Origin of the sequence: Winogradskyella sp. (genome assembly GCF_965228925.1) — a bacterium.
GTDB lineage: Bacteria > Bacteroidota > Bacteroidia > Flavobacteriales > Flavobacteriaceae > Winogradskyella.
Genome location: NZ_OZ245845.1, coordinates 1,672,470 through 2,133,842 on the forward strand (window position 1 = coordinate 1,672,470; position 461,373 = coordinate 2,133,842).

Here is a 461,373-nt window from a genome sequence, read left to right on the forward strand (position 1 = left end):
AAACGGATTACGTCCTTCACGATACACGGTGACTAAAAGCGGAAATGTCATTATGTCTTCAGAGACGGGTGTTGTGGATATTAAGCCCGAAAACGTAGAGTATCACGGACGCCTAGAGCCTGGGAAGATGTTTTTGGTAGATATGAATGAAGGCCGAATCGTCAATGATGAAGAAATAAAGGAAAAGATTGCCTCCAAATATCCGTATCGACAATGGCTCGATGAAAATTTAATTCACCTTAAAGATATTTCAGCCAAAAAAGGGCCTATTTTATATGATGAGATCGCTCTGAAGAAGCGCGAAATTGTTTTTGGTTATACCCAAGAAGACTTAAATACCATTATAAGACCCATGGCACAATTGGGAAAAGAACCGATTGGATCTATGGGAAGCGATACGCCAATAGCGGTGTTATCGGAGCGACCACAATTGGTCTATAACTACTTTAAGCAGCTGTTTGCTCAGGTGACCAATCCGCCATTGGATGGAATTCGAGAAGAGTTGATTACGGACATCAGCTTAACATTGGGCAGTGATGTCAATCTATTCGCTATCAATGCTGAACATTGCAAGAAACTGAAAATCCAAAATCCAGTGATTTCAAAGCACGATTTGGATAAAATCAGAAATTACGATTCCAATCCGGATTTTAAGGTCACCTCGATTTCAATGTTGTATGAGGTCAATAGAGGTTTGAATGAATTGGAAGTCGCTCTTGATAACTTAGTGACTAAAGCTTCAAAAGCCGTGGATCAAGGTACTAATATTATTATCCTTTCCGATCGCTATGTGGACGAAAACCATGCGCCAATTCCGGCATTATTGGCATGTTCTTATGTGAATCATGCATTGCACAAACTAGGCAAGCGCTCTCGGGTTAGTTTAATTATCGAATCTGCCGAACCTCGTGAAGTCCATCATTTTGCCTTACTCTTTGGTTTTGGAGCCAGTGCCGTTAATCCGTATATCGTCAATGAGATTGTTCAAGAGCAGATTAATACCAATGATGTTACCGATTTAGAATATCTCACAGCCATTAAAAATTATAATAAGGCTATTGGTAAAGGGATTTTAAAGGTGATGAATAAGATTGGAATTTCAACCTTAAATTCTTACCGCGCATCACAATTATTTGAATGTATTGGTATCAATACCGCTACGGTCGACAAATACTTTCCCAATACACCAACGCGTATACAAGGTATTGGTTTACGGGAGATTGAGCAGGAAATTGTAAAACGCCATAGAAGGGCCTTTCAGGTAAACGATACCACTGTGGATATTGAAATTGGTGGTGATTATAGATGGCGACGTGGACAGGAAAAACACATGTTCAATCCGTTGACAGTGGCTAAATTACAAGAAGCGGTTAGAACCAATAAAGCCACGACTTATAAGGAATACTCTAAATTGGTGAACGACCAATCCAAGCATCTAATGACCATTAGAGGCTTATTTGAATTTGATCAGTTTGACCCCATTCCACTTGAAGAAGTCGAGTCTTGGACCGAAATCGTTAAACGTTTTAAAACAGGGGCCATGTCTTACGGTTCCATTAGTAAGGAAGCGCATGAAAATTTAGCTGTAGCCATGAATAGAATTGGTGGGAAATCCAATTCGGGTGAAGGAGGTGAAGATCAAGAACGTTTTTACAAAAGTTCGCAAGGGGATTGGCGAAACTCAGCCATTAAGCAAATCGCTTCTGGTCGATTTGGCGTCACATCCAACTATTTAACGAATGCCAATGAGATTCAGATCAAAATAGCACAAGGGGCGAAGCCAGGTGAAGGTGGGCAATTGCCAGGCCCTAAAGTTAATCGCGAAATTGCCAAAACACGAAATTCAACCCCTTATGTCGGTTTGATTTCACCACCACCACATCACGATATTTATTCCATTGAGGATTTATCCCAACTGATATACGATGCAAAATCTGCGAATAGAGAGGCGCGAATCAACGTAAAATTGGTCTCTGAAGTTGGCGTCGGAACTGTGGCCGCGGGTGTGGCCAAAGCCAAAGCCGATGTGATTCTGATTTCAGGTTTTGACGGCGGAACAGGAGCATCTCCATTAACTTCTCTGCGCCATGCAGGCTTACCTTGGGAACTAGGTATAGCAGAAGCTCAACAAACCTTGGTGATGAACGATTTACGTAATCGTGTGGTTTTAGAATGTGATGGCCAATTAAAAACTGGTCGCGATGTCGCCATTGCTTGTTTATTGGGCGCAGAGGAGTTTGGATTTGCCACAGCGCCTTTGGTCGCTTCAGGATGTATTATGATGCGCGTATGCCACTTAAATACCTGCCCTGTAGGTATCGCTACCCAAAATCCAGAACTGCGAAAGAAATTCAAAGGGAAACCAGAGCATGTCGTAAATTATATGTATTTCGTTGCTCAAGAATTACGCGAGATTATGGCCAAACTTGGCTTTAGAACGGTTAATGAAATGGTAGGTCAGGTACATAAACTCAATCGTAACAAAGCTATTGAACATTATAAAGCCTCTGGTATTGATTTAACACCTATTCTTCATAAAGTTGAGGTTGCAGAGGATGTTAAACTCTATAATACCGAAAACCAAGCCCACCATTTAGAAACTCATTTGGATTTTCAAATTATAAGTCAAGCGCACCAAGCACTCTTTAGAAGACAACGCACCCATTTAGATTTGCCCATTACCAATATGGATAGGGCAGTTGGAGCCATAGTGAGCAATGAAATTTCAAAAATTTATGGTGCCAAAGGTTTACCAGAAGATACCATTAACATCGATTTTAAGGGTTCGGCAGGCCAAAGCTTTGGAGCCTTTACCACTAAAGGAGTGCGTATGACCGTTCATGGCAATACCAACGATTATTTGGGGAAAGGCCTATCCGGTGGAAAGCTGATTATTAAAGTCCCTGTTGAGAGCACCATTGTACCCGAAAATAATATCATTACGGGTAATGTAACCCTTTATGGTGCCACAAGTGGTGAAGTTTATATTAACGGTAAAGCAGGGGAGCGTTTTTGCGTAAGAAACTCTGGGGCCAAAGCCGTTGTTGAAGGTATTGGGGACCATGGTTGTGAGTATATGACAGGTGGGGTAGCCGTGATTTTAGGATCCGTAGGTCGTAATTTTGGTGCAGGTATGAGTGGTGGTATTGCCTATGTGTTAGATGTAGATAACACCTTTGAATCCTTATGTAATTCGGCCGAACTAAATATTGATCCAGTAGACCATGTTGAAGATCAGGTGCAATTGGAACAGCTGGTTGAAAATCATTTTATCGCAACGAGAAGCCCATTAGCAAGACGACTTTTGGATGATTGGAAAAACTACCTTCCAAAGTTTAAAAAAGTACTGCCGGAAGAATACCGACAGGCCTTATTACGATTAGAACAAGAACAATTAGAAATAGCTTAAGTCATGGGAAAGATAACAGGATTTTTAGAATTTGAGCGACAGAACGAACAGTATATAGCGCCAAAAAAGCGCATTAAGAATTATAAAGAGTTTACCATTCCGCTAGAGGAAGACAAGCTTAAAGACCAAGGCGCACGCTGTATGGACTGTGGTATTCCGTTTTGCCATAGCGGTTGTCCGCTTGGGAATTTAATACCCGATTTTAACGATAAGGTCTATAAAGGCAAATGGAAGGAAGCCGCAGAGATTTTACATAAAACCAATAATTTTCCAGAGTTTACAGGACGTTTGTGTCCAGCACCTTGCGAGGAAGCTTGTGTGTTAGGTATTAATGAAGATCCTGTAACCATTGAGAACATTGAGAAGAATATTGTGGAGACCGCTTTTGAAGAGGGTTGGATTACAGCCCAACCTCCAAAGGTAAGAACAGGGAAATCTGTTGCGGTTGTAGGTTCAGGGCCAGCAGGATTAGCGGCAGCGCAACAACTCAATAGGGCAGGGCATAGTGTGACTGTGTTTGAGCGTGACGCCAAAGTCGGTGGCTTATTGCGCTATGGTATTCCGGATTTTAAAATGGAAAAGCATGTGATTGATAGACGACTTAAAGTATTGGAAGAAGAAGGCATCACCTTTAAAACCAATGCGCATGTCGGAGCTAATGTGGATGCCAATCAATTGAAAGCCGATTTTGATGCTGTTGTACTCTGTGGTGGTGCTACGGTAAGACGGAGTATCCCCATTCCCGGTTCGGACTTAAAAGGTGTGACCCAAGCCATGGATTTCTTAAAATTGAATAACCAATACGTCGATGGCCTGGTGGATTTTGAAGCCGTCATTTCAGCAGAAGATAAGCATGTTATTGTCATTGGTGGTGGTGATACCGGCAGTGATTGTATCGGGACTTCTAATCGTCATGGCGCTAAATCGGTGACCAATTTTGAAATTTTAGACCGACCTACTGAAGGCCGACCAGCACATCAACCTTGGCCCTATTGGCCGATGAAGTTACGAACGAGTTCGTCGCATAAGGAAGGTGTGGAGCGTTTCTTTAGTATTTCCACTAAGGAATTTTTAGGCGATGGCAAAGGGAACCTTAAAGGTTTAAAAACCGTTGAGGTCGAATGGTTATTTAAAGAAGGCGAGCGTCCACAATTGAAAGAGATTGCAGGTACTGAGAAAGAATGGGAATGTGATTTAGCCTTACTGGCCTTAGGTTTTACAGGCTCTGAAAAAACCTTAGCGGAGCAATTTGGATTGGAAATGGATTTTAGAACCAACATCCAAGCCACCACCAAAGACTATGCGACCAATGTACCGGGTGTTTTTGTGGCTGGTGATATGCGCCGCGGACAATCGTTGATTGTTTGGGCTATTTCCGAAGGGCGCCAGGCCGCACATCATGTGGATGCCTATTTAATGGGCGAATCACATTTACCATTAAAAGACGATAGTGATCTGCCACGTGTATAAAATAACCAACTCAACCACTACTAGTTTTTGTGATTAGGGTTAGGGCTATCAATTCTAGTAGATTTAAGAAGCACCTGAGAGGGTGCTTTTTTGTTAAAGCTATTTATGCCCAAAAAGAACCAAAAACGTGAGTCTTGCGTTATTTCTGATAGTCCTGCAAACACCCAAAACCTATTACCAAATATCCAATGCCTATCAATAAAAAGGACAGACGTTATGTCCATCCTTTTACAACTCAATTTGTATTTTAATCTTGCCCTGAGCTTGTCGAAGGGTTATTGTTTTACAATTGTTTAAGTTTAAAAAATAATCCATCAACTATTCTGTGCCATTACCGGTTTAATTTTTAAGCTACAATAGTGGAAAAATCTTCTTTCTTTTCCTTATTAATTCTTTAGGAAAAACTTCTTCTGTTTTATCAAAAACAAGACAAGATAAGTCTATTACTCTATCTTCATGTGTATATATTCTCGTAAAATGATACATTCCAAAATACAAAAAATCAATTCTCTTATCGTACTTAGGCGGGGATAAATTAAGTTCTATTTTTTCTATGTTATCATTATTAAACTTAATTAACTCTGACTTCGTCTTGTAGATATAACTTTTATCATTATTAACTTTAAAATTAACAGATTTGCTTTTTTGCCGATGGTTAAAATATAATATTATAAGAGGTGTTGCAAAGAATAAGATCCATGCTGATATAACGGCTATGAAAACTATTGATAATACCGAAGCACTCTCTGTTTTACTATTGTAAATCAAAATCAAAAAAGCTGTCAAAATATGCGCTAGAAAAGTAATCAAGAGACTTTTGTACAAGTACTTCCAGTTTGCTTTTTTATCAAATTTATACTTTTCTCCCATAAACTATAATTATTACCCCCTTGCTGGCGCTCGTTTGCAACGAGTGTGCAAATCGACTAAGCCATAAAACCGACATCATCAATTTCTAATATTGCATGGTCGTTTTGGAAGTTCCTAATGCTAGAGTATTTCCAATCTATTTCATTGGTGACAAATGTCTGCAATTAAGGCAATTTAATTTTTCTACTCATCGCTTAAAATTACAAAAGCTTCTACATTCTGTAAAAGCTTTTGTATCTTATTGTTACCGTCACTCGTCACAGACGAGCGCTAGCGGGGGGACTCAATCACTAATCGCCAAGTATGAACAACCATAAATCATAGACCTAAAATCCCAAGTTCTCCGAAATTATCAGGACTAAGTCTATATAATCTATTTACTCTTTGAAGAAAACTTTGCAAATCCAAAATACCGCTACTTATACTTATTGTGCTAATATTATCGTTATATTTGAATAATGGACGTTTGGACAGTCATAGGAATCATATCTTCACTTTTGGGAATTTTATCGTACTTAAAGAATAATACTTCTCTACTATCCCTTTTTAAAAAAAACTGATTGTAATGTGTTTTTTAATGTGTGTTTTAGTCTGATGTTCACATATTTAATTGTTAATAATTACATTACATCTATCTATTCAAAACAATCACCAACCTTTACACCAAAAAAAGGACAGACGTTATGTCTATCCTTTTGTGAGTATTTGAGTTTATGTAAGTGCGAATTGTAAATCCGCACTATCTGATCAGCTTATTAGCTATTCTTTACATAGTTTAGCTTCCATCACTTGTTCAATTTCTTCAAACTTCAAAGTAGATTTGTAATAGAAACATTTTTTTTAATCTTTATTAGCTCAACCAGAATTCCACCAAGTGAGTTTATCATTTTTTGTGTTTCGGATAATTCAGCTTTAGAGTCGTCATATTTGACCACGTAATTGCAATCGTCAATCCAGCTAATTATTGCGTATTGAGGTTCATTCGGATACCCAGCATTCTTAAGTTCTTCGGGCAGCTCTTAAATAGTTTCTATTTGTTTATTACCTTCACGCATAATTTTATAATTTAACTCTACTGGCTCAGAAATGGTGGCTGTAAAACTTCCTTCCTTAAAATCTTCGCAAGATAACTTTTGCCCGAAAGAACTTACGCAAAACATGCTCAGGAAAATGAATATTATATTTTTCATAGCGCTCTAAAAATTATTGTTATACCAGATACAATTAAAATGAATATCCCAAGAAAATATCTAGGTTGAGTGGCTAAAATAAACTTTTTATCCTCCCTCTTTAACCTTTTTCTTCTTTTTAGTTCATATTCTAGCCAAACCAAGCCAATAGAAATTAAACTAAAACCGAATATTATATTGAGCCAATCCATTTTATATTTATTTTAATCTTCGACAGTAGTTTCAGAACCTGTACTGCTATCATCACTTGAATACTTTTTTTGTATCTCTTTTATTAAATGATCTGTAATTTCAGAAAGTGATATTTCAACTCCTTTAATGACAGAATTGATGACATCACCCCCGCTACCGTCTTTTGTTAGTTGCTCCATTGCCTTATCAGACAATTTGCCAAATACCATTTGTGACCCATTTTCAATTACAATATTACCGAAACTTTTTCCTTCCGTAAGGTCAAGGGTTATATTTATACCTGTTCCAATCCCACTAATTAATTCTCCTGCTCCAATTATTTCTGGTTGGCCAGTGACTACACCAAAATATGTTATGTAATCACCTGTCGTTTCGAGATTTTCTGCAGCGTCCCTCGCTATTTCTTTTCCTGTATCAATTGTATTAGAACCTATTTCATTAATTGATTCTGACATTACATGTGCATCCTGAATTTTGTTAACATTAATATTTCCAACAGAAACATTACTCTTTTCTTGACCTGTTCTATGTGCTTCAATTCTATTTCCTATAGCTTTATGCAATTTGCTTTGGGAACCTGAATTTTTAGATTGCCAATCTTGATATTTTTGCATTAAATACAGCGGTACTCAATGCTCTATTAATTCTGCTCCTTCAAGTTCAGTACCCATTCCAAGTTTATTCTCTTGAAATGCATATGTTGAATTATAAGTAAAATCCTCAGCTAAAGGATCAATTGTCAAAAATCTACCAATTGCCGCATCGTAATTTCTATATCTAAATGATATCCAATTTAAGCCCAACTCGTCGTTTAATTCCTGTCCTTGATAAGTCTTTAACCTGCTCGCTACTGAGTTCACATTCGCACTCACCACGTCATTATATCCCTTATGCTTCAGGCCAAAAGGATAGTAGTTATTTTTCTCGATGATTTCTGAACTGGCATCTATGTCACCATTTTGGTCGGAGTCGGCATAGGTCAATCTTATATTTCCCAAATGGTCCTTATATTGATACACATATTTTTAAGGTGGATGTTTTTGTGCACTTGATGATGGCGGTTCCACCGAGCCCTCTGGATGCGAAAATAGCTTTAGTACGTTGTTCTCGTAGATAAAGTTGCCTGCATATTCTGTTGTCGTACCTGCCACTATCTTTTTCTGTTTAACACCTGTCGCATCGAAATGATAACCAAGCGCCAATTTGAAACATCATAAGTTAACCATGCCTTATTTTATAAGGTTTAACAGAAGTTTGTATATGTCAAAGAACAAGAACAGGTTCACAGATGCAAACCTGCTCTGTTTATAAAAATTTGATTTTCAATAACTAAAAACTGTCAATCCACAAAAGTGCCATTTTGAAACTCTACCCTACATTACCTAGCTTAGTTATAATTTATTTTCTGAACTTTCAATAATTTAATCTTTCCTTGATTATTTTTAAACATATACATATAACTGATACCGAAATGCGTTCTATTGTCATAATTTACATTCCGCTTTTTCTCTTTTATTAATTCAGCAAAAAATATTCCGCCCTGTTCTTCAGTAAAGTATATTTTAAGTTTGGCACACTTTTTTTTATTCAAATCCAGGAGCGTCTTATCTATTGTATTCTTCTTTTTATCATTATTGACAATATCATAGTCTGATAGCTCAATATCATTTTCTGAGAGTTGTTCCTTAAACATTTTACCCATTTTAGAAAAAACTATCAATTCATCAGAAACATGATATTTCCTAGGATTACTCGTATAAGAACTATACTCATTGGAATTGATGATTATTTCAAGGGCGTCTTTGTATTGTACCATTTGCTCCGATATCACAAACGGCAAAATCAAATAGCACAGTGTGATTACATTTTTCATATTTAAAATCTAATATTTGTTGATCTTCTAACTATTCTGCCACGCCTATTAGTGGTATGATATCTAAATCTAAGAGATGAATTACCTGGTACTGCACCTCGATTAACTCCTGGTGGGCCAAATGCTCTTGCTCTATTTGTAGCTTGATAACTTGTCCTTTGTCCATATGGTCTTGCACCTGCATTAGCTGGATTATTGTCAAGCTCTTGTCTATAAACATTAACTCTATCAACTACAGGTCCTGTATCTGTACTTCCAGGTCTAATTGGATCAATATGTGAACCACCAGCAGCTGTATGTCTAAACTCATGGAAAGCAGTCATTCCTACGCCTAAAGTCCTATCATTTAATTCAGCAGGTGTTCCATTAATAAAACTGGTTATTTGACTATCTCCCAACCATATTTCATTTCCGCCGTGAGGTGTCGCAGAATCATTAGGTGTTATACCAATATCGGTAACACCGTTTCCATCAATATAACTAATTAAATCTGCTCTTGCAGATGCACTACCATTTTCAATAGCATTACCGTTTGCATCAATAGTAGTTGATATAATAGGGTCACCATTAGCGTCTGTCGCATAGGTCATTACACCGGTATTGGCATCAACATTTAAGGTTAGTCCTGTTTGCTGTTGCCAATCGTTTACTAATTGTTGTTGGTAATTAGTGTTGTTGGCATTATCATAAATGGCAACTCGTGTTACACTTATACTATCACCAGCTATTTCTCTATATTTTATAGGATTGTTTATAGTAAACGCATAAGATGAATGACTTTCATATTTTTCTGCAAACCTATCTATCTTTCCAAATCTGCCCAAAGCAGGGTCGTAATCTCTCCATTGGTAAGCATAAGTATCTTTTCCAAGCTCATCTTCAAACTCTTGTCCCTGATACTTATATTTTGAAGCTTGCGAATTCACATTAGCAGAAACCACGTCATTATACCCTCTATGCTTCAAACCAAAGGGATAGTAGTTATGCTCCTCGATGATTTCTAAAGTCCCATCATTATCAAAATAATTCAATCTAATATTCCCCAGATGGTCCTTGTATTGATAGACATAAGTAGGGGCTCCCGTTTTGGAACTTGGGGCTGGCGGCTCCAGATAACCCTCGGGGTTAGACAACATCTTAAAGACATTATTCTCGTAGATAATCTTACCCGCATAGTCCGTTGTGGTTCCCGTACTCACGATCTTCTTTTGTTTTACACCTGTGGCATCGTAAATATACTCAATATTACCGCCTGTTGATTTCCATTAACTAGTTTACTAAATTATCCCTATTACCCAACACCTTAAAAGAAAAAAGGACAGACGTTATGTCCATCCTTTTGTTACTAAAATTATATTTTAATTTATTGTTTTACAATTATTTAAGTTTAAAGATTAATCCGTCAACTGTTCTGTGCCATTACCGCTTTTAGTCATATCAATAATAATGCTACCTTCCATATTAGTATAGATTTTGTTATCCGAAAATACTTTTATTTTATAACTATTAATTGAAGAATCCATAAGGATAGCTTTATATCTCCTATCACTTTTCAAACGCGCAGAAATTACTTCGCTGCGAGGGGTATGAATAATACTATTTTTAGAATCGAAAAAGTATGTTTTTACAGACGTACTATCATTGAAAAACAAAAACATATTTTCTGTCTTTTCGACATATACTTTTTTGTTTTCATTTACGGAGTCTAAAAAATTCGTTATATCATTTTGATTACCATCAAATGAACAAATATACTCACCATTAGAGTCAAAAGTCATATTGCTTTTACAATTAATAACAAAGATTGTAATCAACAATAAAAAAATCAGATTCTTTAATTTTCTCATAATTAGTTTTTTCTATTATAATATGGGTTTTTGGTTCCTTTAACCGGTGAAGGTTTATACGGAATTATTCCGCTTGTATCTTCCATTGTATCTACCTTGTCGAAATTAAAATGTTTAGTTCCTGATTTCTGGAGAATATTTTGAACACTTTTTCCATCTTTTGTTTTTAATATAACTACAGCAAAATGTCTTTCATTAGTGAGTATTGCTAAGGCATAATTTTCGATATCTGTTTGAACTTTAGGGTCCTTTAATGCACCGACAATTTGAGCATCCGAAAGGCCATTTTGTCTCATTTGTTGTATAAAAGTCTTCTTTGCCTCATTTCTCGCACTTGGCATAGCTCTACTGTCGGATTTGTCTATTCTAAAATGAATAATAGCCCCTATTTTAGTTTCACTTTCGGTAACAGAATCATAATCGGTTTTAAGGTCATCAGCTAAATCTTCAATATTATTATGGTTCTCACCTGTATTATATTGGTCTCTTGTATCTGAACAATTACTACCACCTGCAAAGTTAGCACAATTCCAATCATCTTGCTTCTGTGCAACGGTATTCATTGCAGTGTTTATAACTGATACTTCCTCCAATTGCCCCAAACCTAAAGATGTACCCTCACTTATAGCTAAATTTCTTAATTCAGGATGAGCATATAGAATATCCTTGACACTAATTCCTAGTTGAGTACTTAAAGAACTTAAGTCATCACCCCCCTCAGCTGTAAAATTTAATGAATAAATATAGTTTCCATTTGTATCATATCCACCTGTAATATTGACGACCCACATTCCATTGGGATCAATATACGAAAGAGGGTTATTAGCTGCATAAGTAAAAGTTGACGAATAATAATAAAACTCACTCATAGGATCCAAATTCATCCACCTACCTAAACTTGCATCATAGTTCCTAGCACCATAATCATGCCAATCTAAACTATTTCCGTTAACGTCATCATCTTGAAGTTCTTTCCCATTATATTTAAACTTCTGCGCCACACTATTCACATTCGCAGACACCACGTCATTATACCCCTTATGCTGTAACCCAAAAGGATAATAGTTGTTCTCCTCGATGATTTCGGTACTACTGTCAATACTACCGCTCTTATCGCTATCCGAGTATGTCAATCTTATATTTCCCAAATGATCCTTGTATTGATAGGCATACTTGTATTCCGAACCCCGTTTTGCGTTTCCGGCAGGCGGCTCCGCATAGCCGTCGGGATACGAGAACATTTTTAGCGTCCCGTTCTCATAGATAAAGTTCCCCGCATAGTCTGTTGTTGTTCCCGTACTCACGATCTTTTTTTGTTTTACCCCTGTGGCGTCGTAAATATACTGAATATTCCCCCCGGAAAGTGTCACTTGGGTCGGCAAATCGAGGTGGTTGTACAAAATATTCGACGAAATGCCCTTGTTGAGATCCGTCAGCATATTGCCGTTGGCATCATAGGTGTACTCCGTGGTTAGGTTAGCCCCATCTTTAAAGCCAAAGTTGTCCTCCCCGTTGTCCAAGACCTTCTTTAAGCGGTTGCTCTTGGTCTCGTAAGTGTAGACCAGATTGTCCATATCCCCAAAGGCCGTCGCTGCGGCGTTTTCGTGCCCGTTTCTCTGCAGAGCGGTAATGTTCCCGTTTTTATCATAGTCAATATTGGACACGGAATACCTGTTGGGCTGGTTACCGCTACCGGTGTTAAAGACCCCTGCGGTAAACCTGTTGAGCGCATCGTACTCGTAACGGTACCGTCTCAGTAGATTGTCGCTTGCGGTCTTCCATGCGGTCTCGGCAATGTTGCCGTTGTAGAGCAGGGTACCCCCGTGGTCCTGCGTATTGTAGTTGATCTTAAAGCCAAAGAGGTCGCTGCCAAGACTGGCCGGGTCGTTGATGGTCCTTAACCAGCCCCTCACGTTATAATCGTAGTCCACCTGTTGCAACCTAGTGGTATTCTGCTTGCCGCCCACGCCCTTACTAGTCAACTGCCCCAGATCGTCATAAGTATTGGCGGCAAGGACCTCATCCAGGGCAGCACTGTTGATCTTCTGTCTGTGGTCCAAAAGCCTATTGGTATGGTCATAAGTAAACCTATCCACGATCGTGATCGTATTATATCCAATTCTCGCATGGGTCGCCGTGGTTTCGGTGACCGTGCCATCAAAGCTAAGATCGCTCTTTACCTTGTCCGTGGTCTTTATGTAATCGTTATTTGAGTAGACGTAGATGGGCCTTGACTTATCGTCATAATAGGTCACCGTGGTGATCCAGTCGTCGGTACCCAACACCCTGACCTTACTGCCCGTGGCCAAGCCCTTTACATTGGTCTCGGGCGTTACCCCATAGGCCGTATCGGAGCTACCACCGGCCAAGTCAAAAGTATAGTTGTCGTAATAGTTGATGGTATAGATCTCCGAGATATTGGTGGTCGGGTAACCGTTGTTGCTGTAGTAAATGGTCGTCCCTGCCAATGTGGAGGCATTGCCCAGTTTGGTCACATGGGTAGTGGTCACAGCATTGGCGGCATTCTGTAATGCCGTTCTGGTGCTGCCGCTGGTGATATAGCCCGTGTAGGCCACCCGACCGAACACATCGTACTTGGTAAACAGCCACCTGGTCTGGGCCCCAAGGTTGGCATCCCGGGTCAATATCGGTTGGTCCAGTATGTTATAGACGATATACTCCCAGCCCTTGCCGGGGATCTTCTTTTCCACCAATCGGTTGTGCTCATCATATTTATACTGGTAGCACAGTTCGCTGAGTTCGGTGGCATCGGGCTTGTCCACATGGGCCTCCGCCTTGGGGGGCAGCACAAAGCTCAGGTTGCCAAAGTCGTCATAGGCATAATAGGTGTCATGCGCCACCCCGTTGTCGTAGGTACGCTTCAATACCACCCAGCCCTGCTTGTCCTTGAACTCCTCGGTGGTATGGTCCTTGGTAGCGGTCCCCGGATGGTTCTCGTCCCTGGTGACGGTCTTGATAAGCTCGTGCACCGCATAGTGGCCACCGGTGCTCAGTGTCGGTACATAGGTCACCACTCCATTGGTCGTGTTCTTTGACAGGGCAACGTCATAGCGCCGTACCTCGGTGGCTGAGGTATTGGTAAGATAGTCCATCTCGATCTCATGGCCATTGCCAAGTTTCCAGTCCTTGCCCGGTGCGGCCTGTTTCATTACCCTGTTCAAGGGGGAATTATCGAACTCCTTTTCCGAATAGGGGTTGATGTCCACCGTGGTCATCCCGGGGAAGTCATCGTCGTAGGCCGAGGCATCATAATGGTCCAGCACCTTGGTCAGGGCATCGGACCTGTAGCTACCGATGTTTGTCGTTGCACTGTAGGGCAGGTACTCCCTGACCATCCTACCGTACGGATCGTACTCTATCGGGGTAATGATGTCCTCGCTGTTGCCCCCGGCCCTGATGGCCACCGACTGCTTGGCCCGCCCCAGCCCGTCAAAGTAATTGATGGCCTCGATCTTCTCACCGTTGGTCAGTGTAGTGATGTCCGTGGTGGCCGTCCTCGGGGTGATGTTGTGCACGTAGTTAAGGGCCGTTACCACCACGGGCGTCGGTGGGTTTACCGTCACGGCCATATTGTCCAATACCACATCATTACGATCCTTAAAGGCCACATCGCCCAAACCCAGTACGTTCCACTGTACGATGGCAAAATAGTCCGTTCCAGAGCTGCTGGTACTCATGACGATGCCCCCGGTGACCTCCCAGACGCCCCCCGGCCTCGAGTTGCCGTCGTTAAAGGTATAGGTATAGTTAATACCCAGCTCCACCGGATCGGGACCCGAAAGGTGCTGTGCGTGGCCTATGGTACAAAAAACAAATAGTAACAATGTACCGAACGAGATTAAAACGTTTTGCTTCATGAGTTGATGGATTTAATATGTTGTGTGTTTTATAAGCCAATTGAATGTATGGGCAACCTTTGGTTAACCAAAACAACTCCATTAGGGCATAAAATTAGGTATCCCTTTTTTCAAAAAGCTATACGTTTTGAATAGAAATACTATGCAAAACGCCTAGTGCTAGGTCATAAAAAAAAGCTATAATACGCGCTTGTATTGTAGCTTTTATTTTTAAAAGTCTTTTGTAATAGACTATAGGATTTATTACATTTTCAAGGAAACTTAGCCCTTATTTCATCCAAACACAAATTACCAATACTTCCTATATGGGTATGCTGTTTTCCTAAGTCTGGTTGATAGGTGTTGTTTTGAACTTGATGACCAATGGTTTGGTAGGCTTCTCTAAACGATAGACCATCAACAACGAGATTATTGATACTGTCTACCGTAAAGAGATACTTGTATTTCTCATCATTGAGATCAATATCCTTAACGCTAATTTGTTGAATGGCATAATTAAAAATATCGAGAATGTCTTTCACATCTTCCAAGGCATTGATCATGTTTTCTTTTAACAACTGAAAATCACGGTGGTAACCACTTGGTAAATTATTGGTAATAAGCAGCATCTCCGTATGTAAGGCTTGAATCTGATTACACTTACCTCTAATCAATTCAAACACATCAGGATTCTTTTTGTGTGGCATTATGCTACTTCCTGTGGTGAGTTCGTCAGGGAAACCGATAAACCCAAAATTTTGGCTCATATATAAACAGATATCCATCGCAAAGCGGGCCATCGTATTGCACAAACCACCTAAGGCATTTGCTATAGAACGTTCACTTTTGCCTCGACTTAATTGTGCCGCAACAACATTGTATTTTAAAGTAGAGAAACCGAGTTCTTCAGTAGTGATATCGCGATCAATAGGAAATGAACTGCCATAACCGGCCGCAGATCCCAAAGGATTTTGATCTACAATTTTGAACACCGCATTAAGTAGAAAGACATCGTCAATCAATAACTCGGCATACGCCGAAAACCATAAACCAAAGGATGAGGGCATGGCTACTTGTAGATGCGTATAACCAGGTAATAATTGACCCTTATGGGTTTCGGCTAAGCTTAAAAGGGTTTCAAAAAACACTTTAACCTTATCGTTGATTTGCTTCAAATTATCTTTATAGTAAAGCTGTAGAGCCACTAAAACCTGGTCGTTTCGCGATCGTGCCGTGTGGATTTTTTTACCGACCTCGCCTAAGGTTTTGGTGAGTTCAAATTCAATTTTAGAATGCACATCTTCAAAAGTGTCTTCAATTACAAAATCTTCTTTGTCTACAGATGTTGAGATGGCCGTTAAGCCCGATTTAAGTTGTGCTAGTTCTTCAGAGGTTAAAATGCCTATGGATTCTAACATGACGGCATGTGCTAAGGATGCTTGTACGTCATATTTGGCGATGTGTAAATCAATTTCTCTGTCGTTACCAACAGTAAATTGTTCTATTTTTTTATCGATTGAATAGCCTTTGTCCCAGAGTTTCATAGTTTTATTTTTTTAAAGCAGGAAATCGAAGATTCAGCGTAGCTAATCTCTGCTTTCTTTTTTAGTTAGACTTTCTCTTTTTGTCATTCCTGCGACCGCGTGTCGCCTAAAGCTTTAGCGGTGGCGCAAGGCAGGAATCTAATTCTTATTTACTTATTTTTTTAATAATTTCATTCCTCTCTGCACTTCGACAAGCTCAGTGTGACAGCTTGTTTCTACAACACCTTCTCCAACAATTCAATATAAATTTTAATGCCTTCCTTAATTTCGGACAAATAAATAAATTCATCTGCCGTATGAGAACGCTTACTGTCACCAGGTCCTAGTTTTAACGACGGACAGCTCAAGGCCGCTTGATCGGATAAGGTCGGAGAACCATAAGTCTCTCTACCCAACGCGATACCTGCCTTTACCAAATCATGATGCACAGGTATCGATGAGGAGTTGAGCCTTAAACTTCGCGGTTCTATACTTGAACATGGTGATTTCTTTTTGAGTATGGCTGCAATCTCGGCATTGGTATATTTATCATTAACACGGACGTCAATCACTAAATCCACTTCAGAGGGTACTGCATTATGTTGTTTGCCTGCATTGATTTGGGTGACCGTCATTTTTACATCACCAAGTACGGGCGATTTTTTATCAAACTTAAATTCTTGAAACCATTTTAGCACATCAACGGTATTGTAAATCGCATTATCAGCATTGGGATGTGCCGCATGACTGGCTGTGCCCTTGACTTTAGCATCAAAGACCACCAAACCTTTTTCGGCGATAGCTAAATCCATCAAGGTAGGTTCACCCACGATGGCCACATCAATTTCTGGAATCACCGATAGCATACTATTTAGACCATCTGGCCCACTACTTTCTTCCTCAGCCGAAGCTACTATCACTAAGTTGTAGTCGAGATTTTTCTTTTTGTAAAAATAGGTAAATGTCACCAAGAGCGATACCAAACAACCGCCAGCATCATTACTGCCTAAACCGTATAGCTTACCATCCTCAACAATGGCCTTAAACGGGTCCTTAGTATAGCCATTATTGGGCTTTACCGTATCGTGATGCGAATTAAGAAGTAGCGTCTGTTTGTCTTTATTAAAGTACTTATTGGTCGCCCAAATATTATTTTTTTGTCGTTGGTAAGGGATATTATGCGTTGTAAACCATTGTTCGATAAGCAAAGCGGTTTGTGCTTCTTCCGAAGAGAAGGATGGTGTCTCTATGAGTTGCTTTAACAAAGCAATGGCTTCTGTAGTCAGTGTCTTTATCATTTTTGAATAGTTGTATAAATGGATTTTGAATCAAATAACATATCAGGTTTTCCGATACAAACTTTACTTACGTTGTGGTTAACGGCATTAAAACAGTTGGTCAATTTAGGTAACATTCCATCAGCAATAATATTTTGTTCAATGAGGGTTTGGTAAGTTTCCGTATTAATCCGTTCAATAACAGAATTGTCATCGGTGACATTTTCTAAAACCCCATTTTTTTCAAAACAATAATACAACTCCGTTTCGAATGTCTTTGCAAAACCAATGGCCAATTCTGAAGCGATGGTATCGGCATTGGTATTGAGTAATTGCCCATTTTCATCATGTGTGATGGCACAAAAAACAGGGGTTATACGGTTGACTAATAGCAGTTCTAAAGCACTGGTGTCAACGGTTTTGATATCACCAACAAAACCAAAATCAATAGGGATTGTTGGTCTTTTGTTAGAAACAATCGTATTGCCGTCTGCACCTGTAAACCCGATGGCATTGCAGTGATGTGCTTGTAACTGTGCAACAATGGACTTGTTGATTTTTCCAGCGTAAACCATAGTAATGATGTCTAAAGTGTCTGAATCTGTAATCCGTCTGCCCTCGTACATTCGTACTGGAACACGCATCTGATTGGCTAATTTTGAAGCCAATTTGCCTCCACCATGCACCAAAACTTTAGGGCCTTCTAATTGGGCGAATTGCTCCAAAAAGTTGGATAAGGCTTTTTGATCATCAATAATGTTTCCGCCGATTTTTATGATTTTTAGTGTTTTCATATTCCTCTTTCGTCAAGCTGAACTCGTTTCAGCTTCTCATTATTTTTATCATTATTATTTGATGCTGAAATAAATTCAGCATGACGTTCATCATAAATTTTCTAATATCCGTTTCAATACCACCTGTGCGGCAAACGTTCTATTATTAGCCTGCTCGATAACTACAGATTGCTCACTGTCCAAAACAGCATCTTCAACCACAACATTTCGTCTTACAGGCAGACAATGCATAAATTTAGCATTGCCCAACTTGGCTTTGGTCATCATCCATTTAGGGTTTTCAATCAAAACTTTTCCATAATCTTTATAACTGCTCCAATTTTTTACATAAACAAAATCAGCATCTTTTAATGCGGCTTCTTGATTGTAATTGATCCTAGTATTTTTAGTGATTTCAGGATTAAGTTCGTAACCTTCAGGATGCGTGATTTCAAAATTCACACCTAATTGTTGTATCATCGTTACAAAGGAATTGGCAACAGCATGTGGTAGAGCCTTTGGATGTGGCGCCCAAGACAACACCACTTTTTGTGTTTTCTTTTTTGATAATTCTGAAATGGTCATAGCATCCGCTAAAGCTTGCAAAGGATGTGCTGTTGAACTTTCCATATTGATTATGGGAACCGTTGCATAGCTTCTGAAGCTATTAAGTATGATTTCCAATTCATCTTTTGCTTTGTCAACCAGACTGGGAAAAGCCCTCACGGCAATAATGTCTGCATATTGCGAAATCACTTTAGCCGCTTCTTTGATATGCTCCGAAGTACTCATATTCATTATAGCTCCGTCTTCAAATTCTAAATTCCAGGCCTTATCAATATTTAAAATCATCACATTCATACCTAGGTTTTTTGCCGCTTTTTCGGTGCTTAATCGTGTTCTTAAGCTCGAATTGAAAAATAACATGACTAAGGTTTTATTCTTGCCTAATTCGGAATATTCAAAAGGATTCATTTTTATTAAAATGGCTTCTTTTATGATGTCTGAAAGACTAGATATGTCCTTTATGCTTGTGTAGTTTTTCATATTAATTTTCCACGCAAGTGGGAATTTTGTCAATTAAATCTTATTTTTTTAAGCGCAACACCCCTATGAGCTACGCTCGGCACCTTCAATTAAAGCTATCGCTTTAATTTCGATAATCCTCGCGGGGACAACTCACTGAGATACATTATACTATTGTCCCCTTGAGGGGACTTTAGGGGTGTCATATATATCTTTTAAACTAGTTTTTTCATGATTCAGCTCTTTTCGTAAGGCTTCAAAAAGCCTGTCGATATGTACTTCTTTTATCGTCAACGGCGGAAGAATTCGAATGAGATTCGGATGTTTTGCACTTCCCGTAAATATATGATGCTCAAAAATCAGTTGTTTTCGTAATTCTGAAATCGGAAAATCAAATTCCAAACCTAACATTAATCCTCTGCCTTTGATAGCTTTTAGCTTTGGAAGCTGTTTTGCCTTTTCAAGAAAATACTTAGAGATTTCTGTGGCATTTTGCATTAGATTCTCACTTTCAATGGTATTTAATACAGATAGGGTAGCGGCACAAGCTAAATGATTACCTCCAAATGTTGTCCCCAATAAGCCGAATGACGCTTTTATCGACGGATGAATTAAAATACCTCCCACAGGAAATCCATTGCCCATGCCTTTGGCCATTGAGATAATGTCTGGTGTGATACCGTGCTTCTGAAAAGCAAAAAAATCACCTGTTCTTCCAAAACCGGATTGTACTTCGTCAGCAATCAAAACCGTATTGTGTTGTTGGCAAAGGACTTCTAAGCCTTTGTAAAAATCGGTGGTGCTTTGGTCTAATCCACCAACCCCTTGTATGCATTCAATGATCACCGCACAGGTCTCGTTACGTTTTAAAATAGATGCTACGGTGTCCAAATCACCAAGCTCTACGAAGTCTACCTTTTGTTGTGCATTAAGTGGTGCTACGATTTTTGGATTATCAGTGGCGGCTACCGCAGCTGATGTTCTCCCGTGAAATGAATTTTTAAAGGCTAGTATTTTCGCCTTAGCATTATGAAAAGAAGCCAGTTTCAAGGCGTTTTCATTGGCTTCTGCACCAGAATTACACAAGAACAATTGATAGCCTTTACATCCCGATAGCGCTTCTAATTTTTCTGCTAATTCAAGCTGTAAAGGGTTTTTTATAGAGTTGCTATAAAACCCCATTTTTTCAACTTGATCAGAAATCGCAGATACGTATTTAGGGTGTGAGTGCCCTATGGATATCACGGCATGTCCTCCATAGAGATCGAGATATTCTGTACCCTCGCTATCATAGACAAAAACATCCTTAGCGCTGGTAGGCGTTACATCATACAAAGGATAAACATCAAACAAACTCATATCTGTTCTTCTTTAATATTGTTGATTTTCTTAAACGATGCGACCATTCCCTGAATTAAAGATGAACTCAAGCCTTTGTGTTCCATTTCGTTTAAACCTTCAATGGTACAACCCATGGGTGTCGTTACTTTATCGATTTCTTCTTCGGGATGGTTACCTGTTGTGATTAATAAATTGGCAGCGCCTTCACTGGTATACATGGCTAATTCTTGGGCTTCTTTGGCATCAAAACCTAATTGTATGGCTGCTTGTGTGGTCGCTCTCATCAAACGCATCCAAAAGGCAATCCCACTGGCGCAGACAACAGTTGCCGCTTGCATTTGTGATTCTGGAATAGCTAAGGTATGACCCAACCTATTGAAAATAGCTTGTGCTACTTTAATGCGTTTTTTACCCTTTTCGTTGCTACACAAGCAAGTCATGGATTTACCCACAGCAATGGCTGTGTTTGGCATGGCTCTAATAATAAAATTGTCAATACCCACCTGCGCTTCAATCTTTGGAATGGTAAAGCCAGTAATGGTCGAAATCAACACATGATTTTCGGTAAGGTAAGGTTTTACGGTGTCAAGAATAGCTTCGAAATGTGCGGGTTGTACCGCAAATATGAGTATATCGGATTGCTTCACGGCTTCAACATTGTCTGATGTTAAGATGACATTTTTATAACCTTCAAACTCCCTAATTTCGTTTAGGTTTCTTTTGGTAAGGTACAAGGTGGTTATGGCATCCGTCGTGATTAATCCTTTAGCAATGGATTTTCCTAAGTTTCCTGTTCCTATGATTGCGATTTTCATATGTTTTATTTTGTCATTCCTGTGTCCACGTTCGCTGAAGCTTTAGCAGAGGCGCAAGACAGGAATCTTTTTTATTTGTTTTTCATTTTTATGATGAGATTCCTGCCAGCACTTCGACAAGCTCAGTGTGACAGGCAGGAATGACAGTTCATTAAAAATAATTTGCTTTAAGATTCAATCCTTCGGTTTCATCAAAACCAAACATTAAGTTCATATTCTGGATGGCTTGCCCAGACGCCCCTTTAAGTAAATTATCTATAATACTTGTAATTAATAATTTGTTCTTATGCTTATGCAAATGGATGATACATTTATTGGTATTAACGACCTGCTTTAAATGGAGGTTATCATCTGAAATAAACGTAAATGCAGCATCTTTGTAATAAGTTTTATAAAGTGTCTCAACCGCTTCTAAACTTCCCTCATAGTTGGTGTAAACCGTTGCAAAAATACCTCTAGAAAAGTTCCCGCGATTGGGCATGAAATATATCTCCGATTCAAAGCTGTTTTGAAGTTGTTCAACGGTTTGCTCAATTTCCCCTAAATGTTGATGTGTAAAGGGCTTGTAATAGGAAAAATTATTATCACGCCAAGTAAAGTGTGTGGTTTTCGATAAGGAGGTTCCAGCTCCAGTGGCACCAGTCACGGCATTGATATGGATATCATCCGTTATGAGCTTAGCTTGGACCAATGGCAACAACGCCAACTGAATCGCTGTCGCAAAACATCCAGGATTTGCCACATAATTAGCGTTTTTAATTGTTTCTTTTTGTAATTCAGGTAAGCCATAAATAAATACTTTCTCTTCAAAAAGTTGATCAGCCTCCAACCTAAAATCGTTACTCAAATCAATAATTTTTGTGATCTCTGAAAAGCTATGTTGTTCCAGAAATGCTTTAGAATTTCCATGACCTAAGCATAAAAACGCGACATCGACATTCTGGTTAATTTGGTCTGTAAATTCCAGTTCGGTTGTACCCACCAAATCCTGATGTACCTTGTATACCTTGTTGCCTGCATTTGATGTGCTAAATACAAAATCTATAGACGCTTGCTTATGATTGAGCAACAATCTCACCAACTCACCAGCCGTATAACCAGCGCCTCCTATGATACCTACTTTAATCATGATTTTGAATTTACTTGTTGATAGATTCTATTTTGATTGCCATTAATCTTAATGAAGCCTTTAGCGTCTTCAGCCGTCCAACCTTTGTTCTCTTCGCCGTAACTTCCAAATTTTGCATTCATTAAATCGTTAGGCGAAGCGGCGCCATCAATCGTAAAATGATAAGGTTTTAAGGTTACAAACACGCTTCCAGTTACTTTAGATTGGCTATTCTGAAGGTAGGCTTCTATATCTCGCATGACAGGATCTAAATATTGGCCTTCATGTAAGTGCATACCGTAAAAACTAGACAAGTAGTCCTTATGCTGCAATTGCCATTTGGTTAAGGTGTGTTTCTCCAATAAGTGGTGGGCCTTTATCGTAATTAAGGCTGTGGCTGCTTCGAAACCCACACGACCTTTGATACCGATAATGGTATCGCCCACATGAATATCTCGACCTATCGCATATTTTGAAGCAATGTCATTTAAATACGCAATACAATGCTGAGGTTTATCAATTTTGCCATTAACGGCGATGAGCTCACCCTTATTGAAATTGAGCACTATTTTTTGTTCACCATCTTTCTTTAATTGGGATGGATAAGCCGAATCTGGTAATGGTTTTTCTGATGTCAACGTTTCATCCCCGCCAACACTTGTGCCCCAAAGCCCTTTGTTAACAGAATATTTGGCCTTTTCCCAAGACATGTCTATACCGTTTGCTTTGAGATAGTCGATTTCTTCTTGTCGGGTTAGTTGGCCATCTCTAATAGGTGTGATGATTTCAATTTCTGGTGCTAACGTTTGAAAAATCATGTCAAAACGGACCTGGTCATTTCCCGCTCCTGTACTGCCATGGGCTATATACTTAGCGTTAATACTTTTTGTGTATTGAATAATCTCAATGGCTTGAATAATTCGCTCAGCACTGACGGATAAAGGATAAGTGTTGTTCTTGAGTACGTTACCAAATATTAAATACTTAATTACCTTATCATAATAGTTGGTTATGGCATCAATATTTTTATAAGTCGAGACCCCCATTTTGTAAGCATTTGCTTCAATGGTTTTGACTTCCTTTTCGGTAAAGCCTCCGGTATTAACACTAACCGCATGTACATCATAACCAGCCTTGCTTAAACTGACCGCACAGTAAGACGTATCCAATCCTCCACTATAGGCAATAACTAATTTCTTCATTTTCTATCTTTTTTTAAGAACATGGATTGTTTTATGTTTTTCAATCTTGTCCATACTTTTTTATCGTAATTGTGCTTTGATGTTTTTTCATCGACCTGTTTAGTTGGATCATAAAGCATGCCTGTACACAAGCACATTTTTTGTTCGGTGCGTTGCAATACATCATAGTTTTTACAGGTTTGACAGCCCTTCCAAAACGATTGGTCATCCGTAAGCTCTGAGAAGGTCACAGGTTTGTAGCCCAATTCACTATTCATTTTCATAACGGCTAATCCTGTAGTAATACTAAAGACCTTTGAATCTGGGAATTTAGTTCTCGAGTGTTCAAAGATGACCTTCTTTATTTTTTTGGCTAATCCTTGTTTTCTAAAATCTGGATGGACGATTAGTCCAGAATTAGCCACAAATTTGCCGTGACTCCAAGCTTCGATATAGCAAAACCCCGCGAATCGATCCCCTTCCAAGGCGATAACAGCGTTACCATTCTCCATCTTACCGATAATGTAATCAGGTTGGCGTTTGGCAATACCTGTGCCTCTAACTTGAGCAGCTTCTTCAATGGTTTTGCAGATAACATCTGCATAAACAGAATGTGATTTATCAGCAATAACAATTTTCATTGCAATTGTGTTTTAAATTAAAAATATTGTTTGATTTTTTTGAGAGTAGAACCGGACACACCTAAGTTCCAAAAATAGAAGCGTACCCTTACGGGCGACGGAAAACAGGACGTAACCTTCTGCTGTTGTTAATAAGAACAACAGTACTGAACATTAATATGAAGGTTATCGCTAACAAAATGAATGTTTTGTGCTTTTAAACTTAGTATAAAAGTAGAAATATATTTTTAACCACCTACCTTTTAAGGTCTTAATTTCTAATAATTGTGATATTCATAAAATAACCGAAGCTATTTTATGAATATCTAAATGAATACCTATAAAATGTAATCCGTGCTTACAAAGTTCGACGCTTTAGAGTCGAGTAAATCCTTTAAAATGGCATTATTATAGTCATTATCCTTTGATGCCACAAAGGTTCTGATTGAAAACGAGCGAAGCGCATCATGGACACTCAAAGTGGCTACAGCTGAATCTTTACGTCCGGTAAACGGATACACATCGGGTCCTCTTTGACAAGAACTGTTGAGGTTAACACGACATACCAAATTGACAAGCGTGTCGATTAATGGCGCTAAAGTCTTCGTGTCTTTTCCAAACAGGCTGACTTGCTGCCCGTAATTTGAAGCTGCCATATCATCTAAGGGTTCTTCAATATCTGAAAAAGGGATGACAGGAATGACTGGTCCAAATTGTTCTTCTTCGTACACACGCATGGCCTTGGTCACAGGATATAATACGGCAGGGAAGATGTAGTTGTCTGTTGTTTCTCCACCTTTTGCATTAATGATTTTTGCACCTTTTGCTTTGGCGTCATCAATCAATTCTTGAATATAGGCTGGTTTATCTGGCTCAGGTAATGGGGTTAGTTTAGCACCATCATCCCAAGGGTTTCCGAACTTCAGGGCGTCAACAGCTTCAGAGAACCGTTTGTTGAATTCGTTCACAATGTCTTCGTGGACATATAATACTTTAAGGGCCGTACACCGTTGCCCATTGAATGATGTTGTTCCAGCTATACATTCACTAATCGCTAAATCTAAATCCGCATCTTTTAAAACAATAGCTGGATTTTTGGCTTCCAATCCTAAAACCATTCTTAAGCGATTACTTTTTGGATGATGATCTTGAAGTGCGTTCGCTGATTTACTATTACCTATTAAGGCTAATACATCAACGCGTCCATCTTGCATAATAGGAGTAGCGACCGTACGACCTCGTCCAAAAAGAATATTGACCACACCTTTTGGGAAGCTATTTTGAAAGGCCTCCAATAAGGGGGACAGCAATAACACCCCAAACTTGGCAGGTTTAAATATAGTAGTGTTTCCCATCATTAGTGCTGGAATCAACAAAGCAAAGGTTTCATTTAATGGATAATTATAAGGACCTAAGCACAGTACTACTCCAAGTGGTCCACGTCTAATATGGGCATGGACACCACTTTCTTTGTGAAACTTGGCACTATTGCGGTCGAGTTGTTTATAATCTTCAATGGTATCGTAAATGTAATCGACGGTTCTATCAAATTCTTTTTGGGAGTCGGGTAGGTTCTTACCGATTTCCCACATGAGCAGCTTAACCACTTCATCGCGTTTGGTTTTCATTTGTTCTACGAACTTTTCCATACAAGCCACACGGTCAGCGACCTTCATGGTTGGCCATAAGCCTTGTCCTTTGTCATAGGCTTTATATGCAGCATCTAAAGCGAGCAGGGCTTCTTTCTTTGTTAGCGTTGGAATGCTTCCCAATAGTGTAGGCTTGTAATCTTCGGTGGAAGAAATTGTAGAATACACGTCTGCTGTTGCACCGTTCCATGTGATCAATTCACCATTGAGTAAATAGGTAGGCTGATGTGTGAGTTCTTTAATTTGAAATTCTTGAGGGATCTCATTATGTTTCATAATAAGTTGTTTTTTATGAGAGCAAGTGTTGTTTTAATTGCTCATAATTTGAAATTAAAATACTTTGCTTTTCAAGAGGCAATATCGCTTCAATTTGAGACGGTATAGGCATTTTTTCTGCAATAGCTTTTGGCATTACAGGCAAAAACTTAATCGGGTGGGCGGTTTCTAAAAACACACCTTGTGCCTTATTGGTTTTTAAATAATCTCTTAATGCCAAATAACCTATAGCACCATGTGGGTCAGCTATATAGTTATGTTTATCATTTAAATAATTAATAGCATTTACAGTTTCTGAATCTGTATAGCTATAACCGGATAAATTATTCTTCAAAGCTTCGAAATCGTGATGGTGCAATGTTTCGATACGAATAAAATTACTGGGTGCGCCAACATCCATGGCATTAGAAATCGTTGCGACCGAAGACTTTGTTTTATAATCGCCTGTCTCCAAATATTCAGGGACAACATTATTAGCATTGGTACCTGTCACAAAGTGGTCTACAGGTAATCCTAATGATTGGGCCATCATTCCTGCACAAATATTTCCGTAGTTACCACTCGGTACTGAAAAAACCAGTTTTTCGGATTTATGTTTTAAAGCTTTGTAAGCAAAAAAGTAGTAGAACATTTGTGGTAACCATCTGGCTATATTGATGGAGTTGGCTGAAGTTAAGGTGCGTTTTCCTTTAAAATCTTCGTCTAAAAAGGCACGCTTTACCATATCTTGGCAATCGTCAAAAACACCATCGACTTCCAAAGCGGTAATATTTTGCCCCAATGTTGTTAATTGCTTTTCTTGTATCTCACTGACCTTTCCACTGGGATATAAAATCACGACGTCGACACCTTCGACACCCAAAAAGCCACTGGCTACTGCGCCTCCTGTGTCACCAGAGGTCGCTACCAAAACGGTAACATGTTCATGACTATCATTTTGCTTGTTAAAATACCCTAAGCACCTTGCCATAAAGCGTGCACCAACATCTTTAAAGGCCATAGTTGGCCCATGATATAACTCTAGGGAGGCAATAGCCTTATCCAATTCCACAACTGGAAACTCGAAACTCAATACATCCGCAAGGATGGCTTTTAAATCAGTTTCAGGGATTTCGCTACCTACAAACTGCTTGATAGCTTCGTAAGCAATCGTGACATGATCTAAGGTATCAATAGTCCCAAAAAATGAATCAGGAAGTTTGTTGATGTCCTTTGGGAAGTATAAGCCTTTATCGGGTGCCAAACCTCTTACGACCGCTTCTTGAAACGATACTTCTGGTGCCTTATGATTTAAACTAAAATAGATCATATGAGTCTTGCTCCTGTTTTACTAATGTTAGACACATAAATTATATAATCGATTCCTGATTTTTCATAAATAGTATTCATGGCTTCAGCAACCTGTTTAGCTGCAAACATACCTTTGCTCAAAGCAAATATGGAGGGCCCAGAACCAGAGATGCCAACACCTAAGGCACCAGCATTCATTGCCGCCTCTTTAACATTGGTAAAATGAGGGATGAGCAGCTTGCGTTCAGGTTCGGCAACGTAGTCGATAAGAGAACGGCCAATCAAATCAAAATCGCGAGCGTATAATCCGCTGATGAGGCCGCCAACGTTGGCCCATTGCGCTATTGCTGTTTTTACAGGAATAGATTTTGGCACGACTTTGCGAGCTTCTTCGGTTTTTATTTCAATTTGAGGATGAATAATAGTGGCCACCAATTCTGATGGGGTGGGGATGGACACAATATCCAATGGGTCATAACTTCTCACCAAAATAAAGCCTCCATAAATACAAGCGGCGACATTATCAGCGATAGCGGAACCACATGCTGTGACTTCGCCTTGCATGGCAAACTTGGTCAGTTGAAGATTGTCGTATTTTGATTCTAATAACTGGTTAACAGCGTAGGCAGTACCCGCTGCACTGGCGGCACTACTTCCCAATCCACTTCCTGGCTTAAAATTCTTATGGATTTTAATATCCAAGCCGAAATCAACTTGACTGTCTTCAAGCATTAGCCTGGCTACGACTCCAACCACATTTTTATCAGCTTCAAAAGGAAGATCTGCACCATGGATTTCAGTAATCCTAATAGCTTTGGTAGCGGTTTTAGTGAACACCATGTCATCGCCCAACTCACTTAGCGCAAAGCCCATGGCATCATAGCCACAAGATACATTGGCTACGGTTGCTGGTGCAAAGACTTTAATTTGGTTCATACGCTAGTTTTTTCCTAAGGTAATAATATCCGCAAACAAACCCGACGCCGTCACTTCTGCTCCAGCACCTGCCCCTTTAATGATCAGGGGCTGTTCGGGGTACCTATTGGTGAAGAATAGTACGATATTATCTTTGCCCTTTAAATTATAAAACGGATGGTCTTTATCCACCTCTTTTAGTCCTACTTTAGCTTTTCCATTATTAAATTCGGCCACGTATTTTAATTGGCAATTGTTTTTTTCGGCAGAAGCATATAATTCTTCAAAATGCGCAGACTTGGTCTTTAGGGTCTTATAGAAATCGGAAACGGAATCAGCTTTAAGGCTTTCTTCGGGTAAAAACGATGCATTTTCAATATCGTCTAAATCTATTTTAAATCCGGCTTCCCTGGCGAGAATCAAAATCTTTCGAGCGACATCGACGCCACTCAAGTCAATTCTTGGGTCAGGTTCGGTATAGCCTTCGTCTTGAGCTTGTTTTACAACATCATGGAAGCTCTTTTCTTCATTAAAATGATTGAAGATGAAGTTTAAACTACCCGATAGTACGGCTTGTATGGACACCACTTCATCACCTGAATTGATCAAATTATTTAGCGTGCTTATGACAGGTAAACCTGCACCCACATTCGTTTCAAACAGAAAAGCAGCACCATATTTTTTGGATAGCTCCTTTAGTCCTTTATACGAATTGTATGATGATGAACAGGCTATTTTATTGCAGGCAATCACTGAAATACTCTGTTCTAAATAATCTGAATAGGTATTTGCCACTTCCGAATTGGCTGTGATATCAATAAAAATACTATTGCTTAAATTGAGTGTTTTTACCGTTTCGAAAAATGTGTCATGAGTTCTATCGATGCCAGATGCGATTTGTGATTTCCAATCACTTAGATCAATACCGTTGGTATCGAAAACCATCTTTTTAGAATTACTAATACCAACCACTCTAATATTGAGTAAAAGATGATCTCTTAAATAGGCTTGCTGCTTCTTGATTTGTTCCAATAATATACCGCCAACATTACCCAATCCCACAATAAATAGGTTTAAGGTCTTTATTTGTTTTTCAAAAAATATGTTATGCAGTGAAACAAGCGCCTTTTTAATGTCTTTATGGGCAATAACCGCTGAGATGTTACGTTCTGAAGCGCCTTGTGCAATCGCTCTAACATTGACATTGTTTTGTCCTAATGCTCTAAACATTCGACCGCTAATGCCTTGGTGGTTTTTCATATTATCACCGACCACGGCTACAATGGCTAAATCTATTTCTACAAATAAAGGCTTGATTTTTTTTAATGAAATCTCGTAAGTAAACTCATCATCAACAACTTGTTTTGCCTTTTTGGCGTCATTACTAAAAACTCCCACACAAATAGAGTGTTCTGAGGACGCTTGGGTAATCAGAACCACGTTGATTTGGTTAATGGAAAGCACTGAGAACAATCGTTTTGAAAACCCTGGTACACCAACCATACCATTACCTTCTAAAGTGAGTAGGGCAATATTCTCTACATGGCTGATGCCTTTTACGGGACCATTTTTACTTTGAGGTATTTTAGAAATCAAGGTGCCTTCAGCTTCAGGATCAAATGTATTTTTGATGCATATAGGAGTACTTTTGTAAAGTGTGGGTTGTACCGTAGGGGGATACAACACTTTGGCTCCAAAATGGGAGAGTTCCATAGCTTCCTGATACGAAATCTCTTCGATTGGAAACGCTTGCTTTACCAATTTTGGATTCGCTGTAAACATACCACTAACATCTGTCCAAATTTCTAATACTGATGCATCGACAGCCGCGGCAATTAAGGCAGCCGTATAATCCGACCCTCCTCTTCCTAAAGTGGTTGTATCATTTGTATCGTCTCGCGATACAAAGCCTGGAAGCAGGGTGATGTTTTCTGTAGATGCACTAAAATAATCTTTAATATTCTTACGGGTTATGTCAACCTTAACATTGGCTTGTGTATGATTAGAATCGGTAATGATTAACTCCCGACTATCTTTTAAAGCCGATGCCTTTACATGTTCTTTTAAAGCTTCAGAAATAATATAAGAGGATAAGAGTTCGCCATAGCTTAAAATCTTATCTTTTGTTTTATCTGAAAACTCGTTAATTAAATAAATCCCTTGGAGTAGATCCTTCAGTGTTCTCAATTGGTCTTTGACCCTTAATATCACAAGCTCACTTTTCTTTTTAGGAAGTAAAAGCTTAATGGTTTTAATATGTCTTGCTTTTATAGCGTCAAAGCAATCTTCATAGCTGAGGTCTTTTCGCGTGGCTAACTCGCCGGCGTTTAATAAGGCATCGGTAATGCCTCCAAAGGCAGATACAACAACAGCAATGTTGTCTTTTTGCGCTTCGTTTTTAACGATATTGATAACCTTGGTTATATTTTCTGCATTGGCAACAGATGTGCCGCCAAACTTAAGTACTTTCACTTAATCTATTTTTTTAGCAATTATATTAAAAATTGAAATAAATCGGGCTTGTCATTGAGGTAATCTCCAAAAAAGTTATGAAGTTTCATTTTGGTGATAAGAGGTTGTAAATCATCAGGTGATTTTAGTTGTAATCCAACAACGGCAACATCATTTTCGCGATTTACCTTTTTGGTGTATTCAAAATGTGTTATATCATCTTCAGGGCCTAAAATAGTGGTTACAAATTCACGTAAGGCGCCTGCGCGCTGCGGGAACTTGATAATAAAATAATGCTTGAGTTTGGCATAGAGTAGAGCACGCTCTTTAATCTCAGCAGTACGAGTAATGTCGTTATTACTACCACTGACCACGCAAACCACATTTTTATCTTTTATGTCCTCACCGTATTGTTCCAAAGCAGAAAGACTTAAGGCCCCAGCGGGCTCAACGACAATAGCGTCTTTGTTATATAAGTCTAAAATAGTTTGGCATATTTTACCTTCGTCTACGACCGCAATAGCATCTAAGGTCTCTTTGCAAATTGCAAAATTTAAATCCCCAACACGTTTTACAGCAGCACCATCGACAAAGTTCTCGATAGATTTTAAAGTGGTATTTCTGCCATTCTGAATCGATGTTTGCATAGACGGAGCACCTTTAGGCTCTACACCAATAATCTTAGTTTCGGGTGAAAGCGCGCGGAACACACTTGATAGTCCTGCGGATAAGCCACCGCCACCAACCGGAACAAAAACATAATGGATGGGTTGTGCTTTAGCTTGATTTATAATTTCTAGCCCGACTGTTGCTTGGCCTTCAATCACCTTTTCATCATTAAAGGGATGGATAAAGGTTTTGCTAAGGCGCTCGCATTGTTCCATAGCGGCATGATAAGCATCATCAAAAGTGTCTCCTACCAGAACCACATCGATATAGTCTTCACCAAACATCTTTACCTGTTCTATTTTTTGGTTTGGAGTTGGTGACGGCATAAAAATCGTCCCCTTTATTTTCAGAAGCTTGCAAGAAATAGCTACGCCTTGTGCATGATTACCAGCACTGGCACAAACGATTTCATTTTCAATCTGAGATGGACTCAAGGAAGCTATTTTGTTATAGGCGCCTCTAATTTTATAGGATCGTACGACTTGTAAATCCTCTCTCTTGAAATAGATGTTAGCGCCAAAGTGTTTGGAATAGCGGTTGTTTTTAACCAAAGGCGTCACCGAGGCAATACCTTTTAGCTTTTCTGCTGCCATTTCAACAGCTTTCAGTGTTGGCTTATATGTAGCGGTTGTATGGTCCATAGAATTGAATTCGCCTCTGAATTCTAAAATGATATCATCTACTTACACTAATACAGAATCTTGGACTTCAGCTGTTTTAATGGTTTTCATGGCGGTCATAGCTGCACGTAAACGTTGACCAACCGCTTCAATAGGATGGTTTCGAATAGCATCGTTTACTGCTATAAGCTCTACATTATCAACCCCATTTGAGGTTGCATAGGGTTTACCAATGACCGATGTGTCTACAGAAGCCATAAAGTCTTTTAATAGTGGCTTACAAGCATGATCAAACAAATAACAACCATATTCTGCCGTATCAGAAATAACACGGTTCATTTCGAATAGTTTCTTTCTGGCAATGGTATTGGCAATTAATGGTAATTCGTGCAAGGATTCGTAATAAGCAGAATCTTCTATAATACCTGCGCTTACCATCGTTTCAAAGGCTAATTCAACTCCCGACTTTACGAAGGCGACCAGTAATAGGCCATTATCAAAGTATTCTTGCTCACTGATATGGTCTGTTGTTAATGCCGTTTTCTCAAAGGCCGTTTCCCCTGTAGCCGCTCTCCAGGTCAATAGATTAACATCGTCATTGGCCCAATCTTCCATCATGGTTTTAGAAAAATGACCAGAGATAATATCATCCATATGTTTTTCAAACAAAGGACGCATGATGCCTTTTAGTTCTTCTGATAATTCAAAGGCTTTGATTTTCGCAGGATTTGAAAGCCGATCCATCATATTGGTTATACCGCCGTGTTTTAAAGCTTCGGTAATGGTTTCCCAACCAAACTGAATGAGCTTCGCCGCGTAGCCAGGTTCAATGCCTTCTTCGACCATTTTATCAAAACTTAGAATCGCACCGGTTTGTAACAAGCCGCACAAAATAGTTTGCTCTCCCATAAGATCTGATTTTACCTCGGCAATAAATGAGGACTCTAAAACGCCAGCTCTATGGCCACCAGTAGCTACAGCATAGGCCTTAGCCTGTGCCCAACCTTTACCTTCAGGGTCATTTTCTGGATGTACGGCCGTTAGCGTAGGTACTCCAAAACCACGCTTGTATTCTTCACGAACTTCAGTTCCTGGACACTTTGGCGCGACCATAATCACAGTTAAGTCTTCGCGGATTTTAGTGCCTTCCTCCACAATGTTAAAACCATGAGAATAGCTCAACGTTGCACCTTTTTTCATTAGTGGCATTACCGCTTTAATTACGTTGGTATGCTGTTTATCCGGTGTTAAGTTTAACACCAAATCTGCATCCGGAATTAATTCGTCATAAGTACCTACTGTAAATCCATTGGAAGTTGCATTTTTATAAGAGGCGCGTTGTTCGTCAATAGCTTGCTGACGCAATGCATAGGAAATGTCCAATCCAGAATCTCTCATATTCAAACCTTGGTTAAGGCCTTGGGCCCCACAACCTACAATCACAATTTTTTTTCCTTTTAGGGCATTGACTCCATCTTCAAACTCTGAAGCGTCCATAAATCGACATTTTCCTAATTGCTCTAATTGTTCTCTTAATGATAATGTGTTAAAATAATTTGACATTGTCTTATGTTTTTAATGTTGAAATGCGGCTAGCATTTGTGATATTTTCATTTCGTTTTTAGTGACAGCAATGCGTCCAGAACGTACAAATTGCATGATGCCAAAGGCACTTAGTTCCCGATGCAAAAGATCAATTTCCTGTTTTCTTCCCGATTTTTCCAAAACAAAAAATTCCTTGTTTACCGTAACGATTCTGGCATTACTTTCCTTAATTATATTTTGAATCTGACGTTCTTCGAATAGTAAGTCCGACTTTATTTTAAACATGGCCGATATTTGATAGATGGTTTCTTCATCGGTATGATAATAGGCCTTTATGACTTCAACCTGACGTTCCAATTGCCCAATGATTTTTTTCATTTGATCTTCGGTAATATCCACAACCAAAGTAAATCGAGACACCCCTTCAATTTCCGATCTTGAGGTGTTTAGGCTCTCTATGTTGATATGTCTTCGTTGGAATATCGCAGAAATCCGGTTCAATAAACCAATGTTATTTTCAGTGTAAATGGATACTGTAAAATGTTTGATGTCTTTTTCCATAACTATTCTAATCTTATATCAGAAACCGAAGCCCCAGAGGGAATCATCGGAAATACATTATCTTCTTTTTCGACACATACTTCTAAGAAATATGGCTCCTTACTGGCTATCATTTCTTCAACGGCGCTAGCCAATTCTCCGCGTTTAGTGACACGCTTCGCATTTAAATAGTAACCTTTGGCAATCGCTACAAAATCTGGATTGACCATTTCGGTCGAGGCATAGCGCTTATCAAAGAATAGTTGCTGCCATTGTCTTACCATACCCAGAAAATCGTTGTTCAATACCACCACTTTTACAGCAGCTTTGGTCTGGAAAATAGTCCCAAGCTCTTGAATGGTCATTTGATAACCGCCATCACCACAAATGGAGATGACTTCGCGGTGTGGTGCGGCCATTTTTGCACCAATGGCTGCAGGTAAACCAAAGCCCATAGTCCCAAGTCCACCAGAGGTAATATTACTTTTGGTCGTGTTGAATTCTGCATAACGACAGGCAATCATTTGATGCTGCCCGACATCACTAACTATAGCGGCTTCGCCTTTGGTTTGTTTATTAATTTCTTTTAAGACTTCACCCATCGTCAAACCTTCTTTGGTGGGGTGTAAATCGTCTTTAATGACCTTTTCAAACTCAATTTTATAGAGATCTTTGAATCTTTGACGCCAGTCTTGGTGCGAATTTGCATTCAATAAAGGCAAAAGGTTCTTTAAACTCTGTTTGGCATCCCCTAAGACGGCCACATCCGTTTTTACATTTTTATCGACTTCCGCGGGATCAATTTCAAAGTGTATGATTTTGGCTTGCTTGGCATAGGTGGCTAGGTTGCCTGTTACACGATCATCGAATCGCATGCCGATGGCAATTAAAACATCACATTCGTTAGTGAGGACATTGGGCGCGTAATTGCCATGCATGCCTACCATACCCACATTTAAAGGATGAGATGTAGGAATAGCTGAAGCTCCCAGAATGGTCCATGCTGAAGGTAAACCAGCCTTTTCAATAACGGCTTTAAACTCTTCTTCTGCCTTACCGAGTATGACTCCTTGTCCCCAAACGACTAATGGTTTTTTAGCGTTGTTGATGAGTTCTGCTGCTTTTTTTAAGGATGCATCATCAGTTTCTGGAATGGGTTTATAGCTTCTGATACCTTGGCACTTTTCGTATTTAAAATCGAATTCTTCAAACTGGGCGTCTTTGGTAATATCAATAAGCACCGGTCCTGGTCTTCCGCTTTTGGCGATGTAAAAAGCCTTGGCTATCACTTCCGGTATTTCTGAAGCCTCGGTAATCTGATGGTTCCATTTAGTAATCGGTGTTGAAATACCGACAATATCGGTTTCCTGAAAAGCATCGCTTCCCAATAAATGTGAGGGCACTTGTCCCGTAATGCAAACCATAGGCGTAGAGTCTATCTGTGCATCGGCGATACCTGTAATTAAATTGGTAGCGCCTGGTCCAGAAGTCGCTATAGCCACGCCAACATCACCTGAAATCCTTGCATAGCCTTGAGCTGCATGCGTTGCGCCTTGTTCGTGTCTTGTCAACACATGATGGATTTTATCCTGATATTTATAAAGCTCATCATAGACCGGCATAATCGCCCCGCCAGGATAGCCATAAAGGACTTTAACACCCTCTTCGAGTAGGCATCTCACAATAGCTTCGCTTCCAGAGATGCGTTCAGTCGTTGCAGTATTTTGAATCGGATTTTGTATGGTTTGTGTTCCTTTCATTTCATTTGTATTTTGAAATCCTTCGATGCTTCGACTGCCTGCCCGCCGTACAATACTTTACTTTGGTAGGCGCGGCGCTCAGCACAAGCAAGCTCAGGATGACAATTTCTAGTAATCGTATGCCATCTAAAACTCATCCGTTACGCAACCTTTGGATGCGGAGGATACCGTTTTTGCATATTTATATAAAACACCGCGTTTAAACTTTAAATCTGGTGCCTGCCAATTCTGGCGTCTCTTTTGTAATTCTTCTTCAGAAACTTCAACAGATATGGTGTTGGTTTCTGCATCAATAGTGATGATATCTCCGTCTTCTACAAAGGCAATGGTACCGCCTTCTTGAGCCTCTGGGGTGATATGCCCCACGACAAATCCATGCGTTCCGCCCGAGAACCTTCCGTCCGTAATAAGTGCGACGTCTTTCCCAAGGCCAGCTCCCATGATGGCTGCTGTAGGTTTCAACATTTCGGGCATGCCAGGGCCTCCTTTAGGGCCTTCATAACGAATCACCACAACATCTCCTTTTTCTACTTTTCCATCCCTTATACCGTCATTAGCGGCGTACTCTCCTTCAAAGACTTTAGCCTTTCCCTTAAAACTCAAGCCTTCTTTTCCGGTAATTTTTGCGACACTGCCATCTACAGCTAAATTGCCATAGAGCATTCTTAAGTGTCCTGAGATTTTAATCGGTTGTTCAATAGGCTTAATCACGTCTTGACCTTCGGTTAAGTCCTCAACGTCCAGTAAATTTTCTGCTAAGGTTTTTCCTGTGACCGTCAAGCAATCCCCATGCAGTAATCCTTTTTTAAGTAGGTATTTTAAAACCGCAGGAATCCCTCCAATCGCATGAACATCTTCCATCAAGTATTTGCCGCTAGGCTTTAAATCTGCCAAAAAAGGCGTGTTATCACTAATCGCCTGAAAATCCTCAAGTGTAAAATCAATCTGGGCCGCTCTGGCAATGGCCAAAAAGTGTAGCACTGCATTGGTAGAACCTCCTAATATCGTTACCAACCGAATGGCATTTTCCAAGGATTTTCGTGTGATAATATCTGACGGCTTAATGTCTTTTTCCAATAAAACACGCATGGCTTCGCCTGCACGAATGGACTCTTGCTTCTTCTCAGTACTCAATGCGGGATTAGATGAGTTAAAAGGTAGTGCCATGCCCAAAGCCTCTATAGACGAGGCCATTGTATTGGCCGTATACATACCACCACAGGCCCCAGCCCCTGGACAGGCCTTTTCCACGATATTTTGATATTCATTTTCTGTCATGGTACCTGCGACCTTGCTTCCCCAAGCTTCGAATGCCGAAACTACATCTAGTTTCTTTCCATTATGGCAACCAGAGTCAATAGTTCCACCATAGACTAAAATGGATGGGCGATTCAAGCGAATCATGGCCAAGAGTGCGCCTGGCATATTTTTATCACAACCGACCACGGTAACGAGTCCATCATAACTCATGGCTTGTACGACGGTTTCCATGGAATCGGCTATAATATCTCGCGATGGCAAGGAATAACGCATTCCTGGCGTTCCCATGGAGATGCCATCACTGACGCCGATAGTATTGAAAATCAAGCCTACGACATCTTCATTCTGTGTTCCTTCTTTAACCAGTTTGGCCAGATCGTTCAAATGCATATTGCAAGGATTGCCTTCATACCCTGTACTGGCGATACCCACAATAGGTTTATTAAAATCCTCCTTGGTCAAGCCGATAGCATGCAACATGGCCTGTGCTGCTGGCTGCGTTGGGTCTTGAGTAACCGTTTTGCTGTATTTGTTTAGTGGATTCATACGGCTTTTGAAAGATTTGTGGTACGTTCTCCTAAAACTTCTTGTTTGTACAAATGCATTAACTTAAAACCTAAAGTGCTTTCCCATGGTTTTGGAAAGTTATAGTCATCTATCGATTTTAAGCCTACCACTTCTGCAGCGGTACCCGTAAAAAAGGCGTTGTCGGCTTGTTTCATCTCATCTAATGAAAAGTGTCGCTCTTCAACAGGAATACCAACTTCATTGCACAATTCTATAATTGTGGTACGCGTGATGCCGGGCATAATATGACCTTTAGGTGGTGTATATAGTTTGCCATCTTTTTCAATAAATACATTGGCTCCTGAACATTCGGCAACGTTGTTGTTCATATCCAATAATATGGCCTCGTCATGACCTGATGCACTGGCTTCATTTCTTGCTAAAATGGAGTTGATGTAATGCCCTGTGACCTTAGCATCTACAAAACAGGATTTAGGATTAGGTCTTTGAAAGGAAGAGGTTCTGACTTTTAAGAGTTGATCGCCCATTAATTTCCCCCATTCCCAGCATTGAATGATTAAGTTGGATTCTTGTGAAGATCCTAGCCCCATATTTGCTCCAGTTGTTATGATCGGCCTGATATAAGCATCCTCAAGACCATTAAGCTCTAATAATTTGTAAGTAATGTCAGTGAGTTCGTCAATGGTATACGGACATGGGATATGCATCACTTCAGTACCGTACTGTAGACGTTTATAATGCTCAGTGGCTTTAAAGATTCGAGTACCCGTTTTTGTTTTGTAGGCTCTAATGCCTTCAAATACCCCATTGCCATAGTGTAAGGTCTGACTATAGATATCGCCAGAAGCGGTTTTTGGATGTATATAATCTCCGTTGTAATATATGATGCTATTCGCGTTGTAATACATGTTATTTCCTTATATACTACCGAAATTAAAGGATTGCCATAGCTTAGTCACATCGACTTCGGCGTATAGCTTAAAATCAATAACTAATAAAATGAATTAAGTATTTGATAATCAGCATTATGGGTAATTGAAAATACAATACCCAAAGTGAATTATTAATGTGAATAGTGCTGATTTTGAGCTTAAAAAGGTTCAAATTGGGTCTTGGGAGCCAAAAAACAGTTTATTTGAATTGGGTCAATAGTGATAGTGCCTCCAGGATTCATACATAGGGTCTTCCTTTGGAAACCACTACTGCAAATGCAAAACCACGCTACTTGCGTAGCTCGTTCTTTTTGTTTTAACGGCTTTAAAGCCAGCTTTACGCCTTATAAACAAAAAAACCCACTTAAATTAAGTGGGTTTTGCGCTTGATGTGGTGCCTCCAGGAATCGAACCAGGGACACAAGGATTTTCAGTCCTTTGCTCTACCAACTGAGCTAAGGCACCAGTTACATTCTTAAGCGGAATTTTTCGGCCGAAGCAATACTATTGCGAAGGCGGATGCAAATATAAATTCATTTTTAGGATTACCAAAAAGAAATTTGTAAAATTTGATTTTATAAATTTGCGCTATAGACTGGCTTATGAACCTTATTATAGATGTTGGAAATACCTTTGTAAAGTTTGCTGTTTTTAAAAACAGCACCCTTATACACAAAGTCAGTTTTGAGCTTAAAGCGTTTAAAAAACACTATGCGGTATTGCGGCAGGAGTTTCCCGAATTAAAAGCCGCGATTATAGCTTCTGTAGGCCGTTTGTCTGAAAGGCAAATCGAAATGATTGCTAATGATCTAGATGTGTTAGAACTGGATTATAACACAAGGCTTCCTTTTAAAAACCATTATAAAACTCCAAAAACACTAGGCGTTGATCGTATAGCCCTTGCCAGTGCTTCGGTCCATCAATTCCCCGATAATAATGTATTGATTATTGATGCCGGGACCTGTATTACCTATGACTTCGTAACTTCTGAAAATGAGTACCTGGGCGGGGCGATTTCTCCAGGAATTCGATTGCGTTATGAAGCCCTTCATAATTTAACGGCCAACTTGCCGTTATTAGAAAAAGACCAACCAAAAGGCATTATTGGCGACACCACGGAAACCTCTATACACTCAGGTGTGGTGGTCGGGGCTGTTAAAGAAATTGATGGTGTTATCGCTCAATATAAAGCGGAACACCAAGATTTAACAGTTATTTTAACAGGTGGCGATGCCAATTTTTTGTCAAACCAATTAAAAAATAGCATATTTGCGAATTCAAATTTTCTATTAGAGGGTTTGAATTTTATTCTGGAATTTAATTCGAAGTAATGATAAGACAAATCATTGTAATTTGTATTGCAATATTTAGCCTTAGTGCGTTTTCTCAACAAGGAACTGCGTCCCCGTATTCTTTTTATGGTATTGGAAGCCTTAAATTTAAAGGCACTGTTGAAAACCGCTCTATGGGGGGTATTAGTGTGTATTTAGATAGTATCCATATTAATTTGAGGAATCCTGCCGCTTATGTTGGCAAAAATATTGAAGCGGTCCCGTTCGATAATGAGAGTAGGCCTGTAAAATTTGCGGTCGCTGGTACCGCATCCTCGTCCACCTTAAAAAGTAATTCTGGTGAAGCAGAAGCCAATAGTTCAATTTTTGACTATATTGCTATGTCTGTACCGGTTGGAAAGTTTGGCTTTGGCTTTGGCTTGTTGCCATTTACCTCTGTGGGCTATCAGCTAGACGATATTAATGATAACGACGAAATTAGTAATCGTTTTAGGGGAGAAGGAGGTGTTAATAGGGTGTTTGCCGGTTTTGGCTATCAGATTACCGATAAACTTAGTGCCGGTGTGGATATTAATTATAACTTTGGTAACATACAGAATTCTGCCATTGCATTTGCTTACACCCCAGAAGGTGAATTGGTTGAATTTCAAACGAGGGAAGATAATCGATCGGACTTAAGTGGTTTGAACTTAAATTTTGGTTTGGCCTATAAAACCATGATCTCCGACCGTTTAGAGCTTTCGGCAACAGCAACATACGCCCCAAAAAGTGAGCTATCATCAGAAAATGAGCGTTCATTTTCTACCATTATAGTGAATACCACTACCAATTTTGAGCTCCCTATCAATACATCGGAAGTTGATCTAGAGGCTCAGAATTTAAGAAATACGAAACTCACGTTGCCATCGCGATTTTCGATTGGTGCTGGCTTGGGAAAACCAAGGTCTTGGTTTGTAGGTGCGGAATATACTTTACAAACAACAAGTGATTTTTCTAATCCGGTGTTTACAAATACGGTGACACGCTATGAAAATTCGTCCCAAATTTCCTTGGGAGGCTTCTTTATTCCAAGATATGATGCCTTTTCTGGATATTTTAAGCGTGTGGTATATAGAGCTGGATTTAACTATTCTAATACAGGTTTGGTCATAAAAGATCAACCTATTAATGAGTTTGGCATATCTTTTGGTTTAGGATTACCAGTTGGGAACCGAGGTTTATTTTCAAACGCCAATATTGGTGTAGAATATGGCCAGCGCGGAACAACTAACGAAAACTTAATCAAAGAGAATTTTATAAACTTTAACTTAAGTTTATCTTTGAACTCTAGATGGTTTAGACAACAGAAGTACAACTAACAAAAATAATTAATAACATGAAGACGAAAATAACCATAGTATTAGCAGCTCTTTTTGTGGGTCTTAATATGAGTTATGCCCAGCAAGATGAAGAGTGTATGAATAATCTATCAATTTTTGATAGTTATGTTAAGAGCAAGAAATACGACGATGCATATGAACCATGGAAAATTGTGCGTAACAAATGTCCAAGATTCAATAGAGCGATTTATGCACATGGTGAAAAGATATTGATGCATAAGATTAAAAATTCTTCGGGAGCAGATCAAGTAGCACATATCAATGATTTAATGTTGCTTTATGATCAAAGTAGAGAAAACTTTAAGTCTAAATATGATCTTGGTGAAATCTTGGAGGATAAAGCGAACTTGGCTTACAAATACAAGAAAGAGTTAGGCAAGAGTAATCAAGAACTCTATGATAAGTTTAATGAGGCCTATACTAAAGATGCCAAAAACTTTACAAATCCCAAAGCTTTGTATACCTATTTCTCACTAGCGGTAGATTTGTTCGATGCCGGTAAAATGCCAGCTCAGGACATGTTTGATAAATACGATGATGTTAATGAAATCATTGAAGGTATCGTTGAAACCAATACGGTGAAACTTAACAAGTATGCAGCTAAGGAAGAGGCAGGAGAAACCTTAAGCAAAAAAGATGCTAAGCGCAAATCGAGTTATGAGTCATATATCGATGCCTTCGACACTAAGATTATACCAAGTATGGATAAAAAGTTAGGGGATAGAGCGACTTGTGACGTTTTAATACCCTTATACCAAAAGAGTTTTGAGGAAAAGAAAAATGATAAGGTTTGGTTGCAACGTGCTATGAATCGTATGTATGCTAAAGGATGTAAGGAAGACCCTTTGTTTTTAAAGTTAGTAGAGCAGAAAAATAGTATCCAGCCTACAGCAGATACGGCCTATTATTTATATCTGTTAACAGGTGAGCAAAAGTATTTTGACCAAACGTTAGAATTACAGCCAGACCCTCTAAAAAAGGCAAAGCTTTATAAAAAGTTGGCTAATGAATTAAAATCAAAAGGAAGTTATGGTAAGGCCAGACAGTATTATATGGAGTCCATGAAGTTGAATCCATCTGACGGGTCACCTTATATAGCCATTGCTGCCATGTATGCAAAGAGTGCCAATAATTGTGGGGATACCAATTTTAATAAGCGCGCTGTATTTTGGTTAGCAGCGAGTACAGCGGAAAAAGCTGGTAGGATTGATGGCCGTCTAAAATCTGCAGCCTCAAAATCTGCTGCCAGTTATAGAGCTAGTGCCCCTTCAAAATCGGATATTTTTACTGCAGGGAACTCAGGGCAAACCATTAAAATTGGTTGTTGGATAGGTCGCTCGGTAACCGTGCCAAGTATTTAATGACAATTAAACATTTATATATAGTAAGAAACACAGTCACAGCATTTGTTGTGACTTTGTTTTTTTCATGTGAAAATGACTTTGGCGATGTTCAAAAAATTGGAGTGCTCCAAAACCAACCTATTGGAGAAGCGAAGCAAATCGATTTAAAATATACTGAACTTATTGAGGATACTGTTCATCTGAAGGCCAACCTCATAAGCCCTAAAATGTTAGACTATTCTAACCGAGATTTTTCGTTTTCAGAATTTCCAGAAGGGATTTTATTAAAAGTTTATGATGACGATGGCAAAATAACGACCATTACATCCCGCTATGCTATTTTTTATTCAGATACGGATATTATAGATTTAAGAGATGATGTCACCATTACCACGCACAGTGGCGAGGTCTTGAAGACAAATCAGTTATATTATAACGAAAAGTTAGAATGGGTCTTCACGAATCAACCTTGGGTCTTTACACAAGCCTCAGGAACAAAGTACGGTGTTGGTTTTGATTCGGATAAAGACTTTAAGAACTTTGAGATGTTAGAAATGGGCGGAGACTTCGAACTTGATAATTAACTATCTTTGTAGCATTAATATAGTTATAACTAACGGATGAAAATCTTAAAAATCTTTCAATACGCCTACATTGTCTTTGCTATCTTATTTCTTTGGGATGCCATATCTAATTGGACAGTGGATAGAAATCGATCTTACATGTCCCTGTTCTTTGTCGCGCTTGCCTTATTTATGTTCTTTTTCAGAAAGCGATTCACTAAAAAGTTTCAGGACAGAAATAAAGAATAGCCCATGGCTGTTGACATAGTCATTATTATTATCACACTTATCCTGTCCGCTTTTTTTTCAGGGATGGAGATTGCTTACGTGTCTTCCAATAAAATCCATATAGAACTCGAAAAAAAGCAGGAGGGTTTTTTAGGGAAAATATTAACCAAGTTAACGGCTAAGCCATCAAAATATATTGCAACCATGCTTATAGGCAATAATATTGCCTTGGTTATTTATGGCCTTAAAATGGGTGATGTGTTGGTGACATGGTTTCAGTCGATGTTGCCTTTGGATAATACAACATTGACTTATTTGCTAACCGATTTTCAGTTACTGACTAAAACGGTTATTTCGACCTTAGTCATACTGATAACGGCCGAATTTTTACCTAAGGTGTTCTTTCAAATTTATGCCAATACCTTACTCAAAGTGCTAGCGCTTCCTACTTATATATTTTATGTAGTGTTTACTTGGATTTCGGATTTGGTGCTTTGGATTTCCGATGCCGTATTAAAATATGTGTTTAAAGCCAAAGGAGAAGATGTGGCTTTGGCCATGACCAAGGTAGAACTTGGTAATTATATCAGCGAACAGATGGAGTCGTTTGAAGATCATGAAGAGGTTGATAGTGAAATTCAAATATTTCAGAATGCCCTTGAATTTTCTGATGTAAAGGCCAGAGAGGTTATGGTACCCAGAACTGAAATTACCGCGGTAGACATCTCTGAGTCCATAGAAAACCTAAGACAATTGTTTATTGAGACGGGCCACACTAAGATTCTGGTATACAAAGACACTATTGATGATATACTTGGTTATGTGCATGCTTTTGAATTGTTTAAGAAGCCAGAGCATATTAAGTCTGTTATTATTCCAGTAAGTTTTGTGCCAGAAACGATTCTTATCAAAGATGTCCTTAATATTCTGACTAAAAAACGCCAAAGTATTGCTGTAGTCATTGATGAATACGGTGGTACTTCGGGAATTATGTCTGTTGAGGATATCATAGAAGAGCTGTTTGGCGAGATAGAGGACGAGCATGATACACTCGATATGACAGAAGAGCAAATCGACGAAAGTACCTATAGATTTTCTGCCCGATTGGAAGTCGATTATATCAACGAAGCTTATAAATTAAATCTTCCGGAAAGTGAAACTTATGAGACTTTGGGCGGATTGATTGTCAATAAAACTGAAGGCATTCCACAAGAAAACGAAGCGATTCAAATCGAGAATTTTAAGTTTACCATTGAAGAAGTATCCTCCACAAAAATAGATATCGTACAGCTTAAAATACTCGAAGCGGATTAACACTTAAATTGCTTACAAAAACTGGGCTTCCACTTTTATAATTTCGTAGAAAACACTATTTTCGCGAACTTATTTACATGAAATAATAGACTATGGCAATTTTAAATAAAATCAGACAGCGTTCACTTATCCTCATATTGGTAATTGCACTGGCCTTATTCGCTTTTGTGATTCAAGGAGTGATTGATAATCCCAACGCGTTTTCAGATACCCAAGGCGTCATCGCTACGGTCAATGGTAAGGACATTGAAAGAATTGATTTTCAACAAAAGGTAAAGAATTATCAAGACAGGGTTGGTGGAAGAATTTCATCGACGCAGGCCATGAATGCGATTTATAACCAAGAGCTTCGTAAGATTATTATGGAGAGCCAATATGAAACTTTAGGCCTATCCGTTGAGAAAGACGAAATGCGCGATTTGCTTAAGAATAGTGTGCAGTCATATCCTGAGTTTCAAGATGAGAACGGCAACTTCGACGTGAACCGTTTAAATGCGTTTATAGCGAATCTAAAAGACCTTAATGGTGAAGCTGCACCACTTGGAAACTCTTTGGTCAATTATGAAAGTTGGGCCATTTATGAAGATAATATTGCGTCTAATGCCATACAACAATCGTATTATAATTTAATTAAAGCAGGTGTAGGTACGACCATAGCAGAGGCCGAAGATGACTACTTAGCAGATGCTAAGAATGTAGATATTCGTTTTGTACAAATCCCTTACACGACCATAGCAGATAGTCTTGTAGAAGTGACAAGTGCTGATGTTAAGGCTTACATGAAAGATCATGAAGATCAATTTAAAGCGGATGCCAGCAGGGAAGTCGTTTATGTAGAGTTTAAAGAAGAAGCTTCGGTTGCAGATGAGGATGCTATAAAGGCAGAGCTGTTAAAGTTAAAAGGGGACACAGCAGAGTACAATGAGAGTAGTGGGAATACCGACACCATCCCTGGATTCGATACAGTTAAGGATGTGGAAGCCTTTATTAATTCGAATTCTGATGTTAAGTACGACGATTCCTTTTTGAGAGTAGCACAATTGCCTGCAGTTGCAAAGGATAGTTTGACGGCCTTAGAAGCAGGTCAGTACTATGGGCCGTATAAAGATGGTGAGTATTTTAAACTGTCTAAAATGATAGCTGTAGAGCAGATGCCAGATACTGTTAATGTCAGACATATTTTAGTGCCGTTTGTGGGTGGTCAAAGAGCAGATGCATCGGTTACCAAAACACCCGAAGAGGCTAAAAAGACGGCTGATAGTATTTTGGCTCAGATAAAAGCAGGGACTAAGTTTATGGACTTGTTAGAGCTATCTTCTGATAAGGTAAGTAACGAGAAGGATGGTGAAATTGAATTTGCATACAATGCGGGTATGGCACCAGAATTTAAAGCATTTTCCTTCGAAAATAAAGTAGGGGATATCGATGTAGTGGGCACCTCTTTTGGGTATCATATTATTGAGATTTTAGAGCAAAAGAGTATGAACTCTGCTTACAAAATAGGGACATTAGCAAGAAAGATAGAGCCATCTGACCAAACGCTACAAGATGTGTTTAATAAGATGTCCAAGTTCGAAATAGCCGCTAAAGATGGCGATTTCCAAGAATTGGCAAAAGAACGCGAACTCACGGTAAAACCAATTACCTTTAAGGAATTGGACGAAAATATTCCTGGATTAGGAGCTCAAAGACAAGTGGTACGTTGGGCATTTGAAGATGGAACTGATGTTGGAGACTACAAAAATTTCCCGATTTCAGGCTTCGGATTTATCGTTGCTAAACTGGTAGAAAAGAAGGAAGAAGGTCCAATGAGTGTAGAGGACGCCTCCATCACTGCTGCCCCAGAAATTAGAAAAGAAAAGAAAGCGAAAATGATTCGCGAAAAGATTACGGCAACTACCATTGATGACATTGCTAAGAACCAAGGGCAAAGTCCAAGAACGGCCGCTGCGTTGACCTTAAAGAATACGACACTTGCTGGTGCTGGTGCAGAACCAATGGTCATTGGTGCGGCATTTGGTTTAGAACAAGGGAAAATTTCAAAACCTATTGATGGTGAGAAAGGTGTTTATGTGATTGAAGTTACCAAAGTGACCGATGCTACAGCCTTAGATAACTACACGCCAATTATCAATAGATTGAATACTGCGCTTAGAAATTCTGTTCAGACTAAAGTATATCAAGCTTTAGAGGAAGCGGCAGACATTGAAGATAATAGAGCCAAAACAGTCTACTAAAGTAGTATAGATAGTATAGATGAAGGCTTTGCAGAAATGCAAGGCCTTTTTTAGTTGAGTACCATCTCTTGGTACGGAATGATGGTTGTAAACCCTTTGGATGTAAAATAATCTGTAGGATCAGTTGCTGAAGTCGCTAAAACAAAATCACCGCCCCAAGCTCCCAAACTTTTAATGGTTCCGTCAAAATCACTAAACCATCTCGATTGTATAGGGATTTGCTGAATTAAATGGGCAATTATAGCTTCGTGTTCAGTGACCAAATGTTCAAAGTCCGAAAGTGATGTTGAAGCTATGATGGATTCTGTGAGACGACTGATCGTATTTACCGTAGACGTATCGACGCTCCTAAGGGCTTTATAAGCTTTAATGCCATCTCTGCTATTTTGTTTTTGGTTGAGGTAAACAAAGTATAAGTGGTTTTTAAAAGAGGGATTAAAAACAACTGGTTCAACTAATCTTTGTTTTGGGTCGTTTAATTGATATGTAATGGGCGTACTGTTTTGAGCACAAGCAATATCGTAACCGCTTCCTCCAAAAGTTTTCTGTAATAAGCTATAGGCGTCGATTTCTAACCAATTGGCTAAATTATTAATTAAGGTCGATGAAGTACCTAGGCCCCATTTTCTATTAAAATCTTGGTGTGTGGTAATGTTATAGCCTTGGTTGTTCTTTAAAAACGTTGGATTTAGATCTTTTGCTACTTTAAGAATTTGGAGTAACCGATCGGCAGTCGCATAGTCAATTTGAATATTTGTATTGTGAGCCACGCCTTCCAAAGCCTTGTGCGGCGGACAGGTCGTCGAAGCAGATTTTAGGATCTCTCCATCATTTATGATGAAGGTGTCTTCAAACCAAATTTCACCCTTTTCGTTATGGCTTCTCCAAGTTATCGTATTAGAACTGTTTTCTTCAATACTTAAGCTTTGACCATATGTCGTTGGAAGGGCTAATGCTTTGGCACCATCAAGTACGACATACTCTCCAGATATGAGTAGTTTACCATTGCTTCTAAAAGTTTTTTTCAATGTGTTGTCTTCGAGAGTACTTCGAGTTCCCTCAGTCCCCACCTCGGGCAACGTCATATCTGTTGAAGTTTTGGATTTCCTGGTGGCTGAGGTTCTCGATTTATTGGTGGCTGAGGTTCTCGAAGCCACCTTGTCTCTGTAAGCCAATGATAATTCGGGCAACTTGTGTAAGTTATTATTTATCAAAGCCTCTTTTTTAGCTCTACTCCAACCTTGAATTTGTTTTTCTCTATTAAAGGCATCATCAATTCTTTGAAATTCTTCAAGATACATTAGGGTTACAGGGAGTCTCTTTTTAGTATGATTAGCACCTTTACCATCATGATGCTCATTTATTCGTTTTTCAATGTCGACTGTACTCCCAGTATAGTATGAACCATCATTGCATTCTAATATGTAAACGTATCCTTTGGGCATAATCATTAACAGTGGCGACTTCGAGAGTGCTTCGACAAGCTCAGCATGACACTTCGGCCGCCAGAATAAATTAGTCTTTTCTCAAATTTTCAATAGCTTCAACAACAGCACTGTGGGTAACCACGTTGGTTTTAAACTGCTCGATTAACCTATGTTTTTCTTGGGGTGTCGCCTCAAACTGATTGAGGATATTCATTAGGTGCATTTTCATGTGGCCTTCTTGAATACCTGTTGTGGTAAGCGATTTAACAGCTGCAAAGTTTTGGGCCAAGCCAGCAACCGCCGCAATTTGCATCAAATCCTTAGCCGAGGGTTTTTCGAGCATTTCAAGAGAAAACTTAACCAGTGGATGTAAACTGGTGAGACCGCCAACAGTACCTAGAGCCAATGGAATCTCAATCCAAAATTTAAAAAGGCCATCGTCAATAGAACAATGAGTTAAGCTCGTATAGGTGCCGTCTTTTGAGGCATAGGCATGTACTCCAGCTTCAACGGCCCTAAAATCATTGCCAGTTGCCAAAACAACAGCATCAATACCATTCATAATACCCTTGTTGTGTGTCACCGCTCTGTAAGGTTCAATTTCAGCGATATTGATGGCTTGTTTAAAATTTTTAGCAAAGCGTTCTGGATCAGAAATATCTTTACTCCTTAGTTCAGAGATTGGGCAAGAGACTTCAGCTTTTACTAAACAATTCGGGACGTAGTTAGATAAAATACTCATCACCATCTCTAAATCGCCAGGTAGTGATTGTTCAGCTTCGCTTTTGAAGGTTTTAGCAAATGCTTCAAGGCACGAATTAATGAAATTCGCTCCCATGGCGTCAAGGGTTTCAAACGTTGCGTGCAGTTGATAGTAATGCGCCAAGTCCTGTGACTTGTTTTTTAATTCAATATCTAAAATACCACCGCCTCTACGCTCCATACTTTTAGTAATATCAGAAGTAGCGGTGAATAGCTTAGGTTTAATGCGCTCAAAAAAACATTGAAGGTCTTTAAAATCGCCATTGTAGGTAAAATGAACCTGACCAATTTTTTCAGTTGAAAGAACTTCGGCTTTAAATCCACCACGATCTAACCAAAATTTAGCCGCTTTACTGGCAGCAGCCACTACAGAACTTTCTTCAATGGCCATCGGTATGGTGTAAAGCTTATCATTTATCAAAAAGTTAGGAGCTACACCTAAGGGTAAATAATAGTTGGTGATGGTGTTTTCTATAAACTCATCATGTAATTTTTGAAGTTTTTTATCCGTATTCCAGTACTGCTTTACAAGCGTCCTAGCCGCTTCTTTATCTGAAAAATAAGTGTCTAAAAGCCATTCAATCTTTTCGGATTTTGAAAGTTTGGAAAAGCCAGAAATAGCGTTTGGCATAAGGTCATCAGTTTAAAAAAGCAAAGATACTTAAGGAATGGCATAAAATAGGTGCACAAACCATTATTATTGCCGATTTACTGTTAATATTAGCTATTTTTTGCATAATTTTTAGTAAACTTGGCATTGCTTTATCAAACTATGAACGACGTAAAAATGAGATTCTTCATTGCAATTATTGGGTTTTTAACCACTTCTTTAATTTATTGTCAAAACCAACAGATAACACTCGAAGATATTTGGAGCGGTGCTTTTAGGACCGAAGGCATGCAGGCCTTACATTCCATGAAAAACGGAAAGCAGTATTCGGTACTAAATTTCGATAGGCAAAATAGAGCATCCACTATCGATATTTACGATTATAAAACTTTAGAAAAAGTAAAAACCTTGGTCTCTTCTGCGGATATCGCAGACATTCAAGGTTTTTTTGATTATACCTTTAGCGATGATGAATCCAAAGTGGTATTGACCACAAACGAAGAGCCCGTCTACAGACGTTCTCGATTGGGGGAATATTATGTGTACGATATTGCTACTAAAAAACTGACTAAAGTTTCAGACGATTTAGTTCAAGAGCCCACTTTATCTCCAGATGGGACCAAAATTGCCTATGGTTTTGAGAATAATCTCTATGTTAAGGATTTGAGCTTGGGTGATGTCAAGCAGATTACTTTTGATGGTGAAAAAAATAAAATCATCAACGGGATCACTGATTGGGTTTATGAAGAAGAGTTCAGTTTTGTTAGAGCCTTTGATTGGAACGCCGATAGTAATTTAATCGCTTTTATCCGATTTGATGAAACTGATGTTCCTGAATTTTCAATGGATGTATTTGGGTCGGGCTTATACCAAACACAACAGGTGTTTAAATATCCTAAAGCAGGGGAGGAGAATTCGAAAGTGTCATTGCATCTCTATGATCTAAATTCTGAAAAGCTTCAGGAAATCAAAGTGGACAAAGCGTATCAGGATTTTTATATTCCAAGATTACGATGGACCAAAGATGCTCAAGTACTCAGCGCTCAATATATGAATCGCCATCAGAATGAATTGGACCTTTGGATGATTAATACCCAAACCATGACTTCAGACTTGGTTTTGGCGGAAAAAGATAAGGCCTATATCGATGTGACATTCGATTTAACCTTTTTAAAAGATGATAGTTTTATCTGGACCAGTGAGAAAGATGGATTTAACCATATTTACCATTACTCAAAAGACGGTGAACTCATTAACCAAGTGACTCAAGGAGATTGGGAAGTCACGGATTATTATGGGTTTAATGAAAAAGAGAAGACCATTTATTACCAGTCTGTAGAGAACGGCTCCATCAATAGGGATGTGTATTCCATAAAACTAAATGGCAAGAATAAAAAGCGATTAACAAAAACAGAGGGCACTAACCGCGCTTCGTTTAGTGCCGATTTCACCTATTTTATCAACACGCATTCTAGTGCAACGACTCCACCAGAATATACTTTAAATAGTGCTAAATCAGGAAATCTCGTAACGAGTATTAAGGACAATGACCGACTGGCTCAGAAGGTAGGGAACTATATAACGTCCAAAAAAGAGTTTAGTACCATTTCTGTAAATGGTAATGATTTGAACATGTGGATGATTAAACCAGCAGATTTTGATGAGAACAAAGTCTATCCATTATTTATGTATCAGTATTCTGGTCCTGGTTCGCAATCTGTAGCCAATCGCTGGAATGGCGCCAATGACTATTGGTATCAAATGTTGGCGCAACAAGGTTATGTAGTGGTTTGTATTGATGGTAGAGGTACAGGTTATAAAGGAGCAGCATTTAAAAAAGTGACACAAAATGAATTGGGAAAATATGAGGTGGAGGATCAAATTACTGCTGCTAAAAAATTAGGAGCCTTGCCTTATATTGACGAATCGCGCATAGGCATCTGGGGGTGGAGTTATGGTGGTTTTATGAGTAGTAATGCCTTGTTTAAAGGTAATGATGTATTCAAAATGGCCATTGCAGTGGCACCAGTGACCAGTTGGAGGTTTTACGATACCATCTACACCGAGCGTTACATGACGACTCCTCAAGAAAATCCAAGTGGTTACGATGAGAATTCACCTATAAATCACGTCGATAAATTAAAAGGGGATTTCTTACTGATTCACGGTTCGGGTGACGATAATGTGCATTTGCAAAATACCATGCGCATGGTTGAAGCTTTAGTACAAGCCGACAAGCAGTTTGAATGGATGATTTATCCTGATAAAAACCATGGGATTTACGGAGGAAATACAAGATTGCATCTTTATAAAAAGATGACCAATTTTATCAACAGCACTTTAGGGGATAAGCGCAAAGAAGATGATAAGGAAGACAAGGAAACCGCTAAGATTAAAGGTTAATTAATAAAAATAACTAACTAAATTATATCATATGTCAGATTCAGTTTTAGCTAATCAGAAGAAACTATTTGGACATCCAGTAGGATTGTACATCTTATTTTTAACAGAAATGTGGGAACGCTTTTCCTACTATGGAATGCGTGCCATATTGGTATTATATCTTGTTGCCGAGACCGCATCGGATAATCCAGGTTTGGGCTGGGCTAATGATAGTGCTATTGCATTATATGGTTGGTACACGATGTTTGTATATGTTGCTTCAATCCCAGGTGGAATAATAGCTGATAAATTGCTAGGACAGCGAAAATCTGTTTATGTTGGAGGACTTCTGTTAGTTGCTGGACACAGTGTACTTGCCATAGAGCAGATGTGGGCATTCTATACCGGTCTTATTCTTATAGTCATGGGTGTTGGAATGTTAAAGCCTAATATTTCTACTATGGTAGGTGGACTCTATCCAAAAAACGAACAGAACAAACGCGATATGGGCTTCTATATTTTCTACATGGGAATCAATTTAGGTGCTGCTGCCGCTGCTATTGCAGTTGGCTATGTCGGGGAGAATATTGGCTGGCATTGGGGCTTTGGAATGGCTGGTGTAGGAATGTTAATCGGACAGTTAACTTATGCATTTGGGCAAAAGCATATTAAACATGTTGGTAATCTTGTTTTAGATGACAGAGATGATAGTGAGAAAAAAGGGAAAAACCTTTTAACAGCCATTTTTCAAAGTAAGAACTCCATAATTGGTTTTCTAATTACTGCACTATTAGGACTAGTTGTTTGGTTTGGATACGGATCTTGGGACTACGGGCTTTTGATTATCGGTTTAGCATTTGCCGTTGGTGTTGGTATTGTGGTCTACAATGACGGTAATAAAGTAGAGAAAGATCGAATCTTAGTTACATATTTATCTTTTTTAATAATAATTATTTTTTGGGGGGCATTTGAGCAAGCAGGTGGTCTAATGAATGTTTATGCTAAGCAAAAAACGAATTTGGCACTTACTAGTAACTTCAGCGTTCCAGCAAGTTGGTTTCAGTCCGTTAATGCCATTTTTATATTAATTTTTGCAACCATAGTAGGAAGTTTTTGGGTTTGGTGGAAGAATAGAAAAAAAGAATCATCATCATTATTTAAAATGGCTATCGGAGTAGTCATAATGGGATGGGGCTTCTTTTTTATGTCTGTTGCTAGTAAGGAAGTGGGCTATGATGCGGCAGGAGAAGTTATTGCCAAATCTGGTATGCAATGGCTTGTATTAGCCTATTTGTTCCATACCTTGGGCGAACTCTGTACTTCACCTGTAGCTTTATCGTTTATTACGAAACTCGCTCCTGAGCGATGGATGGCTTTTATGATGGGCGCTTATTTTGCTGCTACAGGATTGGGCAATAAGGTAGCTGGTTTACTTGGTGAATCGGCTTCAGAATTAGGAGAGTTTACCATCTTTACAGGTATTGCGGTATTTTGTACCATATTTGGCTTATTAGTGATTGCCATATTAAAACCATTAAAACGATTGACGCACGGTGCTGAAGATCTTGAAGGAAAAGATAATGACGAAACGGAAGGTTTTGAATTAGCAGATCCGGATATCAATAACTAACATCAATATAAGATACCCTTACAGATGACTATTTGTAAGGGTATTTCTTCACTAACTAAATACGATTAATATTTATGAATAAGTCATCAGAAGATTTTTTCGCAACCAAGGTTATGGGACATCCAGCGGGTCTGTTTGTCCTCTTTTTTACAGAAATGTGGGAACGTTTTTCTTACTATGGCATGCGTGCCATTCTAGTAATCTTTTTAACAGGGCTCTTAACAGGAGATAATCCAGGGTGGGGCTGGGATAAACCTGCAGCACTGTCCTTGTTAGGAACATATACAATGTTTGTGTATTTGACACCAATAGTTGGTGGATGGCTAGCGGACAATAAAATAGGCTATCGTATGGCTGTTGTCATTGGTGCCTTATTAATGACCTTGGGGCATGCATCAATGGCCATTGAGACTCCAACATTCCTGTACATTGGTATTACCCTATTAATTCTTGGAAATGGCTTCTTTAAACCCAATATGACCTCTATAATTTCCAAAATGTACGAAGGTCATGACGATAAGAAGGATGGGGCTTACAACATCTTTTACATGGGTGTAAATGCTGGGGCTTTTTTAGGAATTTTATTATGTGGATGGCTTGGTGAGAATGTAAGCTGGAGTTATGGCTTTGGATTGGCAGGAATATTCATGTTTTTAGGGATGGTACAATTTTACTATGCACAACCCTTATTTGGTAATGTTGGTGATAAACCGAAAAATGAAAAAGTAGATTTGATAGATAATCTTGTAGATAATGTTAACTCCACTAAAGAAAAAATTACAGGTAAATTGAATAAATTTCTGACTATTGACTATGTGTTAATAGGTGTATTTATTATTTCAGCATTAATTTTTATAATTAACGATCCACTTAGTAAGATTGGTAAAAATGATATATTGAATTTTACTATTGCTGGAATGACGGATTCTTTGTTTTTTGCTTTACTAGCTGCCCTAGTTTTTATCTTGATATTGGTAATAAGGATTCCACGATATGAAAGAATCGTAAGGGATCGAATGATTGCTTTTACTATTTTCTGTATTTTCACCATTTTCTTTTGGGCCGCTTTTGAACAGGCGGCAGGTTCAATGCCTTTATATACTAGAGATTATACTGATAGAGTGTTGGAGGGAAATGCAGCATTGACGTTTAAAATCATTGATTTGATTGTAACCGTAGTCCCTATTATAATTATAACCTATGTGTTAATAAGTTTATTTGGAAAGACTTTTAAAAGAATAAGTTTATCAAATATAGTATTGGCTCTTAGTTTTGTCATTATATGGGCACTGGTCATTTATAAGCTCTATATTAATTTTAGTACTGAGGCAAAAGAGGTAGAGATCACATGGTTTGCAATATTAAATTCTTTATATATAATCATTTTTGCACCGCTTTTCACTAAGTGGTGGGATAGTAAATACAACCCGCCTGCTTCCGTAAAGTATGCTTTAGGTTTAATCGTAATGGCCCTTGGTTTTGGTTTACTTGCTTTTGCTGCTAGAAATGTTCCACTTGGCGCAGAAAGTGCAAAATTAAGTATGGCTTGGTTGGTATTTGCCTATTTGTTGCATACTTTAGGTGAATTGTGTTTATCACCAATGGGACTGTCTTATTTGAGCAAGTTAGTGCCAGCAAGAATGGTGGCCTTTATGTTTGGTGTTTACTACTTAGCCATCGCTATCGGTAATAAAATGGCACATTATGTCGGAGGAGACATAGAAAAGATAACCAAAGAAGATGGCTTATCCTATTTCTTTTTGATTTTTACAATTGTACCTATAGGACTCGGGCTAGTGTCCCTAGCATTGCATCCTTTATTAAAGCGTTTAATGCATGGCGTCCGTTAACATATACCGTTAAAATAGCTTAAAAAGTCCCATATTTGGGGCTTTTTTTGTAAGTTCGACATCATATTTGCAACAAATCGGACATGAAATGAGGAATACACAGGGCAATTAAATGTACGGTAATACTTTAATAACGAATTACACTTGACCTTGTTGAAAAATAAAATCTACAAATGAAAAAGGTAAAACTAATTATCGCTTTGATGGCTTTTGGGACACTGATATCATTCCAAAACTCCAATGAAGCGTTCGAAAAAGAAATTAATTGGGTTACGATTGAAGAGGCTATTGAGCTACAGAAAAAAGCGCCCAAAAAGATTATCATGGATGTCTATACCAGTTGGTGTGGGCCGTGTAAATTACTCGATAAGAACACCTTTCATAATGAGGATGTGGTCGACTATATCAATGAACATTACTACGCCGTTAAATTCAATGCTGAAGGGAACGACTCCGTGACTTATAAGGACCAAACTTTTAGTAACCCAGGGTATGATCCGGCAAAGGCCAAACGACGTAATAGTCCACATGAGTTTACAAGATATTTAAGGGTGAGCGCTTATCCGACTATGGTATTTTTTGATGAAGAGGCCAACTACATCACTCCAATTAAAGGGTACTTAAAACCACAGCAAATTGAATTGTATTTAAAGCTGTTTAAGACCGATAAGTACAAGGAGATGGATACCCAAGAAAAGTTTAATGAGTACTATAAGTCCTTTAAGCCTACTTTTAAGGAATAACCGTATTAACGTAATATAAAAGCTCCCTTTTCATTGGTATAGTGGAAAGGGATTTTTTTATACCTACACGTGGTTTTCCAGCGTTCGACATAACTTTTAAAATTACTCGCATCTGCGATAATGCCCTTTGGGGACATACTGTCAATAAGACGATTGAGGTTGATTTTTGGGGAATCGCGGAGTAAAACAAAATCGGGTTTAAAACGCAAACCTTTGTAAGTCCCTAGACTATCAATAATCAAAATAGTCGTATTATTAAACTGATAGAAGTGCTCTAAACTATCGACGGTTACCGTATGAATCATTTCACCTACTTTATAGTTTCTTATAATATGGTCTGTAGCTTGTTTTGCCGAATCTAAATTGTGATATACCCTGAGCCTATCATGATGTTTTTGTCCTATAATGGTAAAACGACTTTTGTTGAAGATGATAAAAGCGTCATTTGGCCTTTTGAATTTGTTGTAAACAAAAGTACTCTGAAAACCAATAATACTGATGAGACTTATAGCGATCCACTTAAAGGCCTTTGTTTTATGAGCTCGAAGCATACAGAAAACTAGGATATAGGAACAAATAACCTGAGTTAAGGTAAAGGGAATGTCCCTCAATAAAAAAGATTCAAACTGAGCGACCCAAGCAATAAATTCATTTAAACTGGTAATGGTGAAACTGTAAGCACTCACAATGGTAGGATGGCATAGATTCATGAGGGCTAAGACGATGATCAACAATCCAAAGCCTAGGATAAGTCCCAAAAAAGGAATCACGACCAAATTGGAAATAAAAAACAGCCCTGGAAATTGGTGAAAGTAGAATAAGCTGATGGGCGCAACACCGATTTGGGCTGCTAAAGTCACCGTAAAGATTTGCCAGGGTTTATCCAAAATCCAGTATTTGGGCTTCCAGATGTTATATAGAATGGGCTGAAAACTAACAATACCCAATACCGCTAAATAGCTCATTTGAAAACCGACCTCGAATAAAAATCGAGGCTTAAAAAGGAGAATAAAGAATGCTGATATAGCTAAAGTGTTATAAATATTGGTCGGCCGTTTTAAATGCATAGCAATGCTGATGATACTAAACATGGTGACTGCTCTGGTCACTGATGGGGATAGACCAGCAATAACGGCAAATGCCCATAGCAGAATGACGATGATTAAAGGCCTTAGAATATAGCCATGCTTAAAATAGAGTAAAGGCTTAAAAATCACGTTGAGAATAAGCAGTAGAATGCCAACGTGTAAACCTGAAACCGCAAGAATATGAATGGTGCCAGAGTTCACATAGTTGTTGTAGGTACTTTTATCAATGCTTTGTCTTTGGCCTAATAGTAAAGCGTTAATGATACTTAAGATTTCATTTTTAAAACCAGCTCTAATCAGTTGATCATTAATAGTTGCTCTTAGCCGATCTGCAAACCCGTAAATGGATGTTGCGTGATCCGATATACTATGTAATTCACTTACTTTGAGATAGAGTTGATGATATACCTGCTTTAGTTCTAAATAGTTGCTGTAATCGAATTGATAGGGATTTAAGGGGTTTTGAATGCTTTGGAATTCGGCGGAGGTGAACAAGATGGCATCGACAGGCAGTGTCTGTACTGTAGAATCGCGCCTAATATTAATAAGAACTTGTCCAGACGCTGTTTTTTGATTTACCGATAGCAGAGAAGCCATGTATTTGTCATTATAAGTATCCGATTTTAGGCGCGTAGTTATTTTAAAGGTTATTGGATACGATGTTTTTTCAAGATTGATGTTGGTATAATGTTGGGGCCGTAACTTTTCATTATGAATTTGATAAGTATTCATACCGGCCGCCATCATAGCGGCATAAACGATTATGGAGAAGAACGGAGTTCGATTTATCTTTTTTCTAAGTACTAGCCAATAGAAAGTGGTTATGACTAGTAATCCAATACTAAGATAGTGTGTAACATCAAAATTTGGCTTGAAGTAATGCGCTGTAACAATGCCCATCACAAGGCATAATACGAATTTTATAAGCGGAAAGTTTAGTAGCATTATGGCATTGGGGCGGCTACTAAATATACTAAAAAGAAATTACTTTATAGGATAAAGATTACAAAACACGTCGTGCCTGTACATAGGCAAAATACCAGTACTTTTCGGCTAAAGACGAAATGATAACACCCTTGCTGGTGGAGGCATGGATAAATTCAACATGACCAGCACGTACATGGGTCACAATACCGACGTGGTTAACCTTTCGGCTGTTTTTTCTAGTGGCGAAAAAGACCAGATCACCAACAGTAATGTCCTTAAGGTCTACCCAGTTGCCATAGCTGGATAGATCTCTTGTGGTTCTAGGTATGGAAATGTCATTATCTGTAAAAGCGGTATATACCAAACCAGAGCAGTCCATACCGCGTTTGGTAGTGCCCCCATACTTATAACGCGTCCCATTGAATTGTTTTGCGGTTTTAACAATAGCCTCAGCTGCTTTAGAAGGCTTAGAGGTCGTATTGACTTCTATCGGAGGCGTTTCCTTTTTTTTAGAGCTGTAGTTTTTTTTGGATTTGCAACTGCAGATCAGTAAAATTAAAAGTAGATAGGGTAATAGGTGTTTCATTTAAATTTTTGGGCTTAGAAATTTAATTAGTTGAATTTTTCACTGTGTTATAAACTAATTTAGCGGCTTTTGCACTGGCGCCTTTACCTCCCAGTTTTTCTTCTAATTCATAGTAGTCCAAAAACAATTGTTCACGTTTTTTTTCGTCTAAAATTGCTGTAAGTTCCTTTTTTAACTGCGTTTTGTTGAGATCACTTTGTATAAGTTCGGTGACCACTTCGCGATCCATAATGAGATTGACTAAAGAAATAAACTTTAAGGTAATGATACGTTTGGCGATGTGATACGAAATAGCATTAGCTTTATAACACACGACTTGTGGAACCTTATACAGCGCAGTTTCTAAAGTGGCTGTGCCAGAGGTGACCAAAGCGGCATTAGAAATACTGAGTAAATCGTAGGTTTTATTAGAAATAAAGCTCACATTGTTTTGCTTTATAAAAGGCTCATAAAATTCGTAATCTTGGCTTGGCGCTCCAGCGATGACAAATTGATAATCTTCAAAGTCGTCGACTAGACTTAGCATTACGCCGAGCATCTTAGAGATTTCTTGCTTGCGACTACCGGGTAATAAAGCAATAATAGGTTTGGCACCGAGTTGATAGGTTTGTCTAAAAGCATTCTCGTCAATTAAGGGACGGTCTGCAATGGCATCGATTAAAGGATGGCCAACAAAATGCACGTCGTAATTGTATCTTTTGTAGAAGGCCTTTTCAAATGGAAGGATGCAGTACATGGCGTCGATATCACGCTTTATCTTTTCAACGCGGCTGGCCCTAGAAGCCCAGACTTGTGGTGAAATATAATAGTGCGTTTTAAAATGCTGTGCCTTTGCCCATTTTGCTATTCTTAAATTAAAACCGGAGTTGTCTATGAAAATAATAGCATCAGGTTGAAACGCTTCAATATCGTTCTTACATAACTTGATGTGGCCTGAAATTTTTCTAAGGTTAAATAGAACTTCAACAAACCCCATAAACTGGCGCTCTTTGTAGTGCATGACCAATTCTCCACCTACAGCCTGCATTAAGTCGCCTCCCCAGAACCTGATATTGGCCTTATCATCGCATTGAATTAAGGCCTTCATCAAATTTGAACCGTGCAAATCGCCCGAAGCTTCACCAGCAATGATATAATAGTTCATCTAGTTGAAAAATTTAATGACCATTGTCGCAATAAACACTAATAATGTCGCTATCAGAACCCCTCTTGCTCTGTGGTCTTGATTCTTTTTTAGAAATAGGAAAAATGCACCAAGGTTTAATAGGGCGCCAATACTCATCAATTTTGTAATAAAGCCCTCATTAATGGCTTGCCGTATCACTTCTCCCCAATCATCTGATTTGCCAAAAATCTGAATGGCAAAGACCAAGCCAAATCCTGTTGCAATTAGGCCAACAATAAAACCAATTAATATCTCTTTTTTCATATGTATGTTAGGTCTGCGTAGAAGTCGTTTTAATTTAATGTCCAGGTATTTAATTGTTGAATGGTATGATGCGCCGTTAAATCAAACTGAACAGGTACAATAGATACATAACCATTGGCCAGGGCCCATTCGTCAGTATCCTCACCGTTGTCCATATTCACAAATTTCCCCGCCAACCAATAATAATCACGCCCCATGGGATTGGTCCGCTTATCAAATTTTTCCACCCAAGTAGCACGGGCCTGTCGACATACTTTAATGCCTTTGATATCCTTTTTGTCTAGATTGGGTAAATTGACATTCAATACGACCCCATCAGGTAAGCCGTGTTCTAAAACTTGTCTGGTAATGGTTTCAACATAAGATTTGCAATGCTCAAAATTGGCATTCCAATTGTAATCCAATAGCGAAAACCCTATGGCCGGAATGCCTTCGATTCCAGCTTCTAAAGCCGCACTCATAGTACCTGAATAAATGACGTTAATTGACGAGTTGGAACCGTGATTAATTCCAGAAACGCAGATATCGGGTTTTTTGTTCAGGATTTCACGCACAGCGAGTTTTACACAGTCCGCAGGTGTACCAGAACAGCTGTATTCAGGTTGTTTGCCATCGATATTGACGTTCTCCAAATAAAGGGTAGCATTGACCGTAATAGCGTGTCCCATACCGCTTTGAGGACTATCTGGTGCTACAACCACAACGTCTCCAATGCTGTTCATAACGCTAATTAGGGTCCTTATGCCAGGTGCCGTTATCCCATCATCGTTCGTGACTAAAATTAAAGGGCGTTTGGCCATAGTACATTAGGTTTTGAATAGCGTAAAAATACTAAAAAGCGTAAGAATTATAAGTATTTGTACCTTTAACAAAAAATTAGTGCCTTGATTTTTTATGGCATGGTTTTTTCTTCTATTTTAGTAAATTATAGAAACCTACTTAGTTGAAATTCAAAAAAATTGAAAATGAAAGGGAATTATAAATTTTTACTTCTGGCATTGCTCATCGCATTTGCCTCATGTAGTTTTACGAGCAAAACATTCGACGACCCAGATAAAGATAAGTTGTTAATTCAATTAATTACTTATGTACTAGATAATGGGCATTTTGATCCGCAAGATCTTAACGATGATTTTTCTGCTCATGTTTTTGAGGATTATTTAAATCAATTGGATCCTTTTAAACGTTATTTCTACGCTTCGGACATTAAGGAATTTGAGGCTTATAAAAATGAGTTGGACGACCAAATAAAGGCTTATGATGTGTCGTTTTTTAACTTGACGCACGAGCGTTTATTACAGCGTATCGAAGAGTCAAAAAAGATTTATGCCGAAATTTTGGATAAACCTTTTGACTTTTCAAAACAGGAGAGTTATTCAGCAGATTATGAAAGTCTGACTTATGTTAAAAACAAACGCGAAATGAAAGAGCGCTGGAGACAACAGCTTAAGTTTTCGACGATTGCCAATTATGACGATGCTATCTCACAACGTGATTCTAATATAGAAAATGGGAGTCTTCCGGAAAGTGTATTGTCTGCTCAAAACGAAAAACCGAGTAGTAATGGTGACAAATCGCTTGCTGAATTAGAAAAAGAGGCAAGAGATGTGACCAAACGTTCATTGGATGAGCTCTACGATTTTATTGATGACAGGCAGCGTAAGGATTGGTTCTCTGTTTATGTAAATGCCATAGTAGAGGAATTCGATCCACACACCTTTTACTTTGCTCCAGAGGATAAAGATCGTTTTGATGTGGCCATGTCGGGCAATTTTGAGGGTATAGGTGCACGTTTACAAAAACGAATGGACGCTATCATGGTTAATGAAATTATCAGTGGCGGTCCAGCTTGGAGAGCCAATGAACTAGAGGTTGGAGATCAAATCCTAAAGGTAAGACAAGCACAAGAAGAAGAGTCCGTAAATATTGTTGGGATGCGACTCGATGACGCCATTAAACTGATTAAAGGGCCTAAAGGAACTACTGTAGTTTTAACTCTAAAGAAAGTCGATGGGACTATCGAGGATATTTCAATTACGAGAGATATCGTTGAACTCGAAGAAACCTATGCCAAATCCTCTACTGTTATAAAGGATGACAAAATATTTGGCGTGATCAATCTTCCAAAATTTTATGTGGACTTTGAAAATTACAACAAGCGTAATGCGGCTTCAGATATCAAGCAAGAAATCATCCGACTTAAGCAAGAAGGCATCGAAGGCTTAGTTTTAGACCTTAGAAATAATGGTGGTGGTTCTCTGCAGACTGTTGTGGATATTGCAGGATTATTCATTGAGGAAGGCCCCATCGTACAGGTAAGGGAAACGGGTCAGCCCAAAGAAGTATTAAAAGATAGGGACAAATCTATTATTTGGGACGGTCCACTGGTCATCATGGTGAACGAACTATCCGCTTCGGCTTCAGAGATTCTAGCGGCGGCGATGCAAGATTACAAACGTGCCATCGTTATTGGAAGTAAACAAACCTATGGTAAAGGAACCGTTCAAAATGTATTGGATTTAAACAGATTAGTCCGCAATAACTCCAATGGGGATTTGGGAGCACTTAAATTCACGACCCAAAAATTCTATAGAGTTAATGGTGGTTCAACACAATTAGAGGGCGTAAAAAGTGATGTGATAGTACCTGACCGCTATAGTTATATTGATATTGGTGAGAAGGATCAAGAAAACCCATTGCCTTGGGATAAAATCGATGCTGTAGATTATGAGCTATGGGGTAATTATTTTGATTACGATACCACTATTGAGCGAAGTAAAGCGCGCATGGCAGCTAATGAACAATTAAAACTAATAGATGCCAATGCCAAATGGGTAAAGAAAATCAGAGATCGCGAAATGTATTCTTTAAATTACGATGCGTATAAGAAGCAAATGGAACTTAATGAAGAAGAGGCCAAGCGCTTTGAAAAACTATCTGAATACCAAACGAACTTGACGTTTAACTCTTTGCCCTATGAAATTGAGCTCATGGAGCAGGACTCTGTCTTAAAAGAAAAACGCGATCGTTGGCACCAAAGTTTGGCTAAAGATGTCTACATAGAAGAGGCTTTAAATGTACTTAACGATCTTAAAATGACTTATGCCATTAAGAATAAAGTAGCAAATGTGAAGAATTGATTTGATGATTTGCATTGTCTCCTTGAGGGGACTTTAGGGGTGTTCATTATAGATTTTATGCATTAACAAATTGCTCTGACTCACAACTAAATGTCAAGAAATAACAACTCACTTACAAGCTTAGCGCTTCAAAAGTTTAAAAAAAACTTTTGGGGCGTTTTTAGTTTGGGGATTATTTGTTGTATTGGTCTAGTTTCGATTTTCGCTTATCTTTTTGCGCCAGATGCGTCAAAAAACGCCAATCAGATGCATTTGTCCATACATTCCAAATCCCCGGGATTTGAAGTGCAAATGCTTACCATTCCTTCAGGAATAGCATCCGATCAAAACGTTTTGTCCAAATTCTTTTTTGGAAAAGAAAGTACGGATACAGAAGTTCCCATCCAGTCCCACAAAGTCATTGACGGTAAACTTAGCTATGTAGAATATGCCGGTGATGGTTTAGAAGGTCTAGAGAAGCAAGTGGATTTAAATCGTTTTCCTAACGCTGATTATAAAAGCTATATAGCAAGCCGTAGCTTTCTTTTTGGTACAGATAAATACGGAAGAGATTATCTCAGCCGAATTTTAATCGGTTCGCGGATCTCGTTTTTTATTGGTTTTGTTGCGGTGTTTATTTCCTTAATCGTTGGTTTATTAATGGGAAGTATAGCCGGATATTATGGGGGTAAGATCGATGCCCTTATTATGTGGATTATCAATATTACATGGTCTATTCCTACGCTATTGCTTGTCATTGCTATTACCTTGGCTTTAGGAAAGGGGTTTTGGCAGGTCTTTATAGCGGTTGGCTTAACGATGTGGGTCGAGGTTGCCAGAGTGGTCAGAGGACAAATTATAAGTGCCAAGGAAATGCAATATGTAACGGCTGCTAGAGCTTTAGGTTATGGGGATTATAGAATTGTGACACGACATATTTTGCCTAATATTTTTGGGCCATTAATCGTTATTTCGGCGGCTAATTTTGCAGCAGCCATTTTGATAGAAAGTGGGTTGAGCTTTTTAGGGATAGGAGCACAACCACCTATGGCAAGTTGGGGTGCTATGATAAAAGATCATTATAACTATATTATTCTGGGTAAGCCTTACTTGGCACTAATTCCAGGAATTTGTATCATGCTTTTGGTCATGGCTTTTATGTTGGTGGGTAATGCCTTACGGGATGCTCTGGATGTAAAGGTTTAGTGGTGTTTATTGATTTCTCAAATGCGCAATCTCCTTATTTGTCGCTTCAATAAAATCCAAAACAGCATCTTGTCCCATTTTTTTAGTCGAAGAGGTAATAAAATAAGGAGGTAATTCTTCCCAGGTGTTTAGTAAGACTTTACAATAGTCATTGACATGTTTTTCAATAGCATTGGGTTTTAGTTTATCTGCTTTGGTAAAAATGATACCAAACGGAATCTCACTTTCACCCAAATATTGCATAAATTCTAAGTCGATATGCTGAGGGTCGTGCCTAATATCCACTAAAACAAAGGCGGAAACTAATTGTCTGCGCTGCTCAAAATAGTTGGTAATAAATTTCTGAAAGGTTTGCTTTGAAGATTTTGAAACTCTGGCGTAGCCATAACCAGGCAGGTCAACGAGATACCAATTATTATTGATTATGAAGTGATTGATAAGCTGTGTTTTGCCTGGGCGACCAGAAGTTTTTGCCAAACTCTTTCGATTGGTCAGCATATTGATCAATGAGGATTTTCCGACATTACTTCTACCGATAAAGGCGTATTCGGGGAAAGCGTGCTTAGGGCATTTTGCCACGTCAGAATTGCTCATTACAAATTCGGCGGATGTTATCTTCATCTTTAGTTACTGCTAATCCTGATAGGTGTCAGGAAGTAATCTTATTTGAGGTTGTAGTATAATTTTATTGAGTTAAAACTTCGATTTCGACTTCAGCTTCAATTTCAAAATCCTTTTTTTTCGAGCCAGGCACTCAGGATAATATTAAATTCATCAGGATGCTCCATCATAGCAGCATGGCCACATTTATCGATCCAAAACAAGTCGGAATTCGGTAAAAGCTCATGAAACTCCTCGGCCACCTCAGGAGGCGTCACAGTATCATTTTTTCCCCAAATAATACAGGTTGGGGTATGCATTTTCGGTAAGTCATTAGCCATATTATGTCTAATAGCACTTTTGGCAATGGCTAAGGTCTTAACCAGCTTATTTCTGTCATTGACGGTTTCGTAAACTTCATCCACTATTTCTTTTGTAGCTACGGCAGGGTCATAAAATACATCTTGAGCTTTCTTTTTAATCACCTCATAGTCACTGCGCTTAGTGTAACCACCTCCCATAGCACTTTCATAAAGCCCTGAGCTTCCAGTTATAATCAGTGCTTTTACTTTTTCCGGGTATAATTTTGTATGGTACAGGCCTATATGTCCGCCAAGGGAATTGCCTAAAAGAATAACATCATCAAAGCCTTTAAAATTAATAAAATCCTTGAGGTAGTTAGCAAAACTTTTAACATTGGTTTTGATAAGGGACATGGTGTAGATGGGTAATTCAGGAATAATAACTTTATAGCCATTATTGCCAAAATGATTGGTGACTGAATCAAAGTTACTCAGTCCGCCCATCAAACCATGGAGCACTATGATTGGTGTGCCTTCTCCTACTTCAATATATCTATAATCCTTTTCTTTTTTTAAAAGGTGTGCCATCTATAAAGTTAGTGCTTTGTGTTAAAACAAAAGTACATGATTTTTTTCATTTACAAATTCATGGAACAAAATGAAAAAAATACATGAACTAACGCAGTGCCTGTCTGCCGACAAAGGCAGGCTTACTGATGTAAAAATAGATTTTGTAGCGCTTAGAACCAAAATTTATTTTTTGCGGAAGACATATAATTAAATCCTTTTTAAAACAAACAGAATAATTGGCTTTCGATGTTTCTGATTTGCTATAAACAATCTGTGTTTAGTCCCGTTATAATACTTGTACTAGGGTCTTTTATGTAACCGTTTTAATGAATTCAAACGAGGTTACGGTATTAAAAACCAAAACTTATCAACAAAAGTGGGAAATGGTGGTAAAATGTGGTAAATTTTTCAATATATTTGAATCTCAATCGTTAAAGTGGGAAATCGGGGAATTTGAATTCTTTTATAGGAACATACGAGTGCAAGGCTGATGCCAAGGGTAGGTTGATGATTCCAGCTGTTTTAAAAAAGCAATTGTCTGCGGCTTTGCAAGATGGTTTTGTGCTAAAGCGGGCGGTTTTTCAACCTTGTTTAGAATTATATCCTATGTCCGAATGGAATGCATTGATGACTAAGGTGAATAAACTAAATCGGTTTAAGAAGAAGAACAATGATTTTATAAGACGTTTCACGGCAGGTGTAAAAGTGGTAGAGGTAGATAACGCAGGTCGATTATTAATTCCTAAGGATTTGATAGGTTTTTCAGGGATTACAAAAGATGTGGTTTTGGCTTCTGCGGTGAATATTATTGAAGTCTGGGATAAAGAGAAATACGAACAGGCCATTGATGATGCTGCTTCAGACTTTGCCGATTTGGCAGAAGAAGTCATGGGACAAGACGATGATGACCATGGAATATCATAATGCCGTTCTGCTCAAGGAAACAGTTGATGGTTTAAATATAAGGCCTGATGGAGTTTATGTAGATGTCACTTTTGGTGGAGGTGGTCATAGCAGAGCGATTTTATCGCGATTAGGACCAAACGGTAAACTATTTGCCTTTGACCAAGACAAGGATGCATTGGCCAATACCATTGAAGACGATCGGTTTGTTCTCATTAATGAGAATTTCAGATATATAAAAAGGTTCTTAAGATTTTATGGTGTAAAGGCGGTTGATGGTGTTTTGGCCGATTTTGGAGTCTCATCGCATCAGTTTGACATTGCCGAGCGCGGATTTTCAACACGCTTCGAAGCAAAATTAGATATGCGCATGAATCAGGACAGCAAGCTGTCCGCATTTGAGGTTATTAATGAATATGAAGAAGGACAGCTAAGAGCGGTTTTACTGCAATATGGGGAGTTAAGACAAGCTCCAGTCATGGCAAGGGTCATCGTGTCGGAGCGAAAAATAGCGCCCATTGAAACGACCCAGCAGTTAAAATTGGTTTTAAAACCATTTCTCAACCATAGAAAAGAAAATAAAGTGCTTGCGCAAATCTATCAGGCTATACGAATTGAAGTCAATCAAGAGATAGAAGTGTTAAAGGAGTTGCTATTGCAGATGCCAGAAGTACTGAAGGTGGGGGGCAGATTGAGTTTTATTTCCTATCACTCATTGGAGGATAGGCTGGTGAAACGCTTTATCAGAAATGGGATGTTTGAAGGTGAACCCGAACGCGATGTCTTCGGGAATTTTGAAGTGCCGTTAAAAAAAGTTGGTGGATTGGTGGTGCCATCGGAAACGGAAATAAAAATGAATAGTAGAGCACGAAGTGCAAAACTTCGGATAGCCGAGAGAATATAAAAAGCCCATCCTTAATCCTTCCCAGAGGGAAGGAAACCTTAATGGAATTGGGTTTTATGTAATAATTAAATAAAGATTCCCGAATTGGCGGGAACTAAAACTAACAATTTTAACCAATTCTTCCCTTTGGGAAGATGCCCGATAGGGCAGATGGGCCATATGAAGAAAAGTATCTACAGCATATTACGTGGAAAATTTTTGATCAGTGATGATTCGTTTAAAAATTGGCGCATCATCATTTTCATTTCATTTCTAGCGGTCATTATGATTGCGAGCTCTCATAGTGCAGATAAAAAAGTGCATGAGATTGCCAGATTGACGAATGAAGTAAAAGAGCTAAGATCGGCCTTTGTCGATGGACGTTCAAAACTGATGCGTTTAAAAATGGAGTCGTCCATCATCAATAAGGTAGCGGAAAAGAATATTCAAATATCCGAGATCCCACCTACCAAAATTAGAGTAGCATCACAACAACAATAAACTTTGGCAACAACAGAAACCAACATATTAAACAGATTGTACTTTGTCGCAGGCTGCATGTTTGTCTTTGCGCTTGCCGTGGTTTTTAAGTTGTGTACGATTCAGTTTGTTCAAGGAGATGAATATCGAGCACTAGCCCAAAAAAGGACGGTTAAGGATTTTGATATTGAACCTAATCGGGGTAATGTCTATTCCGCAGACGGCAGTCTTTTAGCGACATCCATTCCGAAATACGATATTAGAATTGACGCTATTCAAGCCAAAGATGCTGTGTTTGAGGAACACATTAGTGGTTTAGCGGATTCACTATCCATTTATAAAGGAAAATCAGCTTCCTATTACAAGGATATCATCAGAAAAGCTCGCAGAAACAAAAACAGATATTTCCTATTAGCAAGAAATATCAGTTATTCAGATTATATACGGATGCGCAACTTCCCCTTATTAAATCTTGGTGCTATAAAGGGAGGGCTGATCGTAGAGCAGACCACGAGACGCGAACATCCTATGGGTGAAATTGCCGCACGATCTATTGGTTATGAACGCATAGATGAAAACAATTATGCCACTAGAGTTGGTATTGATGGAGCCTTTGGCGAAAAGTACTTACGGGGTGTTAAAGGAAAGCGCTTAAAGCAAAAGATCGGTAACGGACAGTGGAAACCTATTGCGGATTTTGATCAAGTAGAACCGCAAGATGGTTATGATGTCTTCACGACCATTGATGTTAATATTCAAGATATAGCGCATCATTCACTCTTGGGTCAGCTCGAAAAATATGAAGCAGAGCATGGTTGTGTGGTCGTCATGGACGTTAAGACTGGTGAGATTAGAGCCATTTCAAATCTAGCCAAAACCTCAAAGGGTACTTACTATGAACGTCTTAATTATGCGGTAGGGGAGAGTCATGAACCGGGTTCGACGTTTAAGACTATGGCCTTGATGGCAGCTTTAGAGGATAAAGTTATTGATACGTCGACTGTCATTGATACAAAGAATGGTACTAAATATTTCTATGGCAGAACCATAAGTGATTCGCGTACGGGTGGTTTTGGTAAGATTTCTGCAGCTAAGGCACTGGAGCTCTCATCAAATATCGGTTTAGCCACAATCATTGATGAGCATTATTCAAAAAAACCGGAGAAGTTTTTAGACAGGCTTAGTGAGTGGAAGCTGGACCAAACACTTGGTGTTTCCATCATCGGTGAAGGAAAACCAGATATCCCTAGGCCAGGAGCGCCCAATTGGAGTAAGAATGCCTTACCATCCATAGCTTATGGATACAATTTAACCATGACTCCTTTGCAAACTTTGGCGTTTTACAATGCTATCGCAAATAATGGTGAGCTAATAAAACCGCGATTTATTAGGTCTGTTAAGGCTTTTGATAAAGACATTGAGGTTTTTGAAAAACAGGTCTTAGTGGATCAAATCTGTTCGGATAAGACATTAGCTCAAATTAAGGATATTCTTAAGAATGTGGTGATTAGAGGTACTGGAAAACGGATGTACTCTGAAACCTTTTCTATGGCAGGAAAAACAGGTACAGCTAGAACGGACTATGCCAATTACGAGGAATGGAAAAAGGATAAAAAATACATCTCCTCATTTGCGGGTTATTTTCCTGTAGACAACCCTAAATACTCATGTATCGTAGTGATTCATAAACCGAGTACTAAAGTAGGCTATTATGGTGCTGATGTTTCTGGACCCGTATTTAAGCGAATTGCACAAAAAATATATATCGATACGCCAATTATAGACCGGGTTGAGACGCTTGACTTCGATAATAATTTGGTGAATCAAGATTTTGAAAGCTATTACGAGAATGCCCAAAAATATAAACAGTTAATGCCTGGTGTAGTGGGTATGTCAGCAATGGATGCCATTGCATTACTCGAAAATCTTGAAGTCGATGTCAAAGTGAAGTTAAGAGGTACTGGCACCATAACATCGCAATCTGTTGAAAGGCATCAGAAGTTAAAACCCAATCAAACCATTGTCTTACTAGCCTCATGAAAATTTTAAAAGACATACTATATAAGGTGACTATCAATGCTGTGGTGGGGAGCACTGGTATTACGGTAAACAAAATTGAATTTGATTCTAGAGAAATAGAATCTAATGATGTGTTTGTCGCGATCTCAGGAACGCTTACTGATGGTCATAAATTTATTGACAAAGCTATTGAAGCGGGGGCAAATGCCATTATTTGTGAGACACTCCCAGAGGTTCTCGAAGATGGTATTACCTATGTAGAAGTTGCCAATTCTAATCAGGCCTTGGCCTATATGGCTGCCAATTATTATGAACATCCATCAGGAAATTTAAAATTAGTAGGGGTTACAGGAACTAATGGAAAAACCACGGTAACAAGCCTGTTGTATCAGCTTTTTAAGAAGGCTGGGTATAAAGTCGGATTGCTGTCTACCGTAAAGATAATGGTAGATAATACCATCTATAAGGCAACACATACCACACCTGATTCCTTAACGATTAACAAGTACCTCAAGCTTATGAATGATGAAGGTGTAGAGTTCTGTTTTATGGAAGCAAGTTCGCACGGTATTCATCAGAGTAGAACGGAGGGGCTTAAGTTTACAGGGGGGATCTTCACTAACCTCTCTCACGACCATTTAGACTATCATGAGACATTTGCGGAATATAGAAATGTAAAAAAATCGTTTTTCGATGATTTGCCTAAGGATGCATTTGCCCTGTCCAATATGGATGATAAGAATGGATTGGTGATGCTTCAAAATACACAAGCTAAAAAATTCACATATGCTTTAAAGAATTATGCGGATTATAGAGCACAAATCTTAGAAAACGAGTTTGGGGGTTTACTCCTGAAAGTCAATGATAATGAATTGTGGACCCGTTTAATAGGTAGTTTTAACGCCTATAACATCTTGGCCATTTATGGAGCGGCAGAATTATTAGGATTAGATAAAGATGAAATCCTAAGATTAATTAGTGAGCTCGATAATGTTTCAGGGCGCTTTCAATACTTCATATCAGACGATAAGATTACGGCTATCGTTGACTATGCCCACACTCCAGATGCTCTAAAAAATGTTTTGGAGACTATAAATAGTATTCGTACTAAAAACGAAGAGTTAATAACAGTTGTAGGCTGCGGTGGAGATCGCGATAAAACAAAACGTCCGAAGATGGCCCATATCGCATCGGCATTGAGCACAAAGGTCATTTTCACAAGTGATAATCCGCGAAGTGAGGAGCCTCAAGCCATAATAGAAGATATGGAAAAAGGGGTAGAACCTCAAAATTTCAAAAAGACCTTATCGATAACCGATAGAAGACAAGCGATTAAAACGGCTTGTCAGATGGCAGATTCAAAAGATATTATTCTCATCGCGGGAAAAGGGCATGAAACCTATCAGGAGATTAAGGGGGAACGCTTTGATTTTGACGATTATAAAACCGTACAAGAATTCTTAAAACAATTACAAAAGTAGATGCTGTATTACTTATTTGAATATCTCGAACAACAATTCCAGTTTCCTGGAGCATCACTATTTGGGTTCTTAACCTTTAGAGCTGCTATGGCCATTATTTTGTCGTTGTTGGTGTCAACCATTTACGGTAAGCGTATCATTAGCTTTTTACGCAAACAGCAAGTTGGTGAAACCATTAGAGATCTTGGTTTAGAAGGGCAGGTTGAGAAAGCGGGAACACCGACTATGGGTGGAATTATTATCATTTTAGCCACTCTACTGCCTGTACTGCTATTGGCAAAACTCGAAAACATTTACATCATACTATTGATCGTTACGACTTTGTGGATGGGAACAATCGGATTTATCGATGATTACATCAAAAAATTTAAAAACGATAAACAAGGTCTTAAAGGCAAATTTAAAGTGCTTGGCCAAGTAGGTTTAGGACTTATTGTGGGATTGACATTGTATTTCCATGATGATGTCACTATAAAGGAAGAATTACCCATTGAGCAGCAGCGTGTTTTATTAGCTGAAAACCCCAATTTACCTGAGGCTCAGCTTTTCGATGATGCTATAAAATCCACAAAAACAACCATTCCTTTTGTAAAGAATAACGAGTTCGATTATTCAGATATTATCACTTGGATAAGTCCAGATTTAGAAACCTATGCTTGGATCATTTTTGTCTTGGTGAGCATCATTATCGTTACTGCAGTTTCTAATGGGGCTAATCTCACCGATGGTATCGATGGTCTAGCTGCAGGAACATCTGCTATAGTTGTACTGACTTTGGGCATTTTTGCTTGGGTTTCTGGTAATATCATCTTCTCAAAGTATCTGGATATCATGTATATCCCTCAGGTAGAAGAAATCACGATATATATAGCAGCATTTGTAGGGGCACTTATAGGGTTTTTATGGTACAACGCCTATCCGGCACAGGTGTTTATGGGAGATACGGGAAGTTTAACCATTGGTGGAATCATTGCTGTAATTGCCATTGCCGTTAGAAAGGAATGGTTAATTCCTTTAATGTGCGGCATATTCCTAGCCGAAAACTTATCGGTGATGATGCAGGTGAGCTATTTCAAATATACGAGGAAGAAATATGGAGAAGGCAGGCGAATTTTTAAAATGTCACCGCTGCATCATCATTATCAAAAATTAGGGTATCACGAGAGTAAGATTGTAACACGATTTTGGATTGTTGGCATTTTGTTGGCCATCATATCAATTGTTACGCTGAAGATAAGATAAAATGGCTTTGTCATTCCTGCGAAAGCAGGAATCCATAGAGGACAAAATAGTAAATAGATTCCTGCCTTCGCAGGAATGACAGAGAAGACAGATGAAGGATAAAGGTATTAACGGGAAGAGTGAGAAGTCCTTCCCTTCTGGGGAAGGATTTAGGAAGGGGCTTTTAGTTTGTCTTGGAGGTGGAGAAAGTGGAGTTGGGACTGCACTCTTGGGAAAAGCAAAGGGGTTTGAAGTTTTTGTGTCCGACAACGGAAAAATTAAGAAACCCTATAAGGACGTTCTTTTAAATAATGAGATTGAATTTGAAGATGAGCAACATACGGAATCAAAGATTCTTAATGCTGATATCGTCATGAAAAGCCCTGGGATTCCAGATAAGGTGACTTTGGTTAAACAAATTCGAGAAGCTGGAATTAAAGTGGTTTCCGAAATTGAATTTGCTTCGCAATATACGAAAGCTACACTCGTGGCTATAACCGGTAGCAACGGTAAAACGACAACGGCAACCTTGACGCACCATTTGCTTAAGCAAGGATTAGATACAGGTTTAGCAGGCAATATTGGGGATAGTTTTGCCAAGCAGATTCTTGATGAAGATCATGAGAACTATGTGCTTGAAGTGAGCAGTTTTCAGCTTGATGATATTCACAGTTTTAAACCAAAGGTTGCGATTTTAACCAATATTACACCAGATCATTTAGACCGCTACGATTATAAGTTTGAAAACTATATCGCTTCCAAATTTAGAATTGTAGAAAACCAAACCGAGTCGGACTATTTCATTTACGATGCCGATGATGAGGTCATTTCCGAATGGTTGGAGCATCATCAAATTCAATCCAAAAAACTACCCTTTTCACTAACAAAGGTTATTGAAGAGGGCGCTTATTTAAACAATAAAGAAATAATAATAACAATAGATAACAACAAAATAATTATGCCTACAGAAAACATAACATTAGAAGGTAAGCACAACATTAAAAACGCAATGGCAGCTTCTACTGTGGCACACTTACTTAAAATTAGAAAACAAACCATACGAGAGAGTTTGGAAAATTTCCAAGGAGTAGAACACAGATTAGAGCATGTGCTTAAAATTAACAAGGTGCAATATATCAATGACTCAAAAGCAACAAATGTCAATGCCACATACTTTGCCTTAGAAAGTATGGACGCGCCTACCATTTGGATTGTTGGAGGCGTCGACAAAGGCAATGATTACAACGAACTATTTCCGTTTGTAAACGAAAAGGTAAAGGCTATTGTCTGCCTAGGAGTGGACAATAAGAAGCTGTTTGAAGCTTTTTCAAATATGGTCGATATTATTGTTGAAACACAATACATGAGTGAAGCTGTTAAAATAGCTTATAAGGTAGCAGATGCAGGGGATAACGTATTACTGTCTCCGGCGTGTGCAAGTTTCGATTTATTTGAAAATTATGAGGATCGCGGACGTCAATTTAAAGATGCCGTGCGTAATTTATAAATAGTAAACCATGGTGGCTGAGATTCTCGGAGTCACCATAATAGTTAAATGGCTTCGTGAGCCTCAGCTATCAATATAAAGGGGATGCAAAACATATTTTCACAGATAAAAGGAGATCGGGCTATTTGGGCAATAGCAACGCTATTGGCTATTTTTTCTTTTTTGCCTGTGTATAGTGCGGCCAGTAATCTGGCAGATTATGGAGAGAGCGGCAATACCTTTTCCTTTTTTGTAAAGCACTTTGTGCATTTATCACTAGGATTCGCTATCATGTTTGCGGTCCACAAAATTCCATACCGTTATTTTAAGGGGCTTTCCATGATATTGATTCCTGTGGTTTTGGTATTGTTATTAATCACGATCTTACAAGGCTCTACCAATGCTGAAGGGACCAATACTAGTCGATGGATTAATATACCTGTAGTCAATATGTCGTTCCAAACCTCAACATTGGCTGGAGTCGTATTAATGGTGTATGTGGCGAGATATCTATCCAAGATAAGAGATAAATCAATCGCATTCAATGAAACGATTTTACCACTATGGGTACCCGTATTTCTCGTTTTAATCTTGATTTTACCTGCCAATTTCTCAACGACAGCCATCATTTTTACAATGGTAATGATGTTGGCATTCATCGGTGGCTATCCCATTAAATACCTGATGATTATTATTGGAACCGGTATCATATCTCTAGTGGTGTTTGTTTTGGTGGCAAAGGCCTTTCCAGAGGCCATGCCCAACCGCGTTGATACCTGGATGAGTAGAATTGAAAATTTTGCAAATGCTGAAGATACAGAAGCAGATTACCAAATAGAACGCTCTAAAACTGCCATTGCATCAGGCGGCATCTTTGGTCTTGGTCCCGGAAAAAGCCCGACTAAATATTTGTTGCCGCAGTCGTCGTCAGACTTCATTTTTGCCATTATTATTGAGGAGTATGGATTGGTGGGAGGTTTATTCCTTTTGGTGCTATATTCTTGGTTGTTGTTTAGGATTGTCATAGTATCTCAAAAATCAGATACAATATTTGGGAGATTGTTGGTGCTCGGCGTTGGGCTGCCCATTGTTTTTCAAGCTTTAATTAATATGGCTGTGGCCGTAGAGTTATTTCCCGTAACAGGGCAAACATTGCCATTAATCAGTAGCGGGGGAACATCCATTTGGATGACCTGTTTGGCTATAGGAATCATATTAAGTGTAAGTGCAAAACGTCAAGAGATTAAAGAGAACGAGATTTTTGAAGGAGATAACCCATTGGATATACTGAGTGAAACCATTTAAGTTAAAAGTGTCTAAAGTGAAAAAATATTTAGAGTTGAATTAAAATCTAAAGAACTGCTCCCTTGAGGATTATCGAAATTAAAGCAATAGCTTTAATTGAAGATACCGAGCGTAGTTCATTAGGGGTGTTATAAGCGAAAATTTAAAATTGGAGACTAACAAAACATATCGATTTATTCTATCCGGTGGTGGAACGGGAGGTCATATTTATCCTGCTATTGCCATTGCCGATGAGCTAAAGTCGCGGTATCCTGATGCTGAGTTTCTATTTGTTGGTGCATCAGATCGGATGGAAATGGACAAAGTACCCCAAGCAGGCTACAAAATTGAAGGTTTATGGATTTCTGGAATTCAAAGAAAACTCACGTTACGGAATTTAATGTTTCCTATTAAGCTTTTAGCAAGTCTCTTAAGGTCTAGAAAAATAATTAAGGCCTTCAAACCAGATGTCGTTATAGGAACCGGTGGTTTTGCTAGTGGGCCTTTATTGCAAGTAGCGACATCAAAACAGATTCCGAGCCTTATACAAGAGCAAAACTCCTATCCGGGCATAACAAATAAATTACTTGGGAAACGGGTAGCTACCATTTGTGTGGCCTATGAAGGCTTGGAGGCGTTTTTTCCAAAAGAAAAAATAAGATTGACGGGCAATCCTATTAGAAAGGATTTGCTCGAGATAAAAGATAAGCACATCGAAGGAAAAGATGCGTTTGCATTGATTCATAGTAAGCATACTTTATTGGTGTTGGGAGGTAGTTTGGGGGCAAAGCGAATCAATGAACTCGTTGCATCTCAGCTCGAATTTTTTGAAGCGCAGAATGTACAGTTGATATGGCAATGTGGTAAACTGTATTACGATCAATACAAAGGCTTCAATGAACTAAAACATGTTCAGGTACATGCGTTTTTAAATCGTATGGATATGGCCTATGCCGCTGCAGATATGATTATATCTCGAGCGGGGGCTATTTCAGTATCGGAGCTATGTATAGTGGGGAAGCCTACCATTTTTATTCCGTCACCAAATGTGGCTGAAGATCACCAGACGAAAAATGCCATAGCAGTTGCTGACAAGAATGCCGCTATTTTAATACGAGAAAAGGATTTGGAATCTGAATTTCAAAATCAGTTTTCCGAATTGATAGCTAACGATGAAAAAAGAAAAACACTGAGTCATAATATTGAAGCCTTAGCCTTAGTAGATGCTACCAATGCCATCGTCAATGAAGTTGAAAAATTATTGAAAAATTAAGTGAATATTAAAGCTGTAAATAACGTTTATTTTATTGGTATCGGAGGTATCGGTATGAGTGCGCTCGCACGTTATTTTGTAGCAGAAGGAAAGGATGTGGCAGGCTATGATAAGACACCTTCGGATATTACAAAAGGTCTACAAGAATTAGGAATTTATATCCACTTCAACGATAACATTATTGAAATTGACCCAAAATATTTAGATAAGAACAACACCTTAGTAGTTTATACACCTGCCATCCCGAAGGCCCATTCCGAGCTCAACTATTTTAGAACTCATAATTTTGGGGTATATAAACGGTCTGAAGTTCTTGGAGAAATCACAAAACAAACGACCTGCCTAGCGGTTGCTGGAACTCATGGAAAGACGACCACTACTAGTATTTTGGGCCATTTACTCAATGAATGTGATGTGCCAGTTACAGCATTCTTAGGCGGTATTAGTGAGAATTACAACTCCAACTTAATAATAAACGGCACCGAAGTCACGGTTGTGGAAGCAGATGAGTTTGACCGTTCGTTTTTAACCTTATCACCAGACTTAGCCTGTGTCACCTCTATGGATGCCGATCATTTGGATATTTATGGGGATAGCTCGACCTTAATAAAAACCTTTACGGAGTTTTCGGAATGTATCAAACCCGATGGAAAACTTTTTGTAAAAAATGGATTGCCACTTAAGGGTGTAACCTATGGTCTAGAGGACGATTCGGATTATAGTGGAAAGCATATTAGAATAGAAAATGGGAATTATGTGTTTGACCTGCAAACACCTAACGCATTGTATAAAGATTTTCAATTTAACCTACCTGGTAGACATAATTTGTCGAATGCAATAATTGCCTTGGCGATGGCTGTTGACTATGGTTGCCCTTACAACCAGCTCGCCAAGGCCTTAGCATCCTATAAAGGAGTTAAGCGAAGATTTACATATCAGATTAAGACCAGTGATTTTGTCTTTGTAGATGACTATGCCCATCATCCGGAAGAAATAAACGCGGTGTATCAGGCCGTAAAGGAAATGTATCCTGAGAAAAGAGTTCTTGCCATTTTTCAACCACACTTATACAGTCGCACTAGGGATTTTATTGATGAATTTGCGGTAAGTCTTTCAAAATTTGATGAAGTATTGTTGCTCGATATTTATCCTGCGCGGGAATTACCTATTGAAGGAGTTACGTCCCAAAGATTGTTAGAAAAGATTGATAATTCAAATAAAAAATTGGTTTCAAAATCAGCCTTAATTGATGAAATCAAGCAATCCAATGCCCAAGTTGTATTGACCCTTGGTGCGGGCGATATAGGAGATGAAGTAAAATATATAAAAGAAGCGTTTAGCGTTGCGAATTAATTATAACTACATAAAAGTCATAGGTTTGCTGCTCCTAGTGGGTGTCTTATTCGCGTTTTCGAAATATAGGAATGACCATAGAAAAGTAGCAAAACCAAATATTGAATTCTTAGGCGAAAACAAATTGTTTATTACGGAAGTCACTGTTAGTAAATTGTTAATACAAAATCAACAGACTGTTACGGGACAATCCAAAGAAATTATAGATTTGAACGAGTTAGAAACCGCCCTAAATTCTAATCCGATGATAAAGAAAGCAGAAGTGTTTATGTCCATAAACGGTGAGCTTTCGGCAGAAATTGAACAAAAACGACCTATTGCTAGAGTTCATACAAATGCGTCATATTATATCGATGATGAGGGTTCATATATGCCTTTGTCATCTAATTATGCAGCGAGAGTACCATTAGTTACTGGTAATATTAAGAAGAATAATCTCGAAACGGTTTTTCAATTTGCTAAAGTCGTTGATGAGGATGACTTCTTAAAAAAGCATGTCATTGAAATTCGTCAGAATGACGATAAAACCATTGATTTTAAAATTCGGAAAAGTGATTTTACAGTTCATTTAGGAACTCTAGAAAAGCTAGAAAAGAAGATAAATAATTTTAAAGCTTTTTATCAAAAGGCTTTAAAGGATAATATTTTAAATAAATACAAGCTTGTAAATCTCAAGTTTGATAAACAAGTCATTTGCACCAAAACATAAACTATGGACAAACAGAACATTTCGGTGGGTTTAGATATAGGAACCACAAAAATTGTGGCCATGATTGGTCGCAAAAACGAGTATGGTAAATTAGAGATTTTAGGTGTTGGGAAGTCTAAGAGTCTTGGTGTACACCGTGGTGTAGTCAATAATATCACGCAGACCATTCAGTCTATTCAACAAGCTGTACAGGAAGCTGAAGCAGCGGCTTCCGAACAAATAGAGGATGTTACAGTGGGTATAGCAGGTCAGCATATCCGCAGTTTACAACATAGTGATTATATCACTAGGCCAAATTCAGAACTGGTTATTGATGAATCCGATATTGATCGCTTAATCAATCAAGTCCATAAATTGGTGATGTTGCCTGGTGAAGAAATTATCCATGTTTTGCCCCAAGAGTTTAAAGTGGATGGTCAGGCAGAAATTAAAGAACCTATAGGTATGTACGGTGGGCGATTAGAAGCTAATTTTCATGTCGTTGTGGGTCAAGTATCCTCTATCAGGAATATTGGAAGATGTGTAAAGAGTGCTGGCTTACAATTGGAAGGGATCACTTTAGAGCCTTTGGCATCTGCTAATGCGGTTTTAAGTCAAGAAGAAAAAGAAGCTGGAGTAGCATTAATTGATATAGGCGGTGGTACAACAGATTTAGCGGTCTTTAAAGATGGTATTATTCGCCATACCGCTGTTATTCCATTTGGAGGAAATGTTATAACAGAAGATATAAAAGAAGGTTGCTCTATTATAGAAAAACAAGCAGAACTGCTAAAAATAAAATTTGGTTCGGCATGGCCAGGTGAAAATAAGGATAATGAGATTGTTTCTATTCCTGGATTACGTGGAAGAGAGCCCAAAGAGATTACTCTAAAAAACTTGTCTAAAATAATCCATGCTAGAGTGGTAGAAATTATAGAGCAGGTTTATGTCGAAATAAAGAATTACGGACATGAAGAACAAAAGAAAAAACTAATTGCAGGTATTGTATTGACTGGAGGAGGAAGCCAATTGAAGCATTTAAAACAGTTGGTGGAATACATTACCGGAATGGATACTAGAATAGGGTATCCTAATGAGCATTTGGCAGGTGATAGTGATGACGATATTGCAAGTCCCTTATATGCTACAGCTGTTGGTTTGGTGATGGATGGCCTTAAGCGACAAGAACGTAAAAAAGCGGAAGAAGTAGAGGAAGATCAGAATACTGAAGTAGAGCAGACAAATGCATCTGCAGAAGATATTGTAACAGAAGCACCTAGGAAAGAACGCCGTTCGTTTTTAGATAAGCTGACAGAACGTGTCAAAGAATTTTTAGATAACGCAGAGTAGATAATTAATTAATCAAGAACTATATAAAATCCCATAATCTCAAAAAGTATGAGTAATAGCAACGAATTTGGAAACATCTCATTTGATTTGCCCAAGAATCAATCCAATGTTATTAAAGTTATTGGTGTTGGTGGAGGCGGAAGTAATGCCATCAATCACATGTTTCAACAAGGTATTAAAGGCGTTGATTTTGTGATTTGTAATACTGATGCTCAGGCACTTCAAAATAGTGGTGTCCCAAACAAAATTCAACTTGGAGTCAACTTAACCGAAGGTCTAGGGGCAGGGGCCAATCCAGATGTTGGAGAGCAAGCTGCGGTAGAGAGTTTAGAAGATATTAGAAGAATGTTGGATACCAATACAAAAATGGTATTTATTACAGCCGGAATGGGTGGAGGTACAGGTACTGGTGCAGCTCCTATAATCGCGAAGATGTCAAAAGAACTGGATATTCTTACTGTGGGTATCGTGACTATTCCGTTTCAGTTTGAGGGTAAAATGCGTAATGAGCAGGCACAGCGTGGTATAGAGAATTTGAGACAACACGTAGACTCCTTAATCGTCATCAATAATAATAAGCTTAGGGAAGTATATGGAAACCTTGGATTCAAGGCTGGTTTTTCAAAAGCAGATGAGGTGTTATCGACGGCATCTAGAGGTATTGCAGAAGTCATCACGCATCACTATACTCAAAACATTGACTTGCGAGATGCTAAAACTGTTTTGAGTAATAGTGGCACAGCCATAATGGGATCGGCTACAGCTTCAGGTCAAACCAGAGCGCAAGAAGCAATTATGAAGGCTTTAGATTCACCATTGTTAAATGACAACAAAATCACTGGAGCCAAAAACGTATTGTTGCTTATCGTTTCTGGCTCACAAGAGATTACTATTGATGAGATTGGAGAAATTAATGATCATATTCAGAATGAAGCGGGCCACGGGGCTAATATCATTATGGGTGTGGGTGAGGATGAGTCTTTACAAGAGGCCATAGCTGTAACTATTATAGCGACAGGCTTTAATATCGATCAGCAAAATGAAATATCTAATACAGAAACTAAGAAAGTAATTCACGCTTTGGAAGAGGATGTTGTCGAAGAGGTCAATACTCAAGAGAAGGAGCCTGCGATTATTACTCCAGATATTGTATTGGAAGAAAAAAAGGAGGATCCTATAGTACGCCATACATTGATTGATGAAGATGATATTGAGCCGGAGGCTACAACTGATATGGATTTGATACCGACTACGGAACTGCTCAGAAATATGACCGTGGTTTACGATGAGGTTTTGGATACAACATCGAACATGGAAGTTGATACGGACGAATTCGTTATTACACCGATTGAAAATAAGGCAGAGGCTCTAGACATAGAGCCCGAAGAGCAAATCACCTTAACCTTTGATTTACCATTGTCCAATAAAGAACCAGAAGCGATTGAAGAACCAGAATCTGGTGAAGAGCAAATGTTTTTTAGCCTAGATGAAGAGGTAAAAGACATGAAGGTAAATGAACCCGTTGAGATTATTTCAGTGACCGAAGTCAATGAAGAAGGTGAGAAGCGTTATGCTTTAGATGATTTTGAGACCTATGAATCATCTATAAATGCAGGTGGTAAAGAGGTAGAGGTTAAAGAGGAAATTGTTTTTGAAAAGAAAATCCTTCCTGCTGAAGAACCTGAAGAGGTGGTTGAAGACGAGATAGACCCTATGAATAGTCCTATTTCTGAACTTATAAAGGCACGTGCCAATGAACGTAGAAAGCATATGAAGGATTTTAATTATAAGTTTAATACGGCTAAGATCGATGAAATAGAAAAAGAACCTGCTTACAAGAGACAAGGTGTTAATTTAGAGGATGCGCAGCATTCATCAGAGACCAACGCTTCAAGACTATCCGTCGGAACAGATGATAATGACGACATTCAGTTGCGAAGTAACAATTCATTTTTACACGACAACGTAGATTAATAGCAAGTTTAAGTTAAGTGTTTACTCACTCTTGTCAAGCCCAAAAGGTCCCTCAAACATTTTGGGCTTTTTGTTTGCATGATATTGTATTTTGGGCTTAACTTTTTTAGTATCTTCGCAGTTCAATTCAATTAACACAAAGATGAGCTTACAAAAGGACATCATGGTAGCTATGAAAACAGCCATGAAAGAAAAGGATCAGGTGGCTTTAGAAGCTTTAAGAGCTATTAAATCAGCGATATTACTGGCAAAAACGGCTTCTGGCGGTAGTGAAGAGTTAACAGAAGAAGAAGAGCTAAAATTACTTCAGAAATTAGTAAAACAGCGTAAAGATAGCGCCGCTATTTATTTAGAACAAGATAGAAAAGATTTGGCCCTACCAGAAATTGACCAAGCAGAAGTGATTAGTCAGTTTTTACCGGAAGCTTTAAGTGAGGAAGAAATTGAAAAAGTGGTGGTGATGACCATTGACGAGATTGGTGCTGAGGGCATGAAAGATATGGGCAAGGTGATGGGCATTGTCAATAAAGAATTGGCTGGAAGAGCGGATGGAAAAACCATCTCTACTATTGTTAAAGCAAAATTAATGCAATAAGATACCAATAAAGGCTGCGTAGTTCAACTGGATAGAATATCAGATTTCGGCTCTGAGGGTTGGGGGTTCGAATCCCTCCGCGGTCACGAATAAATAGTTCAATAAGAAAAAACGCCAAGCTTGCTTGAGCGTTTTTTTGTTTGACCTATTTTGAAAGCGGAGCGTTTTTAGGGAATAATAAATCCCTCCGCGGTCACTAGTTATAAAAATCATACGGTCAACGTATGATTTTTTATTTTATACTATATTTGACCATGATCTACCTCCAGGAGACCCAATCATCCCCAATGAATCCTACTTTAAAGACCTTGCTCTTAGTTATCTTTTTTGTGGGTATGGCAATTGTAGTTCTCAGCAGGTTTTATGTTTTTTTCGAACAATTATATGCTTCTAAATATAAAAAGCCGTTTTTTCTTAATCTTTTGATTGTTAAAAAGGAATTATCCAAAAAGCAATTGAGAATTCTTGAGAAAGAGTTTAGCTTCTACAATAAGCTTAATGAAAAGGAAAGAGAAATATTTAGGCATCGACTAGCATCATTTATAAAAAGCAAACGTTTTATTGAAAGGGATGGACTTGCTATTAATGATGACATAAAAACTCTGGTTGGAGCTACAGCAGTAATGCTGACTTTCGGTTTTAGGAATTATAAGATTGATTTAATTGATAAAATTATTATTTATCCAAAAGTCTATTATTCAAATCTAAATGAAACCTATCACAAGGGGGAAACTAACCCTATGCTAAAAGCAGTCGTTTTCTCTTGGGAAGATTTTCATCACGGCTATCACATTGGGGATGACAACCTAAATCTCGGTATACATGAGTTTGGGCATGCGATACACTTAAACGCCTTTAGTAGTGACGATATAAGTAGTGTTATCTTTAAAGATGGCTTTGGTGAAATTATAGCGTACTTAGAAAATAACCCTATCGTTAGGCAAGATTTAATTTCGTCAAAGTATTTTAGAGCTTATGCTTATACCAATCACTATGAGTTTTTTGCTGTTATTTTAGAGAATTTTATAGAAACTCCTAGTGAATTCAAGCAGAGGTTTCCAGAGCTTTACAGGCATATGCGGCAAATGCTTAATTTTAGATTTGCAGGATACTGATGTATTAGAAATAAGCATTATTTTTGATCAATAAAACTAAATACCCCGATGAAAAAAATATTGGTAACCGGAGGCGCCGGATTTGTTGGATCTCATCTTTGCGAGCGATTGCTCAATGAGGGCAATGAGGTGATCTGCTTGGATAATTATTTTACGGGCTCTAAACGCAATATTGAGCATTTAATGGATCACCATTATTTTGAATTGGTACGCCATGATATTACCAATCCTTATATGGTAGAGGTAGACGAAATTTACAATTTAGCATGCCCAGCTTCACCCGTTCATTATCAATATAATCCAATAAAAACGGTCAAAACTTCGGTTATGGGAGCGATTAATATGTTAGGATTAGCCAAACGTGTTAAAGCTAAGATATTACAGGCCTCAACAAGCGAAGTTTATGGGGACCCTAACGTACACCCACAACCAGAAACGTATTGGGGAAATGTTAACCCTATTGGTCTTCGGTCTTGTTATGATGAAGGGAAGCGCTGTGCAGAGACCTTATTTATGGACTATCATAATCAGAATAAAGTCGACATAAAGATTATCCGAATTTTTAATACTTATGGTCCAAAAATGCATCCAAAAGATGGCCGGGTAGTATCTAATTTTATTGTTCAAGCCTTAAAAGGCGACGACATTACTATTTTTGGTGATGGTACCCAGACCAGAAGCTTTCAATATGTCGATGATTTAATTGAAGGTACTGTACGTATGATGAACTCTCGGGATGGCTTTATAGGGCCTGTGAATATTGGTAATCCAACCGAATTTACAATGTTGCAATTGGCTGATGAAGTTATTGAGTTAACGGGATCAAATTCTAAAATCACTTATTTGCCATTACCTAAGGATGACCCTATGCAACGCAAGCCAGATATTAGTTTGGCTAAGCAAGAACTAGATGGTTGGGAACCAAAAGTGAATCTGCGAGAGGGTTTAAACAGTACTATAGAATATTTTGATAAACTACTAAGTGAAGCTTAAATGTTAGTGCTTGTCACGCTTAATACAATATAAGTTATAAAAAAGGCTCTTCATTTGAAGAGCCTTTTCCTTATTATTTTTATAGTACTTTCTTTATAATGCAAATATAGCTTGTATATGTGTTTGGTAATGGTTATTATCAAATCCACTGTCTGCATGATCCAAGGCGAATTTTCCGATAACTTGTGCTCTGATACCAAAAGTTTGTCTTCTATTTAACCAAACTAGAACGCCTCCACCTAAGTTAAGCGATACATTAGTTTCATCGATATTAAAGAAGCCAACACCGGCATTACCGTAGAAGTCTATCCAATCTGTATTTGGGAAAATATGCTTGCCAAAATAATACTTAGCATGGGTATCAAACGAAAGATAAGTGAAATCTTCTTGTAAAACGGCCCCATCGATCTCATCTCCTTCGGCAAAAGAGTTAAGCGTAAAAGACTGCTCAATCGATAATCCAGATGTCCAAGCCACTTCAACAGCTAATGAAATAGGGATATTTATGGCCCAATCAGTAATACCTCCAACGGGAGATCGTGTACCTTGGCTGTTTATAGCGTTTAATCCAACACTGGCAAACCACTCTTTATCATTATTACTCGCTTGTCCAAAAGAACTAAGATAAAGGGCTAACAAAACGGTAAGTAAAAATAATTTTCTCATGAAAGTTGTTTATTTGAAATCAAAGTTAAACTTTATAGTTTATAAAACAAATAAAGAGGTAAGGTAATATATTGCAATATTAAAAAAAAATAATTAATTCTTAAAGATGGACCTAATTACCTCAGAAATACGGGTTCTGTCATTCAGCACTGCTTTCCTGTATGCTCTATTAGAAAGGAAAAAGAGCATACGTTTCGATAAAACACCTACCAAGTCAGTCAGCTTTAAGAGTTTATTCCAAAATTTATAAAATTTAAGGTGTTTTAGTTTAAACAGATAAAACTTGGTTAAGTGATTTATTTGTGGATGAAGTACCTCCAGATCTTTAAAAAAGAGCGCTGAAATATAGATATACTTATTTACTAGTCTATCAGAACTATCAATTATATAATTATGTCGCCGCAATAGAATTATGAAGTCGTATACTGATCTTATGTTTAAAGTATTGTATAAACTTCCTTGGTCAGCAATTTGATAATTTAATATGTTATGTCGTACCAAGTGATTCAGCGATGGTATGTTAATGCCGTTTAATTCTTGTTTTTTGAGCAGTATATGGGATGTTGTTAAAATCCTGTCTTTATAAGAAACAAATAATCTTCTATGTAACTCTACAGCACCGATATGTAATGAGGTTTTTAATCTTGGTAAATGTTTATGCTCAAAAAATTGACTGCCTAAAGTTTCAGTAATAGGTTCGTAACCATTATTTTTTAAAAGGTTAAAGGCCATTTCTATATGATTGTTATCAATAAGAATGTCAATGTCACCAACCATACGCTCTGCAATATCATGATAAAAATCACCTACTAATAAGGCGGTACCTTTTAAAAGAACATAGTCGATATTATGGGAGTTAAAGAGTTCAGTCAGTAGATGAACTTGTTCTATAATAGCAAGATTTCTGTTTCTATTAAGTGATGTGATTTCTTTCAGATAACTATTGAGTTCATCGGGTAAAAGATGCAGGATTTTTTTTGATTTAAGGCGACAGTAAATAGCAGGCAATACTAAATGTTTACTGCCTTCAACAACGATATTGTCCCAATCAAATTTAGGATCGGACAAGGTCATCTCCAGTTCTGTATTTGAAGATTCAAAACTAAGGATATCCGCAATATGCTGGTATGTGATAGCTAGATTAGCCATTGCCTATCAATTAATCACTTTAATTAAATTAATAACAGCGGTTATCAAAAACTTTTAAAAACGGTTGTTATTTTTTTAATGACACTTTCGGTGTCACTATAGGTTAGTTTGTAAAAATAGATACTTTTTAACCAATCTAAAAATTGCTTTGCATGGTGAGGTTCTGAGGATATCCAAGAATCTGGAATAAGTGTTTCTAGAAGCTCTTTTACAGAGAGATCTTCTAATGTTGTGTCGGCGTCTTTATCGTAATTAACCTTAATTATAGCTTTACAGGGATAGCTATATAAGGTCGGTATATCACGAGGAATGTATTTAAGTTGCCCTTTAGTTTTATTAAATAGTACGCTTGGGATAGTGTCAAAATGATCAACTATTGGCTTAAGGGTATTAAAAGCTCCTTCTTTTATCGATATGGCCGAAGGGTTATAGTAGATATGACCATTTTTTGACAATACTGGAGAAACGTCATCTGCAACTAATTCAAAACCATGAGAGGAGAGTATAGCACAAAGGGTGCTTTTCCCTTTACCCGATTGTCCGATGAATACTATCGAATTCTTGCCATCTGAAATGGTAGAACCATGAAAAGTACCTAACCAATCGGATTCTTGCTTGCCATGTACTATTGATAACAATTGCATTACAAATTTTCCTTGCAAAAGATGATAATCGCGTTTGGGTACAGCTGTAACTAATTCTTTATCCTTAAATAAGCATAGTAAGTCTTCATCCAGATAGATATCAAAAACCGTCTGGACTTTAGTTTTTTTCGAGACTTCAAGATAAGCTATGGCAGGATGAATTATTCTTTTAACTAAGTCCGAATCGTAATTAATTTCAATAGTTTTATCTCGAAAATGGTAGTGCGCTTGGATATGGCTTTTTGAGCTATCGAATTTTAGTTTTGGGGCAGTATATGCTTTATTTGCTGCATTACAATTTTCCAAATATAGCTCGAGACTTTTAACAATTTCAGCTGTATCGGAAACTATATCCTCTTCAGTTATAAGTGAATTGAAGGTGTCAATAGAACTTGCATTCAAATAGTGGTCTAAAAGTAATTTGAATTCATGTTCTACAATACTGTAGTTATTGGATTTGGAGTACCACAATAGCCAGAATTCACCAAACTGGCACTGATATGTTGGTGCTAAATCCTGATTCAAACTTTTCTAAAAATTAATCCAAAGGATTTCCTCCAGGATCTGGTGGTGAGCCTGCTTGTGCATTAAGAGGGTTTAAAATCACGAAAGTACCTACAGCAGTTAATGCAGCATACTTGCCCATTTTTTTTAGAGCGTCTTTACGTGTTAGTTTATCAGTAGAGTTGTCTTTTTTCATGGCCAAGCCTAGATTTGGTTCAAAAATAATAAAATAATTTATTTAACAATGTAAATATAATAAGGATTATTAAAAATATCTTGTTCATAAATTTTTGAGTGCGCTTTTCATCAATTGCATCAAAATTTGTAACTGTGAAAAACGCACTCAAAACTATGAATTAGTACAGGGTGTTAAGGTAAAATAACTTTCTCAACCCTGCTTTGGCCATCATCAGATAATTCTATTATGTAAATTCCAGTAGTAAAAGAAGACATATCGATACGTTGTAGGTTGGCATTCATATCTAAGGTTTTCGTTCTTACTAGACGTCCTTGCAAATCGTAAACATTTGCCTGAGTAGTATTAGCCAAATATCCAGAGATGTTTATAGTTTTAGAATTTTGGTCTGTATAAATATCTATAGCGTCAAAATTATGTTCTGCTGTTGACAGAGCACTATCTGTAAATCTAAGGAAGAAACGTCCAACACCCGTTAAGTTTGAAGCTGGAGTTAGTACATAGTTGCCAGAGTTTAAAAGTGTTGATATACCAGCATCATTATCATCAAGATAGACTTCTATATTTGGTGGTAACGAAAATAGGGTCATACTGAACGTTAGTTCTTCTCCTACATTTGCATTTACTCCAAGTGGAATCGTAACATCGGAAAGGTCTGTTAGGCCGACAGCTTGTAAAGCCATAGGAATACCTGTATTGTCTTGTACCAAATGAGAATATATGGCAAAACTTGGCGCTGAGCCACCAAAGATAGTGGCGTCATAACCAGGATCTAAACCTAAAGAGGCATTGGCGTCAAAATAGACTTCCGTATTGTAGGTGCTGTTGGCAGTGCTGATATGGATGTCGGCAAAGGTTAAAGTGTTATTAGTTCTTCCCACAATAAAGTCATCACTGGTTCCGGATGAACGCATGGCTGCCGTAAATTCAACATCGTGAGCAAGAACATCAGCTGCATCTGCTGCTACGAAGAAGCCTTGACCTGGCGCAAAGAGTTTGCCATCGTCATTGGCAAGGGTAATCACATTCCAGCCGTTTGAGGCATCCCCATCATAACCATAAATACCAGAAGCGCTCTCTAACAAGCTTATATTTGATACACCAGCAGCCACTTCATGTTCCAAAAAGGATTGCATATTGACATAAGAAGGATATGGGTTACCAATTAAATTCCAGTCCGCAAAACTAGCTCCTGTATCTTCTATATTAAAAGATACTGTTCCGCTGAGAGGAGATCCAGTAAAAGTAAGCGTTGTCCCTGCATTCGTAGCGACTCTGTAGCCTCGTCCCGCATCTAAGGTAGTCGAAGTAGCACTCGTGAAATTAACATAGTCGGATACGGATTTGTCAAAAGGTGCAAAAGCATAAGTCGTCGTCGCCATACCATCATTAAGGAGATCAGCAGCATTAGTGCTAGATAATAAAAAGTCCGCCCAAGATTCCCCAGGTAATGGCGAAGCTATTAAATCATTGCCATTAGTACTAGAATTTACAAACCTATTGTAAATAACGTTTCCACTGCCAGTATAGCTGTCCGGGATATAGCTCGAAAAGCTTGTTGATGCTGATTGTAAGGTTATATCACCACTATTATCCGTAACGCCATCAACAATTAAAGAGTTTCCAGGTGTTATGTTTACCGCACCACCGGATTCTACTAGCAAAGACTTAATAGTGACATTGCCCGCAATATCTAGGTTAGCGCCACTTTTTACGGTAACATCACTGCTTGCTAAATCATCTCTTAGCGTTAAAACACCTCCCTCAATAACTGTGGCTCCTGTATAAGTACAAGCACTCATATATTCTACTCTAGTGGTTGGCTGTGTGACGTTTAATTCGTCTTTCCCGATAACTACTGGCACACTGCCCGTAATATCACCATTAACAATAACTTCTCCTGAAGTATCTAAACTGGCTATTCTGAGGTCGGTGACTGTGCCCCCTATCCCAAGATTGCCCAATATAAATTTACCGGTACTTCTTGTTGTGATCCAGGCAGGGTTGGGGCCCATCACATCTGCAAATACAATATCGATTTCAAGCGTTTGATCTACAGTAGCATCCGATAATACCCAACTTGGTGCCCCACCAAAGTCAAATAGTTCTACTTCATTGCCAATAATTGTGTAAGCTGTACTACCACTAAAAAACAAGCGCCATTGATGCGCTGCACCTCCGGTAGCATCATTGTTACTTGTGGTGCTTCCTGCACCTTTCCACTCTAATTGCCCATAAAAATAACCACCAGACCAGTTTGCAGGATCGGTCCAATCACCAGACCCAGTCCATTCGGTAAACTGACCTTGAACGGTAGTTGAATATAGTAACAAACCTATTATAAATAATAAGGATTTTTTAAAAGCGTAAAAATGTTTCATATAGGTAGGTATTTGATTTATAAGATTAAATGTAACAACTTTTTAAACTAAATAACAGCGAAATCGTTTTCGTGTTAATAAATTGTTGACTCAAAGTTAATTAAAAATGATTTATTACTTAAAATTATAAAAAAAACGCATTCTGAGAAAGAATGCGTTTTTTGAATAGAATTAAATCTTCAATAACTATCTAATAATAAGCTTTTGCGATATGCTTTGAGCGTCATTTTGCAACTGTACTATGTAGACTCCAGAACTAAACTGATTAGCCTCAATATGTTGCTGTCTTTTAGAAGTATCTAGTACTTGGGTGCGCACCAATCGTCCTTGCAAATCGAAGACGCTCGCTGTAGTTGCTTGCTGCAAGACGCCAGAAATGACAATTGTCTTATTATTGGTATAAATACTTAAGTCATTAAGGCCGAGGTCGGAGGTAGATAAAGTGCTAACAGAAAAATTTAAGTAGAATCGGCCTGCACCATTTAAGTCTGTACTTGGTGTTAGTATATAATCGTTATTGTTTAATAGTGTTATGGTATTAGAGACGTTATCTTCTAAATACACATTGACATTGCTTGGTAAGGTGGTTTCGCTAATACTAAATGTTAACTGCTCACCTTGGTTAGCGTTCACGCCTAAAGGTATGGTAACGTTGTTGTAATCCATGTCACCCAAAGCTTGTAAGGCTATTGGTAAGCCTGTATGGTCTTGTACTAAATGAGAGTAAAGGGCGAAATCTGGAGCATCTCCTCCCCAAATTACAGCGTCATAACCTGAATCTAACCCTTGGCTGGCGTCAGCATCAAAATAAAATTCCGTACTGTAGTTGTTAGTTGTAGTAGATGCATTTAATTTAAGGAACGTTAACATGCTGCTATTTCTTCCGACAATAAAATCGTCGGATGTGCTTGCTGCTCTCATAGCTGGGGTAAATTCAATATCATGGGCACTTACCTGAGCGGCATCGGCTGCGACAAAGAAGCCCTGTCCTGGTGCCATAAACCGACCACTAGAATTAGCAAGCGTAATAACTTCCCATCCATTTGAGGCATCTCCATCATAACCATAAATCCCTGATAAGGCGTCTAACAAGTCAATATTTCTTTCACCTGAGGTCTGCGTACTCACCACATGCGTTAAAAATGTGTCGATATTAATAAACGAAGGATATGGATTGCCTAAAAGATTCCATGGTCCAAACGTCAGATCGGTTCCAATTGTAATATCTTTAAAAACGGTGCTCGTATTGACTGTTCCAGTAAAGGTTAGGGCCCCACCATCTGTGGTTGCTGCTCTATATGCATCGGCAGCATCTAAGGTCGTAGCGGCATTAGTTGTGGTATCGAAGTTTTCATAAGCACCGGTATTATTATTGAAGGGTGCAAAAGCTCTTGTAGAACCAGAAGCCAATAAATTAGCATTGGCACCATCAAAGGCTCCAAAGGTTTGGCCCGTAAGAGGAGCAGATATGAGATCATTATCATTATTGGTAGCGTCATTGGTAAATGAGTTTACCGCTCTGTTGTAACTAACTGTGCCAGAAATTGAACCATCTAAGATTAAGCTTGAGTATGATGAAGATGTGGAATTAAGTGTCATACCTTCGATATTATCAATAGTCAGTGTTGCTCCAGAATCAATAGTTAGACCTGATCCTGGTTTTAGGACAACAGTATTAACACTTGTGTCGACTGTTATGTTTGTGCTACCTGATACTATAACAATATCATCGGATATAGTTGAGACACCATTCGGGTTACTTGGCTTCCAATCTCCATCATATCTAAATTCGTTCTCGGAGGTGCTAGGGGTAGTATCTGCTACATTAGCAGAAGTAATTGTCCAACTCGACGCTTGCCATGTAGTAGAAGGTGAATCCATTATGTCATTGCGCACAGCTCTGCTATTTTCATATTCCCAAGTTTCACCAGTGCCATCGACGCCAATTTCTCCATATACATCAAACAAGGTTCCACTTGGATAAGTTCCTGAATACATACCAAATGGATCATCACCATTTACTGCAAATCCCCCATTTATTTCATCTGGACTAAAGCCGTAAGCAGAGGTAAAATTGGTTCCACTAGAAGCTATAACCAAATAACATCCTGCTGCCAATATACCTGAGTCCAGCTGTTCAGTATTACCGTTTGTAGCTGTCGCTGCGTCATTTACAAATCTAGATATATATACTGGAGTAATAGAAAAATCGATATCTGTAGTCCCATTATTATAAATTTCAACGAAACGTGCATTAGCATTGTCAGTTGGATCTGCAATTTCTGTGATAATTAAAGTAGGTAGAGCAAAAGGTGACTCAGATAAGTCAGTAGCTGTAGTCCAATTATCATCACTATCATCTTCAGAGTAGTATACAAATAATCTAAAGTGATAAGTCGTTCCGTTTGTCAATCCAGTAATTGTAGTAGAAGTTCCTGTTCCATTGTAAACCACATAATTCGTGTCGTCAGATCCTATTAAATTTGAGGATTGTTCGAATAAATCATTAGTATTGCTTCTAGCTGACCAATCGGTATTTGCAGATAAAGAAGAACCGTCAATTAGACCATCTAGATTAGCTTCAGACACGTTAGCTTCCACTGCAGAACCCTCGCGTGCTATAACTACAACTCTATCCCAGTAAGTGCCTTGAGTTGTTGTAGGATTTATCCAGTTCAAAGTTATCTCCGCATCACCTGAAGTAGATCCAGCTCCAGACAGGTTTTCTAAGTCTGCAGATTGGTTTCCACCATCTACCTCTGAAGAAAAATTATCATCATCGTTATTTCCTGAAACCTCCTCATAACTGTAAGCATAAACGTAATAAGTTGTTCCTTCGGTCAACCCTGTGACCACAATATCACCATCGGCATCTGTAATTTGATTGGCTACACAGTAGGCATTATCAGTTAAAGAAGTATCTGTAGCAAAAGTACCAGAACCATAGGTAAGGCTGGCCGTATAATCCTCTCCGTCTTGTCCGCTTAAGGAAAGATCTATACCGCTAGGACCTTCAGATAGGAAAATAAGTACTCCACTCCACTCCGTATTAAAAGTACCCGTAGGACGATTCCAAGTGATGTTCATTTTGTCGGAAGTAGCTTCTACGATTTGAAGGCTTGTTGGGGCTTGTGGGCCTGAAGCAACTGCACCATCAGCAGTAATGGAAAAATCATCAACCGCTAAACCATTATCTGCTCCACTATCATTTGTTGCAGTCCAACGTAAACCATAAGTGGCACCATTGGCGATACTTAGACCTGTCAAGTTTATAGTAACCGTTCTTGAGTTACTAATAGTCCCATTGGTACCACTAGCAATACCATCGAAATCTTCGGCATCGATAGTTGCGTTACCACTCAAAACACCAGTACCTTCTAAATTTAAGTCTGAGGTGTTTACATATCGATATTGCTCATAATTAAATGAAATATCTAAATCTGTAATAGTGTTTCCAGTATTATTAGTAAATGCAACTTCAAAAGAGAAAGTAGTAGAACTAGACCTAAGAACCCCAAAACTTTTTTCTGCAGGGCTTCCTGTTGGGTGGTATGCATAAAACCCTCCGCCAGTGCCTGTTCCAGTGCCTATGCCTTCATAGTCATTTGGCGAAACACTCCAGCCAGTGGGCGTTGACCCTAAGGTACCATCGTATGTGCTAAAGTCTTGATTATCAGTTTGTGGTAAGGACGTTACCGAAATCTGTCCGAAACTCAGACAACTAATTAAAATTGTAAACAAAAAGGGGTAAAAATGTTTCATATATAGTTAAAAAAAATTACAAATCAATAAAATCAAATACGCTTAAGGTTTTGATAATAAGGACAACAAATATAGCAAATCAATATGTGTTCTTTACATTTATATATTAACAAAGGGTTAATATTACAAGGAAAGTGTGTTTTTTAAACCCTTGTTGATTAGGTGATTAAAAGGATTTGACAAAAAAAGCACATCCTTAAGATGTACTTTTTTTAGCCTATTTTATTGATAATAACCTTACTTTAGTACGATTTTCTGTGTTTTATGGGCATTTTCGCTCGTTATATCAACTATAAAAACACCGGTTGGTAATTCTGAGAGGTCAATTCTTTGGCTAGAGGTATTTTCTTTTAAGACCATATTTTTAACAAGTCGACCTTGAAGGTCATATAATCGAAGCTGTGAGGCTTTGAAGAGTTGACCTTTTACGATAAGCGCTCTGTGCTCTTGATTTGTGAATATCCGTAATTGATCTAAAGCAGTATCGTTAAGGCTTAAGGCCTGATTGACAAAGTGCAAATAAAAACGACCTTTGTCAATAATGGCATTATCTAGCGTTACCTCATAGCTATCATTGTTCAATAAGGTCATCGTTTCTGTTAAATTATCCTCGAGATATATATTAATACCATTTGGCAATGTGGATTCTAGAATTGAAAATGTCACGGGTTCATTTGGGCTAGCATTTACCCCTAATGGAACGATAATGTCAGAAACTTCGTTACTCTGTAAGGCCTGTACAGCCATAGCTTTCCCTTGGTCATTTTCTACTAAATAAGAATGTACTGAAAATACGGCGGGAGTGCCGTTCCAAACGGAAGCATCATAACCTAAATCCAGACCTGTACTTGCATTATCATTAAAATACACGTCCGTATGGAAATGCGCTGTTGAATTACTCAATTTAAGTTTTAAATAGACTAAAGGACTGGAAGATCTACCTGCAATAAAATCATCTGATGTACCAGTCATTCTCATACTTGGTGTAAATCTAAAAACACCAGTGGTTTCCGCATTGATGAAGAAGCCTTGTCCGGGAGCCATAATGGTCGATCCGTCGGTGGTTGCCAAATTATAAATAGTCCAGCCGTCTGTAGCGGCACCATCATAACCGTAAATACCTACTGCATTTTCATCAAAGCGATTCCTATTTGTAGTTTCGTTTAAAATGGCTTGTACATTAATATAGCTGGGATAGGGGTTGCCAATTAAATTCCAGTTGGTTGCACCACCACTTGTAACATTGACTTCCACAACGCCCGTTTCGACATTGCCACTAAAAACATAATCTCCATTATCTGTAGACCCCGTGCGGTAACCAGTCCCTGCTACTAAAGGATCAGTATTATTAGCAGGAGTGTAATTGATATAGGTGTTAGTAGATGCGTCAAATGGACCAAATAAAAAGGCAGGGTTACCACCAATAGTTCCCGATAATATGTTGGTGTTGGCAGCACTTAAATCACCAAAGGTCTGTCCTTGCAAAGGAGTACTTATAAGATCATTATTTCCAGTTGCCGTACCACTGCCACTGGCTGAATTGACATGTCTATAGTAATTAACAGTACCATTTATGGTACCATCTAGGATAAGGCTGGAAAAGGCAATACTTGAGGATTCTAAATCTAAGCTATTAGCAATATCTAGGGTGACTCCACTATTAACGCTAATGCTAGCAGCAGGATTAACTGTAATACTTTCGCATTGTGTTGAACTAGAAAATACAGCGTTACCTCGTATAATTTCTATGGGGTTGGCCAAAGTAGCTATACCATTTGGATCGGATGGCGACCAGCCATCATCATAGACATAGGTTGTGTCTGGGAGCACCGTGACGGTATAATCCTCGATCTCCCCATCAGTGGAACCATCGCAAGGCCCATTTGTAGGAATAGTAGTAGGAAAGTATTGACACAATATACGCAATCTGGTATCCCCTAAAGCAGCATCAACAGGAACTGAAATGCTTAAAGGACTGTTAGAAGTTGGACCGTTTTCGGTATCTTCCGCTTCACCCAAATCATAGGTTTCACCCATATCATCAAAATCACCATCTCTGTTCCAATCAATCCAAGCATAACTATAAACTCTAAAGTTGCCAGCTGTATCAAGGTTTACAGTTAAATCTTCAGATTCCCCTCTGGTGACACTTGTGGATTGCGATGTAAAGTCATCATAGCCAGATCCCACTCCAGTGCTATTGTTGATATCTCCAAAGTCGACAAGTGTAATTGAAGTTCCGAAAAAAGTGTCACCGGTGACGGTACAATAATCAGCAGTAATACTTATGGGGACACCGGCACTCCAAGCCGTTCCTTTTCTCGTAAAAATTTCGAATTGATAGGTGTTGCCAATCGAAATGTTGGTGATATCGACACCACTGCCTATGCCATTAAAGACCACAAATTCGCCAGTGATGATTTCCGTACCATCTCCAAATACACTATTGGCAGTATAAGTGCTTCCGTCTCCTGTAGGTATTGCTGTAACGGCACTTCCCTCTTTAGCAACAACCAAAATATCATCATAACAAGTACTTAATGCCCAATTTAAATTAATAGTATTTCCATCATTATTGACCGACGCATTAGTGACGTCTTCGGGAATTGTACACGGTGGGATTTCAATAACGGAAACATCGTCCAAAAACCAGTTATCCCCATCGTTTTGTTCCATAACAAAAGCAATGTAAACAATGCCACTGTAGGCAGAAAGATCTACGGTTTTTTCATTAAATGTATTACCCAACTCGGGTTCGGTATAGGTTTGAACGGTTGTAAAACTAGAGATGTCCGTTGCAGACGTTTGAGAAACTCTTATACTATATTCGGTGTTAAAATCTATAGTAAACTGTTCTCTGGCAAAGAAACGCAACTGTGTTTGTGCTGTTCCTAAATCTATAGCTGGTGTTACCAACCAGTCTTGGGCATTTCCACCAGTGACCACTTCAAATTCTACGAAGGCTGAAGTAGTACCAGAGTTAGATATCAGTGTTGAGGTGGTCCAATCATTAGTAGTTCCTAAATTGTTTGTGCCTCTAAAAGTTGACCAACAATCGGGAGGAAAGGTGCCTTCAAATCCTTCATTAAAAGGTAGCGTAAAAGCAGTACTGCAATCTGGGGTTCCCGTGACTTCTATGTCGTCGATGCGTTGACGTTCACCACCGCCATTATTGGTCATAGTGACACGAAGTTCAATAGTTGCACCAGATAAACCAGATTCACTGCTGACAGTAAGGTCGTAATCGTTTGAGATACTTCCATTTGTTGAGGCTGTGGTCCATGTTCCTGAATCAATACGGTATTCTATTAACACCGTATCTGTGCCTTCTAGATTGTTTCCGCCGGTGCCATTAGATTCAGTAACGTTAATTGTAAAACCTACATTTGTAAAACCTGAAATAGGAATTACGGGCGAAAACCAAGTGGCCTGGGTATCTAAATCTCTTCCTTCAAACAATTCGTTTCCACCAACTGTAAGGACACCAAAATAATCATTAGTTTCGGTGAGGTTGACGTTGCTTACGTCGATGGTCCAATCAACACCAGATACATCGATCGTTGGGCTACTTCCACCAGGCCCAATAGCTCCTTTTCCGGCTTGTCCTGTAAAGTCTTCTAAATAAATGGAGGTTTGGCTAAATCCTGTAAAACATAAGAGGAATAATCCAAGGGGTAATAAAATCTTTTTCATTGGTCTTAATCTTTTTTTTGAATACTAATTCAATCACAAAATTATTTTCCGACTCAAGCAAGCCCCGATTTATTCGATGGAGTATAGCGTTTGGTTAGATGAATGCAACAAAAGACTAGACCAACAAAAAAATCAATTGCTTTGTCAGTTTATAACAATGAAAATGGATAATGAATACGAGGATTCTTCGTATGGCTATTAAGAAAGGACCATACAGAATTTAGGAATTTTCAATGTTATTATTTAAGGGTTAATCGTTGTATAGGACACATACATTAAGAAATAGTCACAAGAATTAATGAATGCCTTTGTCTTATTGTTCTATGTTTCTGGTTTCATAAGGGGTAATTTTAAGTATTTGTATAAGTATAGCAAGATTCCTTACATCTTTATATGCATTAGAAAAGATAAAAGGAAAAAGAAAATCAAAAATATTAGGGGTTAAAAGGGTGGCAATATGTTCTAAACTATTGCTGGAGAGTGTATTGTAATTTAGAGACTTTCGTCCTTTTTTCATAATCAGTAATTACAATAATTTACATTAGCTTTAATGTATGGCTGTGATTATAAAAAGATTAGGGACACACAAATATAATAAATTTAATAGTTAGTTTCCTACTGTTTTTTTACCTGTTAAAAAATAAGGTAGAATAAAAGGGGTATAATCTCTTCAGATGCGCTATTTATTTTAGATTTGTATAGTTTAAATACTACCATTTAGTTCAAATGTTTTCGCCAAAATATGAACTTATATAAGCGTAGGGAATAAAGATTATTGTTAATGCTTACACTTCTGAATAACTCAAAAAGTGTTACTAAAGGTTATGTCTTATTAAAAGTTTTTGCATGAGTAAAGTTGCATTTATAACAGGGGTTACCGGTCAAGATGGTGCCTATTTGAGTGAATTTTTATTAAAAAAAGGATATCAAGTGCATGGATTAAAGCGTCGATCTTCATTGTTTAATACCAATAGGGTTGATCATTTGTATCAAGATCCTCATGTAGATAATAGAAATTTCTTCCTGCATTATGGAGATATGACGGATAGTACAAATCTTATTAGGTTAATAAAGCAGATTCAACCTGATGAAATCTATAATTTGGCGGCTATGAGTCATGTGGCTGTGTCATTTGAAATACCTGAATATACAGGTGATACTGATGGACTTGGAGCCCTTCGGGTTTTGGATGCTGTTCGCCTATTGGGTTTAGAAAAGAAAACCCGCATTTATCAGGCTTCCACCTCTGAACTGTATGGTAAGGTACAGGAAGTACCGCAATCGGAAACGACACCATTTTATCCGAGATCGCCTTATGCTGTTGCTAAGATGTATGCTTACTGGATTACTGTAAATTATCGCGAAGCCTATAACATGTATGCCTGCAATGGTATTCTATTTAATCATGAATCACCTATACGAGGTGAAACATTCGTAACTAGAAAAATTACTAGAGCTGTGGCGCGTATTGCCTTGGGTCTTCAAGACAAATTTTATTTAGGGAATTTGGATGCGCAGAGGGATTGGGGTCATGCTAAGGACTATGTTCGTATGATGTGGATGATACTTCAGGCCGAAAAACCTGAAGATTGGGTTATTGCTACAGGTAAAACCACGAAAATCAGGGACTTTGTTAAAATGAGTTTTGCTGAAGTAGGCATAGAATTGGAATTTAAGGGTCAGGGTGAAAATGAAAAAGCCTACATTTTTGAGTGTAACCATCCGGATTATCAGTTAGATATAGGTAAAGAGGTCTTGGCTGTAGATTCGCGTTATTTTAGACCGACTGAAGTAGATGTATTAATTGGGGATGCGACAAAGGCCAAAGAAAAGTTAGGCTGGGAATGTAAGTATGACTTGGTTGACCTTGTTAAGGATATGATGCAAAGTGATCTCCAATTAATGAGAGCACAGCAATATCTTGAAGAAGGTGGCTTTAAAACCATGAATTATTTTGAGTAATATTTTACAGAAGTCGTCAAAAATATACGTTGCAGGACATCGCGGTATGGTAGGCTCTGCCGTATGTAGAGCGCTCAAAGCGAAGGGTTATACAAACATATTGGGTAAAACCAGTAAGGAATTGGACTTGAGAAATCAGCAAGGGGTTTATGATTTTGTCAATCAAGAACGACCAGATATTATTGTTGATGCTGCAGCTAGGGTAGGTGGAATATTGGCGAATAATGACAATCCGTATTCATTTTTAATGGAGAATTTGCAAATACAGAACAATCTTATTGATGCGGCACATAAATTTGAGGTTAAGAAATTTATTTTCTTAGGAAGTTCTTGCATTTACCCAAAATTTGCTCCTCAGCCTCTAAAGGAGGAGTATTTATTAACGGATAGTTTAGAGCCAACAAATGAGTGGTATGCTATTGCAAAAATAGCGGGAGTTAAAGCTTGCCAAGCCATTAGAAAACAATACGGGAAGGATTTTGTGAGTTTAATGCCAACGAATCTGTATGGGCCACATGATAATTTTGATTTAAAAAGTTCGCACGTGTTACCTGCAATGATCAGGAAGTTTCATGAAGCTAAAGAAAACAATAATGCTCCTGTAGAATTATGGGGCAGTGGAACTCCAATGCGCGAATTTTTACATGTTGATGATTTGGCGCAAGCCGTATTATTTACTGTGGAGAATGTGTTGCCAGAGTATTTGTACAATGTTGGTACAGGGACTGATGTCACCATAAAAGAACTTGCAGAAACCATTCAAAATATTGTTGGTCACAGAGGAGAAATTGTTTGGGATACCACTAAACCTGATGGAACACCTAGAAAATTAATGGATAGTTCTAAGATGCTCTCTTTGGGATGGAAACCAAATATATCTCTAAATGGAGGAATAGAAATGACTTATGATTGGTTTATTAATAATCAAAGGCTAATTTTTAGTTAGTTTCCTACTGTTTTTTATCTGTTAAAAAATAAGGTAGAATAAAAGTGATTTAGTCTTTTCAGATTAGCTAATTGTTTTAGATTTGCGAAATAACTTTTTTCCATTGAATACTATTAAGTCTAAAGTCCAAAAGGGAGTTTGTTGGAACTTATAAAAAAAGAAATTGTTCTGAAAGATGGAAAATAGGAAAGAAACTAAAAGGATTTAAGAAATTGTTTTTGGATTTTAAAGAGATTTAAGAAAAAGTTGAGATCATTGTCTTTTTTAGTGGCTCATGATGAATTTAAAAATTTAGATAAATTCTTCAACTTTTATGAAGGAAACAATATCAAACGGTTCTTAAACAATTTAAAATGTTGAGATTTTTTTGCTCTTGGATGATTTCTCAAATTACAATGTTTTTCCTTCAAAAAAACTGTAAGTATTTTTCATTTGATAAGCCTATTAAAGAAATCGTTTCCGAGAAATTGTTGTAATGAATGTATAAGAGGTTTTAATACATAAAATATTTCATACTCATAAAGAATATCAGCTTCAAAAATATTCAATATATGGCTTGAAAAATATCTGTTAAGTGATATGGCCCTACTAATAAACGTTTTTTATTAAAACAAACATTGCTAAAACATATAAAAAAATTATTAAGGATTAAAAATTAATCATGAAAATATTTAAGGACAAAGTGTTGTTAATAACAGGAGGAACAGGTTCTTTTGGGAACGCCGTTTTAAATAGATTTTTAAATACTGATATAAAAGAAATTCGCATTTTTTCAAGAGATGAAAAAAAACAACACGACATGAGGATGAGTCTTAACAACCCAAAAGTAAAGTTTTATATTGGAAATGTTAGGGATTACAAAAGCTTAGATAACGCTATGACTGGTGTAGACTTTGTTTTTCAAGCTGCAGCATTAAAACAAGTACCATCATGCGAATTTTTCCCCATTGAAGCGACCATGACTAATGTCATCGGCACAGAAAATGTTATAAAAGCAGCAGTTGCAAATAATGTCAAAAAGATTATATGCTTAAGTACAGACAAAGCCGCCTATCCAATAAATGCGATGGGTATGACAAAAGCACTAATGGAAAAAGTGGCCATAGCAGAATCTCGAAACTTAGACCCAAAAAAAACGACTATTTGTTTAACTAGATATGGAAATGTTATGGCCTCCAGAGGTTCTGTGATTCCTTTATTTATTGAACAAATAAAAGCGGGAAAGCCCCTTACAATTACCGACCCTAAAATGACTCGTTATTTAATGTCTTTAGACGATGCTGTAGATTTAGTTATTTATGCGTTTCAGCATGGTCAACAAGGGGATTTGTTTGTACAGAAATCACCTGCTTCTACCATTGAAACTTTAGCAAAAGCACTATTGCAATTGTTTGAAGCTAATAATGACATAAAAATTATTGGGACAAGACATGGTGAAAAACTCTATGAAACCCTTTGTACAAGAGAGGAAATGGCAAAGTCTATGAATATTCCTGGATTTTATAGAATCCCTTCAGACAACAGAGACTTAAATTATTCCATGTATTTTTCAGAAGGAGATGTAAAAACGTCTGAAATTACAGATTACAACTCTCATAATACACAAAGATTGGATATAGAAGGTACTAAAAAATTATTATTAACACTAAACTATATAAAAGAAGAAATTTCGTTATGGAAAAAAAGCTAAAAGTAATGACCATAGTAGGTACTAGACCAGAAATCATTAAGCTTAGCAGAGTGGTTCACGAATTGGATCTTTATACCAATCATATTTTAGTACATACTGGACAGAATTTTGATTATGAATTAAACGAAATTTTCTTTGAACAATTAGGGATAAGAAAACCTGATGTGTTTTTAAATGCTGCTGGTTCAAATGCAGCCGAAACTATTGGTAGAGTAATTATCAAATCTGATGAAGTTTTGGAAATACACAATCCTGATGCCATATTAATTTATGGAGACACCAATAGTTGCATGTCTGTTATATCTGCAAAACGAAAAAAAATACCTATTTTCCATATGGAAGCTGGAAACAGGTGTTTTGACCAAAGAGTACCAGAAGAGATTAATCGAAAGATTGTGGACCATCTAAGTGATATCAATATGCCATTGTCTGAGCATGCCAGAAAATATTTGGAACGAGAGGGTATAGCTCCCGAAACAATTATTAAAACAGGATCACCCATGAAAGAGGTACTGCAATATCATAAAGAAGCCATTGAAAATTCTAGAATTCTAGAACAGGAAGATTTAGAGAAAGGTAGTTATTTTATGGTGAGTATTCATAGAGAAGAAAATGTAGACTCTGAAGTGAATTTCAACAATCTTCTAACATCGCTCAATGAGATTTCGAAAAATTACCATAAAAAAGTAATCGTCTCCACTCATCCTAGAACAAGAATTAAATTAGAAAGCATTGGTTTTACGAATGAGAATCCATTAGTTGAATTTATGAAACCTTTTGGCTTTATCGATTATATAAAATTACAAATGAATGCATTTTGTGTGTTATCAGACAGTGGAACAATAACGGAAGAGTCTTCCATTCTTGGATTTCCTGCTATTACGATTCGCCAAGCTCATGAAAGACCAGAAGGAATGGATGAAGCTACTTTAATTATGAGCGGGTTAAAAACCGAAAGAATTATACAATCTATAGATATTGTTACAGGACATCATAAAACATTAGAAGCTATTAAAATTGTAGATGATTATGATGTAAAAAATGTATCTAAAAAAGTATTGAGAGTTATTTTATCTTATACAGATTATATTAACAGAACAGTATGGAAAAAGTAAATAAAAGCATTTTAATATTAGGTGCCACGGGTATGTTAGGACATGTCGTATATACGTATTTCCAAAAGCATACAAAGTATGAACTTTTTAATCTTGTTTATCGAAATAAATTAAATGAGAACTCAATTGTTTGTGACGTCACAAATAAATCTGAACTTGAAAAAAAAATATTAAAAATTAATCCGTCAATTATAATCAATTGTATTGGGGTGCTTATTAAGGGTTCTCAAAGCGATCCCTCGAATGCTATTTATTTAAATGCTTATTTACCACATAATCTTGTAAATATCTGTAATAGAATTAATGCCAAACTTATTCATGTGAGTACAGATTGTGTGTTTTCAGGAAAGAAAGGTAATTATTCTGAATATGACTTTAGAGACGCAGATGATATCTATGGCCGTAGTAAAAGCCTTGGGGAAGTTATTTCAGAACCACATCTAACATTAAGAACTTCAATAATTGGCCCTGAGATAAAAGCTAAAGGAGAGGGCTTGTTTCATTGGTTTATGAATCAAAAAAAAGAAATACATGGTTATGAAAAAGTTATGTGGGGCGGGGTGACAACTATAGAATTATCTAAAGCTATTGACTTCCATATTAAAAATGGAACCTATGGAATAATAAACATTACAAATAATCAAAAAATTTCAAAATTGGATTTGTTAAGATTATTGAATAAGTATTTCAATAAAAACCAAAAACTTAACATCATACCAAATGATTTAAAAGTGTCTGACAAATCATTAGTAACAATTCGTAAAAATATAAGATTTGAAGTCTCTTCTTACGAAAGTATGATTTCAGAATTGTATGAGTACTTCACAAGAAATCATAATCAATATAAAGATTATTATTTTGAATATTTTAATAGTATGCAATAGGCTAAGCTTTGATTTAAGAATTTCAAAAATCAAATAGTAATTTATAAAAGTTCTTTAATTGAGTAATAAATCACAAACTATAAATGGTATTTTTTGGAATTTAACTGAAAGGTTTGGTAACAAAATTATACGTTTTAGTTTAGGAATAGTTTTAGCAAGAATACTCTTGCCTGAAGACTATGGAATACTTGCTTTAACTTCAATTGTTATTTTATTTTCTGAGATTATTTCTGATGGGGGATATATGATGGTGTTAATCCAAAGAAAGGATAACACACAAATTGAATACTCAACGGTTTTTTGGTCAAAACTACTAGTAACCACAATTATCTTCTTTGTTATAATTATAGCATCACCATTTATAGCTGATTTTTATGAAACTCCAATTTTAAAAGATGTACTTAGAATAATATCTATCGCTTTAATTATTAATTGCTTATATAGTGTACACAAAACTATCTTAACTATTGCTCTTGATTTTAAAGGACAGGCAAAAATAATTTTAATTTCTACTATAATTGGTGGATTAACAGGAATTGTTTTTGCTTTATTAGGATATGGTGTTTGGTCATTAGTTTTTCAAACTCTTACTATAAGTGCTGTCCAGGCAGTCTTATTCTGGGTGTACTCTAAGTGGCAACCATCACTGAAGTATTCTTTCAATTTTATAAAAGAGATATATAACAATAGTTTTTATTTTTTATCATCAAATATTTTATTGCTTGTTTATAATAATATATATGTTGTATTAGTTGGTAAATTTTTTCCCAACTCTACTTTAGGATACTACACCAGATCTAAGCAGTTTGTCGAATTACCTCAACATACAACAAACTCAGTTATTGTAAAGGTATTGTTCCCCATATTTACGAGCAAAAAGAATGACAAAAAAGCATTACGTTCTAATACTATTGAGACTTTATCGTGGGTTACATATATTATGACACCAATTATGCTACTATTCATTATAAATTCTGATCAAATAATTATATTCTTTCTCACTAAAAAATGGATAGAAGCTTCAGATTTTTTAATTATCCTGTCAATCGCTGGTATTATAATGTCAATAAATGAAGTAATATTTAATGTATTTAATATTTTAGGTAAACCTTTAATAATTGCAAGAATGTCATTGTTTAAAATACTTTTTACAGGATTACTTATTTTATTAGTATGGGAATATGGTATTTTATTAACAACATCAATCATTATTATTGAGAACTTAATTGTTTTTATTATACTTTGTTTTATAATTAAGAAAGTCATAAACTTAAGTTTTTATGATATCGTAAAGTCTATTTATAAGGTTTTTGTGATAAATTTAGTTGCTTTTTTAGTAATATATTTTATAATCAACTATTTAGATATTATAGGCGTTAATTCACTTTTACATATAATAGTTACTTCTATAATTTATTTAACTTTAATATTTTTCTTATCAAAATTTTTTAAACTAAAACAATTATCATTCTTAAAAAGAATATCAAAATTTGGTTTATGAATTTATAATCATTAATTGTATTTTCTTTGAATGTTACGGATAACAAGTAACAAACGAATTCTGAAAAACAAGCTTAACGGAAACTTACTAGTAAACATGATATATCTCATTTTTGAATTAACTATATTCGCAGAAAATTAAGGATTAATGATAATTAATAAATTCTCAATCTTGTTTCTTAGTTAATTTATAATAATTTTCATTTAATATCTTTCATTCTAAAATTAAAAATTCGGTTAATATTGAAAATTTCAATTGATGGCATCTTTTAATCCTAAAGTTAGTATTATAATACCAGTCTATAACGGTTCCAACTTTTTGAGAGAGGCAATTGATAGTGCTTTAGCTCAGACTTATAGCAATATAGAAGTTATAGTTATAAATGATGGATCTAAGGATAATACGGAGGAAATTGCACTTTCTTATGGAAATAAAATAAGATATTTTACAAAGCCAAATGGTGGAGTTTCAACTGCATTAAACCTTGGCATATCTGAAATGAAAGGTGATTATTTCAGCTGGTTAAGTCATGATGATTTGTATTTGGAGAATAAAGTTAAGTCTCAAATACAGTTCATATCGAAATTGGAAAATAAAGAATGCTCAATCGTTTATGGAAACTGGCATTATATAGATCAAAATGGAAACAAATTAAAAGAGGTAAATCTTTCTGAAGATAAAAACAATCTCTTGTTAAGTCTGCTCATTTCTGCACCTCTTCATGGTTGTACTGTACTTATCCCAAAAAAATGTTTTGAAATTGAAGGTTTGTTTAAGACTAAACTAAAAAACACTCAGGATGTTGATCTTTTTTACAGATTTGCTCAAAAATTTGATTTCCATTTGTTACAAAATAACATGGTTGCTGGACGCATACATGGTAATCAAACTACCCATACTACTAACAAAAGACACATTCAAGAATCCAATCAATTCCTTATAAATTCTTTAAAAGAAGTAGGGATTGAAGATTTAAGTATTAATACAAATAAAGAACCTAAAGAAATAAAGAGTGTTTTATTAATGAACTGGAGTAATAGAGGATATAAAAGGGCATCACAATATTTGTTATCAACTTATGATTATAGCTCTAAAGAAATCCTTAAATCAAATTATAACTTAATTTATAAGTTATTTAAACGAAGAATTAACAACTTAAAAATAAAACTCACTTAGGTGCTTAATATTGTTTTAATTAAGTTTAGAAAGTTTACATGGCTTTTAAAAGGCATGTTACTTAGATTGTATTTGAATATTCTCGGATGTAAAGTCGGTAATAATCTTAAGTGCAAAAAGTGGCCCTTATTTAGGACAATACCTAAGAAAAATATTTTTATAGGGAATAATGTAAATATTGGCTATAGGATAACATTAGATATATCGCATTCAGGGAAATTGATTCTTGGAAATTCTGTTAACTTAACTCAAGATATAATTATAAGTTCTGCAGAAATGGTAACCATTGGTAATGACTGTTTAATTGCGGAGCATGTAAGTATTCGTGATGGAGATCATAAGTTTAGTAAAAATCTAAAAATTAACCAACAAGAGCTGTCAAAGAAAGCCATAAAAATAGGAACTGATGTGTGGATCGGTGCAGGTTCTAGAGTTTTGAAAGGAGCAATAATAGAAACAGGATGTATTATTGCTGCAAACAGTATTGTTTTAGAAAAAACAAAAACGGAAGAATTTAATATTTATGCAGGTTCGCCTATAAAACACATAGGTATAAGGCCTTAAAAACTATTTAAAGATTAGATAAAATTCATGAAGGTTTTGCATTGTATTAATAGACCCCAGATTGGCGGTATGGAGAGGCTTGTAATTGATCTAGCTTCGGAGCAAAAAAGCCTTGGTCTCGACGTTTTTATAATGCTAGATGTAATAGATGGCCATTATTTAGAAGATATTTTGAATCAAAACATACCCATATTAGAATCGGGTGTTAGAGGAGGGTTTGACGCAAATGCTAACACCTTTTACAAACTGAAAAAAGTATTCAATGGTTTTGAAATTATTCATCTTCATTCTTTTTCTCTACTCATAACTATTGCGGCCCTTAGTTCTTGGGCAAAAACTGTTTATACAATTCATGGATTGTCAAAAGGAGTAAGAAGGGAAAATTTGATAAAGTATTTTTTTAGAGAAAGTCTAAAAAAGATGTGCCTCAATAAGCTTAATTATTTTATTGCTAATTCCGAATCTACTCTATCAAAGGCAGAAATTCATTATGGTTTAAAAAATGTAAATAGAAAAGTAATATTAAATGGTGTTAAAATAGGACCGCTTTTGCCCTCAGCCGATTTTAAAATTCCTAAAGAAATATTTACTATAGGATTAGTTTCGAGATTTACACCAAGAAAGAGAATAGACAGATTGTTAAGTGCATTTGCAATTTTTAAAAAGAAAGGTTTTGAAGGACGTTTAATAATGGTTGGAGATGGTATTAATTTTAACAATATAAAACAACAAGTAGAGACAATGAAATTAGAGTCACACGTGGATATGGTTGGTTATAAAAGGAATGTTGATGACTATTACAAAAAATTTCATGTTTGTGTGCAGCCTTCAGACAATGAGGGTTTTGGTTTGGTAGCCGTCGAGGCCTATCTTCATGGTCTGCCGATGATAGCTTTTAAAGATTCTGGAGGTTTGGTGGAAGTAGTGAAACCTATAGAGCCAGATAATTTAGTGGAAGATGAAGAACATTTAGCAGAAAGGCTAGGTTTTTATTTTAGTAATCAGCACCTTATAGCAGATGCCGCAGATCAAAGAATGACTTATGCCAAAAATCACTTCAGTATTCATAGAATGGGAAAGGATTATTTAAAAGTATATAATGAACTAACTTAAGATGATGAAAGTACTTTGGCTTTCCCCAACTTTTAATCACTACAAAGCTAGATTTTTAAATCGTTTGGCGAATACAGATATAATCCTAACTGTTCTTACGGGAACAGGTAGATATGAGATGGGCGATAAGATTTTAGAGGCTAATTGGAACTTTGACGAAATTAAAGTTGATGTTCCGAAACAGTATTATGGAAGATCTAAGGTTGTAAGAGATAAATTAAATTCAATCTTTAAAGAATACGATTGGATAATGATTCCTGCTGAGAAAAAAAACATGCAACTGTTCTTATACGCCATAAGACTTAGGAAGTATAATAAAAACGTTAAACTATTCTCGTATAACCATCCTTTGCTAAAATCTGGAAATGGGAAGAGAGATTTATTGGATAGAATGGTAACTAAGTTTTTCTTTAAAGCCCTCGATCGCGTTATTTTTTATACTGAAAAAAGTTGTGAATGGGCAATTAAACAAAAACTAGTAGATGAAAAAAAAGCGTATTGGGCAAATAATACAATTGATTCAGCTGAGGTGGATATGTATTTAGAGCCTAGAATAGATGCACTTAATCCACCCAAAATGCTAATGATTGGTAGGTTGGTAAAATATAGGAGGCTAAATAAACTTTTTGAGTATTTCATAACTCTTAAAAAATATTATCCGTTTATAGAGCTTCATGTAATCGGCGATGGCCCTGAAAAAGATTCAATAATAAAGTTTCAAAAAGAAAATAAAGGTGTTTTCTATTATGGCGCATTAATAGCAGAAAAAGAAATTAGCTTAGTTATGAACAAAATAGATTACGTAATATCTGCTGGGCATACAGGTTTGTCTATTAATCATAGCTTCGCTTACAAAAAGCCTTACATTGCATTTAAAGACTATACAAATCATCCACCAGAATATGGCTATTTGGATAATCAGGTCAATAGTTTAATTTTAAGTGGTAATATTGATGCAGATTTAAAAATTTTGAGATTATATCTAACCAATAAAGAATTGTACTCTGAATTAGTTCAAGGAGTTATTGCTTCTAAATCACAATTAACAATTGATAATTGGGTAAATCAAATTCATAGAAGTTTACACTAATGAAAAGGATACTTTTTGTTGCGCCTTATCCACCACCTTTTTCGGGGCCAGAATCATCTGCTAAGCTTTTTTATGAGTCGAATATTCATGATTTTTTTAAAGTTGAATTGTTCGATACTAATTTTAGACACTCAAATTCAGATAAAGGTAAAATAGGGCTTAATGCTATAATCATTTTTTTTAAATTTATTTTTGGACTTACTAAGCGACTTTTTTTAAGAAAACCTCATGTTGTTTATTATTATGTTACAGCAACAAAGGTAGGTTGGCTGTTCAAGGATATATGGCTTATCCTAATTGCAAAATTGTTCCGAAAAAAAGTAGTGATTCACATGAGGGCAGGGCATTTTGATTATAATTTCTCAAGAATGAAAAGTTTTGAAAAATCTATAGTTATTAAAGTGTGTAAGCTTGTTGATTTAGGACTTGCACAATCTGAATCCTTAATGTATCAGTTCGATAAGATTTTAGATGCTAAGAAGGTCAAATATGTTTACAATATGATCGATACGGAAATATTTAAACCTTCTCTTAATCAAAAAAAACAACATGAAATTTTTTTTATGGGGCATTTATCTAAAGCTAAGGGTTATTATGATATAATTAAAGCTATGCCAGATATTATTGAGTCATTTCCTAATGTTGTTTTTACCTTTGCGGGAACCCGTTTGAATGAGGAAAGAAATGTTTTTAACGATTATACTAATAAAAGACCAATAGCAATAGAAAATAATCTAGAACAATCCGAAGCCGATGTAAAAGAAAAATTTGCAGATAATTACAATTATGTAGGCATAATTAATGAAGAGCAAAAAATTGAACAGTTTTCAAAGTCACAATTGTTCATTTTACCTTCATTTTCTGAAGGATTCTCTATGTCAGTGTTGGAAGCTATGGCAATGGGATTACCTGTTGTTACCACACCAGTGGGAGCCCTAGAGGATATAATAAAAGATAATTTTAATGGAGTTTTAGTGAAGCCTAACTCTCCAAATGATATTTCAAGAGCAGTGAAGAAAATATTAGGACATACACAGTTGATCGAGGAATATGGTAGAAACAATGTTCATCAAGTAAGTGAAAACTATTCTGTAAATGTTGTGGTTAAAGAATATGTCAAAATTTTTAATAACGTATTAAACCAGTTGTAGAGTGAAGGATTTAGTCGTTTTTTGTGACATTAAAGATTTCTTCGATAAAGTTGTTTCAGTGGAAACGCATACTGTTGGGCATACCAATTTACCAGAGTTTCAAAACAAATGGAGGAAGTCCTTATTTTTTGCCGCAAGAGAAGGTCTAAGAGAGACTTTTAAAAAATACCAATCTCTAAAATGGTACAATTCTCATATTGAGAAATATGCTACTTTCTTATTGGTGAAAAAGGATAATAAACTATATTTAAATTGTTCTATTCAATCACAGAAGAATAGTGATTTATTCATCGTTAATACAAATTTTTATGAAGTCGAAAGTGTAGATGCTTATAAAGGCATTACTGATGCTCCCAATCTTAAGGGTCCAAGCTTTTTAGACTACTTTAACCAATACTCGAGGCAGTTTGATTATCAATCGTTGGGCTTAAATAGACTTATAAAGGTGCCAAGTAGATATAGTTCTCCAAAAGATAAGGAATATGAAGAAGGACTGTTTATTTTTGGATTAGGAGGATATGCCTTTACTCACATTTTACCTGGCTTAAAAACGTTGCCTAGAATAGCCTGTGTTGATTATAAGGCAGAAAGATCAGCAATGTTCAAAGAAAGATTTAGTTTTAAGCATTCGCTGCTCCACCCATTTCAATCCAAGGATTTAATTGCTAGTGTAAAAAATCCTGTAGTTGTGATCGCAACATTTCACTCAGACCATGCGGCATTAGCCAAATGGATTTTTGACCTTAATCCAAATTCTAGAATATTTATAGAAAAACCTCCTACAGTGACTTACGAGGACTATTTATTGCTAAAAGAGGTTTTTGAGAAAAAAGGAAATGTAGAAATAGGATTCAATAGACGCCATATTCCTTTGAATAAAAAGATTAAATCAATTTTAAACAACAAGAAAGTATTCATTACATTTTCAATAAAAGAAGTCCTTATAAAAGATAATCATTGGTATAATTGGAACAATCAAGGGACAAGGCTTACAGGTAATGTGGTCCATTGGATAGATTTAGCAAATTATTGGATTAACAGTGAGCCAAAAACTATAGTTATGAATTTTTCTGACTCTAGCTTAGATGATTTTAATTTATCGATAAGTTATGAAAATGGCTCTCTTGCAAATATTACTTGCTCAGATAAGGGTAACTCCCTAAGAGGTGTTCAAGAACTAATAGAGTTAAGGTTTGGACAAGAAACGATATTAATAGAAGATGATTTAATATTCAAACATATAAGGAGTAATGGTAAGAAAACAGTAAAAAGGTTTTTAATTCGAAATAAAGGTCACAAGAATATGTATAAATCATTTCATGAGAACCTAAAAGATAATCTTTTTGAATATTCTTTAGATGATTTAAGAAGGACCTCTTTGGTAACCACCAAGTCTGCAGGAATGTTAATGGAAAAAAAGCACATATATAGGTTTGATTAATGAAGTTTTTAATTAGAAAGTTTATTCACCATTTGGGTAATTTATTGAGGTTTTTCCAAATCTCATTCTTAAGAGCATCAGGGGCTAAAATTGGTAAGAATACCATGATAAGTTTAGGTGCTAAGATCGACGTAAGACGAGGGCAAATTTCTATTGGGAGTAATTGCTTAATTACCCACGGTTGTTATATTTTATCCCATGATGGAGCGGCTCATGTCATTGACTCTGATGATGACGGAACAGGCTTTGTTACGATAGGGGATCATGTCTTTATTGGAGTGAATACTGTAGTAATGAGAAATGTTAGTATCGGTAATCATGCGATAATTGGTGCAGGTTCGGTGGTTAATAAAGATATACCAGAGGGCGCCATTGCTGCGGGTAATCCTGTTAGAATTTTAAAACAGTTGAAACCTCCATTTAAATCATTACCAAAGGTGCATAAGGATTTATCATGATTCTACTGCCAATTATTATATTATCTCTAATACTTTTTGTTAGAATACGAAAAGGGATGTTTGCGGCATTGTTACTAACCATATCTACAAAGTCCATAATGGATATTTTTTGGGATATCCAAGTAGGTCCTTTATCTATGTTGGCCATTCAGGGAGTATTATTGCCGATTGTTTTTTATGAATTATTTAGTAAGTTTCGATATTTGCCGCGTTATTGGAGGATGTCAGCTAAAATTTATATTGTTTCACTGTCTTTAGGGCTATTTTGGTCATTGGTGGTAGAACCTATAGGCGGACTTCAAACCCTTATTTTAAACGTCAATATTTTTTTAGCATTCTTAATTATACCTGTTTTGGTTAATTCTAAAAAGGAGCTCAACCAAGTTTTAATAGCAATTATGGTAGCAGGGATTTTTCCTATTTTGATTAGTTTATATCAATTTCAAACGGGTGTAGTTTTTCAAGAGCGTCAAACCGTTGGTCTGTCTAGATATGTAGGTTTTTATCATGATGCTTTTCCTGTAAGATTTTATGGTTTAATGACATTGATAGCTTTGTTGACTTACAACTATACCAATAAGTTGAGAAACATATTTTTAAAAGTAGCATTGGTTATGCTAACAATTGGGGCTTTGTTCTCTATATATTTAGTATTTAGTAAAGCGGGAGTTTTAATTTTAGGGTTATGGATTTTTTCACTTCTAGTTTTTTCAGATTCTAAGTTAAAACAGTTTTTTTCATTATTTTTTGCTTTAGCCGTCATTTTTTTCATAGTAGGTGATGCCTTTTCCGCTAACATTGAACAATTATTTAGTAAAGAGGTTGGTTACCAGTCTGGAGAAGTAAAAGATGCTAGATATACACTTGCAGGGAGAGGTTATATTTGGCAGGATTTTTGGCATTATTGGGCATCAGAACAAACTATATTCTTCCAATGGTTTGGTGATGGTATAAATCGCCCTACACATAATGAATATCTAAGAGTATTAATGGCAAATGGTATTATTGGAGTACTTTTTTTAGTGGTTTTTATTTTTAGGAAAATTAGAAAAACCTTTAAGATTCATAAGAACATCAGAGTTTTTGCAATAATGCTCATTGGTATGTACCTGATTGATAGTATTGGTTTGGTCCCTGGGGTGTATTATTATTATAATATATTAGTTTGGGGTATCTTTGGCATCTTATTAATGAAACCACAATTATTCTTAAAACAAAGTAAAATTTAAATGCAACAGCTTACACAAAAATTAGGTTCGGGAGATATGGTTATACAAGATGTACCCTATCCGCAACTTGGAAAAGGAATGGTCATTGTGAAAAATCATTATTCTATTATTAGCGCAGGGACTGAGGGATCAACAGTAGTTGCCGCAAGAAAAAGCCTAATTGGTAAAGCCAAAGAGCGTCCACAGCAGGTAAAACAAGTTGTCGATACCTTAAAAAAACAAGGGCCTGTACAAACTTACAGAGCCGTCATGAAAAAATTAGACGCTTATTCACCTTTGGGTTATAGTTGTGCAGGTGAAGTGATAGAAGTAGGCGAAGGCGTTACGGAATTTGAGGTTGGAGATAAAGTGGCTTGTGCTGGCGCAGGCTATGCCAATCATGCAGAGATTGTGTCAGTTCCTGTCAATTTATGCGTTAAATTAAAAAATGAAGCAGACCTCAAAGATGCAGCTTACAATACTGTAGGTGCGATCTCAATGCAAGGTGTACGACAAGCAGATCTCAGATTAGGAGAGTCTTGTGTAATAATTGGTCTTGGACTATTAGGTCAGTTGGCCGCTTTAATATTGAAAGCTTCTGGAGTAACTACAATAGGTGTAGATGTTTCTGAAGCTGCCGTAAAACAGGCTGTCGAAAATAAGGTGGTTGATCTGGGGCTAACCCGAAATGCTCCAGGCGCTGAAGCTCAAATCTTAGATGCCACTAATGGTCACGGTGCAGATGCTGTTATTATTGCCGCAGCAACCTCAAGTTTAGACCCTATAAATTTTGCCGGAGCAATAGCTCGAAAGAAAGGAAAAGTTGTTGTTTTGGGCGCCGTACCTACAGGTTTTGATCGCGACCCATATTGGTATAGAAAAGAACTAGAACTTAAAATGGCGTGTTCTTATGGCCCTGGGCGTTACGATCTTAATTATGAAGAAAAAGGCATCGATTATCCTTTGCCATATGTGCGTTGGACAGAAAAGAGAAACATGGAAGCTTTTCAAGATCTAATAGCTTCTAAACGCATTGATATCGGCTATCTTACCACACACGAATTTGAGTTCGATAATGCCAAAGCGGCTTTCGATCTAGTGGTCTCTAAATCTGAACCATTTACTGGGATTGCCTTAAAGTATGATACAGAAAGAAGTGTTTCAAAAGAAAAGATAGCAACATCAGAACATGAGAAATTAGGAAAGATAAATATTTCATTCATAGGCGCAGGAAGTTATGCTCAGGGTAATTTGTTGCCTAATATTCCTGAGTCTTCCGAAATTGGCCGTGTTGGGGTTTTAACCAATACAGGTACAACATCTAAACGCGTTGCAGAAAAATTCAAATTTCAATTTTGTGCAACTAAAGAAGAAGACGTTCTAGATGATAAGACCAACACCGTTTTTGTGGCAACACGTCATGATTCTCATGGCCCATTCGTTTTAAAAAGTCTGAAAGCCAACAAAAATGTATTTGTTGAAAAGCCACTTTGTTTATTAGAATCTGAATTAGATGGGATTATTGAGGCGCAGTCTGAAGCTAATAAAGCCGTTATGGTGGGATTTAACAGACGATTTTCACCATTGACTACTCAATTAAAGAAGGTGATTGGTGACAATCCTATGACAATGATATACAGAATTAATGCTGGTGCCATTCCGAAGGGTATCTGGATTCAAGATGCTGAAATTGGAGGCGGAAGAATCTTAGGTGAAGTCTGTCATTTCATTGACTATTTAACTTATCTCAGTGGTAGTTTGCCTATAAAGGTCTCAGCAGCAGCCCTTCTTGATGCCAATCAATTGAACGATACGCTGAATATTATGATTCAGTTTGAAAATGGTTCAAACGGTGTTATTGGTTATTACGCCAATGGGTCAAAATCTATGTCGAAAGAGTATGTTGAGGTGTTTTCAGCTGGAATGTCAGCAACTTTAAATGATTTTAAAGAACTTAAAATCTTCGGAAAAGGGAAACCAAAGAAAACCAAGATTCTCAACCAGAATAAAGGGCAAAAAGAAATGGTAACTGCCTTTATCGATGGTTTACTCAACAATGGACAAGCACCAATACCGTTTACCGAAATTGTGTCTGTAACAAAAGCATCTTTTAAAGTTTTAGAATCTATAAAACGTGGAGGAGAGCAAGTTGATATCTAAATTCAAAACGAGTTTTACACACTTAAAATCCTATTGCGAAGCCCAAGAGTTCAAAGGTTGGGATCCCTATGATGGTATGAATTCTAAAGTGTTTCAAGCCTTACCACTTAAGCATTGGGATTTAGCCAGATTGGCTTGGATCCAAGGTTTTAAAAGAAGTCCGATTAACTTCAGAAAATTGTTATTAGTACCTAAGGAGCACAATTCAAAAGGTGTTGCTTTACTACTTCTGGGCTATTGTAAACTTTATAATGCAGCGAAAGATGGGAATTCTGATTTTGGAACGGCCGAACAACTACTCAAGACCATTAATCACTTAACTGAGCTTTTGATCAACATGAAAGCTGAGGGCTACTCTGGGGCGTGCTGGGGCTATAATTTCGATTGGCAGGCGCGTCGTTTGTTTTTATTCAAGAAAAATACACCCACTGTCGTTGCCACGGCATTTTGTGTTGAAGCCTTAACTGAAAGCTATGAGATCACACAAGATCAAAAGGTTTTAGATATCGTTTTATCTGCTGCTAATTTCGTATTGAATGATTTGTCACGAACACCATATGAGAAGGGTTTTTTGTTTTCATATAGTGTTATTGATGGAAATAATACGGTAATTAACGCTTCGTTATTAGGTGCAAAAATCCTGAGTTTTGCGTATAAATATTCAAATAATGAAGTATATAAAACCCTTGCGTCACAGGCCATTGCAACAGGGTGTGCACTTCAGGAATCTGATGGCTCTTGGATATATGGATTATTGCCCGTTCAGTCTTGGAAGGACAGTTTTCATACCGGGTTCAATTTGGATGCTATCGAATCCTACCAACAAAATACTGGAGATCAGTCTTTTCAAAATTATATAGATAAAGGGTGGGCCTATTATACAGATAACTTTTTTGAGTCAGACGGGCAACCGAAATATTATCACAACAAGACTTATCCTATAGATATTCATTGTCCGGCGCAAATCATTGTTACCGCTTCAAAATTGAAGCAGTTTAAAAATCATCAACAACTATTGTCGAAAACTTTAGACTGGACCATTGATAACATGCAGGCTAAAAAAGGGTATTTTTACTACCAAATTAAGAAAGGAATGAGTTCGAAAATTTCTTATATGCGTTGGAGTAATGCATTTATGTTTAATGCTATGGCACATTATTACTTAGAATCTAATCAATAATTATGCAGTCTGAAGCCCTAAATAATGTCATAACCTACGCTCCAAATTCTAGAGATGAACTCATCGACTATGCCGTTGATAACAAGAAGATCTTGGTAGCAGTAAATGCAGAAAAAATATTACACGCTACAGATCAAAGCAGAGCAATTATTAACAGAAATCTCGGTTACCCTGATGGTATTGGTGCTGTTTGGGCACTTAGAAAAAAAGGGCATAAATCAACCGTGAAGATTCCTGGTTGCGAATTGTGGTTAGACCTGATTCAGAAACACCATAGAGACAAATCCTTTTATTTAGTTGGTGGAAAAGACGAGGTGATCAATGCTACTGTAGAGCAGTTAAAATCTGAGTTTGAAGGGATCAATATTTGTAACTTCAGGAATGGCTATCTCAAGACCGAGGAAGAGGAATACGCCTTAATAGAAGACGTTAAAAAGCATCGCCCGGATGTTGTTTTTGTTGCCATGGGATCGCCAAAGCAAGAATTGCTGATGGAGCGTATTCAAAAAGAACACAATGCCGTTTATCAGGGATTGGGCGGAAGCTTTGATGTCTATACAGGTAACGTCAAAAGGGCACCAAAATGGTGGGTCAAAAATAATTTAGAATGGACTTACCGACTGATTAATCAACCCTCTAGAATAAAAAGACAGATTCATTTATTGCGATTTTTTATTAATCTACATTTAAATAGATATTAAATAAATACCATGAGCTATAAAATAACCATTATTGCGGGTGCCAGACCAAATTTTATGAAAATTGCCCCAATTATTCACGCTATAGAAGACGCAAAACGTTTGGGTGAAGAACTGGACTACAGACTCGTACATACAGGTCAACATTACGATAAAAATATGTCAGGTAGTTTTTTTGAACAACTTCAGATTCCTGAACCTGATATTAATTTAGAATGCAGCGGTGGGACCCATGCAGAACAAACGGCGGCTATCTTAATTAGTTTTGAGAAGGAATTAGTGGCGCATCCAGCCGATTTAGTTTTGGTCGTAGGAGATGTTACCTCAACAATGGCATGTGCCTTAGTAGCCCAAAAATTGCATACTAAGGTCGCTCATGTTGAGGCGGGTATTAGATCGGGAGATTGGACCATGCCAGAGGAAATTAACCGGTTAGTTACCGATAGTATAACAAATTATTTCTTTACCACATCTGAATTGGCGAATTCAAATTTAAGAAATAGTGGTATTAATAAGGATCAGATATTCTATGTTGGCAATACAATGATTGATACCTTACTAAAACAAAGGCCAAACTTTAGGGCCCCTCAAATTTGGAATGAGCTAGGACTCCAGCCTAAGGCTTATATTGTTATGACCTTGCACCGCCCTGCTAATGTAGATGAAGAAGATCAGTTAAAGGCCATGATTGATGAGATCATTAATCATACCAGAGATTTACCTTTAGTTTTTCCCGTACATCCCAGAACAGCTAAAATACTAGAACGATTGGAAATCTCGCATCCCAGATTGTATACTGTAGAGCCCTTAAGCTATTTAGAGTTCAATTATTTGGTTGAGAATGCTAAAGCAGTAATTACAGACTCAGGTGGAATTACTGAAGAGACCTCCGTCATGAATGTGCCGTGTATGACTTTAAGAGACAATACAGAACGACCAGAAACAATGACTTTGGGCACTAACGAATTGGTGGGAACCAACCCAAAAGCTATGAGGCCCTATTTGGATCAACTTTTTGAGGGGCAATGGAAGACTTACAAACCCATACCGTTTTGGGATGGTAAAACGGCACAACGAATAGTATCACATATTGTGGATTTAACTGCGAATCAACACTAAAGTATTTACATTTCTACTAGGACATCTCGGACTTCAGTTAGAAATTTGTATATTGCCATCATTGCCTTCTAACCCCTAAGATGTTTTGAAAATCAAATCATATGATTGAAACATTACTTGAAGACTTTACCCCTGAAAACTACACTGCCGTATGGTTAATTTGTGCTGTTGCTCTAGCATTTATTATAGCCTATCGCACGTTTCCTACCATCCTTTATGTGGCTAAAACGAAGCAATTAATGGATGAACCCGATAGCCGAAGTATTCACTCTAATAAGACCCCTACGCTTGGTGGTATAGGTATATTTCTAAGCCTCATCGTTGTCATGACAATCGTTGGAGCCTTTTTAAATACGAAGGTTTTGTTATTGGTTATGGGTGGGTTAACCATTTTGTTTTTCCTCGGACTAAAGGATGACCTTACGGTACTCTCAGCAAGAAATAAGTTTATAGGGCAACTTTTTGCTGCCGCATTACTAATTATCTTTACGAATACCCGAATTATTAGTTTCTCAAAGATTCTAGATATCGATATACTTCCCTATTGGATATCTATTGGTTTTACTTTATTTGTATATATTCTTATTATTAATGCATATAATCTTATTGACGGTATTGATGGACTTGCTGGTACAATTGCCTTAAGTGTCAGCGGTATTTTTGTTTATCTATTTGTAAATGCTAATGATTTAAGTTTGGCTACCATTGCCATTGCGTTATGTGGTGCTTTGATAGCTTTTCTTCGGTTGAATTTCTCTAATAAAAACAAAATATTTATGGGGGACACAGGATCTATGATTGTAGGATTTCTGTTGGCTTTTTTCACTATTAGTTTTATTAACATGGCACAAGTTGATGAGACATCTGCCTATTATAGAGCGTCTCCCGCATTAGCATTCGCCTTGTTATTTTATCCATTGATAGATACGCTTAGAATATTCTTTATCAGAATCGTCATTCATAAGACAAGCCCATTTAAAGCAGACAAGAATCATATTCATCACCAATTTATTAGAATTGGTTATAACCATCTAATGACTACAATTTTAATTTCAGGGATTAATGTTATTATTATTTGTATCGCATTTAACCTTTTACACCTTACCTTGAATACACAAATATTATTATTACTGCTTTATGGGTCTGTATTATATTTATGTCCATTTTTATTTAAAAAGTACATGAGAGGGTAAAAATATTTTACATTCATTTGCTAAATAGAATCTTTACTTTTGCCAGTCCTTTAAATGCGGTTATATTTGCTTGACTTATAATTAATTTGAATGAAACTTAAATTTATTACTTTTTTTGTGTTGGTATTGTCAGTATCCTGTGCCTCTAAAAAAGAAGTGCTTTATATGCAAGATGCGTCAACTAATGGAACTGGAGCTATTAATTATGAGAGCTCTGCGATACAGCCTAATGATATTCTTAAAATAACGGTTGAAAGTCTTGTTCCAGAGGCTGCGTTGCCTTATAACAAAACTAGTACTCAAGGAATGCAGGTGCAAAATATTCAGGTTTTGCAATTAGATGGTTATTTGGTGTCTCTAAATAATACCATAGAGTTCCCAGTCTTAGGTGAAATATCGACTGCTGGCCTAACCACTGACCAACTGAACGATATTATCAAAGACAGATTAATTTCAGAGGGCCATTTGTCTAATCCAACAGTAAATGTAAGACTTATTAATGCCAAAGTGACTGTACTAGGAGAGGTTAATCGACCTGGTACTTATACATTTACAGAACAAAATATTACTATTCTTCAAGCCTTGGGTTACGCAGGGGATTTAACCATTAATGGAAAGCGCGAGGATATTCTCATTACACGCGAAGTCAATGGCATGCGGAAAGTTACGCATATTGATTTGACATCAACGGCTTTTATGAATGGGGAGTTTTATTTTATCAAACCGAACGATGTCATTATAGTCAATCCGAACGATCCAAGAGTTAAAAATGCAGGGTTTATCGGAGACGTTGGCACCATTTTAACCATTGCGTCTTTGGCGCTTAGTGTAACTATTTTACTGACAAGATAAGTACTTATGGAAAATCAGTTAAGCAATAATTTCGGGTTTAACGAGGAGGAAAACTTAGATTTGAAGCGAGAATTCCTGAGGTATTTTCGCTATTGGCCTTGGTTTGTTTTATCATTAGTTGTTACTCTTGTTAGTGCGTATGCGTATTCACGGTATTCTCCTCGTATTTATGAGACCTATTCAAAAATAAAAATTTTAGATGAATCCGAAGGCTTAGAGTTACCGACGTCTGCATTTATATTTAAGCGATCTAATATAAATTTAGAAAATGAGATAGAAATATTGACGTCTTACCTCATCATGAATCGTGTGGTTAGAACGTTAAATTTGAATACAAGTTTCTATGAAGAAGGTACGATTCAAACATCACAAGTTGATATACTCCCATTTGATTTTGAGCAGGTCATAATTCCGGATAGTATTAATAGGACGTTGTCTTATAAGATCGATATTTTGAATAATGGCGTTAGGATTACTAATTTAATAACGGAGAAGGAGTTTTCCTTTCCTACCTATTCTACCAAGGATAAAGCGCACCGTTTACCATTTAATGTTATAATTAACAGGGATCTTGAGCTATTGGTTAATAAGACTTATATTGTTTATTTTGAGCCTATTAAGAATGCGGCTTTAGGGCTTAAGTCTAGAATTCAAGTAGAAGCTATAGGTGAACAAAGCGATTTACTCAAATTGAGTATAAAGGGAGAAAGTCCCGAGCTTTCTGAACGCATTTTAACTTCTTTAATGGATGTGTTTAACAGAGATGGCATTAATGATAGGCAATTAGTCTCTAAGCGAACATTGAATTTTATTGATGAACGTTTTGTGTTTTTAGCTGAAGAGTTGGATTCTATAGAAATCGATCAAGAAGTATTTAAAGAGAAGAATAATATCATTGACATAGCTACTGACGCAGAATTAGGCTTACAACAAAGAGCCGAATCGGAAAACGAGTTTTTTAAGTTACAAAATCAGTTAGCGCTCTCTAAACTTTTAGAAAATTCTTTAAATGAGAATTCCGACTCGGATCTGCTACCTGCCAATATCGGAATAGATAATAATGGTATAAATGTGCTTATATCGGAATATAATCTTGCGGTCATTAACCGAGATAAGCTCAAGAATGGTGGTGGTAAGAATAATCCAGCAGTGGTACTTGCTAAAGAGCAAGTAATGGATTTAAAATCTAACATCAACAGGTCTTTAAGAAATTACACCAACCAATTGGAAGCATCTCTACAACAACTGAGGAGTAGAAACGAGAAATTTGCAGGAAGAGTATCCCAAATACCAGAACAAGAGCGTCTGTTCAAGTCTATTCAGAGACAACAGAAAATTAAGGAGAGTCTTTATTTGCTTTTGCTGCAGAAGCGAGAAGAAGCCGCGATCAATTTGGCTATCACCGAGCCATCCATTAAAGTGGTTGAACATGCCCTATCAGGCTCTGGACCTATTTCGCCTAAGCCTAATATCATTTATGCTGGGGCTTTACTTATGGGGCTGCTCATACCATTTGGAATTTTGTACCTCATGTTTATGTTAGATACCAAGTTGCATAGTAAAGAGGATATAACTAAAGTGTCTCCCGCTATTCCTGTAATAGGAGAAATTCCTAACCTAAAGAAAGCCAAAGATATCATTTTTAATGACCCAAATGACCGTTCCCCTCTTGCTGAGTCGTTTAGAATATTGAGCGCTAACGTAGACTATATTTTGCCGATTAGGGAAGGCGATAAAGGAAAGATAATTTATTGCACATCTACGATTAAAGGTGAAGGTAAAACTTATGTAAGTTTAAACTTGTCTCTAGCATTGTCAAGTATTAATAAGAAGGTACTGTTAATTGGAGCGGACTTAAGAAATCCGCAGATTCATACCCATATTTTGGAGGATAAACAAAAGCCAGGGCTTTCTAATTATTTGCACGATATTAATTATGATTGGAAAGACGCCTTAATTAGTGGTTTTGACAAGCATCCTAACCATCATATAATCCTATCTGGAAGTATACCACCTAATCCAGCCCATTTATTGACCAATGGACGGTTTAAAAAGCTTATTGAAGAAGCTAAAGAGGTTTACGACTATGTCGTGGTAGATACTGCGCCGACAATTTTAGTTACGGATACCATGTTAATTTCCCAATTGGCAGATGCAACTATATATTTGGCTAGAGCAAATTATACCGAAAAAAATCTATTGAAATTCTCTAAAGAACTCAATGAAACAGGCAAGCTTAAAAATATGGCTTATGTCATTAATAGTGTAGGAGCTAGTAAGTCATACGGCTACGGCTATAATTATGGCTATAATTATGGGTATGGAATGAAAAATAGCTAAGTAAGGCAAATATTAAAACCTCTTTTTCGCCTTTTTCACTTATGATATTTATCATAATTTCTGTCAGTTTTATGCACTAATTTTAAGAGTGAATTATAAAACTGATAGTCATGAGATATATTCCACCAATTTCCGAAATAATGACCCAAAACATCATTGCTCTTAATAGAGATGATGATTTAGAAACAGCAGAGGTACTTTTTAAACGTAATAAAATAAGACATATTCCAGTAGTTACTGGAGACGTTATCATTGGAATGCTCAGTTATTCCGATTTATTGCGAATTAGTTTTGCCGATGCTGTCTATGATACGGACGAAGATGTGGATACCTTAGTGTATAACATGTTCACAATTGATCAAGTGATGGTTAAAAATGTGGTTACAATACCCTCTACAGCAACTATTAAAGAGGTAGCCAAAATATTGTCTGAAAATGAATTTCATGCGCTACCAGTAGTGGATAATGGATGCCTAGTAGGCATAGTTACTACTACAGATTTAATAAATTATCTCTTGAAGCAATTATAAAAAAAAAAGCGCCGTGAGGTGCTTTTTTTTATGAGTTTGCTAAAGTTTTTAAATGTTCAATGGTTGAAGCGGGATGATCGCTTTTAAAAACATGACTGCCAGCTACAAAAGTATCGGCACCGGCTTCGACAAGTTTCTGAATATTCTTATCTGTGACCCCACCATCAATTTCTATTCTCGTTGCAAGACCCTGCTCGTTGATCATTTGACGTAGTTTTTTGATACGCTGATAAGTCACGGTTTCAAATTTTTGACCTCCAAATCCAGGATTGATCGACATTAATAAAACCATGTAGCACTCGGGAAGAATATCTTCTAAGACGTTGACAGGTGTGGTAATATTTAAAACAATACCAGCTTTACACCCTGCATCTTTGATTTGTCTTAAGGTTCTGTGCAAATGCACCGTAGATTCATAATGAACGGTGATAATATCTGCCCCAACTTTTGCAAATTCTTCAATATAACGTTCGGGCTTTTCGATCATTAAATGAACATCTAAAGGTTTTGTAGCATGTTTTTTGATAGCTGCAATTACTGGCATACCATAAGAAATATTAGGTACAAAATGGCCGTCCATAACGTCAATATGAAACCAGTCCGCTTCACTTTGGTTGACCATTTCGGTATCGCGTTGCAGATTCCCAAAATCTGCAGCTAACATCGAAGGTGCAATTAAGCATTTATTCATGAATTGTGTTTTAAAAAGTTGGTCGTTAAATGGATGAGTTTTTTGGCAGGTAAATAGTCCGCATTCTTAATCCAATTAAAGTACAAATATAACTTTTTCATGTCGGCATATTTCTGGAAAATCTCGAATTTTCCAGCATTATAATCGTTGAAGATTTTACCGTCAATCTCAGTGTCTAGTAGTTTAATGATGCCACTATGCCTTTTATCCTTCTGTATCTTCTCGAATAATACATCAACTTTTTGGGATTCGCCTTCTAAAATTTGAAAGAAGTGATTGTTTTTAAGAATTAATAAACCGGTAATATGCGCTTTTGTGTTATTGAGATTGACACTTTCAATTAATTCAGAAATCATATTTTGGTTTAACCCCTTAGCAAAGTTACTGATGTAACATATGGCTTTCATTGATGAAAAAAAGTGTTGGTTGATACTAATATAGAGTAAAAAAGTGAACCCACGGTAATCAGCCGTGGGTTCTTTCATCAATCAAAAAACGAACAGTTATGTTTTGTAACTGTTGTTACCTTTATTAGGTTGGTCGTTAAATATACAAAAAACTAACCTTATCCTAAATAGGTCTTTAATATTTTACTACGTGATGTATGCTTTAATCTACGAATTGCTTTTTCTTTTATCTGTCTTACACGCTCACGGGTTAAATCGAACGTCTCACCAATCTCCTCTAAAGTCATAGGATGTTGATTTCCCAATCCAAAATACAAACGAATGACATCTGCTTCACGAGGGGTTAATGTTTCTAAGGCACGCTCAATTTCTGTACGCAATGACTCATGTAATAAATCTTTATCTGGATTTGGCGATTCACCACTTCGTAATACATCGTACAAGTTAGAATCTTCACCTTCTACTAGAGGTGCGTCCATAGATACATGACGTCCAGAATTTTTCATAGACTCCTTAACATCGTTAATGGTCATGTCCAATTCTTTGGCAATCTCTTCGGCTGAAGGCGGACGCTCATGACTTTGCTCTAAAAAGGCAAAGGTTTTATTGATTTTGTTTATAGAACCAATTTTATTCAAAGGTAAGCGCACAATACGAGATTGTTCTGCCAATGCTTGTAAGATAGATTGACGAATCCACCATACCGCATAAGAGATAAATTTAAAACCACGAGTTTCATCAAAACGCTGCGCTGCCTTAATCAAGCCCAAATTCCCTTCATTGATTAAATCTGGTAAAGTTAAACCTTGATTTTGGTATTGCTTAGCAACAGAAACTACGAAACGTAAATTGGCTTTAGTAAGTTTTTCTAAAGCAACTTGATCACCAGCCTTTATGCGCTGTGCTAACTCAACTTCTTCATCCGCCGTAATTAAATCTACTTTTCCAATTTCTTGTAAATATTTGTCTAATGACGCGGTTTCACGGTTGGTTACCTGCTTTGTAATTTTAAGTTGTCTCATGTAATTTTAAGATTTGTGCAATTTTTGTAACAATAGGCTACTATTAGTATACGTACAAACACAAGAAAATGTTACAGAAAAAATAAAAAATAATTAAAGATCGCTTTTTTAAGCATAACAAAGCCTTGTCCAATTAAACAAGGCTTTGTTATATTTAGAGAACTATTTTTTATTGCTCCTCAAAAGTTTGAGCATCTCCAAAATAAGCTACTCTCGAATTGATTACTTGTGATGTACCAATGAAGTCATCCGAAGAAATAAAAGCAATAACGCTCATTTTAGAAGGATCTGCAACATTAGATGGTACACTTGTAGTAAATGTTCTGCTATAAATCATATCTGTAAGGTCGTTAGCAGAAATCGCGTCACCGGTAACGTTAGTTAAACTTTCTCTTAAAACATGATCATGCTCAAAGTTAACGATGGTACTTGCACCACCATAATAACTTGTATAGTTTTCTTGGTCGGCAAATAAATCATCTTCAAGGATAAACACAGTTAATTTAGTATTGTCAAAAGAAAACAATTCATTAAACTTCGCATCAACTTTGATAGTCATTGTATTACCGTCTAATTGAGGTGTTATAGCAAGACCTAGTTCTGCGTTAGAACATCTAGTAATACTTACGACTTGGTCTATATTATTAGGCTCTGGGAAAGTCCAGTCAGTACCTCTATTGATTTTAGAGGTAGGATAACCTCCAATATTGAAAGCGGCTTCAAGTTGACCGACTTCAGGACATCCGAAATCACTATCACTATGAATAGAAACCGTAAATGCTTGGTCAGTTTCAGCTTCAACAAGTTCTATGGCATACGATACTCTTGGACAGTAACCACACCAAGTACCTGTGAACTTTTCAATAAGAACATTTTTAGCAAAACGTGCCACATCTTCTGAAACATTTACGTCCAACATATTACTCATTATACTTTGATATGTTGCCGTAACTTCTAAGTCATCGCTATTTGTGGTGGTGTACGAATTTCCGCTTACACTATTTCCATTAACAGAAATAGAAGATTGACTCGTTAAGTCCATATTGTTATTTCCACGTACGATAAAGCTTACAGTATCCCCTGGGTAGATTCCACATTCGGTAGAACTAGAAATTTCAATCGTAATACTTGTGATGTCATTCCCATTTCCGTTGCCATTCCCGTTTCCATTGCCGTTTCCGTTTCCGTTTCCGTCACCATCACCCCCGTCGCTACTACAGGCGTTGAAAGACAAGGCCGCGGCCATAAATAAAAGGTTAAAAAAATGTCTCGTTTTCATGATTTTTTAGATAGTTTTTAAAGTTAATATGAAAAAAAATTAAAATAAGGGGTAATTTTTAATTTTCTGGTATTATTATTGCAATATATAAAAAAATGTTAAAATCTATGAAGCGCACAGTTTTTATTCTCCTTTTATTTCAATTATTCTTTCTAAATGCTCAAGAATTACCTGACATTTCCTTGAACAATACCGATGGGGAGTCCGTATCAATCAAAGAACTTACACAATCCGACAATATTAAAATATTGAGTTTTTGGGCAACTTGGTGTGTACCATGTATTAATGAATTGGATGCCATTAGCGATGTTTATGAAGAATGGCAAGAAGAAACCAACGTTGAGCTCATCGCAATTTCTACCGATGATGCAAGAACCAAAAAACGAGTGATTCCTATGATTAACGGAAAAGATTGGGAATATCAAATTTTAATAGATGATAATCAAGATCTTAAGCGTGCATTGAATATTAATGTCTTACCCTACGTCGTTGTTGTTAAGAATGGCGAAATTATTCATACACGAACTGGCTATACCCCTGGTAGTGAAGAAGAGCTCTACGAAGTTGTAAAAGCCCATAGTAAATAACCTCCCTTTAGTTTAAAGCTAACCATAAATCTAACTAACACAATCCGTAAATGAAAAGACTAGTACAAGTATTAGTTTTTTGTTTCGTTATTAACCAAGTTTCCGCTCAACTCATTGATAATTTAAGAGTTGGATTAGAGTCTAACATGGCTTGGTATAACGACGACAAAAGAACTGGACCATTTTTTGATACCGAAAATCGAGACGGTGATGAACACTTAAGGTTTAATACCTATTTGAAATTAGACTATAACTTTTTAGAGAATTTTACAGCCACAGTACAAGTAGAATCTTATGAACCTTTGGCATTGCTGAATTATTCGCCAAATTTTGATGGTACCAATTTAGGTATTTACTCTTTGAACTATCAAGATTCTAAATTAGAGGTCAATGCAGGCCATTATTACGAACAATTCGGTAGTGGCCTTATCCTAAGAAATTGGGAAGACCGACAATTGGGAATTAACAATGCACTTTTAGGAGGAAGGATAAAATATACACCCTTTGATTTTTTAGCCCTTACCGCACTCTATGGACAACAGCGTGTTGGATTTGAAACGGCAGACAGTGATATTTACGGTTTTAATACTGAGATTGACGTCTCGTCAATTTTAAACCTAGAGGAGTCATCGATAAATCTTGGGTTTAGTTATGTGGGAAGAAATCAGGAAACTGATATCGAAGACCCTAATTTTGACGAATTGACCAACGCGTTCTCAGGTCGTATCGATTTCTCCAAGGGCAGCTTCTATGCCAATGCAGAATATGTTACAAAATCTGATGATGTTTTTGTGTTTGAAGGACAATTGCTTAATACTTCCGTAAATCCAGGTAATGCCTTGTTATTTAATACAGGGTTTTCCAAAAAAGGTTTTGGACTTGACGCTACATTTAGACGATTGGAAAATATGGGATTCTATTCCGAGCGAGAGAAAACAGGAAATGTCTTTTTGGAAAATAATATCAACTTCAACCCAGGGTTAACAAAACAGCACGATTATCTCTTGACTAATATTTTTGTTTACCAAGCGCAAGCTGAAGTTCGCTTTGTAGATCCTCAGGCTACTGAAGCCGGTGAGATCGGAGGACAAGTCGATATATTTTATAACATTAAGAAAGGGACTGCATTGGGAGGTAAGTACGGTACAAAATTAGCTTTTAATGCGTCTTATTGGGCTGGTCTCAAAGGAGACTATAATTTTGCTGATTTGTCCTATGATGTTGATTTTATGGGGTTCGGGGATAAATATTTTTCAGATATCAGCTTAGAAATAAGAAAAAAGTGGAATAAAAAGTGGAACTCTATTTTTTATTATGTCAACCAATATTACAATCAAAGAACTATTGAGGATAGACCGACAGGGGAGATCATTAAAACCAATATTATAGTTGGGGAGACATTCTATAAATTCGGAAGAATAGGTCAATCTGTGCGTTTAGAATTACAAAGACTATGGTCTAATTCGGATAATCACAATTGGGTAGGAGGAACACTAGAGTATAACCTAAGTCCAAGATTGGCATTTTATGTCAATGACATCTATAACAGTGGGGATGACAGCAGCACGTCCGAAAATCATTATTATAACTTTGGCGGAAGCTTTACCAAAGGCTCGACACGGGTCTCCCTAAATTACGGAAGGCAAAGAGCCGGTCTGGTATGTGTTGGAGGTGTCTGTCGATTTGTACCTGAAGCAACAGGGCTTTCGGCGAGTGTACTTATGAATTTTTAATTGTTAAGGTGTTATTCAAAATCAAGGGTTTGAGTGGCTTCAATTAATTGGAACAAGGCCTCAATTTTTGAATAGATTTTATTAAAAAAGGTCAGTTTTTCTTTTTCACCGGCCGTATTTAAAAGTTTTGAGCTTTGCAGTTGCTTGTTTAAAAAGGCTTCTGCCTGTCGACATGTTGCTTTATCAGAGCTTTGGTAATACGATAATATGGTAAAAGGCACAAATAGAGATTGCCTATGCGGTGTACTGACTAGAACACTATTGTTCATCAATAATAACTCATTGTAGTAAAAATAATAACTGTCGCTATTGGGCTTTACCTGGTCTGCAATAGAAACTATCAATTGCTTTAAATCACGGCAGAGTTGCAATGCCGTTCCATTTGTGACATGCCCTGCCTGATTATAAAAATGAATTTGCTTTAAGGTACTGTTAATTGTGGTAACATCCCAAATTTCGGTGGTATTCAAGTCCTTATATATGCTCCCCAGAGCCTTAGCTGATTCTAATGTGTCAACCCTTAGAGAAAAGGATTCAAAATCTCTTAAATCCATCGAAGAATCCAAAAGTTTTAACCATACATACATTTTAAACCGGCTAAGGAGATCGTTTTCCAAGGTATAAAATAGCGGAATGTCTTTAGCTGAATATAAAATATGACAATTCTTTTGGTTTAGAAGTGGTTGAAGCGACGCGAAAGAATCGTCGAAATACCTCTTCAACTCTTTTTCGCTATGTATGGGCTTGGTCTTTTGAACTGCAATAATATGTTTCTCTGTGTTTTCAAAGAGTTGGTCTAATGATAGATCATAATATTTAGCTAAAAGCACACTTTCATCGAGTGAGAATTTACTTTTTAGAGCTGTACGTCGGTGCGCGGCATCATAACTGATGTCTAAGGCAGTCGCTATGGCTTCGTTCAAAGAGGTTCCGGTGGGTAATTCGGATTGTAAGGTCTCTAGAAGTTGTTTTTGAAACATGTTTAAAGGTATTACTTATTTGTGATTATCACAAAAAATATTTTGGATTTACGTGATTACAACGATTTAAAATGTGATTATAGCAATATGTTTGAGTAATAATCCTAAAATTGAATATTATGGAACTACCAATTATTCCCGGAAGAGGCCTCGTCACAAGAACATCGACCAATATGCGTTTGGATTTTCTTAAAGCTAACAATATTGAAGCAAAGACCATCTCCAATACAACATTAGAACTTCAGGATATTCGAAACAATATTGAATCCTATATAGGGTCCACCGAAATTCCGCTCGGTATTGTAGGACCACTGTTATTTAATGATCGTGGAAAAAAGGAATTGGTGTATTGCTCAGCGGGTACTTTAGAAGGTGCTTTAGTGGCAAGTATGAACAGGGGAGCACGAGTCATTAGCAAGAGCTATGGCTTTATGGCAGATGTTAAATGGCAGAGAATGGTAAGGTCTCCCATGTTCATGTTTGTCAATGAAATGGAAGCGCGCATGTTTGATGATGTGGTTAAGGACTGGTTCGATGATATAAAGCGAATTGCAGAAGCACAATCTAACCACGCTAGTCTAATGAAAATAGAAGCTTTTAGGATTGACAAAGTGGTGCATCTTAAGTTCATTTACCGCACTGGGGATGCATCAGGTCAAAACATGACCACAACTTGTACTTGGCATGCAGTGCTATACATCGTTAAAAAGCTCAAAGAAGAAAAGCGTCTGACACCCCAAGACTTTGTCATTGAGGGAAATGGCGCCTCAGATAAAAAAGTATCGCAGTACAACATTGACTCAGGAAGAGGGATATACGTTACAGCCAAATGTAGCATTCCTGAAAAGGTTTTAAATAAAGTTTTAAGAACCACTTCAGATAAAATGATAGCCTGTTATAACGCTTCGAAAAAGCTGGCCAAAAAAGATGGTATGGTGGGATACAACATCAATGTGGCTAACGCCATAGCAGCAATTTTTGTGGCAACAGGGCAAGATTTGGCGTCCATCCACGAATCTGGAGTTGGCCTATTAGGTCTTAAGCGCAACAATAGTGGTCTTGAGGTAGAGCTCACTTTACCTAATTTGGTGATTGGCACCATAGGTGGGGGCACAGCTTTACCAAGACAAAAGCAGGCTTTGGAAATAATGAACTGTTACGGAAAAGATAAAGTCAACAGATTTGCTAAACTCATTGCTGGTTTTGCCCTGGGTCTTGAGTTGTCAACATTTGCAGCCATTGTAAGTGGTGAATTTGCAAAAGCACACGAAAAATTGGGAAGAAATAAACCTAAAGATTGGTTGTTATCATCCGAAATTAATCCAGATTTTATAAAGTCGAGCTTAAATGGTTTTTTTAGAGATAAGGATATTGAAACCATTGAAATTGTTGACGAAGCCCATGTAGATACTGGAATTCTTACCAATATAGCTTCTAAAACGACCACTAAAGTCACAGGGTTTATTCCCTTTAGGGTGGCCTACAGGCATTTTGCAAATACAAAAGCGCAAAAGGATATTCTTATTAAGTCCAAACCCATGGATATGGATGTCATAAAGGGATTGCATACTGTTGCGGCTTCCATAAATCCAGAATTGTCAGATTTAATAAAGAATACCTCGCAACATTTAGAGTACCATCAATGCCATCTAAAAGAAGTAGAAATCTATGATTTTCTACAGAAATCAAACTTTGAACATTACCCTTTTTTATTCGGAAAGCACATTGATCCTAATCGGGAAATATATATGCTAATGATCAATTTTATCGATAAGAATGAGATGCAAATAATGAATTCCGAAAATAATCCAGACCTATGGAATTCATCTCAAATCATTTCTGTAATTGAGGCCATTACCAAGTTTCATAAAATCGCAAAAGCACATCAATTTAGACATGTTCAAGACTTTAAACCATGGAATTCCAAAGCCTTGTATAAAAAGTTAATGTCTATTTTGATTAATGAGTGTTCAAGCGAAGAGAACCAATCCATACTTAAACGCTTGTACAACCAAATTCATTATTTAGAAGAAGAGGCACTGTCTATAAACATAGAGAAGACCATAATCCATAATGATTTTAATCCAAGGAATATTGCAGTTAAAAAAAATGACCTCCCAGTAATATATGATTGGGAGTTGGCGGTTAGAGATTTTCCCCATAGAGACATCGTGGAGTTTTTGAGTTTTGTTTTGCCTTTAAACTTCAAGAAGGAGACCTTTTATTTTTATCTCCAAGAGCACTTTCGGTTATATGATTCACCACATCCTTGGGAAACATGGTTAAAGACCTATAAATACACGTTGAAAGTGTATATAATAACCAGACTTTCTCTTTACGAAGTATCAGGTCTATTAATACCGTATGATTTCTCAAACCGCGTCTTAAATACAGCACTTAGAATGCTAAAATACTTGAATCATAATGGATAGTTTATCACATCATTTAGTAGTTGTTTTGTTGCCATTAATCCTATCCAATGTTTTACATCTGTTGGTGATTAAGAGCAACAGTTTTTCTTATTTAAAACATCCTATTTCTGACCAAAATTTTGGGACTAATAAGACTTGGAGAGGCTTCATTTTTGTTCCGATGACCAATGCACTCATTCTAAATATTGTGGATTTAACATTTAATTTGGGGCTAACCAATTCTTATGGTTTAGGTGCATTACTCGGGTTGGCTTATATGCTGTTTGAGCTACCAAACTCTTTTATAAAAAGACAATTGGGAATTCGACCAGGAGGCCAATCTAATTCCAATCCCATTCTTTTCTCATTAATTGATAAAACAGATTCAGCATTTGGGGTAAGCCTTATCTATTATGTATTGGGTTATGCCGATTTTAAGAGTGTATTACTCTTATTTATATGTAGTAGCGTAACACACGTATTAATGAGTAAGCTTCTTGTACAATTAAAATTAAAAACATCATTTTAACTTATGAAAAAAGAAAATATATATAACGTACCGAATTTCTTGAGTATGTATAGGCTAGTTACATTTCCCTTAATTCTATGGTTTATATATGACAGTAAAGAAAGTTTATTTGCCATGTTTTTATGTATCAACTTGATAACGGACATTCTAGATGGTCTAATAGCTCGAGTGTTTAATTTGAAAACTGAGTTTGGCGCCAAGCTCGATTCGCTTGCTGATAATGGCACCTTCATAGCAGCCTTTATAGGCCTATTTGTATTTAAGATGGATGACTTATCCGCGTCCATTTGGATGCTTTGGGTATTTATGGCCTGTTTTGCTCTAGGTTTGATGGTGTCCTTTATCAAGTTTAAGCAATATCCTAGTTTGCATTTATACACCACTAAAGTTGGCGGATATGTCCAAGGTATATTCATATTTGTTTTGTTCGCTTGGGGTTATGAGCCATATCTATTTTACTTGGCGATGATTATAGGGTACATTTCGCACATCGAGGAAATCACTATTCTTTTAATTTTAAAGCGGATGAAAAGCGATGCAAGAGGATTGTATTGGGTTTTAAGGGATAAAAGTTTTGCTTAAGTGTCTATGCTCTACAGATTTTATAAAAGGTCCGAGATCTTTCGCATGCTTATCATAGCACTTTTAGGAGTCGTTTTGGGATTTATAACTTATGAGCTTATTTACTACTTAAATCCTTTGTCTCCAAGGGCTACTTTAAGCTGGACTCTTGCATTTCTAATTGGTATATGGCGTCAACATGCCCTTCATAGACGATTTACATTCTTAAATCAGTCACCTTATTTTGAAAGTTTAATTAAAGCATACATTGCAGATATAGGCGTTTTAGTCATGAGTACATTGCTCAATTGGTGGTTGTCCGAAATTTTGGGCTTGAGTCATAGGTTGGTATGGTTCATTTGTCTTATAGTAGCATCCATGGCAAGTTTTGTATGTCTTAAGGGTTATGTTTTTAAAGTAAAGAGAGATTGATTCGTACATTTTAATTCAAGCAATTTATAGTACTAATACTTATTCAAAATCAAAGACTTCATGGTCTATTTCTATTCGGGTTCTTAGCTTTTTTATTTTTTGGTGCATACGGTTAAAAAATAGCGTGCGGTCTTTTTCGCCAGCATTGACCAATAATTTTGAAATACTCATTTGCTTTTGAAAGAATTCAAACATCAATTCGCAAGTAGGCTGATGTTCTATTTTAAAATAGCTTATAACTGTAAATGGCGTAAAAAATACTTTTTGTGTTGGTGTTTTTACCATTATAGTATTACTCATAGTATGGATATCATTGATGTATAGTTGATAACTCGATTTATTTTTTGAGCCAATTAAGGATTGTTTGATCGCCTGTTCCTCAACGTGATTGATAACATCTTCAATGTCATTGCAAATAAGAAGTGCTAGTTCTTTAGATAGCATACCAGCTTCATAATAATAAAGAACTTGCTGAAGTGAACCATTAATTGTTGTATTATTCCATATTTCGGTAATATTAATATCCTTATATACTTCGCCAAGTTTAAAAGCACTTTCTAGTAATGATTTGGGTATAGATTTAGCAAAATCATCAAATGTTATTTTCTCTTTGGTCATATTGGTATCCACATCTTTAAGCCATACATAGATTTTATAGCGAGATAGCCAAGAGTCTTTTAAGGTGTGAAACAATGGAATATCTTTAGCAGAATATATAATGGAAGAGTTTTTAAGTTTAGTAAGTGGGAAAACACTTTCGAAAGATTGCTTTAACCATATTTCCAAACCTTCTTGATTATGGATCGGAGGGGATAAATCAGTTAAAATGGTAGTCTTACTTCCAACTTCAAAGAGTTTATTTAATGATATTTTATAATGTTTTGCTAGAATAACACCTTCTTCCAAAGAGATGTTCGTTTTTCCATTAATTCTTCTATAAGCAGCATCATAACCAATATCCAATACACTGGCAATCTCTTCAACAAAGGACGTCTTCTTATCACTTTTTTCTTTTAAATAGTCAATAAATTGATCTTGCATTATTTGTAAGTATTTGAGTTGCTAATTTATTAAATCTGCAATTATTGCAAAAAATACTATAAATAATCTGCATATAGAATAAATAATTTTCAAAAAATGCAAAATAGATTTGTCGCATGAACAAAGATGAAACGAAACATCAATTACTATTAATCATCATAATCTAACTTTTGAACAGAGATAAAGGCTAGTAATTGAGTGTTGAGAATATCTGTAGGGGACTTTATTTAAAATCAATTCAATATAAAAATCATGAAAACAATCTTTAACAACAATCAAAGCCCTCCAAACCTTTTTAAAACTCACAATAGCATTACAAGATTTACTTCCATCTGTTTGGTAATTGCAGTTTTAAATCTATCAGTATCGTGCTCTTACTTTACCGTTAGAGATGTGGAAACTAGCGAAGAGATGATTATGCAACAAGTCAATGATTTTAATAGTTCAAGAAAATATGTCATTATTCATTTTGATAATGACTCATGGCATTTAGAGAATATGGTGCTTAATGATGATGAGCAAATTATTACTGGCAGCATTCAACCATTGACAGAAGCGCACCTCTACAAAAAATCTAGATCAAGTAAGAGGGTACATCGTTATAGTCATAAGAAACAAGATCCTCTTGATGAGTTACATTTTTTCTTAAAGACAGACCCTAATTTTAAAACTGGTGATAGGGTTACCATTCCCTTAGATGATATCGAAAAGATCTCATATAATGATAAGAATACAGGTAGAACTGTAGTGAATATTTTGGCTGGTACATTGGGTGTCGTTTTTGTTGGGATATTATTGTACGTGGCGTTAAAAAGCTCGTGCCCTTTTGTTTACATCAAAAATGGTGAATCCTATGTGTTTGCAGGTGAATTATATCCAGGTATAATAACTCCAAATCTTCAAGAGAATGATTATTTAGAATTACAAAGTTTTGAGCCTAAAAATGGATATTATACGCTCAAAGTTTCAAACCAATTAAAGGAAATTCAATATACAGATCTATTAGAACTACTTACCATAAAACATCCTAAGCATGTGGAGGTGTTATTAGATAGCAAGGGGAACATTCAAACGTTCCAAAAAGTTGAATCGCCAATAAATATTAAGAGTGAAAATGTTACAGATGTATTGGATTTTGCCCTAGAAAAAGATTACAATTCTTATATGTTTAATGCCTCAAAGACGACTGAGGAATCTACGAGAAGTATTGTTTTTGAATTTACTAAACCCGAGGAGATCCAAAATGCTAAACTATATCTGACGGCGAAGAATTCCATGTGGTTAGATTATGTTTTCGGTAAGTTTAATCAACAATTTGGTGATAAATACAATGAATTTCAAAATCAGCAACAAAGCGTAAAGAAGGATCAACTTAAGAAGTGGACCAATGGCCAGCATATTCCCCTTTCAGTATTTGTAAAAACTGAAATAGGTTGGCAACTAGTCGATAGAATTTCGACAGTTGGCCCATTAGCGATGAGAGATATAGTTGTGCCTTTAGATCTAAGTATTATTGATCAAGAAATTTTAGAGGTAAAACTTGAAACTGGTTTTATGTTTTGGGAAGTGGACTACGTGGGAATTGACTTTTCAGAGAATATTGATGTCTCCGTTTCAGAGATAAAACCAGATTCAGCAATTGACAAAAATGGAAAAGATGTTACAGGCTTATTGTCTACTGCAGACGAAACATATTTTGTACAGCCAGAGATAGGAGATGAAATGACGGTAAAGTTTAAATCAGATGTGTCTATCGATACCCTTTCTAGCACCACGGTTTACTTGAAAAATAGAGGTTATTACAATTATATAAGAACCTATAGTGGCAGCCCAAATATTGAAAAACTTAAAACTTTTAGAGAAGATCACACCTTTACAAAGTTTTCAGAGGAATCTTACTTCAACTTTATTAATTACAGTCTAAAGAATCTAGCTCAAAATGAATAATTCAGGTACAATAAATAGAGCCCTAATTGAAGTTTCAAATAATAATGAGGAACACAAATCGCAATTTCATGCGTATGCCTCCAATAAATTGTTAACTGGCTATAGATTAAAATGGTCTCATTTTAATCTAAAGATAGGTCTTTTGAAAATAATCATAGGACTTTATAGAAATCCTAAACATTGGATCGGTGCCTTTAGATATTTGGTGCAATTACGAAAGCAATTTCTTGGTGATTTTGAACTCAAAAAAATGGTAACAATCGATGGCAAATACTATATGGGGCTATATACACCTGGTTTTAATAATGAGATTTACAAAAGATTCATTAGTTCAGAGTTGAACCTTTTTAAAAAAAATAGAGTCATTCCCTTGAGATTTAATCATGTTTATGTGGCCGTTACCAAAAAATGCCCGTTACAATGTGATCACTGTTATGCTTGGGAAATGTTAAACCAAAAAGAGCAATTATCACCTGAGGATTTAAAATCTATCATTAATAAACTACAACGACTAGGAACTGCTCAGATACATTTAACAGGTGGCGAGCCATTAATTAAACCAGATCTTTTGCTGTCTTTATTGCGGTCAGCAGAAAATACTACAAATTTTTGGATCAATACATCTGGTTATAAACTCTCGACCGATAGAGCCAGAGCATTAAAAGAAGCCGGATTAACAGGCTTATTTATAAGTTTAGATCATTTTGAGGCTGAAGCACATAATGTATTTAGAAAGTATAAGGATGCTTTCTACTGGGCGATTGAAGGGGCGAAAAATGCAATAAGAAATGGTCTCGTGGTGGCTTTTTCACTCTGTTTACGTAATGACTTTGTTACTGAAGAAAATTTAATGACTTATATGGAATTGGCTAAGGAGTTAAAAGTTCCATTTGTTCAGTTTTTAGAGCCAAGAGATGTGGGTCACTATAGTGGTAAGGATGTATCATTAAGTATTGAAAAAATAAAACTGTTAGAATCCTTTTATGAAAGGATGAATTTTTCTAATATGCATTTAGACTTTCCTATTATTAATTATCACGGCTATTATCAGAGACGGCATGGCTGTTATGCAGGAGGGAATAGAAGCATGTATATAGATACAGATGGTAATTTAAACGCATGTCCATTTTGTCATACCAACTCAGGTAACATTTTGGATGATAATTTTGAATTTCAATTAAATGCAATGACATCTAAAGGTTGTCCAACGTATTAAATTTTATGGAAACTGTATTAAGCATACCATCAATACTCCTTTGGTTATTATTGCTTGTGGTGCTAACCTTTCGATATATTATTGTGGCTGGCCTACCTTATTTGTGGTTATTTGTTATAGGCAAGAATAAATACAAAACCAGAAAGCTACAAAAGGAAATACCAAATAAGGGTCAGATTGTAGAAGAAGTGAAATTTTCGTTGTTAACGATTTGTATATATAGTTGTGGAATATGGTTGTTTTTGTATTGGTTAAAACATGATTATACAAGAAACTATACAGATATAAATGAATATGGATGGGCTTACTTTTTTTTAAGCATAGTTGTTATGATTATTATGCACGATGCCTATTCCTATTGGACGCATCGGTTAATACATCATAAAATACTGTTCAAATATGTACACGCTTTACATCATAAATTTAAAAATCCAACACCTTGGAGTGCTTTTGCATTTCATCCATTAGAATCATTATTAACACTAGGTATAATACCAATAGTGATGTTTATAATCCCGTGGCATCATACGGCCTTGACAATATTTATCACATTAATAATTGTCTATGATACTTTTATTCATTTAGGGTATAATTTTGAACAACTTAAAGTCTTCAAATGGCAAAATACGCCTAAGGATCATGATGTTCACCACCGAAATTCTAAGTATAATTTTGGATTGTATTTTACCTATTGGGATAGATTAATGGGAACCTATTTTAAAGATTAAGTTTAAAGTATTATGAAAACTACAAGAAGCACTAAACGGTTCTCTTCTGGTCTAATTCTAGTTATGCTAATTCAGTCACGCTCTGTATATAGACAAACAGATAAAACACTGAAGGAATTAACAGAAGTAGATCAAAAAGTAAAGCTTGTAAAGAAAAGAAAAGCCCATCAAATTTTGATGGGCTTTATTTATGGGTGAAAAAACATTAATCTTCTTTTTGATCCTCTCTCGGTTTTCTATCGTCTCGTCGATGATCCCTATTACGATTATCTCGACCGCGATTATCTCTACGGTTGTTGTTACCACCGCGATGATTATTATCGCGCTTTGGACGTGGTTGCCAACCTTCAGGCTTTGGTAAGATAGCCTTACGAGATACTTTTTCTTTTCGGGTTTTTGGATCAATACCAAAATACTTTACATCAAAAACATCTCCCATATTCACCACATCGGAGACATTTTCGGTACGTTCCCAAGCCAATTCACTCACATGTAATAAGACTTCGTTTCCAGGTGCTTCCGTATATTCTACAACCGCACCAAAATCCAGCATTTTTATGACTTTGACTTCGTAAACGCTACCCACTTCGGGCTTAAACATCACAGCTTCGATAGTGGCAATCACCTTGTCTATACCAGCTTGATCGGTACCTAAAATCTCAACAATACCTTCTTCGGTCACTGGATCTTCATTGATAACGATGGTCGTATTGGTTTCTTTTTGTAGTTCTTGAATGACTTTTCCGCCAGAACCAATGACTGCACCGATAAACTCACCAGGAATAATCTTAGTGACTATTTTTGGTGCATGGGCCTTCACTTCTGCATTAGGCTCAGTAATAGTATCGGTTAATTTTTCAAGAATATGTAAACGACCCTCTCTGGCTTGTATTAAGGCCTTTACCAAGATTTCATAAGAAAGCCCTTTGATCTTAATATCCATTTGAGTGGCTGTAATACCATCGGCTGTTCCAGTCACTTTAAAGTCCATATCACCTAAATGATCCTCGTCTCCCAAAATATCGGAAAGGACCGCATACTTATCACCGTCAGATATCAGGCCCATTGCGATACCAGAAACAGGCTTTTTTAATTGAACACCAGCATCCATCATAGCCATAGTTCCCGAACAAACAGTCGCCATAGAAGACGAACCGTTAGACTCTAATACCTCAGAAACAACACGAACTGTATAAGGACAATCTTCAGGGACCATACCTTTTAAGGCACGTTGAGCCAAGTTACCATGACCTACCTCACGACGCGAAGTACCACGGATTGGCCTAGCTTCACCTGTTGAAAACGGTGGAAAATTATAATGTAAATAGAAACGTTCTTCTCCTTCATACGAAGGCATATCTATAATATTGGCATCTCTACTAGTACCAAGCGTTACTGTAGCAAGTGCTTGGGTTTCACCTCTTGTGAAAATTGCAGAACCATGTGTAGAAGGTAAGTAATCCACTTCACACCAGATTGGTCTTATTTCATCAGTTTTACGGCCATCTAAACGTAGACCTTCATCTAAAGTTAAGTTTCTAATGGCTTCCTTTTGAGCTTTAGCCACATACTTATGAATCAACTTTCCTAATTCATCTTGCTCTTCTTCACTGAAAGATTCAAAGACTTCTTCTTTAATTTCGCTAAAGGCCGCGCCACGTTCATGTTTAGCTGAACCTGCTTTTGCAATAGCATAGGTCTTGTCGTAAACCATCTCATGGATTTTCTTGGCCAAGTCTTCATCTTCAACTTCAGGCTCATATTCACGAGTTTCTTTTTTACCGAATGCTTCAGCTAATTTTAATTGCGCATCAATTTGAACCTTAATGGCCTCATGAGCTGCTTTAATGGCTTCTACCATTTCTTCTTCAGAAATCTCATCCATCTCACCTTCAACCATCATCACTGAATCTGCCGATGCTCCGATCATCATATCGATATCGGATTCCTCTAATTGAGCGAAAGTAGGGTTAATGATAAACTCACCATTAACTCGTGCTACTCTAACTTCAGAAATTGCCGTTTCAAAAGGAATATCTGATAATTGAATGGCTGCAGAAGCGGCTAAACCTGCCATAGCATCTGGCATTACTTCAGGATCATGAGACATCAGTTGAATCATCACCTGTGTTTCGGCATGGTAATCTTTTGGAAACAATGGACGAAGACAACGATCTACTAAACGCATGGTTAATACCTCACCATCACTCGGTCTGGCTTCTCTTTTAAAAAATCCACCAGGATAGCGTCCCGCTGCTGCGAATTTTTCTCTGTAATCTACAGTTAGTGGTAAAAAGTCAACATCAGCCTGGTGGTAGTTAGATACTATTGTACATAATAACATACATTTTCCTGATTGTACCACAACGCTTCCATGCGCCTGTTTGGCTAATTTTCCGGTTTCGATAGAAATCTCTCTACCATCACCGAGGTCAATGACCTCTTTGTAAGTTTTTGGAATCATAAAATTTTTATTCTCACTTTGGCATATCCATACCAAAGCTATGTTAAACAATGGTCGTTGTGTTGTTGTGTGTAGTTGTTGTTGTGACCAATGAAAAACCGTAGTTCCAAATTTTAATTGGAATCTTATCTGCTATTTTCAGTTCGAATTTTAGACGCTTTCGATTGCGTTATAATTAAATAAAAACCACGCTATAAGCGTGGTTCTCTCTTTATTTTCTTAATCCTAATTCTTTAACGATAGCACGATATCTTAAGATATCTTTCTTAGTTAAATAGTCTAGTAAAGCACGACGTTTACCTACTAATTTCACTAAGGAGCGCTCAGTATTGTAATCCTTGCGATTGTTCTTTAAGTGCTCAGTTAAGTGGTTAATTCTGTACGTAAATAACGCGATTTGTCCTTCAGCAGAACCGGTATCATTTTTTCCTTTACCGTGTTTTGTGAAGATTTCTTCTTTTTTTTCTTTTGATAAATACATTCTAATATTATTGTAAATGATTGTTATGTACTTTGAAAGGTTTTCTTTCAAGCGGCAAATATAATACTTTTTTGCGATTTGTTGTTTTTTTCGTAACTTTTAATCTGTATTACAATGTTTTAGTAAGGTACCCCTTAACTTATTAAGAGCTTTCGCCAATTAATCCTACAAATCTAAATAGGATGGAAGCCATTGACCCTAGTCGTAATTTCTCTAACGCTTATGATGTATTAGATCGTGTTTTTAACAACACCTACAATGGTATTGCGGTTGTTAGTTTAGAAGGCAATTGGTTAAAAGTTAACGATAGCGTGTGCGATTTGCTTGGTTATACGAGATGGGAGCTTTTTAATATGGATATCAATAATATCGTATTTGTAGAAGATCTTGGAGCCCATGAAGAGAAATACGAAAAATTGATTCATGGAAAAATCGATAAATATCGCGTTAAACAACGCTACTTCCACAAGGATGGTTCTCTAATATGGGTCTTGGTTTATGTGTCTTTGGTATACTTTAAAGAAGGTAGACCCCATATGATTTGGCAGTTTAATGATATCACCAAGCAAGAAAAGAATAAAGCAAAATTAAAAGCCATGTTGGAAGTTGCTAAGGAGCAAAATGAAAGATTATCGTCATTTGCAAATATTGTGACACATAACTTGAGATCGCACTCTGGAAATCTAAGTACGATTACAGAATTTTTAGAAGAAGATTTTCCTGATAAGCATCATAGTGAAAACTTTACATTATTAAAAAAAGCCGTTGAAAATTTACAGGAAACAGTCTCACATCTTACAGAAATAGCAAAAATTAAGGAGATTGAATCCTCTAAATTAGAGTCCCTTAACTTATACGATTATGTCGAAAAAGCGATGTTTAATATTATTGCCATGGCCCAAAATGCCAATGCCATCATATATAATGAAATTAATGAGGCATATAAGGTTAGGGGTGTGCCCGCTTATTTAGATAGTATCATACTCAACTTTCTTTCCAATGCCATTAAATACAGGTCTAAAAAAAGGACACCTGTTATAGAATTATCATCTCACATTCAAGATGATTTCATAGTCTTTAAAATTAAAGACAATGGACTGGGAATTGATATGAAAAAATATGGCGACAAACTATTTCAGATGTACAAGACCTTTCATTATAATGATGATGCCATAGGGATAGGCCTTTTCATTACTAAAAATCATATTGAATCTTTAGGGGGAAAAGTAGAAGTCGTTAGCGAAGTGGATGTAGGCACAGAGTTTTCAATTTATTTTAAAAGCGCCTGAATTAGTTGTCGTGATTAAACCTTTTTTAGCTGTTGTAGTCTTAACACTATATTAACAATAAAAAAGTAATCATGAAGAATTTAAGTTTTTTAAAAGCAGGTGTGTTAAGTCTTTTGGTTTTGGGTTTGGTCTTTACATCTTGTAGCGACGATAATGAAACCTTTGAAACTGAAGCGCAGTTGGCAGAAGATACTTCTGAAGTGGAACGTTCTGCCGAGATTGACCAAGTCGATACTATTTTAGGAGACCTTGTAATTGACGCATATGAAGGTCAAGAATTGAGCGAATCAGGGAGAGGCACTTATACAAGTGGTATTCCAGAATGTGTTACCATTACCATAGTCGCCGAGCAAGGCTATAGGGAAGTCACGTTAGATTTTGGTACTGAAGGTTGCATCATCAATGGGCATCTTATCCAAGGGCAAATCGTTTTCGATTATACTAGGGATACCGAAGCGCAACAAATAATGATCAACTATAATCTGGTCGATTTTTATTTTGATGCAAAACATATCATTGCAAGTCGTTCTATTTTAAAAGAGCGCTCCAATGACAATGGAAACCCACAATTTACGCACGATTTAAGTATAACGGTGATTTGGCCAAATGGTGTACAAGCCTCTAGGGAAGGTACAAGAATTAGAGAATGGGTAGAAGGTTTTGGCAGTGGGGTATTTAGCGATAATGTTTTTGAAATTACGGGCAATTGGACAGCCACTTTTGTCAATGGTAATACCCATACCTATGAGGTCATGATGCCATTAAGAAGAGAAGTTATATGCACGTATTTTGTGAGTGGCACTTTTGATGTACAACGTACTAACTTTGGTGGTCTTTTTGATTATGGTGAGGGTGATTGCGATAATCAAGCAACCTTTACGTTTAATAATGGCACAGAAGTTCCTATAACTCTAAATTAAGATAGTTAGTTGGTTTTAGTTTATTGGTGAAAGCGAGTCTTAGTTTACTACGTGTAATCGAAATAGGCTCGCTTTTTTATACTCTTAAAGGTTGATTTTTTATTAAATCGATATAAAGATTAATCTTATTCTTTAAATCTCTTCTATGCGCTATAAAATCCAAAAACCCATGTTCTAATAAAAACTCCGAAGTCTGGAAACCTTCGGGGAGTTCCTGTCCTGTAGTATCCCTTACAACTCTTGGACCCGCAAATCCGATAAGTGCGCCTGGTTCGGCTATATTAATATCTCCTAGCATAGCAAAAGAAGCCGTTGTTCCGCCCGTGGTCGGATCGGTACATAACGAAATATATGGAATCTTTGCTTCGGCCAATTGGGCTAATTTTGCAGACGTTTTCGCCAATTGCATTAGTGATAATGCAGCTTCCATCATACGCGCTCCGCCAGATTTGCTAATAATCATAAAAGGCGTATTATGCTTTAAGGCATAATCGGCAGCACGTGCTATTTTTTCACCAACAACACTACCCATAGATCCGCCAATAAAGCTAAAATCCATACAGGCGATGACCAAATCTTGACCGTTAGATTTACCAACCGCCGTGCGAACGGCATCCTTAAGATTAGTTTTGGTCTGGGCCGCTTTTAAACGATCAGGATATTTTTTGGTATCTACAAATTTTAACGGGTCTTTAGATGTAAGATTGGCATCTAATTCTTTAAACTCATTGTCATCGAAAAGAATTTCAAAATACTCTTTGCTCCCTATTCTTACATGATAACCATCTTCAGGGCTTACGTAGAAATTTTGTTCTAGTTCCTTAGTATCAATTATTTTTCCGGTAGGCGATTTGTACCAAAGTCCTTTGGGTGTATCTTTTTTTTCTTCTGTTGAGGTTTGAATTCCTTTGTCTTTTCTTTTAAACCAAGCCATATTTTTATACGATTTTGATTTTGCAACTGCAGATAGGTCGTAGTTGCCTGCAATTGATGTTTTAGTCAGTTAGTTGGGACAAAATTACTACTATTTAATTAAACTCAAAAGTAGTAGAGGTATGTAATTAGTAAAACAACAAACCTATCAAAACTCAGTATGATAGGTTTGCTAGGTTTTCAGTAACACTTGGCGTACGCTATAAGGTGTCTACATTATTTAGGTCTTCAAAAGCTTTTTTAAGTCTCTCTACGAAAGCTTGTTCCCCTTTTCTAAGCCAAACCCTAGGATCATAATATTTTTTATTTGGAGCATCATCTCCTTCGGGATTACCAATTTGGGTCTGTAAATAAGCACTCTTATCTTCTACATAATCTCTTACGCCACTTAAAAACGCCCACTGCATATCGGTGTCGATATTCATTTTGATAACACCATATCCAATAGCTTCTCTTATTTCTTCGACGGTAGACCCAGAACCACCATGGAATACAAAATCAATATGGTTATGGCCAACGTTGTATTTTTCTGTGATATATTCTTGGGAATTCTTTAAAATCTTTGGCGTCAATTTTACATTACCTGGTCTATAAACACCATGAACATTCCCAAAGGCAGCAGCGATGGTAAACTGATCGCTCACTTTGCTCAATTCTTCATAAGCATAGGCTACTTCTTCTGGCTGTGTATATAATTTCGAAGCGTCCACATCAGAATTATCCACACCATCTTCTTCACCACCTGTAATTCCTAACTCGATCTCCAAGGTCATGCCCATCTTACTCATACGGGCTAGATAGTCTTTACAGATTTCAATATTCTCTTTAAGTGGCTCCTCGGATAAATCAATCATATGAGAGCTATAGAGCGGCTTGCCTGTTTCTTCAAAGTGCTTTTCGCTTGCATCCAATAGCCCATCAATCCAAGGTAACAATTTCTTTGCACAGTGGTCCGTATGCAAAATTACAGGGACGCCATAGGCTTCAGCCATATGATGTACGTGCCTTGCACCAGCAATGCCACCAGCAATGGCACCTTTTTGGTCTTCATTTCCCAATCCTTTGCCGGCATTAAATTGCGCACCTCCATTTGAAAACTGAATAATAACAGGTGCGTTCAAGGACTTAGCGGTCTCTAAGACACCATTTATGGTATTGGACCCAATAACATTTACGGCTGGTAAAGCAAAGCCTTTTTCTTTTGCTAATTTGAAAATTTCCTGAACTTCTCTACCTGTTGCAACGCCAGGTTTAATATTGTGACTCATAATTTTTATGATTGAAAATTAGACTTCAAAAATACATAATTTTGAATATCTATTTGCCAGTTTTAGTAGATTAATAGCATATAGAATTTGCGAAAACGATATCGCCTTTCTCCATAAGTAATTTTTAAAACGGATAGTTGATTCCTATGTTATAAACCGCATTTCTGAAGTTGTAATTTTTAAACCAACGGTTGCCTGGTGATAAAGAAGGTTCATAAGTCTTAAAACCGGTATCAAATCGAAGCACAAAAAAATCAAAGTCATATCGGAGTCCAAATCCAGAACCTATAGCAATATCTTGAAGAGAGTCAAAATTTGTGAATGTAGCACTGTCATCCTCTACGTTATCCAATACATTCCAGATATTACCAGCGTCAATAAAAAGCGCACCTCTTAAATCACCGAAAAGACCAAAGCGCTGCTCGGCACTTAAGTGAATTTTAAAGTTAGCTTCGTTAAACTCATTAGTAGTTGCTGAGCTTCCAGGACCAAGGTTATAGGCTGTCCAGGCCCTATTGTCGTTTGGTCCACCAGCAAAGAAACTCTCAGCAAAAGGAATACTGTTAGAATTGCCATAAGGAATGGCAATACCTGCATAACTTCTTAAGGCAAAAACATTTTTTTGTCCTAAATCAAAATACTTTATGTAATCAATTTCAGTTTTGAAGTATTGGGAAAAAGCAACACCAAAGACTTCGTAATTACCATCGTTGTTTCTTGAAGATCCAAATAATTCGGATAAGTTAGACAAAAGGTTCCCTGCAAGCTCAACACGCCACTTAAAAATTGAAAAACTGTTATCAAAAATATTAGCCCTTTTATCTTTTACATAATCAAAACTAGAAGAAAAGATGAGGTTGTTTTCCGTTAATCGTTGTTTGCGTTCTTCAATGTTGTTGACGGCGATAAAATCATCATCCCCAGGACTTAAACTTGTGTTTCCATCCAGAACATCGTCAATAAACTGATCAGCTTCATTAGGAATCGTTAAATCTTCATCCGATGGAATGTAACCAATATCTTGGGCGATATCATTCAGTCTGTCATAAGAGTTAGAATAGACACCAAAGTAGTTACTGGTGTTTAAATTTTTTACGAATTGTACATTAAATAACTCTAAGGCCTGTGTTACCGTTCTCGATGGTGACCAGTTATAGCTCAAAAGCCCAGACAGGGTTTGTTTATCTAAACCAATATTTTGCTGACTGGTAATGGAGAGGTTGATCGCTGTATTTGGCGACATATATTTTGGGATGATATTATCTGTATTAAAAGGTGTAAACAAACGCGGAATCGTCAATCTAATATTACCACCAAACTCATTGATGTCGAAAAAAGTTTCGTCATTGTCATTACCATCTTCAGAAGCTCCAATGGCAGCAATACCACTTAATTCTAAGGTTTCTGCACCTCTAAAAATGTTTCTGATTTTTAATCCAGGAGTAACCGAAAAACCGATGGTCTGAATATTACTCTGAGAGACATCCAAATCTAAGCTTAAAGCATATTTTTTCTTAGGTTCTAAATAAATATTTGCTGTTAACGTCGTATCATCAGCATTTTCTACATATTCAATACTTGGATATCTAAACATTTGTAAGTCATTGAGATATCGTGAGGTCCGACTGCGCGATATGTCGCTGTAAATATCTCCCTTATTGATAAATACAGCGTCGGTTAAGGCCTTTGGTCTAAACCTCAATTTGTTCTTACTGTATAAATTGTAGTCCTCGTAAGTCGTCGTGTCAGAAATAGTTTTAAAACGGTTCTCAAAGTTATCGTCCGTAAAGATATTGACCTCTTTAATTTTATAAACTTGAAATGGTTTTACCGACGTAGAGTCATCAGTTCTGATAACGCGATCAGCTATGATCAACTCGGTATTGACTTTTTGGGTGGTGCCAATTGTATCTGTTACAAATCTAATGTAATCTTGCCCAAAGTGATAAAAACCGTGATTGCGGAGATAGGTGTTAATCCGTTCGCGTTCGTTTTCAAAATTTTGTTCTTCGTATTGCTCTCCTTTCTTGATAAGCGATGCTTTACTAAAATCGCTGTATAAAGCATCTATCGCAGGACTGCTTATAATGGGTTTTAGAGAGTCTAATATGTAGGGTTTGTTTCTCGTCACTTTATATGTTACTTGTGCGCGCTTGTTGCTGTCCTTTTGTATGTCATAGCTCACTTCATTGTCAAACCAACCCTTGGTATAGTAATATTTTCTGAGCCTATTTACTGTTTTATTTGTTTTTTCTTCGTCGAGTATAGTGGGTGCTTCACCAGTTCGTTTTAACCAACTATTAAAGTTTTTTCGCGATTGTATTTCCCGATCAAATTGTTTTTTGGATAGTACTTTGGTTTTCCAGCGCACTTTAGAAGAATCGCTTAAGACTTTGGCTTGAAGAATAGAATCTATATTTGGTCTAGCCAGATTATAAACATGCAACCTCAAAGGAAAACCGAATAGGCCTTTCATCCCAAGATTGGTTTTTTGCACAATAAGATTATTGACGCGCTCTTCCTTGTTTACTTTATCATCTACGATAATGGTATTCTTTGTAATAAGGTGTTCGTTTGCTTTAACGCGTTTTACAACGTTGCAAGAGTTGAGAAGCACAACAAAAAACAATAACCCAAGCCTGTATATTATTTTGTGCTTTCTGAATAGTATTGTAAAGTGAACTTGCAAGCTTAAAAGATCTACGTTTTTTTGATATGGATTGCTTAAAACAAAAATTAGTCCAAAAAGGTTTACTTTGTAATAACGCTAACAAATGTAAAGACATTTTAATGTTATCAAAGAATCAAATAAAGTTAATTAAAAGTTTAGCCCAAAAAAAATACAGACAACAATTGGGCTTATTCATTGTTGAGGGAGTAAAAGGGATTCAGGAATTTTTAAGTTCGGATGTTGCACTTCATAGCTTGTATACCACCGAGTCCATTTTTGAGGTTCCCAAAGATGTGCTATTCGAAATCTCGGAAGCCGAGCTTAGAAAGATATCAGGGCTTAAGAATCCAAATAAGGCTTTGGCAATATTTTATGTACCAATGCCAAGAGCTATCGACAAGACTGCGTTAATTGTTGCATTAGATGCCATTAGAGATCCAGGAAATTTAGGGACGATTATAAGACTTTGCGATTGGTATGGCATCAAGGATTTGATATGTAGTAGCAACACGGTGGATTGTTTTAACCCTAAGGTGGTCCAGGCAACCATGGGCTCGCTCACTCGTGTCAATGTTGTTTATTTGAATTTAGATCATTTTATTTCAGATTATAAAGACATTGTATTTGGTACCTATATGCATGGGGATAATATCTACACTACGGCACTGCCAGATTCAGGGATTATCGTATTAGGAAATGAGGCCAATGGTATTTCTGAATCCATTAGTAAAACGGTGAGCAGGAGATTGACCATTCCACAATTTGGAACTCACAAAAAAACCGAAAGCCTTAATGTTGCTACTGCCACCGCAATTGTTTTAAGCGAATTTAGAAGGCAATCTATTGAAATGTAAAGTTGATAAAAATACCTCTAGTTTGCATTTTTGCGACATTACCAGTCCATGGACTGTTTGGGTCTGAATCTCTTACAATTTCATCATTAATGGCGAAAATGGCACGGATGGAAGGCGTAAATTTAAAATAGAGCAGATAGAGATCGATGCCGAAACCAATTTCGTAGAAATAGACATTTCTTTTCATTCTAAATTCACCGGCACTATTATCATCAGGATTTTCTTCATTACTGGATAGATTAATAGCTGTAGAAATTCCACCGATAATAAAGGGTTTAAAGTTATTGATACGCTTTGTAGACACCTTTAACAGTAAGGGAACATGGATGTATGTAGATTTCACTTCTCTCAATAAGTCAGAATCATTAAAATCCATACCCGCAAAATAACTCTCGTCATATCTTAGATTTCTCGTCGTGAAAAACACACCAGGTTCTAACCTTAGGTTCATATAATCATTAATACGCATATCACCAACAAGTCCTAAGTGAAACCCAAAAGTTTTATCTACTAAGATATCTTTTAAATCTTCGTTATAGTCAAACTTAAAATCGTATTGATTGAAGCCCAAGAAATAGCCCCATGACAAAAACTTCTGATCCAGATTGTCAATATTATTCGCCACTTTTTCTTTGGTAAACAGTTGAGCGGATACAGTTTGCAATGCCAATAAAAAGACTATAAAAACTATGATTTTCTTCATAATTAAGCTTTAGATGCTATATATATAGTGGCCACACCCATGGTTTGTGGCCTATCTTCGACTTTAATAAACCCAATTTTCCTTAAAATATTGTTCAGTGCTTCACCATAAGGAAATACGGAAGCAGATTCGCTGAGATAATTATAGGCAATCTTATCTTTAGAAAATAGTTTACCTATGGTAGGCAAAACAAATTTTGAATAGATATTATAACCGAATCTATAAATCGGATTGGTTGGGACCGAGGTTTCCAAAATCACAAAAGTACCGTCGGGTTTTAGAACTCTTAATATTTCTGCTAGGCCTTTTTCCAAGTTTTCGAAGTTTCTTACTCCAAAAGCTACAGTAATGGCATCAAAGGTGTCATTTTCAAATGGTAAATTTTCAGAATCGCCAACGACCATCGATATGGTATCCTCTAATTGTTTCGACGCTATTTTTTTTCTCCCTACCTCGAGCATACCTTGACTTATGTCTAAACCAATAATTTCCTTGGCCTTGGTAGCCTTAAGGTTGATTGCCAAATCACCTGTGCCTGTAGCAATGTCCAAGATGTTGTCGGGTTTCTTTTGAGAAACTATGTCGACGACCTTTTGTCTCCACTTGACATCAATACCGAAAGAAATAACACGATTAAGCCCGTCATATTCATTAGAAATGGTGTCGAACATTTCGGTCACTTGGGCTTTCTTGGAGGCATTACTATTCTTATAAGGTTTTATTTTTTCGGCCATTAAAAAAATTTTGGCAAATATAAGGATAACATATAAGTCCCTGAAGCTGTAATTGTTTAAAGTGTATTAAAGTTTTATTGAAAGGGATGAAGTGTGACCCTGAGGCTTTAAAACATATCTTTATTTTAAATGTGCTATGGGCTTCCCAACTTGGAAGTTCTTAGTATATTTGCATGTTTATTATGAACAATTCACGATGAAAATAATTATCGCAGGAGCAGGAGAGGTAGGATTTCATTTGGCAAAATTGTTATCCTACGAGTCGCAAGAAATTACCCTTATAGATACTAAAAAAGACAGTCTTTCTTACGCTGGGGAGCATTTGGATATTAAAACCATAAAAGGTGATGCGACATCTATCGCAATTCTTAGAGAAGCCCGCATAGAATCTGCAGCATTGTTCATCGCCGTCACATCATCCGAAACCACCAATATAACGGCTTCTGTACTTGCCAAGCAATTGGGCGCACAGCGAACCATTGCAAGAATTTCGAATACCGAATTTATTGAAGAAAAGGATACTATCGGGTTTTCGCAGTTTGGTATTGATGAACTTATTTCACCAGAGTCTTTGGCGGCTTCAGAAATAGAATTGTTACTCAACCAATATGGATTTAATGACACTTATGAGTTTGAAGACGGTGCGCTAACTATGTTGGGTTTGCGCTTGTCAAGGACGGCTACGTTTGTAGGCAAAACGGTGAGAGAGGCTGCCGAAATCTATTCGGAGTTGCATTTCATCCCCATAGCGATTCAGCGCTATGCCACGCAATACACCATAATTCCTAGAGGGGATACGCAGTTTAAAGAAGGCGATAAGGTGGTGTTTATGACCTCAAAAGGTGGCGATGCCGAATTGTTTGATTTATCGGGAAAAGTAAAAAGTCAGATTAAAAATGTAATGATTCTCGGTGGTAGTAAAATAGGATTTAAAACTGCGAGGGATTTGTGCAAGAGCAAGTTTAACGTCAAGTTGGTCGAAAGTAGAAAGACCATGGCTGAAGATCTTGCAGATCAACTTCCAAACGCTTTGGTCATCTGTGGTGATGGGAGAAATGTTGAAATTTTGGAGGAAGAAAATATTGCCGATATGGACGCCTTTATATCGGTTACAGGTAATTCCGAGACTAACATTATGTCCTGCTTATTAGCTAAATCTAAAGGTGTTAGGAAGACCATAGCTTTGGTTGAGAATATGGATTACTATCAGTTATCCCAATCCATTGGTGTAGATACACTGATTAATAAAAAGCTTTTGGCTGCTAATACGATATTTAGATATCTCAGAAAAGGTGAGGTAGTAGCCATGACCAAGCTCACCAATATGAATGCCGAACTTTTAGAGTTTGTCGTCAAACCCAATTCAAAAATTACGAATAAGATTATAAAGGATTTAGACTTTCCGAGGTCGGCAATTTTCGGTGGAGTGATACGTAATGGAACAGGTTTGATTCCCTTAGGGAGTTTTAAAATAGAAGCTGGTGACCGCGTAGTGGTCTGTTGTTTGCCGCGTTCGATTTCAGAAGTAGAAGCCTTTTTCGCCTAATCGCTATGAGGTCTCAAATACATCTCAATTACAAAATTATTTTCCATTTTTTTGGACTCTTACTCCTGTTTAATGGAGGCTTTATGCTATTGGCGACTTTAATAAGTCTAATTTATCGTGATGGGGTCACCTTTAATTTATTTTTAGCAAGCTTGGCGACCTTACTTATGGGTGCTGTTGCAATGTATGCGACTAAAAAGCACCGCAAGGAAATGAATAAGCGCGAAGGTTATATTGTGGTGGCCTTTGGTTGGATTGTCATGTCGCTGACAGGCACACTTCCCTATTTAGCAACAGAAGCTATACCGTCATTTACGGAGGCCTTCTTTGAGACCATGTCGGGCTATACCACTACAGGGGCAAGTATTCTTAATGATATAGAGGTTCTTCCTGAAGGGGTACTCTTTTGGAGGAGCATGACACACTGGATAGGCGGTATGGGAATCATTGTATTGGCCATAGCGATTCTTCCGTTGCTTGGTGTCGGGGGAATGCAGTTGTTTGCGGCAGAGGCACCAGGTCCTGGAGGTGATAAATTACATCCAAGAATCACCGATACCGCTAAGCGTTTATGGCTCATTTACTTTGGTTATACCATAGCAGAAACTATACTACTTCAGGTGGCGGGAATGTCCTTTTTTGATGCTATAAATCATGCCTTGAGTACCTTGTCAACTGGAGGATTTTCTACCAAGAATGCAAGTATAGCGCACTGGAATGACAATCCTGCTGTTCAGTATATTATCATGTTCTTTATGTTTTTGGCAGGAACCAATTTTGTCCTTAGTTATTACCTCTTTAAGGGCAATGTCACCAAAATTATAAAGGATGATGAATTTAAACTTTATTTTAAGTTTATAGTTGCATTTACCTGTGTAGCGGCATTTTTAATATACTTTAGAGCGGATGTGTCTCAGTCTTCGGTGGCGCACCCAATGGTTCTCGGTGAAGGGGAAAGTGCTATTAGACATGCGTTGTTTCAGGTTTTAGCCATTGTGACCACCACAGGTTTTGTTACCGCAGATTATACCATGTGGACCACCTTTTTAACGGTTTTCTTTTTTGGATTAATGTTTTTGGGAGGCTCTGCGGGTAGTACTTCTGGAGGTGTAAAAGTGGTGAGACACCTTATTCTAATCAAAAATGGCTTTCTAGAATTTAAGCGATCCTTGCATCCTAATGCCATTTTACCAGTTCGTTATAATACCAAGTCGGTGTCTAAAGACATTGTATTTAATGTCTTGGGCTTTTTTATATTGTATATGTTATCCTTTATTATTGGAGCCTTAGTATTTTCTATGTTTCAAATCGATTTTACCTCTGCCATCGGTCTTTCGGCTTCGAGTTTAGGGAATGTCGGACCGGCCCTTGGTGATTTTGGACCTGTCAATAACTACGCAGCATTACCGGCTTTAGGTAAGTGGTGGGCCTCGTTTATGATGTTACTCGGCAGGCTAGAGCTATTTACAGTATTGATCTTACTGACTCCTTTTTTCTGGAGAAATCGTTAGTCCGCAATATGTTTTTGATTTAAAGCGTTACTTTAGTATGTAGCAATACCCAAACGCATGTTAAAAGGTAAGCCAATATCCATTGTCTGTTTTTTCATTTCAATCTTAGCCATAACGTCTTGTGTTAAAGATGTAGATTTTGAACAGGCCGAAAATCTGACCCTGACTCCGGTAGTCGCCTCAAGTGTGGTTTATACCGATGTTGAGGCCTCTCGTTTTTCTGAAAATGGGATGGAATTAGAAGTCGTCAGAGACTCTATTACTAATATTGAGATATTTACGGAGCAATTTGTTATGGATAATTTGGTGCGGACAGAATTAATTCTTGAAACCACCAATACCATCAATCGTACTTTTGGTTTGCAGGTTGATTTTTTGGACGATTCAGAGACATTGCTAGATACCTTAACTTTTGAAGCTCAACCTTCGGCTGACGGTAATGAAGTCATTACTGAGACTACAGAGGTTTATGAAAATGAAAGGCTAGAAGCTCTTAAGCAAACCACAAAGATGGTTATCACCTTAATGCTTTTTCCCAGTACGGATGGTTCAACACTCAATGAAAATTCTACAGGTCGTATCATACTTAAGTCTAAAGGGCTATTTTATCTTAATGTAAGCCTGTAATGATGACGGGCAAAGGCTTGATTTTCATATTTATGATGCTCATAGGGTCGTATGTGTCATCCCAGAATAAACAACTATTGTTCGGCTTTAACGATATTCCACAATCGGTTTTAATCAATCCTAGTACCTCACTGGACAATGATTGGTTTGTTGGTATACCATTGCTTTCCCATGTCCATTTGGGTTTTGGGTCATCTGGGGTTAGTGCTTTCGATCTCTTTGCCGATGATGGCAGGGACTTTAACGATAAGCTCGGGAGTGTCATATTTCAATTAGAGCCTAATGACTTTTTTATGGCAACGCAACAGCTAGATGTTTTTTCTGGCGGGTTTGCCTTTGGCAGAGGCATCGAGAAGGATCGGTATTTATCTTTTGGAATGTACTTGGAAACAGATATTATTGCTTATCACCCAAAAGATTATGCCATTCTGGCTTACGAAGGTAATGCGTCTAATATCGGGAGACCTTTCGATATCAGTGACTTTAATGTGAGTGGTGAAATGATTTCGGTATGGCACATTGGAATTACCAAGAATGTCAATGAAAAGTTTACCCTTGGCGCAAGAGCTAAGATTTACTCTAGTATTTTTAATGTCAGCTCTACAAACAACAAAGGGACCTTTATCACACAAGAAGGGCAAAATAACTTACTGATCCACACTTTTGATATAGACTTTTCGTACTATTCGTCCGGTATAAAAAGTTTAGCAGATGATAACAATTCCGATTTATCCAATGATATTAAAACACTTCGAAGACGACTACTTTTTGGTGGGAATCTCGGCTTGGGTCTAGACTTTGGATTTACCTACCGCCCTTCTGAGCAATGGACCGTTGAGGCCAGCTTATTGGATTTGGGCTTTATAAGGCACTCAAAGGATTTGGACAACTATGTGGTTAACGGAAGCTATGTCTATGAAGGGATTAATCCACTGTTTCCCGAAGTACCTGACGGGCAAACGGCAGAGGACTATTGGAATGAAGTGGCCGATAATTTTGAAGAGTTGTTTGAAGTAGATAGCACGGCGACTAAATATACCACATGGCGCCCCACAAAATTAAATGCTGCCGTACGGTATAGTTTTGGTAAACATATATCTAAAGATTGTAATTGCCTTGCTGAGGATGGGGGCTATTTAAATGCTATTGGCGCACAATTATTTGCTATTAGAAGGCCTAAAGCACCGCAAATTGCTCTAACGGCCTATTACTATCGACGGATTTTTAATGGGCTACAACTTAAAGCGACCTATACGATGGATAGTTTTTCATTCACCAATGTAGGTCTGGGCATGTCTGCAGATTTAGGACCGCTAAATTTCTATCTTTTAGCCGATAATGTATTGGAGTATCAAAATTTGACCAAATCGCGAAGTGCTTCAGTACAATTTGGTCTTAATTTAGTGTTTGGAAGAAAATGAATACTATTTTAAGTTTTTAAAACTCAAAAAAAATCGATCATCTAAAATTCTTGAAGATAGTTTCTTAAATCTATACTCTCTTCTAAATTCATTTTCTTTTTAATTCTATAACGTGCAGCTTGTACGGATCTTGGATCAATATGCAATATTTTTGCAATTTCTTTAGTTTGCATGTACAGCTTTATAAATATACAATGTCTTAATTCTGTTTCAGATAAAACGGGATGTTTTTTAGTTAGCTTCTCTAAATAGCCTGTATGAATAGAGTTGAAATGGTTCAATAATTTTAACCAGTCATCGTCTTGCTCAATATTATAACCTATCTGGCGAATTAGATTTTTAATTTCTTTTTTCAAATTTGGAATATCTTCATTAATAGATTCCTCTAAGTTGTGTTTTGTTTCTTTTAAAAACTGTTGATTTTGAATAGAGTGTAAAGAATAACTCATTAACTCTTGGTTTTTATTAAAATTTATCTTTTTTAAATTTTTAACCTTTTTCTTTATGATATTATTATGCTTTCTAAGTCTGATCAGTATATAACTAAAAGTAAGAGTTAGGATAATTAATATGAATATGGCAGTTAAGAAGCCATATCTATAAGTCATTTTTTCTTTTTGAAGCAATTCAATTTTTAAATCTTTCTTTTCTAGGCTAAGTTTAGCTTCAAGTTCTTTAATTTTGATATCAAGGCCAATATTTTTTAGAGTTCTTTCCTTTAATAGACTAGGCAATATATTTGGGTCATTATTACCTATGAGTTCAAGATCAAAAATACAATCAACTGAAGTTTTTCGTCCCTGATGAACAGTCGCGGCTATAATGTTCAAACCTGGATTAAAATCTTCAGGATATAATAATATTTTGTGATATATAGCCTCAGTTTTGCCTTCTACTATAAGGCCAGATGCTTTAGTGGAATCTGTTACAATACCGTCGGGCATATTTTTTCTGGCAATTTCTTTTCCATTTAGGTAAACTACAGCACCGTCGTCCATTTTTAGATGTATCTCATATAAGAGAAATTCAAAAGGATTTTGAATACGAACTTCTTTCCTAAAATATTTTGTGATGTGTTTATTGCGTTCGTCTTCTCCATAATTAATAACAGTTCTAACAACAGAATCTCCATAACCTAGAGGAGACGGACCAATTTTCCATCCATCCATTAGACCTAGCTCCTTTTGCCAACCTTTTTTAGGTAGACTGTCTAAATCATAATACTTCCAATCATCTCCAGTACAAATAATCTTTGATTGAGCGTTAGAATTAGTATTCAGAAAAAAACCTAAGAGAATTAGAGTTAAGTATTTCAAAATAGAGTTGTGTTTATCAAATCCAATACAGAGTTGTATTTTTTTCGGAATTTTTTAATAGTTAATGTTAAAATATGAAAAATATACAATAATAGTACATTAATAGATGGTTTTTCGCATATAATAGTATCTATATAGTAGTTTAAGATTGACTTACACTTGGTTTAAGTAACTAATTTTATTAACAAAATTTTAACTAACCAATCAAATGTAAAACAAAGTGTATGGAAAATTTAAAAAACTACTTTTTATTCTTTCTTTTTCTTGTTTCAACCATGTCTTTTGCACAAAAGATAGTCGTAACTGGGAAAATTAGCACAAAAGAAGGTATCCCTTTACCTGGAGCAATAATTTTAGAGAAAGGAACAACCAATGGTGTACAGACAGACTTTAATGGTGAATTTTCTATAGATGTTTCTGAAGATGCCATCCTAGAAATTTCTTTTATTGGATTTAAATCACAAGAAATTAAGGCTTCAACTCAACCTATGGAAATAGTGCTAGAAGAAGATGTAAGTCGATTAGAAGAAGTTATCGTAACAGGATATAGTACACAAAAGAAGTCTCGGGTTACGGGTGCAGCTGAAAATTTAGAGGTTGATGCTGTTAAAACTGCTGCACGAGGTGCTTTACAAGAAAACCTTCAAGGGAATGTTTCAGGTGTTCAAGTCGTAGCAAGTTCTGGTCAACCTGGTGCAACGCCTAATGTTAGAATTAGAGGTGTAGGTTCTTTTGAAGGATCAGCACCCTTGTATGTTATTGATGGTTTGCAAACTAGGAGTGCAAGTACGATTGCATCCTTAAACCCTGATGATATTGAGTCTTTTACAGTCTTAAAAGATGCTGCTGCTACATCTATATATGGTGTTCGAGGTTCTAACGGTGTTATAGTGATCACAACTAAATCTGGGCTAAAAGGGGGTGTAAAAGTTTCTTATGGAGTGCAATCTGGCTTTTCATATGCAACTGCTGCACAGCGTTTTAAACCATTAAGTACTGAAGAATTTGGCGAGTTAATGACCGAAGGTGTTATAAATGCAGGCCTTGCTGATAACCAAACAGATGCTCTTACATATTTAACTGATAGAGGATTTAACCCAGATATTAGTACCGACTGGTATGATTTAAACACAAGAACAGCATTATATCAACAACATACGCTTTCTATTGGTGGCGGTGCAGAAAAAACGCAGTTTTTATTATCTGGTGGCTATTTTAATCAAGATGGTGTTATTCTTTCATCAGATTTTGAACGTATGAATGGACGTTTAAGAGTGGATCATCAATTTAATGACCGCATAGAAGCAACCGTATTTGTTACTTACAATAAAACAATTACAAATGATAGACCGAGTGGGGGGAGGTTTGCTAATCCTGTTCGTTCTATTTATAGGATACGGCCAGATATATCACCATTCAATGATGATGGTACTTATAATTTTACTTTTAATAGTACTCATAATCCATTGGCACAGGCCGAAGAAGTTATTCAAAGAGATATTAGACATACGGTGTTAGCATCAGCTAATGTGAGGTATAAAATAACTAATGATCTTACATTTGAATCTTTGATTAATATGAATCAAACATTTGAGGATGAATTTGAAAGACGTCCTGCTGGATTTGGTGATGCAAGACCTTTGGGGGAAGGATTTCAAGATTCCAACTTCTTGTTTAATTGGTTATTTAGAAATTTATTGAGATATAATAAAACCTGGGACGACCATAATTTGACCGCTTTTCTTGGTTATGAATTTCAAAAGACTAGAAATAAACTAACAGAACTTGAAACCCAAAATATACCGGATGGTTTTACGGATTTAGCTAATGGCACGGTTCCTACAGTGGCTTCGACAAGTAAGTTTATTAGTGGCTTAAATTCTGCATTTATTAATGCAGAATACGCTTACGGGAATAAATATTTACTTAGTGCATCGTTAAGGCGAGATGGTTCATCTGAATTTAGTGATGATAATAAGTATGGTGTTTTTTGGTCAGTAGGTATTGGTTGGAATATTGCTAAAGAAAAGTTTATGGATAATCAATCAGTATTTGATGATTTAAAGTTTAGAGCCAGCTACGGTGTTAATGGTAATGATGGTTTGGGAGGGGTTTTTAATTTATTTAGTGTTAATAACTATAATGAAGCTCCGGGAATTATATTTTCTAGTTTAGGTAACCCTGATTTAGTATGGGAGAAAAATAAACCTTTAAATATAGGTTTAGATTATGCTTTGTTTAACCGCAGAATTTCTGGTAGTATAGACTGGTATAATAGGGAGACCGTTGACTTGTTAAGGGGCCAGCCAGTATCTGCACTTAATGGTGATACAACATTGAGCGAAAATATTGGCTCAATGGAAAATACAGGTATAGAGCTAACCCTTACGACAAGAAATATAGTTTCTCCAGATGGTGAAGGTTTTAGCTGGACTACCAGTGCAAACTTTACAGCCAATAAGAATGAGGTTACAAAACTATCTCGGGATAATGAGCCTATAGAAGGAGCCACAAGTATAATAGCGGTAGGCGAAGATATTAATACGTTTTACCTGCCACTTTATGCTGGTGTAGACCCTGCAAATGGAAATGCTTTATGGTATACTGACGGAACACGAACAGAGGTGACCTCTAATTACAATAATGCAGAACAAGCTATTGTAGGTAAGGCTACACCAGACTTTTATGCAGGTTTTAGAAGTACTATGCAATATAAAAACTTCACATTAGATTTTCTGTTATATACGTCTTGGGGGGGATTACTTTATGATACTTGGGCAAGATTTACAAATTCAGACGGTTCAAGAAGGTTATCTACTACAGGTAATATAAATAGAGGGACTTATGAAAGACGTTGGCAGCAGCCAGGTGACGTTACTGATGTTCCTAGATTTGTGTACGGGAATACCCAATCTGGTTTATCCTCGCAATCATCATCGCGCTTTATTTATGATGGTTCGTATATAAGACTTAGAGATGTAACATTGTCTTATGATTTGGATAGTTCTTTACTAGACTACTTAAAATTAGATAGAGCACAGATTTTCCTAAAAGGCAATAACCTATGGACTTACATCAAAGATGATAGGTTAGAAAGGGATCCAGAGGCAGGTTTGGATGGTAGGCTTAATCAAGAAATCCCGATAGCCAAGACATTTTTTATAGGCTTAAACGTAACATTTTAATAATGAATACTATGAAAAGATTTACATATATAATAACAATTTTGGTTTTTGTAATTGCAACGAGTTGTGATGATACATTAGATCAAAGACTTTCTAGCTCTGTTGAAGTTGATGAAGCCATAGTAGATTTAAATTCTTTGAATTTAGCAACTAATGGTGCTTATAGTTTTTTAGCAAGTGCAAATAATTATGGTAGGACAGTACTTTTAGTGCCAGAAATTCTATCAGATAACGCTTTTATTAATGCATTTGATAATACTGGGAGATATTTAGATTACGATGCTTTTAATCTCAATGCCAATGATGGTAATGCTGATGGGACGTGGAATAACTTTTCAGACATCATAGCGACCACATCTATAGCTATTAGGGAAGCAAATGAATTAACATTTCCTGAGTCTGAGCAAGAAGATGCTAATCAGTATATTGGTGAGTTACATGCCTTAAGGGCATTAGCATTTCATAACTTTCAGTTATTTTTTGCTCAACCTTATAATTTTACTGCGGATGCATCTCATCTAGGGGTACCCATACCTGATTTTAGTTTGCTTGGTAATGGAGGTACAGTACAATCGCCAGCTAGAAATACAACAGCAGAAGTTTACAGCCAAATTATTAGTGATTTGCAAACAGCAATAGGACTAATGCGTGATAATGGACCAGAAGAACGTTTTGATGCCTATGCCGCAAGAGCTTTATTAGCAAGGGTGTATTTACATATGGAAGAATGGGAATTGGCGAGGGATCTAGCGACTGAGGTTATCAATGATAGTGGTACGGAATTACTTAATAATTCAGAATATGTGGCAAGCTGGGATGGTTTAGATGCAACAGATGAAACTTTAGCTACAATAGACTTTAATGCTACAGATAATTTGGGAAGTAACTCAATTACACATTTCTTTCTGGAGTATGAAGATGCATTTGCATCAGCTGATTTTGTAAGCCTATTTGAAGCTACCGACGTACGTTTAGAATTATATCCTGCGGATGGTAGTGTATTTTTGGTGCAGAAATATCCAAGCGCAGGCTTTAACGATGATAATATTCAGTATTTAAGGTTGTCAGAAACCTATCTGATTAAAGCAGAAGCTCACGCAAGATTAAATGAAAATACAGATGCACAGATGGCGTTAGACGCAATTAGACTACGTGCCGATCTTAATGCAGTCCCAAGCACTGAAATAGGTGGGGCATTAATAGACAAGATACTTGTTGAAAGAAGAAAAGAATTAGGTTTTGAAGGTTTTAGATTATTCGATCTAACACGTAACGGGCTAACGTATAATAAATTTAGACAAGATGCAGCTTCAGAATTGGTAAATGCCCCAGAAGATAGAACAATCCTTCCAATACCAATTGATGAAATGAATGTTAACCCAAATATGGTTCAAAATCCAGGATATTAAACGTATTAGTTATGAATAAATTAAAATATATAGCAGCATTATTTGTACTTACTTTGGCAATGGGCTGCGATACAAATGAACCAGATAGTATTTTACCATCTTCATTCGATTACATTGCGTTTGAAAATACTCAAATTACGACTAACGAAGCTAATGCAGAAACCGTTGTTACTAATTTGATTCTTTCTAGTTCAAATTTGAGTCAGGATAGAACCTTTCAATATACTTTAACCTTTCCTGAAGGGGAGCAACCAGCAGTTGAAGGCGTTGACTTTAGTTTACCATCCAATTTTGGAACTATAACTATGCCTGCAGGAGAGTCGCGCATTGAGGTAGCGCTATTACAGGTTATAAATAATGATGTGTCTTCAGGATCTAGATATGTGTCCTTTACACTTCAGGAAGTCGATGGCTTTCTTGGTGGCGAACCGGATGACAGGACCTATACTACTGTAGTAAGAATAGACGAAGACGATTTGTTTGAGTTTGGGTATACAAGTTTTGAGGAAGTTCCGACATTTGATGTATATGAAAGGTACCCAAAACCTTTTGAGGATACAGATCCATTACCAAATATACAAGATTCAGATCCTAATGCTATGAATCCTTATGTTACATGGACTAATACGACTAATGAACTTGGTTTTACAGCTGCTTACACCAATTCAGCAGATGACGATATTCAGAATGAAGAAATAGGAGTTTATAATAATACAGTTGCTAGCACTGAATTCCCAACAACATTTATAGACGGTAACCAAGCTTATGTAACTTCAGATTTAGATGGTTTATTAACATTAACTTTTGATGAAGTTGTAGGGCTTACACCTAATGTGCAAAATGCTATTATAGAAATTAAAGTATATTTTGAAGTTACAAGTTGGGAGTCTACTGATGGGATCGCAGTTTATTTTGAAACCGAAGATGGTTTAGGCGATCCTATTATTTCAATTTTTGATGATGATGTTGAAGATGCAGAAGGTGTTTGGCAAGAACTGCAAGTACCTATTCCTGAGGACAGATTGCAGACAGGTAGATTAATTGTTACCATGTTTAATGGAGCGAGTACGGAAGCTATTTTTTTAGATTACTTATCAATAAAAGGGATTTTATAATTTATTATTTGAGTTAGTTAGAAAATAGACTGATTTGTTCTAGTGAAAATCAGTCTATTTTATTACATGAGGATATCATTTTTTTGAGTTTATAGCTTCAATAACTTAGAATTTTCAAAAAAAATTTAAATTAGTCTAGCCTATATTTTTACTGGTGTTTTTTAAAGTTAAAGCCCTCAATTGTACGCTATAGTTGCAACACAGCGTGTAACATTTTTTGCTTGGTAGCGTCATATTGGTGTAACCAACAAAAAAATATATATCATGGAATTAGTATTATCTCAAGAATTAGAAACTTTACCAGAACCCCCTGCGGTATCTCGTAATACCACCAAAGGTCTGTTGAATTCTAATTACAAAACCATTGTGAAGGAAAATTATAGTAAGTCGAGCACGACATCTGTATTTGGAATAAGACAGCGTATCAAATCTTTTCAACTCAATAGAATTAACCATACAGCTGCGATCCTAAAACTGACTGTATTTGCTCTCGCCTTAATCGCCATATTCTAATCTAATAGGCCAACCTTTTTGAACCTTTAACTGCCACTTTGTAAGTGTCTTTTATGTGATTCGCAATATAAAATTTATGTTGCTTAGGATTTTATTTTCAATTTTCACTTAACACTTGAAGTTATGAGTGCGAGTTCAATGATGACCAGCATTAGAAATAATTTGAATTTATTATCTAATCGCAAAAAAGTAAAAAATAGACTGGGTCTAAAAAATAGGCTTGGGGGTTATGATTCTAATGCAAAAACGGAATATAATCTACCTAAGGCAACGACGAAAGAGCTTAATGCCATAGCGAAGCGTATAAGGGAAGAACATAAGATAAGAATGGCCAAAATAATAGTCGTCACGATACTCTTGTTTTTAGGTTTGGTAGTAGCTTTTGTTTACTCCACTAACGGTATTATAGAGCTCTTGACCTATTAGATTTATAAACAAAATTTGGTTTGGATGCTTTGGGCATCATAATAGAAAAAGCTATATCCTAAATTGAGGATATAGCTTTTCTTAATAGTCAGAGATTAGAATATTAACTCAATGCAACTTTAATGCGTCTAATCGCTTCCATAATCTGTTCTTGGGAAGCGGCGTAAGAGATTCTAATACAATTGGGGTTGCCAAAGGCTTCACCCGTAACAGTCGCTACGTTAGCTTCTTCCAATAAAAATAGTGCCATATCCGAAGCATTGTTGATCGTTTTTCCTTTAATGGTTTTTCCAAAATGCGCGGATACATTGGGGAAGACATAAAAAGCACCTTCAGGTTCATTAGTTTCAAATCCTTCCACCTCGTCGAGCAAACCTAAAATAAGCTGTCGTCGTTCTTTAAATTCATCTACCATATACTGTATCTGGGAAGGATCGGCTTCTAAAGCTGAAATCACAGCACGTTGTGCTATACAATTAGCGCCACTAGTGACTTGTCCCTGTATTTTGTTACAGGCTCGAGCAATCCAATCTGGTGCGCCGATATAGCCGATACGCCAACCGGTCATAGCAAAAGCTTTAGATACGCCATTTACGGTAATGGTTCTATGGTACATATCATCGAACTGCGCCATACTATAATGACCACCAATAAAATTGATGTGTTCGTAGATTTCATCAGAAACGACATAGATATTTGGATGCTCTTGTAGCACATCAGCGATGGCCCGTAATTCCTCTTTGCTATATACTGATCCGCTAGGATTGCAAGGCGAACTGTACCAAATCATTTTGGTTCTAGGTGTGATGGCGGCACTGAGTTGTTCGGCCGTCATTTTAAAGTCGTTTTTAATATCGGTCGTTACTTCAACCGGAACACCTTCATTGAGCTTTACAATATCACTATAACTCACCCAATATGGGCATGGTAATATCACTTCATCGCCCGCATTGAGCATTACCGAAGCAATATTAAACAAGGCTTGCTTAGCACCTGTGGAGACCACAATTTGAGCTCTAGAATAGGTTAACTTATTATCGCGCTTAAATTTGGTGATAATGGCATCCTTGAGTTCTACATAGCCGTCTACCGGTGTATAGCTATTGTAGTTGTCATTAACCGCTTTAATGGCGGCTTCTTTTACAAAGTCGGGCGTATTAAAATCGGGTTCACCCAAACTTAATCCAATAATATCTTTTCCTTCTGCTCTTAGTTCTCTGGCTTTTGCAGCCATAGCAAGGGTGGCTGATGTCGATAGACTATTAATTCTATCCGAAAGTTGGTTCATGAGTTAGTTATAATAGAATTATGCTTGCATTGCTGGCCGCATGCCCATTTCTTTTAAAAACCTGAAATGTGCAACGATAGCTTTTCTTGTAGTTTCGTATTCCTTGTATGGTAAATTAAACTCTTTAGCGGTTTGCTTTACGATTTTTGCAATTTTACCATAGTGAATATGGCTAATATGAGGAAATATATGATGCTCTACCTGATGATTTAAGCCTCCGGTATACCAGTTAACCAACCAGTTTTTAGCTCCAAAATTAACGGTGGTCTTTAATTGGTGGATAGCCCAAGTATTTTTCATGGTACCATCTTTTTCTGGTAAGTGCATTTCAGCTTCATCCATAACGTGTGCCAATTGAAATACAACGCTAAGAATCAAACCCGCTACATAATGCATAATAAAAAAGCCGATTAATACCTCATACCATGCGAGGTCTGTGAGCAATATGGGCAGAACAATCCACATAGAGAGATACACTAATTTGGATATGACAAGCTTACTCCAGTTAATAATCGGATTAGGCAATTTTCCATAGGATAATTTACGCTTCATATAGCGTTTCATTTGCTGAAAATCTGTGGTAATGGCCCAATTAATAGTCAGTAAACCGTAAAAAAAGATGGAGTAGTAATGTTGAAACCTATGGTGTTTATGCCATTTGGCATGCTTAGAGAAACGCAATATTCTTCCAGCTTCCAAATCTTCATCATGCCCGTGAATATTAGTATAGGTATGGTGTAACACATTATGCTGTACCTGCCAGTTGTAGACATTACCTGCCAGAATATATATGCTGCTGCCCATTAAACGATTTACCCATTCTTTATTTGAAAACGACCCATGGTTGCCATCATGCATCACATTCATGCCAACACCAGCCATACCAACCCCCATAACAAGAGTTAGGAGTATTTGCGCCCAAGTAGGGATATCTAATGTCAACAACAGAAAATAAGGCGTGAGGAACAAAGCAAACATCACCACGGTTTTTACCCAAAGTTGCCAATTGCCCGTACGTTTAATATTATTTTCTTTAAAATAGGTATTGACTCGTTTGTTCAACGTTCTAAAAAACTTTGCTGAATCGGCTCTTGAAAAGGATAGGGTCTGTTGTGCCATATATTCTTTATTTTAAGCTATGATATTAAGAGATTCCATTCTAAATAACGTGTCAAATATAGTAATAATTAAAATGACGCTTTAGGGATTAACATTAATTTATCGACATGAAAATAATGTACTTTTACAAAAAGAAAAAGGCATGGATATCATTCTAAAATATTTTCCAGATTTAAACGATACTCAGATTAATCAATTCGATGCACTTCAGGACTTATATAACGATTGGAATGCCAAAATTAATGTTGTATCCCGTAAGGATATCGATGAATTGTATTTAAGGCATGTTCTACATTCTTTAGGTATTGCTAAAGTGATTCAGTTCAGTGATAATTCCTCAATTTTAGATGTTGGAACGGGTGGCGGATTTCCTGGAATTCCCTTGGCCATTTTATTTCCAAATTGTCAGTTTCACCTAGTGGATAGTATTAATAAAAAGCTTAAGGTGATTAATGCCGTTTCGGAGGCTATTGGGTTGACGAATGTGAGAACTACCCATAGTCGGGTAGAAGCGATCGATGAAACCTACGATTTTATTGTTAGTAGAGCGGTAACAGCGATGCCAGAATTTACGAAATGGGTGAAAGGGAAAGTTGTCAAAAGACAAAGGAATGCGCTTAAAAATGGCATCCTCTATCTTAAAGGTGGGAACTTAACGGAAGAGCTAAGGTCTTATACTACGGTTAAAGCCTATCTGCTGTCGGATTATTTTGAAGAAGACTTCTTCGAAACTAAAAAAGTCATCTATTTACCCTTGAAGTATAAATAAAAAAGCACTTCGACTGAAGTGCTTTTTTATGGCATGCACTAAGCTGTGTTTAGTTGGCTAAAAACTTAGTGGTAAATGATGTGTTGTTATCTGTAGCAATATTCAAAATATAAAATCCTGAAGCCAAATCTACAGGAATGGATGTTCTATTACTAAGTGATACACTAGTATTAAATACGGTCTTGCCTGTAATGTCAATGACGCTTATGGTAGCTACTGTATTTATGTCTGAAAGCAATATGAGTTCATTGCGAACCGGATTTTCTTCAAGTTGAAAAACTACAGACGTATTGTCGGAAACTCCTAGAGGTGGGTTTAAAATTTCTGTCAGTGCAAAATTAACGTTAGCTTCGGTGAGTTCGACATGGCCTTCGTTATCGTCGGGTAGAAAGGTATTGTCGAATGGGGTATTGTTGGTGGTCGCCCGACCCGCTAAATCAATACTGTGAAACCAATTGATATCATCATCAGAGGTTTCTTCGGTTATTTCTAAGGCCAGTCCACTGACTGAAGGAATAAAATTAAACTTATCGATTTGAAGGGCATTTAAGAAATCATCTGCAGGTCCACCAGATCCGATATTGTCAGTTAATAAGGATAAGTCAAACAAACCACCAGGAGCCGCGTCAACACCATCAAAATTTGTGGTACCGGAGTTGGCTATAGATTCCACATTAGGAAATACGGGTGGGAATAGTGGTGCGAAAAAACGACTGACTTGCTGTGCCGTTCCCGCAGCAGGAGTCATATAGATCTCCACGTCCACATTAACAGTACCAATTACTCCAGTATCTACAGGAATGGTGGTGTCTACAATTGTAAATCCATTGGTAACAGGTGTCACACCATCCGCTGCAAAATAAGCACTGCCTATGCCGCTACCATTAATGATTGCGACATTCCTTGTATTTTGAGGAAATCCATTAGCTGTTAAAGCGTTTATGTCGTTTTCTAATATGGTTCTAAAGGGGTGTGGTATGGGTAAGGTGAGACTTGGATCAAATTCCACTGGGTCACCCATGAGTAGATGTGGCTCAAAATGATCGACTAAAAGCTGTCGTGCCGCCGGGGATTTTAAAAAGCTATCAATGAGTGGTTGCACTTCAGTAACTGGGCTTAGTGTATTATTGGCGAGATAATTTAGCTGATGCTGTAAACCAATAGGGACATTAGCTCCAAGATGCGGCGAATCAAAAGATATAAATAATCTCGTATCGGCATCAATAGTATTTGCTTCCATGTAGTTTAGTGCATATCTTGTAATAATTCCTCCCATACTCGGGCCGATAATCACATTTTGCTCAGGACTATTGGTCGCTTTGGCCGTATTGATGATATCTAAGAGTTCAACGAGTAGCATAGCATTGCGCTCTATAAAATCAGCACCGCCGTCGATGGTCGCACCATCAGCTCCACGCAAATAGACCGGGAAATTTAGAATAACCACATCAAAACCTTGTGCTCTTACTAGATCTGCTAGATTTTGAGCGCCTGAGCTTCCCGTAAAATCGAGTAAGCCATACAAGCCAGGAATATCTCTTGCGTCACCAGGATCAAAGCCATCCACAAAAATAATCGGCTTGTCTAAAATATTATCTGCGCTTAAAAATATCTGGTACTCACCCTCTCCGGGATAGTTCGTTGCTTCACCATAGGCCGATAAATCTGGCGTTATACCAGAAGTGAAGGCTGTTTGCCCTAGTATAAGGGCCGGTAAAAATAATAAGATAATAAAGTAATGTTTTTTCATATGACAAGATTTAAGTTTGTGAATTTAAAAATACAAAGTTTCCGAAGGCAAATACATTTTTTTAACGGTATTTCGTTGAAAAACAAAAAATCCTTAAAAGTTAGTAACTTCTAAGGATTTGTATTTCAGTTTATTATTGGGTTAACCCAAAAAAGGATATCTATAATCTGTTGGGGTCACAAAGGTTTCCTTAATCAATCTTGGGGATACCCAACGCAACAAGTTTTGGGCGCTTCCGGCTTTATCGTTTGTTCCGGATGCTCGTGCTCCACCAAAGGGTTGCTGACCTACAACGGCACCAGTAGGCTTGTCGTTAATGTAGAAGTTACCTGCCGAATTTTGTAAGGCTTTGGTCGCTTCATCAATGGCATAGCGATCCGTAGCCAAAACTGCACCAGTTAAGGCATATTCACTGGTCTCATCAACTAATTTTAAAGTGTCTGAATACGCATTATCTTCATATACGAATATAGTAATCACAGGGCCAAATAGCTCTGTACACATGGTCGTGTACTTTGGATTTGTGGTTACAATCACAGTGGGTTCTATAAAATACCCTTTAGTTTTATCGTATCCACCGCCAGCGATAATTTCTGCGTCTGCATCTGCCTTTGCAGCATCAATATAACTTGCTAATTTATCAAAAGAGCCTTCATGAATTACTGCGGTAATAAAATTCCCCATGTCTTCTGGCGAACCCATTTTGAACGATGCGATGTCCTCTAAGACATAGTTTTTTACATCAGACCAAATGCCTTTTGGAATATAGGCTCTGGATGCCGCACTACATTTTTGACCTTGAAATTCAAAAGCGCCTCGAGAGATGGCCGTAGCGACTTGTTTAGCATTGGCCGATTTATGCGCTATAATAAAATCTTTTCCGCCTGTTTCCCCTACAATTCTCGGATAGGTTTTATAGCTATGGATATTTTCGCCTATCTGTTTCCAAAGTTCCTTGAAAATAAAGGTAGAGCCCGTGAAATGTAAACCAGAAAAATCAGGACTAGCTAAAACCGTATTCGTTATCATTACAGGATCCCCAAAAACGACATTAATAACACCGTCTGGCACACCGGCCTCCTTAAACACATCCATAATCACTTTGGCAGAATAGATTTGACTGTCACTAGGTTTCCAAACCACAACATTACCCATTAAGGCCATACATGCTGGTAAATTTCCTGATATAGCCGTAAAATTAAAAGGGGTAACAGCATAGGTGAAACCTTCAAGTGGACGATACTCTACACGGTTCCAGGCATCGCTAGTGCTTTCAGGTTGTTCCATGTAAATATCCGTCATAAACTGCACGTTAAAACGCAAGAAATCTATAAACTCGCAGGCCGCATCAATTTCGGCTTGGTGAATAGTTTTGGATTGTGCAATCATTGTGGCCGCATTAATTTTAGCTCGGTACGGCCCAGCAATAAGTTCAGCTGCTTTAAGGAAAATAGCAGCACGTTGCTCCCAAGGCAATTGCGACCAATTTTTGCGTGCTTCCAAAGCGGTAGCAATAGCTTCTTCAACATGTTGTTGTTCTGCCAAATGATATTCGCCGACAATATGCTGATGATCGTGTGGTGGTGACATGGTTCTGGTAGTTCCAGTTTTTACATCTTTACCATTGATATATAAAGGCACTTCAACTTTACTGTTAAACATTGATTTGTACGTTTCTAATACGGCGCCACGTTCTGGAGAACCGGGTGCATAAGACTTTACAGGTTCGTTAACAGCGATTGGTACATTAAAGAATCCTTTTCCCATCTTTAAAAATTTTTAATGTTCCCGAGCTATCGGGAATCTGGTTGATATTTTAGAAATTATGAATAAGATTCCCAATTTTATGGGAATAAAATTTTGAAGTGCAAAGGTACAATAATTATGAGATATGGTTCATCTCAAACGTTATAGTTATGTGAAACTTGCCAGGCTTTTTTTTTGTAAGTTGCCACTTGAAATTTTTGAATATTACAATGCCAAATAATGATGCTTTTATTCTAACCCTTGCCTATCCTGAAACCATCGTATCACATGCTGAAGAGTGGTATTCCAAATTTTTGCGGTTTGCCTTTATTGGTAATAAGAAACATGTAAGAGCTGGTCATGCGGCATTGGTGTTAATTAATAAAAGTACAGGGGTATTAGAGTATCATGATTTTGGAAGGTATATCACCTCAGAACCTCATGGAAGAGTAAGAGGAAAAGAAACGGATTTTGAATTGGACTTTCCGTTGTTGGCAAAAATCGAAAATGACAGCATTCAAAATTTGGATGAGGTTTTAAAGTTTTTGGCAACACATCCAAAACTGACCCATGGTGATGGTCACTTGTACGCTTCAGTATGCAATGCGGTTAATTATGATTTGGCAAGAACTCATATTGATAGGATGCAAGCACAAGGTTTTATTAGATATGCCGCTTTTATAAAGGTTGCTTGTAATTGTGCACGCTTTGTAACCGATACCTTGATTGCATCGGTGACAGATTCTAAACTAAAAAAGGCATTGGAAAAGTCAAAGTGGTTCACGCCGAGTACCATTGGTAATGTGGTGATTGCCGATACAGAGGATTTTGTGCACTTAGTCTCTGAAGACGGTGAGATTAGCGAGTTTAATTCTACGGTAAGCAAAGAAAACAGACGTTTGTTTTTGGACACCTTAAAAGGCTATAGCCCGAGTTTGATAGGGACTTTAGAACCAAGACATAATGACGAGAAGGCCAACCATGCCCAATGGTTAAGTGGAATCGCAGCTGGTGCCTGGTTTGAGTTATATGATTTAGATCATAGATTTGAATACCGCTTCAGGCGCATTTCTCCTTATGGTCATATTGATTGTGACGCTGTTTTTAAAGTGAGTGATGAGAGCTTCGACATCGCTTTGGGTTATAGGTTTGTACATTATTCCAACTGTTTGTTCATCAATATAGAACAAGATACCAAGCTATACAGATTTGATTTTGTAAACAATTACACAGCAGATTGAGCGCCGTATCTTCTAAAGTCTTGTGTGCTGGATAGATAGTTGAAGTCTAATTAAGTGCAAATGGTGCACTTAGTTTAAATGAAGGAATATAGACTTTAAACTTACTAGCTTTGGTAAAATTAACCATGTTGTAGTGGCCTTGCATAGCGCCAAAAGGAGAGGTTAACAAACATCCCGAATTATAGGTGTGGGATTCACCAGGTTTTAAAACAGGTTTTTTCCCAATCACGCCTTCGCCTTCAATAACCTCTTCATTATTGAGTGCATCTAGGATTTTCCAATGGCGAGAGTTTAATTGAACGGAGTCTTTACTTTGGTTTTCGATAGTTACCTTATAACCAAAGGCAAAGTGCACTTTATAATTCTTATAAAATGTACCTTCGAAATTGGTCTCAACGGAAATTTTAATTCCGCTTGTAACTTGTTGTACCATAAGCTAAATGAGGATTGTATCTGCTAAAATAAAATAAATTTTCATTGAAGCCCTATTTTTTAGGTTAAGTCGTCGTTATTTTTAACATTTTTTCTTCAACAAAGGCTTCAAGCGTTTTAAAAAAGGCCAAAACATCTTCTTTTTCTAAGAGACTATTTATGGTTACCATCCTCACGAACTCCTGATTCTTAAAAGAACCGAACCCCACCATTAATTTAGAATTTTCGTATAGAGCTGTACATAAATCTTTAGCTGGGATGTCTTTGTAATTAAAGCATACAGAAATAGAATCCTCAAAACTATGTAAGCTATAATCATGATGGTTCTCAATATAGTCTCTAGCGATTTGTGCCATCTCAAACTGTTTATCCACAATTTTTTCCAGACCCAGTGTTCCAACAGATTTCCAAAGGGTCCAAACTTTTAAGGCATCATTACGCCGACCACACTGCATAGAGGTTTTACCCAGATTAAAATCATCGCTGTCGGTCTGGTATAGATAATCGGCTTCATTAGAGAAGGAGTGGTGCAATTGAGCCTTGTGTTGAGTCACTATAATAGAACAACTTAAAGGTGTGCCTAACATTTTATGCGCATTAATACTAAAGGAATCCGAAAGCTCTAGTTTATTGAGTAGATGGCTGTACTTTCTGCTAAAAATAACGCCTCCGCAATAGGCACCATCAACATGTAACCAAAGATGATGTTTTTTGCAAATCTTACTTATGGTTTCTACGTTATCGAATGCTCCAAGTACGGTAGTACCGGCTGTAGCATTAACAAAAAAAGGTGTATGACCTTTAGCGATATCGTCCTGAATGAGTTCCTCCAAATGTTCAATAAGCATTTCGCCTTTATCATTGGTATTGACTAACCGCACTTGATTTCTTCCCAATCCTGTTAAGGCCGCATTTTTTGATATGGAATAATGGGATGTTGCTGAGGTATAGAGTGTCATTTTAGACGAAAGACCTTCAGCTCTTATGGTTTCGTTCTTAGCATCTCTAGCCATAATCATGGCCATCATGTTACTCATGGACCCACCAGGGGCAAATGTGCCATCACTAGCATCGTGATAACCAGCTAAAGCACAAATATTTTTTAACACCTGTTTTTCGATGCCGACCTGAGGACCTGCAACCTTATAAGTGTACATACTGTTGTTGAACATAACAGCCAGCAAATCTCCCAAAGTCGCTTTACCAACTCTTCCTCCGAATAATTGATTAAAAAATGACTTGGATGCTGTTTTTGGAGTGCTTTTGATGATTTGTTTTAGTGTTGCTTTTAAATCGTCGTCAATTAAACCTTCAGCATTTAGGGATAAGTCCAATCTTTCATATAGCTCTGAAGTTGGAATGGGTTCTGCTACAGGCTGGTCAATTTCTGCCTTAAAAAGTGCATCGCATAGTTCTGAAAATATGGCAATATCGTTGTGCATCTAAAAAACTCAATTTGAAAGTGAAAGGTAAAAAGAAATTTAGTCTAATACTGAAAAAATCCTTACAGTATTAATTAGAAATATCCACCGAAGTCGTTTCACCGTAACCGATAAGTCTATCGAATCGCGCACCTAAATCCCTGTAATACACTAAGACCTTGTAATTGTTTTCGGTCTGCCAATAATCACCGCTAATGGCGCCTTCGTCCAATTCACCAGTGGCGCGATCGACAACGACATATTTATAATTGTAAAACCCTTGTTTAAGGCGAAAACTCACCTCGTATTTACCAGCTTCACGATTATAATTCATTTTCGTAAGAGGTTCTAAAGCAAAGGCATTGAAATTGCCATAGACATAAATATCTTTTCCTTCTAGTTCATTTTGTGCCAAGGAAAAATGGACCATAGTGTAATCGGCTTCTATATCCGTATTAAAGCGATCCGCTGCCGTGACTTGAAAGTTTCCATTGAGGTCCGGATTGTAGGTGTATGGTCGGCCACTTCTTGCTTCATTGGGATACAAGTAGCTTTGGTAGATATCTTTTAGGTCTATAAACTGTACGCCTACATTAGACGTACGAACGTCTTTGTTTTCAAACCAAAAGTATTCATTGCCACCCCAAAATGCAGACTCCGTGTCGTATCTATAAATAAGTTCGTTACCAAGCGTATACTGAGGTCTTAGATCTGAAATGGAGGTATTGAGATTATTATTCTGAATAATCAATGTCTTAATAGTTTCAAGGGGGTTATTAAAATTGATACTGCTAGTAGAAACTACTAAGTCGACGGACTGCACTTCATCAATTACTGTGACATCCCTTGAGCGTTTAACGCGCACCCCAACATTTACCAGATCTTCATAAATCATGAACTTTCTGCTAAACATAAGTTCATCGTATTCGTCATATATGGAAATCATATAATTACCGCTTTTTAACAAACCTCGCGTCTGTATATTCGGAATTTGTAGTTTGTAATGTGAGTAAACTTGATAAGTGTTAAAGGAGTTGTAATATTCTAATATACGCTGGTTATCTAAACCTCTTAGATATTCAGCTTTAACTAAAACAGAGGGCGTCCAGTCAAAATTGAAATGTTCAATGACATAATAGAAATCCTCTTCATTGGCGTTAAGGGCATCAAATTCCAAGATCAAAGGTTCACCGAGTCTTAGAATGGGCAATTGTCCCTGAGTTGTGTTACTTTTAAAGGTTATGGTTTTTATAAAATCTGGAGGGCTTACTTCAGTGACCTGAGCTATTAATAGCTCAGGTAGCATAAAAAGTAGAAGTATGCCAATAAATGTCTTTTTCATCTTGTGTTTATAAACATTGCTATAAATATAATCAAAATCCATGCCTTTGAATATTTAACTTGTTTATAATGACCATAAATAAAAAAGATGTATTAATAGGGATATATTACTTTTTTTTATCATAAGCATCACATTAATAAATGATTAAATCTTCATTTGTTTGAATTATTTTCTTAAATTTAGGCTATATTTATCCCAGACATTTCTTGTTGACTACATTTCATATCCTAAATCAAGAACCTACAAACTTCCCCTTAGAGTTGAGCTTCTAGTACTAGGTATTGTTTATTGTAAAAAATGTATTAATGAGAGGTAGCCTACTTTATGTTTTAAAATCTTTTCTGAAAGCATCCGATATTAAAATCGATAGTGACGAGTTAAAAATTCAACTGCTGTCACACCCGTCTTATCCGAGCCTGCATGCACTAACAGGTGTTCTAAATCATTTTGGTATTCCAAATGCCGCCGTTCGTCTACCAGTTGAACCTCAGATATTGAAGGAACTTACTCCGGTTTTTATTGCCCAGATACAATCGGAAAATTCCAAAGATCTGGTTATGGTTAGAAAACACGCTGAGGCCTACGAAATTACATATGAAGAAGGCCGTAAAGAAAACGTTTCAAAAGCGGAGTTTCTTCAAAAGTTTTTGGGTATTGTCGTTGTGGTGGAAAAAGAGAGCTCAGCTGTTGATACCGTCCCAAAGCAGAATTTTAAAGACTATATGCTTGTTTTTATTGTTCTTGCTTTGTTGTTCTTCCAATTTCTAGCACATCAACCAAGTTTTGGCTCCTCTGTATATCTGTTATTGTCTTTTTTTGGGGGTGTCATAAGTTTTGTAATATTTAAACAAGAGCAGGGGGAGGCCACTATTATCGGTGATGCATTCTGCAATTCATCTGATGAAAAAAAGGATTGTAATTCTGTATTAAATTCAAAAGGCGCCAATATTTTTAAGAATTTTAAGCTTAGTGATATTTGTATCATTTATTTCATTGGGTCTATGGTTTGTATTTATTTGTTTCAAATCCTTAATATATCCTATAGTTTACTGTATACCATAAGTTTCTTAGCACTTCCTGTAACGTTGTATTCTATTTACTATCAAAAGTTTATTGTTAAGAATTGGTGTGCCCTTTGTCTTGCTATTGTTGCGATATTATGGGCACAGGCAGGATCCGTTTTTTTAAATAGTGATTTCGAATTTTCAATTGGATTTAACGATGGGTTAATCGCACTGATAACATATTTATCAACTGTTTTTATATGGAATTACATCAGCAGGCTCATAAAATCCAGAAAGGAACTTTTTGATCTTAAAATCGAGAATTTAAGATTCAAGAAAAATTTCGATTTGTTTAAATCCGCTTTGTTAAGTTCTGATGCTGTTGATACTCATATTCCGATTAAAAATGAAATGAAGTTCGGTAATTCGGAATCCCAACTAAAAATAGTTGTAGTGACCAATCCCTTTTGCGGCCACTGTAAAGCAGTGCATACGCTGATAGAGGATATTCTTGAGAAGCACAATGAGGCAGTTGAGATTACGGTTAGATTTAATGTTAATATAGACCAAAAGGATAGTCAAGTGGTGGCCATTACCAGTCGTATTATAGAACTCTATGATGTTTCAGGTGATAAGACGTGCTTAAATGCGATGCACGATATCTATGGGGAATTGAAGGCAGAAGCATGGATTGAGAAGTGGGGAACATGCGAAAATCTTGATAAATCCCATGACATATTGCAAAAGAGTAGGGATTGGTGTAGCTCTAAGGCCTTAAATTTTACACCTGCGATCTTGATTAATGGTAGAGCTTACCCTAAGGCATACAATAGACCAGATTTAATTTATTTTATAGAAGAACTAGATGAAGACTTAGAAGAAGTTTTGGAATTACAAGATTCCATGGCATAATATATAATAAACAAAGCCCTCATAGAGGGCTTTGAGGTTTGAACAAAATTCTCTCGCAAAGAATAGACACACTGCTGTGAGTGTCTCTAAATGTTCACGGCTAAGATAAATTTAAAATTTTTAATTATGAAAAATTTGAAAAATTTAGGCCAAGCCCTAAGCAAAAATGAACAAAGACTGATTAATGGAGGAAGTGGAAAAGGATGTCTTAATCCTTACTTTAATAATGAGCCCACCTGTCTACCGGGTTATCATCCGCATCCTATCCACGGTATTTGTATTTGTTGTCAGGATCAATAATAAGTGAGAGGTAAGTTTTAGGTGTCTTAAAGCTTACCCTTTTTATTAAATAGATCGTTGGAAAGATTCCCTAAACATGTTCAAACTGAAGATCTAAGATTGATGAAACACGACTTTTATCAGTTAAAAAATGTGTTCAACAATTAAAATATGCTCTCGCGAGGAATAGACACAAACCTTGAGTGTCTCAAAATGATCGAGGCCTTAAATAATTCTTTAAAATTTTTGATTATGAAAAATGTATTGAAATTAGGAAAAGCTTTAAGTAAAGCCGAACAGAAAGAAATAGCTGGGGGCACAGGACGTCCGGGGCCTGGTTGGCTGTGTTGCGAATGGTGTCCAGATGGGTCCTGTTTAGATTGGGTACCTATCGGGGTGCAATGCCCCTTTGCTCCACCATGTAGCCCATAATAGTACTAACCTAGGCAGAGCATTTCTCTGCCTAGATTATTAGGTAAAACGTAGCATTACTTTAAACCACATAGTTACAAAATGAGCAATATTAAAAAATAGTCTAAAAATCTTTAAGTATGAAACATTTAAAAAAGCTAGGAAGAACTTTAAATATAAAAGAGCAACAACGTATTAATGGTGGTGGCAATCCACCAAATTGTTGTGCACGACATTTATGTTGGACCGTTGATTGTGCAGATGGAGATCCATGTATACTTGCGTGTGGAGCATTTATGAATCAGTCTGGAACCATGCTAAACGGTTATTGTTGTATTACTTAATGCTGTTTTATTAAAATAGGCCATAGAGCAGCTTTTGGCCTATTTTACTTTCAATTGATGTTAAAGAAGGCTAAAGAAAAAGACTCTTTAACAAGGCTTTTGTGAAATTTAATTCTATAGAAGCCATTTAATACATCAAAAAACGAAACAGCTCTCGCAAGATATAGACATAAACCTTGAGTGTCTTAAAATGATCAGGGCTTTTAATCATGTTTAAAAATTTAATTATGAAAAATTTAAAAAAAATAGGGAAGGCTTTAAGTAAAATAGAGCAAAAAGAGATTAATGGTGGATTCGGTGGGTGTGATATTGCGCCCCCTGGTTGCCCATGTATTGTACCCCCGAATCATCCTTGTTTAGGCGGAGGATCGTCTGGCGGAGGATCGACAGGTGTTTGTTTTGGTTTTCCTGGAACATTTCCTTGTGATTCAACTTGCCCAGATGGTTCAGCTCCTATTTGCGGATAATTTTTAAATCTTTAATTATGAATGTTGTTCTCTCGCAAGGCATAGACACAATCCCTGAGTGTCGTAAAACGATCAGGGCTTTTAAACAAATATTTTAAAACCTTTAATTATGAAGAATATATTGAAATTAGGAAAAGCTTTAAGTAAAATAGAGAAGAAAGAGATAAATGGTGGGGGTCCTCTTGAACCATTTTGTGGATGCAGCACAAATTATGCTGTTGTAACAGAAGATGGTCATTGTGTATTTCTCAGTTCGGCAGGTACTGATTGTTTTGGAACCGTTGTAAACGGTAGATGCTGTGCGTGATATATGATATCTTTTAGTAGTTGGCCTACATGGCGAACTACTTTTAATGAATTTGAAAAACTAAAAACTTTTCTCTCGCAGGATATAGACATAAACCTTGAGTGTCTTAAAATGATCAAGGCTTTTAATCATGTTTAAAACTTTTAGTTATGAAAAATTTAAAAAGAATAGGGAAGGCTTTAAGTAAAGCGGAACAAAAATTACTTCATGGAGGAAGCTCTAGCGGATGCTTTAGCGGACTATTTCTTACATCACAAAATGGTAATTGTTGTTCGTATAAATTAAATGGGGTTGTTATTAATGGTTATGTAGATGGCAATTCTTGTTGTGAAGGAACATGTTTTTAAACAGATTATACATTGATAATGAATTTTATTTAAACCAACAAGTTTAGGGTATCAAAGGTGATGTATCTCCTTAATACCCTTTGCTTTTTAATGACTAAAGTACGCTCTCGCAAGGCATAGACACAATCCTTGAGTGTCTCAAAATGATCAAGGCATTAATAATATTTAAATTTTTAATTATGAAAAATGTATTGAAATTAGGCAAAGCTTTAAATAAAGTAGAGCAAAAACAAATTGTAGGTGGTCTACTAAAAGGTCAGTGTAACACTGATAGTGATTGTTGTATTTATCCACATACTATTTCATATGGATATCTCTGTAATGGCGCAACTCCAAGCGGCCCTGGTATTTGTGTTCCAGGAATCTTTTTTGAAAATCCATGTGGATTATAAAGATTCAAAACTAAATAAGAATGATTTTGAATTAAAACATTCTCTCGCGGGGAATAGACGCGAACCCCGAGTGTCTTAAAACGATCGGGGCTTTTAATCATGTTTAAAATTTTTAATTATGAAAAATTTAAAAAAATTAGGGAAAGCTTTAAGCAAAGCAGAACAAAAGCATATTAATGGCGGGGATGGAAAACAGCCTTGTTCAGTTCCTACTATTTGTCAAGACAACTGTTTGCCAGGGGACTGTTGTTATGGTCTCAATAATGGTAATATCTTTTTTGGTGTTATTAAACCTAGTGGTTTATGTTGTTTGAGCTTCTGTGCACTTTAGAATAATTATAAAACAGGCCATCCAGAGGATGGCCTGTAATTCAACGATTGATAACGAAGAAAAAAGCAAAATAGAATTATCAGATAACCAAGTCAAGTCTAAAAACTAATCACAGCAGTGCAAATGGGATGATTGGTTACAGAAATGTTTTAACTCTCGTGATTGTATTCAATTTATTGGTAACGCCTTAATTTAAAAATATCGGAACGTTATAGCTTTAAATGTTATGATCTCGGCTGATTTATCACTACAAAAAGCACATGTAAGGGTGCTCTGATTTTTTATAAGTCAATTAGAACTATCTATTTGATATCCTCTCGCAAGGAATAGACACAATCCTCGAGTGTCTCAAAATGATCGAGGCTTTTAATCATGTTTAATTTTTTAACTATGAAAAATGCATTAAAATTAGGAAAAGCTTTAAGTAAAGTAGAGCTAAAAAGTATTAATGGTGGCGATAGCCCAGTATGTGGTTGTTGTACGTCGGATTATGTGCAAACAGGGCCCAGTGAGTGTCAGTGGACACCACGTGGTGGATTTGGAATATGTGCTGGAGTTATTGTTAATGGTGAATGCTGTCTTTCAAGCTTATAGTGCATAAGACGGCATGGATAGTTTCTTAAAATCAAAGACTATCCCTACCCATTTTATATTTCTATGACATTAAGAAAGAAAACAGGCTGCATTTTGCAGCCTGTTTTTGTCAAAATACACATTGAAGTTCCTCGATTTGATTTGATCGTTTTTTCTTCCACCCCACTTATTTAAAATGATTATAAATAAAAATGTTGCGTTAAATTGAAAATATATTTACGCTATAATTCGTAAATTTGCACGGATTTTTAAGATAACTAATCTTTAAGTATATGTCAAAAGACATCAGAATTAAAAAAGGTTTAGATATAAAGTTGGTTGGTGAAGCCGAAAAAAACACCGAAAATGCCATAATAAGCAACTTCTATGCTATCAGACCTGAAGATTTCCACAGTATTATCCCAAAACTTGTTGCAAAGGAAGGAACGCGCGTCAAAGCAGGTGAAACACTGTTTTACAATAAGGATAATGAGGCTATGAAGTTTGTATCTCCTGTATCTGGTGAAGTTACAGAGATTCAGCGTGGACCCAGACGTCGTATTGACGCTATAAAAATTACTGCAGATAAAGAACAATCTTATGCAGATCACGGTAAATTTGATTTATCAGCTGATGCGGATAAGATTAAGGCGCATTTATTAGCGTCAGGTTGTTGGTCTTTTATAAAGCAACGTCCTTACGATATAATAGCGAATGCTGACAGCGCACCTAAAGCTATTTTTATTTCCGGCTATGCCAGTGCACCTTTAGCTGCAGATTTAGATTTTACTTTAAAAGGAAAAGAGGCTGAACTGCAGGCTGCTGTAACGGCCTTATCAAAGTTGACTGAAGGTGGAATTCATATCTCAGTGGGGAGCACAAATTCTCCATTGGCTAATTTAGATCATGTAACTACTTACAAGGTCTCTGGCCCACACCCATCAGGTAATGTAGGGACTTTGATTAATAAGGTCAATCCAATCAATAAAGGAGAAGTCGTTTGGACCGTTAATGCACAAGACTTAGTCATTATCGGTGAGTTGTTATTAACGGGAAAATTCAATGCTGAGCGTATCGTAGCTTTAGCAGGATCTTCAGTGAAAAAACCTAGATATTTTAAAACGAAGATCGGGTCTGAGGTAGCAACGATGATCTATGATAATGGTGTTGAAAAAGATGGGAACGATCGCATTATTTCTGGTAATGTACTATCTGGAAAACAAATAGCACCAGATGGAAATTTAGATTATTATAGTAATGTTATTACTGTGATTCCTGAGGGTGACGATTATGAGTTTTTTGGTTGGAACAAGCCAATATTCAACAAGATTTCTACATCGAGAGCCTTAACTTTTTCTTGGCTAAACCCTAAGAAAAAATACGATTTAAATACTAACACTAATGGTGAGCATCGCGCGTTTGTAGTCACAGGAAACTATGAACAGGTATTTCCTTTAGACATCTATCCGATGCAGATTTTAAAAGCGTGTATGTATAAGGATTTAGATGAAATGGAAGCTTTAGGAATGTACGAAGTGGCACCTGAAGATTTCGCATTGACTGAATTTATTTGTGTGTCTAAACAACCACACCAGAAAATTATAAGAGAAGGCTTAGACTTAATGCTTAAAGAGATAGGATAATGGGTTTAAAACAGAATTTACACAATTTCAAGGAGAAGAATAAAGACAAAAAGTGGCTGCCTGGTTTTAATGCCCTTTTCACCTTCTTATATACGCCAAATGAGACCACACACGGTGGAACGCACATCAAAGCGGCGGATGATTTAAAGCGCACCATGAACACTGTAATCATGGCATTAGTGCCATGCTTAATATTCGGTATGTTTAACGCTGGTTATCAGCATTACCTAGCGCAAGGTTTAATCGAGTCGGCGGATGGTTTTTTAGGAGCATCGTTTTGGACTTGGGATAACTTTGTAATTGGACTTTGGAAAGTATTACCCTTAGTCATTGTATCTTATGGTGTCGGTTTAGCTGTTGAGTTTGTATTTGCCATCATTAAAGGACACGAGGTTGAAGAAGGCTACTTAGTTACAGGAATGTTAGTACCATTAATAGTGCCTGTCGATATTCCACTTTGGATGTTGTCTGTCGCCGTTATCTTTGGTGTTGTCATCGGAAAAGAAGTATTTGGCGGTACAGGAATGAATATCCTCAATCCAGCATTAACCATCCGTGCATTTTTATTCTTCGCCTATCCGACTTGGATGTCTGGTGATAAGGTTTGGGTGCATGGTGCAGTAGAACGTGATGCAGCGATAGCGGCAGGTGAAAATTTAGATGCTATCTCAGGCGAAACCCTTTTAGGTTATTATGCAAAGTCAGGACAAGAACTGACTATAGCAGGAACTGATACTGTAACCACTTATGGTGATCGTGCGGCAGAATTATACTCGTATTGGGATATGTTCTGGGGAATTATACCTGGATCCGTTGGCGAGACCTCAAAACTTCTAATTATACTAGGTGGTTTATTCTTAATATTCACCAAAATAGGAAGCTGGAGAATTATGTTGAGTACTGTAATTGGTGCATTGGTTATGGGCTTGATTTTTAATGGTGTTGTAGATGCGGGATGGATAGGTGAGACCAGCAAGTTTTACGGATTAATGAGTGTGCCGTTCTGGCAACATTTAATAATAGGTAGTATACTTTTTGGAGCAGTGTATATGGCGACCGATCCGGTGACCGCATCACAAACTAATAAGGGGAAATGGATTTATGGATTTTTAATTGGATTTATATCCATAATGATTCGCGTGTTTAACCCAGCATATCCAGAAGGTGTATTCTTAGCCATATTATTAATGAATGTGTTTGCACCAACCATAGACCATTATGTGGTTCAAGGTAATGTGAAGAAAAGAATGAAACGTTTAAAAGCTAAAGTGGCATAACGATGGAAAACAGAACAGATAAAAATTCATATACTGTAATTTTTGCCATAGGTATGGTGATAGTTGTAGGTGCTTTATTAGCTTATCTAGCATCATCATTAAAACCTAAAATCACGGAAAATCAACGTTTAGAGAAGCAACAGAATATTCTCTATGCTATGGGTATCAATGATAATGATGAAACCAGTGCGGTGTTTATTTCGACTGATAAAGCTCCTGAGGCCTTTGATAAAAATGTTGCCGATCAGATTGTGATTACGGTAGACGCTAACGGTAAAGTTATCAAAACACAAAGTCGTGATGAGTACTTCGAGGAGACCAAACAAGAACCTTATCTAATAGATGTAAAAAAGCAGCAGGCGAGTGCTAAAGATGGTGGAGAACGAAAGTTACCGCTCTTTGTTGGTGAGAATTCAGAAGGAAAGACCGTTTATGTTGCACCAATACGTGGAAAAGGGCTTTGGGATGCCATTTGGGGTTATGTAGCGATGGATGAGAATATGGTGGTGCAAGGGGCGTATTTTGATCATAAAGGGGAAACTCCAGGACTAGGAGCCAATATCAAGCAACGTTATTTTATGGATGATTTTATTGGCGAGCATTTATTGTCAAAATCTGGGGAATTTAAAGGAATTACAGTGGCTAAGGGTAATGCCGACCCAAAAAATAATGATAAAACGGATAATGAAGTAGATGCCATTGCAGGTGCTACCATTACAGGTGATGGTGTTACAGCCATGATCAAAAAAGATTTAAGATTGTATTTACCTTACTTTAATTCACTAAAAGGAAAATAAGCTATGGCAAAAGATAGTAGATTAATATTAGACCCGCTAACTGATAACAATCCAATTACCATTCAGGTATTGGGAATTTGTTCAGCTCTAGCAATTACGGCCGAACTTGAAGCATCGATCGTTATGTCCATATCCGTTTTATTCGTAATGGGTGTTGGTAACGTTGTGATTTCATTAATGCGAAATATCATTCCTTCAAAGATTAGAATTATTGCGCAACTCATTGTGGTAGCAACACTTGTAATCATTGTGGATTTGGTATTGAAAGCCTTTGCCTATGAACTAAGTAAAACGCTATCCGTATTCGTAGGTTTGATTATTACGAATTGTATTATTATGGGACGCTTTGAGGCTTTTGCCTTAGGAAATGGGCCATGGAGATCGTTTTTAGATGGTATCGGTAATGCCTTGGGCTATGGTATCATCCTCGTCATCGTCGGATTTTTCAGAGAATTATTAGGTTCTGGAACTTTATTAGGGATTCCAGTTTTAGGAGATCCTATAGAAAAAACAGGACTTTATTCCATTGGGTATGAAAACAACGGGTTTATGTTATTGTCACCGATGGCATTGATTGTTGTAGGCATCATTATTTGGGTACAAAGAACAAGAAATAAAGCATTAATCGAAGACTAAAATTAGTAAGCAGCTGGCGGTTGAAGTAAGCAGATACTGAAAAACTGACCACTAAATACTGAATACTGAAAACATATGGAACACGTAGAATTGTTTTTTAAATCGATATTCATAGATAACATGGTATTTGCGACATTCCTAGGAATGTGTTCTTACCTTGCGGTATCTAAAAAGGTGTCAACAGCAGTAGGTCTTGGTGCCGCTGTAATTTTTGTACTGGCAATTACAGTGCCATTGAACTGGTTATTGGATCAATATATATTACAACCGGGAGCATTGTCATGGCTAGGTGAGGAGTATGCGAGCTATGATTTGAGTTTCCTATCTTTTATAATGTTTATCGCAACTATAGCCACTATGGTACAATTGGTAGAAATAGTGGTTGAAAAATTCTCTCCTGCCCTATATAATTCATTAGGAATCTTTTTACCATTAATTGCTGTAAACTGTGCGATTTTGGGAGGCTCATTATTTATGCAGTCAAGAGAAATAGCGACCTTAGGATTAGCATTAAACTATGGTATTGGGTCTGGTATAGGTTGGTTCTTAGCGATTTTAGCTATTGCAGCCATAAGGGAAAAAATTAGATATAGTGCTGTACCTCCGGCTTTGAGAGGTCTCGGTATTACTTTTATTATAACAGGATTAATGGCTATCGGATTTATGAGTTTCGGCGGCATGTTAACCGGTGGTGATGACGGGGCAAAGCCAGAAGATAAGGCAGCTGCCATAGAAGTTATTGATGAAGACATTGAAAAAGAAGAAGCTACAACTAAGTCCGATTTAGAAATAGCACAAAATACAAACGAGTAATTGATGAGCATGATGATATTAGCCGCAAGTACAATTGGAACTATAATAGCAACTGTGGGCGCCTTTCTATTGGTAACCCTCTTGTTAGTCGCATTATTATTATTTGTAAAGCAAAAATTGTCACCATCTGGTCCGGTAAAGATTAAGATTAATGGTGAAAAAGAAATTGAAGTCGCTTCAGGTGGAACGTTATTATCAACACTGGGAAGCAATAAAGTGTTTTTACCATCAGCATGTGGTGGTGGTGGAACCTGTATTCAATGTGAGTGCCATGTACTTTCAGGTGGCGGTGAGGCCTTACCGACTGAGACTCCTCACTTTTCAAGAAAGGAACTACAACATGGTGCACGCTTGGCTTGTCAGGTAAAAGTGAAACAGGATATGGAAATTACCATTCCTGAAGAAGTCTTCGGTATTAAAAAATGGGAAGCAACAGTTGTACGTAATTATAATGTCGCTTCTTTCATCAAGGAATTTGTTGTTGAAATTCCTGAGGATATGAATTATAAAGCTGGTGGGTATATCCAGATTGAAATTCCACCATGTGAAATCAAATATTCAGATATTGATATTACGGCACACCCTGAAGAGCATGAAACTCCGGATAAGTTCCAAGCGGAATGGGACAAATTTGGTCTTTGGCCTTTGGTGATGAAAAATAATGAAACCGTTGAACGCGCATACTCTATGGCATCTTACCCAGCAGAAGGACGTGAAATTATGCTAAATGTTCGTATTGCCACGCCACCATGGGATCGCGCTAAGAATCAATGGATGAGTGTAAATCCAGGTGTAGCTTCATCTTATATTTTTGCTCAGAAACAAGGGGATAAAGTAACTATTTCTGGACCTTATGGTGAGTTCTTTATCAACGAATCTGAAAGTGAAATGCTTTATGTCGGTGGAGGTGCTGGGATGGCCCCAATGCGTTCGCACTTATACCACCTGTTTAAAACTTTAAAGACGGGTCGTAAAGTGACCTACTGGTATGGTGGACGTTCTAAAAGAGAGCTTTTTTATATCGAGCATTTTAGAGACTTAGAGAAAGACTTTCCTAACTTTAAGTTCTATATGGCCCTATCTGAGCCATTAGAAGAGGATAATTGGAAAGTGAAAAAAGATATTAATGATGAAGAGGGCGATGGATTTGTCGGTTTTATTCACAATTGTGTAATTGATAATTACTTAAACCATCATGAAGCACCTGAGGATATAGAATTATATTTCTGTGGACCACCATTGATGAACCAAGCTGTTCAGAAAATGGGTGAGGACTTTGGTATCCCGGATGAACATATTAGATTTGATGACTTTGGTGGATAAAACCAAAAATTTAAGAATAATAAAAGCCAACGTAGAAAACGTTGGCTTTTTTAGTATTAAGATCATATAATTGTTGATTGTTTAAGCCCTTAATTCATGGACCTACTTTAGAACTTTTTGAGATTGGCTATAATAAGAAAAACGATAGTCCCTAGTTGCTTTAACCGACTCAATTTTTAAGACTAAAATGTCCAACGGTTACACTACCATCAACAAACTCGACTCTAAACCAATAGTCGTTACTTGGCATTATAACATTATTAAATCTCCCATCCCATCTCAACCCGTTAGAAGGATTGAGCTCAGTAATGAGTTTACCATATCTGTCAAAAATTCGAATAGATTTATAAGAGTTTTCTACTAGGCCTTTAATTTGCCAATAATCGTTATCACCATCATCATTGGGTGTTAAAAACTTAGGATACCCTATAAGATATAATGTTTGCGAAATAGCAGGATGACATCGGTCAATATCTCTAGCATATACAGTTTGAATTCCGGATGCGACATTATAAAATGTGTATTGATTAGAGTTTCCAAAATAATCGATATCGTTTAGGGAAAATTCATAATTATCACTACCCTCCATTGTAATGACAATGGTATTGTTATTGTAGTCTAAGTCTGTATCGATGCTCAGAAATTCTGGTGCAGCAATTTCCGAAATAGTAAATGACTTAGAGATAGAACATTCAATGCCGTTTTGAGTGTTGTACACAATTAGCGAATAGCTACCTTCTGTATTGGTAGCGAATTCTTGAAGCGTAGAGATAATGTCCCCTTCACTGTTTAGCCATTCGAAGCGATCATTGCTGGGGTCGCCTAAGAGCGTAAATCCCTCTGAGCGACAAAATGTATAAGAGTCATCAATTTCAATGGTGAGGGCGTCATTTACAATAAGGTTTACAGGGCCAACACCAGAGCAGGCCACATCATCCGATTCTGCTCTGACCCAAAGCGTAGTTGAACTCGTTGTATAGTTTGGGTTAACGCTATTTTGAGAAGTTAAAGCATCTTCAAGATTAAGATAAAAGTCCAAAGTTGTAGAGCTGGGAAACCCTTGGGCAATGCTTATGGCGTTAGATATCTGATCTAAATCAAAGGTTCCATTGCCATCTCCGACGAGATTATCGGAGTTTTCGCAGGTGTAAAAATCGGGGATATCGGTAAGTTCTACAAAAACGGTATTGAGAAAAAATGAACTAATAGAATAGCATTCGTTATCATTAATGGCTCTAACAAAGATTTCTTGGTTTACGCTTGTATTTGTGTAATTGGTGGGATTATCAATCGGATTAGTATCTTCCTCGGCGTCATTAAGAGTTTCGTAGAAAATCAATTGTTCTGCTAGATCGGGGTCTGTAATACGTTCCCTAATATTAAACAAATTGAAGACAGAAATACCATCCGTGTCTGTATCACAGTTAATAAGTTCTTGGTCAGATAGTAAGTCCGGAAGCGCGTAAATCTGAATTTTTTTTGTCGTGGTTATCGGACGATTATTTACCGTTATGGTCACCGACACATCGTATACGCCACTATTGGCAAAGACATGGTTTGGAGTTATTTCATTTGAGGTGGTTCCGTCGCCAAAATCCCATTGGGCGGCAGTTATTGTTGCATAAGTATCTACTTCAAAAGGTAGTTCCTCGTTTAAGCACCTATTTTCGCTAAGAATTCTGGTTCTGAGATGAGATTGAATAAAGTTAGGAAGACCAAGTCTTACATTATCGGGGCTTAGATCGATGGAGTTATGGTCGTAAGTGGTAATAGCATTAGAAAATTGAGGATTAAATGCTGTGCCTAGAAAATTGGTGCCTTCTTCAGTGTTTTTTGGGAGTGCTCTATAGACCTTCCCGTTTTTGGCCAACTGAAGTGCGCCAGGAAAACCATCCCTAAATTGTTCGTAATGAACAGTGTAATACTCCTGGGGGCTTAGAATATTTAAATCGTATTCATAGATGAGATTGGAGTTATTATACCCTTCTGGAACAGCTACGGTTCCTTCTGCTACATTCAAGAACCCTTGCTTAACAACGGTGGCGAATAGGTATTCTGAGTCTCTTGAAAACGCCAAGCCATTGGCAGAAATGACCTCAAAGAATGTGAGTGATGTTAAAAGGTTTCTTCTATTACTTACAATCCCGGTTTCGTTATTAAAATCGAATATTAAGATATGATCCGTTAAGCTCGCTGGTAAGTAGTTGCTACAGGCTAGCCTCTGTCCATTAGGGGATAATACTAAAACACCTTCGGTAACTGCTCTAAAAGCGAGTCCATTAGATATAACTGTGTCTTCAATGGTTCCATCGGTGTTAACTTTAATGGCATTAAAAGATGTAAATTCGTTATCGACGTTTTTTCTTGTGGATATGACCCAAATAGATTGTCCATCCGCATGATGTACAGCGGATAGTTTACTCATGTTAGGTCTTGGAATAAGAGGGATGTTTTTCTGCGTGACGGCTCCTAAATTACCGTTAAGGTTCATGTCTACAATAGAGTAATGTAGGCCACCGAGACCCACTGTAAACACGTAGTACCGTCCCTGTATACCAGCAATTGGGATGATGATCGAGTTTTGCATGGCTTCTTCGTGTCCAAAAAGACCAGAGCCATTATCCATAATGACATGATTTTTATTCCAAATATCTATGCCATTGGTGTAAAACTGCAGGTCTCCACTAATGTCAGAAATGCTGGCGCATCCCGCTGTAGCAATCATGTCAGAATTTGAGAGAATATTAGGATCTTCGAGAGGAGCAAAGTTTAGACCGGCAAAGTCACCAAAATACCAATTTTCGGTTTCGGCATTTTGCGAATTAATACAATCCAGACCGAGCACTATAGTCAAAAGAGAAAATAACTTAGTGAATGACCAAATGTTTAAATGGATAAATTCTAGTTTCAAGATTAATTTGTCTTTCTTGAATTAAAGATTTGTAGAGTGGAAAACTCAGATAAGATCGCAATAAATTATGGTAATAAGGTAAGACCTTATAAGGTTTAACCAATCGTTTAAGTTATAGCTTTATGGATTGTTAATTTATAGAATAAGAACCCTCTAAATCTATAAGATTGTATTGCTGTAGTTTACGGTCCGCAATCAAAAATAGATACAAAAAAAGACCAGTTCATTGAACTGGTCTTTTAATTTTATTAAGTTAGATTTAATATTGTGTTTCGAGTGTCTGCTGTGATTGAAACCTAAATAAACTCGAGCAATCCATAATATCTTTTATGTGGTCTAATTCACATAAAGTAGAAACCACTTCGCTCAGTCCATTGAATAATATAGCTTTATCATTAAAATAGTCGGGTTTGTGACAAAAGTTTTTGCCCAAACGATAGCCACAACCCTTTAAAAAGGCAGCTTCAATTTGAAGAAGTTCTAAAGGCGAATAGCCATTGAATCGTCTACCTAAATTTTGATGTACCAGACCAACGTAATTCAATTTAACAGAACCATGCATGTCCGTCATGTGTTTCCAACTATCTTTATGGTCTAAGATATTGCCAACGGCACATTGGGAGCAATCCTCAGGGTTTAAAGTGTTATTATGAAATGCCGTATATAGTTTCTCTACGGCAGCATCAAATCGACTCGAAGTGTTCATTGGTCATTAATTTTCTTTTTCAATAATGAAGATAAGAAAAAATGATCACTTATACTCAATAATTAGAAATACAGCGGTCGTTTCACCAATATTTAACGCTTCGTGCCTAATAACGTCATCATTACTGAAACTGTAACCTGTTGGAATGTCTACCTCTCTCGAACCTGAATCATCTGTGATTCTAAATCTACCACCGCTAAGTGCATATCCAAAGTGAGGCTTATGATAATGCTTCTCATGGCCTGTATTAGGAGGAAACGTACATTTGAGCACACGCACGTCTTTATTGTCTTCAAGGAGTTCGCAAACAGTTTCTCCTTCCCAACCAGCTTCAAGTGGGTCAGGCAGTGTTTCAGCATTTTTACAACTAAGACCTAGACTAAGAAGTACAAAAATTGATGTTTTTATAAGTTGGGGATAAATGCTGTTTTTAAACATTTGTTCCGTATTTAAAAGATTAATGGTAAAACAAACTGAAACATTAAAATTAGTAATCCTACCGAAATAAGATTCAAAATAATGCCCACACGCGCCATTTGATGAACTTTTACAAATCCGCTGGCAAAAACTATAGCATTAGGAGGTGTGGCCATAGGCAACATAAAGGCACAACTACTGGCAATGGTTACAGGGATAAGCAAATACAAAATGGGGATATCTAACCCTATGGCGATACCAGCAACCACTGGGGCTAAAACTGCGGTTAAAGCAACATTGCTCATTAATTCGGTCATGAAGAGCATGAGTATAATCAATAACGAAGCTGTTAGAATAATACTAATGTTGCTATCAGAAATCGCTGTAGCAACCATATCCACGATACCCGTAGAGGACATGCCTTTTGCCAAAGCTAAGCCGCCACCAAATAGAATTAAAACCCCCCAAGCTAAATTTTTGGTGTCTTGCCATTGCAGTATAAAATCACCTTGTCTTAAACGATGTGGAACCGCAAATAAAGCAATGGCACCTAAAATACTGATTATCGTATCTGTAAGCCCAAGATTTGGAAATATATGGTTGATTAAGGTTCTAAAAATCCATAAAAACACAATGACAGCAAACGTGTAGAGCACTTGCTTTTCCTTGGGCGAAATTTTACCAAGTTGTCTTAATTCATCGTTTATTAAAGATTTTGAAGCCGCAAATACCAAGCCTTTATTAGGGAACATTTTAATTAATATAAAGTAAATAATAGCGACTAATATCGCTGAAAACGGCAAACCCATTACTAACCAATTCAGAAATGAGATTTCGATATGATATTCGTTTTCTAACAAACCAATGAGTACAGAATTTGGTGGAGTCCCTATAATGGTGGCAATACCACCAGCATTTGCTGAGAAGGCAATACCAAGCATAACGCTTAGTGCAAAATTTTTGTCTTGCTTAGTAAAACCATCTTTGTCGTTTATGAGTAGGTTAATGACAGATAAAGCAATCGGTAACATCACAACGGTACTTGCTGTATTGCTAATCCACATACTCATAAAGGCCGTAGCCAGCATAAAACCAAGAATAACTTTATTAGGCGTGGTACCGGTAAGCTTGATAATGGTAAGCGCTATACGTTTATGCAGATTTACTTTTTCCAAAGCTAGGGCTAACACAAAACCTCCAAAGAATAAAAAGATAATTGGACTTCCATAATTGGCGCCAACTTCAGCCATTGGCATTACTTTAAATAGCGGAAATAATAGTAATGGTAACAATGCGGTCACGGATATGGAAACTGCCTCTGTAATCCACCAAACAATCATCCAGATAGCTGTTGCTAGCACTGTATCTGCGTTTTTTGAAATAAGTTCAAATGAAAATACTTGAAGGCCTATAAATAATAAGGGACCTAGAAATAGACCGATACGTCTCGAAAATGGATAGTTTGTCACAGGTTTAAATTTCAGTAATTAATTAGATTTTTAGGGCAATTATAAAATTCGAAACGCCTGCAACTGCCATACTCTCGTATTAGAAGTTTTAAATACTGATTTTTGAGAAAAATGTATTTAAAATATATCAATGCTTGTTTCATATCGGGTAAAAATAATTATTTCATACGAAACCCAAAGTAAATAGCGTTTAGAGTCTATGAAGAAACTCTTACTCGTTTTAGTCATTATAGTGGTGCTTATATTGGCTTTTCAATTGCAACCTGTTGAAAAAGCTGTAGACAAGGTTGTTGCGATAGTGGAAACGCCAAGTCTAATCAATAAGGACAGTCTAACCATAAAATCTAGGGTCAATGTTCCAGAAGGATATAAGCGTGTATCTTATCAAAAAGGTAGTTTCGAGGATTACTTACGCAGCTATAAGCTCAAACCTTTTGGAAGCAAGATTATAAACTATGATGATACCCCTTATTTCTGGCAAGGAGGACATATTGGTATATTAGAAATTCCAGTACCAAAAAACGGTTTGCAGCAATGCGCAGATGCACTCATAAGAATACGAAGCGAATACCTTTGGGATAATGATAGAAAAGATGACATAGGGTTCAATTTTACTTCCGGTCACTACTGCTCATGGCAGTCCTATGCCGAAGGCTATCGTCCTAAAATAAAAGGGAACAAGGTCAGTTTTCATAAAACGGCTAGCGAAGATCACTCAAAATCTAACTTCTATAAGTTTTTGAATCTTATCTATATGTATTCGGGGACCTTATCGCTATTCAATGAATTAGAATCCGTTAAGGCCAAGGACCTAAAGATTGGAGATATGCTGATTAAAGGTGGATCACCCGGACATATCGTGATGCTCTGTGATGAGGTGGTAAATGCCAAAGGTGATAAGTTGTTTCTGTTGTTTCAAGGAAATACGCCAGCCCAAAGTGTTCATTTGGTAAAGAATTTAGAAGATAGCACAACTTCTCCATGGTATCATCTAGAAGATGATGCTACAATTCCTGTCTCGAATTACACATTTGGAAGTGCAAAATTTGTACGATTTAAATAAGCTTCTTCGTATCTTTGTGGCATGGGTCAGCCATTAACGCCACAAGAATTGCATAACCTAGCCATGAATCACGTCGGGAAGGATTTGGAAGCGCGTGGTTTTGAATTTGTAGCGATTAACAGTAAGTTAAAACGCCATCCACAATTTGTCTGTATCGATAAGAACAATCAATACTTTTTCGTCGTGGTGAGAGCTGTAATGCTTCCCGAAAATCCTAATAATTATGACGTCATCTGGATGGAAACTTTTAAGAAGCACGCCTACGACAAAGATGCCAAGGTCTTATATGCTGGTGTTGGTTTAGGAAATCCAAACGGGGAAGGCCTACCTATTTATCTCAATGAAGAATACCTTATTGAATACAATGGCATACAAGTCATAGAAATGAATCTCAACTAATCATGAAGAAATTACTTCTAGTCCTAATAGCTATAGCATGCTTAGCTTGTAAGGAAGAAAAAAAGCAAGCAGAATTGGTTAAACTTTCTGGACCTGTTTTTGGAACAAGCTTCAACATTCAATATGCGCATAACGATAATTCAAATTTTGTGAATCAAATAGATAGTCTATTTGTGCGGGTTAATCAATCCCTGTCTACCTATATTCCAGATTCGGATATTTCTAGGATAAATAAAAATGAAGATGTTGATGTAGATGTACATTTTAGACGTGTATTTAAGGCATCGAAAGAGGTGTATCGATTTACGGAAGGCGCATTCGATCCTACTATTGGTAATGTGGTAAATGCATGGGACTTTGGAGCCGAAACCAATAAATTCTTAACGGATAGTACAACTATCGATAGTTTAATGCAGTTTGTTGGTTTAAATCGTATTGGTTTAGTAGGTGCTAAGCTTAAAAAGCCTACAAGTAGTTACTTAGAATTTAATGCCATTGCTAAGGGTTATGGTGTCGATGTCATTGCTGAGTTTTTAGAGAGCAAGGACATAGAAAATTATTTGGTTGAGATTGGCGGTGAGATACGGGTAAAAGGCACTAACATTGAAAAAAAATCCCTTTGGAAGGTAGGGCTCGACGAACCTCGTTTTGATGGTCAGCAATCGGTTTTTAAGGCTTTAGCTTTGAAGGATGAAGCCATGGCCACTTCAGGTACCTATAGAAAGTTTAAAATAGATGAAAATGGGAATCGCTATGCGCATATTATCAATACCAAAACAGGATATCCTACAAAGACCAATGTGTTAAGTGTATCGGTAATTGCACCAGATTGTATGACAGCTGATGCTTATGCTACAGCTTTTCAGGCTATGGGAATCGAAAAAGTGACTGCGTTTTTGAGCACACGTCCCGAGTTAAAAGCCTATTTTATCTATGAAAATGAAAACAAGGAATTAAAAACTCTAAGCTTAAATAACTTTCCTGAATAAATAAATGTGACTTTATTAAAAGTGCTGTGTCTTATAAATGCTATTGACCACAATTTATATCCCTTGGGCCGCACTTTTATTCGTTTTTAGTGCGGCTTCTTATTTTTTAACTAATGGAATAATCTCACCTAGGGCCAAGCGATACCTGTCGATGTCGTCAGATGATAATTGTGAGGTATAGTTCACCTCTTCAACCTTAAAACCAATAGAACGTAGTTTATCAAAGTAATCTCGGCCATAGATTCTAACATGATCGTACTGTCCAAAAATTTTGGCCCGTTCCGCTTTATCGGTGATGGAGTCGTCTTCAAAAGTGATATCGCGATTTAGATCTTGTGGGACTTGAAAGATGCCCCAACCATTAGGTTTCATAACACGGTAGAGTTCCTGCATGGCCTTTGTATCATCAGGTATATGCTCCAACACATGATTGCAAAAGACAACGTCATAGCTATTGTCTTCGAAAGGTAGATTACAAATATCGGCCTTAACATCTGCTATAGGCGATAACAAATCAGTTGTGGTATAGTCTAAATTCTTAAGTTCTCTAAAGCGTTTTAAAAAACACTGTTCTGGTGCAAAATGCAAGACTTTTAAAGGCTCTGAAAAGAAACTAGTTTCCTTCGTAAGATATAACCAAAATAGGCGATGCCTTTCCAGCGACAAGGTAGATGGCGACAATACATTGGGACGCTGTTCACCATAGCCATAGGGCAAAAATGTTCTAAAGCTTTTTCCGTCAATAGGATCGGTGTAATTTTTCCCTCTTAAAAAAAGTTCCAATAACGGCCTTATAAGGTAACTAAGCCTTATCAAAAAGGGTCTCGGAAATAGATTCAGGAGAAATTTAAAAATTTTTGACATATATGTTTTGTTGACACGAATAACACGAATGAGTACTAATTATTATAGAACTACTCTTTTGTAATTAAGATGGTCTTCGCCAAAATTAACAACTATTCCTAATTTAAGTTTGCTTGCTGCTAAATAATTTAAAGTTTGTTTGATATGGCTTGAATGTATGCCCTCTATTGCCTTGAGTTCAAGAATGATCTTATCATCTATTACAAAATCGGCATAATATTTTTTGCGAAGAAGTTTGTCTTTATAGTAGACATCATATTTTACTTCTCGCGCAAATGGAACTCCATTTGACTCTAACTCAATTTCGAGCGCATCAGCATAAACGCCTTCGCTAAAGCCTTTTCCTAAGGTGTTATGTACTTCCATACATAATCCTATAATAAAGTAGGATTCATTTTTATGAATTATGTTTGACATAGATTTAAATTTGGGGAATTAGTGATATTCGTGTCAATATATGACTATATAGTTTTCAAATTCTCATAAAGGCAGAGTTCGTTGAAAAATTTGAAAACTGATTTCAAGAGTAATTATTTATAATCTTCTCTTACAGGGTTGAAGACGTCGAGAATTTTACAAGCCGTAATGGCTTTACCACTATGTGGTGCATTAGAGGGAATCACCAAAACAGAACCTGGCTTATGAACTTTAGTGATTCCATTAATAGTCATTTCAAATTCCCCTTCAAGGATTTGGGACACCTGTTCGTGTATATGATGGTGCATAGGCAACTCCGCATTTGGTTCAACTTCCCAAAAAGCAAGTGTCATGGTATCTGTATGTAAGAATCGCGCTTTGTAGCCTTTAACAATTTCTCTGGGTTCAATATCTAAAATGCGTTTATCTATCATAATACTAGTGCATTCTGTCTAAATTCGTTTTCTTCATCAGAAGTGATTCCTAAAGCTTCGTGTACATAGGCAAAGGTCGATAGGATTTCCGGCTGACCGTTTACAATAGCGACATCGTGCTCAAAATGTACACTTGGTTTTCCATCTTGAGTAACGATGGTCCAACCATCTTTTAATTGTTTTACCTTATGCGTACCCATATTGATCATAGGCTCAATGGCGACAACCATGCCTTCAACAAACTTTTTGCCTCGACCACGCTTTCCGTAATTGGGCATTTCGGGATCTTCATGCATTTTACGCCCTATACCATGACCGACCAATTCACGAACCACACCATAGCCTTCGGCCTCGCAATGCTGCTGTATAGCATAACCGACGTCACCGACGCGATTGCCAATTCTCAATTGACGAATACCAACGTAAAGCGATGCTTTTGTAACGCTAATGAGCTTCCGAGTGGCCTCATCCACATTGCCTATTTCGAAAGTGTAGGCATGATCTCCGTAGAATCCATTCATTAAAGCGCCACAGTCTATGGAGACAATATCCCCATCTTCTAATGGTTTATCGGTAGGCAATCCATGGACTACCGCTTCGTTAACACTACAAAGTAAGGTAGACGGGCAATCGTATAGCCCTTTAAAACCAGGTAAGGCTCCGTGATCCCTTATAAATTCTTCCGCAATCATATCTAAGTGATTGGTGGTAACACCCTCTTTAACCTCTTTGGCAAGCATACCTAAAGTCTTAGATACAACGAGTGCGCTTTGGCGCATTAATTCAATTTCCTCACTGGTTTTTACAATAATCATGGCTTTCCTAATTGAGCCACAAAGATAGATAATTATAACTATTAATTAATTTTAGAAAAACATGATAAAAGACAGTTTTTTTCTACCTTTCCAGCAGTAAGTTTGCGAAATAAAATTTATGAAAATGTTCAAACCTGTAAGTGCCGAAGACGCCGTAAAAATTATAAAGTCGAACGACCGTGTTTATATCCAAGCTGCTGCTGCAGCCCCTCAAAAGTTAATCAATGCTATGACAGCGCGACATGAGGAGTTGCGAAACGTAGAAGTATGCCATTTACATATAGAGGGCGATGCGCCCTATGCAAATCCTGACCTGAAGGAGAGTTTTCACGTTAACTCGTTTTTCATAGGTAAAAACGTAAGACATACGCTAAAAGCCGGAAACGGCTCATATACTCCCGTTTTTTTAAGCGAATTACCGACACTTTTCCACAAGAATATCATTGATTTAGATGTTGTTTTAATTCATGTTTCAGCTCCTGATAAACACGGATATCTGTCATTAGGGGTGTCTGTTGAAGCTACTTTGGCCGCTATAGATAATGCGACAACTGTTATAGCCCAAGTCAATAAAAATATGCCCCGAACGCATGGCGCGGGGATTATTCACTATACCGAAATAGATTACTTTGTAGAGTGCGATGACGAAATACCTATGATTGGTATGACGGAGCCTACAGAAGTTGAAAGCAAAATAGGGGATTACGTTGCTGGTTTAATAGAAGATAGAAGTACCTTACAAATGGGTATTGGTAATATTCCTAATGCGGTTTTGTCACGTCTACATAATCATAAGGATTTAGGTTTGCATACCGAAATGTTTTCCGATGGAGTCATCGATCTCATTTTAAAAGATGTAATTAACGGAAATTATAAGAAGATCAACAGAGGACGCGCATTAACGACATTTTTAATTGGTTCAAAACGTTTGTACGATTATGTGGATGACAATCCATTTGTTGAAATGCGTGCTTCAAATTACACGAATAATGCCGCCTATATTAAACAAAACCCAAGGATGGTTGCGATCAACTCCGCTATTGAAGTTGATGTTACAGGTCAGGTATGTGCAGACTCCATAGGTGCTAATATGTATTCGGGTGTAGGTGGTCAAATGGATTTTATCCGTGGTGCATCATTGAGTAAAAAAGGAAAAGCCATAATAGCCTTGCCTTCTGTGACGCGTAAGGGCATTAGCAGAATAGTTCCTATTTTAAAACATGGAGCAGGTGTGGTGACAACACGAGCACATGTCCATTACGTGGTTACTGAATACGGCATTGCTAATTTATTTGGTAAGACCATAAAACAACGCGTTAAAGCCTTAGTCGATATCGCCCATCCAGATCACAGGGAGTCTATTGATAAGGCTTATTTTGAGTTGCTAAGTTGAGTTATTTAAACCAACCAAAAAGGCCACCTTTTTTAGGCCGCTTCATATTGGGTTCTTCATTGGTGATCATCTGGTAGATTTCTCCCCAGCCTAGGATACCGCCAATATTTCGATCGTCAATGAATAAGTCGGCGTGAATTTTACGACTTCTGCTGTAATCAAATTTTTCTTCTGGAAAACTAGCGTTAACAGCATAGAAATCAATGCCATTGTCTTTACAGAAATTAACGGCTTCTTGCAATTTAGTGCCACTCCTGTAAGTCCAAAGTATGAGCCTGTGCCCATCCTGTTGTAAACGTTTTAAGGTCTCAAATGCAAAAATTCGCGTCTTTCCAATTTTTGGATAAGCATCCTCGACAATTGTGCCATCAAAATCTACGGCTATAATTAATCTATCCTGAAAGTTCATGCTATCAATTCAATTAAGAGGCAAAGGTACAACAATGTGCCATTTAAACAAGGCTGTTTTGCGTCATTGCTTCAGGTTGTTCGACACCCATAAGCTTTAAGATTGTCGGTGCAATATCACCTAATATACCGTCTTTAATTGCTTTTAATTCTTTATCAATTAGTATAATAGGTACAGGGTTAGTCGTATGAGCTGTATGAGGCGTACCATCTGGATTGATCATCGTTTCACAATTCCCATGATCTGCAATTAAAATCGTAGTGTAATTATACTCAAGAGCTGTATTGACTACATCTTTTACGCACTCGTCTACAGCCTCACAGGCTTTAATAGCAGCTTCCATAACACCAGTGTGCCCCACCATATCGCCATTTGCAAAATTTAAGCATACAAAATCGGCCTCTCCTTTTTGTAATTCAGGAATTAAAGCATCGCGTAATTCATAGGCACTCATTTCGGGTTTTAGATCGTATGTTGCTACCTTAGGGGAGTTCCTCAAGATTCTTTTTTCACCTTTAAAGGGTTCCTCTTGACCTCCTGAAAAGAAAAAGGTAACATGTGGATACTTTTCGGTTTCTGCAATTCTAATTTGTTGCTTATTGTGTTTTTCTAAGACTTCGCCTAGTGTTTCGGATAGATTATCTTTATTAAAGACCACATTAATACCCCTAAAGTTATCGTCATAGTTGGTCATTGTCACATAATGAAGATTTAATTTATGCATATTGTATTCGTGAAAATCTTCTTGAGATAAGGCCTGCGTTAACTGGCGACCGCGATCTGTTCTAAAATTGAAGAAAATGACGACATCATTCTCATCAATTGTTGCTACAGGTTTATCCTCATGATCAATGATGACCAAAGGCTTTATAAACTCGTCGGTAACGTCTTCTTCGTAACTTTGCTGTATGGCTTTTAATACGTTGTTGGTTGTGGTCCCCTTGCCTTCAACAATAGCATCATAGGCTAGTTTAACACGTTCCCAACGCTTGTCTCTATCCATAGCGTAATAACGTCCAGTGACCGTTGCCAGTTGACCCGTAGTTTTACTTAAGTGTTCTTCTAAGTCTGAAATAAAGCCATAACCAGATTTTGGGTCTACGTCTCTTCCATCTGTAAAGGCATGAACAAAAACATCCTTTAAACCAAATTCGTTGGCGGCATCCAACAGACCAAATAAATGGTCGATATGTGAGTGTACACCTCCGTCGCTCACCAAGCCCAACAAATGCACATTTTTGTTATTCTTTTTTGCATAGTCAAAGGCTTCTTTCAGTACGTGTTCTTGTTGAAGGGTTTTATTTTTTACGGCTAGATTAATCTTTACCAGATCTTGATAGACTATTCGTCCTGCTCCAAGGTTCATATGCCCCACTTCGCTATTTCCCATTTGCCCTTCAGGTAAGCCCACATGTAGCCCATCAGTCCTTAAACTAGCATTTGGGTAATCGGTATATAGTGCATCTATAAATGGCGTTTTAGCATTATCGATAGCAGAAACTTTCGGATCTGGAGATTTGCCCCATCCGTCTAAGATCATTAGTATAACTTTCTTATTCATTGTTTTGAATTTAATACGTTCAAATATAAGGCATAGTATACTACAACTAATTCCTAATGTGAAAATTTTGAGGGTTATTTATAGTTTAAAATTTATCATACTGATTGTTAAATAGATATAAGAATTTGTGAAAGCCTTAACAGATTTGTTTTGAAAACGTTAAATGTATGTTATTTCATTTTTTAAAGTGTAACAATTTAAAACGAATGTCGTCTCTTTGATATAATCAAAAAACAATCAATTAATTTAAAATCTTTCATCATGAAAAAAACAGCCTTAATTTTAGCCTTAGCATTGGGCTTTTCAATTAGTAATTTAAATGCAACAAATGACATTGTAACTTCTGAGGTAAACGACGTAACTGTTGAAATCGTCGAAGTAAGTCCACTGTGCAAAGCCGTAGCCACAGGTAATACCGAACTTGTAAAGACTCTAATAGAACAGGGTGCTGATGTTAATGCCAAATCTAATGGTATGGCTCCCATTCATTATGCTGCTAAGTATAACCGAGTCGAAATGATTAAAACATTAATTACTGCTGGAGCCGATGTTCACAAAGCTTGCGACTTAGGGTTCACAGCATTAAACCATGCAGAACGCTCAAAAGCTAATGATGCGGCACAGTTCTTGAAGCGCTTTAAAAGAAAAACTGTCTAATTAAAGACAATTATTTGAGTTAGTTAATTGGAAATGCGTCTTAATTTTTAAGACGCATTTTTATATACTCTAATGGCTTCCCTAATTTTTTCTATACGATTTTCTGGATCTGGATGTGTACTTTGAAATTCAGGAACTCTATTTGGTCCTGCTGCGGCTTTTAGAATCTTCATAACGCCTATCATCTCTTCAGGATTATAACCTGCATCGATCATAAACTTTACACCTAAGGCATCACTTTCCAATTCATCACCTCTACCATTTTTTAAAAGTTGTCCTTGACCATATTGTTGAGCGACACCGCCCATATCAATGGCCGAGCTTCCCATAGCGATCACCTTCCAGAAATTGGCATTGGTAATACGTTCGTTAGAGTGTTTACCAAGGACATGACCAATTTCATGACCCAAGACCCCTGCAAGTTGATCTGGGTTTTCGAGTTTAGAAAATAAGGCGAAAGTTATAAATATTTGGCCTCCCGGTAATGCAAAAGCATTGATGGTACGTTCGTCTGCCAACAAATGAAATTCATATTTATAAGGCGTCTCTCTTGCAATGCTGCTATTAACAAGTTTATTGCCCACCTCGTCCACTAAGGCTTGGTAACGATTATCTGGATGCAAACCTCCATGTTGTTGGGCCATAGCTGGTGCACTTTGCAGCCCAATAGCAATCTCTTGTTCTGGTGACAAAGAAATGGCTTGTTTTTTGCCCGTATAAGGGTTGATTTCTTCTTGACTGCATTTTCTTATAAAGGCAAAGGCGATTACGGCCAGCGCAATTAGAATTCTAGCTTTAAAATTACGGCTTCTCATAATGATAGTCTTAGTGAGTTAAATTTACAAAAGTTTGACACAAGATGTTTTAAAAAGTCATCAGTTTTGCAGTCAAAATTTTAATGTTCTATTTTTATAAAAAGAAATAATGCTCATGAGCTATCAATTCAAAATAATTCCAAACACCGACTTAGACGTTGTGATTCCGCTTGTCTATGAATTGAACGAAGGCAAAATAAGTAGAAGTGTTTTAGAGTTACGCTTTAATGAAATGAGCCGACAGAATTACGAATGTGCCGTCATTCTGGATGATGAAGATGTCGTTGGAGTTTCTGGACTCTGGTTTTGTACGAGACATTACATCGGAAAGTCCGTAGAATTAGACCATGTTTATATAAAACCAGCGTATAGAAAGAAGGGGTTGGGGAAACAGTTTATGCATTGGATTAACAATTATGCGAAAGAAAAAGGATACCAGTCTATGGAGCTCAACACTTATGTGCAGAATTACCCTTCACACAAGTTTTACTATAATGAAGGCTACGAGATTTTAGGCTATCATTTTTTAAAACGGCTCTAATTTAGGTTCGATAGATCAGCGTTTGGTTTGATTTCGTAAGGTGCTTTGCCATATTCAAATACTCTAGCCTCTAGGTGACCTTTCAGGGTTAGTTGGCGGTCCTTTACCTCAATCCAACTGCCTTCTCTAAGACCAACTACAGGTTGTGTATTAAAAGCATGGAATTCTTTAAGGCGTGTCTCTCGAGTTTCTCCCATATGCGTACTATCTGGATTAGGGTCCAAATAATGAGGATTAATATTAAAAGGAATCAAACCGAGTGTTTTAAAACTTGGGGGATACACAATAGGCATATCGTTGGTTGTATTCATGGTGAGTCCACAAATGTTACTTCCTGCGCTGGTCCCCAAATAAGGTGTTCCGCTAGAGACGGCATCCTTAATTGCTGTTAAAACATCCATTTTATATAGTTGATTCACTAAGACAAAAGTATTTCCACCACCAGTAAAAATACCTTCTGCATTTTTTATTGCTGTTTTTGGATGATCAAATTCGTGAAGTCCTCTTATCGATTTTCCAATCTTCTCAAAAGCTTTGGATACATGTTTTGTGTAATCATCGTGCGATATGCCTCCAGGTCTTGCGTACGGAACAAATAAAATTTCGCTGGCTGACTTAAAATGACCTGTAAGTTCATCCAAAAGATATTCTAAGGGGCCACTGCCATGAAGTGTTGAGGTACTAGCAATTAGAATCGATTTCATTGTTGAATTGAATTGTTTTTGTAAATGTAATGCTATCTTCCAGAATAAATCAACCTAAAACGATAACTATTTAACAAAGATTTATCAGCTATTTTTTATGAGAAATGCAGAATATCAACGAAATTTATAGTAAGAAAAAACCAACATGAAGAATTTAATAGTAGTAATTTGTTGCTTTTTGGGTACTTGTATTTATGGGCAAGAGGTAGAAAGGGTCGCTGTGAACGGGAGGATTGTGGTCTCGATTGACGATAAGGAGGGAGTGACGGTTTTTAATACCTCGTCTAATAAAGGTACCGTTACGGATAAAAATGGCGATTTTAAAATTGATGTAGCACTCAATGATATCGTTGAGTTTGGAGCGCTCCAATTTGAGGATTTCAAAATAACAATCACAGAAGATGTTTTAAAGTCTAAGAAGCTTACAGTTATTCTCGTTGAAGAGGTTAATAAATTAGATGAGGTTGTGTTATTGCCCTTTGGTTTAACTGGAAATATTAATGCCGATCTAGAAAATGTAAGAACCTATAACGTAAGCTTGGACTATGTTTATTTTGGGCTGGATCACATTGAAGATTTTGAATTTTCCGCTGACTTTAAATCGAAGGTCGAAAATTTAGCTTTTAATGAGAACAACCCACGCGTTGAAAACATGCTCAATGTTGTGAATTTAGCTGGATTCATAGTAGGTCAGGTTGTTGATATGGATAATGATGACACCATGACTAATGAAGAAAAAGCCATTAATAAAACACCTTTTAAGGAAGCTTTAGACAAGTACAGTGTTAATTACATTCACATCAACTTTGATATTCCTTTAGAACAGGTGGAGGCTTTTATAGATTATGTCGAAGAAGAGGGTATTGATACTGAATTATTAAATAAGGATAAGGAGCTGCAGTTTTTAGAGCGTATATCACAATTAAGTAAATCTTTTTTAAAAGCTAAGCGTGGAGACGACTAAACGTATTTGTGGTCTTGTTGCTCTGTTTTCCATATGTATTTTACAAGCCCAACGAAAAGACATTAAAGGTCAACTTACAGCGGATGATGATGTTGAGGGCATTCATATTTTAAATAAAACAGCATCTAAATTTGCTATTTCTAATGCTGATGGCAGCTTTATCATACTTGCCAAAGCACAAGATACGTTGGTTATCTCGAGCTTAAAATACGAGAACAAAGAAATCGTCATCACTCAATTCCATGAAGATAATGAAACGGTATCAATACAATTGGTAGAGAAGGTCAATGCGCTCGATAAAGTTATTGTCGGGAAATTGCTAACAGGAAGCTTACAATCAGATCTCGAAAATTCAGATGCTAAAACAGACCTTAATTTTTATGATTTGGGGATTCCGGGTAATGTAAAGTTACCTTTAACGCAAAACGAACGAAAATTGCATGATGCCGATGGTGGTTCTTGGGGTGCACTAATGGGAGGACCGTTTGGTGGTGGCCTTGGTGTTAATGTCCATAAATTATTGAATAGGATAAGCGGACGAACTAAAAAGTTAAGAGCTATCGTAGAATTAGATGACCGAGATAAGTGTATAAATAGATTGCGAACTAATTACGAATCCATAATTTTTGAGAAAGACAGTTTAGCAGAAAATCTGAAAAACGAATTTTTTTTATTTTCCCAAGAAGATGAAAACTTTTTGAAGCTGTGTGAGCAGAATAATGATATAGAACTCTTGGTTTTTCTCCAGCAAAAACTTAAAGCTTACAGAAAGAACAGAGAATCTGAGGATAATGATTAATTTTGGAATACTTTTTGGATGGTTATACAATATTGTACTGTAATATATGAAATCTATATACGTTATCTTCTTTTTTTTGGTGGGCGCACTGTTAATGTCTAGTAGCGAGAAACATGAATACTATGTGAGTGTAACAGAAATAGGGTATTCGGAAAAAAATAAATCCGTTCAGATTATTAGTCAAATCTTCATCGATGATTTAGAGGAATTGTTGCGTGAGCGCTATGATGAAACAATTACACTAGATCCTGATAGTGACTCCATGACCATAGACGGTTATTTGAGACGCTATTTATCCGATAAATTAAATATTAGTATTAATGGTAAAAAGGTACAGTTTAATTTCTTAGGAAAAGAGTATAAAGATGATATCACTTACTGCTATTTAGAGATAGATAGTATTCCCAGTGTGGAGTCCATAGAGTTGACTAATAGAATTTTATTCGATGTTTTCACACAACAGCAAAACATAGTGAGATTTAAGATGAAGAATAAAAACAAGAGTTTTCTTTTAATAAGGGGTAATGACGAATGCATGTTAAACTTTGATTAAAAAAAAGTTTTACCACGCGTAAATTCCCTATTTTCGACAACATTTTAATAAACTTATATAGCAATGAGGACTCTAAAGTATTTTCTTTACTCTTTTTTATTTATGTCGTCAGCTGTTTTTGCTCAGAATGAAATAAAACCTGAGCGTAAGCCTGGCCACACTAACCAAAACAAATTCAAACAGTTATACGACGAATTTGCCACCCCAAATATGTTTAGAACCGGTTCTGGTGCCCCCGGACCGGCATACTACCAACAACAAGCAGACTATAAAATGGACATCGAAATTGATGATGTTAATGCAAGGCTCTATGGTGATGAAACGATAACTTACACGAATAACTCACCAGATGTGCTTACCTATCTTTGGGTTCAGCTCGACCAAAACATGCGTGCAAAAGATTCAAAAAGTCCCTTGATTAATGGTTCTGGGATTGGTCCTGCAACATCAGCTTCAAGAGCAGCAAGAACCTACTTGAAAGACCGTTTCGATGGCGGCTTTAATATAGAGCATGTAAAGGATACCAACGGAAAAGATCTGCCACACATTATTAATCGTACAATGATGCGTATTGAGCTGCCAGAACCAATGAAAACAGGCGATAAGTTTTCTTTCAAGATAAAGTGGTGGTATAATATCAATGACCATGTAAAAGATGGAGGACGTTCTGGTTATGAGTATTTTGAAGAGAATGATAACAGAATTTACGTAATGGCGCAGTTCTACCCACGCATGGCCGTTTATAATGATGTTGAAGGATGGCAAAATTCTCAGTTTTGGGGACGTGATGAGTTTGCATTACCATTTGGGGATTTTGATGTTAATATTACGGTACCAGCTGATCATATTCTTGACGGTACAGGGTATTTAACTAATCGCGAAGATGTCTTTACAAAAGATATGATGAAGCGTTATAAGCAAGCCAAGAAGTCATACGATACACCTGTAATGATCGTTACGGAAGAGGAAGCGCGACAAACGGAAAAAGCCAAAAGTAAAAAGAAGAAGACTTGGAAGTTATCTGCACAGATGGTTCGTGACTTTGGATTTGCAACATCGCGTAAATTTATATGGGATATGATGGCTGTTAAAATTGGTGATAAAGACGTTATGGCGGTATCCATGTATTCAAAGGAAGGTAATCCCTTATGGGAACAGTGGTCTACAAAAGCTGTGGCAAGTACGCTTAAATCCTATTCTCGAATGACCTTCGATTATCCTTATCACAAAGCGATCTCCGTTCATGCACCAATGGGTATGGAATATCCGATGATTTGTTACAATTTTGGTCGTCCAGACGAAAATGGTAATTATTCAGACAGAACAAAATACGGAATGATAAGTGTTATTATTCACGAGGTAGGCCACAACTTTTTTCCAATGATTGTTAATAGTGATGAGCGTCAATGGACCTGGATGGATGAAGGATTAAATACCTTTGTTCAATATGTGGCAGAGCAAGATTTTGGGCAGTGGTATCCTAGTGCTTTATCCCCTGGACAAGATAAGTATCCTTCGCGAAGAGGACCAGCTAAGAATATCGTGAGATATATGGGTGGCGATCAAGATTATATAGCTCCAATTATGACTAAAGGCCTTAATACCTATCAGTTTGGTAGTAATGCTTACAGCAAGCCAGCTACAGGTCTTAATATTTTAAGAGAGACCATTATGGGGCGTGAGCTTTTTGACTATTCCTTTAGGGAATATGCGAATCGTTGGATGTTTAAGCATCCAACACCAGAAGATTTTTTCCGTACCATGGAAGATGCGTCCGCAGTAGATTTAGATTGGTTCTGGAGAGGCTGGTTTTATACAACGGATTATACAGATATAGGCATAAAAGAGGTAAAGAAGTATGCGGTTACCAATAATCCTAATGAGGAAGGTAAGCAATTGGCAGAACGCTATAATATAGATCCTAATGCTTTGGTTTACTTTGTTGGTGAGGGTGAAGATGGTTATGACGACGCTATAAATAATGGAGTTGCCATGGAAGATATGCCGACAGTTAAAGAGTATATTATGGATAATTTTACTCCAGAACAACAAAAGAGTATGAAAAAGTCTCCTAAATATTTTTATCAAGTCACTTTTGATAAGCCAGGAGGTTTGGTCATGCCTTTAATAGTGGAGTATGAGTATGATGACGGTTCTAAAGAAAAAATTACTTATCCTGCTCAGATATGGAGATTAAACGACAAAGAAGTCAGTAGAGCTATTGCAACCGATAAGGAAATCGTAGCTATTACCGTAGATCCAGATCTAGAAACGGCAGACATAGATACTTCTAATAATGCTTGGCCAATGGAAGTAGAGGAAAATGATTTCGATAAGTTTAAAAATAAAGTGAAGAACTAATAACGATGTATCGATAGGACAAAGCCGACTTTGAAGAGTCGGCTTTTTTAGTCTAACTAATTTTTGAATTTCAAAGTTTTAATTCAGATAATGTTGCTAACTATCAATCACAAACTGATTATATTTGCAAGGTAATGCAACCGATATTATTATTCATAGGAGGAACCGAAATTGTTTTTATACTATTTGTCGTAGTATTGGTATTCGGTGCAGATAAATTACCTGAAGTAGCCAGAGGCTTAGGTAAAGGGATGCGTACTTTGAAGGATGCCACTAACGATATTAAGCACGAGGTCACCAAAAGTGCAAAGGAAAGTGATCTTGTGGATACGGATGCTGCCAAAGAAATTCAAGAGGAAATCAATAAAGTTAAGGACGATCTAGAAGATTTTACAGGTTCTGTAAAACGCAAAATGTAATTTATTTTTTTCTGCTTATCGTCAATCCATCTCTAATTGGAAGTACAACAGTTTCGACTCTATTGTCAGTTTTCAGTAGAGTATTATATTCCAAAACCGCTTTAGTAGAAACATCTTTTTTGTCCAATGGTTCTATGACTTTACCATGCCATAAAACATTATCTGATAAGATGATACCTCCAGAATTTAATTGGTCTATGATAAGATGAAAGTAGCGGCTATAATTGGGTTTGTCGGCATCTATAAAAACCAAATCAAAGCGCTTATCTAGCGTAGGAATAATGTCCAGTGCATGTCCCACATGTTGAATAATTCGTGATCCGAAACCAGACTTGTCGAAGTATTTTCTTTGAAAATCAACAAGTTCTTCATTGATGTCAATGGTGTGTAATTCTCCATTATCGGCCAAACCTTCTGCTAAACACAGGGTAGAATAGCCCGTGAAAGTTCCTAATTCTAAAATGGATTTAGGACATATAAGTTTGGATATCATACTTAGTACTCTACCTTGATATGGTCCGCTAAGCATAATAGGCTGTAATACTTTCTGATAAGTTTCGCGAGTTAATTGCTGCAGTAAATCGGGTTCTTGCTCAGAATGTGCAACAACATAATTGTCTAAAGCCTCAGGCAAGAAATACATAATCTATATAAGGATTGTTGAGATTGTTATTCAGCAGAGTCTTCTTCGGTTACGGGTTGCTGATTAGAGGGTTTGCCAATAAAAAATAGAATGGCACCCAACACAACTAAACCTATTTTTATTGCCCATGCAGGAGTTTCTCCTAATTCGTCAATCATTCCAAATAATCTAAGTGTTAGACCGAAATAGGGTAGGATAATTAAAGCTAATCCTATAATTATTGCATAAATACCAATTTTTCTCATGTTATAAATAGTTGATGATTTCGATTTTAAATATAGACATAAAATTTTTAGGCCTTTTATGACGTGATTCGGGTAATTAGCTCCTGTTTTGCTTGCTGGTCCTCACCGCACAACCATTGAATGACATTATCTTCCCAAATAGCATCGCGCTCTTGCTCTGAGATGATGTTTCGGTCCATGGCTAAATCTAAAATCTTTCCTGGATAGGAGGATTGTCTTGCACTTTCCATTTCACCTAAAGGGTAAGGATCGTCTAGGCCCATCAAGACTTGTTTACAACCTTGATTTTTGATGAGTAATTCTAAGGAACCTGTATCGTGTACTAAGGTATCGAAGAAAATATTTTTATGACCTACCGCTTTTCTTGGATGTCTTTGGCCTTCAAAGAGGTCTGGTCGTCCATCAAATCCTTGGATACGCCGACCGAGGTTTATTTGCGCTAATTGTCCACCATGGGCAAAGCAAACGCGCATATTTTTATACTTTTCGTAGTAACCATTAAGCGTTAAAAAGTGATATGCATCGGCACATTGCGCTAACATCCAGATGAGGTGAAAACGCCAAGAGGTATTTTCTAATTTTATAAACTTCTCGCCATCATAGGGATGAATTTCAACGGCAAGATTGTACTTGTCTGCCAGTTCGAAAATGGGTTCATTTTCCTCATCAAAGATACATCGCCAGGTCCCAATAGTATCCATATAGTGCGTCGGCAGGCATAAGAGTTGAAGTCCTAATTCTTCGACACAGCGCTCTATTTCCCAGCAGGCGCCGCGAACAAAACCTGGATGTACAACAAAACCACAGGTAAACCTGCTTGGATGGTCGTGTTGGATACGTGCATTAAAATCGTTCTGAAATCTTAAGGCTTGCTTCATCTCTTCCAGCCGTAGACCATTACCATAAAGTTGAGAAAGGTTTAAAACAACGGCATGGTCTATTTTAAAATGATCCATCCATGCTAATTTTTCATTCAAGAAAAAACTCGAGTCCGTGATGGGCCGGTTCCAATCTTTTTGAAGCATAAATTTACGGTCCTTATCTACCCAGAAAATACCCTTATCTCTCATGAAATCTGGAATCTCTTCAGGGTAGGGAAGTAGATGTGAGTGGCCGTTTATTCTTAGTTTTCTTTTTGCCATATGGATTTGTCATTGCGTGGCTTTAGCCGTAGCAATCTTTTAAGTTATAGTTAGATTCTTAGCTTTCAACGTTACTAAAGATATGTTGAAAAAGCCACTCTGAATGACAATTTATCTTCAAATTGAATCTTTTTTGGTGTTGCAATGATGACCTATCACTCCTTAGAAGTTCGACCCTCTATTTTATTGTAATATCTATCAAAAATTGCAGGCATGTCAGTTTCAATATTGGCCAAGGTAAATTCTTCTTCATATAATAAATTTCCATTCTCCTCAGAATACCATTGTAATTTGTCTTTTACACCTTCAGGTCTTGGATATTCGATGACTAAACCTACGGTATTTGCACCTCTTTGAGGAGAGTGTGGTACTTTAGGTGGTAAAAGAAAAATTTCTCCTTCTCTAATATGGATGTCTTTTGGTATGCCGTCGTCTATGACTTTTAAGGTAATATCACCTTCAACTTGGTAGAAAAACTCGGGAGTTTCATTATAATGATAGTCTCCTCTATCGTTAGGTCCACCAACCACCATGACAATGAAATCTCCATCTTTCCAAACAACTTTATTACCTACAGGTGGTTTTAGTAAATGACGGTTTTCTTCAATCCAGGCTTTGAAATTAATAGGAGGATATATTTTACTCATAACTCTATGTCTTGCGTCATTGCGAGAATTTAGCCTCAGCAATCCAATAATTTGAGAGATTACCTGGTCATACTTTCTCGTAATGACAAATTAATTGTTAGCTATAAAGTTACAAACTTTTTGTACGTCCACCATCAACAGGAAGGTTAATTCCGTTAATATATGAGGCTCGCGCACTGGCTAAAAAGGTAATGGCATCTGCCGTTTCCTCAGGTTGTGCAAAACGCTTTGCAGGAACCGTATTTTTCATGGCATCAGAAGCCTCTTCTTCCGATGTTCCGGTCTTCACAGATTTGTTTTTTATGATTTGGGCGAGGCGTTCCGTAGCCGTTGCACCTGGTAGTACATTATTGACAGTGATTCCGAATTTACCTAATTCGTTGGCTAAAGTTTTACTCCAATTGGCCACGGCTCCTCTTATAGTATTACTCACACCCAAGCCGTCAAGGGGCTGTTTTACAGAGGTTGAAATGACATTTATTATTCTACCATAACCTTCTGCTTTCATATAGGGTACCAAGGTTTGCACTAAGACGTGATTACATTTTAAGTGCTGTGTAAACGCTGCTTCAAAGGCCTCAACTTTAGCAGAAAAAATAGGCCCGCCAGCGGGACCTCCCGTGTTATTCACTAAAATATGAAAACCGTGATGGGCTTTGGTATAAGTTTCGACCTTTTGCCGCAGTTGATCAGGATTTGAAAAATCGGCGACAATATAATCGTGTGGGCGATGTTGCGGAAGCTCGGCTAGGACAGATTTTAGTTTATCCTCGTTGCGGGCAATTAGGGTCACAATGGCACCTTCTTCTGCCAATGCCAATGCTGTGGCTTTACCGATACCAGCCGTACTTCCACAAACTAGTGCATATTTATTATTGAGTTCTAAGTTCATCTACTTGGCCAGTTTAAAGCTGTTGAGAATGCGACTTCCAATCTGTACATAAGAATCGTATTCTGCTTCCGAAGATGAGAATGTAAGGACATAACCTTTATCATTGTAAACCAGTATGATTTGTTTAAATTTTAAGATCATGTCATTGCCAAAATCTGCAGACCATACAATGGCAGCAGCTTCTCGTCCTTCAACTTTAGCGCTTTCATGAGATAGGATTCTTGCACTCGGAATTTGCGCAATAATTTGGTCTATTGACAGCTTGGTATATGCTTGTAAGGTTAAATCCCTACCCCCTAAGTTTTCGGTTATAAGGTTTATATTTTCCCTAAATAAGTCGTCTCTCTGTGACTTCTCCTCCGATAACAACAAAAACTGCATATTGGGCTGGGGTTTTTGATCACTAGACACCCAATCTTTAGGGTAACTTATGGCATAGTCATCTTTTTTTAAGGTTTTCCAGTCGTCTTGCGCAAAAAGCGTGACGCCTGCAAATAGTAATACTAAGGTTAAGATTTTAACTTTCATGATGTTTAGATTTGTGATTTTCAGTATTAAAATAGTAAAGTTTATCTAATTTAAAGTGATTTCCAACAATCTATTTTCAGAATCAAGAAAAATCCAATCGTTTTCAATATCAGGAATACAGTCTATTATTTCTTCTCCTATAATGATCTTATCCCTTGAGATTTTTCCAAACTTTAATATGAGTCTGTAAACTTCCTGACCTGTCTTACCAAACCACGATTTAAGTTCAATTTTTGAATATTTTTTTATATAATCGATGTTGAAATTAACTTCATTTTCAGGATTGGTAACACCGTCACACCAGAGGTGTCTTAGGCTTAAATCTTTTTCCTTAGCAAAGGCTTGAGAAATTTTAAATTCTAAATGTGCATAAAATGTTCTAGTGAGCATATCAATACTTGATACAAACATTTTTAGGTTCGGTAAAAAATCGAAGCGCTTCAAAACCTCCTTCACGGCCTACCCCTGAAGCTTTTACACCTCCAAAAGGTGTGCGTAAATCACGCATCATCCACGTGTTAACCCAAACGATTCCTGCTTGAAGTTGACTGCTCATTCGCATCGTACGTTTTAAGTCATTGGTCCAAAGCGTCGCCGATAAACCGTATTTTACTTTATTAGCCATTTGCAAAACCTCTTCTTCGGTATGAAAAGGCATTAGCGTTACCACAGGTCCGAAAATTTCCTCTTGGTTGACGCGACATTCATCCGTTGGAACTTCGATGACAGTCGGTTCTAGGTAATAGCCGTTTTCGAAGTTTTTTAGGTTAACCTCTTGGCCTCCACATAAAACTTTACCGTCTTCTTCCTGAGCAATTCTTATATAATCTTTTACTTTTTCTAAGTGTGGTTGAGAGACCAAAGCACCAATATCTGTATCTGAATCTGAAGGATGGCCTACTTTTAAGCGCTTTACCCGTTCAACAAAATCGATTTTAAACTTGTCATAAATCGTAGCTTCCACAAAGATACGACTACCGCAGAGGCAGATTTGGCCTTGATTGGCAAAAGATGACCGAACGGTTGTATTTAACATATCGTCATAGTCACAATCCGCAAATATGATATTCGGGTTTTTTCCACCGAGCTCAAGAGACAGTTTTTTAAACATTGGGGCCGCCACTCTAGCAATATGGGCACCGGTAGCGGTACCGCCTGTAAAACTAATGGCTTTAATATCAGGATGTTCTACAATAGCCTGTCCCGTGGTGGATCCCAAACCATGAACAATATTTAGGACACCTTTGGGTAAACCAGCCTCGTTACATATATCACCCAATAAGTAAGCCGTCATTGGTGTGATTTCGCTGGGTTTTGCAACGACGCAATTCCCTGCTGCCAGTGCTGGAGCAATTTTCCAAGTAAACAAATAGAGTGGCAAATTCCAAGGGCTAATGCAACCCACCACTCCAATAGGTTGACGCAAGGTATAATTCATAGCATTGTGTCCAACGCTCTCGTGGCTTTCACTTGCAAATTGGGTGATGGCATTACCAAAAAAACGAAAATTACTCGCTGCTCTTGGGATGTCTACCGTTTTCGCCAAAGCCACTGGTTTGCCGTTGTCTTTGCTCTCAGCCTTTGCAAAACGGTCCAGTTGGTCTTCCAATAACTCAGAAATTCTTATAAGGACACGGCTACGTTCCTCTAAAGAGGTTTGCGACCACGACTTAAAGGCTGATTTGGCACTTTGATAGGCTTGCTCTACATCCTTGGTCGATGAGTTGGGGATTTGCCCATAAATCTCACCGTTGGAAGGATTGTAATTGTCGATCCATGCATTGGATATAGGATTCTGGAAATTGCCGTTGATGTAGTTTTGAATGGTCATTTTGCTCTAAGAATAAACAATAAATTATTCTGTTTCAATTTCTAATTCGGTTTTATAATTAGATTCAGGATCACGTCTACTAAGTTCATTATCTATCACTTCTAAAGCCTGATCTAAAATACGTTGAGCTGTTTTGTACCAACGTATTTTATAACGGCGATAAGTGTATGCTTGACGCATTAATACTTTAAATTCGGAATCTTTTTTTAAAAAATCAAAATCTTTTGGTACAAATCCTACGGTGATACTATAAGATTTTCCATTTACTTTTTCAGGAAATGGATACGGATAATGAAGTGTAAAGTCTGGTGCTTCAACATCATTTTTTAAGTTCATATCGTTATTTGCTGTAAAATGCTTTTGATAATATGGACTAAAAAAAAATTCTAAATCTGGGTAAAAAGGATTTGCTCGACTTAGCCTTGGAAAAATACTTTCGTAACAAGACGTTAGCTTTGTGCGAATAGTATCGTTTTGAATAATGGATAATCCTTCTTCTTTTATTCTATTGAATGCAGTGTTTACAGGATAGATGTATTCGTCTTTAGCTAACCAATAAAAATGAAAGGTTAAGCTGTCGTTATAGGGTTTGTTGCTTAGTAAAGCTTCATGGATTCTAAAATGTGATTCCAGACCTTTTTCAAGAAAAAACAAATCATTTAGAATATCACCTTTCATGCGGTATAATTCTACTTCTGCATGCTTTATTAAATCAATTTCTAAATCGCGTTTTTGATTTTGAGCACTTTTATTATTGATGCCTAATGCAATTAAAATACCAAAAACGACAAGTATAATTTCACCAATTGCATATAATAAATAACTGGTTAACTTATTCTTGTTGAAAAGTGACTTTCGGATATGTTTTAGAAAATGCATCATTTTACAAACCCAAAATTAGGTGGTTCGTGGTTTATACGCCATAACTTTAATTTCCACCACCAAGTCTGGATGTGGTAACTGGTGAACAGCCACAGTCGTTCTGGCTGGTCCAGTTTCTTTGTCAAAGAATTCGGCATAAGCTCTATTGTAATCCGCAAAATCATTCATGTTTACCAAAAAAGAAGTAACATCAACCACATCCTTCAATGAAGCGCCTACTTTAGCTAAGTTTTTGTCTATATTTTTAAGCACTTCTTGGGTTTGTGTGTAAGCATTCAGTTTTTTAGTTCCCATTTCGTCAATAACATCTACTCCTGCAATCGTATTATCGGCTCGTCTAGAGCTGGTACCGGAAACGAATATAAAATCACCCACTTGTTTTACATGTGGATATGCTCCTCTTGGTGTTACGTCTTTCATACAAAATAAGCCCATCCTGACCTTCCCAGAGGGAAGGAACTCTTACTCGGGCGAAATAAGAGTTTTGTTAATATGTTAATTTTAATTTGCCTTTTGTTCCCTTCTTTTGGAAGGGTTAGGGTAGGCCTCTATTTTAGTCCAGCAATTCTATCATCTTCTAAAATTGCTTCAGTTTCAGTTTTTACTTTATCTAAAATATCATTGATATCATCTTCTGTTGAAATCACACCATCAGATAACATGTTCAAAATGGCTTTGTCTTGGGCTCTTCCTCTTAGCATGGCTTCTCTATAACCTATGTGCTCGTTAAAGGTCACTAAACTATATTTTGAAGAATAATCTTCTGGGAATTCCTTTTCTAGTGCCATTTCGATCTTCCGTTTTTCTTGAAAAATTGGATTGGCCACATGGTCTTTCATCTCGTGAAAATTATCAATAGCCAAATCAGCAATCGCATCCGTGTCTTTTTTTCTGACCTTGTTATATTCTGAAAAAACGGCTTCCCAATCCCCTTCATATTGGTCCAAAACGCCATCGAAGACCACAACATCTTCAAAAGAAGCATTCATGCCTTGCCCATAAAACGGGACAATAGCATGTGCAGAATCACCCATTAATAAGGTGTTGCCTTTGTAATGCCAAGGCGAACACTTTACGGTTCCTAAAGGAGCTGTTGGATTTTCGAAAAAATCTTCAGCAAGATTTGGCATTAAGGCTAGGGCATCCGGGAATTCCTTTTCGAAGAATTCGGTTACAATTTCTGGCGTGGTGAGATTATTGAAATTGTATTCGCCCTCGTCATAACTTAAAAATAAAGTCACTGTAAAGCTGCCATCTAAATTAGGCAAAGCAATGACCATAAAATCGCCTCTTGGCCAAATATGTAGCGCATTCTTGTAGGTTTTATAGCTGCCATCTTCGTTTGGAAGGATGCTCAACTCTTTATAACCATGTGTGAGCCAGTGCTGGGAGAAACTGAAAAGGAACTTTCTTTCTAAAAAGTAACTTTGTCGCAATGCAGAACCTGCACCATCGGTGGCAATAATACAGTCGGCATCTTCTATGAACTCATGTTTGGTATTGTAATCTTGGAATCGCGCGGTGGTCTTTTCAAAATCTACGGATTGGCATTTTTTATTGAAATGAATGGTGACATTTTCGTGCTTTTCCGCTTCGGTGAGTAACAAGCCGTTAAGTTCTCCTCTCGATATGGAATTGATGTATTCGTAGTCGCGACCACTATAGTTAGATAAAAAGGTTTGCCCTTCTTTATCGTGAAGCATACGTCCATTCATAGGAATGCACAATGCTTTGACCTTATCTTCGATACCCACTAATTTCATGGCTTTATTGCCACGATCCGAGAAGGCCAAATTGATGGATCGACCCGCTGAAATGTCAGTAGTACGTAAATCTGGACGCATCTCATAAACGGCAACATTGTAACCGCGTTGCCCCAATCGCAGTGCCAAAAGACTTCCGCAAAGTCCGGCTCCGATAATTAATATGTTTTGTTGTTTCATATGTTGTCATCCTGAACTTGTTTCAGGATCTCATTTTCCCTTGATGCAATACCTCTCGACTGCCTATCCGCCGTACAAGACTTTGGAAGGCGTGGCGCTCGAGGTGACATTTAGTTATTATTTAATATTTCTTTTAATTTTTCAACCATTCGATAAACATCTTCAAATGAATTATATAAAGGCACAGGTGCACATCGTATCACGTCGGGTTCGCGCCAATCACTAATAACTCCAGCCTCAGTCAACTTATGGTGTAATGCTCTATCAGCATTTAAAACCTGAATGGATAACTGACAACCGCGCTCCTCGGGGTTTGAAGGGGTGATAATTCTAATGACATTCTCACCAAGTTGCTTCAATAAGAATTCAAAATAACTTGTAAGCTGTCTTGATTTCGCTGTAAGTCTTTCCATACCTACTTCATTAAATAGATCTAACGACGCTTTTATAGCAGCCATGGATAGAATAGGGGGATTGCTCAGTTGCCAGCCTTCAGCTCCAGGCAATACATCAAATTCATGACGCATATTAAATCGGGTGTCTTTATTATGGCTCCACCATCCAGTCAATCGGTTCAGGTCTTTACTGTAAGCATGGCGCTCGTGTACAAAGCAACCCGATAAACTTCCTGGTCCAGAATTCAAATACTTATAAGTGCACCAAATGGCAAAATCAGCACCGGAATCGTGTAAATCTAACTGGACGTTTCCTGCGCCATGGGCACAATCAAAACCAACTTTACAACCATAATGATGACCTAATGCTGTGATGCGTTTTAAATCAAAAAACTGGCCTGTGTAATAATTGACACCCCCAATCATAATTAGAGCAATTTCATGGCCGTGTGTTTGGAGGATTTGTTCTAAATCTTCGTAATGTAGTAGCTCTTCATTTGCTCTGGGTTTCCAAAGAATTAAACCTTCCTTATCATCATAACCATGATGGCGCAACTGCGATTCCACAGCGTATTTGTCCGAGGGAAAAGCGTCGCTTTCTATAACAATTTTATAACGATCCTTAGTAGGTTGATAAAACGACGCCATCATAAAGTGAAGATTGGCAGTCAACGAATTCATGGTCACCACTTCAATAGGTTTGGCACCGACTAACTTTGCGGTCGCTTCTGTTAAAAATTCATGATAGGGTAGCCAAGGATTTTTAGCATGTGTATGACCTTCAACACCCAGATTCGCCCAATCTTCTAACTCCTGATTGATATAATCTTTTGTGGATTTTGGTTGTAGTCCTAGAGAATTGCCACAAAGGTAAATCAGTTCATTTCCGTCTTTGTCTTTTGGAATGTGAAATTGCTGTCTGTAGCTCGATAGTTCGTCTAGCGCATCTTGTTGCTGAGCGTAATCTAGACCAAGTTTATAGTCGGACAATGCGAGATTGATTTTATCGGTTTGTAACAAAAATAAGGATTTAATAGCTAGCAGTAAAGACGTTTTTAAAGCACGGTGATTTTAGTTATCTTTAAAGAAAAAGATAAATCATGGGGAAAATAAAAGAATACAGCAATGGTGAAGTCACAGTAGTTTGGGAAGCGGAAAAATGCATCCATTCAGCCATGTGCGTCAAAGGATTACCAAATGTGTTTCAGCCTAATGAACGACCTTGGATCAAGGTCGACGCTGCTTCAACTGATGAACTGATTAATACTATCAAAAAATGTCCGTCTGGTGCACTTAGCTATTATATGACGAATAGTGCGGATAAGACTGCCGAAATCTTGGAAACAAAAGTGGAGGTCTTGGAAAACGGCCCGTTATTGGTGTATGGTACATTAAAAGTAACTCATAAGGATGGCACTGAAGAAACCAAAAACAGAACCACTGCTTTTTGTCGTTGCGGAGCGTCGCAGAATAAACCGTATTGCGATGGGGCACATGTAAAGGAAGATTTTAGGGGCTAACCTATGGATTTCAGTATTCGAAAATGAAATTACCAGAGCCCGCTTGGAAACTATCGGAAAAAGAAGTACTTCATGAGTTTTCTTTTCTACAGGATGTTTTCTATTTTCCTAAGTTCTCTAAATCTAAAATAAAAGATGAGTATTCTATTTCAACCAGAAAAGGGCATATTGAGTTTAATTGCTTAATATTCATGTTTGATGATGGTATACCATTTATTTGGGTGATAAATCATAACGAAGAACCGGATTACTCCGATACTTGGCCATCAAATTTTTATTGGATTCACGATTTTGATCCTACCAATGCGCTAAAGGAACTTATGGATAAAGGGCGTGACTTTATAAAGCCTTATGTTTCTGGCTGTGCGGAAATTTTACGGAATCATCCAGACATTCTTGAAGGAAAGTTCAGTTAAGACTATTTGTGCAAGATACTGCTATGCAGTGGTATTAATTCGACTAGATATTTTATGCTTCACTTATCGTTTGCATAAAATGAGTTTCAGATGCCGCTATGCAGTGGCATTGGTTCAACTAGATATTTTACCTTCGACTGCGTCTTGGTAAAATAAGTTTCACTAAAAAAAAGCGCTTTGTAAACAAAGCGCAGGTGAAAATATATAGACGCGTAAAGCGGAAAAGTATCATTTATAAGTCCTAAGTCGATATTAAGACGATATTCTTACACGTTATGTTACAAAAGTAATGCCAAAAAATAACTAAAGTGTTATTCTAATGTTATGTTGACGTCGGCAAAGTTTAAATTCCAGTTACCACCTTCTTGCTTGTGATCTATAGCAATCTTAATACCATTAAAGTCCTTAAAGTTTTCAAAGGTCGTTGTTAATGAAGGTTTTTCAGAATTTCCTTGTCTAAATACCCACTCCCTAATCATATACTTGTCATCAAAAAAGATGTCGTAGGCATCACCAGGTGTGTAGCCACCACCGTCACTTGGATAGGTTAAGGTGATCATTTGTAGCGAGTCCTTTTTTATAGGGGATACCATTTCCTTTAGTTCTGAAATGGTGGCCGATGTGTCCCAAACTAATTGAAAAGGAACCAAGAGCCAAAATTTATCATTAATAAATCCTTGGTCAGCACCAATATGAGCACTATCCATTTGACGTCTCGAATAGGCTACTTCAGTTTCTCCAACGATCATTTTCACCTTATCGTCCTTAGGTCTCCAAACCCACGAACGCCCTTTTCCTTTTATGGTATCACGATCGACTTTAAAAGTAAATCGCACTTCAGCTACATTTTTCCAATTTTCAAAACCGTGGGCATTGGCTATTTTTTCGGCTATGGTCAATTCTTTAGGAGTAGTCTCCTTGACACCTGTTTCTTTTTTTTCAGACTTACAGGAGCTGAGTAGCATTAGGCAAATAATCAATCTTGGAATATATCTCATTGTAAAAGAAGTTTTAATTTAGATGCAAAATTAACCAACGATGGAAGACAACGCTAATTATTTTACAGTTAATAAGGAGACGTGGAATAAAAAGGTCATTGTACATGCACAGAGCGAGATGTATAAGATGACGGCCTTTAAAGCAGGAGAAAGCTCTTTAATGCCTTATGAACTAAAAGCTCTAGGGGATGTGTCTGGGAAGTCCTTATTGCATTTGCAGTGCCATTTTGGGCAGGATACCTTGAGTTGGAGTCGAATGGGAGCGCAATGCGTAGGCGTCGATTTGAGTGATGAGGGCATAAAGTTGGCTGAGCAATTAAATGATGAACTGAAATTAGATGCTAAGTTTGTTTGTTGTAATGTCCTGGATACCTCAAAGCATGTTTCAAAAACCTTTGATATAGTCTTTACAAGTTATGGTGTTATAGGTTGGTTACCAGATTTAAAACCTTGGGCTAAAATGATTGCTGAGCGCCTAAAAGTTGGCGGTACATTTTATATGGTTGAGTTTCATCCTATTCTTTGGATGTTCGATTATATTGATGACCAACCCAAAATGAGATATCATTACAATCAAGACGAGGTCATTTATGAAGAATATGAAGGAACTTATGCCAATAATTCGGCTAAGATGGTGAGTAAGGAATATGGCTGGAATCACGGTTTAAGCGAAGTGATCAATGCCCTCATCGAAGCAGGATTACAAATCGACTATCTAAATGAATATGACGAAAGTCCGTATAACGTCTTTCCTGATTTGATAAAACAAGAGAATGGTATGTATATCATGAAAGATCAGTTGTTTCCTATGATCTTTGAGATAAAGGCATCGAAAAAATAGTTCTCGATATAATTTAGGCATTCTAAAATGAATGCCTAAATCACTCGAACTGACATTTATATTAATGCTCTTCTCCTTCTTTTAAGAGCTCTGGAAATCTGGCTTTAAACCGATTTAATCTTGGAATGGAAACCGCTCTGATATAGCGCTGGGTAGGATTGCGCTTTTCAAAGTCTTGATGATACGCCTCGGCAATCCAAAACTTTTGGAAAGGGTAAACTTCTGCGGCAATTTTGGTATCTAATTTTTTAGAAAGTGCGTCTTTCTTTTCTTCTATAATGTTCTTTTGCTCATCGTTCTGATAAAAAATGATGGAACGATATTGAGACCCTTTGTCTGGTCCTTGTCCATTGACCTGCGTGGGGTCTTGCGAGCCGAAATATACATCTACTAAAGATGAAAAACTAACGACCTTGGGATCGTAAATGACTTCCACAGCTTCGGCATGACCTGTTCTACCAGTATTGCTTTTCTCATAAGTTGGATTTTCCGTAAATCCTCCAGAATAGCCACTTATAACCTCATCAACACCTTTTACACTTTCGTAAATCGCTTCGACACACCAAAAACAACCACTTGCAAAATAAGCCCTAGCTTTTCCATTTTCTAAGGGGACTTCAACGGGATCCGAGTCGATGACTTTTTGTTGTTCTGGGCTGACTTGTGCCTGATTGTGGCAGCTTAATAATAAGCTAATACTTAAAATATAAAGTAACTTTTTCATTTATCCTGAATTTATTTCAGGATCTCATTATAAGGTACCCTGAAGTTTATTTTTCTTTTTCAATAGACGTGTAAAATTACAATTCCTTAAAATGAATTTCTTTAAAGTTTTATTAAATAAAAAAGCCTCCACAATTTGTGAAGGCTTAAATGCTATTTATATGGAGTTCATTACTTGCTTAACTTAGCAAATAGCTTGTCCATTTTAGCTTTTTCTTCCTCTGCAAGTGCAGCATCCACTAAGATACGGCCACTGTGTTCATCAGTAATTACTTTTTTACGAGAAGCGATTTCTACTTGTACTTGTGGCGGAATGGTAAAGAAAGAACCACCTGATGCACCGCGCTCAATAGCTACGACGGCTAAGCCATTCTTTACATTGTTTCTTATTCTGAGATACGCTTTTACTAAGCGCTCATCAATTTTCTTTTGAAATTCGTCCGATTTTTCTAATAAGGCTTCCTCTTCTTTTTCAGTTTCTTTGAGGATTTCGTTCAGTTCTCCCTTTTTGTGTTTTAAATGGGACTGACGATCTTTTAAACGGTCTTTAGTTTCAGAAATAACTTCTTTCTTCTGCTCTATTTGAGCTTTAAATTCTTTGATGTGCTTTTCAGCTAACTGAATTTCAAGTTCTTGGAACTCAATCTCTTTCGTCAAAGAATTGTATTCTCTGTTATTTCTAACATTATTTTGTTGTTCGCTGTATTTTTTTATTAAAGCTTTAGCCTCTTCAATTAAGTTCTTTTTGCCTTTGATTTCTTCATCAATAACTGCCAGGCTATCATTTAATTTCTCTAATCGCTTATTAAGTCCTTCAACTTCATCCTCTAAATCTCTAACTTCTAAAGGAAGTTCTCCTCTAACATTTCTAATTTCATCTACTCTAGAGTCAATTAACTGTAAATCGTAAAGCGCTCTTAAACGTTCTTCTACAGTAGCTTCAGCTTTTTTGGCCATAATTATAAATACTTTACCGGATTTGTATTTGTCTTTGATAAAATGATTGCAAAATTAGTAATTTTTTTCGAGAGATAGTCCACTAAAAATGATTTTGTGAACTGTTCACTTTCATAGTGCCCAATATCTGCTAATACAATAGCACTTTCGGCACTAAAAAAGTCATGGTATTTAAGGTCCGCAGTCACTAAAAGATCTGCGCCTGAAGCCTTTGCTGCTCCAATGGCAAAACTCCCTGAACCACCGAGAACGGCTATTTTTTTTATAGGTCTTTCTAATAGTTTTGAATGTCTGATACAAGGTGTATTCATTTTTACCTTAATATATTCTAGACACTTTTGTGCCTCCATAGGTTGTGTAAGCTCACCAATCATCCCCATACCAATATAGGGATTGGTATTGTCTAAAGTACTTATTTCATAAGCAATTTCCTCATAGGGATGTGCTTTAAATAAAGCTTTTACAACTTGAGACTCTAGATGTTTATTAAAGACCACAGAAACCGAAGTCTCATTTTCGGTATGTAGTGTTCCTATTTTACCGATGGAAGGCTTAGCATCTTCATTCCCCCTATACGTACCTTCGCCATCCGTGTTAAAACTACAAGAATCATAATTGCCTATATGGCCTGCGCCAGCCTCAAATAAGGAGGCCCTTAACACTTCCGCATGGTTTTTGGGAATATAGGTTTGGAGCTTTTTTATGGTGCCGGGCTGTGGAATTAGAATTTTTTTGTTTTTCAATCCTAGTTGATCACAAATAATAGAATTCACCCCTTCTAAGGCATTATCAAGAGCCGTATGAATGGAGAAGATGGCAATATGATGCTGAATGGCTTTTATCACGACACGTTCTACATAGCTTTTTCCGGTGAGTTTTTTTAAGCCTTTAAAAATAATAGGGTGGAAGCTAACGATAAGATTGCAGTTATTTTCAATAGCTTCATCTACAACAGATTCCAAAGTATCTAGTGTTACCAATACTCCTGATACCTCTTGATTTTTATCCCCCACCAAAAGTCCAACATTATCAAAATCTTCAGCATATGCTAATGGTGCTAGGTCGTGTAGTTGATTAATTACATCTTGTACGGTCATATATAGATATTTGTTTTCAAAAATAATATATTTTAGTGCTCGTGAAGTTGATCCGCATCATATTGTTTCCCATAGTGCCTATTTACTTTCTAGTAACCTGGATACGCAATTGGCTATATGACAAAGGCATTATGTCTTCAAGGTCATATGAAATTCCCATCATTTGTGTTGGTAATCTTAGTACAGGTGGTACAGGAAAGACACCTATGATCGAGTATTTAATTCGGTTGTTGAAGAATGAAAAAGCGGTGGCAACCTTAAGCCGAGGTTATAAGCGCATTACTGAAGGTTTCATTTTGGCAGATGATGATGCAACTGCCGACACTATTGGTGATGAACCCTACCAGTTTTTTAGAAAGTTTAAAGACATAAAAGTTGCTGTTGACGGCAATAGGCAAGATGGTATAGAGGCACTGCTGTCTTTAGAGGATGCGCCCGAGGTCATTTTATTAGATGACGCCTACCAACACAGAAGGGTGAGGGCTGGATTAAATATTTTATTGACCGCTTACTACAACCTTTACACCAATGATATTGTTCTACCTACTGGGAATTTAAGAGAACCAAGATCTGGCGCTAAACGTTCTGATATTATTATTGTGACTAAATGCCCAACACATATGTCTAAGGCCGAAAAAGTGAAGATAGCTTCTAAGTTAAGAGTGAGGCCAGAGCAAAAGTTATTTTTTAGTCATATTGACTACGGTAGAACTATTGTATCTAAACAAGGGGAATTAGCTATAGACACTTTACCCAAGTTCACATTGGTCACAGGTATTGCTAATGCCGCACCGCTGGTTAAGTTTTTAGAAGAAAAACAATTAAAATTTGACCATATCGAGTATCCTGATCATTATAGTTTTAAGCCCGGTGACATAGAGCTACTGTCTGAAAAAGGATTGATAATTACAACCGAAAAGGATTATGTAAGGTTGTCCGTTAATGAAGTTTTAGAGCCTAATTTGTATTACCTTCCTATAGAGGTCGTTGTTGATAAGCCTAATGATTTTGAAGATGCAATAAATAGGTTTGTCAATTAAAAGAAACTTGAAACAACTTCCTTACCCGAAAGCACATCGTATAGCTTACCTTCAAAGTCTTCTTGTTTAAACGGTTTAGAGATAATGTCGTTAAACCCAGCTTCACCGAACTCGTGCATTTTATCTTCTAGAGTTACTGCCGTCAATGCAAAAATAACCAAGTCTTTATCAAAAGTTCTGATAATTTTAGTGGCTTCTAGGCCACTGATACCTGGCATGTGAATATCCATTAATACCACATTGTAGACGGTAGACTTTACCTGTTCTACTGCGGCTTCACCATTATCGACAACATCGCAATAAAGTCCCATTTTATTGAGGATTTTTTTGGTAATCATCTGATTGATCTTGTTGTCCTCTACGACTAGAATTTTAACCTTACTTAAATCCAAATCTTCCATTTTATGAGGGGTTTTAGGTTCTTCTACTTTTGGCTTTTCGACGACTTTTTCAACTTTTTCTAAAGGAATTTCAAAGAAGAAGGTTGTGCCTTTACCGAGCTCACTCTTCAAATAGATTTTTCCTTTTAAAATTTTGATAAGTCCTTTTACAATAGATAAACCAAGACCAGTACCACCATACTTACGATTAATTTGTACAGAGCCTTGAGAGAAACTCTCAAACATCTCATCTTGTTTTTCTTTTGTAATACCTATGCCATTGTCCTCAATTTCAAAGCGCAGTCTGTACTTATCATTCTTTTGGTTAATCTTGTGCACTCTCACCCAGATGTCACCATCTTTTGTGAACTTAATAGCATTTCCAAGTAGATTAATTAAGATTTGGGAAATCTTTAATTGGTCACCATTAAAAGTTTCTGGTAACCCGTCTTCATAGTCGAAATGTAAATCTGTACCGTTGTCCTTTGCAGAATTGGAAAGTGCAGACATTACATTCTCAATTTTGTTTTTGAGGTTGAATGTTTCTGGATCGAGTTCAACCTTATTAGCTTCGATCTTATTGATTTGGAGAATATCGTTAATAAAAGTCAACAAATAATCACCAGAGAACTTCAGGGATTTCAAATGGGGAATCTGATGTTCTTTGGGCTTTTCGTCTAATAGCATGTTTGTAAGCCCAGTGACCGCATATAATGGTGTGCGGAGCTCATGGGTTACAGTTGACAAGAAGTTGGCTTTGGTTTTAGAGGCTAACTCGGCCTTTTCTTTGGCAACAATAAGCTCGTCATTTTTCTTGTGGAGCATATTGTTGGTCTTTAACCTTATGTTATTGTTTTTATACAACGACAAGGTCAAAAGCGATAAGATAGTAATGAGGGCAATACTCAAAATGGTTGTAATTCTTGTAAAATTGCTTTCGGCACTTACTTCTTCTATCTGCTCCTTTAGCTGTGCATTTTGAGCATCTTTATATTTACTTATCGATTGACTCGTAATACCCGGAGCCAAATTCTCACGTTTAACATCTAGTATCGAGTCGGATAATTTTATATGTCGCTTTATATACTCGTAAGAATTCTTGTAGTCACCACGTGCTTTATGAATATCGCTTAATGTAAGGTAGGCCTCATTTATATTTTCTGAAATGTTGTAGGCTTTTGCAATAGAAAGGCCCTCTTCGACTTGTGATAAAGCCAAGTCATCACTATTAAGTGCACTCGATACTTTACCTGTCTGTATTAATGCGCTGCTTAGACGACGTCTTTGCTCATACTTTTTGGATATAATAATGGTCTTTTCTAATTGGGCTTTAGCTTCCTCATAGCGCTTTAAGGCGATATAGGCTTTTGCCTCATTCAGGGTCACTTCCGATATATATTCTTCTAAGTTCTCCTGTTCAAAGAGATTTTTCGCTGAATTATAATATTCTAAAGCATCTTCATATTGTGCTTTTGTACTGTAAATAACACCTTGAATATTATAACTAATTGCAAGATTGGCGTAATCATCATTTTCGCGCTGGAGTTGAATGGCAGTATTAAGCGATACATAAGCTTTGTCTGTTTCGCCAACCAAGTATCTCACTTTGGCAATCTTAGTATGAATGACACCTTGGTTCTTTTTATCGTCGATTTTTTCGGCGATATTCAGCGCCTTGTCTAGATTTCCTAATGCATTGTAATAATCTCCGCGGTCACTTTCTAATTTAGCCTGATTAATACGTTCTTGTAATCGCATGGTTAGCATGTCCGTATCTTCAATTCCATCTTGTTGGGAGAAAATAAGACCACAAAAACAGGCTAAAAAGACAAATATGTAATATTTGATTCGGGACATTTCAGCTCACTTTATAAAACAAATATAATTATTTATTCGACAAAAGTGCTTTTTTATCCGATAAATTGCAAATTAAATCTAGAATTCTTGAGCTATATCCTGTCTCATTATCGTACCAGCCTACTATTTTCAGCATGTTTCCTATAACAGAAGTCATTTGAGCATCGAAAATACAGGAATGTGAATTCCCGACGATATCAATAGAAACAATCGGCGCTTCGGTATATTCCAAAATCCCCTTTAAATAGGACTCTGCCGCAGTTTTAAAGACCTTATTGACTTCTTCAATCGTTGTGTTCCGCTTTACATTGATCGTTATATCTGTTAATGAACCATTAGCCACAGGAACTCTTATGCCGCAACCTCCAATGACTTCAGATAGATCCGGAAAAATCTTAGTTAATGCCTTTGCTGCACCAGTCGTAGTTGGCACTATAGACTGACCTGCCGCCCTGGCACGTCTTAAATCGCGATGGGGTTGGTCGTGCAAGCTTTGATCGGTAGTGTAAGAATGGACTGTAGTAATATAGGCCTGCTCAATACCAAAATGGGCTTTAATTAGAGCCATCATTGGAGCCGCATTATTGGTCGTACATGATGCATTGGATATGATATCTTCTGAACCTTCAATAATAGCTTCATTAACACCGAACACAATGGTTTTTATACTTTCTTCTATTGCTGGAACTGATAAAATAACCTGCTTGGCTCCGTTATCTATATGGTGCCGAAGTTCTTGTCTGGTTTTGAATTTACCAGTTGCCTCAACCACAAAATCGGGTGCCGCCACCTTCCAGTTAATAGCTTTGGGATGCTGTTGATTAAATAAGGGAATGGCCTCATTATTTACGATAATATGTTGTTCGTCAAAAGAGACACTATCATTAAGAACACCATGAATACTATCGTATTTTAATAAATGGCTTAGCGTTTTAGTGTCTGCTAAATCATTTATGGCGACTATCTTTATTTGAGGATGTTGAAGCGCTAATCTAAAAATACGGCGACCAATTCTACCAAATCCATTTATGGCAACCTTAATCATTAATCAATATGTTTTTGCGCTTTGTAGGACGATCTCACGAGAGCACTACTTTCCACATGTCTAAAACCAAGTTCTAAACCTATGGCTTTATATTCCTTGAACTCATCAGGGTTAATAAAGCGTTTTACAGGCAAGTGCTTCTTACTCGGCTGGAGGTATTGACCGATGGTTACTACATCTACATCATTGTCCCTAAGGTCATGAAGCGTAGCAATAACTTCTTCTCGCGCTTCACCCAACCCCAGCATAATTCCAGACTTTGTTCTTCGCTGTCCTTGTTGCTTAAGATATTTTAAAACGCCCATACTACGATCATATTTAGCTTGGATTCTAACTTCTCGCGTTAAGCGCCTAACCGTTTCAATATTGTGGGATACCACTTCTGGTGCTACGTCAATAATTCTATCGATATGCTTTTCCACACCTTGAAAATCGGGGATTAAAGTTTCGAGTGTTGTTTCAGGATTCATTCTGCGAACGGCTTTCACAGTTTCGGCCCACATAATACTTCCCATATCCTTAAGGTCGTCTCTATCTACACTAGTTAAAACGGCATGTTTTATTTGCATGAGCTTTATCGATCGCGCTACTTTTTCTGGCTCGTCCCAATCCACAGTTTCTGGTCGTCCTGTTTTAACGCCGCAAAACCCGCAGGAACGCGTGCAAATATTACCCAAAATCATAAATGTAGCAGTACCTTCTCCCCAGCATTCCCCCATATTAGGGCAACTTCCAGAGGTGCAAATGGTATTCAGCTTATATTTGTCAACAAGACTTCTGAGTTCTGTGTATTTTTTGCCTGTTGGTAACTTAACGCGTAACCATTTTGGTTTACGTTCCGGTAAAATATTTGAAGCAACTTTCGTTTCCATGCATTTTCAATTTCAGTAAGCAAAGATACGAAGTAATTAATTAAAAATTTTCAGAGAATGCTGAGATACCAAACACTAAAACCTATCAAGAAAAGTATACCAGCCCATGATAAAATATGTAGTATTAAATTCGGTCTCCATGCTTTAGGAGTGTGCTTGCTAGACATTAATCTGTAGTTGATAATTGCATAGAAAGGAGCCGTAACAAAAGATAGAATTGTAGCTATTTTTATCAATAAGCCCATTTTCGATACAAAAGCAAAAAAGATGAGAATGGTACCAAATGCCAAGATCAAGACCCATAACAGATACCCTTTTTTAAAGCTTTTATTTTGAAGTATTTCTAAGGTTCTAGACATGGCTCTGGGCGAGGCATCTAATGTAGTTATTGTAGTGCTAAACATGGTTGTGAAAGCGGCAATTCCTATAATAATATACGCCCATTGACCTAAACTCTTGGTATATAAGTCTATCAACTGATTCGAAAATTCAGAGGCTTTGTCACTAAATGATTCTCCTGTATTAAACATAACAAAATACCCAAGACAGACAAAAGCAATGCCCAAAACGATGGCTCCCAGATAGCCAATGTTAAAGTCGAGCAATGCACTTTTCGGGGAAAATGAAGCCTCATCTTTTTTCTTTTCTATAGCCCAAATAGAATGCCATACCGAAATGTCAAGAGGAGCGGGCATCCAACCCATAAAGGCAATTAGGAATATGATGGCTTCCTTATTCTCAGGCCATATTTGCGTAAATCCAATGGGAGTGTCAAATTCTGCAAACGCAAAAATTACGGCCATTAAAGTACTAATGGTCAATGTGATAATGATGACCTTTATCAACTTGTCCAAAGTGCTATATTTCCCAAGGAATAAGATAAACAAGCAAACACAAAGTATTAAAATGGTCCATATTTCAACACTGCTGATACTTTCGATACCAAAATTCAAAATACTAATGTCTCCAAAAAGCGAATTGGCCAAACCGGCAGTTACGATAGTTACTGCAGTTTGGATGGTAAACATAGTCGCAAAGGTCAAAATAAAGTAAGCGATTAAGATACCTTTGCCTAATTTGTGGTAACCCTCCAATAAACTCTCGCCTGTAGCTGATGCATACCTTGGTCCATATTGAAAAAAAGGATATTTAAATAAATTTACCAATAGTAGTGCCCATAGTAAGCCCAATCCAAAATCCGCTCCTGCTCTTGTAGACTGAACCAAATGCGATACTCCGATTGCTGCACCAGCGAATAATAAGCCTGGGCCTAATTTTTTTAGTTGAGAAAACATTATGCTTTTGTGATAATAGCGGCTAATAGTTTTTTGGCCCTTAATAATTTCACTTTGATATTATTAATGGGTTCTTTTAGCTCTTCGGATATTTCCTTATAACTTAGTTCTTGGAAATACCTTAGGTTAATGACTTCTTGGTAATGAGGCTTCAGTTTTTTTATATCTCTCAGTAGTTTGGCAAGATTCTGTTCTGTAATAATTTTGTCCTCTGGTGTAGGGGAGTCGTCAATAATCTCTAAATAATGCTCTTCATTGTCCTTTGAGGTATTTCGGATGGTCTTTTTTTGCTTTCTAACTAAATCGATATGAATATTCTTGGAAATAGCGATGAGCCAAGTTTTAAACTTAAAATCGTCGTTGTAGGTACTAATTTTGTCAAAAGCTTTAGAAAAGGTTTGAATCGTAATATCCTCGGCATCATTTTCATTTTGTGTGCGTTTTAATTGAAAGGTATACACATCATTCCAAAATGTATCTAAGAGAACATTGAACGCAAATTGATCATTTTGTTTGGCTTTGTTAATGACGTCTTTTATTTCCAATGCTTTGGTGTGGATATTAGATTAGCAATAAAGATACTTAATTGCGTACTAATTAAAAATAATTCTAGAAGAGGCGCCAAAAAGATAAGGTTAACGTCGTCGAGCTTTCTAGCCGTAAACCCAAAACTCAGTAATTGTACAACAAAACGCAACGCAAAAAGTAGTACAACCCATAACCAATCATAGCTTAGAGAAAGTAGTATAATACCTAAAACCCAAAATAACAATTGCGACAAATAAAACAAACCTAATACTAATTGATGCTTGGTCTTATAATATTTAGCCGTACTAATATGTCGGCGCTTTTGTAAAATCCAATCTTTAAATGAAGTTTTCGGTTCTGAAATGGTAAAACTCTCTTTAGAAACACAAATCTCTGTATTGGAATGGTTGGCGACTTCATTTATAAAGAGATCATCGTCTCCCGATTTTAGTGCCATATGTCCATTAAAACCGTTATTGTTGAAAAAGAGCTCTTTGCGATATGCCATATTTCGGCCTACCCCCATGTAAGGAAAGCCCAATTTGGCATATGAGAAGTATTGTAAAGCAGTGAGTACGGTTTCAAAACGTATCAATTGATTTAAAAAAGACAATCGTTTTTTAGCATGGGCACCATAGCCCAAAACAATGCTCTTTTTGCTGCTGAATTTACTGCTTAAATGCGCTAACCACTTTTTGGAGTTTGGTATGCAATCGGCATCTGTAAAGACTAAAAAATCGTTCTTAGATACCTTGATGCCTAGCGTTAGGGCATATTTTTTATTTCCCCAAAATGTTTCATTAGTTTTTACATCGACGATTTTAACGATGTCATTTTCAGCTTCAAACCGTTTCATGACTTCCAGCGTATGATCTGATGAGCCATCGTTGATCAATACGACTTCAAAGTTTGAATACTCTTGTTCTAAGATTGAAGGAAGGTTTTTTTCTAAATTTTTGGCCTCATTCTTAGCACATATAATAACGGATATAGGTGTATGCTTTTTTAGCCGTATATCTTCTGAGCTAATGGAAAACGAAAAAAAGAAAGTGAGATAATAAATGATCTGTATACCAACAATGACTGCAAAAAGAAAAAAGAGTATTGTTGTAAAGCTCATTAAAACCTATGAATGTTGAGGTTCTTTGCAGTCTTTAAATTGGTCCGGAGTTTTTCCACAAAAACCACAAGCTTCTCCCTCTCTATTGAGCATTGGATTTTGGCTAGCACAGGTGCCAGCAAATTCTCCATCTTTTTTTGCCCAAAGTTTTATGGCTATTCCTGCGATAGCTAGTGCTAACATACCAAGGGTAAGCAGTAGTAATTTCATATTTAATTATTAAATTTAATGCAAAGATAATGCTTTTACATTTATTTCTCCCCCTTATCGGCTTGTGACTTAATCCGTAATTCTTGTGTCACATGACTAATAAATATGTATTAACTAACTCATAAATTATTAATTATGAAAAAATTATTTGCTGAATTTTTCGGAACGTTTTGGCTTGTATTTGGGGGTTGTGGTAGCGCTATATTTGCTGCTGGAATTCCAGAATTAGGTATTGGTTTTGTAGGCGTATCATTGGCCTTTGGTTTAACTGTATTGACCATGGCTTATGCTGTTGGACATATTTCTGGTGCTCATTTTAATCCCGCGGTGTCCTTAGGCCTTTGGGCTGGTGGAAAATTTGAAGCTAAGGATTTAATTGGTTATATCTTGGTACAGGTTATTGGAGCTATTGCAGCTGCTGGAGTATTGTATCTCATTGTTTCGGGTAAACCTGAATTTGAAACTGTAGGAGGTTTTGCGGCCAATGGTTATGCTGAGCTTTCCCCTGAAGGCTATAGTATGATGTCAGCTCTTGTCGCCGAAATTGTATTAACAGCCTTTTTCTTATTGGTCATTTTGGGAAGCACTAATGCCAGAGCACCTAAAGGTTTTGCTCCTATTGCCATAGGTTTGGCATTGACTTTAATCCATCTTATCAGTATTCCGATTACGAATACGTCCGTTAACCCTGCGAGATCTTTGAGCCAAGCTATATTTGCTGATGGCAATTACATGTCACAAGTATGGTTATTTTGGGTGGCCCCAATTGCGGGCGCCATTTTAGGTGGGGTGATACACAAAGCCTTTTTTGAAAAAGAATAGCGTTAATTAAATTAGAGCAAAAAAATAGGCACTTCTAAGAGTGCCTATTTTGATTTATATCAAAGGTTCAATTATTCTTCTTTTAAAGAGATCTCAGCAACTTCAGTATTATTCTCATTAGGAGCGTCCCCATTTTTACCGATCTTAATACTCAAGGCCAGAGCATCTTCCATATATGGAATAGGCTTGAGCTTACGGTCGGATTTGTCAAGAATACCCAACTTAACCATTCTATCTTGTAATTCGGCCCAAATCTGATAGTGTTCATCTTCGGGTAATTGTGGTAATGTAACCACATCGATCATGGATGTTTTTTCAACAGGATTGATATAAGCGACGGTTTTTAAATCCTTAGCGCGTTCATTACCATTAATAATGTATTTTCTGGCATCGGGATTGTTCAATTTATTCAGTTCGATAGATAACTCCGTTAGCATTGTATTATTCTTTTCGATATCGCTTCTTAAGTCATAAATCTCTTCAACCACGACGTTGTTTTCATCGATCAAACCTTGATTTTTTTGATATAAGAAAAATGTCGTCGCCGCAAATAATACGGCAGCAGCAGTAGCCGCAATACTATACCAAGGCGTCTTTCTGTTTTGTACTAATTGAATAACCTTGGTGTCGTTAGTATCTTCTAAGGCATCTAAAATATTTCCTAATATATGATTAGGGACATCAACCGCGCCTGCCTTGGCAATCAATTCTAAATTACTCTGAAGTTTTTCATAAGCCTCTGCGGCCTCAGGATAATTATTGATAAAAAATTCTACTTCCTTAGTTTCTTCATAGGAAGTTTCACCTACTAGATATTTGTTAAGTAGGTTAGAATTTAAAAAGCTATGTAATTTTGTTTCCATATCAATGGCTTTATGGATTATAAACTTTTTTAAGTTCTCGTAATCCTATTTTTAATCTCGACTTTATAGTACCCAGAGGGATGTCTAACTCATCACTGGCCTCTTGTTGCGTCATACCCTGAAAAAACAAGGCATCGAGAACAATCTGGTACTTTTCTTCTAACCGCCCAACATGTTCTTTAATATCCAAAACATCTTGGTTTAAATTGCTCGACGGTAAGATATATACGTTAGAAGTGTCGATTTGGACTTCTTTCTGAAAACGATTATTAAAACTTCGTAATTTATCTATGGCTGTATTACGTGCTATTCTAAACAACCATGTAAATAATTTAGCCTTAGTAGAATCATATTTGTGCGCATTCTTCCATACCTTTATAAAGGTCTCCTGTAAGGCATCTTCGGCTATTTCTTCATTTATGGTAATTTTTAAAATCACACCATAAAGACTGCTCGAATAGTGTTCGTAAAGAAGATTTAAAGCGCGCTTATCACCTTTTTCAAGTAAATCGATTATTTTTTGTTCTGTTGAAGTAATGCTCAAAGTTTTAAAATCGTTTGGTTGATTGGTCTATGATTCGATTGCGGGTTTATAGATGTAAATATACTCAAATACAAGTTGCAGGCTTAATTTTATATGATATTCACTTCTGTTTCAATAGTAATATCAAAGATTCGTTTTATGGTTTTTTGGATTAACAGTGCCAATTCATGAATATCGCTTCCATTGGCGTCGCCATAATTAACCAAAACCAAGGCCTGTTTATTGTGTACCCCATAGTCATTAAAGCGTTTGCCTTTAAAACCAGCTTTTTCAATGAGCCAACCTGCCGGTACTTTTATCATCTCCTCAGAAACTTTATAAGATGGCACTTGAGGGAAACTGTTCTGTAATTTTTTGAATTGATCTATACTAATTACCGGATTTTTGAAAAAACTACCACTATTACCGATTTTTTTTGGATCTGGTAGTTTACTTTGTCTTATGGCAATAACGGCGTCTGATATGTCTTTAATAGTCGGTTTAACAATACCAGAATCGTTCAATTGCTGCTTTATAGCACCATAATCCATATGTAGTTTGTGATTCGTTTTTTCGAGCTCGAGGGTAACACTTGTAATGATATATTGTCCTTTTAATTCCTGTTTAAACACAGAATCTCTATACCCAAATTTACAGTCTGCCTTAGTAAATGTTCTTGTATCTTGGTTTTGGATATCGACAGCATCGCAACTCAAAAAAACGTCTTTAAGTTCTACACCATAGGCTCCAATGTTTTGAATAGGGGCAGTTCCGACATTGCCTGGAATCAATGAGAGGTTTTCAATACCGGCATAATTGTGCTTTAGGCACCAAAGTACAAATTCATGCCAATTCTCGCCGGCCATAGCTTTCACAATGACCTTATCGTCGGTTTCACTGATAATTTCAATGCCTTTAAGATTGATATGAAATACTAGGGCTTCAATATCTTTAGTAAGAAGCATATTGCTTCCACCACCAAGAATAAACAAAGGGTTACCGTGCTGTGCTGCCAAGTGATACTTCAGCGCTTCTATCGTAGAGATATCGCAAAACAAATGTGCTTTGACATCAATACCAAAGGTGTTGTACGATTTTAATGAAACATTTTTTCTCAGGGTCATTTAGTCCTTGTAAACTTTTAGAGCTTCTGTTAGTATTTTCACAGCGGTTTTTAAACGATCTTCGTTTAAAACATATGCAATTCTAATCTGGTTTAAACCAACACCTGGCGTGGAGTAGAAACCTGCAGCTGGAGCCACCATTACCGTACTATTTTCATAATCGAACGATTCTAATAGCCACTTAGCAAAATCATCTGAATTTTTTACTGGTAATTCGGCAATACAATAGAAAGCACCATTGGGTTTGGCTACTTTTACACCAGGGATACGCTCTAAGCCTTCAATAAGTGTATTTCTGCGTTTCACATATTCCTCCTTAACATCATCAAAATAACTCTGCGGCGTATCTAAAGCTGCCTCACTAGCAATTTGAGCTAATGTTGGTGGACTTAGCCGAGCTTGAGCAAATTTTAAGGCCGTACTTATAACATCTTTATTTTTTGAAACCAAATAGCCTATTCGCGCTCCACACATACTATAGCGTTTCGACACCGAATCGATAACAATAGCATGTTGCTCTAAGCCAGGTTCTTCGAGAATGGAGTAGTGCGAAATACCATCATAGACAAATTCTCTATAGACCTCGTCTGCAATCAAAAACAAATCGTGTTTTTTGACTATTGCCGCTAGTTTTTTGATTTCCTCTTTTGAATATAAATAGCCCGTTGGGTTTCCAGGATTACAAATGAGAATAGCTTTGGTTTTTGAGGTAATTAATTTTTCGAATTCCTCGATTGGCGGTAGTGCAAAATTGTTTTCAATCTTAGATATCACAGGAACAACATTGATGCCTGAGGCCGTTGAAAAGCCATTGTAATTGGCATAAAAAGGCTCTGGGATAATAATTTCATCATTTTGATCCATAATACTACCGAAGGCAAACAGTAAGGCTTCGCTACCTCCTGTAGTTACTATAATATCGTTATGCGAGACATCAATAGAATTGCGGTCGTAATATTTTGCAATTTTCTTTCTGTATGCTTCAGATCCTTCAGACCGTGAATAGGCCAAAACATCTAGGGTACTTGTTTTAATGGCCTCTAAGGCTAGAGGTGGGGTTTTTATATCCGGTTGACCTATGTTGAGATAATAAACGGTTTTTCCTTGTTTGTGAGCTTCTTCGGCAAAAGGTACCAATTTCCTTATAGGCGATTCAGGCATAGCAATACCCTTTTTTGAAATTTTTGGCATCGTTGTAATGTTTAGAATGCAAATTTCTGAAATTTCTTAAAGTTTATGTAAAAAATGATGTTTAAAATACCACATACCGCAAAGATTTGTAACTTGATTATTAAATCAATCAAATTTGAAACTACTTTTTAAGTACATACTCTTGCTTTTTTTGAGCTTAAACATTTGGCTATCAAATGCTCAGGGTAATTTCTTCCTTAAGAATGATGTCAGTAAAAAAATTAACTTTGAATTTGTCAGTAATCTCATTCTTATTCCTGTAGAGATCAATGGGGTTACCTTATCCTTCGTTTTAGATACTGGGGTTAGTAAGCCGATCCTGTTTAAGTTAACTGAAAATGATTCATTGAGCTTAAAAAATACGAAAACCTTTTATTTGCATGGCCTAGGTGGTGATGGCAAATTGGAAGCACTAAAGTCTAGTGGCAATAAATTTAGAATTGGTGATGTGACTGGGCAAAACATGGACCTTTATGTGGTTTTTGATAGCTCCATTGATTTTACACCAAGACTCGGTGTTTTGGTTCATGGCATTATTGGTTACGATGTTTTTAAGGATTTTATAGTAGAGATTAATTACAACTCTAAATATATAAGGCTTCATCACCCAAAAACGTTTAAACCCAAAACGTCGAAGAAATGGCGCAAGGTACCTATAGAGATTTATCGCAAAAAGCCTTACATAGATGCAGAGGTTATAATTAATGATGATGAGAAACCCGTTAAACTTCTTATAGATACGGGTAGTAGCGACGCCTTGTGGCTATTTGAAAATGAGGAGGGTCTTAAGCCCAATAAAGATATGTTCTTTATGGATTATTTAGGTAAGGGGCTTAGTGGGTCGGTTTATGGCAAAAGGTCTAAAGTTAAAACCTTTAAATTGAATGATTTTAATCTAGATCATGTTAATGTGGCCTATCCAGATACCCTCTCGATTGATTTGACAAGAGTCTACAAGGAAAGAAATGGGAGTTTAGGAGGTGATATATTAAAGCGATTTAATTTATTTTTTGACTATAGCAATCAGGAATTACACCTTAAAAAGAATAGTTTATTCAAGCATGCCTTTACCTATAACAATAGCGGTATCGTTTTGGAGTTCAATGGTACGCGGTTTGTAAGGGAGAAAATTAGATTACCTTCCTCGAGTAAGTATTCTAATTATAGCGGAACTAATAGTGCTGTACAAATAGATCTTTCCGTAGATTATAGGATTGCTTTAAAACCGATATACGAAATCGTTGAATTAAGGGAATCATCCAACGCTTTTGCTGCGGGGTTGAGGGTAGGTGATATTTTGATAAGTGTTAATGGAAAGGAGGTCTACGATTATAAGTTGCCCGAGGTCAACGCTGTTTTTCACGGTCGAACCGGGAAAAATATTAAACTAAAGGTGGAGCGTAATGGTGAAACAATGACATTTAAATTCAAACTAGATACGGCTTTTACAAAAAATGAGCCCTCAAATTGAGGGCTCATTAAAATACTTTAAAAGTACATGATATTTATTGCTCTATCATACTTTTTTCTTTCTTTTCTAAGACACTAGTTTTATTAGGGTCTACGACTAATCCTTTTATTTTAAGGGCTACTGTAGGCGTTTCAGCATTAGAAAAAACAGTGATTGTTTTTCTAATGGGGTTAACACGATTTGTATCGTATTTAACTTCGATTTCTCCAGTTTTACCAGGCATAATCGGTTTTTTAGGTTTTTTTGGTACTGTGCATCCACAAGTTGATTTTACATTAGATATGACCAAGGGAGCATTACCCGTATTTGTAAATTCGAACGTTCTTACTCCATCAGATCCTTTTTCTATGGTTCCGTAATCAATAACAGTGGTCTTGAACTCTATTTTGGCTACTTTCTTTTCTTGGGCAAAAGATCCTAAACTGACCAAACCTATAAATAAGATAGCTATTAAATTTTTCATCATTTTAGTTTTTTATTGATAGTCTCAAAACTACTTACTTTTTTATTCTCCTCAAAATTAATTAGATGTATTACATAGCATTTAACAGTATTTGGTGTTTTTAATCTATAATAACCACCTAATAATTTTTCAAAAAAAGAAATATAAGTACTTTTGTCAGTTACTTAGCAAAAACGATACCAAAATATGGAAATCCCGTCTAAATATAACGCCTTGTCAGTTGAGAAAAAGTGGTATGACTACTGGATGGAGCACAATTATTTTCACTCCACACCAGACGAAAGAGAAGCCTATACCATAGTCATTCCTCCTCCAAATGTAACGGGTGTACTTCACATGGGGCATATGCTAAATAATACCATTCAAGATGTGTTGATACGACGCGCGAGGCTATTAGGGAAAAATGCATGTTGGGTACCTGGAACGGATCATGCTTCTATCGCCACTGAGGCCAAAGTAGTCGCCAAATTAAAGGCGGAAGGCATCGATAAAAACGATCTAACTCGTGAGGAGTTTTTAGAGCATGCCTGGGAATGGAAAGAGGAATATGGCGGTGTTATTTTAGAGCAGCTTAAAAAGTTGGGCTGTTCTTGCGATTGGGAGCGTACAAAGTTTACTATGGATGACGACATGTCGGAGGCCGTTATTAAGGTCTTTGTCGATTTATATAACAAAGGCCTGATCTATCGCGGATACCGGATGGTAAACTGGGACCCTGAAGCTAAGACGACACTATCTGACGAAGAAGTAGAGTACATTGAAAAACAGGGTAAACTTTATTATGTCAATTACAAAATTGAAGGGTCTGATACTACCTTAACCATTGCGACAACACGTCCTGAGACGATTCTCGGAGATACAGCGATTTGTATCAATCCTGAGGATCCAAGACATCAAAGTTTAAAAGGTAAAAAAGCCATCGTCCCCATTTGTAATCGCGTCATTCCGATTATTGAAGACGACTATGTAGATGTGGAGTTTGGTACAGGTTGTTTAAAGGTAACACCGGCCCATGATGAAAATGATAAGGTTTTGGGGGATAAGCACGATCTTGAAGTTATTGATATTTTTAATGAAGATGCTACACTAAATAGTTACGGTTTACATTATGAAGGGCAGGATCGTTTTGTGGTGCGCAAGGCTATTGTAAAAGAGTTGGAGACCTTAGGACAAATAGATAAAATTGAAGATTATACCAATCGTGTCGGTATTTCTGAGCGTACAAAAGCCATTATTGAACCCAGGTTAAGTGACCAGTGGTTTTTGAAGATGGAAGATTTGGCTAAACCTGCAATAGATGCGGTTCTCAAGACGGATGAAGTAAAATTGTTTCCTAAGAAATTTGAAAATACCTATAGGCATTGGATGGAGAACATTCGCGATTGGAATATATCGCGCCAACTACTTTGGGGGCAGCAAATACCTGCTTATTACTACGGCGATGGGAAAGAAGATTTTGTGGTGGCAGAAACTTTGGAAGCAGCCCTTGAATTAGCTAAAGAGGAAACGGCAAATCCAGAACTTCAAACTTCAGATTTAAGACAAGATTCGGATGTCGTTGACACTTGGTTTAGTTCTTGGTTATGGCCCATGACTGTTTTTGATGGCATACGACACCCAGAAAATAAAGAAGTTGCCTATTACTACCCCACTAATGATTTGGTGACAGGTCCCGATATTCTCTTCTTTTGGGTAGCGCGTATGATTATTGCAGGCTATGAATATAGAGACGAGCGTCCTTTCGAAAATGTGTATTTAACGGGATTGGTAAGGGATAAGCAACGTCGCAAAATGAGTAAGCAGTTGGGGAACTCTCCAGATGCTCTTAAACTGATTGAAGAATATGGAGCGGACGGAGTTAGGGTTGGATTGCTTTTAAGTTCGGCAGCAGGGAACGATTTGATGTTTGATGAGGCGCTATGCCAACAAGGAAAGCAATTTGCCAATAAAATATGGAATGCCTTCAGATTGGTCAAAGGCTGGAATATAGATGATACGATACCGCAACCTAACTCTAGTAAAATAGCTATTGAATGGTTCGAATCTAAGTTTCAGAAAACCATGGCAGAGATAGAAGATCATTTTAGTAAGTATCGCCTAAGTGACGCACTTATGGCTACATATAAGCTGATTTGGGATGATTTTGCTTCATGGTTGTTAGAAATTGTAAAACCTGCCTATCAAAAGCCAATAGATAAAGTAACATACAATGAAGTGATAAGGCTATTTGAGAACAACTTAAGGATTCTTCATCCCTTTATGCCATTCTTAACTGAGGAGATTTGGCAATTTATTGAAGAGCGCTCATCAGAAGAGGCCTTAATTATATCAACTTGGCCAGAATATACCACAATTAATGAGGAGCTAATAGCTGAATTTGATTTTGCAGCTGAGGTGATTTCGGGTATTAGAAATATAAGAAAGCAAAAAAATATTGCCTTTAAAGAATCTATAGGTTTTTCAGTAGTAAACAATGAAAATATGAGCGGAACGTTTGACGAGGTTATTACCAAAATGGGTAATCTTGATAGTTTTGACTATGTTTCTGAAGCTGTTGAAGGGGCCTTGACGTATCGTGTTAAATCAAATGAATATTTTATTCCGATGGAGGGGAGTATCGATATTGAGGCTGAAATTAAAAAACTTACGGATGAGTTGAATTATACAGAAGGCTTTTTAAGATCTGTCCAGAAAAAGCTATCGAATGAACGTTTTGTCAACAATGCTCCAGAACAGGTAGTCGCTTCTGAAAAGAAAAAAGAAGCGGATGCCATAGCTAAAATTGAAACGATAAAAGCGAGCTTAGACAGTCTTAATTAGTTAAAATTTCCTAAAATTTTTGAGCCGACTTATGGCCATAAATCAATAAAACTTCAGATATTACCTACTACGAAAACGTTTTCTATAAATATTATTTATATATATCATAAAAAACATATATAAAAATATATGGGAAATGAGTATCATCTTTGCATAGCAAATCAATTAACATGCAATTATGATAAAAGTGTCTTTAGCAAAAGGCGATGGTATAGGTCCAGAAATCATGGACGCTACACTCAACATTCTTTCTGCAGCAGGAGCTGATATAACCTTCGAGGAAATCGAAGTTGGTGAAAAAGTATATTTGTCCGGCAATTCTACCGGCATATCCGATGAGGCCTGGGAAACCATTAGAAAAAACAAGGTCTTACTTAAAGCACCGATAACGACGCCTCAAGGTGGTGGTTATAAAAGTTTAAATGTAACTATGAGAAAAACCTTGGGTTTATACTCTAATGTAAGACCCTGCCGTAGTTTACATCCTTTTGTTACCACAAAGCATCCCGATATGGATGTGGTCATCATAAGAGAAAATGAAGAAGATTTATATGCTGGGATCGAGCATCAGCAAACCGACGAGGTGGTACAATGCTTAAAACTCATTAGTCGCCCTGGTTGCGAAAAAATTGTGACCTATGCTTTTGAGTACGCCAAAAAATACGGTAGAAAAAAGGTCACTTGCTTTACCAAAGACAACATAATGAAGCAAACCGATGGTCTTTTTCATCAAGTGTTTGATGAAGTGGCTTCGCGTTATCCAGAAATCATCAATGAACATTGGATCGTGGATATAGGAGCTGCACTACTAGCAGATTCTCCTGAAGATTTTGACGTTATTGTCATGCCTAACCTTTACGGTGATGTTATGTCAGATATTGCAGCACAAATTACAGGTTCAGTAGGTTTAGCAGGATCAGCTAATATAGGACAAGAATGTGCTATGTTTGAAGCTATTCACGGTTCTGCTCCGGACATTGCGGGTAAAAATATGGCTAACCCATCTGGTTTGATAAATGGTGCCGTAATGATGCTCAATCACATTGGTCAGAGTGATGTTGCCGAGAACATCCAGAATGCTTGGCTAAGAACTATTGAAGATGGAGTACATACCAATGATATTTACGACCCAGTCATGAGTACAAAGCGTGTGGGTACCAAGGAATTTGCGGAAGCTGTTATTGCAAACTTAGGTAAAAAGCCGAAGCAGCTACCAGAAGTAAGATTCGAAGATAGTACACCATTGATTTTACCTAAATATCAAAGAAAACCTTCAAAGAATAAAAAAGTTGTAGGAGTCGATTTATTCGTGGATTGGCATGGCTATGATGCCAATCTACTTGCGGAAAAATTGCAGCAACTCAATAACGATGAGCTGGAACTTTCAATGATTACCAACAGAGGTATTAAAGTTTGGCCAAATGGTTTTGAGGAAACCTTTTGTACAGATCATTGGAGATGCAGATATTCTGCAAAAGATGGGGAAGAATTGTCAAAAAGAAAAATTATAGAGGTATTACAAGCAGCTATGGATTATGGCATAGATGCGATTAAAACAGAAAACTTATACACGTTCGACGGAGTAAGGGGTTACTCTTTGGGGCAAGGACAGTAGGAAGTTTTCAAAACTTACATTCCAAGGAAAAAGATATTAATAGAGTTAGTTATGTAACCCTTGGAATGTAAGTTAAAAGTAAAAAGGCACCATGACATTGGTAGATTCAAGATTGGTAAATTTTTTCATAGGTTGTTACATACTAATTATTCTACTTCTGTGTATTGTTGTGCTTAGGTCACAGAGGAATCTTAAGAGTAAAATAGTCTGGTTAGTATTATTGTTGTTTTTACCTGTGCTTGGTGTCTTTTTTTATATCATGTCAATAACCTTTAAAACAAAGAACATATCCGAATTTTGATTAGTAGCTAAATTTCCGGAAAAAAGAGGCCGTCTAACTAAGGCGGTCTTTTTTATTACCACTCATTGATTTTGTTGCTATCTAACTTAACAAAAATAAAGAGTAAAATGGTGAAGCCCCAAAGTCCGGAACCACCGTAACTGAAAAATGGAAGTGGAATCCCGACTGTGGGTATTAACCCCATAACCATTCCGATATTAATGGTAAAATGCACAAAGAGGATAGAGGCGACCCCATAACCATATACACGACTGAATTGTGACTTCTGAGCCTCGGCCAGATATAAAATTCTTATGATGAGTAGCACAAATAAAATGACGACTGTACTACTGCCCAAAAATCCCCATTCTTCACCAACGGTACTAAAAATATAATCCGTTTCTTGTTCAGGAACAAACTTTCCAGTAGTTCGTGTACCTTGCATAAATCCCTTGCCTGTTAATCCGCCCGAGCTTATAGCTTGTTCAGATTGGATGAGGTTATAGGCCTCTCTTTTGCGCATTTGTTCTAATTTAACAGGATCTTTTTCTAATCTCAGAAAAATGGAAATCCTATTTTGTTGATGGACTTTTAAACCATGCTCATAGAACAATTTTACACCGTAAGAGAACCCAAGAGCTACTAATAAAACTACGACATATTGAAGTATTGAAGCGCGTTTCTTCTTTCTGAAAAAATAGCGTGAAACCAAAACTAGAGTCGTAGCTATTGCTGTAATCAAAATTCCATATTTTAAGGCGAGAACAGCCAAAGCAATGAATGACAAAGCAACAATAAGATAAACTTGTTGCAGCCCTTCTCTATAAAACACAAAGAAAAAGGCTAAATAAACTATAGTGCTACCGGCGTCATTTTGAAGTAAAATGAGCAAAGCGGGAACAAAAATGATTGCTGCAACACGTATTTGATCCTTCAAAGTTTGCATATTGGTTTGCAAATCACTTATATATTTGGCCACTGCCAACGCCGTGGCAAATTTGGCAAACTCACTGGGCTGAATGGTCATACTCCCAATACCGTACCAAGAGCGCGCACCATTAACATCCTTGCCAAAAACAAACAAACCGATTAACGATAAGATGGCTACCAAGTATATAATGCTGGCAAACCTTTCGTAAAATTTGGCTTCAAACGAAAGTATAAGAATAATTAATACAAAGGCCAGACCTATAAAAATAAGTTGCTTGCCATAAAGTTGTGAGGTGTCAAAATAGCTGGTGATATCTCCAATATGGGAGGCTGACAAGATATTAACATATCCAAAACCCACTAACAACAAAAACAAGATTATTGTAAGCCAGTCAAATTTAAACCGTCTTTGATTTTCTCTTAGCATTAATTTATGACTTCGGTATTTCGGCTTTCAGCTTTAAAAGATTTTGAAACGCTTTTTCATCAATAGCGTCGAGCGTTGTTTGCCGGTTGATGCCAAAAGGTTCGTTTGAGAAAGGCTTTTGGTACTCATGTTCTAGAGAGTAGCGTAATACAAAATTCTCCATATCCTTTCTCGTTATTTCACCTTTGATATAATACTCAATCATAAGGCTAGCCATTCTTCCTGCAAATCGACTCCCAAAATAGCCGTTCTCCACAAATACGGCTATAGCTATTTTAGGGTTATCCTTTGGAGCAAAGGCTACGAAGATCGAATGGTCTGTTAACTGGGTTTTTACACTGTCAATTATGGCAAAATTTTCGGCAGTACCTGTTTTACCACAAATGTCTATACCTTTTACACGAAGCATATCCGCAGTACCTTTGTTGTAAACATCAAACATACCTTGGATGACAGGTTCAAAATGTTGTTTGTCAATGGTTGTATATCTCGGGGTGGTAAATTGGTCAGGAATAGGTTCTCCTTCAATATTTTTGATAATATGCGGGGTGTAGAAGTAACCGCGATTGCCAATAGCAGCTGCCATATTAGCCAATTGGATAGGCGTGGCCAAAACTTCTCCTTGACCAATAGCATTAGATATGGTAAACGTGGTGTACCATCTATTTTTGCCATAGCCTCTATCATAAGTTCCTGCTGAAGGTACTTTTCCTGGTTGGCCTACAGAAAGATCATTGTTAAGGTAATTGCCCAAGCCAAAACTTTTTATGTGTTTGCTCCAATTGTCCATGCCCTCTGCTGGTGAATCGTATTTGTCAATAATTCGCCTGTAGACGTTTGCGAAATAGGCGTTACAAGATTCATAAATACCAATATTCATATTTGCGGGGCTTCTATGGACATGACAACCCATTTTTCTATTGCCATAACGATAACCCATCGCACAACTAAAACGTTCTTCGGTAGTCACTACACCTTCCTGAAGTGCTATAAGGGCATTCAGGGTTTTAAATGGTGATCCAGGTGGGTACATGGCTTGTAAACCTCTATCGAATAAAGGTTTTGCAATGCTGTCCTTAAAGAGCTTATTGAAGTTTTTCGAGCGGTCCCTTCCCACTAATAAATTGGGATTGTATGATGGTCCTGATACCATGGCTAAGATTTCGCCCGAACTAGGTTCAATGGCGACGATACCACCGCGCTTATTAGTCATTAGAAGTTCGCCATATGCTTGTAGTTTGGCATCTATGGTTATAGTGATATCTTTTCCAGGTACAGGTAGTGTGTCCCATTTCCCTTCTTTAAACGGGCCTATGTCTTTGTTAAATCTGTCCTTTTGGATGAATTTGATGCCTTTTACCCCTCGAAGTGTTTTTTCATAGGTTTTTTCAACACCTTGCTTACCAATAAGATCACCTAATCTGTAATAAGGCTGTTTTTTTATAATGGTGCGATTGACCTCTCCGATATCACCTAACACATTGGCCCCTATAGTCGTTTGATAAGACCTTAACGAACGTTTTTGAATGTAAAACCCAACATATTTCCACATTTTTTCCTGAAGTACAGCATAATCTGTTTTAGAAAGTTGTGGTACAAATGGGGAAGGCAATCTTGGAGAGTAATTATGAGCGCGCTCCAACTTTTTATCATAGTCTTCTCTAGATATTTTTAATAAGCTACAAAATTCATCTAACTCCTCATCTGATAAAGGTTCCACATCCCTAGGGATGACCATAACATCATACGACGGCTGATTAGCCACTAAAAGTTTGCCATTTCTATCATAAACATAGCCGCGCTTTGGATAGGTATATTCTTCTTTTATGGCGCTGTCTTCAAAAACGTCATACTCATAACCACCATATACCTGTAAATAGAATAAACGTGCTATAAAGATTAAACCGACAAGAGTAACGGTAGTTAAGAGTAAAAGTTTTCTCATTTCTTATTTCGACTAAACAAAATTACAATCAAGATACAAAGTATTATAGTGAAAATACTGGAGAATAACGTCTTTTTAAATATTAAAAGTATGTTGGAGATGTTAAAAACTTCTAGAGAAAAGAGGATAAGATGATGTATTAAAGTACCAAAGGTCACGTAGGTGAGAAGGCTCCCTAAATCTGTATTACTAAATTTAATGCTTTGGTGTTCATATAACATACCAAAAGATGTTTTTAAAAGTATCGGTCTGACATAAGCTAAGAAGACTGAAGCTGCTGCATGTACACCACCAGAATCTAGAAACATATCAATTGACATACCCAATAAAAAGCTCGATAGCAATAAAATCATTCTATCATCTCTTATGGGGAATAGAAAAATAAAAATGATATAGATATAAGGATTGACATATCCCAAAAAGTTAATATTACTGCAAATCACAACCTGTACCAAAAGCAAGGCGATAAATCGAACACTATTTATACCCAAAACACTATTCATTACTATCGTTTTCTAGGGATATGATTTCTGTTCTATCTAAATTTTCTAGGATGTAAATGGTACCGATATTTGTCATATCGTTGAACAACTTTACTTGTATCGTGTAGGTGTCACCACTCATATCTTTCTCAAAGCTCTCTACGACACCAATACCAATACCTTTGGGAAAAATTGAAGACTCCCCTCCAGTCTCTATGGTATCTCCAACTTTGACAGGAGCAAAAGTTGAAATATCTTCAAGTTGTGTATAATGCGGAGAACGGCCATCCCATTTTAAAGATCCTCTATGGTCAGTCAATTTTATCTTGGCATTAATTCTACTTTTTTTACTTAGAATAGAAAGTACTCTTGAATAATTTGCTGAGGTATTATCAATAATTCCAACAATACCTTTAGAAGTAATGACACCAAAATCTTCCTTAATACTGTCATTACGACCTTTGTTAATGGTAAGATAATTGTTGGTCATTGAATAGCTGTTTTTATAAACTTCTGCCGTTTTGACCCTATAAATTCTATCCGAATAAGTGGTGTCTATAGATGAATCACTAACCGAAACGTTTAAGTTGAGTAAAGCTTCTCGCAGTCGTTTATTTTCTTCGGCTAAGATCCTATTCTCTTTGTCTAGGCCAAAATAGCGGTCAATCGAATTTGAAAGACCATAGACACCTCCAGTAATGCTATTTGCAGAATTTATAAACTTACTTCTATGGTAAGAATGCGATTGGATGGTTAAAGCTAAAGCAACACTAAAAAGTAAAAAAAACAACAGAAAGGTTTTGTTTCGTATAACAAAATTGATGATTTGTTGCATTATTTACTTTTTATTTTATCAATACGCTTTTGTATTTTGATAAGTTTTTAAGAACAATTCCTGTGCCTCTCACTACAGCCCTTAAAGGGTCTTCGGCGATATAAACCGGTAAATCCGTCTTTTGTGATAAACGCTTATCCAAACCGCGAAGCATAGATCCACCACCAGCAAGATAAATACCTGTATTATAGATGTCCGCTGCTAACTCTGGGGGAGTTTGAGACAATGTTTCCATAACAGAATCTTCGATGCGAAGAATTGATTTGTCTAAAGCCTTAGCAATTTCTCTATAAGAAATCTGAACCTGTTTTGGTTTTCCGGTTAATAAATCCCTCCCTTGAACACTCATATCCTCAGGCGGTAATTCCAAATCCTCGGTTGCAGCCCCAATTTGAATCTTAATTTTTTCTGCTGTTCTGTCTCCAACATAAAGGTTGTGCTGCGTACGCATATAGTAGATGATATCGTTTGTAAAGACATCTCCAGCAACTTTTACGGACTTATCACAGACAATTCCGCCTAAAGCTATAACCGCAATTTCAGTAGTGCCACCACCAATATCTACAATCATATTTCCTTTAGGTTGCATGATGTCGACACCAATACCAATTGCTGCCGCCATAGGTTCATGGATTAAGTAGACTTCTTTACCATTAACCCGTTCACAAGATTCTTTTACGGCGCGCATTTCCACTTCTGTAATTCCTGAAGGAATACAGACAACCATACGTAATGCAGGATTAAAAAACTTCTTCTTTAACGCTGGGATATTTTTAATAAACAAACTAATCATTTGTTCTGAGGCGTCAAAATCGGCAATGACACCATCCTTTAAAGGTCTAATGGTTTTAATATTTTCGTGGGTTTTTCCTTGCATCATATTGGCTTCTTTACCAACTGCAATGATTTTTCCACTGATACGATCTCTTGCTACAATGGAGGGGTTATCCACCACAACCTTGTCGTTATGTATTATTAAGGTGTTTGCAGTTCCTAAATCTATCGCTATTTCTTCTGTCAGGAAATCAAAAAATCCCATGCGCTGTTCTGTAAATTAATTTGGGTTAAAAGTAATACGTAAAAGTAATAAATCCTGTAAAATAAACATCAGTTAAATTAATTATCTTCAATCCTACTTTTCTTAGGGTACGAATAGTAATTTCTACGTATGAGCAATCGCATTCAGGTGGTTGTTAATCAGTATATTAAAATAGTTTTTTTGTTTGTGTTAGCTGGCTAACATTTTTAGAAAATAGACGGCACTAATTTTAAGCAATCAAAAAAAGCATTTAAATAAAATGAAACAAAAATTACAATTTAAGACGATGGTAAGGGGAATTATGGCCTTATCATTATTGTTTGTAGGATGCCTAAGTGGTTTTGCGCAAGGTGCAACATTTACTAGTGTAGATCCTGCAACAGATGTATTAACGATTACCAATACGGGATCGTCAATGGTAAATGTCACTGATTACTGGTTATGTTTAGGGCCAGGGACCTATGTTAGAGTAGGTGCTGTAACTCCAATAAATGGTAATTACATGCTCATGGCAAATGAGTCGGTGACATTATCTTATGATGTTACAGAGTCTCAAGATGGTCTAAGTCTTTTTAGTACCAATAGTTTTGGTTCATCAGACCCTAATGTATTAGTGTCTTATGTACAATGGGGAGCCGCTAATCAGCCCAGAGTTGGGCAGGCAGTTACAGCAGGACGATGGGATGATGCCAATAACTTTGTAACCGGAAGTGGTCCTTATACCACTACTAATGGGGGTTCAGCTGCTGCTTGGGCCTCATGTGATGCAGAAGGTGGGGCCATTCAGATTGCGGGCACCACCGATACCTCAGCCACCATATGCGTTGGCGAAGGCATGGATGATCTCATCGCGGTAGAGTTTGTGGACATGAGCGTATTGTCTGGTGACAGTTCGACATGGGTCATTACAGATCAAGCAACAGGCGATATCTTGGGAACCCCAGCAGCAGGCCCTTTCAATTTAGAAGGCGCCCCAACGGGAATATGTGATATCTGGTACTTAAGATATACAGGAGATATAGGCTTGGGAAGCGCAACCAATGTGTCCGATTTATCGGGCTGTTTTGATTTGTCGAATCCGATTTCGGTATCGCGGAATGCGGTCAATGGTGGCGCTATTCAGATTGCAGGTACCACAGATACCTCAGCCACGATATGTGTTGGTGAAGGTGTAGATGATTTGATTGCTGTCGAATTTGTAGATATGGGCGTACTATCCGGTGACAGTTCGACTTGGGTGATTACGGACCAAGCGACAGGAAATATTTTAGGTGCTCCAGCAACGCAACCAGCAGGTGGCTTTAGTTTAGAAGGCGCACCAACAGGCATATGTGATATCTGGTACTTAAGATATACAGGAGATATAGGCTTGGGAAGCGCAACCAATGTGTCCGATTTATCGGGCTGTTTTGATTTGTCGAATCCGATTTCGGTATCACGGAATGCGGTCAATGGTGGCGCTATTCAGATTGCAGGTACCACAGATACCTCAGCCACGATATGTGTTGGTGAAGGCGTAGACGATTTGATTGCTGTCGAATTTGTAGATATGGGCGTACTATCCGGTGACAGTTCGACTTGGGTGATTACGGACCAAGCGACAGGAAATATTTTAGGTGCTCCAGCAACGCAACCAGTGGGTGGCTTTAGCTTAGAAGGCGCCCCAACGGGAATTTGTGATATTTGGTACTTAAGATATACAGGAGACATCGGTTTAGGTAGTGCAACTAACGTGGCCGATTTATCAGGTTGCTTTGATTTATCAAATCCGATTTCAGTATCGCGTAATGCGGTCAATGGAGGTGCTATTCAGATTGCGGGTACTACGGATACCACAGCCACGATATGTGTTGGTGAAGGCGTGGACGATTTGATCGCTGTCGAGTTTGTAGATATGGGTGTTTTATCCGGTGACAGCTCCACATGGGTGATTACGGATCAAGCTACAGGAAATATTTTAGGTGCTCCAGCAACGCAACCAGCAGGTGGCTTTAGTTTAGAAGGCGCCCCAACAGGCATCTGTGATATCTGGTACTTAAGATATACAGGAGATATCGGTTTAGGTAGTGCAACTAACGTGGCCGATTTATCAGGTTGCTTTGATTTATCAAATCCGATTTCTGTATCGCGTAATGCGGTCAATGGTGGAGCCATTCAGATTGCGGGCACTACGGATACCACAGCGACCATATGTGTTGGTGAAGGCGTGGACGATTTGATCGCGGTAGAATTTGTAGATATGGGTGTTTTATCCGGTGACAGTTCCACTTGGGTGATTACGGACCAAGCTACAGGAAATATTTTAGGCGCACCGGCAACGCAACCAGCAGGTGGCTTTAGTTTAGAAGGCGCCCCAACGGGCATCTGTGATATCTGGTACTTAAGATATACAGGAGATATAGGATTGGGAAGTGCAACCAATGTAGCGGATTTAAGTGGCTGTTTTGATTTATCAAATCCGATTTCTGTATCGCGTAATGCGGTCAATGGTGGAGCCATTCAGATTGCGGGCACTACGGATACCACAGCGACCATATGTGTTGGTGAAGGCGTGGACGATTTGATCGCGGTAGAATTTGTAGATATGGGTGTTTTATCCGGTGACAGTTCCACATGGGTGATTACGGACCAAGCGACAGGAAATATTTTAGGCGCACCAGCAACGCAACCTGTAGGTGGCTTTAGCTTAGAAGGCGCCCCAACGGGCATCTGTGATATCTGGTACTTAAGATATACCGGAGACATCGGTTTAGGTAGTGCAACTAACGTGGCCGATTTATCAGGTTGCTTTGATTTATCAAATCCGATTTCGGTATCGCGTAATGCGGTCAATGGTGGCGCTATTCAGATTGCAGGCACCATGGATACCTCAGCCACGATATGTGTTGGTGAAGGCGTGGACGATTTGATCGCGGTGGAGTTTGTAGATATGGGTGTACTATCAGGTGACAGTTCCACATGGGTGATTACAGACCAAGCGACAGGAAATATTTTAGGCGCCCCAGCAACGCAACCGGCAGGTGGCTTTAGTTTAGAAGGCGCACCAACGGGAATCTGTGATATCTGGTACTTAAGATATACAGGAGATATCGGTTTAGGTAGTGCAACTAACGTAGCGGATTTAAGTGGCTGCTTTGATCTATCGAACCCGATTTCGGTATCTCGGAATGCGGTTAATGGCGGCGAAATTCAGATCGCGGGAACCAACGATACAACAGCTTCGATTTGTGTGGGTGAAGGCGTGGATGATCTCATTGATGTAGAGTTTGTGGATATGAGCGTACTTTCTGGTGACAGCTCTACATGGGTCATTACAGATCAGGCTACGGGAGATATTTTGGGAACACCAGCAGCAGGACCATTCAACCTTGAAGGAGCACCAGCTGGGATATGTGATATTTGGTATTTAAGATACACAGGAGATATTGGCTTGGGTATGGCATCAAATGTGGCCGACCTATCAGGTTGCTTTGATTTATCGAATCCAATTTCAATAACACGTTTCACAGGTATGGATTGTATGACCTTATGTGATGCACAAGCTGGTGAAATCCAGATTGCAGGCACAACGGATACTTCAACCACGATATGCGTAGGTGAAGGTGTAGACGATTTAATCGCTGTAGAGTTTGTAGATATGAGTGTACTCTCAGGAGACAGCTCTACATGGGTCATCACGGACCAGGCGACAGGCGACATTTTAGGGACACCAGCAGCAGGACCGTTTAACTTAGAAGGTGCCCCGACAGGAGTGTGCGATATTTGGTATTTAAGATATACAGGTGACATTGGACTGGGAACAGCCACCAATGTAGCCGATTTATCAGGTTGCTTTGATCTGTCAAACCCAATTTCGGTATTGAGAAACGCAGTGAATGGAGGATCAATTCAGATTGCAGGAACCACAGATACATCAACAACAATTTGTGTGGGCGAAGGCGTGGATGATCTGATTGATGTAGAGTTTGTAGATATGAGCGTCTTATCCGGAGACAGTTCAACATGGGTCATTACAGATCAAGCAACTGGTAATATCTTAGGTACTCCAGCAGCAGGACCGTTTAACTTGGAAGGTGCTCCGACTGGGGTATGCGATATCTGGTACTTGAGATATACAGGAGATATTGGACTGGGAACAGCGACCAATGTAGCTGACTTATCTGGCTGTTTTGATTTGTCGAATCCGATTTCGGTATCGAGAAATGCAGTTAATGGAGGCGCTATTCAAATTGCGGGTACTACGGATACGACGGCTTCCATATGTGTCGGTGAAGGTGTTGATGATTTAATTGACGTTGAGTTTGTGGATGCTGGAGTTTTATCAGGTGATAGTTCTACTTGGGTCATCACTGACCAAGCCACAGGTGATATCTTGGGAGCACCAGCAACGGTACCACCAGGTGGATTTAGCTTAGAAGGCGCTCCAGCAGGTATTTGCGATATCTGGTACTTGAGATACACAGGCGATATTGGGTTGGGAACAGCTACCAATGTAGCCGATTTATCAGGCTGCTTCGATTTATCCAATCCAATTTCAGTTACGCGACTTACTGGAATGGACTGCGACGCTTTAAGCATTGATGATTTTGATACTGCATTCGATTTCAGCATATTTCCAAATCCTTCAAAAGATGTTGTGAACATCTCTTTCGGTGGGAATAGGATACTAGACTTAGAAATTCAAGTTATCGACATGCTCGGTAAGCAGGTTTATCGTGCTAATGCTACTAATGCAGATGATATGACGATTGATATCGGTAATCTGGAAAATGGTACTTACTTTATGAATATTACCGATGTAAGCTCAGGAAGTAGAATTGTTAAGCGGGTCATTAAAAACTAATTTTAGCTTTTATAAATGTTTGTTTAAATAAGAAAGAGCATCAGAATTCTGATGCTCTTTTTTTATTCATGGATTCTAAACTCTAATGTTTAAAATGACGTGTTCCTGTAAATACCATGGCAACATCATTTTCGTTGCAATACTTAATGCTTAATTCATCTTTGATGGAACCTCCAGGTTGAATAACAGCTTTAATACCAGCTTTATCGGCTATTTCCACACAGTCAGGAAACGGAAAAAAGGCATCACTGGCCATAACGGCTCCGTCTAAATCAAAATTAAATGACTTGGCTTTGTGTATAGCTTGATTAAGTGCATCTACACGACTTGTCTGTCCTGTGCCACTTGCGCATAATTGTTTGTTCTTAGCTAAAACAATAGTATTTGATTTGGTGTGTTTACACAATTTTGATGCGAAAATTAAATCCTCGAGCTCGTCTTGGGTAGGTGCTGAATTAGTAACGGTTTTTAAATCTTCAAGAGCATCCGTTTTAGCATCGCGTTCTTGTACCAAAGCACCGTTTAAACAAGTTCTTACCGTAGTTTTCGGAAGCTCTACATCATGAAGAACTAATAAGATTCTATTTTTCTTTCCCTTTAAAATCTCTAAAGCATCATCAGTAAATGAAGGGGCAATAACCACTTCACAGAATAATTTGTGAATTTCTTCAGCAGTATCCTTGTCAATTTCAGTATTACTAATTAAGATACCACCAAACGCCGAAACAGGATCACCCGCTAAGGCATCAATATAAGCTTGATGCACTGTTTTTCGCTGCGCAAATCCACATGCATTATTGTGTTTTAATATCGCGAAGGTTGGATCTTCATTTTTAAACTCTAGGATTAAATTAACAGCAGCATCAACGTCTAGTAAGTTGTTATAGCTTAATTCTTTACCGTGCAATTTGGTAAACATAGCATCAAAATCACCAAAGAAAAATCCTTTTTGATGTGGATTTTCTCCATAACGTAATACCTTGCCTTTAGTTTCGCTTATTTTAAGAGCAGCCTGCTCATGATTTTTATTAAAATAGTTAAAAATAGCGGTGTCGTAATGTGATGACACATTAAACGCTTTTGCTGCAAAGCGTTTTCTGTCATCTTCGGATGTTTCGCCATGTTTCGCCTCGAGTAACTCTAAAAATTCAGAATAATCTTCAACAGAAGATACACAAGTGACATCCGCGTAGTTTTTTGCTGCAGCTCTAATTAAAGAGATCCCTCCGATGTCAATCTTTTCAATGATATCTTGGTGACTTGCTCCCGAAGCCACTGTTTTTTCAAAAGGGTAGAGGTCAACAATGACCAAATCGATTTGAGGAATTTCAAACTCTGCCAATTCCGCAACATCACCATCGTTGCTCTGACGATTTAAAATACCGCCAAAAACTTTAGGGTGCAAGGTTTTTACGCGTCCCCCAAGAATTGAAGGATAGGAGGTAACGTCTTCAACAGGAGTGACGTCTATGCCCAAGTCTTTAATAAATTTTTCCGTTCCGCCAGTGGAATAAATAGTAACGTTGAGATCCTTGAGTTTTTTTACAATTGGTTCTAATCCATCCTTACTAAATACAGAAATTAGTGCCGAGGACATAGTTTTGGTGTTCATAATGTTGTGTTGTGATTTTGATGCTGCAAAAATAAAAGATTCAAGATGATAATCTTATCGGTCAACTCAGTTTCTTTAAGTTTTTTGTAACAATATATTGTTGAAAACGTCCTATGTTTAAATTGTTTTAAAACAACCTAGCCATGTTAGTCTATCTAAGAGTCTTTAAGGAAAGTTTTTCGTTTGCATTAAACGCCCTTAGAAACAATAAACTGCGTACGTTTCTATCACTTTTAGGGGTCACTGTTGGTATTTTTTCCATTATAGCGGTATTGGCAGCGGTCGACTCTTTAGACAGAGATATAAAAGAAAATCTTTCGGGTCTGGATAAGAATACCATGTATTTGACCAAGTACTCATTTGGCCCTACCGATGTTCCCCGATGGAAACGCGATAATTTTCCCCAAACGGAATACGATGACTATGAATTTGTGAGACGTAATATTCCTGACATAGAAGAGTCTGCCTATGTCATTTTTGGAGGCAATGAAACCATACGTTATCAAGCGGAGACCGTATCTAATGTGGAAGTAACTCCTATATCCCATGGCATTTACGTCATCGATGATTTAAAAGTGGAGCAGGGGAGGTTTTATTCAGAATTAGAATCAGATACAGGTGCGCCGGTTATAGTGATTGGTTCAGAACTCGCTGAAAACCTGTTTGATACATCGAATCCCATTGGCAAAGTCGTTCGGGTTTATGGCAGAAAATTAACCGTTATTGGAGTTCTTAAAAAGTATGGATCAACCTTAGGGGATTCGCCTGATGGGAAAGGATTTGTACCGGCAAATTTTGTCCGACGATTTAGAAATGGTGGTGTTGATGGTTTGCCAGGCGCTGTGGTTATAAAACCAAAAGCTGGGGTAGATATGGGCGCTTTTGAAAATGTATTGCGTCAAAAGTTTAGAGCCTACAGAGGACTTAAGGCAGATGAAGACGATGACTTCTTTATCAATAAACTTTCTGGATTGGTATCGTTTATAGATGCCATTATCGCTACCTTAAACCTTGTGGGTTGGGTGATTAGTGGTTTTTCGTTATTGGTTGGTGGTTTTGGTATTGCTAACATCATGTTTGTGAGTGTTAAGGAGCGTACCAATTTAATCGGCATCCAGAAATCCCTTGGTGCCAAAAATCGCTTTATTCTGTTTCAGTTTTTGTTTGAAGCTGTGATATTAGCGGTTGTCGGTGGTTTTATAGGTCTGTTTTTTGTTTGGATAACCTCATTAATCATGAACGGGATTGTTGGAGAAGATTTCAGATTTATACTGTCTTTCGGTAATATGTTCTTAGGTTTTATCTTATCAAGTTTTATCGGATTGATCTCGGGTGTGATACCTGCATTTTCCGCATCGCGATTAGACCCTGTTGAAGCGATTAGAACAGGGATGTAAATACCTTGGTATATTTTAAGCTTTTTATAACCTTTTTTGTAAACTAAAGCCATTATCTTTAGGCGTCTAATATATGCCTTATGCTATTATATGTACGCTTACTGAAAGAGAGCTTCACATTTGCATTTAATGCCTTAAGAAATAATAAGCTCCGTACTTTCTTATCTTTATTAGGAGTAACTATAGGTATTTTCTCTATTATAGCTGTACTTGCGGCAGTGGATTCATTGGACAAACAGATTAAATCTCAACTGAGTTCCTTAGATAGCAATACCATGTATGTGGCCAATATTTCTTTTGGGCCTACGGAAGTGCCAAGGTGGACCTACGAAACCTTTGACGAGATTTCTTATAATGAATACAAGTTTCTAAAATCGGGTTTAAAGGATGCCGAACATGTGGCTTTTCAATTGTTTGTAAGACGCGAAAATATTAGATACGAATCTGAATTGGTCAGTAGTGTGAATACTGTAGTGGTTTCCAACGAGTTTACCGATATCCAATATTTAGAGTTTGACAAAGGTCGTTTTTATAATGAATCCGAATCTAATGCCGGTAAAGCTGTTGTTGTGATTGGTTCTGAGATCGCAAAATCACTATTTGGAAATTTAGAACCCATCGGAAAGAAAGTACGGCTTTATGGGCAAAAATTTACGGTGATTGGTGTGGTAAAAAAAGAAGGCTCGGGCCTCTTTGGTGATAGTAATGACATTTCGATTTTCTTACCTGCCAATTATGTTAGAAATCGTTTTGGGGACAATAACCGCAATTTCAAGAATATTGTCATTATAAAACCCAAAAAGGGAGTCGATATAGCAGGTTTAAAGGCAGATGTCACTCAGATTTTACGTAATAGGAGAGGCCTAAAACCCGAAGAAATTGATTCGTTCTTCATCAACATTATTTCTGGCTTACAAGATGCTATAGATAATATCATTGGTACTATGAATGTCATTGGTTGGGTCATTAGTGGTTTTTCGTTATTGGTGGGCGGATTTGGTATTGCGAACATTATGTTTGTGAGCGTTAAAGAGCGCACCAACCTCATTGGGATTCAAAAATCATTGGGAGCTAAAAATAGATTTATTTTGTTTCAATTCTTATTCGAAGCGGTAATATTGGCTCTTATTGGTGGTTTAATTGGGCTTGTGATGGTTTGGTGTGGAACGCTTATAGCTAATAACCTCATTGAAGATTTTGAGTTTGTTTTATCACCGAAAAATATGCTCCTAGGGTTTTCAATTTCTTCTTTTATCGGTTTAATATCTGGAATGATTCCAGCAATATCAGCGTCGAGATTAGATCCGGTCGAGGCCATCAGAACAGGTATGTAGTGCTATGAAATTGAAGCGGTTCCTAAAGTATTTCATAAGTGTTTCAACGGTCTTGATATTAGGATCTTTGATTTATCTTAGGTCAAATAATATCTTGGGCATTAATAAAACCGTCGCTTGGGCTTGGGATATTAGCAATCTTAATTATTGGATAATAATTATAACTTATACCTTATTTCTACTACTTATGCTAAGTATCGTAGTATTTTTCATCATAAGGCTAAAAGACAATTTTAGAAATAGGTCTAAATAATTTTAGCAACCTCCTTACAAACAAACTCCAAAAAGCGTTCATCGGACTCGGTAAAAGGATCGGGCGTATTAGAATCGATATCGATTTGGCCAATATTTTCACCGTTGATAAAAATAGGTACTACGATTTCGGCCTTTACGGTAATGCTGCAAGCAATGTAGTTATCTTGTGCCGAGACATCAGGGACTACAAAGTTTTGGTTGCTTACGGCAACTTGACCACAAATTCCCTTGCCGAAAGGAATAATAGTATGATCGGTAGGTTCGCCCACATAGGGCCCTAACTTCAGTTCGAGCTTATCTCCGTTCTTAAAATAAAAGCCCACCCAATTATAATAATCGATATGGGTTTCGAGCAGTTCACAAATCTTAAGAAGGCGGTCGTCCACACTTAAGCTATGTTGTGCAACAATATGTTTTATCTCAGGTTTAAGGGCTTCAAAGGTCATCATTGTATAAACTTTTGGTAAAAGTATTTAAATCGTTCAATTTTAAAATAGGGTTTTCATAAATTTAACAGCAAACTAAGACCATCTTTTTTTCTTGAGAGAACTTTTAACGAAATATAAATTGGTTATTCGTTTCATAATCACATTTTTAGTGGTTTATGGCGTATTAACTATTGCTCATTATCTCTATTTGAGTTTCTCGGATGGATCCAAGTTTTATCCTGATTATATGACCAACTTAGTAGCAAGACAAACCAATACCTTACTAAATACTGTTGGATATGACGCGGATATTTTGCCACATCCCGATGAAGCTTCAATGAAAGTGATTATTAACGGCAAGTCTGTCGCCAGGGTTATTGAGGGTTGTAACGCTTTAAGCATTATTATTTTGTTTTTATCATTTATAGTGGCTTTTGCTGGTAAGCTCAAAACAACCATTTTATATTGTTTTGCTGGTAGCATCATTATCTATGCCTTTAACTTAATTAGGATAGTTATATTATCAGCAGGCTTGTACCATTATCCTTGGCGAAGAGAACTTTTGCACAATGTTATTTTTCCAATGCTGATTTATGGCACTGTATTTTTACTTTGGATGATTTGGGTGAATCGATTTTCAAAATCAGTAAAAACAAATGCCTAAACTGACACGCTACATATTGGTCTTTATATTAATTCTTGTTTTAGCGGCCATAAGAGGGTTTGAAAACCATTTATTCTATGATCCCTATTTGACATTTTTTGAAAACGACTATTTATATATGGACAACCCTAGAAGGGAAGTCGTCAAATTAGTCTTTTTTACTAGTCTTAGATATTTGCTCAATACTTTAGCCTCTTTAGGGGTTTTGTATCTCATATTTAGTGATAAAATAATGATAAAGTTCTCCGTTTTACTTTATGCCATTGCTTATGTCTTATTGCTTATTCCGTTTTTATATTTTGTCATTAACCCAAAGCAGGAAGACTATTATTTGTTCTTTAATGTGAGACGCTTTTTAATTCAACCAATAGGCTTGATTCTACTATTGCCAGCCTTTTATTACTATAAATTGAACAGTTAAGGATTTTATAATTTCTAGGGTACTATGGGGAATTTTGTAACTTTGCATTATGAATTTGTCGCTTTTGCATAAAGGATTCTCAATCTTATTGGCACTCTTAGTATTAGTGTCTACGTTATCATTGTCGATTGAAAAGCATTTCTGTGCAGGGGTTTTGGTTGATGTGGCTGTATTTACTGAGATTGACCATTGTTGTGGTGATGTCAAAAACGAAAGCCTAAACGTCACAAAGAAGTCCTGTTGTGAAAATGAAATCGACATTGTTGAAGGTCAAGATGATCTTTCGATAAAGGTATCCGAAGACTTAGACACAATTCAGAAACAGGTGCTATTGGCCTACCTGTACACTTATGGTCAGCTCTATGAAAGTCTACCAAAGCTGATTATACCTCATAAAGATTATTCACCCCCTTTACTCACTGAAGATATTCAGGTCTTAGACGAGACTTACCTCATTTGAATATAGTATAACTTTTTTAAAGAGAGCGCATGACCATGTGCTTAAAGTAGTATACCTATAATCAAAACAAATGAAGTATTATATAATTATAATTTTTATGTGCTTATCGCATAGCATGATAGCACAAGAACAATTAAAAGGCATAGTCTTAGAATCGCGTGATGCTCAAGAGCTGCCTTTATCAGGCGCCAATGTCTATTGGCTGGGCTCGTCTATTGGTGCCATTACCAACGATGATGGTACCTTTTCGTTGCCCTATAAATTTTCGTTCAACAAGTTAGTGATAAGTTATGTGGGTTTTAAGACGGATACACTAACCGTTAATGAAAATAAGTTCATCAGGCATGTATTACAGGCCTCAGATGAACTAGAATCGGTTGAAGTTACTTACAAAAAATCAGCGACGTCAAAATCCTACTTAAAAGCTACTAATACCTTTACGGTTAGCGCTGATGAACTGTTAAAAGCAGCTTGCTGCAATTTGTCCGAGAGTTTTGAAACCAATCCCTCAATAGATGTCAATTTTGCGGATGCGGTATCAGGAACCAAGCAGATTAAAATGTTAGGCTTAAACTCACCATATATCTTAATTGCTACCGAAAATATTCCAGCAATTCGTGGGGCATCACAGGCTTATGGCTTAAGTTTTATCCCAGGGACTTGGGTAGAAAGTATACAGATCACAAAAGGAGCGGGGAGTGTGGTTAACGGCTTTGAAAGTATAACGGGACAAATCAATACGGAATTGGTAAAGCCTACAACAGACGACAACTTTTATCTCAACCTTTATGGCGCTTCAAGCGAACGGCTAGAATTAAATACACATTTTAATACCAAAGTATCCGAAAAATGGAATACGGGCTTTTATGTTCATGCTAACACGCACCAACAAAAACATGATGTTAATGACGACGGATTTTTGGATATGCCGCTTTTTAATCAGATTAACGTGATGAACCGATGGCAGTATACCAATCCAGAAAAAGGCGTGGTAAGTTTTATAAATGTGAGATATTTATATGATGAAAAACAAGCCGGACAACTAAATTTTGATCCAGATAATTTTGATCCTAGAACTACTATGCTGAGCGAAGTCGAAGCATGGGGAAGCGAGATTAATACGGAGCGTTTTGAAATGATGACAAAATTAGGTTATGTCAACCCGGAGCTTCCTTATCAAAGTTTGGGCTTTCAAACGGCTTTTAGCCATCATAGGCAAGACTCTTATTTTGGACTGAATATCTATGATATACAGCACAATAGTTTTTATTCAAATTTAATCTACAATAGTATTATTTCAGATTCGCGCCATAAGGTAAAAACGGGATTGAGCTTTACTTACGACCATTATGATGAATTGGTGAATACGGAAACTTTTGAACGCACCGAAAATTCTGTGGGTGCCTTTTTCGAGTACGCTTACGACAATTTAGATAAACTGACCATGACGGCAGGTTTACGCGTCGATCAGCATAATCGTTTGGGATTTTTTGTAACTCCAAGATTGCATGTGCGCTATACGCCATGGGAAAAATCAGCTTTGAGAGCCTCTATTGGGCGTGGTAAACGCAGTGCCAATATTTTTGCTGAGAATCAAAATCTGTTTGCGAGCTCCAGACAAATTAATATTCAAAATGCCGGAGGGAAAATCTACGGTCTTGACCCAGAAATTGCCTGGAATTATGGCATAAGTTATCTACAAGGCTTTAACCTGTTTGACCGAAAAGCCGATATCACCTTCGATTTTTACAGAACCGATTTTCAAAATCAAGTGGTAGTGGATTGGGAGAATCCTTTTGAAATTGACTTTTATAATCTCGAAGGCGATAGTTATGCCAATAGTTTTCAGCTGGAATTTAATTATAATGCGTTTCAAGGATTCGATTTAAGAACAGCCTATAAGTATTACAATATTAAAACGGATTACAACTCTGGACGATTAGAAAAACCGTTAATCCCTCAGAACCGTTTGTTCGCTAATGCGGCTTATGAGACTCAAGCAAAGGATAACGGAAGTCAGTGGAAGTTTGATGCGACCTATAATTGGCTGGACGCTCAACGTTTCCCGGGTACTGAGCTAAGTACACCAGAATTTCAATTGGATGACTATTCGCCAACGGTTGGAACCCTGAACCTGCAAGTTACCAAAGTGTTTTCCCCAAAATTTGAAGTATATTTAGGTGGCGAAAATGTGACCAATGTAAGGCAATCAGATCCTATAATTAGTCCGGATGATCCTTTTGGAGCCAATTTTGATAGTAATTTTGTATATGGACCCATTTTTGGAAGTCTCTATTATGCAGGATTGCGCTTTAGAATACAATAAAAAACGTCATTGCGAGGAAGAATGACTAAGCAATCTTTTAAATTAAGAGATTGCCACAACTTTTTCAAAGTCTCGCAATGACAAAAACAAAACAAAATGAAACAAATAATTTTAATTATCACAGTAGTAATTACAACAGTAAGCTTTGCACAGAACAAAAACGCTAAAGCCACGATGGAAGTCGACGGTGTTTGTGGCGAATGCAAAGTACGTATCGAGAAGGCAGCCATTAGAACCAAAGGTGTAAAGTCCGCGGTTTGGAATGTTGATACCCATGAGCTAAAACTCATTTATGATGAGCGAAAAACCGATTTAAAAACCATAGCGCAGAAGATAGCCGATGTAGGTCATGACACTAAGTATATAAAAGCTAATGATGAAGCTTATGGAAAAGTAGATGCCTGTTGCAAATATCGCGATGAGGAAGTGGTAAAAGCACATGAGCCAAAAAAGAAGAATTAATTATTTTTCCAATAGGCTATTATTTTATTAGCCATTTCTTGTAATTGTTTTGCCCAAGTAACCGTTTCCAAATAGGGTTTAATAAAGTTAACGGCCTCTTTTGTGTGTTTTAAAGAGTTTGCTTTGTCTAGGAAGTCCTTTGAATAAAATATGGCGAAGTTTAATAAGGTATTTGCTAAGTCCAAATCATAACGCTTAGGATTCTGCTCCGCTAGTTTTTTTCTAATATCCAGAGCTTCGAGATAATTTTTTTCGGCACCTTCAAGCTCATTGTTGTTACTTTGCAGAATGGCGAGGTTGTTGAGCGTTATTGCCACATGGGGCAGATAGGCATTTGGATTCTGCTCCGCGAGCTTTCTTCTAATATCCAGGGCTTCGAGATAATTTTTTTCGGCACCTTCAAGCACGTTGTTGTTCTTTTGCAGAATTGCAAGGTTGTTCAGTATCATTGCCACATCCGCCAGATAGGCATTTGGATTCTGATCCGCTAGTTTTCTATATGCATCAAGAGCTTCGAGATAATTTTTTTCGGCTCTTTCAAGCTCGTCGTTGTTACTTTGCAGAATGGCGAGGTTGTTGAGGGTCATTGCCACATAGGGCAGATAGGCATTTGGATTCTGCTCCGCTAGTTTTCTTCTAATATCCAAGGCTTCGAGATAATTTTTTTCGGCACCTTCAAGCTCGTTGTTGTTCTTTTGCAGAATGGCGAGGTTGTTGAGCGTACTTGCCACATAGGGCTGATAGGCATTGGGATGCTGCTCCGAGAGTTTTCTTCTAATATCCAGGGCTTCGCGATAATTTTTTTCAGCGCCTTCGAGCTCGTTGTTGTCGTTTTGTAGAACCGCCAGGTTGTTCAGTGTCATTGCTACTTCGGCCAGATAGGCATTTGGATTCTGCTCCGCTAGTTTTCTTCTAATATCCAAGGCTTCGAGATAATTTTTTTCGGCACCTTCAAGCTCGTTATTATCGCTTTGTAGGTTGGCGAGGTTGTTCAGCGTATTTGCCACATCCGCCAGATAGGCATTTGGATTCTGCTCCGCGAGTTTTCTTCTAATATCCAGGGCTTCGAGATAATTTTCTTCGGCACCTTCAAGCTCGTTGTTGTTCTTTTGCAAAATGGCGAGGTTGTTCAGCGTCATTGCCACATCGGTCAGATAGGCCTTTGGGTTCTGCTCCGCAAGTTTCCTATATGCATCAAGAGCTTCGAGATAATTTTTTTCTGCGTCTTCAATCTCGTTGTTATCGCTTTGTAGGTTGGCGAGGTTGTTCAGCGTATTTGCCACATAGGGCAGATAGGCATTTGGATTCTGCTCCGCGAGTTTTCTTCTAATATCCAGGGCTTCGAGATAATTTTTTTCGGCACCTTCAAGTTCGTTGTTGTCGCTTTGTAGAACGGCGAGGTTGTTGAGCGTACTTGCCACATAGGACAGATAGGCATTTGGATTCTGCTCCGCTAGTTTTCTTCTAATATCCAGGGCTTCGAGATAATTTTTTTCGGCACCTTCAAGCTCGTTGTTGTTCTTTTGCAAAATGGCGAGATTGTTCAGCGTACTTGCCACATAGGGCAGATAGGCATTTGGATTCTGCTCCGAGAGTTTTCTTCTAATATCTAATACTTTAGAATAATTGAATATGGCTTTTTTAATCTTTTTATGCTCAGCAAGAAAGTAGGCAAATTCAAATAGTGTGTTATGAGATTCATAAATATCAATGGCTTCTTGATAGTACTTATTCGCTAATGAAAACCAGTTTTTATCCTTTTCGATGACAACAGTTTGTGCCTTAACTAAGAATTTTTGGGAGAGTTCCTGTCGTCTTAGATTAGATTTTTCTAATTCTTGATATAAGGATTCTTCGTTTAAGATGTCATTGACCTCTTGATATTTACCTTGGTTAAACAATTCCTTAATCCTTTTAAGTTCTGAGTCTTCTTTAAATTCTTTGTTTTCTAAGGTTTTAGCAAGTGTTAATACGTCATTTACGAAGACTTCTAATCCCTTTTCCACACCTAAACGCTCTTTATTGATGTCTAGTTGCTTTAATTCCGCATTTCTAAGTAAGCGTTGTTTCCGTTCTAGAGTATTACCAGTAGCTTCTTTAACCTCCACTAGGTAGTCTTCTATTTCTAATTTTATTTGTTGTTCTTTTTCGTATAGTGCTTTTAGTTCAGTCTTAATATCATTGTAGTTTTTACTTGCTTTTAAACCTTTAGTATTAAAAGAGAAATTACTATTAAGCTGTTTTTCACTTTTTATCGTCTCAACTAAAGATTCCATTCTTTCATCAATACTATTTACTTTGTCATAAACACTGCTCACTTTTTCTTCTGTTCTATTAGCAATGTCTAGTAAGTCTTCTAGCTTTTGAATTAAAGGTTTATAAGTGCTTTCAAATTCTTCTAATAGGTCAATAACATTGTCTATCTTGATATTAATATCACTACTAAGTGTTGTTAAGATAGAAAGATAGTCAGTCTGTATAATGGCACGTATTCTATCATTGGACTTAAATTCTTCAGAAGCAAAAGCGCATACTAATTCATACCAATCAAAATGTTTGTTGCTTTCTTCCCATCCGTTATAAATAATATTTCTAAACTCCTTTGGAGGTCTAAGTCTCATAAGTTTAAACTCGTAGAAAAGAGAATCTTTTAAGACCTTGATAATTTCTGGCAGACGCTCTGTGATACTAATATTTTTCGAGTTTAACAGCTGCTCAAAGTTTTCGTCTAATTCGCTTTTTGGAAATTTAATATATGGCTTATTAAGCATCGCTAATTCAGACTTAATGTAAGTTCTAATGTCATTGAGGTCTTTATCCTTTTTTACATTTTCAGAAGCAATTAATGTAGCATTCAAGTACGCTCTTCTTACAGCCTTTTGGATATCATGGTTAGCTGGTTCCTTTAGGTTACTTCTTATTTTATTGAATAAGTGCTTGGTACTATTACAAATAAGATCATCAGCTCTGCTTCCAATGAAACTAGATACGATTGTTCCTACAACCGTCGAGGTTTGAAGTTGACTTAAAACTGCTGAAGAAATTACTGTAATTGGTTCCATATGAGGCGCTTACATTATGAGTAACTAAAACTAAGTATTTGTTACAGAATAACCAAATTAAGCATAATGCAACAGTCAGACTTTTCAATGAGGATATCTAGCTATAAAAAGGGCTGAAAACTTGATAATAACATAATTTTCGTCGAACTTTAATACCGTAAATAAATAATGAGTTATGAAGAACATATTGACGATTACAGTCGCACTTTTAACGGTGTTGTCTTGCAAAAATGAAAGCAATACACCTCAAACACAGGCAGGTTATGTACTTAGTGGAACCTTAAAAAATATTCCTGATAGTTCTATAGTGTATATTTCTGCTAATGATAAGATTATTGATTCAACTATGGTCATAAATGAGAACTTTAAGCTTGAAGGTGAGGTTAAAAACCCTACAAATGTATACCTCATGGTAAAAGGTACGAGGGATTATAAGGCGTTTTGGTTAGAAAATGAAGTGATGACCTTTAATGCTGAAAAGGGCAAGTTTAGGCAAGCTGAAATCTCGGGTTCAAAGACTCAGGAAATTGATAATATTTTAGATCACCGCTTAGAAAACGTTGAAAAACAATTGGACAGTATTGATAACCTTTATGAAGAGGGGATGTCTAAAGAAGAGATTAAAGCTTTGTCAGACCAATATGCCACGGTTGAGAAAAAAGAAATTCAGATTTATCAAGATTTTATAAAGGAGCATTCCAATTCTATAGTTAGCGCCCATATCTTAAATATATACGCCACAACTTGGGGTAAAGAAAAAGTTCAGGAATTATATGACAATTTCTCTGACGATATCAAGAATACTGGCTATGCCAAGGATATTTCAGAGTACTTACAATTGAATAATGAACCCGAAATCGGCGATACTTTTGTTGATTTTGACATGCAAGACACTGATGGAAATACCGTTAAATTATCTGATTTAAAGGGGAAAGCTGTGTTGTTAGAATTTTGGGCTTCTTGGTGTGGGCCTTGTCGTGCAGAGAATCCAAATTTGGTTAAGACTTACGAAGTTTATAATCCAAAGGGGTTTGAGATTTTTGCCGTATCGTTAGATGCAGATAGAGCATCTTGGTTGGCCGCCATCGAACAAGACAATCTACCATGGACCCATGTCAGTGATTTAAAGGCACAGAAAAATAAAGCGAGTTTAATTTACGGCATTAACGGTATACCAGATAATTTCTTAATAGATGAAGAAGGTAAAGTTATTGCCCGGAACCTAAGGGGTGAAAGGCTAAATGAAAAATTAGCAGAGGTTTTGCCTTAAGACTATGAAATGATTTACCATTCTAAAAAAGCCTTTGATTTTAATTAAAGGCTTTTTTTATAGGACTAACGTTTATTGATAGTTCTCAGAGCTTTTTTAATAATATAAGCGGTCTCTTTAGTTCGTGATTCTTTTTCCCATTGTCTGCATATAGCACTCACCCATTCAGGTTGTGATTTACTAGCATCATTGAGCCAATTACCAACAGAATCCCTAACGTATTTTGAGGTATCAGACTTTAGAGGCTCAATAAGGGCTAAGCCCTTTTCAGGATTGGTTTGAAATACTGCGATCTTTTTTACCCAAACACCTACGGGCCGCAAGGCTTCAACCGCAAAACGACGTATGTTTTCATCCTTGTCCTCTGTCCATTTTGATAATAAAGCTACAGATAGGTCTAAATGTTCTGTCATACGTTCTTTACTAGCGAAAATGACGACTTCTCTAACACCAAAGTGTGAGTCAGCTGCATAGGGTTTGATACCATTAATAAGGGTGCTGATGTCATCGTATTGTAGACTCTCAGCCCAGCATGCCCAACACCGTACAATGTCACTATGGTGACTGCGCAGCGTTTTATAAAACTCCAAATTACTGGTCAATTGCCCAAAAGTTTCTCCTATAACTTTAGTATTGCTATTGGCCGTAGGTTTTTTTTGCGCATTTACGGCCATATCAAAAGAATCATACCAATCCGTTTTTTGGTGTTCTTCTAAAACCAATTTTAGGAGTTGTAATTGGTCGGTGGCCAACCATTCCATCAAGTTTTTGGTTTCGATAAGCCCTTTGTTGAGATAGTCGATGACTTCTGGGTCTAAATCTTTAAAACTTCGAGCTCCTTTTCGGTTTTGTATATGTTCTGGGATCATTCTCCTTGTCTTATTTTAGAGTTGCCTTGAGCATTACGGAAATACTACAATCTTCTTATACCAGTAATTAATTTTTATATGTTCTAAGTTATAAAAATAATCGCTGTAAAATAAAAGCCCTTGACTTTTGTCAAAGGCTTATAAATTTGTCATCGACCTAAGCCGGTGTTTATTTATGGTAATTCGCCATGGTAACTGAGGTTCTCAAAGTTACATCATACCTGGCATTCCGCCTCCACCCATTGGTGGCATAGCTGGAGCATCCTCTTTAATGTCCACTAAGGCACACTCAGTCGTTAAGATCATACCTGCCACTGATGCTGCATTTTCTAAAGCGATACGCGTTACTTTCTTAGGATCAATAATCCCTTCTTTTAGCATATCCACATAAGCTTCATTCTTTGCATCGTAACCGAAATCTTTCTTACCTTCTAAAACTTTATTGATGACTACTGATCCTTCGCCACCAGCATTTTCAACAATAGTTCTCAAAGGAGACTCAATGGCTTTATTTACGATTTGTACGCCCGTCGTTTCATCCAAGTTTTCAGTTTCTAATTTTTCAAGTGTTTTCTTAGCTCTTACCAAAGCAACTCCACCACCGGCAACAATACCTTCTTCAACAGCAGCTCTGGTTGCATGTAAGGCATCATCAACACGGTCTTTCTTTTCCTTCATCTCAACTTCAGAAGCTGCACCAACATACAATACAGCAACACCACCGGCTAATTTTGCTAAACGCTCTTGAAGTTTTTCCTTGTCATAATCAGAAGTAGTGGTTTCTATCTGAGCTTTGATTTGATTCACTCTGGCCTTAATATCAGAAGATTTTCCGTTACCATTAACAATGGTAGTGTTATCCTTATCAATCATTACAGATTCGGCTGTACCCAACATAGAAAGGTCTGCATTTTCAAGAGAGAAACCTCTTTCTTCTGAAATAACCGTTCCACCAGTTAAGATGGCGATATCCTCTAGCATGGCTTTGCGTCGGTCACCAAATCCTGGAGCTTTAACGGCTGCAATTTTTAATCCACCACGTAATTTATTCACAACTAAAGTCGCTAAAGCTTGGCCTTCTACATCTTCTGCGATGATTAATAAAGGACGACCAGATTGTGCTACCGGTTCTAAAATGGGTAGGATTTCCTGTAAGTTAGAAATCTTTTTATCGAATAATAAGATATATGGGTTTTCTAAATCCGCGATCATTTTATCGGCATCTGTTACGAAATAAGGTGATAAATAACCTCTGTCAAACTGCATACCTTCAACCACATCCACATAGGTATCGGTACCTTTGGCTTCCTCAACGGTAATCACACCTTCTTTACCTACCTTACCAAATGCTTCAGCGATTAATTCGCCAATAGTCGTATCATTATTAGCGGAAATAGAAGCCACTTGCTGAATCTTCTCAGAAGAGTTCCCTACTTTCTTGGCTTGTTTTTCTAAATCAGCGGTAATTGAGCCTACGGCTTTATCGATGCCTCGTTTTAAATCCATAGGGTTAGCGCCAGCAGCTACATTTTTTAAGCCTTCTTTGACGATAGCTTGTGCTAAAACAGTTGCTGTTGTTGTACCGTCACCAGCTAAGTCGTTCGTTTTGGAAGCCACTTCTTTTACCATTTGCGCCCCCATGTTTTCTAACTCGTCTTCGAGCTCAATTTCTTTTGCTACAGATACCCCATCTTTTGTGACTTGAGGCGCACCAAATGATTTGCCTACGATAACATTACGACCTTTAGGACCTAATGTTACTTTTACTGCGTTTGCCAAAGCATCAACACCGCGTTTTAATCCGTCGCGTGCTTCAATATCGAATTTTATATCTTTTGCCATAATGAAAAATTTTGTTTAAAATTTTTAAATTTCAAAAAACCAATTTGCCAAATTCCAATTACGGAGTATAGCATTTCAATTTCATGATTTTGGAATTTGTTTTTTATTTTTTGGAGTTTGCAATTAAACAATTGCCAGAATGTCGCTTTCGCGCATGATTAAATAGTCTTTACCTTCAAGTTTCAATTCAGTACCTCCGTACTTTCCATACAATACGGTATCGCCCACTTTAACAGTTAAAGGTTCGTCTTTTTTTCCGTTGCCAACAGCAACAACAGTTCCCTTTTGCGGTTTTTCTTTTGCATTATCTGGAATTATAATACCTGAAGCTGTGGTTGTTTCAGCTTCCATCGGCTCTACAAGAACACGATCTGCTAAAGGTGTAATGTTTAAACTCATTCTATTTTAATTTTTAATAATTGATTATTGTATTAACGCTTTAGCGTTATTCGAAAATTATGCCAAGACAAAATGACTGACAAACTTTCAGAAATTCGCTCTAGCTATGGCAAATAAAAAAGCCAGTTCAAAAAAACTGGCTTTAATAAAATATCTTAACATTCAATTACTGTCCTATAGAATCATTGACAGTCGTAGTGTCATCTGATGTTGCAGGTGTTGTTATTGGTGTTTCTGTAGTTTCATTTTCATCTAATGCCGTCGATCCAACACTATTACCTCCATCTAGAGTTAAGTTAGACGCCAGGATTAAAACGATAAGCGCTGTTGCCAAAAACCAAGTACTCTTATCTAAGAAATCTCCCGTTTTCTTTACACCGCCCAACTGTTGGGTACCTCCACCACCAAAAGACGACGATAGACCACCACCTTTAGGATTTTGTACCATAATCACCGCAACTAATAAAAAAGCCACAACGACGATTAATATTAAAAATATACTAAATGCACTCATTTTATTTTGTGTTATTGTCTTTTAATTCTTCTACCCATTTTATTTGGTCTGCAAAGAAACTACTTTTTTCTGGATATTTCAAACTTAAAATTTTATAGGATTGAATGGCCTTGTCATAGTTTTTTTGCTCTAGATAAATACGTGCCAAAGTTTCGGTCATTAAGCTTTCTGAAACCTCATCGTCGTTATTAACCAATTTAGGCTTTGGAGTATGACCGGTGACGGGTTTTATCTTAGGGTTTTCAATAATGAATTTATCTATTAAATCTAATTTACTTTGGAGAGGCTGGCTTACATTGTCCTTAGATTCCTCTTTAATTTCAGTAGGCTCCTCCCGCACAATGGGCTTAAAGTTGGTAATCTTCAGCCATTCTGTAAAGGAATGATTTTCGTTTTTATCAAATTCAAGAGGTTTTCCAATATTGAGCTTCTCTTCAGGAGTTATATTATCGACATCAACAGCAATAATGGAATCTTCGATTTTAGGGGCTTCAGCATGAAGTGGTGGCTCTATCTTAGCCTTAAATAAGTTGGGATCCAGAACACCTTCTGTAGCTTTAATATGTTCCTTTAGAGCATCGTCAATGGTGACACTTTTATTGACAGAAATGTCATCTACGTCATTAACCTCCAGGGATTTTATATATTCGGAATTTTGTTTGATATGATCCGAAATTTCATTTTGGTGAAAGACCTCTGAAGTAATATAATCGAATAATACGCTTCGATCCGCTGTATGGGCAGCGGTCATTTTTAGGGTGTTATTGTACTTGTAGCTTTCTTTTTGTTTTAACCCTTTGAGATATAAAGCGCGTAATGGTTGAAAGTAGGGGAACTCATTGATCTTTTCAGCTAGAAGTTCGGTTTGGGCACTTGTAATAGCTTCAGGATGTTGTAATAGATATGTGAGTTCTTGGACTTGCATGGATTACCAATCTGCTAAAGAGTCATTAATAATATCTTGGGTCAAACGTTCAAAGATGACTTCATGGGCTTCGTCCTTTATGGCGCCTACCAATTGATCGGCCGCATCAAAATCGAAAAAGAAAGAGAAACGTCGTTCAAAATCTTTTTCTTCGTCTTTTGTATTTATATATCTTACGTTAACACTAATAGTTAATCGGTTTTGTGCCGCTGTGTTTTCAGCTGTAGCGGTCATGGGAGCAATTCGGTATTCCGTAATCTCTCCTTCATAGATTACTTCACCACCAGAATTGACCAGTTGGGCACTTGTTTGGTTGAGGATGATGTCCTGAAGGGCATTGGTGAATTGTATATCTAATCCGGGTTCGACCAAATCTGCATTATTCTGAAAAAAATTGACTTGAAACGTTTCAGGAGTTTCAGTTAAGCCTGTAAAAGAGTAATTCACTTTACAACTCGTTAGCAAAACACCTAAGAACAGTAATATGGTACATGTTTTGGACTTCATTTAATACGTGTTTGGTCGTTTCATAGTAATAAAAGCATAAATATAACCCGCATTATCCGCCACATCAAAGTCTACATTGATGAGCCGATAGCCCTGATAATGTTTGTCATTAATTAAATCCTCTGCCTCCTTGCGTATGGCTTCCGAACTGTTCGGTCTAAAGGACTTCCTTATCATAAATATTTCTACTGCCTTCATGTAATATTTTTATATGTCCCTAAAGATTTTTGGGCATTAACTTTATGTAAAACCTTAAAAATTAAAATTTCTTTTAGCAGAGGTCATAAACTTTTCTTAAAGGTCGTATTGTTTAATTTTTCGGTATAAGGTGCGTTCGCTAATACCTAGCTCAGCAGCGGCAAGCTTACGTTTGCCATTATGGCGCTCCAAAGATTTTTTAATCAATTCTAATTCTTTGTCGTGTAGAGATAAGGTCTCTTCTTCTTCGATTTCTTCGGCAAAATGGTACTTGTCTTCTACATCAACGGTGGTAGGTTCACTCGTTTCGGTATGTTGTGGAATCGATAATACCTCTAAATCATCAACCGCTGGCGTCGTTTCGAAACCGCCATTATCTGAATCCCCGTATATTTTTTGTATGAGATGCTCATTTTCCTTTTGTACGTCAGAGACGCTACCTTTTTTCATCAATTCCATGGTGAGCTTTTTGAGGTCGTTGAGATCACTTTTCATATCAAATAATACCTTGTAAAGAATCTCTCGTTCGCTACTAAAATCGCCTTCGGATTTAGCGTTATTGACAACCGCAGGTAAATTGCTGCCCGTATGTGGTAAATAATGCTGAAGTGTTACCGCATTAATTGTGCGGTTATGTTCTAAAACAGACACTTGTTCCGCCACGTTTCGAAGCTGACGAATATTGCCGTTCCATCGGTATTTTAGAAGTAACGCAATGGCATCATCTGTTAATTTGATGGTTGGCATCTTATATTTTAAAGCAAAATCACTGGCGAATTTTCTAAACAGTAAATGGATATCCTCCTTACGTTCTCTTAGAGCCGGTAAATTAATTTCGATAGTGCTTAAACGATAGTAAAGATCCTCTCTAAACTTTTCACGCTTAATGGCTTCGAACATATTGACGTTTGTAGCCGCTACGATTCTTACATTGGTTTTTTGAACTTTACTGGAGCCTACTTTTATAAATTCACCATTTTCCAAAACACGTAACAACCTTACTTGGGTGGTCAACGGTAATTCACCAACTTCATCTAAAAAAATAGTACCTCCATCGGCGACCTCGAAATAACCAGATCGTGTTTGTGTCGCACCAGTAAAGGCTCCCTTTTCATGACCAAACAATTCACTGTCAATAGTACCTTCAGGAATGGCGCCACAGTTTACCGCGATATATTTACCGTGCTTTCTATGCGATAACTGGTGTATAATTTTGGGAACGCTCTCTTTGCCCACACCACTTTCACCCGTTACCAATACCGAAATATCGGTAGCAGCCACCTGAATTGCCTTTTCAATAGCGCGGTTGAGTTTAGGGTCGTTCCCTATAATACCAAAACGTTGTTTTATCGCTTGTATGGATTCCATTATCTAATTGACGTAACTAAATCGCTCATTAATTTCAAACATGAGGTCGGCACCAAAGTCATAGGCGATATCACGTCTTTGAATACGTCCAGCAGAATTGTATTGCAAATCGAATGTGAATGTCTCCCCATTAAACGTAGCACCATTCCAGTTATTTGTAGAGTGGAATTGAGCGATTATTGGCCCTATTTCGTCCGAATAGTCATCCGCAAGGAAGCTTAAAAGGTAATTATCATTGTAAACAGCCCGTAAAGGATTGCTATTGTCGTCAAAATCGTAGCTATAATCACTATCCAATTCCCCTGTGCCAAGACTGCTATTAATGTTTCCAACGCCATTATAGGTAATGGTTTCGGTTTGTATAGAAAAACCACCATCAAAAGACTCTTTTTTGATGATGCGATCAAAACCATCAATGGTAAACACAGTTGATATGTTTGAGCCTTCTTCGGTTCGTGTAATGGTATTGTCACTGTACGTAAAATTATAAACGTAATCATCGAAATCATCTTCGAAGTAATCGTAGGTGATTTGCGAAATGACACCATTTGTATAGGTGATGATATATTCATTGGTCGTTATACCACTACTAGCATTTACAGAAATATCACTGATGATCTGACCATCGTTATTACGGGTATACACCTGATTTTCCGTTTCTGAAGGTGCACCTTCGATTTCAAAGATAATCGTGCTCGAAACTATCTTGTCATCAGAAATGTTGATGTCCGAATTTGTAATTGTACGAATGGGAATGCCCAAAAAGTTGATAGAGGTATCCGTGTCTAATTCATAGAGTGAAAGGGTTAAATCGCCACTTTCGCTACCTCCATCATCTCCGCCGCCATTATCTCCACCGCCTTGTTCGGTCAGGCCAGCATCTAAGGGTTCGTCATCACAAGCGGTAATCAAGGTTAAGATCAGTAAGGTAAATAATAATTTTTTCATTGATAGATTAGTTTTATTCATTGTTTTTGGAGTAGCCTACAGCTTCGCCGAGAAGTGTAGCACTTGTACAATCTAATATTTTTACATTGACAAAGTCTCCTGGTTTATAATGTTCCTTTGGAAATACAGCGACCATATTCTGACTGTTTCGCCCTGCCCAATGGGCATCTGATTTTCTAGAGGTTTTTTCGATCAAAATCTCCTGTGTTTTTCCAATATGTTGTTGCGCTCTATATAAGCTGTGTCTTCTTTGGAGTTCTTGTATTTCGTTAAGTCGTCTTTTCTTAACGTCGGCCGGGATATCGTCTTCCATTTTTCTGCCCGCTAAGGTGCCGGGACGCTCAGAATAGGCAAACATAAAACCATAGTCGTACTTTACATAGTCCATTAGGCTCAACGTGTCTTCATGATCTTCTTCAGTTTCTGTCGGGAATCCGGCGATCATATCCTGACTTATACCGACATCAGGAATAATTCTACGGATATTGTCAATCAATTCAAAATACTCTGCTCGCGTATGCAGACGGTTCATGGCGTTCAGAATACGATCACTTCCGCTTTGTACAGGAAGATGGATATAATTACAGATATTTTCGTAAGCCGCCATAGTCTCTATAACATCAATCGTCATGTCTTGAGGATTCGATGTGGAAAAGCGAAAACGCATTTTTGGTTGTGCCTTGGCACAAAGTTCAAGAAGCTTAGCAAAATTGACGGCGGTTGCCTTTTGCAATTCAGAAGCTTTGTCGAAATCTTTTTTTAAGCCACCTCCATACCATAAATAACTATCTACATTTTGTCCTAAAAGTGTCACTTCCTTATACCCCTTGGCCCATAAGTCATTAACTTCTTCTATAACACTCTGTGGGTCTCTACTGCGTTCTCTACCTCTAGTAAAAGGAACCACACAAAAGGTACACATATTGTCACAGCCTCTAGTGATAGAAACAAAAGCACTGACACCATTACTATTGAGTCTTACGGGCGAAATATCGCCGTAGGTTTCTTCTTTGGACAAAATAACATTAATGGCTTCTCGGCCTTCTTCAACTTCCTCTAAAAGATTAGGCAGGTCTTTATAGGCGTCTGGTCCAACAACTAAGTCTACAATTTTTTCCTCTTCCAAGAACTTGGTCTTTAGGCGCTCTGCCATACAACCTAAAACTCCAACCTTCATGCTAGGGTTTTTGTCTTTAATCGTATCGTAGTATTTTAAACGCTTTCTGACGGTTTGTTCAGCTTTGTCTCTAATAGAACAGGTATTGACCAAGACCAAATCCGCTTCCTCCAAACGCCGAGTAGTATTGTACCCTTGATCGGATAATATGGAAGCCACAATTTCACTGTCACTAAAGTTCATTTGACAACCATAGCTTTCAATAAATAGCTTTTTTTGATTGCCTTCTTTCTGATTTAATATGAGGGCTTCCCCCTGTTTGTTTTCGTCGATAATTTTTTCCATCCTAAATTATGTCGCCATTGCGAAACACCATACGTTGTATATAAACTCAATAAACATGCAAAGATAATATTATTTTGGGGATTGTGACAAAGTGTCAGCTATATAATTAATAAGGCGAAGTCTCAAAAAAAGAATTACATTTGAATGACTAACCAATTCGATTAGAAATGCATATTTCAGAAATCCAAAACCGTATAGAACACGCCAAAAGTTTAGATTTTGGGACAATTTTTAATGACGCTTTAGAGTTGTTTAAAAAAGTATGGGTACAGGGATTAGTCATTATCCTTTTAAATATGGTAATGGCCATACCAGTAGTTATGATAGTCTACATACCATTATTTTTCTTAGGGTTCATGACTGGCTTTTCCGGGGCCTATGACGCTTATGATTCTTACGGTTATTACGATTCGTATAGCGGACCTAGTTTTGGTCCATTGTTTTTTTTGATAATGGTCCCGCTATATTTATTTGCTATGGCCGCTTTAAGCACCATTGCCTTTGGTCTTCAAGCCGGATTTTATAGGATATGTAAGTTAAAGGATCTAGGAGAAATAGGAAGGGAAGATTATTTTTATTTTTTTAAAAAGCCTTACTTAGGTAAAACCATAAAACTTGGTTTGGCATATATTGGAATTTCGCTTTTAGCCACAATGCTATGTGTCTTACCAATTATTTATGCCTTTGTACCCTTGTTCTATATGTATGTCGTTTATGCCTTTAATCCTGAAAAATCGGTAACGGAAATAATTAATTTGAGTTTTGCCATTGGCAATAAGAAATGGCTAATTTCTTTTGGGCTTATACTTGTGACTGCGTTTTTGGCGATAATAGTTGGATTTTTGATGTGTATTATTGGAACCTATGTCACCCGATCATTTCTTACCTTGCCCACATATCTTATTTATAAGGAAGTGGTTGGTTTTGACAGTAACGATGAAAGTTTACAAACCGTAAACGATGTGAATTTTTAACGCAACCTTTCTAAATTTTTACGTCTTATAAGAAAAGCATAAAACATGAATTTTAAAAAATTAAGTCATCTCGTATTATTTACACTGTTCTTTTTGAATTTTCAGTGTTTTGATGATGATGGAAATACCGTATTACCAACCAATTGTGCTGCCTTGGCTATAATAGACAGTACCACGTTTCAAACTGGGGCCACTAGTCCCTATACTATTAATAGTGTTAGTATTATTGGCGATTGCATGTCTATAAGTATTTCCGCTACGGGATGCGATGGCATGTCTTGGGTAATGCAATTAATAGATTCTGGCGATGTACAAGAATCTGACCCACCACAACGCTCTATTAAATTGTTTTTAGTTAACAATGAGGCTTGTCTTGCCCAAATTAGTAAGGCACAAACCTTTGATTTGTCTACACTAAGGGTTGATGGAGTCAATGAAATCATTCTTAACCTTGATGGCTATGATGATCCCATTACTTATTCATATTAAATTTACGAGCGCCGTATAACATAACGAAAGCCTTACAATTTGTAAGGCTTTTTTTATTTATGAATTCATCAAAAGGACGTTAAAAATATGTGGTATTTATAACCAAATTAGGATTGTAACTTAATTTTCATATACATTTGTAACCTCAAAAAAATAAAGAATGCCGAAGAATCTAGTCATAGTTGAGTCACCTGCAAAGGCAAAAACCATAGAAAAATTTTTAGGAAAAGATTATAAAGTAGCCTCGAGCTTTGGACATATTTCTGATTTGCCTTCAAAGGAATTGGGAGTTGACGTCGATGGGGATTTTGAACCTAAATATAGGGTTTCTAAAGATAAGCGCGATGTTGTAAAAAAACTCAAGGAACTAGCAAAAAAAGCAGAAATCGTATGGCTAGCGAGTGATGAAGATAGAGAAGGAGAGGCCATTGCGTGGCATTTAGCTGAAGCTTTGGGTTTGGACAAGGAAAAAACGAAGCGTATCGTTTTTCATGAAATTACCAAAACAGCTATAAAAAAGGCAATTGAGAACCCTAGAAGTATCGATTACAATCTTGTAGATGCACAGCAGGCCAGACGTGTTCTTGACCGTATTGTGGGTTATGAACTATCTCCGGTATTATGGCGAAAGGTAAAAGGTGGTCTGTCTGCGGGTAGAGTACAGTCGGTTTCTGTACGCTTGATCGTAGAGCGCGAACGCGATATTCAAGACTTTAATCCAGTGGCATCTTATAGAATTGATGCCGAGTTTGTATCTGCTGAAGGCACATCGTTTAGAGCAAAACTACCTAAGAATTTTAATTCTGAGCAAGAGGCGCAAGATTTTTTAAATGCCAATAAAGCAGCTTGGTACCAAGTTTCGGATTTGCAAAAAAAACCAGCTCGTAAGTCACCAGCAGCTCCATTTACAACCTCGACATTACAGCAAGAAGCTTCAAGAAAGTTAGGGTTTTCGGTAAGTAGAACTATGAGTAATGCGCAACGTTTGTACGAAGCAGGTTTGATTACTTATATGAGAACAGATAGTGTTAACCTATCGGAAGAAGCGAGAAAAGGAGCGGAAAGCGAAATCATAACGGCGTTTGGTGCTGAATATAGTAATCCAAGAAACTATAAAGGTAAGTCTAAAGGTGCTCAAGAAGCACACGAAGCCATTAGACCAACTAGTTTTTCCAACCACACTGTCAATGTTGAACGCGACCAAGCAAGATTGTATGATTTGATTTGGAAACGTGCCATTGCTTCACAAATGAGTGATGCTAAATTAGAGCGTACCAACTTGAAGATTAAAATTAACGGAACACATCAGGTGACTGAACAATTTGTCGCCAACGGTGAAATTATAACATTCGATGGCTTTCTTAAAGTGTATTTAGAGGGTACGGATGACGAGCACGCTGAGAAAGAAGGCATATTACCACCTTTAGAAGTAGGAGAAAAATTAGACAATAAATATATTACGGCCACCCAACGTTTCACAAGACCTCCTTCGAGATATACAGAAGCATCTTTGGTGAAACAATTAGAGGAACTCGGAATAGGCCGTCCATCCACTTATGCACCGACAATTTCTACCATTCAAAATAGAAACTATATAGAAAAAGGAGCTAATGAAGGTGAAGAACGAAAGTATCAACAATTAATGCTCCAAAATGGGATTATTAATACCAAAGTACTTTCTGAAAAAGTAGGATCTAATAAAGGTAAACTAGTACCTACGGATACAGGAATGATTGTTACCGATTTCTTGGTTAACCATTTTGAAAATATTCTCGATTATAACTTTACCGCGAGGGTTGAGGAAAACTTTGATGATATTGCTGAAGGTAAGGAAGATTGGAGAGCTATGATGAAAGACTTTTATAAAGGCTTTCATCCCCAGGTTGAGGATGTTCAGGAAAATGCAGAGCGCGAATCAGGTGAGCGTATTCTTGGTGTTGATCCCAATACAGGCCGCCAAGTGAGCGTACGTTTAGGAAAGTTTGGTCCCATGGTTCAAGTGGGAACCGTTGATGATGAGGAAAAACCAAAGTTTGCCAGTTTATCGCCAGATCAACAGTTGAGTTCTATCACCTTTGAAGAGGCGATGGATTTATTTAAGCTGCCTAAGTCTTTGGGCCATTATAAAGATGATGAAGTGGAAGTGAATAATGGTCGCTTTGGTCCTTATGTTCGCTTTGGTAAAAAGTTTGTGTCGTTACCAAAGGGTGTTGACCCACTTAGTGTAGATTTGGAGGAAGCTATAGATTACATAAAAGAAAAGGAAAAAGCAGATGCTCCTATATATATGTATCAAGGATTAGAAGTTACCAAAGGTAAAGGACGTTTTGGACCATTTATAAAATGGAATAACATGTTTATTAATGTCAATAAAAAGTACGATTGGGATAATCTATCTGAGGGAGACATCGTCACTTTAATTGAGGATAAAATTCAAAAGGAGAAGGATAAGCTTATTCATGTTTGGGAAGATGAAGGCATTAGGGTAGAAAAGGCGAGATGGGGAAGGCACAATGTTATTAAGGGTAAACAGAAAGTTGAACTGGCCAAAACTGTAGATGTTTCTGAGATGACCCTAGAAGAAGCCAAAGCGATTCTTGAGAAAAATGCTCCTAAAAAGAAAACCAGAAAAAAAGCGACGACTAAAAAGAAATAATACTTATGAATTTTAATTTTCTAACGCCTGTTTCAGATGCGGTTTTAGCTCATAACGAACTAATAGCGCAACAAGCGCTAGGAAAAAAAATCAAAGTACATTCGCGACAACATGGAATTCCCGATTTAGATGATGTTCGGTTAGCGATCATTGGAGTTCAAGAACATAGAAATGATGTCAATTACATGGGAGCTGACATCAATTTCGATTCGATCAGAAAAACACTTTATGCACTATTTCCAGGAAATTGGAATACCACCATTGCAGATTTAGGGGATATTGAACCAGGCGAATCCGTTGAAGACACTTATTTTGCTATTAGGACGGCCATTACGGTTTTGGTTGAAAAAGGTATTATTCCTATAATCTTGGGTGGGAGTCAGGATTTAACCTATGCCAATTATCGTGCTTACGATACGGTCATGCCCATGGTCAATATTGTTAATATCGATACAAATTTTGATTTAGGGGATGCCAATTTACCGATTAGGAATACAAGTTATGTCGGTAAGATCATCGTTGAGGAACCTTATAATCTGTTTAACTATTCTACCATAGGATACCAGACCTATTTTAACTCCCAAGAGGAAATAGATCTCATGGAAAAGTTATATTTCGAGGCTTATCGTTTAGGAGAGATTTCTGGTGAGATACATAAGGTAGAACCCCTTTTGCGAGATGCACATATTGTATCTGTAGATTTAAAATCTATAAGGGCCGCTGAAGTTAGCGACAACCAAAAATATTCTCCGAATGGATTTTCGGGTAAGGAGATTTGTGCCATAACGCGTTATGCCGGGATAAGTAATAAGGTCTCTTCTTTTGGTATTTATGAGTATAAAAATTCAAAAAACGACAATGCCACGTCAATGTTGTTGGCGCAAATGATTTGGTATTTTATAGAGGGCGTGAATTGTAGGGTTAAGGATGACGATTTTGCAAACGAAAGAGAGTTTCAGAAGTTCAATGTGTTGGTAGACCAAGACGAACTTATTTTCTACAAAAGCCTAAAAACTGGGCGTTGGTGGATTGAAATTCCATTTTTGCCAGATGTTAATAATAAATTAAAAAAGCACACGTTATTACCTTGCATGCACACTGATTATGTAAGTGCTACTCAGGGAGAGGTCCCTGAAAGATGGTACAAAGCCTACAGGAAGAATAGCTTTTAAAAGTGACACTTCATCGATAATTTAACATTAAAAATATCGATGAAATGCATTTTTCAAGGACGAAATGCAAAAAAAATTAGAAAAAAGTTGTTTTTTCGAAAATATATAAATATGTTTACGACCTTAAAATTAAGGACGACTAATTTAACCTCGAGTTACTATGAATATTAAGAAACTTATTTTACTAAGCGCCGTATTGGTTTTGGTATCCAGTTGTAATTCTGGAGACCGTGGACAATTAGTAGGTGTTCAAGGTAAAAAATGGCACCCAGAAAAACCTTATGGTATGACGTTAGTTCCTGGTGGAGCTTTTATTATGGGTAAATCAGATGATGATATCGCTGGTGTTAAAGACGCTCCAACTAAAACAGCTACTGTACGCGCGTTTTATATGGATGAAACCGAAATAACCAATAGCGAGTACCGACAATTTGTCTTTTGGGTAAGAGATTCTATACTCCGACTCAAGCTAGCTGAAATGGCGGATTTGGAAGGAAAAACTCCAGGTAATGGTGATATAGGTGAATTTGCATACTTAGACTCCAATCCAGAGGAATTGAATGCCTACGAAAGCTATATGCAAAATACTTATGGTAACGAACAACGCAAAATCAATCGCGATGCTGATTTGATTTTTGATACGGACGACTATCCAGATGAATTATATGCTGAAGTCATGGATGGGATGTATCTACCATTAGAAGAATCTTATAATGGTCAACGCACTTGGGATGTTAAGCAGTTTAAGTTTCAATATACATATATGGATATTGCCAAAGCTGCTAAAGACAGAAGCTTAAGACGTTCTGAAGTCGTTGAACAAGAGGAAGTTGAGGTATATCCAGATACCACGGCATGGATAAGGGATTTTGCTTATTCTTATAACGAACCAATGCATAATGATTATTTTTGGCATGATGCTTATGGCGACTATCCAGTTGTTGGTGTGTCTTGGAAACAAGCGCAAGCCTTTTGTCAGTGGAGAACCTTATACCACAATGGCTATCAAAAAAGCAAAGGAAGACAACCTGTCAATTCTTACAGACTACCTTCAGAGGCAGAATGGGAATATGCCGCTCGAGGCGGACTTCAAGGCGCCTCTTACCCTTGGGGAGGACCGTATGCCAAAAACGACAGAGGATGCTTTATGGCTAACTTTAAGCCTTTGCGTGGAGACTATGCCGCAGACCAAGCACTTTATACTGTAGAGGCTGATGCTTACGATCCAAATGATTTCAATTTGTATAATATGGCTGGTAATGTTTCAGAATGGGTAAATGGGTCTTACGATCCTGCCTCATATGAGTATTCTTCAACCATCAATCCTAATGTGAACGATCCAGATAACTCTCGTAAAGTTGTGAGAGGTGGCTCTTGGAAAGATGTTTCTTATTTCCTACAAGTAAGTTCAAGAGATTATGAATACGCTGATTCTGCAAGAAGTTATATCGGCTTTAGAACCGTTCAGGACTATATGGGAACTGAGGTGACTAAAAACGCAGCAACGAATTAACAACATCAAACACAAATAACCCAAATTAAATTATAACCTACTTAAGTTGCACATTAACTTAAACTAAAAAACTAAACAATTATGGCACAGAAAGGTAAAATGACATTAACAAACATGATCTACGGATTAGGAGCAGCAATCGTAATCGTTGGAGCCTTATTTAAAATTCAGCACTGGCCTTACGGTTCGGAGATCTTAACCATAGGTATGATTGTTGAGGCATTGGTATTTACGTACTCTGCTTTCGAAAAACAACAAGCAGATTTAGATTGGTCTTTAGTATATCCAGAATTAGCCGGTGGACAAGCTTTAGGCAAAAAGAAAAAAGAAGAGCCAAAAGATCCAGAAGGCATATTATCTAAAAAATTAGACAATTTATTAAAAGAAGCGAAGATCGATGGAGAGCTTATGGCGAGCCTCGGTAATAGCATCAAAAATTTTGAAGGTGCTGCGAAGAACTTAAACCCAACGGTAGATTCTATGTCTGCGCAAAAGAAATATAGTGAAGAATTATCATTAGCTGCGGCGCAAATGGAGTCTTTAAATAGCCTTTATAAAGTACAGATGGAAAGCGCTAATCGTCAAGCGGCGATCAACGAAGAAGCTGTAGAAAATGCGACAAAGTTAAAAGAGCAAATGCAATCTTTGGCATCTAACCTGTCATCATTAAATGGTGTATACGGTGGAATGTTGTCTGCTATGAATAAGAACTAATTAGTTTTTAGAATCAATTTAATTAATTAACAACATTTAAAAACTAATTACAATGGCAGGAGGAAAATTATCTGCAAGGCAGAAAATGATCAACTTAATGTACTTGGTATTTATTGCTATGATGGCAATGAATATGTCCAAGGAAGTACTTTCCGCTTTTGGTTTGATGGATGCTAAATTCGCAGAATCAAATGTAGTTGCTACGGAAAAAAATGGAGCTTTATTAGCGGACTTAGAAAGAAAAGCTGATGAAAAGAAAGAAGAATTTGCCGTTCCTTTCAATAAGGCAACACAAGTAAACGCAGTTTCAGATAAATTTTACAAGTATATTGGAACATTAAAGCAAGATTTACTTAGGGAAGGAAATTATAAGGCAGATGAAAACGGTAAATTAGATTTCGAAGCCATGGATAAGACAGATATCCTAGACGAAATGTGGTTTACAGGTGATAGAGAAACAAAAAAAGGCCAAGAAGTTATCGCTAAGATAGAGCAATATAAAGCTGATATCAAAGAAATTCTAGGAACCGATGTTAAATACAAAAAAGCCATAGAGCGTTTGGATAAGCGTTTCTCTACTCAACAGGTAACAACAAAAGAAGGCATCAAGAAAAGTTGGTTAAATTATCATTTCCAAGGTTTCCCAGCGATTGCATCTTATACCAAGTTAACTGCTATGCAGAATGACGTCAAAATGACTGAGGCGAATATGTTTAACCTATTTTTAGGTAACTCATTAGATGAGGCCGTATCGCTTAAGAAGTATCAAGCTATTGTATTAGCGGATAAGTCTGCGTTCTTTGCTGGTGAAAAGTTTCAAGGTAAAGTGGTTCTTGGTAAATATGCCAATGTTACACCTACCAAATTATCGGTTCAAGGACAAGAAATCAATATATCAGAAGCGGTAGACTCTACAGGAGCAGCCACTTTAGACTTTAATGTTGGTAATGTTGGTGAGCATGAAATTGATGGTAAGTTTACCTTTTTAGAAGACGGAAAGCCATTAGAAATAGACATAAAAGGAAACTATGTGGTAGTACCAAGACCAAATTCTGCAACGATTTCTGCGGATAAAATGAATGTGGTCTATCGTGGTGTGGATAACCCAATGACGATTTCTTTTGCTGGTGTCCCTGATAACAAAGTTCAAGCAACTGGTACAGGATTATCTAAGGCTTCTGGACAAGGTAAATATATTATGAAGGCTCCTACTGGTAGAGAAGTAACCATTAATGTAACAGCTACATTAGACGATGGTTCTAAGGCTACCGATAGTAAAACGTTTAGAATTAAAGATATCCCTGCACCAACAGGAATGATCTCAGGTCAGACAGGTGTAGTAAAATTACCGAAGCGTAATGTAGAAGTTGGTACAGTAGGTGCTAAATTAGATGATTTCGTATTCGATTTACCTATCGAAACCACATCATTTAAGATTAAAGTACCTGGTCAGCCTACAGTTAATGTAGCGGGTACTAAAATGAACTCTCAAGCTAAAGCGGCAATCAAGAGAGCGCGTCGTGGGGATAACATTACCATTTTTGATATTAAAGCAAGGATAACAGGTAATGCCTCATACCGACTTAAAAATGTATCACCAGTTGTTGTTGAAGTCACCAACTAGTAAATAGATTTAAAGAATAAAACCCAAATTATAAGTAAGATGAAAATGAAGCGTTTTATATATGTAGGATTGGCAATTTTCGCAACACATAGTATGTTTGCGCAAGCCAACATCCTTAATGCAAAAATACCTGAAGAAATAGGTATGAAAACCGAAGCCGAATTACTTTTAGATAATGACAAACCTCTAGAGTACGGTTATGTAGGTGACAGAGACATCTTATTTTCAAAAATGATTTGGGAAAAAGTAGTCCTAGATGAGCGTGTCAATTTCCCGTTGTATTTTCCTGTTGAAGATAACTTAGGGGATGATCGTAAATCATTGTACAAGGTCTTAAAAGAGAATATGGACACTGGTATGATTCCTAAAGTATATGCGGATTCTTATTTTACCGAAGAGCGTACCTTGGAAGATTTAGAAGCATCATTGACCATGACTAGAATTACCGATGCTGGTATTGACTACATGAACGAAAATGGTGTGAGCGAAGCTGAATTACCAGAAGAGTATGTGATTCGTAGAGATATTGGTCCTGCGGATATTAATTCTTATTTAATTAAAGGCCTATGGTATTTTGATAAGCGCCAAGGCGAATTAAAGTATAGAATCTTAGGTATTGCACCAGCGGCACCAGACGTTAACTTTATTGATGATGAAAATTCGGAAAATAGTGAACCAATTCCTATGTTTTGGGTCTTTTATCCTGAAGTAAGGGAGCTGTTGCATGAGGCAAAAGCCTTTAACAACATGAATAGTGCGTCACCAATTTCTTTTGATCACCTATTGAACAGCCGTCGTTTTCACGGTTTAATTTACAAGGAAGAGAACGTCTACGGCGATAGAGAAGTTAAAGAATACATCGCTGAAAACGCCTTGATGCAGCTTTTAGAATCTGAGCGTATCAAAAACAAAATCAGAGATTTTGAACAAGATATGTGGAGTTACTAAAAGACTGTATAAAGAAATACATAAACGCTCGCCAATTGGTGAGCGTTTTTTTTTGTTACTGTCATTCTCAGCGAAATACAATAAAGTGAAGAATCTCATAATATTTAGATTCTTCAATCGCTAAGGGCTTTCTGAATGACAAAACCTTATGGTTTAATTACGACACATTTTGTAATAGAATCCTATAATTAGTTATTATTTTCGCAATGTGAAAGAAGTGGATTATATTATTGTAGGTTGTGGCTTGGCCAGTATTGCCTTTTGTGAACAATTGCGAGCCCATCGCAAATCGTTTGTCGTGTTTGATGATAACTCACAGCAAGCTTCAGTTGTCGCTGCCGGGCTGTATAATCCCGTCATCCTAAAGCGCTTTTCGGAGGTTTGGAAAGCTAAAGAGCAATTAGAAATCGCTTTGCCTGTTTACGAAAAAATTGAAAGGAATTTAGATGTAGTTATAGATTACAAGCTTCAATTATTAAGGCGATTTGCATCTGTAGAAGAGCAAAATCTCTGGTTTAATGCTTCCGATAAACCGCGTTTAGAGCCCTTTCTTTCAACCACACTGATAAAAAATAGCAACAACGCCGTTGACGCTCCTTATGGTTTTGGGGAGGTCTTGCACGCTGGGCGCCTTGATACAAAAACCCTTATCCATAGATATAAAGACTTCTTAAATACAATTAAAGTGTTACGAGATACCAAATTTATCCACGAGGATCTCATCATTAAAGCAGAGGTGCTTGAGTATTTGGATATAAAAGCAAAATATATTGTTTTTGCCGAAGGCTTTGGTATGAAAAGGAATCCGTTTTTTAACTATTTGCCTTTAAACGGTACCAAAGGCGAAGTTATAACCATTAAAGCACCAGAATTAAAGCTACAGGCCGCCATAAAGTCTTCAGTATTTATTATTCCTATTGGCAATGACCTTTATACGGTTGGATCCACCTATAATTGGGACGATAAATCCAATCGGCCGACAGCTGAAGCTAAGGACGAACTACTTTCAAAATTAAGAACATTTATAACCTGCGATTTTGAAGTTGTAGCACATATTGCTGGTATTAGACCTACGGTAAAAGATCGTAGACCTTTAGTAGGTATACACCCAGAATATCCTAATTTATATGTTTTAAACGGTCTAGGTACAAGAGGGGTAATGATTGCTCCCTATGTGGCGGATGAGTTGTATCGTTTTATAGAACAGGCACATCTGTTGGATGCCGAAATTGATATCCGTCGTTTTACTTCTTAACCAACGACTTATCGTAACTCATAAAAAGATTGATCCAAATATTTCTGGATAAGCGCATAATGATGGGCAAAAAACAGAGAAGGGTGAGTACGATACTAATGAAGGCAACGATCATAGATGATTCAAAGAGTATATAACTAATCACAAAAGCCGCAAGGGCAAAGGCGATACCAACGCCATAACTCACATACATTGAGCCATAGAAGAACGAAGGTTCCATTCTGTATTTGGTGCCACAATGCGAGCAATGATCGTTAATTTTAAGGGTGTCCGAAAGGATATATGGGTTTTTTACGGTGTACATGGATTCTTGGTGACATTTAGGGCAGGCACCAAACAGAATACTGTATAACTTCATTCCTTTTCTAATCATAACTAAAACCTTTATTTTTGCGTTTTTGTAACCATACAAAGGTAAATTTTTATGGTACTTAATACGGTAACAATTGTAACTTTATAACAATTGTAGGATTCAAAAATACTATGCTAAATATTCACAACTTATCGATTTCGTTTCAGGGAGACTATCTCTTTGAGGATATCACCTTTAAACTTGGGCTTGGAGATAGAATTGGCCTCATAGGTAAGAATGGGGCGGGGAAGTCCACAATGCTCAGAATTTTAGCTAAGGAGCAAGAAGCGGATACCGGACAAATCGCAACAGATAAGAATTTAAAGATCGGGTTTTTAAAACAGGACATTGATTTTGACTTTGGAAAAACGGTTTTAGAAGAATCTTACGAGGCCTTTAAGACCATCAAGGCCTGTGAGTCTCAACTTGAGGATATCAATATACAACTGGCAGAACGAACAGATTATGAAAGTGAATCCTATCATCAATTGATGGTAGATTTAAACGACATTCAACACCAGTATGAAATTTTAGGGGGATATAACTATCAGGGAGAAACAGAAAAAGTTCTGCAAGGCTTAGGATTTAAGCGGGAAGATTTTAACAAACTGACGGATACCTTCTCTGGTGGTTGGCGTATGCGTATTGAGCTCGCAAAATTATTACTTCAGAACAATGATTTATTGCTTTTGGATGAGCCTACCAACCATTTAGATATCGAATCCATAATTTGGTTAGAAGGCTTTTTAAAGAACTATAGTGGCGCTGTCGTTATCGTATCGCACGATAAGATGTTTTTAGATAATGTCACTAATCGGACGATTGAAATTTCTTTGGGTCGTATCTATGACTATAATAAACCCTATACCAAATTTTTGGCATTGCGCCAAGAGATGAAGGTGCAGCAACTAGCGGCTCATAAAAACCAAGAGAAACAGATACAACAAACAGAAAAGCTCATAGAGAAATTTAGGGCAAAGGCGTCTAAGGCTACTATGGCGCAATCCCTTATCAAGAAACTCGACCGTATGGAACGGATAGAGGTCGATGAAGATGATCATAGTGTTATGAGCTTGAATTTTCCGGTGTCCATTACACCAGGAAAAGTGGTTGTAGAATTAGAAAATGTCTCCAAAAACTATGGCGATTTGCAGGTCTTGAGACATGTAGACTTAAGTATTGCAAGAGATACCAAGACGGCCTTTGTCGGTCAAAATGGGCAAGGCAAATCGACCCTAGCGAAAATTATAGTTGGGGAAATCTCCTATCAGGGTCAGTTAAAACTAGGGCACAATGTACAGATCGGCTATTTTGCTCAAAATCAAGCCGAATATTTAGATGGTAACAAAACGGTTTTAGATACCATGATCGATGCGGCTAATGAGAGCAATAGAAGTAAGGTACGCGATATTTTGGGCTCGTTTTTGTTCCGTGGTGATGAGGTGGAAAAGTATGTGAAAGTCTTATCCGGTGGAGAACGCAATCGACTGGCTTTAGCCAAATTATTGTTACAGCCTTTGAATGTTTTAATTATGGATGAGCCGACGAATCATCTCGATATTAAGTCTAAAAATGTACTTAAGGAAGCCCTAAAAAAGTTTGAAGGGACCTTAATTTTGGTATCGCACGACAGGGACTTTCTCCAAGGTTTGGCGAATACAGTTTATGAATTTAAAGACCAGAATATTAAAGAATATTTAGGTGACATTGATTATTATCTAGAACAACGTAACCTAGAGAATTTAAGGGAAGCTGAAAAGCGAACGGTGTTAGAAAGTGCGCCTAAAACCAATGATAATAAGAAGCGCTACGAGGATCAGAAGAAATTAAAATCCTTAAATAATAAGTTGAGTAATATAGAGTCTAAAATCAACCAACTCGAAAAAGCCATTAAAAATGATGATGTGGCTTTGGCTACAAATTACGATGAAACTGTTTCGGATCCTAAATTCTTTGATAGTTACCAATCCAAAAAGCGCGACTTAGAAAAGCTCATGGATGACTGGGAAACCCTACAAGAACAAATAGAATCAATGCACTGATGGAAGAATATTTTTTCCAGTGTCCCTATTGTTGGGAGCAGATTTCTATGTTAGTAGATACTTCCCAAAATCTTCAAAGTTATGTGGAGGATTGTGAGATTTGTTGCAATCCCATTCAGGTATCGGTAGTTGTTGAAAACCGAGAAATCGCCCATTTTCAAGCAGAAAATTTAGAACAGTAGCAAAAAACGCAAAACACTGATAATTAGGATTTTACATTTTTAGCATGTGCATTTCGTCGAAAAAATTTGCACTTTAAGCGATTTGCCTTTATATTTATCCTAATTATTTGTGCCCCTACACAAAATCTGCTACTATGAAAACTATAAAACTAACCTTATTATGTTGCTTGCTTTCTGCATTTACATTTGCCGACGTATCACAAAGCGAAAAGGACGCCCTATTGGCGCTTTACAATGCCACTAATGGGGAATCTTGGAAAACATCTTGGGATGTTAATCAACCCGTTTCGGATTGGTATGGAGTGACGATCGAAAATGATAAAGTGGTATCCATAAGCTTAAGCTTTAATAATCTTAACGGTCAACTACCGAGTGACATATCCAACTTAAAATCTTTAAAACATCTCAACCTATCCTTCAATAGATTGCAAGGGCAGTTGCCAAAGGAACTTACTGGCATGACTAATTTAGAAGAATTAAAATTATTCTCTAATTATTTTAGCGGTACTATCCCTTCGGATATAGGTAATTTGACAAATCTTAAGGTGCTTGAGTTATATAACAATGACTTTTCTGGAGAGATTCCATCTTCATTGGGGAGTTTACTAAAACTAGAAATCTTAATCTTAAGCAGCAATCAACTTATGGGAAAATTGCCTGCTAGTATTTCTAATCTTAGATCTTTAAAAGTATTGAGCCTTTTTGATAATAATCTTTTAGGCACGGTACCATCTTCAATCGGTCAGTTGGCCCAATTAGAAGAGTTGGTCTTATCCAACAATGCGTTTTATGGCAATTTGCCGGGAGAGTTAGCACAGTTGTCTAATCTTAAAACCCTACTGTTAAGCAATAACGGTTTTAAGGGTAACTATGCGAGTTTAAAGGATAAGTTACCAAATATTGTAGATTTTGATTTAGATGAAGTGAATTTAAAAGGTGCTTTGGCGACATTAGATGCTGAAGACGATGACGATTAAATATATAGAGTTTTATTATATTGGTTTAAATGACGCTCAACTTGTTTTGGGCGTTATTTTTTTGCTTTAATGCTTGCTAGAATTAAAAAGGATTGTATATTTGCTGTCCAATATCGCGGGACGCTTCGACAAGCTCAGCGCGAGATTTGAAAAAATGGAATTATGTTATGAGTGAGATATTCAAATTTTAGCTTACTCATTAAAAATATATATCGCGGGATAGAGCAGTAGGTAGCTCGTCGGGCTCATAACCCGAAGGTCACAGGTTCGAGTCCTGTTCCCGCTACGAAGGAGCTCCTTGAGAAATCAAGGAGCTTTTATTTTGGAGTAAATTTAATGTTCACATTAAGATTTATGGAAAAATAAAGCCGTGCTGCGAAGCAGGCTGAGCTTCTTCGTACAAGCTTCCATTTAAGGTCCAACGAACGAAGTGAGTTAATCCTGTTCCCCTGCTACAGAGAAGCTTTTTGAGAAATCAAAGAGCTTTTCTTTTGGAGTAGATTTAATGTTTGCCAACTCCCTCTTATAACCATCTGTTAAGAGATTATATCTGTTATTTTTTGGTCTAGAATAGACTCTGCAAATTCCTATATTATTGATTTGTAGATCATTTAATTTCTGCTAATAGTAACATTATAATCATAGTTTTGGTTGCCCTCGAAATGCTCTGGGACAGCTACCACATTTAAATAAACTTCAGTCTCATTATTTTGAACCGTAACGGAACTTGAGCCGCTAAGCGAATCGTTCATATCGACATCTATATACCTGATCTCAGAATTACTGTCCTTTACAATGATTCTCGCTTCAAAATGACTGTTACCGCCCTCAGACCCAGTAGAATTCCCCTGTAAGGAAAAGGTATAGGTCACATTTCCCGAATTATTGATTTTGATAACATTGTAACTCCAGCCTCGAGGTTTTAAGTTATCAGGAGGTCCAAAAGAGCCATTAGCTTCTTCATCTGTCAGTTCATGGATGTATGGGTTTCTTTGATTGGGATCGCCTGCTAATTCCGCCTCTACCAATGCTATTGCTACTTGTTCTGAAGACATATAATCAAATCCACCAGTATTACGAGCAGACCAATCCGCAAAGTAGGTTCTGAAATTATCGGCACCAATCATGGCATAGAGGTACTCTTGTGGACTGAGATTTGTGTTTGTATAAAAACCACCAGTAATGACGTCAGGATTTACAGAAGCAACTTCAGTCAAGTAATACAATAACGTATGCATTCCATATTGCCTGACCTGAAAATACCAATCTATAGGATCACCTGGAGCGCCATTTTCAAAGCCATGCCATAACGCTAAGTGTGGGTTGGCTATAATGGTGCCAGCTTCAATAAAAGTATAGGGCATATTGGGTATGTTTTGTGCCATATACCATTGTGCAGAAGCCTCGACGTACCATTCTGAATCTCCCACATATTCAAACCCTGGGGAATTGGCACTGTATTGAAATATGTGAAAACCTTCATGGGAGATATTGCCATAATCGGTGTGCACACCGTCTGGTAAAGTTAAAAAGGGCATACCATAAACATCGGTACCCTGACCATTGGCCCAATAGTCTGGTAATTGTGTCTCATCTTCACCATGATGGATGTACACGTTATAAAAGTATCCAGCAGCAGGATTAGGAGGATCTTGCATATTGTACTCTTCTAGACAATCCTGTCTTACTTGATTCAGATAATCGAACATTATAGGGGTGTCATCGGCATGGTCAAATTCTGGGCTCCACCAGATAGCAAAAATGCCATTTGTAGCCACATTCAGGGTTTCTACTGAACCAAATTCAGTTTGAAAATCAAAATCAAGTTGAGTATTATTAGGCGTACTAGACCTATCGTCGGATGAACAACTTATTACTATAATAATTAGCAAAGTTATAAGAAATGACTTGAAGACCTTGTTTCTATTAGTTTCCATAAAATCCGGTTTGTTTAATAGTTAAAAAAATGACTCTTGATAAGACAAGATTATCTTATTACAAAGTATCGTGTGCGTCTTAAAAGGAGGCGATTTCTATAAATCTAACGGTACCGTATATATTTATTGTTTAATAATTCATTTGTAACCCATTTGTAACCCCATAAAATTGGGTAACAACTCAATTTTATGCAAAATATGACTACTTTGTAACATCATTAAATATCCCTTTAAGAATGAAAAAGCTAATTGCTTGCGCCTTATTAATTTGCTTTCAACATTTTAGTACTTCCCAAGAAAAAGAGGGCAATTCACAGAAAATAGAAATAGATACAACACTGTTAAGTCTTGAACATCAATTAGATACGGCAGATAACGATTCTTTAAAAGCACAGGCTTTATTCGACCTTGGTGTACACCATTGGAGTACAGACGCAGTTAGGTCAGAGCAATATCTAAACGAATCGGCAGATCTTTTAACGTCTCAAAACTCTATAAATCATAGACTATTGGGAGATGTTTATAAGTACTTGGCCGCACTATTGACCGAGAAAGGACAATTCGTTAAAGCCATGAGGATCTATATTCAGGCAAGAGAACAGTTAGAAAAAGTTAACGACTCTCTAGGTATAGCCAATCTATATCATAATATGAGCTTATTGCATGGTTTTCAGAATGAATTAAAAGAAGAGAGAAAGTTCCTGAGAAAAGCAATAGCTATTAATAAGGCATATAATGCCGAGGTTGGATTGGCCCATGACTATAAGGCACTCGGAAATAGCTATGCACTCGGAAACACAAACAGCCAAGAAGAATCCGATTCAGCACTGGTATATTTCGAGAAATCCAGGGTCATTTTTGAAAGACTAAAAGACACACTTGGATTTATGCGCTTAGATGGAAATGTCGCAGATTTTTACTTACAGCAAGCCAAGTATGATGAAAGTATAGTATTGTTTAAGAAATGTTTGGCAATCGCCGAAAAAAATAATATTCCAGTTTTTCAAATTATTTATCAATCTAAACTGGCATCAGCCTATTTAGAATCCAAAGATTACCAGAATGCTCGCATAAGTTGCAAAAAGTCTTTGGACATGGCCATAGATAACGATATTAAACAATGGATATCCAAAGGCTATCAAAAACAAAGTGAAATTTATAAGGCCATAGGCAATTACAGGGCAGCCTATGAAAGCTCTAGGCTTTACAAAATATATTCCGATTCGCTCTATAATAAAGACAATATCAAAAAAATTCAAGAATTAGAGTTAACCTATAATTTTAAAAAGGAAAAGCTCAGAGACAGTTTATTACTGGTAAATGAAAGAGAGTTGGCGGAATCTCAAGTCGAAATTCTTCAATCCAGAAACAAGATTCAATTTCAATGGATGCTTCTTATAGCCATTTTGCTATTAGGCGCAGGGGCTTTTTATTATTTCAATAGCCGGAAAAATAAACACAAGGCCATTATAGAACAAAATAAAAGATCCATGGCCGAAATGGAGAATGATATTCTCAATAAAGAAATAGAATACAAAAGGAAAGACGTTAAGCATTTGGCTATTGATATTGCCCAAAATAAAGAATGGGCAATGGTTTTAGCAGAAAAGCTAGCCAAAGTACGATTGGCTACTGGAAAAAAACGAACCAATGAGCTCAAAAGCCTTGAGGATGAAATAAAAAAGAAGATATATGTTGATAAAAGCACAGATTTACTTCATGAGGAAATAGAGAAATTGGGGAGTTCTTTTTTTGAAAAACTAAAAGGAGAATACCCAGATTTGACCAAAACAGATGTAAGATTATGTGCTTTAATACGTATGAATATGGATACCAAACAGATTGCTATGCTCCAAAACATTAATCCTTCTTCAGTAAAAATGAGCCGCAATAGACTCAGAAAAAAGTTAAATCTTATTCCAGAAGACAACTTAAATGTATTCTTAGAAAGCTATTAAAAAAAATGCTTAACTTCTTTATTAATGAGGGTTTCAAAAGGCTTGATGCAGCTTTGTAACCCATTTGTAACCCTTGCAAATTCTTTTTTTTAATAACAGGCTAGATACATTAGCAGCGGATACTTAATAGTCACAAGTAATCTTTAGTAATCTTTTAAAAAATCCCCTGTTTATGAAAAAGAATATTATGTTCTTCAAGGGTGCTTTTATTGCACCCTTTTTTGCAAAATACTTTTTTTACAGTCTTATTTTAGTGTTGCCATTGTTATGGTCTGGTAACATTAATGCTCAATGTACTGTAAGTGACAACATCAACATTCAACCTCCATTTAGTGATGGTTACGGCTTAACTTCGGCCTTTGGGCAAACCTTTACACCAAGTTGTTCCGGGCCTTTAACAAAATTATCACTATTTATCGATGCCAATGATGCAAATAGGAATGATGTCGGTGTTGTGATTCTTAGAGGAACTCCTACAAATCATACTGTCTTGCAAACGCTCTATAACTTGAATCTCCCCGCGGTAGATGATGACACTGGGGTCTATGAAATGAATATTAACACTAATGTATCGTTAACAGCGAACGAAACCTATACCGTTTATCTTGCGGTTGGGGCAGGAACGGCACGCGTTAAGCCCTTTGTTAGAACCGGTAACCCTTATTCCGGAGGTAACTTTTGGTATATAGAAGATTTGGCCAGTCCGGATCCAGATACTTCTAGTTGGACGTCCGAATCGAGCAGAGATTTAGCAATGAGAGTGCATATGGGACCAGATAACCCGCCTCAGTTAACATGTAACAATATAACCGTAGATCTGGGTGCAGATAACGCAGAATTTTTAAACCCTGATTTAATCTATAGCGCAACGGACGATGATGGTATTTATGTAGTCAATATAGATGGTACTACTGCTTATGACTGTACTCATATAGGAGATCATATTTTAACTGTTACTGTTGAAGATACTGGAGGAAATACGGCTAGTTGTACGGCTACCGTGACCGTCATAGAAGAAGGCCAACCCAATTTAAGTTGTCAGTCTACTCCGGTAGATGCCGTATTGGGCGAGAATAATCAGGCAAATGTAAGCTTAAGTAGTTTAATAAGTAGTGCGTCAGATAACTGTCCTAGTTTAAATAGATATCTAGGTGTTAAAGATTTTAGTGGAACCATAACGACCGGTTCTCAAACGGATCAACTCATACCAGGACTTACTTTTTATGTTGATGAATACGAATTTGAGGCGCCAGCTGATGGAGAGTATAAGTTTGTGTTTACAGGAACAAGTTATGTCAGTAGCACAGCTATTGATGCGATCATGGTTATCCTCTGGGATGGTGACCCGCAAGCGAATACAGGTCATTACCAACAGAGAACTAATTATATGGGCTATACCTTTAGAAGAGATAATGGAACGTATTTCGATACTTATAATGACGCAACGAGGTACTATACACTTTCTGAAGGACAAACCTATAAATTCTATGTTTTAGGAGCCAATGAAGATGCAACTGCAACCTATAGCGGTAAAGTGCTCATGAGAGCCCCTGGAGGCTCAGAACTTACATTAGATTATACATGTAGTGATATAGGAACGCATACCATAGACGTCGTTGTTGATGATGCCTCAGAAAATTATACCAGTTGTACTGCCACAGTTAATGTTGTAGACAACACACCTCCTGGGATTACTTGCCCTAGTAACCCTACAGTGGGGACAGACCCAGCACAGTGTTTCGCCACTGGCGTATTTGCAAGCTTGCCTACGGTTTCAGATAATTGCACGGCAACTGCATCGATTCAACTCGTACTTAAGTTGGAATCGGGTGACACGGTAATTAATCCAGATACATACCAGTTTCCTACAGGCCAAACAAGTGTAAGATGGGAAGCCACTGATGCTTCTGGTAATATGACAAGCTGTACTTCTACCGTGACAGTTACAGAAAGCACACCCGAACCCCCAACATTTGTAAGTGGATGTCAAAATATTAATACGGCAGGATCAGATCCTGGGCAATGTTATGCAACCAATGTCTTTCCAGCCTTGCCTACAGTTACAGATAATTGTACGCCAGCAGAATCGATTCAACTCGTACTAAAGTTAGCATCGAATGACCAGGTTATTGATCCATTCACATACCAGTTTCCTGTTGACACAGTAACAAATATAAAATGGGAAGCTACGGATGCTTCTGGTAATGTAGCATATTGTGCTAATAGGTATGTTTATGTATATGATCATGGAGCTCCGACGATGTCGTGCACTAATAGTGTAGATGCTGTATTGGATGGAAGTGGAAATGCCACAGTGTCGTTGAGTGACATCACCAACGGGTCGACGGATAATTGTGAAGAAGCATCAGATTTGGATACTTATGTAGGTGTATATGAGGTTAGTGGCGCAACGACCACAAGTTCGAATACAGATGCAATATTAAACAGCGCCAATACTTGGTATTATGCAGAACATCAATTTGTGGCACCAGTTACGGGGCAATATAGAGTTACTGCCAATGGAACCTCTTCTGATGGAGATGGAATAAGAGTGTATGCCTATAGTGTTGCTCCCACACCCAACACAGGATTCTTTCATCAAAGACCTGGGTTTATAGGGGAAGTGACCTTTACTGATGATGGAACTATAAATTATCCGGATAATACTAGAAATTTCAACTTAACTGGTGGAAACACCTATTATTTCACGATCAAGACTCGAGATCATAGTGAAACCTTAACGTATAATGTCAATTGGATGAGAGCGGCTACTGACCTCACTTATACCTGTAATGATATAGGAACTCATGATGTAAAGGTGTTCTTGGGAGATAGTAATCTTAATTACAATAGCTGTACTACAACAATAACGGTAAAAGATGAAACGGAACCAATAATTTCAGGATGTGCCGATATTACGGTAGGAACAGATTCAGGACTATGTTATGCAACGAATCCCTTCGGAACCTCAATTACGGTTACAGATAATTGTACACCTACTGAATCGATTCAATTAGAACTTAAATTGTCAGATGACTCGGTTATTGATCCAACTACATATCAGTTCCTTGTAGGTGAAACAGCTGTAAAATGGGTAGCCACTGATGCTTCTGGTAATGTATCAACAACTTGTAATATGCTCGTTACAGTAAATGATAATACGGGACCAGTAATTTCAGGATGTGCTAATGTTACGGTAGAACCAGATACTGATCAGTGTTATGCAACTAATGTGAGCATAGCTATACCTACGGCAACAGATAATTGTACACCTGATGCATCGATTCCAATAGAACTTAGATTGGCAGAAGGCCCAATTATTGATCCGACCTCATATCAATTTCCGATAGGCGATACGACTATAGAATGGCGAGCTACGGATGCTTCAGGTAATATGTCAAGTTGTACGGCGACCGTAACAGTTACAGATATAATCCAACCAACAATAGTTTGTAATCCTAACCCGGTAAATGCAGTATTAGACGGAAATAATGAGGCAAATGTGAGCTTAAGTAGTTTAATTAGTAGTACCTCAGACTGTTCCGCAACAAACACATATCTAGGTGTTATGGACTTTAGTGGAGCCACCACGGTTAATTCTGACGTGGATGTACTAGTGCCTGGATCTCCTTTTTATGTTGACGAGTACCAATTTGTGGCGCCAGCTGATGGAGAGTATAAGTTTGTATTTACCGGGACAAGCACTAGAGGTCCTTTTCCTGTCAATGCGATCAGTGTCATTGTTTGGGATAATAATGGCCCGCAAGTCAATGGAGGTCTTTATACACAGAGGAGTTCGTTTGTGGGCTTTACGAGTAGAAGAGATAATGGAACGCGTATTGACGGCGGAACGTTGTACTATAATCTTACTGGAGGAGAAACCTATAAATTCTATGTTTGCGGGGCAGACGTCACGGCAATTGCAACCTATAGTGGCAAAGTGCTTATGAAAGCGCCTAACGGTTTGAATTTTACATGTAGTGATGTAGGAACGCATACGATAGACGTCGTTGTCGATGATGCCTCAGAAAATTATAACAGTTGTACAGCTACAATTAATGTCGGTAGCATTCCAACGATTACATGTCCGGCTAATGTTATAGTGAATAATACAGATCCTGGACAATGTACCGCAACCAATGTCAGCTTAGGAACAGCTACTGCAACAGATAGCTGTGGATCGCCAGTAACTGCAGTCCCTCAGATTGGTGGAGTTACCATTGATCCCACTACCTATGCCTTCAATACAGGCAGGACCACAGTGACATGGGTGGCTACAGATGCTTTTGGGAATTCCAACACCTGCCAACAAAAGGTCTGGGTATATGATAATGAAGCCCCAAGCGGCGGATCATGTAACAATAGTTTAGATGTACAATTAGATGCCAATGGTGCGGGGAGCGTAGCTTTAAGTCAGCTACACACAGGGTTTACAGACAATTGTGCCAATACATTAAATACCTATGTACGTGCCATGGATTTCAATGGGGAGACGACTACGAGTAGTTCAGTTGACGATATCAGGGGAAATGGATCAGTACACTATTATGATCTTTATGAATTTACACCCTCTGTTTCGGGGCAGTATAAGTTTGCCTTTAATGGGACAACAACATCCCCTCCTGGTGAAACTCCTGTAAATGAACTGTATATGATTTTGTGGGATGCAGTCCCTCAAAGTACTGGGGCTTATTCTACAAGACCTGAATATTATGGCTATCAACCGAGATTTGAAGATGGGACCCCAAATAGTGAAGGAGATGAAGAAGTCTTTGCTTTACAAGCAGGAACAACCTATTACTTCTATATTTTAGGACTCAACCCAGAATCAACAATTACCTATAGTGGTCATGTGTTATTAACATCTGTAAATAGTTTAGATTATAACTGCAATGACATTGGATCATCCTATCAGGTGGATATAGCCATAGAGGACGACAGATTTAACTATGCTACATGCAGCGCAACGGTCAATGTAACATCGCCTGTTCTTACAGCTTCCTGCCAAGATATTACAGTGCAATTGGATGCTTCAGGAACAGCAACGGTTACTGCAGCCGATATCAATGCATCTACTATTGCGTGTAACGCCAACTCTGTTACTGCAGAATTAAAAGCAGTAGTGAGTCAACCTGTTTCGGGTACTCTCAATCTAAATGAGTCAGAACCTGGCCAATCATTTACGGCTACGACTACAGGTTGGCTTACTAAAATACGTATAAAAGTCTGGCAGGATTACAACAATAAAACCGTTTATTTTTATAATAGCAATAATGGGAGCGGAACTACGAGCTCTATAGGGACACCAGTTTACACGGAATCAGGGGTTTCACTAGCCGTCAATAATGGCGGATGGACAGAGATAACGCTCAGCACACCATTGCCAGTGGTAGAGGGCAATGCATATAGCTTTATTATTGGAGGTCTTACCCGAGTTTATCTTGATTTTAGTGATGCGTATGACGGAGGTGATCATCTTGACAATTATGGAAGAGTTATTTCCAATGTAGATATGGCATTCGAAGCCGAAATCGATTATGATGCAACCTTCGATACCAATGATATCGGTGTCAATACCGTACCATTATTATTGACCAATGCCAATGGTGATACCGCAGCGTGTACCGCTAATGTCACCGTCGAAGATACTCGTTTTGTAACCAAATGGGTAACTACACAAAACGGAGAAAGCATTACTATCCCAACGACAGGTGGCGGTTATAATTATACGGTACATTGGGGAGACAGCCAAAATACGGTTACTACAGGTATTACTGGCGATGCAACATTTACTTATGATCAACCAGGTACTTACACGGTATCGATTTCCGGTACATTCCCCAGGATTTATTTCAATTACGGAAATGGAAATGAAAAGATTCACACCATAGAACAATGGGGCGCTAACCCCTGGACATCCATGGAAAATGCCTTTGCGGGTTGTACCAACCTTCAAGTTATGGCAACGGATGCCCCGGATCTTAGCAATGCATCAAGCTTGAGTCAAATGTTTGCCGGTGCAACTAAATTAAATTCAGATTTAAGTCATTGGGATGTAAGCACTATAACAACTATGTATGCCATGTTTTATAATGCAGAGATCTTTAATCAGCCATTGAATAACTGGAACGTGAGTAATGTAACTAACATGGCTGCAATGTTCCAGGACGCAAAAGCCTTTAACCAACCCTTAGACAGTTGGAATGTGGGTTCAGTGCTGCGAATGGACTCAATGTTTCAAAGTGCTGAAGCCTTTAATCAGCCATTAAACAGTTGGAATGTGAGCAGTGTGAACGACATGGTCTCAATGTTTGAAGGAGCAAAAGCCTTTAATCAACCCATAGACAGTTGGAATGTAAGCTTGGTAACCGATATGGATTATATGTTTCGGGAAGCGGAAGTATTTAATCAATCCATAGACAGCTGGAATGTGAGCGCGGTTGTGGACATGATTCAGATGTTTAAGGATGCAAAAAACTTTAATCAGCCTTTAAACAGCTGGAATGTGAGCTCGGTAATATATATGGATGCTATGTTTGAAGGCGCTATAGCTTTTGATCAGCCGTTGAACAGCTGGAACGTGGGTTCGGTAGTCAACATGAGGGAAATGTTTAATGGTGCCACAAGCTTTAACCAACCATTGAACAGTTGGGATGTGAGCTCAGTAACCAATATGGCATATATGTTTAAAAACGCTGGTTTATTTAATCAACCCATGGGCAGTTGGAATGTGGGTTCAGTAGGAGACATGAGATCTATGTTTGAAGGCGCTACAGCCTTTGATCAGTCCTTGAACACTTGGAGTGTTGGATCGGTAACCAACATGAGTTCAATGTTTAATAGTGCAATAAGCTTTGATCAGTCATTGAACAGTTGGGATGTGAGCTCAGTAACCAACATGGCATCTATGTTTAAAAACGCTAGTTTATTTAATCAACAAATAGGCGGTTGGAGTGTCGGTGCAGTAACAGACATGACATCTATGTTTGATGGGGCACTTAGCTTCAATCAACCATTAAACAACTGGGATGTGAGTTCAGTTAGTGGTATGTCTTATATGTTTAATAGTGCTACAACCTTTAATCAAAAGTTGGACAACTGGAATGTGAGTTTAATAACCGACATGACTCAGATGTTTCAATTGGCAACTAGTTTCAACCAAGACATCAGCAACTGGAATGTGAGTGCAGTAACCAACATGGACAGCATGTTCGAAAATGCTTTAGCCTTCAATCAGCCTTTAAACACTTGGAATGTAAGTTCGGTCACTAACATGAACGAAATGTTTTCAGGAGCAACAGCTTTTGATCAGGAATTGGGCAATTGGGATTTAACTTCAGTAACCACAATGACATTCATGTTTAGTGGTGTAACCCTGTCTCTTTCCAATTACGATGCAACCCTAATTGGCTGGCAAACCGATAGTAGTGGTACCCCTGGCGATGCTACGGACGATGTGCCTAGTGGTATTACCTTCGATGGAGGTAGCAGCACGTACTGCCATTCCTTAGGGCATAGACAAGACCTTATAGATAATAAAGGATGGATGATTTCCGATGGCGGTTTGGAATGTACATCGCTTGCTTTCGTGACCAAATGGGTAACCACAGAAAATGCCGAAAGCATTACCATCCCAACAACTGGGAATGGTTATAATTACACGGTATTTTGGGGAGATAGTCAAAATACGGTTACTACAGGTATTACTGGTGATGCAACATTCACCTATGAACAACCAGGAACCTACACGGTATCAATTGTTGGTGAGTTTCCAAGGATTTATTTTAATGATGAAATTGGAGCAGAGAAACTTCATACCATTGAGCAATGGGGCTCTAATTCTTGGACATCTATGGAAGGCGCTTTTTATGGCTGCTCCAACCTTCAAATTACAGCTACAGATGCTCCAGATCTTAGTAATGTATCGGGTGCGAGACGAATGTTTAGAGGAGCAACAAATTTCAATTCAGATATAAGCCATTGGGATGTAAGTTCTATAACAGATATGAGTAGCATGTTTGCCTATGCAAGTACTTTTAATCAACCATTAAACAGTTGGAATGTGAGCAATGTGAGGGACATGGGTTTTATGTTTCAAAATGCAATTGCGTTTAATCAGCCCTTGAACAGTTGGAATGTTGGTTCGGTAACTAATATGCGTTCAATGTTTGATAATGCAAGTGTCTTCAATCAGCCTATAGGCAATTGGAATGTGGGTTCAGTGAACCGAATGGACAGTATGTTTGCAGATGCAGAAGCCTTTAATCAACCCTTGAACAGTTGGAATGTGGGCTCAGTCACTAACATGTCTTCTATGTTTAGTGGCGCAGATGTCTTTGATCAACCTATAGATAGTTGGAATGTAAGTTCGGTAACCTATATGCCTTACATGTTTTTTTCTGCAGCTGAGTTCGATCAACCATTAAACAGCTGGAATGTAAGTTCAGCAGTTGATATGTTCGGAATGTTTTTTTATGCGAGCAAATTCAATCAACCATTGAACAATTGGAATGTAGGTTCGGTAACCATTATGTCTTCTATGTTTTATGGTGCAACAAGCTTTAATCAACCATTGAATAGCTGGGATGTGAGTTCGGTTGGTGCTATGACTTTTATGTTTCAGGATGCAACAGCCTTTAATCAACCTTTGGATAGCTGGAATGTGAGTTCAGTAACCAACATGAATAGCATGTTCGAAAATGCGACTGCCTTCAATCAGCCATTGAACGGTTGGAATATGAGTTCGGTAAGCAACATGAATGAAATGTTTAAAGGCGCAACAGCTTTTGATCAGGAACTAAGCAATTGGGATTTAACTTCGGTAACTACGATGACACTCATGTTTGACGGTGCGGGATTGTCACGTTCCAATTACGATACCACCTTGATCGGCTGGCAAACCGATGATAGTGGCGCTCCTGGCGATGCTATGGACGATATCCCTAACGGCATTACCTTCGATGGAGGTAACAGCACATACTGCCTTTCAGCAGTGCAAAGACAAAAACTTATTGATGACGAAGGGTGGATCATTACCGATGGAGGGCCAGAATGTACATCGCTTGCTTTTATCACCACATGGTATATAGAAAATGCCAACGAAAGCATCACCATTCCAACAACAGAAGGAGGTTATAATTACACGGTAATTTGGGGAGACAACCAAAACTCCGTCTCGACGGGTCATACTGGCAATGCAACATTTACCTATGATCAGCCAGGTACCTATACAGTAACAATCATTGGTGCCTTCCCTAGGATTTTCTTCAATAACGGTGGAGATAAGGATAAGATACGTACAATAGAAAAATGGGGTCCTAATTCATGGACATCTATGGAAAATGCCTTTTATGGTTGCTCTAATCTTCAGATCAATGATACCAGTGCTCCTGATCTGAGTAATGTAATGAGTATGTCAGGGATGTTTAGAGGGGCAACAAATTTCAATTCAGATATAAGCCAATGGGATGTGAGCAATGTAACCATTATGTCTCTTATGTTTAAAGACGCAAGTTTATTTAATCAACAAATAGGCGGTTGGAGTGTAGGTGCAGTAACAAACATGTCATCTATGTTCGAAAATGCAGAAGCCTTCAATCAACCATTGAACAACTGGGATGTGAGTTCGGTAACTACAATGGCTTGGATGTTTAGGAGTGCAACAGCCTTTAATCAACCTTTAAATAGCTGGAATGTGAGCTCAGTAACCACCATGACCCAAATGTTCCAATTGGCAACAAATTTCAACCAACATCTAAGTAACTGGGATGTGACTGCAGTAACCAGCATGGACACCATGTTCGAAAGTGCAACTGCCTTCAATCAGCCATTAAACAGTTGGAATGTGAGTTCGGTCACTAACATGTCAACTATGTTTCAATCAGCAACAAATTTCAACCAAGATTTGAGCAACTGGAATGTGAGCAATGTTACCAATATGCAAAGTATGTTTAATAGTGCAACTGCCTTCAACCAACCATTAAGCAATTGGGATGTAAGTTCGGTAACTAATATGCGAAGCGTATTTTTTAATTGTACTGCCTTTGACCAGGATTTAAGCAATTGGGACATAAGCAGTGTATCGACTATGGAGTATATGTTTCAAGGTGTGACCTTGTCCATGGTCAATTACGACGCGACCCTTATTGGTTGGCATACCGATAGTAGCGGTATCCATGGAGATGGTGAAGACGATGTTCCATCTAACATTGAGTTCCATGGTGGTTTTAGCCAATACTGTAATTCAGAAACCCAAAGACAGGACCTTATTACGAGTAATTTCTGGAACATTACTGATGGAGGACTTAATTGTCCAACAACGATTTCGTTAAGTCCAAAGGTTTATCTGCAGGGTGCAAGTTTAAACCCAAATGCAAATGAAGGGAACTTAATGCGTGATGATCTAAGAGTTGCGGGCATGATGCCTGTGACCAGCCCTTATAGCGATGGCCTTACAATAGATAATTCAGTGCTTACGACCACAGATTCAAATGCCATTGTCGATTGGGTCTGGGTAGAGCTAAGAAATGAACTTACCAATACGACCATCATTGACAGTCAATCGGCATTGTTACAACGCGATGGCGATGTAGTGGATGTCGATGGGACCTCACCCGTAACATTTACACAATCGGCAGGGAATTATCACGTCGTGGTCAAGCACCGTAACCATATAGGAGTCATCACAGCCACGCCAGTTGCACTAAACAGTACAGCAACCTTAATTGACTTTACGAATCCTATTGGTGTAGAGGGTGGTACCAATTCGGTAGTGCTATTGGCCAATGGGTTATATGGAATGTACACGGGTGATTATGATGGCAATGCACAGATCCAAAACACAGATGCCAACGCCGTGGTCCAATTGATTGGTAGCTCTGGCTATGACGAGGCCGATATGGACATCAACACACAGGTACAGAATACAGATGTCAACGTCCTGATCAACCCCAACATAGGGCGTGGAGAGCAGTTCACTCGATCAGAAGAGTCACCTGCTGTACTATCAAGTGATATGACCATAGCTTTTGCCAATGCAGAGATCACCAACGATGGCACTGACGATTTCTATGAGGCGGACATCATGATATCGGGCACGACGGATTTCTATTTGGGCTCAGGCCAGGTATATATTGACTACAATACGGCAGCCTTTGGAGAGAACATCTCTGGCAATGGTGCAATTGAGTACAGCCAACCAGATGGGACCATCTTGGGGCATACATGGCCAGGATTTCCATTCCCGACCCCAGCCTACAAGGATTTTGTGGAGAACGACAATACCACGTCAAGGGTATCGTTGTCCTTCCAGCAGAACATAGCCTTGGTGGGCTTGGAGACAGCACCAGAGTTAGCGGTGACCAACACCCCCAAGATCTTGTTCCATATCAAGATACGCTATGCGGACGTGAACGAGGATGCGAATATCTGTTTCTACAGTGATGGGGTGTTCCAGGACCAGTTCTTTACGGCCTGTGGTGGAACAACCACAGCAGACTGTATTAATGCACCTGGGGCTCAAATCATCAATGATACCTATGACTGTTCGGAGTCTGTACCAAGTACTTTGAGCATAGTAGAAGCAGAGGCCGATGCCTTGTTGCTATATCCAAACCCGGTAAGCACAAGCTTCCATATCAAGGGCTTAAGGACAACGGGATTGGTACGTATCCATGACATCAAAGGACGACTTGTGCTACAGGTAAATGGAGTTGAAACAGACCAAGCGATAGACATGAGCCCTTTTGAGGATGGTACCTATCTGGTAGAGATCAGAACAGAGAATACATCGGTTATTAAGCGCCTTATCAAAAAAACTAATTAAGACTTATCCTTCAAATATAAGATGATTATGAAAATAAAAATAGTTATAATATTACTAGCGGTTGCATGTATGCATAATGTCCATGGCCAGAATATCACCTTTACATTTGCCAACGCCCAAATAACCAATGATGGGACTGACGATTTCTATGAGGCTGATATCATGATATCGAGCACGACAGGCTTTTATGTCGGCTCGGGCCAGCTGTATTTTGATTACAATCCAGCGGCATTTGGGACCAATATATCCACCAATGGCAATATAGAATACAGCCAGCCAGCAGGATCGATCATAGGCTATGAATTTCCAGGATTTCCATTCTCAACCCCAGCCTACAAGGATTTTGTCCAGAACGACAACACAAGTTCAAGGGTATCGCTGTCCTTCCAGCAGAACGTTGCCCTAGTAGGTTTGGAGTTTGCACCAGAGCTTGAGGTGGTATCTACGGCCAAAGTGCTGTTCCATATCAAGATACGCTATGCGGACGTTAACGAAGACGCCAATGTCTGCTTCTATAGCGATGGTGTTTTCCAGGACCAGTTCTTTACGGCCTGTGGCGGAACGAGCATTGCGGATTGTATCAATGCACCGGGCACGCAGATCACGGATGATACCTATGACTGTTCCGCATCGGTTCCAAGTACGCTGAGTATAGTTGAAGTGAGAGACGATGCCTTGTTGCTATATCCAAACCCAGTAAAAACAAGCTTTAATATCAATGGTTTAACTGAGACAGCAGCAGTGCGCATATATGATATCAAAGGACGACTTGTGCTACTCATGGACAATGTTGAAACAGGTCGTACCATAGACATGAGTCCTTATGGAGATGGTGTCTATCTGGTAGAGATCAGTATAGAAAATGCAATGGTCGTCAAACGTCTAATTAAAAAAAGTAATTAACCCTTACCCTTGAACTATAAAATGATTATGAAAATAAAAACAGCTATAATATTATTAACGATTGGATGTATGTATAATATTCATGCTCAGAACATTACACTAACCTTTGCCAATGCCGAGGTGACTAATGATGGAACTGACGATTTCTATGAGGCCGATATTATGCTCTCTTCGACGATAGATTTCTATGTCGGCTCAGGGCAAGTGTATATTGACTATAATACAGCAGCCTTTGGAGAGAATATAGCAGCCAATGCCAATATCGAATACACCCAACCAACAGGGTCTCTTATCGGTTATAGTTTCCCGAGTTTTCCTTTTCCGGTACCAACTCATAAAGATTTTATACAAATTGACAATACAACCTCTAGAGTGTCTTTATCATTTCAGCAGAATTTAGGAGTGGACGCTTTAGCACTTGCACCTAGTATTAATGTTACCACTACACCAAAAGTCTTGATGCATATCAAGATAAAGTACGTAGATGCCAATGCAAACGCAGGAATTTGCTTCTATAGTGATGGTGTGTTCCAAGACCAGTTTATTACGGCTTGTGGCGGTGCTCCTGTTACTGGTTTAGCGGACTGTACTAATGCACCAGGAGTAGTAATTACCAACGATACCTATGACTGTTCAGGAGCGTCACTAAATAGTACTTATATATACAACAACGGCTGGTCGCCATCGGACCCCAATGGGGTATCGACGGCCTCGGACGATATAGATATCGTAGCGGGCAGTGCGACGATATCGTCCGATACGTCCTGTGACAACATTACCGTACAAGCGGGAGCAGGAATAACGGTCAATAACGGAGTGACCCTCACTACAGCATCGGGCATGGTCATGGAGTCGACATCGACGAGTTATTCCAGTATTATCCTCAACGGTACGATAACGGGAACGGTGACCTACAGGCGCCACGTGAACCAGACGGCGTCCTCGGGAGGGAACGACCTCATATCCCCACCGGTATCGGGAGAGACCTTCGATAACCTATTGGCCTCAAACGGTAATATCGTAGCCAATGGTGATAGCTCACAGTACCTGTTCGGCCCTTTTGATAAAACCTCAGGGACCTACCAGACATACGCAAGTACCGAAACGGTGGCACTGACATCAGGTACGGGCTACAGGGCAGCGACAACGGACAATGGTACCTTGAATTTTAGCGGCAGTATAGACCAATCGAACGTCAATGTGGCGGTCTCAAACTCAGGGCCCAGTTACAGTGAATGGAACCTGATCGGGAACCCTTATGCCTCGTACCTCAACGTACAGGATTTCTTGAACAATGTGGCAAATGCGGCACTGTTGGACGAGGCCAATGTGGGGATCTATGGCTATGATGGGGACGCTTCGGACGGATGGACGGTCTACAACCTTAACACGACGGATGCGAACACGGTCATAACACCAGGACAGGGCTTCTTTGTTGCCGCAGAGAGCAACGGTACCATAGCCTTTACCCCGAGCATGCGAAGGCACGGCAACAGTGACGATTTCATAGCAGGGAGAAACGGTACCAACCATCACCTAAAGTTACAGTTGACCAGTGCCAATGACAGCTCAACAACGGACTTTTACTTTAATGACAGCTCGACCAATAGTTTGGACCCGGGCTATGATGCCGCGGTGTTTGGGAACACTGCTGATTCATTTGCCTTGTATTCCCAACTGTTAGGGAGCAATGAGGACGCGGATTTCGCGATCCAATCCCTGCCAAGGGGCATACTATTGAACGGTACCATGATACCCTTGGGGGTCAATGCCGATTCGGGGCAGCAGTTGGGCATTGATATAGATACCACAAACCTTCCGGATACAGTTGAAGTATATCTGATAGATACGGTCGAGAATGTCTCTGCACTATTGAATACAACGGCATACGTATTTACACCATCTGTAGAACTGAACGGAACGGGGCGGTTTTATTTGAGCTTTAGCAATACGGCACTATCCATAGATGATTCAGGCATAGACAAACTTAATGTACGTTTTGTGAAAGATAGGGACAGGATTGTGGTCATCGGCCAGCTGATGGCCGAAACCCGAGCAGAACTATACGATATCAATGGAAGGTTGGTAAAGACAATAGATTTGGACATGGCACATTACGAGAACACTATGTCCACAAGAGGTTTGGAAAGGGGTGTGTACATCTTTGTTGTTGATAAACAAGGACGATCAGAATCATATAAGGTGATTATCAACTAATTCTAATACGACTTGATTTGAAAACAGAAAAGGACCATCATATTACGAGGAAAGAGGCGATGAAAAAGTTTGGGAAGTATACGGCACTTACCGCACTGGGCACTTTTGTGATCCTCAATCCACTGAAGGCACAGTCATCGTCACCACCAGATCCTGGCGGCAGCCCTTTCGATTGAGCTAGGGATTAACATAAAATGACTGAATGAAAAAGAAATTAAAGAAATAATTCAGGGGTCAACCGAGAGGGAATGATGCACTGAATTATAACTTGCTATGATTAATAGCTGAATAAGCACAGGACTACTAATCTTTAAAGGGGTAAGATTTAAATAAGTAGTTGTGCTATAACCTCCTTAAGAAATTAAGGAGGTTTTTTGTATATAATTTCAAGTTCCTGAAGTCAGTTAATATGATAAAACTTCTGCAATTCTTTTAATAAAAGGTTCGACATTTTCTCTGTACGCTCTACGAAGGAGCTCCTTGAGAAATCAAGGAGCTTTTATTTTGGAGTAAATTTAATGTTCACATTAAGATTTATGGAAAAATAAAGCCGTACTTCGAAGCAGGCTGAGCTCCTTCGTACAAGCTTCCATTTAAGGTCCAACGAACGAAGTGAGTTAATCCTGCTTGCCTGCCAAAACGTAGTGAAGGCAGGTTCTCGCTACAATGTAGAACCTTCAGCCAATTTGGAAGAAGGTTTTTTGTTAAAGGATTTGATGTTGCTCTGTAAAGTTTAATATATTTACAATATAACCCTTATCCCTAAGTTAATGCGCTACGTATTAGTAATAATACTATTATTAAATACAATTATTTCTTATGGTCAAAAACAATCTCAAAATGAAGAGGCCAAAGAAGAAGGAGATACCCTTCTCATAGACTTACAGCAGCAATACAAAACGGCAAAATCAGATTCTGCTAGAGTCACTTCCTTAGTGGCATTGGCCGAATATGAAGTTTATAGAGAGTTTAGTGAAGCGGAAGACCATCTGCACACTGCAGTAGACATTGTTAATAACAACATAGATTTACTGGAAGGCGGGTACTTGGCTCCACCATATAGTATATTGGGGATTGTAAAACGACGACAAGGGGATTATGCAGGTGCTATGTCCTATTTTGTTAAAGCCAAAGAAACGTTTTTCAGAATAGGCGACTCTTCTAATGTGGCTAACATAATGCATAACATGGGCGTTTTATACCGGTTTATGGGTGAATATCCTAAGTCTATTGAGAGTTACAAAGCGGCAATATCCATATTAGAAACACTAAATTCGAATGAAAAAGGCATCGCAGCGGGCTATAATATGCTGGGGGTTTCTTATAGAAAGGTAAATCAGTTAGATTCAGCACTCTACTGCTATGAGAAAGCGAAATCTATTTTTAGGGATTTAGATCGGGAAGAGGATTTGCATCGTGTTAATGGAAACATGGCCGTGCTTTACAATGTTAAAAAGCAGTATCACAAAAGTCTCCAACTCAACTTAGAGAATTTAGCCTATTACACCAAGCTCGGGAATAAATCGTCCATGGCATCCACCAACTATAATGTATCGACGAGTTATTATAGGATGGAAGACTATCGCAATGCCATGATTTATGCCAAAGCCTCACTGGGGGTGGCCCAGGAAGAAGGACTAAAACAACGCGTATCCAAAGCCTATTACAGAATGTCCAATATTCAAAATAGTACCGGAGATTTTGAGCAAGCTTTAGCCAATTACAAATTGTTTAAGAAGCATTCAGATTCACTAATAAATGATGAAAACCTCAGAAAAATACAACGTCTCGAAATTCAAAGTGAATTTAGGCAAGAAAAATTAGTGGATAGCCTTCAATTGGTTAGAGAAAGGGAAGTTGCAGAAGCAAATTTAGAGGTGCTGGCCAAGAAAAAACGCGTGCAATTTCAATGGATGTTGATTGGACTTATATTATTTGCAGGACTGATCATCTATATCTATGTAAAGCAAAAAGCGAAACGGAGATATATGTCGCTTCAAAATAAATTATTGAGTACCGAAATTGAGCACAAGAAAAAAGACCTTACCAATTTTGCCATTAATATTTCCAAAAATCAGGAATGGGTAAAAGTATTGTCTGATAAACTCAATGATGTCAAAAGCGATTCAGAAGTAAAACACAATAAAGCGTTTAAAGAGCTTGAAAGTGAAATAAAGAATCACATGTGGATCGATGAGAGTACCAAGGAATTTTACAGCCAGATCGATACCTTGAGTTCGGCTTTCTACGAACGCCTGAAAAATAGCTTTGCCAATCTCACAAAAACCGATATTCGACTATGCTCTTTAATTAAGTTGAATATGGACAGTAAACAGATTGCCATACTGCAAAATATTAGTCCCTCTTCTGTAAAAATGAGCCGTTATCGCCTTAGAAAAAAGCTAAATCTCAATCCAGACCAAGACATCTATGCATTTTTGAGAGATTTTTAAAATACTGAAAATCAATTATTTAAAATCTTGTAGCCCTTTTGTAGCCCCTTGAAATTTCATCACAAGGGTAAGCTGAATATACATTTGAACTGTTGAATTTTTTAAACCCCTTTAAAATGAAAACAGTTCTTCAATATGGCCTGATGGTATTGATTTTTCTATCAGGAATCACAAAAGGAAATACACAATGTGGCGCGGGTAATACGATTATACAAAACCAAGCGAATACAACATCAATTTCAGCATTAGGCTACGGGCAGTCATTTACAAGTACTTGTACGGGACAAATTGACCGGTTTAAGGTCTGGGTGGATACGGCGCCTTCTGTACCTACAGGATCGGAAGTTGAAGTATCAATTTATCAAGGTGCTGTGAGTAGTGGTGGAACTACATTATTACAGACTTTTTCAACAGACTTTCCAAGTATCGGCAGGAATACCATTATACTGTCATCACCAATAAACGTTACTTCAGGAGAAGTCTATACATTCACTATTGAGGATGCTGAAATCATACGCTATGAATCATTTAGCGGTAGTCCACCATATTCTGAAGGTAGTGCACAAAGGTATACAGGAAGCAATTGGATTTCAGAAAGCGACGAAGATCTAAGATTCGAAATTGGTTATGTTGATTCAGAACCTCCAGTAGCTGTTTGTCAGGATTTTACAGCGAATTTAGATGCTTCAGGTAACTATATTGTGCAAATATCTGATATCGACGGAGGTTCTACAGATGATACAGGAATAACAAGTTATAGTGTTGAGCCATCCATGTTAACTTGTGATAATTTGGCAGGGGCTATTGTGGAATTGACGGTTCGGGATGATGCTGGTAATCAAAGTTCCTGCATGGCAAATGTAACACTCATCGATAATAACGATGCCTGTAGTGACTTCTTTGACGACGCCTTCGTAACGACTTGGGCAACTGATAATAATGGACCATCTGGTGACAATCAAATTACAATTCCAACAAATAATAGTGCAACCTATAGTTATGCAGTAGATTGGGGAGATGGTAATATTCAAACCAATATTACAGGAGATGTTACGCATACCTATGCTAGCTCGGGAACGTATACAGTAAAAATTAAAGGAGAGTTCCCTCAGTTATATTTCGCTAATTCGGGTGATTTACAAAAGATTTTATCAGTAGAAGAGTGGGGCTCAAATGCATGGGCAAGCATGAATCAGGCTTTTCGTGGATGTACTAATCTGGTTATTAATGCCACTGATACACCAGATCTTAGCAACGTAGTGGATATGTCGCGCATGTTTCAAAATACGAATATCGATGCTGGCCTAAATGCCTGGGATGTGAGTAATGTAGAGTCTTTTGCCTTTATGTTCGCAAACAATCCTAGTTTCAATGAAAACATCACTAGCTGGAATATAGGTGCTGCTCTTGATATGGAGCGTATGTTCTTAAATGCAACATCTTTTAATCAAAATCTTGGTAGTTGGAATGTTAGCAACGTCGCTAATTTTCAACTTATGCTTGAGAACTCAGGATTGTCCAGTTACAATTACGGTCTCATACTTATCGGATGGAGTACACTGCCAGAGCTTTTAGAAAACCAGACATTTTCAGTGGGTACGGTTCCGTATTGTTTGGGAGAGGAAGAACATGATTTCTTGACGGAGACAGTTGCCAATGGTGGAAAAGGTTGGACCATTACCGATGGTGGTTTAAATTGTTCTGATGCCTTCATTACCACTTGGAAAACAGATAACCCAGGAGTTGACCATGATTTAGCCATACGCATAGAAACAACAGGACCAGGCTATAATTATGCAGTGGATTGGGGTGATGGTAACATAAGTACTGGACATACAGGAAGTTTTATTTATAGTTATGCAGAAATAGGAACCTATACAGTTAAGATTATTGGAGATTTTCCACGAATACATTTCGGAGCGAATGATAGTAAAGAAAAGCTGGTGTCTGTAGAGCAATGGGGAACAAACTCATGGACGAGTATGGAAAGAGCTTTTAGCGGCTGTACCAATATGACCCTTAACGCAACAGATATCCAGATCTTAGCAATGTGACTGAGATGAGGTTTATGTTTTTTAATGCCAGTAGCTTTAATGGAGATCTAAGCGCTTGGGATGTGAGTAACGTTACCAATATGAGAAGTATGTTTCAAGGGGCTTCAAGCTTTAATAGTGATATTGGGAACTGGAATGTGAGTAACGTTGCCGAAATGAGAAGTATGTTTCATGATGCTGTTGCATTCGATCAGGACTTAGGCGCTTGGAACGTGAGCAATGTTACAAATATGGCAGCCATGTTTTCTGGAGCTGAGTTATTTGTGGATCATTATGATGCTTTATTAAATGGTTGGGCGAATCTTTCCTTGCAAAACAATGTCACGTTCAATGCAGGTAATAGTATGTACTGTGCAGGTGCAGCGGCACGCCAACAAATTATTGATGATTTTGGTTGGCAGATCCTTGATGATGGTGAGGATTGCAGTGATCCTTTTGAAAATGGATTGATTACCACATGGAACACAAATCTTGGGACGTCTACACAGACCATATCCATCATGATAGATGAAAACTTGACTTACTCCTATAACATCGACTGGGGTGATGGGCAGAGGGACTTGAATGTTACAGGTCATATAGATCATGTGTACGATGCCTTGGGAACTTATCAAATAAAAATAATTGGGGTCTTTCCTGCTGCAAGATTCGGTGATGGTTTCTCTACTAATAATGCTCAAAAATTACAGTCTGTAGATCAATGGGGAAACATACAATGGGAAACTATGAATTCAGCCTTTTCTGATTGTCGGAATATGAATGTATTGGCAACAGATGCTCCGGATCTGTCCAATGTCACTAATATGAGACGCATGTTCGAAGGTGCTTCCAGTCTTAATGCTGATCTAAACCATTGGGACGTAAGCAATGTGACGAATATGTCAGAGCTTTTTAATTATGCCACAGACTTCAACGGGGAGATTGGTAATTGGAACGTGAGTAATGTAACAAATATGAACCAAATGTTTGACGCGGCCCGAAATTTCAACAAGAATCTAAATAGTTGGAATGTGGGTAATGTCACTAGTATGAGGTCAATGTTTTATGAAGCCGAAGATTTTAATCAGGAGTTGGGCAACTGGAATGTGTCGAGCGTTACCGATATGACAGAAATGTTCAGTCTTGCATTGAAATTCAATCAGGACATTGGTGCTTGGGATGTTTCAAATGTGACTACAATGCAATTTATGTTTTCTTATGCCAGAGATTTCGACCAGAATATCGGTGATTGGAATGTGAGCAGTGTCAACAATTTTGGAAACATGTTCAACAATTCGGGTTTATCCATAGACAACTATGACGCCCTATTGATGGGATGGAGTAGTCTACCAAGTTTAATGCCTAATGAAAATTTTGATGCTGGTGATTCTAAATATTGCGCTGCCATTGCTGAGCGCCAATACATTATCGATACTTATGGTTGGACGATCAATGATCAAGGACAAGAATGTAATATCGAACAATTTGATAACGGTTTTATTACGACCTGGGAAACCACTACGCCTAATGAAGTTGTTATCATTCCGGTATCACCAAGCGATACCTACAATTACCATATCGATTGGGGCGATGGTAATACAACTTTTAATAGAACTGGGCTCGCCCTCCATATCTATGCCAACCCTGGCATACATACGGTCAGAATTATAGGTCAATTCCCTAGGATTTTGTTTGCAAATACAACACCAGAAAACAGAGCCAAACTCAAGTCTGTTGAACAGTGGGGTAATGTGAGATGGCAATCCATGGAAGCCGCTTTTTTCTTTTGCCAGAATCTAGAAGTTAATGCCACAGATGCTCCAGATTTAAGTCAGACCACTTCTCTCAACAGTATGTTTGTGGCGGCAACCTCGATGAATAGCGATTTTAGTTATTGGGATGTCAGTGCCATTACCGATATGGCTAGCATGTTTAGTGGTGCTTCAGCCTTCGATCAAGACCTAAGTGCTTGGGATATCAGTGCGCTTACAGATGCCACAAGTATGTTTGGTGGAGTTACGCTAAGCGTAGAAAATTATGATGCGCTGCTTTTAGGGTGGAGTACCTTAGACGAGGGTGAAACACAGATTCCCGTAGGAATCACTTTTAGTGCAGGAGATAGCAAATATTGTTTTGGACAACCTGCCAGAACTATCTTGACTTCTACCCCTTTTAATTGGGCAATTTCTGATGATGGTGCAGACTGTGGAACTAATTTTGACGATGGTTTTATCACTACTTGGAAAACGGATAATTCCGGAACATCAGGTAATACCCAAATCACGATTCCAACCTTTTCTCAAAATACTTACAATTACAGCGTCGATTGGGGCGATGGTAATTATAGCTTTAACCTCACTGAAGATTATACACATACTTACGATTCCGCTGGAACATATACAGTAAAGATCATTGGTGAATTCCCATTCATCCTGTTCAATAATCAAGGCGATAAAGATAAAATCCTCAGTGTAGAGCAGTGGGGAAATATTGAATGGTTCAACATGCAGTTTGCCTTTAGAGGTTGCTCTAACTTAGTGCTCAATGCCACCGATGCACCAAACTTAAGTAATGCTACCAGTATGTTTGGGATCTTTCAAAATGCAGTACTTGTTAATGGAGATTTAAACCACTGGGATGTGAGTTCCATAACCAATATGGGGGAAGCATTTAAAGGCGCATTAGCCTTTAATGGAAATGTTAGTAGTTGGGATGTAAGCAGTGTAGAGGACATGCAGCAAATGTTTGAAAATGCAACGGCTTTTGATCAGGATTTAGGCGCTTGGGATATTAGTAGTATTACCAATATGACAAACATGTTTGTAAATGTTACGTTATCTACTAACAATTATGACAGCCTGTTAAAAGGTTGGAGTATTTTAGATGTTGATGCTGGAGAAGCACAAATCCCTTCTAGTATTAGTTTTCATGGAGGTAATAGTATATCGTGCTACGATCAAAATGCAAAAGCAAATCTCCAAAGCATACATAATTGGACCATTACAGATGGAGGTTCTTGTAGTGCCGATCAGTTTGTTACAACTTGGAAAACTGACCAACCAGGAGGAAGTACGTCTGACAACCAAATACTTATAGATACACAAGGAAGTGGGCTCGATTTTGATATTGATTGGGGTGACGGTAATGTTGATATCGGAGTAACAGGAGATATTACACATACTTATGCTGTTCCAGGAACCTACACTGTCAGAATTTTAGGAGATTTCAGAATTATAGGAACTTCCTCTAATGATGCCGATAAGTTATTGACCATAGAACAATGGGGAAGCATGCAGTGGACGTCCATGCAAGCAGCCTTCAGGCATTGCGATAATGTAATCGTCAACGCGACCGATACTCCAGATTTAAGTCAAACAGATAATACATCATTCATGTTCTTAAACGCATTGTCGATGACAGGTGATTTAAGTGCTTGGAATGTGAGTACGATAACCAATATGGAAGGTATGTTTCAGAATGCAGGTGCTTTTAATAGCGATATAAGTAACTGGAATGTTTCTAATGTAACAACAATGAGTAGTATGTTCAGGAATGCGATTGCTTTCCAACAAAATTTAGAAAACTGGGATATTACAAACATCACAACAATGGAAAACATGTTTACTGGTGTTAGTATATCAACCCCTAACTATGATGCAACATTAATAGGCTGGCAAAATGATAGCAGTGGTTCAGATGATGATGGTATTGATGATGTTCCGTCCAACATCATCTTTGATGGAGGCAATAGCATATATTGTTTTTCTGAAATAGAGTATCAGAATTTAACAGATACGTTTAATTGGACGATAACAGATGGTGGTTTTTGTTCAGATACAGACTTCTTTATAACAACCTGGAAAACGGATAACCCTGGGCCATCAGATTACAATCAGATTACCATTCCAACTGCTTCAGGCCTAGCTTATAGTTATATAATTGAATGGGGAGATGGCAATAGTGATACGAATGTTACAGGAGACATTACACATACGTATGCTACATCTGGAACCTATGAGGTACGAATTATAGGAAATTTTCCGCGAATTCGATTTAATGACGATGGAGACGACAGGAAAATATTATCAGTAGAACAATGGGGAACAATAATGTGGCAAAATATGGAAGATGCATTTCGCGGCTGTGAAAATCTTGTAATCAATGCGACAGATGCCCCCGATCTTTCAAATGTAACTAGTCTCCAAGCAATGTTTAGAGGATGTACTTCTATGAATAGTAACATCAATCACTGGGATACAAGTACGATTACAGACATGAAATCCATGTTTAGAGATGCCACCAGTTTTAACCAACCTCTAAACTTGTGGAATCTGAGTAATGTCACCGATATTGAAAGAATGTTTCAGGGTGCATCGGAATTTAACCAACCTCTGAACGATTGGAATGTGTCAAGTGTTACCAATATGGAACGTGTGTTCTGGGAAACAACAGATTTTAACCAACCTCTAAGCTTGTGGAATGTGAGTAATGTTACAACAATGGAAGCATTGTTTTTTGAAGCCTATGCATTTAATCAGGATTTGAGCAGTTGGAATGTGAGTAATGTCACTAATATGGATTCTACTTTTCAAGAGGCTGAAGCTTTCAATCAGGATTTGAGTGGTTGGAATGTAGGTAATGTTACCAATATGGATGAAATGTTTTTAGGAGCTTTGGTATTTAATCAACCTCTAAACAGCTGGGATGTCTCCAATGTAACAATAATCGGAGGGATGTTTCAACAAGCTGAAGCTTTTAACCAAGATCTTAATGATTGGAATACGTCTAGCATCACGGTAATGGAAGATGTATTTCAACAAGCTACTGCATTCAATGGAGATATAACAACTTGGGATACATCCAATGTAACGGACTTTAGGGATATGTTTTACCAAGCCACTAGTTTTAATAGGGACATTGGGAATTGGAACACTGGATCTGCCACAACCATGTCAAGTATGTTTGAAGGTGCTATGAGTTTTAATCAGGATTTAAGTAGCTGGGATACTAGTTCGGTGACATCTATGTTTTCAATGTTTGAAGACGCGGTTAGCTTTAACCAGAACATAGGTGGTTGGGATACGTCTAGTGTAGTTAATACAACGGATATGTTTAGAGGTGCTATAGCTTTCAATCAAGATATTGGTAATTGGGATTTAAGCAGTATAGATGAACATATGCATGATATGTTTTTAAGAGCAGGTTTATCCACAGATAATTATGATGCTACTCTAATAGGCTGGCATACTGATGAAAGTGGGGCCGCTGGAGATGGTGACGATGACGTACCTTCTAACGTTTATTTCCATGGCGGTAATAGTCAATATTGTAACTCAGAAGTAGAACGACAAGACTTAATCGATACACATGGCTGGACCATTATTGACGATGGATTCTTTTGCCCTGGAGTTTCATTTATCACTACTTGGGAAACCACAACAGCCAACGAGACTATAACTATCCCAACACTTCCAAGTGGAACATACAATTACACCGTAGATTGGGGTGATGGTAACATAACAACTAATGAAACAGGAGATGCTACACATCAATATACGATGTCAGGCATACATGTAGTTAGCATCACAGGAGATTTTCCAAGTATACACTTTAATAATTCAGAAGACAAGGACAAGATATTAACTGTCGAACAATGGGGTATAATCTCCTGGGAAACTATGAGCAGAGCCTTTTTAGGTTGTACTAACTTGGATGTGGTGGCTACCGATATTCCAGATTTATCCAATGTCTCGTCATTATCACAAATGTTTCAGTCTTGTAATACGCTTGTTGGGACTGTTGATTTTAACAATTGGGATACTAGTACTGTAAATGACATCTCTTCAATATTTGAAGGGGCATCAAACTTTAATCAACCGATCGGAAATTGGAATGTGAGCAATGTGCTCAATATGAGAGGTGCATTTAGAAGTGCAAATGATTTTAATCAGGATATCAGTTTATGGAATGTAGGTAATGTTACTAGCATGCGTGAAATGTTTAGAGCTGCATCCGATTTTAATCAAGACATCAGCAATTGGAATGTAAGCAGTGTGCAAACATTTGCTAGTATGTTTAGTGCGGCAAATGCGTTCAATCAGGATATCGGCGATTGGGATATTGGTGCAGCAACTAGCATTAGTCAAATGTTTAGAAATACGGGAAGCTTTGATCAGGACTTAGGAGATTGGGATATCACGAATGTGACAACCATGGAGAATATGTTTAACGGAGCGACATTGTCTACGGCTAACTACGATGCCACTTTAATAGGCTGGCAAACGGATGACAGCGGAGTTGCAGGAGATGGTGACGATGATGTGCCATCCAATGTCGAACTCCATGGTGGCAACAGTCAATATTGTGCATCAGAAACCCAAAGACAAGACTTGATAGATAACTATAGCTGGACGATTACTGATGATGGTCTTAATTGCCCTGCAACAATTGCGTTGAGTCCAAAAGTCTATTTACAAGGAGCGTCTTTAAATCCAATCATGGGTGAGGAAAACCTAATGCGCGACGATTTAAGAGCCAATGGCCTTATACCGCTTATATCACCCTACAGCGATGGGTTAATAGCAGATAGTTCAGTGTTCACGGTGGTGGGCACTGAAGCTATCCTCGATTGGGTCTGGGTAGAACTTAGAGATAAAGACGACAACAGCATTGTTGTGGATGGTCAATCGGCCTTCTTACAGCGTGATGGCGATGTTGTAGATGTCGACGGTATATCAGAACTGCGCTTTGCTCAACCAGCATCTAATTACTATGTCGTGGTGAACCACCGCAACCATATCGGTATCATAAGTAGTAATACCGTGTCTTTGGGCGGTATCGCAACAACGGTAGACCTATCCTCTGATCCCAGTTCTGTAGAAGGCGGCACCAATTCGGTAATCGCAGTATCAAATGGCAAGTACGGGATGTATACGGGTGATTTTGACGGCAATGCTCAGATCCAGAATACTGATGCCAATGCTGTGATCCAGTTAATTGGCGGTTCAGGTTATCAGGAGGCCGATATGGACATCAACACACAGATCCAGAACACGGATGTTAATTCACTTATCAATCCCAACATTGGAAGGGGTGAACAGTTCAGTAGAACCGCAGTTAGTACACTATCGACAGATGTCACCTTAAGTTTTGCCAATGCGCAGATTACCAATGACGGTACAGACGATTACTATGAGGCCGACATCATGATATCGGGCACTATGGACTTCTATGTAGGCTCGGGACAGGTGTATTTTGATTACAGCACAACGGCTTTTGGAGAGAACGTATCGGCCAACAACAATATCGAGTACAGCCAACCGGATGGTTCTATTCTGGGCTATGAGTTCCCGGGAGTGCCATTTGCGACACCGGCCTATAAGGATTTTGTCCAGAACGATAACACGACCTCACGGGTATCACTATCGTTCCAACAGAACGTGGCGCTAGTAGGTCTGGAATTTGCGCCGGAGGTTCAGATCACATCGGCCCCAAAGGTCTTATTCCATATCAAGATCCGCTATGTGGATGCCATGGAAGATCCAGGGATCTGCTTCTACAGCGATGGCGTGTTCCAGGACCAGTTCTTTACGGCCTGCGGTGGGACCAATATTGCGGACTGTACCAATGTACCGGGTACCCAGATTACCAATGATACCTACGACTGCTCAGGGGCTGCTTTAGGTACCTTGGGTATAGCGGATCTGGAAAGCGATACCATAACCTTGTATCCAAACCCGGCACAAGCGCGATTTGCGATAAGTGGCCTTAAGACATCCCATACCATAAGCGTCTACGATATCAATGGCAGGCTCATCCTGAAGGAGGAGCGGTCCGACGATAGACCGATAGATATGGGTGCTTACGATGATGGGGTGTATCTGGTACACATAAAGAACGACAATGGATCGGTAACCAAGCGCCTGATCAAGAAAAGCAATTAACCTTACCCAAAACCAAACAACGATGAAAAACTTTAAATATATTTTAGTTCTGGCCATCCTATGGACGAATGTTTCAGTTGGCCAGAATATCACCTTTACTTTTGCCAATGCCCAGATCACCAATGACGGTATGGACGATTTCTATGAGGCCGATATCATGATCGAGAGCGCGACGGACTTTTATGTGGGCTCGGGCCAACTGTATTTGGATTACAGTACGGCTGCCTTCGGGGAGAACATCTCGGCCAACGGCAATATCGAGTACGGCCGTCCGGCGGGTTCCATCATCGGCTACGAGTTCCCGGGCTTTCCGTTTCCGACCCCGGCCTATAAGGACTTTGTACAGAACGACAATACCAGCTCGAGGCTATCATTGTCGTTCCAACAGAACGTAGCCTTGGTAGGTCTGGAATTTGCACCGGAGATCCAAGTGACATCGACCCCAAAGGTATTGATGCACATCAAGATCCGCTATGTAGATGTCAATGCCGATCCGGGGATCTGCTTTTATAGCGAGGGTGTGTTCCAGGACCAGTTCTTTACGGCCTGCGGGGGTACCAATATTGCAGACTGTACCAATAGTCCCGGAACCCAGATTACCGATGATAGCTATGACTGCAGCGGAGCGTCTCTGAGTACGGTTTACATATATAATAACGGGTGGACGCCTTCGGATCCTAATGGTGGATCGACAAGTGCTGATGATATCCTTATTGAAGCTGGTGAAGCGACCATCAACACGGACACGGACTGTAATAACATGACTATTGAAGCTGGTGCCGGACTGACCGTTAATAATGGTATAACGCTCAATGCCGCTTCGGGCGTACGTTTAGAATCAATCTCGACGAGCTATTCCAGCCTAATCTCCGACGGCACCATCACCGGAACGGTCACTTATGAGCGCCACGTGAACCAAACAGCGTCACCGGGCGGTAACGATCTCATCACCCCACCCGTATCCGGACAAAGCTTTACAGACTTTTTGGCCAACAATAACAACATCGTATCTAATGCCGGGAATACCCTGTACCTATTCGGGCCTTTTGATAAGACATCGGGAAGTTATGTCACCTATGCCAATACGGAATCGGCAACATTGACCTCGGGGGTAGGCTATAGGGCGGCGACTACGGACAATGCCACGCTGAGCTTTGAAGGGACCGTCAACCAAGGCATCGTGAACCAAGCGGTATTCAATACGGGCCCGAACTTTAGTGCATGGAACCTTATGGGGAACCCCTATCCCTCGTACCTCAATGTCCAGAGTTTTTTAAACAACGCCAATAATATGGGTGTATTGGATGCAACCAATGTGGGCATCTATGGCTATGACGGGGATGCTTCGGACGGTTGGGTGATCTATAACCTGAACACCACCGACGCCAATACGGTCATTACTCCGGGACAGGGCTTTTTTGTAGCCGTTGGTAGCGATGCCTCGCTAGAATTCACGCCAAGCATGCGCCGCCATGGGGATAGTGATGACTTTATTGCTGGGAGAAATACGGATACGAACCAACATTTAAGATTACAGTTGGATAATTCCAGTGGGGAAATCTCAAGTACTGATTTTTATTTCAATAGTAATTCTACTGACGGATTGGACTTAGGTTATGATGCAGCGGTTTTCGGCAATGTGGCCAATGGGGATTTTGCTCTGTATTCGCATTTGGTCGAGAACGGTCAGGGCATAGATTTTGCGATTCAATCCCTGCCACAGGATATTTTGAATAGTGGTATGATTCCCATAGGGATTAATGCCAATTTAGGCGAACAATTGACCATTGGTATAGAGAGTTCGGGTCTGCCAGCGGACATTGATGTCTACCTGCTGGATACCCAAAACAATCAGTCGACACACTTAAATACAGAAGACTTTATCATCACCCCGATAGAAGACCTCAATGGAATAGGACGTTTTTATATATCCCTTTCGCAGCAGACCTTGGGAGCCTCCAATACGCAGTTAGATGTCCTTAAAATCTATACTGTAGGTGAGACCATTGTTATCAATGGTCCAGTGCAAGAGGATACACAGGCTAAGCTATATGATATCAATGGAAGAACGGTGCAGACCCAAAAGATAGAGGCTACAACGGACTACAATACCTTGTCTATATCCCAGTTACAATCGGGTGCATATATTATGGAATTAGCCAATAGTAGGGAGCGTCATACACAAAAGATTATCATTGAATAAAGGGATGTTAGAGAAAGATAAAATACCGATAACCCGGGAGGAGGCGATCCAAAATATGGGTAAGTATGCGGCATTAGCGGCATTGGGAACTATAGTTATACTTAATCCGCTTATGGCACAGTCGGCATCGCCTCCCGACCCTGGGGGGAATCCTTTTGATTGAGTACGTGATTAGGGTAAAAATGACTCCATAAAAAAGAAACTAAAACATAATTCAGGAATCATCCTAGAGGGAATGCGCTACTGAATTATAACGTTCTTCATTTATTAATAGCGAAGACGCACGGTACTGTTTTACTTAAAGGGGTTGAATGTAAATAAACAGTAGTGCGATAACCTCCTTAAGCAATTAAGGAGGTTTTTTAATGATAATTTTATGTGTTAGAGCTCAGATTTTAGGGTCAAACTTCTCTTATTCTTCTAACAAAAGATTCGACATTTGCTCTGTACGCTCTACGAAGGAGCTCCTTGAGAAATCAAGGAGCTTTTATTTTTCAGTTCATACGCAAAATTGTAAGCGTAATCTACCAAAAAGTATACGATATTCGAAAATTCGTATAAGGAAACGAGGTTACTTCCATCTGACCTTTGTCTTATAATTTTTAACATTAAAGAATAGACAAAAATGAAGACAAATCAATTTGGTAAAAAAGGTTGGACGCCTGATAGAATAAAAAAATTAAACGATAAAACATTCGTTGTTACAGGTACTACAAGCGGAACTGGTTTTGAAGCAACTAAAGTATTGCTTTCAAAAGGAGCAACGGTCGTAATGCTAAACAGAAACCCAAAGAAGGCCGTAAGCACAATTAAAACTTTAAAGCAAGAACTTGGAAATCAAATAGACGTTTTAACCATAAAAATGGATTTAGCAGCTCAAGCTTCTGTGAAAAAAGCGGCAGAAGAAGTATTAAAAACAGTTGCTCGAATTGATGCTCTAATTTGTAATGCAGCCATTGCCCAAGTACCTAAACAAACATTAACAGTAGACGGTTGGGAAAGTCAAATGGGAACGAATTACTACGGGAATTGGACATTACAAGCTTTATTGTTTCCACTTATTGAAAAATCAAAGGGACGAATCGTAACTGTGGGTAGTATGGGGTATAATATGGGAATTAAAACCATCAAATTTCATGATTTGAATTGGGATAAAGACTACACGCCTAATAATGCTTATAGCCAAAGTAAACTGGCACAAATCATGACTATTTATGAATTACAGGATAAATTGAAAGAAGCAGGTAGAACGGATGTTAAAGCCTTTGCTTGTCATCCTGGTTCTTCAAGAACCAATTTAATAAATACAAGTGGCAGTTTTATGATGAAGTTCATCTTTAATCTGATGAAATTATCCCCATTAACACAATCAGCTGAAAAAGGTGCATATCCACAATTGATGTGTGCAACAGAACCAAATTTAGACCAAAGCGGATTTTATGGTCCAACAGGAAGAAGCAATTGGGTAGGTCCAGTGGGAGCGCACAAAATAGAGTCTCATGCTAAAGATAAGTCAGTAGCTAAACAATTATGGGAAATTTCAGAAAAAGAAACAGGTGTAAAGTGGAATATCTAAATTTGTATCATGCGTCATTTTAAAACGTTATCATCATATTTAGATTATTTAGGAGTGCCGCGACCAGAGCATCCCATGTTGAGTATATTTAACTCAAAAGGTGATGGTTATTTACCTTGTCCAAGAGAAAGTTCACCACCAATTACCAATGATTGCTATTCCATTAGTTTTAAAAAATATGTAGAAGGAAATTTAAACTACGGACGAACAAAATATGATTTCACCAATGGCGCTTTAATTTTCATTGCGCCTAGACAAGTTCTACAATGGGATGATAGCGTAGTCTTTGAGCAAAAAGGTTTTTCAATAAATTTCCACGAAGATTTTTTGAAAGGAACAGAATTAGCCCAACAAATAAAAAAATACGGTTTCTTTTCTTATTCAATCAATGAAGCATTACATCTTTCACCAAAGGAAGAAAAGCAAATAGAATCTATTGTGGAAAACATTGAAATTGAATATCAAAACAACCAAGATGTCTTTAGTAAAGAAATAATTATTTCTCAATTGGACACACTTCTAAAATACGCCAATCGTTTTTATCAAAGACAATTTTTGAACAGGGAAGAAATATCCAACGACTTGTTAAGGAAATTTAATCAACACTTAACTGAATATTTTGAGTCTGGACAATTGCAAGAAAACGGCATTCCAAGCATTGAACAAATTGCAGATAAAATGTCGGTTTCCCAACGTTATTTGAGTGATACTTTAAAAAAAGAAACAGGTAAAACTACGACCGAGCATTTGCACTTGCTTTTAATAGATGAAGCAAAAAATATACTACTGCAACCTCATAAAAGTATTTCAGAAGTGGCCTATGAATTAGGGTTTGAATATCCACCTTATTTTTCGAGACTATTTAAAAAGAAAGAAGGTGTAAGTCCAACCGAGTACAGAGAAAAATATAAACTAAACTAAAATGGAACTATTAAAATTAGCCACAGCCAAATAAGACTCAAGCCCTATAAAGGTCCAAGTCTTAGAGGATTAACTTTTCCATATAAATACAGTGCGTGCCATCGATCTCATAAGGCGGTTTGTTTATTATTTTAAACCCAAATTTTTTATAAAGCTTAATACCTTCGTCTATATGAGCGGTAGTCAACAGAGAAAGCGAATGATAGTTGTTTTGCCGTGCGTAGTTTTCAACATAACGCAATAATTGATACCCTATTTTTAAGCCTCTCAGATGAGGTAATACGACCATGCCTCTTATTTGAAATGTATGTATTAGCTCCATACCTCCTATGGTTCCTGCTATTTCGCCTTCATGTTCAGCAATCCATATGGGGCCTTGGTTCAATCTCTTTTCTACACCTTTGGGCGATACGACCATCACGGCATAAGCGCCTTCAGTAAATAATTCTTGATAAGCTTTAAAAGAATCCGATAAAATGTTATGAATTAATTCAGCATCACTTTTTTTAGCCAAACGAATATGAATAGTATTTTCCATTTTTTAATATTAAAATACCCTTTCAACAAACCAAAATAAACCTACCAACGCGATCACTATCGACGCAGGAATTTGTATCCGTTGGCGATACCAGCTTTTGCGCCTAATGAACCATACTAATGCGGCAGCAGCAATTAATACCAACAACTGGCCCAACTCCACACCAATATTAAACGCCAATAATGAAGGTACTAAATTTCCTTTAGGTAATCCATATTCACCCAACACCGCTGCAAAACCTAAGCCGTGCAGTAAACCAAAGCCAAAAACAATGAGAGGGCGCCATTTGTTCGTTTTTTTAAACAGACAGTTTTCGACGGCTACCCATACGATGGACAGCGCAATAAGAGGTTCAACTATAGTGCTTGGGACTTGCACAATATCCAAAGCGGCAAGTGCCAAGGTGATGGTGTGGGCCAAGGTAAAAGCGGTGACTTGCCAAAGCAATGATCTAAAGATAAGACTGGAAAAAAAAAGTCCTAATACAAAGAGAATATGATCTAAGCCTTTGGGGACGATATGATCAATACCTGCCTTGATAAATAACAAAAATCTTTCTTGCCAGGGCATGGCTGCCAATCGACGCATCCGCTGACGTTTTAAGGCTGCTATGTATTCGGCTTTTATTTGCTGGTCTTGGAAGTCAAGTTGCCCCTGTTCGATTTCAAATAGAATAAGTTCGTCAGGAGTATGAGCAAAAACCACACTACTTGTACTTAGGAAGATACAAAAGATAAGCGTTTTAAGAAGCCTCATAAACATAGCAAGTATATTAATGCAAAGTGACTCGGACGCCCATGCCACTTTTCATATAGCTTTAAAGGACTTAGTCAGTTGTACCATCTAGCCCTCTCACTTTCAACAGCGCATCAATTTTTGGTTCACGTCCTCGAAATTGTTTGTAAAGTTCCATAGCTTCCTCAGTGGCACCTTTTTCATAAACATGTGTTCTCAACTTTGCTGCAAGTTCAGGATCAAACACATCTCCTGCTTCTTTAAAAGCTTCAAAACCGTCCGAATCGAGTACCGCAGAGTGAACATAACTATAGTATCCAGCAGCGTAACCGCTCGAAAAGATATGTGCAAAGTAAGTACTGCGATAGCGTGGTGCAATTTCGTCTATCAAACCAATTTTGGTCAGTGAAGCGGCTTCAAACGCATCAGCATCTTTGAGTTCGTCTTCAGCTTTAATGGTATGCCAATCCATATCCAATAAAGAGGCCGCTAGATATTCGGTGTTGGCAAAACCTTGATTGAATTTGGATGCCTTCAGCAATTTTTCAATTAATTGATCAGGAATGACTTCCCCAGTTTCATAATGCGTTGCGAACGATTTAAGGATTTCGGGTTCGCTAGCCCAGTGTTCCAGAATTTGTGCTGGGAATTCTGTAAAATCACGAGGGCCAGAAGTCCCTGCCATACTACCGTAAGTCACATTGGTTAAAATACCATGCATAGCATGACCAAATTCATGAAATAAGGTAGTAACGTTTTCAAAACTAAGTAATGATGGTGCATCGCCAACGGGCGCCGGGAAGTTACAGACGTTTACAACAACGGGCCGTTCTTTGCCATCAAGATTGGATTGTCCCTTAAAACTACTCATCCATGCGCCGCCGCGTTTATTGGAACGGGTAAAATAATCACCTATAAAAATGCCGAGATGGCTACCATCTTTATCTTTTACCTCCCATACCCGTGCATCGGGATGATACACATTAATATCAAAGAGCTCGGTATAGGTGACGCCCCATAATTTGTTAGTAGTTTCAAACACACCATTAAGGACATTATCCAGTGATAAGTAGGGCTTCAGTGCAGCTTCATCCAAATCATATTTGGCTTTACGAACTTTTTCTGAATACTGCCACCAGTCCCAAGCCGCTATCTTAAAATCCTGCCCTTCGGCAGCAACTACGGCTTGCATATCAGCAACTTCTACTTTGGCCCTTTCCAATGCAGGTTTCCATAGTTGTAATAATAAATCATAAACTTCAGCTGGGGTTTTTAGCATGCGCTCTTCAAGAACAAAATGAGCATAGGTTTCGTAACCCATTAATTGAGCACGCTCTGCACGCAATTTTGCTATTTTCGCGGCAATTGCTTTATTATCCGTTTTATTATCGTTATCACCACGTTGTACATAAGCCTTATATAACTTTTCACGTAGGTCCCGTCTATTGGATTCTGTCAGGAAAGGATACATGCTACTGCGATGTGGTGTAAATACATATTTATCTTTGTATTTTGCTTTGTCGTCTTCATTTTCCGCCTGTTCCATTTTTTGTGCCGCTGTTTCCGCTGCGGCAGCGATGATGCCATCGGACAGACCATCTAAGTCCGCTTTATCTAAAATGAGTTCAAAGCCATTAGTTTCAGCTAAGAGGTTCTGACCAAAAGCGGTGGTAAGCTCTGAAATTTTAGAATTGATTTCTGTAATCTGAGCTTTCTGTTCTTTATTCAGTAAGGCGCCACTGCGAACAAAGGACTTACGTCTGTCTTCCAAAAGTTTGCGTTGCTCACTCGTAAGTTCAAGGCTTTCACGTGCTTCCCAAATAGTTTCAACCCGATTAAACAGTGCTTCATTCAAGATTATTTTATCTCTATGAGCTGATAATAGTGGACTTAACTCACGCTGTAATTCTTGTAATTTCGGGTTGGTGTTTGAACCTGTTAAATTGTAAAAAACGCCTTGTACTTTAGAAAGCAACTTACCCGATCTTTCTAATTCTTCGAGTGTATTGGCAAAGGTAGGGGCCTCAGGGTTATTGACGATAGCATCAATTTCAGCAAGGTTGTCTTCCATTCCTTTTTTAAACGCAGGCATATAATGTTCATTGGTTATTTCATGAAAAGGAGGAACTTCAAAGGGGGTATCCCATTCTTGAAAAAATGGATTATCTGATACTTGCATTTCGGTAGGTTCTGTTTGGTTTTGACATGCACTTAAAAGTACAATGGTAGCAAAAAAAAGAAGTTTTTTCATTCTCGGATGTATTTATGATGTTGTGAATATAGGTGTTTAGGCATTCGAAACCAAAATTTTAGACCTTGACTTAAAACTTTCTTAATGAGCTTATCTGCTGTTTTAAGATATGTGTTCGCGGCCTTCAACCGACTGAATGAAACGGTTCTGAGTGTACCTTATGTTTTGATGTGTTGGTTTCTTATGGTTACTCTGCCCATGGATTGTAAGAACCAAAATTCCATAGATGACCTTCTGAACCTCAACAATTATGGCCTCGCCCCCTCCAGCCGTATTAGCTTGGAGATGATGTTCAAGCTTCTCTCATACTTCCGATAAAGAGTATTGATAGTCTTCTGTTTGATCTCTTTTTTTATGGTTACCCTGCTTAAGATGAATGGGCCAGATTAAACGGCGTTTGTTCATAACTCTAAATCTTTATTTTACTACATTTATGTAGATGAATTTAGATAGTAAGTTATTATTTTTCTTTAGTGCCCTTGGAGCATTCAATGGGATGTTGCTTAGTGTTTACTTTGGTTTTGTAATTAAAAACAGAAAAACATCCAATTATTTTCTTTCGTTTCTGTTTCTGGTTTTAAGTATAAGGGTCATTAAGTCGGTTTTTTATTATTTCAACCCGAAGTTATCTGAGATATATATTCAAGTAGGGCTTTCTGCCTGCGTTCTAATAGGTCCTTTTCTCTATCTATATATAAAGTCCCAGATGGATGACATGAAGACTAGGTTTTGGGTATTGCATATCGTCCCCATATTAGTTGGTATTATTGCATTAGGGATTGTTTTTCCTTACTGGTCCTATTATGAATTATGGTCGGGGAAAATTATTCATTTGATTTATTTCCAATGGTTTATATATATAGTGTTCACTACCTATGAGTTGAGAGCTGTTTTAAAACGCTTAATCACTAGAAATGATAAGAATAACAGTCTCGAAATTTGGCTTCTAAGTGTTTATTTTGGCATATTGAGTATATGGTTAGCTTATGCGACCAGTTCCTTTACCTCATATATTGTTGGGGCCATATCCTTTTCGTTTTTCCTATATCTCTTAATATTAATTTGGTTTTTAAAGTTAAATAAGGATAGGTTATTTTTTGAAACCAAAGGGAAGTATGAAAACAGAAAAGTAAAGAAAGACACCATAGAATCAATTATGGGGAACCTATCTACTATTGAGAAGAAAAAACTCTATCAAAACCCAAATATTAAACTCTCTGATGTCGCCTCCGAACTTAATGTAGTGCCCCATATACTTTCGCAAGTTTTGAATGAACATTTAGGGAAATCCTTCTCTGTTTTTATAAATGAATACAGGGTTGAAAAAGCAAAGAAAATGTTAGTGGAAAATGAGCTTTATACTATAGAAGGTATAGGCCTTGACAGTGGTTTTAAATCTAAATCTGCTTTTTTCAAAAGCTTTAAAACTATTACGGGAACCACACCAGCAAAGTATAGGGATAGCCATAGAGCGATATAGTCTCAATTTATAAATCAGAACTACTTAAGCGCTTCATAGTTGTTTTTATGGAAGATTTAACTGCATTTTTGAGTAAAATTTTCAAATGTATTAAACCCTAATTTATAAACTCTTATGCGTATAAAAATGACATCTACGACTATTGTTAAACCTATCTTTAAGGGTTACCGACTGTTTATAATAATGGCCTTGACGCTTTCCACTATACATTGCTGTAAGGGACAAAAAGAGCGTTCTGAGATCGATGAGACTTTGGATATAGAAAATTTTGTACACGAACAATTAGAGAAACACAAAATTCCTAGTATAGCAGTTGGTGTTGTTAAAGACGGAAAGGTGGTTTTTTCCAAAAGTTTTGGATATGCAAATGTTGCGCATAAAGTATTGGCCAATGAAAATACGGTATATCAATTAGGTTCCGTAACAAAGCTGTATACAGGTCATCTTCTGGCTAAACTTATGGAACAAGAGCGGATAGAACTCACAGATACATTGGGTAAGTTCTTTCCTAAACAGGTCAAGTTCCCAAAATCACCTACTGGCCAAGTGGTTACCATCAAAGACATGGCGACACATTCTTCTGAGTTTCCGAGATACCCTATTAATTTGGAAAGAGTGGACCCACATCCCATTAGAGGATATTCTAAAGACGCTATGTATAAGGGTATTAATGCGGTTTCTATAGATACCATTATTGGTACGCGATACAACTATTCAAATTTTGGCTATGGTGTTTTAGGAACGGCAATGGAAAATGTAATGCATAAAAGATTATCTGAATTAATGACAGAACACATCTTTTCTGAATATGATATGCATAGCTCATCCTTAGTGCTTACGGATCAAATACAAACCCGTTTGGCTACACCCTATTTAGAAGTGTCACCTTATAAAGAAACTGAACCTTGGAATATGGAAGCTTTATCCGGAGCAGGAAACCTATTTAGCTCAATTAAAGATGTTAATACATTTATGCTTCAATTGATGAAGGCTAATGCAGTTAATAACATACAGCAAAAGGCATATTTTAAGATTAATGATACCTGGAGTTACGGCTTGGGTTGTTTTATCGTGAATTCAGAAAAAAGACGCACAAAAGTCATATACCATGGTGGGGACATCGATGGATATGCTTCGTCATTATCGGTTTATCCAGAGCATCAGTTGGGCATTGCAATTTTAACCAATTGGGGTGAAGGGCAGGTTATTGGTGCGGTATTCGATGGGATATATGACATTGTTTTAGATGACTATTTAGGTAAAGTAGCTAAAGATTAAAATTAGGATTCTATAACATAGAAGGCCATTGGATTAGTTTTAAGGAAGCGATCCATTATCTCAATAAGAAAGACGAACGTATTTATGCTTCATCATTAGGCGTATATCAAATTATAAATGGTAAAATTACCTTATCCTGGTATCTTGCGGATTGAGTTTGACTTTTTTAGTTTTATAGATGGATTTTAAGGATAAGTAGTTAACCCTATTAATCTACCAAAATAGGTATAGACAGGCTCCTGCGACGATCAAATGAAAGGTTTCAATGAATTGAAGCTCTTTTTTCATCGAATCCACTGAATGTCCAAGTAAAATTTATATATTTAGGTACTCCCTTAGTTAATTATTAGCATTTTAGATTTTTAATGGAATTCAACCATGGCGTAATGTTCTATGCTGAATTCTCAATAACGGATAACTAATTATTATCATTTTGTATGATTTCGAAAGTTTAAAAAATTACCATGATTTCGAAGAGCTAGTATTTAAAATTCTGGTGCGCACAAATCCTTATAAGCTTGACTGGATAGATGGTGGGAGAGATAGAGGTAGGGATTTAGAAGCATATTACTACCTCAACCAAAAAAAATACAAAGTGTTGGTTGAGTGTAAATACTACTCAAACTCTGTTAATATTAGAGATATCAATGGGGCAGTTGATTGGGCCAAGGTATCAAGACCAGATCTTCTCTATTTCTGGACTGTACCTTATTTGACCCCTGATACTAAAGACTTTCTGAAGAGTTATTCTCAGAACTATGGGATTTCCATAGATTGGGAGGATGCAGCCAATATCAAGGAATTATCGCAAGCTCTACATCAAAACAGTATTGAAGCTTTTGAAAATTTAAGAAACAGGATAATAAACCATTTTAATGTATCCTCTTCTTATGAAACTTCTTTCGAATATGAATCAAGGATTCTGAAATCAGATCATTTCCTTATTGATCGGGTTGATCAAATGGGGTTATTGTTGAACGATGAATTCACAAAATTCTATATTCATGGGTTGTCAGGTTCTGGTAAGACCCAACTGGTAAAAAATGTTGCAAGAACGTTTCATAATAAAGGGTTTAAAGTCTTTTGGCACTCAATATTAATAGAGGATGATCCAAATATTCAGTTAAGCTCATTTTTAGATAGTCTTGCACAGTTTTTACTGGTAAATCACAAGGATTCTTCATTGATGCAATATTTGAAAGAATATGGTTATTTTTCAATTAACCCAATAGTTAATCTGATAACAGGTCAATTAAACGACCATACTCCCTTGATATTTATCGATGATTTCCATAAATGTAAAAGTGAAAACCTATTGCATCTATTGAATTATTGTATAAGCAATTGTAACAATAAATTTTTCTTTATCGCTTGGTATAACATTCTGAACACGAGTACTTTTTCCAATAAAGATTTGAAATATATCCGACTGGATGGGTTGAACAAAAAGTTTGTAGAAGAACTTTTGGTTTATACAAATGGAGATCGGCCAAGCCCAAATTATGTTAATAAACTAATAGATGAATACCAAGGTTTGCCATATTATGTTATTCTAAGCTCAACAAATATCTCGAATGGCAGTAAGGACTTTGAAATTGGGAAGCAGGGTATTTTTTTGCAATCCCTATTAAAAAGGCTCAGTAGGGATGAGCAATTGATTCTGAATATTTTATCGATTTCAAGAGACCCCATCAGAATTAATTCATTCCAAGATTCCAATTTAAAATTTGCATTGTTTGATTTGGTAAATAAAAAATTAGTAGGGATATCCGGTGACTCTTGTTATTTGCATGATTTGTTAAAGGCAGCATCAACGAGCTTTTTTTTCAATTCGAAAATAGAGGACAAGGTTGTAAAAACATTAAAGTTGGAAGCCAAATTCAACCCTGCGGTCATTATAGATTTGTTGCGGAAACAGCTTTTATGTAAAAACCATCTTGACGCATGGAATCTTTTAGAAGAGTATTTCAAGGTTCTTTTGAATGAAGGTTATGACCTATCATTACTTGATACAATCAACAAACTTCTACAAAATGAGGTCAACTTTATCAATCTGATTCTTCTAAAGATTTCGTTGCTAGAAAGACTTGGAGAATATAGAACAACTTTGGAATTGGTCCATTTGTTAAATGAATCAATTACTCCAGACGACGGTAAATTTGAGGACTGGATATATACAAAACTTCGAATTCTGTATTTCAATTCAAAATTTGACCTGGTCATTCAAATAATCACAAATTCAATTGATCAGATAAGGAAATTCAATGGAGAGATATATATTCAGATCATGTTCATACTTGGTAGATGCTATTACGTTAAGGGTGATTTGAATCTAGCATCTACAACGTATTTATTTGTCTTTTTTAAAAGCTTAAGAATAAATAAGTCAATAGTTTTAAAGTCTCTTCATCGTTTAGCAATGGTCGAAGAGGCTTTAGGCTTCGATGAAGATGCTCTCAGAACATTTCAAAAAATATCTGGTATAAAAGAGGGATTGACCAAAAAAAGAGAGTCTTATGCTCTTTATCGTATTGCGAAATGTCAAATGAAACTTGGCAAATATAGAGAGGCCCTAAAAAGCAATGAGAACAGTATAAAAATAAAGGAAAACCTTAATCATAAGCGCGGTTTGGTATTCAGCTATAAACTCAATGCCCGTATCTACTATTCATTAAGTGATTATGATAAGGCTTTGTATTGGGCAGAACGTTCCTATGCTTTAGCACAAACTATTAACATTGAAAAGGAAATTGTGTCATCTGGTGTCATTTTATCCGAAGTTATGTTATCTCAAAACATCACTAATCAGCAGCTCAAGGACATAATCAAAAAGATTGTATCTCTTTCTATTGAGTTTGGGCTTAATCACAGAATCAGAAAGCTAAAAAAACTGTTATCAAATTCTTCATTGGACATATTCAACTCCGAGATTCAGAAGATGAGTTCATATTTAGACAGTTATAATCAGAGCAACGATAATGAGGTCACCAAAAAAATAAAAGCTAATTTCTCGCAAAAGACTAGAGAAGATTTAGATAGGCTTCATTCTGGAAAAAGGCCGATAACCCCAATACTCTTGGCAGTTACTGACCTCAAAACTTAGCGAAGAAAATAGGTTGCAAATCATTTACGATTCTTCCCGCCCCTTTATCTTCTACCCAAAAATTGGCGACATTTGTACGATATTGAAATGGCATATCCCCAATGTTATCACAAAACATGACGGATTGATTATTTGTCATTGTTAATTGAGCATAGTTTTGACCGGTGCCATTTTCAATTACTGCAGATTCTACATAGGGCCATGCATAACCACCTCCATGTGGAGCGCAGTAGAGATTGCTATTACATTTATTTTCAGTTAAGTCTCTTAATGAAGAACAATTCTCCACTATGGGAATACTTGATTCAGGGGATAACATTATTGGGCATTCAAAACTTCTCGCATCTACATAGCCCCCCAATAATATTGTGTTTATGTCAAAAAAGCCCTCATGCGTTGAATTAAATATTTGTGTATGATTGTCATCAAACAAGTCGTCGAATATTAGTTCTCTTTGCCTAATTGTGAAAGCTTCATGAATTTTATAAATATCAAAATACTCCTTAGCAGGATTACCGATCAAATATTTGAAATCTTTAAAACTTGCATTAGTCTTGGTCTTATCTTCCCAATACTGACTTCTTTCAGTATAAAGTCCTGGAAGACTTTCTGAATCCCGTTTTACAGACGCGAATGATCCATGGAACAGACAATAAAAATCATCATTTCTGTCCTGAAGAATGGACACAAAGTGATTTCGTCTTTTAAAATCATCCAAATCAATTTTTTCATAGGATTTAATTATTTCTACAAGTCTCTCACAAAACGACTTTCTATTACCGTCCCAATTTCTAATTTTTGATAATATAACTCCGCAGCAGTTTGGGCGAAATTCTAAGGGAATTATAGGGTTTTCACTGGGTTCTAGCATGATTATACAGCCATAAGCAAATCCAGCGTTCCATCTCAACTGATTTCTTGTAAAGGTGAAATCTGGTAAGGCAACAACGTTTACATTGTCAAAGGAGATATTATTCTCTTGATAGCTTGAAAGTAGTTTTTGTAATCCAATAATGGCATTTTCCTTAGATAGAGCTGCAGTAACATCCTTGGTGCTTAAATCAATAAATTTATCAAGAGCATGCCTATATAAATCATTCATAATAATTAGTTATCCGTTATTCGGAAACCAATCATGACTTAAAGCGCTATTAAATTCCGGGGGTTTTTTAAGGTCAAAAGCTCTGTCTTTTTTCTTTCATTGACATGGGTGTAGATTTGTGTCACCATGATAGAACTATGGCCTAATAAATGTTGGATATATCTTATATCCGCATCTTCTTCCAATAACAACGTCGCGAATGAGTGTCTAAAGGTATGGGGGGTAATGTTCCGTTGAATCTTAGCATCTTTTGCTAGCCGTTTTACTAATAACCGGACAGACTGTTCCGATAGTGGATTGCCTAAACGATTAATAAACAAATAAGGGGATGTGTCTGAAGTTTTAAACATATTGAGATTAGCCTTTAAAGCATTTTTTGTGGCTAAATTGGTAATGGGGATGGTTCGCTCCTTATTGCCTTTACCTTGGATTTTAATTAAAGAAAAACCATGGGTCACATCCGAGGTCTTTAAAGCACACAATTCGGAAACTCTGATGCCAGAAGCAAATAGCAACTCAATGACGGCGATATTTCTTATAATTTCTTTGTAGGCGTAAGAGGACTTATTTGTAATGCTACGTTTAGACTCGTAAAGAATTTGTAAAATCCGAGTGATTTCCTTTACTGACAACACTTTAGGAAGTATGACATCATCTTTAATTTTTATGCGCACCTTTCTAAAAGGATTTCGTTCTATAAGGTCTTCAAATTCTAAATAAGCGAAGAATGTTTTTAATGTGGCAATTTTTCGTTTTATCGTTTTCTTCGAGAATTTGGATAGGTGAAGGAAATAGATTTTCAATTCCTCTTTGCCGATATCTAAAAGGTCAAAAGAGGAGTGAAAGTGTTTAAACTGCTTCAAATCCGTTAGGTACGCTTTAATGGTTTTGTCATTTAATTTCTTCTCAATTCTACAATGAAAGAGGAACGATTTAATATGGGTATTCATTTCTAGTGGGATTAGTTAAAGTTATGATTCATAAATCTTTCAATGTACTACTTATTTTTAGGTCACCCCATACATACTTTATCAAAGCAAATTTGGAGTCGAATAGAAATTATTTATATATTTACGTAGTCAACTACATAAATATGAAAGAAGATTTTGTAAAAACCCTAGATTATTTAGGTTTTGCCACTAGACTAAAGCGCATTAGCGATAAGCTCATTTTAGATGGTAGACGCCTTTATCGTACTTTGGGTTTAGAAATGGAGCCTAATTGGTTTCTCATATTTAAGCTACTTAATGAACATGGAAGCCTAACCATCAATCAAATCACAGAGAAGCTCAAGTTTTCGCACCCTTCGGTCATTACTATTATTAACAAAATGGAAGCTGTAGGGTATATTACCTCAAAAAAGAGTGATAGTGATCAAAGAAAGCGAGTGGTGCGATTGAGTCCAAAAGGAATTCAAAAACAAAAGGACTTCGAAGTGATTTGGGATGCCGCCACTCAGGGTATGACGTCCGCACTTTCTGGAATGAATGCGCTGGAATTTATCGATGAGCTAGAATCTAGGTTTTTGGATAAGGATTTTAAACAACGGGCGCTTGAATCCTATGAAAAAATACTCAAATAAAATGTTCGTCAAATTTTACCTCAGATTAAGGCTTTCTTTTTTGGCTATTGTAAGCCCCATGTTTTCCGCAGTTGGACAAAGCAATCAAGACGTACTGACAAAATTACAAGGGGTTTCGGAAGCCTCATCAAAGGTCATGAACTCCATTAGTATATTGTCTGATGTCTATGGTCCCAGATTCTTGGGAACGCCCAATTATTATAATGCGGTGACCTGGGCAGAAAACGAGTTAAAGTCTTGGGGCATCAACGAGGTCTATACCGCTTCATTCGATAACAGATATAAAGGCTGGACTGCCGAGCGGTTTTCCGTGGATATGATTTACCCATCTACAGCCTCACTTCAAGTCTATCCCATGGCATTTACGACATCGACCAAAGGCGTTCAAGAAGGTGAGGTCATCGCTATCAAAAAATTCAGTGATGTCTATGCATTAAAAGGGAAAATGCAGGATAAAATTATTTTGCTGGAAGGGTACTACAGACCTAATGCTAGTATATACGGACCGATGACAAAAACTTTTGGCGAGGCAATTCTAGATAAAGCGAGAGCAAATCCAGACCCCAATGACCTCATAATTGGCTATCATAGTCGCCGTTCAATTTTGGATGTTTTTGATTTTAGGAGTCGAACCAAAGAAGCACGGACACAATTTTTTAAATTTTGTAAATCAGAGGGCGTCTTAGCCATCATAGAGCCCAGTAATTCACCCTATGGTATTATACATGCGGATGGCAACACAAGTGTGCCCTCATTCCACAGGGAAAACGATATTGCTCCATTACCTACATTTTCAATGAGCAATGAACATTTCGGTCGTCTTATAAGACTGATGGATTTAGGGTATCTCCCTAAGCTAAGGATCGACTTAGAAACGACATTTTATATCAATCCTGAGTATAATATTAACCTCGTTGCAGATATACCTGGTAGAGACCCGATTTTAAAAGATGAATTGGTCATTATAGGTGCACACTTAGACAGTTGGCATGCAGGGACAGGAGCCGTCGATAACGCCTCCAATTGTGGGGTAGTGATGGAAGCCATGCGCTTAATACTGAACTCAAATCTTAAACCCAAGCGCACCATTAGAATGGTTTTATGGGGTGGTGAAGAACAGGTGTTTTCTGGATCATCACACTATGTCAATACGCATGTGGCCAATTTAAAAACGGGGGAGCCAAGAGATCAAAAGGATAAAATTTCTGCCTATTTGAATTTGGACAATGGTTCGGGAATGATTCGTGGCCTCTATTTAATGGGGAATGAAAAGGTAAAGCCCTATTTTGCGCAATACTTAGCCCCTTTTGAAGAGAGCCAGGCCTTAACCATTCAATATGCCAATCAAACGGATCACGAAATATTTGATTTTGTCAATGTTCCAGGTTTTCAGTTTATCCAAGATCCCTTGGATTATATATCTTTTATTCATCATACCAATATGGATGTGTTTGAATATGTTTCTAAAGATGCCGTCGTTTACAATTCAGTCTTATTAGCGTATTTGGCTTATCAGATAGCACAGGAAAAGCAATTATTGCCAAGAAATACCTATAGCTTTCAGACTCCGAGTATGGAAGGTAATACCACCTTTGAACTAGACGGTTTTACGGATGCAAAAAAAGTGTTTCTAGTAGGTAATTTTAACCAATGGAATATGATTAGTACTCCCTTATTAAAGACTGAAAAAGGTTGGATGACTAAAATAGAATTACCAAAAGGCAAATATGTTTATAAGTTTATAGTGGATGGTTATTGGACAAACGACCCTAAAACACCAAAAAATGAATTGGTAAGAGATGGCCTTGGGCATGGTGGATTGACGGTAAAGCATGTTGATTAATGTTTACACTAATGGTATGTTAGGGATTTTGATTTTTTTTAAAATTCTTGAATTAAAGACTTCCTTTAAGGTACAATTACTCAGGGATTTCATCCTAAGAGTATACTGAAACAAAGTAGAATTGTTAGGTGGTAGGACAATCAATCAACCCTAAGATGGATAGTTTTTTATGTTAAAGGTTTTGATATTGCGCTGTAAAGTTTAATATCTTTACAAGTACTTTTATTCCCTACCCCTGTATGTTAGTTGCACGAAATCGACCTCTTTTGGTAAAACCATATGAGTTATATGTTTATGTCCTGATAGTTTTCTGCGGCCAACTCCTAATGGCGCAAAAAGAGATACAGCAATTTGTCGATGCCTTAGACCATGTAGAAACCAATTATTCAAAAGTCTATAAAGAATCTGAGCAAATAGCAGCCAATGAGGAAGATCTAACCAATTATACGCAGCAGTTATTGGCCAAAAGCCAAGAGCAAGAGGCCTTGACAAAAGAAATGGAAATGCTACGTAGCGACATAGATGCACAAAGTACCATCCCCATACTGCAGGAGTTGGCAAGTTCCAAGATTTTGACCTCTGAAGATTGGCAAAATTTTAAGTATAAATTCAGTTTGGTCTATCCAGATTTCTTCAAAAACATTACAGAAAAAGGCTTTCGGCCCACCACTATCAAAGAACGTCTACTGAGTTTTGAAAAGTTAAAACTAGATTCTAAAGAGATTGCCAATATATTGGAGATCTCGTTTGAAAGTATAATGCAAAGCCGCTATCGGCTTCGAAAAAAATGGGAGATTCCTAAAGAAATATCTGTTCTTGAATTTCTTAAGTTTAATATTCAATAATGGTATCACTCTTAGCTAAAGCACCAGCATATGTTTCGTACGTTTTGAATAGTATTTCATTCGTAAAGATGATTAGCTACAAAACCGAAGCTCACTTACGCAGTTTTTTGTTATCATTATATACAGGTAGATGTATAGTTTTATATGGTCTTGTACTTTTGTCATTTCATGGATTTGCACAAGAACAGAATAGAGATACTACCCTTATCCGTTTAAAATCTACCCTGGAGAATGCTCAAGATGATGATGAAAAACTAAAAGCCCTAATGACTTTAGGGGAATATCAAATTGAGTACAATATTAAGCAGGCCGAAACCTATTTAACACAAGCCCGCCAACTGGCTGAAGCTAACAAAGTCAAACTTGAAGACTTAGCATTTATCTATAACCAATTAGGAGTGGTCAACCGAAGAAAAGCAGCCTATGATATTGCTCTAGAGTTGTATCTAAAGTCCAAGGATATATATGAAAAGATAAAGGACACCAGTAATATGGCTGATGTCATCCATAATATAGGGTTGGTATATCGCTATCAGGAACAAGACAGTATCGCGGTTAAGAACTTTGAAGAAGCCATTCGTTTGAACAAGCGAATGAAAGATACATTTAGTTTAGCTGCAGCCTATAACATGATTGGTGTTTCGTATAGGAGAATGAAACAATTCGACTCTGCTTTAGTTAATTATGAAAGGGCCCGGAATCTTTTTGAGCTATTGGAAAGTGAAGAAGATGTCAGAGGCGTTGATAGCAATCTGGCAGTGGTCTATTCTAGAACTGGCCAATTCGATAAATCGTTGCCTATAAAATTAGCGAGTTTAGACTATTACAAAAGCCAAGGAAAAAAGATGTCTATATGCGTTGGGTATTATTCACTTTCAACGGAGTATTCTCGATTGGGTAGTCATGAAATAGCAAAGAAGTATGCTGACTCTTCATTACAAATTGCTTTAAATGAAGGATATAAAGAGAGAATTGCAACAGCCTATGTAAGGCGAAGTGCAGCTTACAGGGATATGAAAAACTTCGAAGAAGCCTATTCGGATTATCGCTTATTTAAGAAGTATTCAGATTCTGTTTATGGCCGGAAATCTGCAGAACGGATTAAGGAATTGGAACTACAGTATCAATTAGAAAAGGAACGTAATGAATTGGAAATTTTATCAGAGGAACGAAAGCATAAGATTCGATTATATATTTTCTTGTTCTTACTTGCCATTGTTGTAGGTGGTCTGGTGGGGTATTTACTTTGGAAAAACTACAAAGCGCGAGTCAGAATTGTAGCTGACCAATTGGAAAAGGAAAAACTCAAAAAAGAATTACTGGATGAAAAGGTAAAAGTATCAGAAGCCGAATTAAAGCTTTTAGCCGAGCAAATAGCAGCCAATGAGAAAGATCTAACGAATTACACACAACAGTTATTGGCCAAAAGCCAAGAACAAGAGGCCTTGACAAAAGAAATGGAAACGCTACGAAGCGACATGGGTACACAAATTACAATCCCTATACTTCAAGAATTAGCAAATTCCAAGATTCTGACCTCTGAAGATTGGCGAAATTTTAAGCACAAATTCAATTTAGTTTATCCAGATTTCTTCAAAAATATTACAGAAAATGGCTTTCAGCCCACCACTTCCGAAGAGCGTTTATTAAGTCTTGAAAAGCTAGAACTAGATTCTAAGGAGATTGCCAATATGTTGGGAATCTCGTTCGAAAGTGTCATGCAAAGCCGATACCGACTTCGTAAAAAGTGGGATGTTCCCAAGGATATTTCCATTCTTGAATTCCTTGGTACATAGTGACTTAGACCCTTAAAATAGTGGGTTTTAAGAAAATGTCGAGGTATTGTCGAGGTAAAAAAGAGCGCTAATTCGCACCTCTTATTTAATTTCACCGGCAGATTAATAGCTCTTAAATACCCCTTTGTAATGATATCTAATCTTCTACCTTATTTAATATGGGTGCAATATATTAAAGCCTGTATTTCATCACAAATCAACGTTCAATGGATTTTAAAAGGTCGAGTACAAGTGTCCCTTCATCGACTTTTAATAATGTTAAGTCTTTTTATGGGGCTTAGTACTGAAGCCCAAAAGGCCACTTGGTGTTTGGGTAATATTATCTTTAAGAGTGAAGCCACAGCATTCTCACAAGATGAGCAGATGACTATTGATGACCAACTAAAACAGTATAAAACGGATCAAGAAAAATTGGTCTTTTTAGATTCTGTTACTAAAAAAATGGTCAGAACAAATGATGAGCAAAAGATGAAGTACATAAAACAAACGGTAAACCTTGCACGACAGCTCGGAGATTATGACATGGTAGCTCGAAAGAGTCGATTCATTCTAAGCGATATGAACCGAAGAGGGCTACAAGACTCGGCCATAATCATGGCCAATGCCCTGATTAAAGAAAAGGAAAAGTTTAAAGACCCTACCTCTTTAGCCCATTTGTATTTAAAAAGAGGAGGCCTTTTATTTTCACAAACGAAACATAATGAAGCCATAGAGGATTATAACAGAGCAGCTGTTATTTTTGAAACCAATAATAAACCGCTTTTTGCTGCGGATGGTTATCATTTTGCGGGCAGTTGTTATATGAATACACATAACTATGCCACAGCAATTGCACAGCTTAAAAAGGCCTTACGATTATATGAACTAGGAGGGGATATAGATTATGTGCAACATGTCACCAATACTTTAATAGTGCTTTATGATCGTATTGGCCTTTATGACAAAGCATTGGATGAGCGAAAATTATTCCTTAAAAAAAATAAAGGTAAACTGACGCCGTATGCATCATCTTTTTGCTATATGTATATGGCGCAAAACTACTCAAAAAAGAAGCTCTTCGATGAGCAAAAAATATACTTGGACTCCGCTTATGCGGACCTTCTTGAGATCGATGACTTCGATATACAAAACTCTGTACCTGTATTGGCCTTTTACATTTGTCTTGGGCATGTCGTCTATTATCTTTCAATAGACCATATAGAAAATGCTGAGGTTTATTTAAGGAAAGCAGAAAACTACTGGCAAAAAATAGGAGCCAAAGAGCGCTTCGAAACAGCCCTATTTTTTCATAGGGCCAAAGTATTAGAACATAAGGGACAGACAATTTCCGCTGGAAATTTATATAAAAAGATACTTGATAAAGGATTTGAAATAGAGGACATTTGGCATCGTGTCAATGCTTTAGAAGGTCTAGCCGGAGTGTTAGACAAAGAAGGCGACTACAAAAATGCCAATAAGTGGCGTAAGGCACAACTAAAATTAAAAGATTCTTTGGGTAAGGTACAAAAAGAAAATACCCTTTTGCTATTACAAACCGAATTTGAAACCGAACGCCATCAAAAAGAACTGGCGCAGCGTACGGCAGAGGTAAAAAATTTGGAGTTAGAGCAAACTGTAGCCCGCAATAAACGCATAGTGCTCTTAATAGTACTATCGTTAGTAGTTGTAGTTGCGACAACGACGACCTATTTTATTTGGCAGCGTGCAAAACGCAAGCAGCAAAGACTGGCAGAGCAAATAGCTGCCAATGAGGGAGACCTAAGCAATTACACACAGCAATTATTGGCTAAAAGTCAGGAGCAAGAGGCCTTGATGAGAGAGATGGAAACGCTACGAAGCGATAGGGGTGCACAAAGTGCAATCCCAATACTTCAGGAGTTGGCAAGTTCCAAGATTTTGACCTCTGAAGATTGGCGAAATTTTAAGCATAAATTCAGTTTGGTCTATTCTGATTTTTTTAAAAACATTACAGCAAAAGGCTTTCAGCCCACCACATCCGAAGAGCGTCTATTGAGTTTGGAAAAGCTAGAACTGGATTCTAAAGAGATTGCTAATATGTTAGGGATCTCGTTTGAAAGTGTAATGCAAAGCCGCTATAGACTTCGAAAAAAATGGGAGGTCCCTAAGGATGTTTCTATTCTTGAATTTATTGGTACAGAGGAGCTTAAATCTTGAAACCAAATGGGTTTAAGGATGTTAGGGTATATCTCATTTTGTTCTGCAATGCCATGGAATTGTAGACAAAACGATTGATCAAAAAAAGTAATTAAACCCTTTTAGACAAACAGAACAGCTTTATTATAATTAATAACAGAAGACGCACCAAGATGCTGAGCTTTAGATGTGGTAAGTCAAAATTAGCGGTAGTGTACAGGCCCCCTCAAGCGATTATGCAGGTTTTATTTTATAACTGGCATGGGACTATAAATTTATAAATAGGTCACATAAACCAAATACAATATAGGCTTCATTTTTTTAGATATTTCATAAAACCCATGGTTTTGACAAAGCTAAAGTCTACGAAGGGTATTTGTTGCGTTTAAGAAATTCAGGATTAGACGTTAAAAACCTAGCCAGTATATAAGGGTATTTGTTTAAAAGTGGAATACAAAGCCGATATCGACTTCCTGAAAAATGAAATGGTCTTATGATATTATTGTTGTTTAATGTATTGATAAACAGCGTATTAAATTCTTTTAAAGATGAATTTTAAGAAAATGTCGAGGTATTGTCGAGGTTAAAAAAAGGGCAAATTCACGATGCCCATTTAATTTCACAGTCAGAATAAAACCCCTTTTTTATGAAATGTATTCTTCTGTCTTATGCTATATCGGTAAGACGTATCAAAACCCTAATCTCATCTCAAATTAATGTTCAACTGGCCTTAAAAGGTTTAGGACACCTAGTGCCTCCTCGGCTTTTAATCATCTTAGGCCTTATTATAGGCCTTAGTAGTGAAGCCCAACAGACCACTTGGTATCTGGACAACGTCACTTTTGATGGGGGTGGGATAGCTAAGGGATCCTTTGATTTTGATGCGACGACATCCAGCTATTCAAACATTAACATTAACCTTACTAACAGTCCCAACTATGGAACACTTAGTTTTACGACGGCAGCATCAGTTAGTACTAGTAGTGGTGTACAATTTTTCACTCAGGTTGCCTCTAATCAAACAGGTCTGCCAACACTAATTTTAGAATTTAGCCAGTCATTGGCAATTGGCAGCGGTAATATAGATATCACCCCAGGGATCATCTCATTTTTGGGCACCTGTAATAACGGTGATTGTCAAATAAGGCAAGCTCCCTTTGAGGATATCGTTACTGGACGTGTTACGACCGATCCTCCACCCATGGCAGTCTGTAGAAGCTCTTCTGGAGCATTGGATGCAACGGGTAATTTAAGCATTCTCCCCTCTGATATCGATAATGGATCTTCGGATGACGCTTTGGGATTTGTATTGTCCTTGGATAGGACCAATTTTACCTGTGCGAATATAGGCCCCAATACCGTTACCTTGACCATTACGGATTCCAATGGTTCCATAAACAGTTGCACGGCGACCTTTAACATACTTGATTTACAGAACCCAACCATCAGCTGTCCATCTGATATCACGGTAAACAACGATGCCGGACTATGTGGTGCCTCGATTACAGTGCCTTCACCCACTGTTGGGGATAATTGTTCGGTCGTATCCGTAACAAATAGCTTTACTAATTCCTCGGATGCTTCAGGTACTTATCCGGTGGGAACAACCTCTATGGTTTGGACTGTAACGGATGGCTCGGGCAGACAAAGCTCATGCACACAGCAGATTACCGTAGTTGATAATGAAACGCCGACCATCAACTGTCCGTCAGATATCAGTTTGTCTTGTCCGCAGACCGTTAACTATGCCTATCCAACAATCTCTGATAACTGTGGCTTTCCAACGGTGCCCACTTCGGTTCCAGGATTTTCGCTTTTGGGTAGTTTTGGGGATAGTACGTATTTTGTCTCCGATACTTTCATGACCGGACCAGAAGCCTTTGCCATGAGCCAGGCAAACGGCTATGACCTGTTGACGATCAATTCAAAAGCGGAGAACGAATATATAAGGTCCATTATACCAGTCGCCATACAATTGGGTTACAATGATCTAGTCACTGAGGGCTCCTTTGCATGGCAGAGTAGGCAGCCTATGTTCTATGAAAATTGGTCTGATGGTCAACCAAGCAGTACAGGAGATTCCAGAGATTATGTCCAAATGAGTCTTAACGGGAAATGGTCTAACGTAAGTGGCAGTAGTACTGCAAGAGTGGTCATCGAGTTCCATGATTACAGCACAGGTCGTCCCATTCAGGTGACGGGTTTCCCTCCAGGATCGCTATTTGTGGCCAATACTACTGTGAACACCTTCTTAGGAAAGGACACCTCAGGAAGAATCAGTACTTGCTCCTTTAGCGTTGGTATTAATGACACCACAGCTCCAAATATAAGCTGTTCGGCTATCACGGTCAATGCAGATGCCAATTCCTGTTTGGCATTGATTAACATTCCTATACCGACACCAAGTGATGCCTGTGGTGCTAACATCATCCCTATGACTCCAAAGACACCTTATAACTTTGATGCCAGTGGAGGGTTGATTAATACTCCAGCTATAATGAATAATGTACCAACGGCCACTGCAGATGTTGAACTAAGGGTCACCTTTAGTGGAGAACATGTGGGCTCAGGAGAAGGTTTTGTGTTAACAGGCCCTGATGATGGCATTCTATTAGATCTCGCAAGCCTATATTCGCGTTGTATTGAAGTACAGCGCAATATCACTATACCATCGGCCACATGGAATGCATGGATTGGTAGTTTTGGATCTGATCTGACATTTACTGTCTTGGCCAATCCGTCAGTAGATAATAATGTCTGTGAAAATGCCGATTTTTTTCGAATCGAGGCGATTTCTATGGGAACCCTTTCTTTGATCAATGATTTTAATGGCACTACCGATGCTTCGGGTAACTATCCACTTGGTGTGACTACAGTGACATGGACCGTTACGGATCTTTCGGGCAATAGCAGTAACTGTATCCAGACGGTTACGGTTAATGATATTACCGCACCAACACTCACATGTCCTGTGGATATCACGGTCGATTCATGCAATCCCATAGTCAACTATCCATTCCCCACAGTTACGGATGACTGTAGCCTATTTACCAATTCCCTTCAGAATGTGCTTAACAACTTTAACCAGAACAGTGGGCAGGTCACCAGCCTGATTCCAAATGCCTATAATTTTCAAATGGACGGTACCCTTGGTGTCAATGGAAATGGTATTAATGATGGAGGAGGGGATATGTATGATGATGGTAATCTAATAGGAACCGACCTTAATGCGGGTCCTATCAACTACTCCGATAATACGGTCATCACTTCTACAGCCTTTGGCTCCAATGGGGCCTTCTTTACCCGTAAGGTGAACAATATGTGGCTCCTGGCCGCTGATCTGGATAGTGTGACAAGCTTTAATATCTCTGGAGACCTAGGTGCTGATGGTGATGGATTGACAGATGGCTTTACGTCTACCATAACTGTTGGAGGCGTCAATTACAACCTATTTGTAAAGCGCGTACGGGAAAATACTGCTGTAAACAATGATAGTGATCCCTCAGTGAACCACTTGATCATCATCCCGGAGAACAGTAATGCCAGTCAGAACTTTTCTTTGAATACGAACAATAATCAGCACCAGGTGACCGGACTTTCGGGGACCACTAGACTCTATTACCTCTTATTTGCTTCTGCAAACAGTGGTTTGGTGGATAATAACACTATGGAGGCCATAGCGACCAGCTTTGTCACTAATATGTTTGTAATTCCAGGAACCTTACAACAGACCGTTGGTCTGCCCAGTGGCAGCACTTTTCCTATAGGGACGACCACAAATACCTTTGTGGCTACTGATGGTAATGGTAACCAAAATACCTGTTCCTTTAATGTGACTGTCAATGAAAGCCCGGTACTGGCAGTAAGCTGTCCATCCGATATCAGCCTAAGTTGCCCAAAGACAGTAACCTATAACACTCCAACAATTTCGGGTGGTTGTGGATTTCCGACGGTACCCACTTCGGTTTCAGGATTTACACTATTAGGTAGTTTTGAGGATAGCACTTACTTTATTTCGGATTCACCTATGTTTGCTCCTAATGCTTTTGCCATGGCTCAGGCCAATAACTATGACCTATTGACCATCAATTCGGCAGCAGAGAATGACTACATGAGATCAATCATCCCTGAAACCGTATTTCTTGGTTATAATGATTTGGTGACTGAGGGCACCTTTGTATGGCAGAGTGGACAACCTGCATTTTATGAGAATTGGAATGATGGTAATCCAATTATTAATGAAACAACAATCCCGTTTGACTATACGGTATTACTTCGTTCTAACGGGTTTTGGGGGAATGCTATAGGTACCAATGTGCCTTATAAAGTTGTAATTGAATTCCATGATTACAGTACAGGCCGCCCCATTCAGGTGGCGGGTCTCCCGTCAGGGTCGCTATTTACAGGCAATAATACCGTGAATACCTTCTTTGCTAAGGATATTGAAGGAACTAACATTACTTGCTCCTTTGCCGTAGGTATTGATGATGTCACAGCTCCCAACATGACTTGTTCGGATGATATTACGGTTAACGCAGATGCCAATGCTTGCTCAGCATCGGTCAACATTCCTATACCAACATTAAGTGATGCTTGCGGTTCTGTCTTGGTTCCCAAAAGCGCTAAGATTTACTATAACTCCAATGTAAGTGGTAATTTGATAGATACTATAGGGATCTTGAATAATGCTATTCCCGCTACTGAAGATGTGGTATTGGCTATTGTTTTTAGTGGGGATCACAACGGTATTGGAAAAAACTTTGTATTGAAGGGGCCTGATAATACAACTGTATTGGATGTCAATGCCGCTTCATGTACCCCCATGAAAAGAGTGGTGGATATACCTATGGCTACCTGGAACAATTGGGTTAGTACCTATGGTAGCAACTTGACCTTTACATCGGTAGCTAATCCAAATGTAAATGCTAATCTTTGTGGAAGAAGTACGAATTTCTTTCAAATAGAAGCACTTTCCATTGGGAATCTATTTTTGACCAATGATTATACCAATACGGCTGATGCCTCAGGGACTTATCCGGTTGGGACCACTCAGTTGCTATGGACGGCCACTGATCAAACAGGAAATAGTAGTAGCTGCACGCAGACGATCACTGTCAATGATACCGAAGCACCTACGATGTCTTGTCCAACCGATCTAATGGTCAATACCAATAATGGCCTTTGCACGGCAGTGGTCAACTACCCACTACCCACGGTAACCGATAATTGCACTTTATTTACCAATTCCCTGCAAAATGTATTGAACAATTTCAATCAAAGGAGTCCACAAGTCACCAGTTTGATCCCTAATGTAGCCAATTTTGTGATGGATGGGGCAAACGATGTCAACGGTACATATATAGATGATGGTGGTGCTGATATGTATGATGATGGTAATTTTATAGGAACCGACCTTAATGCTGGTCCTATCAACTATTCCGACAATACGGTGATTCCCTCTACAGCCTTTGGTACCAATGGGGCCTACTTTACGCGAAAGGTCGATAATATGTGGCTCTTGGCCGCGGATCTGGATAATGCTAATACGTTTGATATTACAGGGGAGTTGGGAGCTGATGGTGATGGGCTTGCCGATGGTTTTACCACGACCCTTTCAGTACCCAGTGTCGGCACCTTTAGTTTGTTTGTTAAACGTGTACGGGAAAATACCGCTGCAAACAATGATAGCGATCCTTCGGTCAATCATTTGATCATCATCCCGGAGAATGCTAATGCAACACAAAACTTTTCTTTGGACACGGATAATGACCAGCACCAAGTCACTGGGCTTAACGGTACGACACGATTGTACTATTTATTGTTTGCATCTGAAAACAGTGGTCTAGTGGACAATGCCAATATGGAAGCTATTGCGCTTAGTTTTATTACTAATATCTTATCGGTTTCGGGAACCTTGCAACAAACAGCAGGACTTCCTAGTGGCAGTGCCTTCCCTCTAGGGACGACCACCAATACCTTCTTGGCCACCGATGCCAATGGCAACCAAAATACCTGCTCCTTTTCGATTACCGTAAACAACCCCTTAGGGAACTGTAGTGTAAAAGTTTCCCCAAAAGTCTATCTACAGGGGAGTGCGCTCAATTCTACCATTGCCACGGATGGGCTTATGCGCGATGATCTGCGTACCAGCGTCCTTATTCCGTTACAGACGCCCTATACCGATACTTCGTCAATCAATAGTTCGGTACTGGGCATTACCGGTCCCGATGCCATCGTCGATTGGGTCTTTATAGAGCTTCGGGATGCAACGGCCAATACGACCATAATCGAATCACAATCGGCCCTGTTGCAGCGCGATGGGGACATCGTTGGGCTGGACGGCACTTCTCCTCTAAGCTTTAATGCAGCACCCGGCAATTACCATGTGGCGGTAAAGCACCGCAACCATATCGGTATCATCACGGCATCCCCACAAACCTTGGGTACCATAGCCACATTGGTCGACCTATCCTCGGATCCGGCAGCCGTAGAGGGCAACACCAATTCGGTGGTACTGTTATCCGGGGGTACATACGGAATGTATACGGGCGACTATGACGACAATGCCCAGGTCCAGAACACGGACGCGAATGCCGTTGTCCAGCTGATAGGTGGTTCGGGCTATGATGCGGCCGATATGGACATCAACACCCAGATACAGAATACGGACGTCAACGCCCTTATCAACCCCAATATAGGCCGTGGGGAGCAGTTCAATAGGGGTGGATCCTCAGAATTGCTGTCCAACAATGTAACCCTGGCCTTTGCCAATGCGCAGATTACCAATGACGGAATAGATAATTTTTACGAGGCCGATATCGTTATATCGAGCACGACGGACTTTTACGTGGGCTCGGGCCAGGTATACTTTGATTACAGTACGACAGCCTTTGGCGAAAATATATCGACCAATGGCAACATAGAATACAGCCAACCGGACGGTTCCATACTGGGCCATAGTTTCGGGGCCTTCTCGCCGGCCTACAAGGATTTTGTACAGAACGACAACACGACATCAAGGGTGTCCCTGTCCTTTCAGCAGAACATCGCCTTGGTGGGCTTGGAGACGGCACCCCAGATCCAGGTGAGCTCTACACCAAAGGTCCTGTTCCATATCAAGATCCGCTATACCAATGTCGGTGAGGATGCCAATATGTGCTTTTACAGTGATGGGGTGTTCCAGGACCAGTTCTTTACGGCCTGTGGCGGCACGGGCATAGCGGACTGCACCAATGCTCCTGGGACACAAATTACCGATGACACCTATGACTGTTCGGAAGCTGGTGTGGGTACGCTCGGTATAGGCACTAACCAAGAAGCTCTAATAACACTATATCCCAACCCGGCAGATACGAGCTTTAGCATACATGGCCTAAGGACGTCATACAGTGTGAAAGTGTATGACATCCAAGGTAGGTTGATCGTTCAGGAAGAAAGGGACGACAGCAGTCCGATCGATATGCATGATTATGATGAGGGGGTGTATCTGGTGGTGCTCAGCAATGCCAGAGGATCGGTGACCAAGCGATTAATCAAAAAAAGCCGTTAAACCCTTTTAGGCAAATAGAACAGCTTCATTATAATTAATAGCAGAAGACGCACTTAACTGCTGAGCTTTAAAAGGGGTAATTTAAAATTGGCAGAAGTGCATTGGCCTCCTTAAGCGATTAAGGAGGTCTTCTTATTTTATGACCCACATAAGACCATAAGTTTATAAATAAGTTACATGAACCAAATGAAATATAGGCTTCATTTTTTAGATATTTTAGAGAACCCATGGTCTTGATAAGGTTAAATGTCTATGAAGGGTATTTGTTGCGTTTAAGAAATTCAGGATTAGACGTTAAAAACCTAACCAGTATATAAGGGTATTTGTTTAAAAGTGGAATACAAAGCCGATATCGACTTCCTGAAAAATGGAATAGCTTTATGATATTACAATTATTTAATTTATTGATAAACAGGTTTTTAGGCGCTTATAAAGATAGGTTTTAAGAAAATGTCGAGGTATTGTCGAGGTTAAAAAAAGGGCAAATTCGCGATGCTCATTTAATTTCACACTCAGAATAAAACCCCTTTTTTATGAAACGTATTCTTCTGTCTTATGTTATATCGGTAAGACGTATCAAAACCCTAATTTTATCTCAAATTAATGTTCAACTGGCTTTAAAAGGTTTAGGAAAGATAGTCCCCCTTCGGCTTTTGTTCATCCTATGCTTTTTTATTGGCCTTAGTAGCCAAGCCCAACAGACGACTTGGTATCTGGATAACGTCACTTTTGATAGTGGGGCGACAGCTAAGGGGTCCTTTAATTTTGATGCGACGACATCCAGCTATTCAAACATTAACATTAACCTTACCAACAGTCCCAACTATGGAACACTTAGTTTTACGACGGCAGCATCAGTTAGTACCAGTAGTGGTGTACAATTTTTCACTCAGGTCGCCTCTAATCAAACAGGTCTACCAACACTAATTTTAGAATTTAGCCAGTCATTGGCAATTGGCAGCGGTAATGTAGATATCACCCCAGGGATCATCTCATTTTTGGGCACCTGTAACAATGGTGATTGTCAAATAAGGCAAGCTCCCTTTGAGGATATCGTCACTGGACGTGTTACGACCAATCCTCCACCCATGGCAGTCTGTAGGGACTTTTCCGGTGCATTGGATATAACGGGTAATTTAAGCATTTCACCTATTGATATCGATAATGGATCTTCGGATGACACAGCGGGATTTATATTGTCCTTGGATAGGACCAATTTTACCTGTGCGAATATAGGCCCCAATACCGTTACCTTGACCGTTACGGATTCCAATGGTTCCATAGATCGCTGTACGGCGACCTGTACCGTAATTGGTACAGATATAGAGAATCCAACCATCAGTTGTCCATCTGATATCACGGTAAACAACGATGCCGGACTATGTGGTGCCTTGGTGACAGTGCCTTTACCCACGATTGCGGATAATTGTTCGGTAGCATTTCTAACGAATAACTTTAATAATTTCTCGGATGCTTCGGGTACGTATCCGGTGGGCACTACCTCAGTGGTTTGGACTGTGACTGATACCTCAGGTAATCAGAACTCATGCACACAGCTAATTACCGTAGTTGATAATGAAGCGCCTTCGATAACTTGTCCTATTCTTAATCCGGTGGTGAATAGCGATCCTGGAAGCTTTGGAGCCTTTATGACCATCTTGCCACCAAGTCTTACGGATAATTGCGGAGGAGGCATAATTCCCGATACCTCTAGAACCACATTTAATTTCAGTGGTTTCCGTTTGTCTGATACCCCTGCCATTATGCGTAATGCGATTGCATCAGCAGCAGATGTGACCCTCGAACTTACATTTGGTGGCCAATTTATTGGTGCCAACGACGACTTTATCCTTCAAGGTCCCGATGGAAACACCCTCTTTAGTGATAATAATTTTAGTTCAGGTTGTTCAACAATCACACGTTCGATCACGGTACCACAGGCCACTTGGAACGCATGGATTACGACTCATGGTAGTAATCTTCCCTTTAAACTGTTAAGAGACCTTGACATCTTTCAATTTTCTTGTAGCTTAGATGTATCGGATTTTTTTCGAATTCGTGCTATATCGCTTGGAAAACTTACCGTTTCCAATGACTACAATAATAAAGCTAGCATATCCGATATCCTTCCAGTGGGCACTACCGATATTGTCTGGACAGTGACCGACGAAAGTGGGAATTCAAATACGTGCACACAAAGCATTACGGTAAATGACACAGAAGCACCTGCATTTTCTTGTCCTTCCAATTTTAACCTTTACAACGTACCTGGTCTTTGCAATTCTGTATTGAACTACACGCCAACAGTAGCAGATAATTTTTCCTTCTTTACGAATTCTCTAGAGTCTGTATTGCGCAAATTCAACCTATACAACAAGAGTATCACCAGTCTTATTCCAAACCCTCATCATATCGAAATGGATGGGCAGGAAGGTGTAAATGCCGAAGTTATCACCGATGGGGACTACGATATGTACGATAATGGCAACATCATTAGCACTAATTTGCATCCGAGTGGGATTAAATATTCTGATAACACTATAGTCAAATCCACAGCTTTTGGCACCAATGGCGCCTTTTTTACCCGAAAGGTAGAGAATATGTGGTTGCTTGCTGCAGATTTAGATGGTATTAACGATTTTAATATTACAGGAAACCTTGGGGCATTCGGACCAAATAATGGCATAGTAGATGGGCTTACTCCGACCATAACCGTGGCAGGTGTCAATTACAATTTATTTGTAAAAAGGGTATACAATACAAATGCAGTCCCGTCGGTCTATCATTTGATTATCATTCCTGAAAATAATGCCGCATCACATAATTTTGCCATGGAGACTGAAGATGACCAACATCAGGTCACGGGACTCAGTGGTACCAATAGATTGTATTACCTATTATTTGCTGGAAGGGAGGGTACTTTTATAGATAATACTACCATAACCAATATGGCTATAGCCTTTATAACTAATATTACGACTGTGGCTGGTACATTGGTGCAAACAGATGGTCTACCAAGTGGTAGTACCTTTCCTGTTGGAACAACAACGAATACCTTTATAGCTACAGATGGTAGCGGCAATCAAAGTACTTGCTCATATACAGTGACCGTTAGTGATAGGGGCCCACTTACGCTCAGCTGTCCTTCTGATATTAGCTTGATTGGTCCACAGATAGTCAGCTATACTACCCCGACAATTTCAGAAGGTTGTGGGTTTCCAGCAGTTCCCACATCGGTACCGGGATTTATACCATTCGGTACTTTTGGGGACAGTACCTACTTTATCTCAGATGATCACCTCACAGCTCCACAGGCTTTTGCAATGGCACAGGCCAACAATTATGACCTATTGACCATTAATTCAGCTGAAGAGAATAGCTATATAGCATCACGTTTAGCACAAATAGATGACGGAGCCATCATAGGTTACAATGATGTGGCGACTGAGGGTACTTTTGTATGGCAAAGTGGGCAGCCCGCCTTCTATGAAAATTGGGCAACTAATCAACCTAGCAATACTGGTGATTCAATGGATTATGCTGTAATGCAAATTAATGGCAGTTGGGTTAATGTATCCAATATTACAGCAACTGAATGGATGATTATTGAGTTCCATGACTATAGTACAGGCCGTCCCATTCAAGTTACGGGTCTTCCTTCAGGATCGCTATTTACAGCAAACAATACCGTGAATACCTTCTATGGCAAGGATCTTTCGGGAAGTATTAATACCTGCTCCTTTACGGTTACTATAAACAATCCTATTTTACTGTCCCCAAAGGCATATTTGGAGGGTGCTGCACAAAGTTCTACCATTGCCACGGACGGGCTTATGCGCGATGATCTGCGTACCAGCGGCCTTATTCCGTTACAGACGCCCTATACGGATACTTCGTCAATCAATAGTTCGGTACTGGGCATTACCGGTCCCGATGCCATCGTCGATTGGGTCTTTATAGAGCTTCGGGATGCAACGGCCAATACGACCATAATCGAATCACAATCGGCCCTGTTGCAGCGCGATGGGGACATCGTTGGGCTGGACGGCACTTCTCCTCTAAGCTTTAATGCAGCACCCGGCAATTACCATGTGGCGGTAAAGCACCGCAACCATATCGGTATCATCACGGCCTCCCCACAAACCTTGGGTACCATAGCCACATTGGTCGACCTATCCTCGGATCCGGCAGCCGTAGAGGGCAACACCAATTCGTTGGTACTGTTGCCCGGGGGCGCATACGGAATGTATACGGGCGACTATGACGACAATGCCCAGGTCCAGAACACGGACGCGAATGCCGTTGTCCAGCTGATAGGTGGTTCGGGCTATGATGCGGCCGATATGGACATCAACACCCAGATACAGAATACGGACGTCAACGCCCTTATCAACCCCAACATAGGCCGTGGGGAGCAGTTCAATAGGGGTGGATCCTCAGAATTGCTGTCCAACAATGTGACCCTGGCCTTTGCCAATGCGCAGATCACCAATGACGGAATAGATAATTTTTACGAGGCCGATATCGTGATATCGAGCACGACGGACTTTTACGTGGGCTCGGGCCAGGTATACTTTGATTACAGTACGACAGCCTTTGGCGAAAATATATCGACCAATGGCAACATAGAATACAGCCAACCGGACGGTTCCATACTGGGCCATAGTTTCGGGGCCTTCTCGCCGGCCTACAAGGATTTTGTACAGAACGACAACACGACATCAAGGGTGTCCCTGTCCTTTCAGCAGAACATCGCCTTGGTGGGCTTGGAGACGGCACCCCAGATCCAGGTGAGCTCGACACCAAAGGTCCTGTTCCATATCAAGATCCGCTATACCAATGTCAGTGAGGATGCCAATATGTGCTTTTACAGTGATGGGGTGTTCCAGGACCAGTTCTTTACGGCCTGTGGCGGCACGGGCATAGCGGACTGCACCAATGCTCCGGGGACACAAATTACCGATGACACCTATGACTGTTCGGAAGCTGGTGTGGGTACGCTCGGTATAGGCACTAACCAAGAAGCTCTAATAACACTATATCCCAACCCGGCAGATACGAGCTTTAGCATACATGGCCTAAGGACGTCATACAGTGTGAAAGTGTACGACATCCAAGGTAGGTTGATCGTTCAGGAAGAAAGGGACGACAGCAGTCCGATCGATATGCATGATTATGATGAGGGGGTGTATCTGGTGGTGCTCAGCAATGCCAGAGGATCGGTGACCAAGCGATTAATCAAAAAAAGCAACTAAACCTTGACCTATAATTACAACATAATCATGAAAACAAACCTATTTACAGTAGTATTGATACTTTTTAGTATAAGTGTCCCATACGCTCAGGACATTGCCTTAACCTTTGCCAATGCACAGATTACGAATGATGGTATTAGTGACTTTTACGAGGCCGATATCCTTATTTCTAGTACCAGCGACTTTTATGTGGGTTCGGGCCAGTTGTATCTGGATTACAATACCTTGGCATTTGGTAGTAATATATCCGCCAATGGCAATTTGGAATACAGCCAACCCGTGGGGTCAATCCTTGGTTTTAGTTTTGGTATATTTTCACCGGCCTACAAGGACTTTGTACAGAACGATAATACCTCTTCCAGGGTATCGCTGTCCTTTCAACAGAATATTGCTCTGGCAGGTTTTCAGACCACTACGGATATACTGATTACCACTACGCCAAAGGTACTGTTGCATATCAAGATACGCTACACCAATGTGGGCGAGGCCCCTGGTATCTGTTTTTTCAGTGATGGCGTATTCCAGGACCAGTTTTTTACGGCCTGTGGTGGTGCGGGAATTGCGGACTGTGCAGGTAGCCCAGGTACCCAGATCATCAATGACAGCTATGACTGTTCGGGGGCGTCGTTGAGCACTGCTTACATATATAACAACGGTTGGTCACCCTCGGACCCTAATGGGGTTTCCACGACCTCGGATGACATTAATATCATCGCCGGCAATGCGACCATATCGTCTAATACGAATTGTAACGGTATCACTGTCGCAGCAGGAGCGGGACTCACCATCAACAACGGAGTGACCCTAACCACGACCTCGGGTCTGGTCCTAGTCTCAACATCGACCAGTTATTCGAGTTTGATCCTGGACGGTATGTTGACTGGAACAGTCACTTACAGGCGTCATGTCAACCAAACAGCTATCACGGGAGGTAACGACCTTATCTCACCTCCGGTATCGGGACAGCCCTTTACGGATTTTTTGGCCAACAACCCCAATATTGCGTCCAATGCCGGTAATACCCTGTACCTGTTCGGGCCATTTGACAAGACCATAGGAACCTACACCACCTATGCCAATACTGAATCGGCAACGTTGAGCTCCGGGATAGGCTATAGGGCCGCCACGACGGACAATACCACCCTGAGATTTCAGGGTAACGTCAATCAGGGAACGGTCAACCAAGCAGTACTTAACTCAGGCCCAAGTTTTAGCCAGTGGAACCTCATAGGAAATCCCTATCCATCGTACCTTAATGTTCAGGACTTTTTGAACAACACCAACAATGCAGGCGTATTGGATGTAACCAATGTGGGCATCTATGGTTATGATGGTAATGCCTCGGATGGTTGGACCATCTATAACCTGAACACCACGGATGCCAATACGGTAATCACTCCGGGACAGGGCTTCTTTGTGGCTGTTTCCAGTAATGCAAACATTGCGTTTACACCGAGTATGAGAAGGCATGGTACTACTGATGATTTTATAGTGGGTCGCAATACGATTACCAATCAAAACTTGAGACTGCAATTGCACAATACCGATGGCAACACCTCAAGCACGGATTTTTACTTTAACGAGAACTCCACTAATGGGTTGGATCCCGGCTATGACGCGGCGGTCTTTGGTAATATGGCCAATACGTTCGCCCTGTATTCGCACCTGATAGCGAACGGTCAGGGTGTTGATTTTGCTATCCAGTCCCTGCCAGAGGACATGCTGTCCAACGGAATGATACCACTTGGTATTAACGCTAATCAGGGAGAGCAATTGACCATTGGTATAGAGAGCTCAAACTTACCTCAAGATGTTGATGTGTATCTTCTGGACACCCAAGAGAATATATCAACTCACCTAAACACCGAGGATTTTATAATGACTCCAATAGGCGACCTTAGCGGTACGGGACGTTTTTATATCAGCTTCTCACAGCAGACCTTGGGTATATTCGAAAACGACCTAAATACATTTGAAGTATTTACCTTGAACGATAGCGATACGTTGGTCATCAAAGGCAATGTAAAAGAGGATACCAAGGCAGCCTTATATGACATCAATGGGAGGTTGGTCTTGAGAACGATGTTCACGTCAGATAGCAACAGCAATGTGATGAGCACGACAGGCTTGGCGACCGGTGTTTATATTGTACAATTGACCAATGTCCAAGGACAATATGTTAAAAAAGTAATCATAGATTAAAGTAATGATATGGTACAAGACGATGACAAAGCGATGACGCGCAAAAAAGCACTTGAAAAAATGGGGAGATATGCCGCCTTGACGGCTTTGGGAACCTTTCTGGTCCTATCGCCTATGCAGGCACAGTCAGGATCACCACCTGATCCGGGCGGAAGTCCTTTTGATTAAAATACTGGTTGGTCCAAAAAGGTATGATACCATCCTCATAGTCTGAGATTGATTAATAGCAACATCCCAAATCATGCCTTTTGGACGGCCAACACAAAACCCCAAGAACTTATGATTGATAGCCAGAAGCACAAGACTCATAGACAAATAAAGGGGTAAGGTTCTAGTCTATAGTATTGTGTTAACCTCCTTAAGCAATTAAGGAGGTTTTTTATTTGTAGAAAATATAATGAGCTTTTCTTTTTATCCTAGTCCTTATAAAAAGAAAGGTATTCGTGCTGATCATCTAGCTTCAAGCTAAATTCCAAAACGCCCATAAACTTGAGCCTTGTAACTTTCTCCTATGGGGATACGCTCGTTATTGATAATAATCTTATTCTTTTGAATTGAAGTAATTTTATCAGCGTTAATAATATAAGAGCGATGCACTCTTATAAACGTATGATCCGGAAGCTTACTGAGTATTTGATTAAAGTTCATTAAGGTCAAAACCGGTTTAGCATCGACGAGGTTGATCTTTAAATAATCCTTAAGTCCTTTTATATAATAAATGTCGGACAGGTTGATCTTTAGATTTTCGTATTCGGATTTTATGAATATGTATTCATCATGTGTAGCCTGGCTTTCTTTTGGTTCTGGTGGATGCTGAAAACTTTTAGGCCGACTATTAAGCAGCATTAATTCTTTGACCCTATTAACGGCCTTAATAAACCTAGGAAATGGAATAGGTTTCACTAAGTAGTCCGTAGCGTTGAGATCAAATCCTTCTAGCGCATATTCAGGATAGGCCGTGGTAAAAATAAAAAATGGCCTATTGTGTTCTATGGATTTGATAAAATCGATGCCTGAGATTTGCGGCATTTCAATATCAGAAAAAACCAAATCGATTTTCTCACCATTTAAAAACTCTATAGCTTCAATAGCATTGGTAAATGTGCTCACTACGTTAAGTGAACCCATTGCATTGCAATAGGATTCAATCACTTCGATCGCTAAAGGTTCGTCATCAATGATTATGCAGGTCATCGTGTTCTAATTTTAATACTAAATCAACTTTATAATAGCCATCTTCAATTTTGGTGGTCAATTGATGCTTGTCTTTATACAAATAATGGAGTTGGTTTTCGATATTCTTTAAACCAACACCAGAGCTCGTTTCATCTTTTTTATAAAGGCCGACAATGTTATCGACCTTAAAGTTTAACCGGTTATTTTCAATGGTGATGACAATATCAATTTTGGTATTGCCCTTATAATCCGTACCATACTTAAATGCATTTTCAATAAAGGAAATTAAGAGTAGGGGATGGATTTTTAGATGTTTTGTATCGCCATGAACGTTTAGATTAACCGCTTCGGTATTTTTTAATCTTAAGCGTTGTAGTGCTATATAATGCTTAATATAATTGATTTCCTTTTCCAGAGGCACTTTGGTTTCGCCTACTTCATAAAGCATATAGCGCATAAGTTCGGACAGGGTAATTACCGCTTCGGGAGCATCATCCGACTTACGTCTTACCAGTGAATAAATACTATTGAGTGAGTTAAACAAAAAGTGTGGATTGAGCTGTGTTCGCAAAAACTGCAGTTCCATTTCTTTTTGCTGATTCTCCATGGATTTTGAAAGGCGTTCCCTTTTGTAAAAATCGATAACCAAACTAAAGATACCGCCCAGCAAAAAAATGGCTAACGAAAATACCATGGGTATACCATAACGCATCCCTTTCATTATTGGGATGGGCATATCGCGCTTAAGCATCTCACTTCTGATGACTTCTTTGTCCATTGTTGCAAAAGCGGAATGGGGAATGACCTTGACCATGACGTAATTAAATGCGGTTAAGAACAGTACCGATACCAAAATGTAAACCAGAATTCGCTTTTTGAGCAATAGCTTGGGAACAAGAACAAAATAGTTGACATAAAATAATATGGGCATGAGGGGCAACCTGTAGTAGAGTTCAGTCGGCACTTTTTTGAAATCCAAAGAAAAGGCTGTTGTTATGGGTATTAAAGAAAAACACAACCAAACAAATACGTGTATTAATAACTCCTTTAAATTGATATGCCTTTTTAAGAGGGCCATGTGCATTGGCAAAATTTAATTAAAGTTAATATTATTAGACATAATTTCGCTAATCGTAAGCGTTGGATTGCTGTTTTTGTATAATTTGTCGATAACAAGTGTTCCAATAACCTCGGCATCCCTCTTGGTCTTGAATGTTTTTTTGCCCGCTACGGCAGGGATGTATTCTTGCCTTATAAGAAGTTGATCATTTTTATTGATCTCGTAGATCCATTGACTGTTTTCTTCAATCACATGAAGTGTATATAAATCCTTTGATTGGCTAATGTCTTCATTGTATAACATATAGGAAAAGAAGAACACCGCCGTACTGATGGTAAAGAAAATGTATATGTATTTTAGAGCTTCTTTCACAGGCTTTGGTATTTACGATAAACATTAATGCTGTTTTAAGAAAGAGCCAGGCTTCATAACAATTGCTAGATTATTCCACCCGACTCCAATTGGCTATTAATCGCACTATTTTAAAACTTAATAAACCAATTTTCTAACTATCAACAATAAAAACTCAAAAATGGTGTATGACTTAATTATCATCATCATCCTGTTCTTCGGTCGGGAAGAACTCCATATTATCATCAAGATACAGGGTGCCGTTTCTGCCTAGAGTCACAAAGGCGCGATTTCCGTTGCTAAATGCTACGGCATCGCGTCTCGCCGTTCTTTCAAACTCGGTGCGTTCTGTCCAATCTTGGGTGGCAGGATTGTACTCCCACACAATATCAATGGCCACTCCACCAATTTCGCCACAGGCCAAATAGCCTCTGTCATTGAGATTAAACGCGACGGCATTGGCCCTCATAATAAAATCATCATCATCGTCATCATCGAGATCATCGAGCGCTGTCCAAGTTTCATCTACAGTATCAAACACCCAGAAATCCTCTTCATATATCCCGTTGCTTACTCCAGAAAGTAAATAGACATCTGTGCCAATTTTAAAAGTGGCTCCATCACGTCTTTTATCTCCTCCAAATCCAAAGATTTCTTCCCAAGTATCGGTAGTGGGGTCGTACTTCCAGAAGTCTTTTTTATCTCCATCTCCATCAAAACCGGTACCGACATAGCCATGGGTGTCTGATTCAAATCCAACAGCGCCATATCTCGGTGACCCACCAAAATCTGCAATAGGACTCCAGGTATTCGTATCAAGGTTATATTGATAAAAATCACCCAATTCCTCATTAGAGTCACCATTGAATCCTGTACCGATGTACCCATTATTACCTATGGTAAAGGACACTGCAGAACTCCGTGCTATACCTGGAAAATCTGCAAGCTGTTGCCAAGAATTTGTGTTCATGTCGTAGCTCCAAAAGTCCCCTAAATAATCATCCCCGTCATAACCTGTGCCCATATAGCCTTTGTCACCAATCGTAAAAGCCGCTGAGCTACTTCTAGGTTCTTCATTAAATGTCGATCTTTCTGCCCAGTTTCCAATCTTATCGTCATCACTATCATCATCACTACAAGTGTAACATAATAAAGCTGTTAAGGCTATGATTAGCCATTTAGTTTCTGCTCCTCGTTTCATTTTTATCATTATTTTTTGTCCTGTTGATATTAAAACTTAATCCTATGTTTATTGAGATGGATTCATCGGCTTCAAAGTCGTAAATCACATCATTGTTGTCGTCCAATACCTCGATATTTGAGGTGGGAATATAGCCTACGCTAAATGTCGTTACCCAGTGCTTATCGAGTTGCAAATCATACCCCAACGAGAGACTAAAAGCGTTAAGTTGGAGCTTTGTATTTGCGAAGTCTCGATCGTCACCAGCAATACGTAAGATGTTAGAATTGTTTACAAATGCCCCTTCTGGTCTAATTCTAAAGTTTATAGAATTATACTTGTTAATCGTATAAAAAATGCCAGTTACGGGTAGTCCGATGGCATAGCTTAGCTTTTCATTAACTTGTTTTTGATAAGACAATACAGGGAACAACAGTGGGGAACCAAACTGGGTTCCAAAAGCTAATCCAAATCTTAAGGACGAACGCTTATTGGTTGTTATCCATTGTTTGCCTACCGTCCCAAAAGCCGTATATATAATGTCTTCTGTGCTTAGTGCCCCTTTGAAATTTGAAGATAAGGTCGGTGCCAAGGAGATATTAATGGACCAATTCTTAGCTAATGGTCTAATGTAAGACATATTGAATCTTAGGATGTGGAAATTATCAAAATCTCCAAACTGATGACTTTCGTCGGCGTCTTTAAATGTTAATTCAGATCTACTGTAAGCCAATCCCAATCGCAGACCTCCGCTATTCAATTTTTTGAAAAAGTTGAGATTAACCCCTTGTCTATCGAGTTGTATATCCCCAAGGCTTGGTATGACGGTATAATCAACCCTTACTAGTTCAAATCCACGTTCTCGATTTATAAATTGCTGTGATAGGGCACTTTTAAAAAACAAGAGTACAACGGCAGATATACATATGTTAGTTCTCATCATGGTGCTAACATAAGCCCTTAGTGGCATCCATCATGAATTAAATATACGGGACGCTTATAAGCCTAGATGAAACATAGATTTTACCCTACCAATAAACATCTAGAGCATTTATTGGCTGATAAATGGCTTTGGTAGATACCTTTAGATGGTTGGTATATTACTATTTCAATATTAACCAAGGGGTTCTTTTTTTACAGTGTAAAACGGACCCAATGATTAATTTGATAAAACGAGTTACCCCAATAATAGGCATATTCGTCATCATATTGGCTTGCTCCAATACGATTGATGAGGAACCCAGTCTTATTGTGGGGCAGGATTTTACCAGTACAAGTATACGTGTGTTATCCATAGATACTTTCACGGTAAGCATGTCGACCATAAAATTCGATTCTATAATTACCGAAGGCAATGAGCGTTTAATGCTAGGTCAATACAACGATGCGTTTTTTGGTAAGGTTACGGCATCGCCTTACTTTAGGGTAAATACTACGGATTACAATATTGATGAAGATGCCGAACTGGACAGTATAGGCCTTGTGCTAGGTTATGACACTTACTTTTATAATGATACCACAGCGACCGCATCTGTAGAGGTCTACAAACTCATTGATGAGTTAGAACCTGATGAGCTTAACTTTTATAACACTACTGAGATCGCTCATGAGGAGACGCCTTTAGTGGCATTTGAGTATAGACCAGAGCCCAATAGGGATTCGATCTATGTTACCTTGCCCTATAGTTTAGGTGAAGATTTGTTTAATGCTATTAAGAACAATGATATCCTTGACGATGAATCTTTATTTACAACCTTAGAAGGGTTTACCTTAAAACCGGGGCAAGATGATGATAGTTCAATCATTGGATTTAGTACGGCCAGTGATGCCACTTACCTCAGACTTTTTTATAGTTTACCTAATGAGTTTGAAGCCGAGGAGGAGATTCTTGATTTTTCTATTAGTCCTTTTGCTGTGTCTTACTACAATAATATAGTTACTGATGTTACGGGTTTAGAGCTTTCTAACATTACAGATCAGGAAGATGATTTGCCTTCCGTGCAAACTGATAATTTTGGGTATTTGCAATCGGGAACCGGATATGCTACGAAGATTGAATTTCCATCTCTAAAAAATATCAATGAGCTCGGAGTTGGTACCATATTGGACGCTGTATTAAGGCTAAAGCCCAGTACAGAAGGGTATTCGGATACTCAACCTATTAGTGAGCTGCTGGCACTTTATATTATTGATCAAAATAATGACGTGGCAACTCAAATATCCAACAACAATGAGTTCATATTTGCGGCATTTACCGAAGAAAACTCGGAGCTCAATGAAGCCATATACAATATACCCGTCACCGATTATTTGGATTTTAAATTGAATGAACAACCAGAAACCGAAGATGCTTTGGTGCTCTTGCCCTTAGATTATAATTACAGTATTAATAAAATCCTATTCAACGATTTTTTTAACGAAGATTTTGAGGCAGAACTAGTTATAACCTATGCTATATATGATTAATTACAGGCTCGTACTTATTTTGTTATTATTAGTTCAAGTGAGTTTGGCCCAGTCCAATAACCTAACGGGCTCACCGTATTCTCTTTTTGGTTTAGGGGTAGAAAGCAATTCTAATACAGGTATAAACAGTGGTATGGGACGGACAGGTTTTGCTTTAGAGTCTTTGGAGACCATCAACCTATACAATCCAGCTTCTTTTGCTTGGCTTCAGCGTGATCGTGTTGTTTTGGATTTTGGGATGTATACGGAAATACAAAATGTATCTAGTGATGATAGTGATGAAGTTCGTTTTGCTTCGAACTTTTCTAATGTCGCCTTAGCCTCCAGTCTAAGTTCAAAATCCGTAGCCGCCCTGTCTTTGATACCTTCAACCAATGTCGGTTATGCACTTATTGGTGTTGAAACCAATATTGAGGGCAGCAGCGAGCAATTTAGTTCCAATATTGTGGGCTCGGGAGGCTTAAATGAACTAAGACTAGACTATGCATATAAAGTGCTAAAAAATCTCAGTGTTGGTGTAAAGTCGTCGTATTTGTTTGGTAGCATTGAGGAAAATGAATCAATCATTACGGACCAAAGTCTTTTAGCCATAAGCGAAGACAACTATTATAACGCTTTTAGATGGGGTCTTGGCTTACAGTATAAGATTTTTAAGGATTATAATCTTGGCTTTGTTGCCAACTTTCCGACAACATTAAAGGGGAAAAGGGACACCTTTATTCAAAAATCTACGAGTTCAACATTTACCATACTTGAGGAAACTACTGATGAGACTATAGATGATTTTGAATTACCACTAGAACTGGGTTTTGGTATTAGTAAAAGATTTAAACAATTACTCCTTACGGCTGACTATAGCTTTAAGTCTTGGTCTTCAACGGATCAGTTCGATACTTTGGGCGATTATGTGGATCAAAATATTTTCAGTTTTGGGGCGGAATACACCATCGACTCGGAAAGTTATAAGTACTGGAAACGTGTCAACTTCCGTGCAGGGCTCAACTACAACTCTGGTTATTTAGAGATTGATGACACAAGGGTAAGCAGCTTCGATGCCTCTGTTGGGATTGGCTTACCTATAAGTAAAAGAGGAAGGTCGCTATTAAACATATCGTACACCCTAGGCAATAGAGGAACAACGGATAGCTTTTTAGTGGAAGAAAATTACAATACCCTGAATATCAATTTAACCCTGACTGATATTTGGTTTCAAAAAAAGAAGTATAACTAAAAAAATAAACGATGAAAAGGACATTTTTTACCGCAGTAACCCTATTGATTTTACAATTTTCATTGGCCCAAACGTCTTTAACAGCTAAAGATATGGCTGACTATCAAAATAAATTAATGATAGCTGAGCTCAACCTTACGGAAGTACAAACAGAAGCTGTGGAAGAGATCAATCTAAAATATGCCATTCAACAAAAAGCCCTTATAGATAAAGAAGGCTCTATGTTTGGAAAAATGGGGGATATGAAAAAGATAAAAAAAGAGAAAAATGCTGAGCTGGAAAAGGTACTTACGGAAGCACAGCTCGAAAAGTATGAGGATGATTTAGAGCCTAAGATCAGAAAGTACTTAAGGAAAAATATGTAACGGAACCCCATGAGAAAGTATTTAACGACGATAATAGGGCTCATTATTGTGGCTTTAGGGTTTATGGTGTTTAACCTTATGAACTCTAAAAAGAATTCGGACCCTGCAGAATCTTCAGAAGAATCTCAACCCTTATCCATTAGAGTTAGAACGGTTGAATTAGCAAATATTCCTTATGTTATTGAAGCTACAGGAACCCTTCAGGCCAAAGAAAAAATTGAGCTTTACAGTGAGGTGCAAGGCATATTGAAATCGACTAAAACACCATTTAAAACGGGTAATGCATTTCGAAAAGGAGAACCCTTAATCATTGTAAATAGCGATGAGCATTTGGCCCAGATTAAATCGTCGCGAAGCGATTTAATGAATCAGATTGCAGCGATGCTTCCTGATATGGAGATCGACTATCCAAATGCCTATAAAAAGTGGGAAATCTATCTGGAAAACTTTGATTTAAACGCATCGAGAATACCCAAAATACCCGAGTCTGAATCTAATAAAGAGAAACTCTTTGTTTCGGGTAAGAATATATACAGTGCCTATTTTAATATAAAGAATCTCGAAGAGCGCTTGAGCAAGTATTATATCACAGCGCCCTATAACGGTGTGGTTACGGAGTCTAATGTTAATGTGGGAACGCTTATAAGGAGTGGCCAAAAAATAGGAGAATTCATAAATAATGCAACATTCGAATTAGAGATTTCGGTTCCGGCATCTGAAAATAAGTTCTTAAAGCAAAACAGAGAAGTCCATCTGATGACCATGGATACATCCCAATCTTTTAAAGGACGAATCTCGCGCATTAATGGTAAAATAGAGCAAGACACACAGACCATAACTGTTATCGTTGAAGTAAAAAACGAGCAGCTAAAAGATGGACAATACCTAACGGCACAGATAAAAGGGAATGATTTGACCAATGTGTTTAAGATAGATAATGCGCTTATTCTCGAGAACAACAACGTGTATGTCGTAGAGAACAACACGCTTCAAATCAAGCCCGTTACAGTGGTCAATTATCAAGGAAACATGGCTGTGGTCTCTGGTTTGGACGAGGATATGCTTGTCGTGGACCAAACTATAGCTAACGCTTACCCAGGAATGAAAGTAGATATCAGCAAGTAATTATGAAAAATTTCCTTGGTTATTTTATAAAGTATCCAGTAGCTGTCAACATATTTATAGTTGGCTTTCTGATATTTGGTTTTCTGGGCTATCAACAAATGAATTCTTCATTTTTTCCTTTGGCAGATGCCAAAACCATTCAAATATCTGTAACCTATCCTGGAGCCTCTCCCGAAGAAGTGGAGGAGGGGATCGTAGAAAAAATTGAGCGCAATCTTAAGGGTGTTGAGGGCATTGATAGGGTAAGTTCTATTTCACAAGAGAATAGCGCTAGTATTACTGTAGAGATAGAATCTGGTTTTGATATTAACTTAATTCTGGAAGATGTAAAAAATGCAGTGGATAGAATCCCCTCATTTCCTGTTGACATAGAACCACCAGTTATTGAGACGATAAAACCCGTAAGACCAGCGATAAGCTTCATTATTACGGGCGAAAATGTTCCACTAAGTATTTTGAAGCAATATGCACAGGAGGTCGAAGATGATTTACTTCGAATTAATGGTATTTCACAAATTTCACTGTCAGGTTTTCCAGAAGAGGAGATTGAAATTGCAATTTCTGAAACCGCCTTGAGAAGCTACAATTTAACCTTTGAAGACGTTTCTAAATCTATTGCAGAAGCCAATATCATCATTTCAGGAGGATCCATTAAAACAGATAACGAAGAGTTTTTGATAAGGGCAGACAACAAGGGGTATTATGCAGATCGGCTTAAAGATATTGTAGTTAAATCTTCTCCCGACGGCTCTAAGGTTTATCTACGTGATATTGCCACACTTCATGATACCTTTAGTGAAAACCCAGACAAATTATTTTACAATGGTCAGCTAGCGATTCAAATAGATTTGAACAATACAAATTCTGAGGACCTAATTGGTAGTGTTGAAAGTGTAAAATCGTATATAGAACAGTTTAATGAAGATCACCAAAACATACAACTAAAATCAATTTTTAATAGTGCAGATCTCATACAAGATCGGATAGACCTTTTATTGGAAAACGCACTAGTAGGAATGATTCTCGTATTGATCCTACTGTCATTTTTTTTGAGGCCCAGCGTTGCATTTTGGGTGGCTTTTGGATTACCCATATCCTTTTTAGGGATGTTTATCCTATTGCCCAACTATGGCGTGACTCTCAATATGTTGTCCATGTTCGGGATGATTTTGGTCATAGGTATATTAGTAGACGATGGCATCGTTATCGCAGAAAATATCTATAGTCGACGGGAAGCTGGAGAATCTCCGATTAAAGCAGCAGTTTATGGAACACTAGAAGTAATGAAGCCAATTCTGTCGGCTATTGCAACGACCATCTTGGCCTTTTCCGTATTTTTCTTTTTAGAAGGGCAGGTTGGCGATTTCTTTCGCGATATTGCTCTTGTCGTTACACTTACGCTCTTAGTCTCACTAATAGAAGCTTTACTCATATTGCCGGCGCATTTGGCGCATTCTAAGGATATCAAAAATATTGATAAAGTCACACGGTTTAACAAGCTTGGCGAACAGTTTATGAATTATCTTAAAGATAGGGTATATGCGCCAGTCTATAAAAAAGCATTACAGCATAAGTTTTTATCATTTGCTATTGTCCTTTTTCTATTTATAGTAACGCTTGGGGCATTTTCAAATGGTCTTATAAAACTCACATTTTTTCCTACTAATGCCAGCGATCAAATTGTTGCCACCATTAATACACCCCAAGGCACGAGCGAGCATATTACAGATTCCATAGCGTCTCACATTGAGGATATCGTATGGAAAATAAATGAGGATTTAGGGCCAAATGAACTCAATGAAGCCCATATTGTCGGGACTGTTAAGCGCATAGGGCCCAATAGTTCTTCGAGTAGTAGGATTTTAATAAATCTATCTCCTAGTGAAACACGTTCTATCTCTTCGGTAGACATAACGGACAAGATTAGATCTGAGGTAGGAACCATACCCTTATTAGAAAAACTTTCCTTTAATTCTGGTTCTAATGTAGGCGGTTCTCCCATATCTGTGTCATTACAAGGTGATGATATCGAACAAATTAACGCCGCTAAAGACATTGTTTATAAGGAATTAAAGCAAAACCCTGAGGTAAAGGACATTACAGACACAAGTCCCAAAGGAATTAAGGAGATTAACTTAAAGTTGAAAGAGAATGCGACTTTATTAGGACTTAGCTATAGTAGTCTTATGGCACAGGTACGCAATGCTTTTTATGGCAATGAAGTACAGCGCATACAGCGCGGGCAGGATGAGGTGAAAATTTGGGTACGATATGACAAAGCTAATAGGTCTAGCATCAGCAATTTAAATACTATTGAAATTAGTACGCAAAATGGAAGAGTGCCCCTATCACAAGTGGCGTCTTATACCATTGAACGCGGCGAAGTGGCCATTAATCATTTAGAAGGGGAAAGAGAAGTAACCGTTGAAGCCGATATTGCCAATCCCAAGGTGAGTTCTGCTGAAATCATGAGAGATTTAAGAACACGAGTAGCCGATGCTATTGAAGCAAAATATCCAGATGTTACGGTTTCGGCAGAAGGACAAAATCGCGAGGCCAATAAAATAGCGGATTCTGCAGCAGCAGTCCTACCCGCTATCATATTTCTAATTTACGTCGTCATCGTTTTCACCTTTCGATCGTTCAGTCAGCCCTTTATTTTATTGGCGCTTGTTCCATTTTCATTGATTGGAGTAGCTTGGGGACATTATTTTCATGGGTTTTCTATGAGTATTTTATCCTATTTAGGGATTGTTGGTTTAATAGGAATTGTAGTCAATGATGGCTTGGTGTTTACCAACAAATTCAACACCTTTTTAAAGCAAGGTTTAAAATTTGATGAGGCCCTTTTCGAAACTGGTAAGGCACGTTTTAGAGCTATTTTCTTAACCTCAATAACGACGATTGCAGGTTTAGCTCCCTTAATGTTAGAGCGAAGTTTGCAAGCCCAGTTCCTCATTCCTATGGCATTGGCGATTTCTTATGGTATTGCGATAGCCACGATATTAACCCTTTTTATACTACCCATTTTCCTATCCTTCTCTAATACGATTAAGGTATATATAAAGTATCTCAATACGGGTATAAAGCCTACCAAAGAAGAAGTAGAACGGGCTATTAAAGAACAAAAGGTAGAACATGAAGAATTTTAGAATCCTATACATGGTGGCCGTATTTTTTATAAGTAAATTGGCCTTTGCTCAAGATATTTTAACGGTAGATGATGCCATAAAAATGGCCGTAGAGAAAAATTACGATGTCCGTATTGCCAAAAACGATACCAAAATTTCTGATATCGAAAATGGGGTCTTAAATAGTGGCTACTTACCTAAGGTCTCAGCCTCTGGTGGTGTCAACTACTCGGATGAAAATCAGAATGTTGTTTTTTCAGATGGCAATAGTGCCGAAATTACTGGCGCTATTACAGAATCGTATAATGCCTCAATAACGGCAGACTATACCATTTTTGACGGTTTGGAACGAAAATTTAATGTTAAGAAGAATGAGGAAAACCTCAATCTAAAGAGGCTACAAGAGCGACAGTCTATTGAAAATACCATAATCGCTATCTATAATGCCTATTACAACGTGGCCTACCAAAAGCAAATTGAAGAGCATTTAAAGTTGAATATAGCCAACTCAGAAGACCGTTTAGAACGGGCTAGGAAGAAACTAAAATATGGCCAAGGTACGAAGCTCGATGAGCTCAATGCCCAAGTAGACCTTAACAATGACAATATATCCTATGCCGCGGCAAATAAAGATTACAAAAATGCAAAGCGCAATCTTAACCTGCTTTTAGGGAGGGATATTTCGGCCTTTTTTGAGGTGGACACCACGGTGGTGTTTTTAGAGGGGCTGGAAGAAGATGTTATTTTAGAAAGTTCTGAAACCGAAAATGTAACCTCACTTTTAAATCAGCAGAATCTATTGTTAAGCGATTTGGATATTGAGATAAACAAGGCCAAGTTTTTACCAAAAATCAATGGAAGCGTCAGTTATAACTGGAATCAAAGTATCAATCCACCGACCAATTTTGCACTCGAGAACGAAGCTTACGGCCTTAATTTGGGTTTGAGTTTATCCTGGAATATTTTTGATGGAGGCCAATCAAAAACTAGGGTACAAACGGCGAAGATTACAAGAGAAAACAGAGAGATTGAACTCTACAGAGCTAAGGAAGAACTAAAAAAAGAGGTGTATAACGCCTATGAAGATTATACCAATAAACAATTTACACTAGAGGCCGAGCAGAATAATGTCATCACCAATACGCTTAACTTTAGTAGAACCCAGAATCAGTTTAGCTTAGGCCAGGTATCGGCAGTACAGTTTAGAGAGGCACAGATTAATCTTTTTAATGCCTTGAATAATCGCGCGAGGGCAAAATATGACCTGAAAATTGCTGAAATTAATCTATTACAGTTGGCAGGGAAACTTATCGACTAATGAATTAAAAAGCTATTGGTTGAGATTTAAAAGTTTTTGGTCTATTAGAATGAGAAGACCTATGTGGCTTACATTTTATTAGTATCGCTTATTTTTGTCTCCATGACGGATAACTTAGTAAATGAATTTTTTGGAATAGGCATTCAAAATGGTAAGACACCCGAAAATTTGGGTGTGCTCTGGCGTTCTGCACAAAACTTGGGTGCCAGTTTTATTTTTACCATTGGGAATCGTTATGCCAAACAAGCTTGTGATACGCACAATGCAGTAAAAGCTATGCCCTACTTTCATTACGATACCTTTGATGATTTTTTTAATAATCTGCCAAAGGGAGCGCGCTTGGTAGGCGTTGAATTAACAGATGAAGCTGAAGATTTGGAGACCTTTCACCATCCAAGACGCTGTGTTTACTTGTTAGGAGCAGAAGATCATGGATTGTCTAAACAGGCTATTGAAAAAAGTCATTTTTTAGTAAAGTTTAAATCCCAATTAAGCCTTAATGTGTCCGTCGCTGGTAGTATTGTGATGTACGATAGGGGGATTCATAAGCCTAGGGCCTAACCAAAACAAAAAAACCTTCTTTTAAGAAGGCTTTTTTATGCTCGTAATTTATTTATTGATAACGATGCGCCTTATAATTTTGGTAGCATTAGCTTCAATTTGTATCAGATAAACACCAGATTCTATTTGATTAAGAGCGATTTCTTCGTTCAAGATTCCCATATTTTTATTACGAATAGTACGATGTATCATACGTCCGTTGATATCGAAAATAGTAATATCAGTAACATCCATAGGAAGTGTCGATGTGATGTTAAAAGTACCTTTGTTAGGATTAGGGAAAATGCTTAAAGCGTTGGCTTTAAAATCATCATCTTCAACAGAAAGTGGTACTCCTGCACATATATTTAGTGAAAAGTTACGAAGGTCCCCACCAACACCGACGACATTATCAACGACAGTTAATGTCCATGTACCTTGAGCAGATGTATTGTATAAGGTCGATAAATCTCCCTCAGGTATAAAGTTTCCGGTAGATGGTCCCATATCACTAGTTATTGACGTTGTGGCCTCTTGATCAAAAACGGTATTGATATAGTGAACCCCTGGGTTTCCGGTAGACAATTCAATAACAGTACCAGTCGGTGAGGTCAGTGTAATGTCTAATTGTGCTCTTACACTATGAATAATGTTGATGCGCACATTGATATCCTGAATTGAAATATCATCGGTAATTTCAATTTCAGATGTTAGGGTGGCGACCATATTCCCAGGAATGGTTTGCCAAAGGTCTGTCGCATCGTAATCAAAACAACCTAGTGTATCAAAGGTAAACACATCAGAGCTTGGACCCGAATTACAAGTATTGGATGGAGTGACGCGCCAAAAATAGGTGGTGTTGTCTTCTAGACTGGTCATAAAGCTGTTAGTGTCCACAGAAGCCGATTCAACGATTGTCCCAAAATTTTGGTCGGTGGCAATCTCTATGAAATAAGAGCTGTGATTGCTATCGGCGTTCCATTGAAAAGTGATATTGTCAGAACTGGCCAGACCGTTATCTTCAGGTAGTAATAATTGAGTAGGATCAATAATAGTTTCAAAAATGTTAAGTTCAACCGGAATCAACCTGGTCTCCACAGGATTGGACCCTAGAATCGAAAAATTATAGTTGCCAGCATCCAAATTACCTGTGCCAGTTACGGTTGCTGTTATTGTAGAATTTACTGTTGTGATATTTGATGGCGAAAAACTAATGCTAGCACCGTTGGGTAAATTCTGAGCTTCAAAAGTGGTTATTCCAGAATAGCCGTTAAAGGCTGCGTAATCGAATGTAAATGTGGCATCGCCAGGACTACAAACAGCTGTGCTAGTCTGCAGAAAATCTAAACGAAACGTTTCGGTGCATATCATCAGCTCGACATTGTTTATAGAGCCACCATCACCAAAGGCATCATCAACTATGGTAATGATCCACTCTCCAGAAGACAGCGTATTATAAAATTGGGACAAATCCCCTTCAGGGATAAAGCGTCCCGAAAATGGCGCGCTTCCCGATGTGATTTCTTGGGTGGCCTCTTGATCAAAAACGGTATTGGTGTAATTTTGTCCATCCCCTCCGTTGTCCGAAGATAGATTAACTGTAGTACCACCGGGACTGGTGATGCTTATATCGAGATCTGCTGTAAAACTATGGGTGATGTCAATAGCAATATCGATATCACTGATCAATAGATTTTCGCCGACGGTAATAGAAGAGGTATATGTCGCGCCTCCTTGATCGGAGATGGATATTGGTAAGCTGTTATCGCCAAAAGAAAAGCAAGTTGCAGTACTAAAACTGCTAATTTCAGAGGTCATTGCACCACAGGCATTTTCTGAAGTAACTCTCCAATAGTAGGTCTTTGCAGCTTCGAGCTGAATTTGAGTACTGTCAATTTCTGTGGTTTGAGAACTGACCAAAGTATTAAAATTTTGATCTTCGCTTAGTTCAAATAAATAGGCTTCGGCATTACTATCCGTAGACCAGTTAAAAACGATTTCCGTTGGTTGGTCCGAGGATGTATCCATCGGACTCATTAAATTGGGCTGTTCAGTCACAGTATCAAAAAGCGATAATTCAATGGTTTCGGAATAGCTACTACTCAAAGCGGTCGCCACAATATCAAAACTGTAGTCGCCTGTTGACAGACCTGCTAAATTAGATATAGTGACTGTAACATCGGTATTATCTGAATTCGCATTAGCGGGATTAAATGAAATACTCGCTCCAGAAGGTAGGTTAGGAGCTGAGAATGTTGTGGTTTCACCAAAACTTAGAAATGTATCGTAGGTAAAGTTAAAGGTTGCATCTTGGGGTTGACAGGCTGAAACAGAGGTCTCCGAGGTTTCCAAGATAAAATCCCTTTTTTCTATAGTAAAATCCGAACTATTCATGGCAAAGAAGATATTGCCATGGCCTTCTACAATGATTCTGGCATTGGTAATAGTCGTGATATTTAAATCTGGTATAGTGACGTTGGCCATTCCTGAATTAGGAACACTAGAGGCTAAGGTCACTGGGAAACTAAGGCCACCATCAAGGGATAATAATATGTTAACCTCAGAGGTATTGACATTGCCACTATCTGTCCCAGCAACATCCCAGGTAATGGTTTGCTCAGAATCCACATACCAAAGATCGTTGGTTGTTTGTGATGTCACCAAAAAAGGTCCTGCATTATCGTCGACGGTAACTTGCATGGTATCGTAACTGGTTTGCCCAGATAATCCAACGCCTATGGCGCTACGATCTCTAACGGTTAAGGCGTAGTCCAAGGTTCTTTGAATATTGGAGACGGTTTCCCAATCGGAGTTTAAACTTGGATTGGTTTCCGTAAGCTGATTATTAATCACCCTTGTTAAATTGGGGATATATCGTATAGGATTCGAATTAGGTGGTAAGGATCGTACCATGGATCCCTGGTTCCAAGTAGGTCCGAATTCGTCATTGGTGACACTACCTGTATTTATACCTTCCCAACAATAACTTAGATTATCGTTGGTATCGGCATCAGTTGCGGATCCAACGAGTTTATAAGCTGTGCCTATAGGAATTGTGTAATCACTACCCGCATTGGCTACAGGAGGATTATTGGTTATTGGTATTGGGGAATTGGATTGCCAACAGTTGCTAGTGGCAAAATTATCGGTCATTTGCTTAATACTATGGTAGTGAAAATAGGGGTCTGGTTGGGTTTGTATATTGTTATTGCCAGCAATACCTGCATAACTCATTAGTGTAGAACCACTACCGGGTTCTGAATTGACCATGGTACCCTCGTCGATAAAGGAAAATGTATGATTGCCCCCCATTTGATGTCCAAATTCGTGAGCCACCACTATGTCAAAGTATTCTCCTTGAGGATTATTGGATGAGGTAAAGGCAGCACCTTTATTCATGTCGTTACTATTTAAGGTATCATCATCGGTACACACACAGCCAATACAACCCGCATTACCGTTTATTGCAGAATTTGTCGCAAATAAGTGACCAATGTCGTAGGCGCTATTTCCTATAGCTGAAGACAAGGTGTTCTGCAGTTGAACGCCCCACCAATCGGATGTAGCAAAGTTATCGGGATCAGATCCGATAATAAAGTCCGAGTAGGGATCGGTTATACTGTTTGTGTATATCAATTGGTCAAAATCCTGTATTTGAAAAGTTGCGGCAATATCGGTTTCAAAAATCACATTAACTCTTGTAATCGTCGCGTTAATTGCTGCTAAGGCATCTGCAACAGTACCTCCGTGATATTGTGTGTATTCTCCAGTTGCCGATACGGCCAATCGATATATTCTAAGTAACTGGTCATTCGCATCCCGGTGATGACTAGACGTATTTTGGCGTCGAACCCCAAATGGAGTGGTACAGGAGAACCCTGCTGTATCCAAATCGCTTTGATCCGAATTATAAACAGCATAGTAGTTATTTGATTCCCCAAAATATTGGATGTAGGCTGTTGTCCTGTCTACATCAATTATGGTGGCTTGAAGTCCTTTGTGGTCCAAACTAAATCTTATGATAGCACCAGATTTGGAATAGCCAATGTAAGATTTAATACTTGGATACTTAGCGGATAAACGTTTAGAGAATGTCGGTGCCTCAAAAATAGAATAAACTTCTCTACGTCCTGCGGTATTTGGAAACACCAGTTTAACATCGGAGGTTTTAAGTTGCCTAGCTCTTAAAGGAGCATTTGCCAAAGTATTGCGCAGACCTTCTAGGTCTAAGGTATAATAATCGACTTTATCGAATGTTTTAAATTCTCCATGTTCTGGAATGCTCGTTAGATGGGTTTGCTGCCAGGGATTCTGTTGTGCAAATCCCGCTAAATTAAATAATATTGATAAACAAAAAATAAGGTGTCGTAAAGCTGTTTTCATCACAAAATAAGGATTAGTTAATAGCATTTATCCTTACATCGTTGAAAACAATTTATGTGAGCATTCTTTGGCTAAAAAAGTTCCAATTATAATTTTAACCAACCTTGGCGTTTAGAAATTATGAAAGCAATGACAAGAAGCATAAGCCCGATAATCCAATAGGTATAGCTGCGTGATGTCAAATCTATTGGTGAGGCATCTCCAATTAATACCAAACCAGCCCAATATTGAGGCGCAACAGTGCGTCCCTTGGCCTTAGCTATGTAGCTGAGTTTCGCTTGTCTTAACGCCTCATCTTTTGTCAGTCCCGCTTTAATGTTGGTATAAAAGTACTCTAGGATTTTTGCACTGGATTGTTCATCAATTTTCCAGAGACTTGTTAAGATACTTTCACTACCAGCATAATTAAAAGCATGAGCTAATGATATCATACCTTCGCCGGGTTGATAGCTGGGTTTTCCTGTTTCGCAAGCAGTTAATATGGCTAGGTTCGACGCTAAATTTTGGTTGTAAATCTCATAAGTATAGAGAGAATTATTGTCGATGTGTTCTTCAGTTTCAAGGGGCTTCGCAAATATTAATCGACTTAACTCTGGAGAGACGTTATTAGATTCTGCATGGGTGCCGATATGAATGATTTTATGTTCTTTAGCTTCTTGAGTAAAAATTTGTTTGGAAGCCTTTTCGTTGATGAATGAATTGCCGTTAAAGTATCTGGAGTATTCTTCGGCTATATCAACCGTAAAAGGTTGAGGAAGTAAGGTCAAATACGTTTTATCTAAAAAAATAGAGTCTTTAATTGCCGTGACATAATTGGTTTTCATTTGCTGATTAAATTCAGGAGTGAAGGCAATGAAATTGTCTTTAAAAAATGTTGGTGATTTAGATTGATCGACTAATAATAAGCTATAGTTATAAGATATGTTATAGCTGTTTAATAAACAGGTTTTGGCGAGCTCTTTATGAGTGTTGACGTCCAAAGGAGATAAGGTCTCAAAGCTTAAATTAAACAACTCGGCATCAGGGATGATAATAACATGATCGGTACTAATATCCTTAGAAAGAGGTTTCCATAAGGAATCATAAAGCGCTTTGTAGTTTTTAGTGCTAGGATCATTTATGTTGAGCAAGTTCAAAATCTTTTCAGCATTTATTTTGTGAAGTTTTATACTGTTTTTGTTAATGACGAAGGCAAAAAGATTGTGGTCCACAAAGAGATATCTCACAATACTTGTGTCATTGTTTAATTTTAAATCACTTAGCTCCAAGGGCTTTACAAATGAAGCATACTTTAATTTGTAATATTTTGGGAAGTCTTTTTTTAAGCTATTGAGTAAAGCATTCCAGTCGTTATTTGTTGCTATGAAATCTTCGATATTACCGTTACTTTGAAGGCTGGCGTTTAATTGTCTTTTTAATTCATCTTCTCTATCCAATATCTCGTTTGGAATGTCCTGAAACCTAATATTGGAGTCAACATTGAGATGCTGTCTTATTTTATTATAGACTTTTGATTCGTGTAAGTTAAGCGCTTCTAAAAGATACTTGGTGTCACGAGTTATGTCGAATAGCATTATTGCTGTTTTTTTTGCCAATTCGAAAAGCTCATCATTATCAGCGATGAGCATGGACACATTTTTATCTTCGAATAAAACGGTTTTTTGCTGTTCTAATAGGGATATACCCTGCTTTAAGTTTTTGAATTGCTCTTTTAAAAACACTTGAGATGTATCTCTTGTCAGCGCAAAGTCTATTTTGCTCTTCATCAATAATGCGGAGGGTTTCTTATAGCTCGATGTGAGCCTATTGTAAGTGCTATCGGCAGTCTTGACGGACGAATTTATGATGTCTAGACTCTTATTGGCAAACTCCAAGGCTTTATCATATTTCTTTGAAGTATAGTAAATGGTAGCAAGGTTTAAGGCTTGAGAAATTTCAAGATGTGTTTGTTTACCTTGATTTTCAACTAAATAGTTATAGGCTGTAGTCGCTGTTTCAATCGCCTTTTCTTCGTAGCCGTTTCTGGAATAAAAACCAGAAAATGTTTGCATGGCATCTAAGTAAAATTTGTCGTAGTTACTTCCAAAAATACTTTGGTACAATTCAGAACTTTGTTCGTAATAAGATTTTGCATCTTCCACCTCTCCGTAAAAATCTAGAACGAGACCTTTGTAGTAATACGCATCGGCCAATCCTAAGTAATTTTTTTCTTTGGCATTGGCATAAATAGTTAAGCCTTTATCAATGTATCCTTCGGCAACTTCATAGTCCTTTAGCCTTAGGTGTGTATTTCCTAGTTGTAATGAGGTATAGGCTATTTCCATTTCGTCTCTATCAAGGGCATTTGTCTTTAACTCTAGAACGTAATTAAGTAGATCCCTTGCTTTCACCAAATTGCCCTGATCCGTCAAGTCAGCAGCGTAATTTTCAATCGTCAATAATAAAAACAGCCGAGCTTCTTCTTTAAAAAAATCTTTGCCTGTCGCTTTGGATTTTATAAAGTTATCGTAGTTTTTAATAGCTTTTTCGTTATACACAGCAGCATTCTCCAAATCTCCAAGAATGGAATAAACAGAGCCTATGTTAGATTGTGTTTTTGCTTTATGATAGAATTTATTCATCGGTGTAGGCTCAAGCTTGTTTATGATAGCCTCTCCCTTTTTAAAATAATATAAGGCACTGTCAATTTTATAAACGTCCCACATTCTAGCTCCCAATGAATTGTAGGCATCCAATACTTTGGACTTATCAGACTTTGGATAGGAAAGATAGTATTCAAGAGACTTTTTACTGTGAAAAGTGGCTTGCTTTATATCTCCCATTCTTCTGTAATCAATACTTAAATTGTGGTGGATAAGCCCGAATAAATCACCGGTCGCTTTGGGTATTTTATGTGTATCTTCAAGCGCCAGTAAGTTCTGCTCTTTAGCCTTTGGGTAATCCTTTAAAAAAACATAGAACCTCCCAAGAACCAAATGTTTTTGTCTTGAAACTTCTAAAGAATCTGTCAGATTGGTAATATGATTTGCGAATTCATTTACAGTATTGATGGCATCCTGTTCATCTTTAAGATGGAATTGAATCTTGCCATAGTAATAGATGAGTTTTGTGAGATTTAGGTAATTCTTTGCTTTTGTTAGTTTTTCAATAGTCGTATTTAGAACAGAATCAGCTTTTTTAAATTTTTGTTGTGCAATAAGAGAATCTATAGCTTTGACTTCAAAGCGTTCATTGTTTTGCGAAAAACTATAGTTTTTCGCGATTAGAAGGAAACACACAAGTACATAAGGTCTTAGGCAATAGTTAAATTGTCTCATTATTAGCTATGTATTTTAAGTTGTTAGTTCTTTAGTTCAGACAGAATCGCTTTGCTATTTTCGATACTAGATTTTTCTAAGTTTTGCCTACTCTTTTCTAAACTTCCAGTTTTTAAGTAGGCCAATCCTAAATAATAGTAGGTGTCATTGATAAGTGGGAAACTAGCATTTTTACTAGCGGTATCTAAAAATGGAATCGCCGTTTGTGCTTCTTCATCTGCCAAATAGGCCACTCCAATAAAATAATTTAATGTGTCATTTTTAGGATGTTCCATAAGCTGTTTTTCCCATTTAGAAATCGCAACTTTGTAATCACCTTGCTTATAGTTGACCATTGCTTCATAAAACTCATAATTGGCATTACTACTCATGGTAGTTGGTAAGCCGGGATCCGGACTAAAATACTTGGCATATAACTTTTCGTTAGGATTGCCCGATAAGAACCAAGCACTACCTGCAGCAATGATCAATGCAGCTGCAACAGCGATTCTTTTCCAGTTTAAAAATTTTACTTTAGGCGGGACGATAAGGTCCTCTTCATTCGTTAATAGCTCATCATGAAAATGATCCAACTGCTCTTTCAGGGCTTGGGCTTCTAAACCAGATAATACCGTTTTTATATCTTCAACTTTTTCTGCGAATCCCTCCTCATTTTGTAGTCGTTCTTCAAATACAGACAAGTCTTCATCCGAAAGCGTTTGTGTTAAATAAGCTTCAATCCTTTCAAATTCTTCTTCTGATATGTCACGTAAGTCCATTGCTATTAATTATTATTTAGGGCTATTTGTCTTAACTTTTGCATACATCTGTATTTTTTATTTCTTGTAGAAGCTGCATCTAATTTGAGTTCCTCGGCTATGAGATTCATGGACTTCTTTTCAAAATAAAACATACGAAGTAAGCTTTTACATGCCTCGCCCAAATTCTTAAAGGCTAGCATTACATCTTCTAATCGTTTGTCTTTTAAAATGTCATCATCAATACCATTATTTTCTTCATCTTTTATTTCAAAATGGGACAAGTGTGAAGCGGTTATCGTCTTTTTATAGCCTTGGGAGCGCAAGACATCCATCCATTTGTTTTTAGCTATGGTGTACAGATAGCCGTTAATTGAAGACTCGCTTTGTGGAATGAATTTATCTTGTTTAACATTTTGCCAAACGGCTAAAAAGGCCTCTTGAAAGATATCTTTGGCATGTTCTTTTGTACCACTATTTTTCAGAATTAGGGCCTCTATTTTAGGGTAGTTGTTTGTATATAGGCGTTTTAGAGTGCTTGAGTCATTTCGTTTTATGGCACCAACGACCTCTAGTCTGTAATCTAACTTGTATGCGTCCCTCATGTTAATAGCTAAACATTAGAAAGATACAATTAATTCGAATGATTACAAATGTGTCGCTACCAAATCATATTTTATAGGATAAATTGCTGTTATAGCTCGTATATGTATATAATATGATCTTAGCTGAAGCACCTTCAAAGCACAAGGGAATACGTGATTCTCATTAATGTTTTAGACCATAAAATTCATAGTATTGCTTAAATAAAGAAGGATCACTATAATTAGTGATCCTTCGATTCTTTTTTAGGAATTATGATATTTTTTTAGTTTCTGTTTTCATATTTAGGTCGCTTAGGGTCTTTAAAACTAGTTTCAAGACGTTTCATCACTTCCTTAATACCGGCTTCGAGCTGAGCATCTTTCCCTTTAGCCAGACTTTCAAAATCTTCAATGACTTCAATATCAGGGTCAACTCCATGTCCTTCTTTGAACCATTCTCCAGAGGGATCATACATTCTAAACGTTGGTACGGTGACGCCGCCGCCATCAATAAGTGATGGGGCACCAGATATACCAATGAGTCCTCCCCAGGTTCTTGTACCAATTAATGGTCCGAGATTACGTTTTCTAAAATAATCTGGGAAAGCATCACCTCCAGAGCCACTAAAACCATTAATCAACATTACTTTGGCCCCGAAGTTCCCAGCTGGTGGCCATGCCCAATCTTTACCATCTCTAACGGCCCAAAATGCAAGGGGTTCTCTATCTAATAACTCTATGAATCGGTCAGGAATTTGACCACCACTATTAAAACGTTCGTCTATAATCATTCCTTCTTTATCCATCTGAGCATAGAATTGTCTAACCAGTTCATTTTGTCCGTCGATACCAGTACTTCTCACGTAGATATATCCCACTTTACCGTTGGTGGCCTCATCGACACGTTTTCTGTTATTTTCTATCCAGGCCAAATGTCTCAATCGCGTTTCTGAACGCAAGGTTTTTACGATAACATGTCGAGAATCCTTCATGCTTGGGCTGCTATTAACTGTTAATTGTATAGCATCGTTCGCTAAGCCTTGCAAAGCCGCCGAAATAGGTTTGTTGGTATCTAAAGGAGTGCCATTGATTGCCAAAATATATTCCCCCTCTTTAATGTTTAATCCCGGTTTCGCCAAAGGGGATCTTACTTCGGCATCCCAGGCCGCCCCAGAGAGAATTTTAACGATTTGAAAAGCGCCATTATTGACTTCAAAATCAGCACCTAAGTACCCAACATTCATGCGCTTCGAATACTCCATATCTCCTCCACCATTATAGGTATGGGACGCATTCAATTCGGCAATTAAATCACCAATAATAATGTTGACATCACTTCTGGTATTAGCCTGTTCTACAAGATTACCGTAGCGCTTTTTCATTAACTTCCAGTCTACGCCATGCATATTGGGATCATAAAAGAAATCACGTTCAAATCGCCAAACATCGTTGAATATCTGCTTCCATTCCTCTTTTGGTACGATAGTCATGGTCATCTCATCTAAAGGAACGGTCTTATCTATTTTTTTCTTCTCCCCGATACCTATAACCGCCAATTTTCGACCCTGTCTCACCAGTAATTTTTTTCCATCGGCAGATATTTTGTAATTATAGACATCTGGAATGACCATTTTTACTTTGCGCTGATCAAAATCATAATAATGCAATGCTGCTGAGTTACCAGGGCCGGATCCAGAATTTGGATACTTATTAAAAAGTAATTTACCTTTTACGGCATTGAGATTGTTGTAGTTTCCGGCAGGAATATCTAATAGTTCTATTCTGCTTTCGAAGCCGTCAAAATCGATCTTTGTTGTTTTTTCATCTTTATTGTCAGACGTCTTCTTGTCGTCGTCGTCTTTCTTTTTATCGTCATCACCTTTCTTTTTGTCCTTGTCTTTTTCGTCCTTAACTTCTTTGAGGGCATCATTTTTTACATTCAGCAAAGATTCTGCTGATTTATCTAATGTGGCTACAGCTAGATTAGAGGAATTCGGATAAACAAATGTATTGTCCATATCCGAATAGACTGGTCTGAAAGTACGGTTTGTAATAAAGAAGAGGTGCTTGCCATCTTTACTAAATGTCGGTGAATAGTCCGAATAGTACCCCATTGTTAGTTGCTTAATTGCCGACTTTTTTATGTCATAAACAAATATGGCCGACCTAGCTCTATTGTCTATACCTCTGGCATAAGCAAAATAATTACTATCTGGTGACCAGGATACCGAAAAGTTCTGCAAATTGCCTTGAAACATATACTTTCCGCTGTCGACTGTCGTTTCTTTCCCACTTTCAATATCTATATATTTAATTTTCATGGCCTGATCTACAAAGGCTATTTTTTTACTGTCAGGGGACCAATAGATACTGTAATAAAAGCCACTTTTGTTTTTTGTAACCTTTTTAGGTTTATCGTTACTCTGCATATTATGAAGCATCAGCTGATATTCGCCGTCAACGTCGCTCCAATAAGCCAAGTGTTTTCCATCGGGTGACCATGCAGGACTGCGTTCGGCAGTTCCCGAGGTGTTAGAGATATTGGAAACGAATCCCTCTGTAGCCGGTAAATTAAATAATTCGCCTCGCGCCTGAACGACGACACGGTTACCGTCCGGACTTAAGGTAGCATCCTGAAAATAATTTGAAACACTTTTTATTACAGGGATACGTTCCTTTTGGTCAGAGATAATCTGAATATTTACTTCATTAGTCTTTCCTGATGCAATGTCATAGATATAGAGGTTTCCGCCAGCTTCAAAGATGATTTGACTTTTGCTACTTTCTGGAAATGTAATATCGAAATCTTTAAATTGAGTCAGCTGACTATTGGCTTTTGTTTTGGTATCATATTTCCAAAGGTTATTTCTTTTATTCGGGCCATTGTCTGACATATAATAGATGGTCTCGCCAATCCACATTGGTAACTCATCATTGGCATTATTCGTGGTGATGTTCTCAGTCTTAAACGTTTTAAGATCAAAGACTAAAATATCTGGGGCAGTACCACCGCGATAGCGTTTCCAATTTCTTGACACTCTGGATCTGTCTGTATAGGCTATTTTGTTTCCGTCATTTGAAAATGAGGCATACTCCCCATAAGGGACTTCAAGCTTTGAGGGTGTACCACCATTAATAGAGACCGTGTAAAATTGGCTATAGCGTTGGCGACCACTTTCTCTTGATGATGCAAATAAAACTGATTTTCCATCCGGTGTCCAACCTAATACACGATCGTACATGCCATGATAAGTCAAACGCTTAGGAATACCTCCTTCAATGTCAATAACATAAACATCATTATTGCCATTATAATTTGCGGTAAAGGCTATCATTTTTCCATTTGGTGAAAAACGTGGAAATTGTTCGGGGCCTGCAGGAGAGGTTAGTTTGTTGGCTGTACCACCAGATTTTGGAGCAATCCAAACATCATCACCATATGTAAAAGTGATATGGGTATTTGAGATATCGGGGTACTGCATAAGTTTACCATCGATTTGGGCTGTTGACGATACTATGGCTAGTAGCATAGCAACCAGAAAAAATGTTTTTTTCATTTTATGATTGATTAATGATTAATAAGGCTCTAAGGTAGTGAAAAGTATTTCAGAATCGAAACCGCATATCCTGTTCGTTTAAAGCATAAATAATCGAAGCATTTTTAATGAAACGGTTAGCCCTAAAATTCCCTAATCCTCATGTTTTAACAATAGTCTTGCCAGCCCAGCCACCACCAACAACAATTAAAAGGATGCCTGCCCAGCGCATAAGATTGAATCCCGATGAAGGAGGATCCATATCGAATTCAAAAACGGACTTTCCGTAGGCATTCTTTTCCGTTTTTATTTTTTTGGCGTTTTCCGGTAGTTCTATAATAAAGGTTTGCTGCAGTTGACCGCCGTATTCTGGGGGACTACTGACTAACATATATTTCGTCTCGGTAAGTTCGGTAAGCTGTGCATCCTTCTGGTCCGTATCTACAATCCATTTGCCGCGTTTGTTGATCTCGCATACACCATAAGCGTTGAGGCTAAGACTAAAGGAACGGTTCATGTCATCTTTTTCCAATTTAAAATCATCTAAGAAATAAGCGGGCATAGAGCGTTCCATGTCGCGCTTTAAAGCCGATTGATTATTACCGTAATTGGAGTTCCACAGCTGCCATTGTTGGGCATTCATGGTCATGGATACACTAATCTTTGCATTGCCAATCTCATCGATTTTCATTTCTATTTTTTGTTGACTTTGACCGTGTGCTCCGATACTAAAAAGTAGACTTAAACACACTATAAATTTTACTATTGATTTCATGATGTTGTTTTTTATCTGATACTATTATACACTTGATTGATGATTCCCGAATTCTGATTATACATATAATCTGGTGCTCCAACGGCCACAATCCTAATGCCCCCTTGCCGCCTTATGGCTTTACCAATCCAATTGAAGGTACCATTGGCAGAGTAGGTTTGTCCTGCTAGAGCATTTCCATTAATTTGATATTGGACTTGCATGCCTAAGCCCGATAAATATTGATTGACCGTAGCCATACCTTGTTGTGCATTGCTTGCAGGAATATCGTAAATGGTTACTGTGGTCATTTGGTCTGGTGCTACAACTTGCGCGGTAACTATTGGTATTTGAGGTGCAGGATGCATCATGGTTTGCCAACCCGTCGGAATGGAAAAAGAAAGCGCATTGCCTGTGCGAAGGCCTGGCTCAGGAATTCGAATAGAAGGATTTCTTGGAGTATTAGGTTGTATATCTTGACCACCCGACCAGGAAGCCACAATATCATCGACCTTTTTGCGCATAAAATCATTGTCCTTAAGGTTCATTTCCGTGATGCCATTGGCATTGGCATAATTAATATCCACAAAAGTGAATCTGGGATCTCCTTGTCGCGACATTGTAAAAAGGGTGTCCAGTTGTTTCTGCCCAGTCATAAAAGCTTGCTCAGCACTTGCAATACTGCCAAGGCCTTCTCCACCAATACCAGTAGCTTCAATGGCATAATACTGTCCATTCATTTTAAAACCTGGATAGGCATGACCAGGTGAAAAGTAAATGATGGGATCGATACCGGCACCAGATAATATGCTAGCGTATAAACAACTAAGCTCTATACATAATCCCGTATTTCCGGTAATGACTTCGCGAGGCAATCGCACTTGTTGAACCATAGATTGCACATCGTCTAAACTTTTTGGTACGCCTTTAGTACCGCTATATACCATATGCGATCGTCTTGTGGCTTCATAAATACCTTTTAAAAATCTCACAGCATCTTCGGGCTTTCTAGAAACTGTAGCAGCTTCACCTTTCAGGATTTTTTCTTGAATGTTTTGCGTGTAATATTTTACTATAGGATCGTTTGTTGTGACAAAACAAGCAACCAGAGGATTGTTGTCATAGATATCCGAATAGGTTAGAATTTCTTCCTTTTTTACTCCCGTATATACAAATTCGTTTCTGTTTGTGATCCTAAAATCAAAGTCTTCTTCGATAATGTCATCGTCTTCAATGCCATCCCATGTAATCTCAATGTCGACTTTTTCGATGGATTCTGTCGTTTTTTCGGTAATGTCCGAATCGAATTTAGGATAACAGGGCACCGCCAGGGTCTGGCCTGGAAACATCTCACCAGAAACGGTCAACTCGGTCCAATCGATATAATTGGGTATACGATATTTAACAGTTACATCCTCCAAGGTTTTAGAAGAATTGTTAGTGATTTTTGCTTTGAATAAATAATACTTTCCGTCTAAGGCATCTGGATTTGCATAAACGTGATGAGCTGCTGGCATTATAAATTCAGCCTTTTCGATAACTATATCGACATCTTCGGCACTGCCCTTAGAGCTAGATATAAAACTAAAAGCAGTCAAGGCTATTCCGATAACACTAAGTGCTAATGGGATGGCTAGTTTTTTCATGGTGTATAGAGTTTAATTCGTTTTTTACTTATCGATGTTCTATAAAAATGTCATCATTTTAATCTCAAAAATGGCTTAAAAAAGAATGACCATATGCGGACTTTGGATGCATCTTTAATTGTGAAATAAATAGTTGAAAAACGACTAATAACTCAGGTTAATCTTTAGAAATAGACTGCTAAGAGCAGGTGTTAAACTCAAATACCACCTAGTTGTGATGATTAATGATTTGATGTGCTCTATAAGCAAACACCATTGAATATAGGTCTACCAAGATATGAAGTAAAATAGGTAACCAAAGTGATTGCGTTAAGACATACGCCGTAGAAAATACGAAGGCAAGAATGAAAGCCGCGAAAGTGTTTTTTGTGCCTGTAGTTGTTAAATGACCTAGCGCAAATGGTAAATTGGCAAGTATCATGGCTATCGCGATATGGAGGTGTTGGGATAGATACCAAAACAAAAAGCCTCTGTACACGATTTCTTCACAAAATCCAGCTATAAAAGACACAATGATAGTGACGTTCAGCTCGTTTTTAGTTGCTGGTAATAAAAAATGAATGGCGCTATTGGCTTCATAAAACTTTGTTGCTGAGTTCTTACTCAATCTTATCTTTCTTAAAACAAATAGCCCTAGGAGAGCTATGAAAAACAGGGCTAATACCCAATACGGTTTACTCATAAACGTCAAACCAAGAACTTCTAAACTTTCGTGATATACTAAAAAAGGTGTAATAGATAGTATAGTAAGAACGATTAGAATAATTCCAGTTTGTTTAAATATAGCAATCTTCATTTCGGGATTAGCGATAATTAGTTGTTTGGTTTTTTTGCCGTTCCAAATGGCATAAGTAGGAAAAATAACACCCACAATTAACGCAGCTAACAAGTATAAATTAATTGTTGTCATTTTGGTGTTGATTTAAAATAGATTCCCAAATTTTTTGGTCTTCTTTAATTACAAACTTGTTTTTAATGACATCAGCCCCATTTTGTATTTGATCTAGTTTTGGAATGATAGATAATACTCTCCCTTTGTCAATGTCTGCTTCGGTATATCCTTTTTGAATAAAAAACCTTTTTAAATCTACGTAGATGGCGTCTAGTTTATTCTGTATTTGACTTATATTATCCACTTCAAATACCTTGATTAAGATACCCTCTGATCCAACATTCATGTCGTTTTTAATTTTTAAAACAATAGCTCTTATGTCATCTGGTGCTAGTATAAAATGCTTTTTAAAAGCTCTGGTAAATGTTTCGTAATCACTATATCCAAACATTTCTGTTAATTCGGAGACACGTTGTGTGTCGGAAATAATTAAGGCATAGGCCTTATTCATTTTCATCTCTTCAATAAACTCAAATGGTGTTCTGCCAGTTTCTTTTTTGAATACGCGATGAAAATAGCTTGGAGACATACAACCAACACTAGCTAACTCATTAAGCATCAATTTTCGCGATAAATTAGCTTCAATATAATTCAGAACCTTTAGTATTCTCATGTCCATAATTCAAAATTAATTAATGCTTTAAAAGTTTGTATGACAAATCTTGACATATGTATTAAATACACTTAGAAGCCTTCTTTTTGTAGTATGAATATTAAAGGTTGTAACTTTGCACTTTAGTTAGAAATCATCCATGAATCACAAAGCAGGTTTTGTAAATATTATTGGTAACCCCAATGTCGGAAAATCCACACTTATGAATGCCTTTGTAGGTGAAAAATTATCTATTATCACTTCTAAAGCACAGACTACAAGGCACCGCATACTAGGGATTGTTAATGGCGATGATTTTCAGGTGGTTTTGAGTGATACTCCCGGGATTATTAAACCGGCTTATGAGTTACAGGAGTCTATGATGGACTTCGTGAAGTCAGCGTTTGAAGACGCCGATGTTTTAATTTATATGGTAGAAATAGGAGAGAAGGACTTAAAGGATGAGGCTTTTTTTAAAAAAATAACCAGCTCAAAAATCCCTGTTTTACTGTTGTTAAACAAAATTGACAATTCTAACCAAGAGCAATTAGAAGAACAGGCCGAACTTTGGCAAACGAAAGTGCCTAATGCTGAGTTTTATCCTATTTCCGCACTCAACGGATTTAACGTTAAAAATGTGTTTCAAAGAGTTATAGAATTGTTACCAGAGTCTCCACCGTTTTATCCTAAAGACCAATTAACGGATAAACCAGAACGCTTTTTTGTGAACGAGGCCATTCGAGAAAAAATATTGTTGCACTATAAAAAAGAAATTCCCTATGCTGTTGAGGTCGATACCGAGGAATTCTTTGAAGAAGATAAAATTATTAGGATACGCTCGGTGATTATGGTGGAGCGCGAGACCCAAAAAGGTATTATAATTGGTCATAAAGGCACAGCCTTAAAGCGGGTAGGGGTAGAAGCTAGAAAAGATCTAGAGCGATTTTTTGGAAAACAAATACATCTGGAACTGTACGTAAAGGTGAACAAAAATTGGCGAAGTAACCAGGGTCAGCTTAAACGTTTTGGTTACAACCAAAAGTAGTTTAGCTCATAGCATGAATATCTTGACTTCGTAGCGTATCTCTCATAAAACCATGAAGTTCATGCATTTGATCCATCCCAGCTCTTTTGCCTAGACGCCCACTAAAGTAAAGTACAAACCAAATAACTATCATTAATAAGGTTACAAATAGTTGGATGGCAAAGGTATTGTCCAATGACCAGTTAACATAGGCCCAAATGGCAAAGCCTAAAAAAATACAGCCGACCATAAAATGCAAAAACATAAATAGGGTCCACACGGTGGGATTAGGGCCAAAAAGCCCATAAATAATGCTGATATTTTTGTCGTCATAATCTTCATTGATTTCTAAATGCAGTTGTGGTGACCAAAAATGTTGTTGGGCTTTGGGGATTTTAATAAACACATGGTCATCGACTCGTGTTACAATAAAATCGGACTGTTTTTTGCCTTCAGTCTCAAATAGCGACAATAGACTTTCATTGTCATGACTGACATTGAATTTAAATCGCGGTCTTAAAATGATTTCATTAGAAAGTTCCATGGCAAAGCTTATGGATTTCAATTTACATATTTTCTGATTGAAACTCAAAGTTCAAAAGATTAGGGACTAAATTTTGCAAGTTCAACTAATCCTACGGTCAAAGCAAGCTCTTTTTCAGATTATATACTACCTTTGCGCCAATAATTTAGTTATGGGAAATATCGTTGCTATTGTAGGACGGCCAAATGTGGGGAAGTCCACATTTTTTAATCGCTTAATCCAAAGACGGGAGGCTATTGTAGATGCTGTTAGTGGGGTAACAAGAGACCGTCATTATGGCAAGACCGATTGGAATGGTAAAGAGTTTTCCCTTATTGATACGGGCGGTTACGTTGTGGGTAGCGATGATGTTTTTGAGGCCGAAATCGATAAACAGGTAGAGCTTGCCATTGATGAAGCGGATGCCATAATTTTTATGGTCGATGTAGAAGCTGGTGTGACGGGGATGGATGAAGATGTTGCTAATTTACTGCGGAAAGTAGAGAAGCCTGTTTTTTTGGTTGTTAATAAAGTGGATAATAATAAACGTGCCGAAGATGCTGTAGAATTTTACGAACTTGGTCTTGGAGATTACTATACCATTGCTAGTATAAATGGCAGTGGAACAGGTGACCTGCTCGATGCTGTAGTAGAGGCCTTACCGGAAAAAGATGAGGTAGAAGAAGAGCAATTGCCACGATTTGCTGTGGTGGGGCGCCCAAATGCAGGTAAATCGTCTTTTATCAATGCTTTAATAGGAGAGGAACGTTATATTGTTACCGATATTGCTGGTACTACCAGAGATGCTATTGATACCAAGTACAATCGCTTTGGATTTGAGTTTAATTTGGTGGATACCGCCGGGATTCGTCGAAAATCTAGAGTTAAGGAAGATCTCGAATTTTATTCGGTAATGCGAAGTATTCGGGCCATAGAACATTGTGACGTTTGTTTATTGGTACTCGATGCCACGCGCGGCTTCGATGGGCAGGTTCAGAATATCTTTTGGTTAGCCGAACGCAACAGGAAAGGGATTGTCATTTTGGTCAATAAATGGGACTTGATAGAAAAGGATACCAAAACGGCCAAAGATTTTGAACAGCATATTAGAAAGGAAATCGCCCCATTTACAGACGTCCCGATCGTATTTATTTCTGTATTGAATAAGCAGCGTATTTTTAAGGCTATAGAAACGGCTGTTGAAGTCTATAAAAACCGCACTAAGCGCATAAAGACTAGTGTACTTAATGAGGTCTTACTGCCCATCATAGAGCAAAATCCACCACCGGCTTATAAGGGTAAGTATGTAAAGATAAAGTACATTATGCAGTTGCCAACCCCGCAGCCTCAGTTTGCGTTTTTCTGTAATTTACCACAGTATGTAAAAGAGCCTTATAAACGTTTTTTGGAAAATCAGTTACGTCACCATTTTGATTTTAATGGTGTTCCTGTTAGTGTATACATGCGTAAAAAATAGTATCTTCACATGGCTATGTTGAAGGTAAATTCATACTCATTATTTTTTTACTTAGTTATTGCCTTTTTACAAGGATACGCTCAGGATGCACCACAGGTCAATGTAGTGGGTAACCAGTTATACTGTGGTGAAGCGCCAATGCCGATTGTTACGGATATCAGTATCTCAAGCGGTACAGGTAGTCTGGATGTGGCCTATATACAAATAACTACAGGCTACTCTTTCGGCTCTGATATTCTTGTATTAACTGGTGATCACCCAAATATTTCAACATCATGGTCTTTTCAAACAGGGTTGCTAACATTAACTGGGCCAGCAAGTTTTGATGATTTTGAAAATGCCATTAGGGATGTCAGGTTTCAAACTATAGAGAGCAATTTTACACAAGACAAATTTTTTTCTATCAACTTAGGGGTTGCAAATTATCTTCCAGCTACGGGCCATTATTACCTCTATGTGCAGGATGTTGGTATAACTTGGACAGATGCAAAGAATGCCGCAGCAGCCTCTAGCTATTTTGGCCTGCAAGGGTATTTAGCGACCATCACAACACCAGAAGAAGTGCAGTTAACAGGTGAGCAAGCTGCAGGAACCGGTTGGATTGGCGGTACAGATAGAGCTCAAGAGGGTGTTTGGCGTTGGGACGCTGGACCTGAAGCAGGACAAGTATTTTGGAATGGTGCTGTAGGAGGAAGTTCCCCCGACGGGATGTTTGCTTTTTGGAATACTGGCGAACCCAATAATTTAGGCGATGAAGATTATGCACATATTACCGATCCTAACGTTGGTATTTTAGGATCTTGGAATGACCTCGCCGTTACGGGCTCTACCGATCCAACAAGTGCTTATCATCCTAAAGGTTATATTGTAGAGTTTGGTGGTATGGATGGAGATCCCGAGATCAATGTGTCCGGTAGTACGGTTATCATAATGCCCAAGACCGAGATTGTAGCAAACAACGCTTGCGATGATGGGGTAGTGCAGATTAACCTCACAACTAATGCGGATGAGGTCTTTTGGTATGAAACAGAAAGTGCTACAGCGGTACTTCATACAGGACTTAATTATGAGCAGTTCATAGATACCGATACGACCTTTTATATTTTACCAGTATTTAATGGTTGTAATGATGGCAATAGAATCCCTATTACGGTGAATGCTTTTAACTCACCAATTGCTAATGATATCACTATAATACAATGCGACGACGAAGTTGCTGATGGAGTGTCGAACTTTAATCTCAATAATTATACAGATGATGTAGTAAGGGATGAGGCCGGAGATGTTGAACCGACATGGCAGATTTCATTTTTCGAGGACGCCGCACTAACAATCCCAATCAATGGCGATAGTTATGAGAATACCCAAAACTTTCAAGTGATTTATGCTAGGGTTTTTGATGAATTTTCAGGATGTGTCAGTAGTTCTCAGGTGACCTTGCAGGTCAATTCGTCCAATGGTGTTTCTGCGAGCCTTGAGGTCTGTGATGATTTTATTGAGGATGGCTTTGTGTTTTTTGATTTGACCCAAGCCGATAGCCAGATATTGGAAAATGCACCAGTTAATGCGGCGCTGAGTTATTATAGAACTTATAATGAAGCCTTGTTGCTGGTTAATGCCATTACGGAACCCTATTTTAATGAGGTGGCTTATAGCCAAACGGTATATGCCAGAGTGGATATTGACGATGTCTGTTATGCCATTAACGAAGTCTATTTAACGGTAAAAGATCTTCCGAATGTTACCCAATATGAAGAAGTCTATTACTGTTTAAATACCTTCCCAGAAACGATGACACTTGGTGGTGGTATTATAGGTGATATTCCTAACAATTATGCTTATGAGTGGTCCACGGGAGAGACCACGATTAATATTGAGATTAATGAAACGGGCACTTATGAGGTATTCGTCACCAGACCAGCAGGCTGTACCAATCGAAGAACTATTAGGGTATTCCCATCCAGCACCGCCTTAATTGAAACTATTGAAATCAATGATGTATCCGAAAATAATACCATTACTGTTTTGGTATCAGGTGATGGTGATTATGTATATGCTTTAAACAATGAAAATGGTAGCTATCAAGCCTCTAATGTGTTTGAAAATGTCCCTGCGGGAATCCATACTATTTATGTTCGGGATATTAAGGCAGAATGCGGTATTGTTTCAGAAGAGGTTTCCGTTTTAGGATTTCCCAAGTTTTTTACACCTAATGGGGATACAGTTAACGATACTTGGCAAATCAAAGGCTTTTCGTCCCGGTTTCCCAATACGGCCTCCGTGAAAGTCTTTGACCGTTATGGCAAGCTAATGACAGTACTCAATGCAGAAAATCCAAGTTGGGACGGTCAGTACAATGGCCATTTGCAGCCTAACGATGACTATTGGTTTCTCGCGGAATTGGTAGATGGCCGAACATTTAAAGGGCATTTTAGTTTAAAGCGCTAAGGATAGGGCCTGAGGTAAACAGGTGTTTTCTTGAAATAGACAAATTAAAATACAATCAAAGCCTAAAGATAAGGCCGCTCACAAATGTAAAAACGACAATAACATCTCAAGTCGTCAAAACTATAGAGCCCTTATCATATCTAGGTTAAGGACGGTTTAACGTTCTTTTTTATAGTTCCTTTTTACGGTAACCCCTGTTAATCAAAGCTTTTAATTTGTAGTTTTGATGCTTATAGTACAGTGAAGTGGAAATACTACATATTTATAGGCCTACTATCGGTTTTTCAAGGTCATGCACAACCAGAAATAATCGATGAACAGGTCTTGCAAAATATTCCCACTGATACAGATGCGTTTACTCTCGAAGAAAAATTTAAGATGTATTTTAAGGGGCTTAGCCAGTTGGATAAAGCTTCAGATTCCGTCAAACTAAAATTCTACCATCACTACTCTTGGACCTTAACCTATGAAGGTATTCATGAGGAAGCAATTAGTCTTTGCCATAAGGCGATTAAACTTTCTAAAGAAACGGGAATCAATCACAAACTCTTCCATTATTACAGCCGTTTAGCCATGAATTACCCTCGTCTCAATAAACAGGATAGCGCTACATGGGCTTATAAAAAGGCATGCGAACTAAGGCGACTGGATATGGCACCTCCTCTTTATGATCTTCCAGCAGTTAACAATCTTGGGTATCATTATTACTTGCATTTAAAACAATATGATTCCGCATTATACTATTTGAACATGCGTTTAAATTACCCTAAAGAAATCATCTCTAAGACACATCTTTACTATAGTATGAGCGATAATATCGCTTTAGTCTATATGGCACAGGGTAAATATGCAGAGGCTAGGGATCTTTTTAAGGAAAACTTCGCCTATTACGGAGGTCCAAAAGCACGGCGCAAAGATGAGGAACGCTTTATAAGAGCGGGTTTGCAATGGGCCGATTCTGAAATGCATTTAGGAAATCTAAACTTGGCAGGTGCGTTGATTACTGATATTAAAGCCATTTTCGATACGATTTCTTACTACGATTTTAAGTATAAATCTAAACTATTATTATTGCAAACACAGATAGACTATGCACGTCGCATTAATGATTATAAGCAGGTTGATCAGCTAAAGAACAGTTATTACGAATTTAGAGATAGTTTGAATAATGCTGAGTCCACAAAAAAGCAAAACGACCTTACACTTTTAAAACAAGTCGGTCTACAAAACGCCGCATATGACCTTCAACAAGAGCAAAGAATTAATAGTGTTGAAAGAGAAAACCTCGAGCTAAGTCTTAAAAACGAATCTGTAAGAATTTATTGGATACTGTCTTTAGGTATTTTAGTGTCTATCATCATTTTTATATTTTATTCATTGCGAAGGGCTAGGGTCTATTCAAAGAAAAAACAAAAATTGTTAGAACGGTTTTCTCAAGATCTTATTAGTGAGCAGGAAAAAGAACGCACCAGGCTAGCTATGGAGCTCCATGATGGCATAGGGCAAAAACTCATGTTATTAACCAGAAAGACAAAAGATTCCAATAACGGTTATATGCAGGTTTTGGCTCAGGATACGATGGAGGAGTTAAGAACCATCTCGAGGGGATTGCGCCCAGCGGTTCTTGACCGTTTGGGACTAAAAAAGGCTTTAGATGCTTTAATAGAAGATATCGATGATAACTCGAACATACTTTTTACATCCAATATCGCAGATGTTGGTCATGCCATTTCTAAAGATGTGGCCATTCATATTTATAGAATTATCCAAGAATGTTTAAACAATATTTTAAAACATTCCGGTGCCAACTCAGCTTCGGTTACAGTCGAAATGAATACGTCTAGGATTCTTACCAAAATTACGGACAATGGAAAAGGATTCAACGTATCACAAGCTTTAAGAAGCAATACCTCACTCGGAATGAAAACTATAAAGGAAAGAGCCAAGATTATTAAATCCCAGTTTAAAATACTTAGCGGTAATAATACTAAAGGAACGACAATAATTATAACAACTCCAATCTATGACAATTGACAAAAAAAACATTTCCATTGTTATTGCCGATGATCACCCCATGCTTCTCAGAGGCTTGTTCGAGCAACTCGTAGAAAACGGTTATAGTGTCGTGGGACAGGCTGATAACGGCATGAAGGCTTTAGAATTAATACTGACCTTAAAGCCTGCATTGGTTTTGTTAGACATAGAAATGCCATTGCTTAACGCCTTTGAGGTATTCAAAATGGCTAAGGACAAACTTACCGAAACGAAGTTTGTTCTGCTGTCCTATCACAAGGAAAAAGAATATGTACTACAGGCCAAAAGCTTAAAGATCAACGCTTATTTGTTAAAAGACGATTCATTTTTCACTATCGAACAATGTATACACGCTGTTATGAATAATGAGGAATTCTTTAGCCCTTATTTTAAGGACTCACTTTTAAGAAATACAAACGACAAATTAAGACAGTTTAGCCAGCTTACGGGTTCGGAGATTACTATCTTAAAACGCATTGCCCAAAATAAATCTTCAAAAACAATTGCAGAAGAATTGGGGGTGTCTATCCGAACCATTGATTCGCATCGTACCAATATCATAAAAAAGATAGGCTTGTCTAAGGAAACGAATACATTAACCAACTGGGCACTACTAAATAAAAAAGCCATTTCAGAGCTTTAGCCAAAAAACCTAGGTACTAGTACTGAGATAATCGGTACTTATACAGATTTCGAGGAATTTTATCAGGGTATAATTTTGAGGCATGAACCTTAATATATCCCCCTAGGATGAAAAAATCCCTTATTCTGGTCGTTTTATGTCTTTGGCAAACGACCTTATCAGCCCAATGCGATGGTACAAGCGACATTATACAAAATTCAGGTAACCAAAGTTTTACTTTTGGAAGTCTTTATAGTGCTATTGGGAACAGCTTTACACCTATATGCTCAGGAAAACTTGAAGGCATCTCTATTTGGATAGCAAATGTAACGGGCCCTACTATTGGAAGTGGTGCTTCGATAACCGTTGAGCTATACAAATATCCTTTCAGTAATAACAATCGTACATTGATCGCGAGCGCAACAAAGAGCGGCATCTCTATTAATTCGTCCCTTACTGAACACAATATTGATTTTAATACCGAACCGGAATTAACAGCAGGAATAGAGTATGGGTATCTAGTTTTAAGAAACAATACAGAATATAGCCTTTCACTGGCTTATGACATTCAAGCCCCTTATTCTGGAGGAGAGTTTCTCTACAATAATTTTCTTGGCAATTCAGGTGCTGATTGTCGGTTCCGTGTACATTATAAGGATGAGGTGGCCCCTGTGGCAAGATGCAGAAACATAACACGTTCGTTGGGAGCCGATGGTACGTTAAGCATTTCTGCCAGTGACATAAACAACGGATCAACGGATGCGGACTCGGGGATTGACTTTACGGGTATTTCCCAAAGTACGTTCGATTGCGACGATATCGGAGACCATACGGTAATACTCTTTTTACGGGATGCTAACAACAATAGCTCGAATTGCGAGGCAACAGTTACCATTGCGGACAATACAGGCCCAACAATAAGCGGCAACATCACCGACATTTCCAAAATTGCGGTATTTGGCGAGTGCACGGCCGTCGTGGACTATACTACCCAGCACAACGTGAACGTCTCGGACAACTGTTCAGCATCTCCCACGATTACCACGAGCGGTGGTGCAAGCGGTTCAGAATTTCCCATAGGCATCACGGAGGTCACCTATACGGCAACGGACGCCTTCGGCAATACGACCCAGACCAGTTTCAACGTAACGGTCACGAATGTACAGCCAGATGCGGCCTGTATCGAAGAACTGGAAATTACTTTCAGCGCAGGCGGGTCCGCAACATTGCTCCCGACGGACCTGTTGTCCCTTGGCGAGGCGAGCTATGGAGATGCCACATTCTTATTGGATGGTACCGCCTTCGATGTGGAGGTAACATCAACAGACCCCACGGATATTTTATTGTCATCATCTGTTGGAGCATGGAATTATGAGGAATTTGCCTTTACCGTGCCCACCGATGGACTGTACAGCTTTATTCAGAGTGGAGATTCAGGCTCCAATTTCATCCTGTGGAACGCCGCCATTGTGCCCAACAGTGGACGGTTTGACGGCCGGGACGAATATGTCGGGCACGTGATCTTCAATGCTGGCGGTGGCGTTACAAGCTCGAACAATACGACAAGCCCTAACAGTGGCACCTTCGATCTGGATGCTGGTATCCTCTATTACATATCGATTACTGGATTGGACGCCGGCGATTTCTTTAACGGGACGCTCCAAGTAGATGCAAGTATCAACGGCAGCCTGCCACAGACCTACGACTGTACAGATGTCGGTACGACCAAAACAGTAAGGGTCATAGACCCTTGCGGTAGGGAAACCTCCTGTACCACAACGATTGTGGACAATATCGATCCTGTCATAAACGGCAACATTACCGACATTTTCATAGAAGCACCATTTGGCGAGTGTACAGCCATCGTGAACTACGCCACCCCGCACAACGTGAGCATCTCGGACAACTGCACGACCTCGCCCACGATTACCACAACCGGCGGGGACAGCGGCACCGCGTTCCCCATAGGGATAACGACTGTGACCTATACGGCAACGGACGGTTCCGGCAATACGGCACAGGAAAGCTTTGATATCACGGTGGCGGACCAACAGATCGCCGTGTGCCAGGACACAACGATTACCTTGGACGGCAGTCACGATACCATAGCGCCCAACGATATCTTTTCGGGAAATCTGAGCGACTATGGGGATTCCACGCTGCTTATGGACGGTACCGCCTTCGGTGCGGAGGTAACCTCTGAAGATCCCACGGATGCTTTAGCAGGTACATGGAACTATGAGGAATTTGCCTTTACTGTGCCGGCTGATGGGCTGTATACCTTTACCCTAAGGGGAGATTCGGGTTCCAATCTTATTGTATGGGACGCCCCTATTGTGGCCAACAGCGGAAGATTTGACGAACGGGACGAATATGTCGGCAACGTGACGTTCAATGCCGGTGGCGGCGTTACGATTTCGAGCAATACAGCAATTCCAAATACCGGCACCTTCGATCTGGATGCCGGTATGCTCTACTATATGTCGATCATTGGATTGAACCCTGGCGATTTCTTCAATGGGACGCTCCAGATAGATGCAAGTATCGACGGGAGCCTGCCACAGCCCCTGAACTGTGACAATCTTAGGGAACCCCTGGCAAAGACCTTGACGGTGATCAACGAATGCGGACAGACCTCCTCCTGCACGGCCAATGCCATTATCACAGGTTGGATCTTTTCCGATTGCGATCCCTTTGTCACCAAATGGAGCATTGCCACAGACAATGAAAGCATCACCTTGCCCATCGTAAGCGATAGTGGCGGTTATCGTGTAGATTGGGGAGATGGCACCACTAACAGCAATACCGATACGCATACCTATGCAACCAGTGGCACCTATGAGGTAAAGATCAACGGGAACCTGAACACCTTTAAAGTAGGTGTTATTTCTGATATCAGGTCAAAATTGTTGGAGATTAGCCAATGGGGATCCAGTGTATGGACGTCTTTTGAAGATGCCTTTTTTCTCTGCAACAATATGGACCTTACGGCTACGGACACTCCCAATTTGTCCAATGTTACCAATATGTCCGACATGTTTAAGGCGTGTGTATCTATGGTAGGTAATAGCACGATCAGTACCTGGAATGTAAGCAATGTCGAAAAGATGAACGGGCTGTTTGATGGCGCGAAGGCTTTTAATCAGCCCTTGAACAACTGGAACGTCTCTAATGTAACGGATATGTCCTTCATGTTTGATGGTGCAGAGGCTTTTAATCAACCTCTAAACAATTGGAATGTCAGTAATGTGACGACTATGCAAACCATGTTTAAAGGCGCACTGGTTTTTAATCAATCTTTAAATACTTGGAATGTCAGTAATGTGACTAGCATGCTCAGTATGTTTAGTTACGCAGAGGCTTTCAACCAAGATTTAAATACTTGGGATACCGGCAACGTACTGTCCATGCAGGCTATGTTTGCGGGAGCTCTAGACTTTAACGGTAATATAAGTACCTGGAACGTATCACAGGTCACCGATATGAGTCAGATGTTTATGCTAACCGAAGATTTTAGCCAGAACCTTAATAGCTGGAATGTGGGCCAGGTACAAGATATGGGTGAAATGTTTAGGCAAGCCGCAAGCTTTAACGGAAACATCTCCAATTGGAATACCGCTAATGTTACTGACATGCATAGGATGTTCCTTACCGCCCCAGCGTTCAATCAGGATATTTCAAATTGGAATACTGCTGAAGTCACCGATATGTCTGCGATGTTCTATAACGTTGCGCCGCTCGATGCGGATATGGCGTTTAATCAAGATATTTCGAGTTGGAACGTCGCTAAGGTTACTGATATGGACCGAATGTTCCAAAATGCCGTGAACTTTGATCAAGACCTCTCGGCTTGGGACATCTCCAGTCTAACCACGGCAGCAAACATGTTTACTGGGGCAACACTTTCCCAGGAGCACTATGATAAGCTATTGATAGGCTGGAATACCTTGGATAGCTCAGAGACCCAAGTCCCTTCCAATGTAGCGTTTAATGGAGGTAACAGTGAGTATTGTTTTGGCGGACAGGCACGTGCTGCTTTGGTTACCGCTGGATGGACCATTTCCGATAGCGGCGTGGGTTGCGATCCCTTTATCACCAAATGGGAGGTGCCGGCAGACGATCTAAGCATCACCATCCCCACAGCTTCAGGGGAGACTTACGACTATACGGTAGATTGGGGCGATGGCCATGTTTCTTTTGACCAAACCGGAGATGCAACACATACTTATGCCACCGCAGGCACGTATGAGGTTTCCATTGATGAAACCTTCCCTCGCATTAATTTTATAAAGATCTTCGGCGGTGTGGATCCCCCTAAGCTTTTGGAGGTGGTGCAATGGGGAGACAATCCGTGGACCTCCATGGAAGGTGCACTCGCAGGCTGTATTAACCTTAGCATCACGGCAACAGATGCGCCAGACCTGTCAGCCGTAACCAGCACAAAGTTTATGTTCGCCGGAGCAACGGCATTCAACCAGACCCTATCCGGATGGGACGTTAGTAATGTAGAGGACATGAGTCAGATGTTCTTTGGTGCGACAGCCTACAACCAGCCGCTCTCCAATTGGAATGTGAGCAATGTAACCACTATGACGCAAATGTTCGCTGGAGCAACAGTCTTCAACCAGCCGCTCTCCAATTGGAATGTGAGCAGTGTAACCAATATGGGCGGTGTGTTCTCCAGTGCAGCGGCCTTCAACCAGCCGCTCTCCAACTGGAATGTAGGCAATGTAACCGATATGGGAGGTATGTTCGCTGGAGCAACAGTCTTCAACCAGCCGCTCTCCAATTGGAATGTGAGCAGTGTAACCAATATGGGAGGTATGTTCTCCAGTGCAGCGGCCTTCAACCAGCCGCTCTCTAACTGGAATATGGGCAATGTAACCGATATGGGAGCTATGTTCGCCGGAGCAACAGCCTTCAACCAGCCACTATCTGGATGGAACGTGAGCAGTGTAACGGATATGAGGGGTGTGTTCTCTGGAGCAACAGCCTTCAACCAGCCACTATCCGGATGGAACGTGAGCAGTGTAACGGATACTAGGAATATGTTCTCCGGAGCAACAGCCTTCAACCAGCCGCTCTCCAATTGGGATATGAGCAATGTAAGGGTTACTAGTAATATGTTCTCCAATGCAACTTCCTTCAACCAAGACCTCTCCAACTGGAATGTGAGCCAAGTCACGCAAATGAGTTTTATGTTTGCCTATAGCTTTTTCAATCAGGATATCTCCAACTGGGATGTAAGCAACGTGGAATATATGAATAGTATGTTTGAAGGCGCAGTCAGTTTTGACCAAAATCTAAGCGATTGGGATATTGGAAGTCTCTTTGATCCAGGTTTTACCGATGCAGGAATGGACTACATGTTTAGGTCATCGGGACTATCGGTTGCCAATTATGATGCCACCTTGATCGGTTGGAGCACGGACAGCAGTGGTTCTCCAGGCGATGGCGACGATGACATCCCTTCCGGAATAGGTTTCGAAGGGGGCAGCAGCCAATACTGTTTGGCTGGAGCGGCGCGCCAGGTTTTGACCAGTAGTCCATACAATTGGCAGATGACTGATGGCGGCGAGGCCACGGACTGTTATGTGAGCTTGGCACCAAAGACGTACCTGCAAGGTGCTGCCTTGAACCCCATTACGGGCGAAGGGACCTTGATGCGTGATAATCTTCGCACCGGCAATCACATTCCTTTAGAATCACCCTATGGTGACGGACGCACTATCGACGCTTCCGTGCTTACGGTTACGGGAGCTAATGCCATTGTAGATTGGATATGGGTAGAGTTACGGGACGGCAGCTCGAATACGACGATAAAAAATGAGAGGTCCGCTTTGTTGCAACGCGATGGGGATATTGTTGATATAGATGGCACATCATCATTGGTATTCTATCAATCCTCGGGGAACTACTATGTGGCCATCAAACACCGCAACCACTTGGGCATTATGAGCAATGCCGCCGTGTCCTTATCTTCAACCAGCACAACGGCCAACTTCGCCGATGGCAGTACAACGCCCTATGGTACCAATGCGCTGGTACTACTGGCCAATGGCTTATATGGGATGTATACGGGCGATTATGATGGTAATGCCCAAATTCAGAATACGGATGCGAATGCCGTGATTCAACTGATCGGTGGTTCGGGCTATGCTACAGCCGATATGGATGTGAATACCCAAGTCCAGAACACGGACGTCAACACACTGATCAATCCAAACATTGGCCGAGGGGAGCAGTTCAGTAGAACTATGTCCTCTGAATTATTGTCAAACAATGTAGCCTTGGCCTTTGCTAATGCTCAGATTACCAATGATGGCGTTAATGATTTTTATGAAGCCGATATCATGATATCGAGCACTACGGATTTTTATGTGGGCTCGGGACAGGTATACATCGATTACAGCACAGCGGCCTTTGGTGGGAATGTATCGGACAATGGCAACATAGCATATAGCCAACCGGATGGTTCAATATTAGGTTACTCTTTTGGGATGTTCTCCCCGGCGTACAAGGATTTTATACAGAACGACAATACGAGCTCAAGAGTGTCCCTATCTTTCCAGCAGAACATTGCTTTGGTCGGTTTGGAGACGGCACCGGAACTTCAGATTACAACGACACCAAAGGTCCTATTCCATATCAAGATCCGCTATACTGACGTTAGCGAGGATGCCGATATCTGCTTCTACAGCGATGGAGTATTCCAGGACCAGTTCTTTACGGCCTGCGGTGGTACGAGTATTGCAGACTGTACCAGTACCCCTGGGACACAGATCACTGATGATACTTATGATTGTTCAGGAGCTGGGGTGGGTACACTTGGTATAGGTGTTAATGAAGAGGACCGTATAGCGCTATATTCCAACCTACAGGAACACACCATTGTGGTGCATGGATGGCTATCGGAAACGACGACCTTCAGGCTCTATGATCTGCAGGGGCGAATGGTATTGGCGACGCCATTAGAAAACCGGACCATGGTACAGCATGTAGATGTGAGTACGATGAACGATGGGGTTTACATTGTAGAGTTAAAAAATAAAAACGGAAGACAGGCACAAAAAGTGATATTGAATTAATAATAGAAAACGTGACCATAATGCACCATAGGTTCATAAAATGGTTCTTCTTTAAATGTAAATGGTTGTTCCAGAGGCGCATGATAGTCTCCTTAAATGGATTAATAGTAGTCGTTCCCAATCGTGCCCTTTGGATAACCAAAATAAATTAAAACAAGAATATGTATAAGCCATTAAATAGAGAAGTTTAGGTTAATAGCAAGACAGAGCTGCTGCGAAGTTAAAGGGGTAAAGAACCAGCAGCGATGTTAGCCTCCCTACTGTAAGGATAGGGAGGCTTTTATTTAAAAGCACATTTTGAGAATCTATTTTTGGTGAACAAGAAACCTAAAATGATTGTTGCCTTAATCTACCAACCTCCTGAGGCACCACCACCACCAAAACTTCCACCACCAAAGCCACCGCCAAAACCACCGCCGCCGAAGCTTCCTCCTCCAGAGCTACTACCCCAGCCACCAAAACCACCAGATGAGCCTCTACGGTAACTACCACGACCCATATTACTGAGTATGATAGCTTCGAGAATACTTTTCGCATCATCGTTTCTGTTGCCACGATTTCCTCCGCCTCGACCACCACCACGACTTTTGGAAATAGCGATGATAAATATGACGAATACAATAAAGAGTATGATGAACACAATAAAAGGGAATTCGTTGCTGTTTGTTTTTCTCGAGCCTTGGTACTCCCCATTCATGACTTCAAAAATGACATCGGTAGCACGATCTAGCCCACCGTAATAATCGTTGCGTTTAAAGTAGGGAACGATATCTCTATCAATAATGCGCTTGCTTATAGCATCAGTAAGTAAATGTTCTACTCCTTTGCCTGTATTAATGCCAATCTTTCGATCATCTTTAGCTAACAAAATTAGGATACCGTTGTCTTCATTTTCTTGTCCAATGCCCCAGACTTCACCCCACTGTGCTCCAAGATAATTGATGTATTCACCTTCAGTGGAACCTATAATAGCTACAACAATTTGAGTCGAAGTGGTATCAGCATATCTCCTTAATTTAATGTTGAGATTGGTATTATCTCTTTTGGTTAATAGATTGATATAATCGTAGACAAAGTGCTGTTTTGTATCTTTTGGTTTAGGAGGTATCTTATATTGTGCAATAACAATAGAAGTACTTGCCATGTAAATGACAAATACTAACATAGTAGCTATGTGTTTTAGATACTGCATTAACCTTTAGATATGGCATTGTCTAACTCATTGCTATCACCATGCTCCCATGGGAAATGTACCGAGAGTACTTTACCGGCTTCTGAAATACCGTCGATAAGCCCTTGTTTAAAGTTGCCCGATTTGAATTGCATTGCTATTTGATCTCGTGTCGTGTTCCAGAAATCGGCTCCAACAATATTGTTGATGCCTTGGTCTCCAAAAATGACAAAAGCTTTATTGTCAACAGCGACATAGATAAGCACACCATTTTGTTGAATGGTGTTGTCCATTTTTAGTAAATGGAACACCTCCAGCGCACGTTCATAGACATCAATATCACATTTTTGCTCTATATGCACACGAATCTCACCTGAGGTTTCACCTTCCGCTAAACGAATAGCTTCAATGATTTCCTCTTCTTCACGAGCGCTAAGGAAATCTTCAATGTATGGCATGACTAATTTTTAGTTGTTTTCGAATTGTATATCAGGTACTTTTTCAGCACCAGGCTCTGCTTTAAACCTTGCCATCTCCTTGAAGCCAAACATTCCAGCTAATATCTTATTTGGGAATTTAGTGGTGTAAATATCATACTTATTTACCGCTTCATTATAGCGATCTCGAGCAATATTGATTCGGTTTTCGGTACCTTCTTGTTGAGCTTGAAAGTCTCTGAATTGTTGGGTCGCTTTTAAATCTGGATAACGTTCAAAGGTGGCAATGAGTCTACTGAATGATCCTTTTAATTGACTTTGAGCTTGTTGAAATTTTTCTAAATTCTCTGGAGTTAAATCACTAACATCAACATTTATAGAGGTCGCCTTAGAGCGCGCTTCTATAACCTCATTCAATGTTTTTCTTTCAAAATCGGCCGCCCCTTGAACAGTTTTTACTACAGTAGAATATAAATCACTACGTCTTTGGTAAGTACTTTCAACATTTGACCAAGCTGTTTTGGCATTAGCTTCTAATTCTACTGATGTATTATTGATTCCAACTGCCCATTGATAAAGACCAATTCCTACAATAGCAATGATAATCAGTGGGACTAACCATTTTTTCATGATTTATAAGTTTTAAAGTTGTGTTTTTATTTTAATGAGTTGGGCTTTAATGCGTTCTAGCTTTTCTATGATCTCGTATTTTTCTAAAGACTTTTTCTTTTCTTCCTTCAAGTGAATTTTGGCACCTTCTAAGGTAAAGCCTCGTTCCTTTACCAGATGGTAAATGAATTTTAGGTTTTTGATATCTTCAGGTGTAAATTTCCTATTGCCTTTAGCATTTTTCTTAGGCTTAATAATATCAAATTCTTTTTCCCAAAAACGAATTAGTGAGGCATTAACGTTAAAGGCCTTGGCGACTTCACCAATACCGTAATAGCGTTTTTCTGGTAATTCAATATGCATATTAATCGAGAGATTGGTTTTCTAAAGATGCTTTTCTTAGCAATTCATTAAACTCCGTAGCAGAGAGGTTACCATAGTAGAAATTGATAGGGTTAACACGCTGTCCGTCCTTATGGACTTCATAATGCAGATGTGGTGCTTCGGACCGTCCAGTACTGCCCACATAGCCAATTAAATCACCGCGTTTTACACGTTGGTTGACACGTACATTATATTTATATAAATGGGCATATAGGGTCATATAACCATACCCGTGATCGATTCGTATGTGTTTTCCATAGCCCGAGGATCTATTGTCAGCACGTCTTACGATACCATTTCCGGTAGCGTAAACCGGTGTGCCTCGAGGGGCGGTAAAGTCCATACCAAAATGAAATTTTCTAGCCTTGGTAAAGGGGTCTGTTCTAAAACCATAACCCGAAGCCATTCGTGTTAAATTCTCGTTATTTACCGGTTGTATTGCTGGTATGGCTTCCAAAAACTTTTCTTTATCCTCTGCTAACTTGGCTATTTCATCCAGTGATTTTGACTGCACGACGATGGCTTTTTCAAGAACATCTAAGCGTTTATTACTCTCGCCAATTAATTGTGAATTATCGAAACCTTCAAACTTTTTATATCGATTAATACCCCCAAAACCAGCGCGTCGTTGTTCTTCTGGAATCGGATTGGCTTCGAAGTATAGTCTATAGATAGCATTATCGCGTTCTTCTACATTTTCTAGGGCTGCAATGGCATCGTCCATACGTTTGTTAAGCAGCTCGTACTGCAATTGCATATTCTGTAGTTCTCTAGCTAACTGGCGTTCTTTTGGGGATTTTATATAGCTACTGATTATGGCAAAAGATAAAAAACCGAATAATCCTGCGGCCAAAAGAAAAACGGCGGCATATTTAAAAGCCGTTGATTTTTTACGCTCTATTTTACGGTAAGACAACGTATCGGCGTCATAATAATATTTTACCTTAGCCATGTTCTAATTTATACTATTTTTGCAGGACATATGCACCATATGAATTGCTGAATTTTCCAAATATAAAGATTGTTTTGCAAATGTGGTAATATTAACGATACTGGCTATAATTTAAGTATATGACGTCTCAAGACATTCGAACTAAGTTTCTAGAGTTTTTTAAATCAAAATCCCATCTCATCGTTCCTTCTGCACCTATGGTCACAAAGGATGATCCAACCTTGATGTTTGTGAACTCTGGGATGGCGCCTTTTAAAGAGTATTTTTTGGGAAATAATACGCCAAAAAGCAATCGTATTGCCGATACGCAAAAGTGTTTACGGGTCTCTGGGAAACACAATGATCTTGAAGAAGTCGGTTATGATACTTATCACCATACCTTATTCGAGATGTTGGGCAATTGGAGTTTTGGGGATTATTTTAAGAAAGAAGCCATTGCTTGGGCTTGGGAGTTGCTCACCGAAGTTTATGGTATTGACAAGGATATCTTATATGTCACCGTTTTTGAGGGCAGTGATGATGCCGATAAGCTCCCTATGGATCAAGAAGCTTATGAGCTTTGGAAAACCATTATTCCAGAAGACCGTATTCTTATGGGCAACAAGAAGGATAACTTTTGGGAAATGGGAGAACAAGGACCTTGTGGCCCCTGTAGTGAGATTCATGTGGATATCCGCTCGGCTGAAGAAAAAGCAAAGATAGATGGTAAAGACTTGGTCAACAAGGATCATCCCCAAGTGGTGGAAATCTGGAATTTGGTCTTTATGCAATACAATAGAAGGGCAGATAAATCCTTAGAAAACCTTCCCAATAAGCATATCGATACAGGTATGGGCTTTGAACGTCTTTGTATGGTGCTACAGGGCGTCACCTCTAATTATGATACTGATGTGTTTACACCAATAATCAGAGAGATTGAAGCGATAACCAATACCGATTACGGTAAAGATGAAAAGATTGATGTGGCCATTAGGGTGATTGCTGACCATGTGAGAGCCGTAGCATTTTCTATTGCAGATGGGCAATTACCTAGCAATACCACCAGAGGCTATGTGATTAGACGAATTTTACGACGTGCGGTACGTTATGGCTTTACGTTTCTAAATAAAAAGGATCCTTTTATCTATCGTTTGGTTGATGTTTTGACCAAAAAGATGGGGAATGCCTTTCCCGAACTTAAGACCCAAAAGCAACTTATTGAGAATGTGATTAAAGAGGAGGAACAATCCTTTTTAAGAAAGTTAGAACAAGGCTTGGTATTGTTGAATCGCATTGTTGAAAATGCTGAGTCAAAGGAAATATCGGGATCAAAGGTGTTTGAATTGAAAGATACTTATGGGTTTCCGGAGGATCTAACAGAACTCATTCTAAGAGAACAAGGCTATACCTATAATACTGGAGAATTTGAACGGAAATTAAAGGAGCAGCAGGGACGTGGTCGGGAAGCGTCGGAATTGAAATTAGATGATTGGACCGTTTTATTGGATGATGAGGAACAAGAATTTATCGGTTACGATGCACTTGAGGCTGATGTTAGGATAGTACGCTATAGAAAGGTGAGTACTAAAAAAGAGGGTGAGATGTACCAATTAGTTTTTAATTTAACACCCTTTTATGCGGAAGGTGGAGGTCAAGTTGGTGATAAAGGCTATTTGCAAGATACTAATGGAGATGTGCTCTATATTTTGGATACGAAGAAGGAGAATAATGTGATTATCCATTTAACCAAAGACCTACCCAAACGACTTAACGACAATTTTAAGGCGGTTGTTGATGCCAAACAACGCTTTAGAACCGAATGTAACCATACAGCTACACACCTTTTACATCAAGCATTGCGCGAGGTCTTGGGAACACATGTTGAGCAAAAAGGCTCTGCTGTACATTCTAAACATCTGCGTTTTGATTTTTCCCATTTTTCTAAACTGACGGTTGAAGAACTTAGGGATGTGGAAAATTTTGTCAATGCAAGGATTGATGGCAAGTTGCCCCTTGAAGAGCAACGAAGCGTACCGAAAACCCAAGCCATAGCAGATGGTGCCATGTCTTTATTTGGCGAGAAATACGGAGATACGGTAAGAACTATCCGCTTTGGTAAATCCATTGAACTTTGCGGGGGTACACATGTCAAGAACACAGCAGATATATGGCATTTTAAGATTGTGTCCGAAGGTGCTACTGCGGCTGGGATTAGACGAATAGAAGCGATTACTTACGACGCGGTAAAGGATTTCTATTTTGAAAATAATAGAGCCTATTTTGAGATCAGGGACTTGCTCAATAATACCAAAGAACCTGTAAAAGCGGTTAAGGCTTTGCAGGATGAAAACGCCGACCTTAAAAAACAGATTGAGCATCTGCTTAAGGATAAAGCTAAAAATGTAAAAGGCGAATTGAAGAATGAAATTGATGAAGTTAATGGTGTCAATTTTATAGCAAAGAAAGTAGACTTAGATGCTGCAGGTATTAAGGATTTGTGTTTTGAATTGGGTGGTGAAGTGAATAACTTGTTTGCCTTATTCGGAGCTAATACTAATGGTAAGGCGATTTTGTCGTGTTATATTTCAAAGCAACTTGTTGCTGAAAAGGATTTGAATGCAGGGCAAATCGTGAGAGAACTTGGTAAATACATTCAAGGTGGTGGTGGTGGCCAACCTTTCTTTGCGACAGCAGGTGGTAAAAATCCATCAGGGATAGATGAAGCCTTGGAAAAAGCCAGAGATTACATTTAATCGCGATTACCATGAAAACAAGGGCTTTTTTTCTCATTGTAGGGTGTTTTCCAGCTGTTTTGCTAGCACAAAAATTTCCCACTCCGCCTTCCCAAAGTGAAATTAATAGCCGAATGCTCGACAATCAGAACAATTTACAATGGCATCATGACCAGCAGATGATGTGGATGATGAATAGTATTGAAACTGATGAGCAAGCCTTGTATAGAGAGCAAACTAAAAAAGCAAGACTCGAATATAAGATGAAACGGTTGAATACCACCTTATCGGATTTAAGTGATAAGATTGTGGAGATTGAAAGCAACAGTGGAAAATCGGATAAAAAGCATCAAAAAAGCATTGATCGATTACATCGCTCTATGGCTAGGACAAGCATTAAGATTGAGCGAGTTACCAATAAATTAAATGTTTCAAATACTAAAATAGAAACCTTAGAAAATAGAATTGAGAAAGAAAAAATTCGATTAGAGGAAAAAAAGAAAGAAAGGGAATTAAAAAAGCTAGAGCGACAAAAGAATAAAGGATAGTGTAATATTCAAACTGTTCTAATATACTCCATAAGGCGATGAAACTTCAAACTCAGATACCACTAAACCCCCAAAAGTTAAGTCAGCTTGATTATAACTCAAAAGTGGTGTTATTGGGGTCTTGTTTTTCTGAAAATATGGGATCCAAATTTGAGTATTACAAGTTTCAGACTGCGATCAACCCATTCGGAATTCTATTTCATCCTTTGGCTATAGAACGTCTTGTTACAAGAGCCATCAATTCGGATTATTATTTGGGTGATGAACTCATTTTTCACAATGAACAATGGAGCTGTTTGGATGCGCATTCCACATGGAATAGGGTCGCCCAAGATGATTTGATAAATATCTTAAATGGGCAATTAGATAATACGCTACAGCAACTAAAAAGTGCGACCCATGTCATCGTTACTTTAGGAACTAGTTGGGTATATCGACATATCGCTTCTGACCGCATCGTTGCCAATTGTCATAAAGTTCCCCAAAAGCAGTTTCTAAAAGAACTCTTGTCCGTAAACGCTATTTCTCAATCACTTGAAGCCATGGTTGCTTTAATTAGAGGTGTCAACCCCAAAGTAAATTTTATATTCACCGTGTCACCGGTTCGGCATCTAAAAGATGGATTTATAGAGAACACAAGAAGCAAATCACATTTAATAGCTGCGGTTCATGACGTGGTTGACCCAAGGCAACACTTGTATTATTTTCCTTCTTATGAAATAATGATGGACGAGCTAAGAGACTATCGTTTTTATAATACCGATATGCTTCACCCTAATGCTTTGGCCATTGATTATATATGGGGAAAATTCAAAACGGTGTGGTTAATGGAAGAGGCCTTAGAAATTATGGATGCTGTTGCCAGCATTCAATCTAAAAAGGCCCATCGTCCATTTAATCCTAAGTCTGAAAAACATCTGGCGTTTTTGAATCAACTTCAGTTAGATATTAAAGCCTTAGAAAAAGCGCATCCCAATATTACTTTTGACAAGTAGGTATAATTACCGGATGGGACGTTTTAAGCGTTCTTTTACCATTTCGAAACTTTTTTTACTGCTCCGTTCCCAGCGATAGATGTTGTACTTCTTTTCGGTCTTTTCTTTCTGTTTTGCCTCCTTACTGCAAATTTTTTCTACCCAATGGAAACGCTTCCTAGTGATTGAAATTATTAATTCCTCATCGTATCCAATAGCTTCTAAAGCATTTAATGCCGCAATGGAAACCTTATGAATGTTGTCATCAATAGCCCCTAACAAAATTGGGACAGATGAGGCTTGGCCGACTTGTTCCAAGGCCTCTGCTGCTAATTAACGTGTCCTATAGTTGCCTTTTTTGAGTGCATATTCTAGTTTATGTATAGCACCAGAATGCATCCAATCTAAAATAGTGTCTTTCGAAGGCTGAACTAGCTTCATTTTAAAGAGTAGAAATGTAAATGGGAGATGCATAAAAAAAGGAACATTATGGTATTAATAGGTCATAAAATTCAATGTTTTGTTACGATTATGCCTACGAATTACGTATGATTTTTCGATTAAGTACTTGAAAATAAATTGGTTATAAAAATATACGCAATTCATCGTATGTTTTGCCTTGGTCTTATTGTTGAGATTTGTCTCAGTATTAACCAATAAATTATTTCAACAATGAGAATTTTTAAAAACGTCCTGTTATTATTTACGTTGACATCGATAATAGCATTGACATCATGCAAAAGTGACGATGATGGTGGCGGCCCTGGCAATGCACCATCTGGGACTTTAGTGGCCAAGATAAACGGTCAAAATTTCCAGTCTTTGGATATTTCTTCTTCTGCTACCGTGGCAAATAACGGACAGAACCTTATCATTATAGCTTCTAGTAGTGATGGTAATGCCTTTGCGATAACTATTGTGGGTTATTCTGGCCCTGGAACCTATCCTATTGGAGGTGGAGCAAATATTTTTAACAGTGCCTCTTACACCGAGACGGATGTTGATATTAATAATCCCCAAAACTCTACCACAGAAATATGGCAAGCACCTTACGATGATACTCAGGTTGGGGAAATCAATATCTCCGAAGAGACAGATACCAAGGTCATAGGGACATTTGATTTTACTGGTAAAAATGTTAACGGCGATCAGTCGCTTAGGACGATTACCGAAGGGTCTTTTGATTTGAGCAAGCAGATTTCTTAACCTATTAATTAATCCATATGAAATCGCTATTAATTCAAATCAGAGCTTTAGTGATAGTTGCATTCTTTTTGAATGTAACTACACTAAATGCGCAAAAAGCTGAAGCGCCAGATCAGAGTTATCAAATGGGCGCTAAGATCAATGACATGACCATCACTCAAGGAGGGACAATGGTAGTGGCTACAAACGACGGTTTGGTCGGAATTAAGCCAGGTAAAGCAGATGTATTATTTAATTTCACTGAATATGGACGTGTAAAACCTGAAGAGCTAAAATTTGTACCCTTGTCTCCATACGTCGTGGTTGGACAAACAGGTTTTGGCGGGTTGCAGACCAAGAGTGCTGTTATAGACTACATGTCTGGGAATGTTCTTTTTAGTACTGAAAAAAATGGATGGAAAGCCATTGGTATGTCTGAAGTTTTGATGCCAGAAAATAAACTCATAGTAAGTGGTCAAAGAAAGGCTAAGGAAAAATATGCGCAAGCTGTGGCCATTTATGATCTGGACACCGGAAAACAGATAAGTTTCTATAAGTTTAAAGGCTCTAGACAAGCCATGGGAGTTCCGCTAGTACTATCAGATGGAGTTATTATTCCAACGACTAAAGGTCTAATAAAAGTCGATATGAATTCTGGAAATGTACTATGGGAAAACGAAATCAAGCAGGTCGGTTGGATGGTTGCGAGCGAGGACGAGAAAGACATTTATGCTTTTGCTTCGACCAGTAATAAGAAGAACACTAAGATTTATAAGATAAATAGTAGCGGGACTTCTGCTTGGGCTGATGAACGCAAGGTAAAAGGAAATGTTTCTAATTTTCAAATCTTATCACAAGGCCTTGCTGTGGTAAGTGATGTTGCAAATTCAGGTAAAAAGGGTCTAGGGAAATTAACAGCTGCTAAGGCAGAATCTAAAATAACTTTACTTAGTATACATGATGGATCTGATCTCTGGGAAAAAGCGCCTAAAACCAAAGGCTATGTTCAGCATTTTTATATTATGGAAGATGGTATTTTATTTGGCATTAAGGAAGGCGGAATCAATAAGATTTCCTATGATGGCAAAACATTATTTAAGAAACCTTTAAAAACTGGTGAAAATATCTTAACCATGGCTGAGACGCCGCAAGGGCTAATATATATTACCTCAGAAGATGCCAATATTGTTAATCTACAAACTGGAGAACAAGTTTGGGCAAAGCCACTTAAGTTTAAGAGGGCTGATGTAGTAAGTTCTGATTTCGATGGAAAGAATAACAGGTACCTTATAGCCGCGGACGAGAAGTTGTTTAGTATTAATGCAGCTTCTGGAACTTCAGAAATTTTAACCGAAGCTGAGTTTGATGGAAAAGAAGATCCTACAAAAATAGAAGTAAGAGATGGTGGTATTTTATTGACCTCTGATCAAAATATGATGTCTTTGGATTGGGATGGGGAAGCGAAATGGCATGAGTATTTTAGAGCCCCTGGCAAGAGCGCCTTTGGAGCCATACTCGCTGGAGCTATGGCGGTAGCCTCTACAACGATGGCTGCAAATGCATCATTTAGGGCAGGTGCAAACAGAAATGCTTTGGGACAATATAATAGCTATGGTGCACAAATGAAACGAACAGCAGACATGTTCTCGGCTATCGGTACAGCCTCATTTAATGAAATGGCTAAGCGCTTTAAAGCGACTTCTGCTACGCAAGACGCACAGTTTATTTTAACCAAGCTCGATGAGGGTGTAGGGCTAGTAAAGTTAAATAAAGATACAGGTGCAGTGGAAAAAGAAATAGTTCTAAAAGACAAAAAGCCTGTATATAAAGTCGATGAATTTGGTGGGTTTTTATATTACAAGCCAAATGATAAGACTATATATGCTTATAATCTTAACAACTAAATCTTATTGTTGAGATTTGTTATGATTAGGCGTGATTAGAATAGGTTAATTGCGCTTAATCTTTTTAAAATGCCCATTTATCGAAAAAAAGTGTTAAAAACTTAGATTTAGTAATATATTATTATGCTATTAATCAATTTTCTTAAAGGAGCATCAGTAATGTTTTCTACCGTAAAATGTAGAGATTTTCTGATGCTCTTTTTGTTTTCTAATATGAAAAAGCTAATTATCCTAACCATAGTCATTTTCATTGCACTATCTGCTGCCTCACAATCTAAAAATCAAAAGCATATCGACAGTTTACGCCAAGTATATTTGAAGAAAAAAGATCCATTAATTAAATATTCTGTCTATTACGATATTGGAAGACATTTTATGTCTATCAATTTAGACTCTTCAATAGCCATATTTAAAAGAGTGAACTTGCAAGCCTTAAGTATTGACAATGATACACTACAAGCCAAGGCCTTAATAGGTTTAGGACTGGCCTTTTCTGACAAATCCATGCTAGATTCTGCACAAGTATACTATGATAAAGCTGCAAAGGTTGTGGCGAGGACTAGTCACGACGATTTAAAATCCTCTCTATTTAATAACCGAGGCATCCTATTTTTTTATCAATCGGATTATACTTCTGCTCGAAGAGAGTTTGAAATGGTGTTGCAAATTGCGAAAGCAGCAGATGATTTAGAGGGGGTTTCTAGGAGTTACAATAATCTGGCGTTATGCGATTCGTATAATGGTGATTACGAAGGTGCTCTAGAAATGTATTTAGAATCCGCAAAAATCGCGGAGCAGCTCAATGATAGACTAGCGCTGGCAAAATGCTATAACAATATTGGGCTTTTGTATAGGGACATCGAAGATTATGATAAATCGGAAGACTATTTATTAAAATCCCTTGATATAAAACAAGAAGAAGGCTCTAAAATAGATATTATTGGATCCTATTTGAATTTAGGGGGAACTTTCAGAAAAATAGGCATCGCCAAAAAAGACACCACGCGACTTTTAAAAGCTAAGGACTACTACGAAAAAGCCTTACAACTAAGTAATGAGTCAAATTATATCAACGGACGTAATAATACTTATGTAAATCTAGCATTAATAGAAACTACGCTCGGTAATTATAAAAAAGGAATAGATTACGGAAAAAAGTCATTAGAAAATAGCATAAACAAAGGGGATACCCATGGCGAGTTGGTGTCTCGGATCAACTTAGGTGATGCCTATAGGTATGACAAACAATTTGGCTTAGCAGAAGAACAACTGCTAAAAGGATATGAAATGGCCAAAACAGCCAAGAATCTATATATACAAAAAGAAGCCAGTTTAATTATGAGTCTTTTAAATAGTGACCAAAACCGTTACAAATTGGCTTTAGATTATTATAAGGATTATTTTGACTTAACAGATTCTATTTCTTCAACCGAAGTCAAGAACAAGGTCAATGAATTGGAAACAAAGTATGAAACCGAAAAAAAGGAAAAACAGATTTTGATTCAACGCGCCACCTTAGCAGAACAGGATTTAGTGATTCAAAAAAGAAATTCTCAACTTGTTGGTTTAGGGGGATTACTATTGATTCTAGGTTTGGTAGGTTACCTGTTTTATAATCAACAAAGACTAAAGAATCAGCAATTGCAAAAGGAAAATGAGTTAAAAGATGCTCTGCTTAAAATTGAAACGCAAAACAAGTTACAAGAGCAACGTTTGCGAATAAGTAGGGATTTGCACGATAATATAGGAGCACAACTCACATTTATTATTTCCTCTTTAGATAACTTAAAATATGCTTTTGACATTAAAGATAAAAAGTTAAACACCAAGCTTGCCACCATTAGCCAGTTCACATCTGGAACTATATACGAATTGAGAGATACGATTTGGGCTATGAATAAAAGCGAGATTTCTTTTGAGGATTTACAAACAAGAATTTCAAACTATATCGATAAGGCACATCTATACGATTCTAATATTCAGTTTAGCTTTACCGTAAATGACAATGTGGATGTCTCTAAAAAATTTACTTCGGTAGAAGGGATGAATATCCATAGAATTATTCAAGAAGCTATACACAACAGTTTAAAGTACGCGAAAGCTTCCGAAGTAAAAGTTGAAGTTTATAAAATGGTTTCTAATCACGTCTTTAGAATTTCCGATAATGGAAAAGGGTTCGATTTAAATAAGACTAAGAGAGGCAATGGATTGTCTAATATGGAAAAAAGAACTACGGAAATTAATGGTAATCTTAAAATTGAATCTGTTTTAAATGAAGGGACAATTATAGAATTAAGTGTTTAGATGAACAGATACATTAATAATATAATTAAATGAAGACAAAAATAGCTATAGTTGATGATAATACATTTCTCATAAAGGCAGTTGAAGAAAAGCTTTCCTTCTTTGAGAATTTAAGTGTAAAATTTACCGCAATGCATGGGGAGGATCTCTTGGTACAGTTGGAGGATAATCATAATATTGATTTAATATTGATGGATATTGAAATGCCTGTAATGAATGGTATTGATGCTACGGAAAAGGTAAAGCAAAAATACCCTCACATTAAGATTATAATGCTCACTGTCTTTGACAATGATGAAAACATATTTAATGCTATAAAAGCTGGTGCGGACGGTTATTTATTAAAGGAAATTAATGCTGGTGATTTGCACTCGGGTATTTCTGAAACCTTAAATGGTGGGGCCGCTATGACCCCTTCTATTGCGCTTAAGACACTAAAATTACTTCGGAACCCATTTATAGAAACAAAAGAGAAAGAGGAGATAAAATTGACGAGTAGAGAGGTAGAGGTGTTAGAACAACTCAGTAAGGGATTAAGTTATAACGCTGTAGCGGAAAATCTCATCTTATCTACGGGTACAATTAGAAAGCATATAGAACATATATATCGCAAGCTACAAGTTCATAATAAGTTAGAAGCTGTAGAAAAAGCGAAACGCAATAATATCATTTAGGAGTAATTTGCACGCTATCAGGAACTAAAACAGTATAATCGCCATTATTTCTAATGACATCTCGAACTATAGATGACGAAATGTAGGAGGTTTTAGCAGCAGTTAGCAAGAAAACGGTTTCGATTTTTGAAAGTTTTCGATTGGTATGGGCTATGGCTTTTTCGAACTCAAAGTCGGCGGGATTTCTTAGCCCCCTTAAGATAAACTTAGCTCCTATTTCCTTACAATAATCTACTGTTAAGCCTTTATAAGTTGTGACTTTAACTTTAGGCTGGTTTTCAAATGCTTTTTCGATAAAAGCCTTTCGTTCTTCCAAAGAGAACATATACTTCTTATCCGCATTGATACCAATAGCAACTATAACTTCATCAAATAGCTTTACACCACGTTTTATAATATCATAGTGTCCGTTGGTAATTGGATCGAAAGACCCTGGAAATATGGCGCGTTTCATTTCATTGGATGTTTTTGATTTTTTGAATCACCAATCATGTGCATTAATTATCAAATATAACAAATCAAAAATCGTCAATCTCAAATCGTCAATTTTTTAAGGCTTCTTCAATGGCATTATCAAACAAGTCTTGCATACTAATGCCAGCTTCGGCAGCTTGTTGCGGTAAGATACTTTCTTTGGTTAAGCCAGGAACCGTATTCATTTCCAATAGATGAGGCTCATCATCCATAAAGATAAACTCACTTCTCGAAAAACCAGTCATGCCTAAGATATCATAGATCTGTTTAGCGACCTTTCGGGTTTTTTCTTCATAATCTTTAGAAATTCGGGCTGGTGTAATTTCTTGAGATTTGCCTTCATATTTTGCGGCATAGTCAAAAAAATCATTTTCAGAAACGATTTCGGTAATAGGGAGAACAGTGGTTTCACCTCTGTAAGAAATCACGCCTACAGATACTTCGACACCATCTAAAAACTGTTCGATGATGATTTCATTGTCTTCTTTAAAGGCGTGGTCAATAGCCGGTTTTAAGTCTTCTTTTTTATAAGCCTTAGTAATCCCGAAACTACTTCCGGCCTTATTAGCCTTAACAAAACAGGGCAAACCGACTCTGTTTATAATAGCATCTTCATCGATGCTATCACCGAGATTGAGATAGTAGCTTTCGGCTGTTTTTATACCATAGGGTTTTAGGGTTGCCAATAGGTCTCGTTTATTAAAGGTTAAAGCGGCCTGATACATAGCGCAACTCGTTTGTGGGAGATCCAACAGTGCAAAATAGGCTTGCATATAACCATCTTCGCCTGGGGAACCGTGAATGGCATTAAAGACACAATCAAAAGTGACTTTAGTACCATCTACTAGAACAGAAAAATCATTTTTATCAATAGGGAATTCATCACCTTCATCATTAACGAACACCCATTTGTGTTTGAAAATATGAATGCGATAGGCCTGATATTTTTCTGTGTCTAAGGTATGGTAAACGACATTACCGCTCTTTAGCGAAATCTCATATTCACTAGAGTAACCTCCCATAATAATAGCGATGTTTTTCTTCATGCTCTGTTTCGTATGCTTAAATGTAAAAGTATCATTTATTTTTAGACGTTCTCATTTTAGAGACTATTTTCAATAGCTATTAATCCACGCTGCTACCATCTAAATCTTAAGGGACATACGTATATTAATTTTATAACGTTAGATTATTTATTTAGATTTGTCAACCAATAAACAACCTATGAGTTTAGTTAAATTTTTAACCAGTAAAGTGTTTTTCAAACAATTAGCATTGGCTATTACGGCTATTGTGGTGCTCAGTTTTATTGTTTTAAGATGGCTAAACGCTACTACCAATCACGGTGAGTTTATCACAGTTCCGGATCTAAAGGGGAAATCTTTAGAGACTGTAAAAATAGAGTTGGAAGATAATAACTTGGAGTTTCAACTTCAAGACTCAGCAAATTACAACCCGAATTATCCCAAGTATTCCGTTATTGAGCAAAATCCAATCGCCGGTGCTCAGGTCAAGGAAAATCGTAAGATTTATTTAATTCTAAATCCATCTGGCTATCGTAAGGTTGAGGTGCCCAATATCTTAAAGCGAACGTTTCGACAGGCCAAACCACAGTTACAAGCATTGGAATTTAAAATTGGCAAAATCACGTATATCGACAATATCGGTAAGGATGTGGTGTTGGGGATGAAGCATGAAGGCAAAACCCTATCGCCAGGGACCTTGCTACCATTGACCTCTACTATTGATTTAGTTTTGGGTAACGGAAATCGCTAGACTATGGCTGATACTCCAGATATCTCCGAAGAAAATGAGCTTTACGAGCATTATGCGTTTAAGGTTGAAAAAGGCCAACAACCCTTACGCATTGATAAATACCTAATGAATTTTGTTGAAAATGCGACACGAAATAAAATTCAACAAGCAGCAAAGGACGGTAGTATTTTCGTTAATGGTAAGCCTGTAAAATCCAATTACAAGGTTAAACCCAATGACCATATCAGGGTTAAGTTTGAACATCCGCCACATGAGCATTTATTGGTAGCCGAGGATATCCCCATTGATATCGTTTATGAAGATGATGATGTCTTGGTGGTTAATAAACCAGCAGGTATGGTCGTCCATCCAGGTCATGGTAATTATTCGGGAACCTTAATTAACGGTCTCATTTTTCATTTTGAAAACCTACCGAACAATTCAAGTGAGCGACCGGGTTTGGTACATCGTATAGATAAAGATACCAGTGGTTTGTTGGTGGTGGCCAAAACCGAAAAAGCGATGGCTCATTTATCGAATCAATTTGCGGAAAAGACAAGCGAACGCGAATATGTAGCCTTGGTTTGGGGTAATGTTGATGATGATGAAGGAACCATTGAAGGTCATATAGGGAGACACCCTAAAAACAGGTTACAGAATACGGTTTATGAAGGAGACGAAACCTATAAGGGTAAACCTGCCATAACGCATTATAAAGTCTTAGAACGTTTGGGGTATGTAACTTTGGTGAGTTGTAAACTAGAAACGGGTCGTACGCATCAGATACGTGTGCATATGAAACACATAGGACATACCTTGTTTAATGACGAGCGCTATGGCGGTGAAAAGATCTTAAAGGGCACAACATTTTCGAAATACAAACAATTTGTCGAAAATTGTTTTAAGATACTTCCAAGACAAGCCTTACATGCAAAAACCTTGGGTTTTGAGCACCCCACAACGGGCCAATGGATGAGTTTCACTACAGCGTTACCCGAGGACATGCAGCAATGTATAGAGAAATGGAGGGACTATGCAACGCATTTAAAATAGGTCTAAAGAATTATAATCTAAATAATTAATTGGTGTAGGTCGCCTAATTTTGTACATTATAAATGTTATGAGAATAGACGAAGTCATATTATACACATCGCAAATAGAGGCACAAAAATTTTTTTATAGAAGCACTTTGGGTTTAGAACAACTATTAGATTCGCCAAATGAAATTTCTTTTAAAGTTGGTTATAGTGTTTTAACGTTTCGATATAAAAAAATGATGAAGCCATCGCATTTGGCATTTAACATTCCAGCCGGTTCTATTCTTAAAGCTAAAATATGGCTAGAAAAGCGTACAGCTCTTATTCAATCAGGTGAAAATTATATTGCTAATTTTGATAGCTGGAGAGCCAAATCAATTTATTTTTATGATGCTGATAGAAACATCATGGAGTTTATTGCCAGAGAAGCAATAAGCGCTGATTTAGAAGGGGGATTTTCTTCGCGGAGCCTCGTGTCTATTAGTGAATTGGGAATAGTTACCAATGATATTGAAACAATTTATAACAGTATCAATACTATAAAACCTATCCGTATTTTTGATGGGGACTTTTCACGTTTTTGTGCTTTAGGAAATGACGACGGTCTTTTTATTGTCATTGATAAGGCAAAAAAGAAATGGTATCCTACAAATGAAGAGGCCTTTACTTCAGAATTTAGTATCAGGGGGGATTATAATTTTACTTTTGAAAAGGGAAGGATTAAAACATAGACAATTATTATACAACTATCAAGATTAGTTGTTGAAGATATTTGAAACTGTTTCAATTAGGTTGTATTTTTACACTGAAAAAGAACTGTTGTTTAACCTCTAATTATAGTCCTACTTTTGTGGGAAATCAACTATGAAACTCGTATTATCACCTGCGAAATCTTTAAATTTTGAAAGCGAATTGCCAACGGCCAAAACTACTGAAGGTTGTTTTTTAACTGAGGCACAGCGTTTAAATAAGCTATTGAGAAAGAAGTCCGCCAAAAGCTTATCGAAGCTTATGAATATTTCAGCTAATCTTGGTCAGTTGAATTATGAGCGTAATCAAACATGGGAATTGCCATTCACATCGGATAATGCAAGACAAGCTTTATATGCGTTTAGTGGTGATGTGTACAGAGGTCTTGATACTTACACTATAGATGTTGAGAAATTGGGTAAAGTCCAGGATACAGTACGGATCATTTCGGGATTATACGGCATTTTGAAGCCCTTGGATTTAATTCAACCTTACCGATTGGAAATGGGCACCAGAATGTCAGTGGGCAAAAACAAAAACCTTTATGAATTCTGGAAGAAAAAAGTAACCCAATCCTTGAATGACGAATTAGAAGATGACGAGCTATTCCTAAATTTAGCTAGTAACGAGTATTTTAAGACGATAGATACAAAAGCTCTAAAAGTACCCGTGGTCACTGCCAATTTCAAAGATTTAAAAAACGGGCAGTATAAAACCATCATGACTTTTGCGAAACTGGCAAGGGGTTATATGACGAGATATATCATAGATACAGATGCTAAAACCCTAGATGATATTAAAGGTTTTAACTACGAAGGTTATGGGTATAGTGAAGCGCTGTCCTCTGAAAAAGAATTGGTTTTTGTAAGATAGTTGTTATCTTTAAAAAGTTAACCAATCTTCCATGTTTCGTTATTATTTAATACTTTTTATTCAAGGGTACTGTCTCTATCATATCTATAAAAACAAAAAACCTTATTACTGGTACTTTTTAGTATTCTTTATTCCTGTTATTGGGCCCATCATTTATTTTATCACCAATATTTATAATAGGAGGGATGCTGAGAAAATTCAAAGTGAAATCACCTCGATTATTAATCCTACGAAGAAGATTCGGGATTTAGAAAGCGCATTAGAATTTTCAGACTCTTATACGAATAGAATGGCACTTGCAGAGGCCTATGTAGAAAATGGGGATATGCCAAATGCCATCAAGAACTACAAACATACATTAAAGGATACAGACCAAAATGACTTATACGCCAGACAGCAACTGGTATTGTGTTATTTTCAAATTGAGGATTACGAAGCTGTTGTAGGGCAAGCTAAAAAGATTGTAGATAAATCTGAATTTGTAGGCTCTAAACAACAGTTTTGCTATGGTTTAGCCTTAAAAGAACTAGGGCAGGTCCAAGAGGCGGAAATACAATTGAAGCAAATAGACCGACCTTATTCTAATTACCATGAGCGCTTAGAGTTGGCTAAGTTTTATCTAGAAAATGGTAGAACTTCTGAAGGGATCGAATTATTGGAGGAAATTTCTTCTGAGTCTCAACACATGACTAAACCTAACAGACGTCTCTACAGACCGACCATTGTCGAAGTAGAGCGTTTATTGAAATCTTTATAATGTTTTTCCATAAACATCCTTACGAACCCTTTATTCAACCCGATACACAAAAGTTAATTGTCGGCACTTTACCACCTCCTCGATTTTCAACGGGTGAACTTTTGGAAAAGGACGTGGATTTCTGTTATGGGAGTTATTACAATTCCCTCTGGTTGTTTATTGATAAGATCCACAGTCTTAACCTACGCTATGACAATTCGCAGGAAGCCATCGATCAGCGAAAGCAATTTTTAATTGATCATCAGATAGGGGTTTGTGATATCGTAGAAAGCGCCGAACGCGAAAAGATTGATGCTTCAGATTTGGGGATGAAAAACATAAAACTAAGAAATGTGGTTGGTTACCTGAAGCAGTTTCCGAATATAGATACCATTTTATTTACAGGTGGTAACAGTAAAAATGGGCCTGAATATTTTTTTAGGAGACACTTAAGGGATTACGATTTAAAGCTGGAGTTAGTGAATAATGAAGTGCCTAGAATTCACCAATTTACTCTAAACAGTCATTCAGAGCGAAGCGAAGCATCTAAAAGTGAGACTCCTCAATCGCAAAGCTCATTTCGGAATGACATCAGAATCATCAAAACCGTTTCTCTAACCTCAGGTTCGGGAGCAGCCAATATCTCTATAAGTCGATTGCCCCTTTACAAGCAGCTAAAAGCCAAAAACCCCAACTTTAATACCTTTGATTTCAGAGTGATGCAGTACCGTGAGTTTTTATAAGTTTGGAATCCTGCGATTCTTTTTCTTATCCAAATAATGGCGAAGCACTCCACCTTTTACAGTATTCACATCGAACTCTACAATAAACGCTTTCGGATCCACTTTGTTAACAATGCGATACATTTTTTTGATATCGATACGGTTGATAATAATGTGTATAATATCAATATCTTCTGTTTTTCCAGAGCCTCCTATACCTCGCGTCCCTTTATAGAGTGTCATACCCGTACCGAGTTCTTTAGTAATCGCATCTTCTACTTTTTCGAATTTTTTTGAAACAATAGTAACACCAATAAAATCCTCGAACCCTTCAATAATCAAGTCCGTGACTTTAGCGGTTACGATATAGGTGAGAATGGAGTAGAGTGCAACTTCCACGGATAATATCATAGCTGTTATACTGAATAAAATCACATTAAAAACTAGGATAATCTGCCCGATACTTATTCCGAATTTATCATTGAGATATACACCAAGAATTTCAGAACCATCCAAGACCGATCCGTTACGAATAGAGATGCCAATACCAGCTCCTAAAAATAAACCTCCAAAAATGGAAATCAATAATTTATCGTCGGTTATGGTATCAAAATTTTCATAATAGATAAAAAAAGCTAATCCTAGAATACTAATGATTGATTTTATAACAATTCGTTTGGAGACGGTAAAATAACCTAGTATTAAAAAAGGAATACTAAACAAGACGAGAAGAAAAGAAATGTTGATGTCAACTTGTGTCCTAACCAATAAAGCAATTCCCGTAACGCCGCCATCCAAAAAGCCATTGGGTAGTAAAAAGGCTTTTAGTCCTATACTAGCAAGAACAATCCCGAAAGCTAGTTGCCCATATTCGGATAAGACTTTAAGAGTTCTAGAGCTTTTCAAGTGTTGGTTTTGTTTTTTTAAAAGATACAAAACCAAATCCGTTTGACCTTATTTAGAAATAAAAAAATCCTCTAGAATTTCTAGAAGATTTTTATAACTAATCGTCTGTTTTGTGTCTGCGCTGTTTGTGCTTTTTTCGGCGCTTTTCGGTATCTTCAATAAATGCCGTGTATTCTGTCATATCAATAACACCATTCCCATTGGCATCCATGGTTTCAAAGCGCTTTTTGATGCGCTCTTCCTTCGATAGTTCTTTTCTGGAAGTAAATTCTTCAAAGGATACAGCGCCGCTAGCATCCGCATCCAATTCTTTAAAGCGTTCGTCCATAAGTTCAGTTTTAATGTCTTCCCGTTTGCGATTATCCTTAAACTCGTCAAGAGATAATTCTCCATCTGCGTTGGCATCTAGTTTTTTAAATATTTTTTCTGGACTTGCACTTTTCTTTCCTCGTCTTTCTTGGGCATTGACCAATGTAATTGCGCCTAACGCAACGAGGCATAAACTCACTTTTAATGTTTTTGAAATCATATTTTTTATGTGTTTAGATACTGAAATAAGACCTCGGTATTTCGACTGCGCTCAGCACAGGGAAGCTCGGCCTGACAGTTCAGCAAATTATTAATGAACACTATTAGGACTGGCTTACTTTAAAAGGGTTTAATCGCAATATCTTTTTTGTGATAAAATTAACGAAGCTGACGTAAACCTTCGTAGACAATAACACTTACGGCATTGGCCAGATTTAGGCTCCTAATATGCGCGCTGAACATGGGGATTTTAAAGAGTTGTTCTCGATGTTTTTCGATTAGTGGTTTGGACAATCCAACGGATTCTTTACCGAAGATCAGGAACATATGATCAGTATATTTGATGTCCCAGTGAGATTTGTGTCCGTGACTGGATAAGAACACCATTTTAGCAGTGGCATTTTTTGAGAAGAATTCATCTGAAGATTCATAGTAAATAACCTCTATATGTTGCCAATAGTCCAAGCCAGCACGTTTTAGTCGTTTGTCGTCGATTTCAAAGCCAAAGGGTTTTACTAAATGTAATCTTGAGCCTGTGGCTAAGGCTAATCGCCCGATATTGCCTGTGTTGTTAGGTATTTCTGGTTCTATGAGGACTATGTTAAGTGGCATATGCTTTATCTTTCCTGCCTTCTTACTGTGTTAAGATAAATTAAGGTAGGAATCTGTTTTAATTTAGAATTCTATTTACAAAACTTTCAATACTATTAATACCCTCATTGGTCAAATGCTTTATAAAAGCACTACCAATAATGGCACCTTTTGCATATTGCGTGGCTTTAGTAAAGGTCTCATTATTCGATATTCCAAAACCAACAATTTGAGGATTCTTAAGGTGTAATGAAGCAATACGTTTAAAATAATCGGTTTGGGTATCTCCAAAACCACTTTTGGCTCCTGTAGTACTTGCGGAACTCACCATATAGATGAATCCGTTGGAAATAGAGTCGATATAACGAATGCGTTCTTCTGAGGTTTGCGGTGTAATTAAAAACACATTAATTAAGCCATACTTTTCAAAGGTAGTTTTATAGTGCTCATCATAGACATCAACTGGCAAATCAGGAAGTATTAATCCGTCAATTCCAAGTTCTTGACATTTTTTGCAAAAAGCCTCCACGCCATATTGCAACACCGGATTAAAATACCCCATAATGATTAATGGGATAGAGACGGAAGCCCTAATATCTTTGAGTTGTTCAAATAGTGTCTCAGTTGTCATTCCGTTTTTAAGCGCTGCTGTAGAGCTAGCTTGTATCGTTGGTCCGTCCGCCAATGGATCACTAAAGGGTAAACCTATTTCTATCATATCCACACCGCTGGTTTCCAAATTTTTAATGATGTTTACAGTATCATTAAGGTCGGGATAACCTGCTGTAAAATATATAGAAAGCAATTTTTTGTTTTCTTGTAGTTTTTGGTGTATTCTGTTCATGTTATTAAATGCCGTCACCCTGAATTTATTTCAGGGTCACATAATTTTTAGTGTTTCAAGTTTAGGATTTTTTTCTTTTATTAGATTTAGTTTCCATTCCTTATGCCAGTTCTTTAATTGCTTTTCTCTGTCTATAGCTTGATTCATGTCCGTGAACTTTTCAAAATAAATCAAATCCTTAAGGTTATACTTTTTTGTGAATTGAGAACCGGTGCCGTCAGCATGTTCAAATATGCGTTTAGACAAATTAGTGGTTACACCAATATAAAAGGTTGTTCGATAAGTATTGGTCATTATGTAAACAAAACTGTATTTCATTTCTAATGCGATGCTGAAACAAGTTCAGCATGACGTTATAATTTAAAATAATCAATATAGTTCTGTAAATCTTTATCGCCCCGTCCAGACAAACTGATCACAACAACATCATCTGGTCGAAAGGTTTTATGTTCAAAAATAGCCAGAGCATGACTGGTTTCTATAGCAGGAATAATACCCTCTAATTGCGCTAATTCTAAACCAGCAGTCATAGCCTCATCATCGGTAGCCGAATAAAATTCACCGCGACCAGATTTATAGAGGTGTGAGTGGAGTGGACCAACTCCAGGATAGTCTAATCCTGCTGAAATAGAATAAGGTTCGGTAATTTGACCGTCATCGGTTTGCATAAGCAAAGTCTTGCAACCATGAATAATACCTTCTTTTCCTAAGGCTGAAGTTGCAGCACTCTCGCCAGAATGAATACCTTTTCCCGCAGCTTCTACGGCGATGATACCAACCTTCTCGTTATCTAAAAAATGGTAGTAGGTTCCGGCTGCATTACTACCACCACCTATGCAGGCCACCACATAATCCGGATAGTCACGCCCTTCTTTTTCTTTGAGCTGCGATACAATCTCTTCGGAAATGACAGATTGAAATCGCGTGACCATATCTGGATAAGGATGTGGTCCAATTGCAGAACCAATAATATAATGGGTGTCTACAGGGTTGTTAATCCAATCCCTAATGGCTTCGTTAGTCGCATCTTTCAATGTTCTGCTACCGGATAATGCTGGTCGTACTTCGGCTCCTAGCATTTTCATCCGTGCTACGTTTGGGGCCTGGCGTGCAATATCTATTTCGCCCATATAAACGACACATTCAATGCCCATGAGAGCACATACTGTAGCTGTGGCGACGCCATGTTGTCCCGCTCCAGTTTCGGCAATAATTCTGTTTTTACCCAAACGCTTTGCCATTAGGATTTGGCCAATAGTATTATTGACTTTATGCGCCCCAGTATGGTTGAGGTCTTCACGCTTTAGATAAACCTTGGTATTGTATTTTTCTGAAAGGCGCTTAGCATAATACAACGGAGAAGGCCTGCCTACATAGTCCTTTAAAAGCTGGTGAAACTCCTCCTGAAAGGATGGCTCAGCCATGATCTTTAAATAGTTTTGACGAAGTTCTTCTACGTTGGGATAGAGCATCTCTGGAATAAAGGCGCCTCCAAATTCTCCGTAATACCCTTTGTTGTTAATGTTGTATGTCTGTTTCATAGTTTTTTGTCATTTCGACATGAGCGAAGCGATTGAGACACCTTTAGGTTCAGCGAAACTAAATCTCATTATGAGATGTCTCACATGCGTTCGACATGACATATTTCATTTTTAAATTGTTCTAATTCATCAATATGTTTTAATCCTGGTTCAATTTCAAATTTACTGTTCACGTCAATGGCATAGCAGTATTTGGATGCCTGCCTTGCGCCACCGCTAAAGCTATTGGCGGCACGCGGTCGCAGGAATGACAAAACACTGTCAATATCATCCAATCCAATACCACCGCTTAAAAAATAGGGTTTGGTCGATGGATAATCTTTCAAAACATCCCAATTAAATGCGTAACCGTTACCTCCTGGTAACTCTCCTTTGGTGTCAAACAAAAAATAATCGACGACGTCTTCGTAAGGTTTTAATACACTAAAATCAAATTTGTCTTTAATCGAAAAGACTTTGATGATTTCAATGGTGTTCTCATTGCGAAATGCGCCTTGCGATTTGGGCATGCTGTTATGAGAAATCTCGCTTTGCTCGACATGACATAGTGCTATTAATTTGGCACAATATTCTGGTGATTCATGTCCATGAAGCTGTATAGCATCCAATTGGTATTTTTCGACAAGATTGACAATGATTTCGATGTTTTCATCTACAAAAACGCCTACTTTTTTAATAGATTCAGGTAGTTTAGGGATAGCTCCCTCAAAATGTCGTGGTGATTTACCATAGAATATAAAGCCCAAATAGTCGGGTTGCAGTTTTGCAACTTCAGTAGTATTATATTTCATTCCGCAAATCTTCAGTTTCATAATTTGTCATTTCGACATGAGCGAAGCGATTGAGACACCTTTAGGTTCAGCAAAGGTAAATCTCATTATGAGATGTCTCACGGCCTGCACTGAGCATAGCCGAAGTGTTCGACATGACATTATTCATTCAATTCTCTTATAAATTCAAAAGCACTTTTCCCTGGATCATCCGTTTTCATAAAGTTCTCACCAATCAAGAAGCCTTTATAGCCATAGGGTTGCAATTCTTTAATAGCATTTACAGAACTAATCCCACTTTCAGAAACTTTGACAAAGTCATCGGGGATCTGTTCACTTAATGTTTTGCTCGTCTCTAAACTGACTTCAAATGTTTTCAGGTTTCTATTATTAACACCGAGCATATCTAATGACGGCATTATCGATTTTTGTAATTCTTCTTCATTATGAACTTCTAACAAAACGTCGAGATGTAAGCTTTTGGCCAATTCCGAAAATGTTTTGATTTCCGCTTTACTTAAAATAGCGGCAATCAGTAAAATAACGTCTGCACCTGAGGCTTTGGCTTCAATAATTTGGTATTCATCTATGATAAATTCCTTTCTTAAAAGTGGAAGTTTACAACTTGCCCTTGCTAAAAATAGATCGTCAAGCGAACCTCCAAAATACTTACCATCAGTTAAAACGGACATACCACAAACTCCTGCTGATTGGTAACCTGTAGCTACATCTTGAACATTTAGACGCTGGTTGATTACCGATTTAGAAGGCGACCGTCTTTTATGCTCGGCAATAATTCCTGAATCACTATACCTTAAAGCAGCCGCTAATGAATGTGTTTTTCTACCGAACAGTACTGAAGCTTCTAATTGTTTAATAGGAATCAATGATTTTCTCAAATCAACTTCTTTGCGTTTATCAGCTACTATGTTATCTAAAATGTTCATTTGCTCAATTCGATCAATTTATTCAAACTTTCTTTAGCTTTTCCACCGAGTAATGATGCCTTGGCTAATTCAAAACCGTCTTTGTGTGATATTTGCTTTACCGTTGCTATGGCCAAACCGGCATTGGCACAGACGACGTTATTATGTGCTTCAGTACCATTACCACTAATGATTTTTGTAAAAAGTCGCGCGGCTTGTTGTACTGAGTTACCACCAAAAATTTCTGACTGTTCAATTTGATCGACACCTAAATCCTGAGGTGCAAATAAAACTTCGGATGCGTTAGAAATAACTTTGGTCTTACCTGTTAATGAGATCTCATCATAACCATCTAATGCATGGACTATAGCGTAATTCTTATCGGTTTCCTGATAGAGATAGCTGTACAATCGTAACAATTCTAGGTTAAAAACGCCAACCATTTGATTTTTTGGAAACGAAGGATTTACCATGGGGCCGAGCATATTAAAAAAAGTTTTGACTCCTAGCGCTTTTCTAATGGGTGCCACATTTTTCATGGCAGGATGAAACAGAGGTGCATGTAAAACACAAATTCCTGCTGCGTCAATGCTACGTTTTAGGAAGTCGATATCATTAGAAAACTTAATGCCTAGTTCTTCCATAACATTGGAGGATCCACAAGCTGAGGATACCCCATAATTACCATGTTTAGTGACCTTGATACCTGCGCCAGCCGCCACGAATGAAGACAATGTCGAAATGTTAAACGTGTCTTTGCCATCACCACCGGTACCGCATAAATCAATGGTGTCGTGGCCTTCCAGGTCCACTGGAATACAAAGCTCTAAAAGCGCATCCCTAAATCCACGAAGTTCTTCAATGGTAATATTACGCATCATATACACTGTTAAAAAAGATGCGATTTGGCTTTGATTATAAGCACCATTTGAGATGTTTACCAAAACATTTTTAGCTTCTTCGCTCGAGATACTTTCTTGGTTGATTAATCTGTTGAGTAGTTCTTTCATATTTGTCATTCCTGCGACCGCGTGCGCTAAAGCTATAGCGGTGGCGCAAGGCAGTAATCTATTTAATTTTTATTATTTTATCTAGTCTAGCCTGTCTGTTCAGTAGACAGGTGTTACACTCTTGTCTCATATCAATCCTTAACTATTCACCCAATTCTCCAAAATCTGTTTACCATTTGGTGTCAAAACCGATTCAGGGTGGTATTGTACCCCTTTAACATCATAGACTTTATGTCTAAGCGACATAATTTGACCATTAGCATCATAAGAGGTCGCTTCTAAGCTATCTGGTAAATCATTGCTTACTACCCACGAATGATAACGGCCAACTTCGAAGCTTTTATCCAAGCCATCAAACAGATAATCGTCATCAACAGAAAGGGTCACATTAGTGGCCACCCCATGATACACATGCTCTAAATTATCTAAAGTCCCACCAAACACTTCGCCAATAGCCTGTTGTCCCAAACATACTCCCAAAATGCTTTTTGTAGGAGCATAGGTGGCTATGATGGCTTTTAAAAGTCCGGCTTCATCTGGAATTCCTGGGCCAGGCGATAGGACGATCTTATCAAAAGCATCGACTTCTTCAATCGTCAATTTATCATTTCTTTTAACAGTAACCTCACAATTTAAATCTTCTAAATAATGCACCAGATTATAAGTGAAACTGTCGTAATTATCTATGACTAATACCTTTTTCATATTAAATGTCTTTGGCTAATTCTATAGCTTTGGTTAAAGCCCCTAACTTGTTATATACTTCTTGTAATTCATTTTCTGGATTAGACTTTGCAACCAATCCGGCACCTGCTTGCCAGAACAGTTTATGATTTTTGCTCAAAAATGTTCTGATCATTATAGCATGGTTAAAATTGCCTTTAAAATCCATAAAACCAATGGCTCCTCCATAGAAGCCTCTACTGGTTTTTTCATACCTTTCAATAAGTTGCATGGCCATATGTTTTGGAGCCCCACTTAAAGTACCGGCAGGGAAGGTGTCTGCTACCACTTGCATGGTATCTGCATCTTTGCTTTTAATTCCGGTTACTTTGCTTACCAAATGTATAACGTGAGAAAAAAATTGTACTTCTCTATAATTTTCTACCGTGACATGGCTGCCATGGCGGCTTAAATCATTTCGTGCTAAATCAACGAGCATAACATGCTCACTATTTTCTTTATCGTCATTGATGAGTCTTTCGGCAAGTTCGGCATCTTTAAGATCGTTCCCCGTACGTTTAAACGTTCCGGCAATGGGATGGATTTCAGCCTTACCGTCTTTTACAACCAATTGGGCTTCTGGTGAACTACCAAAAATTTTGAAGTTTCCATAATCAAAATAGAATAGGTAAGGTGAAGGATTGATACTACGTAGGGCACGGTATACATTAAACTCATCGCCGCTAAATTGTTGCGAAAATTGTTTGGATAATACTAACTGAAACACATCTCCTCTGGCACAGTGTTGTTTTGCTAGTTCAACATGCTGTTTGTACTCATCATCGGTAAGGTTAGAAGTAATATCACCTTCGTCGCTAAAATTATAGGAGGCGTATGGTTTTGTTTTAATGAGTTGATGAATAGCGTCTATATTATTCTCTGTATCGAAACAGTGTGCAAAAATATAAGCTTCGTTTTTAAAATGGTTAATGGCAATGATATTCTGGTAAATAGCATAGTAGATGTCTGGGATATCTATGGCTTCTTCCTTTTTTGAAATCTCAATATCCTCAAAATATTTAACCGCATCGTAAGCTGTATAGCCAAAGATCCCGTTGTTGATAAACTTAAAGTCGTTGTTGGAATCGACCTTAAAACGTTGTGTAAACTTATGAATTTCGTCTACAACACCTACAGTGTCTACGAAGTTGTTTTTAGAACTGCCATCCGGATAGCTTTGAGAAATAACACCGTCCTTAACTTGTATGGAAGCTATAGGGTTACAGCATATATAGGAAAAACTATTATCACTGGCATGGTAATCACTACTTTCAAGTAATATACTGTTTGGAAATTTGTCTCTGATTTTGAGGTAGATACTAACGGGTGTAATGGTATCAGCTAATATCTTTTTGTAATGTGTATATAGACTAAATGTTTTCATAGTTATGCCGCGCGTTGCGCATGATATCTTTTTATTTATGCATTTATTTTTAACTATTAGTAAAATTCTGAAACCGTACTTCCACTAACTTCTACTGCCTTTTCGTCGCACAACGCCTTCAAAGGGGTAGTGCATAATACAGTGATTCAGAACAATGAAAAAGGCTTGTCGTGAATGACAAGCCTCTTTTTATATGATACGTACCAAGGATTATTTCACGAACATGAGTTTGAGAAATTCCACCACCAAGTATGTGTTATTATTGTTTTCATCTTACAGGTCAAATATAAAAACGATAATTTTTAATTTCAAACATTTTAGCCTGAAATATTTATTTTTTTAATTTCTGATTATAATTAGGTAAAATATAAAGGCATCATGCTATCCCTTGTATGGATTAGATGTTTCATATAATTTTTTGTTAATTATTAAATGGGCTACAAATGGATTAATACCTTTATGGCATGAAGCGATTACTATTGGTATTAATGACCTGTATTTTATCGTGCAAAAACGATACCTCCAATACTGTTGATGTGTCCGTGGCAGCTGTCCAAGAAGATGCTACAGTTACTAATGCACAATCTGATATTGATTTAAGGATTTATGACTATGATGGTTTAGAACCACTGATCAATAAAACAGACAATAAGATTCATGTTGTGAATTTTTGGGCAACATGGTGTGCACCCTGCGTAAAGGAATTGCCTTATTTTGAAGCAATTAAAGAGAAATACGAAAGCAATAATGTTGAGGTGTTATTAGTAAGCTTGGATTTTCCTAGAAATTATGATTCTAAGCTCAAACCATTTATTAAAAAACACAATTTAAAATCCGAAGTTGTAGCATTTGATGATGTTGACCAGAACAGATGGATACCAGCAATTAATGAAGCATGGACGGGTGCTTTACCAGCAACTATTATTTATAATAACGAAAAGCGACAGTTTTACGAAAGGTCGTTTACCTTAGAAGAATTAGAAACTGAATTAAAACAATTTTTAAGCCCATAAGCTTTCTGTCAGTACGCAGCACGAGACTTCGAAAGGCAGATGGATAGAAACCATCTTTGACTTAATAATTAAATATTTTTCAGTATTAGAAAGAACAACTTAGTAAAGAATAAAAATCCTAAAATTTAAAACAATGAGAACTTTAAAATTACTTACAGTGTTAGTCGTAGCGGTCGTTGTATCAGCTTTTACAATTAAAGCTGATGGCAATGGTTACAAGATTGGCGATATCGCTACTGACTTTAGTTTAGAAAATATCGATGGCAAAATGGTGTCGCTTTCAGATTTCAAAGATGCCAAAGGTTTTATTGTCATTTTTACATGTAATACCTGCCCTTATGCCGTAGCTTATGAAGATAGAATAGAAGCATTAAATAAAAAATATGCTAAAAAAGGCTACCCTGTAATAGGTATTATGCCGAACGATACGGATATTAAACCTGGAGACAATATGGAGTCTATGAAAGCAAGGGCGAAAGCAAAGGGATTTACCTTTCCTTATTTAATGGATAAAGGCCAAGACATCTATCCACAGTATGGAGCTACCAAAACCCCGCATGTGTATATTTTGGAGAAGACTAAAAAGGGGAATATGGTAAAATATATCGGAGCTATCGATGACAATTACAAAGATGCCGGAGCTGTAAAAGAAAAGTATGTCGAAAAAGCGGTTGATGCCTTATTAGACGGAAAGGCTGTTGAAGTTAATCAGACTCGAGCCATAGGCTGTTCTATTAAGGTAAAGTCATAAAATAGGCAGATAAAAAGAAATTATGTTAAATATTGAATCCGAAGTGTAACACTTCGGATTTTTTTTCGTCTATTTCATAAGGAAATGTTAATTTTGTTCAATAAAAATGCTATAAAAAGTGGATTTATTACAAAATGATTGGACAAAACAACTAGAAGCAGACAATAATTCTGTTGTTTTGGATGTTAGAACTCAAGAAGAGATAGATCTAGGTATCATACCTGGGGCTATCCACATTGACATATATAGGGGGCAAGGTTTTGTTGATGAGGTCAGTCGACTAGATAAAACCAAAAGCTATTATGTGTACTGTAAGGCTGGTGGACGAAGTGCACAGGCCTGTGCGGTGATGAACCAGATGGGGTTTGAAAACACCTACAATTTAGTAGGAGGGTTTAGTGAATGGCAAGGTGAGGTTGCCTTCAACGAATAAACGAGAAATAAAATGAAAAAATTAATCATAATTGCTTGCTTGTTATTAGCAGTTGGTTTTGCTACCAGCTGTATTAATAGCAAAATAGAAAATGCCGAGGTCAAACTTGTTACGGCCGAAGAAATGCAATCCATTCTGGAGTTAGAAGATGTTCAGTTGGTTGACGTGCGTTCCGAAAAGGAATACAAACAAGAACATATTGTAAATTCTCAGAATATAGATTTTAGCTCCCCAACTTTTGACGAAGATATATCCAAATTAGACAAAGAAAAGCCTGTAATTCTATATTGTAAAGGAGGCGCAAGAAGTGCAAAATGTGCAAAAAAACTCAAAGAAGCAGGTTTTGAAAAAGTATATGATCTTGAAGGCGGCATTTCTAAATGGCGACATTCTGATAAAATAAAACTTGAAGTAAAATCTTAAAATAGCAACCGAACGAAAGTTCGGTTTTTTTTGTCCACCCTATTTTATTTCAAATTCATTAGGTTTTTATAAATTAGACGACTCTTAAAAACTAATGGAGTCGTAAGACTTACATTTGTATAATAACACATTTTATATGATTATTAAAAAAGGATTTCTTTTTTGTCTTTTGGCAATTTGTTTTTCATTCAATATATATGGGCAAATCTTAGAGCCTGTAAAATGGGAATCTAAAGTTGAAAAAATTTCTGATACAAGTTTTAACCTCATTTTAAAAGCCAATATTGATAAAGGCTGGTACATCTATTCACAAAATAGACAAGACCCAGATGGGTTTGCCCCTGAAACTTTTTTTGAGTTCAGGAATCAAGACAATAATTACAAGCTTGAAGGCAAGACATCGGAGCCTAATGTAGCACCTGTATTTGATGAGATTTTTGGGGAGAATGTCAAAAAGTTTAAAGACCAAGCCATCTTTAAGCAGAAAATAACCTTATTAAAGGCTGATTTAAATCAGGTGGAAGTCTTTGTAGAATACCAAACTTGTGATAACTCAAAATGTATTCCCGGCGATTTTACATTTAATATCTCGTTAGATGGATCTATCATAGAGAAGAAAGCAGTCGAAATAGATGAAAGGAGTCAACAACTGTCAGAGGCCTTAAATCTTAACATAACAGGATGGGACAAGCATGAAAAGCAAAGTGTTGAAGAACAAAGTAATATCAGTATTTTCTTTTTAGGTTTTTTAGGTGGCTTAATAGCTTTGCTTACACCCTGTGTATTTCCAATGATTCCATTGACCGTTTCATTTTTTACCAAAAGTGCTAAAGATTCAAAAAAAGGACTCGTTAATTCCATTCTATATGGTTTCTTTATTTTTTTGATTTACGTATTGTTGAGTATTCCTTTCCACTTGTTAGATTCTGTTGATCCGGGAATTTTAAATAATATTTCGACTAACGTAACGCTCAACATCATATTCTTTATCATATTTATTGTCTTTGCCTTTTCGTTTTTTGGGTACTTTGAGTTGACCTTGCCTCAATCCTGGAGTGCTGCCATGGATGATAGAGCGAATAAGATAGGTGGTGTTATAGGGATCTTTTTCATGGCCTTGACTTTAGCCATTGTTTCTTTTTCCTGTACTGGGCCGATTTTAGGAACATTATTAGGAAGTTCATTAACAGCAGACGGCGGCGCCATGCAGCTATCTATGGGGATGAGCGGTTTTGGTTTGGCACTGGCATTACCGTTCAGTTTATTTGCTATGTTTCCAAAATGGCTTAACTCTTTGCCAAAGTCCGGGGGTTGGTTAAATACGGTTAAGGTCGTATTAGGCTTTATAGAATTGGCCTTGGCACTCAAATTTTTATCCAATGCCGATTTAGTTGAACAATGGGGACTTCTGAAGCGCGAGGTGTTTATAGGTCTTTGGATTTTGATCGGGATTGGATTGATACTCTATTTATTTGGTAAGATAAAATTTCCGCATGATGGTCCGTTGCAAAAGCTTGGTAAAGGAAGAATTACAACGGGTATCCTAGTAATTGCATTTGTAATTTATTTAATCCCAGGCTTAACGAATACCAAATGGGCCAATCTAAAATTACTAAGTGGTTTTCCGCCACCTATGTTTTACAGTCTGTATGAAAAGGCTTCTGAGTGTCCGCTTGATTTGAATTGCACAAAGGACTTAGATGAGGGCATAGCATTATCTAAGGCCGAAAATAAACCAATACTTCTAGATTTTACAGGTTGGGCTTGTGTTAATTGCAGACAAATGGAAGAGCAGGTTTGGAGTAAATCCGAAGTGTACGACATGCTAAAGGATAACTATGTGATAATTTCATTATACGTGGATGATAGAAGAGAACTATCAAAAGAAAAACAGTTTGATTATCTCAGATCTAATGGTACTGTAAAAACTATAGAGACTAAAGGAGATAAATGGACTGCCTTACAAACCACGAATTTCGAAGATAATTCTCAACCCTACTATGTACTATTAAATGCCGATATGGAACTACTTAATGCTACAAATGCCTACGAGCCAAATGCTGAGGCCTATTTTGACTGGTTGAAAACAGGCTTGGATAATTTCAATAAATAATTTAAACTTCAAAATAAACCTCTTCAAAAGGGATTCTAAAGCGTGGACCGTAGATGCCTTTGTCATCGCGTATACCACAACCAATAACCATATTGATTTCGGCACTACGAGGTAATTTCAAAATTCGTTTTACTCGCAATGTGTCACTACCCTCCATGGGGCAGGTGTCATACCCTATAGCTGCCATGCTGATCATAAAGTTTTGCGCCGCTAGGCCTGCACTTTTGTGCGCCACAATGCGCATATCGCTTAGGCGCGCTTGACGGTAAATAGGCTTAAATAGTCCCATGACTTGAAAAACGAAATACTTAATATAGCCCAAGATGCCAAAAAGATCAGTATATATCGTAGGGATGAGTTTTTTGTAATAGTTGGTTGCCATTTTCTTTCGTTTTAACTCGCGCTCGCTTAAGTGTTCTTTATCATAAACCCTACGAAGAAAATCAATGTTTGCTTTTGCACGCTGTTTCCATAAATCTTTACGTGTTACAACGACGACCAATTGCTGTGCCGTTTTAGCCGCACTTTGATCAAAACAAGCAGCCACCATACGTTTTAGAACTTCTTTATCAGTAATATGGTAAAACTCCCAAAGCTGAAGATTGCTGCTAGTTGGGGCTAAGGACGCATTGACCAAACACTGCTTTACGTTCTCTGTTTGTATTGGGATATCCTTATAAACTCTTGTAGAACGTCTATATGCAATGGCTTCTGAAACTGTTTTTTCCATAAAAATCAATAAAAAATATCCTACAAGATAAATGAATAAAGTAGAATCTATTTCAATTTTAATATAAAGCTTATCTTGAAACACCGTATGAAAAATGAGACCATAGATAGAATCAATATTGTACTGCTCCTTATAGCTTTTGTGGCAGCAATATACTTACCCTTTGAACTGTTCTTATTTTCTTATGCCTTTTTAGGACCTTTACATTATCTGACAGAGATTAACTGGTTATATGATAAAAAATATTTTATAAAGCCAAAACTCAAGATTAAAAGGGTATTTATTGGTTTTGCAATCATCATCTCAATTTTCCCTTTGATGAAGTATTTGGAACATCTTGAAGGATTTAAAAAGTTTTTAGATGGGCTTGGGGCGAACATGAATTCGATTCTATTGCTTTCTGGATTTCTGTTTGCATTGGCCCTCATCGGTATTCAAAAAATTAAATATTTAATCATCGCCTTACCGCTGAGCATTATTATTTCTATAGTTTGTGCACTTTACATACCCAAGATGATTGTTGTTATAGGAGTCTTTTTACCAACTATTGTCCATGTGTATATATTTACGTTGTTATTCATGGTTTATGGATTATTAAAAACTAAAAGTCTCCCTGGCCTCATAAGTGTTTTGCTTATTTTAAGTATTCCTTTTTTTATCTTTTTTTTGGACGTAGAACCTTCGGCCTATGTCGTTTCAGATTATACTAAGGAATCGTATTCGAGTAGTGGTTTTGTATCACTTAATTACAGTTTGGCCAATTTAGTAGGTAGCGATATGCAAAGCTTTACGTTGTTGTCTAAAGCAGGTGTCAAAATTCAAATATTTATCGCTTTTGCCTATACCTATCATTATCTCAATTGGTTTTCTAAAACATCTATTATAGGCTGGAAGGATAGTTTAACCAGTAAACGCACAAAATATATAGTTCTGATTTGGTTGGCTTCTATAGCCTTATATTTATATGATTTCGCCACGGGAATTATTGCACTATTCTTTTTGAGTTTGTTGCATGTTGTTTTGGAGTTTCCCTTAAATGCTGTAACGATAAAAGAAATAGCCAATGCCGGATTAAAAAAAATAACTAACCTTAGAGGATTTAGAAAACTAAGCTAAATACCGTGCCTTCACCTTCAACACTTTTTACCAAAATGCGACCTTTGTGGAGCAGCATAATTTGTTTGCACAAACTCAAGCCAATACCACTTCCAGTGGCTTTACTTGTAAAAAATGGTACAAAGATGTTTTCCAAGATATCTTGCGGAATACCAGAACCATTATCATAGACTTTTATGATGATATCCCTATTGGGATTTTGGGACGCCAGTACCTTGATTTGGGCGTCATCCTTATGTTTGCAAGCATCAACAGCGTTGAGCAGAAGGTTAATTAATACTTGTTCAATGAGATGCGTATCAATATCTAATTCTAGTCTGGCTCCTGAAGTTTTAAATTCTATAGCTATATTTTTAGCTTCTATAGAAGGCGCCATTAGTAATTGGATGTTGTTAAAAAGTTCCGAGACCCTTACGCGCTGTAAGTTGAGGTTGGTAACCTTGCTTAAGCTACGATAGGTTTTTGCAAATTTCAGTAAACCTTCACTACGATTTTTAATGGTTTTGATTCCCGAATTTAGGTCTTCTAGTTCGAGGTCATGTGCTTTCGGGTTTTTTATGGATAGCTCTAAGTTAGACTGCAGTGTATCTGCTAATGAGGAAATAGGAGTGATGGAATTCATGATTTCATGGGTCATGACACTCAATAACTTTTTCCAAGATTCTGATTCATTTTTGTTTAAGGTATCGTCTATATTTTGAACTACGATTAATTTAAAGGCATCGTCATCCACCTGAAAAACCGTATCCGAAATTAATATTTTAATGCTTTCATTTTGAAGCGCAATGGAAATGGAATTAGGTTCTCTATGGTAGGTCTCAAAAACCGTATTAAATAGTTCCGGTTTTCTGTTTTCAACAAATCTGATATTCTTAAATGAGGGCACGTCTAAAATATCACCAAATGAATCGTTGCTCCATAAAACATTGCCATTCTCTAGATTATAAGCGATAATACCGATATCTACCATCTCCAATATCTTTTGTAGATATACGTATTGTGCTTGGTTTTGTGAGTTGATTTCTTTAATAGTTCGATTAATTTCATTGAATCCTTTGTATAAAAATCGAATATCTTTTGGGCCTCGATCTTCGGGGAACCAACGCGAAAAATCGCGATACTTAACGGCCTCAAAAAAATCGTCCATAGCTACAAAACGACGTTTTACAAAAGTGTAGGTATTAATTAATAGGTAGAGAATCACCACACTAGACAGTACCACGTAGGTCGTTTTATTGTTGTCTATAAAGTAAAGAAGCCCTAGAATTAAACCAACCAAGAGAAAAATTCGGAAAAATAATATGAGAATGTAGGCTCTAAAGTTCATATTTATCTAATCGTCTGTACAAGGCAGCTCTTGTGATGCCTAGTTCTTTTGCAGACTTGGAAACATTGCCTTTATGTTTTTCAAGAACCGTAAGAATGGTGTTTTTCTCAACATCATCGAGATTTAAACTCGATGTGGTAATACTTTTAGTTGACGCGGAGCGCTCTATAGTAGAAAAAACCAAATCTTCTGGTTTTAAAACATGACCATCCGTCATAATTACGGCACGCTCTAGCACGTATTGCAATTCTCTCACATTTCCTGGGAAGTCGTGCTGTTTTAATTTAGAGAAAAAGCCCGAATCGAACGAAAAAGGGGTTCTATTGTACTTTTCAGCATAAAGTGATACAAAATAGCGAGATAGTTCCGTGATATCGGTACCGCGTTCTCTGAGAGGTGGAACCATAATATCCACCGTATTGATCCTATAAATTAAGTCCTTTCTAAACTTCTTTTCATCAGCTAATGATTTTGGATCCTCATTGGTGGCGCAAATCAATCGAATATCGATCGGAATGGATTGATTAGAACCCAATGGATTAACCTCCCTATTCTGCAGAACGGTTAAAAGCCTCACTTGCTGGCCTAGGGTGATATTGCCAATTTCATCTAAGAATAAGGTTCCTCCATTGGCCGCCTCGAAACGCCCCTGCCGGTCTTCTCGTGCATCTGTAAAAGCTCCTTTTTTATAACCGAATAACTCACTTTCAAAAAGAGAAGAGGTCAATGCACCAACATCAACCTTAATAAAAGGCTTATCTTTTCTATTAGAATGATCGTGAATGGCCCTGGCAATTAAATCCTTACCTGTGCCATTTTCACCAAGAATAAGGACATTGGCATCTGTGGGTGCCACTTTTTTGAGCTTTACAAAAACATCATTCATAATATCACTGCTACCAATGATATCGACACTGCTGATGGGTTTGCTTTTTTTCTGACCTGAAGGTGATTTTTTAGCATCGAGAATTGTGGTAATAGTCTCAATAATCTTTTCGTTTTTCCAAGGCTTCATTAAGAAATCTAATGCGCCTTCTTTTAGTCCTCTAATGGCCAGATCAATATCGGCATAGGCCGTCATTAATATAACTGAAGTTTCTGGGCTAAGTTTTTGAATCTTATTTAACCAAAAAATCCCCTCGTTACCTGTATTGACCAATCCACTAAAATTCATATCCAAAACGACAACATCCAAGTGTGAACGCTCTAAATGCGCATTGATGTTATTGGGATTTTTTTCGGTGACGACCTCTTTTACAAGGGGCTTAAGTAGTAACCTTAAAGCATTGAGGACATCGGCGTCATCATCGACAACTAATATGCTAGCGTTTTTTAAAACCATTCTTACAATATTACGATTTTATATTCAGCTTAAAAAGCTAATAAATTCAAAAAAATGAATATTGTAAAGTGTACACTTTCGGACACAAAGTGTATCAAAACCGAACACTTTTATTTTCATTAAAATCATTAAATATTTGATTATCAGTTAATTATTTTTTTGGCATCATCTTCACTATATATTAAGTGTCAAAATAAATAAAAATGGACATACCAATTCAAAAGAAGAAATTTTCGAAACAAAAACTAGGTCTTATAGGAGGAATTCTAGCAATTATAGCCTTAATAGTTTATGTTGTTATCCAAACCTCGGGCGGTTCTAAATTGAATGTGCAAAAGGAACGGATTTCGATACATACGGTTTCAAAAGAAGTGTTTCAAGAAAACATTCCTGTGAGTGGTATTATACTTCCTATAACAACGATTTATTTAGACGCTCTGGAGGGTGGACGTGTTGAAGAAAAATTTGTTGAGGATGGTACCATTCTCAAAAAGGGAGAACCCATTTTAAGACTATCCAATACAGATTTGGAGTTGAGTCTCATTAATCAAGAGACCTCGGTATATAATCTATTGACACAAATGCAAATTTCTCAAAATGCGGCGCGTCAGAATACTATCAATAGACAAAATCAATTTACCGATGTAGAAAATAGTCTCATCGAAGCGGAGCGTGTCTATAATCTCAATAAGCGCTTACACGATAAAGGCGCTATTGGTAGACAGGATTTTGAGTCTTCGAAAAATGATTTTGAATACCAAAAAGAGCGTATGAAACTAGCAGAGCAGGTATTATCAGAAGATTCCATATCCTCAAAACTAGAGATACAACAGGCCAAGGATTCTTATTCCAGAACCCAAAGTGCTTTAGAACTGATGCGTAAAAAAGTTGGGGACTTAGTGGTAAGAGCACCTATTGATGGTCAATTGACTTCTTTGGATGCGGAGATCGGCCAATCCATCACCAAAGGAACGCGATTAGGACAAGTCGATGTGACAAGTGGCTATAAAGTCAGAGTGGATATCGATGAGCACTATATTTCTAGAATATATACTGGGCAATCAGGAACATTTACACTGAACAACAAATTATACACTTTAGTGATCAAAAAAGTATTTACACAGGTCACCAATGGTCGTTTTCAAGTGGATATGGTTTTTGAAGGAGAAACACCAGAAGGCATCAGAAGAGGACAGAATCTTCAGATTCGCCTCGCCTTAAGTGCCGAAAAGGAGGCTCTATTGGTCGCTAAAGGAGGATTTTTTCAAAAGACAGGAGGCAACTGGATGTTTAAAGTGAGCGAGGACGGAAGTACAGCTTACAAAGTAGATGTTAGGTTAGGAAGTCAAAACACCGAATATTTTGAAGTTCTTGAAGGGCTTAATATAGGTGATAAAGTAGTCACTTCGAGCTATGATTCTTTTGGTGACGTAGAAGAACTCATTTTAAAATAAGATACAACCAATTAAAAACAAGAATACAATGATACAAATTACTGATTTAGAAAAGTTTTACAGAACTGAGGAAGTTCAAACCATTGCCCTTAACAAGCTATCTTTTGGTGTGAATGAAGGTGAGTTTGTGGCCATTATGGGACCTTCGGGTTGTGGTAAGTCTACATTATTGAACATTATTGGTTTGTTGGACGATCCTGATGGGGGAAGCTTTATGTTCAATGGCGAAGAAGTCGCAGGTTACAACGAACGTAAGCGTTCAGAGTTACGCAAACATAATATTGGATTTGTATTTCAAAGCTTTAATCTTATCGATGAGCTCACGGTTTTCGAAAACGTGGAGTTACCATTAATCTATACTGGTGTGAAGCCAGCTGAACGCAAAAAGCGTGTTGAAGAAGTTCTGGAGAAGATGCAAATTATGCACCGAAGAAATCACTTTCCACAGCAGCTATCGGGTGGTCAGCAACAGCGTGTAGCCGTGGCGCGAGCGGTAGTGAACAAACCAAAACTGATCTTGGCAGATGAGCCAACGGGAAATTTAGATAGTACCAATGGTAATGAAGTTATGGACTTACTTATTGATCTCAATGAGGCAGGTACAACGATTGTCATGGTAACCCATAGCGAACACGACGCCAAGTATAGTCACAGAATTATCCGAATGTTAGATGGTCAGAAGGTGACCGAAAACATTTTAACATAAATATATCATCAACATGTGCTGAACTGTCAGACTGAGCTTGTCGAAGTCTTGTTTCAGTATCAAAATCAATCAAAATCAATCATCAATCATCAATCAAAACCAATCAAATCAATCAACCAAGTGGACAGCACTTCAGTATAAAACCAACCAAACATCTATACTGAGGTGTTGCTACCACATCAACTCACCTTCGCTAAAGCTTTGGTGAAAAAATCAAAAAACGAACAGTTATTCCTTAGAAATCATGCTTAAAAATTATTTTAAAATAGCGTTTAGAAATCTTCTCAAGAATAAAGGCTTTACGGCTATCAATATTATCGGTCTATCATTGGGTATAGGCTGTTTTATTATGATTACGATGTATGTCGTCGACGAATTGAGTTATGACCGTTTTCATGAAAACGCAAGTCGCATCTACAGGATAAACTCTGATATTATATTTGGCGGCACTGAATTGAGTATGGCTGTTAGTGCAGATCCTATGGGGGAAGCGCTTTTAAATGATTATCCAGAAGTCGAAAATTATGTGAGATTATATGCGTCTCAAGGCTCTAAATTAATTAAGAAAGGTAACGAGTTTATCAACGAAAATGCCATAGTACATGCTGATTCTACACTCTTTAAGGTCTTTACTTTGCCTGCAATAGCAGGAAATACAAACGGAGCACTGAGCGAACCTAATACTGTAGTCATTACAGAATCGGCGGCGCAACGCTATTTTGGAAGCCCCCAATTGGCCATAGGTAAAGTGTTGGAAACCGATGGCAGTAATCAAGGCTTGTATGAAGTGACGGCCGTGATTGAAGATATCCCTAAGAATTCTCATTTTAATTTTGAGTTTTTCTTTTCCATGGCCAATGTTAATTACGGTTTTGGTAATTTTTTAAGCCACAATTTTCATACCTATATCGTCCTAAAGGAAGGCACCGACTACAGTGCTTTCAATAATAATTTCAAGGAGGTAATAGATAAATACATAATGCCTCAAGCCGCTCAGTTTATGGAGATTAAAAGCATAGAAGAATTTGAAGCTAGTGGTAATAAATTAGAATATTCCTTAACGCCGCTTACAGATATTCACTTGTACTCATCAAGAACGGTTGAGCTCGCTGCTAATGGCAATATTCAATATATCTATATTTTCTCTGCCATAGCCTTGTTTATCCTCCTAATAGCTTGTATCAACTTTATGAATTTAACCACGGCCAGATCTTCAGGACGTGCAAAGGAAGTAGGTATTCGTAAAGTTTTAGGTTCAGAAAAAAGAGCACTCATATGGCAATTCTTAACAGAGTCGACGCTAATAGCGTATTTGTCGATCGCCATGAGTCTCTTGTTTGTTTGGCTGTCATTAGGATGGTTTAACGGCGTTTCGGGTAAAGAGATGGTATTGGGGGCTCTTTTTAGTCCAAGTTTTTTGGTTTTTCTTGTTTTGTTGCCCGTAGCTGTAGGTTTATTAGCCGGTATTTATCCTGCATTTTTCCTCTCTTCGTTTAAACCGATTAAGGTGTTAAAGGGAAAATTGACGCTTGGTCATAGAAAAAATCGACTTAGAAACTTTTTGGTCGTATTTCAGTTTGCCACATCCATTATTCTCATCGTCGGTACGATCGTTATTTATAATCAAATTGAGCATATGCAATCTGCAAATTTGGGTTTCAATAAAGATCAAGTACTCATTGTTAACAATTCAGGAATACCTTTTCCTATGAGAGAATCTTTGAAGAATGAGATTCAACAATTCAAGGATGTTAAATCGGCTTCTTTTGCTGGTTTTTTACCAGTATCGAGTTCGTCAAGATCAGATACTACATTTTCTACAGACGCCGTAATGACACAAGACAACGGTTTTAACATGCAGTTTTGGAATATTGATTACGATTATTTGGAGACCATTGGTATGCAGATTATAAAAGGGCGTAATTTTTCAAGAGATTTTGGGACGGATTCTACAGGGGTTATTTTGAATGAAACCGCTGTTAAGTTGGCCGGTTATAGTGACCCGATCGGTAAAAAAATATATCATTCTAATCCTGATGGTAGCACCTACCCATTAACCATTATTGGTGTCGTAAAGAATTTCAACTACGAATCCTTACGTGAAAATGTTGGTCCTTTAAGTTTTAGCCTTGATCAAAATAGTTGGGAGTCCGCCTTTAGATTCAATACGGATGATATTAACAGCCTTATAACATCAATAGAGAATAAATACAAGGCAGCATTTCCCCAAGCACCATTTGAATATCGATTCTTAGATGAAGACTTTGATAACATGTATAGGCAAGAGCGTCGCGTTGGGAAAGTAGCACTGTCGTTTGCCTTACTGGCTGTAATAATAGCATGTCTGGGACTTTTTGGATTGGCCACTTATATCGCCGAACAACGTACAAAGGAAATAGGTGTTAGAAAAGTATTAGGAGCCTCTGTAATGAATATCGTTAAAATGTTATCCGCAGACTTTGTGGTACTCGTCATGTTGGCATTTGTAATAGCAACTCCAATTGCTTGGTGGTTCATGGAAAAATGGTTACAGGATTTTGCTTACAGAATTGACTTAAGTTGGTGGGTTTTTGCAGTAACGGGCATGGCTTCATTGATCGTTGCTCTAACAACACTAAGCTTTCAGGCTATTAGAGCAGCCACAGCAAACCCTATAAACTCATTAAGAACCGAATGAATAAAAAGCGAATCTGCTACGAAGGCTAAAACTTGGTAGAAAAAATTAGAAATCATGCTCAGAAATTATTTCAAAATAGCGTTTAGAAACTTGTTGAAGAATAAGGTGTACTCCGCAATAAATATTGGCGGATTGGCCATTGGCATGGCTTGTTTTTTATTAATAGCACTATTTATACAAAACGAACTTTCATATGATCGCTATCATGAAAAGGCGGACAATATTTATCGAGTTATACATAATAGAAATACAGATAATTCAGACCCATGGGTATGGGGTAATGCTCCTATTGGTCCTGCTTTAAAGTCCGACTTTCCCGAAATTATAGAAAAAGTGCAGTTTTCGGGTCGTTCGGATATTCTGCTCACTTACGAAGAGAATTCTTTTCAGGAAAGCGAATGTTTTTATGTAGATGCGACTGTTTTTGACGTATTCAGTTGGTCTTTGATTTATGGTGATGCAGAGACTGCTTTAGAAACACCCTATTCTATTGTCCTTACCGAAACAACAGCAAAAAAATACTTCGGTAATCAAAACCCTGTGGGCAAAACGATAGAGGGTATTGGTGGTCGTGCAAATGATGGAACTTATACAGTAACTGGTGTAATGGCCGATGTGCCTTCGAATTCTCATTTTAATTTTGATGTCTTGATGTCTATGAGTAGTTTCTATCAATCTAGACCAGAGATTTTTGAATGGTGGGGCTATGTGGATTTTTATACTTACCTTTTAGTCTCCAACAATTTTGACCCAAAAGGTTTCCAGTCCAAAACCTCCAATTTTTTAGATAAATATCTCGGCCCTCGTGATGCAGAGAATTATTACGATTTTCATCTGGAAGCCTTGCAAGATAGCTATTTACATTCTGAAGCTGTCCGTCAACCGGGTACAACCGGAAGCCTTTCCAACCTTTATATTTTTGGGTGTATTGGTCTGTTTCTTCTTGCTATTGCTTGCATCAATTTTATGAATCTTTCCACGGCTAGGTCTTTGGAGCGAGCTAAAGAAGTGGGCGTTCGGAAGGTAGTTGGGGCAAGTCGAAAGGGATTGATGTATCAATTTCTTGGTGAATCATTTATACTGGTGTTGCTGGCTTCAGTTTTGGGCTTGGTATTGGCTTTCTTATCACTTTCATGGATGACCAACTTCACGGGTAAGGAATTTTATATCGAAGATATATTAAACGTTCCAACCCTTGCTTTGTATATGGGTATGGTGTTATTGACTGGATTTTTATCAGGAAGCTATCCAGCTCTTGTATTATCAGGTTTTAAGCCTATCGGTGTTTTAAAGGGAACCTTTAAGAGCTCACCATCTGGGGCACGAGTGAGAAAGGGGCTCGTGGTATTTCAGTTTAGCCTATCCATTGCGCTTATTGCCAGTACGGTTCTGGTCTATAATCAACTTCAATTTATGATGGATAAAGATCTGGGCTTTGACCAAGAACACCAATTGATTTTAGATTTTAATTGGGATGATGAAGTGTTGAATAATTTGGAAGCATTCAAACACGAGTTTAAGAGACATCCAGACATTGCTTCGGTTTCTGTAACTAGAACAGTACCAAGTACTCATTTTCCTGCTGCTGGAACCACAGTAGAAACCCCAAATGGCGAAATGAAACATTTCTCACCCTTTGTATTTGAGGTTGATGAGGCATTTGTACCTCACTATAACATTAAAGTAATAGCGGGAAGAACCTATTCCAAAGATTTTGCATCGGACACAATTTCTTCACTGGTCATCAATGCAGCTGCGGCAAAAAGTTTCGGATATGCCAATCCCAGTGATATTGTAGGCAAAAAGTTTCAGCAATGGGGGCGTGAAGGTAATATTATAGGTGTTGTAGATGATTTTAATTATATCTCACTCCATAATGAGGTTGCTCCGTTAACCTTGCGCTACTTGCCTGTTGGTCGCTATTTTTCCCTCAAAATGCAATCGAATAACCTACAACGGACCATAACTGAAATTCGTGAAATATGGAACCAAATGGCTCCGCATCGTCCTTTTATGTATAAATTTTTGGATACCGCTTTTAATGAGCAATACCAGGCGGACATTAAATTCAGAAAACTATTCATCTTGTTTTCTTTTTTAGCAATTGGTATCGCGTGTTTGGGATTGTTAGGGTTGGCCACCTATAGTGCCATGCAACGAACTAAGGAAATTGGTATTCGAAAAGTACTTGGAGCAAAAGCCACGCACATTGTGACTTTGTTGTCAAAGGATTTTATAAAATTAGTAGTCATCGCCATTTTTATTGCCACACCATTTTCTTGGTATGCTATGAATCAATGGCTTAATTCCTATGCCTATAAAATAGATATACAATGGTGGATTTTTGCCCTTTCGGGCAGTATAGCCATAATTATCGCCATAGCTACGATTGGCTTCCATGCTTTTAAATCGGCTATGTCGAATCCAGTAAAATCACTGAGAACTGAATAAAGTTGTGAAGCATCAATCAAAAATCGTAAATCAAAAAAGCCATGATCAGAAATTATTTTAAAATAGCCTTTAGAAACCTTTTAAAGAATAAAGGGTTCTCGTTCATCAACATTTTTGGATTGAGTATCGGTGTTGCGGCCTGTATTTTGATTTCAATTTATATTCTTCATGAGAGTAGTTATGATAAGGAGGTACCCAATTCTGAAAATGTATACCGTATGATCGGTCAATATTATGAGGAGGGACGTGTAGAAACGGGTATCCATTTTTCAGCAAATACGGCTCCAACAGTCTTAAAAGATTTTAAAGAAGTCGAGCAGTCGGGACGATTGATGGCCAATCAACTTTTTTATGGCGCAGGTAGTAATGAAATAAGCCTTGACGCTCAGGAGATGCAATATCATGAAGAAGGCTTCACCTATGCCGATCAATCTATTATTGACATTATGGGCATTGAGATGGTTTATGGAAATGCAGCTACGGCCCTTGCCAAGCCCAAGACCATCGTCATCTCCAATCCTATGGCAACAAAATATTTCAAGGATGAAAATCCAGTGGGCCATACCATGTATTTAAATGGAAATAAAGAAGACCCCTATGAGATCAGCGGGGTTATGAAAGATTTTGCCAGTAATTCGCATTTGGATTATGATTTTTTAATTACACTCACCGATGTGGAGTTTGGCGAAGGAGAGCAAACACGATGGTTCCAGAATAATTATTTCACGTATATCGTATTAAAATCGAGTACAGATGTGGCATCATTTGAAGAGAAGATGAACACAACCCTCATAGAACGTTATATAAAACCAGCTTGGCAGAGCGCAGGGTTTGCAGGTTGGGAACAAATAGGCGAACGGTTTAAAATTCAAGTGCAACCCTTAACGGATATCAATTTGTATTCCGCACATATCGATTTTGAGTCGAGCTATCGAAATGACATTAAAATCATTTGGATATTTGGTATCGTAGCCTTGTTTATTCTCATTATCGCGAGTATAAATTTTGTAAATCTTTCGACGGCAAAATCTGCTAACAGAGCAAAAGAGGTCGGTTTAAGAAAGGTAGTTGGCTCTACAAGAACGCAACTTGTGGGACAGTTTTTGGCTGAATCGATGGTTATCTCTTTTGTTGCCTTTATTATAGGACTGGCTTTAGCGGCCTTGATTATGCCAATTTTTAGAACCATGTCTGGAATTGATCTAGAATTGCCCTGGACAAGCTTAGGCTTTATTCCTACGGTTTTGGGGGCTTCAGTTATCGTTGGTATACTGGCTGGATTATATCCTTCATTTTACTTATCAAATTTTAAGCCCATAAATGTACTCAAAGGAAAGTTGAGTACCGGAAGTAAGTCTGCTGGTTTAAGAAGTAGTTTGGTCGTATTTCAATTTACGGTATCTGTCGTATTAATCGTCGGAACCTTGATTGTCAATCAACAAATGAGTTTTATCCTAAATACTAAAGTGGGGTTTGAAAAAGATCAGGTGGTACAAATTTATAGTACGAATATGTTAAACGATCGTATCACAACCTTCAAGGAGGAACTTAAAAAGTTGCCTGGAGTCCGTAATGTAAGCATTAGTGATTATCTACCCATTGACGGCACAAAAAGAAACGGCAATGGCTTTGTAAATGAAGGAAGAGATGGACTTGATGAAACCGTACCTGGACAGTCCTGGGAGATTGATGAAGATTACATAGAGACTATGGGCATGCATCTTGTCGAGGGACGTAATTTTATAGCGAATCGCGTATCAGATGATCAAGCCGTTATCATAAACCAAGCCATGGTCGAAGCCTTACACTTAGAAAATCCGGTTGGTAAGCGTCTTTCAAGATATGGTCAGCTTTGGGAAATTGTTGGAGTTGTTGAGGACTTTAATTTTGATACTATGAAAGCCTCTGTAAGACCACTAGCGTTCTTCAGAAGAATAAGTCCAAGTATTACATCGGTTAAAATTGAAGCTGGTGAGGTAGCTTCAGTATTAGCCTCCATAGAAAAGACATGGAAAACCTTTGTTCCCAATATGGCATTTCGTTATGAGTTTATGGATGCTTCTTTCGCCAAAATGTATGATAACGTCAGTCGAATGAAACTCATTTTTACGGCATTTGCCATCCTAGCCATATTGGTGGCTTGTTTGGGCTTATTGGCACTTTCAGCCTATATGGTTGAACAGCGTAGTAAAGAAATGAGTATTAGAAAGGTTCTGGGAGCGTCGATACAAACCATTTTTAGATTGTTGACAAAGAACTTTTTAGCCTTAATACTGATTGCATTAGTGGTTGCCATCCCTATTGCTTATTTCTTGATGTACAAGTGGCTGCAAGACTACGAATACAAAATTGACATATCATGGACCATATTTGCTTTTGCTGGAGTTATAGTCATGCTAATTGCATTGCTGACTATTAGCTATCACGCTATGAAGTCGGCCTTAATCAACCCAGCAAAAGTATTAAGATCCGAATAAATCGATCCATATGAATCAAAAGTGAAAGTAATATATAGAAATCATGATCAGGAATTATTTTAAAATAGCATGGAGAAAAGCGTTGAAGAATAAAAGCTTAAGCTTCATAAGTTTACTCAGCCTGATCTTAGGGATATCCCTGTTTTTTATAATTAGTATATGGGTCCAAGATGAACTTAGCTATGATAGTGGTTTTGCACAGTCCGAAAGCATCTACCGCTTAGAATCTAATTTAACCTTGCAAGATGGAACAAACTCATCTTTACAAACCGTTGGATGGCCCGTTGGGAAATCTATAGTTGAAAATTATCCAGAAGTTGAAGCCTTAACCTATATGCGAGATTGGTCACCAGTGGTAACCATTGAAAACAATAAGTATTTTGAAGAAGCATTGATGGTTGATGAAAACTTTTTTAAGGTTTTTAATTATCAATTAGAAGAGGGTAATATCACAGATGCCCTTAAGAATCCAAAGAGTATAGTTTTAACCTCTGCTTTGAAGGAGAAATATTTTGGTGATAAAAATGCGGTAGGAGAGACGCTGATGCTATCTGATACCATAGCTTACCAGATAACAGGAGTTTTGAAAGAAATTACAAGGCCTTCTCACCTTCAATTTAGTATGTTAGGTTCGTTTTCGACCATCTGTTCCAATAACCCAGAGTTTTGTGCAGACCAATATGCTTCCGGTTGGTTCAATGTTAATGTCTATAACTATTTAAAAGTTAAAACTTCTACCAACCGAATAGCATTTTCAGATAAAGTCAAAGAGGTCGTTAAGGTTTATGGAAGGGAAGCCGTAGAAAAGTATGGATTTCAAACCGAATTGGTATTGCGTCCATTAAAAGATATTTATTTAAGGTCTGGATTATCAACCGGTATTGGCCCTGTTGGAAGCATTGCATCTATTCGGCTATTTCTTAGTATAGGCATTTTCATTCTTTTATTGGCTTGTCTCAATTTTATTAATCTTACGACAGCATCTTCGATAGAGAGAGCTAAAGAAATAGGTGTCAAGAAAGTGTTTGGAAGTAATAGGAAAAACCTTGTTGTTCAATTCCTTGTTGAAACAGGATTTCTCTGCATGATTGCAGTATTAGGCAGTTTATGTGTCATTGTATTGGCGCTTCCTTTCTTCAATCAATTAACTGGAAAACACTTTGAAATCAATGATGTTTTCACAATTGAGAGACTATTTATTCTACTGGGGATTCTTATCATCTTGATACCCTTGGCCGGATTTTATCCAGCTTGGGTATTGTCTTCCTTTAAACCAACAAAAGTTTTAAAAGGTCATTTTTCACATTCTGTTTCAGGAAACACTTTGAGAAAAGGACTAGTCGTTTTTCAATTTGTTGTATCCATTGCTTTTATCATGAGCACTATGATTATAAATCAGCAAATGAATTTTATGCAAAGTAAAAGTTTAGGATTTGAGCAGGATAAGATTGTTGTCCTCGATATGGATAAAGTGCCTTGGAGACTAAGACACAGCAGTGCTGAGGTATTCAAGAACAGCTTGAAATCTAATACAGGAATTACAGATGTTTCTGGTTCTGGGGCCATACCAGGTCTTACAGGATGGGGAAGTCAATTTGCATACCCTGAAGGTAGATCAAAAGATGAAGGGCTAATTGTAGAATATATTCCTGTTGATTTTGAATATGTAGAAACTCTAGGTATCGACTTCGTTGAAGGTAGAGATTTTATCAAAGGCAGTGAGGCAGATGCCAAAGATGCTTTGATTATTAATGAAGCCGCCGTAGAAGCCTTTGGTTGGGAAAGTAACAAAAGTGCAATTGGAAAGGAATTGGCAACATCGGGAAAAGAGGGAAAAGTAATCGGTGTTTTAAAAAACTATCACCAACACGGTTTGCAGAATGAAATAAACCCACTTGTTTTAGGCAAGGCAGACTTTATTAGAGTATTCGCGATTAAATATAAAAATCTAACTGAAAAAAATGTAGTTGAATTAATTACGACGGCCTGGAACACCGTTTATAAAGATTATCCATTGGAGTTTAGTTTTATGGACGAAGTACTTCAAAGGCAATATGAAAGAGAGCAAAAACTATCGTCCTTTTTTCAGTTAGCGACATTTCTATCCATTTTAATTGCCTGTCTAGGATTGTTAGGTCTCAGTATTTATACAGCTAGGAAGCGAATAAAAGAAATTGGAATAAGAAAGGTTTTGGGAGCTAGTGTTACGAGTATTGTCATATTACTTTCAAAAGCTTTTCTAAAGTTAGTGCTTATAGCGATAGTTATCGCTGTACCCATTGCTTGGTATGGAATGGACAAGTGGCTTCAGGATTTTGCATTCAGAATTGACCTAAAGTGGTGGGTCTTTACATTAGCAGGATTTTCGGCACTTTTAATAGCGTTTTTAACCATTTGTTATCATTCGCTTGGAGCAGCATTATCTAATCCTTCAACAAATTTAAGAACAGAATAATAAGTCAATCAAAATCAATAATCATGCTTAAAAATTATTTCAAAATAGCGTTTAGAAACCTTCTGAAAAATAAGGTTCATTCCATTATTAATATTTCCGGCTTGGCTATTGGTATGGCTGTTGCTATTATGATTGGACTTTGGATTAATGATGAGTTAAGCCATAACGATTATTTTACTCATAAACCCCAAATAGCCCAAATGTTTCAAAGTCAGACTTTTAATGGGAACACAGGGACAGGACCGGCTATACCTAGACCTTTGGAATTTGAGTTGCGGCAAAACTATGCCGAATACTTTAAGCATATTGTGATGTCTTCATGGACGAATTCGGTGTATTTGAAAGTTGGAGATAAAAGCCTTTCAAGAACTGGTAATTTTATGCAAGAAGGCGGGCCGGCTTTATTGGATTTAAAGATGATCAAAGGGGATCATAATGCTTTGAAAGAGGTCAATTCAATTATGTTGTCAGCGTCTTTGGCTAAGGATTTATTTGGGGATGAAGATCCTATTGGAAAGCCGGTTACAGTAAATTATGAAGGTGATTTAATGGTCACCGCCGTATACGAAGATATACCCGAAAATACCTCTTTTGTTGATTTGGATTATATCGGGAATTGGGAGATGATGGTTCAGGCTTACGAATGGATGCGCGAATCCAAAGAAAATTGGGGAAATAATTCATTTCAATTATTTGTTCAAATACAGAATAATACCACTGTTGCAGCAGTTTCGGAAATTGTACGGGATGCCAAAAAGAAAGTTGCGGGAGAAGATATCGAGCAGTTTAACCCCCAACTCATGCTAATGCCAATGGAAGATTGGCATTTAAGAAATAATTTTGAAGATGGAAAACAAACAGGCGGACGTATTGAAAACGTATGGCTATTTGGTATCATCGGGGTGTTTGTACTGCTTTTAGCTTGTATTAACTTCATTAATTTAAGTACAGCGCGTTCCGAAAAAAGAGCGACCGAGGTTGGTATTAGAAAATCTATCGGGTCTAACCGTAGCCAACTTATTTTTCAGTTTTTAAGCGAGTCATTTTTAGTAGTTGTATTTGCTTTTGTCCTTGCTACAGGAATCGTTTTACTGTTTTTAAATGGATTTAATACTTTAGCCAGCAAATCCATTGTCTTTCCTTGGTCGAATCTTAGTTTTTGGTTTGTATCTTTCTTGTTTATACTTTTTACAGCACTAGTTTCTGGAAGCTATCCTGCCTTGTATTTGTCATCTTTCAATCCTGTTAAGGTTCTAAAAGGAACCTTTAAAGGTGGGCGCTATTCGGCTTTACCCCGAAAGATTTTAGTCGTTGTACAATTTACCGTTTCAGTAGCATTAATTATTGGAACTATTGTCGTCATGGACCAAATACAATACAGTAAAGACCGACCTGTAGGCTACAACAAAAACGGGTTAATACAACTTC

358 protein-coding genes and 3 tRNA genes (2 of these 361 running past the window's edge) are annotated in these 461,373 nt (G+C 37.9%); 195 read left to right on the forward strand and 166 right to left on the reverse strand.

The window, feature by feature from the left end; all coding sequences use genetic code 11:
* Window positions 1-3,409, forward strand: the 3' portion of a protein-coding gene (gene gltB, locus ACO052_RS06890; RefSeq protein ID WP_422107270.1) for a glutamate synthase large subunit. It extends 1,091 nt beyond the left edge of the window; 3,409 of the gene's 4,500 nt are visible here — the last part of the coding sequence; the start codon falls outside the window, past its left edge; the stop codon is at window positions 3,407-3,409.
* A 3-nt stretch (window positions 3,410-3,412) separates the two neighbouring features.
* Window positions 3,413-4,879, forward strand: a complete 1,467-nt coding sequence (locus ACO052_RS06895) for a glutamate synthase subunit beta (RefSeq protein ID WP_422107271.1) — start codon at window positions 3,413-3,415, stop codon at window positions 4,877-4,879.
* 351 nt (window positions 4,880-5,230) lie between these two features.
* On the opposite strand, the gene ACO052_RS06900 is transcribed toward ACO052_RS06895, so the two are convergent.
* The 27 genes from ACO052_RS06900 to ACO052_RS07030 form a co-directional block, all read right to left on the reverse strand.
* The gene (locus tag ACO052_RS06900) at window positions 5,231-5,749 is read right to left on the reverse strand and encodes a hypothetical protein (RefSeq protein ID WP_422107272.1); all 519 of its coding nucleotides are present in this window, start codon (window positions 5,747-5,749) and stop codon (window positions 5,231-5,233) included.
* 1,393 nt (window positions 5,750-7,142) lie between these two features.
* Entirely contained in the window at window positions 7,143-7,745 is a 603-nt protein-coding gene (locus tag ACO052_RS06905) for a hypothetical protein (RefSeq protein WP_422107273.1), read from the reverse strand.
* Window positions 7,746-7,760: 15 nt separating this feature from the next.
* A complete protein-coding gene (locus ACO052_RS06910; RefSeq protein ID WP_422107274.1) occupies window positions 7,761-8,129 on the reverse strand; it encodes an RHS repeat domain-containing protein in 369 nt (122 codons plus the stop codon).
* A gap of 389 nt (window positions 8,130-8,518) precedes the next feature.
* The gene (locus ACO052_RS06915) at window positions 8,519-9,004 is read right to left on the reverse strand and encodes a hypothetical protein (RefSeq protein WP_422107275.1); all 486 of its coding nucleotides are present in this window, start codon (window positions 9,002-9,004) and stop codon (window positions 8,519-8,521) included.
* Between the two features lie 2 nt (window positions 9,005-9,006).
* The gene (locus ACO052_RS06920) at window positions 9,007-10,203 is read right to left on the reverse strand and encodes an RHS repeat-associated core domain-containing protein (RefSeq protein ID WP_422107276.1); all 1,197 of its coding nucleotides are present in this window, start codon (window positions 10,201-10,203) and stop codon (window positions 9,007-9,009) included.
* A gap of 195 nt (window positions 10,204-10,398) precedes the next feature.
* Window positions 10,399-10,851 (reverse strand): hypothetical protein, encoded by a 453-nt coding sequence (locus tag ACO052_RS06925; RefSeq protein WP_422107278.1) that lies wholly within the window; start codon window positions 10,849-10,851, stop codon window positions 10,399-10,401.
* Window positions 10,852-10,853: 2 nt separating this feature from the next.
* Window positions 10,854-14,729, reverse strand: coding sequence for a DUF6443 domain-containing protein (locus ACO052_RS06930; RefSeq protein WP_422107279.1), 3,876 nt, complete (start codon window positions 14,727-14,729; stop codon window positions 10,854-10,856).
* A 251-nt stretch (window positions 14,730-14,980) separates the two neighbouring features.
* Window positions 14,981-16,252, reverse strand: a complete 1,272-nt coding sequence (gene argH, locus ACO052_RS06935; RefSeq protein WP_422107280.1) for an argininosuccinate lyase — start codon at window positions 16,250-16,252, stop codon at window positions 14,981-14,983.
* 215 nt (window positions 16,253-16,467) lie between these two features.
* On the reverse strand, window positions 16,468-17,529 hold the full coding sequence (locus ACO052_RS06940) for a M20 family metallo-hydrolase (RefSeq protein WP_422107281.1): 1,062 nt from the start codon (window positions 17,527-17,529) through the stop codon (window positions 16,468-16,470).
* The gene (gene argB, locus ACO052_RS06945; protein ID WP_422107283.1) at window positions 17,526-18,302 is read right to left on the reverse strand and encodes an acetylglutamate kinase; all 777 of its coding nucleotides are present in this window, start codon (window positions 18,300-18,302) and stop codon (window positions 17,526-17,528) included. Before argB ends, ACO052_RS06940 begins: the two co-directional genes overlap by 4 nt.
* Before the next feature lie 90 nt (window positions 18,303-18,392).
* Window positions 18,393-19,328 carry an N-acetylornithine carbamoyltransferase gene (locus tag ACO052_RS06950; RefSeq protein ID WP_422107284.1) on the reverse strand — a complete coding sequence of 312 codons (936 nt, stop codon included), beginning with the start codon at window positions 19,326-19,328 and terminating at the stop codon, window positions 18,393-18,395.
* A gap of 150 nt (window positions 19,329-19,478) precedes the next feature.
* A complete protein-coding gene (locus tag ACO052_RS06955) occupies window positions 19,479-20,666 on the reverse strand; it encodes an aspartate aminotransferase family protein (RefSeq protein WP_422107285.1) in 1,188 nt (395 codons plus the stop codon).
* Window positions 20,663-21,463 (reverse strand): pyrroline-5-carboxylate reductase, encoded by an 801-nt coding sequence (gene proC / locus ACO052_RS06960; protein WP_422107286.1) that lies wholly within the window; start codon window positions 21,461-21,463, stop codon window positions 20,663-20,665. Before proC ends, ACO052_RS06955 begins: the two co-directional genes overlap by 4 nt.
* Before the next feature lie 151 nt (window positions 21,464-21,614).
* Window positions 21,615-22,592, reverse strand: a complete 978-nt coding sequence (argC, locus tag ACO052_RS06965) for an N-acetyl-gamma-glutamyl-phosphate reductase (protein ID WP_422107287.1) — start codon at window positions 22,590-22,592, stop codon at window positions 21,615-21,617.
* Complete coding sequence (locus tag ACO052_RS06970) at window positions 22,589-23,773, reverse strand: argininosuccinate synthase (RefSeq protein ID WP_422107288.1); 1,185 nt, start codon at window positions 23,771-23,773, stop codon at window positions 22,589-22,591. Before ACO052_RS06970 ends, argC begins: the two co-directional genes overlap by 4 nt.
* Window positions 23,770-24,393, reverse strand: coding sequence for a GNAT family N-acetyltransferase (locus ACO052_RS06975; RefSeq protein ID WP_422107289.1), 624 nt, complete (start codon window positions 24,391-24,393; stop codon window positions 23,770-23,772). Before ACO052_RS06975 ends, ACO052_RS06970 begins: the two co-directional genes overlap by 4 nt.
* Window positions 24,394-24,710: 317 nt before the next feature.
* The gene (locus tag ACO052_RS06980; RefSeq protein ID WP_422107290.1) at window positions 24,711-26,297 is read right to left on the reverse strand and encodes an NADP-dependent glyceraldehyde-3-phosphate dehydrogenase; all 1,587 of its coding nucleotides are present in this window, start codon (window positions 26,295-26,297) and stop codon (window positions 24,711-24,713) included.
* 13 nt (window positions 26,298-26,310) lie between these two features.
* Window positions 26,311-27,606, reverse strand: a complete 1,296-nt coding sequence (gene thrC, locus ACO052_RS06985) for a threonine synthase (protein ID WP_422107291.1) — start codon at window positions 27,604-27,606, stop codon at window positions 26,311-26,313.
* Window positions 27,603-28,523 carry a homoserine kinase gene (locus ACO052_RS06990; RefSeq protein WP_422107292.1) on the reverse strand — a complete coding sequence of 307 codons (921 nt, stop codon included), beginning with the start codon at window positions 28,521-28,523 and terminating at the stop codon, window positions 27,603-27,605. Before ACO052_RS06990 ends, thrC begins: the two co-directional genes overlap by 4 nt.
* Window positions 28,524-28,526: 3 nt before the next feature.
* Window positions 28,527-30,974, reverse strand: coding sequence for a bifunctional aspartate kinase/homoserine dehydrogenase I (gene thrA / locus ACO052_RS06995; protein WP_422107293.1), 2,448 nt, complete (start codon window positions 30,972-30,974; stop codon window positions 28,527-28,529).
* A 20-nt stretch (window positions 30,975-30,994) separates the two neighbouring features.
* Window positions 30,995-32,263, reverse strand: a complete 1,269-nt coding sequence (ilvA, locus tag ACO052_RS07000) for a threonine ammonia-lyase IlvA (protein ID WP_422107294.1) — start codon at window positions 32,261-32,263, stop codon at window positions 30,995-30,997.
* Window positions 32,264-32,305: 42 nt separating this feature from the next.
* Window positions 32,306-33,805 (reverse strand): ketol-acid reductoisomerase, encoded by a 1,500-nt coding sequence (gene ilvC / locus ACO052_RS07005; RefSeq protein WP_422107295.1) that lies wholly within the window; start codon window positions 33,803-33,805, stop codon window positions 32,306-32,308.
* A 12-nt stretch (window positions 33,806-33,817) separates the two neighbouring features.
* Window positions 33,818-34,348, reverse strand: coding sequence for an acetolactate synthase small subunit (ilvN, locus tag ACO052_RS07010; RefSeq protein WP_422107296.1), 531 nt, complete (start codon window positions 34,346-34,348; stop codon window positions 33,818-33,820).
* A gap of 2 nt (window positions 34,349-34,350) precedes the next feature.
* A complete protein-coding gene (ilvB, locus tag ACO052_RS07015) occupies window positions 34,351-36,087 on the reverse strand; it encodes a biosynthetic-type acetolactate synthase large subunit (protein WP_422107297.1) in 1,737 nt (578 codons plus the stop codon).
* Between the two features lie 126 nt (window positions 36,088-36,213).
* Entirely contained in the window at window positions 36,214-37,893 is a 1,680-nt protein-coding gene (gene ilvD / locus ACO052_RS07020; RefSeq protein WP_422107298.1) for a dihydroxy-acid dehydratase, read from the reverse strand.
* Complete coding sequence (locus ACO052_RS07025; protein ID WP_422107299.1) at window positions 37,890-38,783, reverse strand: branched-chain amino acid transaminase; 894 nt, start codon at window positions 38,781-38,783, stop codon at window positions 37,890-37,892. The genes ilvD and ACO052_RS07025 overlap by 4 nt, the downstream gene beginning before the upstream one ends.
* A 416-nt stretch (window positions 38,784-39,199) precedes the next feature.
* Window positions 39,200-39,272 (reverse strand) — tRNA-Phe (locus ACO052_RS07030).
* Between the two features lie 137 nt (window positions 39,273-39,409).
* Here ACO052_RS07030 and ACO052_RS07035 point away from each other — a divergent pair.
* The 7 genes from ACO052_RS07035 (at window position 39,410) to ACO052_RS07065 (ending at window position 47,163) form a co-directional block, all read left to right on the forward strand.
* On the forward strand, window positions 39,410-40,138 hold the full coding sequence (locus ACO052_RS07035) for a type III pantothenate kinase (RefSeq protein WP_422107300.1): 729 nt from the start codon (window positions 39,410-39,412) through the stop codon (window positions 40,136-40,138).
* Window positions 40,138-41,457 carry a hypothetical protein gene (locus ACO052_RS07040; RefSeq protein WP_422107301.1) on the forward strand — a complete coding sequence of 440 codons (1,320 nt, stop codon included), beginning with the start codon at window positions 40,138-40,140 and terminating at the stop codon, window positions 41,455-41,457. The genes ACO052_RS07035 and ACO052_RS07040 overlap by 1 nt, the downstream gene beginning before the upstream one ends.
* 17 nt (window positions 41,458-41,474) lie before the next feature.
* Window positions 41,475-42,839: a hypothetical protein gene (locus ACO052_RS07045; protein ID WP_422107302.1), complete on the forward strand. Its 1,365-nt coding sequence runs from the start codon at window positions 41,475-41,477 to the stop codon at window positions 42,837-42,839.
* A complete protein-coding gene (lptC, locus tag ACO052_RS07050) occupies window positions 42,839-43,405 on the forward strand; it encodes an LPS export ABC transporter periplasmic protein LptC (RefSeq protein WP_422107303.1) in 567 nt (188 codons plus the stop codon). The genes ACO052_RS07045 and lptC overlap by 1 nt, the downstream gene beginning before the upstream one ends.
* A gap of 36 nt (window positions 43,406-43,441) precedes the next feature.
* Window positions 43,442-43,633 (forward strand): hypothetical protein, encoded by a 192-nt coding sequence (locus ACO052_RS07055; protein ID WP_422107304.1) that lies wholly within the window; start codon window positions 43,442-43,444, stop codon window positions 43,631-43,633.
* A 3-nt stretch (window positions 43,634-43,636) separates the two neighbouring features.
* The gene (locus ACO052_RS07060) at window positions 43,637-44,926 is read left to right on the forward strand and encodes a hemolysin family protein (protein WP_422107305.1); all 1,290 of its coding nucleotides are present in this window, start codon (window positions 43,637-43,639) and stop codon (window positions 44,924-44,926) included.
* Between the two features lie 92 nt (window positions 44,927-45,018).
* Window positions 45,019-47,163, forward strand: coding sequence for a SurA N-terminal domain-containing protein (locus ACO052_RS07065; protein ID WP_422107306.1), 2,145 nt, complete (start codon window positions 45,019-45,021; stop codon window positions 47,161-47,163).
* 50 nt (window positions 47,164-47,213) lie between these two features.
* Here the strand turns inward: ACO052_RS07065 and ACO052_RS07070 are convergent, their stop codons facing one another.
* The gene (locus ACO052_RS07070) at window positions 47,214-48,608 is read right to left on the reverse strand and encodes a GYDIA family GHMP kinase (protein WP_422107307.1); all 1,395 of its coding nucleotides are present in this window, start codon (window positions 48,606-48,608) and stop codon (window positions 47,214-47,216) included.
* A 70-nt stretch (window positions 48,609-48,678) separates the two neighbouring features.
* Window positions 48,679-49,983, reverse strand: coding sequence for a hydroxymethylglutaryl-CoA reductase, degradative (locus ACO052_RS07075; protein ID WP_422107308.1), 1,305 nt, complete (start codon window positions 49,981-49,983; stop codon window positions 48,679-48,681).
* 141 nt (window positions 49,984-50,124) lie between these two features.
* Here ACO052_RS07075 and ACO052_RS07080 point away from each other — a divergent pair, with 141 nt between their 5' ends.
* The 4 genes from ACO052_RS07080 to ACO052_RS07095 all read left to right on the forward strand — a co-directional run bounded on the left by ACO052_RS07080 (window position 50,125) and on the right by ACO052_RS07095 (window position 56,567).
* On the forward strand, window positions 50,125-52,365 hold the full coding sequence (locus tag ACO052_RS07080) for a S9 family peptidase (RefSeq protein ID WP_422107309.1): 2,241 nt from the start codon (window positions 50,125-50,127) through the stop codon (window positions 52,363-52,365).
* 31 nt (window positions 52,366-52,396) lie between these two features.
* Window positions 52,397-53,974 carry a peptide MFS transporter gene (locus ACO052_RS07085; protein ID WP_422107310.1) on the forward strand — a complete coding sequence of 526 codons (1,578 nt, stop codon included), beginning with the start codon at window positions 52,397-52,399 and terminating at the stop codon, window positions 53,972-53,974.
* A gap of 74 nt (window positions 53,975-54,048) precedes the next feature.
* Window positions 54,049-55,824 carry a peptide MFS transporter gene (locus ACO052_RS07090; protein ID WP_422107311.1) on the forward strand — a complete coding sequence of 592 codons (1,776 nt, stop codon included), beginning with the start codon at window positions 54,049-54,051 and terminating at the stop codon, window positions 55,822-55,824.
* 173 nt (window positions 55,825-55,997) lie between these two features.
* On the forward strand, window positions 55,998-56,567 hold the full coding sequence (locus ACO052_RS07095; protein ID WP_422107312.1) for a thioredoxin family protein: 570 nt from the start codon (window positions 55,998-56,000) through the stop codon (window positions 56,565-56,567).
* Window positions 56,568-56,572: 5 nt separating this feature from the next.
* On the opposite strand, the gene ACO052_RS07100 is transcribed toward ACO052_RS07095, so the two are convergent.
* From ACO052_RS07100 to surE, 5 genes are all read right to left on the reverse strand, one after another.
* Complete coding sequence (locus tag ACO052_RS07100; protein WP_422107313.1) at window positions 56,573-58,555, reverse strand: ComEC/Rec2 family competence protein; 1,983 nt, start codon at window positions 58,553-58,555, stop codon at window positions 56,573-56,575.
* 103 nt (window positions 58,556-58,658) lie between these two features.
* Window positions 58,659-59,168 carry a C40 family peptidase gene (locus ACO052_RS07105; protein ID WP_422107314.1) on the reverse strand — a complete coding sequence of 170 codons (510 nt, stop codon included), beginning with the start codon at window positions 59,166-59,168 and terminating at the stop codon, window positions 58,659-58,661.
* Between the two features lie 22 nt (window positions 59,169-59,190).
* Window positions 59,191-60,312 (reverse strand): lipid-A-disaccharide synthase, encoded by a 1,122-nt coding sequence (gene lpxB, locus ACO052_RS07110; protein ID WP_422107315.1) that lies wholly within the window; start codon window positions 60,310-60,312, stop codon window positions 59,191-59,193.
* Window positions 60,313-60,597, reverse strand: coding sequence for a hypothetical protein (locus tag ACO052_RS07115; protein ID WP_422107316.1), 285 nt, complete (start codon window positions 60,595-60,597; stop codon window positions 60,313-60,315).
* Between the two features lie 29 nt (window positions 60,598-60,626).
* Complete coding sequence (gene surE, locus ACO052_RS07120; RefSeq protein ID WP_422107317.1) at window positions 60,627-61,397, reverse strand: 5'/3'-nucleotidase SurE; 771 nt, start codon at window positions 61,395-61,397, stop codon at window positions 60,627-60,629.
* Between the two features lie 165 nt (window positions 61,398-61,562).
* On the opposite strand from surE, the gene ACO052_RS07125 reads away from it, so the two are divergent.
* Together ACO052_RS07125 and ACO052_RS07130 are read left to right on the forward strand one after the other, a co-directional pair.
* A complete protein-coding gene (locus ACO052_RS07125) occupies window positions 61,563-63,737 on the forward strand; it encodes a carboxy terminal-processing peptidase (protein WP_422107318.1) in 2,175 nt (724 codons plus the stop codon).
* Window positions 63,738-63,827: 90 nt separating this feature from the next.
* The gene (locus ACO052_RS07130; protein ID WP_422107319.1) at window positions 63,828-64,922 is read left to right on the forward strand and encodes an ABC transporter permease; all 1,095 of its coding nucleotides are present in this window, start codon (window positions 63,828-63,830) and stop codon (window positions 64,920-64,922) included.
* Window positions 64,923-64,928: 6 nt separating this feature from the next.
* On the opposite strand, the gene yihA is transcribed toward ACO052_RS07130, so the two are convergent.
* Window positions 64,929-65,543 (reverse strand): ribosome biogenesis GTP-binding protein YihA/YsxC, encoded by a 615-nt coding sequence (yihA, locus tag ACO052_RS07135; protein ID WP_422107320.1) that lies wholly within the window; start codon window positions 65,541-65,543, stop codon window positions 64,929-64,931.
* Window positions 65,544-65,647: 104 nt separating this feature from the next.
* Window positions 65,648-66,412 carry an alpha/beta fold hydrolase gene (locus ACO052_RS07140; protein WP_422107321.1) on the reverse strand — a complete coding sequence of 255 codons (765 nt, stop codon included), beginning with the start codon at window positions 66,410-66,412 and terminating at the stop codon, window positions 65,648-65,650.
* 435 nt (window positions 66,413-66,847) lie between these two features.
* Between ACO052_RS07140 and mraZ the strand changes: the two genes are divergently transcribed.
* The 17 genes from mraZ (at window position 66,848) to ACO052_RS07225 (ending at window position 85,492) form a co-directional block, all read left to right on the forward strand.
* The gene (gene mraZ / locus ACO052_RS07145) at window positions 66,848-67,318 is read left to right on the forward strand and encodes a division/cell wall cluster transcriptional repressor MraZ (protein ID WP_422107322.1); all 471 of its coding nucleotides are present in this window, start codon (window positions 66,848-66,850) and stop codon (window positions 67,316-67,318) included.
* Window positions 67,296-68,201 carry a 16S rRNA (cytosine(1402)-N(4))-methyltransferase RsmH gene (gene rsmH, locus ACO052_RS07150; RefSeq protein WP_422107323.1) on the forward strand — a complete coding sequence of 302 codons (906 nt, stop codon included), beginning with the start codon at window positions 67,296-67,298 and terminating at the stop codon, window positions 68,199-68,201. The genes mraZ and rsmH overlap by 23 nt, the downstream gene beginning before the upstream one ends.
* Before the next feature lie 159 nt (window positions 68,202-68,360).
* Window positions 68,361-68,681: an FtsL-like putative cell division protein gene (locus tag ACO052_RS07155; RefSeq protein ID WP_422107324.1), complete on the forward strand. Its 321-nt coding sequence runs from the start codon at window positions 68,361-68,363 to the stop codon at window positions 68,679-68,681.
* 57 nt (window positions 68,682-68,738) lie between these two features.
* Window positions 68,739-70,700 (forward strand): penicillin-binding protein, encoded by a 1,962-nt coding sequence (locus ACO052_RS07160; RefSeq protein ID WP_422108052.1) that lies wholly within the window; start codon window positions 68,739-68,741, stop codon window positions 70,698-70,700.
* The gene (locus ACO052_RS07165; protein WP_422107325.1) at window positions 70,697-72,160 is read left to right on the forward strand and encodes a UDP-N-acetylmuramoyl-L-alanyl-D-glutamate--2,6-diaminopimelate ligase; all 1,464 of its coding nucleotides are present in this window, start codon (window positions 70,697-70,699) and stop codon (window positions 72,158-72,160) included. Before ACO052_RS07160 ends, ACO052_RS07165 begins: the two co-directional genes overlap by 4 nt.
* Window positions 72,161-73,402: a phospho-N-acetylmuramoyl-pentapeptide-transferase gene (gene mraY, locus ACO052_RS07170; protein WP_422107326.1), complete on the forward strand. Its 1,242-nt coding sequence runs from the start codon at window positions 72,161-72,163 to the stop codon at window positions 73,400-73,402. It abuts the gene before it with no gap.
* A gap of 91 nt (window positions 73,403-73,493) precedes the next feature.
* Entirely contained in the window at window positions 73,494-74,888 is a 1,395-nt protein-coding gene (murD, locus tag ACO052_RS07175) for a UDP-N-acetylmuramoyl-L-alanine--D-glutamate ligase (RefSeq protein ID WP_422107327.1), read from the forward strand.
* An 84-nt stretch (window positions 74,889-74,972) separates the two neighbouring features.
* Window positions 74,973-76,172 (forward strand): FtsW/RodA/SpoVE family cell cycle protein, encoded by a 1,200-nt coding sequence (locus tag ACO052_RS07180; RefSeq protein ID WP_422107328.1) that lies wholly within the window; start codon window positions 74,973-74,975, stop codon window positions 76,170-76,172.
* 148 nt (window positions 76,173-76,320) lie between these two features.
* Window positions 76,321-77,424 (forward strand): undecaprenyldiphospho-muramoylpentapeptide beta-N-acetylglucosaminyltransferase, encoded by a 1,104-nt coding sequence (murG, locus tag ACO052_RS07185; RefSeq protein ID WP_422107329.1) that lies wholly within the window; start codon window positions 76,321-76,323, stop codon window positions 77,422-77,424.
* Entirely contained in the window at window positions 77,425-78,777 is a 1,353-nt protein-coding gene (murC, locus tag ACO052_RS07190) for a UDP-N-acetylmuramate--L-alanine ligase (protein WP_422107330.1), read from the forward strand.
* Window positions 78,767-79,486 (forward strand): cell division protein FtsQ/DivIB, encoded by a 720-nt coding sequence (locus tag ACO052_RS07195; RefSeq protein ID WP_422107331.1) that lies wholly within the window; start codon window positions 78,767-78,769, stop codon window positions 79,484-79,486. The genes murC and ACO052_RS07195 overlap by 11 nt, the downstream gene beginning before the upstream one ends.
* 3 nt (window positions 79,487-79,489) lie before the next feature.
* Window positions 79,490-80,815, forward strand: a complete 1,326-nt coding sequence (gene ftsA / locus ACO052_RS07200; RefSeq protein WP_422107332.1) for a cell division protein FtsA — start codon at window positions 79,490-79,492, stop codon at window positions 80,813-80,815.
* Between the two features lie 48 nt (window positions 80,816-80,863).
* Complete coding sequence (gene ftsZ / locus ACO052_RS07205; protein WP_422107333.1) at window positions 80,864-82,789, forward strand: cell division protein FtsZ; 1,926 nt, start codon at window positions 80,864-80,866, stop codon at window positions 82,787-82,789.
* 142 nt (window positions 82,790-82,931) lie between these two features.
* On the forward strand, window positions 82,932-83,384 hold the full coding sequence (locus ACO052_RS07210; protein WP_422107334.1) for a GatB/YqeY domain-containing protein: 453 nt from the start codon (window positions 82,932-82,934) through the stop codon (window positions 83,382-83,384).
* Between the two features lie 12 nt (window positions 83,385-83,396).
* Window positions 83,397-83,470 (forward strand) — tRNA-Arg (locus tag ACO052_RS07215).
* 201 nt (window positions 83,471-83,671) lie between these two features.
* A complete protein-coding gene (locus ACO052_RS07220; protein WP_422107335.1) occupies window positions 83,672-84,499 on the forward strand; it encodes a zinc-dependent peptidase in 828 nt (275 codons plus the stop codon).
* A gap of 48 nt (window positions 84,500-84,547) precedes the next feature.
* Window positions 84,548-85,492: a UDP-glucuronic acid decarboxylase family protein gene (locus ACO052_RS07225; protein WP_422107336.1), complete on the forward strand. Its 945-nt coding sequence runs from the start codon at window positions 84,548-84,550 to the stop codon at window positions 85,490-85,492.
* 93 nt (window positions 85,493-85,585) lie between these two features.
* On the opposite strand, the gene ACO052_RS07230 is transcribed toward ACO052_RS07225, so the two are convergent.
* From ACO052_RS07230 to ACO052_RS07260, 7 genes are all read right to left on the reverse strand, one after another.
* Window positions 85,586-86,158 (reverse strand): hypothetical protein, encoded by a 573-nt coding sequence (locus tag ACO052_RS07230; RefSeq protein WP_422107337.1) that lies wholly within the window; start codon window positions 86,156-86,158, stop codon window positions 85,586-85,588.
* 93 nt (window positions 86,159-86,251) lie between these two features.
* On the reverse strand, window positions 86,252-87,307 hold the full coding sequence (locus ACO052_RS07235; RefSeq protein WP_422107338.1) for a nucleotidyltransferase family protein: 1,056 nt from the start codon (window positions 87,305-87,307) through the stop codon (window positions 86,252-86,254).
* A gap of 44 nt (window positions 87,308-87,351) precedes the next feature.
* Window positions 87,352-88,476 (reverse strand): hypothetical protein, encoded by a 1,125-nt coding sequence (locus ACO052_RS07240; protein ID WP_422107339.1) that lies wholly within the window; start codon window positions 88,474-88,476, stop codon window positions 87,352-87,354.
* 13 nt (window positions 88,477-88,489) lie between these two features.
* Window positions 88,490-88,651, reverse strand: a complete 162-nt coding sequence (locus ACO052_RS07245; RefSeq protein ID WP_422107340.1) for a hypothetical protein — start codon at window positions 88,649-88,651, stop codon at window positions 88,490-88,492.
* A 173-nt stretch (window positions 88,652-88,824) separates the two neighbouring features.
* A complete protein-coding gene (locus ACO052_RS07250; RefSeq protein ID WP_422107341.1) occupies window positions 88,825-91,032 on the reverse strand; it encodes a T9SS type A sorting domain-containing protein in 2,208 nt (735 codons plus the stop codon).
* Between the two features lie 186 nt (window positions 91,033-91,218).
* Window positions 91,219-94,794 carry a T9SS type A sorting domain-containing protein gene (locus ACO052_RS07255; RefSeq protein ID WP_422107343.1) on the reverse strand — a complete coding sequence of 1,192 codons (3,576 nt, stop codon included), beginning with the start codon at window positions 94,792-94,794 and terminating at the stop codon, window positions 91,219-91,221.
* Window positions 94,795-95,031: 237 nt separating this feature from the next.
* Window positions 95,032-98,487, reverse strand: a complete 3,456-nt coding sequence (locus ACO052_RS07260; RefSeq protein WP_422107344.1) for a choice-of-anchor J domain-containing protein — start codon at window positions 98,485-98,487, stop codon at window positions 95,032-95,034.
* A gap of 846 nt (window positions 98,488-99,333) precedes the next feature.
* Here ACO052_RS07260 and gmd point away from each other — a divergent pair.
* The 22 genes from gmd (at window position 99,334) to ACO052_RS07370 (ending at window position 124,858) form a co-directional block, all read left to right on the forward strand.
* Complete coding sequence (gmd, locus tag ACO052_RS07265; protein WP_422107345.1) at window positions 99,334-100,449, forward strand: GDP-mannose 4,6-dehydratase; 1,116 nt, start codon at window positions 99,334-99,336, stop codon at window positions 100,447-100,449.
* Window positions 100,450-100,495: 46 nt separating this feature from the next.
* Entirely contained in the window at window positions 100,496-101,395 is a 900-nt protein-coding gene (locus ACO052_RS07270; protein WP_422108053.1) for a GDP-L-fucose synthase family protein, read from the forward strand.
* Between the two features lie 661 nt (window positions 101,396-102,056).
* A complete protein-coding gene (locus ACO052_RS07275) occupies window positions 102,057-103,085 on the forward strand; it encodes a polysaccharide biosynthesis protein (protein ID WP_422107346.1) in 1,029 nt (342 codons plus the stop codon).
* A complete protein-coding gene (gene wecB, locus ACO052_RS07280) occupies window positions 103,070-104,200 on the forward strand; it encodes a non-hydrolyzing UDP-N-acetylglucosamine 2-epimerase (RefSeq protein ID WP_422107347.1) in 1,131 nt (376 codons plus the stop codon). Before ACO052_RS07275 ends, wecB (ACO052_RS07280) begins: the two co-directional genes overlap by 16 nt.
* Complete coding sequence (locus ACO052_RS07285; protein WP_422107348.1) at window positions 104,188-105,084, forward strand: dTDP-4-dehydrorhamnose reductase family protein; 897 nt, start codon at window positions 104,188-104,190, stop codon at window positions 105,082-105,084. Before wecB (ACO052_RS07280) ends, ACO052_RS07285 begins: the two co-directional genes overlap by 13 nt.
* A 58-nt stretch (window positions 105,085-105,142) precedes the next feature.
* On the forward strand, window positions 105,143-106,585 hold the full coding sequence (locus ACO052_RS07290) for a lipopolysaccharide biosynthesis protein (RefSeq protein ID WP_422107349.1): 1,443 nt from the start codon (window positions 105,143-105,145) through the stop codon (window positions 106,583-106,585).
* A gap of 258 nt (window positions 106,586-106,843) precedes the next feature.
* Window positions 106,844-107,761, forward strand: coding sequence for a glycosyltransferase (locus ACO052_RS07295; protein WP_422107350.1), 918 nt, complete (start codon window positions 106,844-106,846; stop codon window positions 107,759-107,761).
* Window positions 107,762-108,325 (forward strand): acyltransferase, encoded by a 564-nt coding sequence (locus ACO052_RS07300; RefSeq protein ID WP_422107351.1) that lies wholly within the window; start codon window positions 107,762-107,764, stop codon window positions 108,323-108,325.
* Between the two features lie 27 nt (window positions 108,326-108,352).
* On the forward strand, window positions 108,353-109,438 hold the full coding sequence (locus ACO052_RS07305) for a glycosyltransferase family 4 protein (protein ID WP_422107352.1): 1,086 nt from the start codon (window positions 108,353-108,355) through the stop codon (window positions 109,436-109,438).
* Between the two features lies 1 nt (window position 109,439).
* Window positions 109,440-110,528 (forward strand): glycosyltransferase, encoded by a 1,089-nt coding sequence (locus ACO052_RS07310; protein WP_422107353.1) that lies wholly within the window; start codon window positions 109,440-109,442, stop codon window positions 110,526-110,528.
* Window positions 110,528-111,679 (forward strand): glycosyltransferase family 4 protein, encoded by a 1,152-nt coding sequence (locus ACO052_RS07315; RefSeq protein ID WP_422107354.1) that lies wholly within the window; start codon window positions 110,528-110,530, stop codon window positions 111,677-111,679. The genes ACO052_RS07310 and ACO052_RS07315 overlap by 1 nt, the downstream gene beginning before the upstream one ends.
* 1 nt (window position 111,680) lies before the next feature.
* Window positions 111,681-113,120: a Gfo/Idh/MocA family protein gene (locus ACO052_RS07320; RefSeq protein ID WP_422107355.1), complete on the forward strand. Its 1,440-nt coding sequence runs from the start codon at window positions 111,681-111,683 to the stop codon at window positions 113,118-113,120.
* Entirely contained in the window at window positions 113,120-113,578 is a 459-nt protein-coding gene (locus ACO052_RS07325) for an acyltransferase (protein ID WP_422107356.1), read from the forward strand. Before ACO052_RS07320 ends, ACO052_RS07325 begins: the two co-directional genes overlap by 1 nt.
* A 98-nt stretch (window positions 113,579-113,676) precedes the next feature.
* The gene (locus tag ACO052_RS07330; protein WP_422107357.1) at window positions 113,677-114,807 is read left to right on the forward strand and encodes an O-antigen ligase family protein; all 1,131 of its coding nucleotides are present in this window, start codon (window positions 113,677-113,679) and stop codon (window positions 114,805-114,807) included.
* Entirely contained in the window at window positions 114,808-116,946 is a 2,139-nt protein-coding gene (locus ACO052_RS07335; RefSeq protein ID WP_422107358.1) for a bi-domain-containing oxidoreductase, read from the forward strand. It abuts the gene before it with no gap.
* Window positions 116,921-118,126, forward strand: a complete 1,206-nt coding sequence (locus tag ACO052_RS07340; RefSeq protein WP_422107359.1) for a delta-aminolevulinic acid dehydratase — start codon at window positions 116,921-116,923, stop codon at window positions 118,124-118,126. The genes ACO052_RS07335 and ACO052_RS07340 overlap by 26 nt, the downstream gene beginning before the upstream one ends.
* A 2-nt stretch (window positions 118,127-118,128) precedes the next feature.
* The gene (locus tag ACO052_RS07345) at window positions 118,129-118,827 is read left to right on the forward strand and encodes a WecB/TagA/CpsF family glycosyltransferase (protein ID WP_422107360.1); all 699 of its coding nucleotides are present in this window, start codon (window positions 118,129-118,131) and stop codon (window positions 118,825-118,827) included.
* Between the two features lie 9 nt (window positions 118,828-118,836).
* A complete protein-coding gene (wecB, locus tag ACO052_RS07350; RefSeq protein WP_422107361.1) occupies window positions 118,837-119,943 on the forward strand; it encodes a non-hydrolyzing UDP-N-acetylglucosamine 2-epimerase in 1,107 nt (368 codons plus the stop codon).
* A gap of 101 nt (window positions 119,944-120,044) precedes the next feature.
* Window positions 120,045-121,136, forward strand: coding sequence for an MraY family glycosyltransferase (locus ACO052_RS07355; protein ID WP_422107362.1), 1,092 nt, complete (start codon window positions 120,045-120,047; stop codon window positions 121,134-121,136).
* 90 nt (window positions 121,137-121,226) lie between these two features.
* Window positions 121,227-121,988, forward strand: a complete 762-nt coding sequence (locus ACO052_RS07360) for a polysaccharide biosynthesis/export family protein (RefSeq protein WP_422107363.1) — start codon at window positions 121,227-121,229, stop codon at window positions 121,986-121,988.
* A 6-nt stretch (window positions 121,989-121,994) separates the two neighbouring features.
* Complete coding sequence (locus ACO052_RS07365) at window positions 121,995-124,328, forward strand: GumC family protein (protein WP_422107364.1); 2,334 nt, start codon at window positions 121,995-121,997, stop codon at window positions 124,326-124,328.
* Between the two features lie 110 nt (window positions 124,329-124,438).
* Entirely contained in the window at window positions 124,439-124,858 is a 420-nt protein-coding gene (locus tag ACO052_RS07370; protein WP_422107365.1) for a CBS domain-containing protein, read from the forward strand.
* Window positions 124,859-124,886: 28 nt separating this feature from the next.
* Here ACO052_RS07370 and rpe read toward each other — a convergent pair whose 3' ends face one another.
* The 4 genes from rpe to ACO052_RS07390 all read right to left on the reverse strand — a co-directional run bounded on the left by rpe (window position 124,887) and on the right by ACO052_RS07390 (window position 128,257).
* Window positions 124,887-125,549 carry a ribulose-phosphate 3-epimerase gene (gene rpe, locus ACO052_RS07375; protein ID WP_422107366.1) on the reverse strand — a complete coding sequence of 221 codons (663 nt, stop codon included), beginning with the start codon at window positions 125,547-125,549 and terminating at the stop codon, window positions 124,887-124,889.
* Window positions 125,546-125,905 (reverse strand): BLUF domain-containing protein, encoded by a 360-nt coding sequence (locus ACO052_RS07380; RefSeq protein ID WP_422107367.1) that lies wholly within the window; start codon window positions 125,903-125,905, stop codon window positions 125,546-125,548. Before ACO052_RS07380 ends, rpe begins: the two co-directional genes overlap by 4 nt.
* Window positions 125,906-126,114: 209 nt before the next feature.
* Entirely contained in the window at window positions 126,115-126,978 is an 864-nt protein-coding gene (locus ACO052_RS07385) for a sigma-70 family RNA polymerase sigma factor (RefSeq protein ID WP_040247666.1), read from the reverse strand.
* Between the two features lie 169 nt (window positions 126,979-127,147).
* The gene (locus tag ACO052_RS07390; protein WP_422107368.1) at window positions 127,148-128,257 is read right to left on the reverse strand and encodes an Omp28-related outer membrane protein; all 1,110 of its coding nucleotides are present in this window, start codon (window positions 128,255-128,257) and stop codon (window positions 127,148-127,150) included.
* 107 nt (window positions 128,258-128,364) lie between these two features.
* Here ACO052_RS07390 and ACO052_RS07395 point away from each other — a divergent pair, with 107 nt between their 5' ends.
* Window positions 128,365-128,844, forward strand: coding sequence for a TlpA family protein disulfide reductase (locus tag ACO052_RS07395; protein WP_422107369.1), 480 nt, complete (start codon window positions 128,365-128,367; stop codon window positions 128,842-128,844).
* Window positions 128,845-128,894: 50 nt separating this feature from the next.
* Window positions 128,895-130,577, forward strand: a complete 1,683-nt coding sequence (locus tag ACO052_RS07400) for a DUF6029 family protein (RefSeq protein ID WP_422107370.1) — start codon at window positions 128,895-128,897, stop codon at window positions 130,575-130,577.
* A gap of 11 nt (window positions 130,578-130,588) precedes the next feature.
* Here ACO052_RS07400 and ACO052_RS07405 read toward each other — a convergent pair whose 3' ends face one another.
* Window positions 130,589-131,557 (reverse strand): hypothetical protein, encoded by a 969-nt coding sequence (locus ACO052_RS07405; RefSeq protein WP_422107371.1) that lies wholly within the window; start codon window positions 131,555-131,557, stop codon window positions 130,589-130,591.
* A 119-nt stretch (window positions 131,558-131,676) separates the two neighbouring features.
* Between ACO052_RS07405 and ACO052_RS07410 the strand changes: the two genes are divergently transcribed.
* Genes ACO052_RS07410 through ACO052_RS07425 form a run of 4 tightly spaced genes read left to right on the forward strand, consistent with a single transcriptional unit; the run spans window position 131,677 to window position 135,490 of the window.
* Window positions 131,677-133,989 (forward strand): phosphotransferase, encoded by a 2,313-nt coding sequence (locus ACO052_RS07410; protein ID WP_422107372.1) that lies wholly within the window; start codon window positions 131,677-131,679, stop codon window positions 133,987-133,989.
* On the forward strand, window positions 133,982-134,497 hold the full coding sequence (locus tag ACO052_RS07415; protein ID WP_422107373.1) for a CDP-archaeol synthase: 516 nt from the start codon (window positions 133,982-133,984) through the stop codon (window positions 134,495-134,497). Before ACO052_RS07410 ends, ACO052_RS07415 begins: the two co-directional genes overlap by 8 nt.
* Window positions 134,498-134,500: 3 nt before the next feature.
* Complete coding sequence (locus ACO052_RS07420; RefSeq protein ID WP_422107374.1) at window positions 134,501-135,079, forward strand: CDP-alcohol phosphatidyltransferase family protein; 579 nt, start codon at window positions 134,501-134,503, stop codon at window positions 135,077-135,079.
* Window positions 135,080-135,124: 45 nt separating this feature from the next.
* Window positions 135,125-135,490: a GtrA family protein gene (locus tag ACO052_RS07425; protein WP_422107375.1), complete on the forward strand. Its 366-nt coding sequence runs from the start codon at window positions 135,125-135,127 to the stop codon at window positions 135,488-135,490.
* A 39-nt stretch (window positions 135,491-135,529) separates the two neighbouring features.
* Here the strand turns inward: ACO052_RS07425 and ACO052_RS07430 are convergent, their stop codons facing one another.
* Window positions 135,530-136,531, reverse strand: a complete 1,002-nt coding sequence (locus ACO052_RS07430) for a hypothetical protein (protein WP_422107376.1) — start codon at window positions 136,529-136,531, stop codon at window positions 135,530-135,532.
* A gap of 252 nt (window positions 136,532-136,783) precedes the next feature.
* Between ACO052_RS07430 and ACO052_RS07435 the strand changes: the two genes are divergently transcribed.
* The 3 genes from ACO052_RS07435 to ACO052_RS07445 are packed head-to-tail and all read left to right on the forward strand — an operon-like array spanning window position 136,784 to window position 140,422.
* Window positions 136,784-138,478 (forward strand): hypothetical protein, encoded by a 1,695-nt coding sequence (locus tag ACO052_RS07435; RefSeq protein ID WP_422107377.1) that lies wholly within the window; start codon window positions 136,784-136,786, stop codon window positions 138,476-138,478.
* Window positions 138,471-139,694: a radical SAM/SPASM domain-containing protein gene (locus ACO052_RS07440; RefSeq protein ID WP_422107378.1), complete on the forward strand. Its 1,224-nt coding sequence runs from the start codon at window positions 138,471-138,473 to the stop codon at window positions 139,692-139,694. The genes ACO052_RS07435 and ACO052_RS07440 overlap by 8 nt, the downstream gene beginning before the upstream one ends.
* A 5-nt stretch (window positions 139,695-139,699) precedes the next feature.
* Window positions 139,700-140,422: a sterol desaturase family protein gene (locus tag ACO052_RS07445; protein ID WP_422107379.1), complete on the forward strand. Its 723-nt coding sequence runs from the start codon at window positions 139,700-139,702 to the stop codon at window positions 140,420-140,422.
* Between the two features lie 205 nt (window positions 140,423-140,627).
* On the opposite strand, the gene ACO052_RS07450 is transcribed toward ACO052_RS07445, so the two are convergent.
* Complete coding sequence (locus tag ACO052_RS07450; protein WP_422107380.1) at window positions 140,628-142,886, reverse strand: polyribonucleotide nucleotidyltransferase; 2,259 nt, start codon at window positions 142,884-142,886, stop codon at window positions 140,628-140,630.
* A gap of 211 nt (window positions 142,887-143,097) precedes the next feature.
* Window positions 143,098-143,367, reverse strand: coding sequence for a 30S ribosomal protein S15 (gene rpsO, locus ACO052_RS07455; RefSeq protein WP_422107381.1), 270 nt, complete (start codon window positions 143,365-143,367; stop codon window positions 143,098-143,100).
* A gap of 182 nt (window positions 143,368-143,549) precedes the next feature.
* On the opposite strand from rpsO, the gene ACO052_RS07460 reads away from it, so the two are divergent.
* Together ACO052_RS07460 and ACO052_RS07465 are read left to right on the forward strand one after the other, a co-directional pair.
* Window positions 143,550-144,656 (forward strand): PAS domain S-box protein, encoded by a 1,107-nt coding sequence (locus ACO052_RS07460; protein WP_422107382.1) that lies wholly within the window; start codon window positions 143,550-143,552, stop codon window positions 144,654-144,656.
* A 71-nt stretch (window positions 144,657-144,727) separates the two neighbouring features.
* Complete coding sequence (locus ACO052_RS07465; RefSeq protein WP_422107383.1) at window positions 144,728-145,576, forward strand: hypothetical protein; 849 nt, start codon at window positions 144,728-144,730, stop codon at window positions 145,574-145,576.
* A gap of 76 nt (window positions 145,577-145,652) precedes the next feature.
* On the opposite strand, the gene accD is transcribed toward ACO052_RS07465, so the two are convergent.
* The 3 genes from accD to ACO052_RS07480 form a co-directional block, all read right to left on the reverse strand.
* Complete coding sequence (gene accD, locus ACO052_RS07470; protein WP_422107384.1) at window positions 145,653-146,510, reverse strand: acetyl-CoA carboxylase, carboxyltransferase subunit beta; 858 nt, start codon at window positions 146,508-146,510, stop codon at window positions 145,653-145,655.
* A 199-nt stretch (window positions 146,511-146,709) separates the two neighbouring features.
* Window positions 146,710-147,777 (reverse strand): class II fructose-bisphosphate aldolase, encoded by a 1,068-nt coding sequence (gene fbaA, locus ACO052_RS07475; RefSeq protein WP_422107385.1) that lies wholly within the window; start codon window positions 147,775-147,777, stop codon window positions 146,710-146,712.
* A gap of 124 nt (window positions 147,778-147,901) precedes the next feature.
* Window positions 147,902-150,466: a BamA/TamA family outer membrane protein gene (locus ACO052_RS07480; protein WP_422107386.1), complete on the reverse strand. Its 2,565-nt coding sequence runs from the start codon at window positions 150,464-150,466 to the stop codon at window positions 147,902-147,904.
* A gap of 101 nt (window positions 150,467-150,567) precedes the next feature.
* Here ACO052_RS07480 and ACO052_RS07485 point away from each other — a divergent pair, with 101 nt between their 5' ends.
* Window positions 150,568-151,302, forward strand: a complete 735-nt coding sequence (locus ACO052_RS07485; protein WP_422107387.1) for a TrmH family RNA methyltransferase — start codon at window positions 150,568-150,570, stop codon at window positions 151,300-151,302.
* Here the strand turns inward: ACO052_RS07485 and ACO052_RS07490 are convergent.
* Window positions 151,289-152,005: a porin family protein gene (locus ACO052_RS07490; protein WP_422107388.1), complete on the reverse strand. Its 717-nt coding sequence runs from the start codon at window positions 152,003-152,005 to the stop codon at window positions 151,289-151,291. The two genes, ACO052_RS07485 and ACO052_RS07490, sit on opposite strands and share 14 nt — an antisense overlap.
* A 2-nt stretch (window positions 152,006-152,007) precedes the next feature.
* Window positions 152,008-152,739 (reverse strand): bifunctional demethylmenaquinone methyltransferase/2-methoxy-6-polyprenyl-1,4-benzoquinol methylase UbiE, encoded by a 732-nt coding sequence (ubiE, locus tag ACO052_RS07495; RefSeq protein WP_422107389.1) that lies wholly within the window; start codon window positions 152,737-152,739, stop codon window positions 152,008-152,010.
* A gap of 196 nt (window positions 152,740-152,935) precedes the next feature.
* On the opposite strand from ubiE, the gene trkA reads away from it, so the two are divergent.
* The 4 genes from trkA to ACO052_RS07515 are packed head-to-tail and all read left to right on the forward strand — an operon-like array spanning window position 152,936 to window position 157,844.
* Entirely contained in the window at window positions 152,936-154,285 is a 1,350-nt protein-coding gene (trkA, locus tag ACO052_RS07500) for a Trk system potassium transporter TrkA (protein ID WP_422107390.1), read from the forward strand.
* A 5-nt stretch (window positions 154,286-154,290) separates the two neighbouring features.
* Window positions 154,291-155,796, forward strand: a complete 1,506-nt coding sequence (locus ACO052_RS07505) for a TrkH family potassium uptake protein (RefSeq protein WP_422107391.1) — start codon at window positions 154,291-154,293, stop codon at window positions 155,794-155,796.
* Window positions 155,797-155,853: 57 nt separating this feature from the next.
* Window positions 155,854-156,423, forward strand: a complete 570-nt coding sequence (locus tag ACO052_RS07510; RefSeq protein ID WP_422107392.1) for a hypothetical protein — start codon at window positions 155,854-155,856, stop codon at window positions 156,421-156,423.
* On the forward strand, window positions 156,423-157,844 hold the full coding sequence (locus tag ACO052_RS07515; protein WP_422107393.1) for a DUF5723 family protein: 1,422 nt from the start codon (window positions 156,423-156,425) through the stop codon (window positions 157,842-157,844). The genes ACO052_RS07510 and ACO052_RS07515 overlap by 1 nt, the downstream gene beginning before the upstream one ends.
* 41 nt (window positions 157,845-157,885) lie before the next feature.
* Here ACO052_RS07515 and ACO052_RS07520 read toward each other — a convergent pair whose 3' ends face one another.
* Window positions 157,886-159,160: a helix-turn-helix transcriptional regulator gene (locus tag ACO052_RS07520; RefSeq protein ID WP_422107394.1), complete on the reverse strand. Its 1,275-nt coding sequence runs from the start codon at window positions 159,158-159,160 to the stop codon at window positions 157,886-157,888.
* A 224-nt stretch (window positions 159,161-159,384) separates the two neighbouring features.
* On the opposite strand from ACO052_RS07520, the gene ACO052_RS07525 reads away from it, so the two are divergent.
* From ACO052_RS07525 to ACO052_RS07545, 5 genes are all read left to right on the forward strand, one after another.
* Entirely contained in the window at window positions 159,385-162,345 is a 2,961-nt protein-coding gene (locus tag ACO052_RS07525) for a SusC/RagA family TonB-linked outer membrane protein (protein WP_422107395.1), read from the forward strand.
* Window positions 162,346-162,356: 11 nt separating this feature from the next.
* Window positions 162,357-163,754, forward strand: coding sequence for a RagB/SusD family nutrient uptake outer membrane protein (locus tag ACO052_RS07530; RefSeq protein ID WP_422107396.1), 1,398 nt, complete (start codon window positions 162,357-162,359; stop codon window positions 163,752-163,754).
* A gap of 11 nt (window positions 163,755-163,765) precedes the next feature.
* The gene (locus ACO052_RS07535) at window positions 163,766-164,869 is read left to right on the forward strand and encodes a hypothetical protein (protein WP_422107397.1); all 1,104 of its coding nucleotides are present in this window, start codon (window positions 163,766-163,768) and stop codon (window positions 164,867-164,869) included.
* 264 nt (window positions 164,870-165,133) lie between these two features.
* Entirely contained in the window at window positions 165,134-165,382 is a 249-nt protein-coding gene (locus ACO052_RS07540; protein ID WP_422107398.1) for a hypothetical protein, read from the forward strand.
* A 123-nt stretch (window positions 165,383-165,505) separates the two neighbouring features.
* Entirely contained in the window at window positions 165,506-165,808 is a 303-nt protein-coding gene (locus tag ACO052_RS07545) for a hypothetical protein (protein WP_422107399.1), read from the forward strand.
* A 103-nt stretch (window positions 165,809-165,911) separates the two neighbouring features.
* Here ACO052_RS07545 and ACO052_RS07550 read toward each other — a convergent pair whose 3' ends face one another.
* The gene (locus ACO052_RS07550) at window positions 165,912-167,096 is read right to left on the reverse strand and encodes a pyridoxal phosphate-dependent aminotransferase (protein ID WP_422107400.1); all 1,185 of its coding nucleotides are present in this window, start codon (window positions 167,094-167,096) and stop codon (window positions 165,912-165,914) included.
* 18 nt (window positions 167,097-167,114) lie between these two features.
* Window positions 167,115-168,215: a fatty acid desaturase family protein gene (locus ACO052_RS07555; RefSeq protein WP_422107401.1), complete on the reverse strand. Its 1,101-nt coding sequence runs from the start codon at window positions 168,213-168,215 to the stop codon at window positions 167,115-167,117.
* 142 nt (window positions 168,216-168,357) lie between these two features.
* Between ACO052_RS07555 and rsmG the strand changes: the two genes are divergently transcribed.
* Entirely contained in the window at window positions 168,358-168,984 is a 627-nt protein-coding gene (rsmG, locus tag ACO052_RS07560; RefSeq protein ID WP_422107402.1) for a 16S rRNA (guanine(527)-N(7))-methyltransferase RsmG, read from the forward strand.
* Window positions 168,985-169,033: 49 nt separating this feature from the next.
* Here rsmG and ACO052_RS07565 read toward each other — a convergent pair whose 3' ends face one another.
* A complete protein-coding gene (locus tag ACO052_RS07565) occupies window positions 169,034-170,734 on the reverse strand; it encodes a T9SS type A sorting domain-containing protein (protein WP_422107403.1) in 1,701 nt (566 codons plus the stop codon).
* Between the two features lie 141 nt (window positions 170,735-170,875).
* The gene (pruA, locus tag ACO052_RS07570) at window positions 170,876-172,501 is read right to left on the reverse strand and encodes an L-glutamate gamma-semialdehyde dehydrogenase (protein ID WP_422107404.1); all 1,626 of its coding nucleotides are present in this window, start codon (window positions 172,499-172,501) and stop codon (window positions 170,876-170,878) included.
* A 197-nt stretch (window positions 172,502-172,698) separates the two neighbouring features.
* On the opposite strand from pruA, the gene ACO052_RS07575 reads away from it, so the two are divergent.
* Window positions 172,699-173,721, forward strand: a complete 1,023-nt coding sequence (locus ACO052_RS07575; protein WP_422107405.1) for a DUF6695 family protein — start codon at window positions 172,699-172,701, stop codon at window positions 173,719-173,721.
* Window positions 173,722-173,767: 46 nt separating this feature from the next.
* Here the strand turns inward: ACO052_RS07575 and apaG are convergent, their stop codons facing one another.
* The 3 genes from apaG to ACO052_RS07590 form a co-directional block, all read right to left on the reverse strand.
* A complete protein-coding gene (apaG, locus tag ACO052_RS07580) occupies window positions 173,768-174,154 on the reverse strand; it encodes a Co2+/Mg2+ efflux protein ApaG (RefSeq protein ID WP_422107406.1) in 387 nt (128 codons plus the stop codon).
* Between the two features lie 64 nt (window positions 174,155-174,218).
* Window positions 174,219-175,595 carry a pyridoxal phosphate-dependent decarboxylase family protein gene (locus ACO052_RS07585; RefSeq protein WP_422107407.1) on the reverse strand — a complete coding sequence of 459 codons (1,377 nt, stop codon included), beginning with the start codon at window positions 175,593-175,595 and terminating at the stop codon, window positions 174,219-174,221.
* Window positions 175,596-175,665: 70 nt separating this feature from the next.
* Window positions 175,666-176,916, reverse strand: a complete 1,251-nt coding sequence (locus tag ACO052_RS07590; protein ID WP_422107408.1) for a DUF5103 domain-containing protein — start codon at window positions 176,914-176,916, stop codon at window positions 175,666-175,668.
* Window positions 176,917-177,221: 305 nt separating this feature from the next.
* Between ACO052_RS07590 and ACO052_RS07595 the strand changes: the two genes are divergently transcribed.
* The 15 genes from ACO052_RS07595 (at window position 177,222) to nqrF (ending at window position 188,772) form a co-directional block, all read left to right on the forward strand.
* The gene (locus ACO052_RS07595; protein WP_422107409.1) at window positions 177,222-178,832 is read left to right on the forward strand and encodes a vitamin K epoxide reductase family protein; all 1,611 of its coding nucleotides are present in this window, start codon (window positions 177,222-177,224) and stop codon (window positions 178,830-178,832) included.
* A gap of 531 nt (window positions 178,833-179,363) precedes the next feature.
* The gene (locus ACO052_RS07600; protein ID WP_422107410.1) at window positions 179,364-179,543 is read left to right on the forward strand and encodes a hypothetical protein; all 180 of its coding nucleotides are present in this window, start codon (window positions 179,364-179,366) and stop codon (window positions 179,541-179,543) included.
* Window positions 179,544-179,662: 119 nt separating this feature from the next.
* On the forward strand, window positions 179,663-179,866 hold the full coding sequence (locus ACO052_RS07605) for a hypothetical protein (protein ID WP_422107411.1): 204 nt from the start codon (window positions 179,663-179,665) through the stop codon (window positions 179,864-179,866).
* A gap of 209 nt (window positions 179,867-180,075) precedes the next feature.
* On the forward strand, window positions 180,076-180,333 hold the full coding sequence (locus tag ACO052_RS07610) for a hypothetical protein (RefSeq protein WP_422107412.1): 258 nt from the start codon (window positions 180,076-180,078) through the stop codon (window positions 180,331-180,333).
* A 109-nt stretch (window positions 180,334-180,442) separates the two neighbouring features.
* Entirely contained in the window at window positions 180,443-180,640 is a 198-nt protein-coding gene (locus ACO052_RS07615) for a hypothetical protein (protein ID WP_422107413.1), read from the forward strand.
* Window positions 180,641-180,789: 149 nt separating this feature from the next.
* The gene (locus ACO052_RS07620) at window positions 180,790-180,987 is read left to right on the forward strand and encodes a hypothetical protein (protein WP_422107414.1); all 198 of its coding nucleotides are present in this window, start codon (window positions 180,790-180,792) and stop codon (window positions 180,985-180,987) included.
* A gap of 179 nt (window positions 180,988-181,166) precedes the next feature.
* Window positions 181,167-181,379: a hypothetical protein gene (locus tag ACO052_RS07625; RefSeq protein WP_422107415.1), complete on the forward strand. Its 213-nt coding sequence runs from the start codon at window positions 181,167-181,169 to the stop codon at window positions 181,377-181,379.
* 118 nt (window positions 181,380-181,497) lie between these two features.
* The gene (locus tag ACO052_RS07630) at window positions 181,498-181,710 is read left to right on the forward strand and encodes a hypothetical protein (RefSeq protein ID WP_422107416.1); all 213 of its coding nucleotides are present in this window, start codon (window positions 181,498-181,500) and stop codon (window positions 181,708-181,710) included.
* 390 nt (window positions 181,711-182,100) lie between these two features.
* Complete coding sequence (locus ACO052_RS07635; RefSeq protein WP_422107417.1) at window positions 182,101-182,304, forward strand: hypothetical protein; 204 nt, start codon at window positions 182,101-182,103, stop codon at window positions 182,302-182,304.
* 272 nt (window positions 182,305-182,576) lie between these two features.
* The gene (locus ACO052_RS07640; protein WP_422107418.1) at window positions 182,577-183,926 is read left to right on the forward strand and encodes a Na(+)-translocating NADH-quinone reductase subunit A; all 1,350 of its coding nucleotides are present in this window, start codon (window positions 182,577-182,579) and stop codon (window positions 183,924-183,926) included.
* Window positions 183,926-185,203 (forward strand): NADH:ubiquinone reductase (Na(+)-transporting) subunit B, encoded by a 1,278-nt coding sequence (locus ACO052_RS07645; protein ID WP_422107419.1) that lies wholly within the window; start codon window positions 183,926-183,928, stop codon window positions 185,201-185,203. The genes ACO052_RS07640 and ACO052_RS07645 overlap by 1 nt, the downstream gene beginning before the upstream one ends.
* A gap of 2 nt (window positions 185,204-185,205) precedes the next feature.
* Complete coding sequence (locus ACO052_RS07650; RefSeq protein WP_422107420.1) at window positions 185,206-186,000, forward strand: Na(+)-translocating NADH-quinone reductase subunit C; 795 nt, start codon at window positions 185,206-185,208, stop codon at window positions 185,998-186,000.
* 3 nt (window positions 186,001-186,003) lie between these two features.
* Window positions 186,004-186,636 carry an NADH:ubiquinone reductase (Na(+)-transporting) subunit D gene (locus ACO052_RS07655; protein WP_422107421.1) on the forward strand — a complete coding sequence of 211 codons (633 nt, stop codon included), beginning with the start codon at window positions 186,004-186,006 and terminating at the stop codon, window positions 186,634-186,636.
* A gap of 75 nt (window positions 186,637-186,711) precedes the next feature.
* Window positions 186,712-187,449 carry an NADH:ubiquinone reductase (Na(+)-transporting) subunit E gene (gene nqrE, locus ACO052_RS07660; RefSeq protein ID WP_422107422.1) on the forward strand — a complete coding sequence of 246 codons (738 nt, stop codon included), beginning with the start codon at window positions 186,712-186,714 and terminating at the stop codon, window positions 187,447-187,449.
* Window positions 187,450-187,461: 12 nt separating this feature from the next.
* Window positions 187,462-188,772, forward strand: coding sequence for an NADH:ubiquinone reductase (Na(+)-transporting) subunit F (nqrF, locus tag ACO052_RS07665; protein WP_422108054.1), 1,311 nt, complete (start codon window positions 187,462-187,464; stop codon window positions 188,770-188,772).
* A 169-nt stretch (window positions 188,773-188,941) separates the two neighbouring features.
* Here nqrF and ACO052_RS07670 read toward each other — a convergent pair whose 3' ends face one another.
* The 4 genes from ACO052_RS07670 to ACO052_RS07685 form a co-directional block, all read right to left on the reverse strand.
* Window positions 188,942-191,683, reverse strand: coding sequence for a T9SS type B sorting domain-containing protein (locus tag ACO052_RS07670; protein ID WP_422107423.1), 2,742 nt, complete (start codon window positions 191,681-191,683; stop codon window positions 188,942-188,944).
* 259 nt (window positions 191,684-191,942) lie between these two features.
* Window positions 191,943-192,389: a Na(+)-translocating NADH-quinone reductase subunit F gene (locus tag ACO052_RS07675; RefSeq protein WP_422107424.1), complete on the reverse strand. Its 447-nt coding sequence runs from the start codon at window positions 192,387-192,389 to the stop codon at window positions 191,943-191,945.
* Window positions 192,390-192,434: 45 nt separating this feature from the next.
* A complete protein-coding gene (locus ACO052_RS07680) occupies window positions 192,435-192,827 on the reverse strand; it encodes a cupin domain-containing protein (RefSeq protein WP_422107425.1) in 393 nt (130 codons plus the stop codon).
* A gap of 11 nt (window positions 192,828-192,838) precedes the next feature.
* A complete protein-coding gene (locus tag ACO052_RS07685) occupies window positions 192,839-194,275 on the reverse strand; it encodes an SLC13 family permease (RefSeq protein ID WP_422107426.1) in 1,437 nt (478 codons plus the stop codon).
* Between the two features lie 199 nt (window positions 194,276-194,474).
* On the opposite strand from ACO052_RS07685, the gene ACO052_RS07690 reads away from it, so the two are divergent.
* From ACO052_RS07690 to ACO052_RS07700, 3 genes are read left to right on the forward strand one after another with little or no spacing between them, the layout of a single operon-like run.
* Window positions 194,475-195,338, forward strand: coding sequence for a DUF4846 domain-containing protein (locus ACO052_RS07690; protein ID WP_422107427.1), 864 nt, complete (start codon window positions 194,475-194,477; stop codon window positions 195,336-195,338).
* A gap of 21 nt (window positions 195,339-195,359) precedes the next feature.
* Window positions 195,360-195,737 (forward strand): Na(+)-translocating NADH-quinone reductase subunit F, encoded by a 378-nt coding sequence (locus ACO052_RS07695; protein ID WP_422107428.1) that lies wholly within the window; start codon window positions 195,360-195,362, stop codon window positions 195,735-195,737.
* Between the two features lie 2 nt (window positions 195,738-195,739).
* Window positions 195,740-196,726, forward strand: a complete 987-nt coding sequence (locus ACO052_RS07700; protein WP_422107429.1) for an FAD:protein FMN transferase — start codon at window positions 195,740-195,742, stop codon at window positions 196,724-196,726.
* Between the two features lie 99 nt (window positions 196,727-196,825).
* On the opposite strand, the gene ACO052_RS07705 is transcribed toward ACO052_RS07700, so the two are convergent.
* The 4 genes from ACO052_RS07705 to map all read right to left on the reverse strand — a co-directional run bounded on the left by ACO052_RS07705 (window position 196,826) and on the right by map (window position 199,256).
* Window positions 196,826-197,590, reverse strand: a complete 765-nt coding sequence (locus ACO052_RS07705; protein WP_422107430.1) for a class I SAM-dependent methyltransferase — start codon at window positions 197,588-197,590, stop codon at window positions 196,826-196,828.
* 42 nt (window positions 197,591-197,632) lie between these two features.
* The gene (locus tag ACO052_RS07710; RefSeq protein ID WP_422107431.1) at window positions 197,633-198,007 is read right to left on the reverse strand and encodes a GxxExxY protein; all 375 of its coding nucleotides are present in this window, start codon (window positions 198,005-198,007) and stop codon (window positions 197,633-197,635) included.
* Between the two features lie 113 nt (window positions 198,008-198,120).
* Window positions 198,121-198,441 carry a cupin domain-containing protein gene (locus ACO052_RS07715; protein ID WP_422107432.1) on the reverse strand — a complete coding sequence of 107 codons (321 nt, stop codon included), beginning with the start codon at window positions 198,439-198,441 and terminating at the stop codon, window positions 198,121-198,123.
* Window positions 198,438-199,256: a type I methionyl aminopeptidase gene (gene map, locus ACO052_RS07720; RefSeq protein ID WP_422107433.1), complete on the reverse strand. Its 819-nt coding sequence runs from the start codon at window positions 199,254-199,256 to the stop codon at window positions 198,438-198,440. Before map ends, ACO052_RS07715 begins: the two co-directional genes overlap by 4 nt.
* A 124-nt stretch (window positions 199,257-199,380) precedes the next feature.
* Here map and ACO052_RS07725 point away from each other — a divergent pair, with 124 nt between their 5' ends.
* Window positions 199,381-200,649: an acetyl-CoA hydrolase/transferase family protein gene (locus ACO052_RS07725; protein ID WP_422107434.1), complete on the forward strand. Its 1,269-nt coding sequence runs from the start codon at window positions 199,381-199,383 to the stop codon at window positions 200,647-200,649.
* A 1-nt stretch (window position 200,650) separates the two neighbouring features.
* Here the strand turns inward: ACO052_RS07725 and ACO052_RS07730 are convergent, their stop codons facing one another.
* Together ACO052_RS07730 and gpmI are read right to left on the reverse strand one after the other, a co-directional pair.
* Entirely contained in the window at window positions 200,651-201,058 is a 408-nt protein-coding gene (locus ACO052_RS07730; RefSeq protein WP_422107435.1) for a BT0820 family HAD-type phosphatase, read from the reverse strand.
* A gap of 43 nt (window positions 201,059-201,101) precedes the next feature.
* Window positions 201,102-202,619 carry a 2,3-bisphosphoglycerate-independent phosphoglycerate mutase gene (gpmI, locus tag ACO052_RS07735; protein ID WP_422107436.1) on the reverse strand — a complete coding sequence of 506 codons (1,518 nt, stop codon included), beginning with the start codon at window positions 202,617-202,619 and terminating at the stop codon, window positions 201,102-201,104.
* Window positions 202,620-202,880: 261 nt separating this feature from the next.
* On the opposite strand from gpmI, the gene ACO052_RS07740 reads away from it, so the two are divergent.
* Window positions 202,881-203,276 carry an ankyrin repeat domain-containing protein gene (locus ACO052_RS07740; protein WP_422107437.1) on the forward strand — a complete coding sequence of 132 codons (396 nt, stop codon included), beginning with the start codon at window positions 202,881-202,883 and terminating at the stop codon, window positions 203,274-203,276.
* 47 nt (window positions 203,277-203,323) lie between these two features.
* Here ACO052_RS07740 and ACO052_RS07745 read toward each other — a convergent pair whose 3' ends face one another.
* Window positions 203,324-204,091 (reverse strand): M48 family metalloprotease, encoded by a 768-nt coding sequence (locus tag ACO052_RS07745; RefSeq protein ID WP_422107438.1) that lies wholly within the window; start codon window positions 204,089-204,091, stop codon window positions 203,324-203,326.
* 115 nt (window positions 204,092-204,206) lie between these two features.
* Between ACO052_RS07745 and ACO052_RS07750 the strand changes: the two genes are divergently transcribed.
* A complete protein-coding gene (locus tag ACO052_RS07750; protein WP_422107439.1) occupies window positions 204,207-204,632 on the forward strand; it encodes a GNAT family N-acetyltransferase in 426 nt (141 codons plus the stop codon).
* On the opposite strand, the gene pepE is transcribed toward ACO052_RS07750, so the two are convergent.
* Window positions 204,629-205,336 (reverse strand): dipeptidase PepE, encoded by a 708-nt coding sequence (gene pepE, locus ACO052_RS07755; protein WP_422107440.1) that lies wholly within the window; start codon window positions 205,334-205,336, stop codon window positions 204,629-204,631. The two genes, ACO052_RS07750 and pepE, sit on opposite strands and share 4 nt — an antisense overlap.
* Before the next feature lie 145 nt (window positions 205,337-205,481).
* On the opposite strand from pepE, the gene ACO052_RS07760 reads away from it, so the two are divergent.
* The 5 genes from ACO052_RS07760 to ACO052_RS07780 all read left to right on the forward strand — a co-directional run bounded on the left by ACO052_RS07760 (window position 205,482) and on the right by ACO052_RS07780 (window position 210,432).
* Window positions 205,482-206,300: a hypothetical protein gene (locus ACO052_RS07760; protein ID WP_422107441.1), complete on the forward strand. Its 819-nt coding sequence runs from the start codon at window positions 205,482-205,484 to the stop codon at window positions 206,298-206,300.
* Window positions 206,287-207,099 (forward strand): carboxypeptidase-like regulatory domain-containing protein, encoded by an 813-nt coding sequence (locus tag ACO052_RS07765; protein WP_422107442.1) that lies wholly within the window; start codon window positions 206,287-206,289, stop codon window positions 207,097-207,099. Before ACO052_RS07760 ends, ACO052_RS07765 begins: the two co-directional genes overlap by 14 nt.
* 46 nt (window positions 207,100-207,145) lie before the next feature.
* Window positions 207,146-207,652 (forward strand): DUF6702 family protein, encoded by a 507-nt coding sequence (locus ACO052_RS07770; RefSeq protein WP_422107443.1) that lies wholly within the window; start codon window positions 207,146-207,148, stop codon window positions 207,650-207,652.
* Between the two features lie 63 nt (window positions 207,653-207,715).
* The gene (locus tag ACO052_RS07775) at window positions 207,716-210,013 is read left to right on the forward strand and encodes a M1 family metallopeptidase (protein ID WP_422107444.1); all 2,298 of its coding nucleotides are present in this window, start codon (window positions 207,716-207,718) and stop codon (window positions 210,011-210,013) included.
* Window positions 210,014-210,147: 134 nt separating this feature from the next.
* Window positions 210,148-210,432: a Sec-independent protein translocase subunit TatA/TatB gene (locus ACO052_RS07780; RefSeq protein WP_422107445.1), complete on the forward strand. Its 285-nt coding sequence runs from the start codon at window positions 210,148-210,150 to the stop codon at window positions 210,430-210,432.
* 1 nt (window position 210,433) lies between these two features.
* On the opposite strand, the gene ACO052_RS07785 is transcribed toward ACO052_RS07780, so the two are convergent.
* The 12 genes from ACO052_RS07785 to kynU form a co-directional block, all read right to left on the reverse strand.
* Entirely contained in the window at window positions 210,434-211,075 is a 642-nt protein-coding gene (locus ACO052_RS07785) for an O-methyltransferase (RefSeq protein WP_422107446.1), read from the reverse strand.
* A 26-nt stretch (window positions 211,076-211,101) separates the two neighbouring features.
* Window positions 211,102-211,320: a hypothetical protein gene (locus tag ACO052_RS07790; protein ID WP_422107447.1), complete on the reverse strand. Its 219-nt coding sequence runs from the start codon at window positions 211,318-211,320 to the stop codon at window positions 211,102-211,104.
* 56 nt (window positions 211,321-211,376) lie between these two features.
* On the reverse strand, window positions 211,377-212,462 hold the full coding sequence (locus ACO052_RS07795; protein WP_422107448.1) for an amidohydrolase family protein: 1,086 nt from the start codon (window positions 212,460-212,462) through the stop codon (window positions 211,377-211,379).
* 155 nt (window positions 212,463-212,617) lie between these two features.
* The gene (locus tag ACO052_RS07800; protein ID WP_422107449.1) at window positions 212,618-213,109 is read right to left on the reverse strand and encodes a 3-hydroxyanthranilate 3,4-dioxygenase; all 492 of its coding nucleotides are present in this window, start codon (window positions 213,107-213,109) and stop codon (window positions 212,618-212,620) included.
* 109 nt (window positions 213,110-213,218) lie between these two features.
* A complete protein-coding gene (locus ACO052_RS07805; protein WP_422107450.1) occupies window positions 213,219-214,001 on the reverse strand; it encodes an SDR family oxidoreductase in 783 nt (260 codons plus the stop codon).
* A complete protein-coding gene (locus ACO052_RS07810; protein ID WP_422107451.1) occupies window positions 214,002-214,529 on the reverse strand; it encodes a PsbP-related protein in 528 nt (175 codons plus the stop codon).
* 45 nt (window positions 214,530-214,574) lie between these two features.
* Window positions 214,575-214,940, reverse strand: a complete 366-nt coding sequence (locus ACO052_RS07815; protein WP_422108104.1) for a hypothetical protein — start codon at window positions 214,938-214,940, stop codon at window positions 214,575-214,577.
* Window positions 214,921-216,360, reverse strand: coding sequence for an aldehyde dehydrogenase (locus ACO052_RS07820; RefSeq protein WP_422107452.1), 1,440 nt, complete (start codon window positions 216,358-216,360; stop codon window positions 214,921-214,923). The genes ACO052_RS07815 and ACO052_RS07820 overlap by 20 nt, the downstream gene beginning before the upstream one ends.
* A 24-nt stretch (window positions 216,361-216,384) precedes the next feature.
* Window positions 216,385-217,242: a hypothetical protein gene (locus ACO052_RS07825; RefSeq protein ID WP_422107453.1), complete on the reverse strand. Its 858-nt coding sequence runs from the start codon at window positions 217,240-217,242 to the stop codon at window positions 216,385-216,387.
* Between the two features lie 15 nt (window positions 217,243-217,257).
* Entirely contained in the window at window positions 217,258-217,662 is a 405-nt protein-coding gene (locus ACO052_RS07830) for a RidA family protein (protein WP_422107454.1), read from the reverse strand.
* Window positions 217,663-217,790: 128 nt separating this feature from the next.
* Window positions 217,791-219,185, reverse strand: coding sequence for an FAD-dependent oxidoreductase (locus tag ACO052_RS07835; RefSeq protein ID WP_422107456.1), 1,395 nt, complete (start codon window positions 219,183-219,185; stop codon window positions 217,791-217,793).
* Window positions 219,186-219,295: 110 nt separating this feature from the next.
* Window positions 219,296-220,570: a kynureninase gene (gene kynU, locus ACO052_RS07840; protein WP_422108055.1), complete on the reverse strand. Its 1,275-nt coding sequence runs from the start codon at window positions 220,568-220,570 to the stop codon at window positions 219,296-219,298.
* A 110-nt stretch (window positions 220,571-220,680) separates the two neighbouring features.
* On the opposite strand from kynU, the gene ACO052_RS07845 reads away from it, so the two are divergent.
* Window positions 220,681-221,100, forward strand: a complete 420-nt coding sequence (locus ACO052_RS07845) for a (4Fe-4S)-binding protein (protein WP_422107457.1) — start codon at window positions 220,681-220,683, stop codon at window positions 221,098-221,100.
* Window positions 221,101-221,123: 23 nt separating this feature from the next.
* A complete protein-coding gene (locus ACO052_RS07850; protein WP_422107458.1) occupies window positions 221,124-221,516 on the forward strand; it encodes a hypothetical protein in 393 nt (130 codons plus the stop codon).
* Between the two features lie 311 nt (window positions 221,517-221,827).
* On the opposite strand, the gene ACO052_RS07855 is transcribed toward ACO052_RS07850, so the two are convergent.
* On the reverse strand, window positions 221,828-222,514 hold the full coding sequence (locus tag ACO052_RS07855; RefSeq protein WP_422107459.1) for a hypothetical protein: 687 nt from the start codon (window positions 222,512-222,514) through the stop codon (window positions 221,828-221,830).
* A 40-nt stretch (window positions 222,515-222,554) separates the two neighbouring features.
* Between ACO052_RS07855 and ACO052_RS07860 the strand changes: the two genes are divergently transcribed.
* Window positions 222,555-223,355 carry a class I SAM-dependent methyltransferase gene (locus ACO052_RS07860; RefSeq protein WP_422107460.1) on the forward strand — a complete coding sequence of 267 codons (801 nt, stop codon included), beginning with the start codon at window positions 222,555-222,557 and terminating at the stop codon, window positions 223,353-223,355.
* Window positions 223,356-223,416: 61 nt separating this feature from the next.
* On the opposite strand, the gene msrA is transcribed toward ACO052_RS07860, so the two are convergent.
* From msrA to ACO052_RS07875, 3 genes are all read right to left on the reverse strand, one after another.
* Complete coding sequence (gene msrA / locus ACO052_RS07865; RefSeq protein ID WP_422107461.1) at window positions 223,417-224,079, reverse strand: peptide-methionine (S)-S-oxide reductase MsrA; 663 nt, start codon at window positions 224,077-224,079, stop codon at window positions 223,417-223,419.
* A 170-nt stretch (window positions 224,080-224,249) separates the two neighbouring features.
* Complete coding sequence (locus ACO052_RS07870) at window positions 224,250-225,035, reverse strand: zinc ribbon domain-containing protein (protein ID WP_422107462.1); 786 nt, start codon at window positions 225,033-225,035, stop codon at window positions 224,250-224,252.
* 2 nt (window positions 225,036-225,037) lie between these two features.
* Complete coding sequence (locus tag ACO052_RS07875; protein WP_422107463.1) at window positions 225,038-226,132, reverse strand: Nif3-like dinuclear metal center hexameric protein; 1,095 nt, start codon at window positions 226,130-226,132, stop codon at window positions 225,038-225,040.
* Window positions 226,133-226,206: 74 nt separating this feature from the next.
* Here ACO052_RS07875 and lpxK point away from each other — a divergent pair, with 74 nt between their 5' ends.
* Window positions 226,207-227,172, forward strand: coding sequence for a tetraacyldisaccharide 4'-kinase (gene lpxK / locus ACO052_RS07880; RefSeq protein WP_422108056.1), 966 nt, complete (start codon window positions 226,207-226,209; stop codon window positions 227,170-227,172).
* On the opposite strand, the gene ACO052_RS07885 is transcribed toward lpxK, so the two are convergent.
* From ACO052_RS07885 to ACO052_RS07915, 7 genes are read right to left on the reverse strand one after another with little or no spacing between them, the layout of a single operon-like run.
* A complete protein-coding gene (locus ACO052_RS07885; RefSeq protein ID WP_422107464.1) occupies window positions 227,169-229,409 on the reverse strand; it encodes an ATP-binding protein in 2,241 nt (746 codons plus the stop codon). The genes lpxK and ACO052_RS07885 overlap by 4 nt on opposite strands.
* 28 nt (window positions 229,410-229,437) lie before the next feature.
* A complete protein-coding gene (gene gap / locus ACO052_RS07890) occupies window positions 229,438-230,454 on the reverse strand; it encodes a type I glyceraldehyde-3-phosphate dehydrogenase (RefSeq protein ID WP_422107465.1) in 1,017 nt (338 codons plus the stop codon).
* A complete protein-coding gene (lipA, locus tag ACO052_RS07895) occupies window positions 230,454-231,326 on the reverse strand; it encodes a lipoyl synthase (RefSeq protein ID WP_422107466.1) in 873 nt (290 codons plus the stop codon). The genes gap and lipA overlap by 1 nt, the downstream gene beginning before the upstream one ends.
* Window positions 231,327-231,376: 50 nt before the next feature.
* Complete coding sequence (locus ACO052_RS07900) at window positions 231,377-232,621, reverse strand: NRAMP family divalent metal transporter (RefSeq protein ID WP_422107467.1); 1,245 nt, start codon at window positions 232,619-232,621, stop codon at window positions 231,377-231,379.
* Window positions 232,621-233,166, reverse strand: a complete 546-nt coding sequence (locus ACO052_RS07905) for an RNA polymerase sigma factor (RefSeq protein WP_422107468.1) — start codon at window positions 233,164-233,166, stop codon at window positions 232,621-232,623. Before ACO052_RS07905 ends, ACO052_RS07900 begins: the two co-directional genes overlap by 1 nt.
* Window positions 233,157-234,269, reverse strand: coding sequence for a glycosyltransferase (locus ACO052_RS07910; protein WP_422107469.1), 1,113 nt, complete (start codon window positions 234,267-234,269; stop codon window positions 233,157-233,159). Before ACO052_RS07910 ends, ACO052_RS07905 begins: the two co-directional genes overlap by 10 nt.
* 6 nt (window positions 234,270-234,275) lie before the next feature.
* On the reverse strand, window positions 234,276-234,479 hold the full coding sequence (locus ACO052_RS07915; RefSeq protein ID WP_111682035.1) for a membrane or secreted protein: 204 nt from the start codon (window positions 234,477-234,479) through the stop codon (window positions 234,276-234,278).
* A 135-nt stretch (window positions 234,480-234,614) separates the two neighbouring features.
* Between ACO052_RS07915 and aqpZ the strand changes: the two genes are divergently transcribed.
* Window positions 234,615-235,301 (forward strand): aquaporin Z, encoded by a 687-nt coding sequence (aqpZ, locus tag ACO052_RS07920; protein WP_422107470.1) that lies wholly within the window; start codon window positions 234,615-234,617, stop codon window positions 235,299-235,301.
* A 71-nt stretch (window positions 235,302-235,372) separates the two neighbouring features.
* Here the strand turns inward: aqpZ and ACO052_RS07925 are convergent, their stop codons facing one another.
* The 4 genes from ACO052_RS07925 to ACO052_RS07940 all read right to left on the reverse strand — a co-directional run bounded on the left by ACO052_RS07925 (window position 235,373) and on the right by ACO052_RS07940 (window position 239,002).
* Window positions 235,373-236,164, reverse strand: a complete 792-nt coding sequence (locus ACO052_RS07925) for an anti-sigma factor (protein ID WP_422107471.1) — start codon at window positions 236,162-236,164, stop codon at window positions 235,373-235,375.
* Window positions 236,165-236,174: 10 nt separating this feature from the next.
* Window positions 236,175-236,708, reverse strand: coding sequence for an RNA polymerase sigma factor (locus ACO052_RS07930; RefSeq protein ID WP_422107472.1), 534 nt, complete (start codon window positions 236,706-236,708; stop codon window positions 236,175-236,177).
* A gap of 89 nt (window positions 236,709-236,797) precedes the next feature.
* The gene (murB, locus tag ACO052_RS07935) at window positions 236,798-237,811 is read right to left on the reverse strand and encodes a UDP-N-acetylmuramate dehydrogenase (RefSeq protein WP_422107473.1); all 1,014 of its coding nucleotides are present in this window, start codon (window positions 237,809-237,811) and stop codon (window positions 236,798-236,800) included.
* On the reverse strand, window positions 237,812-239,002 hold the full coding sequence (locus ACO052_RS07940) for a pyridoxal phosphate-dependent aminotransferase (protein WP_422107474.1): 1,191 nt from the start codon (window positions 239,000-239,002) through the stop codon (window positions 237,812-237,814). It lies immediately after the preceding gene.
* 115 nt (window positions 239,003-239,117) lie between these two features.
* Here ACO052_RS07940 and ACO052_RS07945 point away from each other — a divergent pair, with 115 nt between their 5' ends.
* Window positions 239,118-240,473: an aspartyl protease family protein gene (locus ACO052_RS07945; protein WP_422107475.1), complete on the forward strand. Its 1,356-nt coding sequence runs from the start codon at window positions 239,118-239,120 to the stop codon at window positions 240,471-240,473.
* A 34-nt stretch (window positions 240,474-240,507) separates the two neighbouring features.
* On the opposite strand, the gene ACO052_RS07950 is transcribed toward ACO052_RS07945, so the two are convergent.
* On the reverse strand, window positions 240,508-240,936 hold the full coding sequence (locus ACO052_RS07950; RefSeq protein ID WP_422108057.1) for a DUF1573 domain-containing protein: 429 nt from the start codon (window positions 240,934-240,936) through the stop codon (window positions 240,508-240,510).
* A gap of 186 nt (window positions 240,937-241,122) precedes the next feature.
* Between ACO052_RS07950 and ACO052_RS07955 the strand changes: the two genes are divergently transcribed.
* From ACO052_RS07955 to ACO052_RS07965, 3 genes are all read left to right on the forward strand, one after another.
* A complete protein-coding gene (locus ACO052_RS07955; protein WP_422107476.1) occupies window positions 241,123-243,756 on the forward strand; it encodes a valine--tRNA ligase in 2,634 nt (877 codons plus the stop codon).
* Between the two features lie 178 nt (window positions 243,757-243,934).
* Window positions 243,935-245,371: an NADP-dependent isocitrate dehydrogenase gene (locus ACO052_RS07960; RefSeq protein ID WP_422107477.1), complete on the forward strand. Its 1,437-nt coding sequence runs from the start codon at window positions 243,935-243,937 to the stop codon at window positions 245,369-245,371.
* Between the two features lie 91 nt (window positions 245,372-245,462).
* Complete coding sequence (locus ACO052_RS07965; RefSeq protein WP_422107478.1) at window positions 245,463-245,672, forward strand: PLDc N-terminal domain-containing protein; 210 nt, start codon at window positions 245,463-245,465, stop codon at window positions 245,670-245,672.
* Between the two features lie 55 nt (window positions 245,673-245,727).
* Here ACO052_RS07965 and rodA read toward each other — a convergent pair whose 3' ends face one another.
* Genes rodA through ACO052_RS07990 form a run of 5 tightly spaced genes read right to left on the reverse strand, consistent with a single transcriptional unit; the run spans window position 245,728 to window position 251,309 of the window.
* Window positions 245,728-247,008: a rod shape-determining protein RodA gene (rodA, locus tag ACO052_RS07970; protein WP_422107479.1), complete on the reverse strand. Its 1,281-nt coding sequence runs from the start codon at window positions 247,006-247,008 to the stop codon at window positions 245,728-245,730.
* Between the two features lie 4 nt (window positions 247,009-247,012).
* Window positions 247,013-248,953, reverse strand: a complete 1,941-nt coding sequence (mrdA, locus tag ACO052_RS07975) for a penicillin-binding protein 2 (RefSeq protein WP_422107480.1) — start codon at window positions 248,951-248,953, stop codon at window positions 247,013-247,015.
* Complete coding sequence (locus ACO052_RS07980; protein ID WP_422107481.1) at window positions 248,950-249,456, reverse strand: rod shape-determining protein MreD; 507 nt, start codon at window positions 249,454-249,456, stop codon at window positions 248,950-248,952. Before ACO052_RS07980 ends, mrdA begins: the two co-directional genes overlap by 4 nt.
* Complete coding sequence (gene mreC, locus ACO052_RS07985) at window positions 249,449-250,270, reverse strand: rod shape-determining protein MreC (RefSeq protein ID WP_422107482.1); 822 nt, start codon at window positions 250,268-250,270, stop codon at window positions 249,449-249,451. Before mreC ends, ACO052_RS07980 begins: the two co-directional genes overlap by 8 nt.
* 10 nt (window positions 250,271-250,280) lie before the next feature.
* The gene (locus ACO052_RS07990) at window positions 250,281-251,309 is read right to left on the reverse strand and encodes a rod shape-determining protein (protein WP_111682021.1); all 1,029 of its coding nucleotides are present in this window, start codon (window positions 251,307-251,309) and stop codon (window positions 250,281-250,283) included.
* A 259-nt stretch (window positions 251,310-251,568) separates the two neighbouring features.
* Here ACO052_RS07990 and ACO052_RS07995 point away from each other — a divergent pair, with 259 nt between their 5' ends.
* Complete coding sequence (locus ACO052_RS07995) at window positions 251,569-256,152, forward strand: T9SS type A sorting domain-containing protein (RefSeq protein WP_422107483.1); 4,584 nt, start codon at window positions 251,569-251,571, stop codon at window positions 256,150-256,152.
* A gap of 82 nt (window positions 256,153-256,234) precedes the next feature.
* Here ACO052_RS07995 and purH read toward each other — a convergent pair whose 3' ends face one another.
* Complete coding sequence (gene purH, locus ACO052_RS08000) at window positions 256,235-257,764, reverse strand: bifunctional phosphoribosylaminoimidazolecarboxamide formyltransferase/IMP cyclohydrolase (RefSeq protein ID WP_422107484.1); 1,530 nt, start codon at window positions 257,762-257,764, stop codon at window positions 256,235-256,237.
* A gap of 143 nt (window positions 257,765-257,907) precedes the next feature.
* Here purH and ACO052_RS08005 point away from each other — a divergent pair, with 143 nt between their 5' ends.
* A complete protein-coding gene (locus tag ACO052_RS08005) occupies window positions 257,908-259,161 on the forward strand; it encodes an ABC transporter permease (protein ID WP_422107485.1) in 1,254 nt (417 codons plus the stop codon).
* Between the two features lie 80 nt (window positions 259,162-259,241).
* Window positions 259,242-260,495, forward strand: a complete 1,254-nt coding sequence (locus ACO052_RS08010) for an ABC transporter permease (RefSeq protein WP_422107486.1) — start codon at window positions 259,242-259,244, stop codon at window positions 260,493-260,495.
* A 245-nt stretch (window positions 260,496-260,740) separates the two neighbouring features.
* On the opposite strand, the gene ACO052_RS08015 is transcribed toward ACO052_RS08010, so the two are convergent.
* Window positions 260,741-261,196, reverse strand: coding sequence for a GAF domain-containing protein (locus tag ACO052_RS08015; RefSeq protein ID WP_422108058.1), 456 nt, complete (start codon window positions 261,194-261,196; stop codon window positions 260,741-260,743).
* A 94-nt stretch (window positions 261,197-261,290) separates the two neighbouring features.
* Between ACO052_RS08015 and xrtF the strand changes: the two genes are divergently transcribed.
* The 5 genes from xrtF (at window position 261,291) to ACO052_RS08040 (ending at window position 265,511) form a co-directional block, all read left to right on the forward strand.
* Entirely contained in the window at window positions 261,291-261,842 is a 552-nt protein-coding gene (gene xrtF / locus ACO052_RS08020) for an exosortase family protein XrtF (protein ID WP_422107487.1), read from the forward strand.
* A complete protein-coding gene (locus tag ACO052_RS08025; RefSeq protein WP_422107488.1) occupies window positions 261,835-262,263 on the forward strand; it encodes an exosortase F system-associated membrane protein in 429 nt (142 codons plus the stop codon). The genes xrtF and ACO052_RS08025 overlap by 8 nt, the downstream gene beginning before the upstream one ends.
* Window positions 262,264-262,312: 49 nt before the next feature.
* Window positions 262,313-262,723, forward strand: coding sequence for an HYC_CC_PP family protein (locus ACO052_RS08030; protein ID WP_422107489.1), 411 nt, complete (start codon window positions 262,313-262,315; stop codon window positions 262,721-262,723).
* Between the two features lie 115 nt (window positions 262,724-262,838).
* Window positions 262,839-265,049, forward strand: coding sequence for a TonB-dependent receptor (locus ACO052_RS08035; protein WP_422107490.1), 2,211 nt, complete (start codon window positions 262,839-262,841; stop codon window positions 265,047-265,049).
* A gap of 96 nt (window positions 265,050-265,145) precedes the next feature.
* Entirely contained in the window at window positions 265,146-265,511 is a 366-nt protein-coding gene (locus tag ACO052_RS08040) for a heavy-metal-associated domain-containing protein (protein ID WP_422107491.1), read from the forward strand.
* On the opposite strand, the gene ACO052_RS08045 is transcribed toward ACO052_RS08040, so the two are convergent.
* Entirely contained in the window at window positions 265,508-268,573 is a 3,066-nt protein-coding gene (locus ACO052_RS08045; RefSeq protein ID WP_422107492.1) for a tetratricopeptide repeat protein, read from the reverse strand. The two genes, ACO052_RS08040 and ACO052_RS08045, sit on opposite strands and share 4 nt — an antisense overlap.
* 175 nt (window positions 268,574-268,748) lie before the next feature.
* On the opposite strand from ACO052_RS08045, the gene ACO052_RS08050 reads away from it, so the two are divergent.
* Complete coding sequence (locus tag ACO052_RS08050) at window positions 268,749-269,843, forward strand: redoxin domain-containing protein (protein WP_422107493.1); 1,095 nt, start codon at window positions 268,749-268,751, stop codon at window positions 269,841-269,843.
* Between the two features lie 65 nt (window positions 269,844-269,908).
* Here the strand turns inward: ACO052_RS08050 and ACO052_RS08055 are convergent, their stop codons facing one another.
* The 10 genes from ACO052_RS08055 to miaB form a co-directional block, all read right to left on the reverse strand.
* Window positions 269,909-270,712: a DNA alkylation repair protein gene (locus tag ACO052_RS08055; RefSeq protein ID WP_422107494.1), complete on the reverse strand. Its 804-nt coding sequence runs from the start codon at window positions 270,710-270,712 to the stop codon at window positions 269,909-269,911.
* 210 nt (window positions 270,713-270,922) lie between these two features.
* Window positions 270,923-272,554: a chaperonin GroEL gene (gene groL / locus ACO052_RS08060; RefSeq protein WP_422107495.1), complete on the reverse strand. Its 1,632-nt coding sequence runs from the start codon at window positions 272,552-272,554 to the stop codon at window positions 270,923-270,925.
* A 123-nt stretch (window positions 272,555-272,677) separates the two neighbouring features.
* Entirely contained in the window at window positions 272,678-272,953 is a 276-nt protein-coding gene (locus ACO052_RS08065; RefSeq protein WP_422107496.1) for a co-chaperone GroES, read from the reverse strand.
* 166 nt (window positions 272,954-273,119) lie between these two features.
* Window positions 273,120-273,467: a preprotein translocase subunit SecG gene (gene secG, locus ACO052_RS08070; RefSeq protein WP_422107497.1), complete on the reverse strand. Its 348-nt coding sequence runs from the start codon at window positions 273,465-273,467 to the stop codon at window positions 273,120-273,122.
* Between the two features lies 1 nt (window position 273,468).
* On the reverse strand, window positions 273,469-274,392 hold the full coding sequence (locus ACO052_RS08075) for a hypothetical protein (RefSeq protein ID WP_422107498.1): 924 nt from the start codon (window positions 274,390-274,392) through the stop codon (window positions 273,469-273,471).
* A 3-nt stretch (window positions 274,393-274,395) separates the two neighbouring features.
* Complete coding sequence (locus ACO052_RS08080; protein ID WP_422107499.1) at window positions 274,396-274,899, reverse strand: LptE family protein; 504 nt, start codon at window positions 274,897-274,899, stop codon at window positions 274,396-274,398.
* Window positions 274,900-275,097: a hypothetical protein gene (locus tag ACO052_RS08085; protein ID WP_422107500.1), complete on the reverse strand. Its 198-nt coding sequence runs from the start codon at window positions 275,095-275,097 to the stop codon at window positions 274,900-274,902.
* A gap of 96 nt (window positions 275,098-275,193) precedes the next feature.
* The gene (locus ACO052_RS08090) at window positions 275,194-276,465 is read right to left on the reverse strand and encodes a sigma-54 interaction domain-containing protein (protein ID WP_422107501.1); all 1,272 of its coding nucleotides are present in this window, start codon (window positions 276,463-276,465) and stop codon (window positions 275,194-275,196) included.
* A gap of 3 nt (window positions 276,466-276,468) precedes the next feature.
* On the reverse strand, window positions 276,469-277,413 hold the full coding sequence (locus ACO052_RS08095) for a hypothetical protein (protein ID WP_422107502.1): 945 nt from the start codon (window positions 277,411-277,413) through the stop codon (window positions 276,469-276,471).
* A 13-nt stretch (window positions 277,414-277,426) separates the two neighbouring features.
* Complete coding sequence (gene miaB / locus ACO052_RS08100) at window positions 277,427-278,875, reverse strand: tRNA (N6-isopentenyl adenosine(37)-C2)-methylthiotransferase MiaB (protein ID WP_422107503.1); 1,449 nt, start codon at window positions 278,873-278,875, stop codon at window positions 277,427-277,429.
* A 167-nt stretch (window positions 278,876-279,042) separates the two neighbouring features.
* Between miaB and ACO052_RS08105 the strand changes: the two genes are divergently transcribed.
* From ACO052_RS08105 to ACO052_RS08145, 9 genes are all read left to right on the forward strand, one after another.
* Window positions 279,043-279,849: a hypothetical protein gene (locus tag ACO052_RS08105; protein WP_422107504.1), complete on the forward strand. Its 807-nt coding sequence runs from the start codon at window positions 279,043-279,045 to the stop codon at window positions 279,847-279,849.
* A 45-nt stretch (window positions 279,850-279,894) separates the two neighbouring features.
* Entirely contained in the window at window positions 279,895-280,338 is a 444-nt protein-coding gene (locus ACO052_RS08110) for a hypothetical protein (protein ID WP_422107505.1), read from the forward strand.
* Window positions 280,339-280,498: 160 nt separating this feature from the next.
* Window positions 280,499-282,994, forward strand: a complete 2,496-nt coding sequence (gene topA, locus ACO052_RS08115; protein ID WP_422107506.1) for a type I DNA topoisomerase — start codon at window positions 280,499-280,501, stop codon at window positions 282,992-282,994.
* Window positions 282,995-282,999: 5 nt separating this feature from the next.
* A complete protein-coding gene (locus ACO052_RS08120) occupies window positions 283,000-284,166 on the forward strand; it encodes a formimidoylglutamase (RefSeq protein ID WP_422107507.1) in 1,167 nt (388 codons plus the stop codon).
* Window positions 284,167-284,326: 160 nt separating this feature from the next.
* Window positions 284,327-285,679 carry a gliding motility lipoprotein GldK gene (gene gldK, locus ACO052_RS08125; RefSeq protein ID WP_422107508.1) on the forward strand — a complete coding sequence of 451 codons (1,353 nt, stop codon included), beginning with the start codon at window positions 284,327-284,329 and terminating at the stop codon, window positions 285,677-285,679.
* A gap of 81 nt (window positions 285,680-285,760) precedes the next feature.
* Entirely contained in the window at window positions 285,761-286,393 is a 633-nt protein-coding gene (gene gldL, locus ACO052_RS08130) for a gliding motility protein GldL (protein WP_422107509.1), read from the forward strand.
* A 52-nt stretch (window positions 286,394-286,445) separates the two neighbouring features.
* A complete protein-coding gene (gene gldM, locus ACO052_RS08135; protein WP_422107510.1) occupies window positions 286,446-288,017 on the forward strand; it encodes a gliding motility protein GldM in 1,572 nt (523 codons plus the stop codon).
* Between the two features lie 39 nt (window positions 288,018-288,056).
* Window positions 288,057-288,965, forward strand: coding sequence for a gliding motility protein GldN (gldN, locus tag ACO052_RS08140; RefSeq protein WP_422107511.1), 909 nt, complete (start codon window positions 288,057-288,059; stop codon window positions 288,963-288,965).
* A 208-nt stretch (window positions 288,966-289,173) separates the two neighbouring features.
* Window positions 289,174-290,220, forward strand: coding sequence for an NAD(P)/FAD-dependent oxidoreductase (locus ACO052_RS08145; RefSeq protein ID WP_422107512.1), 1,047 nt, complete (start codon window positions 289,174-289,176; stop codon window positions 290,218-290,220).
* On the opposite strand, the gene ACO052_RS08150 is transcribed toward ACO052_RS08145, so the two are convergent.
* Window positions 290,210-290,593 (reverse strand): DUF983 domain-containing protein, encoded by a 384-nt coding sequence (locus tag ACO052_RS08150; RefSeq protein ID WP_422107513.1) that lies wholly within the window; start codon window positions 290,591-290,593, stop codon window positions 290,210-290,212. The two genes, ACO052_RS08145 and ACO052_RS08150, sit on opposite strands and share 11 nt — an antisense overlap.
* Before the next feature lie 110 nt (window positions 290,594-290,703).
* Here ACO052_RS08150 and ACO052_RS08155 point away from each other — a divergent pair, with 110 nt between their 5' ends.
* The 4 genes from ACO052_RS08155 (at window position 290,704) to ACO052_RS08170 (ending at window position 294,059) form a co-directional block, all read left to right on the forward strand.
* The gene (locus ACO052_RS08155) at window positions 290,704-292,614 is read left to right on the forward strand and encodes an ABC-F family ATP-binding cassette domain-containing protein (RefSeq protein ID WP_422107514.1); all 1,911 of its coding nucleotides are present in this window, start codon (window positions 290,704-290,706) and stop codon (window positions 292,612-292,614) included.
* A complete protein-coding gene (locus ACO052_RS08160; RefSeq protein ID WP_422107515.1) occupies window positions 292,614-292,796 on the forward strand; it encodes a CPXCG motif-containing cysteine-rich protein in 183 nt (60 codons plus the stop codon). The genes ACO052_RS08155 and ACO052_RS08160 overlap by 1 nt, the downstream gene beginning before the upstream one ends.
* Window positions 292,797-292,930: 134 nt before the next feature.
* Window positions 292,931-293,773, forward strand: coding sequence for a Two component regulator three Y domain protein (locus tag ACO052_RS08165; RefSeq protein WP_422107516.1), 843 nt, complete (start codon window positions 292,931-292,933; stop codon window positions 293,771-293,773).
* Window positions 293,774-293,986: 213 nt separating this feature from the next.
* Window positions 293,987-294,059, forward strand: a tRNA-Met gene (locus ACO052_RS08170).
* A 325-nt stretch (window positions 294,060-294,384) separates the two neighbouring features.
* On the opposite strand, the gene ACO052_RS08175 is transcribed toward ACO052_RS08170, so the two are convergent.
* Complete coding sequence (locus tag ACO052_RS08175) at window positions 294,385-295,710, reverse strand: hypothetical protein (RefSeq protein WP_422107517.1); 1,326 nt, start codon at window positions 295,708-295,710, stop codon at window positions 294,385-294,387.
* A gap of 236 nt (window positions 295,711-295,946) precedes the next feature.
* On the opposite strand from ACO052_RS08175, the gene ACO052_RS08180 reads away from it, so the two are divergent.
* From ACO052_RS08180 to ACO052_RS08230, 11 genes are all read left to right on the forward strand, one after another.
* Window positions 295,947-297,668, forward strand: a complete 1,722-nt coding sequence (locus ACO052_RS08180) for a transcriptional regulator (protein WP_422107518.1) — start codon at window positions 295,947-295,949, stop codon at window positions 297,666-297,668.
* Window positions 297,669-297,840: 172 nt separating this feature from the next.
* Window positions 297,841-309,492 (forward strand): BspA family leucine-rich repeat surface protein, encoded by an 11,652-nt coding sequence (locus ACO052_RS08185; protein ID WP_422107519.1) that lies wholly within the window; start codon window positions 297,841-297,843, stop codon window positions 309,490-309,492.
* A 27-nt stretch (window positions 309,493-309,519) separates the two neighbouring features.
* Window positions 309,520-310,395 carry a T9SS type A sorting domain-containing protein gene (locus ACO052_RS08190; protein ID WP_422107520.1) on the forward strand — a complete coding sequence of 292 codons (876 nt, stop codon included), beginning with the start codon at window positions 309,520-309,522 and terminating at the stop codon, window positions 310,393-310,395.
* A 27-nt stretch (window positions 310,396-310,422) separates the two neighbouring features.
* Complete coding sequence (locus ACO052_RS08195; RefSeq protein WP_422107521.1) at window positions 310,423-312,612, forward strand: T9SS type A sorting domain-containing protein; 2,190 nt, start codon at window positions 310,423-310,425, stop codon at window positions 312,610-312,612.
* Window positions 312,613-313,382: 770 nt separating this feature from the next.
* Window positions 313,383-315,065 (forward strand): tetratricopeptide repeat protein, encoded by a 1,683-nt coding sequence (locus ACO052_RS08200; RefSeq protein WP_422107522.1) that lies wholly within the window; start codon window positions 313,383-313,385, stop codon window positions 315,063-315,065.
* 116 nt (window positions 315,066-315,181) lie between these two features.
* Window positions 315,182-317,119 (forward strand): BspA family leucine-rich repeat surface protein, encoded by a 1,938-nt coding sequence (locus ACO052_RS08205; RefSeq protein ID WP_422107523.1) that lies wholly within the window; start codon window positions 315,182-315,184, stop codon window positions 317,117-317,119.
* A 14-nt stretch (window positions 317,120-317,133) separates the two neighbouring features.
* Window positions 317,134-325,041 (forward strand): BspA family leucine-rich repeat surface protein, encoded by a 7,908-nt coding sequence (locus ACO052_RS08210; RefSeq protein WP_422107524.1) that lies wholly within the window; start codon window positions 317,134-317,136, stop codon window positions 325,039-325,041.
* Window positions 325,042-325,063: 22 nt separating this feature from the next.
* Entirely contained in the window at window positions 325,064-327,244 is a 2,181-nt protein-coding gene (locus tag ACO052_RS08215; protein WP_422107525.1) for a T9SS type A sorting domain-containing protein, read from the forward strand.
* 4 nt (window positions 327,245-327,248) lie between these two features.
* A complete protein-coding gene (locus tag ACO052_RS08220) occupies window positions 327,249-327,407 on the forward strand; it encodes a hypothetical protein (protein ID WP_422107526.1) in 159 nt (52 codons plus the stop codon).
* Between the two features lie 462 nt (window positions 327,408-327,869).
* Window positions 327,870-328,820, forward strand: coding sequence for an SDR family NAD(P)-dependent oxidoreductase (locus ACO052_RS08225; RefSeq protein WP_422107527.1), 951 nt, complete (start codon window positions 327,870-327,872; stop codon window positions 328,818-328,820).
* A gap of 9 nt (window positions 328,821-328,829) precedes the next feature.
* Window positions 328,830-329,741, forward strand: a complete 912-nt coding sequence (locus ACO052_RS08230) for a helix-turn-helix domain-containing protein (RefSeq protein ID WP_422107528.1) — start codon at window positions 328,830-328,832, stop codon at window positions 329,739-329,741.
* A 61-nt stretch (window positions 329,742-329,802) separates the two neighbouring features.
* Here ACO052_RS08230 and ACO052_RS08235 read toward each other — a convergent pair whose 3' ends face one another.
* From ACO052_RS08235 to ACO052_RS08245, 3 genes are all read right to left on the reverse strand, one after another.
* Window positions 329,803-330,279 carry a GNAT family N-acetyltransferase gene (locus tag ACO052_RS08235; protein ID WP_422107529.1) on the reverse strand — a complete coding sequence of 159 codons (477 nt, stop codon included), beginning with the start codon at window positions 330,277-330,279 and terminating at the stop codon, window positions 329,803-329,805.
* A 9-nt stretch (window positions 330,280-330,288) separates the two neighbouring features.
* Window positions 330,289-331,035: a HupE/UreJ family protein gene (locus tag ACO052_RS08240; RefSeq protein ID WP_422107530.1), complete on the reverse strand. Its 747-nt coding sequence runs from the start codon at window positions 331,033-331,035 to the stop codon at window positions 330,289-330,291.
* Window positions 331,036-331,105: 70 nt separating this feature from the next.
* A complete protein-coding gene (locus ACO052_RS08245) occupies window positions 331,106-333,265 on the reverse strand; it encodes a M3 family metallopeptidase (protein ID WP_422107531.1) in 2,160 nt (719 codons plus the stop codon).
* 715 nt (window positions 333,266-333,980) lie between these two features.
* On the opposite strand from ACO052_RS08245, the gene ACO052_RS08250 reads away from it, so the two are divergent.
* The 3 genes from ACO052_RS08250 to ACO052_RS08260 all read left to right on the forward strand — a co-directional run bounded on the left by ACO052_RS08250 (window position 333,981) and on the right by ACO052_RS08260 (window position 339,126).
* The gene (locus tag ACO052_RS08250; protein WP_422107532.1) at window positions 333,981-334,745 is read left to right on the forward strand and encodes a helix-turn-helix domain-containing protein; all 765 of its coding nucleotides are present in this window, start codon (window positions 333,981-333,983) and stop codon (window positions 334,743-334,745) included.
* 114 nt (window positions 334,746-334,859) lie between these two features.
* The gene (locus ACO052_RS08255) at window positions 334,860-336,023 is read left to right on the forward strand and encodes a serine hydrolase domain-containing protein (protein WP_422107533.1); all 1,164 of its coding nucleotides are present in this window, start codon (window positions 334,860-334,862) and stop codon (window positions 336,021-336,023) included.
* 433 nt (window positions 336,024-336,456) lie between these two features.
* Window positions 336,457-339,126, forward strand: coding sequence for a restriction endonuclease (locus ACO052_RS08260; RefSeq protein ID WP_422107534.1), 2,670 nt, complete (start codon window positions 336,457-336,459; stop codon window positions 339,124-339,126).
* Here ACO052_RS08260 and ACO052_RS08265 read toward each other — a convergent pair.
* Together ACO052_RS08265 and ACO052_RS08270 are read right to left on the reverse strand one after the other, a co-directional pair.
* Window positions 339,116-340,228: a hypothetical protein gene (locus ACO052_RS08265; protein WP_422107535.1), complete on the reverse strand. Its 1,113-nt coding sequence runs from the start codon at window positions 340,226-340,228 to the stop codon at window positions 339,116-339,118. The two genes, ACO052_RS08260 and ACO052_RS08265, sit on opposite strands and share 11 nt — an antisense overlap.
* A 38-nt stretch (window positions 340,229-340,266) precedes the next feature.
* On the reverse strand, window positions 340,267-341,178 hold the full coding sequence (locus ACO052_RS08270; protein WP_422107536.1) for a tyrosine-type recombinase/integrase: 912 nt from the start codon (window positions 341,176-341,178) through the stop codon (window positions 340,267-340,269).
* A gap of 143 nt (window positions 341,179-341,321) precedes the next feature.
* Between ACO052_RS08270 and ACO052_RS08275 the strand changes: the two genes are divergently transcribed.
* The 8 genes from ACO052_RS08275 (at window position 341,322) to ACO052_RS08310 (ending at window position 363,454) form a co-directional block, all read left to right on the forward strand.
* Window positions 341,322-341,810, forward strand: coding sequence for a MarR family winged helix-turn-helix transcriptional regulator (locus ACO052_RS08275; protein ID WP_422107537.1), 489 nt, complete (start codon window positions 341,322-341,324; stop codon window positions 341,808-341,810).
* Window positions 341,811-341,850: 40 nt separating this feature from the next.
* Window positions 341,851-343,653, forward strand: coding sequence for a M28 family peptidase (locus ACO052_RS08280; RefSeq protein WP_422107538.1), 1,803 nt, complete (start codon window positions 341,851-341,853; stop codon window positions 343,651-343,653).
* A gap of 326 nt (window positions 343,654-343,979) precedes the next feature.
* Window positions 343,980-344,498, forward strand: a complete 519-nt coding sequence (locus ACO052_RS08285; protein WP_422107539.1) for a hypothetical protein — start codon at window positions 343,980-343,982, stop codon at window positions 344,496-344,498.
* On the forward strand, window positions 344,498-346,294 hold the full coding sequence (locus ACO052_RS08290) for a tetratricopeptide repeat protein (protein ID WP_422107540.1): 1,797 nt from the start codon (window positions 344,498-344,500) through the stop codon (window positions 346,292-346,294). Before ACO052_RS08285 ends, ACO052_RS08290 begins: the two co-directional genes overlap by 1 nt.
* 129 nt (window positions 346,295-346,423) lie before the next feature.
* On the forward strand, window positions 346,424-348,469 hold the full coding sequence (locus ACO052_RS08295; RefSeq protein WP_422107541.1) for a hypothetical protein: 2,046 nt from the start codon (window positions 346,424-346,426) through the stop codon (window positions 348,467-348,469).
* Between the two features lie 625 nt (window positions 348,470-349,094).
* On the forward strand, window positions 349,095-355,997 hold the full coding sequence (locus ACO052_RS08300) for an HYR domain-containing protein (protein ID WP_422107542.1): 6,903 nt from the start codon (window positions 349,095-349,097) through the stop codon (window positions 355,995-355,997).
* 533 nt (window positions 355,998-356,530) lie between these two features.
* The gene (locus ACO052_RS08305; protein ID WP_422107543.1) at window positions 356,531-361,252 is read left to right on the forward strand and encodes an HYR domain-containing protein; all 4,722 of its coding nucleotides are present in this window, start codon (window positions 356,531-356,533) and stop codon (window positions 361,250-361,252) included.
* A gap of 27 nt (window positions 361,253-361,279) precedes the next feature.
* Complete coding sequence (locus ACO052_RS08310) at window positions 361,280-363,454, forward strand: T9SS type A sorting domain-containing protein (protein WP_422107544.1); 2,175 nt, start codon at window positions 361,280-361,282, stop codon at window positions 363,452-363,454.
* A gap of 465 nt (window positions 363,455-363,919) precedes the next feature.
* On the opposite strand, the gene ACO052_RS08315 is transcribed toward ACO052_RS08310, so the two are convergent.
* The 5 genes from ACO052_RS08315 to ACO052_RS08335 all read right to left on the reverse strand — a co-directional run bounded on the left by ACO052_RS08315 (window position 363,920) and on the right by ACO052_RS08335 (window position 368,164).
* Window positions 363,920-364,648, reverse strand: a complete 729-nt coding sequence (locus ACO052_RS08315) for a LytR/AlgR family response regulator transcription factor (protein ID WP_422107545.1) — start codon at window positions 364,646-364,648, stop codon at window positions 363,920-363,922.
* On the reverse strand, window positions 364,629-365,561 hold the full coding sequence (locus tag ACO052_RS08320; protein WP_422107546.1) for a sensor histidine kinase: 933 nt from the start codon (window positions 365,559-365,561) through the stop codon (window positions 364,629-364,631). Before ACO052_RS08320 ends, ACO052_RS08315 begins: the two co-directional genes overlap by 20 nt.
* Before the next feature lie 162 nt (window positions 365,562-365,723).
* Window positions 365,724-366,062, reverse strand: a complete 339-nt coding sequence (locus ACO052_RS08325) for a DUF4907 domain-containing protein (RefSeq protein WP_422107547.1) — start codon at window positions 366,060-366,062, stop codon at window positions 365,724-365,726.
* Window positions 366,063-366,234: 172 nt separating this feature from the next.
* Entirely contained in the window at window positions 366,235-367,242 is a 1,008-nt protein-coding gene (locus ACO052_RS08330) for a Kelch repeat-containing protein (protein WP_422107548.1), read from the reverse strand.
* Complete coding sequence (locus ACO052_RS08335; protein WP_422107549.1) at window positions 367,220-368,164, reverse strand: DUF6268 family outer membrane beta-barrel protein; 945 nt, start codon at window positions 368,162-368,164, stop codon at window positions 367,220-367,222. Before ACO052_RS08335 ends, ACO052_RS08330 begins: the two co-directional genes overlap by 23 nt.
* A gap of 212 nt (window positions 368,165-368,376) precedes the next feature.
* On the opposite strand from ACO052_RS08335, the gene ACO052_RS08340 reads away from it, so the two are divergent.
* From ACO052_RS08340 to ACO052_RS08370, 7 genes are all read left to right on the forward strand, one after another.
* Window positions 368,377-369,687, forward strand: coding sequence for a DUF4270 family protein (locus ACO052_RS08340; protein ID WP_422107550.1), 1,311 nt, complete (start codon window positions 368,377-368,379; stop codon window positions 369,685-369,687).
* Window positions 369,680-370,918, forward strand: coding sequence for a hypothetical protein (locus ACO052_RS08345; protein WP_422107551.1), 1,239 nt, complete (start codon window positions 369,680-369,682; stop codon window positions 370,916-370,918). The genes ACO052_RS08340 and ACO052_RS08345 overlap by 8 nt, the downstream gene beginning before the upstream one ends.
* 11 nt (window positions 370,919-370,929) lie before the next feature.
* Window positions 370,930-371,283, forward strand: coding sequence for a hypothetical protein (locus ACO052_RS08350; protein WP_422107552.1), 354 nt, complete (start codon window positions 370,930-370,932; stop codon window positions 371,281-371,283).
* Between the two features lie 9 nt (window positions 371,284-371,292).
* A complete protein-coding gene (locus tag ACO052_RS08355; protein ID WP_422107553.1) occupies window positions 371,293-372,408 on the forward strand; it encodes an efflux RND transporter periplasmic adaptor subunit in 1,116 nt (371 codons plus the stop codon).
* Window positions 372,409-372,410: 2 nt separating this feature from the next.
* Complete coding sequence (locus tag ACO052_RS08360; RefSeq protein WP_422107554.1) at window positions 372,411-375,560, forward strand: efflux RND transporter permease subunit; 3,150 nt, start codon at window positions 372,411-372,413, stop codon at window positions 375,558-375,560.
* Window positions 375,547-376,857: a TolC family protein gene (locus ACO052_RS08365; protein WP_422107555.1), complete on the forward strand. Its 1,311-nt coding sequence runs from the start codon at window positions 375,547-375,549 to the stop codon at window positions 376,855-376,857. The genes ACO052_RS08360 and ACO052_RS08365 overlap by 14 nt, the downstream gene beginning before the upstream one ends.
* 102 nt (window positions 376,858-376,959) lie before the next feature.
* Window positions 376,960-377,418: an RNA methyltransferase gene (locus ACO052_RS08370; protein WP_422107556.1), complete on the forward strand. Its 459-nt coding sequence runs from the start codon at window positions 376,960-376,962 to the stop codon at window positions 377,416-377,418.
* 48 nt (window positions 377,419-377,466) lie between these two features.
* Here the strand turns inward: ACO052_RS08370 and ACO052_RS08375 are convergent, their stop codons facing one another.
* The 9 genes from ACO052_RS08375 to ACO052_RS08415 all read right to left on the reverse strand — a co-directional run bounded on the left by ACO052_RS08375 (window position 377,467) and on the right by ACO052_RS08415 (window position 393,859).
* Window positions 377,467-381,780 carry a reprolysin-like metallopeptidase gene (locus ACO052_RS08375; RefSeq protein WP_422107557.1) on the reverse strand — a complete coding sequence of 1,438 codons (4,314 nt, stop codon included), beginning with the start codon at window positions 381,778-381,780 and terminating at the stop codon, window positions 377,467-377,469.
* A gap of 86 nt (window positions 381,781-381,866) precedes the next feature.
* Entirely contained in the window at window positions 381,867-385,097 is a 3,231-nt protein-coding gene (locus tag ACO052_RS08380) for a CHAT domain-containing protein (protein ID WP_422107558.1), read from the reverse strand.
* Window positions 385,098-385,120: 23 nt separating this feature from the next.
* Complete coding sequence (locus tag ACO052_RS08385; protein WP_422107559.1) at window positions 385,121-385,855, reverse strand: tetratricopeptide repeat protein; 735 nt, start codon at window positions 385,853-385,855, stop codon at window positions 385,121-385,123.
* A 5-nt stretch (window positions 385,856-385,860) separates the two neighbouring features.
* Window positions 385,861-386,439 carry an RNA polymerase sigma factor gene (locus tag ACO052_RS08390; protein ID WP_422107560.1) on the reverse strand — a complete coding sequence of 193 codons (579 nt, stop codon included), beginning with the start codon at window positions 386,437-386,439 and terminating at the stop codon, window positions 385,861-385,863.
* 263 nt (window positions 386,440-386,702) lie between these two features.
* A complete protein-coding gene (locus ACO052_RS08395; protein ID WP_422107561.1) occupies window positions 386,703-389,975 on the reverse strand; it encodes a S41 family peptidase in 3,273 nt (1,090 codons plus the stop codon).
* Between the two features lie 139 nt (window positions 389,976-390,114).
* Entirely contained in the window at window positions 390,115-390,729 is a 615-nt protein-coding gene (locus tag ACO052_RS08400) for a hypothetical protein (protein ID WP_422107562.1), read from the reverse strand.
* Between the two features lie 11 nt (window positions 390,730-390,740).
* Window positions 390,741-392,354 carry a hypothetical protein gene (locus ACO052_RS08405; protein ID WP_422107563.1) on the reverse strand — a complete coding sequence of 538 codons (1,614 nt, stop codon included), beginning with the start codon at window positions 392,352-392,354 and terminating at the stop codon, window positions 390,741-390,743.
* Window positions 392,355-392,562: 208 nt separating this feature from the next.
* Window positions 392,563-393,264, reverse strand: coding sequence for a CPBP family intramembrane glutamic endopeptidase (locus tag ACO052_RS08410; RefSeq protein ID WP_422107564.1), 702 nt, complete (start codon window positions 393,262-393,264; stop codon window positions 392,563-392,565).
* Window positions 393,251-393,859 carry a helix-turn-helix domain-containing protein gene (locus ACO052_RS08415; RefSeq protein ID WP_422107565.1) on the reverse strand — a complete coding sequence of 203 codons (609 nt, stop codon included), beginning with the start codon at window positions 393,857-393,859 and terminating at the stop codon, window positions 393,251-393,253. Before ACO052_RS08415 ends, ACO052_RS08410 begins: the two co-directional genes overlap by 14 nt.
* A 139-nt stretch (window positions 393,860-393,998) precedes the next feature.
* Here ACO052_RS08415 and era point away from each other — a divergent pair, with 139 nt between their 5' ends.
* Complete coding sequence (gene era, locus ACO052_RS08420) at window positions 393,999-394,883, forward strand: GTPase Era (protein ID WP_422107566.1); 885 nt, start codon at window positions 393,999-394,001, stop codon at window positions 394,881-394,883.
* Between the two features lies 1 nt (window position 394,884).
* Here era and ACO052_RS08425 read toward each other — a convergent pair whose 3' ends face one another.
* Window positions 394,885-395,427: a GTP-binding protein gene (locus tag ACO052_RS08425; RefSeq protein WP_422107567.1), complete on the reverse strand. Its 543-nt coding sequence runs from the start codon at window positions 395,425-395,427 to the stop codon at window positions 394,885-394,887.
* 130 nt (window positions 395,428-395,557) lie between these two features.
* Here ACO052_RS08425 and der point away from each other — a divergent pair, with 130 nt between their 5' ends.
* The 5 genes from der to ACO052_RS08450 all read left to right on the forward strand — a co-directional run bounded on the left by der (window position 395,558) and on the right by ACO052_RS08450 (window position 409,054).
* On the forward strand, window positions 395,558-396,862 hold the full coding sequence (der, locus tag ACO052_RS08430; protein WP_422107568.1) for a ribosome biogenesis GTPase Der: 1,305 nt from the start codon (window positions 395,558-395,560) through the stop codon (window positions 396,860-396,862).
* 9 nt (window positions 396,863-396,871) lie between these two features.
* A complete protein-coding gene (locus ACO052_RS08435) occupies window positions 396,872-399,310 on the forward strand; it encodes a T9SS type B sorting domain-containing protein (protein WP_422107569.1) in 2,439 nt (812 codons plus the stop codon).
* Between the two features lie 240 nt (window positions 399,311-399,550).
* Window positions 399,551-401,344 carry an ATP-binding protein gene (locus ACO052_RS08440; protein WP_422107570.1) on the forward strand — a complete coding sequence of 598 codons (1,794 nt, stop codon included), beginning with the start codon at window positions 399,551-399,553 and terminating at the stop codon, window positions 401,342-401,344.
* Window positions 401,334-401,987 (forward strand): response regulator, encoded by a 654-nt coding sequence (locus ACO052_RS08445; RefSeq protein ID WP_422107571.1) that lies wholly within the window; start codon window positions 401,334-401,336, stop codon window positions 401,985-401,987. The genes ACO052_RS08440 and ACO052_RS08445 overlap by 11 nt, the downstream gene beginning before the upstream one ends.
* Window positions 401,988-402,094: 107 nt before the next feature.
* Window positions 402,095-409,054, forward strand: coding sequence for a BspA family leucine-rich repeat surface protein (locus tag ACO052_RS08450; RefSeq protein WP_422107572.1), 6,960 nt, complete (start codon window positions 402,095-402,097; stop codon window positions 409,052-409,054).
* 349 nt (window positions 409,055-409,403) lie between these two features.
* Here the strand turns inward: ACO052_RS08450 and ACO052_RS08455 are convergent, their stop codons facing one another.
* Genes ACO052_RS08455 through ACO052_RS08475 form a run of 5 tightly spaced genes read right to left on the reverse strand, consistent with a single transcriptional unit; the run spans window position 409,404 to window position 412,607 of the window.
* Window positions 409,404-410,219: a TPM domain-containing protein gene (locus tag ACO052_RS08455; protein ID WP_422107573.1), complete on the reverse strand. Its 816-nt coding sequence runs from the start codon at window positions 410,217-410,219 to the stop codon at window positions 409,404-409,406.
* 26 nt (window positions 410,220-410,245) lie between these two features.
* Window positions 410,246-410,683 carry a TPM domain-containing protein gene (locus tag ACO052_RS08460; RefSeq protein ID WP_422107574.1) on the reverse strand — a complete coding sequence of 146 codons (438 nt, stop codon included), beginning with the start codon at window positions 410,681-410,683 and terminating at the stop codon, window positions 410,246-410,248.
* A 9-nt stretch (window positions 410,684-410,692) separates the two neighbouring features.
* Entirely contained in the window at window positions 410,693-411,292 is a 600-nt protein-coding gene (locus ACO052_RS08465) for a LemA family protein (RefSeq protein ID WP_422107575.1), read from the reverse strand.
* A 12-nt stretch (window positions 411,293-411,304) separates the two neighbouring features.
* Window positions 411,305-411,634, reverse strand: coding sequence for a MerR family transcriptional regulator (locus ACO052_RS08470; RefSeq protein WP_422107576.1), 330 nt, complete (start codon window positions 411,632-411,634; stop codon window positions 411,305-411,307).
* 1 nt (window position 411,635) lies between these two features.
* Complete coding sequence (locus ACO052_RS08475) at window positions 411,636-412,607, reverse strand: M23 family metallopeptidase (RefSeq protein ID WP_422107577.1); 972 nt, start codon at window positions 412,605-412,607, stop codon at window positions 411,636-411,638.
* A gap of 119 nt (window positions 412,608-412,726) precedes the next feature.
* Here ACO052_RS08475 and alaS point away from each other — a divergent pair, with 119 nt between their 5' ends.
* Genes alaS through ACO052_RS08490 form a run of 3 tightly spaced genes read left to right on the forward strand, consistent with a single transcriptional unit; the run spans window position 412,727 to window position 416,861 of the window.
* Entirely contained in the window at window positions 412,727-415,339 is a 2,613-nt protein-coding gene (gene alaS / locus ACO052_RS08480; RefSeq protein ID WP_422107578.1) for an alanine--tRNA ligase, read from the forward strand.
* Window positions 415,340-415,350: 11 nt separating this feature from the next.
* Window positions 415,351-415,866, forward strand: a complete 516-nt coding sequence (locus ACO052_RS08485) for a hypothetical protein (protein ID WP_422107579.1) — start codon at window positions 415,351-415,353, stop codon at window positions 415,864-415,866.
* A gap of 38 nt (window positions 415,867-415,904) precedes the next feature.
* Window positions 415,905-416,861, forward strand: coding sequence for a GSCFA domain-containing protein (locus ACO052_RS08490; protein WP_422107580.1), 957 nt, complete (start codon window positions 415,905-415,907; stop codon window positions 416,859-416,861).
* A gap of 6 nt (window positions 416,862-416,867) precedes the next feature.
* Here ACO052_RS08490 and ACO052_RS08495 read toward each other — a convergent pair whose 3' ends face one another.
* A complete protein-coding gene (locus tag ACO052_RS08495) occupies window positions 416,868-417,158 on the reverse strand; it encodes a HEAT repeat domain-containing protein (RefSeq protein ID WP_422107581.1) in 291 nt (96 codons plus the stop codon).
* Between the two features lie 354 nt (window positions 417,159-417,512).
* On the opposite strand from ACO052_RS08495, the gene ACO052_RS08500 reads away from it, so the two are divergent.
* From ACO052_RS08500 to ACO052_RS08515, 4 genes are all read left to right on the forward strand, one after another.
* Window positions 417,513-418,046, forward strand: coding sequence for a DUF6252 family protein (locus ACO052_RS08500; RefSeq protein ID WP_422107582.1), 534 nt, complete (start codon window positions 417,513-417,515; stop codon window positions 418,044-418,046).
* Window positions 418,047-418,063: 17 nt separating this feature from the next.
* A complete protein-coding gene (locus tag ACO052_RS08505; protein ID WP_422107583.1) occupies window positions 418,064-419,929 on the forward strand; it encodes a PQQ-binding-like beta-propeller repeat protein in 1,866 nt (621 codons plus the stop codon).
* 213 nt (window positions 419,930-420,142) lie between these two features.
* The gene (locus ACO052_RS08510; protein WP_422107584.1) at window positions 420,143-422,233 is read left to right on the forward strand and encodes a tetratricopeptide repeat-containing sensor histidine kinase; all 2,091 of its coding nucleotides are present in this window, start codon (window positions 420,143-420,145) and stop codon (window positions 422,231-422,233) included.
* Window positions 422,234-422,262: 29 nt separating this feature from the next.
* Window positions 422,263-422,907 carry a response regulator gene (locus ACO052_RS08515; RefSeq protein WP_422107585.1) on the forward strand — a complete coding sequence of 215 codons (645 nt, stop codon included), beginning with the start codon at window positions 422,263-422,265 and terminating at the stop codon, window positions 422,905-422,907.
* Here the strand turns inward: ACO052_RS08515 and coaD are convergent.
* Complete coding sequence (coaD, locus tag ACO052_RS08520; protein WP_422107586.1) at window positions 422,900-423,361, reverse strand: pantetheine-phosphate adenylyltransferase; 462 nt, start codon at window positions 423,359-423,361, stop codon at window positions 422,900-422,902. The genes ACO052_RS08515 and coaD overlap by 8 nt on opposite strands.
* 88 nt (window positions 423,362-423,449) lie before the next feature.
* Window positions 423,450-424,427 (reverse strand): D-alanine--D-alanine ligase, encoded by a 978-nt coding sequence (locus ACO052_RS08525; RefSeq protein ID WP_422107587.1) that lies wholly within the window; start codon window positions 424,425-424,427, stop codon window positions 423,450-423,452.
* A 178-nt stretch (window positions 424,428-424,605) separates the two neighbouring features.
* On the opposite strand from ACO052_RS08525, the gene ACO052_RS08530 reads away from it, so the two are divergent.
* The 6 genes from ACO052_RS08530 to ACO052_RS08555 all read left to right on the forward strand — a co-directional run bounded on the left by ACO052_RS08530 (window position 424,606) and on the right by ACO052_RS08555 (window position 429,275).
* On the forward strand, window positions 424,606-425,157 hold the full coding sequence (locus ACO052_RS08530) for a PASTA domain-containing protein (protein WP_422107588.1): 552 nt from the start codon (window positions 424,606-424,608) through the stop codon (window positions 425,155-425,157).
* A gap of 3 nt (window positions 425,158-425,160) precedes the next feature.
* Entirely contained in the window at window positions 425,161-426,189 is a 1,029-nt protein-coding gene (locus ACO052_RS08535; RefSeq protein WP_422107589.1) for an RluA family pseudouridine synthase, read from the forward strand.
* A gap of 67 nt (window positions 426,190-426,256) precedes the next feature.
* A complete protein-coding gene (locus tag ACO052_RS08540) occupies window positions 426,257-426,904 on the forward strand; it encodes a VOC family protein (RefSeq protein WP_422107590.1) in 648 nt (215 codons plus the stop codon).
* 133 nt (window positions 426,905-427,037) lie between these two features.
* Window positions 427,038-427,796: a peroxide stress protein YaaA gene (gene yaaA / locus ACO052_RS08545; RefSeq protein ID WP_422107591.1), complete on the forward strand. Its 759-nt coding sequence runs from the start codon at window positions 427,038-427,040 to the stop codon at window positions 427,794-427,796.
* A gap of 31 nt (window positions 427,797-427,827) precedes the next feature.
* Window positions 427,828-428,553, forward strand: coding sequence for a hypothetical protein (locus ACO052_RS08550; protein WP_422107592.1), 726 nt, complete (start codon window positions 427,828-427,830; stop codon window positions 428,551-428,553).
* Complete coding sequence (locus tag ACO052_RS08555) at window positions 428,553-429,275, forward strand: uracil-DNA glycosylase family protein (RefSeq protein WP_422107593.1); 723 nt, start codon at window positions 428,553-428,555, stop codon at window positions 429,273-429,275. Before ACO052_RS08550 ends, ACO052_RS08555 begins: the two co-directional genes overlap by 1 nt.
* On the opposite strand, the gene ACO052_RS08560 is transcribed toward ACO052_RS08555, so the two are convergent.
* The 11 genes from ACO052_RS08560 to ACO052_RS08610 all read right to left on the reverse strand — a co-directional run bounded on the left by ACO052_RS08560 (window position 429,270) and on the right by ACO052_RS08610 (window position 438,477).
* Entirely contained in the window at window positions 429,270-430,160 is an 891-nt protein-coding gene (locus tag ACO052_RS08560; protein ID WP_422107594.1) for a YitT family protein, read from the reverse strand. The genes ACO052_RS08555 and ACO052_RS08560 overlap by 6 nt on opposite strands.
* 97 nt (window positions 430,161-430,257) lie before the next feature.
* The gene (locus tag ACO052_RS08565) at window positions 430,258-430,689 is read right to left on the reverse strand and encodes an EF-hand domain-containing protein (RefSeq protein WP_422107595.1); all 432 of its coding nucleotides are present in this window, start codon (window positions 430,687-430,689) and stop codon (window positions 430,258-430,260) included.
* Window positions 430,690-430,847: 158 nt separating this feature from the next.
* Window positions 430,848-431,300, reverse strand: a complete 453-nt coding sequence (locus ACO052_RS08570; RefSeq protein WP_422107596.1) for a tRNA (cytidine(34)-2'-O)-methyltransferase — start codon at window positions 431,298-431,300, stop codon at window positions 430,848-430,850.
* A gap of 58 nt (window positions 431,301-431,358) precedes the next feature.
* Window positions 431,359-432,123 carry a tryptophan synthase subunit alpha gene (trpA, locus tag ACO052_RS08575; RefSeq protein WP_422107597.1) on the reverse strand — a complete coding sequence of 255 codons (765 nt, stop codon included), beginning with the start codon at window positions 432,121-432,123 and terminating at the stop codon, window positions 431,359-431,361.
* A 36-nt stretch (window positions 432,124-432,159) separates the two neighbouring features.
* Window positions 432,160-432,441 carry a GIY-YIG nuclease family protein gene (locus ACO052_RS08580; RefSeq protein ID WP_422107598.1) on the reverse strand — a complete coding sequence of 94 codons (282 nt, stop codon included), beginning with the start codon at window positions 432,439-432,441 and terminating at the stop codon, window positions 432,160-432,162.
* Between the two features lie 35 nt (window positions 432,442-432,476).
* Complete coding sequence (trpB, locus tag ACO052_RS08585; protein WP_422107599.1) at window positions 432,477-433,664, reverse strand: tryptophan synthase subunit beta; 1,188 nt, start codon at window positions 433,662-433,664, stop codon at window positions 432,477-432,479.
* An 80-nt stretch (window positions 433,665-433,744) separates the two neighbouring features.
* The gene (locus ACO052_RS08590) at window positions 433,745-434,476 is read right to left on the reverse strand and encodes a phosphoribosylanthranilate isomerase (protein ID WP_422107600.1); all 732 of its coding nucleotides are present in this window, start codon (window positions 434,474-434,476) and stop codon (window positions 433,745-433,747) included.
* A 119-nt stretch (window positions 434,477-434,595) separates the two neighbouring features.
* The gene (trpC, locus tag ACO052_RS08595) at window positions 434,596-435,381 is read right to left on the reverse strand and encodes an indole-3-glycerol phosphate synthase TrpC (RefSeq protein ID WP_422107601.1); all 786 of its coding nucleotides are present in this window, start codon (window positions 435,379-435,381) and stop codon (window positions 434,596-434,598) included.
* The gene (gene trpD, locus ACO052_RS08600) at window positions 435,378-436,370 is read right to left on the reverse strand and encodes an anthranilate phosphoribosyltransferase (protein WP_422107602.1); all 993 of its coding nucleotides are present in this window, start codon (window positions 436,368-436,370) and stop codon (window positions 435,378-435,380) included. The genes trpC and trpD overlap by 4 nt, the downstream gene beginning before the upstream one ends.
* A 138-nt stretch (window positions 436,371-436,508) precedes the next feature.
* Window positions 436,509-437,075 (reverse strand): anthranilate synthase component II, encoded by a 567-nt coding sequence (locus ACO052_RS08605; protein ID WP_422107603.1) that lies wholly within the window; start codon window positions 437,073-437,075, stop codon window positions 436,509-436,511.
* A gap of 1 nt (window position 437,076) precedes the next feature.
* On the reverse strand, window positions 437,077-438,477 hold the full coding sequence (locus ACO052_RS08610) for an anthranilate synthase component I family protein (RefSeq protein WP_422107604.1): 1,401 nt from the start codon (window positions 438,475-438,477) through the stop codon (window positions 437,077-437,079).
* A 464-nt stretch (window positions 438,478-438,941) separates the two neighbouring features.
* Here ACO052_RS08610 and ACO052_RS08615 point away from each other — a divergent pair, with 464 nt between their 5' ends.
* The 5 genes from ACO052_RS08615 to ACO052_RS08635 all read left to right on the forward strand — a co-directional run bounded on the left by ACO052_RS08615 (window position 438,942) and on the right by ACO052_RS08635 (window position 443,210).
* Window positions 438,942-439,490 (forward strand): TlpA family protein disulfide reductase, encoded by a 549-nt coding sequence (locus tag ACO052_RS08615; RefSeq protein ID WP_422107605.1) that lies wholly within the window; start codon window positions 438,942-438,944, stop codon window positions 439,488-439,490.
* A 133-nt stretch (window positions 439,491-439,623) separates the two neighbouring features.
* A complete protein-coding gene (locus tag ACO052_RS08620; RefSeq protein ID WP_422107606.1) occupies window positions 439,624-440,241 on the forward strand; it encodes a thioredoxin family protein in 618 nt (205 codons plus the stop codon).
* Window positions 440,242-440,359: 118 nt separating this feature from the next.
* Window positions 440,360-440,674, forward strand: coding sequence for a rhodanese-like domain-containing protein (locus ACO052_RS08625; protein WP_422107607.1), 315 nt, complete (start codon window positions 440,360-440,362; stop codon window positions 440,672-440,674).
* Between the two features lie 12 nt (window positions 440,675-440,686).
* The gene (locus tag ACO052_RS08630) at window positions 440,687-441,097 is read left to right on the forward strand and encodes a rhodanese-like domain-containing protein (RefSeq protein ID WP_422107608.1); all 411 of its coding nucleotides are present in this window, start codon (window positions 440,687-440,689) and stop codon (window positions 441,095-441,097) included.
* A 136-nt stretch (window positions 441,098-441,233) separates the two neighbouring features.
* A complete protein-coding gene (locus tag ACO052_RS08635; protein WP_422107609.1) occupies window positions 441,234-443,210 on the forward strand; it encodes a cytochrome c biogenesis protein CcdA in 1,977 nt (658 codons plus the stop codon).
* A gap of 1 nt (window position 443,211) precedes the next feature.
* On the opposite strand, the gene ACO052_RS08640 is transcribed toward ACO052_RS08635, so the two are convergent.
* Window positions 443,212-443,940, reverse strand: a complete 729-nt coding sequence (locus tag ACO052_RS08640; protein ID WP_422107610.1) for a nitroreductase family protein — start codon at window positions 443,938-443,940, stop codon at window positions 443,212-443,214.
* A gap of 87 nt (window positions 443,941-444,027) precedes the next feature.
* Between ACO052_RS08640 and ACO052_RS08645 the strand changes: the two genes are divergently transcribed.
* Complete coding sequence (locus tag ACO052_RS08645; RefSeq protein WP_422107611.1) at window positions 444,028-445,056, forward strand: hypothetical protein; 1,029 nt, start codon at window positions 444,028-444,030, stop codon at window positions 445,054-445,056.
* Here ACO052_RS08645 and ACO052_RS08650 read toward each other — a convergent pair.
* A complete protein-coding gene (locus ACO052_RS08650; RefSeq protein ID WP_422107612.1) occupies window positions 445,040-446,383 on the reverse strand; it encodes a sensor histidine kinase in 1,344 nt (447 codons plus the stop codon). The genes ACO052_RS08645 and ACO052_RS08650 overlap by 17 nt on opposite strands.
* The gene (locus tag ACO052_RS08655) at window positions 446,373-447,725 is read right to left on the reverse strand and encodes a sigma-54-dependent transcriptional regulator (RefSeq protein WP_422107613.1); all 1,353 of its coding nucleotides are present in this window, start codon (window positions 447,723-447,725) and stop codon (window positions 446,373-446,375) included. Before ACO052_RS08655 ends, ACO052_RS08650 begins: the two co-directional genes overlap by 11 nt.
* Window positions 447,726-447,928: 203 nt before the next feature.
* Between ACO052_RS08655 and ACO052_RS08660 the strand changes: the two genes are divergently transcribed.
* From ACO052_RS08660 to ACO052_RS08690, 7 genes are all read left to right on the forward strand, one after another.
* Complete coding sequence (locus ACO052_RS08660; protein WP_422107614.1) at window positions 447,929-449,179, forward strand: efflux RND transporter periplasmic adaptor subunit; 1,251 nt, start codon at window positions 447,929-447,931, stop codon at window positions 449,177-449,179.
* 28 nt (window positions 449,180-449,207) lie between these two features.
* On the forward strand, window positions 449,208-449,885 hold the full coding sequence (locus ACO052_RS08665) for an ABC transporter ATP-binding protein (protein ID WP_422107615.1): 678 nt from the start codon (window positions 449,208-449,210) through the stop codon (window positions 449,883-449,885).
* Window positions 449,886-450,129: 244 nt separating this feature from the next.
* Complete coding sequence (locus tag ACO052_RS08670) at window positions 450,130-452,562, forward strand: ABC transporter permease (RefSeq protein WP_422107616.1); 2,433 nt, start codon at window positions 450,130-450,132, stop codon at window positions 452,560-452,562.
* A gap of 54 nt (window positions 452,563-452,616) precedes the next feature.
* Window positions 452,617-455,013 carry an ABC transporter permease gene (locus ACO052_RS08675; RefSeq protein ID WP_422107617.1) on the forward strand — a complete coding sequence of 799 codons (2,397 nt, stop codon included), beginning with the start codon at window positions 452,617-452,619 and terminating at the stop codon, window positions 455,011-455,013.
* A gap of 41 nt (window positions 455,014-455,054) precedes the next feature.
* Window positions 455,055-457,490 (forward strand): ABC transporter permease, encoded by a 2,436-nt coding sequence (locus ACO052_RS08680; RefSeq protein WP_422107618.1) that lies wholly within the window; start codon window positions 455,055-455,057, stop codon window positions 457,488-457,490.
* A 43-nt stretch (window positions 457,491-457,533) separates the two neighbouring features.
* Entirely contained in the window at window positions 457,534-459,945 is a 2,412-nt protein-coding gene (locus tag ACO052_RS08685) for an ABC transporter permease (protein ID WP_422107619.1), read from the forward strand.
* A gap of 23 nt (window positions 459,946-459,968) precedes the next feature.
* Window positions 459,969-461,373 carry the 5' portion of an FtsX-like permease family protein gene (locus tag ACO052_RS08690; RefSeq protein ID WP_422107620.1) on the forward strand. The gene runs 998 nt beyond the window's last position, so the window shows 1,405 of its 2,403 coding nt (coding positions 1-1,405); the start codon lies at window positions 459,969-459,971; its stop codon lies beyond the right edge, outside the window.

Excerpts from the sequence above, each read along its gene's own strand:
- ACO052_RS07490 (WP_422107388.1), bottom strand. The coding sequence starts at position 152,005 with ATGAAGAAAATCATAGTTTTTATAGTCTTTTTATTGGCATTGCAAACT.
- ACO052_RS07885 (WP_422107464.1), bottom strand. The coding sequence starts at position 229,409 with ATGTCCCGAATCAAATATTACATATTTGTCTTTTTAGCCTGTTTTTGT.
- ACO052_RS08370 (WP_422107556.1), top strand. The coding sequence starts at position 376,960 with ATGACGGATAACTTAGTAAATGAATTTTTTGGAATAGGCATTCAAAAT.
- ACO052_RS07965 (WP_422107478.1), top strand. The coding sequence starts at position 245,463 with ATGACATTGGTAGATTCAAGATTGGTAAATTTTTTCATAGGTTGTTAC.
- ACO052_RS08335 (WP_422107549.1), bottom strand. The coding sequence starts at position 368,164 with ATGATGAGAACTAACATATGTATATCTGCCGTTGTACTCTTGTTTTTT.
- ACO052_RS08025 (WP_422107488.1), top strand. The coding sequence starts at position 261,835 with ATGCCTAAACTGACACGCTACATATTGGTCTTTATATTAATTCTTGTT.
- ACO052_RS07325 (WP_422107356.1), top strand. The coding sequence starts at position 113,120 with ATGAAGTTTTTAATTAGAAAGTTTATTCACCATTTGGGTAATTTATTG.
- ACO052_RS07600 (WP_422107410.1), top strand. The coding sequence starts at position 179,364 with ATGAAAAATGTATTGAAATTAGGAAAAGCTTTAAGTAAAGCCGAACAG.
- ilvN (WP_422107296.1), bottom strand. The coding sequence starts at position 34,348 with ATGGAAAAAGACATCAAACATTTTACAGTATCCATTTACACTGAAAAT.
- ACO052_RS08680 (WP_422107618.1), top strand. The coding sequence starts at position 455,055 with ATGATCAGAAATTATTTTAAAATAGCCTTTAGAAACCTTTTAAAGAAT.
- ACO052_RS08230 (WP_422107528.1), top strand. The coding sequence starts at position 328,830 with ATGCGTCATTTTAAAACGTTATCATCATATTTAGATTATTTAGGAGTG.
- ACO052_RS07115 (WP_422107316.1), bottom strand. The coding sequence starts at position 60,597 with ATGAAAAAAGAGATATTAATTGGTTTTATTGTTGGCCTAATTGCAACA.
- ACO052_RS06930 (WP_422107279.1), bottom strand. The coding sequence starts at position 14,729 with ATGAAGCAAAACGTTTTAATCTCGTTCGGTACATTGTTACTATTTGTT.
- era (WP_422107566.1), top strand. The coding sequence starts at position 393,999 with ATGAATCACAAAGCAGGTTTTGTAAATATTATTGGTAACCCCAATGTC.
- ACO052_RS07400 (WP_422107370.1), top strand. The coding sequence starts at position 128,895 with ATGAAAAGACTAGTACAAGTATTAGTTTTTTGTTTCGTTATTAACCAA.
- groL (WP_422107495.1), bottom strand. The coding sequence starts at position 272,554 with ATGGCAAAAGATATAAAATTCGATATTGAAGCACGCGACGGATTAAAA.
- ACO052_RS08180 (WP_422107518.1), top strand. The coding sequence starts at position 295,947 with ATGAAAAAGCTAATTGCTTGCGCCTTATTAATTTGCTTTCAACATTTT.
- ACO052_RS08580 (WP_422107598.1), bottom strand. The coding sequence starts at position 432,441 with ATGAAATACAGTTTTGTTTACATAATGACCAATACTTATCGAACAACC.
- ftsZ (WP_422107333.1), top strand. The coding sequence starts at position 80,864 with ATGAGTAATAGCAACGAATTTGGAAACATCTCATTTGATTTGCCCAAG.
- ACO052_RS08610 (WP_422107604.1), bottom strand. The coding sequence starts at position 438,477 with ATGAAAACATTTAGTCTATATACACATTACAAAAAGATATTAGCTGAT.
- ilvA (WP_422107294.1), bottom strand. The coding sequence starts at position 32,263 with ATGGACCATACAACCGCTACATATAAGCCAACACTGAAAGCTGTTGAA.
- lipA (WP_422107466.1), bottom strand. The coding sequence starts at position 231,326 with ATGGAAACGAAAGTTGCTTCAAATATTTTACCGGAACGTAAACCAAAA.
- ACO052_RS07390 (WP_422107368.1), bottom strand. The coding sequence starts at position 128,257 with ATGAAAACGAGACATTTTTTTAACCTTTTATTTATGGCCGCGGCCTTG.
- ACO052_RS07160 (WP_422108052.1), top strand. The coding sequence starts at position 68,739 with ATGTTTGTCTTTGCGCTTGCCGTGGTTTTTAAGTTGTGTACGATTCAG.
- ACO052_RS08655 (WP_422107613.1), bottom strand. The coding sequence starts at position 447,725 with ATGGTTTTAAAAAACGCTAGCATATTAGTTGTCGATGATGACGCCGAT.
- ACO052_RS06905 (WP_422107273.1), bottom strand. The coding sequence starts at position 7,745 with ATGCAAAAATATCAAGATTGGCAATCTAAAAATTCAGGTTCCCAAAGC.
- argB (WP_422107283.1), bottom strand. The coding sequence starts at position 18,302 with ATGAAAACACTAAAAATCATAAAAATCGGCGGAAACATTATTGATGAT.
- gldL (WP_422107509.1), top strand. The coding sequence starts at position 285,761 with ATGGCACAGAAAGGTAAAATGACATTAACAAACATGATCTACGGATTA.
- yihA (WP_422107320.1), bottom strand. The coding sequence starts at position 65,543 with ATGAAGATAACATCCGCCGAATTTGTAATGAGCAATTCTGACGTGGCA.
- ACO052_RS07355 (WP_422107362.1), top strand. The coding sequence starts at position 120,045 with ATGATTGAAACATTACTTGAAGACTTTACCCCTGAAAACTACACTGCC.
- ACO052_RS08245 (WP_422107531.1), bottom strand. The coding sequence starts at position 333,265 with ATGAAAAAACTTCTTTTTTTTGCTACCATTGTACTTTTAAGTGCATGT.
- ACO052_RS07180 (WP_422107328.1), top strand. The coding sequence starts at position 74,973 with ATGCAAAACATATTTTCACAGATAAAAGGAGATCGGGCTATTTGGGCA.
- ACO052_RS08075 (WP_422107498.1), bottom strand. The coding sequence starts at position 274,392 with ATGCAAGTCCAAGAACTCACATATCTATTACAACATCCTGAAGCTATT.
- ilvC (WP_422107295.1), bottom strand. The coding sequence starts at position 33,805 with ATGTCAAATTATTTTAACACATTATCATTAAGAGAACAATTAGAGCAA.
- ACO052_RS08285 (WP_422107539.1), top strand. The coding sequence starts at position 343,980 with ATGGCGCAAAAAGAGATACAGCAATTTGTCGATGCCTTAGACCATGTA.
- ACO052_RS07595 (WP_422107409.1), top strand. The coding sequence starts at position 177,222 with ATGAGAGGTAGCCTACTTTATGTTTTAAAATCTTTTCTGAAAGCATCC.
- ACO052_RS08250 (WP_422107532.1), top strand. The coding sequence starts at position 333,981 with ATGAAGACTAGGTTTTGGGTATTGCATATCGTCCCCATATTAGTTGGT.
- ACO052_RS07430 (WP_422107376.1), bottom strand. The coding sequence starts at position 136,531 with ATGCAAGATCAATTTATTGACTATTTAAAAGAAAAAAGTGATAAGAAG.
- ACO052_RS08015 (WP_422108058.1), bottom strand. The coding sequence starts at position 261,196 with ATGACCTTTGAAGCCCTTAAACCTGAGATAAAACATATTGTTGCACAA.
- ACO052_RS07065 (WP_422107306.1), top strand. The coding sequence starts at position 45,019 with ATGGCAATTTTAAATAAAATCAGACAGCGTTCACTTATCCTCATATTG.
- ACO052_RS08385 (WP_422107559.1), bottom strand. The coding sequence starts at position 385,855 with ATGGACTTACGTGACATATCAGAAGAAGAATTTGAAAGGATTGAAGCT.
- thrC (WP_422107291.1), bottom strand. The coding sequence starts at position 27,606 with ATGATCTATTTTAGTTTAAATCATAAGGCACCAGAAGTATCGTTTCAA.
- ACO052_RS08555 (WP_422107593.1), top strand. The coding sequence starts at position 428,553 with ATGTTTTTCCATAAACATCCTTACGAACCCTTTATTCAACCCGATACA.
- ACO052_RS07310 (WP_422107353.1), top strand. The coding sequence starts at position 109,440 with ATGATGAAAGTACTTTGGCTTTCCCCAACTTTTAATCACTACAAAGCT.
- ACO052_RS07950 (WP_422108057.1), bottom strand. The coding sequence starts at position 240,936 with ATGAAAAATTTAATAGCTATCTTATTTATAGGTTTGGTCAGTTTAGGA.
- ACO052_RS07245 (WP_422107340.1), bottom strand. The coding sequence starts at position 88,651 with ATGAAAAAAGACAACTCTACTGATAAACTAACACGTAAAGACGCTCTA.
- ACO052_RS07585 (WP_422107407.1), bottom strand. The coding sequence starts at position 175,595 with ATGCACAACGATATTGCCATATTTTCAGAACTATGCGATGCACTTTTT.
- ACO052_RS08195 (WP_422107521.1), top strand. The coding sequence starts at position 310,423 with ATGAAAATAAAAACAGCTATAATATTATTAACGATTGGATGTATGTAT.
- ACO052_RS08650 (WP_422107612.1), bottom strand. The coding sequence starts at position 446,383 with ATGAACTTTAGAGCCTACATTCTCATATTATTTTTCCGAATTTTTCTC.
- lptC (WP_422107303.1), top strand. The coding sequence starts at position 42,839 with ATGACAATTAAACATTTATATATAGTAAGAAACACAGTCACAGCATTT.
- ACO052_RS07565 (WP_422107403.1), bottom strand. The coding sequence starts at position 170,734 with ATGAAAAAACATTACTTTATTATCTTATTATTTTTACCGGCCCTTATA.
- wecB (WP_422107361.1), top strand. The coding sequence starts at position 118,837 with ATGAGCTATAAAATAACCATTATTGCGGGTGCCAGACCAAATTTTATG.
- ACO052_RS08410 (WP_422107564.1), bottom strand. The coding sequence starts at position 393,264 with ATGACAACAATTAATTTATACTTGTTAGCTGCGTTAATTGTGGGTGTT.
- ACO052_RS08390 (WP_422107560.1), bottom strand. The coding sequence starts at position 386,439 with ATGAGGGACGCATACAAGTTAGATTACAGACTAGAGGTCGTTGGTGCC.
- pruA (WP_422107404.1), bottom strand. The coding sequence starts at position 172,501 with ATGGGAAAAGGATTCTTTAATGTACCAATCGCTGTTAACGAACCTGTA.
- mraY (WP_422107326.1), top strand. The coding sequence starts at position 72,161 with ATGCTGTATTACTTATTTGAATATCTCGAACAACAATTCCAGTTTCCT.
- murD (WP_422107327.1), top strand. The coding sequence starts at position 73,494 with ATGAAGGATAAAGGTATTAACGGGAAGAGTGAGAAGTCCTTCCCTTCT.
- argC (WP_422107287.1), bottom strand. The coding sequence starts at position 22,592 with ATGATTAAAGTAGGTATCATAGGAGGCGCTGGTTATACGGCTGGTGAG.
- ACO052_RS07255 (WP_422107343.1), bottom strand. The coding sequence starts at position 94,794 with ATGAAACATTTTTACCCCTTTTTGTTTACAATTTTAATTAGTTGTCTG.
- ACO052_RS07305 (WP_422107352.1), top strand. The coding sequence starts at position 108,353 with ATGAAGGTTTTGCATTGTATTAATAGACCCCAGATTGGCGGTATGGAG.
- ACO052_RS07220 (WP_422107335.1), top strand. The coding sequence starts at position 83,672 with ATGAATCCTACTTTAAAGACCTTGCTCTTAGTTATCTTTTTTGTGGGT.
- ACO052_RS07805 (WP_422107450.1), bottom strand. The coding sequence starts at position 214,001 with ATGAACTTAGAACTCAATAATAAATATGCACTAGTTTGTGGAAGTACG.
- ACO052_RS07345 (WP_422107360.1), top strand. The coding sequence starts at position 118,129 with ATGCAGTCTGAAGCCCTAAATAATGTCATAACCTACGCTCCAAATTCT.
- ACO052_RS07785 (WP_422107446.1), bottom strand. The coding sequence starts at position 211,075 with ATGTATTTCTTGCCTGAGGCTTTAGACAATTATGTTGTTGCACATTCT.
- ACO052_RS08415 (WP_422107565.1), bottom strand. The coding sequence starts at position 393,859 with ATGAGAATACTAAAGGTTCTGAATTATATTGAAGCTAATTTATCGCGA.
- ACO052_RS07315 (WP_422107354.1), top strand. The coding sequence starts at position 110,528 with ATGAAAAGGATACTTTTTGTTGCGCCTTATCCACCACCTTTTTCGGGG.
- ACO052_RS08465 (WP_422107575.1), bottom strand. The coding sequence starts at position 411,292 with ATGAAAAAATGGTTAGTCCCACTGATTATCATTGCTATTGTAGGAATT.
- ACO052_RS07515 (WP_422107393.1), top strand. The coding sequence starts at position 156,423 with ATGATGACGGGCAAAGGCTTGATTTTCATATTTATGATGCTCATAGGG.
- ACO052_RS07925 (WP_422107471.1), bottom strand. The coding sequence starts at position 236,164 with ATGGAAACAAAATTACATAGCTTTTTAAATTCTAACCTACTTAACAAA.
- ACO052_RS07485 (WP_422107387.1), top strand. The coding sequence starts at position 150,568 with ATGTTATCAAAGAATCAAATAAAGTTAATTAAAAGTTTAGCCCAAAAA.
- ACO052_RS08345 (WP_422107551.1), top strand. The coding sequence starts at position 369,680 with ATGATTAATTACAGGCTCGTACTTATTTTGTTATTATTAGTTCAAGTG.
- gldK (WP_422107508.1), top strand. The coding sequence starts at position 284,327 with ATGAATATTAAGAAACTTATTTTACTAAGCGCCGTATTGGTTTTGGTA.
- ACO052_RS07385 (WP_040247666.1), bottom strand. The coding sequence starts at position 126,978 with ATGAGACAACTTAAAATTACAAAGCAGGTAACCAACCGTGAAACCGCG.
- ACO052_RS08515 (WP_422107585.1), top strand. The coding sequence starts at position 422,263 with ATGAAGACAAAAATAGCTATAGTTGATGATAATACATTTCTCATAAAG.
- ACO052_RS07275 (WP_422107346.1), top strand. The coding sequence starts at position 102,057 with ATGAAAATATTTAAGGACAAAGTGTTGTTAATAACAGGAGGAACAGGT.
- ACO052_RS08445 (WP_422107571.1), top strand. The coding sequence starts at position 401,334 with ATGACAATTGACAAAAAAAACATTTCCATTGTTATTGCCGATGATCAC.
- ubiE (WP_422107389.1), bottom strand. The coding sequence starts at position 152,739 with ATGGCCGAAAAAATAAAACCTTATAAGAATAGTAATGCCTCCAAGAAA.
- ACO052_RS07860 (WP_422107460.1), top strand. The coding sequence starts at position 222,555 with ATGGAAGACAACGCTAATTATTTTACAGTTAATAAGGAGACGTGGAAT.
- ACO052_RS08005 (WP_422107485.1), top strand. The coding sequence starts at position 257,908 with ATGTTAGTCTATCTAAGAGTCTTTAAGGAAAGTTTTTCGTTTGCATTA.
- ACO052_RS08435 (WP_422107569.1), top strand. The coding sequence starts at position 396,872 with ATGGCTATGTTGAAGGTAAATTCATACTCATTATTTTTTTACTTAGTT.
- ACO052_RS07630 (WP_422107416.1), top strand. The coding sequence starts at position 181,498 with ATGAAAAATTTAAAAAAATTAGGGAAAGCTTTAAGCAAAGCAGAACAA.
- coaD (WP_422107586.1), bottom strand. The coding sequence starts at position 423,361 with ATGAAACGCGCCATATTTCCAGGGTCTTTCGATCCAATTACCAACGGA.
- ACO052_RS08265 (WP_422107535.1), bottom strand. The coding sequence starts at position 340,228 with ATGAATGATTTATATAGGCATGCTCTTGATAAATTTATTGATTTAAGC.
- ACO052_RS07645 (WP_422107419.1), top strand. The coding sequence starts at position 183,926 with ATGGGTTTAAAACAGAATTTACACAATTTCAAGGAGAAGAATAAAGAC.
- ACO052_RS08550 (WP_422107592.1), top strand. The coding sequence starts at position 427,828 with ATGTTTCGTTATTATTTAATACTTTTTATTCAAGGGTACTGTCTCTAT.
- gmd (WP_422107345.1), top strand. The coding sequence starts at position 99,334 with ATGAGTAAAGTTGCATTTATAACAGGGGTTACCGGTCAAGATGGTGCC.
- msrA (WP_422107461.1), bottom strand. The coding sequence starts at position 224,079 with ATGAAAAAGTTACTTTATATTTTAAGTATTAGCTTATTATTAAGCTGC.
- ACO052_RS06925 (WP_422107278.1), bottom strand. The coding sequence starts at position 10,851 with ATGAGAAAATTAAAGAATCTGATTTTTTTATTGTTGATTACAATCTTT.
- ACO052_RS08475 (WP_422107577.1), bottom strand. The coding sequence starts at position 412,607 with ATGGCTAAGGTAAAATATTATTATGACGCCGATACGTTGTCTTACCGT.
- ACO052_RS08210 (WP_422107524.1), top strand. The coding sequence starts at position 317,134 with ATGTTTTTTAATGCCAGTAGCTTTAATGGAGATCTAAGCGCTTGGGAT.
- ACO052_RS08670 (WP_422107616.1), top strand. The coding sequence starts at position 450,130 with ATGCTTAAAAATTATTTTAAAATAGCGTTTAGAAATCTTCTCAAGAAT.
- gpmI (WP_422107436.1), bottom strand. The coding sequence starts at position 202,619 with ATGAATAAGAAAGTTATACTAATGATCTTAGACGGATGGGGCAAATCT.
- ACO052_RS07590 (WP_422107408.1), bottom strand. The coding sequence starts at position 176,916 with ATGAAAAAGACATTTATTGGCATACTTCTACTTTTTATGCTACCTGAG.
- ACO052_RS08010 (WP_422107486.1), top strand. The coding sequence starts at position 259,242 with ATGCTATTATATGTACGCTTACTGAAAGAGAGCTTCACATTTGCATTT.
- ACO052_RS08085 (WP_422107500.1), bottom strand. The coding sequence starts at position 275,097 with ATGAAGGCAGTAGAAATATTTATGATAAGGAAGTCCTTTAGACCGAAC.
- trkA (WP_422107390.1), top strand. The coding sequence starts at position 152,936 with ATGAAAATAATTATCGCAGGAGCAGGAGAGGTAGGATTTCATTTGGCA.
- murB (WP_422107473.1), bottom strand. The coding sequence starts at position 237,811 with ATGACCCTGAGAAAAAATGTTTCATTAAAATCGTACAACACCTTTGGT.
- trpC (WP_422107601.1), bottom strand. The coding sequence starts at position 435,381 with ATGAACATTTTAGATAACATAGTAGCTGATAAACGCAAAGAAGTTGAT.
- ACO052_RS07450 (WP_422107380.1), bottom strand. The coding sequence starts at position 142,886 with ATGATTCCAAAAACTTACAAAGAGGTCATTGACCTCGGTGATGGTAGA.
- rsmG (WP_422107402.1), top strand. The coding sequence starts at position 168,358 with ATGGATATCATTCTAAAATATTTTCCAGATTTAAACGATACTCAGATT.
- ACO052_RS08530 (WP_422107588.1), top strand. The coding sequence starts at position 424,606 with ATGAGTTTAGTTAAATTTTTAACCAGTAAAGTGTTTTTCAAACAATTA.
- ACO052_RS07830 (WP_422107454.1), bottom strand. The coding sequence starts at position 217,662 with ATGAAAGACGTAACACCAAGAGGAGCATATCCACATGTAAAACAAGTG.
- ACO052_RS07460 (WP_422107382.1), top strand. The coding sequence starts at position 143,550 with ATGGAAGCCATTGACCCTAGTCGTAATTTCTCTAACGCTTATGATGTA.
- ACO052_RS08350 (WP_422107552.1), top strand. The coding sequence starts at position 370,930 with ATGAAAAGGACATTTTTTACCGCAGTAACCCTATTGATTTTACAATTT.
- ACO052_RS07425 (WP_422107375.1), top strand. The coding sequence starts at position 135,125 with ATGCTTATCATAGCACTTTTAGGAGTCGTTTTGGGATTTATAACTTAT.
- ACO052_RS08400 (WP_422107562.1), bottom strand. The coding sequence starts at position 390,729 with ATGAAATCAATAGTAAAATTTATAGTGTGTTTAAGTCTACTTTTTAGT.
- ACO052_RS08455 (WP_422107573.1), bottom strand. The coding sequence starts at position 410,219 with ATGTTAGTATTTGTCATTTACATGGCAAGTACTTCTATTGTTATTGCA.
- ACO052_RS07835 (WP_422107456.1), bottom strand. The coding sequence starts at position 219,185 with ATGAAACAACAAAACATATTAATTATCGGAGCCGGACTTTGCGGAAGT.
- ACO052_RS08485 (WP_422107579.1), top strand. The coding sequence starts at position 415,351 with ATGAAAACAAGGGCTTTTTTTCTCATTGTAGGGTGTTTTCCAGCTGTT.
- der (WP_422107568.1), top strand. The coding sequence starts at position 395,558 with ATGGGAAATATCGTTGCTATTGTAGGACGGCCAAATGTGGGGAAGTCC.
- ACO052_RS07730 (WP_422107435.1), bottom strand. The coding sequence starts at position 201,058 with ATGAACTTTCAGGATAGATTAATTATAGCCGTAGATTTTGATGGCACA.
- ACO052_RS08295 (WP_422107541.1), top strand. The coding sequence starts at position 346,424 with ATGATATCTAATCTTCTACCTTATTTAATATGGGTGCAATATATTAAA.
- ACO052_RS07695 (WP_422107428.1), top strand. The coding sequence starts at position 195,360 with ATGGGTCAGCCATTAACGCCACAAGAATTGCATAACCTAGCCATGAAT.
- ACO052_RS08065 (WP_422107496.1), bottom strand. The coding sequence starts at position 272,953 with ATGAGTTTAAACATTACACCTTTAGCAGATCGTGTTCTTGTAGAGCCG.
- accD (WP_422107384.1), bottom strand. The coding sequence starts at position 146,510 with ATGGCTTGGTTTAAAAGAAAAGACAAAGGAATTCAAACCTCAACAGAA.
- lpxB (WP_422107315.1), bottom strand. The coding sequence starts at position 60,312 with ATGAACTATTATATCATTGCTGGTGAAGCTTCGGGCGATTTGCACGGT.
- ACO052_RS08615 (WP_422107605.1), top strand. The coding sequence starts at position 438,942 with ATGAAGCGATTACTATTGGTATTAATGACCTGTATTTTATCGTGCAAA.
- ACO052_RS08620 (WP_422107606.1), top strand. The coding sequence starts at position 439,624 with ATGAGAACTTTAAAATTACTTACAGTGTTAGTCGTAGCGGTCGTTGTA.
- ACO052_RS08375 (WP_422107557.1), bottom strand. The coding sequence starts at position 381,780 with ATGAAAACAGCTTTACGACACCTTATTTTTTGTTTATCAATATTATTT.
- ACO052_RS07915 (WP_111682035.1), bottom strand. The coding sequence starts at position 234,479 with ATGAAATTACTACTGCTTACCCTTGGTATGTTAGCACTAGCTATCGCA.
- ACO052_RS08535 (WP_422107589.1), top strand. The coding sequence starts at position 425,161 with ATGGCTGATACTCCAGATATCTCCGAAGAAAATGAGCTTTACGAGCAT.
- ACO052_RS07900 (WP_422107467.1), bottom strand. The coding sequence starts at position 232,621 with ATGTTTTCTCAACTAAAAAAATTAGGCCCAGGCTTATTATTCGCTGGT.
- ACO052_RS07650 (WP_422107420.1), top strand. The coding sequence starts at position 185,206 with ATGGAAAACAGAACAGATAAAAATTCATATACTGTAATTTTTGCCATA.
- ACO052_RS08360 (WP_422107554.1), top strand. The coding sequence starts at position 372,411 with ATGAAAAATTTCCTTGGTTATTTTATAAAGTATCCAGTAGCTGTCAAC.
- ACO052_RS07070 (WP_422107307.1), bottom strand. The coding sequence starts at position 48,608 with ATGCCCAAAGGATACGTTTACATATTAGAATGCAATGATGGTTCATAC.
- ACO052_RS08665 (WP_422107615.1), top strand. The coding sequence starts at position 449,208 with ATGATACAAATTACTGATTTAGAAAAGTTTTACAGAACTGAGGAAGTT.
- mreC (WP_422107482.1), bottom strand. The coding sequence starts at position 250,270 with ATGCAACAAATCATCAATTTTGTTATACGAAACAAAACCTTTCTGTTG.
- ftsA (WP_422107332.1), top strand. The coding sequence starts at position 79,490 with ATGGACAAACAGAACATTTCGGTGGGTTTAGATATAGGAACCACAAAA.
- ACO052_RS07790 (WP_422107447.1), bottom strand. The coding sequence starts at position 211,320 with ATGAGAAAAATTGGTATTTATGCAATAATTATAGGATTAGCTTTAATT.
- rodA (WP_422107479.1), bottom strand. The coding sequence starts at position 247,008 with ATGCTAAGAGAAAATCAAAGACGGTTTAAATTTGACTGGCTTACAATA.
- ACO052_RS08030 (WP_422107489.1), top strand. The coding sequence starts at position 262,313 with ATGAATTTGTCGCTTTTGCATAAAGGATTCTCAATCTTATTGGCACTC.
- ACO052_RS08105 (WP_422107504.1), top strand. The coding sequence starts at position 279,043 with ATGCATATTTCAGAAATCCAAAACCGTATAGAACACGCCAAAAGTTTA.
- trpD (WP_422107602.1), bottom strand. The coding sequence starts at position 436,370 with ATGAAAGAACTACTCAACAGATTAATCAACCAAGAAAGTATCTCGAGC.
- ACO052_RS07780 (WP_422107445.1), top strand. The coding sequence starts at position 210,148 with ATGCAACCGATATTATTATTCATAGGAGGAACCGAAATTGTTTTTATA.
- ACO052_RS07165 (WP_422107325.1), top strand. The coding sequence starts at position 70,697 with ATGAAAATTTTAAAAGACATACTATATAAGGTGACTATCAATGCTGTG.
- ACO052_RS08660 (WP_422107614.1), top strand. The coding sequence starts at position 447,929 with ATGGACATACCAATTCAAAAGAAGAAATTTTCGAAACAAAAACTAGGT.
- ACO052_RS08470 (WP_422107576.1), bottom strand. The coding sequence starts at position 411,634 with ATGCATATTGAATTACCAGAAAAACGCTATTACGGTATTGGTGAAGTC.
- alaS (WP_422107578.1), top strand. The coding sequence starts at position 412,727 with ATGACGTCTCAAGACATTCGAACTAAGTTTCTAGAGTTTTTTAAATCA.
- ACO052_RS08205 (WP_422107523.1), top strand. The coding sequence starts at position 315,182 with ATGAAAACAGTTCTTCAATATGGCCTGATGGTATTGATTTTTCTATCA.
- ACO052_RS08450 (WP_422107572.1), top strand. The coding sequence starts at position 402,095 with ATGAAAAAATCCCTTATTCTGGTCGTTTTATGTCTTTGGCAAACGACC.
- ACO052_RS08220 (WP_422107526.1), top strand. The coding sequence starts at position 327,249 with ATGTTAGAGAAAGATAAAATACCGATAACCCGGGAGGAGGCGATCCAA.
- ACO052_RS07155 (WP_422107324.1), top strand. The coding sequence starts at position 68,361 with ATGAAGAAAAGTATCTACAGCATATTACGTGGAAAATTTTTGATCAGT.
- rpsO (WP_422107381.1), bottom strand. The coding sequence starts at position 143,367 with ATGTATTTATCAAAAGAAAAAAAAGAAGAAATCTTCACAAAACACGGT.
- ACO052_RS07095 (WP_422107312.1), top strand. The coding sequence starts at position 55,998 with ATGAAAAAGGTAAAACTAATTATCGCTTTGATGGCTTTTGGGACACTG.
- ACO052_RS08155 (WP_422107514.1), top strand. The coding sequence starts at position 290,704 with ATGCTAAATATTCACAACTTATCGATTTCGTTTCAGGGAGACTATCTC.
- ACO052_RS08460 (WP_422107574.1), bottom strand. The coding sequence starts at position 410,683 with ATGCCATACATTGAAGATTTCCTTAGCGCTCGTGAAGAAGAGGAAATC.
- ACO052_RS07445 (WP_422107379.1), top strand. The coding sequence starts at position 139,700 with ATGGAAACTGTATTAAGCATACCATCAATACTCCTTTGGTTATTATTG.
- ACO052_RS07510 (WP_422107392.1), top strand. The coding sequence starts at position 155,854 with ATGTTAAAAGGTAAGCCAATATCCATTGTCTGTTTTTTCATTTCAATC.
- ACO052_RS08505 (WP_422107583.1), top strand. The coding sequence starts at position 418,064 with ATGAAATCGCTATTAATTCAAATCAGAGCTTTAGTGATAGTTGCATTC.
- ACO052_RS07845 (WP_422107457.1), top strand. The coding sequence starts at position 220,681 with ATGGGGAAAATAAAAGAATACAGCAATGGTGAAGTCACAGTAGTTTGG.
- ACO052_RS08235 (WP_422107529.1), bottom strand. The coding sequence starts at position 330,279 with ATGGAAAATACTATTCATATTCGTTTGGCTAAAAAAAGTGATGCTGAA.
- ACO052_RS08525 (WP_422107587.1), bottom strand. The coding sequence starts at position 424,427 with ATGAAGAAAAACATCGCTATTATTATGGGAGGTTACTCTAGTGAATAT.
- ACO052_RS07250 (WP_422107341.1), bottom strand. The coding sequence starts at position 91,032 with ATGAAACATTTTTACGCTTTTAAAAAATCCTTATTATTTATAATAGGT.
- ACO052_RS08330 (WP_422107548.1), bottom strand. The coding sequence starts at position 367,242 with ATGAAACGAGGAGCAGAAACTAAATGGCTAATCATAGCCTTAACAGCT.
- ACO052_RS08395 (WP_422107561.1), bottom strand. The coding sequence starts at position 389,975 with ATGAAAAAAACATTTTTTCTGGTTGCTATGCTACTAGCCATAGTATCG.
- ACO052_RS08405 (WP_422107563.1), bottom strand. The coding sequence starts at position 392,354 with ATGAAAAAACTAGCCATCCCATTAGCACTTAGTGTTATCGGAATAGCC.
- secG (WP_422107497.1), bottom strand. The coding sequence starts at position 273,467 with ATGAGTGCATTTAGTATATTTTTAATATTAATCGTCGTTGTGGCTTTT.
- ACO052_RS08540 (WP_422107590.1), top strand. The coding sequence starts at position 426,257 with ATGAGAATAGACGAAGTCATATTATACACATCGCAAATAGAGGCACAA.
- ACO052_RS07980 (WP_422107481.1), bottom strand. The coding sequence starts at position 249,456 with ATGAATAGTGTTTTGGGTATAAATAGTGTTCGATTTATCGCCTTGCTT.
- ACO052_RS07535 (WP_422107397.1), top strand. The coding sequence starts at position 163,766 with ATGAATAAATTAAAATATATAGCAGCATTATTTGTACTTACTTTGGCA.
- ACO052_RS08340 (WP_422107550.1), top strand. The coding sequence starts at position 368,377 with ATGATTAATTTGATAAAACGAGTTACCCCAATAATAGGCATATTCGTC.
- ACO052_RS08500 (WP_422107582.1), top strand. The coding sequence starts at position 417,513 with ATGAGAATTTTTAAAAACGTCCTGTTATTATTTACGTTGACATCGATA.
- ACO052_RS08490 (WP_422107580.1), top strand. The coding sequence starts at position 415,905 with ATGAAACTTCAAACTCAGATACCACTAAACCCCCAAAAGTTAAGTCAG.
- ACO052_RS07910 (WP_422107469.1), bottom strand. The coding sequence starts at position 234,269 with ATGAGCTTTACAACAATACTCTTTTTTCTTTTTGCAGTCATTGTTGGT.
- ACO052_RS08310 (WP_422107544.1), top strand. The coding sequence starts at position 361,280 with ATGAAAACAAACCTATTTACAGTAGTATTGATACTTTTTAGTATAAGT.
- map (WP_422107433.1), bottom strand. The coding sequence starts at position 199,256 with ATGATTATTGTAAAAACCAGTGAGGAAATTGAATTAATGCGCCAAAGC.
- proC (WP_422107286.1), bottom strand. The coding sequence starts at position 21,463 with ATGAAAATCGCAATCATAGGAACAGGAAACTTAGGAAAATCCATTGCT.
- ACO052_RS07855 (WP_422107459.1), bottom strand. The coding sequence starts at position 222,514 with ATGAGATATATTCCAAGATTGATTATTTGCCTAATGCTACTCAGCTCC.
- ACO052_RS08095 (WP_422107502.1), bottom strand. The coding sequence starts at position 277,413 with ATGAAAAAATTATTATTTACCTTACTGATCTTAACCTTGATTACCGCT.
- ACO052_RS08255 (WP_422107533.1), top strand. The coding sequence starts at position 334,860 with ATGCGTATAAAAATGACATCTACGACTATTGTTAAACCTATCTTTAAG.
- ACO052_RS06980 (WP_422107290.1), bottom strand. The coding sequence starts at position 26,297 with ATGAAACATAATGAGATCCCTCAAGAATTTCAAATTAAAGAACTCACA.
- ACO052_RS07940 (WP_422107474.1), bottom strand. The coding sequence starts at position 239,002 with ATGCCAAAAATTTCAAAAAAGGGTATTGCTATGCCTGAATCGCCTATA.
- ACO052_RS08150 (WP_422107513.1), bottom strand. The coding sequence starts at position 290,593 with ATGATTAGAAAAGGAATGAAGTTATACAGTATTCTGTTTGGTGCCTGC.
- gldM (WP_422107510.1), top strand. The coding sequence starts at position 286,446 with ATGGCAGGAGGAAAATTATCTGCAAGGCAGAAAATGATCAACTTAATG.
- ACO052_RS07100 (WP_422107313.1), bottom strand. The coding sequence starts at position 58,555 with ATGGGCATTGTTACAGCGCATTACTTCAAGCCAAATTTTGATGTTACA.
- ACO052_RS08240 (WP_422107530.1), bottom strand. The coding sequence starts at position 331,035 with ATGAGGCTTCTTAAAACGCTTATCTTTTGTATCTTCCTAAGTACAAGT.
- gap (WP_422107465.1), bottom strand. The coding sequence starts at position 230,454 with ATGATTAAGGTTGCCATAAATGGATTTGGTAGAATTGGTCGCCGTATT.
- trpA (WP_422107597.1), bottom strand. The coding sequence starts at position 432,123 with ATGAACAGAATACACCAAAAACTACAAGAAAACAAAAAATTGCTTTCT.
- ACO052_RS07530 (WP_422107396.1), top strand. The coding sequence starts at position 162,357 with ATGAAAAGATTTACATATATAATAACAATTTTGGTTTTTGTAATTGCA.
- rpe (WP_422107366.1), bottom strand. The coding sequence starts at position 125,549 with ATGAATAAATGCTTAATTGCACCTTCGATGTTAGCTGCAGATTTTGGG.
- ACO052_RS06950 (WP_422107284.1), bottom strand. The coding sequence starts at position 19,328 with ATGAAAAACTACACAAGCATAAAGGACATATCTAGTCTTTCAGACATC.
- ACO052_RS07130 (WP_422107319.1), top strand. The coding sequence starts at position 63,828 with ATGTCAAGAAATAACAACTCACTTACAAGCTTAGCGCTTCAAAAGTTT.
- ACO052_RS07550 (WP_422107400.1), bottom strand. The coding sequence starts at position 167,096 with ATGAACCAACTTTCGGATAGAATTAATAGTCTATCGACATCAGCCACC.
- nqrE (WP_422107422.1), top strand. The coding sequence starts at position 186,712 with ATGGAACACGTAGAATTGTTTTTTAAATCGATATTCATAGATAACATG.
- ACO052_RS06955 (WP_422107285.1), bottom strand. The coding sequence starts at position 20,666 with ATGAGTTTGTTTGATGTTTATCCTTTGTATGATGTAACGCCTACCAGC.
- ACO052_RS07750 (WP_422107439.1), top strand. The coding sequence starts at position 204,207 with ATGAGCTATCAATTCAAAATAATTCCAAACACCGACTTAGACGTTGTG.
- ACO052_RS07085 (WP_422107310.1), top strand. The coding sequence starts at position 52,397 with ATGTCAGATTCAGTTTTAGCTAATCAGAAGAAACTATTTGGACATCCA.
- ACO052_RS07230 (WP_422107337.1), bottom strand. The coding sequence starts at position 86,158 with ATGAGAAAATTATTTTTACTTACCGTTTTGTTAGCCCTTTATCTTAGT.
- aqpZ (WP_422107470.1), top strand. The coding sequence starts at position 234,615 with ATGAAAAAATTATTTGCTGAATTTTTCGGAACGTTTTGGCTTGTATTT.
- ACO052_RS07675 (WP_422107424.1), bottom strand. The coding sequence starts at position 192,389 with ATGAACACTTCGAGTCGATTTGATGCTGCCGTAGAGAAACTATATACG.
- ACO052_RS07435 (WP_422107377.1), top strand. The coding sequence starts at position 136,784 with ATGAAAACAATCTTTAACAACAATCAAAGCCCTCCAAACCTTTTTAAA.
- ACO052_RS07410 (WP_422107372.1), top strand. The coding sequence starts at position 131,677 with ATGGAACTACCAATTATTCCCGGAAGAGGCCTCGTCACAAGAACATCG.
- ACO052_RS08045 (WP_422107492.1), bottom strand. The coding sequence starts at position 268,573 with ATGGAACCAATTACAGTAATTTCTTCAGCAGTTTTAAGTCAACTTCAA.
- ACO052_RS07225 (WP_422107336.1), top strand. The coding sequence starts at position 84,548 with ATGAAAAAAATATTGGTAACCGGAGGCGCCGGATTTGTTGGATCTCAT.
- ACO052_RS07285 (WP_422107348.1), top strand. The coding sequence starts at position 104,188 with ATGGAAAAAGTAAATAAAAGCATTTTAATATTAGGTGCCACGGGTATG.
- ACO052_RS08315 (WP_422107545.1), bottom strand. The coding sequence starts at position 364,648 with ATGACCTGCATAATCATTGATGACGAACCTTTAGCGATCGAAGTGATT.
- ACO052_RS07990 (WP_111682021.1), bottom strand. The coding sequence starts at position 251,309 with ATGGGATTTTTTGATTTCCTGACAGAAGAAATAGCGATAGATTTAGGA.
- ACO052_RS07060 (WP_422107305.1), top strand. The coding sequence starts at position 43,637 with ATGGCTGTTGACATAGTCATTATTATTATCACACTTATCCTGTCCGCT.
- ACO052_RS06990 (WP_422107292.1), bottom strand. The coding sequence starts at position 28,523 with ATGAACCAAATTAAAGTCTTTGCACCAGCAACCGTAGCCAATGTATCT.
- ACO052_RS07555 (WP_422107401.1), bottom strand. The coding sequence starts at position 168,215 with ATGGCACAACAGACCCTATCCTTTTCAAGAGCCGATTCAGCAAAGTTT.
- rsmH (WP_422107323.1), top strand. The coding sequence starts at position 67,296 with ATGATGACCATGGAATATCATAATGCCGTTCTGCTCAAGGAAACAGTT.
- ilvB (WP_422107297.1), bottom strand. The coding sequence starts at position 36,087 with ATGAAAGGAACACAAACCATACAAAATCCGATTCAAAATACTGCAACG.
- ilvD (WP_422107298.1), bottom strand. The coding sequence starts at position 37,893 with ATGAATCCACTAAACAAATACAGCAAAACGGTTACTCAAGACCCAACG.
- ACO052_RS06975 (WP_422107289.1), bottom strand. The coding sequence starts at position 24,393 with ATGAAAATTGTTATTGCTGATAAATCACATTCTGTTTATGCAGATGTT.
- ACO052_RS08675 (WP_422107617.1), top strand. The coding sequence starts at position 452,617 with ATGCTCAGAAATTATTTCAAAATAGCGTTTAGAAACTTGTTGAAGAAT.
- ACO052_RS08320 (WP_422107546.1), bottom strand. The coding sequence starts at position 365,561 with ATGCCCATATTATTTTATGTCAACTATTTTGTTCTTGTTCCCAAGCTA.
- ACO052_RS07235 (WP_422107338.1), bottom strand. The coding sequence starts at position 87,307 with ATGGCTAATCTAGCTATCACATACCAGCATATTGCGGATATCCTTAGT.
- ACO052_RS07540 (WP_422107398.1), top strand. The coding sequence starts at position 165,134 with ATGGAATTAGTATTATCTCAAGAATTAGAAACTTTACCAGAACCCCCT.
- ACO052_RS07420 (WP_422107374.1), top strand. The coding sequence starts at position 134,501 with ATGAAAAAAGAAAATATATATAACGTACCGAATTTCTTGAGTATGTAT.
- ACO052_RS07700 (WP_422107429.1), top strand. The coding sequence starts at position 195,740 with ATGAAGAAATTACTTCTAGTCCTAATAGCTATAGCATGCTTAGCTTGT.
- ACO052_RS07775 (WP_422107444.1), top strand. The coding sequence starts at position 207,716 with ATGAGGACTCTAAAGTATTTTCTTTACTCTTTTTTATTTATGTCGTCA.
- ACO052_RS07330 (WP_422107357.1), top strand. The coding sequence starts at position 113,677 with ATGGATATTTTTTGGGATATCCAAGTAGGTCCTTTATCTATGTTGGCC.
- ACO052_RS07335 (WP_422107358.1), top strand. The coding sequence starts at position 114,808 with ATGCAACAGCTTACACAAAAATTAGGTTCGGGAGATATGGTTATACAA.
- topA (WP_422107506.1), top strand. The coding sequence starts at position 280,499 with ATGCCGAAGAATCTAGTCATAGTTGAGTCACCTGCAAAGGCAAAAACC.
- ACO052_RS07815 (WP_422108104.1), bottom strand. The coding sequence starts at position 214,940 with ATGTTTGTATCAAGTATTGATATGCTCACTAGAACATTTTATGCACAT.
- ACO052_RS07080 (WP_422107309.1), top strand. The coding sequence starts at position 50,125 with ATGAACGACGTAAAAATGAGATTCTTCATTGCAATTATTGGGTTTTTA.
- ACO052_RS08190 (WP_422107520.1), top strand. The coding sequence starts at position 309,520 with ATGAAAATAAAAATAGTTATAATATTACTAGCGGTTGCATGTATGCAT.
- ACO052_RS07795 (WP_422107448.1), bottom strand. The coding sequence starts at position 212,462 with ATGGCAAAAAGAAAACTAAGAATAAACGGCCACTCACATCTACTTCCC.
- ACO052_RS08365 (WP_422107555.1), top strand. The coding sequence starts at position 375,547 with ATGAAGAATTTTAGAATCCTATACATGGTGGCCGTATTTTTTATAAGT.
- ACO052_RS07620 (WP_422107414.1), top strand. The coding sequence starts at position 180,790 with ATGAAAAATTTAAAAAGAATAGGGAAGGCTTTAAGTAAAGCGGAACAA.
- pepE (WP_422107440.1), bottom strand. The coding sequence starts at position 205,336 with ATGAAATCGATTCTAATTGCTAGTACCTCAACACTTCATGGCAGTGGC.
- ACO052_RS07820 (WP_422107452.1), bottom strand. The coding sequence starts at position 216,360 with ATGACCATTCAAAACTACATCAACGGCAATTTCCAGAATCCTATATCC.
- ACO052_RS08090 (WP_422107501.1), bottom strand. The coding sequence starts at position 276,465 with ATGGAATCCATACAAGCGATAAAACAACGTTTTGGTATTATAGGGAAC.
- ACO052_RS07525 (WP_422107395.1), top strand. The coding sequence starts at position 159,385 with ATGGAAAATTTAAAAAACTACTTTTTATTCTTTCTTTTTCTTGTTTCA.
- ACO052_RS06895 (WP_422107271.1), top strand. The coding sequence starts at position 3,413 with ATGGGAAAGATAACAGGATTTTTAGAATTTGAGCGACAGAACGAACAG.
- ACO052_RS07405 (WP_422107371.1), bottom strand. The coding sequence starts at position 131,557 with ATGTTTCAAAAACAACTTCTAGAGACCTTACAATCCGAATTACCCACC.
- ACO052_RS08035 (WP_422107490.1), top strand. The coding sequence starts at position 262,839 with ATGATAGCACAAGAACAATTAAAAGGCATAGTCTTAGAATCGCGTGAT.
- ACO052_RS07680 (WP_422107425.1), bottom strand. The coding sequence starts at position 192,827 with ATGTTTAAAAACAGCATTTATCCCCAACTTATAAAAACATCAATTTTT.
- ACO052_RS07640 (WP_422107418.1), top strand. The coding sequence starts at position 182,577 with ATGTCAAAAGACATCAGAATTAAAAAAGGTTTAGATATAAAGTTGGTT.
- ACO052_RS08200 (WP_422107522.1), top strand. The coding sequence starts at position 313,383 with ATGCGCTACGTATTAGTAATAATACTATTATTAAATACAATTATTTCT.
- ACO052_RS07615 (WP_422107413.1), top strand. The coding sequence starts at position 180,443 with ATGAAGAATATATTGAAATTAGGAAAAGCTTTAAGTAAAATAGAGAAG.
- ACO052_RS08120 (WP_422107507.1), top strand. The coding sequence starts at position 283,000 with ATGAATTTTAATTTTCTAACGCCTGTTTCAGATGCGGTTTTAGCTCAT.
- ACO052_RS07605 (WP_422107411.1), top strand. The coding sequence starts at position 179,663 with ATGAAACATTTAAAAAAGCTAGGAAGAACTTTAAATATAAAAGAGCAA.
- ACO052_RS08055 (WP_422107494.1), bottom strand. The coding sequence starts at position 270,712 with ATGATCCCAGAACATATACAAAACCGAAAAGGAGCTCGAAGTTTTAAA.
- gldN (WP_422107511.1), top strand. The coding sequence starts at position 288,057 with ATGAAAATGAAGCGTTTTATATATGTAGGATTGGCAATTTTCGCAACA.
- ACO052_RS07745 (WP_422107438.1), bottom strand. The coding sequence starts at position 204,091 with ATGAGAAGCCGTAATTTTAAAGCTAGAATTCTAATTGCGCTGGCCGTA.
- ACO052_RS07770 (WP_422107443.1), top strand. The coding sequence starts at position 207,146 with ATGAAATCTATATACGTTATCTTCTTTTTTTTGGTGGGCGCACTGTTA.
- ACO052_RS08110 (WP_422107505.1), top strand. The coding sequence starts at position 279,895 with ATGAATTTTAAAAAATTAAGTCATCTCGTATTATTTACACTGTTCTTT.
- ACO052_RS07465 (WP_422107383.1), top strand. The coding sequence starts at position 144,728 with ATGAAGAATTTAAGTTTTTTAAAAGCAGGTGTGTTAAGTCTTTTGGTT.
- ACO052_RS07025 (WP_422107299.1), bottom strand. The coding sequence starts at position 38,783 with ATGTATTACAACGCGAATAGCATCATATATTACAACGGAGATTATATA.
- ACO052_RS07545 (WP_422107399.1), top strand. The coding sequence starts at position 165,506 with ATGAGTGCGAGTTCAATGATGACCAGCATTAGAAATAATTTGAATTTA.
- ACO052_RS07125 (WP_422107318.1), top strand. The coding sequence starts at position 61,563 with ATGAAAGGGAATTATAAATTTTTACTTCTGGCATTGCTCATCGCATTT.
- ACO052_RS07995 (WP_422107483.1), top strand. The coding sequence starts at position 251,569 with ATGAAACAAAAATTACAATTTAAGACGATGGTAAGGGGAATTATGGCC.
- ACO052_RS08290 (WP_422107540.1), top strand. The coding sequence starts at position 344,498 with ATGGTATCACTCTTAGCTAAAGCACCAGCATATGTTTCGTACGTTTTG.
- nqrF (WP_422108054.1), top strand. The coding sequence starts at position 187,462 with ATGATATTAGCCGCAAGTACAATTGGAACTATAATAGCAACTGTGGGC.
- ACO052_RS08305 (WP_422107543.1), top strand. The coding sequence starts at position 356,531 with ATGAAACGTATTCTTCTGTCTTATGTTATATCGGTAAGACGTATCAAA.
- ACO052_RS07140 (WP_422107321.1), bottom strand. The coding sequence starts at position 66,412 with ATGGCACACCTTTTAAAAAAAGAAAAGGATTATAGATATATTGAAGTA.
- ACO052_RS08270 (WP_422107536.1), bottom strand. The coding sequence starts at position 341,178 with ATGAATACCCATATTAAATCGTTCCTCTTTCATTGTAGAATTGAGAAG.
- ACO052_RS07270 (WP_422108053.1), top strand. The coding sequence starts at position 100,496 with ATGGTAGGCTCTGCCGTATGTAGAGCGCTCAAAGCGAAGGGTTATACA.
- ACO052_RS07075 (WP_422107308.1), bottom strand. The coding sequence starts at position 49,983 with ATGCCAAACGCTATTTCTGGCTTTTCCAAACTTTCAAAATCCGAAAAG.
- ACO052_RS08175 (WP_422107517.1), bottom strand. The coding sequence starts at position 295,710 with ATGGAAACTAATAGAAACAAGGTCTTCAAGTCATTTCTTATAACTTTG.
- ACO052_RS08080 (WP_422107499.1), bottom strand. The coding sequence starts at position 274,899 with ATGAAGTCCAAAACATGTACCATATTACTGTTCTTAGGTGTTTTGCTA.
- ACO052_RS08510 (WP_422107584.1), top strand. The coding sequence starts at position 420,143 with ATGAAAAAGCTAATTATCCTAACCATAGTCATTTTCATTGCACTATCT.
- ACO052_RS07760 (WP_422107441.1), top strand. The coding sequence starts at position 205,482 with ATGAAGAATTTAATAGTAGTAATTTGTTGCTTTTTGGGTACTTGTATT.
- purH (WP_422107484.1), bottom strand. The coding sequence starts at position 257,764 with ATGAACACCAAAACTATGTCCTCGGCACTAATTTCTGTATTTAGTAAG.
- ACO052_RS08635 (WP_422107609.1), top strand. The coding sequence starts at position 441,234 with ATGATTATTAAAAAAGGATTTCTTTTTTGTCTTTTGGCAATTTGTTTT.
- ACO052_RS07295 (WP_422107350.1), top strand. The coding sequence starts at position 106,844 with ATGGCATCTTTTAATCCTAAAGTTAGTATTATAATACCAGTCTATAAC.
- ACO052_RS07725 (WP_422107434.1), top strand. The coding sequence starts at position 199,381 with ATGTTCAAACCTGTAAGTGCCGAAGACGCCGTAAAAATTATAAAGTCG.
- wecB (WP_422107347.1), top strand. The coding sequence starts at position 103,070 with ATGGAAAAAAAGCTAAAAGTAATGACCATAGTAGGTACTAGACCAGAA.
- ACO052_RS08630 (WP_422107608.1), top strand. The coding sequence starts at position 440,687 with ATGAAAAAATTAATCATAATTGCTTGCTTGTTATTAGCAGTTGGTTTT.
- yaaA (WP_422107591.1), top strand. The coding sequence starts at position 427,038 with ATGAAACTCGTATTATCACCTGCGAAATCTTTAAATTTTGAAAGCGAA.
- ACO052_RS06900 (WP_422107272.1), bottom strand. The coding sequence starts at position 5,749 with ATGGGAGAAAAGTATAAATTTGATAAAAAAGCAAACTGGAAGTACTTG.
- ACO052_RS08645 (WP_422107611.1), top strand. The coding sequence starts at position 444,028 with ATGAAAAATGAGACCATAGATAGAATCAATATTGTACTGCTCCTTATA.
- ACO052_RS07210 (WP_422107334.1), top strand. The coding sequence starts at position 82,932 with ATGAGCTTACAAAAGGACATCATGGTAGCTATGAAAACAGCCATGAAA.
- ACO052_RS07705 (WP_422107430.1), bottom strand. The coding sequence starts at position 197,590 with ATGTCAAAAATTTTTAAATTTCTCCTGAATCTATTTCCGAGACCCTTT.
- ACO052_RS07800 (WP_422107449.1), bottom strand. The coding sequence starts at position 213,109 with ATGAGTAAAATATATCCTCCTATTAATTTCAAAGCCTGGATTGAAGAA.
- ACO052_RS06970 (WP_422107288.1), bottom strand. The coding sequence starts at position 23,773 with ATGAAGAAATTAGTTATTGCCTATAGTGGAGGATTGGATACGTCTTAC.
- ACO052_RS07955 (WP_422107476.1), top strand. The coding sequence starts at position 241,123 with ATGGAAATCCCGTCTAAATATAACGCCTTGTCAGTTGAGAAAAAGTGG.
- ACO052_RS08215 (WP_422107525.1), top strand. The coding sequence starts at position 325,064 with ATGAAAAACTTTAAATATATTTTAGTTCTGGCCATCCTATGGACGAAT.
- miaB (WP_422107503.1), bottom strand. The coding sequence starts at position 278,875 with ATGGAAAAAATTATCGACGAAAACAAACAGGGGGAAGCCCTCATATTA.
- mrdA (WP_422107480.1), bottom strand. The coding sequence starts at position 248,953 with ATGAGAAAACTTTTACTCTTAACTACCGTTACTCTTGTCGGTTTAATC.
- ACO052_RS07260 (WP_422107344.1), bottom strand. The coding sequence starts at position 98,487 with ATGAAAAAGATTTTATTACCCCTTGGATTATTCCTCTTATGTTTTACA.
- ACO052_RS08300 (WP_422107542.1), top strand. The coding sequence starts at position 349,095 with ATGAAATGTATTCTTCTGTCTTATGCTATATCGGTAAGACGTATCAAA.
- ACO052_RS07045 (WP_422107302.1), top strand. The coding sequence starts at position 41,475 with ATGAAGACGAAAATAACCATAGTATTAGCAGCTCTTTTTGTGGGTCTT.
- ACO052_RS08570 (WP_422107596.1), bottom strand. The coding sequence starts at position 431,300 with ATGCCACTTAACATAGTCCTCATAGAACCAGAAATACCTAACAACACA.
- fbaA (WP_422107385.1), bottom strand. The coding sequence starts at position 147,777 with ATGAGTCACAATATTAAACCTGGCGTTGCAACAGGTAGAGAAGTTCAG.
- ACO052_RS07505 (WP_422107391.1), top strand. The coding sequence starts at position 154,291 with ATGAGGTCTCAAATACATCTCAATTACAAAATTATTTTCCATTTTTTT.
- ACO052_RS07850 (WP_422107458.1), top strand. The coding sequence starts at position 221,124 with ATGAAATTACCAGAGCCCGCTTGGAAACTATCGGAAAAAGAAGTACTT.
- ACO052_RS08225 (WP_422107527.1), top strand. The coding sequence starts at position 327,870 with ATGAAGACAAATCAATTTGGTAAAAAAGGTTGGACGCCTGATAGAATA.
- ACO052_RS08380 (WP_422107558.1), bottom strand. The coding sequence starts at position 385,097 with ATGAGACAATTTAACTATTGCCTAAGACCTTATGTACTTGTGTGTTTC.
- ACO052_RS08165 (WP_422107516.1), top strand. The coding sequence starts at position 292,931 with ATGAAAACTATAAAACTAACCTTATTATGTTGCTTGCTTTCTGCATTT.
- ACO052_RS07055 (WP_422107304.1), top strand. The coding sequence starts at position 43,442 with ATGAAAATCTTAAAAATCTTTCAATACGCCTACATTGTCTTTGCTATC.
- ACO052_RS07415 (WP_422107373.1), top strand. The coding sequence starts at position 133,982 with ATGGATAGTTTATCACATCATTTAGTAGTTGTTTTGTTGCCATTAATC.
- trpB (WP_422107599.1), bottom strand. The coding sequence starts at position 433,664 with ATGAAACAGACATACAACATTAACAACAAAGGGTATTACGGAGAATTT.
- ACO052_RS07035 (WP_422107300.1), top strand. The coding sequence starts at position 39,410 with ATGAACCTTATTATAGATGTTGGAAATACCTTTGTAAAGTTTGCTGTT.
- ACO052_RS07740 (WP_422107437.1), top strand. The coding sequence starts at position 202,881 with ATGAAAAAAACAGCCTTAATTTTAGCCTTAGCATTGGGCTTTTCAATT.
- ACO052_RS07715 (WP_422107432.1), bottom strand. The coding sequence starts at position 198,441 with ATGATAGATAAACGCATTTTAGATATTGAACCCAGAGAAATTGTTAAA.
- ACO052_RS07870 (WP_422107462.1), bottom strand. The coding sequence starts at position 225,035 with ATGGCCAAAAAAGCTGAAGCTACTGTAGAAGAACGTTTAAGAGCGCTT.
- ACO052_RS06915 (WP_422107275.1), bottom strand. The coding sequence starts at position 9,004 with ATGAAAAATGTAATCACACTGTGCTATTTGATTTTGCCGTTTGTGATA.
- ACO052_RS06940 (WP_422107281.1), bottom strand. The coding sequence starts at position 17,529 with ATGATAAAGACACTGACTACAGAAGCCATTGCTTTGTTAAAGCAACTC.
- ACO052_RS07090 (WP_422107311.1), top strand. The coding sequence starts at position 54,049 with ATGAATAAGTCATCAGAAGATTTTTTCGCAACCAAGGTTATGGGACAT.
- ACO052_RS08050 (WP_422107493.1), top strand. The coding sequence starts at position 268,749 with ATGAAGAACATATTGACGATTACAGTCGCACTTTTAACGGTGTTGTCT.
- ACO052_RS07655 (WP_422107421.1), top strand. The coding sequence starts at position 186,004 with ATGGCAAAAGATAGTAGATTAATATTAGACCCGCTAACTGATAACAAT.
- ACO052_RS07875 (WP_422107463.1), bottom strand. The coding sequence starts at position 226,132 with ATGACCGTACAAGATGTAATTAATCAACTACACGACCTAGCACCATTA.
- ACO052_RS07810 (WP_422107451.1), bottom strand. The coding sequence starts at position 214,529 with ATGAAAGTTAAAATCTTAACCTTAGTATTACTATTTGCAGGCGTCACG.
- argH (WP_422107280.1), bottom strand. The coding sequence starts at position 16,252 with ATGAAACTCTGGGACAAAGGCTATTCAATCGATAAAAAAATAGAACAA.
- ACO052_RS08275 (WP_422107537.1), top strand. The coding sequence starts at position 341,322 with ATGAAAGAAGATTTTGTAAAAACCCTAGATTATTTAGGTTTTGCCACT.
- ACO052_RS07610 (WP_422107412.1), top strand. The coding sequence starts at position 180,076 with ATGTTTAAAAATTTAATTATGAAAAATTTAAAAAAAATAGGGAAGGCT.
- ACO052_RS08605 (WP_422107603.1), bottom strand. The coding sequence starts at position 437,075 with ATGAAAAAGGTATTAGTCATAGATAATTACGACAGTTTCACTTATAAT.
- ACO052_RS07635 (WP_422107417.1), top strand. The coding sequence starts at position 182,101 with ATGAAAAATGCATTAAAATTAGGAAAAGCTTTAAGTAAAGTAGAGCTA.
- ACO052_RS07440 (WP_422107378.1), top strand. The coding sequence starts at position 138,471 with ATGAATAATTCAGGTACAATAAATAGAGCCCTAATTGAAGTTTCAAAT.
- ACO052_RS08590 (WP_422107600.1), bottom strand. The coding sequence starts at position 434,476 with ATGAAACTGAAGATTTGCGGAATGAAATATAATACTACTGAAGTTGCA.
- ACO052_RS08565 (WP_422107595.1), bottom strand. The coding sequence starts at position 430,689 with ATGATTTCAAAAACATTAAAAGTGAGTTTATGCCTCGTTGCGTTAGGC.
- ACO052_RS07710 (WP_422107431.1), bottom strand. The coding sequence starts at position 198,007 with ATGTCAAACATAATTCATAAAAATGAATCCTACTTTATTATAGGATTA.
- ACO052_RS07625 (WP_422107415.1), top strand. The coding sequence starts at position 181,167 with ATGAAAAATGTATTGAAATTAGGCAAAGCTTTAAATAAAGTAGAGCAA.
- ACO052_RS08685 (WP_422107619.1), top strand. The coding sequence starts at position 457,534 with ATGATCAGGAATTATTTTAAAATAGCATGGAGAAAAGCGTTGAAGAAT.
- ACO052_RS07380 (WP_422107367.1), bottom strand. The coding sequence starts at position 125,905 with ATGATTTCTGAATTAATTGAAAGTGTCAATCTCAATAACACAAAAGCG.
- ACO052_RS07395 (WP_422107369.1), top strand. The coding sequence starts at position 128,365 with ATGAAGCGCACAGTTTTTATTCTCCTTTTATTTCAATTATTCTTTCTA.
- ACO052_RS07690 (WP_422107427.1), top strand. The coding sequence starts at position 194,475 with ATGAAGAAACTCTTACTCGTTTTAGTCATTATAGTGGTGCTTATATTG.
- ACO052_RS08185 (WP_422107519.1), top strand. The coding sequence starts at position 297,841 with ATGAAAAAGAATATTATGTTCTTCAAGGGTGCTTTTATTGCACCCTTT.
- ACO052_RS07040 (WP_422107301.1), top strand. The coding sequence starts at position 40,138 with ATGATAAGACAAATCATTGTAATTTGTATTGCAATATTTAGCCTTAGT.
- ACO052_RS07365 (WP_422107364.1), top strand. The coding sequence starts at position 121,995 with ATGGAAAATCAGTTAAGCAATAATTTCGGGTTTAACGAGGAGGAAAAC.
- ACO052_RS07960 (WP_422107477.1), top strand. The coding sequence starts at position 243,935 with ATGATAAAAGTGTCTTTAGCAAAAGGCGATGGTATAGGTCCAGAAATC.
- apaG (WP_422107406.1), bottom strand. The coding sequence starts at position 174,154 with ATGGTACAACAAGTTACAAGCGGAATTAAAATTTCCGTTGAGACCAAT.
- surE (WP_422107317.1), bottom strand. The coding sequence starts at position 61,397 with ATGGCCAAACGCCCTTTAATTTTAGTCACGAACGATGATGGGATAACG.
- ACO052_RS07370 (WP_422107365.1), top strand. The coding sequence starts at position 124,439 with ATGAGATATATTCCACCAATTTCCGAAATAATGACCCAAAACATCATT.
- ACO052_RS07360 (WP_422107363.1), top strand. The coding sequence starts at position 121,227 with ATGAAACTTAAATTTATTACTTTTTTTGTGTTGGTATTGTCAGTATCC.
- ACO052_RS07825 (WP_422107453.1), bottom strand. The coding sequence starts at position 217,242 with ATGATGCATTTTCTAAAACATATCCGAAAGTCACTTTTCAACAAGAAT.
- ACO052_RS08040 (WP_422107491.1), top strand. The coding sequence starts at position 265,146 with ATGAAACAAATAATTTTAATTATCACAGTAGTAATTACAACAGTAAGC.
- ACO052_RS08355 (WP_422107553.1), top strand. The coding sequence starts at position 371,293 with ATGAGAAAGTATTTAACGACGATAATAGGGCTCATTATTGTGGCTTTA.
- ACO052_RS08640 (WP_422107610.1), bottom strand. The coding sequence starts at position 443,940 with ATGGAAAAAACAGTTTCAGAAGCCATTGCATATAGACGTTCTACAAGA.
- ACO052_RS08160 (WP_422107515.1), top strand. The coding sequence starts at position 292,614 with ATGGAAGAATATTTTTTCCAGTGTCCCTATTGTTGGGAGCAGATTTCT.
- ACO052_RS07105 (WP_422107314.1), bottom strand. The coding sequence starts at position 59,168 with ATGAAACACCTATTACCCTATCTACTTTTAATTTTACTGATCTGCAGT.